Source organism: Devosia sp. 919 (assembly GCF_013185965.1).
Classification (GTDB): Bacteria; Pseudomonadota; Alphaproteobacteria; order Rhizobiales; family Devosiaceae; genus Devosia.
The window spans coordinates 1,689,719-2,133,978 of sequence record NZ_JABAOL010000001.1 but is presented as its reverse complement, the minus strand read 5'-3'; the positions used below and the strand labels follow the sequence as shown (position 1 = coordinate 2,133,978).

Annotated in this window: 454 protein-coding genes and 16 tRNA genes (2 of these 470 running past the window's edge); 197 read left to right on the top strand and 273 right to left on the bottom strand. The window is 62.3% G+C overall.

The annotated features are described in order from the left end of the window. The 5 genes from HRQ64_RS10475 to HRQ64_RS10455 form a co-directional block, all read right to left on the bottom strand. A protein-coding gene (locus tag HRQ64_RS10475; RefSeq protein ID WP_172123234.1) for a phage tail tape measure protein crosses the window boundary here: on the bottom strand, window positions 1-1,222 show its 5' portion. Its footprint begins 1,019 nt before the window's first position; the window shows 1,222 of its 2,241 coding nt (coding positions 1-1,222); it begins with the start codon at window positions 1,220-1,222; the stop codon falls past the left edge of the window. A gap of 158 nt (window positions 1,223-1,380) precedes the next feature. Further along, the gene (locus tag HRQ64_RS10470; RefSeq protein WP_172123233.1) at window positions 1,381-1,701 is read right to left on the bottom strand and encodes a phage tail assembly protein; all 321 of its coding nucleotides are present in this window, start codon (window positions 1,699-1,701) and stop codon (window positions 1,381-1,383) included. Between the two features lie 3 nt (window positions 1,702-1,704). Continuing rightward, window positions 1,705-2,229 (bottom strand): phage major tail tube protein, encoded by a 525-nt coding sequence (locus HRQ64_RS10465; protein ID WP_172123232.1) that lies wholly within the window; start codon window positions 2,227-2,229, stop codon window positions 1,705-1,707. A gap of 12 nt (window positions 2,230-2,241) precedes the next feature. Continuing rightward, on the bottom strand, window positions 2,242-3,465 hold the full coding sequence (locus tag HRQ64_RS10460) for a phage tail protein (RefSeq protein ID WP_172123231.1): 1,224 nt from the start codon (window positions 3,463-3,465) through the stop codon (window positions 2,242-2,244). A 185-nt stretch (window positions 3,466-3,650) separates the two neighbouring features. After that, complete coding sequence (locus tag HRQ64_RS10455; protein WP_172123230.1) at window positions 3,651-4,898, bottom strand: DUF4214 domain-containing protein; 1,248 nt, start codon at window positions 4,896-4,898, stop codon at window positions 3,651-3,653. Between the two features lie 176 nt (window positions 4,899-5,074). On the opposite strand from HRQ64_RS10455, the gene HRQ64_RS10450 reads away from it, so the two are divergent. Beyond that, window positions 5,075-5,536, top strand: coding sequence for a MucR family transcriptional regulator (locus HRQ64_RS10450; protein WP_172123229.1), 462 nt, complete (start codon window positions 5,075-5,077; stop codon window positions 5,534-5,536). A 149-nt stretch (window positions 5,537-5,685) separates the two neighbouring features. Here HRQ64_RS10450 and HRQ64_RS20480 read toward each other — a convergent pair whose 3' ends face one another. Further along, window positions 5,686-6,141: a helix-turn-helix transcriptional regulator gene (locus HRQ64_RS20480; RefSeq protein WP_172123228.1), complete on the bottom strand. Its 456-nt coding sequence runs from the start codon at window positions 6,139-6,141 to the stop codon at window positions 5,686-5,688. 304 nt (window positions 6,142-6,445) lie between these two features. Here HRQ64_RS20480 and HRQ64_RS10440 point away from each other — a divergent pair, with 304 nt between their 5' ends. Further along, window positions 6,446-8,257, top strand: coding sequence for a DUF4214 domain-containing protein (locus HRQ64_RS10440; RefSeq protein ID WP_172123227.1), 1,812 nt, complete (start codon window positions 6,446-6,448; stop codon window positions 8,255-8,257). Between the two features lie 295 nt (window positions 8,258-8,552). Here the strand turns inward: HRQ64_RS10440 and HRQ64_RS10435 are convergent, their stop codons facing one another. The 16 genes from HRQ64_RS10435 to HRQ64_RS10360 all read right to left on the bottom strand — a co-directional run bounded on the left by HRQ64_RS10435 (window position 8,553) and on the right by HRQ64_RS10360 (window position 19,673). Continuing rightward, on the bottom strand, window positions 8,553-9,050 hold the full coding sequence (locus HRQ64_RS10435) for a hypothetical protein (protein ID WP_172123226.1): 498 nt from the start codon (window positions 9,048-9,050) through the stop codon (window positions 8,553-8,555). 728 nt (window positions 9,051-9,778) lie between these two features. Continuing rightward, window positions 9,779-10,096 carry a hypothetical protein gene (locus HRQ64_RS10430; RefSeq protein ID WP_172123225.1) on the bottom strand — a complete coding sequence of 106 codons (318 nt, stop codon included), beginning with the start codon at window positions 10,094-10,096 and terminating at the stop codon, window positions 9,779-9,781. A gap of 9 nt (window positions 10,097-10,105) precedes the next feature. Beyond that, window positions 10,106-10,609 carry a hypothetical protein gene (locus HRQ64_RS10425; protein ID WP_172123224.1) on the bottom strand — a complete coding sequence of 168 codons (504 nt, stop codon included), beginning with the start codon at window positions 10,607-10,609 and terminating at the stop codon, window positions 10,106-10,108. Further along, complete coding sequence (locus HRQ64_RS10420; RefSeq protein ID WP_172123223.1) at window positions 10,581-10,751, bottom strand: hypothetical protein; 171 nt, start codon at window positions 10,749-10,751, stop codon at window positions 10,581-10,583. Before HRQ64_RS10420 ends, HRQ64_RS10425 begins: the two co-directional genes overlap by 29 nt. A gap of 11 nt (window positions 10,752-10,762) precedes the next feature. Next, window positions 10,763-13,048 carry a hypothetical protein gene (locus tag HRQ64_RS10415; protein WP_172123222.1) on the bottom strand — a complete coding sequence of 762 codons (2,286 nt, stop codon included), beginning with the start codon at window positions 13,046-13,048 and terminating at the stop codon, window positions 10,763-10,765. Beyond that, the gene (locus tag HRQ64_RS10410; protein ID WP_172123221.1) at window positions 13,048-13,686 is read right to left on the bottom strand and encodes a phage tail protein I; all 639 of its coding nucleotides are present in this window, start codon (window positions 13,684-13,686) and stop codon (window positions 13,048-13,050) included. Before HRQ64_RS10410 ends, HRQ64_RS10415 begins: the two co-directional genes overlap by 1 nt. Continuing rightward, window positions 13,686-14,594: a baseplate J/gp47 family protein gene (locus HRQ64_RS10405; RefSeq protein ID WP_172123220.1), complete on the bottom strand. Its 909-nt coding sequence runs from the start codon at window positions 14,592-14,594 to the stop codon at window positions 13,686-13,688. The genes HRQ64_RS10410 and HRQ64_RS10405 overlap by 1 nt, the downstream gene beginning before the upstream one ends. A gap of 8 nt (window positions 14,595-14,602) precedes the next feature. Continuing rightward, window positions 14,603-15,001: a GPW/gp25 family protein gene (locus HRQ64_RS10400; RefSeq protein WP_172123219.1), complete on the bottom strand. Its 399-nt coding sequence runs from the start codon at window positions 14,999-15,001 to the stop codon at window positions 14,603-14,605. Beyond that, a complete protein-coding gene (locus tag HRQ64_RS10395) occupies window positions 15,001-15,174 on the bottom strand; it encodes a hypothetical protein (RefSeq protein ID WP_172123218.1) in 174 nt (57 codons plus the stop codon). Before HRQ64_RS10395 ends, HRQ64_RS10400 begins: the two co-directional genes overlap by 1 nt. Window positions 15,175-15,183: 9 nt before the next feature. Next, window positions 15,184-15,696, bottom strand: coding sequence for a baseplate assembly protein (locus tag HRQ64_RS10390; protein WP_172123217.1), 513 nt, complete (start codon window positions 15,694-15,696; stop codon window positions 15,184-15,186). 26 nt (window positions 15,697-15,722) lie between these two features. Next, window positions 15,723-16,529, bottom strand: coding sequence for a hypothetical protein (locus tag HRQ64_RS10385; protein WP_172123216.1), 807 nt, complete (start codon window positions 16,527-16,529; stop codon window positions 15,723-15,725). Beyond that, on the bottom strand, window positions 16,526-16,909 hold the full coding sequence (locus HRQ64_RS10380) for a hypothetical protein (protein WP_172123215.1): 384 nt from the start codon (window positions 16,907-16,909) through the stop codon (window positions 16,526-16,528). The genes HRQ64_RS10385 and HRQ64_RS10380 overlap by 4 nt, the downstream gene beginning before the upstream one ends. Then, on the bottom strand, window positions 16,909-17,208 hold the full coding sequence (locus HRQ64_RS10375) for a hypothetical protein (protein WP_172123214.1): 300 nt from the start codon (window positions 17,206-17,208) through the stop codon (window positions 16,909-16,911). The genes HRQ64_RS10380 and HRQ64_RS10375 overlap by 1 nt, the downstream gene beginning before the upstream one ends. A 10-nt stretch (window positions 17,209-17,218) precedes the next feature. Next, window positions 17,219-18,259, bottom strand: a complete 1,041-nt coding sequence (locus tag HRQ64_RS10370) for a major capsid protein (RefSeq protein ID WP_172123213.1) — start codon at window positions 18,257-18,259, stop codon at window positions 17,219-17,221. A gap of 6 nt (window positions 18,260-18,265) precedes the next feature. Next, window positions 18,266-18,646, bottom strand: a complete 381-nt coding sequence (locus HRQ64_RS10365) for a head decoration protein (RefSeq protein ID WP_172123212.1) — start codon at window positions 18,644-18,646, stop codon at window positions 18,266-18,268. Window positions 18,647-18,656: 10 nt separating this feature from the next. Beyond that, window positions 18,657-19,673, bottom strand: coding sequence for a head maturation protease, ClpP-related (locus HRQ64_RS10360; protein WP_172123211.1), 1,017 nt, complete (start codon window positions 19,671-19,673; stop codon window positions 18,657-18,659). Window positions 19,674-19,836: 163 nt separating this feature from the next. Here HRQ64_RS10360 and HRQ64_RS10355 point away from each other — a divergent pair, with 163 nt between their 5' ends. After that, window positions 19,837-20,964, top strand: a complete 1,128-nt coding sequence (locus HRQ64_RS10355) for an acyltransferase (RefSeq protein WP_172123210.1) — start codon at window positions 19,837-19,839, stop codon at window positions 20,962-20,964. A 5-nt stretch (window positions 20,965-20,969) separates the two neighbouring features. On the opposite strand, the gene HRQ64_RS10350 is transcribed toward HRQ64_RS10355, so the two are convergent. From HRQ64_RS10350 to HRQ64_RS10330, 5 genes are all read right to left on the bottom strand, one after another. Further along, window positions 20,970-21,233: a hypothetical protein gene (locus tag HRQ64_RS10350; RefSeq protein ID WP_172123209.1), complete on the bottom strand. Its 264-nt coding sequence runs from the start codon at window positions 21,231-21,233 to the stop codon at window positions 20,970-20,972. Beyond that, on the bottom strand, window positions 21,230-22,879 hold the full coding sequence (locus HRQ64_RS10345; protein WP_172123208.1) for a phage portal protein: 1,650 nt from the start codon (window positions 22,877-22,879) through the stop codon (window positions 21,230-21,232). The genes HRQ64_RS10350 and HRQ64_RS10345 overlap by 4 nt, the downstream gene beginning before the upstream one ends. Before the next feature lie 9 nt (window positions 22,880-22,888). Continuing rightward, on the bottom strand, window positions 22,889-24,865 hold the full coding sequence (locus HRQ64_RS10340; RefSeq protein ID WP_172123207.1) for a terminase gpA endonuclease subunit: 1,977 nt from the start codon (window positions 24,863-24,865) through the stop codon (window positions 22,889-22,891). Next, on the bottom strand, window positions 24,795-25,388 hold the full coding sequence (locus HRQ64_RS10335) for a hypothetical protein (RefSeq protein WP_172123206.1): 594 nt from the start codon (window positions 25,386-25,388) through the stop codon (window positions 24,795-24,797). The genes HRQ64_RS10340 and HRQ64_RS10335 overlap by 71 nt, the downstream gene beginning before the upstream one ends. 422 nt (window positions 25,389-25,810) lie before the next feature. Next, complete coding sequence (locus tag HRQ64_RS10330; protein WP_172123205.1) at window positions 25,811-26,383, bottom strand: hypothetical protein; 573 nt, start codon at window positions 26,381-26,383, stop codon at window positions 25,811-25,813. 102 nt (window positions 26,384-26,485) lie between these two features. Here HRQ64_RS10330 and HRQ64_RS10325 point away from each other — a divergent pair, with 102 nt between their 5' ends. From HRQ64_RS10325 to HRQ64_RS10315, 3 genes are all read left to right on the top strand, one after another. Beyond that, on the top strand, window positions 26,486-26,683 hold the full coding sequence (locus tag HRQ64_RS10325; RefSeq protein WP_172123204.1) for a hypothetical protein: 198 nt from the start codon (window positions 26,486-26,488) through the stop codon (window positions 26,681-26,683). Between the two features lie 105 nt (window positions 26,684-26,788). Then, entirely contained in the window at window positions 26,789-27,220 is a 432-nt protein-coding gene (locus HRQ64_RS10320) for a hypothetical protein (RefSeq protein ID WP_172123203.1), read from the top strand. A 711-nt stretch (window positions 27,221-27,931) separates the two neighbouring features. Then, window positions 27,932-28,222 (top strand): hypothetical protein, encoded by a 291-nt coding sequence (locus tag HRQ64_RS10315; protein WP_172123202.1) that lies wholly within the window; start codon window positions 27,932-27,934, stop codon window positions 28,220-28,222. Between the two features lie 204 nt (window positions 28,223-28,426). Here the strand turns inward: HRQ64_RS10315 and HRQ64_RS10310 are convergent, their stop codons facing one another. Further along, complete coding sequence (locus tag HRQ64_RS10310; protein WP_172123201.1) at window positions 28,427-28,639, bottom strand: cold-shock protein; 213 nt, start codon at window positions 28,637-28,639, stop codon at window positions 28,427-28,429. Between the two features lie 302 nt (window positions 28,640-28,941). Between HRQ64_RS10310 and HRQ64_RS10305 the strand changes: the two genes are divergently transcribed. Both HRQ64_RS10305 and HRQ64_RS10300 read left to right on the top strand, forming a co-directional pair. Further along, window positions 28,942-29,190: a hypothetical protein gene (locus HRQ64_RS10305; RefSeq protein ID WP_172123200.1), complete on the top strand. Its 249-nt coding sequence runs from the start codon at window positions 28,942-28,944 to the stop codon at window positions 29,188-29,190. A 67-nt stretch (window positions 29,191-29,257) separates the two neighbouring features. Then, the gene (locus HRQ64_RS10300; protein WP_172123199.1) at window positions 29,258-29,395 is read left to right on the top strand and encodes a hypothetical protein; all 138 of its coding nucleotides are present in this window, start codon (window positions 29,258-29,260) and stop codon (window positions 29,393-29,395) included. A gap of 170 nt (window positions 29,396-29,565) precedes the next feature. On the opposite strand, the gene HRQ64_RS10295 is transcribed toward HRQ64_RS10300, so the two are convergent. The 3 genes from HRQ64_RS10295 to HRQ64_RS10285 are packed head-to-tail and all read right to left on the bottom strand — an operon-like array spanning window position 29,566 to window position 32,731. Then, on the bottom strand, window positions 29,566-30,051 hold the full coding sequence (locus tag HRQ64_RS10295; RefSeq protein WP_172123198.1) for a hypothetical protein: 486 nt from the start codon (window positions 30,049-30,051) through the stop codon (window positions 29,566-29,568). Next, a complete protein-coding gene (locus tag HRQ64_RS10290; protein WP_172123197.1) occupies window positions 30,048-30,434 on the bottom strand; it encodes a hypothetical protein in 387 nt (128 codons plus the stop codon). The genes HRQ64_RS10295 and HRQ64_RS10290 overlap by 4 nt, the downstream gene beginning before the upstream one ends. Continuing rightward, window positions 30,434-32,731, bottom strand: coding sequence for an AAA family ATPase (locus HRQ64_RS10285; RefSeq protein ID WP_172123196.1), 2,298 nt, complete (start codon window positions 32,729-32,731; stop codon window positions 30,434-30,436). Before HRQ64_RS10285 ends, HRQ64_RS10290 begins: the two co-directional genes overlap by 1 nt. Before the next feature lie 142 nt (window positions 32,732-32,873). Between HRQ64_RS10285 and HRQ64_RS10280 the strand changes: the two genes are divergently transcribed. The 9 genes from HRQ64_RS10280 (at window position 32,874) to HRQ64_RS10240 (ending at window position 37,212) form a co-directional block, all read left to right on the top strand. Further along, window positions 32,874-33,278, top strand: a complete 405-nt coding sequence (locus HRQ64_RS10280; protein ID WP_172123195.1) for a hypothetical protein — start codon at window positions 32,874-32,876, stop codon at window positions 33,276-33,278. Between the two features lie 112 nt (window positions 33,279-33,390). Beyond that, the gene (locus HRQ64_RS10275; RefSeq protein ID WP_172123194.1) at window positions 33,391-33,714 is read left to right on the top strand and encodes a hypothetical protein; all 324 of its coding nucleotides are present in this window, start codon (window positions 33,391-33,393) and stop codon (window positions 33,712-33,714) included. Continuing rightward, a complete protein-coding gene (locus tag HRQ64_RS10270) occupies window positions 33,711-33,929 on the top strand; it encodes a hypothetical protein (protein ID WP_172123193.1) in 219 nt (72 codons plus the stop codon). The genes HRQ64_RS10275 and HRQ64_RS10270 overlap by 4 nt, the downstream gene beginning before the upstream one ends. Before the next feature lie 14 nt (window positions 33,930-33,943). Then, the gene (locus HRQ64_RS10265; protein WP_172123192.1) at window positions 33,944-34,879 is read left to right on the top strand and encodes an ATP-binding protein; all 936 of its coding nucleotides are present in this window, start codon (window positions 33,944-33,946) and stop codon (window positions 34,877-34,879) included. Then, the gene (locus HRQ64_RS10260) at window positions 34,879-35,499 is read left to right on the top strand and encodes a hypothetical protein (protein ID WP_172123191.1); all 621 of its coding nucleotides are present in this window, start codon (window positions 34,879-34,881) and stop codon (window positions 35,497-35,499) included. The genes HRQ64_RS10265 and HRQ64_RS10260 overlap by 1 nt, the downstream gene beginning before the upstream one ends. Next, entirely contained in the window at window positions 35,499-35,951 is a 453-nt protein-coding gene (locus tag HRQ64_RS10255) for a recombination protein NinB (protein WP_172123190.1), read from the top strand. The genes HRQ64_RS10260 and HRQ64_RS10255 overlap by 1 nt, the downstream gene beginning before the upstream one ends. Then, window positions 35,951-36,427: a nuclease domain-containing protein gene (locus HRQ64_RS10250; protein WP_248308250.1), complete on the top strand. Its 477-nt coding sequence runs from the start codon at window positions 35,951-35,953 to the stop codon at window positions 36,425-36,427. Before HRQ64_RS10255 ends, HRQ64_RS10250 begins: the two co-directional genes overlap by 1 nt. Beyond that, window positions 36,424-36,828, top strand: a complete 405-nt coding sequence (locus HRQ64_RS10245) for a MucR family transcriptional regulator (RefSeq protein ID WP_172123188.1) — start codon at window positions 36,424-36,426, stop codon at window positions 36,826-36,828. Before HRQ64_RS10250 ends, HRQ64_RS10245 begins: the two co-directional genes overlap by 4 nt. Before the next feature lie 36 nt (window positions 36,829-36,864). Further along, window positions 36,865-37,212, top strand: coding sequence for a DUF4326 domain-containing protein (locus tag HRQ64_RS10240; RefSeq protein WP_248308201.1), 348 nt, complete (start codon window positions 36,865-36,867; stop codon window positions 37,210-37,212). Window positions 37,213-37,217: 5 nt separating this feature from the next. Here HRQ64_RS10240 and HRQ64_RS10235 read toward each other — a convergent pair whose 3' ends face one another. Continuing rightward, entirely contained in the window at window positions 37,218-37,451 is a 234-nt protein-coding gene (locus tag HRQ64_RS10235) for a hypothetical protein (RefSeq protein ID WP_172123187.1), read from the bottom strand. Here HRQ64_RS10235 and HRQ64_RS10230 point away from each other — a divergent pair. Together HRQ64_RS10230 and HRQ64_RS10225 are read left to right on the top strand one after the other, a co-directional pair. Beyond that, complete coding sequence (locus HRQ64_RS10230; protein WP_349236692.1) at window positions 37,450-37,779, top strand: hypothetical protein; 330 nt, start codon at window positions 37,450-37,452, stop codon at window positions 37,777-37,779. The genes HRQ64_RS10235 and HRQ64_RS10230 overlap by 2 nt on opposite strands. A 216-nt stretch (window positions 37,780-37,995) precedes the next feature. Then, complete coding sequence (locus HRQ64_RS10225) at window positions 37,996-38,826, top strand: tyrosine-type recombinase/integrase (protein ID WP_172123186.1); 831 nt, start codon at window positions 37,996-37,998, stop codon at window positions 38,824-38,826. A gap of 52 nt (window positions 38,827-38,878) precedes the next feature. On the opposite strand, the gene HRQ64_RS10220 is transcribed toward HRQ64_RS10225, so the two are convergent. The 10 genes from HRQ64_RS10220 to HRQ64_RS10175 form a co-directional block, all read right to left on the bottom strand. After that, window positions 38,879-38,954: transfer RNA gene (locus HRQ64_RS10220), tRNA-Val, on the bottom strand. 122 nt (window positions 38,955-39,076) lie between these two features. Continuing rightward, a complete protein-coding gene (locus HRQ64_RS10215) occupies window positions 39,077-39,355 on the bottom strand; it encodes an HU family DNA-binding protein (RefSeq protein WP_127752972.1) in 279 nt (92 codons plus the stop codon). Between the two features lie 197 nt (window positions 39,356-39,552). Continuing rightward, complete coding sequence (gene tet / locus HRQ64_RS10210; RefSeq protein ID WP_172123185.1) at window positions 39,553-40,740, bottom strand: Tet(A)/Tet(B)/Tet(C) family tetracycline efflux MFS transporter; 1,188 nt, start codon at window positions 40,738-40,740, stop codon at window positions 39,553-39,555. 131 nt (window positions 40,741-40,871) lie between these two features. Beyond that, on the bottom strand, window positions 40,872-43,304 hold the full coding sequence (lon, locus tag HRQ64_RS10205; protein ID WP_172123184.1) for an endopeptidase La: 2,433 nt from the start codon (window positions 43,302-43,304) through the stop codon (window positions 40,872-40,874). 363 nt (window positions 43,305-43,667) lie between these two features. Then, window positions 43,668-44,945, bottom strand: coding sequence for an ATP-dependent Clp protease ATP-binding subunit ClpX (gene clpX, locus HRQ64_RS10200; RefSeq protein WP_127752969.1), 1,278 nt, complete (start codon window positions 44,943-44,945; stop codon window positions 43,668-43,670). Between the two features lie 170 nt (window positions 44,946-45,115). Continuing rightward, window positions 45,116-45,742 carry an ATP-dependent Clp protease proteolytic subunit gene (locus HRQ64_RS10195; protein ID WP_127752968.1) on the bottom strand — a complete coding sequence of 209 codons (627 nt, stop codon included), beginning with the start codon at window positions 45,740-45,742 and terminating at the stop codon, window positions 45,116-45,118. A gap of 246 nt (window positions 45,743-45,988) precedes the next feature. Next, window positions 45,989-46,219, bottom strand: a complete 231-nt coding sequence (locus tag HRQ64_RS10190) for a hypothetical protein (RefSeq protein ID WP_172123183.1) — start codon at window positions 46,217-46,219, stop codon at window positions 45,989-45,991. 64 nt (window positions 46,220-46,283) lie between these two features. Further along, window positions 46,284-47,774, bottom strand: a complete 1,491-nt coding sequence (locus tag HRQ64_RS10185; protein ID WP_172123182.1) for an NAD(P)H-hydrate epimerase — start codon at window positions 47,772-47,774, stop codon at window positions 46,284-46,286. Between the two features lie 78 nt (window positions 47,775-47,852). Next, window positions 47,853-49,232, bottom strand: coding sequence for a trigger factor (gene tig, locus HRQ64_RS10180; RefSeq protein WP_172123181.1), 1,380 nt, complete (start codon window positions 49,230-49,232; stop codon window positions 47,853-47,855). A gap of 43 nt (window positions 49,233-49,275) precedes the next feature. After that, window positions 49,276-49,360: transfer RNA gene (locus tag HRQ64_RS10175), tRNA-Leu, on the bottom strand. A 292-nt stretch (window positions 49,361-49,652) separates the two neighbouring features. On the opposite strand from HRQ64_RS10175, the gene HRQ64_RS10170 reads away from it, so the two are divergent. Together HRQ64_RS10170 and glnA are read left to right on the top strand one after the other, a co-directional pair. Beyond that, on the top strand, window positions 49,653-49,991 hold the full coding sequence (locus HRQ64_RS10170) for a P-II family nitrogen regulator (RefSeq protein ID WP_035079039.1): 339 nt from the start codon (window positions 49,653-49,655) through the stop codon (window positions 49,989-49,991). A 51-nt stretch (window positions 49,992-50,042) separates the two neighbouring features. Then, entirely contained in the window at window positions 50,043-51,452 is a 1,410-nt protein-coding gene (gene glnA / locus HRQ64_RS10165) for a type I glutamate--ammonia ligase (protein WP_127752964.1), read from the top strand. A 47-nt stretch (window positions 51,453-51,499) separates the two neighbouring features. Here glnA and HRQ64_RS10160 read toward each other — a convergent pair whose 3' ends face one another. Both HRQ64_RS10160 and HRQ64_RS10155 read right to left on the bottom strand, forming a co-directional pair. Next, on the bottom strand, window positions 51,500-52,177 hold the full coding sequence (locus tag HRQ64_RS10160) for a PilZ domain-containing protein (RefSeq protein ID WP_172123180.1): 678 nt from the start codon (window positions 52,175-52,177) through the stop codon (window positions 51,500-51,502). A 466-nt stretch (window positions 52,178-52,643) separates the two neighbouring features. Further along, window positions 52,644-52,964 (bottom strand): hypothetical protein, encoded by a 321-nt coding sequence (locus HRQ64_RS10155; RefSeq protein ID WP_127752962.1) that lies wholly within the window; start codon window positions 52,962-52,964, stop codon window positions 52,644-52,646. 270 nt (window positions 52,965-53,234) lie between these two features. On the opposite strand from HRQ64_RS10155, the gene parE reads away from it, so the two are divergent. After that, window positions 53,235-55,256 carry a DNA topoisomerase IV subunit B gene (parE, locus tag HRQ64_RS10150; protein WP_172124953.1) on the top strand — a complete coding sequence of 674 codons (2,022 nt, stop codon included), beginning with the start codon at window positions 53,235-53,237 and terminating at the stop codon, window positions 55,254-55,256. Between the two features lie 353 nt (window positions 55,257-55,609). Next, complete coding sequence (locus HRQ64_RS10145) at window positions 55,610-57,127, top strand: DEAD/DEAH box helicase (protein WP_172123179.1); 1,518 nt, start codon at window positions 55,610-55,612, stop codon at window positions 57,125-57,127. Between the two features lie 119 nt (window positions 57,128-57,246). Here HRQ64_RS10145 and HRQ64_RS10140 read toward each other — a convergent pair whose 3' ends face one another. The 8 genes from HRQ64_RS10140 to HRQ64_RS10105 form a co-directional block, all read right to left on the bottom strand. Further along, complete coding sequence (locus tag HRQ64_RS10140; protein ID WP_172123178.1) at window positions 57,247-58,515, bottom strand: 3-phosphoshikimate 1-carboxyvinyltransferase; 1,269 nt, start codon at window positions 58,513-58,515, stop codon at window positions 57,247-57,249. Between the two features lie 75 nt (window positions 58,516-58,590). Next, window positions 58,591-58,971 carry an iron-sulfur cluster assembly accessory protein gene (locus HRQ64_RS10135; RefSeq protein ID WP_248306954.1) on the bottom strand — a complete coding sequence of 127 codons (381 nt, stop codon included), beginning with the start codon at window positions 58,969-58,971 and terminating at the stop codon, window positions 58,591-58,593. 53 nt (window positions 58,972-59,024) lie between these two features. After that, window positions 59,025-59,426, bottom strand: coding sequence for an SUF system Fe-S cluster assembly protein (locus HRQ64_RS10130; RefSeq protein ID WP_127752958.1), 402 nt, complete (start codon window positions 59,424-59,426; stop codon window positions 59,025-59,027). A 15-nt stretch (window positions 59,427-59,441) separates the two neighbouring features. Continuing rightward, complete coding sequence (locus HRQ64_RS10125) at window positions 59,442-60,662, bottom strand: cysteine desulfurase (RefSeq protein WP_172123177.1); 1,221 nt, start codon at window positions 60,660-60,662, stop codon at window positions 59,442-59,444. A gap of 96 nt (window positions 60,663-60,758) precedes the next feature. Continuing rightward, window positions 60,759-61,952, bottom strand: a complete 1,194-nt coding sequence (sufD, locus tag HRQ64_RS10120; RefSeq protein ID WP_172123176.1) for a Fe-S cluster assembly protein SufD — start codon at window positions 61,950-61,952, stop codon at window positions 60,759-60,761. A gap of 18 nt (window positions 61,953-61,970) precedes the next feature. Continuing rightward, window positions 61,971-62,720 carry a Fe-S cluster assembly ATPase SufC gene (gene sufC, locus HRQ64_RS10115; protein WP_127755211.1) on the bottom strand — a complete coding sequence of 250 codons (750 nt, stop codon included), beginning with the start codon at window positions 62,718-62,720 and terminating at the stop codon, window positions 61,971-61,973. Window positions 62,721-62,790: 70 nt separating this feature from the next. Next, window positions 62,791-64,290 carry a Fe-S cluster assembly protein SufB gene (sufB, locus tag HRQ64_RS10110; protein WP_127752955.1) on the bottom strand — a complete coding sequence of 500 codons (1,500 nt, stop codon included), beginning with the start codon at window positions 64,288-64,290 and terminating at the stop codon, window positions 62,791-62,793. Between the two features lie 63 nt (window positions 64,291-64,353). After that, window positions 64,354-65,502: an aminotransferase class V-fold PLP-dependent enzyme gene (locus tag HRQ64_RS10105; RefSeq protein WP_172123175.1), complete on the bottom strand. Its 1,149-nt coding sequence runs from the start codon at window positions 65,500-65,502 to the stop codon at window positions 64,354-64,356. 283 nt (window positions 65,503-65,785) lie between these two features. Here HRQ64_RS10105 and HRQ64_RS10100 point away from each other — a divergent pair, with 283 nt between their 5' ends. Together HRQ64_RS10100 and tyrS are read left to right on the top strand one after the other, a co-directional pair. Next, on the top strand, window positions 65,786-66,448 hold the full coding sequence (locus tag HRQ64_RS10100) for an alpha/beta hydrolase (RefSeq protein WP_127752953.1): 663 nt from the start codon (window positions 65,786-65,788) through the stop codon (window positions 66,446-66,448). Between the two features lie 39 nt (window positions 66,449-66,487). Further along, window positions 66,488-67,738: a tyrosine--tRNA ligase gene (gene tyrS, locus HRQ64_RS10095; protein WP_172123174.1), complete on the top strand. Its 1,251-nt coding sequence runs from the start codon at window positions 66,488-66,490 to the stop codon at window positions 67,736-67,738. A gap of 151 nt (window positions 67,739-67,889) precedes the next feature. On the opposite strand, the gene clpA is transcribed toward tyrS, so the two are convergent. After that, window positions 67,890-70,232, bottom strand: a complete 2,343-nt coding sequence (gene clpA / locus HRQ64_RS10090; protein WP_127752951.1) for an ATP-dependent Clp protease ATP-binding subunit ClpA — start codon at window positions 70,230-70,232, stop codon at window positions 67,890-67,892. A gap of 9 nt (window positions 70,233-70,241) precedes the next feature. Further along, window positions 70,242-70,649 carry an ATP-dependent Clp protease adapter ClpS gene (gene clpS / locus HRQ64_RS10085; protein ID WP_172123173.1) on the bottom strand — a complete coding sequence of 136 codons (408 nt, stop codon included), beginning with the start codon at window positions 70,647-70,649 and terminating at the stop codon, window positions 70,242-70,244. A gap of 315 nt (window positions 70,650-70,964) precedes the next feature. On the opposite strand from clpS, the gene HRQ64_RS10080 reads away from it, so the two are divergent. Both HRQ64_RS10080 and HRQ64_RS10075 read left to right on the top strand, forming a co-directional pair. Next, window positions 70,965-72,575, top strand: a complete 1,611-nt coding sequence (locus HRQ64_RS10080) for an SPOR domain-containing protein (RefSeq protein WP_127752949.1) — start codon at window positions 70,965-70,967, stop codon at window positions 72,573-72,575. Between the two features lie 92 nt (window positions 72,576-72,667). After that, window positions 72,668-72,946, top strand: coding sequence for a hypothetical protein (locus HRQ64_RS10075; protein ID WP_127752948.1), 279 nt, complete (start codon window positions 72,668-72,670; stop codon window positions 72,944-72,946). Between the two features lie 13 nt (window positions 72,947-72,959). Here HRQ64_RS10075 and HRQ64_RS10070 read toward each other — a convergent pair whose 3' ends face one another. The 4 genes from HRQ64_RS10070 to mgtE all read right to left on the bottom strand — a co-directional run bounded on the left by HRQ64_RS10070 (window position 72,960) and on the right by mgtE (window position 76,907). Further along, window positions 72,960-73,865, bottom strand: coding sequence for a division plane positioning ATPase MipZ (locus tag HRQ64_RS10070; RefSeq protein ID WP_172123172.1), 906 nt, complete (start codon window positions 73,863-73,865; stop codon window positions 72,960-72,962). A 143-nt stretch (window positions 73,866-74,008) separates the two neighbouring features. Continuing rightward, window positions 74,009-74,434 carry a DUF1489 domain-containing protein gene (locus tag HRQ64_RS10065; protein ID WP_210258538.1) on the bottom strand — a complete coding sequence of 142 codons (426 nt, stop codon included), beginning with the start codon at window positions 74,432-74,434 and terminating at the stop codon, window positions 74,009-74,011. Continuing rightward, on the bottom strand, window positions 74,431-75,108 hold the full coding sequence (locus HRQ64_RS10060) for a glutathione S-transferase family protein (protein WP_172123171.1): 678 nt from the start codon (window positions 75,106-75,108) through the stop codon (window positions 74,431-74,433). Before HRQ64_RS10060 ends, HRQ64_RS10065 begins: the two co-directional genes overlap by 4 nt. Before the next feature lie 383 nt (window positions 75,109-75,491). Next, window positions 75,492-76,907, bottom strand: coding sequence for a magnesium transporter (mgtE, locus tag HRQ64_RS10055; protein ID WP_172123170.1), 1,416 nt, complete (start codon window positions 76,905-76,907; stop codon window positions 75,492-75,494). Window positions 76,908-77,038: 131 nt separating this feature from the next. On the opposite strand from mgtE, the gene HRQ64_RS10050 reads away from it, so the two are divergent. Next, entirely contained in the window at window positions 77,039-77,410 is a 372-nt protein-coding gene (locus HRQ64_RS10050) for an MmcQ/YjbR family DNA-binding protein (protein ID WP_127752945.1), read from the top strand. 65 nt (window positions 77,411-77,475) lie between these two features. Here HRQ64_RS10050 and HRQ64_RS10045 read toward each other — a convergent pair. Continuing rightward, window positions 77,476-77,560: transfer RNA gene (locus HRQ64_RS10045), tRNA-Leu, on the bottom strand. Between the two features lie 126 nt (window positions 77,561-77,686). Next, entirely contained in the window at window positions 77,687-77,920 is a 234-nt protein-coding gene (locus tag HRQ64_RS10040) for a FliM/FliN family flagellar motor switch protein (protein WP_127752944.1), read from the bottom strand. A 47-nt stretch (window positions 77,921-77,967) separates the two neighbouring features. On the opposite strand from HRQ64_RS10040, the gene lipB reads away from it, so the two are divergent. Together lipB and HRQ64_RS10030 are read left to right on the top strand one after the other, a co-directional pair. After that, window positions 77,968-78,732, top strand: a complete 765-nt coding sequence (gene lipB, locus HRQ64_RS10035; RefSeq protein WP_172123169.1) for a lipoyl(octanoyl) transferase LipB — start codon at window positions 77,968-77,970, stop codon at window positions 78,730-78,732. A 30-nt stretch (window positions 78,733-78,762) separates the two neighbouring features. Further along, window positions 78,763-79,296, top strand: coding sequence for a DUF4282 domain-containing protein (locus tag HRQ64_RS10030; RefSeq protein WP_172123168.1), 534 nt, complete (start codon window positions 78,763-78,765; stop codon window positions 79,294-79,296). Window positions 79,297-79,370: 74 nt separating this feature from the next. Here the strand turns inward: HRQ64_RS10030 and HRQ64_RS10025 are convergent, their stop codons facing one another. Further along, window positions 79,371-79,772, bottom strand: coding sequence for a DoxX family protein (locus HRQ64_RS10025; RefSeq protein WP_248305279.1), 402 nt, complete (start codon window positions 79,770-79,772; stop codon window positions 79,371-79,373). A 229-nt stretch (window positions 79,773-80,001) separates the two neighbouring features. Here HRQ64_RS10025 and rimO point away from each other — a divergent pair, with 229 nt between their 5' ends. The 8 genes from rimO (at window position 80,002) to folK (ending at window position 87,881) form a co-directional block, all read left to right on the top strand. Continuing rightward, window positions 80,002-81,372, top strand: coding sequence for a 30S ribosomal protein S12 methylthiotransferase RimO (rimO, locus tag HRQ64_RS10020; RefSeq protein ID WP_172123167.1), 1,371 nt, complete (start codon window positions 80,002-80,004; stop codon window positions 81,370-81,372). A 171-nt stretch (window positions 81,373-81,543) separates the two neighbouring features. Continuing rightward, the gene (cysP, locus tag HRQ64_RS10015; RefSeq protein WP_172123166.1) at window positions 81,544-82,542 is read left to right on the top strand and encodes a thiosulfate ABC transporter substrate-binding protein CysP; all 999 of its coding nucleotides are present in this window, start codon (window positions 81,544-81,546) and stop codon (window positions 82,540-82,542) included. A gap of 51 nt (window positions 82,543-82,593) precedes the next feature. Beyond that, window positions 82,594-83,436 (top strand): sulfate ABC transporter permease subunit CysT, encoded by an 843-nt coding sequence (gene cysT / locus HRQ64_RS10010; protein ID WP_172123165.1) that lies wholly within the window; start codon window positions 82,594-82,596, stop codon window positions 83,434-83,436. After that, entirely contained in the window at window positions 83,433-84,254 is an 822-nt protein-coding gene (cysW, locus tag HRQ64_RS10005; RefSeq protein ID WP_172123164.1) for a sulfate ABC transporter permease subunit CysW, read from the top strand. The genes cysT and cysW overlap by 4 nt, the downstream gene beginning before the upstream one ends. 102 nt (window positions 84,255-84,356) lie before the next feature. Then, window positions 84,357-86,126 (top strand): SLC13 family permease, encoded by a 1,770-nt coding sequence (locus tag HRQ64_RS10000; RefSeq protein ID WP_172123163.1) that lies wholly within the window; start codon window positions 84,357-84,359, stop codon window positions 86,124-86,126. A 66-nt stretch (window positions 86,127-86,192) separates the two neighbouring features. Beyond that, window positions 86,193-87,059, top strand: a complete 867-nt coding sequence (folP, locus tag HRQ64_RS09995; protein WP_172123162.1) for a dihydropteroate synthase — start codon at window positions 86,193-86,195, stop codon at window positions 87,057-87,059. A 1-nt stretch (window position 87,060) separates the two neighbouring features. Next, on the top strand, window positions 87,061-87,447 hold the full coding sequence (gene folB / locus HRQ64_RS09990) for a dihydroneopterin aldolase (protein WP_172123161.1): 387 nt from the start codon (window positions 87,061-87,063) through the stop codon (window positions 87,445-87,447). After that, complete coding sequence (gene folK, locus HRQ64_RS09985; RefSeq protein ID WP_172123160.1) at window positions 87,447-87,881, top strand: 2-amino-4-hydroxy-6-hydroxymethyldihydropteridine diphosphokinase; 435 nt, start codon at window positions 87,447-87,449, stop codon at window positions 87,879-87,881. The genes folB and folK overlap by 1 nt, the downstream gene beginning before the upstream one ends. Here the strand turns inward: folK and HRQ64_RS09980 are convergent. Genes HRQ64_RS09980 through crcB form a run of 4 tightly spaced genes read right to left on the bottom strand, consistent with a single transcriptional unit; the run spans window position 87,878 to window position 90,690 of the window. Beyond that, a complete protein-coding gene (locus HRQ64_RS09980; protein WP_172123159.1) occupies window positions 87,878-88,657 on the bottom strand; it encodes an ATP12 family protein in 780 nt (259 codons plus the stop codon). The genes folK and HRQ64_RS09980 overlap by 4 nt on opposite strands. Further along, window positions 88,641-89,324: an HAD-IA family hydrolase gene (locus tag HRQ64_RS09975; RefSeq protein WP_172123158.1), complete on the bottom strand. Its 684-nt coding sequence runs from the start codon at window positions 89,322-89,324 to the stop codon at window positions 88,641-88,643. Before HRQ64_RS09975 ends, HRQ64_RS09980 begins: the two co-directional genes overlap by 17 nt. Then, the gene (locus HRQ64_RS09970; RefSeq protein WP_172123157.1) at window positions 89,321-90,310 is read right to left on the bottom strand and encodes an RluA family pseudouridine synthase; all 990 of its coding nucleotides are present in this window, start codon (window positions 90,308-90,310) and stop codon (window positions 89,321-89,323) included. The genes HRQ64_RS09975 and HRQ64_RS09970 overlap by 4 nt, the downstream gene beginning before the upstream one ends. Then, complete coding sequence (crcB, locus tag HRQ64_RS09965; RefSeq protein ID WP_127752929.1) at window positions 90,307-90,690, bottom strand: fluoride efflux transporter CrcB; 384 nt, start codon at window positions 90,688-90,690, stop codon at window positions 90,307-90,309. The genes HRQ64_RS09970 and crcB overlap by 4 nt, the downstream gene beginning before the upstream one ends. 123 nt (window positions 90,691-90,813) lie before the next feature. On the opposite strand from crcB, the gene HRQ64_RS09960 reads away from it, so the two are divergent. Further along, window positions 90,814-91,965 carry a patatin-like phospholipase family protein gene (locus HRQ64_RS09960; protein ID WP_127752928.1) on the top strand — a complete coding sequence of 384 codons (1,152 nt, stop codon included), beginning with the start codon at window positions 90,814-90,816 and terminating at the stop codon, window positions 91,963-91,965. On the opposite strand, the gene HRQ64_RS09955 is transcribed toward HRQ64_RS09960, so the two are convergent. After that, window positions 91,962-93,290 carry a replication-associated recombination protein A gene (locus HRQ64_RS09955; protein WP_127752927.1) on the bottom strand — a complete coding sequence of 443 codons (1,329 nt, stop codon included), beginning with the start codon at window positions 93,288-93,290 and terminating at the stop codon, window positions 91,962-91,964. The two genes, HRQ64_RS09960 and HRQ64_RS09955, sit on opposite strands and share 4 nt — an antisense overlap. Window positions 93,291-93,299: 9 nt before the next feature. Further along, the gene (locus HRQ64_RS09950; protein ID WP_172123156.1) at window positions 93,300-94,763 is read right to left on the bottom strand and encodes a DegQ family serine endoprotease; all 1,464 of its coding nucleotides are present in this window, start codon (window positions 94,761-94,763) and stop codon (window positions 93,300-93,302) included. A 193-nt stretch (window positions 94,764-94,956) separates the two neighbouring features. On the opposite strand from HRQ64_RS09950, the gene HRQ64_RS09945 reads away from it, so the two are divergent. Both HRQ64_RS09945 and HRQ64_RS09940 read left to right on the top strand, forming a co-directional pair. Continuing rightward, window positions 94,957-96,138: a type III PLP-dependent enzyme gene (locus tag HRQ64_RS09945; protein ID WP_164854793.1), complete on the top strand. Its 1,182-nt coding sequence runs from the start codon at window positions 94,957-94,959 to the stop codon at window positions 96,136-96,138. 69 nt (window positions 96,139-96,207) lie between these two features. After that, window positions 96,208-96,738, top strand: a complete 531-nt coding sequence (locus HRQ64_RS09940) for an AAA family ATPase (protein WP_248306953.1) — start codon at window positions 96,208-96,210, stop codon at window positions 96,736-96,738. On the opposite strand, the gene HRQ64_RS09935 is transcribed toward HRQ64_RS09940, so the two are convergent. The 32 genes from HRQ64_RS09935 to rpsL all read right to left on the bottom strand — a co-directional run bounded on the left by HRQ64_RS09935 (window position 96,717) and on the right by rpsL (window position 116,070). Further along, window positions 96,717-97,787, bottom strand: a complete 1,071-nt coding sequence (locus HRQ64_RS09935; RefSeq protein ID WP_172123155.1) for an NAD-dependent epimerase/dehydratase family protein — start codon at window positions 97,785-97,787, stop codon at window positions 96,717-96,719. The genes HRQ64_RS09940 and HRQ64_RS09935 overlap by 22 nt on opposite strands. Window positions 97,788-97,858: 71 nt before the next feature. Beyond that, entirely contained in the window at window positions 97,859-98,284 is a 426-nt protein-coding gene (gene rplQ, locus HRQ64_RS09930; RefSeq protein WP_127752924.1) for a 50S ribosomal protein L17, read from the bottom strand. Window positions 98,285-98,316: 32 nt separating this feature from the next. After that, the gene (locus tag HRQ64_RS09925; RefSeq protein WP_172123154.1) at window positions 98,317-99,336 is read right to left on the bottom strand and encodes a DNA-directed RNA polymerase subunit alpha; all 1,020 of its coding nucleotides are present in this window, start codon (window positions 99,334-99,336) and stop codon (window positions 98,317-98,319) included. A gap of 99 nt (window positions 99,337-99,435) precedes the next feature. Continuing rightward, window positions 99,436-99,828: a 30S ribosomal protein S11 gene (gene rpsK, locus HRQ64_RS09920; RefSeq protein ID WP_127752922.1), complete on the bottom strand. Its 393-nt coding sequence runs from the start codon at window positions 99,826-99,828 to the stop codon at window positions 99,436-99,438. 82 nt (window positions 99,829-99,910) lie between these two features. Continuing rightward, a complete protein-coding gene (rpsM, locus tag HRQ64_RS09915; protein WP_108398542.1) occupies window positions 99,911-100,279 on the bottom strand; it encodes a 30S ribosomal protein S13 in 369 nt (122 codons plus the stop codon). Window positions 100,280-100,456: 177 nt separating this feature from the next. After that, window positions 100,457-101,026: an adenylate kinase gene (locus HRQ64_RS09910; RefSeq protein ID WP_127752921.1), complete on the bottom strand. Its 570-nt coding sequence runs from the start codon at window positions 101,024-101,026 to the stop codon at window positions 100,457-100,459. Continuing rightward, window positions 101,023-102,360, bottom strand: a complete 1,338-nt coding sequence (secY, locus tag HRQ64_RS09905; RefSeq protein WP_127752920.1) for a preprotein translocase subunit SecY — start codon at window positions 102,358-102,360, stop codon at window positions 101,023-101,025. Before secY ends, HRQ64_RS09910 begins: the two co-directional genes overlap by 4 nt. Window positions 102,361-102,408: 48 nt before the next feature. Continuing rightward, on the bottom strand, window positions 102,409-102,906 hold the full coding sequence (rplO, locus tag HRQ64_RS09900) for a 50S ribosomal protein L15 (protein WP_172123153.1): 498 nt from the start codon (window positions 102,904-102,906) through the stop codon (window positions 102,409-102,411). Between the two features lie 15 nt (window positions 102,907-102,921). Continuing rightward, complete coding sequence (gene rpmD, locus HRQ64_RS09895) at window positions 102,922-103,110, bottom strand: 50S ribosomal protein L30 (RefSeq protein WP_127752918.1); 189 nt, start codon at window positions 103,108-103,110, stop codon at window positions 102,922-102,924. A 26-nt stretch (window positions 103,111-103,136) separates the two neighbouring features. Further along, the gene (gene rpsE, locus HRQ64_RS09890) at window positions 103,137-103,670 is read right to left on the bottom strand and encodes a 30S ribosomal protein S5 (RefSeq protein WP_127752917.1); all 534 of its coding nucleotides are present in this window, start codon (window positions 103,668-103,670) and stop codon (window positions 103,137-103,139) included. Between the two features lie 21 nt (window positions 103,671-103,691). Next, window positions 103,692-104,054, bottom strand: a complete 363-nt coding sequence (rplR, locus tag HRQ64_RS09885; protein ID WP_127752916.1) for a 50S ribosomal protein L18 — start codon at window positions 104,052-104,054, stop codon at window positions 103,692-103,694. Between the two features lie 12 nt (window positions 104,055-104,066). Then, window positions 104,067-104,600, bottom strand: coding sequence for a 50S ribosomal protein L6 (rplF, locus tag HRQ64_RS09880; RefSeq protein ID WP_127752915.1), 534 nt, complete (start codon window positions 104,598-104,600; stop codon window positions 104,067-104,069). A gap of 52 nt (window positions 104,601-104,652) precedes the next feature. Further along, on the bottom strand, window positions 104,653-105,051 hold the full coding sequence (rpsH, locus tag HRQ64_RS09875; RefSeq protein WP_127752914.1) for a 30S ribosomal protein S8: 399 nt from the start codon (window positions 105,049-105,051) through the stop codon (window positions 104,653-104,655). A 12-nt stretch (window positions 105,052-105,063) separates the two neighbouring features. Beyond that, window positions 105,064-105,369, bottom strand: coding sequence for a 30S ribosomal protein S14 (gene rpsN, locus HRQ64_RS09870; protein ID WP_127752913.1), 306 nt, complete (start codon window positions 105,367-105,369; stop codon window positions 105,064-105,066). A gap of 29 nt (window positions 105,370-105,398) precedes the next feature. Continuing rightward, window positions 105,399-105,956: a 50S ribosomal protein L5 gene (gene rplE / locus HRQ64_RS09865; protein WP_127752912.1), complete on the bottom strand. Its 558-nt coding sequence runs from the start codon at window positions 105,954-105,956 to the stop codon at window positions 105,399-105,401. Next, window positions 105,949-106,260 carry a 50S ribosomal protein L24 gene (gene rplX, locus HRQ64_RS09860; RefSeq protein ID WP_127752911.1) on the bottom strand — a complete coding sequence of 104 codons (312 nt, stop codon included), beginning with the start codon at window positions 106,258-106,260 and terminating at the stop codon, window positions 105,949-105,951. Before rplX ends, rplE begins: the two co-directional genes overlap by 8 nt. Further along, window positions 106,260-106,628, bottom strand: a complete 369-nt coding sequence (gene rplN, locus HRQ64_RS09855) for a 50S ribosomal protein L14 (protein ID WP_046138380.1) — start codon at window positions 106,626-106,628, stop codon at window positions 106,260-106,262. The genes rplX and rplN overlap by 1 nt, the downstream gene beginning before the upstream one ends. Beyond that, a complete protein-coding gene (gene rpsQ, locus HRQ64_RS09850; protein WP_127752910.1) occupies window positions 106,625-106,879 on the bottom strand; it encodes a 30S ribosomal protein S17 in 255 nt (84 codons plus the stop codon). The genes rplN and rpsQ overlap by 4 nt, the downstream gene beginning before the upstream one ends. 12 nt (window positions 106,880-106,891) lie before the next feature. Continuing rightward, window positions 106,892-107,086 carry a 50S ribosomal protein L29 gene (rpmC, locus tag HRQ64_RS09845; protein WP_046172875.1) on the bottom strand — a complete coding sequence of 65 codons (195 nt, stop codon included), beginning with the start codon at window positions 107,084-107,086 and terminating at the stop codon, window positions 106,892-106,894. Window positions 107,087-107,097: 11 nt separating this feature from the next. After that, window positions 107,098-107,511: a 50S ribosomal protein L16 gene (gene rplP / locus HRQ64_RS09840; protein ID WP_108459097.1), complete on the bottom strand. Its 414-nt coding sequence runs from the start codon at window positions 107,509-107,511 to the stop codon at window positions 107,098-107,100. Window positions 107,512-107,526: 15 nt separating this feature from the next. Further along, complete coding sequence (gene rpsC, locus HRQ64_RS09835) at window positions 107,527-108,276, bottom strand: 30S ribosomal protein S3 (RefSeq protein ID WP_127752909.1); 750 nt, start codon at window positions 108,274-108,276, stop codon at window positions 107,527-107,529. Next, on the bottom strand, window positions 108,276-108,656 hold the full coding sequence (rplV, locus tag HRQ64_RS09830) for a 50S ribosomal protein L22 (protein ID WP_127752908.1): 381 nt from the start codon (window positions 108,654-108,656) through the stop codon (window positions 108,276-108,278). Before rplV ends, rpsC begins: the two co-directional genes overlap by 1 nt. 1 nt (window position 108,657) lies before the next feature. Continuing rightward, complete coding sequence (gene rpsS, locus HRQ64_RS09825; RefSeq protein ID WP_126151783.1) at window positions 108,658-108,936, bottom strand: 30S ribosomal protein S19; 279 nt, start codon at window positions 108,934-108,936, stop codon at window positions 108,658-108,660. Between the two features lie 3 nt (window positions 108,937-108,939). Beyond that, window positions 108,940-109,779: a 50S ribosomal protein L2 gene (gene rplB / locus HRQ64_RS09820; RefSeq protein WP_172123152.1), complete on the bottom strand. Its 840-nt coding sequence runs from the start codon at window positions 109,777-109,779 to the stop codon at window positions 108,940-108,942. Between the two features lie 15 nt (window positions 109,780-109,794). Next, window positions 109,795-110,088 (bottom strand): 50S ribosomal protein L23, encoded by a 294-nt coding sequence (locus tag HRQ64_RS09815; protein WP_127752906.1) that lies wholly within the window; start codon window positions 110,086-110,088, stop codon window positions 109,795-109,797. Next, entirely contained in the window at window positions 110,085-110,705 is a 621-nt protein-coding gene (gene rplD / locus HRQ64_RS09810) for a 50S ribosomal protein L4 (RefSeq protein ID WP_172123151.1), read from the bottom strand. Before rplD ends, HRQ64_RS09815 begins: the two co-directional genes overlap by 4 nt. Further along, window positions 110,706-111,407 (bottom strand): 50S ribosomal protein L3, encoded by a 702-nt coding sequence (gene rplC / locus HRQ64_RS09805; protein ID WP_127755207.1) that lies wholly within the window; start codon window positions 111,405-111,407, stop codon window positions 110,706-110,708. A gap of 87 nt (window positions 111,408-111,494) precedes the next feature. Next, a complete protein-coding gene (rpsJ, locus tag HRQ64_RS09800; protein WP_072338649.1) occupies window positions 111,495-111,803 on the bottom strand; it encodes a 30S ribosomal protein S10 in 309 nt (102 codons plus the stop codon). 67 nt (window positions 111,804-111,870) lie between these two features. Further along, window positions 111,871-113,061, bottom strand: a complete 1,191-nt coding sequence (gene tuf, locus HRQ64_RS09795; protein WP_127752904.1) for an elongation factor Tu — start codon at window positions 113,059-113,061, stop codon at window positions 111,871-111,873. Window positions 113,062-113,114: 53 nt separating this feature from the next. After that, a complete protein-coding gene (gene fusA, locus HRQ64_RS09790) occupies window positions 113,115-115,205 on the bottom strand; it encodes an elongation factor G (RefSeq protein ID WP_127752903.1) in 2,091 nt (696 codons plus the stop codon). A 12-nt stretch (window positions 115,206-115,217) separates the two neighbouring features. Beyond that, a complete protein-coding gene (gene rpsG, locus HRQ64_RS09785) occupies window positions 115,218-115,688 on the bottom strand; it encodes a 30S ribosomal protein S7 (RefSeq protein ID WP_127752902.1) in 471 nt (156 codons plus the stop codon). A 10-nt stretch (window positions 115,689-115,698) separates the two neighbouring features. Continuing rightward, window positions 115,699-116,070 carry a 30S ribosomal protein S12 gene (gene rpsL / locus HRQ64_RS09780; RefSeq protein ID WP_046136734.1) on the bottom strand — a complete coding sequence of 124 codons (372 nt, stop codon included), beginning with the start codon at window positions 116,068-116,070 and terminating at the stop codon, window positions 115,699-115,701. Window positions 116,071-116,532: 462 nt separating this feature from the next. On the opposite strand from rpsL, the gene HRQ64_RS09775 reads away from it, so the two are divergent. Beyond that, window positions 116,533-117,009 (top strand): YbjN domain-containing protein, encoded by a 477-nt coding sequence (locus HRQ64_RS09775; protein ID WP_172123150.1) that lies wholly within the window; start codon window positions 116,533-116,535, stop codon window positions 117,007-117,009. 123 nt (window positions 117,010-117,132) lie between these two features. Here the strand turns inward: HRQ64_RS09775 and rpoC are convergent, their stop codons facing one another. The 8 genes from rpoC to secE form a co-directional block, all read right to left on the bottom strand. Beyond that, window positions 117,133-121,320 (bottom strand): DNA-directed RNA polymerase subunit beta', encoded by a 4,188-nt coding sequence (gene rpoC, locus HRQ64_RS09770; RefSeq protein WP_172123149.1) that lies wholly within the window; start codon window positions 121,318-121,320, stop codon window positions 117,133-117,135. An 80-nt stretch (window positions 121,321-121,400) separates the two neighbouring features. Continuing rightward, on the bottom strand, window positions 121,401-125,543 hold the full coding sequence (rpoB, locus tag HRQ64_RS09765) for a DNA-directed RNA polymerase subunit beta (RefSeq protein ID WP_127752899.1): 4,143 nt from the start codon (window positions 125,541-125,543) through the stop codon (window positions 121,401-121,403). 355 nt (window positions 125,544-125,898) lie between these two features. Next, window positions 125,899-126,273 (bottom strand): 50S ribosomal protein L7/L12, encoded by a 375-nt coding sequence (gene rplL / locus HRQ64_RS09760; protein WP_127752898.1) that lies wholly within the window; start codon window positions 126,271-126,273, stop codon window positions 125,899-125,901. Between the two features lie 61 nt (window positions 126,274-126,334). Continuing rightward, entirely contained in the window at window positions 126,335-126,856 is a 522-nt protein-coding gene (rplJ, locus tag HRQ64_RS09755; RefSeq protein ID WP_127752897.1) for a 50S ribosomal protein L10, read from the bottom strand. 324 nt (window positions 126,857-127,180) lie between these two features. Beyond that, the gene (gene rplA, locus HRQ64_RS09750) at window positions 127,181-127,873 is read right to left on the bottom strand and encodes a 50S ribosomal protein L1 (RefSeq protein ID WP_127752896.1); all 693 of its coding nucleotides are present in this window, start codon (window positions 127,871-127,873) and stop codon (window positions 127,181-127,183) included. A 3-nt stretch (window positions 127,874-127,876) separates the two neighbouring features. Next, a complete protein-coding gene (gene rplK, locus HRQ64_RS09745) occupies window positions 127,877-128,305 on the bottom strand; it encodes a 50S ribosomal protein L11 (RefSeq protein WP_127752895.1) in 429 nt (142 codons plus the stop codon). 172 nt (window positions 128,306-128,477) lie between these two features. Beyond that, window positions 128,478-129,008: a transcription termination/antitermination protein NusG gene (gene nusG, locus HRQ64_RS09740; protein WP_127752894.1), complete on the bottom strand. Its 531-nt coding sequence runs from the start codon at window positions 129,006-129,008 to the stop codon at window positions 128,478-128,480. A gap of 39 nt (window positions 129,009-129,047) precedes the next feature. Then, window positions 129,048-129,245 (bottom strand): preprotein translocase subunit SecE, encoded by a 198-nt coding sequence (secE, locus tag HRQ64_RS09735; protein WP_164854949.1) that lies wholly within the window; start codon window positions 129,243-129,245, stop codon window positions 129,048-129,050. Window positions 129,246-129,495: 250 nt separating this feature from the next. Here secE and HRQ64_RS09730 point away from each other — a divergent pair, with 250 nt between their 5' ends. The 3 genes from HRQ64_RS09730 to HRQ64_RS09720 all read left to right on the top strand — a co-directional run bounded on the left by HRQ64_RS09730 (window position 129,496) and on the right by HRQ64_RS09720 (window position 131,081). Continuing rightward, complete coding sequence (locus HRQ64_RS09730) at window positions 129,496-129,825, top strand: hypothetical protein (RefSeq protein WP_172123148.1); 330 nt, start codon at window positions 129,496-129,498, stop codon at window positions 129,823-129,825. Window positions 129,826-129,944: 119 nt separating this feature from the next. Then, window positions 129,945-130,610: a dihydrofolate reductase family protein gene (locus HRQ64_RS09725; RefSeq protein ID WP_172123147.1), complete on the top strand. Its 666-nt coding sequence runs from the start codon at window positions 129,945-129,947 to the stop codon at window positions 130,608-130,610. A gap of 207 nt (window positions 130,611-130,817) precedes the next feature. Further along, window positions 130,818-131,081 (top strand): hypothetical protein, encoded by a 264-nt coding sequence (locus HRQ64_RS09720; RefSeq protein WP_127752890.1) that lies wholly within the window; start codon window positions 130,818-130,820, stop codon window positions 131,079-131,081. A gap of 125 nt (window positions 131,082-131,206) precedes the next feature. On the opposite strand, the gene HRQ64_RS09715 is transcribed toward HRQ64_RS09720, so the two are convergent. Together HRQ64_RS09715 and HRQ64_RS09710 are read right to left on the bottom strand one after the other, a co-directional pair. After that, window positions 131,207-131,282: transfer RNA gene (locus HRQ64_RS09715), tRNA-Trp, on the bottom strand. A gap of 56 nt (window positions 131,283-131,338) precedes the next feature. Then, window positions 131,339-131,731, bottom strand: coding sequence for an MAPEG family protein (locus HRQ64_RS09710; RefSeq protein WP_172123146.1), 393 nt, complete (start codon window positions 131,729-131,731; stop codon window positions 131,339-131,341). Between the two features lie 210 nt (window positions 131,732-131,941). Between HRQ64_RS09710 and HRQ64_RS09705 the strand changes: the two genes are divergently transcribed. Next, entirely contained in the window at window positions 131,942-132,529 is a 588-nt protein-coding gene (locus HRQ64_RS09705; protein WP_172123145.1) for a HupE/UreJ family protein, read from the top strand. On the opposite strand, the gene HRQ64_RS09700 is transcribed toward HRQ64_RS09705, so the two are convergent. The 5 genes from HRQ64_RS09700 to HRQ64_RS09680 all read right to left on the bottom strand — a co-directional run bounded on the left by HRQ64_RS09700 (window position 132,526) and on the right by HRQ64_RS09680 (window position 136,754). Next, window positions 132,526-133,815, bottom strand: a complete 1,290-nt coding sequence (locus HRQ64_RS09700; RefSeq protein ID WP_172123144.1) for a DUF6395 domain-containing protein — start codon at window positions 133,813-133,815, stop codon at window positions 132,526-132,528. The two genes, HRQ64_RS09705 and HRQ64_RS09700, sit on opposite strands and share 4 nt — an antisense overlap. Window positions 133,816-133,961: 146 nt before the next feature. After that, window positions 133,962-134,035 (bottom strand) — tRNA-Gly (locus HRQ64_RS09695). A 118-nt stretch (window positions 134,036-134,153) separates the two neighbouring features. Beyond that, window positions 134,154-134,954 (bottom strand): Hint domain-containing protein, encoded by an 801-nt coding sequence (locus tag HRQ64_RS09690; RefSeq protein WP_172123143.1) that lies wholly within the window; start codon window positions 134,952-134,954, stop codon window positions 134,154-134,156. Between the two features lie 106 nt (window positions 134,955-135,060). Continuing rightward, entirely contained in the window at window positions 135,061-135,609 is a 549-nt protein-coding gene (gene phnN / locus HRQ64_RS09685) for a phosphonate metabolism protein/1,5-bisphosphokinase (PRPP-forming) PhnN (protein ID WP_172123142.1), read from the bottom strand. Beyond that, entirely contained in the window at window positions 135,606-136,754 is a 1,149-nt protein-coding gene (locus HRQ64_RS09680) for an alpha-D-ribose 1-methylphosphonate 5-triphosphate diphosphatase (RefSeq protein ID WP_172123141.1), read from the bottom strand. Before HRQ64_RS09680 ends, phnN begins: the two co-directional genes overlap by 4 nt. Before the next feature lie 324 nt (window positions 136,755-137,078). On the opposite strand from HRQ64_RS09680, the gene HRQ64_RS09675 reads away from it, so the two are divergent. Both HRQ64_RS09675 and HRQ64_RS09670 read left to right on the top strand, forming a co-directional pair. Then, window positions 137,079-137,294 carry a cold-shock protein gene (locus HRQ64_RS09675; protein WP_127752883.1) on the top strand — a complete coding sequence of 72 codons (216 nt, stop codon included), beginning with the start codon at window positions 137,079-137,081 and terminating at the stop codon, window positions 137,292-137,294. Window positions 137,295-137,468: 174 nt separating this feature from the next. Then, the gene (locus tag HRQ64_RS09670) at window positions 137,469-137,693 is read left to right on the top strand and encodes a hypothetical protein (RefSeq protein ID WP_127752882.1); all 225 of its coding nucleotides are present in this window, start codon (window positions 137,469-137,471) and stop codon (window positions 137,691-137,693) included. 111 nt (window positions 137,694-137,804) lie between these two features. On the opposite strand, the gene HRQ64_RS09665 is transcribed toward HRQ64_RS09670, so the two are convergent. Continuing rightward, on the bottom strand, window positions 137,805-138,026 hold the full coding sequence (locus HRQ64_RS09665) for a hypothetical protein (protein ID WP_127752881.1): 222 nt from the start codon (window positions 138,024-138,026) through the stop codon (window positions 137,805-137,807). Between the two features lie 343 nt (window positions 138,027-138,369). On the opposite strand from HRQ64_RS09665, the gene HRQ64_RS09660 reads away from it, so the two are divergent. Next, window positions 138,370-138,609, top strand: a complete 240-nt coding sequence (locus tag HRQ64_RS09660; RefSeq protein ID WP_127752880.1) for a hypothetical protein — start codon at window positions 138,370-138,372, stop codon at window positions 138,607-138,609. Here HRQ64_RS09660 and HRQ64_RS09655 read toward each other — a convergent pair. The 6 genes from HRQ64_RS09655 to HRQ64_RS09630 all read right to left on the bottom strand — a co-directional run bounded on the left by HRQ64_RS09655 (window position 138,606) and on the right by HRQ64_RS09630 (window position 146,060). Next, window positions 138,606-139,340, bottom strand: a complete 735-nt coding sequence (locus tag HRQ64_RS09655; RefSeq protein WP_172123140.1) for a Crp/Fnr family transcriptional regulator — start codon at window positions 139,338-139,340, stop codon at window positions 138,606-138,608. The two genes, HRQ64_RS09660 and HRQ64_RS09655, sit on opposite strands and share 4 nt — an antisense overlap. 125 nt (window positions 139,341-139,465) lie before the next feature. Further along, a complete protein-coding gene (locus HRQ64_RS09650; RefSeq protein WP_210258536.1) occupies window positions 139,466-141,118 on the bottom strand; it encodes an iron ABC transporter permease in 1,653 nt (550 codons plus the stop codon). Then, window positions 141,115-142,200: an ABC transporter ATP-binding protein gene (locus tag HRQ64_RS09645; protein ID WP_172123139.1), complete on the bottom strand. Its 1,086-nt coding sequence runs from the start codon at window positions 142,198-142,200 to the stop codon at window positions 141,115-141,117. The genes HRQ64_RS09650 and HRQ64_RS09645 overlap by 4 nt, the downstream gene beginning before the upstream one ends. A 31-nt stretch (window positions 142,201-142,231) precedes the next feature. Beyond that, complete coding sequence (locus HRQ64_RS09640) at window positions 142,232-143,266, bottom strand: extracellular solute-binding protein (RefSeq protein WP_210258535.1); 1,035 nt, start codon at window positions 143,264-143,266, stop codon at window positions 142,232-142,234. Window positions 143,267-143,355: 89 nt separating this feature from the next. Beyond that, window positions 143,356-145,005, bottom strand: a complete 1,650-nt coding sequence (locus HRQ64_RS09635; RefSeq protein ID WP_172123138.1) for an iron ABC transporter permease — start codon at window positions 145,003-145,005, stop codon at window positions 143,356-143,358. Then, window positions 145,002-146,060, bottom strand: coding sequence for an ABC transporter ATP-binding protein (locus HRQ64_RS09630; RefSeq protein WP_172123137.1), 1,059 nt, complete (start codon window positions 146,058-146,060; stop codon window positions 145,002-145,004). Before HRQ64_RS09630 ends, HRQ64_RS09635 begins: the two co-directional genes overlap by 4 nt. Window positions 146,061-146,184: 124 nt before the next feature. Here HRQ64_RS09630 and HRQ64_RS09625 point away from each other — a divergent pair, with 124 nt between their 5' ends. The 14 genes from HRQ64_RS09625 to HRQ64_RS09560 all read left to right on the top strand — a co-directional run bounded on the left by HRQ64_RS09625 (window position 146,185) and on the right by HRQ64_RS09560 (window position 159,571). Continuing rightward, entirely contained in the window at window positions 146,185-147,177 is a 993-nt protein-coding gene (locus HRQ64_RS09625) for an extracellular solute-binding protein (protein ID WP_172123136.1), read from the top strand. Between the two features lie 42 nt (window positions 147,178-147,219). Next, on the top strand, window positions 147,220-148,236 hold the full coding sequence (locus HRQ64_RS09620; protein WP_172123135.1) for a protein phosphatase 2C domain-containing protein: 1,017 nt from the start codon (window positions 147,220-147,222) through the stop codon (window positions 148,234-148,236). Beyond that, window positions 148,233-149,057: a DeoR/GlpR family DNA-binding transcription regulator gene (locus HRQ64_RS09615; protein ID WP_172123134.1), complete on the top strand. Its 825-nt coding sequence runs from the start codon at window positions 148,233-148,235 to the stop codon at window positions 149,055-149,057. Before HRQ64_RS09620 ends, HRQ64_RS09615 begins: the two co-directional genes overlap by 4 nt. Before the next feature lie 61 nt (window positions 149,058-149,118). Further along, window positions 149,119-149,865, top strand: a complete 747-nt coding sequence (locus HRQ64_RS09610; protein ID WP_172123133.1) for a glucosamine-6-phosphate deaminase — start codon at window positions 149,119-149,121, stop codon at window positions 149,863-149,865. Next, on the top strand, window positions 149,865-150,863 hold the full coding sequence (locus HRQ64_RS09605) for an amidohydrolase family protein (protein ID WP_172123132.1): 999 nt from the start codon (window positions 149,865-149,867) through the stop codon (window positions 150,861-150,863). Before HRQ64_RS09610 ends, HRQ64_RS09605 begins: the two co-directional genes overlap by 1 nt. 207 nt (window positions 150,864-151,070) lie before the next feature. Next, window positions 151,071-151,871 carry an ABC transporter permease gene (locus HRQ64_RS09600; protein WP_172123131.1) on the top strand — a complete coding sequence of 267 codons (801 nt, stop codon included), beginning with the start codon at window positions 151,071-151,073 and terminating at the stop codon, window positions 151,869-151,871. 14 nt (window positions 151,872-151,885) lie between these two features. Further along, complete coding sequence (locus HRQ64_RS09595) at window positions 151,886-152,659, top strand: ABC transporter ATP-binding protein (RefSeq protein ID WP_349236736.1); 774 nt, start codon at window positions 151,886-151,888, stop codon at window positions 152,657-152,659. Window positions 152,660-152,662: 3 nt separating this feature from the next. Then, window positions 152,663-153,628, top strand: a complete 966-nt coding sequence (locus HRQ64_RS09590) for an aliphatic sulfonate ABC transporter substrate-binding protein (protein ID WP_172123130.1) — start codon at window positions 152,663-152,665, stop codon at window positions 153,626-153,628. A gap of 74 nt (window positions 153,629-153,702) precedes the next feature. Further along, window positions 153,703-155,259: a sulfatase gene (locus HRQ64_RS09585; protein ID WP_172123129.1), complete on the top strand. Its 1,557-nt coding sequence runs from the start codon at window positions 153,703-153,705 to the stop codon at window positions 155,257-155,259. A 105-nt stretch (window positions 155,260-155,364) separates the two neighbouring features. Further along, entirely contained in the window at window positions 155,365-156,201 is an 837-nt protein-coding gene (locus HRQ64_RS09580) for a formylglycine-generating enzyme family protein (protein ID WP_349236690.1), read from the top strand. 14 nt (window positions 156,202-156,215) lie between these two features. Continuing rightward, entirely contained in the window at window positions 156,216-158,108 is a 1,893-nt protein-coding gene (locus tag HRQ64_RS09575) for a chloride channel protein (protein ID WP_248306952.1), read from the top strand. A gap of 62 nt (window positions 158,109-158,170) precedes the next feature. After that, a complete protein-coding gene (locus tag HRQ64_RS09570; RefSeq protein WP_172123127.1) occupies window positions 158,171-158,473 on the top strand; it encodes a metalloregulator ArsR/SmtB family transcription factor in 303 nt (100 codons plus the stop codon). Window position 158,474: 1 nt separating this feature from the next. After that, a complete protein-coding gene (locus tag HRQ64_RS09565; protein WP_172123126.1) occupies window positions 158,475-158,990 on the top strand; it encodes an SRPBCC family protein in 516 nt (171 codons plus the stop codon). 101 nt (window positions 158,991-159,091) lie between these two features. Continuing rightward, window positions 159,092-159,571 carry an SRPBCC domain-containing protein gene (locus HRQ64_RS09560; RefSeq protein WP_172123125.1) on the top strand — a complete coding sequence of 160 codons (480 nt, stop codon included), beginning with the start codon at window positions 159,092-159,094 and terminating at the stop codon, window positions 159,569-159,571. Between the two features lie 44 nt (window positions 159,572-159,615). On the opposite strand, the gene HRQ64_RS09555 is transcribed toward HRQ64_RS09560, so the two are convergent. After that, window positions 159,616-160,509: an NAD(P)H-hydrate dehydratase gene (locus HRQ64_RS09555; protein ID WP_172123124.1), complete on the bottom strand. Its 894-nt coding sequence runs from the start codon at window positions 160,507-160,509 to the stop codon at window positions 159,616-159,618. Continuing rightward, entirely contained in the window at window positions 160,506-161,264 is a 759-nt protein-coding gene (locus HRQ64_RS09550) for a histidine phosphatase family protein (protein WP_172123123.1), read from the bottom strand. The genes HRQ64_RS09555 and HRQ64_RS09550 overlap by 4 nt, the downstream gene beginning before the upstream one ends. 246 nt (window positions 161,265-161,510) lie before the next feature. Between HRQ64_RS09550 and HRQ64_RS09545 the strand changes: the two genes are divergently transcribed. Together HRQ64_RS09545 and HRQ64_RS09540 are read left to right on the top strand one after the other, a co-directional pair. Then, on the top strand, window positions 161,511-162,257 hold the full coding sequence (locus HRQ64_RS09545; protein ID WP_248306951.1) for a FadR/GntR family transcriptional regulator: 747 nt from the start codon (window positions 161,511-161,513) through the stop codon (window positions 162,255-162,257). 15 nt (window positions 162,258-162,272) lie between these two features. Continuing rightward, window positions 162,273-162,665 (top strand): VOC family protein, encoded by a 393-nt coding sequence (locus HRQ64_RS09540; protein WP_172123121.1) that lies wholly within the window; start codon window positions 162,273-162,275, stop codon window positions 162,663-162,665. A gap of 210 nt (window positions 162,666-162,875) precedes the next feature. Here HRQ64_RS09540 and HRQ64_RS09535 read toward each other — a convergent pair whose 3' ends face one another. Both HRQ64_RS09535 and HRQ64_RS09530 read right to left on the bottom strand, forming a co-directional pair. Continuing rightward, window positions 162,876-163,958 carry a Gfo/Idh/MocA family oxidoreductase gene (locus HRQ64_RS09535; protein WP_172123120.1) on the bottom strand — a complete coding sequence of 361 codons (1,083 nt, stop codon included), beginning with the start codon at window positions 163,956-163,958 and terminating at the stop codon, window positions 162,876-162,878. Next, complete coding sequence (locus HRQ64_RS09530) at window positions 163,955-164,974, bottom strand: Gfo/Idh/MocA family oxidoreductase (protein ID WP_172123119.1); 1,020 nt, start codon at window positions 164,972-164,974, stop codon at window positions 163,955-163,957. The genes HRQ64_RS09535 and HRQ64_RS09530 overlap by 4 nt, the downstream gene beginning before the upstream one ends. A gap of 263 nt (window positions 164,975-165,237) precedes the next feature. Between HRQ64_RS09530 and HRQ64_RS09525 the strand changes: the two genes are divergently transcribed. The 4 genes from HRQ64_RS09525 to ugpC all read left to right on the top strand — a co-directional run bounded on the left by HRQ64_RS09525 (window position 165,238) and on the right by ugpC (window position 169,715). After that, complete coding sequence (locus tag HRQ64_RS09525; protein WP_172123118.1) at window positions 165,238-166,512, top strand: ABC transporter substrate-binding protein; 1,275 nt, start codon at window positions 165,238-165,240, stop codon at window positions 166,510-166,512. A 96-nt stretch (window positions 166,513-166,608) separates the two neighbouring features. Beyond that, window positions 166,609-167,532 carry a sugar ABC transporter permease gene (locus HRQ64_RS09520; RefSeq protein WP_172124937.1) on the top strand — a complete coding sequence of 308 codons (924 nt, stop codon included), beginning with the start codon at window positions 166,609-166,611 and terminating at the stop codon, window positions 167,530-167,532. Beyond that, window positions 167,525-168,613 (top strand): carbohydrate ABC transporter permease, encoded by a 1,089-nt coding sequence (locus tag HRQ64_RS09515; RefSeq protein WP_172123117.1) that lies wholly within the window; start codon window positions 167,525-167,527, stop codon window positions 168,611-168,613. Before HRQ64_RS09520 ends, HRQ64_RS09515 begins: the two co-directional genes overlap by 8 nt. Window positions 168,614-168,620: 7 nt before the next feature. Then, window positions 168,621-169,715: a sn-glycerol-3-phosphate ABC transporter ATP-binding protein UgpC gene (gene ugpC, locus HRQ64_RS09510; protein WP_172123116.1), complete on the top strand. Its 1,095-nt coding sequence runs from the start codon at window positions 168,621-168,623 to the stop codon at window positions 169,713-169,715. Window positions 169,716-169,887: 172 nt separating this feature from the next. Here the strand turns inward: ugpC and HRQ64_RS09505 are convergent. After that, a tRNA-Tyr gene (locus HRQ64_RS09505) sits at window positions 169,888-169,972 on the bottom strand. Window positions 169,973-170,154: 182 nt separating this feature from the next. Here HRQ64_RS09505 and rlmB point away from each other — a divergent pair. Both rlmB and HRQ64_RS09495 read left to right on the top strand, forming a co-directional pair. Continuing rightward, window positions 170,155-170,910 (top strand): 23S rRNA (guanosine(2251)-2'-O)-methyltransferase RlmB, encoded by a 756-nt coding sequence (gene rlmB / locus HRQ64_RS09500; RefSeq protein ID WP_172123115.1) that lies wholly within the window; start codon window positions 170,155-170,157, stop codon window positions 170,908-170,910. Then, on the top strand, window positions 170,907-171,296 hold the full coding sequence (locus tag HRQ64_RS09495; protein ID WP_127752852.1) for a hypothetical protein: 390 nt from the start codon (window positions 170,907-170,909) through the stop codon (window positions 171,294-171,296). Before rlmB ends, HRQ64_RS09495 begins: the two co-directional genes overlap by 4 nt. A gap of 6 nt (window positions 171,297-171,302) precedes the next feature. Here the strand turns inward: HRQ64_RS09495 and HRQ64_RS09490 are convergent, their stop codons facing one another. The 3 genes from HRQ64_RS09490 to HRQ64_RS09480 form a co-directional block, all read right to left on the bottom strand. Further along, window positions 171,303-171,767, bottom strand: coding sequence for a YaiI/YqxD family protein (locus HRQ64_RS09490; protein WP_172123114.1), 465 nt, complete (start codon window positions 171,765-171,767; stop codon window positions 171,303-171,305). 65 nt (window positions 171,768-171,832) lie between these two features. Then, window positions 171,833-172,960, bottom strand: a complete 1,128-nt coding sequence (locus tag HRQ64_RS09485; RefSeq protein WP_172123113.1) for an S-(hydroxymethyl)glutathione dehydrogenase/class III alcohol dehydrogenase — start codon at window positions 172,958-172,960, stop codon at window positions 171,833-171,835. Between the two features lie 152 nt (window positions 172,961-173,112). Continuing rightward, window positions 173,113-173,466 carry a DUF1428 family protein gene (locus HRQ64_RS09480; protein WP_127752848.1) on the bottom strand — a complete coding sequence of 118 codons (354 nt, stop codon included), beginning with the start codon at window positions 173,464-173,466 and terminating at the stop codon, window positions 173,113-173,115. 193 nt (window positions 173,467-173,659) lie between these two features. On the opposite strand from HRQ64_RS09480, the gene HRQ64_RS09475 reads away from it, so the two are divergent. Further along, window positions 173,660-174,022: a response regulator gene (locus HRQ64_RS09475; protein ID WP_127752847.1), complete on the top strand. Its 363-nt coding sequence runs from the start codon at window positions 173,660-173,662 to the stop codon at window positions 174,020-174,022. 46 nt (window positions 174,023-174,068) lie between these two features. Here the strand turns inward: HRQ64_RS09475 and HRQ64_RS09470 are convergent, their stop codons facing one another. After that, complete coding sequence (locus HRQ64_RS09470) at window positions 174,069-174,281, bottom strand: hypothetical protein (RefSeq protein ID WP_127752846.1); 213 nt, start codon at window positions 174,279-174,281, stop codon at window positions 174,069-174,071. A 230-nt stretch (window positions 174,282-174,511) separates the two neighbouring features. Here HRQ64_RS09470 and HRQ64_RS09465 point away from each other — a divergent pair, with 230 nt between their 5' ends. The 3 genes from HRQ64_RS09465 (at window position 174,512) to HRQ64_RS09455 (ending at window position 177,101) form a co-directional block, all read left to right on the top strand. Beyond that, the gene (locus HRQ64_RS09465) at window positions 174,512-174,859 is read left to right on the top strand and encodes a hypothetical protein (RefSeq protein WP_127752845.1); all 348 of its coding nucleotides are present in this window, start codon (window positions 174,512-174,514) and stop codon (window positions 174,857-174,859) included. Window positions 174,860-175,241: 382 nt separating this feature from the next. Continuing rightward, window positions 175,242-176,399 carry an alpha/beta hydrolase gene (locus HRQ64_RS09460; protein WP_172123112.1) on the top strand — a complete coding sequence of 386 codons (1,158 nt, stop codon included), beginning with the start codon at window positions 175,242-175,244 and terminating at the stop codon, window positions 176,397-176,399. Between the two features lie 108 nt (window positions 176,400-176,507). Further along, window positions 176,508-177,101 carry a hypothetical protein gene (locus HRQ64_RS09455; protein WP_127752843.1) on the top strand — a complete coding sequence of 198 codons (594 nt, stop codon included), beginning with the start codon at window positions 176,508-176,510 and terminating at the stop codon, window positions 177,099-177,101. 44 nt (window positions 177,102-177,145) lie between these two features. Here the strand turns inward: HRQ64_RS09455 and HRQ64_RS09450 are convergent, their stop codons facing one another. The 6 genes from HRQ64_RS09450 to HRQ64_RS09425 all read right to left on the bottom strand — a co-directional run bounded on the left by HRQ64_RS09450 (window position 177,146) and on the right by HRQ64_RS09425 (window position 183,284). Beyond that, window positions 177,146-177,970 (bottom strand): transporter substrate-binding domain-containing protein, encoded by an 825-nt coding sequence (locus HRQ64_RS09450; protein ID WP_127752842.1) that lies wholly within the window; start codon window positions 177,968-177,970, stop codon window positions 177,146-177,148. Window positions 177,971-178,029: 59 nt separating this feature from the next. Next, a complete protein-coding gene (locus tag HRQ64_RS09445; protein WP_172123111.1) occupies window positions 178,030-179,787 on the bottom strand; it encodes a PQQ-binding-like beta-propeller repeat protein in 1,758 nt (585 codons plus the stop codon). 48 nt (window positions 179,788-179,835) lie between these two features. Next, on the bottom strand, window positions 179,836-180,450 hold the full coding sequence (locus HRQ64_RS09440) for a cytochrome c (protein WP_164854790.1): 615 nt from the start codon (window positions 180,448-180,450) through the stop codon (window positions 179,836-179,838). Window positions 180,451-180,611: 161 nt separating this feature from the next. Further along, window positions 180,612-181,436, bottom strand: a complete 825-nt coding sequence (locus HRQ64_RS09435; protein ID WP_172123110.1) for a transporter substrate-binding domain-containing protein — start codon at window positions 181,434-181,436, stop codon at window positions 180,612-180,614. Then, complete coding sequence (locus HRQ64_RS09430) at window positions 181,433-182,245, bottom strand: ABC transporter permease (RefSeq protein WP_210258533.1); 813 nt, start codon at window positions 182,243-182,245, stop codon at window positions 181,433-181,435. Before HRQ64_RS09430 ends, HRQ64_RS09435 begins: the two co-directional genes overlap by 4 nt. A 64-nt stretch (window positions 182,246-182,309) precedes the next feature. Continuing rightward, entirely contained in the window at window positions 182,310-183,284 is a 975-nt protein-coding gene (locus HRQ64_RS09425) for an ABC transporter ATP-binding protein (protein WP_172123109.1), read from the bottom strand. A 292-nt stretch (window positions 183,285-183,576) separates the two neighbouring features. Between HRQ64_RS09425 and HRQ64_RS09420 the strand changes: the two genes are divergently transcribed. Then, on the top strand, window positions 183,577-184,011 hold the full coding sequence (locus HRQ64_RS09420) for a pseudoazurin (RefSeq protein ID WP_248305326.1): 435 nt from the start codon (window positions 183,577-183,579) through the stop codon (window positions 184,009-184,011). Between the two features lie 106 nt (window positions 184,012-184,117). Here the strand turns inward: HRQ64_RS09420 and HRQ64_RS09415 are convergent, their stop codons facing one another. Next, complete coding sequence (locus tag HRQ64_RS09415) at window positions 184,118-184,672, bottom strand: DUF4142 domain-containing protein (RefSeq protein ID WP_172123108.1); 555 nt, start codon at window positions 184,670-184,672, stop codon at window positions 184,118-184,120. Between the two features lie 200 nt (window positions 184,673-184,872). Here HRQ64_RS09415 and HRQ64_RS09410 point away from each other — a divergent pair, with 200 nt between their 5' ends. Then, a complete protein-coding gene (locus tag HRQ64_RS09410; RefSeq protein ID WP_172123107.1) occupies window positions 184,873-186,174 on the top strand; it encodes a sorbosone dehydrogenase family protein in 1,302 nt (433 codons plus the stop codon). 61 nt (window positions 186,175-186,235) lie between these two features. Here the strand turns inward: HRQ64_RS09410 and HRQ64_RS09405 are convergent, their stop codons facing one another. Together HRQ64_RS09405 and HRQ64_RS09400 are read right to left on the bottom strand one after the other, a co-directional pair. Beyond that, window positions 186,236-186,577 carry a hypothetical protein gene (locus tag HRQ64_RS09405; RefSeq protein ID WP_172123106.1) on the bottom strand — a complete coding sequence of 114 codons (342 nt, stop codon included), beginning with the start codon at window positions 186,575-186,577 and terminating at the stop codon, window positions 186,236-186,238. Between the two features lie 96 nt (window positions 186,578-186,673). Further along, window positions 186,674-187,648: a DMT family transporter gene (locus HRQ64_RS09400; RefSeq protein ID WP_172123105.1), complete on the bottom strand. Its 975-nt coding sequence runs from the start codon at window positions 187,646-187,648 to the stop codon at window positions 186,674-186,676. 224 nt (window positions 187,649-187,872) lie between these two features. On the opposite strand from HRQ64_RS09400, the gene HRQ64_RS09395 reads away from it, so the two are divergent. Next, entirely contained in the window at window positions 187,873-188,253 is a 381-nt protein-coding gene (locus HRQ64_RS09395) for a DUF983 domain-containing protein (protein WP_172123104.1), read from the top strand. 138 nt (window positions 188,254-188,391) lie between these two features. Here HRQ64_RS09395 and HRQ64_RS09390 read toward each other — a convergent pair. Beyond that, window positions 188,392-188,467, bottom strand: a tRNA-Thr gene (locus tag HRQ64_RS09390). 138 nt (window positions 188,468-188,605) lie between these two features. Between HRQ64_RS09390 and HRQ64_RS09385 the strand changes: the two genes are divergently transcribed. Then, on the top strand, window positions 188,606-189,382 hold the full coding sequence (locus HRQ64_RS09385; RefSeq protein WP_172123103.1) for an NAD kinase: 777 nt from the start codon (window positions 188,606-188,608) through the stop codon (window positions 189,380-189,382). A 4-nt stretch (window positions 189,383-189,386) separates the two neighbouring features. On the opposite strand, the gene HRQ64_RS09380 is transcribed toward HRQ64_RS09385, so the two are convergent. The 5 genes from HRQ64_RS09380 to HRQ64_RS09360 all read right to left on the bottom strand — a co-directional run bounded on the left by HRQ64_RS09380 (window position 189,387) and on the right by HRQ64_RS09360 (window position 192,648). After that, window positions 189,387-190,589, bottom strand: a complete 1,203-nt coding sequence (locus HRQ64_RS09380; protein ID WP_172123102.1) for a DUF2336 domain-containing protein — start codon at window positions 190,587-190,589, stop codon at window positions 189,387-189,389. Between the two features lie 79 nt (window positions 190,590-190,668). Further along, on the bottom strand, window positions 190,669-190,821 hold the full coding sequence (locus tag HRQ64_RS09375; protein WP_172123101.1) for a hypothetical protein: 153 nt from the start codon (window positions 190,819-190,821) through the stop codon (window positions 190,669-190,671). A gap of 71 nt (window positions 190,822-190,892) precedes the next feature. Next, complete coding sequence (locus HRQ64_RS09370; RefSeq protein WP_172123100.1) at window positions 190,893-191,705, bottom strand: transglycosylase SLT domain-containing protein; 813 nt, start codon at window positions 191,703-191,705, stop codon at window positions 190,893-190,895. A 67-nt stretch (window positions 191,706-191,772) separates the two neighbouring features. Beyond that, window positions 191,773-192,021 (bottom strand): DUF2188 domain-containing protein, encoded by a 249-nt coding sequence (locus HRQ64_RS09365; protein ID WP_164854786.1) that lies wholly within the window; start codon window positions 192,019-192,021, stop codon window positions 191,773-191,775. A 39-nt stretch (window positions 192,022-192,060) separates the two neighbouring features. Beyond that, window positions 192,061-192,648 carry a nitroreductase gene (locus HRQ64_RS09360; protein WP_172123099.1) on the bottom strand — a complete coding sequence of 196 codons (588 nt, stop codon included), beginning with the start codon at window positions 192,646-192,648 and terminating at the stop codon, window positions 192,061-192,063. A gap of 309 nt (window positions 192,649-192,957) precedes the next feature. Here HRQ64_RS09360 and HRQ64_RS09355 point away from each other — a divergent pair, with 309 nt between their 5' ends. Continuing rightward, on the top strand, window positions 192,958-193,821 hold the full coding sequence (locus HRQ64_RS09355; RefSeq protein WP_127752827.1) for a hypothetical protein: 864 nt from the start codon (window positions 192,958-192,960) through the stop codon (window positions 193,819-193,821). Window positions 193,822-193,909: 88 nt separating this feature from the next. Continuing rightward, a complete protein-coding gene (locus tag HRQ64_RS09350) occupies window positions 193,910-195,733 on the top strand; it encodes a hypothetical protein (RefSeq protein ID WP_172123098.1) in 1,824 nt (607 codons plus the stop codon). Window positions 195,734-195,783: 50 nt separating this feature from the next. On the opposite strand, the gene arfB is transcribed toward HRQ64_RS09350, so the two are convergent. The 5 genes from arfB to HRQ64_RS09325 form a co-directional block, all read right to left on the bottom strand. Then, complete coding sequence (gene arfB / locus HRQ64_RS09345; RefSeq protein WP_172123097.1) at window positions 195,784-196,215, bottom strand: alternative ribosome rescue aminoacyl-tRNA hydrolase ArfB; 432 nt, start codon at window positions 196,213-196,215, stop codon at window positions 195,784-195,786. Between the two features lie 15 nt (window positions 196,216-196,230). Then, complete coding sequence (locus tag HRQ64_RS09340) at window positions 196,231-196,461, bottom strand: hypothetical protein (protein WP_127752824.1); 231 nt, start codon at window positions 196,459-196,461, stop codon at window positions 196,231-196,233. A 3-nt stretch (window positions 196,462-196,464) separates the two neighbouring features. Further along, the gene (gene thrS / locus HRQ64_RS09335; protein WP_172123096.1) at window positions 196,465-198,444 is read right to left on the bottom strand and encodes a threonine--tRNA ligase; all 1,980 of its coding nucleotides are present in this window, start codon (window positions 198,442-198,444) and stop codon (window positions 196,465-196,467) included. A 123-nt stretch (window positions 198,445-198,567) separates the two neighbouring features. Beyond that, window positions 198,568-198,879: a membrane protein insertion efficiency factor YidD gene (yidD, locus tag HRQ64_RS09330; RefSeq protein ID WP_172123095.1), complete on the bottom strand. Its 312-nt coding sequence runs from the start codon at window positions 198,877-198,879 to the stop codon at window positions 198,568-198,570. Further along, the gene (locus tag HRQ64_RS09325; protein WP_172123094.1) at window positions 198,876-199,319 is read right to left on the bottom strand and encodes an iron-sulfur cluster assembly scaffold protein; all 444 of its coding nucleotides are present in this window, start codon (window positions 199,317-199,319) and stop codon (window positions 198,876-198,878) included. The genes yidD and HRQ64_RS09325 overlap by 4 nt, the downstream gene beginning before the upstream one ends. Before the next feature lie 142 nt (window positions 199,320-199,461). Between HRQ64_RS09325 and folE the strand changes: the two genes are divergently transcribed. Both folE and hisI read left to right on the top strand, forming a co-directional pair. Then, the gene (gene folE, locus HRQ64_RS09320; RefSeq protein ID WP_172123093.1) at window positions 199,462-200,085 is read left to right on the top strand and encodes a GTP cyclohydrolase I FolE; all 624 of its coding nucleotides are present in this window, start codon (window positions 199,462-199,464) and stop codon (window positions 200,083-200,085) included. 40 nt (window positions 200,086-200,125) lie between these two features. Beyond that, the gene (hisI, locus tag HRQ64_RS09315; RefSeq protein WP_172123092.1) at window positions 200,126-200,575 is read left to right on the top strand and encodes a phosphoribosyl-AMP cyclohydrolase; all 450 of its coding nucleotides are present in this window, start codon (window positions 200,126-200,128) and stop codon (window positions 200,573-200,575) included. On the opposite strand, the gene HRQ64_RS09310 is transcribed toward hisI, so the two are convergent. Further along, window positions 200,572-201,306, bottom strand: a complete 735-nt coding sequence (locus HRQ64_RS09310) for a rhomboid family intramembrane serine protease (RefSeq protein ID WP_172123091.1) — start codon at window positions 201,304-201,306, stop codon at window positions 200,572-200,574. The genes hisI and HRQ64_RS09310 overlap by 4 nt on opposite strands. 179 nt (window positions 201,307-201,485) lie before the next feature. On the opposite strand from HRQ64_RS09310, the gene HRQ64_RS09305 reads away from it, so the two are divergent. From HRQ64_RS09305 to HRQ64_RS09290, 4 genes are all read left to right on the top strand, one after another. Then, the gene (locus tag HRQ64_RS09305) at window positions 201,486-202,133 is read left to right on the top strand and encodes a PAS domain-containing protein (RefSeq protein ID WP_164854785.1); all 648 of its coding nucleotides are present in this window, start codon (window positions 201,486-201,488) and stop codon (window positions 202,131-202,133) included. Between the two features lie 122 nt (window positions 202,134-202,255). Beyond that, window positions 202,256-202,888 carry a PilZ domain-containing protein gene (locus HRQ64_RS09300; RefSeq protein WP_127752816.1) on the top strand — a complete coding sequence of 211 codons (633 nt, stop codon included), beginning with the start codon at window positions 202,256-202,258 and terminating at the stop codon, window positions 202,886-202,888. Between the two features lie 55 nt (window positions 202,889-202,943). Beyond that, a complete protein-coding gene (locus tag HRQ64_RS09295) occupies window positions 202,944-203,597 on the top strand; it encodes a sulfite oxidase-like oxidoreductase (protein ID WP_127752815.1) in 654 nt (217 codons plus the stop codon). Between the two features lie 51 nt (window positions 203,598-203,648). After that, entirely contained in the window at window positions 203,649-204,449 is an 801-nt protein-coding gene (locus HRQ64_RS09290; protein WP_127752814.1) for an ion channel, read from the top strand. A gap of 1 nt (window position 204,450) precedes the next feature. On the opposite strand, the gene HRQ64_RS09285 is transcribed toward HRQ64_RS09290, so the two are convergent. The 5 genes from HRQ64_RS09285 to HRQ64_RS09265 all read right to left on the bottom strand — a co-directional run bounded on the left by HRQ64_RS09285 (window position 204,451) and on the right by HRQ64_RS09265 (window position 207,429). Then, the gene (locus HRQ64_RS09285) at window positions 204,451-205,212 is read right to left on the bottom strand and encodes a 5-oxoprolinase subunit PxpA (RefSeq protein ID WP_172123090.1); all 762 of its coding nucleotides are present in this window, start codon (window positions 205,210-205,212) and stop codon (window positions 204,451-204,453) included. Then, complete coding sequence (locus HRQ64_RS09280) at window positions 205,209-206,117, bottom strand: biotin-dependent carboxyltransferase family protein (protein ID WP_172123089.1); 909 nt, start codon at window positions 206,115-206,117, stop codon at window positions 205,209-205,211. Before HRQ64_RS09280 ends, HRQ64_RS09285 begins: the two co-directional genes overlap by 4 nt. After that, complete coding sequence (locus HRQ64_RS09275) at window positions 206,114-206,785, bottom strand: allophanate hydrolase subunit 1 (RefSeq protein ID WP_172123088.1); 672 nt, start codon at window positions 206,783-206,785, stop codon at window positions 206,114-206,116. Before HRQ64_RS09275 ends, HRQ64_RS09280 begins: the two co-directional genes overlap by 4 nt. Before the next feature lie 115 nt (window positions 206,786-206,900). Then, window positions 206,901-207,077: a hypothetical protein gene (locus HRQ64_RS09270; protein WP_164854783.1), complete on the bottom strand. Its 177-nt coding sequence runs from the start codon at window positions 207,075-207,077 to the stop codon at window positions 206,901-206,903. Window positions 207,078-207,192: 115 nt separating this feature from the next. Then, the gene (locus HRQ64_RS09265) at window positions 207,193-207,429 is read right to left on the bottom strand and encodes a hypothetical protein (protein ID WP_127752810.1); all 237 of its coding nucleotides are present in this window, start codon (window positions 207,427-207,429) and stop codon (window positions 207,193-207,195) included. A gap of 290 nt (window positions 207,430-207,719) precedes the next feature. On the opposite strand from HRQ64_RS09265, the gene HRQ64_RS09260 reads away from it, so the two are divergent. Continuing rightward, window positions 207,720-208,733, top strand: coding sequence for a glycosyltransferase family 2 protein (locus tag HRQ64_RS09260; protein ID WP_172123087.1), 1,014 nt, complete (start codon window positions 207,720-207,722; stop codon window positions 208,731-208,733). Window positions 208,734-208,809: 76 nt separating this feature from the next. Further along, entirely contained in the window at window positions 208,810-209,163 is a 354-nt protein-coding gene (locus HRQ64_RS09255) for a hypothetical protein (protein ID WP_127752808.1), read from the top strand. A 39-nt stretch (window positions 209,164-209,202) separates the two neighbouring features. On the opposite strand, the gene cfa is transcribed toward HRQ64_RS09255, so the two are convergent. Together cfa and HRQ64_RS09245 are read right to left on the bottom strand one after the other, a co-directional pair. Beyond that, window positions 209,203-210,312, bottom strand: a complete 1,110-nt coding sequence (gene cfa, locus HRQ64_RS09250) for a cyclopropane fatty acyl phospholipid synthase (protein WP_248308200.1) — start codon at window positions 210,310-210,312, stop codon at window positions 209,203-209,205. Between the two features lie 304 nt (window positions 210,313-210,616). Continuing rightward, window positions 210,617-210,693 (bottom strand) — tRNA-His (locus HRQ64_RS09245). Window positions 210,694-210,946: 253 nt separating this feature from the next. Between HRQ64_RS09245 and HRQ64_RS09240 the strand changes: the two genes are divergently transcribed. The 5 genes from HRQ64_RS09240 to HRQ64_RS09220 all read left to right on the top strand — a co-directional run bounded on the left by HRQ64_RS09240 (window position 210,947) and on the right by HRQ64_RS09220 (window position 218,892). Beyond that, window positions 210,947-213,874: a histidine kinase dimerization/phospho-acceptor domain-containing protein gene (locus HRQ64_RS09240; protein WP_172123085.1), complete on the top strand. Its 2,928-nt coding sequence runs from the start codon at window positions 210,947-210,949 to the stop codon at window positions 213,872-213,874. A gap of 152 nt (window positions 213,875-214,026) precedes the next feature. Next, window positions 214,027-215,508 carry an ABC transporter substrate-binding protein gene (locus HRQ64_RS09235; RefSeq protein ID WP_172123084.1) on the top strand — a complete coding sequence of 494 codons (1,482 nt, stop codon included), beginning with the start codon at window positions 214,027-214,029 and terminating at the stop codon, window positions 215,506-215,508. Between the two features lie 21 nt (window positions 215,509-215,529). Continuing rightward, complete coding sequence (locus tag HRQ64_RS09230) at window positions 215,530-216,486, top strand: ABC transporter permease (protein WP_172123083.1); 957 nt, start codon at window positions 215,530-215,532, stop codon at window positions 216,484-216,486. Next, entirely contained in the window at window positions 216,483-217,328 is an 846-nt protein-coding gene (locus HRQ64_RS09225) for an ABC transporter permease (protein ID WP_172123082.1), read from the top strand. Before HRQ64_RS09230 ends, HRQ64_RS09225 begins: the two co-directional genes overlap by 4 nt. Beyond that, the gene (locus tag HRQ64_RS09220) at window positions 217,315-218,892 is read left to right on the top strand and encodes an ABC transporter ATP-binding protein (protein ID WP_172123081.1); all 1,578 of its coding nucleotides are present in this window, start codon (window positions 217,315-217,317) and stop codon (window positions 218,890-218,892) included. The genes HRQ64_RS09225 and HRQ64_RS09220 overlap by 14 nt, the downstream gene beginning before the upstream one ends. Here the strand turns inward: HRQ64_RS09220 and HRQ64_RS09215 are convergent. The 6 genes from HRQ64_RS09215 to HRQ64_RS09190 form a co-directional block, all read right to left on the bottom strand. Beyond that, window positions 218,889-219,110, bottom strand: coding sequence for a DUF3072 domain-containing protein (locus tag HRQ64_RS09215; protein ID WP_172123080.1), 222 nt, complete (start codon window positions 219,108-219,110; stop codon window positions 218,889-218,891). The genes HRQ64_RS09220 and HRQ64_RS09215 overlap by 4 nt on opposite strands. Before the next feature lie 85 nt (window positions 219,111-219,195). Beyond that, entirely contained in the window at window positions 219,196-220,272 is a 1,077-nt protein-coding gene (locus HRQ64_RS09210; RefSeq protein WP_172123079.1) for an Mrp/NBP35 family ATP-binding protein, read from the bottom strand. Between the two features lie 124 nt (window positions 220,273-220,396). Further along, window positions 220,397-221,050 (bottom strand): fructose-6-phosphate aldolase, encoded by a 654-nt coding sequence (fsa, locus tag HRQ64_RS09205; RefSeq protein ID WP_127752799.1) that lies wholly within the window; start codon window positions 221,048-221,050, stop codon window positions 220,397-220,399. Between the two features lie 52 nt (window positions 221,051-221,102). Beyond that, window positions 221,103-222,287: an amino acid aminotransferase gene (locus HRQ64_RS09200; RefSeq protein WP_172123078.1), complete on the bottom strand. Its 1,185-nt coding sequence runs from the start codon at window positions 222,285-222,287 to the stop codon at window positions 221,103-221,105. A 63-nt stretch (window positions 222,288-222,350) separates the two neighbouring features. Further along, window positions 222,351-223,295 (bottom strand): electron transfer flavoprotein subunit alpha/FixB family protein, encoded by a 945-nt coding sequence (locus HRQ64_RS09195; protein WP_172123077.1) that lies wholly within the window; start codon window positions 223,293-223,295, stop codon window positions 222,351-222,353. Further along, window positions 223,295-224,053: an electron transfer flavoprotein subunit beta/FixA family protein gene (locus HRQ64_RS09190; protein WP_172123076.1), complete on the bottom strand. Its 759-nt coding sequence runs from the start codon at window positions 224,051-224,053 to the stop codon at window positions 223,295-223,297. Before HRQ64_RS09190 ends, HRQ64_RS09195 begins: the two co-directional genes overlap by 1 nt. Before the next feature lie 198 nt (window positions 224,054-224,251). On the opposite strand from HRQ64_RS09190, the gene HRQ64_RS09185 reads away from it, so the two are divergent. Further along, complete coding sequence (locus tag HRQ64_RS09185; protein WP_127752795.1) at window positions 224,252-225,421, top strand: M20 aminoacylase family protein; 1,170 nt, start codon at window positions 224,252-224,254, stop codon at window positions 225,419-225,421. Continuing rightward, window positions 225,382-226,512 carry an AbrB family transcriptional regulator gene (locus HRQ64_RS09180; RefSeq protein WP_172123075.1) on the top strand — a complete coding sequence of 377 codons (1,131 nt, stop codon included), beginning with the start codon at window positions 225,382-225,384 and terminating at the stop codon, window positions 226,510-226,512. Before HRQ64_RS09185 ends, HRQ64_RS09180 begins: the two co-directional genes overlap by 40 nt. Before the next feature lies 1 nt (window position 226,513). On the opposite strand, the gene HRQ64_RS09175 is transcribed toward HRQ64_RS09180, so the two are convergent. Further along, a complete protein-coding gene (locus HRQ64_RS09175; protein WP_172123074.1) occupies window positions 226,514-227,443 on the bottom strand; it encodes a 2-hydroxyacid dehydrogenase in 930 nt (309 codons plus the stop codon). A gap of 161 nt (window positions 227,444-227,604) precedes the next feature. On the opposite strand from HRQ64_RS09175, the gene HRQ64_RS09170 reads away from it, so the two are divergent. The 3 genes from HRQ64_RS09170 to HRQ64_RS09160 are packed head-to-tail and all read left to right on the top strand — an operon-like array spanning window position 227,605 to window position 230,908. Beyond that, window positions 227,605-229,026 (top strand): circularly permuted type 2 ATP-grasp protein, encoded by a 1,422-nt coding sequence (locus HRQ64_RS09170; RefSeq protein ID WP_172123073.1) that lies wholly within the window; start codon window positions 227,605-227,607, stop codon window positions 229,024-229,026. 4 nt (window positions 229,027-229,030) lie between these two features. Continuing rightward, window positions 229,031-229,981: an alpha-E domain-containing protein gene (locus tag HRQ64_RS09165; protein ID WP_248306950.1), complete on the top strand. Its 951-nt coding sequence runs from the start codon at window positions 229,031-229,033 to the stop codon at window positions 229,979-229,981. 33 nt (window positions 229,982-230,014) lie between these two features. Then, window positions 230,015-230,908 (top strand): transglutaminase family protein, encoded by an 894-nt coding sequence (locus tag HRQ64_RS09160; protein ID WP_172123072.1) that lies wholly within the window; start codon window positions 230,015-230,017, stop codon window positions 230,906-230,908. 7 nt (window positions 230,909-230,915) lie between these two features. Here HRQ64_RS09160 and HRQ64_RS09155 read toward each other — a convergent pair whose 3' ends face one another. Beyond that, window positions 230,916-231,851, bottom strand: coding sequence for an AEC family transporter (locus tag HRQ64_RS09155; protein WP_172123071.1), 936 nt, complete (start codon window positions 231,849-231,851; stop codon window positions 230,916-230,918). 157 nt (window positions 231,852-232,008) lie between these two features. Between HRQ64_RS09155 and glpD the strand changes: the two genes are divergently transcribed. Beyond that, a complete protein-coding gene (gene glpD, locus HRQ64_RS09150; protein ID WP_172123070.1) occupies window positions 232,009-233,505 on the top strand; it encodes a glycerol-3-phosphate dehydrogenase in 1,497 nt (498 codons plus the stop codon). Window positions 233,506-233,518: 13 nt separating this feature from the next. Beyond that, the gene (gene glpK / locus HRQ64_RS09145; RefSeq protein ID WP_172123069.1) at window positions 233,519-235,018 is read left to right on the top strand and encodes a glycerol kinase GlpK; all 1,500 of its coding nucleotides are present in this window, start codon (window positions 233,519-233,521) and stop codon (window positions 235,016-235,018) included. 10 nt (window positions 235,019-235,028) lie between these two features. On the opposite strand, the gene HRQ64_RS09140 is transcribed toward glpK, so the two are convergent. From HRQ64_RS09140 to HRQ64_RS09125, 4 genes are all read right to left on the bottom strand, one after another. After that, the gene (locus HRQ64_RS09140; protein WP_172123068.1) at window positions 235,029-235,532 is read right to left on the bottom strand and encodes a CAP domain-containing protein; all 504 of its coding nucleotides are present in this window, start codon (window positions 235,530-235,532) and stop codon (window positions 235,029-235,031) included. A 17-nt stretch (window positions 235,533-235,549) separates the two neighbouring features. Beyond that, window positions 235,550-236,401, bottom strand: coding sequence for an aminoglycoside phosphotransferase family protein (locus HRQ64_RS09135; RefSeq protein ID WP_172123067.1), 852 nt, complete (start codon window positions 236,399-236,401; stop codon window positions 235,550-235,552). 88 nt (window positions 236,402-236,489) lie between these two features. Further along, on the bottom strand, window positions 236,490-237,905 hold the full coding sequence (uxaC, locus tag HRQ64_RS09130; RefSeq protein ID WP_172123066.1) for a glucuronate isomerase: 1,416 nt from the start codon (window positions 237,903-237,905) through the stop codon (window positions 236,490-236,492). A gap of 375 nt (window positions 237,906-238,280) precedes the next feature. Then, entirely contained in the window at window positions 238,281-238,553 is a 273-nt protein-coding gene (locus HRQ64_RS09125) for a hypothetical protein (protein ID WP_172123065.1), read from the bottom strand. A gap of 319 nt (window positions 238,554-238,872) precedes the next feature. Between HRQ64_RS09125 and HRQ64_RS09120 the strand changes: the two genes are divergently transcribed. Further along, window positions 238,873-239,139 carry a hypothetical protein gene (locus HRQ64_RS09120; protein WP_248308199.1) on the top strand — a complete coding sequence of 89 codons (267 nt, stop codon included), beginning with the start codon at window positions 238,873-238,875 and terminating at the stop codon, window positions 239,137-239,139. A gap of 134 nt (window positions 239,140-239,273) precedes the next feature. On the opposite strand, the gene HRQ64_RS09115 is transcribed toward HRQ64_RS09120, so the two are convergent. After that, window positions 239,274-240,152 carry a DUF72 domain-containing protein gene (locus HRQ64_RS09115; RefSeq protein ID WP_210258532.1) on the bottom strand — a complete coding sequence of 293 codons (879 nt, stop codon included), beginning with the start codon at window positions 240,150-240,152 and terminating at the stop codon, window positions 239,274-239,276. An 87-nt stretch (window positions 240,153-240,239) separates the two neighbouring features. Between HRQ64_RS09115 and HRQ64_RS09110 the strand changes: the two genes are divergently transcribed. Then, complete coding sequence (locus HRQ64_RS09110; protein WP_172123064.1) at window positions 240,240-242,177, top strand: PAS domain-containing sensor histidine kinase; 1,938 nt, start codon at window positions 240,240-240,242, stop codon at window positions 242,175-242,177. Window positions 242,178-242,258: 81 nt separating this feature from the next. On the opposite strand, the gene HRQ64_RS09105 is transcribed toward HRQ64_RS09110, so the two are convergent. The 10 genes from HRQ64_RS09105 to HRQ64_RS09060 all read right to left on the bottom strand — a co-directional run bounded on the left by HRQ64_RS09105 (window position 242,259) and on the right by HRQ64_RS09060 (window position 253,649). After that, the gene (locus HRQ64_RS09105) at window positions 242,259-243,302 is read right to left on the bottom strand and encodes an HlyD family secretion protein (RefSeq protein ID WP_172123063.1); all 1,044 of its coding nucleotides are present in this window, start codon (window positions 243,300-243,302) and stop codon (window positions 242,259-242,261) included. 22 nt (window positions 243,303-243,324) lie between these two features. Continuing rightward, on the bottom strand, window positions 243,325-245,100 hold the full coding sequence (locus HRQ64_RS09100; RefSeq protein ID WP_248306949.1) for an MFS transporter: 1,776 nt from the start codon (window positions 245,098-245,100) through the stop codon (window positions 243,325-243,327). Then, window positions 245,097-245,576 (bottom strand): MarR family transcriptional regulator, encoded by a 480-nt coding sequence (locus HRQ64_RS09095; protein WP_172123062.1) that lies wholly within the window; start codon window positions 245,574-245,576, stop codon window positions 245,097-245,099. Before HRQ64_RS09095 ends, HRQ64_RS09100 begins: the two co-directional genes overlap by 4 nt. A gap of 160 nt (window positions 245,577-245,736) precedes the next feature. Beyond that, a complete protein-coding gene (locus tag HRQ64_RS09090) occupies window positions 245,737-246,708 on the bottom strand; it encodes an ABC transporter permease (RefSeq protein WP_172123061.1) in 972 nt (323 codons plus the stop codon). After that, entirely contained in the window at window positions 246,705-247,625 is a 921-nt protein-coding gene (locus HRQ64_RS09085) for an ABC transporter permease (protein WP_210258627.1), read from the bottom strand. Before HRQ64_RS09085 ends, HRQ64_RS09090 begins: the two co-directional genes overlap by 4 nt. Window positions 247,626-247,702: 77 nt before the next feature. After that, window positions 247,703-249,238: a sugar ABC transporter ATP-binding protein gene (locus HRQ64_RS09080; protein ID WP_172123059.1), complete on the bottom strand. Its 1,536-nt coding sequence runs from the start codon at window positions 249,236-249,238 to the stop codon at window positions 247,703-247,705. A gap of 59 nt (window positions 249,239-249,297) precedes the next feature. Continuing rightward, a complete protein-coding gene (locus HRQ64_RS09075) occupies window positions 249,298-250,278 on the bottom strand; it encodes an ABC transporter substrate-binding protein (RefSeq protein ID WP_172124925.1) in 981 nt (326 codons plus the stop codon). A 219-nt stretch (window positions 250,279-250,497) separates the two neighbouring features. Then, window positions 250,498-251,223, bottom strand: coding sequence for an SDR family oxidoreductase (locus HRQ64_RS09070; protein WP_172123058.1), 726 nt, complete (start codon window positions 251,221-251,223; stop codon window positions 250,498-250,500). Then, window positions 251,213-252,868 carry a GMC family oxidoreductase gene (locus HRQ64_RS09065; protein ID WP_172123057.1) on the bottom strand — a complete coding sequence of 552 codons (1,656 nt, stop codon included), beginning with the start codon at window positions 252,866-252,868 and terminating at the stop codon, window positions 251,213-251,215. Before HRQ64_RS09065 ends, HRQ64_RS09070 begins: the two co-directional genes overlap by 11 nt. A 46-nt stretch (window positions 252,869-252,914) precedes the next feature. Continuing rightward, the gene (locus HRQ64_RS09060; RefSeq protein ID WP_349236689.1) at window positions 252,915-253,649 is read right to left on the bottom strand and encodes an FCD domain-containing protein; all 735 of its coding nucleotides are present in this window, start codon (window positions 253,647-253,649) and stop codon (window positions 252,915-252,917) included. 171 nt (window positions 253,650-253,820) lie between these two features. On the opposite strand from HRQ64_RS09060, the gene HRQ64_RS09055 reads away from it, so the two are divergent. The 6 genes from HRQ64_RS09055 to HRQ64_RS09030 all read left to right on the top strand — a co-directional run bounded on the left by HRQ64_RS09055 (window position 253,821) and on the right by HRQ64_RS09030 (window position 260,359). Beyond that, on the top strand, window positions 253,821-255,299 hold the full coding sequence (locus HRQ64_RS09055; RefSeq protein WP_172123056.1) for an aldehyde dehydrogenase family protein: 1,479 nt from the start codon (window positions 253,821-253,823) through the stop codon (window positions 255,297-255,299). 5 nt (window positions 255,300-255,304) lie between these two features. Then, window positions 255,305-256,396 carry a mandelate racemase/muconate lactonizing enzyme family protein gene (locus HRQ64_RS09050; protein ID WP_172123055.1) on the top strand — a complete coding sequence of 364 codons (1,092 nt, stop codon included), beginning with the start codon at window positions 255,305-255,307 and terminating at the stop codon, window positions 256,394-256,396. A gap of 229 nt (window positions 256,397-256,625) precedes the next feature. Continuing rightward, window positions 256,626-257,648, top strand: coding sequence for a sugar ABC transporter substrate-binding protein (locus HRQ64_RS09045; RefSeq protein ID WP_172123054.1), 1,023 nt, complete (start codon window positions 256,626-256,628; stop codon window positions 257,646-257,648). Window positions 257,649-257,721: 73 nt separating this feature from the next. Further along, window positions 257,722-258,798, top strand: a complete 1,077-nt coding sequence (locus HRQ64_RS09040; protein ID WP_172123053.1) for an ABC transporter permease — start codon at window positions 257,722-257,724, stop codon at window positions 258,796-258,798. After that, on the top strand, window positions 258,795-259,571 hold the full coding sequence (locus tag HRQ64_RS09035; RefSeq protein WP_172123052.1) for an ATP-binding cassette domain-containing protein: 777 nt from the start codon (window positions 258,795-258,797) through the stop codon (window positions 259,569-259,571). The genes HRQ64_RS09040 and HRQ64_RS09035 overlap by 4 nt, the downstream gene beginning before the upstream one ends. A 2-nt stretch (window positions 259,572-259,573) precedes the next feature. After that, on the top strand, window positions 259,574-260,359 hold the full coding sequence (locus HRQ64_RS09030; protein ID WP_172123051.1) for an SDR family oxidoreductase: 786 nt from the start codon (window positions 259,574-259,576) through the stop codon (window positions 260,357-260,359). A gap of 55 nt (window positions 260,360-260,414) precedes the next feature. Here HRQ64_RS09030 and HRQ64_RS09025 read toward each other — a convergent pair whose 3' ends face one another. Beyond that, a complete protein-coding gene (locus HRQ64_RS09025) occupies window positions 260,415-262,073 on the bottom strand; it encodes a Na/Pi cotransporter family protein (RefSeq protein ID WP_172123050.1) in 1,659 nt (552 codons plus the stop codon). A gap of 277 nt (window positions 262,074-262,350) precedes the next feature. Here HRQ64_RS09025 and ugpB point away from each other — a divergent pair, with 277 nt between their 5' ends. From ugpB to HRQ64_RS08995, 6 genes are all read left to right on the top strand, one after another. Further along, window positions 262,351-263,676 carry a sn-glycerol-3-phosphate ABC transporter substrate-binding protein UgpB gene (ugpB, locus tag HRQ64_RS09020; RefSeq protein WP_172123049.1) on the top strand — a complete coding sequence of 442 codons (1,326 nt, stop codon included), beginning with the start codon at window positions 262,351-262,353 and terminating at the stop codon, window positions 263,674-263,676. 69 nt (window positions 263,677-263,745) lie between these two features. Beyond that, window positions 263,746-264,630: a sn-glycerol-3-phosphate ABC transporter permease UgpA gene (gene ugpA / locus HRQ64_RS09015; RefSeq protein WP_127752767.1), complete on the top strand. Its 885-nt coding sequence runs from the start codon at window positions 263,746-263,748 to the stop codon at window positions 264,628-264,630. A 10-nt stretch (window positions 264,631-264,640) separates the two neighbouring features. Then, on the top strand, window positions 264,641-265,489 hold the full coding sequence (ugpE, locus tag HRQ64_RS09010) for a sn-glycerol-3-phosphate ABC transporter permease UgpE (protein WP_127752766.1): 849 nt from the start codon (window positions 264,641-264,643) through the stop codon (window positions 265,487-265,489). 2 nt (window positions 265,490-265,491) lie between these two features. Further along, the gene (locus HRQ64_RS09005) at window positions 265,492-266,544 is read left to right on the top strand and encodes a sn-glycerol-3-phosphate import ATP-binding protein UgpC (RefSeq protein WP_172123048.1); all 1,053 of its coding nucleotides are present in this window, start codon (window positions 265,492-265,494) and stop codon (window positions 266,542-266,544) included. Window positions 266,545-266,590: 46 nt separating this feature from the next. Further along, on the top strand, window positions 266,591-267,337 hold the full coding sequence (locus HRQ64_RS09000; RefSeq protein WP_172123047.1) for a glycerophosphoryl diester phosphodiesterase: 747 nt from the start codon (window positions 266,591-266,593) through the stop codon (window positions 267,335-267,337). A gap of 6 nt (window positions 267,338-267,343) precedes the next feature. After that, complete coding sequence (locus HRQ64_RS08995) at window positions 267,344-268,126, top strand: DeoR/GlpR family DNA-binding transcription regulator (protein ID WP_172124921.1); 783 nt, start codon at window positions 267,344-267,346, stop codon at window positions 268,124-268,126. A 46-nt stretch (window positions 268,127-268,172) separates the two neighbouring features. Here HRQ64_RS08995 and HRQ64_RS08990 read toward each other — a convergent pair whose 3' ends face one another. The 5 genes from HRQ64_RS08990 to HRQ64_RS08970 form a co-directional block, all read right to left on the bottom strand. Then, window positions 268,173-268,433 carry an SWIB/MDM2 domain-containing protein gene (locus HRQ64_RS08990; protein ID WP_127752763.1) on the bottom strand — a complete coding sequence of 87 codons (261 nt, stop codon included), beginning with the start codon at window positions 268,431-268,433 and terminating at the stop codon, window positions 268,173-268,175. Window positions 268,434-268,551: 118 nt separating this feature from the next. After that, complete coding sequence (locus tag HRQ64_RS08985; RefSeq protein ID WP_172123046.1) at window positions 268,552-271,251, bottom strand: sensor histidine kinase; 2,700 nt, start codon at window positions 271,249-271,251, stop codon at window positions 268,552-268,554. Further along, on the bottom strand, window positions 271,251-271,484 hold the full coding sequence (locus HRQ64_RS08980; protein ID WP_172123045.1) for a hypothetical protein: 234 nt from the start codon (window positions 271,482-271,484) through the stop codon (window positions 271,251-271,253). The genes HRQ64_RS08985 and HRQ64_RS08980 overlap by 1 nt, the downstream gene beginning before the upstream one ends. Next, window positions 271,471-271,854, bottom strand: a complete 384-nt coding sequence (locus tag HRQ64_RS08975) for a response regulator (RefSeq protein WP_172123044.1) — start codon at window positions 271,852-271,854, stop codon at window positions 271,471-271,473. The genes HRQ64_RS08980 and HRQ64_RS08975 overlap by 14 nt, the downstream gene beginning before the upstream one ends. A gap of 53 nt (window positions 271,855-271,907) precedes the next feature. Next, window positions 271,908-273,530, bottom strand: a complete 1,623-nt coding sequence (locus tag HRQ64_RS08970) for an XRE family transcriptional regulator (RefSeq protein ID WP_172123043.1) — start codon at window positions 273,528-273,530, stop codon at window positions 271,908-271,910. Between the two features lie 179 nt (window positions 273,531-273,709). Between HRQ64_RS08970 and HRQ64_RS08965 the strand changes: the two genes are divergently transcribed. From HRQ64_RS08965 to HRQ64_RS08935, 7 genes are all read left to right on the top strand, one after another. Continuing rightward, window positions 273,710-275,068 (top strand): substrate-binding protein, encoded by a 1,359-nt coding sequence (locus HRQ64_RS08965; RefSeq protein WP_172123042.1) that lies wholly within the window; start codon window positions 273,710-273,712, stop codon window positions 275,066-275,068. Window positions 275,069-275,242: 174 nt separating this feature from the next. Then, on the top strand, window positions 275,243-276,271 hold the full coding sequence (locus tag HRQ64_RS08960) for a branched-chain amino acid ABC transporter permease (RefSeq protein WP_172124919.1): 1,029 nt from the start codon (window positions 275,243-275,245) through the stop codon (window positions 276,269-276,271). Between the two features lies 1 nt (window position 276,272). Continuing rightward, complete coding sequence (locus tag HRQ64_RS08955) at window positions 276,273-277,421, top strand: branched-chain amino acid ABC transporter permease (protein WP_172123041.1); 1,149 nt, start codon at window positions 276,273-276,275, stop codon at window positions 277,419-277,421. A gap of 11 nt (window positions 277,422-277,432) precedes the next feature. Beyond that, entirely contained in the window at window positions 277,433-278,200 is a 768-nt protein-coding gene (locus HRQ64_RS08950; protein WP_172123040.1) for an ABC transporter ATP-binding protein, read from the top strand. Beyond that, window positions 278,197-278,967 carry an ABC transporter ATP-binding protein gene (locus tag HRQ64_RS08945; RefSeq protein WP_172123039.1) on the top strand — a complete coding sequence of 257 codons (771 nt, stop codon included), beginning with the start codon at window positions 278,197-278,199 and terminating at the stop codon, window positions 278,965-278,967. Before HRQ64_RS08950 ends, HRQ64_RS08945 begins: the two co-directional genes overlap by 4 nt. Window positions 278,968-279,084: 117 nt before the next feature. Then, the gene (locus HRQ64_RS08940; RefSeq protein WP_172123038.1) at window positions 279,085-279,774 is read left to right on the top strand and encodes an alpha/beta hydrolase-fold protein; all 690 of its coding nucleotides are present in this window, start codon (window positions 279,085-279,087) and stop codon (window positions 279,772-279,774) included. A gap of 144 nt (window positions 279,775-279,918) precedes the next feature. After that, window positions 279,919-281,544 (top strand): MFS transporter, encoded by a 1,626-nt coding sequence (locus HRQ64_RS08935; protein WP_172123037.1) that lies wholly within the window; start codon window positions 279,919-279,921, stop codon window positions 281,542-281,544. A gap of 931 nt (window positions 281,545-282,475) precedes the next feature. On the opposite strand, the gene HRQ64_RS08925 is transcribed toward HRQ64_RS08935, so the two are convergent. Then, window positions 282,476-283,066 (bottom strand): SH3 domain-containing protein, encoded by a 591-nt coding sequence (locus tag HRQ64_RS08925; protein ID WP_172123035.1) that lies wholly within the window; start codon window positions 283,064-283,066, stop codon window positions 282,476-282,478. 151 nt (window positions 283,067-283,217) lie between these two features. Continuing rightward, window positions 283,218-283,865 (bottom strand): DUF2161 family putative PD-(D/E)XK-type phosphodiesterase, encoded by a 648-nt coding sequence (locus HRQ64_RS08920; RefSeq protein WP_172123034.1) that lies wholly within the window; start codon window positions 283,863-283,865, stop codon window positions 283,218-283,220. 267 nt (window positions 283,866-284,132) lie between these two features. Here HRQ64_RS08920 and HRQ64_RS08915 point away from each other — a divergent pair, with 267 nt between their 5' ends. The 8 genes from HRQ64_RS08915 to HRQ64_RS08880 all read left to right on the top strand — a co-directional run bounded on the left by HRQ64_RS08915 (window position 284,133) and on the right by HRQ64_RS08880 (window position 290,377). Then, complete coding sequence (locus HRQ64_RS08915) at window positions 284,133-285,248, top strand: sugar ABC transporter substrate-binding protein (protein ID WP_248307017.1); 1,116 nt, start codon at window positions 284,133-284,135, stop codon at window positions 285,246-285,248. A gap of 56 nt (window positions 285,249-285,304) precedes the next feature. Next, window positions 285,305-286,849, top strand: a complete 1,545-nt coding sequence (locus HRQ64_RS08910) for a sugar ABC transporter ATP-binding protein (protein WP_172123032.1) — start codon at window positions 285,305-285,307, stop codon at window positions 286,847-286,849. Beyond that, window positions 286,846-287,832 carry an ABC transporter permease gene (locus HRQ64_RS08905; protein ID WP_172123031.1) on the top strand — a complete coding sequence of 329 codons (987 nt, stop codon included), beginning with the start codon at window positions 286,846-286,848 and terminating at the stop codon, window positions 287,830-287,832. The genes HRQ64_RS08910 and HRQ64_RS08905 overlap by 4 nt, the downstream gene beginning before the upstream one ends. A gap of 7 nt (window positions 287,833-287,839) precedes the next feature. After that, window positions 287,840-288,829, top strand: coding sequence for an ABC transporter permease (locus tag HRQ64_RS08900; RefSeq protein WP_172123030.1), 990 nt, complete (start codon window positions 287,840-287,842; stop codon window positions 288,827-288,829). Between the two features lie 67 nt (window positions 288,830-288,896). Next, complete coding sequence (locus HRQ64_RS08895) at window positions 288,897-289,151, top strand: helix-turn-helix transcriptional regulator (protein ID WP_172123029.1); 255 nt, start codon at window positions 288,897-288,899, stop codon at window positions 289,149-289,151. A 99-nt stretch (window positions 289,152-289,250) separates the two neighbouring features. Next, window positions 289,251-289,451: a hypothetical protein gene (locus HRQ64_RS08890; protein ID WP_172123028.1), complete on the top strand. Its 201-nt coding sequence runs from the start codon at window positions 289,251-289,253 to the stop codon at window positions 289,449-289,451. 85 nt (window positions 289,452-289,536) lie between these two features. Then, window positions 289,537-289,971, top strand: coding sequence for a GFA family protein (locus tag HRQ64_RS08885; protein ID WP_210258530.1), 435 nt, complete (start codon window positions 289,537-289,539; stop codon window positions 289,969-289,971). Window positions 289,972-289,984: 13 nt separating this feature from the next. Further along, complete coding sequence (locus HRQ64_RS08880) at window positions 289,985-290,377, top strand: ester cyclase (protein WP_172123026.1); 393 nt, start codon at window positions 289,985-289,987, stop codon at window positions 290,375-290,377. 53 nt (window positions 290,378-290,430) lie between these two features. On the opposite strand, the gene HRQ64_RS08875 is transcribed toward HRQ64_RS08880, so the two are convergent. Then, complete coding sequence (locus tag HRQ64_RS08875; RefSeq protein ID WP_248308198.1) at window positions 290,431-292,344, bottom strand: glucose/sorbosone family PQQ-dependent dehydrogenase; 1,914 nt, start codon at window positions 292,342-292,344, stop codon at window positions 290,431-290,433. A gap of 320 nt (window positions 292,345-292,664) precedes the next feature. Between HRQ64_RS08875 and HRQ64_RS08870 the strand changes: the two genes are divergently transcribed. Beyond that, window positions 292,665-293,345, top strand: a complete 681-nt coding sequence (locus tag HRQ64_RS08870; RefSeq protein ID WP_172123025.1) for a hypothetical protein — start codon at window positions 292,665-292,667, stop codon at window positions 293,343-293,345. 26 nt (window positions 293,346-293,371) lie between these two features. Here HRQ64_RS08870 and HRQ64_RS08865 read toward each other — a convergent pair whose 3' ends face one another. Then, window positions 293,372-293,728: a hypothetical protein gene (locus HRQ64_RS08865; protein ID WP_127752740.1), complete on the bottom strand. Its 357-nt coding sequence runs from the start codon at window positions 293,726-293,728 to the stop codon at window positions 293,372-293,374. Window positions 293,729-294,009: 281 nt separating this feature from the next. Between HRQ64_RS08865 and ytfQ the strand changes: the two genes are divergently transcribed. The 13 genes from ytfQ (at window position 294,010) to dld (ending at window position 307,036) form a co-directional block, all read left to right on the top strand. Beyond that, window positions 294,010-294,981, top strand: coding sequence for a galactofuranose ABC transporter, galactofuranose-binding protein YtfQ (gene ytfQ, locus HRQ64_RS08860; protein WP_349236688.1), 972 nt, complete (start codon window positions 294,010-294,012; stop codon window positions 294,979-294,981). Window positions 294,982-295,099: 118 nt separating this feature from the next. Continuing rightward, window positions 295,100-296,617, top strand: coding sequence for a sugar ABC transporter ATP-binding protein (locus HRQ64_RS08855; RefSeq protein WP_172123024.1), 1,518 nt, complete (start codon window positions 295,100-295,102; stop codon window positions 296,615-296,617). Next, window positions 296,614-297,618, top strand: a complete 1,005-nt coding sequence (locus HRQ64_RS08850) for an ABC transporter permease (protein ID WP_127752737.1) — start codon at window positions 296,614-296,616, stop codon at window positions 297,616-297,618. The genes HRQ64_RS08855 and HRQ64_RS08850 overlap by 4 nt, the downstream gene beginning before the upstream one ends. Next, entirely contained in the window at window positions 297,615-298,592 is a 978-nt protein-coding gene (yjfF, locus tag HRQ64_RS08845; protein ID WP_172123023.1) for a galactofuranose ABC transporter, permease protein YjfF, read from the top strand. Before HRQ64_RS08850 ends, yjfF begins: the two co-directional genes overlap by 4 nt. Before the next feature lies 1 nt (window position 298,593). Continuing rightward, a complete protein-coding gene (locus HRQ64_RS08840; protein ID WP_172123022.1) occupies window positions 298,594-299,370 on the top strand; it encodes a FadR/GntR family transcriptional regulator in 777 nt (258 codons plus the stop codon). A gap of 230 nt (window positions 299,371-299,600) precedes the next feature. Next, window positions 299,601-300,581 carry a TRAP transporter substrate-binding protein gene (locus tag HRQ64_RS08835; RefSeq protein WP_172123021.1) on the top strand — a complete coding sequence of 327 codons (981 nt, stop codon included), beginning with the start codon at window positions 299,601-299,603 and terminating at the stop codon, window positions 300,579-300,581. A gap of 136 nt (window positions 300,582-300,717) precedes the next feature. Continuing rightward, the gene (locus tag HRQ64_RS08830; RefSeq protein ID WP_172123020.1) at window positions 300,718-301,245 is read left to right on the top strand and encodes a TRAP transporter small permease; all 528 of its coding nucleotides are present in this window, start codon (window positions 300,718-300,720) and stop codon (window positions 301,243-301,245) included. A 5-nt stretch (window positions 301,246-301,250) separates the two neighbouring features. Beyond that, a complete protein-coding gene (locus HRQ64_RS08825; RefSeq protein ID WP_172123019.1) occupies window positions 301,251-302,534 on the top strand; it encodes a TRAP transporter large permease in 1,284 nt (427 codons plus the stop codon). A gap of 3 nt (window positions 302,535-302,537) precedes the next feature. After that, on the top strand, window positions 302,538-303,266 hold the full coding sequence (locus HRQ64_RS08820; RefSeq protein ID WP_172123018.1) for a FadR/GntR family transcriptional regulator: 729 nt from the start codon (window positions 302,538-302,540) through the stop codon (window positions 303,264-303,266). A 21-nt stretch (window positions 303,267-303,287) separates the two neighbouring features. Continuing rightward, complete coding sequence (gene kduI / locus HRQ64_RS08815) at window positions 303,288-304,130, top strand: 5-dehydro-4-deoxy-D-glucuronate isomerase (RefSeq protein ID WP_172123017.1); 843 nt, start codon at window positions 303,288-303,290, stop codon at window positions 304,128-304,130. Beyond that, the gene (kduD, locus tag HRQ64_RS08810) at window positions 304,127-304,891 is read left to right on the top strand and encodes a 2-dehydro-3-deoxy-D-gluconate 5-dehydrogenase KduD (protein ID WP_172123016.1); all 765 of its coding nucleotides are present in this window, start codon (window positions 304,127-304,129) and stop codon (window positions 304,889-304,891) included. The genes kduI and kduD overlap by 4 nt, the downstream gene beginning before the upstream one ends. Window positions 304,892-304,895: 4 nt before the next feature. Beyond that, window positions 304,896-305,222, top strand: coding sequence for a cupin domain-containing protein (locus HRQ64_RS08805; RefSeq protein ID WP_248306945.1), 327 nt, complete (start codon window positions 304,896-304,898; stop codon window positions 305,220-305,222). A gap of 128 nt (window positions 305,223-305,350) precedes the next feature. Beyond that, complete coding sequence (dld, locus tag HRQ64_RS08800) at window positions 305,351-307,036, top strand: D-lactate dehydrogenase (protein WP_172123015.1); 1,686 nt, start codon at window positions 305,351-305,353, stop codon at window positions 307,034-307,036. Here the strand turns inward: dld and HRQ64_RS08795 are convergent, their stop codons facing one another. The 5 genes from HRQ64_RS08795 to HRQ64_RS08775 form a co-directional block, all read right to left on the bottom strand. Next, window positions 307,037-307,921 carry a DMT family transporter gene (locus tag HRQ64_RS08795; RefSeq protein ID WP_210258623.1) on the bottom strand — a complete coding sequence of 295 codons (885 nt, stop codon included), beginning with the start codon at window positions 307,919-307,921 and terminating at the stop codon, window positions 307,037-307,039. It lies immediately after the preceding gene. A gap of 17 nt (window positions 307,922-307,938) precedes the next feature. Beyond that, window positions 307,939-309,153 carry a mandelate racemase/muconate lactonizing enzyme family protein gene (locus HRQ64_RS08790; protein WP_127752727.1) on the bottom strand — a complete coding sequence of 405 codons (1,215 nt, stop codon included), beginning with the start codon at window positions 309,151-309,153 and terminating at the stop codon, window positions 307,939-307,941. 125 nt (window positions 309,154-309,278) lie between these two features. Then, window positions 309,279-310,289 (bottom strand): TRAP transporter substrate-binding protein, encoded by a 1,011-nt coding sequence (locus HRQ64_RS08785; RefSeq protein ID WP_172123014.1) that lies wholly within the window; start codon window positions 310,287-310,289, stop codon window positions 309,279-309,281. A 57-nt stretch (window positions 310,290-310,346) separates the two neighbouring features. Then, complete coding sequence (locus HRQ64_RS08780) at window positions 310,347-311,624, bottom strand: TRAP transporter large permease subunit (RefSeq protein WP_127752725.1); 1,278 nt, start codon at window positions 311,622-311,624, stop codon at window positions 310,347-310,349. Next, window positions 311,621-312,157 carry a TRAP transporter small permease gene (locus HRQ64_RS08775; protein WP_127752724.1) on the bottom strand — a complete coding sequence of 179 codons (537 nt, stop codon included), beginning with the start codon at window positions 312,155-312,157 and terminating at the stop codon, window positions 311,621-311,623. Before HRQ64_RS08775 ends, HRQ64_RS08780 begins: the two co-directional genes overlap by 4 nt. A gap of 199 nt (window positions 312,158-312,356) precedes the next feature. On the opposite strand from HRQ64_RS08775, the gene HRQ64_RS08770 reads away from it, so the two are divergent. After that, window positions 312,357-313,391 (top strand): LacI family DNA-binding transcriptional regulator, encoded by a 1,035-nt coding sequence (locus tag HRQ64_RS08770; RefSeq protein ID WP_172123013.1) that lies wholly within the window; start codon window positions 312,357-312,359, stop codon window positions 313,389-313,391. 74 nt (window positions 313,392-313,465) lie between these two features. Here the strand turns inward: HRQ64_RS08770 and HRQ64_RS08765 are convergent, their stop codons facing one another. Both HRQ64_RS08765 and HRQ64_RS08760 read right to left on the bottom strand, forming a co-directional pair. Then, the gene (locus HRQ64_RS08765; protein ID WP_127752722.1) at window positions 313,466-313,675 is read right to left on the bottom strand and encodes a YMGG-like glycine zipper-containing protein; all 210 of its coding nucleotides are present in this window, start codon (window positions 313,673-313,675) and stop codon (window positions 313,466-313,468) included. Window positions 313,676-313,823: 148 nt separating this feature from the next. Continuing rightward, a complete protein-coding gene (locus tag HRQ64_RS08760) occupies window positions 313,824-314,015 on the bottom strand; it encodes a hypothetical protein (protein ID WP_172123012.1) in 192 nt (63 codons plus the stop codon). Between the two features lie 192 nt (window positions 314,016-314,207). Between HRQ64_RS08760 and HRQ64_RS08755 the strand changes: the two genes are divergently transcribed. Continuing rightward, window positions 314,208-315,110, top strand: a complete 903-nt coding sequence (locus tag HRQ64_RS08755) for a S1C family serine protease (RefSeq protein WP_172123011.1) — start codon at window positions 314,208-314,210, stop codon at window positions 315,108-315,110. A 41-nt stretch (window positions 315,111-315,151) separates the two neighbouring features. Here HRQ64_RS08755 and HRQ64_RS08750 read toward each other — a convergent pair whose 3' ends face one another. The 7 genes from HRQ64_RS08750 to HRQ64_RS08720 all read right to left on the bottom strand — a co-directional run bounded on the left by HRQ64_RS08750 (window position 315,152) and on the right by HRQ64_RS08720 (window position 323,035). After that, on the bottom strand, window positions 315,152-316,072 hold the full coding sequence (locus tag HRQ64_RS08750; RefSeq protein ID WP_172123010.1) for an MYG1 family protein: 921 nt from the start codon (window positions 316,070-316,072) through the stop codon (window positions 315,152-315,154). A 613-nt stretch (window positions 316,073-316,685) separates the two neighbouring features. Beyond that, a complete protein-coding gene (locus HRQ64_RS08745; protein ID WP_248305264.1) occupies window positions 316,686-317,003 on the bottom strand; it encodes a septal ring lytic transglycosylase RlpA family protein in 318 nt (105 codons plus the stop codon). A 628-nt stretch (window positions 317,004-317,631) separates the two neighbouring features. After that, entirely contained in the window at window positions 317,632-318,546 is a 915-nt protein-coding gene (locus HRQ64_RS08740; protein ID WP_172123009.1) for an SMP-30/gluconolactonase/LRE family protein, read from the bottom strand. Between the two features lie 32 nt (window positions 318,547-318,578). Continuing rightward, window positions 318,579-319,544: an ABC transporter permease gene (locus HRQ64_RS08735; RefSeq protein ID WP_172123008.1), complete on the bottom strand. Its 966-nt coding sequence runs from the start codon at window positions 319,542-319,544 to the stop codon at window positions 318,579-318,581. Beyond that, window positions 319,541-320,536, bottom strand: a complete 996-nt coding sequence (locus HRQ64_RS08730; protein WP_172123007.1) for an ABC transporter permease — start codon at window positions 320,534-320,536, stop codon at window positions 319,541-319,543. The genes HRQ64_RS08735 and HRQ64_RS08730 overlap by 4 nt, the downstream gene beginning before the upstream one ends. Further along, the gene (locus HRQ64_RS08725) at window positions 320,533-322,002 is read right to left on the bottom strand and encodes a sugar ABC transporter ATP-binding protein (RefSeq protein ID WP_172123006.1); all 1,470 of its coding nucleotides are present in this window, start codon (window positions 322,000-322,002) and stop codon (window positions 320,533-320,535) included. The genes HRQ64_RS08730 and HRQ64_RS08725 overlap by 4 nt, the downstream gene beginning before the upstream one ends. A 19-nt stretch (window positions 322,003-322,021) precedes the next feature. Continuing rightward, a complete protein-coding gene (locus tag HRQ64_RS08720) occupies window positions 322,022-323,035 on the bottom strand; it encodes an ABC transporter substrate-binding protein (RefSeq protein WP_127752713.1) in 1,014 nt (337 codons plus the stop codon). Between the two features lie 268 nt (window positions 323,036-323,303). On the opposite strand from HRQ64_RS08720, the gene HRQ64_RS08715 reads away from it, so the two are divergent. From HRQ64_RS08715 to HRQ64_RS08705, 3 genes are all read left to right on the top strand, one after another. Beyond that, window positions 323,304-324,011, top strand: coding sequence for a GntR family transcriptional regulator (locus HRQ64_RS08715; RefSeq protein ID WP_172123005.1), 708 nt, complete (start codon window positions 323,304-323,306; stop codon window positions 324,009-324,011). A 9-nt stretch (window positions 324,012-324,020) separates the two neighbouring features. After that, a complete protein-coding gene (locus HRQ64_RS08710; protein WP_127752711.1) occupies window positions 324,021-324,230 on the top strand; it encodes a 4-oxalocrotonate tautomerase family protein in 210 nt (69 codons plus the stop codon). Window positions 324,231-324,343: 113 nt separating this feature from the next. Further along, window positions 324,344-325,387 carry an Ldh family oxidoreductase gene (locus HRQ64_RS08705; protein ID WP_172123004.1) on the top strand — a complete coding sequence of 348 codons (1,044 nt, stop codon included), beginning with the start codon at window positions 324,344-324,346 and terminating at the stop codon, window positions 325,385-325,387. A gap of 45 nt (window positions 325,388-325,432) precedes the next feature. On the opposite strand, the gene HRQ64_RS08700 is transcribed toward HRQ64_RS08705, so the two are convergent. The 5 genes from HRQ64_RS08700 to HRQ64_RS08680 are packed head-to-tail and all read right to left on the bottom strand — an operon-like array spanning window position 325,433 to window position 330,335. Next, on the bottom strand, window positions 325,433-326,044 hold the full coding sequence (locus HRQ64_RS08700) for a DJ-1/PfpI family protein (protein WP_172123003.1): 612 nt from the start codon (window positions 326,042-326,044) through the stop codon (window positions 325,433-325,435). 57 nt (window positions 326,045-326,101) lie between these two features. Continuing rightward, window positions 326,102-327,052 carry a substrate-binding domain-containing protein gene (locus HRQ64_RS08695; protein WP_172123002.1) on the bottom strand — a complete coding sequence of 317 codons (951 nt, stop codon included), beginning with the start codon at window positions 327,050-327,052 and terminating at the stop codon, window positions 326,102-326,104. 46 nt (window positions 327,053-327,098) lie between these two features. After that, window positions 327,099-328,103, bottom strand: a complete 1,005-nt coding sequence (locus HRQ64_RS08690; RefSeq protein ID WP_172123001.1) for an ABC transporter permease — start codon at window positions 328,101-328,103, stop codon at window positions 327,099-327,101. Further along, entirely contained in the window at window positions 328,090-329,601 is a 1,512-nt protein-coding gene (locus HRQ64_RS08685; protein ID WP_248308248.1) for a sugar ABC transporter ATP-binding protein, read from the bottom strand. The genes HRQ64_RS08690 and HRQ64_RS08685 overlap by 14 nt, the downstream gene beginning before the upstream one ends. A 56-nt stretch (window positions 329,602-329,657) precedes the next feature. Continuing rightward, window positions 329,658-330,335 carry a GntR family transcriptional regulator gene (locus tag HRQ64_RS08680; protein WP_349236687.1) on the bottom strand — a complete coding sequence of 226 codons (678 nt, stop codon included), beginning with the start codon at window positions 330,333-330,335 and terminating at the stop codon, window positions 329,658-329,660. Window positions 330,336-330,542: 207 nt separating this feature from the next. On the opposite strand from HRQ64_RS08680, the gene HRQ64_RS08675 reads away from it, so the two are divergent. From HRQ64_RS08675 to HRQ64_RS08665, 3 genes are all read left to right on the top strand, one after another. After that, on the top strand, window positions 330,543-331,370 hold the full coding sequence (locus tag HRQ64_RS08675; RefSeq protein ID WP_349236686.1) for an alpha/beta hydrolase: 828 nt from the start codon (window positions 330,543-330,545) through the stop codon (window positions 331,368-331,370). A 73-nt stretch (window positions 331,371-331,443) separates the two neighbouring features. Then, window positions 331,444-332,235, top strand: coding sequence for a YdcF family protein (locus tag HRQ64_RS08670; protein ID WP_172122998.1), 792 nt, complete (start codon window positions 331,444-331,446; stop codon window positions 332,233-332,235). A 130-nt stretch (window positions 332,236-332,365) separates the two neighbouring features. Continuing rightward, window positions 332,366-333,286: an acetamidase/formamidase family protein gene (locus HRQ64_RS08665; protein WP_172122997.1), complete on the top strand. Its 921-nt coding sequence runs from the start codon at window positions 332,366-332,368 to the stop codon at window positions 333,284-333,286. A gap of 45 nt (window positions 333,287-333,331) precedes the next feature. Here the strand turns inward: HRQ64_RS08665 and HRQ64_RS08660 are convergent. The 3 genes from HRQ64_RS08660 to HRQ64_RS08650 form a co-directional block, all read right to left on the bottom strand. Continuing rightward, window positions 333,332-333,421 (bottom strand) — tRNA-Ser (locus HRQ64_RS08660). A 44-nt stretch (window positions 333,422-333,465) separates the two neighbouring features. Next, complete coding sequence (locus HRQ64_RS08655; protein WP_172122996.1) at window positions 333,466-334,437, bottom strand: quinone oxidoreductase; 972 nt, start codon at window positions 334,435-334,437, stop codon at window positions 333,466-333,468. A gap of 2 nt (window positions 334,438-334,439) precedes the next feature. After that, a complete protein-coding gene (locus HRQ64_RS08650; protein WP_172122995.1) occupies window positions 334,440-335,309 on the bottom strand; it encodes a TerC family protein in 870 nt (289 codons plus the stop codon). 171 nt (window positions 335,310-335,480) lie between these two features. On the opposite strand from HRQ64_RS08650, the gene HRQ64_RS08645 reads away from it, so the two are divergent. Then, the gene (locus HRQ64_RS08645; RefSeq protein ID WP_172122994.1) at window positions 335,481-336,671 is read left to right on the top strand and encodes an FAD-dependent monooxygenase; all 1,191 of its coding nucleotides are present in this window, start codon (window positions 335,481-335,483) and stop codon (window positions 336,669-336,671) included. Window positions 336,672-336,733: 62 nt separating this feature from the next. Here the strand turns inward: HRQ64_RS08645 and HRQ64_RS08640 are convergent, their stop codons facing one another. The 3 genes from HRQ64_RS08640 to HRQ64_RS08630 form a co-directional block, all read right to left on the bottom strand. After that, complete coding sequence (locus tag HRQ64_RS08640) at window positions 336,734-337,477, bottom strand: invasion associated locus B family protein (RefSeq protein WP_172122993.1); 744 nt, start codon at window positions 337,475-337,477, stop codon at window positions 336,734-336,736. Between the two features lie 122 nt (window positions 337,478-337,599). After that, window positions 337,600-341,091, bottom strand: coding sequence for a transcription-repair coupling factor (gene mfd / locus HRQ64_RS08635; protein WP_172122992.1), 3,492 nt, complete (start codon window positions 341,089-341,091; stop codon window positions 337,600-337,602). Next, window positions 341,088-341,366 (bottom strand): succinate dehydrogenase assembly factor 2, encoded by a 279-nt coding sequence (locus HRQ64_RS08630; protein WP_172122991.1) that lies wholly within the window; start codon window positions 341,364-341,366, stop codon window positions 341,088-341,090. The genes mfd and HRQ64_RS08630 overlap by 4 nt, the downstream gene beginning before the upstream one ends. Window positions 341,367-341,471: 105 nt before the next feature. Here HRQ64_RS08630 and recG point away from each other — a divergent pair, with 105 nt between their 5' ends. Continuing rightward, window positions 341,472-343,580 (top strand): ATP-dependent DNA helicase RecG, encoded by a 2,109-nt coding sequence (gene recG / locus HRQ64_RS08625; protein WP_172122990.1) that lies wholly within the window; start codon window positions 341,472-341,474, stop codon window positions 343,578-343,580. A 2-nt stretch (window positions 343,581-343,582) separates the two neighbouring features. Here the strand turns inward: recG and glmS are convergent, their stop codons facing one another. After that, the gene (gene glmS, locus HRQ64_RS08620; RefSeq protein WP_172122989.1) at window positions 343,583-345,409 is read right to left on the bottom strand and encodes a glutamine--fructose-6-phosphate transaminase (isomerizing); all 1,827 of its coding nucleotides are present in this window, start codon (window positions 345,407-345,409) and stop codon (window positions 343,583-343,585) included. Window position 345,410: 1 nt separating this feature from the next. Then, window positions 345,411-346,763, bottom strand: a complete 1,353-nt coding sequence (gene glmU, locus HRQ64_RS08615; protein WP_172122988.1) for a bifunctional UDP-N-acetylglucosamine diphosphorylase/glucosamine-1-phosphate N-acetyltransferase GlmU — start codon at window positions 346,761-346,763, stop codon at window positions 345,411-345,413. A 139-nt stretch (window positions 346,764-346,902) separates the two neighbouring features. Between glmU and HRQ64_RS08610 the strand changes: the two genes are divergently transcribed. The 5 genes from HRQ64_RS08610 to HRQ64_RS08590 all read left to right on the top strand — a co-directional run bounded on the left by HRQ64_RS08610 (window position 346,903) and on the right by HRQ64_RS08590 (window position 349,063). After that, window positions 346,903-347,679, top strand: coding sequence for a hypothetical protein (locus HRQ64_RS08610; protein WP_172122987.1), 777 nt, complete (start codon window positions 346,903-346,905; stop codon window positions 347,677-347,679). Between the two features lie 68 nt (window positions 347,680-347,747). Continuing rightward, a tRNA-Lys gene (locus HRQ64_RS08605) sits at window positions 347,748-347,822 on the top strand. A gap of 120 nt (window positions 347,823-347,942) precedes the next feature. Further along, window positions 347,943-348,170 (top strand): hypothetical protein, encoded by a 228-nt coding sequence (locus tag HRQ64_RS08600; protein WP_172124907.1) that lies wholly within the window; start codon window positions 347,943-347,945, stop codon window positions 348,168-348,170. Window positions 348,171-348,254: 84 nt separating this feature from the next. Continuing rightward, window positions 348,255-348,425, top strand: coding sequence for a hypothetical protein (locus HRQ64_RS08595; protein ID WP_172122986.1), 171 nt, complete (start codon window positions 348,255-348,257; stop codon window positions 348,423-348,425). Window positions 348,426-348,535: 110 nt separating this feature from the next. Next, entirely contained in the window at window positions 348,536-349,063 is a 528-nt protein-coding gene (locus tag HRQ64_RS08590) for a hypothetical protein (RefSeq protein WP_172122985.1), read from the top strand. 2 nt (window positions 349,064-349,065) lie between these two features. Here HRQ64_RS08590 and map read toward each other — a convergent pair whose 3' ends face one another. From map to gyrA, 9 genes are all read right to left on the bottom strand, one after another. After that, a complete protein-coding gene (gene map / locus HRQ64_RS08585) occupies window positions 349,066-349,821 on the bottom strand; it encodes a type I methionyl aminopeptidase (RefSeq protein WP_172122984.1) in 756 nt (251 codons plus the stop codon). Next, entirely contained in the window at window positions 349,818-351,467 is a 1,650-nt protein-coding gene (gene pgi / locus HRQ64_RS08580) for a glucose-6-phosphate isomerase (RefSeq protein ID WP_172122983.1), read from the bottom strand. The genes map and pgi overlap by 4 nt, the downstream gene beginning before the upstream one ends. Window positions 351,468-351,489: 22 nt before the next feature. After that, window positions 351,490-352,617, bottom strand: a complete 1,128-nt coding sequence (gene tgt, locus HRQ64_RS08575; protein ID WP_172122982.1) for a tRNA guanosine(34) transglycosylase Tgt — start codon at window positions 352,615-352,617, stop codon at window positions 351,490-351,492. 209 nt (window positions 352,618-352,826) lie between these two features. Continuing rightward, window positions 352,827-353,888 (bottom strand): tRNA preQ1(34) S-adenosylmethionine ribosyltransferase-isomerase QueA, encoded by a 1,062-nt coding sequence (gene queA / locus HRQ64_RS08570; RefSeq protein WP_172122981.1) that lies wholly within the window; start codon window positions 353,886-353,888, stop codon window positions 352,827-352,829. Window positions 353,889-354,560: 672 nt separating this feature from the next. Continuing rightward, entirely contained in the window at window positions 354,561-355,040 is a 480-nt protein-coding gene (locus tag HRQ64_RS08565) for a peptidylprolyl isomerase (RefSeq protein ID WP_172122980.1), read from the bottom strand. A 174-nt stretch (window positions 355,041-355,214) separates the two neighbouring features. Beyond that, the gene (locus HRQ64_RS08560) at window positions 355,215-355,781 is read right to left on the bottom strand and encodes a peptidylprolyl isomerase (protein ID WP_172122979.1); all 567 of its coding nucleotides are present in this window, start codon (window positions 355,779-355,781) and stop codon (window positions 355,215-355,217) included. Continuing rightward, complete coding sequence (coaD, locus tag HRQ64_RS08555; protein WP_127752640.1) at window positions 355,778-356,272, bottom strand: pantetheine-phosphate adenylyltransferase; 495 nt, start codon at window positions 356,270-356,272, stop codon at window positions 355,778-355,780. Before coaD ends, HRQ64_RS08560 begins: the two co-directional genes overlap by 4 nt. Window positions 356,273-356,302: 30 nt before the next feature. Next, window positions 356,303-357,517, bottom strand: a complete 1,215-nt coding sequence (locus HRQ64_RS08550; RefSeq protein WP_172122978.1) for an MFS transporter — start codon at window positions 357,515-357,517, stop codon at window positions 356,303-356,305. A gap of 6 nt (window positions 357,518-357,523) precedes the next feature. Next, window positions 357,524-360,301: a DNA gyrase subunit A gene (gene gyrA, locus HRQ64_RS08545; RefSeq protein ID WP_349236685.1), complete on the bottom strand. Its 2,778-nt coding sequence runs from the start codon at window positions 360,299-360,301 to the stop codon at window positions 357,524-357,526. Window positions 360,302-360,515: 214 nt separating this feature from the next. Here gyrA and HRQ64_RS08540 point away from each other — a divergent pair, with 214 nt between their 5' ends. The 3 genes from HRQ64_RS08540 to HRQ64_RS08530 all read left to right on the top strand — a co-directional run bounded on the left by HRQ64_RS08540 (window position 360,516) and on the right by HRQ64_RS08530 (window position 364,557). Further along, window positions 360,516-361,394: an SDR family oxidoreductase gene (locus HRQ64_RS08540; protein WP_210258528.1), complete on the top strand. Its 879-nt coding sequence runs from the start codon at window positions 360,516-360,518 to the stop codon at window positions 361,392-361,394. A 126-nt stretch (window positions 361,395-361,520) separates the two neighbouring features. Continuing rightward, on the top strand, window positions 361,521-363,908 hold the full coding sequence (locus HRQ64_RS08535; protein ID WP_172122977.1) for an efflux RND transporter permease subunit: 2,388 nt from the start codon (window positions 361,521-361,523) through the stop codon (window positions 363,906-363,908). 121 nt (window positions 363,909-364,029) lie between these two features. Further along, a complete protein-coding gene (locus HRQ64_RS08530; protein ID WP_127752636.1) occupies window positions 364,030-364,557 on the top strand; it encodes a hypothetical protein in 528 nt (175 codons plus the stop codon). A 67-nt stretch (window positions 364,558-364,624) separates the two neighbouring features. Here HRQ64_RS08530 and HRQ64_RS08525 read toward each other — a convergent pair whose 3' ends face one another. Then, a complete protein-coding gene (locus HRQ64_RS08525) occupies window positions 364,625-365,365 on the bottom strand; it encodes an SDR family NAD(P)-dependent oxidoreductase (RefSeq protein ID WP_172122976.1) in 741 nt (246 codons plus the stop codon). Window positions 365,366-365,508: 143 nt separating this feature from the next. Here HRQ64_RS08525 and HRQ64_RS08520 point away from each other — a divergent pair, with 143 nt between their 5' ends. Continuing rightward, window positions 365,509-365,973, top strand: coding sequence for a DUF2267 domain-containing protein (locus tag HRQ64_RS08520; protein ID WP_172122975.1), 465 nt, complete (start codon window positions 365,509-365,511; stop codon window positions 365,971-365,973). On the opposite strand, the gene bsh is transcribed toward HRQ64_RS08520, so the two are convergent. From bsh to ssb, 3 genes are all read right to left on the bottom strand, one after another. After that, complete coding sequence (gene bsh / locus HRQ64_RS08515; RefSeq protein ID WP_172122974.1) at window positions 365,942-366,916, bottom strand: choloylglycine hydrolase; 975 nt, start codon at window positions 366,914-366,916, stop codon at window positions 365,942-365,944. The two genes, HRQ64_RS08520 and bsh, sit on opposite strands and share 32 nt — an antisense overlap. A gap of 62 nt (window positions 366,917-366,978) precedes the next feature. Further along, the gene (locus HRQ64_RS08510) at window positions 366,979-367,686 is read right to left on the bottom strand and encodes a hypothetical protein (protein ID WP_172122973.1); all 708 of its coding nucleotides are present in this window, start codon (window positions 367,684-367,686) and stop codon (window positions 366,979-366,981) included. Window positions 367,687-367,976: 290 nt separating this feature from the next. Further along, window positions 367,977-368,477 carry a single-stranded DNA-binding protein gene (ssb, locus tag HRQ64_RS08505; RefSeq protein ID WP_172122972.1) on the bottom strand — a complete coding sequence of 167 codons (501 nt, stop codon included), beginning with the start codon at window positions 368,475-368,477 and terminating at the stop codon, window positions 367,977-367,979. 460 nt (window positions 368,478-368,937) lie between these two features. Between ssb and uvrA the strand changes: the two genes are divergently transcribed. From uvrA to HRQ64_RS08480, 5 genes are all read left to right on the top strand, one after another. Then, window positions 368,938-371,829 (top strand): excinuclease ABC subunit UvrA, encoded by a 2,892-nt coding sequence (gene uvrA, locus HRQ64_RS08500; RefSeq protein WP_172122971.1) that lies wholly within the window; start codon window positions 368,938-368,940, stop codon window positions 371,827-371,829. A 107-nt stretch (window positions 371,830-371,936) separates the two neighbouring features. Continuing rightward, the gene (locus HRQ64_RS08495; RefSeq protein ID WP_164854773.1) at window positions 371,937-372,089 is read left to right on the top strand and encodes a hypothetical protein; all 153 of its coding nucleotides are present in this window, start codon (window positions 371,937-371,939) and stop codon (window positions 372,087-372,089) included. Between the two features lie 197 nt (window positions 372,090-372,286). Beyond that, a complete protein-coding gene (locus HRQ64_RS08490) occupies window positions 372,287-372,436 on the top strand; it encodes a DUF1127 domain-containing protein (protein ID WP_127752621.1) in 150 nt (49 codons plus the stop codon). A gap of 257 nt (window positions 372,437-372,693) precedes the next feature. Further along, a complete protein-coding gene (trmFO, locus tag HRQ64_RS08485) occupies window positions 372,694-374,079 on the top strand; it encodes a methylenetetrahydrofolate--tRNA-(uracil(54)-C(5))-methyltransferase (FADH(2)-oxidizing) TrmFO (RefSeq protein WP_172122970.1) in 1,386 nt (461 codons plus the stop codon). Further along, window positions 374,076-374,522 (top strand): YiiD C-terminal domain-containing protein, encoded by a 447-nt coding sequence (locus HRQ64_RS08480; RefSeq protein WP_172122969.1) that lies wholly within the window; start codon window positions 374,076-374,078, stop codon window positions 374,520-374,522. Before trmFO ends, HRQ64_RS08480 begins: the two co-directional genes overlap by 4 nt. 109 nt (window positions 374,523-374,631) lie before the next feature. Here the strand turns inward: HRQ64_RS08480 and HRQ64_RS08475 are convergent, their stop codons facing one another. From HRQ64_RS08475 to yajC, 4 genes are read right to left on the bottom strand one after another with little or no spacing between them, the layout of a single operon-like run. Beyond that, a complete protein-coding gene (locus HRQ64_RS08475) occupies window positions 374,632-375,495 on the bottom strand; it encodes a phytoene/squalene synthase family protein (RefSeq protein ID WP_172122968.1) in 864 nt (287 codons plus the stop codon). Continuing rightward, on the bottom strand, window positions 375,495-375,890 hold the full coding sequence (locus HRQ64_RS08470; protein ID WP_172122967.1) for an MTH938/NDUFAF3 family protein: 396 nt from the start codon (window positions 375,888-375,890) through the stop codon (window positions 375,495-375,497). The genes HRQ64_RS08475 and HRQ64_RS08470 overlap by 1 nt, the downstream gene beginning before the upstream one ends. A 4-nt stretch (window positions 375,891-375,894) precedes the next feature. After that, window positions 375,895-378,444 carry a protein translocase subunit SecD gene (gene secD / locus HRQ64_RS08465; RefSeq protein ID WP_172122966.1) on the bottom strand — a complete coding sequence of 850 codons (2,550 nt, stop codon included), beginning with the start codon at window positions 378,442-378,444 and terminating at the stop codon, window positions 375,895-375,897. Between the two features lie 51 nt (window positions 378,445-378,495). Continuing rightward, a complete protein-coding gene (gene yajC / locus HRQ64_RS08460) occupies window positions 378,496-378,852 on the bottom strand; it encodes a preprotein translocase subunit YajC (protein WP_127752615.1) in 357 nt (118 codons plus the stop codon). Window positions 378,853-379,058: 206 nt separating this feature from the next. Here yajC and HRQ64_RS08455 point away from each other — a divergent pair, with 206 nt between their 5' ends. Next, entirely contained in the window at window positions 379,059-379,934 is an 876-nt protein-coding gene (locus HRQ64_RS08455; protein ID WP_172122965.1) for an ATP-binding protein, read from the top strand. A gap of 44 nt (window positions 379,935-379,978) precedes the next feature. On the opposite strand, the gene HRQ64_RS08450 is transcribed toward HRQ64_RS08455, so the two are convergent. From HRQ64_RS08450 to HRQ64_RS08400, 11 genes are all read right to left on the bottom strand, one after another. Then, window positions 379,979-380,848, bottom strand: a complete 870-nt coding sequence (locus HRQ64_RS08450) for a M23 family metallopeptidase (protein ID WP_172122964.1) — start codon at window positions 380,846-380,848, stop codon at window positions 379,979-379,981. A gap of 531 nt (window positions 380,849-381,379) precedes the next feature. Next, window positions 381,380-382,156, bottom strand: coding sequence for a 5'/3'-nucleotidase SurE (gene surE, locus HRQ64_RS08445; RefSeq protein ID WP_172122963.1), 777 nt, complete (start codon window positions 382,154-382,156; stop codon window positions 381,380-381,382). After that, window positions 382,156-383,484 (bottom strand): serine--tRNA ligase, encoded by a 1,329-nt coding sequence (gene serS, locus HRQ64_RS08440; RefSeq protein ID WP_172122962.1) that lies wholly within the window; start codon window positions 383,482-383,484, stop codon window positions 382,156-382,158. The genes surE and serS overlap by 1 nt, the downstream gene beginning before the upstream one ends. A 107-nt stretch (window positions 383,485-383,591) precedes the next feature. Continuing rightward, window positions 383,592-384,410 (bottom strand): twin-arginine translocase subunit TatC, encoded by an 819-nt coding sequence (tatC, locus tag HRQ64_RS08435; protein WP_172122961.1) that lies wholly within the window; start codon window positions 384,408-384,410, stop codon window positions 383,592-383,594. After that, window positions 384,410-385,111 (bottom strand): Sec-independent protein translocase protein TatB, encoded by a 702-nt coding sequence (gene tatB, locus HRQ64_RS08430; protein ID WP_172122960.1) that lies wholly within the window; start codon window positions 385,109-385,111, stop codon window positions 384,410-384,412. Before tatB ends, tatC begins: the two co-directional genes overlap by 1 nt. 53 nt (window positions 385,112-385,164) lie before the next feature. Continuing rightward, window positions 385,165-385,380: a twin-arginine translocase TatA/TatE family subunit gene (gene tatA / locus HRQ64_RS08425; RefSeq protein WP_127752608.1), complete on the bottom strand. Its 216-nt coding sequence runs from the start codon at window positions 385,378-385,380 to the stop codon at window positions 385,165-385,167. A gap of 121 nt (window positions 385,381-385,501) precedes the next feature. After that, complete coding sequence (gene scpB, locus HRQ64_RS08420) at window positions 385,502-386,131, bottom strand: SMC-Scp complex subunit ScpB (protein WP_172122959.1); 630 nt, start codon at window positions 386,129-386,131, stop codon at window positions 385,502-385,504. After that, entirely contained in the window at window positions 386,128-386,913 is a 786-nt protein-coding gene (locus HRQ64_RS08415; RefSeq protein ID WP_172122958.1) for a ScpA family protein, read from the bottom strand. The genes scpB and HRQ64_RS08415 overlap by 4 nt, the downstream gene beginning before the upstream one ends. 91 nt (window positions 386,914-387,004) lie before the next feature. Next, entirely contained in the window at window positions 387,005-389,311 is a 2,307-nt protein-coding gene (locus tag HRQ64_RS08410) for an SPOR domain-containing protein (protein ID WP_172122957.1), read from the bottom strand. Window positions 389,312-389,413: 102 nt separating this feature from the next. After that, a complete protein-coding gene (gene argS / locus HRQ64_RS08405; RefSeq protein ID WP_172122956.1) occupies window positions 389,414-391,159 on the bottom strand; it encodes an arginine--tRNA ligase in 1,746 nt (581 codons plus the stop codon). A 31-nt stretch (window positions 391,160-391,190) separates the two neighbouring features. Continuing rightward, entirely contained in the window at window positions 391,191-392,384 is a 1,194-nt protein-coding gene (locus HRQ64_RS08400; RefSeq protein ID WP_172122955.1) for a deoxyguanosinetriphosphate triphosphohydrolase, read from the bottom strand. A gap of 88 nt (window positions 392,385-392,472) precedes the next feature. On the opposite strand from HRQ64_RS08400, the gene HRQ64_RS08395 reads away from it, so the two are divergent. The 3 genes from HRQ64_RS08395 to xth all read left to right on the top strand — a co-directional run bounded on the left by HRQ64_RS08395 (window position 392,473) and on the right by xth (window position 394,868). Continuing rightward, the gene (locus HRQ64_RS08395) at window positions 392,473-392,820 is read left to right on the top strand and encodes an iron-sulfur cluster assembly accessory protein (RefSeq protein WP_172122954.1); all 348 of its coding nucleotides are present in this window, start codon (window positions 392,473-392,475) and stop codon (window positions 392,818-392,820) included. Window positions 392,821-392,878: 58 nt separating this feature from the next. After that, window positions 392,879-394,024: a serine hydrolase domain-containing protein gene (locus tag HRQ64_RS08390; protein WP_210258527.1), complete on the top strand. Its 1,146-nt coding sequence runs from the start codon at window positions 392,879-392,881 to the stop codon at window positions 394,022-394,024. 64 nt (window positions 394,025-394,088) lie between these two features. Then, window positions 394,089-394,868: an exodeoxyribonuclease III gene (xth, locus tag HRQ64_RS08385; RefSeq protein ID WP_172122953.1), complete on the top strand. Its 780-nt coding sequence runs from the start codon at window positions 394,089-394,091 to the stop codon at window positions 394,866-394,868. Window positions 394,869-394,874: 6 nt separating this feature from the next. Here xth and HRQ64_RS08380 read toward each other — a convergent pair whose 3' ends face one another. The 6 genes from HRQ64_RS08380 to HRQ64_RS08355 form a co-directional block, all read right to left on the bottom strand. Beyond that, the gene (locus tag HRQ64_RS08380) at window positions 394,875-395,672 is read right to left on the bottom strand and encodes a tetratricopeptide repeat protein (RefSeq protein ID WP_164854771.1); all 798 of its coding nucleotides are present in this window, start codon (window positions 395,670-395,672) and stop codon (window positions 394,875-394,877) included. A gap of 360 nt (window positions 395,673-396,032) precedes the next feature. Continuing rightward, window positions 396,033-397,040 carry a CorA family divalent cation transporter gene (locus HRQ64_RS08375; RefSeq protein ID WP_172122952.1) on the bottom strand — a complete coding sequence of 336 codons (1,008 nt, stop codon included), beginning with the start codon at window positions 397,038-397,040 and terminating at the stop codon, window positions 396,033-396,035. Between the two features lie 5 nt (window positions 397,041-397,045). Next, window positions 397,046-399,802, bottom strand: a complete 2,757-nt coding sequence (locus HRQ64_RS08370) for a valine--tRNA ligase (protein WP_172122951.1) — start codon at window positions 399,800-399,802, stop codon at window positions 397,046-397,048. Window positions 399,803-399,925: 123 nt separating this feature from the next. Further along, window positions 399,926-400,687 (bottom strand): DUF2497 domain-containing protein, encoded by a 762-nt coding sequence (locus HRQ64_RS08365; RefSeq protein WP_248308197.1) that lies wholly within the window; start codon window positions 400,685-400,687, stop codon window positions 399,926-399,928. 184 nt (window positions 400,688-400,871) lie between these two features. After that, complete coding sequence (locus HRQ64_RS08360) at window positions 400,872-402,236, bottom strand: TolC family outer membrane protein (protein WP_172122950.1); 1,365 nt, start codon at window positions 402,234-402,236, stop codon at window positions 400,872-400,874. Between the two features lie 128 nt (window positions 402,237-402,364). After that, complete coding sequence (locus HRQ64_RS08355; protein WP_172122949.1) at window positions 402,365-403,018, bottom strand: protein-L-isoaspartate O-methyltransferase; 654 nt, start codon at window positions 403,016-403,018, stop codon at window positions 402,365-402,367. Between the two features lie 349 nt (window positions 403,019-403,367). On the opposite strand from HRQ64_RS08355, the gene HRQ64_RS20475 reads away from it, so the two are divergent. Continuing rightward, on the top strand, window positions 403,368-404,546 hold the full coding sequence (locus HRQ64_RS20475; RefSeq protein WP_172122948.1) for a GGDEF domain-containing protein: 1,179 nt from the start codon (window positions 403,368-403,370) through the stop codon (window positions 404,544-404,546). A gap of 6 nt (window positions 404,547-404,552) precedes the next feature. On the opposite strand, the gene HRQ64_RS08345 is transcribed toward HRQ64_RS20475, so the two are convergent. Then, window positions 404,553-404,849 (bottom strand): hypothetical protein, encoded by a 297-nt coding sequence (locus HRQ64_RS08345; protein ID WP_172122947.1) that lies wholly within the window; start codon window positions 404,847-404,849, stop codon window positions 404,553-404,555. A gap of 122 nt (window positions 404,850-404,971) precedes the next feature. Here HRQ64_RS08345 and HRQ64_RS08340 point away from each other — a divergent pair. The 8 genes from HRQ64_RS08340 (at window position 404,972) to HRQ64_RS08305 (ending at window position 411,138) form a co-directional block, all read left to right on the top strand. Continuing rightward, window positions 404,972-405,045, top strand: a tRNA-Cys gene (locus tag HRQ64_RS08340). Window positions 405,046-405,180: 135 nt separating this feature from the next. After that, the gene (locus HRQ64_RS08335) at window positions 405,181-406,335 is read left to right on the top strand and encodes a benzoate/H(+) symporter BenE family transporter (RefSeq protein ID WP_172122946.1); all 1,155 of its coding nucleotides are present in this window, start codon (window positions 405,181-405,183) and stop codon (window positions 406,333-406,335) included. Continuing rightward, window positions 406,332-406,961, top strand: coding sequence for an NTP transferase domain-containing protein (locus HRQ64_RS08330; protein ID WP_172122945.1), 630 nt, complete (start codon window positions 406,332-406,334; stop codon window positions 406,959-406,961). The genes HRQ64_RS08335 and HRQ64_RS08330 overlap by 4 nt, the downstream gene beginning before the upstream one ends. Window positions 406,962-407,041: 80 nt before the next feature. Continuing rightward, a tRNA-Asn gene (locus HRQ64_RS08325) sits at window positions 407,042-407,117 on the top strand. Window positions 407,118-407,231: 114 nt separating this feature from the next. Next, window positions 407,232-407,687 carry an SRPBCC domain-containing protein gene (locus HRQ64_RS08320; RefSeq protein WP_172122944.1) on the top strand — a complete coding sequence of 152 codons (456 nt, stop codon included), beginning with the start codon at window positions 407,232-407,234 and terminating at the stop codon, window positions 407,685-407,687. Window positions 407,688-407,844: 157 nt separating this feature from the next. After that, window positions 407,845-408,894, top strand: a complete 1,050-nt coding sequence (locus HRQ64_RS08315; RefSeq protein WP_127752587.1) for a cysteine synthase A — start codon at window positions 407,845-407,847, stop codon at window positions 408,892-408,894. Between the two features lie 67 nt (window positions 408,895-408,961). Continuing rightward, on the top strand, window positions 408,962-410,413 hold the full coding sequence (gene cls / locus HRQ64_RS08310; RefSeq protein ID WP_248305255.1) for a cardiolipin synthase: 1,452 nt from the start codon (window positions 408,962-408,964) through the stop codon (window positions 410,411-410,413). A gap of 8 nt (window positions 410,414-410,421) precedes the next feature. Then, on the top strand, window positions 410,422-411,138 hold the full coding sequence (locus tag HRQ64_RS08305) for an alanyl-tRNA editing protein (RefSeq protein ID WP_172122943.1): 717 nt from the start codon (window positions 410,422-410,424) through the stop codon (window positions 411,136-411,138). Window positions 411,139-411,144: 6 nt separating this feature from the next. Here the strand turns inward: HRQ64_RS08305 and HRQ64_RS08300 are convergent, their stop codons facing one another. The 5 genes from HRQ64_RS08300 to HRQ64_RS08280 all read right to left on the bottom strand — a co-directional run bounded on the left by HRQ64_RS08300 (window position 411,145) and on the right by HRQ64_RS08280 (window position 416,932). Further along, entirely contained in the window at window positions 411,145-412,203 is a 1,059-nt protein-coding gene (locus HRQ64_RS08300) for an amino acid ABC transporter substrate-binding protein (RefSeq protein WP_172122942.1), read from the bottom strand. 75 nt (window positions 412,204-412,278) lie between these two features. After that, window positions 412,279-413,079: an amino acid ABC transporter ATP-binding protein gene (locus HRQ64_RS08295; protein ID WP_127752584.1), complete on the bottom strand. Its 801-nt coding sequence runs from the start codon at window positions 413,077-413,079 to the stop codon at window positions 412,279-412,281. A gap of 3 nt (window positions 413,080-413,082) precedes the next feature. After that, on the bottom strand, window positions 413,083-414,210 hold the full coding sequence (locus HRQ64_RS08290) for an amino acid ABC transporter permease (RefSeq protein WP_172122941.1): 1,128 nt from the start codon (window positions 414,208-414,210) through the stop codon (window positions 413,083-413,085). Between the two features lie 4 nt (window positions 414,211-414,214). Then, window positions 414,215-415,750, bottom strand: coding sequence for an ABC transporter permease subunit (locus tag HRQ64_RS08285; RefSeq protein WP_172122940.1), 1,536 nt, complete (start codon window positions 415,748-415,750; stop codon window positions 414,215-414,217). 165 nt (window positions 415,751-415,915) lie between these two features. Beyond that, window positions 415,916-416,932, bottom strand: coding sequence for an amino acid ABC transporter substrate-binding protein (locus tag HRQ64_RS08280; RefSeq protein ID WP_127752581.1), 1,017 nt, complete (start codon window positions 416,930-416,932; stop codon window positions 415,916-415,918). A 211-nt stretch (window positions 416,933-417,143) separates the two neighbouring features. On the opposite strand from HRQ64_RS08280, the gene metC reads away from it, so the two are divergent. The 3 genes from metC to HRQ64_RS08265 all read left to right on the top strand — a co-directional run bounded on the left by metC (window position 417,144) and on the right by HRQ64_RS08265 (window position 418,837). Next, on the top strand, window positions 417,144-418,334 hold the full coding sequence (metC, locus tag HRQ64_RS08275; RefSeq protein WP_172122939.1) for a cystathionine beta-lyase: 1,191 nt from the start codon (window positions 417,144-417,146) through the stop codon (window positions 418,332-418,334). A 92-nt stretch (window positions 418,335-418,426) separates the two neighbouring features. Further along, window positions 418,427-418,503 (top strand) — tRNA-Pro (locus tag HRQ64_RS08270). Between the two features lie 28 nt (window positions 418,504-418,531). After that, complete coding sequence (locus HRQ64_RS08265) at window positions 418,532-418,837, top strand: ETC complex I subunit (protein ID WP_172122938.1); 306 nt, start codon at window positions 418,532-418,534, stop codon at window positions 418,835-418,837. Between the two features lie 261 nt (window positions 418,838-419,098). Here the strand turns inward: HRQ64_RS08265 and HRQ64_RS08260 are convergent, their stop codons facing one another. The 8 genes from HRQ64_RS08260 to HRQ64_RS08225 all read right to left on the bottom strand — a co-directional run bounded on the left by HRQ64_RS08260 (window position 419,099) and on the right by HRQ64_RS08225 (window position 427,829). Continuing rightward, entirely contained in the window at window positions 419,099-420,256 is a 1,158-nt protein-coding gene (locus HRQ64_RS08260; RefSeq protein WP_172122937.1) for a Gfo/Idh/MocA family oxidoreductase, read from the bottom strand. Window positions 420,257-420,371: 115 nt separating this feature from the next. Next, entirely contained in the window at window positions 420,372-421,427 is a 1,056-nt protein-coding gene (locus HRQ64_RS08255; RefSeq protein WP_172122936.1) for a sugar phosphate isomerase/epimerase, read from the bottom strand. Between the two features lie 131 nt (window positions 421,428-421,558). Further along, window positions 421,559-422,707 (bottom strand): Gfo/Idh/MocA family oxidoreductase, encoded by a 1,149-nt coding sequence (locus HRQ64_RS08250; RefSeq protein ID WP_172122935.1) that lies wholly within the window; start codon window positions 422,705-422,707, stop codon window positions 421,559-421,561. A 5-nt stretch (window positions 422,708-422,712) separates the two neighbouring features. Then, window positions 422,713-423,462, bottom strand: a complete 750-nt coding sequence (locus tag HRQ64_RS08245; RefSeq protein WP_172122934.1) for a sugar phosphate isomerase/epimerase — start codon at window positions 423,460-423,462, stop codon at window positions 422,713-422,715. Between the two features lie 69 nt (window positions 423,463-423,531). Next, window positions 423,532-424,623, bottom strand: a complete 1,092-nt coding sequence (locus tag HRQ64_RS08240; RefSeq protein WP_172122933.1) for an ABC transporter ATP-binding protein — start codon at window positions 424,621-424,623, stop codon at window positions 423,532-423,534. Between the two features lie 4 nt (window positions 424,624-424,627). Beyond that, window positions 424,628-425,527, bottom strand: a complete 900-nt coding sequence (locus HRQ64_RS08235) for a carbohydrate ABC transporter permease (RefSeq protein ID WP_172122932.1) — start codon at window positions 425,525-425,527, stop codon at window positions 424,628-424,630. Window positions 425,528-425,536: 9 nt separating this feature from the next. After that, window positions 425,537-426,481, bottom strand: a complete 945-nt coding sequence (locus HRQ64_RS08230; protein ID WP_172122931.1) for a sugar ABC transporter permease — start codon at window positions 426,479-426,481, stop codon at window positions 425,537-425,539. Window positions 426,482-426,584: 103 nt separating this feature from the next. Next, window positions 426,585-427,829 carry an ABC transporter substrate-binding protein gene (locus HRQ64_RS08225; protein WP_248305254.1) on the bottom strand — a complete coding sequence of 415 codons (1,245 nt, stop codon included), beginning with the start codon at window positions 427,827-427,829 and terminating at the stop codon, window positions 426,585-426,587. 370 nt (window positions 427,830-428,199) lie between these two features. Between HRQ64_RS08225 and HRQ64_RS08220 the strand changes: the two genes are divergently transcribed. Beyond that, window positions 428,200-428,276 (top strand) — tRNA-Arg (locus tag HRQ64_RS08220). Between the two features lie 133 nt (window positions 428,277-428,409). Continuing rightward, a complete protein-coding gene (locus HRQ64_RS08215; RefSeq protein ID WP_172122930.1) occupies window positions 428,410-428,649 on the top strand; it encodes a hypothetical protein in 240 nt (79 codons plus the stop codon). Between the two features lie 564 nt (window positions 428,650-429,213). Here HRQ64_RS08215 and HRQ64_RS08210 read toward each other — a convergent pair. Further along, window positions 429,214-429,633, bottom strand: a complete 420-nt coding sequence (locus HRQ64_RS08210) for a cytochrome c (RefSeq protein WP_127752570.1) — start codon at window positions 429,631-429,633, stop codon at window positions 429,214-429,216. A 442-nt stretch (window positions 429,634-430,075) separates the two neighbouring features. Between HRQ64_RS08210 and HRQ64_RS08205 the strand changes: the two genes are divergently transcribed. From HRQ64_RS08205 to HRQ64_RS08185, 5 genes are read left to right on the top strand one after another with little or no spacing between them, the layout of a single operon-like run. After that, window positions 430,076-431,878 carry a PQQ-binding-like beta-propeller repeat protein gene (locus HRQ64_RS08205; protein ID WP_172122929.1) on the top strand — a complete coding sequence of 601 codons (1,803 nt, stop codon included), beginning with the start codon at window positions 430,076-430,078 and terminating at the stop codon, window positions 431,876-431,878. 54 nt (window positions 431,879-431,932) lie between these two features. Continuing rightward, window positions 431,933-432,784 carry a transporter substrate-binding domain-containing protein gene (locus HRQ64_RS08200; protein WP_172122928.1) on the top strand — a complete coding sequence of 284 codons (852 nt, stop codon included), beginning with the start codon at window positions 431,933-431,935 and terminating at the stop codon, window positions 432,782-432,784. After that, on the top strand, window positions 432,781-433,731 hold the full coding sequence (locus tag HRQ64_RS08195) for an ABC transporter ATP-binding protein (protein WP_172122927.1): 951 nt from the start codon (window positions 432,781-432,783) through the stop codon (window positions 433,729-433,731). The genes HRQ64_RS08200 and HRQ64_RS08195 overlap by 4 nt, the downstream gene beginning before the upstream one ends. Continuing rightward, the gene (locus HRQ64_RS08190) at window positions 433,728-434,573 is read left to right on the top strand and encodes an ABC transporter permease (RefSeq protein WP_172122926.1); all 846 of its coding nucleotides are present in this window, start codon (window positions 433,728-433,730) and stop codon (window positions 434,571-434,573) included. Before HRQ64_RS08195 ends, HRQ64_RS08190 begins: the two co-directional genes overlap by 4 nt. Window positions 434,574-434,576: 3 nt before the next feature. Then, entirely contained in the window at window positions 434,577-435,362 is a 786-nt protein-coding gene (locus HRQ64_RS08185; RefSeq protein ID WP_172122925.1) for a transporter substrate-binding domain-containing protein, read from the top strand. A 7-nt stretch (window positions 435,363-435,369) separates the two neighbouring features. On the opposite strand, the gene HRQ64_RS20145 is transcribed toward HRQ64_RS08185, so the two are convergent. Further along, complete coding sequence (locus tag HRQ64_RS20145) at window positions 435,370-435,972, bottom strand: hypothetical protein (RefSeq protein WP_248306943.1); 603 nt, start codon at window positions 435,970-435,972, stop codon at window positions 435,370-435,372. 186 nt (window positions 435,973-436,158) lie between these two features. Here HRQ64_RS20145 and HRQ64_RS20140 point away from each other — a divergent pair, with 186 nt between their 5' ends. Next, window positions 436,159-436,851, top strand: coding sequence for a hemolysin III family protein (locus tag HRQ64_RS20140; protein WP_349236684.1), 693 nt, complete (start codon window positions 436,159-436,161; stop codon window positions 436,849-436,851). A gap of 2 nt (window positions 436,852-436,853) precedes the next feature. On the opposite strand, the gene HRQ64_RS08170 is transcribed toward HRQ64_RS20140, so the two are convergent. Beyond that, a complete protein-coding gene (locus tag HRQ64_RS08170) occupies window positions 436,854-437,348 on the bottom strand; it encodes a DUF192 domain-containing protein (RefSeq protein WP_210258526.1) in 495 nt (164 codons plus the stop codon). A gap of 11 nt (window positions 437,349-437,359) precedes the next feature. Next, complete coding sequence (locus HRQ64_RS08165) at window positions 437,360-437,878, bottom strand: cold-shock protein (RefSeq protein WP_248305320.1); 519 nt, start codon at window positions 437,876-437,878, stop codon at window positions 437,360-437,362. Between the two features lie 265 nt (window positions 437,879-438,143). On the opposite strand from HRQ64_RS08165, the gene HRQ64_RS08160 reads away from it, so the two are divergent. The 5 genes from HRQ64_RS08160 (at window position 438,144) to HRQ64_RS08140 (ending at window position 440,549) form a co-directional block, all read left to right on the top strand. After that, complete coding sequence (locus tag HRQ64_RS08160) at window positions 438,144-438,560, top strand: VOC family protein (protein ID WP_127752561.1); 417 nt, start codon at window positions 438,144-438,146, stop codon at window positions 438,558-438,560. Between the two features lie 163 nt (window positions 438,561-438,723). After that, window positions 438,724-439,188, top strand: a complete 465-nt coding sequence (locus HRQ64_RS08155; protein WP_172122922.1) for a D-Ala-D-Ala carboxypeptidase family metallohydrolase — start codon at window positions 438,724-438,726, stop codon at window positions 439,186-439,188. 72 nt (window positions 439,189-439,260) lie between these two features. After that, window positions 439,261-439,335: transfer RNA gene (locus tag HRQ64_RS08150), tRNA-Glu, on the top strand. Between the two features lie 48 nt (window positions 439,336-439,383). After that, window positions 439,384-439,458 (top strand) — tRNA-Glu (locus tag HRQ64_RS08145). A gap of 338 nt (window positions 439,459-439,796) precedes the next feature. After that, complete coding sequence (locus HRQ64_RS08140) at window positions 439,797-440,549, top strand: SDR family NAD(P)-dependent oxidoreductase (protein ID WP_172122921.1); 753 nt, start codon at window positions 439,797-439,799, stop codon at window positions 440,547-440,549. 3 nt (window positions 440,550-440,552) lie between these two features. Here the strand turns inward: HRQ64_RS08140 and HRQ64_RS08135 are convergent, their stop codons facing one another. The 3 genes from HRQ64_RS08135 to glpX all read right to left on the bottom strand — a co-directional run. Next, complete coding sequence (locus HRQ64_RS08135; RefSeq protein WP_172122920.1) at window positions 440,553-441,788, bottom strand: cyclopropane-fatty-acyl-phospholipid synthase family protein; 1,236 nt, start codon at window positions 441,786-441,788, stop codon at window positions 440,553-440,555. A 145-nt stretch (window positions 441,789-441,933) separates the two neighbouring features. Continuing rightward, window positions 441,934-443,724 carry a single-stranded-DNA-specific exonuclease RecJ gene (gene recJ, locus HRQ64_RS08130; protein ID WP_172122919.1) on the bottom strand — a complete coding sequence of 597 codons (1,791 nt, stop codon included), beginning with the start codon at window positions 443,722-443,724 and terminating at the stop codon, window positions 441,934-441,936. Window positions 443,725-443,850: 126 nt separating this feature from the next. Then, a protein-coding gene (glpX, locus tag HRQ64_RS08125) for a class II fructose-bisphosphatase (protein WP_172122918.1) crosses the window boundary here: on the bottom strand, window positions 443,851-444,260 show its end. The gene runs 574 nt beyond the window's last position; only the last 410 of its 984 coding nucleotides appear in the window; its start codon lies off the right edge, out of view; it ends in the stop codon at window positions 443,851-443,853.

Genomic DNA, 444,260 nt, shown 5'->3' with positions numbered 1-444,260 from the left:
ACTGGGCTGCGATGGCCGCCACCCGCAAACCGATCACTGCGGCTGTGATGCCAACCAGGGCAGCAGTAAGGATGGGGTTCGCCTCAGCGAAGGCGATCATTCGATCTACGATGGGAATAAGGGCGTCGGTGATCCGGGTCATAGCCGGAAGCAACGCCTCGCCAACCACGGTGGCCAGCAAATCCAATGAGGATTTCAGGCGCTCCACTGTACCCCAGAACCCCTTCATTCGGGCCGCGGCTTGTTCCTGGGCGCTCGTGTTCCTGATGATGGCCTGAAGGTCTTCGAACTCCTTGGAACCCACCTCTGCCAGGGCAATCGCCGTGCGGATAGCGTCCGTGCCAAAGATGTCTTGCAGGTACTCGTTCTTAGCCTCGTCGCTTAGGCCTTCAAGCCCGTCCTTAAGCTCCTGCGAGATCTCAGCCATCGACTTCATGTTGCCGTTGGCGTCGAAGAACTCGAGCCCCATCTTTCTCATGGCTCGCGCTGCAGGCTTCGACGCAGGAACAAGCCGCTGCAGGAATGTCTTGAAGCTGGTGCCAGCATCCGAACCGCTGGCAAAGTACGAGGAAGTTGCCGCTATGCTGGTGTTGAAATCATCCAGTGTGACGCCAAACCCACCAGCAACGCCGCCAGCCTGCGCCAGGGCGAGCCGATAGTCATCAATACCGAACTTGCTCTGGATCAAGACGCCGGCGATCCCATTAGCGGCTTCCGACAACTGGTCGGCGCGGAGCTTGAAGTTCGCCATAATGTCGGTGGTGATGTCGGCCGCAGTGGAGAGGTCCGCGCCGCTGGATGCCGCCACGTCCATGGAAACCTTGAGTGCGCCACCGAGGATGTCCGCAGCACCGAGGCCGTTCTTTGCCAGCATTTCGATGGCAAGCGCAGACTCATTGACTGAGTACTGGGTCGTCCGGCCCATGTCCTTGGCCAGTTTACCCAAAGCGGCGAACTCAGCGTTGGTGGGGCTGAGCGCCGCTTCCACGCGGTTCATGGATGCTTCGAAATCGGCTGCAGCCGTGATCGGAGCAGACATCCCCCGGTAGAGGGCATACCCCGCAGCCGCAGCACCGAATAGCTGCCCCTGCATCGCGGCCATGCGCTGATTGTTGGCAGCGATCTGTCCTTGCAGACCGTTCATGGCAGCCGAGATGCCACGAGCCGGTGCTGTCACCCGATCTATGAGAGACAAGATCAGGCTGGACTGTAGAGTGGCCATGCTGGCTCCTAATCGCGGCGGGGAGAGTTAGGGCTGCTGCTTTGGTCGTGACCGCTTGAGCGACTTTGCAGCGGTCCTGGAGTAGTCCACCAGCTTGTCGATGTCCCATTCCTCGACGGTATCGATGGAGGTGTTACTCCGCTCCGCCATAGCGAAGATCAGGTCGCGCCACTGGATTGGCTTGCTGCCCTCTTCCGCTCTTCCAGTGCGACCGCTGCGGACTTTCCCATCAGGGGTGTGATCTCCTCCCCGATCTTCTCCAGATCTTCGATGTCGAGCTCCATAATCAGCTCGACGTCGACCCCAGCGAGTGCCGCAAAAAGGAGATAGCCGGCCTTGGCTTGGTTATTCTCGCCTTCAGCGACGAGAGCATCCTTGGCCTTCATGCGGCGGAATGAGAGGGTTTTGACCTCTCTCCCCTCATGCTCGAGGGGATAGTCCAGATCGACGGTGACGGACGTTTTCTTGATTTCAGCCATAGCTTATGCCCCCAACGCCGTGCGGGTGCGGGCGAACAAGTCCTTGCCGCCAAACCGGACGATCCGCTCCCAGGCATCCCAGTAGAACAGCTCGGTTCCGTCCATCACGAGCTCGTAGTGGGTGATCTCGTTGAAGGAATGCGTACTTCCCGCGAACTCAGCAGGATCGCTTTCATCAGGCTCCCAGGTCGTGATCGCACCCTCAATAATAGCGCGAGCGGGAACATCGCGGCCGCCGCCAGGACCACGCTTCTTGTAGGCGCCAGCGAATACCCACCGGTCCACCTCGCCGAAGCCGGTGAAGATGTCGGTGTCGATGCCCTTGGCGCTGAAGGCCGGTTCAGGAGCCTCAATGCGGGGCATGGAGAAGTTGATGGCACCGACCCCGCCGCCCGGATTGTGCTCAGCCGTGGAAAGGGTGAGCGACGGCATGGTTAGCGTGGCGATCGTGATTGCACGCGAACTGTCGGTCTGCGACAGCCGACGCACATCAACGGCCGTGAGAAGGTAGAGAGCAGATTGTGCCATTAGTGCGGTTCCTTACGCGACAGCGTTAAGACGAGCGATGATGTCGGCGACCAAGCCCTCAACGGCGGGGCGATAACGGCGCACTTCGTGGTTCGCGACCTTGAAGGCCGGTGCCGGCTCAATGCCGAGATTGACCGTGAGATGACCAAGGCGGATGTTCTCGGGGCTGTTCTTGTTGGCCCGGAACTGCACGTCATAACCAAGAATGTCGTTGTTGGCCTTGTGGTCGCGAAGCTTGAACTTGATCGACTGGATCCACGCTTCGGCCAGATCGGCGCTCACCTTCTTGCCGAGGAACTGACGGGTGATCTGCATCAGCTCGACGGTGATGTAGTCGGCGCCGCGTACCTGGTGGATCTGCTTCCACAACTCGCCAGTGGTCGTGTTGTCCGTGCCTATGAATGAGAACCCGCCATCGGCAATCGATCCATCAACGCCGCTTTCGCCAGCAACGACGATGGACACCTCACTCTCCAACATCTGCTGTCCTTCGGTGGAGCCATCCAGCAGCGAGAACGGGATCTTCCTGGAGAGGCCGGCCAAGCCGTAGACGGTGCGATTGGCAATCGGGTCGAATGGATCACCGCCGGTTTCATTGTCCGCGCGCATGAAGAGGCCAAGAATGCGCGGCCCCATAGGGCGGGTGACGATCGTCTCGCCCTCATAGACACGAGCGGCCACACCCACCGGAATGATCCGTTCGGAACTCATGGTCTCGCGCGCATCAATGGCGTTCGCCGCGGAGGTGTCATCCACATCCACCACAGCAATGGCGAGGAGGCTGTTGAGAGCAGCAGGAAGTGCGGCAATCACCGGATTGAGGGCGTCCGCATCGGGCCGCCAGGCAGTGCGACCGGCCCACACCAGGCGAGGTGTCGCGTTCACTACGAAGGCAATGCTGGCGACATCAGCCAAGACGGCCACGATGTTCGCGGCGGTGGCTGCCACCGATCCGCCTTCCGCCACGCGGACAACGGTGACATCGGCACCGATGTTGAACGGGCCCAGCTGGGCGTTGATGCCCTTGACCGCATCCGCCAGAGCGCCCGTCCCCAGCTTGGACGTGAACGTCGCGTCGGTACTCGAGAAGCGAACTGGCTGCCCCAAGGGGAATACGATCGCGTCGGCGTCTGCAGAGGTTTCGATCAGAAGGGCTTTGGAGAAATCCGCGCCGAGGATCGGGACGGGATCGTCATCGGGGCGAGCGAAAGTCATCCCGAACACGGGTGTGCTCATTGCGGTATCCTTTGAGGGTGGTGGGGATAAAAAAAGCCCCGCCGGTAGGGCGAGGCAGTTGGCCGCCATACAGGAGGCGGAAATGGGCATGAAAAAGCCCGATGCGAACACCGGGCTTTCTGGCCACCATTCAGGGGGTGGATTAGTGGGCGCTAGGCGCCGTGTGGGTTGGGCGACTTTAAGACCTAATCAGCGATGCCGAACTCGGAGACGAAGGTATTGCCGACGGTTAGGACGGGCTCAACATCGAGCACGATGGTCTCCCCGGCCACTAACTTGCCATCCTTGTAAACTTCGAGGGAGATGGAATAGTCGCCCGCTGCGATTGCGCCGTCGCCATTGTCTGTGGCGCCGTACCAGATTGGAGTCTGGATGTTCTGTGTGACCTTGCCACCAGCGTTGAAGTCGCCGTCGCCTTCGTCGTCAACGATCGGGCCGAAATCATCGTTGTTGATTGCTACCCAGTCGTATCCAGAGTCTTGCAGTTTCGGCCGAGAGCCTTGAGCATCTAGCTCGCTCAGGGAAAACGTTAAAGAATCCTCGCCGAAACCGACGCCGCCGTCATAGTCAATCTTCAGCTGGAAAGAATATCCGTCTTCCATAAGCTCGCTGATGGTTCTGTCGCCGAGTGATGCGACCGAATAAACAAACCCGGCCCGCTGGCCTTCCGTGAAGCTGTAAACTCCGTCCACCTGCTCCACGTCACCCACATCTCGAATGTAGCCTTTGAGGCCCAATTCAATGTCAGAGAGCGAGGTTACGGTCGCATTAAAATTCACGGTGGTGTTGCCGTCGCCCGCGAACAGAGCGGCCCCGTCCGTAGCTACTGAGGAGATTACGCCGCTTTCAACAGGTTCGCCCTCGTCAACTGGCTCTGGCTCTGGCTGGGGTTCTGGCTCTGGCTGCGGCGTAGGCTCGCCCGTCTCAACCTGCTTTACCTTTTCGTCAACCTCGGCCTGGGTCGGGATAGTTGCCGGGTCAGCGGTCACGCCCTGAAGCAGCTCACGGGCAATGTCAGCGGCGTTGTCGCCGACATAGGCTTCGATTTCTTCTGGTGTGTCGAGGCTAGCCGTGAACAGGTCGGCCGTTTCGATCTTGTTTTCGGCAACGGCGAGGTCAGTACCCCGAGCACCATCGAGAATGTTGATGGCGATAGTCTCAAGCGACTGAGCGCCCGACTCAAGCTGTGCAATGTAGAACGCCAAACCAGCTGCGTCCGGTGCGCGCCCAAAGATCGATTGGTAAATCAACTTTACCACAGCTTCGCTATCGAGATTGTCGAACCGCGCCAGCGCCTCTGGCTCGGCAGTCAGGCGCCCGACCAGTTCAGTAAGGTCGCTGCCGTTATCGGTCAAGCCTGACCAGAACTGAAGACCTTCCGGGTCCGCTGGGCGCCCAAAGAGCGCTACATATATACCCTGAATTGTTGCCATTTATCCCGTCCGTGAGTGTTTTCGGGCACACGGGAACGCACAACTGCACGCCCCTCCTCCCCGAGGCAAACATTAGGACATGAATACTGTGGATTAATCAACGGGTAATTGGCTTAGCCCAAATGGCCTAGTTCCGCTGTGGAGCAACCGCGCCGAATATTGTACGGTAGTCACCAATGTCTGAGACCATCACCAAAGCCCAAGTCTTCCAAGCCGCAGCGACGGTCGCGAGCGGCTACCTGGCAGGCAACAAAACCCCCTTAGAAGACGTCCCCGCCGTCTTTGCGAAGATACTGGAGATCGTGGCCGCAGCTGGCGGCCCCGGAGGCAACATCACCGGTTTGGAGCCGGCAGCCAAATTCAATGAGTCTGTCGGGCGTGATTTCATCGTGTGCCTGGTGTGCGGGAAAAAGCTACGAAGCCTGAAGCACCACCTGCGCTCACTGCACAGCCTCACCCCCGAGCACTACCGCTCAATGTGGAACTTGCCCCACAACTACCCCATGGTGGCCGAGGAACTGGCGGAAGTCCGCTCCACCGTATCCCGGAAGACCCAGGCTGACTTCAAGGCTGCGCACGGCATGTCACTACCGCAAGCCAAGCCGCCGAAGCAGCCGAAGCCGCGCAAAGATACGTAGAGCAAAAACGCGGGCGCGCCCTCTAGTAAGCCACAACCCAGCTGGCGCATGAAAAAGCCCGGCACCAAAAGGCACCGGGCTCCATGGCCGCCCATTCAGGAGGCGGTTTCTTACAGGCTCACCTTTAGAGGTGGAGCTTTATGTTCGTGCTAAGCTTCAGGCTTGGCCTCGAGCTTTCCGTCAAGCTTCTCTTCAAGCTTGGCTTCAATCTTGGCTTCGAGCCTCGCCTCCAACTTCGCTAACCTTTTGGCAATCTGATGGATTTGAGGGTCCTTAACCTCAGTAGCGCGCGAAAACTTCTTAGGATCACCACCAAATAGCATGGCGTGAGTGATGGGATCGTAGAACCGAAGCATGGTCTTGGCGAAGTCATGCGGCTCGATCTTCAGGGCCTTCGACATGGCCTCGTACTGATCGGGTGGAACGCGCCCTCTGCCTGACTCAATCTGTGAGATAAAGGTGTAGTAATCCAAATCGAGGTGCCGCGAGAGATCGCGCTGGCTCAAACCAGCAGCCTCACGCAAGCTCTTCAGCCACAACCCGGCTTCCTGCCGTAGCTTAGCCACTTCCTCTACCTTCTGCCTCTTCTGAGGATTACCATACATCTCGTTCTCACTTCGCTGCACTGCATGCAGTGTTTACACTACGCGGGACCCGCAACTTAGCGGGCTTGTCATACAAAATTCACTGTCTGCACTATATGGGGCATCCAAGGCAGAGTCTACTGTTTTCAATGACGAGGATGTACAGTGATGCTGTAACTTTAACACTTGACGACTCTACAGTGAAAGACATAGCTTGCACCTCGACGGGGTTGGAGGACCGGGGGAGATAAATCCCCTAGTTGCGCCTATCCCACCGTCGCTACCTCTTTGGCCACGTCGGTCACAGAAAAGGAAATACAAAACTATGGCTACCATCCAGGAAGTCTACATCGCCCTCTTCGGCCGTCCTGCCGATCCTGCGGGTTATGAGTTCTACGTTGCTGCAACCAACGACGGCGAAGACCTGAGCGCTGTTGGCGCCCTGTCGGGCTCGCCAGAGTACATCGCCCGCTTTGAAGGCATGGGTGATGCCGACATGGTCAACCAGATCTTCATTGATCTCTTTGGTCGTGCCGCTGATCCCACCGGTCTTCTGTTCTATGTTGAGATGCTGCGCTCGGGCAATGCGTCGATCCAGGACATCGCTATCCGTATCATCGACGGCGCTACCGGCGTTGATCAGGAAGTGATCGAAAATAAGGTTGCGGCTGCTCAGTCGTTCACGGACTCGCTCGACACAGCTGAAGAACGCGCTGCCTACTCGGGTTCGGACGCAGCTGCCCAGGGCCGTCTCTTCCTGTCGGTTGTGACCGAAGACGACGCAACCATCCCGACGCAGGCGCAGGTCGACGGCTTCATCTCAGCTATCGGCTCGGGTGAGAACTTCGACGTCACTGTTGCTCTGAATACTCTTGCTGCTACTGAGCAGGCCGAGGCTGACGTTCTCGAAGCTATCGCTTTGGCCGATAATGCCAACGAGACCGACGGCGAGGCTGTTCTTGAAGGCGCGGCCCTGGAAGGCTTTGTCACCGGCTACGATTCTGGCGACGCAGCTATCGAACTGGATAATGCACAGGACGAACTGTTCGACGCACAGGCAGATGCGCTTGCTGCACGTCAGGACCTGACTGCTGCTCGTAATGCTGACTCTGATGCTGAGCTTTCGGCTGACTTGGATGCTGCTAACGCAGCTATCGTTGGCACGGCAGATGAAGATCTGCTTGTTGAACGCAACGAGACCCGTGCGGCATTCGAGGCCGACGTTGCTGCCGATGGCGCAAATGTTGAGCTCCTCACCGATCTGCGCGCTTCAATTGGTGCATACGTCTCCGCAGGTGGTGATCTTGGCGCGCTGGTGAACGATGCGGTTGATCCCGTGAACGACGTCACCGTTGGGGATCTGCTTGCCGAGTTGAACGACGTTCTATCGGTGACCCCGGTTGTTGAGGCGGACGTTGACGCGCTGGTGGATGCAATCGGTGAGTTCACTGGCTTCAATGCGGACGCTGACGTAGCCAGCGAAGTTGCTCTTGATGACGCGCTTGACGAAGTCATCCAGCGCGACACGCTCCGTGAAGACGCTGCCGCTGCTCAGACCGCTCTTGAAGCTGGTGGTGCAGCAGCTGATGCCGTTGTGGCTGCCGAAGCTGCAATCGACGCCCGTGAGGCTCTGATTGAAGCCGACACAACCGCTCAGGCGGAAGTTGCAGCCGCTCAGGACTACTTCAACCAGATCTCCGAACTGGTTGACCGGCTTGAAGCTGCTGAGGCCGACGTTGCTGACGCAGTGGCTGCTCTCGATGAACTCGGTTACGAACAGCCGGTCACCGTGGACGGTGTTGAAGCGGCAACCGCTGGTAACGACATCTTCCTTGCCGCTGAGACCAATGGTTCGATCACCGGTTTTGGCACTGACGGCGACGACCTGCTCTATGTTGGCCAGGGCTTCCGCCTTGTCGAACTTGAAGACGAAAACGTCGGCACCGAGGCCGTTGGCGCGATTGGCGTGCAGGAGATCTTCATTCAGCAGCAGGGTGCCAACACCTTCCTGTATATCGAAGACGCGACCTTTGACGGCAGTGCAACGGATGGTTCCTTCGACGGCACCATTATCCAACTGTCCGGCGTCAACGCTGAAGACGTTTCGTTCGCAAACGGCTACTTCTCCATCGCATAAGTCTAAATCGTGAGGGAGGCAGCTCCTTCACCTCCTACGGGCCCCGCCATCTTCGGACGGCGGGGTTTTTGTTTGCCTTCTCATACAACCACCGGCTGAGCCGGCCCAAAACCATGCACACGCCAACTCACATGGCGTCCCCATGCGAGGCAGGACGGCGTTTATGCATATCTGCAGGAAGTCATCGGGTACGGGCGTAACCACGCCAAGGGCGTAATCTCGATCATGAACCACGACAAAAAAAATCGATTCCAGCAAAGAAACTCGTCCATCCAGCTAGTGCTGGATCCATTGCTTACTCGGGCAGGTCTTTCGCCAGCAACCACATGGCGTCGATTGCCTCGGCTGTAAGGTCAAGCGCCTCGATAATCTGCGGGTTTGCGAAAAGCGGATGGTCACGCTTGTAAAAGGGCGCATCCTCCCAATCGATCAAAGCTAGGTCGCACTTCAACGAGTCGTCGATCTGCTCAATTGCGTTCGGGATAGCATCGCGGGGAATACCAGCCAGAGCAACAGCAGAGCGGAGTTGGCGGCGCGTCAGGGTGTAGGCGTGAGCGCCGGGAGGCGGTGGCAGAAGCTCCACGACCCACTTCTTGGTTTCCGCATTCCACGCCAGTTGCTGAGTTTCGGAGTCGCAGGCCGGCTGAGCTGGTGCCTTGACGTAGCCTGCGGCGCTGATCTCTGCAGCCGTAAATGTCTTAGGATCCGTTCGAGTCCTACCGTCGGGCATGGTGATGCGGAAGGGTAGCGGGCCGGGGGAATGGCCATCTAGGACATAAAGTTGCTCCCTCATTCGGCCAACACCTCCATCATCCACAGCCCCGCAAAACCGGAAGGACTGAGATAGCTATACCCTGGGAAATCTCCCCCCTCGGTCTCACCCATCCACATGGCGAACGGGCCGGATGCTGGGTGAGCAATGTTCATTGTCAGCCCCGGAACCACACCCATACCCAACCAATCGACGCTAGTGGGTGCCGCCTGACCAAGCCCTGGGGAACCGCCCCCCGTAGACAGGTTACCAGTGGCAGGAGCCAGCAATACCTTGGAGCCGGGTGCAAGACCCTGCATCGGGGGGATTACTACCTGGGCACCAGAGCCTGGGGCGGGAATATAGACAAGCCGGCCAATGGTGCCCGCCCCCCTCAGGATGAAAATATACCCCTTGGAGCTACTGGTACCCGTACCCGGCGCCCATGACCCCGCCTCAGGCCGGGTTTTGCCACACGCTACAATAGTCCTGTAACTGGCCGTGATTTGCTCGGCTAGCAGCACTTTGGCTTCCGGCAACCCAGCAACTGGATTGTTAGGCACGAGCGCTCCGCTGGAAGAATAACGGTCAGCGATATACACGGCTAGCTCGCCCGCTTCGTTAGAGGGCCATTGAACCGTGGTTTGGTTGGACGTCATGCCGCTGGTGACATATGGCAACGCGGCGCCTCCAGGGCCCTCGCCTCCCGGCGCCATCGCCTGAGACAGTCGCCCAAAGGCGCCGCCCGCCTTCTTGAACATGGTCATGGCCTAGCCCTCGAGCACGCAAATAGTGATTTCCGCATCGCTAGCGGCGGAAGCGAGAGCCTGTATCCGGTCCCCGCTTTCCAGAAGCAACCCGCCGGCAGGGACAGACAAAGCATCCTTGGCCGCCACGGTCGAATTGAAGCACAGACGGGTCACAGCGTGCGATGCACTGGCATCGGTCCACTGTACCGTCACGTCGACAGCGTTGGCGCCGTCCACGTTAGCCACCTGGATCATGGTGACCTTGGCGCCAGTCGCCGGGGCTGTGTAGACACTAGCGGTCGTGGTGGTCAGGGCAGCGCGCGCATTCTTGATGGCCATGATCGGCTCCTAAAGGGTTGATGCGAGCCAAAAGGCGTCGTCGCGAACGGCCACTAAAGCTCCATCAACTTCGGTCTTGCTGTAGGTACCAGCGGCCAGTGCGCTGATCTCGTTCTGGGCTTCATCCAGGACGGTCCGAAGCTGCCTAAACGCGTCCGCCGCATTGGTATCAGCAGGAAAGCCTTCGATTGGCCCAATAGGCACGTTCTCAGCAGCAACCCCGCTGTTCTGGAGGGCAGCAAGTCGGTCCTCGGCGTCGACTATAAGGGCGTTGATTTCGCCAACGCGGTCATTGAGCGTGTCCAGTGCCGGCTTTACCGCGAGATCCAGCTTGCCCGTTGCAAGCTCAATGGCGCTCTGTGCAACCGCGTCCTCAAACCCTGCTGCGATCTCTTGCAGCGCCTTGATGCGAAACCAAAGCCCCTGAAAGACCGCCGTGAGCGTGGGTGGGTCTAGCAGCGTGACACTGCTGACAAGAAAGTCGTTATCGGGAGACGGCAGTGTCGATGACATGCTCACCCTCCTGTTCGACAATCGCCGTGAGCAGCGAGCCCTTGGCGAAGTGCGTTTCGGTTCGGCTGAACCGAATGCCCTCGACCTTCACGCTCTCACGCAGCGTGAACATGTATTCCTGGTCGGCCTCAAACTTGGACATGGGTGCTGCTCTTAGGTTGCCATCACGAAAAGGCTCTCGCCGAACCACTCGTCAACACTGGACTTGGTGCCCTCGATCAGGACAGTGGCCGAGGTGGTGGCGGGCAGGCCGGTGAACACCGCGCTGAGACGCCGGCGCCGGGGTTTGTCCGGATCCTGCCAGATGCTCACGGCCGCTGCCGTGTATTCGGCCGCCCCGATAAGCAGCCGCACGGTCGCGGTGTGCTGCGCATCGACCCACTGGTCAATCATCAGGTCCACGACGATCCGGTTGGTGCTGACGCCGAACTGGATCAACTCGGTGCGAGCCCGGAGCAGTCCTTGAGTACGACCGACCTCGCTGCGCGCAGTGGCGCCCAAAAGGATCGCCGGCGAAAGGTCGGTCGTCCCGACCATCACCAATCTGAGCCGGATGCCCTCCGGCTGCGCGTAAAGCGTGTCCGCGTTTTCCGGCGTGATGTTGCGCCAAGGCTGATCATCGCTCGGAAGTTTGAATTGCCAGAGGGCCTGGGTGCCCTCCGGTGCCCACCCAGGAGCGACGAGCCGAACATAGGTCATGCCGCCAGGCAGGTTCAGGGGCTGGAACTCGATCTCGGTGCGGGTGCTCAAGAACTTGGCGCCCATCAGATCGAACTCAAAGTCTTCCGTGATGGAGCCCTGCGCCCAAGCGCCGTCCGACATCTGGAACATCGACCCTTCGGCGAACTTGTTTTTCTCCACATAGGCGATTTGGTGATTGCCGGTGGTGACCATGAACCAGGCATAGCGCCGGCCGGGTTCCAGCAGGCTGGGGCGCAGTGGGAAGCGCACCTTTCCCGCTGCCAGGTTGGCGTGCAGCACGGTAGACCGATAGATAACCTTGTCGAGTTCGGGCTCGCCGTCATCGGAGCATTCGCACACCACCAGATGCGCATCGCCTGAGCTGCCGACGCGGGTGAAACGGAGACGAATGGCCGTCAGGATCTGCATCTGGCTGTTCAGCCAAGTTTGCCCATAAACGGACCCGTTGAGCCCAAACTCCTCGCTCACATAGTCCCAATAAGTTTCGGTCCAGCTCGTCGTGGAGACCTTTTGCACGTCGTAGTTCTTGTGACCGTCCGAACGCGGGTCGGCGTTCCAGTTGGCTGAGCGAGTGTTGGTTGAAAGACCCACAACCTTGAACGTCTCGCCCTTCACCGCCAGCTTCTTGCCAGCCTTTGCCGCCGTCCCAACCCGCTCCCAATCCTTAGTGTTCTCGCACACGGTGACGATCGGGCCATAAGACGTGGAAGAGCGCGAAACTTCGCGCTGCACGGCCCGCACCTCGGTGTGAACCAGCTGGCTCATATTCTTGGATTGGGTGCCGCCCTCCACCGAGAGCTTCACCACCTCCTCGTAGCGAGGCAGCAGCATGCCATCCACGACCATGACGTCGGAGTTGGCCGCATCGTACAGTTCCAAACGGTCGTCCCGCAGCTGCACAAACTCGAAGCGTATGCCCTCGGCGACACGCGCTACCCACATTGGGTGGTCGGTGTCCCATTTGTCGTTCACGAGGCCTGGATCATAGAGATAGGCGCGGGGTTCGTTCTCGAGGATGCGGGTTTCCCGGCGCAAGGCACTGATATCGAGCAGAGCCTGGGCAAAAACGTCCCGCCTGACGGCATCGCGCTGAGCAGCCGCTACCGCCGAAAGATCGGTACGCAGTGTTGCTACGGTCTGGACCAGTTCAGCGAACCGGAACTCAAGGATGGTCAGCCGGCCTTCGACTTCATAGAGCGAACGCACCCGATGAGCCGGGTGCATCTCGATGGCGGCCACGCTGGTGTTCGACAGCAGGACCCAGGCAACGATGCATTCAGTCTCGGCTACGGTGGGCTTGAGCGGCGTGGGGCCGGGTATACCTGCCTGCACGATCCCCTCAATGGTGAAGTGCTCGGCAACCTCGATCTGCTGAACGTCGGTCTCTTCGGTGTCCGCATCGATCAAGACCTGGCGCTGCTGCCGGATCACATCGACCTTGCCGCGCAACAGCAGGGCGACCCAGACGGTGTCACCCGACACTTGCGTCAAACGCGGCTGCAGGTCCACGTCTACGGGCTGGTCCAGGTCGTACACCTTGCCAGCGACATAGAGCCGGCCAGGGTTGATGCGGACCACAGTCGATGCTGGTGCGGAGACGGTTACAGCCGCGTAATGGTGCGGGTAGCCTGCAACGTCGGCCGCTAGATTGCCCACAGCCTCGATCGTATTGAGCCCATGGGCAGAGTGGTCGTCCCCACTGTTGTAAACGTCATCGCGGATGATCTGGCGCTTCATCAGGTCCGGCCCAATCGATTTCGAGAAAGGTATTGACCGGCGCGTACGGCGCTGCCGGCGGGAATGGCGTCACCCGCGGTCAGCGGACGATAGTTGGCAAAGTCCACCAGGATTTCCGTTTCTGGAGCCTTGGCCTGGCGGAGAGCTTCCAAAGCGCGCTTTACCGGTCGGAAGTCCGCCGCTCGAGATGGTCGACGTCCAACCGGGTGCCGCCCCGCGCAATAGCCGGATCTGGGCCCAACGGTCGCCGTCTTCACCAGATAGATCGCGCGAAATGCTGGATGGCCCAGCAGCACACGACCAATGGGATACCGACCGGTGAGGGGCCGGTGTGGATGCGACAGAGCATCGATGAGCTCAGCGTCGACATAGGCGAGAAAACGGGGCGGCGCTGCCCGTGTCCCAACAAGGCTTGCCAGCTTGGGCCAGTCAGCGACGATCGCGCGTTTGCGGTCTTGCGACCAATCCTCAAACCAGAGATCAACCGAACGATGCGCTGCCAGGAACGGAAGGAACTCGCTGGGCGTGGTGGCCGGGTCCATGATCTGCCGGATGGGCACCGGCAGTTTGTCGGTCATCGCTTCGGCAATGGCGCGCTCGAACGCGCCGGCATTGCTGTGGAGAAGCGCCGCACCCATCAGCGCACCTCAACCGTGATGTCGAGCTCACCCAAGATCGGGACTGTATAGGGGTCTGGTTCAACTATCAGCGGGGCGAGATCCCGCACCTTGATCACAGATGGTCCGTAAGCGGCGCCGGAGAGCAGATCCGCCGGCACTTCGCCGCCAATCACCATTCGCTCGTCAGCCTCCCTGCGCACGCGAGCTTCGGCTTCGGCTCGGACCAATTCTGCATCCGGCCCTTTTGGCACTTCGATCACGAGCCTCACCGAATAGATCAGACGATGCGCGGCCAGGACATTGGCTGCTACGGCCTCGGGCTGCACGTCCGGTGCAGTGACAGCCTTGCGAATTGCCGCCCTTTCCTCGTCTGTAGGTAGACGTCCACCAGGACCAACAATGACCACGTCACTGTCGCCACGGCGACCGTGCACCTCATGACCATTCACACGGGCATCGAGCATGGCGGGCCAGGCGGTCCATGCTTCCAACAGGTAGCGGTCACGTGTGCCAGCAGCAGGACGGCCGAAACTCAACAGATAGCGCCGCAGCAGTGCAGTATCGCTCTCCAGAACGGCTGGAGCGCTTGTGCTTGCCGGCACCAACACAAGGCGCTGAATGCCCTGCCCTGCCGCGATGTTGTCGAGGTCGGCGCCATGGGCCAGCGGCGCGAGAACCGCGCTGATTGCCTCGTTGACGCGTTGGCGGTCGAGCAGCCGAAGATAGCTGAACACACGCTTGAGCACATTGGCCGGACCAGCTGAAATCCGCGTGGCATCGAACACCGGCAATGCGGGATTGGCCAACCGCTCTTCACCCCAGACCAACAGAAACCGATCGATGAACGCATTCTGCAAGGCATCAGCCGATAGGATCTCGATCGCTGCCGGTGGGGGCAGACGCGACAGATCAATACTGGTGGTCATTGCAGCCTCTAAGTGTTGGCCGTCACGGCACGTCCACCCGCGAAGGCCAAGCCGAAGGTGCGCACACCCTCGACGGTGTTGTCGCCCAGATGAGCGCGAGGCCGCCAATCAACCTCGATGCGGAAACCAGCCCGGCCGAGCCGAACTTCATCAACGCTGCCGTTGAGGTCGACCCGCCGAACGCGGAAGCGCGGCTCCCAGACATCGATGCCTGCGGCCAGGAGTGTGCGGAAGGCAGCGAACAGTGCGGGCACCATCAGTCTCCCGAGAAGCTCGACAAGCCCTGCCCCGAAGTGGCGCATCAGGATCATCTCGCCAATGCGGGTGGTGAAGATCACCTCGACAGACTGCAGAGCGGAGGCATAATTGTCGATGACCTCGCCTGTGTGTCGGTCGATATCGGCCATCAGTCACCTGCCTTGGCTTGTGCCTTGGGTGCAGTACCCAAGAGAGTAATGCGGCCTAAGCCGAGATCGTACTGTGCCTCCGCTGCGGTAAGCTCGACCTCGCGATCTTTGGGCGTGGGCGAGCCGTTGACCCAGGCCACGCCGGGGGCAACTTCGTAGGTTTTCTTGTCCATGATGTTCTCCTAATCGACGGCCGAGACGGTCGATGAACCTTCAACTATCGGCCAGAGACCGGCAGAGGAGCCGGACCCGACATTGACCTTGTCGCCAACCCGGGCGACCGCAGGTCCACCCTCCCCGCCAAGCGAAACCTTGGGCGCATTGACCACCACGTGCGAGCCAGCGGTGATGTGTAGGACGCCGCCTTTGACCTCAATGCGGACGTCGGCGTCCTCAAAGACGTTGGCTTCCATGTCGTTGTTTGGCGACGGATTGCCGTCAGAGTACCCCGCGCGGAACACCAAGCCCTGCCTGGGATCACCGGAGGGGTTCATCACGCCAACGATCTGGCCCTTTTTCAGCGGTATGCTGGTCTTCCCGGTTTCAGGATGGGGGTAAAACGGCGACAGGTACGGTTCCTCATCGGTGCCACCGAGGCGCAGGCGATATCCCTTCTGAGCGTCCACCACCTCGACCGGCCCAACCTTCAGCGCATTGCCGAAGGCGGACTTCAGCATCTCGAGATCCGCCTTCATGCCAACTAGCTCGGCGAACATCAGGTTTACTCCGCAGGTTGTGGTCGGCGCTGTAAGTCGATCGTTGCGCCCTCCATCATCGGAGAGGCGCGTTCTTCGTCACCAGCAAAAGGACCACGGCCAAGGGCGAGCAGTTCCGAGGCGGTCATGCCATGCCGGCGCTGTAGCGACTGCCACGGCTCGTTGGAGCCCGCCAGCAGCGATCTGATGGTTGCGGCTTGGGTCTGCCGCACCGGATCACTGGACGCCTCCAGCAGATCAAGGAACCCCGAGAACGGCGCATCAGCATCGAGGGCATCGCCCTTGACCGGATCATCGGCCAACTGAACTGAAATGCGCATCTGGTGACCAGCAAGACGCTGACCATCATCCGCATTGCGCGCGCCGGCATATTCGAGCTTTGTCACCCCGTAGTGTAGACCGCGATAAACCTCAGCCCACGGGTTGTCCGGATCATTCAGCGCATCGGCAAGCTGCCGCTGCACAATGTCTAGGAAGAACTCCTTGGTGCTGTCCGAAGCCGGCACCTGGATGCCCACAAGCGTAGCTTCGCCGGTATCTTGGTCGACCTCGGTCATGCCAAGCGACACGCCCATCTCGAAGACGATGTCACAGACGCCGTTCTCGATCAGGCTGCGACCGGTCACGCCCTCGGCTTTACCCTGGTCGGTGTAGACGCTGATGAACGGCTTTTCTTCATCCGTCCGCAGGGTCCCATCCGCTTGGATATCGAGTGCGCCATTGGGGCTGTCGAGCACATTGTCGCCAACCAGCGTCCGGCCCTTCAGTGCCTCAACGGCAGCGATACGCAGCGCGATCCTGGTCAGGCTCATGTCTCGGATAACTCCAGCACCAAGCGGGCTTCGCCCCGATCATCCACGCGCTCGACGTTGAACCAAGGCTCAGCTTTACGAGACAGAGCCTTCACGCGGTCGCCGGTCCTGATTGCTGGCCCGGCATAATTCGCTGCGTTGATGTGCAGCTCGGCTTTGCCTGCTGCGAGTTGGGTGCGCCAGCTGGCTGCCCAGCCTCCGGCTATGTTCGTCTCATTACCGCCCCCGACCCGAAGCACCGCTTCGATATCAACTGGCGGGCGGGCTGGATCGACTACGCCCTTCTTGAGGAACGACAGGCGGACGGGTTCGGCAAATGCCTTGTCGACACCCGCAAGAACCTGGTCGCGAGCATCGTGGAAGCGGGCGGCGATGGGCATCAGGTAACCGGCTGTGCAGCCGCTTTCAGCGCCGCCAGGATTTCGGCCTTGTTGTCGGAGGCCTTGATCTGGACGCCCCGCTTTACGGCTTCCGCAACGAGCTCGTCCTTGCTCATGTCCTCGACGGTCTTGGGCCCATCCGGTGCCGCAACCTTGACCTTATCCACGAGAGTTGCGCCCGCGGCATCAGCGTCAGCCGCTACCTTGTCGCTCACCTCACCAGCCCAATTGCGCGGGATGGCGACCTTCTGACCTTCATCGTTGAGGTATTCGAAGCGCTTTCTGAAACGACGGAACATGCTTGCCTCCTTACTGCCCAACAGTGAGCTTGATGATCACGCCGGGCTTGGTGCAGATCGGCAGCACGTTGGACTCGGTGTGGATTTCCTGACCCTTGCCGTGCGGAAGATCGTCGGTCGAGACGAAGATCTTGTCGCCGGGGTTAGGCGCCTGGTTAGCATTCGCAATTGTGTCAGGCGGCGCGCTGTACCGCTTGAAGTACGGAGTGCCGAGCGGCACCAGGATCGCTTCATCGTCGGCGACGGCTTCCTTGGTCAGGAAGGTGCCGTCGGGCTGGCGATACTGAAATTCTTCGTCGATCCGCTCGAGGCGCATGCCCGCAAAGGTGAAGCTCTCCTCGACTTCTTCGCGGCCCGGATTGGTCCCTGCGTCGCGATAAGCCTTCAGGTTGTCGAGCACGTTCTGGTGGCCAACGTACTTGTCGAAGAATTCAGCGCCGGCGAGCACCACAGCACCGCGAGTTGCAGCACCACGAAGCTCCTTTCGCAGCAGCGCCTTGGCTTCCCGGTTCTTCGCGGCAATCCCTGTTGTGGACGTATCCAGCGCGAAGTTGACGGTGTGCTGGATCAGTTCGAACTCGTCGTAGAGGTCAAGCAGGAGCTTGCCTTCGGCATCGAGGATCAGACCGTTCAGGGCGCCCCAGTCGAGGTGGTTCCAGGTGGCAGTGTGCTTGGACCGCATCGACCCGAGCTTCTCGTTGTAGACGCCCGCAAGGGTCTGGAAGACATAGTCCTCACCCCAGACCAGCAGGTTCTGCAAATCCGAAGGGGTGATCGCATCATCCAGCGGAAAATGCGGGATGCTGATCATTAGTCCCTGGCGGTCGCCACGCATGTTCAGATTGTTCTCACCGCCGCGCTCACGCGCCGGGATGATCGTGATCTCGTCATCGGTCAGGCCGAGACGCACGTAAGTGGTTGCAATGGGCGTGTCGGCGAAAAGCCCCATCTGAGCCGGACGACCGGTGTCATAGGGCGGGATGTTGATGCTTTCCGTGAGGCGGTTGGGCGCGAACTCAGGCGCCTGCAGGTAGTCGAGCGGAGTGGGCATTGCTGGTTAGACTCCAGTGCGGGCAACAATGCCGCGGGTTTCGAGAGCAGCTAGAGCTGCAGCTTGCTGGGTGGCATTGGTGCCTACGGGCCAGACCAGGGCCTGCAGCACGACCTGGGCCCGCCGCTTGAGGTTGACAACGGTCACGTCCTCACCCGTTGCGTCGGCGTTCTGTAGGATGATGGCCGCGGCAGTCTCGGTACCGTCTGAGGCGCCGAGTGCGAGCGGTTTGAACTTGCCAGTTGCGGTGACAAGGCCGAGGACGGTGCCGCAAACAACGACGCCCGACCCCGCGGCCAGCGTGTCATCATCTCGGGAGAACCGGTTCTTGCCCTCGTCCTTCACGACGTCGGAGTCGACCTTGTAGCTGTAGGTTTCCAGAGCCATTTGCCCCTCCTTACTTGATGCCGTTGCGGCGCTTCATGTCCGCGACGAGATCGACGCGCATGGTGGTTGGCTTGCCGCCACTGCCGTTCAGTCCCTCGCCGTTGAGGCGGCGGGCCTCGAGAGTTGCGGCGTCATCGTTTGCAGGTGCCGGCTTGTCCGATGCAGTCGGCTTGGGAGCCTTGGCGAGGATTGCAACTGCAGCGTCGGCGGTCATCTCCGTCTCGTAGGCCAAATGCTCGGCCTGATCTTCGCGGCCCTTGGCTTCGGGCGAGGTCATGATTGCCTTGATGCGGGCCTTGGTGTCGGCGGTGATCTGGGTGGTATCGACGGGCTTGTCCCCGCCGTCGTTCTTGTCCGACATGGTGTTCTCCGGTGTTGGACTTGGTGACGCGGCGGGTGCCGCCTTGCTGGTCGGAAGTGACCAATTCTTCTTGCTCGCAAGCGCGGTCAGGCGCTTCGGAGCATGGGCATAGGTGCGGTAGTCGAAGGCGGCCACGGCGTCGGCCTTGGTCTCGGTGGTGTCGTCAGCAAAGCCTTCGGCGATCGCCTGTTCGGGCGAATACCAGCGCTCGGCTTTCATGATCGCGCGGCACTCATCGGTGGTCTTGCCGGACTTCCCCGAGTAGACGCGGGCATAGGCCGTCGCCAGCGCCTCAAGCCCTTCGATGGTCTTGGCGTGGTCGTCCGAAGTGCCCCAGGTCATCCCCGATGGATCGTGGATCATCATCACGGCGCCGGCGGACATGGTGACCGTGTCGCCCGCCATTGCAATCAATGAGGCCGCGGAAGCTGCAATGCCTTCAACCACGATGTTCGTGGTGCCGGCTCGAGCCGACAGCAGCGCGTGGATCGCAGCACCCTCGGAGGCAACGCCCCCGCCGGAGTTGACATGAACATCCAGGTCGCTGTCGTCTTCCACCTGGGCCAGTGCCAGCACGATGTCAGACGAGGTGAACCCGTCCTCAAAGAAATAGTCACCGACATAGCCGGAGAGCCGAAGCTTTCCGTCATCCAGAATGGCAGCCATGTGCTGTTCCTTAATTGCAACCCTGATGAATAGACTGAAACATCAGCTTCTGATCGGACAGCAAAGCTGGACCTACGACCGTTTGCTGGACTAGGTATCGATCAGCCGAATTGATTAGATCGACTCATCAATCGTGCTTTCCTGGAACGATTGACGTAGCCCAATGGTAGAGCTGTCTTTTAACTCGGCGCCGCACAGCGCCGCCCGCAGTACGGGCCGAGTTGACTGGATTGAAGCATTCCGAGGTATAGCGGCGCTCGGCGTAGTGTTCTGGCACACCAGCAACTACATCGAGCCGTACGGAGAGGGCCTCACGGGCCGAGTGTTTTGGCCTGCTTCTATTTTCGGCGTGGACGTCTTCTTCATCCTCAGCGGATTCGTCATGGTGCTGGCAACCTCCACGAGGAGGGCTGCACCGGCGCCACTCGATTTTTACATCCGCCGCGTGATCCGCGTCCTACCGCTCTATGCGCTCGCGACCCTGGCCTTTGTCGCTCTCAATCCTGCGTCGGCCCCAACACTGCAGCACATCGTTCGAAGCCTGCTGTTCTTACCTGGGATGGAGGTGGCCGACGCACCGGTCTATCGATTCCCGATCATGACCGTGGGCTGGACGCTCAACTATGAGATGTACTTCTACCTGGCCTTTGCCATTTCCCTGTTCTTTGGCCGGTGGAGGTGGACCGCGCTCCTGACCTGGATTTTCCTGGCCGTCTTCGCCATTCCCCTGGCCTTTGGAACCAACCAATTTCAGTTCCTGACTTCCGAGAACCACTTCCCCTTCGAGAGCGCTTGGCTAAATCTCCCAACCAATCCCATCATCCTGCTGTTCGCCGCTGGCGTACTATGCGGGCTGCTGCATGCGACAGGCTGGAAGATCCGCAGTAACCGCGTCTCGTTCGTCCTACGGGCTGGAGCAATCGCGTTGGTGGCGCTTCAGTACGCCTGCTCCTTCCGAGTGACCCACAGTGTGTTCGGTACAGGACTGAGCCTCGTGCCTCTGGTGCTGGTTTTCGCGGTCACCCAACCCTGCCGGTTTGTGCTGCTGCGTCCCCTGCTCTACCTCGGTTCGATTTCCTACGCCCTCTATGTGGCGCACCCCGTCGTCATCGTCGCGTTGCGACTACCACTTCACCAAGGCTACAGCGGGCTTGGTGCGGTACTGCTGACGACGCTGGTGTCCCTTCTGGTGGCCGCTCTTGCACACCACTTCTTTGAGCAGCCGGTGGCCCGCTGGTTGCGCCAGGCGATGAACACCATTCCGCGTCGGCAAATCGAGGCCGCCGGCTAGCCAAGCTAGTACGGGCGGGTCATGAATCCGCGCATGGCAAAGCGCCGTCGCTTCGGCTTCTCGCCGCGGCTGAGCCGACACTGCTGAATGGCATTGTTCAGTGCGTTCTGAACATCTGACAGACTGGCGTTCGCGTAACGCATCATGTCAGCGCCGAAACGTGCCTCCAGAATCATTTCTCCAGTGAGGATTGCTTCCTCGACCTTGCGAAGCTTGGCCGCCCTGGCACACCAGTCCACCGCAAGCGGGTCGTCGCCTTCCACGCTCATGTGTCACCTCGTGCCGGTTCACGGTTGCCCTCTGCGGCCATGCCGTTCTGACCGGCGCCTCCCTGCGAACGACCAAACGGGTGCGGGATGCCTTCGCCGGTGAGCAGCTTGATCTCGCGGCCGATCTGCGTTGCGTTCTCTTCCCAGTCCCGGCCAAGCAATGCAGCTTCGTCCGCAAGGGACGAGATGCCCAGTTCCAGCCGAACCTTGGCCGCCATGGCGCTCTTGTAATCGTCCGCACTCGGCTGTGCGGGGCCTTGCCACTCAGCCCACACGATCCGCTGCTTGTTGGCCGTGAAGGCAGCTAGTCCGCCGCGCAGCGGGACGCGTCCTTCGGCAATGGCTTCCTCGAGCCATGCCTCGTAGATAGCCTGAGCAAATGGAGCAGCGATGCGTTCCCGCCGCCGTGTAACGATCGGCCAAATCGACGCGATGCCCATCCGCACGCTGGAGTAGGTAGCGTTGGTGAAGTCCATCGAGAAGGACTCGAAGGTTAGCCCCAGTCGACGCGCCATCTCGCGCTGCAGGTTCTGCGAGAATGGGATGTACTGACTGCCAGGCGTTGAAGCCGTGTGCATCTGGAATTCTTCCCCAGGGCCAAGGTGATTGATGCGCGCAGGGTCGGACATCGAGATGCCCTTCTCCTTGAGCGCACCGATCCGCATGCCCCAGACGTCGATCAGATCCTGCGCAATGCCACCGACATGCTCTGCCCAAGGCATTGCAGCTTCGTCCCAGCTAGCTGGCGCCTCGGTGTCTGCCAAGGTCTGGATGGCTTGGAAAGCCTCGTCGCTTGCCTCTGGGCTCTTGATGGTGGCAGCAAAGATGGTCTGCATCAAAGCCGTCGCCAGCGTGGCATCGGCTAGTTGGTCAGACTGGGCAATGACCTTGAGGATCGGCGCCAGCACCGAGATACCTCGCGGGCTGCCCGGGTTCTCGCCACGGTCCATGACGTGAATGACGTCCTGAGCTCTGATCGGCGCATCCACCTCGATCCCGGTTTCCCGGCGGCGGAACAGGTACTGCAGCGCCCTGCCCCGTGTGTCGTGGTAGATGCCCTGATCCAGCCCCTCGAACTCGCGCGTAACCCGCGGTAGTCGGTGCGGAGCGACAAGGGACACCTTCGTGCCGGTCTCAAGGCCATATTGCCGGCGCTGCCCGCGGGTGAAGAAGTCGAGAACTCCAAGGGCCTCACCATAGGCGAGATTGCTGCGCATCACGGCGTCAAGCATCTCTGGCACGGTCATCTTGCCAGCCAGATCGCACTCGTGCCGGTTCCAGGCCCAACGGCGCCATTCCATCTCGACCAACGTGCACCAGTCGCTGCGTTGCTTTTCGGTATAGCCGAGGCCGCGAAAATTCGGACGGGCATTGAGCTTGAGCTCTGTCCCGATTGTGTCAGCGATGACCTGGTCGGCAGCCCCGGCCAACCATCCGCTGTTGTGCAGGAAGTCGATCGCCAGAGCCGAAGCGCGTTCCGCCGCTTCCCACACGTCGTGGCGCGCATCGCGAGTGACAGCCCGGCGCATCGCCAGGATGCCAGAGCTATCACCCCGGAGATATCGAGCCGTTGCCTTGCGGACCGGCGCGGCGGGGAACACAACGGCCCCCGCTTTCACGCGGACCCGCGGCTTGGTCTCGACCATCAGTGTTTCCTATCGATACGCGTTCCAGCGGGTGCGCTGACGAGGTTTACGAGCAGGCACCGCAATGGCTTGGCCCGGCGTGGCGTCGTCGCCTGAGCTTTCCAGCTCTTCGGGCACAGGCTCTGCTCTAGCCTGGGCTTCGGGACGGGGCCTCACTGGTGTGGGATCCAGACGGTTCGGCAAAGACAATCTCGCCGCCAGCGCAAGTACCAGGCAGTCCCAAGCTTCATTACGAGCACCGATGCTCTTGGGTACCCACATGCGACGCGGGCGGTTTTTCACGTAGCTGACGACAGCATGTTCTGAAGTCAGCTGATCGAAATAGTCAGCGCTCAGCCCCACCATGGGAAAGTGGATAGCGCGAGCCGTAGGGCCGTTGGGATCCGGCACAATGGCGAGTCGGGACGAGATGTCGTCCTTCGCAGTGTCCACGCCCACAGTATAGGGCTTGTCGCCGCTGTTCTTGGTCCGACTAGGCGTCTTCGGCCAGATCATCCGCGGGTTCTTCGGATCGGTGTTGCCGCGTCCGACGGTTGCGTATATCCGCCGGCGCTTTCGATCCCGGCAGAACTTGTAGACCATCTCCGAACGGTGACCGGCGCTGTCGATGCAGCCAGCTTGTGGCACCAGCACCTTGCCTTCGTCAGTCTCGCAGGGCTCGACAATCAACTGGTCGAACTGCTTCCAGACTTCCGGCTTTGACGTGTCGCCTGCCACTACTTCATGCCGAGCAACCCAACTCTCACCGTTGGGGCCCCAGGCGACGAACGTCACCTCGATGCGATCATCTTGCGTGTCGGCCCCGAAGGTGACGAGCTTGGCTTCGCTAGGCAGCGTCTCGTGGCTGTATGGCTCGCACCGATTGCGCAGTGCCGTCGGATCGGCGACTTCCACCGTCTCGCTATGTGGTTCGCCGAGCACAAGGTTGACGAACGTCTTCAACTGCGACGGGTCCTTGTAGACCCGCAGATATTCCTCGACCAAGTACCGCCAGGCCGCGTTCGGGAACAGGCTGTAGGCCGCCCAGATATGAAAGCCGGCATGTCCGTAGAACGGCTTCTCCGCCACCCACTTGCCGGCATCGATCATGCCGGGCTTGTCGTGTTCTTCGATCCGGCAGCCCTTGGCGTCACAACGGAAGTGGGCAGTCTCGGGCAGATGGTCGCCGGCTTCTGTCTTCTCCCAGCGCAAGTTCTCCCAGCGCAGCACCTGCTCATAGCCGCAGTGCGGGCACGGCACACGGTACCGACGCTGGTCGCTGCTCTCCCACGACTTCTCAATACGGCTCACGCCTTTAACCGTGGGGGTGGAGCCCAAGATAGTTTTCCGATTCCAGAAGCTCTCGGAGCGTTTCCGACCCAGCGCGATCTGGTCGCCCTCGTTACCTGCGCCCTGTTCCGGATAGCCGTCGACTTCGTCGAAAGCCACGATGCGCGCCGTGATGCGGCGGAAGCCGCCAGGACTGTTTGCCCCGACAAACGACACCGACGATCCGTTGCGGAACATTCGCTTCTGAATGCGCTGCTCGCTATCCTTCGCCTTCAGGTCGCCCGCGATGCCCGCCAACACTGGGGTATCGCGCAGCATAGGCGCGATTTCGGTCCGGCTGTAATCCTCTGCGTCCTCAACTCGAGGCTGAACTACGAGCACCGGCGAAGGGTCCTGGTGGATGAAGAACCCGACCATATTGTCGAGGATCTTGGTGTAGCCCACCCGGGCCGACTTCATGACCGTGAGGTCCTTTACCGTCGGATCCGTCACCGCATCCATGATGCCGTTCTGGTACGCGAACGCGTGAAACTTGCCGGCCTCCGCGCTCGTCTCCGGCGAGAGATACGCGTACTCTTCCGCCCACTGGCTCAGTGTGAGGATCGGAGGAGGCTTAAGCGCCTCGGCACGCGCCTTGCGAACGCGCTTAAGAAGGTTGCTTGAGCCGACGCTTAACGGCCTCGTCGGCTTCGTCGAGGTCGCCGTCTGCATCTCCATCGAACGCTAGTTCCTCGAGTGCGCTATTGACCTCACGATCTATCAGCGCCTTCACTTCTTCAGCCGATTTCATGACGGCGGCTCTTGGAGCAATGCGCGCCCCCAAGGCCAACAGTTTGTTCCGCACCAGTTGGTATTCCGCCACGACGATGTTCACGACATCATCGATATCCACTACCGCGCCGGCTGCCCGGTCGAAGTCGATCTGGCGAAGCTTCGCCAGATAGTTTTCCTTCATCCGCTCGGCTTGCGCCTTCGAATGAAACGTTCGCCCGTCGATGCTGATGGGCTGATCATCCGCGATCTTGGCCGCAGCTCTGTTGGTCGGACCCCGGACAATTAGCTTGTCCGAACTGTCCGACTGCTTGCCAGATCCCCTTCGCCACCCGCTGCCCACCAGTTCGGGGTCGATAGTCCCGTCGGCAAACGCCAGCAGATGACCGCTCTTCACCTTTCGGCGCACTAGGCTCTCGTCACAGCCTTCCCGCCGGGCGAACTCACTTTTGGAAACGCCTTGGCCCACGCGGACACCTTTTGGTCACTCGCACCTAGACGGATTTTGCGGCGGCGCCACCGCAGCAGGTCAAAACCCCCGAAACGGTCCCTGAACCCGGGGGGCCGCAGGGGATGCCTGCCCGTCTGCTCCTCACGCCCATAGGTGGCATTGCACGGGTTAAAGTTAACAAGACCTTACCGTTGCTCATAGGCTTCGCTGCACTATGGTCGCTCCAAGATCCGATGGAGACGCAACCATGGACTGGCAGATCCTTATCGCTCTTGGCGTTAGCGCAGGTTCGTTCATCGCTTACTTCGCCCTGGGCGGCACTCCTACAACCGAGGCACAGCAGACCCGTAGACGGCAGATCCAAGGCTACAGCCCATTTGCAAACCGAGCTGCCACGCAACCAACAGCAGGCCGGTACAGGCAATCGGATACGGCAACGCTCACGTCATTGCGCCGCTAGTGAGCAGCTTGATCAGCCGCGCTGCCTCGGTTGGTAGCGTCTGCGTGGCAATCCGCTCGAACGCTGCCTTGCTCTGATCTTTCACCAGCTCCTTGGGGACAGCAGGACCCCACAAGCTCTCAACGGCGTTGTTGCGACCTGATTTCTCGCTGAACTTGCCGGTGTTCCTGAACACCTGTCCGCCGAGCTTAGTCACGATGAAAGTGCTGCCAAATAGGCGCCGCTTACCCCATGGGCTGGCTGATACGCCCTTACGGGTCTGCCGTGCACTAAAGTCCTTGAGCGGAATGTAGCCGCCGCTGGATTCGATTGAGGTCTGAAGGTCGCTGCCCAATGCCGGCATGCGCCTCAGGTGCCCGTACTTGACGACCCTTGCCTGGCTGGCACCCATCTGCTTGGCGACGGTGCGCTTGACCTCGGTGTAGACCTTCTTGCCGGTGGTGTTCAGCGCCATACGGTAGGCGCGAGTGGCTTTCGTGCTCCCCAAGGCTGCGACCGCGTCTTCGAACTTGGGCAGACCAGAGCCTTGAAAGGTGATGGTGATCGCGGTCATTGTGGTACTATCCCATATGGAACGGACGCCAGAAACGTGATCACCGCCTTAAGACCTCGTTAACGACCGAAGAGCACCGTCTCGGTATTCAGGAGAGTGTCCATGACAGCCCAGAAGCGAGATTATGAGCGGGAACACCGCATCGATCCGATGTGGGCACTTGATGAAGACGCGCGGCGGCTTGCCATAATCCGTCGGGCTGCGGCCGGTGCTCGCAAGACGTTGAAGGCCGACGGTCAGCGTATCGACCGAATACGGCTCAGGAACAATCTGGCCGGTGCAGGCGGCGAGGTCCATTGATGATCCTTTCGCTGGCTAGCCGCGCGGCTCCTAAATAAGTCATGCTTCGATCTGCGACCGCTTGCGTTGTCCTTCTGTGCGCACAATGCGCGCGAGGAGAACGAAATGCAGACGCGCCATGAACTTCCGTTCTACGCAAGTGAGAATGGCGATCGGTGGCTGCTGGACTGCGAAGACGATGTGCTATCGGTAAAGCACTACGCTAACGAGCCGTCTGGCGGCCGTGTGACTACCTATGACCTCGGTGCGTTCTTGGTGCAGGAGCGACACTCGGCTGAAAACCGGTCGCTTCGCCAGCTGATAGGAACGCTGCTCAATCCGTTAGCCGCCATTGATCCGGCCAGGACCGATAAGGACAAGGACACATCTACAGTGATCTCACCGAAGCCTGATGGCGACGATAAAGAGCACAGTGATCTGCCCGAGCTGAAGGACGTCGAGCCGGGCAGTGATGCCGATGCAACGCCGGTTCCAGAGGTCGGTGAGACCCCACCGAACCCAAATCAGAACGACAGCGACGCCGACGTAAGAGAGTGAAGTGAGCTGTAGATAAGTCCTGGTAATCAGACCAGGCCCGCTGCGGGCTTGTAGCCCGCAAGCGCATAAGCCTCATCCGCTGTCCTGCCCTCGCTACGGCTGACCACCCGGTGCGCAGGGTGCCCAGGACCGCCGCCCTGGAGGGATGATCGAGGTTATTACCAGATCGTTGGTGAACAGCCTCTCCCACAGCAGCGCAGGAGCGGATACCGACGGTGTGTTCAACTTCTCGCATGGCGGGGTCTTTTCGCTAACCATGTGCGTTTGTCACTTTGGTAACCAATCGCAGCTACGCCCGGTCCTCCGGAGGAAGTATGACTGATCCTATCGACCCCGAAATCGCGGACGCTATTCTGCACGCCCGTATACTGAGGCTGCAGACCGCCCGCGAAGCTTTCGAGCATTTTATAGGGCGACCGGCGACAGAGGAAGAATGGTTGAGGGTAGAAGGCACCTGGACATTCCATGCCGGAAGAACGGATGGAGACCTGCTCACACTTAGCCGAGCCTTCCGGATCGATAAGCGGAACCGTTGAAGGCGGCCTTTCAGCCCCTCAAAATGCGCGAAAACTAGTTCTCAGGCCGGAGGATGAATATCAGGCGCTCTCGCTGCTAGCGGGCGCCATACCCGCGCGCAGCAGTTGTAGGGCGCCGCTGGATTGCTTGCCTCGGGGTTCGAGGGTGGTAAGGTCGGCCGTGATGGAGGACCGAATGGCTGAGCATCCGAAGATTAGCGTCGCAGTGCCGCCCGCCTGGTCGAGAGCAGCAATAATGAAGGGGGAGCCTGCAAGTGCCTTGTCCAACCTTCTCGGCTCCCGCTTCCCCGCCTACGACATTTCCACTGGTGGAATTACGCAGGACTCGGAAACGGTTTCGATTTTCCAGATGTTTGAGGCTACGGGCGAACCCGACCCGAACGACCTACTCCCGAACACCGAGTTGGATGCAATAGAAGAGGTGGTGACTGAGTACTACCGGATGTTCTTCCGGACACCCCACTAGTCTCTGGCACCTACCAAGCTTCCGTGGATTGAGGCGGTGAGCGTACCGCGCAATCGTGAATTCGCCTCAGCATATTTCTGCTGACAACTCTGTCCGTATGCCAGCTTGCAAGTTCAAGAGTCGCCTCAATGCGCTTCACCTAGAAACAACGAAGCCCCAGCACTGGCCGGGGCTTTAGAGGAGCGTCTGTGCTTGGACCGTACGCTACGAGAGAAGCTTCAGGTTGACGGCAGACTCTTTGCCATCCCGCCCAGATTCCACATCGTAACTCACCTTGTCACCTTCGTAGAGGCCCTGGAGTCCCGACTGCTGAACGGCGGAGATGTGTACAAAGGAGTCCTTCCCGCCGCCGTCAGGCGAGATAAAGCCGAAACCTTTGGTAGTATTGAAGAACTTAACGGTGCCGGTAGTAGCCATTTGCTCATCTGCCAGTTGCGCCGGCGTGGAATATGGCCGGGCTAGTTCCTAAGGGCACATGCCGGTAGGTGCCTGACCTTCGCGCAGTACTGAATTGTTGTCAAACCGCGAAGCGCAAAAGGCCACCATGACGACGTCCCGCTCAAGCGAGCACATGGCATCGAGATCGACTATTGCCCTGAGCGCCAGGGTGCTTGGTACCAATGGTTAAAGGCTTACGGCGATCGTGTGATCTCCGATCAATTCAGCTGCGATAATGAAACCGCGACTATGGTATAGGCCAGGGCAGAAGGATTCTGCCGATGCTTGACGACATCCTATTTGCTGGCGACTGGCGAGACATTCCTGTGGATGCGACCGAGATGTCTGTCGTATCGGCATCACTACTGCAGGGCAGCGGGTTGGCGACCATCGGCAAAGTGGCTGACGCTTCGGATGAAGCGCTCCTGTCGATCTCGACACTTGACCGGACACGCCTTGCTGAGATTCGCGAAGTGATCCGTGAGTGTCAGAGTGGCGACTACGTCCCGCCTCAATGGATGGTTGAATAGATCAACGCCGTACGCCCGACGAGCTTTGCTTGTTGACCTCACACTTGCCCATCAGGAATGCCCAGATATGACCACTCGAAACCTTATCATTGCCTTGATCGCCGCTGTCCTGATTGTCGGTGGCTTCTTTGCCTACCAGGCCTATCAGCGGGACCAGAACACTGTAGACATCAGCGTCGGCCCCAACGGGATCAGAGTGGATTAAGATACCGAACTGCACCACGGGTCGGAGGCGTGGCGCGTTCCGGCTGCAATCCTGTGAGGCAGGTTTTTCAATCTACCGTTGTTGACCCCTTTATCGGGTGATTTTGCCTCACACGTCCAGAAGGTCAGGCGAGTCCGTGGGGAACTGGAGAGTCCGTCTGTTCCGGCCGATCACCACGCCCCCAGGCCGGCTCGATTCAGCTTCTCAGCAATCAAATATGCACCTCGGCTGACCCGCCGGTCAAAGGTCGCCTTGCTCCAGCCGTCACCCAGGAGCAGGCAAAGCACCTCGACGCTCTTCCGGGGTTTGCCATGAGCTTTCCCCACCTCGCGCCATATCCATAGCTCGAGCGCCATGCGTTCGGGGCTATAGCCCAACATCTGCAGCCATGCGGGTGCGTCTTTGCTGCCGAACAGCGCTGCATCACTTCGAGTAATCTGCGCCGAGGTGACCTGCGGGCGCCCGCCGCGGCCCTGTTCGTTCGTCCCTGCCCTGCGCTGCTCCCAGATATCCAGGTCGTCATAGATGGGCAGGAATGCCGCCTTGGGGGACTTCGGGCCCCAATGGCCAGCTGTGCGTTCGCAGACCAGATAGGCGTCCACCAAAGCTTCTTTGACGCTCTTGTGGGTCCAGAGCTCAACATCCGCATCAATCATAGGTCCAGCCCCTCCTTGACGACGCTGCGGAATGTGCCGCGCTCACGCGCACCCGCAACGAGGAACTGACGGCAGTATTCCTCCTGCCCAAGGCCCTCCTGGGCCGCTCGGGAGGCGATCGTGGCGCGGTCCCGCAGCTTCATGGGGATCACGATGAAGCCGTCGGCTTTCCTGCCCCACGCGGGTAAGCCCCAACGTTGAGCCATCTTCCGCACCGTGGCATCTGAGGTTCCATCGGCAAGAGCCTCGGCGATGGCTGGAGCCGAATACCCGCGGCCAAGCAAAAAGCCCACCAGGGCTGCCCAGGAGTTGGTTCGCTGCTCGACATACGCGCCGCCGCCGCGCATGCGCTCTGTTCTGGGGCGTCGAAAGTTGGTCAGCATCAGAATGGGGCCTCATCCATGTCTTGAAGTTCGCGCTTAACATCCGGCGGTATGCCGCTGCCGGGCGGTTCTATTGGTGGCGGCGGCTCCCGCTGTTGCCGCGGTGCCGGTCGGTCGCTCTTGCCTGTCCACCACACGATCCGCTTGTCGTTGTCCCGGCCCATAAAGCCGGCGTTGATCAGCGCCATGGTGGTGCGGCTCAGGAAGTCCGCTAGTTCTTTCTGGCGGGCCTCCTGCTCCTCTTCAGGCGCCTTGAACGACATGCGCTTGCGCACCTGCGCCACGAAAGCGCTCTGCGATACGCACTTACTCACCGAGCCCGCATCCACCCCTTGGGGCAAGTCCTGCCCGTGATCGGCCTGTGCTGCCGTTAGCGCGTCAAATACGAGCTTGTTGCCGCCCTGTAGGCGGGTGACATCTTCCGGCGCATCGTTCTGGCTGTGGCGGGATGGCCGGGCGCACACCATCGTCTGGAACGGCTCGCCGTCTTCGTCTCGCTCGTCGAGGCTGACTTCCTCGAGAACAAAGGACCAGCCCTTGTTCGCCACCCCGTTCTTGTTCTTGGCTAGCCGAGCTCGCCGGATCGGCCGCCCGCTGCCGTCGAGAACAGGCTTGGGATCTTCGCGCCGGTTCTGAGGAATGGTCATCAACTGCCGCAGCTCAATGACGTTTGGAACATTGGCGACGATGGCCGTCGAGCCGCGCACCTTGGTGCCGCCGGCGTTCATGTGATGGACCACGGCCAAGGTCGCGCCGGTGCGCTCACGAATCCGGTTCACCCGACCCAGCACCTTGCTGGCCTCGCCCGAGCTGTTCTCGTCCATGCCCTCGGTGGCCATGGCCAGGGTGTCGATGATGATAAACTCGAGGCTGCCGTAGTACTCTTTCCACTCCAGGCACTCGGCAATGAACTTGTCGACCTGGGCGTCGTCCATGAGCGAGAAGCTCATGCCGCCGTTGGCGAACGGGTCCATGATCACATAGGGCACGTCGGTATCCGGGCTGATGCCGTTGGCCTTGCGGTAGCCTTTGTGGCGCAGCTCTGTCCCTTTGCCGTCTTCCACCGCCATGTGGATCACGGCGCCCTGGCGGGTCTTGTGGCCGGCATAGTCGAGCCCGCGGGCGATCTTCATGCCCATATCCATGACGAGGAACGATTTGCCGGCCATGCTCTCGCCGGCGATGATCAGGATGCCGTTGCGCTCGATCAGGTGCTTAATGAGCCAGTCATAGACGACCGGTTTTTTGGCGATCGTTCCGCTGGTTTGCGCCCCGAATGTGGAAACCGGGGGTTTCGGGCGGTAATCCGGCAGTGTGCGCAAGATTTGCACGAACTGCTCGGCACTTCCGCCGAATTGCTCAACCCAATCGGTGATGTCACCCTTGTGGGTAAACCCGGGGATAACCTGTGCAAAATCCAGCACGCGGACGCGCCGAGCGATTCCCTTGAGGCTCTTGGCCAGCGTGTCGGCTCGGGCGCCTGCTTCGTCATTATCGAGGCAGATCACGACATCAGCATCGCGGAAGCAGGCCGCGTGAGCATCGGTCCAGTGCTTGGAGCCGCTGCTGTTGGTAGTCCCGCAGAAGCCAAGGTCGACGGCCGTGTCAGCGTCTTTCTCGCCCTCGACAATCAAGACCGGCTCACCGGCAGCAATAGCGATCTCGACCGCTGGGTGCCGGTAGATGGTGTGATCGCCTCCGGACTCAAAGAACCGTGTCTCCATGCCTTCGGAGAACTTCTTCGAGTCATAGATGCGCCAATCGCCACCGGTCCGGCGCATGAACTCGCCCGCGGCGAGGCTCCAGATCCACTTTCCGGCTCCATCCGGACGGCGCTGCAGGAACGTCTTCCATGTCCCCTTCCCGTCCTTGTTCTTGGCCCAGGTGCCGTCCGGCAGCTTCCGCTGCAACCGGCACACCTGATAGAGCAGCGCACCATCCCGATCGGTGTAGTCGTAGGTTTTGACGATCTCAGGCTTGATCTCGCCGGCTGAAGGTTGTGGCAGCGTGCGGGTGACGCGGGGCTGTTCCGGCGGCTGGCGCTCGTGCGGCCCGCTGGGCCCGTCCGGCAGCGATATGCCAGCCATGCGGGCAACCGTCTCCACAGCCTCAGGGAAGCCCATGCCGATAAGCTCGGACAGGAATGCGAAGTGGTCGCCGGACTTACCACAGCCGAAGCAATGGTACGTGCCCTTCTGGGCATCCGCATGGAAGCTCGGGCTGTTCTCGGCATGGAATGGGCAGCAAGCCCACATGTCGCCCCTACCCGGGTTGGACTTCCCGTTGTCCCAGGTCACATGCTGGCCGACGACATCGCTATGTCGGCAACGATGTCCGTGAGCGCCGGGACGAACGCGAGGCAATCCCCCACTTCACCAGCGAGCATTCCACCCACTACCGCGGGGTCGGTCTGTAATGGGCACCATGGCAACCGTTCGCGTGAACACCACGCAGCAGATGATCCTCTTCCGGGACTTCATCATCCAGCCATCGCTTGTTGGTTGGGAGTGGGTGCACCAGGATTTTCCTCGAATCCCCCTCGAGGGTTACGCCGCCACGCTGTTCGACTGCATCAACGACGTTGCAGCCTGGTACAGCCAACACTCTCACGCTGCGAGTGACCTGCCATACGATCTTCAGCAGGCCATCAGCCAATCACGCAAGCTCCACGAGACGCTGTGCTGCGCCAAAGGTGCGCGGATATCGGGCGGCGATGGAACACCGATCATAGCCGACGCCAATGCTCGATTGATCGAGCTGGCCAATGCCATGAACCACTTCGCAGACCCCATCGATGATGCCGCCCGGCTCGTCGTGGAAGGCGCACGGGTGGTCGCAGCATGATCCGCACCGCCCTGCTCTTCCCCGTCCAATTCCTCGGCCTCCTGGCCTTCCTGTACACCGTTGCCGGCGGCCACATGGTCGTGCCGCCGAGCGCCATCATGGGATTGTTCTGATGGTTCTGTCTTTCCTCGGTGCCTTGCGCCTCGCGCAATCCGGATTGCTGCAGTGCAGCCCCACAGAACCGCCATGCGGTGGCATTGGTGTGGGCGACTGGGACTATCCGCTGGCGGTGATCTTTGCCCGTCTACGGGCAGCTGCTGATGATGCCGAACGCCTCTCCATCCTCGATGCAACCAAGCAGGTTTTCGCCCGCCGCGCCGTGATGGTGGAGTGCATAGATCTGGCGATGCGCGACGAGTTGCTGACCGTCGCGGCCAAGCTCGGCGAGTGGACCGAAGCCATCCAGGCCGACATGCAGGTGGGGAGAGCAGCTTGAACGCGATGCTCCCCATCACCTCGGCGGTGGCCGAAAGCGACCGCTTCGCTCGTCTTGCCGCCACCCTTTGCCAGCTCAGCCGCAAATACCGGGCCTGGGCTCAGGAAGACCTCGAGCGCGGGCGAACTGATAGCGCCCTTAAGAACACCGCAGAAGCCGATCGCTGCCTCACCGACGCCCGCTGGTATCAGCGCCGCGCCTTGCAACACGCCTGAACCGGAGAAACCCCATGGCACTGAAGATCACAAAGTCCACCGACCCGATCCACGTCGAACGCTTGAACGTCGTAGTGTATGGCCCTCCTGGCCTTGGGAAATCCAGCCTCGCCTTCACTGCAGAAGCCCCGCTGCTTCTCGACTTCGACAACGGCTCCCACCGCGCAGCTAACCGCAAGGACGTGGTGCGCGTAGCAACCTGGTCTGACGTAACCGCCATCACGGCTGAAGACCTGGCGCCATACAAGACCGTCATCATCGACACGGCCGGCAGGGCGCTGGACGCAATCACTGCCGACATCATCAAGACCGATCCCAAGGGCCACAAGAACGGCGCCCTGACCCTGCCCGGCTATGGCACACTCAAGACCCGCTTTATCGGCTTCCTCAAGCTAATGAACAGCTTCGGCAAGGACGTGGTGCTCATTGCCCACATGGACGAACAGCGGAATGGCGACGATGTAATCGAGCGCCTGGACGTTCAGGGCGGCTCCAAAGGAGAGATCTACAAGGCTGCCGATGCCATGGGCCGGCTGGTCATGGAGAACGGCAAGCGCATGCTGAAGTTTTCGCCGGCGGACGCTGCGTTCGGCAAAAACCCTGGGCAGCTAGAGCCGCTGCTGGTCCCACACCATGACAGCGCCGAGTTCGCAGGCTTTCTAGCTTGGGTGATCCAGGCGACCAAGGACAAGCTCAACAGCCTCTCGGAAGAGCAAAAGGCCGCAGCTGCGGAACAGGACTGGTTCCGCGCTAACCTGCCGAACGTCAGCAATGCTGCCGGGATCAATGACCTAATCGATCGCGCTTCAGCCGCAGGTCGTGCTTGCAAGACCCTGCTGCACAACCGGGCCACTGAGCTTGCGCTGGCCTATGACAAGGCCTCCGGCCAGTACGCGGTCAAGGAAGCCGAACAGCAGCCCGCCGGCGAGGCGCAGGACGAGGCAGCCTGATGGAAACGCTCCGCGTCTCGGCCACCGACATCGACGCTCTGCGTTACTACCTCAACAACGAGGACGGCGAGCTCGAAACTTTCCTCGCGCAGATGCGCCGGCAGACACCGCCCACGCCAGCAATGCTTGCCGGCACCGCCTTTCACAAGGCACTAGAGGATTTCACCGAAGGTTCTGTGGCCCGCTTGCAGGCTCAGGACCACGTCTTCAACATCGAATTGGAAGACGAGCTGGATCTGCCCGCCCTGCGCGAGACGAAGGCAACCCGCGAGTACCCGGTCGGCAATGTGCTGGTGACCCTCGTTGGCAAGGTGGATGGCATCTACGGGCGCCGGATCGATGACCACAAGCTCACGAGCTCATACGACCCGGAGCGGTTCCTCAGCAGCTACCAGTGGCGGATCTACCTCGAGGTGTTCGAGGCGGACCAGTTCCGCTGGAACATCTTTGAGGGTGCTGAAATTGCGGGCCAGGAGCGGGTCTGGAAGGTCCGCTCCCTCCACAAGCTTCGGATGTACCGATACCCCGGCATGGCTGCGGATGTTGAGAAGGCCGTCGCTGCGTTTGTGGACTTCGCAGGCATCCATCTTCCCGAGCGCTTTGCGGAGGTGGCTCTCTGATGCCGCGCCAGATCATCACCCTCGCCAACGATCGCCTTTATCAGCGCGCCTGTGAATTGGTCATGGCCGCTAAAGCCAACAGCCGGATCGAGATCAAAGGGCCCAAACGCTCCAATGACCAAAACGGCGCGATGTGGGCCATGCTTGGCGACCTCGCCCGGGGGCTGGTCTGGAACGGCCTGCAGCTGGACGCGGAAGAATGGAAGCTGGTGATGCTCGATGCTCTGCGCCGCGAGCATCGTGACCAGATGAAGCTGGTGCCGAACACGGACCACACCGGCTTCGTCAATGTCAGCGGCACATCCTCATCCGAGCTAACCCATGAGGAGATGCGAGACCTACTGTCGATTATCCGCGCCTTCGGTGACCAGCAAGGCGTGGAATGGAGCGAGCCTAAGCCAAAGGACACCCGGCCTGCTCCGCCCATCGAGGCTTACGAGGAGCGCGCTTGATGGAGAATTTCCGTCTGGCGCCGATTCGCTCGCCCAAATACCTGGACGGCGCCAAGGGTGAAACCTGCAAGCTGCGCTTTGTTGGCGTGTGCCACGGTGGCACCGAAACGACGGTGGCCTGCCATGTGCACGATGTCGGCTTCGGCATGGCCCGCAAGGCAGACGACATCGCGATCATCGATGGGTGCTTCTGGTGCCATGCTTTCCTCGACCACGGCTGGGTTGGCAGGATCGGCCGGACCGTGCTGCTCGAGCACATCATACGCGGCCTGCAGGAAACGCTCAGGAACCGCGTAGAGCGCGGCTTGGTGCCGAAGCCCTCAGAGCTGTTCAAACCCCGCCAGAAGCGCGCTGCAAAGCCGCTTAACGCGCCGGAGAATCGGACGACAATTCACAACAAGCGCAGCTGGCCGACCGGCCGAAGCCTTCAATCCCGCCCCCTTACCCGCAAAATCGATGGGACCCGTTCATCATGACTGCCACTACCCAAGAACTCACAGCGCAGATCGTCTCCAGCTACCTCTCCAACAACCAGGTACAGGCGGACGTGCTGCCCGCCGTCCTACAGAGCGTTTACGACAAGCTGAACAGCCTCGGAACTTCCATGGTGCAGGAGCCGGCGGCGCCCGCCGCGCCAGCAGTGCCGATCGAGAAGTCGATCACGCACGACCACCTGATCTGCCTTGAGGACGGAAAGAAGTTCAAGTCGCTTAAGCGCCACCTGCAGACCAAGTTCAACATGACGCCGGAGGAATACCGCGCAAAGTGGGGCTTGCCCGGTGACTATCCCATGGTCGCACCGGGCTACTCTGCCAAGCGCTCCCAACTGGCTAAGAACAGCGGCCTCGGGGTACGTGCTCTCCAGAAGGCAGCATAGCCATGGGGAAGTTCAGCAAAGCTATGGAGGAGCGCCATGCCGCTTGGAGATGACGTGATGGGCAAGCCGGTTCGCGTGCAGCTTTCGCGCAAGAAGGGCTGGAAGATGCCCGCCAACACCGTAAGCGTGGCCAGACCGGGCAAGTGGGGCAACCCCTTCCCGGTCGGCGCTGCAGGACCTTGCGGCCGCAAGGCAGATGACCGCGAAGGCGCCGTCGGGTTCTTCCGGCAGATGATGGAAGATGCAGAGCTGCGCGCCGCCGCCGGTTACCCTACGGACCTCTCTCCGCTTCGGGGCAAGAACCTGGCGTGCTGGTGTACGCTCGACGGCGCGTGCCATGCAGATGTACTGCTAGAGTTAGCAAACAAGGCGCCGGCGCCATGAGCTTGCTAGTTCAACTGCATCTCCAGCTTGGAAAGAAGACCGCTCCATCCTCGGGAGAGCGAAGCCAGCTTGTCCTCCATGTCGGGGAAGTTAGCAGCGATCTCGTCCAGAACGCCGAGCTCCTCGCGGATCATTGCCTCGCCGCCCAGCGGCCGGCTCCCCGCTTCGATCATGCGCCGATACCGCGTAAGCGTGTGACGGGACAGGACGATACGCTCGTTAGCTTTAGTTCTTTCCATGTTCGTGATCGTGCTCAACGGACCTTGGACGGTCAAGAGGCTGGGAAGTACGAACACAAGGGAGTTTATTCCTATGAGCGCCGCTAAGTCGGTTGTAGCAACCCGCCTCACAATACGGCGCGGGCTCGGTGAAGCCGAAGCGGCGCTGTATGTCGGCCTCGGTGCAACCAAGTTCTCGTCTTTGGTGAGAGACGGACGGATGCCCAGGCCGAGAATAATAGATGGTCGCCGGATCTGGGATGTGGACGACATCGACGCCGCATTTCGGGAGTTGCCAGTCGAGGGCGAGATCGCGCACGGTAAGAACCCGTGGCACGAAGACGAGTAAGACCTGGCCGTGAGCACGATCAAGCTGCGCTACATTAAGAGCTACAGGGATCGCCTGGGCGTTCAGCGCCACTACTTCAACAAGCGAGGTAGTGCGAGAACCGCCCTTCCCGGCATGCCTGGCTCACGCGAATTCATGGCCGTCTACCAGGACTGCCTAAACAGCGTGCCTGCAGCGCCGCCCAAACCTAAGCTGGTGCGACCCGCAAAGGGCAGCATGTCCGAACTCATTGTGCGATATTACGCCTCGGCCGCATTCAAGAACCTCAGCGCCATCACGCAATCTACCTATCGGAACGAGATCAAGAAGATCGAGCAAGCACACGGCAACAAGCCGGTGGAGCTGCTGGATCGCAAGGGCATCAAGCTGCTAGTCGCCAAAAAGGCGGAGACGCCGGGCGCCGCCAACAAGCTGCTGCGCACAATGCGCATGCTGATGAAGTTCGCTGTGGATGAGGAGATGCGCCGCGACGACCCTACGGCCGGCGTCAAGTCGCTGAAGGTGGCTGGCGACGGCTTTGTGGCGTGGTCAGAAGCCGACATCGAAAAATTCGAGGCCAAGCACCCTATCGGATCGAAAGCCCGCCTGGCGTTCGCTTTGTGCCTCTACACGGCTCAACGACGCGGCGATGTGATTCGCATGGGTCGGCAGCACATCCGCGGCACCATGATCTCGGTTCGGCAGCAAAAGACTGGCACCTATCTCGAGGTGCCCATTCATCCCGAGCTCGCAGCGATCCTGGAGATGGTACCCAAGGACAACTTGACCCTGCTCCTGTCTGAAGCTGGTGGACCATTCAAGGCGGCAAGCTTTGGGAACTGGTTCGGCGATCGGTGCCGCGAGGCCGGGCTTGGGAAGGGCTATAACGCTCATGGCCTGCGCAAGGCGGGCGCTCGGCGCCTAGCTGAAGCTGGCTGCACGGCGCACGAGATTATGTCGATCACCGGACACCAGACCATTGCCGAAGTGGAGCGCTATACGCGCTCTGCAAATCAGAAGGTAATGGCTGTGGACGGCATGGCCAAATTGACCCGACGTTCTAACTAGAACAAAATGAAATGTTCTAACCCTTTGTTTTCACGACAGAAAAGAAGGGGAATGGTGGGCGATGACGGACTCGAACCGCCGACATCCTCGGTGTAAACGAGGCGCTCTACCAACTGAGCTAATCGCCCACAGGCCGTTTGGCCGGTGCAGGGCATTGATTAGGGTGCGCGACCGGGCGCGTCAACCGCAAATCCCCAAAGAAAAAGGCCCCGCCGCGAAACCCAGGCGGAGCCCCAAGAAGTTTTCAGGCTCAGGCGGGGTTCAGTGCGTCCTTGAGACCCTTGCCCGGCTTGAACTTGGCCTGGTTGGACTCTGGAATGCTGATCTCGGCGCCGGTCGCAGGGTTGCGGCCGGTGGATGCCTTGCGGCGCGAGACGGCAAAGGTACCAAAACCCACGAGACGAACTTCGTCTCCAGCCTTGAGGGACTCGGCAATGGCTTCGAACACTGCATCCACGGCCTCGGCAGCCTGTGCCTTGGTAATCGTGGCCTTGTCAGCAACGACGCCAACCAAATCGTTTTTGTTCATAGCGTTTCCTCACAGAGAATGGCCGCCGTTGCCGGCGAGCATGGAAATGGCGGCACCCTTGGGCGATTCCGCCCAGGACGCAAGGCAGCCGGGGCTTTTCCTGACTGACGCGCTCAAGCTGTTAATGAACGGGAAAATCAGGGTGGGCAAGACTTCCACCGCGCTTTTCCGAGGGAAAAATCCCCAGAATCGCCCGGTTACGCCCCCGCAGGAGCCAGCTTGCGCAGCCCGAACATGAGCGGCAGCGCCAAACAATAGATCACGGCTCCGATCAGCCAGATTCCCCCGGGCCACTCCCCCCGGACCCCGGCATAGGCGAGGCTGAAAAACAGTGGCCCGAACACCGAGGTCAAACTGACCAGACTGGCCAGAACGCCCTGCAACTGGCCCTGCCGCTCGGCATCCACCTGGCGCGTGATCAGCGACTGCAGGGCGGGCATGCCGACGCCGCCCACGGCAAACAGCGGCATCATGGCGAACATCACCCAGCCTTGGCTGGCAAAGGCGAGCACAACGAGGCAGAACACTTCGGCCGAAAAGCCGATCAGCAGCGATGCGCGTTCGCCAAACCGTGTCACCACTGGGCCGGTGAGAAACGCCTGGGCGCCGGCATGGAAGACGCCAAAGGCGGCCAGCGACAGCCCGATGGTGAGCGGGCTCCAGCTGAACTGATCTTCGCCGAACAACACCCAAACGACGCCGTACATCTGACCGACAAACATCATGATCATCAGAATGGCGATCAGCGGGATTAGCGCGCGAAAGCTCAGCGCCCAGCCTAGCGGCAGGAACGGGTTCAGCGTAGTCCAGCTGAACCGGGCCGTGCCACGCACATGGTGCGATTCGGGCAGCACGAAGAAGGCCAGCGCACAATTGAGTGCGTTAAGGACAGCCGCGGCGATGAATGGCGCCCGCAGCCAATATTCCCCCAATACGCCGCCCAGCACCGGCCCGACGATAAAGCCGATTCCCCACATGGCATGGAAATAGCCAAAGCGCCGCGCGCGCTGATCTTCGGGAGATATGTCGGTGATATAGGCCGAAGCCACCGCCATGTTGGCCGCGGTGATGCCGGCGATCGCCCGCCCGACCACCAGGAACAGCAGGTTGGGCGCCAAGGCCATCAGCACGTAATCGAGCGCCGCGCCGCACAGCGACAGGATCAACACCGGGCGGCGCCCGAAGCGGTCGCTGAGCACGCCGAGAATGGGCGAACAGATAAACTGCATGGTCGCATAAAGGGCGATCAGCAGCCCGTAGAGCAGCGTCACATCGCCCTGATGGGCCACCTCGCGCAGCAAGCTGGGCAGGATAGGCGCAATCAGCCCGATGCCGATGGCGTCCAGCGTCACTGCTGAAAGGATCACGACCAGGGGTTTGTTCATGCGGCAGGTTCCGGGGGCACGGCGGCGGGCAGCCTAGTACATCCCAAACGCATGACAATGCCTGTCAGCAGCCAAAAAAATGCGGCGGCCCCCGATGGAGACCGCCGCCTTGTTTACTCTTGCACCAGAGCTTAGTGCAGGCCGCCAGTGAGGCCCTCGTCAGCGGCTTCAACCGTGGTCGACACGGCCGGAACCGTATCCTCGAAGTTCCACTCAATAGCCTCGGGCTTGCGTACCAGGGCGCGGGCGATCACCTGATCCATCCGCGAGACTGGCACGATTTCCATGCCTTCCTTGACGATATCTGGGATCTCGGCGAGATCCCTGACATTCTCCTCGGGGATCAGCACCGTCTTGATGCCGCCACGCAGCGCCGCCAGGAGCTTTTCCTTGAGGCCACCGATGGGCAGCACCCTGCCCCGCAGCGTGATCTCGCCGGTCATGGCGACATCATTGCGCACCGGAATGCCGGTCATCACCGAAACGATGGCTGTCGCGAGGCCGATACCAGCGGACGGACCATCCTTGGGGGTTGCCCCTTCAGGCAGGTGGACGTGAATGTCTCTGGTATCGAACATCGGCGGCTTGATGCCGAATTCGATCGAGCGGGAGCGGACATAGGCGGTTGCCGCCGTCAGCGACTCCTTCATCACTTCCTTGATGTTGCCGGTAACGGTCATGCGGCCCTTGCCCGGCGTCATCACGCCTTCAATGGTCAGCAGTTCGCCACCCACCGACGTCCAGGCCAGACCCGTCACGAGGCCAACCTGTGGCTCGGCTTCAATCTCGCCATGCTTGAAGATATCGGCGCCCAGATACTGGGTGAGCTTTTCCTCGTCGATTACGATCTTCTTGACCTTGGTCTTGACGATCTCGGCCACGGCCTTGCGCATCAGCTTGCTGATTTCACGCTTGAGGTTGCGCACGCCCGCTTCGCGAGTGTAGCGCTGGATCAAGGCGGTCAGCATCTCGTCGGAGAGTTCGAACTCGCCATGGGCCAGCCCGTTTTCCTTGAGGGTCTCGGGGATCAGGTGCTGCTTGGCGATCGCGTGCTTCTCCTGTTCGGTGTAACCCGACAGGCGAATGATCTCCATGCGGTCCATCAATGGCCCGGGGATGTTCAAGGTGTTCGAGGTGGTCACGAACATCACGTCCGAAAGGTCGTAATCGACCTCGAGGTAGTGATCGGCAAAGGTGTGGTTCTGCTCGGGATCGAGCACTTCCAGCAGTGCCGAGGACGGATCGCCACGGAAGTCCTGGCCCATCTTGTCGATCTCGTCGAGCAGGAAGAGTGGGTTGGATTTGCCGACCTTCTTGAGCGACTGGATCACCTTGCCAGGCATGGAGCCGATATAGGTGCGGCGATGGCCGCGAATTTCGGCTTCGTCCCGAACACCACCCAAAGCCATGCGCACGAACTCACGTCCGGTCGCCTTCGCAATGGACTTGCCGAGCGAGGTCTTGCCCACACCCGGAGGACCAACAAGGCACAGGATCGGGCCCTTGAGCGAACCGGTACGGCCCTGAACTGCCAGGTACTCGAGGATACGTTCTTTGACCTTGTCAAGGCCATAGTGATCCTCGTCCAGTACCTTTTCGGCCAGAACCAGATCGCGCTTGACCTTGCTCTTCTTGCCCCAAGGCAGGCCGAGCAGGGTGTCGAGATAGTTCCGGACCACGGTGGCTTCGGCCGACATCGGGCTCATGGCCTTGAGCTTCTTGACCTCGGCGTCAGCCTTGGCGCGAGCTTCCTTGCTCAGCTTGGTCTTGCTGATCCGGTCCTCAAGTTCGGCAATTTCGTTCGAGCCTTCCTCGCCATCCCCCAGTTCCTTCTGGATCGCCTTCATCTGCTCGTTGAGATAGTACTCGCGCTGGGTCTTCTCCATCTGCCGCTTGACGCGGGACCGGATGCGCTTTTCCACCTGCAGAACACCGATCTCGCCTTCCATCAGGCCAAGAATCTTCTGGAAGCGCTCGGAAACGGAAACCGTCGACAGCAGGTCTTCCTTCTCGTTGATCTTGATCACGAGATGGCTGGCAATGGTGTCGGCGAGCTTGGAATGGCTCTCGATCTGGCCAACAGCGGCCACGACCTCGGCCGAGATCTTCTTGTTGAGCTTCACATAGTTCTCGAACTCGGTCTGGGCCGAACGAGCCAGTGCCTCAACTTCAGTCGCATCTTCCTCGGGCTCAGGCAGGATCGATGCCTCGGCCTCGAAATAGTCGACGGTCTGGAGATAGCGGTCGATCGTGGCGCGGCTCAGGCCTTCAACCAACACCTTGACGGTGCCATCGGGAAGCTTGAGCAACTGCAAAACGGTCGCGATGGTGCCAGTGGCATAGATCTGGTCAGGGGCCGGATCATCGTCCTGGGCATTCTTCTGGGTCACAACAAGAATGTGCTTGTCGTCGCGCATGACCTCTTCGAGAGCCTTGACCGACTTCTCGCGGCCCACGAACAGCGGCACGATCATGCCGGGGAATACGACGATGTCGCGCAAGGGGAGGACTGGGTAAACCCGGTCACGGCTGGTGTCGCCAGCGGCGGGATTGACGTCCGTCATCTTAATTCCTTTCGAGGGCGCGCCGAGGTGGGGTGATGGGTAGCGCACCCATTGCAGACAGCCCAAGAGGATGCTGGGCTGAATCTCATTAATAAATAGGTTTGTGCTGGCACGCCACAAGCTATTCTTTTCGGCGCGAGAGCCTTGAAAAAGAGCTGGGGTGTCCCTCGCCATCGGCGTTACCGGTGCCAGCGCGCCCCCTATCCATGACACCTATATTGGCTCGGGTTATCTGCAGTTCAATGCCATGGGGGTTACGTTTTTGTTAACCACGGACGGCTGCTTGCCTAGGGCACGGCAAGGAGCCGCAAACGAAAACGCCGGGCACAAAGCCCGGCGTTTCGATCTTGTATCGCGCCGGTGTTAGGCCCCGGCGGGCATGTCTTCCTTCTTGCGATCGGAATAGATGTAGAGCGGACGAACATCCTTGCCCCGCACCACTTCCTCGCTGATCACCACTTCCTCAACGCCTTCAAGCGAAGGCAGATCGTACATGGTGTCCAGGAGGATCGCTTCCATGATCGAGCGGAGGCCGCGAGCACCGGTCTTGCGCTCGATGGCTTTCTCGGCAATCGCCTTGAGCGCATCCTCATGGAAGGTCAGTTCCACGTCTTCCATCTGGAACAGGCGCTGATACTGACGCACGAGGGCGTTCTTGGGCGCGGTCAGGATTTCGATCAGCGCGGCGATGTCGAGGTCTTCCAGCGTCGCCAGAACCGGCAGACGGCCGATGAATTCCGGGATCAAGCCAAAGCGCACCAGATCCTCTGGGGCAACATCGGCAAGCACCTGCCCAACGCGACGGTCATTGGGATCCTTGACCGTGGCCGAAAAGCCGATGCCCGAGCCTTCGCCACGTGCCGAGATGATCTTTTCCAGACCCGCAAAGGCGCCGCCGCAGATGAACAGGATATTGGTCGTGTCTACCTGCAGGAATTCCTGCTGCGGGTGCTTGCGACCACCCTGGGGCGGTACAGAGGCGACGGTGCCTTCCATGATCTTGAGCAGGGCCTGCTGCACGCCCTCGCCCGAAACGTCACGGGTGATCGAGGGGTTGTCGGACTTGCGCGAGATCTTGTCGACTTCATCGATATAAACGATGCCGCGCTGGGCCTTCTCGACGTTGTAGTCGGCGGACTGCAGCAGCTTGAGGATGATGTTCTCCACGTCCTCGCCCACATAACCCGCTTCGGTCAGTGTGGTAGCGTCGGCCATGGTGAAGGGCACATCAAGGATGCGGGCCAAGGTCTGCGCGAGCAGGGTCTTGCCCGAACCAGTCGGGCCGATCAGCAGGATGTTGCTCTTGGAAAGCTCGACATCCTGATTTTTGCTCGCGTGATGCAGACGCTTATAGTGGTTGTGGACAGCCACGGAGAGCACGCGCTTGGCGCGGAACTGGCCGATGACATAGTCGTCGAGCACCTTGCAGATATCGGCAGGGGTCGGCACGCCATCGGAGGACTTGACCATGGAGGTCTTGTTCTCTTCGCGGATGATGTCCATGCACAGCTCGACGCATTCATCGCAGATGAACACGGTCGGACCGGCAATCAGCTTGCGAACCTCGTGCTGGGATTTCCCGCAGAACGAGCAATAAAGCGTGTTCTTTGAGGTTTCGCCGTTCGTTGTCTCTTTGGACATCCAGTCACTCCCGGGGGCGGAACACCCCCAAAATAAGCGTTATCGGTGACGGTAACGCTCGAGCCTAAAGAAAGTCTAAGCCGAACCGACCTTAAAGGCCGATCCGGCTGGGTGCAATTGAACGCAAGTCACAGTTGCGGGCGCATGCTCATTGGTGTGGACAGCGGGGATCAAACCGCGTCCGGAACAGCGCGCTTTTCCAGAACGCTGTCGATCAGGCCAAAGGTCTTGGCTTCTTCGGGTGACAGGAACCGGTCGCGCTCAAGGGCGTGCTCGATTTCCTCATAGGTACGGCCAGTGTGCTTTTCGTAGATCTGGTTGAGGCGGCGCTTGAGGCCTTCAACTTCCTTGGCATGGATCAGGATGTCCGTCACCTGGCCCTGGAAGCCGCCGGAAGGCTGGTGGACCATGACGCGTGAATTGGGCAGCGAAGTGCGCATACCCGCTTCGCCGGCAGCAAGCAGAAGCGAACCCATGGATGCCGCCTGCCCCATCACCATGGTGGCAACGGCCGGGCGGATGAACTGCATGGTGTCATAGATGCTCAAACCAGCCGTCACCACGCCACCGGGCGAGTTGATGTAAAGCGCGATTTCCTTTTTCGGGTTTTCCGATTCCAGAAACAGCAACTGTGCGACGATCAGGCTCGCCATGTTGTCTTCGACCACGCCGGTCACGAAGATGATACGCTCGCGCAGCAGGCGCGAGTAGATATCGAAGGCGCGTTCGCCGCGGTTGGATTGCTCCACCACCATGGGAACAAGCGTGTTCATATAAAGATCGTGTGGATCTTGCATTAAGATGCCCCTTTGCTGTTCCGGATCGCGTGGAAAACCGGTCAGCCCTCTTGGTTGAAACACGGTCCGCGTCCGAAAACCGGACATCCAGGGTCCGGAGACCGTGCCATTGAAACTCGAATCAGCGCGACAGCCGATTGCAGACCATGCCGCATGTACGCGCGGTAAGGCCAGAGATAGGCGGCATTGGGGCGCGGTTCAATAGTGGAGCAACGCACAACGCATCCAAGGTAAATTGCGGGCTCGTCAGGAGGCGAATTCCACCGCCACACCGCGCTTGCGGAAATAGGCCTGCATGGTCTTGCGGCCCTGGCGATTGTTCTGCGCCAACTTGGCGGGCTCGAAGGTCGCGGCCTTTAATCCCTCGCGCTCCAGCGCGCCCTTGAGCGCGGCAATGTGAAGATCAATATCCTCGTTGTTGGCGCGCAGCGAGGCGTAAACATTGTCCATGGCTTGGCTGAGGGTCAAATCGCTCATCTTGGCCTTCCTTTAGTGTTGGCGCATGCGTTAGCGAATTTTCCCGCCCGCGCAAGGGCCAAGCTCAGCCAGCCGGTGCGCTCAGTGCGCGCAGCACCCCCGGAAGCAGCCCCGGCAGGTCTTCGCTCAGCATGCCGGGGCCACCAAAGTGGTTGGCAGCTTCAGCGTGCAACCACACGCCGGCCGCCGCCGCTTCCCAACCGGGCATGCCCTGCCCCATCAGACCAGCAATCATCCCCGCCAGCACATCGCCTGAGCCCGCGGTTCCGAGCCAGCTTGGTGCATTGGCATTGATCACAGCCCGCCCATCCGGCGCCGCCACCACCGTATCGCTGCCCTTGAGCACGACGACAGCGCCTGATTGTGCCGCAGCAACTCGCGCCCGCTCGAGCTTCCCACCAGCCAATTGCCCAAACAGGCGCTCGAACTCACCTTCGTGCGGTGTTACCACCACTGCCCGCTCCGGATTGGCCCGCACTGCCGCAAACAGTCGCTCGGGTTCATCGGCAAAACTGGTCAACGCATCGGCATCCAGCACTGCCGCAGCGCCCGAGGCGAGCACGGCCAGCACATTGTCCGCAGTTGTTGGGCCCACCCCTGCTGCTGGCCCCGCCACCACGGCATTGATCCGCTTGTCCTCCAATAATTGCGCCAATGCCTGCGGGTCCGCGGCCGGCTTGAGCATGATGGCGGTGACATGCGCCGCATGCACCGCCAGCGCCTCGGGCGTACCGGTCAGCGACACCAGCCCCGCCCCGGCACGGAAGGCCCCCAGCGCTGCTAGGCGCGAAGCCCCGGTTTGCAGCGGCTCGCCCGACACCACCACGCAATGGCCGCGGTGATATTTGTTGCCCGCCGGCTCATCCACCGGCAGCGACCAAAGCGTTGGACCATTCTTCCAGGTCTGCGCAGCGATGGGCCCCAGCACAGCCTCGGGGATGCCGATATCGCCCAGCACCGCCTCGCCGCAAAGCGCTCGTCCGGGCAGCAGCAGGTGACCCGGCTTGAGCCGGAAAAAGGTCACCGTCGTTTGCGCCTTGATGGCGATGCCGCGCACGGCGCCCGTCGCACCGTCAACTCCACTCGGAATGTCGATGCTCACCACCGGCAACCCGCTGCCGTTGACGATTTCAAAGAGGCTATGCAGTTCGCCGGCCACATCGCGATCAAGCCCGGCGCCGAGCACCGCATCCACGATGAGGTCGGCTTCCGAAATGTCGCTTGGCGAGGGCCGCTCGATGCGGCCGGTCCATTGCGCCGCCATTTGCGCCGCATCGCCCCGCAAGGCTTCGCGCTCGCCCAGAAGGCGCAACTGCACCGGCCAGCCGCGCTGCTTGAGCAGCCGCGCGACCACAAAACCATCGCCACCATTATTACCGGGGCCGCACAACACCAGCACCGAGCGCTGGTAGTAGCGCTCGACGATTGCGTCAGCCACCGCCTGCCCTGCAGCTTCCATCAGCCGCAGCGTCTTGATCCCCGCTTCGGCGGCGGTTCGGTCGGCCTCGCCCATTTGCCGCGGTGTAAGCAAAACATCGGGGTGGGCGCTGGTCATGGTGCGGCTCATGCGGGCTGGTGGACAGGCTGACAAAAAAGCCGCCCCGAAGGGCGGCTCTGGTGAAGGGCTGCGCCCTTAGTGATGGTGCTCTTCGGGGACATCGTCCTCGTCGGCCTGGATCAGCTTGGCCAGTTCGGCGCGGGTCATGGTCTGCTCGGTCTGCTCGGCCAGGCCCATGACATAGTCAACGACCTTGTTCTCGAACACGGGAGCACGAAGACCGGCCAGTGCCTGCGGGTTCTTGCGGTAGTAGTCGTAGACCTGCTGTTCCTGGCCGGGGAAGCGACGCACTTCGGCAATCAGCGCCTGCTGGTGCTCTTCGTCGGTGACATTGACTTCGTTCTTGTTGCCGATTTCGGCGACAACCAGCCCAAGGCGCACGCGACGCTCGGCGATCGTGCGATACTGCTCGCGCGCGGCTTCTTCCGTGGTGCCTTCGTCTTCGAAGGACCGACCGTGGTGCTCGATTTCGTGCACGACGCGGTTCCAGATCGTGTTGAATTCGGCATCAACCAGCTGGGCAGGAACGTCGAACTTGTGGCCTTCGTCCAGGGCATCCAGGATCTGGCGCTTGACGTGCTGACGGCTCATCGATTCCAGCGCGGACTGCATCTGCGACTTCACAGCGTCACGCAGTGCGGCAACATTCTCGAGGCCGAGGCGCTTGGCGAACTCGTCATCCAGCTCGCCGGTGTTGGGGCCATCGATATGCAGCACGGTGACCTCGAAGGTCGCCTTCTTGCCGGCCAGTTCGGCGCTCTGGTAATCCTCAGGGAAGGTGACCTCGATCTCGCGGGTCTCGTTCTTCTTGAAGCCGATGAGCTGCTCTTCAAAGCCGGGGATGAATTCGCCAGCGCCAACGGTAAGATGGGCGTGGTCGGACGTACCCCCTTCAAAGGGTTCGCCGTCAATCTTGCCGACAAAGCTCAGTCCCAGCCGGTCGCCATTTTCCACAACGGCGTCGTCGCCCTTGTCGGTGTAGCCGCGGTTCTGGGCAAAGACGCGGTTGACCTCGGCGTCGAGCTCTTCTTCGGTGATCTCGACCACTGGCTTGACCAGCTTGATGCCATTGTGGTCAGACAGCTCAACCGGGGGCAGGATCTCGTATTCAACTTCAAACGCCAGGTCGGCCTTGCCGTCGAGCACGTCGTTGATCACGGCCTGATCGTCGGGCAGGTCAACCTTGGGCTGGGCAGCCGCACGCTCGGAGCGCTCTTCGAGCGCATCGGACACGGTGGTGTTGATGGCGTCGGTCATCACTTCAGACATGGCCGAGCGGCCATACATCTTGCGCAGGTGAGACATTGGCACCTTGCCGGGACGGAAGCCCTTGATGTTGGCCTGGCCCTTGAGCTCTTCGAGCTTGGCATCAAGGCGCGTCACCAGGTCCTGGGCTGGAATGGTCACGCTCAACTTGCGCTTCAGGCCCTCATTGAGGGTTTCGGTAACCTGCATTCGGTCTTCATCCCGTTTTGATTGGTTTGGGCCAGAGAGTATATGGTGCGGGTGAGAGGGGTCGAACCTCCACGCCTTGCGGCGCTGGAACCTAAATCCAGTGCGTCTGCCAGTTCCGCCACACCCGCTAAAGTCCCGCTGGCCGGGTTGCGCGAGGGTCTAGCCTAAGATGAAACGGCAGTCAAAGCTTGATTGCGGCCGTTGCGGGCTCGGCTCGCCCTCTTGCGAACCTGTCGCCTGCCCACTTTTTGTGCATGGAGCATGAAAACTGCTCATATCCCGACCCTTCTCGTCCGCTTTCCCCATAGGTTTCGCCGCAAAGGACGGCAAAAGCTTACGTTTTGGGCTTTCCCTTTGGGTTGGCACGGGTCATGCATACTGTGAGGCGGTACCAGCCTATCGTAGCAAGTGGAGGCACACGTGAAAAAGATCGAGGCCATCGTAAAGCCGTTCAAGCTGGACGAGGTCAAAGAGGCCCTGCAGGAAGTCGGCCTGCAAGGCATCACGGTGACCGAAGCCAAAGGCTTTGGGCGCCAGAAGGGTCACACCGAACTCTATCGCGGCGCCGAATATGTGGTGGACTTTCTGCCCAAGGTCAAAGTCGAGGTCGTGTGCCCCGACGAGCTGGCCGAGAAGGCAATCGAAGCGATCCGCAATGCAGCACAAACCGGGCGCATCGGCGATGGCAAGATCTTTGTCTATTCCATCGAGCAGGCCATCCGCATCCGCACCGGCGAATTTGGCGACGACGCGCTTTAAGCAGCGCGCGAGACCATCAACCAACATCCGATCCAAACAGGGGAAGACTTAATGACTACCGCAAGCGATATCCTCAAGCGCATCAAGGACGAGAACATCAAGTATGTCGACCTGCGCTTTACCGACCCGCGCGGCAAGCTGCAGCACGTCACCATGGACGTGAGCGTCGTCGATGAGGACATCTTCGAAGAAGGCACCATGTTCGACGGCTCCTCGATCGGTGGCTGGAAGGCCATCAACGAGAGCGACATGGTGCTGATGCCCGATCCGAACTCGGCCTATATGGACCCGTTCTTTGGTGCATCGACCCTCGCCATCAACTGCGACATTCTCGATCCCCTGACCTACCAGCCCTATACCCGCGATCCCCGCACCACCGCCAAGAAGGCCGAGGCCTATCTTAAGGCGTCCGGTATTGGCGACAGTGTCATGTTCGGCGCCGAGCCCGAATTCTTCATGTTCGACGATGTGAAGTATTCCAATACCCCCTTCAAGGTTGGCTTCGAGGTCGATCATCCCGAGCTACCGTCCAACAACGACACCGCCTATGAAGGCGGCAACAATGGCCACCATATCGGCCTCAAGAAGGGCTACTTCCCCGTGCCGCCGCTCGACAGCGCGCAGGACATCCGCAGCGAAATGCTCGCTGCAATGGCCGACATGGGCGTTGTGGTTGAAAAGCACCACCACGAAGTGGCTTCTGCCCAGCACGAACTCGGAATCAAGTTTGCCCCGATGATCAAGGCTGCCGATGACGTACAGATCTACAAGTATGTCATCCACCAGGTTGCCAACGCCTACGGCAAGACCGTGACCTTCATGCCTAAGCCAATCTTTGGCGACAACGGGTCGGGCATGCACTGCCATCAGTCGATCTGGCGCGACGGCAAGCCGCTGTTTGCTGGTGACCAGTATGCCGGCCTCTCGATGGAAGCCCTGTACTACATCGGCGGCATCATCAAGCACGCCAAGGCCATCAACGCCTTCACCAACCCCACCACCAACAGCTACAAGCGCCTGGTGCCTGGTTTTGAAGCTCCGGTTCTGCTGGCCTACTCGGCCCGTAACCGTTCGGCCTCTTGCCGTATCCCCTTCGGTCAGTCGCCGAAGTCCAAGCGTATTGAGATCCGCTTCCCCGATCCGCTGGCGAACCCATACCTGGCCTTCTCGGCCATGCTGATGGCTGGCCTCGACGGCATCAAGAACAAGATCCATCCCGGCGATCCGATGGACAAGGACCTGTACGAGCTGCCCCGGCAGGAGCTGATGCAGATCCCGCATGTTTGCGGCTCGCTGCGCGAAGCCCTCGACAGCCTCAACAAGGATCGCGAGTTCCTGCTGGCTGGCGGCGTCTTCGACAACGATCAGATCGACAGCTATATAGAGCTGAAGATGACCGAAGTGATCAAGTTCGAGCAGACCCCCCATCCCGTCGAGTACGAGATGTACTACTCGGCCTAAGCCGAACCCGGAGAAACAGGAAAGGGGCCGAAAGGCCCCTTTTTCTGTTATCCTCGAGCACCTGGCCCCTGCCCCTTGCTGCCCTTGGGTGGCCGCAACATCTCCTCGAGCCGATCCGCAGGCTGGATCTTGAGAAACTGTAGCGCGAAGCCCTTCTCGGTGTGACGCACGACGCGGCCGATCAGCCGACCCAATGCCACCGGTGTGCCGATGCCGGGCCTGAACGAAGCCAAGACGGCGGCACCCGAGCACGAAATGTCGGCCACGGTGCATCGCTCCTGCTCGCCGCTTGGCAGCGTCACCGTGCTTGTGGCATTTTCCGGAACAACGCGTTCAAACCGGCGGGCATCGGTGAGACCACCCTCATTCAGGCGCTTGTGCCAGATGATCTTGGCCGCAAGCCGTTCCTGGTCCTCCTGGCTGAGGTCGAACACCATCTCAAAGCCGTCCGGCGTAGAGCGGGAAACCTGAGCCGGCAGGATGCCAAAGGCGTTGAAGTAGACCGATACCCGCTCGCCTTCAAAACCCAGCACGGGGGCCTTCACGGCCGCCCCATGAGGAGAGATCGAACATAGGTGGCAGGTGAAAACCGGCAATCGCTCGATGACTTTACTGCGCCGCTCGGTGATGGCGTAGCGGCCCGGCAGGTTCGCGGTCAGGCGGAGTTCCTGACGGTCGAACACGGACTTGAGCTGTGGCACAAGCTTGTCCAGATTCGGCAGCACGGTGAAATCCTCCGCGCAGCGTCATTACTTGTGTTAACTGCGCAGAGTTCAAGTCGCACCGGCCGGCACCCGTTCCCCGCAAGTCTGGGGCAGGCTTCAGCGCGGGTTAATGCCCGCCCAAGAATAAAGCTGAAAGGCGGGGCAAGGGATCCCGCAAGGCGGGATTGCTGCACACTAGACCAGATAGAACAGCGCTGAAACTAACGCCAGGACACCCCAACGGGGGGCAGACAGATTGACCAGCCGGTACGCAATACCTGATCCGGCATAAGGCCAAACGTCGATAGCAACCGAGCTTATCGGGACCGCTTGATACGCAGTACGACAATCCCTTTGAGCTCGCATACGGCAACTCCAAACACAAAACCGTATGACCCTTGTTCTAGCAGCGCGCCTTTAAAAAAGTGCTGCCAAGAAGCAAAGGCTTGGTAAATGCGTCGCCCGATACTGGGACAACTCCCGCCCGCTATTGCGCGGGGCGCAGCCGCTCGACCGATTCGATCTCGGCAGTGCAGTAGTTGTAGTCGAGCAGATAAACCCACCCGTCGCGGGTCGCCCGCACTTGGATATGCTCGTCATAGGGTACGTTGAGGAACACATCGCTATAGCCCTGCGCCTCGACCGACTGGCGAACCTGGCGCTCATCAAGGCACAGCATCGGGCCAAGAAGAAAATCGCGTTCCTCGTCACCGAAAAAGATCCCGAACTGCGCCTGTGCCGGCAGCGGGGCCACGACCACACCAAGCGTCAAGACCAGTGCCATCAGAGTTGGCAGCGCTTTGTTCATGGCTTTACCTTCGGTCCTGTCGCAGCTTGCAGGTCAATATGTTTCACCAACGTCAACCGCCAATGGGCAGTTGCCGGGTGTTCGCTCACCGATCATTGAGGGATCTGTGGTTAAGCTCGCCTGCGGCAAGCGGCGGCTTGCGCGAGCCGTTCAGATTTCGTTCATGTACTGTTCATCTGGGGAAAGCGCCTTACATGAATGGGGCGGGCGCGCTTGCGTAACCGCAATATGGTACCAACAGTGAACACGCCGATTCGGCAGACGGGGAACATGTCGGAAGTCGAAGACCTTTTTGCAGCTGCAGCTGAGTTAGCAAGTGCACCCGCGCCTGTTGAGCGTAGCCGGCCAGCTGCGCGCCAAGCGCCCGCGCAGCACGACTATTCCGCCGCAGATATTGAGGTACTGGAAGGACTTGAGCCGGTCCGGCGCCGTCCGGGCATGTATATCGGCGGCACCGACATCAACGCCCTGCACCACCTCTTTGCCGAGGTGATCGACAACTCCATGGACGAGGCGATCGCCGGCCACGCCAGCCGTATTGAGGTCCATCTGGGCGCCGACGGCTATATCACCGTTTCCGACAACGGCCGCGGCATCCCCGTCGAAACCCACCCGAAGTTCCCCAATCGCTCGACCCTCGAAATCGTCCACACTGTCCTGCATGCCGGCGGCAAGTTCGATTCCAAGGCTTACGAAACCTCTGGCGGCCTGCACGGCGTCGGCGTTTCGGTCGTGAACGCCCTCTCGGACGACATGGTGGTGGAAGTCGCTCGCGAACAGCAGCTGCACCGCCTGCAGTTCTCCCGCGGCAAGCCCGTGGGCGAGATCCAGCACCTAGGCCGCATCAACAACAGGCGCGGCACCACAACTCGTTTCCATCCCGATCCGCAGATCTTTGGGGAAGGCGCCCGCTTCTCGGCCGCACGCCTGTTCAAGATGACCCGCGCCAAGGCTTATCTCTTTGGTGGGGTGGAACTGCGCTGGAGCTGCGACGAGGAGCTAGCCAGCGACGATGCCCCCGCTCGCGCAGTCTTTCACTATCCCGGCGGCCTGCGCGACTTCATGGCGGACCGGATCGACGGGGAAACCCGGATCGTTGACGACATTTTCTCAGGCAACCATGGCAAGCCCGGCACGCACGGCGCCACCGAATGGGCCATTGCCTGGACGCTAGGCGACGGCGGCGTTGCGTCTTATTGCAACACCGTGCCCACGCCCGATGGCGGCACGCATGAGACGGGCCTTCGGAGCGCCCTGCTGCGCGGCCTCAAGAATTATGCCGAACTGACCAAGAACAAGGCGGCCGCCAATGTGACGGCCGACGATCTGTTCGCGCACTGCAACGCCATGCTCTCCGTGTTTGTCCGGGAACCCGAATTTGTCGGGCAGACCAAGGACAAACTCGCCTCTGGTGAGGCCACCCGCATCGTTGACACGGCTATTCGTGACGCTTTCGATCATTGGCTCGCCGCCTCGCCCAATCAGGCCGGCAAGCTGCTGGACTGGGCCGTAGAACGCGCCGAAGAGCGCATGCGCCGGCGCAAGGAAAAAGAGATCGACCGCGCCAGTGCAACGCGCAAGCTGCGCCTGCCCGGTAAACTTGCAGATTGCACGCAAACTGCCGCGCAAGGGGCTGAACTCTTTATCGTTGAAGGTGATAGCGCCGGCGGCAGTGCCAAGCAGGCACGTAACCGGCAGAGCCAGGCCGTGCTGCCGCTCCGCGGTAAAATTCTCAACGTGGCAGGCGCCAGCCGGGACAAGCTCGCCTCCAGCCAGATCATTCAGGACATCATCCAAGCCCTCGGCTGCGGCACTCGTGACCGCTACCGCGACGATGATCTGCGCTATGACAAGATCATCCTGATGACCGACGCCGATGTCGACGGCGCCCATATTGCTTCGCTGTTGATGACGTTCTTCTTCCAGGAGATGCCGAAACTCATCGAAGGCGGGCACCTGTTCCTGGCCCTGCCCCCGCTTTACCGCATCAGCCAAGGGGCCAAGACGCTTTACGCCCGCGACGACGCGCACAAGGCCGAACTTATGGCCACCGAGTTTACCGGCAAGGGCAAGATCGACGTCACTCGCTTCAAAGGCTTGGGTGAGATGCCATTCGCGCATTTACGTGAAACCACGATGTCACCGAAGTCGCGCACGTTGTTGCAGGTGAAAGTGATCGACACACAAGATGCAACGAAGTTGAGCGTTGACAGGTTGATGGGCAATCGTCCCGAAGCGCGCTTCGACTTCATCCAAGAAAATGCGGCATTCGTCACGGACCTGGACGTGTAAAGCACCCAGTTAAGCTTATCGACCGCAAAGCCGTTGACTTGAAAGGGCTTTGCGCTATGGTCCGGCCCGCTGGAGCATATTCCGGCTTGCCGGCATTTAAGGCGGTCTTCAGGGACCCTTCGCTGGCGTGGCTGAAATTGTTTCAGGGCCATTCCGTCGCTTTGCAGTTCCTGCACTCCCGCCCGATTGGCCTGATGTGTGTACGCGGACGCGTTCGAGCTTAGCCCTTTTGGTCCGCAAGTGACGCAACTGTTCCGGTTCTGGGAACCGGTGCGACACCATTCCCGATGCACCGTTTCGAGCAGTTCGAACGGATCTGGCAGCGGGCAAACTTTTGAGTGGAACGACCGAATTTGAGCGACGATTTTTCCGGGCTTGGCCTGTCAACCAAGGTCACCGACGCGGTGACTGCCGCAGGTTATACCAAGCCGACCGAAATTCAGGCCCAGGCAATTCCCCATCTGCTGGAAAAGAAAGACCTGATCGGCATTGCCCAGACAGGTACCGGCAAGACGGCATCCTTTGTGCTTCCGATGTTGACGCTGCTGGAGAATGGCCGCGCTCGCGCCCGCATGCCCCGCACGCTGATCCTTGAGCCCACGCGCGAACTGGCGGCTCAGGTCGCCGAGAACTTCGAGAAGTACGGCAAGAACCACCGCATCACGATGGCCCTGATCATCGGCGGCGTTTCGTTTGAAGACCAAAACAAGAAGCTCGACCGCGGCGTGGACGTCCTGATCGCCACGCCAGGACGCCTGCTTGATCAGATCGATCGCGGCCGCATTCTGCTGACGGGCGTTGAAATCCTCGTCATCGATGAAGCCGATCGCATGCTCGACATGGGCTTTATCGACGACATCGAGAAAATCTGCTCGCGGCTGCCCGCTCGGCGCCAGACCATGTTGTTCTCGGCGACCATGTCCAAAGAGATCGAGCGTCTGACCAAGAAGTTCCTCAAGGACCCGGTTCACGTTCAGGTTTCGCGCCAGAGTTCAACGGCAGACACGATCGACCAAAAGCTGGTGAAGGTGTCGTCCAAGCCCGAAGAAAAGCGCGCCTCGCTGCGTGCTCGCATCTCCGAGGCGGAAAACCTTACCAACGCGATCATTTTCTGCAATCGCAAGCGCGATGTCGCCACCCTTGCCCGTTCGCTCGAGCGGCACGGCTTCAGCGTTGGCGCACTGCACGGTGACATGGACCAGAAGAGCCGCACCGAAACGCTCGACGCCTTCAAGAATGATCGCCTGACGCTGCTGGTGGCCAGCGATGTTGCTGCCCGTGGCCTCGATATCCCGGCCGTCAGCCATGTGTTCAATTTCGATGTTCCCGTGCATGCCGAAGACTATGTCCACCGCATCGGCCGCACCGGTCGGGCCGGGCGCTCGGGCGTGGCCTATACCTTTGTAACGCCGGCAGACAGCAAGCACCTCGATGCCATTCTGAAACTCATCCAGAAGCCCATCGAATGGCTGGATGTGCCCGAGAACGGGAAGTCCGCGCCTGAGGCTTCTGAGGAGGAGACAGAGGGGACAACCCGCACCCGTCCGCAACGCACGCGCCGCGGCGGCCGCCGACCTGCAAGGCCCGAGGCGGAAGCAGCTGCACCTGAAGAGGTGACCGGACAGCCGGCCGAAGCACCCGCAACAACTAACCCTGCTGAAGCGGAACAGCCTGCTACTGAGCCCTCGGAGGGTCGCGGCGGTCGTCGGCCGCGGCGCCGTGAGAAGGTCGAGACACAAGGTGAATCCGAGTCGAGGCAGCGCCCCAATGCGCGTCGGCCTGCGCCCGAAGACCTCGGCGTTGACCCGCAGTCCCCCTTTGGCACCGACGGCCCCATCCCGGCGTTCCTGCTCCGGTCCACGGCTCGCTAGGCTCGAGCCGCGAACAACAGCTTCGGGGTGGAAGCCCCAGAACTGTTTCATGCTTCGATTGAATCCATTAGCCCGCAAGTTTTCACTTGCGGGCTAATGGCGTTTTTGGCGCGACGGGTTTAGGTGGTGGGAAGGAGTTCCACTCCGAGCCCCTCGAGCATTTCCCAGAAAGCGGGATAGGTCTTGCTCGTGCAGGCGGGATCCATGATGGTGACGTTACGGATCATCAGACCCGCCAGGGCAAAGCTCATGGCGATACGATGATCATGATAGGTCTCGATGCGTGCAGGCAGCGCCTGACCGGCTAAGCCCGGGTCTGCATTGACCACAAGATCATCCCCCTCCTCTACCGCTAACCCGGGGCGAATACGGTTAAGCTCGTTCGCGATCGCGCGGATACGGTCGGTTTCCTTCACGCGCAGATTGGCGATCCCGACAAAGCGGACAGGCGTCCGGTTGAAAGCCGCCACGACGGCAAGCGTCGGAACAGCATCCTGCATCTGCGAACCGTCAATCACTGCGGGCATATCGGGGTACTGCGCGAGCACGGCGCGGGCGGAAGCGTCGGGCTGCGTGAAGGCTTCAGCGGCGACGCCAAGGTCGATGCTCCCCTTGGTCAGGGCTTCGATGCCCCACAGGTAAGTGGCAGCCGAAGCGTCAGGCTCAACCTTGAAGTCGATTGCCTTGTAGCCGGTGGGTTGAACCACCCAGGCCCCCTCCCCCTGCTCGGCCACGTCAGCGCCGAAGGTCCGCATGGCAGCGAGGGTGAGATCGACATAGCCGCGCGCACCAATGTCCGCACCGGCAAGCGCAACCTCGATTGGGCCAGAGCCGAAGGGCGCAGCCATCAACAAAGCCGAGACATATTGGCTAGAAAGGGATGCGTCGATCTCCACTCGGCCTTTGCCGAACTGGCCCGTGCCGTTGATGGTGACCGGCGGGCATCCGGTAGGTGCCGATGCATCGATACCGATGGACTGCAGCGCTTCAACCAGTGGCCGAATGGGCCGGAGGCGCATGTCCTCGTCACCATCGACAACGACAGTACCGTTGATCGTCGCTGCGGCAGCAGTGAGGAAGCGCGTCGCCGTCCCGGCGTTGCCAAGGAACAGGGGTTCCGCTGGGGCCTGAAGCCGCCCGGAACTGGTCACAAGAAAGGTGGTTGGATCGGGTTCGTCCACAAGGACGCCCATCTGGCGAAGAGCTACCGCCATTAAGACAGTGTCCTTGCTTTTCAGCGCGCCGGTGATCCTGCTGGTGCCCTTCGCCAGCGCAGCCAGCAACAAGGTTCGATTGGTGATGGACTTGGAGCCGGGGGGCGAGACCCGACCGTTCAGCGGGCGATCTGGGGGGACGATGGTGAGGGCGGGTGGGAGTGGATGGCGCATGACGCCGCTGTTAGGCCATCAGCGATCACGATGCAATCGCACACAACCTTTAGCTCAACGGCGGCAAAGCCCGCGTCAGGCTCCGGCCCGCGCTTCGGCGATTGCCTTGAGGTCCGCGGGCTTGAGGGTAACGCTCTCACCGCAGCCGCAAGCGCCAGTCTGGTTGGGGTTCTTGAAGGTGAAGCTCGAGCCCATCTTGGTCTGCTCGAAGTCCATGACAGTGCCGAGGAGGTACATGGTGGCTTTGGGGTCGACCCACACGTCCACGCCATGGTCGCTCACATGGTCGTCGCCTGGTACCGGCTCGGAAACATAGTCCATCGTGTAGGACACGCCAGCACAGCCCGCGTTCTTGATACCCACGCGCAAGCCGACAACGGGCTTCTCAGAGTCTTCGATGATCTCCGCGATGCGCTCGGCAGCGGCATCGCTCAAGGACATGATCTTGAAGGGCATGGGGCAGCGACCTTTATCGGTGTTTCACGATATATAGACCCTCACGGTCCGGATTACCACCAGTTCAACGCCACTTGCGCTTCTTCGCTCATGCGGGAGGCATCCCACGGGGGATCAAACACCATGTTGACGGTGACATCCTGAACCCCTTCCACAGCGCGGGCGGCGTTCTCGACCCAGCCCGGCATTTCGCCGGCCACCGGGCACCCAGGCGCGGTCAGCGTCATGTCGATGGTGAGGTTGCGGTTGTCATCCAGATCGACCTTGTAGATGAGGCCCAGCTCATAGATGTCCACCGGGATCTCCGGATCGTACACGGTCTTGAGCGCCGCGATCAGGTCAGCCGTAATGCGCTCGACCTCACCCTCGGGAATAGCGGAAGAAACCGTGGGATTGATCCGCACGGAGGTTTCGGCAGTATCGTCGACGGCGGTAGCTTCGGCTTGGTCGGTCATAGGTGTCCTCGCGGCTTACGCGAAAAATTTCTGGGCGCGCTCGATGCCATCCACCAGCGCGTCGACATCATCGGTCCCATTATATAGGGCGAAGGAGGCCCGGCAGGTAGAGGTGACGCCGAAACGCTGCAGCAGTGGCATGGCGCAGTGGGTACCAGCACGTACCGCAATGCCGTAACGATCAAGGATCGTAGCGACGTCGTGGGCATGCGCGCCGGCAATCTCGAAGGAGAAGATGCCGCCCTTGCCTGGCGCAGTGCCTATCAGGCGCAGGGAATTGATCCGGCTGAGCCGTTCCTGGGCATAGGCGGCAACCTCTGCCTCATGGGACGCAATGGCACCGCGACCAAGGGCTTCCATGTAGTTCAGCGCGGCCCCGAGACCAATTGCCTGCACGATGGGTGGGGTGCCAGCCTCAAAGCGGTGAGGCGGCTCGTCGTAGGTCACGCCCTCAGTCGTGACCGTTTCGATCATCTCGCCGCCACCCTGATAGGGCTGCATTTCCGCGAGTAGATCATATTTGCCGTAGAGCACTCCGATACCAGTCGGACCATAGAGCTTGTGGCCGGTCATTACGTAAAAGTCAGCATCCAGATCCTGCACGTCGACAGCAGTGTGCACCGCACCTTGGCTACCATCAACCAACACGGGGATGCCGCAGGCATGGGCGATCTCGATGATCTGCTTGATCGGTGTCACCGTGCCGGTGACATTGCTCATATGCGTTATGGCAACCATGCGGGTGCGAGGCGTCAGCGAGGCCGCGAAAGCATCGAGATCAAACGAGCCGTCGTCGCGAACATCTACCCAGCGCAACACCGCACCCTTGCGCTCGCGATGGAAATGCCAGGGCACAATGTTGGAATGGTGCTCAAGCATAGACAGCACGATCTCGTCGCCTTCTCCGATGCGCGGGCCGGCAAAGGAGGCGGCGACAAGGTTGATCGCCTCGGTAGCCGAACGGGTGAAGATGATCTCCTCGGCGCGACTCGCATTGAGGAACTTTTGCACAGCGGAGCGACCGCCCTCGAAGGCCTCGGTCGCACGGTTCGCCAGTGTGTGCAGGCCGCGATGGACATTAGCGTATTCGTGGCGGAAGGCGTGATCCATGCGGTCCAGCACCTGCACCGGCTTTTGCGCGGAAGCCCCGCTGTCGAGAAACACCAGGCGCTTGCCGTGGATCTGCTCGGACAGGATCGGAAAATCGGCGCGGACTTTTTGCAGGTTGAAGGTCATGGTTCAGCTTTCGTGCGGGCATTGCACCCGCCTCGCCCATTTCGACGAATAACGAACGAGGTGTGGCACGTCCTGCGTCACACCTCGGATCAGGGCCTAGTGGCCGTTCAGCAGCCAGCCATCCACAATGCCGTTAAGCACAGTGTTGAGTGCCTCATCCTCGATAGGATCGAGCACCTCGGCAAGGAAGCCGCGGACCAGCATGGTCTCGGCCTGAGCGCGGGGAATACCGCGGCTCATCAGGTAGAAGAGCCAGTCAGCGTTCAGCTCGCCACAGGTGGAGCCGTGGCCGCAGACGACGTCGTCGGCATAGATCTCGAGCTCGGGCTTGGAGAGGATCTCGGCCTGATCAGAGAGCATCAGGCCCTGCATCATCATCTTCGCGTCAGTCTTCTGCGCGTCGCGGGCCACGACGATCCGGCCCTGGAACACGGCCTTGGACCGTCCCCGGGCGATCTGTTTGAACATCTCCTGAGAGGTCGTGTTCGGCACCGCATGGTGCACGTCGAGGGTGATGTCGCAGTGCTTGTCGTCATCCACCAGGTTGAGGCCGGTGAAATCGGCATGGGCGTTCTCACCAGAGAAACGGGCGAAGAGCTGCGTGCGCGACAAGGCGGCTCCCGAATGGATCGCTAGGGTGCGCAGGTTCGCGGCCGGCCCAATCTCATATTGATTGGTGGCGAAATGGGTCGCCGCGCGGGCCGACAGGTCAACGGTGATGTGGGTCACGTTGGCGCCGGTGCCGACAGCGAGGAAGGTCGCGTGATTGCCGATGTGAGCTTCGTTGGACCCAAGATAGGTCTCGATGACCGTAACCTTGGCGCTCTCGGCCACAAAGATCTTCACCGCACTGGCGGAATGGGCAGCCGGTCCATCGGAACGCCGATCGATATGGATGACCTGCTCGACTTCGCCGTCGATATGCAGGTTGAGGCTTTCAGGAGCAAGGGCGGTGTTGAGGTGAACCAGCACATCGTCGCGCGCGGAGAGCACATCCCCTTCCGACTTGCCGACAACGACACCCGCGGGTGCCGCCGGAGCGGCCTGCACGCGACCGTTGACGATGGTAACCTGATAAGCCCCAGCAATCCGCAGCGCCGGCGCCTCGGCAGCGTTAGCAGCCTCAGCTAGTGGCGGCACGGACCGCAACAGGCTCTTAAGATCGGTGTAGTGGTAGCTTTCGACCCGGCGGGTCGGCAGGCCAGCCGCAGTGATCCGCTCGGCCGCCGCTTCCGCACCGGCGCCCTTGAGCTGGGCGATTAGAGTTTCTTCGGCGGCACTCAGCCGCATTTGCAGGTTCTGTCGCATCTAGGCCGCCGCGGTATCGAAGTCGGCATAGCCCTTGGCTTCAAGCTGAAGCGCCAGGTCCTTGTCGCCGCTTTCAACGATCCGTCCGTCCGAGAACACATGCACGACATCAGGCACGATGTGGTTCAGCAAACGCTGATAGTGGGTGATGACGAGCATGGAGCGGTTCGGAGCCCGCAGCGCATTGACACCCTTCGAGACGACCTGCAGCGCATCGATATCCAGGCCGGAGTCGGTCTCGTCGAGGATGCACATCTTGGGCTGGAGCAGCGCCATCTGCAGCACTTCAGCGCGCTTCTTTTCGCCGCCGGAGAAGCCGACATTGAGGGGGCGCTTGAGCATCTCGCTATCAATGTTGAGATCGGCGCCGGCCTGACGCACGGCACGCATGAAATCGGGGGTGGACAGTTCCCCTTCCCCGCGCGCCTTGCGCTGTGCATTGAGCGCCGCCTTGAGGAAGGTCATGGTCGCAACACCGGGAATTTCGATCGGGTACTGGAAGGCGAGGAACAGGCCAGCAGCAGCCCGCTCAGCGGGCTCCATGGCAAGGAGATCCTCGCCGTCAATCAGAACTTCGCCTTCCGTGATTTCGTAGTCTTCCTTGCCGGCCAGCACATAGCTCAGCGTCGACTTGCCCGAGCCGTTGCGGCCCATGACGGCATGCACTTCACCTGGAGGGATCACCAGGTTCACGCCTTTGAGGATTTCGCGATCTTCGATGCGAGCGTGCAGGTTGCGGATTTCAAGAATGGGGGTAGTCACTGCAATTCTCCGGAATGGCCGGGGTCGCCCACTGGGCGCCGCCCGGATGAAATGATGGTTAGCCGACGCTGCCTTCGAGGCTAATCGAGATCAGCTTCTGCGTCTCGACCATGAACTCCATGGGCAGGTGCTGCAGCACGTCGCGCACAAAGCCATTGACGATCAGCGCCACTGCTTCTTCCTCGGACAGCCCACGCTGCTGGCAATAGAACATCTGGTCGTCGGAGATCTTGCTGGTCGTGGCTTCATGCTCGAACACCGCCGTGCCATTGCGGCTCTCGATGTAAGGCACCGTATGGGCCCCGCACTTATCGCCGATCAGCAGGGAGTCGCATTGCGTGAAGTTCCGGGCGTTCTTGGCCTTCGCATGCGCCGAAACCTGGCCGCGATAGGTGTTGTCCGAGAACCCGGCAGCGATACCCTTGGAGATGATGCGGCTGGACGTGTTCTTGCCCAAGTGGATCATCTTGGTGCCGCTATCGACCTGCTGGTAGCCGTTCGAGATGGCGATGGAATAGAACTCGCCACGCGAATTGTCGCCGCGCAGGATGCAGCTGGGGTACTTCCAGGTGATCGCCGAACCGGTTTCCACCTGCGTCCAGGAGATCTTGGAATTGTCGCCACGGCAATCGCCGCGCTTGGTGACGAAGTTGTAGATGCCGCCCTTGCCGTCCTTGTCGCCGGGATACCAGTTCTGGACGGTGGAGTACTTGATCTCGGCATTTTCCAAAGCCACGAGCTCGACCACTGCGGCGTGCAACTGGTTCTCGTCGCGCATCGGCGCCGTGCAGCCTTCCAGATAGCTGACATAGCTATCCGCCTCGGCAATGATCAACGTCCGCTCGAACTGGCCGGTATTGCGCTCATTGATGCGGAAATAGGTCGACAGCTCCATGGGGCAGCGTACGCCCTTTGGGATGAAGACGAAGGAGCCATCGGTGAAAACGGCCGAGTTGAGCGTGGCGTAGTAGTTGTCCGTGACGGGGACCACAGAGCCGATATATTTCTGCACCAGCTCGGGGTACTCGCGAATCGCCTCGGAGATCGAGCAGAAGATGATGCCAACCTTGCTCAGCTCCTCGCGGAACGTGGTGACCACGGAAACCGAGTCGATAACCGCATCAACCGCCATGCCGGGCCGCTCGACGCCAGCGAGGATTTCACGCTCGCGCAGGGGCACGCCCAGCTTGTCGTACATGGCGATCAGTGCCGGGTCGACTTCGTCGAGGCTTTTGGGGGCCGGCGAGGATTTTGGCGCCGCGTAGTAGTACATGTCCTGAAGATCGATCTCAGGATAGTGCACCTTGGCCCAGGTCGGCTCGGTCATGGTGAGCCAGCGCTGATAGGCGTCCAGACGCCATTGCAGCATCCATTCGGGCTCGTTCTTCTTGGCCGAAATGAAACGGACCGTGTCCTCGCTCAAGCCTTTCGGCGACTTGACGGACTCGATCTCGGTCTCAAAACCGTATTTGTATTTGTCGACGTCGAGCGCGAGCACCTGATCGACGGTTTCGCGATCGATGTTCTCCTTGAGCGTCGGGATGTCGTAGTCGGCCATATCGCTTCTCCTTTGCCCCACCGCGATTCAAGGTCGCCGGGAGCCGTCCAATTCCTTGCGGCCTCAGGCCGCATGTTCCTGCTTTGCCCGATGGCGCTGCAGGATTGTTTCTATCGCCGCGAGCAGAGCGTCCACCTCGGCCGCGCTCGAGTTCCAACCGAGGCTGACGCGCAGGGCGCAGCTCGCGAGTTCCGGCGCGACTCCCATCGCGGTCAATACGTGGCTGCTCGAAACCTTGCCTGACGAGCAAGCCGAGCCCGAGGAAACCGACAGACCCATCAGGTCCAGCGCCATCATGGTCGTCGCGCTCGCCATGCCGGGGATGGCAAAATTGGTGATGCTACCAACCCGGTCGGCACCGAACACCACCACCCCTGCCCCCAACCGGTTAAGGCCGTTCTCGAGGCGACTTACCAGAGCGGACGTGTCCGCTGCGGCATAAAGCTCGGGGAAAGCCGAAGCTGCAGCGCCGAAAGCTGCAATCAGCGCCGCAGCTTCGGTGCCCCCGCGACGTCCCTGCTCCTGCCCGCCACCGGGAATAAGCCGCACTTCGTCAGCATGGCTTTTGACCAGCAGGGCGCCAACACCGGCGGGCGCGCCGATCTTGTGACCGCCTACAGCCATCATATCGGGTGCCGAGGCGGCAAAATCGAGGGGCAGTTTGCCAAAGGCCTGGGCCGCATCGATAAAAAGCGTGTGACGTGTCGGCCCCACCAGAGCATTGATGCGGCTAACGGGCTGCACCACGCCGGTTTCGTTGTTGACCCAATGCAGCGCGACGAGCAGGGTTTCGTTCGCTGCGTCGGCTTGGGCCAGTTGGGCCGCGAGCTGGTCAAGGTCGATTTGGCCGTCGGGGCGCAGGCCGATAGCGCGCACCGGCAGCCCCGTAGATGCGGCCGCTTTCAGGACGGCAGTATGCTCGCCGGCACTCACCAACACTGCGCTTGCGGCAAAAGCACGCGCGCCGCCGACGATCGCTTGAGTAATGGCTTCGGTGGCGGAGCCCGTAAAAACCACCTGCCGACGCTCCGCACCGGCCAGTCGCGCGACCTGGTCACGAGCAGCCTCTATGAGATTGCGCAGCTTGCGGCCATGTCCGTGCACCGAGGAGGGATTGCCCGCAAGCTCAAGAGCGGCGACCAGCGCGTCGCGCGCCGCGGGGAGCAATGGCGCGGCGGCAGCGTGATCGAGATAGATCGCCGATTGTTTCATCAACTCGCCCTCGAGCCATGCCTCCGAGCATGGTTCACTTGCCGAGCCTGCAGGCCGCGATGACGGTCTGGGCCAAACACTTCTTGAAATTGCGCACCCACATTCTTTACAAGGGGCGCTCTCGGGCCGGAAACCCGGCGAAAACGAGTTTCGAATAATTCTAAACTGGTTTTACGAGCCATGTTTTATGGAGCGTGCGGGGCTTAGTCAAGCGCGCGCCCTGCAGAACCGATGCTCCGTCAGACCATATCAACAGAGCCGAAACGGCCGGAAAAGCAGTGTCATGCCAGAAGTGATTTTCAATGGCCCCGAAGGCCGCCTGGAAGGCCGGTACCAGCCAGGCAAGGAGCCCAATGCTCCCATCGCCATCGTGCTGCATCCGCACCCGCAGTTTGGCGGGACGATGAACAACCAGATCGTCTACAACCTCTTCTATATGTTCGCTGAGCGCGGCTTTGCGGTGCTGCGGTTCAATTCGCGCGGTGTTGGCCGTTCGCAGGGCATGTTCGACCATGGCATTGGCGAGCTGTCCGATGCGGCGGCGGCGCTAGACTGGTTGCAGACCATCAACCGGGAATCGCGGGGCTGCTGGATTGCGGGCTTCTCGTTCGGCGCTTGGATCGGCATGCAGTTGCTGATGCGCCGGCCGGAGGTCGAGGGCTTCATCTCGGTCGCGCCACCGGAAAATCTCTATGATTTCTCGTTCCTTGCCCCCTGCCCTTCATCGGGGCTGATCATTCATGGCGACAAGGACCGCGTGGCGCCGCCCAATTCGGTGCAGAAGCTCGTTGACAAGCTCAAGACGCAGAAGGGCATCACCATCGAGCAGCAGATCGTGGAAGGGGCTAACCACTTCTTCGAAGGCAAGATCGATGATCTGACCACGCGCTGCGCCGATTACCTCGATCGTCGCCGGCAGGAGATTGCCGCGGGTGGCGGGCGCTAGGCGGCTGAGTTAAGCCCCTGATATAGAAGCGGTTTGTTGATGTCGAAGTTCAAGTCTGATTTCCTGCGCGTGCTCGATGAGCGCGGTTTCATCCACCAGATCTCCGATCCGGAGGGGCTCGATGCCCTGGCCCTCAAAGGGCCGATCACTGGTTATGTCGGGTATGATGCCACCGCCACGTCGATCCATATCGGTAACCTGATCACCGTTACGATGTTGTACTGGCTGCAGGAAACCGGCCATCGGGCGATCAGCCTGATGGGCGGCGGCACCTCGATGGTGGGGGATCCCTCTTTCCGCGACGAGCAGCGCAAGCTGCTGACGGTCGAGCAGATCGAAGCCAATATCGCGAGCATCAAGCGGGTCTACAGCAACATCCTGCGCTATGATGGCCACAATCCAGCCATCATGATTAACAATGCTGAATGGCTTCTGAACCTCAACTATATCGAGTTCCTGCGCGACGTGGGCCGGCACTTTTCGGTCAACCGCATGCTCAGCTTTGACTCCGTGAAGCTCCGGCTGGATCGCGAGCAGTCGCTGAGCTTTCTCGAGTTCAACTACATGATCATGCAGGGCTACGACTTCGTCGAGCTCAACCGACGCTATGGCACCGTGCTGCAGATGGGCGGCTCGGATCAGTGGGGCAATATCATCAATGGCGTTGACCTCAGCCACCGCATGGGTGGACCGCAGCTTTATGCACTGACCACCCCGCTGCTGACCAAGTCGAGCGGCGAGAAGATGGGCAAGTCGGCCTCGGGGGCCGTGTGGCTCAATGGCGACCTCTTCAGCCCCTATGACTTCTGGCAGTACTTCCGCAACACCGAGGACGCCGATGTCGGCAAGTTCCTCAAGATCTTCACGCGGCTGCCGCTCGATGAGATTGCCAAGCTTGCAGCGCTTGGCGGGACCGAGATCAATGAGGCCAAGAAGGTGCTGGCCACCGAGGTGACCGCCATCGTACATGGCCGCCAGGCGGCTGACGAGGCGGCGGCGACGGCCAAGGCGACCTTTGAAGCCGGCGCCATCGACCTGTCACTGCCGACGGCAACGGTGTCGCGAGCCGAATTGAACGGCGGCGTTGGGATCTTGTCGGCGCTGGTGACCGCAGGACTAGCGGCCTCGAACGGCGAAGCGCGGCGGCATGTGGCTTCGGGTGCGGTACGCGTCAATGACACCGTGGTCGAGGACGACAAGCTGAGCCTGGGTGAAAACGCGCTGCTGGCCGAAGGGGTGATTAAGCTGTCCGTTGGCAAGAAGCGGCATGCGTTGATCAAGCCGGTTTAGGGCTTGCTACCAAGCCCTGCGAGCTTGAGATGGACCCCGGCTTGAGGCCGGGGTGACACCGGCGGGTGTGACCAGCTCAAGGGCTGACCTGAACAAAAAAAACAAAAAGGCCGGGATCGCTCCCGGCCTTTGTTTTTGAGCTTTTGGAGGATTACTCCTTGTCGGCCGTGGCCTTGGGCTTTTTGGGCTTGGGCAGGGCCTTAGGCTTGGCCGGGCGCGGTGGCACCGCAACCAGTTCCAGCTTGGCGTCGGCGCCTTCGCCAACGACCGCCACGGTCACCGAACCGCCATTGACGAGTTCCCCGAAGAGAACCTGATCGGCAAGCGGCTTCTTGACGTGTTCCTGGATGACGCGACCCAGAGGACGGGCACCCATGCGTTCGTCGTAACCATGCTCGGCGAGCCAATCGGCGGCTTCCGAGGTCAGGTTGATGGTGACGCCACGCTCGGCCAGCTGACCTTCCAGCTGCAGAACGAACTTCTCGACCACCCGACGGACCACTTCACGCGGCAACGGGGCAAAGGAGATGATCGCATCGAGCCGGTTGCGGAATTCGGGAGTGAAGATGCGGTTGATTGCTTCTTCGTCGTCCCCAACTTCGCGCTTGCGGCCAAAGCCGATCGGGCTCTTTTGCAAGTCCATAGCGCCGGCATTAGAGGTCATGATCAGGATCACATTGCGGAAGTCGACCGACTTGCCGTTGTGGTCCGTGAGCTTGCCGTGATCCATCACCTGCAACAGGATGTTGTAGAGGTCCGGATGGGCCTTTTCGATTTCATCCAGCAGCACGACGCAATGCGGATGCTGATCCACCCCGTCGGTCAAAAGACCACCCTGATCAAAGCCGACATAACCCGGAGGGGCACCGATCAGGCGCGACACGGTGTGACGCTCCATATATTCGGACATGTCGAAGCGCAGCAGCTCCACCCCGAGCGTGTCGGCGAGTTGCTTGGCCACTTCGGTCTTGCCGACGCCGGTAGGACCGGTGAACAGGTAAGAGCCGATCGGCTTTTCGGGCTCGCGCAGGCCCGCACGGGCCAGCTTGATCGCCGAAGACAGCGCCGTAATGGCGGCATCCTGCCCGTAGACCACGGTCTTGAGGCTCTGCTCGAGGCTGCTCAGCAGTTCCGCATCGGACTTGCTGACCGATTTGGGCGGGATGCGCGCGATGGTGGCGATGGTATTCTCGATATCCTCGACATCGATCACCTGCTTGCGCTGATCCTCGGTGAGCAGCATCTGGCTAGCGCCGGTTTCATCGATGACGTCGATCGCCTTGTCGGGCAATTTGCGGTCGTTGATGTAGCGGGCCGACAGTTCCACCGCCGCCTTGAGAGCATCGTCGGTGTACTTGATCTTGTGGAACTCTTCGAAATAAGGGCGCAGGCCCTTCACGATTTCGATGGCATCGGGGATCGAAGGCTCGTTGACGTCGATCTTCTGGAAGCGCCGCACCAGAGCGCGGTCCTTTTCGAAGAACTGGCGGTATTCCTTGTAGGTGGTCGAACCGATGCACCGGATCGCGCCGGAAGCCAGAGCCGGCTTGAGCAGATTGGAAGCATCGAGCGCGCCGCCCGAGGTTGCACCCGCACCGATCATGGTGTGGATTTCGTCGATGAAGAGCACGGCATGAGGCAGCTTTTCCAGCTCCTTCATCACGGCCTTGAGGCGTTCCTCGAAGTCGCCCCGATAGCGGGTGCCGGCCAGCAGCGAGCCCATGTCGAGCGAGTAGATCACTGCTTCCTTGAGCACTTCGGGCACGTCGCCCTCAACGATCTTGCGGGCCAGGCCTTCGGCGATGGCAGTCTTGCCGACGCCGGCATCGCCCACATAGATCGGATTGTTCTTGGAGCGGCGGCACAGCACCTGGATGGTGCGGCGCAACTCGGCATCACGACCGATCAATGGATCGATCTTGCCTGCTCGTGCCTTGGCGTTCAGATCCACGCAGAAATCTGCGAGAGCCGAACTCTTGGCGTTGTCGCCCCGCCCGCCTTCGCTATTGCCTTCACCGTCCTCGGCACCACGCACTTTGCGCTCCTCGCTGGGACCAGACTTGGTGATCCCGTGGCTGATGAAATTGACCGCATCGAGCCGGCTCATATCCTGCTGTTCGAGGAAATAAGCAGCATGGCTTTCACGCTCGGCAAAAATGGCAACCAGCACATTGGCACCGGTGACCTCTTCGCGGCCAGAAGACTGGACGTGGATTACGGCGCGCTGAATGACCCGTTGGAACGCGGCAGTGGGCCGAGCGTCCTGACCATTGGCGACGATGAGGCTGTCGAGTTCCTCATTGATGAAGTCCTCGAGATCGCTCTTGAGCGCGTCGACATCGACATCGCAGCCCGCAAGGACGGCAATGGTGTCTCGATCGTCGGTCAAGGCGAGCAGAAGGTGTTCGAGGGTAGCGAATTCGTGGTTACGCTCGCGCGCCAGGTTCATCGCCTGATGCAGAGCTTTTTCCAGTCCGCGAGAAAATGATGGCATGTGATGTTCCTATTGCTTTTCCATCACGCATTGCAGCGGATGCTGGTTCTTGCGCGCCGTATCCATGACGCGAGTGACCTTGGTTTCGGCGACTTCGTAGGGGTAGATGCCACACTCACCAACGCCCTTCTGGTGAACATGGAGCATGATGCGCATCGCGTCTTCGCGCGATTTGTTGAAGACGTCCTGGAGCACCAGGATGACGAACTCCATGGGAGTGTAATCGTCGTTCAGCAGCAACACACGATAAAGATTAGGCCGCTTGGTCTTGGGCCGAGTTTTGGTTGCGGTACCGGATTCCGCGCCGCCGGCATCCTTGTTGTCATCGCCGTCATTCGGACCGGCAGAGGTGAGCGGGCGCAGCCAAGTGGTGGCAGACGCCTCGCCGATGGGAGCAAGGAGATCGGGTAGTGTCATGGCAAGGCATCTGTCGTGAGAGAAACGAAGCAGCATGGTGGACCCATTATGTAGGAAAATTATGGGCGCTGTTAAGGGTCATCGCTTCTCATATTCGTGACCGGCAAAAAGACCTGATAAGAGGAGTTTTGCCCGCTGCCCACGCTGACGCCACATCATCTCCACATCACGGACAAAAAGCTGGGCATTTTACGGAATGGTAATACGCGAAGCCTAGGTTCGGGATTGTGGTGGAGACGGCGGGGGCACGTCGCCATCATTGTGTGAGTTGTGTACGGACGCTTTGACCGTCCGAGAGTGAAATTGGAGTTGCGGGTGGCTTTTCAGGCGAAATCCCCTTGGCGCGTCGTCCTCGTCCGCGCCTTTGCCGCTATAGTGGTTGCGCTTTCCCTTGCTCTACCTAGCGCCGCTCCCGCCCAGGCTATCGAGAACCTGCGCAAATATGCCGGCATCGTTGTCGACGCCAAGTCGGGCCAGGTTCTTTACGAAGAAGCTGGCGACGCAAGGCGCTACCCGGCCTCGGTCACCAAGGTAATGACCCTTTACGTGCTGTTCCAGGAACTCTCGGCGGGCAATATCAAGCTGTCCACCAAGATGACGGTGTCCAAGCACGCCGCTTCCGCAGTGCCCACCAAGCTGGGCCTGCGCGCCGGTGCGACCATCACGGTGGAAGACGCGATCAAGTCGCTCGTGACCCTGTCCGCCAATGACATGGCCCGGGTGATCGCCGAGCACATCTCGGGTTCGGAAAGCAAGTTCGCCGAGCGCATGACCGCCACGGCGCGGGCGCTGGGCATGCGGTCTACGACCTATCGCAATGCCTCGGGGTTGCCCGACGGCGCGCAGATCACCACCGTGCGCGACCAGGCGATCCTCGCCATCGCAGTTTACCAGCACTTCCCCAGCTATTACGAATTCTTCCAGACCCGCTCGTTCTCCTATGGCAAGCGCACCTATGGCAACCACAACCGAGTGCTTGGCTATATGGGCGCTGTGGACGGCATCAAAACCGGCTATATCAATGCTGCCGGTTCGAACCTGATGACCGCCGCGCGCAAAGACAATCGGCATATCGTCGTTATCGCATTCGGGTTCAACTCGTCCGCCTCGCGCGACCAGAAGGTGCGCCAGCTCGTCGCCAACTACCTGCCTAAGGGTCGCAAGGGCAATTACCTGCAGACCGCCCAGATCCCGCAGCCGGGCCGCCAGGGCAATATCCAGGTGGCCGTGGCCCAGCCCAGCAAGCCAGTGTTCGTGATGCCCATGCCCCTGCCCGGCTTCCGCCTGGCACAGTTGGTAGCGGCGAACGGTGCCCAGGCCCAGCCACGCGCTCAGCTGCCGCAACCATCTCAGGCGCCCGTCGTGGTCGCCAGCGCCGCACCGGCACCGGTGCCGCCCGCCCCCATGCCGGCCGACCTGTCGCTGCAGCCTGCGGTGCAGGCCGCCAATGTGCTCGCTGCCCCTTCGCAGACGCCCCAGCCGGCCTATCCTTCGCAGGACGTAATCGGCGCCTGGCTCAGCGACTCCTATAATTTGGGTGCACCGCCTTCGGCCCTGGGCCACACCGTCCCGTCAGCGCCGCTGGCGCCTGAAGAACGCATCGGCTCGGATGGCGTGCCGATCGATCCGGCGATCAGCGGCTCGGTGAAAGTGGCTGCTGCCAATGACAATGCGGTGCCGCCCGGCGGCTGGGTGGTCCAGATCGGCGCCGGCCCGAGCGAAGAAAGTGCCCGCGGCCTCCTGAGCGATGCTGCAAGCAAAGTCGGCCAACTCGGTGATTTCCGCTCCTATGTCGAGCGGTTCGAAAAGAACGGCAAGACCTTCTTCCGCGCCCGCTTTGTGGGTTTCGGGGACCGGGACGATGCGACTGCCATGTGCAATCAGCTCAAGCAGCAGAACCTGGCGTGTCTCGCCATGCAGAGCTGACGCCGACCTAAACCTTCCGTTCGAGGCAGGACTGTTGTGCCGGCCCCGGATTCCCCATCAAGCAAATTGGCGCCTGTGTTTGGAGTAGCCCAATGAGCGAACGAACTGCCCTGCTGGACCTGGCCAGTTTCATTGGCCGCTCGAGCCTGGTGAGTGACGACATGACGGCCCGCAACCGGGTGCTGGCCGGCGTTGGCAAGCGCATGCAGTCGCGCCACGGCCGACGCAGCGTGGGCGAGCTGCTGGGGGTGGTGCTGGCACTGTCGGCCCGGACCCGCCGGATGGTGCAGGAGCCGGTCCGCATCGATCTGGATGTGTTTGCGCCCGGCGGCAAGCGCGCCGTGCTGATCAGCTTTGGCGGGGACCGCTAGCGGTCCCCTGCCCTCAGGCGTGGCAAGGCACGGGCGTATAGCGCGCGTGCACTGAAGGGGGCGCGGCGACGATCTCGGCGGCAGCCCGATGGGTTTCAGCCCGGGCCTTTGCCGGCAGGTTCAGCGCGGCAACGAGACTGCGATACTCCTGGCGCGCCGTCATATGCGAGTTGGACGGCTGGCCGCCAAGCAATTCCTCATCGAGTGGATCAAAGACGGTCATGCCGCTGGCAAACAGCGAGCGGAAGATCACCCGCTCGCCGATGCCGTCCGACACCCGGCAGCCGAAGCGCGCCGCAATGCGATCGAGCATGCTCTGCACCTGGCGCGTATTGCGCGAGGACAGCATGGAGATGCGGTTGCGCACCAGAATCCAGTCGATGCTTTGGCCATCAATGCTGAGCCGCTCGGAGCGGGCGCGCTGCACGAGGCGTGAGTAATGGCTGGTTTCCACGGGCTCACCGGTAACGGCATCGGCACGGGCCAGCACGTTGAGGTCGATTAGGCTGTCATTGACCGGGGTGATCAGGGTGTCGGCTAGCGAATGGGCCAGCCGCGTCATGTTGGTGTCAAAGCCGGGCGTGTCGATGACGATGAAGTCCACGCGGTCCTCGACCTCGGCTATGGCCCGACGGAAGACGTCGAATTCGGCGCGGTGGTTGTCCTTGACGGAGTCACCCCAGGCGGCCGGTAGGTGGAAATGCTTGGGGCTGGGTAGCGCCAGCTGGTGCTCGCTGTTCCAGGCACGCCGGTTGCGGACATAGTGGGTGAAGGTTTGCTGGCGGCTATCCACATCGATGGTGGCAACCCGGTGCCCCTGGTAGAGCAGGAAGATCGCCAAGTGGAAGGCGGTGGTCGATTTGCCCGAGCCACCCTTCTCGTTTCCAACCACAATGACATGTGCGCCTTGCCGTGCCATTCGCCGCTCCATCTTGGCCCCGAAAGACTCGGGCTCGCTCAATGGGCAGAGAAGCGCGCCTATGGTTAACAAAGCTTAAACAAGCGGCGCTGGACTGTACCAGCCCTGCTCACAAGCTTGGCAAGTGGCCCGATATCCCCAGGCTAAAGCAAACCGAGCCTGGCGAGATCGGCCGCGATCTGCAGGGCGCCGGCATTCTCGTTGGCACCGATATCGGGCGGAGCATCCTTGGGATCGAGATAGCGCCAGCCCTGGAACGGGCGCTTTGGATATGGCACCGTACGAACCATGTCGCGGCTCATGATGATGTCGCAGTAGTTCTTGCCCTCCTCATCGGTGTAGGGAGCGAGCCTTAATATGGGCTGCCGCAAGACGATGGAGCCAGCGATCACCCAGTAAATGGAAGACTGCCCCTCCATCTCGGCCGCGCGGCGCGGCATCATCCGGGTGCGGTGGACATGCACGTCCTCGCCATAGTCAGCGCCCCACCAATGGGCCCGCTCATTGCGAAAGCTTTCCAGCTCCTCGACGCTGGCGACGCCAACGGACAATTTGACCATGTGGATCATGCCAGGCTTCCCCGGGGTGCCACGCCCTGGATGACATCGATCTCGTCGTCGTCAACGATCCACGGCTCCTGCAGAGCCAGGGCCAGCCATCGCTGAAAGGCGGGCAAGGCATAGATGGCGGCGACATAGTCGTTGAAGGTATCGGATACGGGCAGAGCATAGGTGCGGATGCGGGTAGCGACGGGAGCGTACATGGCGTCGGCAGCGGTGAAGGCCCCGAAAAGAAAGGGTCCACCAGAGCGAGACAACAAGCCGCCGAGGGAATGCTCGAGCCGCTGCAGGTCCTTGGCGATCATGTCGGCACTGACCCGGCCCGGATGGCTGGCGCGCAGGTTCATCGGCGCGTAGCTACGCAAGGCGGTGAAGCCTGCGTGCATTTCTGCGGAAACCGCTCGTGCCCGGGCACGGTCGGCGCGATCCTGCGGCCAGATCGGTTTGTCAGGAAAACAGTCGGCGAGATATTCGATGATGGCGATGGTTTCGGGAACCTGGAGATCGCCATCGATCAGCAGCGGCACCCGGCCCGTGGGCGAGCGCTGGGCCAGCACATCGCGGAAGCCTTCCCCCGCGAGTTGGAGCACTTCATCCTCAAATGGAATGTCGAAGTGAGCCAAGACCAGCCAGGGCCGCAAGGACCAACTGGAATAATTACGATTGCCGATCAGCAGCTTCATCGAACTCTCCAAAAAAGAAGGGCGCCCTTTGGCATGGGCGCCCTCCGAAATGCCTTGGGGTGAAAAACTTTGGCGCTTAAACGCCCGCAACGACAGAGAAGACTAGTCCCATCGACGCCAGGCAGACCATGGTCCAGGTTGCCGCGCGCCACATAGCAGCTCTCGGATGAGTGCGCATTATCGCTCCTTAAAAGCCATTCACTCGGGGGTCGCACCCCAGCAGCAAAACGTTAACCCTGACGAATTGTTCTGGCAAGCGGCCAAACTGCAACACTCCGGTTCACAGCCTGCCCCACGCCAGAGATCGTACAGGCTTAAACTTGGCAGGGAATGTCCCCGTTCCAAGCAAAGCTGTTGATAATTGGTTAAACTTTTACCGAATTTCAAAAGAGCCCGAACCACAAGCCGGCGATGCCCAGAAAAGCAAAGAAGCCGACCACATCGGTGATGGTGGTCACGAATACCGCGGAGGCGATAGCAGGATCGGCCTTGAGGCGATCCAGGATCACAGGGATCAGAATGCCGGCCGTGCCCGCCACCACGAGATTGATCACCATGGCCGAGCCGATCACCACGCCTAGCTGGACATCGCCGAATCGGGCCGCGGTGACCAGGCCCACCAAGATGGCGAAGATGACCCCATTGGCCAGGCCCACCACCATTTCGCGGGTGATCAGCCGGCGCAAGCGGCTCCCATCCAGCTCGCGCATAGACAGGGCCCGGACAGTCACCGTCATGGTCTGGGTGCCGGCATTGCCGCCCATGGAGGCAACAATCGGCATCAGGACGGCCAAGGCAACCATCTGCTCGATGGTGCCATCGAAAAGGCCGATAACGACCGAAACCAGCACGGCGGTAATGAGATTGATCACCAGCCACGGCACACGGCTACGAATGGTATCGACGGTGGAGTCGGAGATGTCTTCATCACCAACGCCCGCGAGCAGCTTAATGTCCTCGTCCGCTTCTTCGTGAATAACGTCGACGATGTCGTCGATGGTGAGCACGCCGACCATGCGCCCGCTTTCGTCGACCACGCCCACCTCGACCAGGTCGTAGCGCTCGAAGCCGCGGGCGGCTTCCTCCTGATCCTCATCGGCCCGAACCAGAATCACCTGCGTATTCATGATCGCGTCGATCTTGGTCGATCGTGGGGAGCGCAGGAACTTGTCGAGAGGAATGGTCCCGAGCACCTTGTAGGCCGCGTCGACCACATAGATCTGGTAGAACTCGTCGGGCAGTTCAGCTTCGGTGCGCAGGTAGTCGATGGTTTGGCCGACCGTCCAGAAGGGCGGGATGGCGATGAAGTCGGTCTGCATCCGCCGGCCGGCGGAATCCTCGGGAAAATCGAGGCTACGCTTCAAGCTCAGCCGTTCAAAGGTTGGCAGTGCCGAAAGAACCTCGTCCCGGTCCTCCTGCTCGAGATCCTCCAGAATGGTTACGGCGTCGTCATTGTTGAGGCCGGTGACGCCACGGGCGATTTCGGCATTGGGAATCGCCTCCATCAGCTCGACGCGGATGCTCTCATCGACTTCTGTCAGTGCCGAAAAGTCGAATCGGTCCCCCAGAGTACGGACCAGCAGAATGCGTTCATCGGGGTTGAGGGTTTCGAGCACATCGCCGATATCGGCGACGTGCAGAGGCTCCATGACACTGGCGACGTCATCCGCCCTGCCCGCCTCCAGATAGGCGCGCAAACGCTCCAGCCAAAGCGGGCTGATGCGGTCTTCGCTGTTGCGAAGCGCGTCGGGATCAACCACGGCCTCAGGGCCCGGTGCGGTATCGAATTCTGTGCTCACTGGAAGCCCTTTGTGTCGCGAGTTTCGGGGGCGCGCCAAGCTGTAGCTAATCAAGGAGCGATGCGCCAGACTAGCCGTTGTTGTTTTCAAGCACTGCGCAAGTGCAGTGCGGCATGACAAGGAAAACCGCGATGGCTGCTTCCGAAGCGCTCGACCAAGTCTTTGTTCGCATTGAGAGGATTGCCACCCAACGCGCACTGCCCGGCGTTGAACGATCAACCAGCTATGGCACGCCGGCGCTCAAGGTAAACGGCGCCACCTTCACCAGGCTCAAAGACGAGGAGACATTGGTGCTGCTGTGCCCCGAGGAGCAGAAGGCGCTGCTCATGGAGATATCGCCCGAGATCTATTTCGAGACCGACCATTATGTCGGCTGGCCGGCGGTGCTAGTCCGGCTGGAACGGATCAGCGATGAAGAACTGAGCCTGCGGCTGGAGGACGCCTGGCGCAGCAAGGCCCCTGCCAATCTTACGGCGGAGCGCCCGTTGACGCCCCCGGCCTAACGGGGAACCAGAAACAAGAAAGCCGCCCCGGAGGGCGGCTGTTCTGGTGTCACCCTGAAGGTGACTGGTGCGGTCGAGAAGACTCGAACTTCCACATCTTGCGATACAGCGACCTCAACGCTGCGCGTCTACCAATTCCGCCACGACCGCACGTCCTGGTAGAAGCACCGCCCTGGGGCGAAGCGAGACGGGGTTTAGCAAAGGTCCTTGAGAACCTCAAGCGCTTAAATTGCTTATCAAAGAGATCGGTGGAAAACCCTACCCGCTCCCGGGCGGCTAAAAGCGCTTGCTGGCCTTGTTGCGGACCAGGACCTGGAGCTGGCCATTGTCGACGCTGACCTCGCCATGGGCTACGAGCGTGTTGTTGGCATAGATGTGCAACGGGTCGCTTTCCAGCGCATCCAGCTCGATCACGGCGCCGCGGCCCATCCGCAGCAGATGGTGGATGGGCATGGTGGTCGCGCCCAGCTCCACCGTGATTTCCACTTCAATATTGTCGAGAGTGTTCATAGATATCGGTTCAACCCCAGCCGCAGAAAGGCGATCCTCAGCTCATCATGGTTAGTGAAGCGTTAACGGCACCCCAAGCCTGCGGTGGCGCAAGCAAATTGCGACGCGCTGATTCCCGGCCTGTCGAGTGGATGATCTCGTCCAGCCCCGTCCCTTATCCCATGGCACTTGGGGCCATGCGCGACCGGGCTGCGGCAATCGCGGCCGGCACTGCCGACGAGGCGGTGTGGTTGCTGGAACACCCACCGCTTTACACTGCCGGCACCTCAGCACGGGCCGCAGACCTGTTGACCGATCGATTCCCGGTGTTCGAGGCCGGGCGCGGCGGACAATATACCTATCACGGCCCCGGGCAGCGCGTGGCTTACCTAATGCTCGATCTGCGCGAGCGCGGTCGCGACATTCGCTGCCTGGTGCAGAGCCTGGAGGGCTGGGTTATCGACACGCTCGCTGCCCACAATATCGTCGGCGATCGCAGCGAGGGCCGCATCGGCGTTTGGGTCAAGCGGCCCGACAAGGGCGCGGACCGCGAGGACAAGATTGCGGCACTGGGGGTGCGGGTCTCGAAATGGGTAACGTTCCACGGTATCTCGCTCAATATTGCGCCCGATCTCAGCCACTACGGCGGAATCGTGCCTTGCGGGATCACCGACCAAGGTGTGACGAGCTTTGAAGATCTGGGGCAGCTGGTCTCAATGCCTGAGGTCGACATGGTTCTGCGGGCGCAATTTGAGCGCCGCTTTGGTCCAACGCGCGACGGCTCGGCAGAAGAGCTTGTGCCCGAAGGCATCACTGACCAAGTTGTGACTTAATCGAATCGCGCCAAGCTCGAGGAAACTGCAATGACGCTCGACGACCTCAAACGCCTGTTCAGCCGACAGACATTGTTCAGGCTGGACGCGATCCTGGCGCCCAAGCTGGTGCCCATCCTTTATGCGTTGGGCTTGGCGGGTATCCTGCTTTGGGCCATTAGCCACCTGTTCTGGACCTTTGGCTTTGGCTTCGGCAATGGGCTTTGGGGCTTGCTCGAGATTGCCGTGTTCGGCCTGCTGTTGTTTGTTGGCCTCAGGATTGGCTGCGAGGCGCTGCTGGTGTGGTTCAAGACGCATGAGGGGCAAACCGAGCCGGTGACCCGTTCGCGCTATTCGAGCTCGCTGCTGGACGAAGTTCGAGACGCAATTCGCGATCTTGCCGAAGCGGGCGAGGAACGGGAGTTCGTTGAGACCGACGAATATGTGCTCAATGCCGTGGATGCGGTGACGGAACCCGATCTTGAGCCGGAAGATACGCTGCGCTCGCCGGCGACCAGGGCTGGCGAAGTGTTCAAGCCGCGCCGCACCGCCAAGCGGACGCCCCGGATCGACGGCGAGGAATAGGCCAGACGGCTTGTCGCAGGTCAAAAAGAGGCCGCCCCGAAATGATCGGGGCGGCCCTTGCTTTTCGCGGCGCGTCAGACGCGGCTGAGCGTGCGGTTGCGAGCGCGGGTATCGATGGCCCAATCGCCCGGGCCGGCAAAGACCAGGTAAAGGAAGATGAAGCAGTAAAGGGCTGCGGCATCGCCGCCATTACCCACTGGCCAGAAGTTCTGGGGGAAGTGGACCATGAAATAGGCCACTGCCATCATGCCCGACAGCACAAAGGCGACCGGACGGGTGAGGAACCCAACCAGGATCAGCAGACCACCAAAGGTCTCGAGAATGCCGGCAATCAGGAACAACCCTTCGGGGGTGCCCATGCCGGGGACCGGGAAACCAAACAGCTTCTGGGTACCGTGTTCAATGAACAGCAGGGCCGTAACGATGCGAAGCACGGCGAGGGCCTGCGGCGCGTAGGCGGAGAGACGATCGAACAAGTGTGCCTCCTTTAGGCAAAGTGCTGCGCCGGTTTGACGCATTCAACCCTGCTAGCCTAGGTGGATCATTGTTAAAATCTGACCATATACGCACACACTGTTCACCAAGCGCACCCAACCCCGCACGTGGTGCAGGCCTGCTTCACGGCAGCGTCAAGGCCGGTTGATTGCGCTTTGGGCACAATTTCTGTATGAGGACGCCAATCCTTAACATCGGAAACCGTGCTCAATGAGCCAAGCGCCAAAAATTGGCCTCGTCAGCCTCGGCTGCCCCAAAGCCCTTGTCGACAGCGAACGCATCATGACGACGTTGCGCGCCCAGGGCTATTCGTTTTCCCGCGACTACGAGGGCGCCGACATCGTTCTCGTCAATACCTGCGGCTTTCTCGACAGCGCCAAGCAGGAAAGCCTCGAGGCGATCGGGGAAGCGCTCAACGAGAATGGCCGCGTGATCGTCACCGGCTGCCTAGGCGTCGAGGAAGAGCTGATCCGCCAGACCCATCCCAGCGTGCTCGCCGTTTCGGGCCCGCACCAGTATGAGTCGGTGGTCAACGCCGTCCACCAGCACCTGCCGCCGGTGCCGAACCGGTTCGTGGATTTGGTGCCTGAGCAGGGGCTGAAGCTGACCCCCCGGCACTATGCCTATCTCAAGATTTCCGAGGGCTGCAATAATCGCTGCTCGTTCTGCATCATCCCGCAGATCCGCGGTGACCTGGCCTCGCGCCCGGCTGCCGGCGTGCTGGGGGAAGCCGAGCGGCTGGTGAAGGGCGGCGCCAAGGAACTGCTGGTGATCTCGCAGGACACCAGCGCTTATGGTGTGGATCTGAAATACGCGACCTCAAACTATCGGGGCCGTCCGGTTGCCGCCAAGTTCTATGACCTGGCCAAGGAGCTGGGGGAACTGGGCGCGTGGATTCGCCTCCACTATGTGTACCCCTACCCCCATGTGGACCAGATCATTCCGCTGATGGCGGAAGGCAAGGTGCTGCCTTACCTCGATATTCCATTCCAGCATGCGTCCCCGAGCGTGCTCAAGAACATGCGGCGCCCGGCGAACCAGGAAAAGACGCTCGATCGCATCAAGCGCTGGCGCGATATCTGCCCGGACCTGACCATCCGTTCGAACTTCATCGTCGGTTTCCCCGGCGAGACGGACGAGGACTTCGAGTTCCTGCTCGACTGGCTGGAAGAAGCCGAGATCGACCGTGCGGGCTGCTTCAAATACGAGCCGGTGACCGGCGCACCCGCCAATGAACTGGTCGGCATCGTGCCTGACGAAGTGGCGCAGGATCGCTTCGAGCAGCTGATGGAAGTGGCACAGAACGTTTCGACCGGCCAGCTGGCCAAGAAGGTCGGGCGCACGATCGAAGTGCTGGTCGATGACATCGACAAGAACGCCAACCGCGCCATTGCCCGCTCCAAGTGGGATGCGCCCGATATCGATGGTCAGGTCGTGGTCAGCGATGCCACCGGCATCAAGCCGGGCGATCTGGTGCAGGTCGTCGTGACCGATAGCGACGAATACGACCTGTTTGCCGACCCGGTGCGCCCGAGCACGGTGGCGACCCCCGTGCGCTTCGAAGCGGCGCCGCAGGCCTAAGGTCGAACAACTTTATCGCGCCGGCCAAAGCGCCGGCGCAATGTCTTTCCGGCAAACTGCCCTTCGGGTAAATCGCTCATCCGCGTCAACGCCTTAGGCTTTGACGCGGCTCGGCACAGCGTGCATCTGGGCTGCATCATTCCAGCGCAGCACACCGGAGCCAGCGTTCCCATGAAGAAGATTCTTGCCGCAGCCATCGCCTCGCTGGCCCTGGCTGCAGGTCCTGCCGCGGCGCAGCCCACCGAAATCCTCAACGTCTCCTATGACATTGGCCGCGAGCTCTACGAGGCCGTGAACCTCGCCTTTGTCCCCAGTTACGCGGAAAGCACCGGCAGCACCCTCACTGTCAGCCAGTCCCATGCCGGCTCGTCGGCGCAGGCGCGTGCCGTCCTTGAGGGTCTGCAGGCCGATCTCGTTACCTTCAACCAGGTGACCGATATCAACATGCTGGCGCGGCAGGGCTTTGTGTCCGAGGACTGGCAGAGCGAGTTTCCCAACAATGCTTCGCCCTATTACTCGTTGCCCGCGTTTCTCGTGCGGGCTGGCAATCCCAAGAACATCACCGATTGGGGCGATCTGGCGCGCGACGACGTCAAGGTGATCTTCCCCAATCCCAAGACCTCGGGCAATGGGCGCTACACCTATCTGGCCGCCCGCGCCTGGGCGCAGGAAGAGTTTGGCGGCGACGAAGCGCAGGTCGAGCAGTTCCTGACCAAGCTCTTCAGCAATGTTCCCGTGTTCGAGACTGGCGGGCGCGCCGCCACCACCGCCTTTGTCGAGCGCAACCTCGGGGATGTGCTGATCACCTTCGAAGCCGAAGTGCAGGGCATCCGGCACCAGCTTGGAGTCGACAAGTATGACGCGGTGGTCCCCAGCATCAGCCTCCTTTCGGAATTCCCCGTGGCGGTGGTCGACAAGGTCGCTGACCAGCGCGGCACCCAGGAGATCGCCAAGGCTTATCTCGACTTCCTTTACACACCCGAAGGCCAGGAAATTCTCGCGGCTAACTACAACCGCGTCCATGACGAGACGGTCGCTGCCGCCCACAAGGCCGACTTTCCTGAAGTGCGGCTGGTGACGGTGGAAGAGGCTTTTGGCGGCTGGGATCAGGTGACGGCGGACCATTTCGCCGATGGCGGACTGCTGGATCGCGTGTTCCTCAACCAGTAATGCAGAGCCGGGCAGCGCCGCCTTGGCGGGCTGCCCGATGCCGAGGACCGTATGGCCGCCGCTTCCCGACGAAATAACCTGCTTCCCGGCTTTGGCGTGACGCTGGGGACCACCCTGCTCTATCTCGGCATCATCATCCTACTACCCATCGCGGCCATGTTGTTGAAGGTGGCGGGGATGGGGCCGGCCGAGTTCTGGCGCATTGTTTCGTCGCCACGGTCGCTGGCGGCCTATCGGATCACCTTTTCTTCGGCGCTGATGGCCACCGCCTTCAACGGCGCCTTCGGCCTGCTGCTGGCCTGGGTGCTGACCCGCTACGAATTTGCCGGCAAGCGGGTGCTCGATACGCTGGTGGACCTCCCCTTTGCCCTGCCCACCGCCGTGGCAGGGCTCGTCCTCGTGACCCTCTTTGCCGATAATGGCTGGTATGGGCAGTTGCTGGCGCCGATCGGACTGCAGGTCAACTACACCCAGTTGGGCATCATCGTGGCGATGACCTTCACCTCCATTCCCTTTGTGGTGCGCACGGTGCAACCGGTGCTCGAGGAAGCCAATCTTGAGCTCGAGGAAGCAGCCAGGACCCTGGGCGCGACGCCGTGGCAGGTATTTGCCCGGGTGATCTGGCCCACCATCTTGCCAGCCTTCATGGCCGGCTGCGTGCTGTCCTTTGCCCGCTCGCTCGGCGAGTTCGGCGCCGTGGTGTTCATCGCGGGCAATCTGCCGGGGCTGACCGAGATCGTGTCGTTGCTGATTTTTATCCGGCTCGACGAATACAACTACGAGGGTGCAGCGGCGCTCGCCTTTGTGCTCCTCCTGACCGCCTTTGGCACGCTGTTCCTGACTAATGCGCTCGCCGCCTGGCAGCTGCGCTACACGGATCGGAGCAAGATATGAGCCGGGTCGCCTCCACCCCACGCAGCCTCAGCGAACGGCTGTTGATTGCCCTGGCGCTTGTGCTTTCGGGCCTGGTCCTCGTTGTGCCCTTGCTGCTGATCTTCGCGACGGCACTGCGCGAAGGGATCGGCGTTTACTTCAGCAATATCCTTGAGCCTAACACGCTCCACGCCATCTGGCTGACGGTGTTGACCGCGATCGTGGTAGTGCCGATCAACATGGTGTTCGGGGTCTGCGCGGCCTGGTTGGTGACCCGGTTCCGCTTTCCGGGACGGCAACTGCTGGTGACGCTGATCGAACTGCCGTTCTCGATCAGCCCCATTGTTGCTGGCGTCTCTTATCTCTTCCTCTATGGCGGCCAGGGGCTGCTTGGGCCGGCGCTGCAAAGCGTGGGCATCCAGCTGATGTTCACGGTGTTTGCCATTTTCCTCGTGAGCCTGTTCGTTACCGCGCCGTTCGTCGCCCGCGAGCTCATTCCTCTGATGCAGCAGCAGGGAAGCGAGGACGAGGAGGCATCCCTGTCGCTCGGCGCCAATGGCTGGCAGATGTTTTGGTATGTCACCCTGCCCAATATTCGGTGGGCCCTGCTCTACGGGGCTGTGCTGTGCAATGCGCGCGTGATGGGGGAGTTTGGTGCGGTATCGGTGGTTGCCGGCTCCATTCGCGGGCAGACCAACACGCTGCCACTGCAGATCTCTCAGCTGTTCAACGACTTCAACGTCACGGGTGCCTTTGCCGCCGCATCGACCCTGGCGCTGATGGCGGTCGTAACGTTGATCCTCAAATCGGTGCTCGGCCGTAACGCGGGCCGTGGATAGCGACCCCGTAAAGGTTCCACTCCGCAGGTGCGGCTTTTATTTTCCGGCTCTGGCATACAACGCCGGCCAGGGGCGTTGCTCATGGCGAAATCCGGAGCCGATATGACCACACCGCAGATGTTAGCCTTCCTCGTTATTGGCGCCATGATGGTCGCCTTTATCTGGGGGAGGTGGCGATACGACGTTGTCGCCGTTGGTGCACTCCTTGCCGCCATGGCCGTGGGTATCGTGGCGCCTGAGGATGCCTTTAGCGGCTTTTCGGACGACATCGTCATCATCGTGGCCAGTGCCCTGATCGTCAGCGCCGCCATCGCCCGCTCCGGCGTCATGGAAGTGGCGGTGCGGCGCCTGGCACCGGGCTTGACCGCGCCACGCGCGCAATTGCTGTTGCTGGTGGTGGTGGTCACGGTGCTTTCCGCATTCGTCAAGAATATCGGCGCGCTGGCGATCATGATGCCCATCGCCTTCCAGATGGCGCGCCGCTCGGGCGTGTCGCCATCGCTGTTTCTGATGCCGATGTCGTTTGGCTCGCTCCTCGGCGGTCTGATGACCCAGATCGGCACCTCGCCTAATATCATTGTGTCGCGGGTGCGCGAGGAGTTGGTCGGCACGCCCTTCACCATGTTCGACTTCACCCCTGTGGGCGCGGCGCTCTCCGTGGTGGGTGTTGCCTTTCTCGTGCTGTGCTACCGCTTGCTCCCCGAGCGCCGACCGGCGGATGGCGGCATGGAAACCGCAGTCGACATCAAGAACTATACGACCGAAGCCCATGTGCTCGAGGATACTGGCGCGGTAGGGCTGCAGATCGGCGAATTGCAGGGGCTCGCGGACGGGCGGGCGATGGTGACGCGCATTCTCAGTGCTTCCGGACAGCGCCGTACACCCTTCCCGGACACCAAGCTCAAGGCGGGCGACACGCTACTGATTGAGGGTGAACCCGACGCGCTCGACAAGATGGTGGCGCAGGCAGGGCTTTCCTTTTCCGAGCGGCGCGACGCTATTGCCAATGCCTCCCAGGAAACCGGCACGATCGAAGCAATCGTGGGCGAGCGCTCGGACCTGATCGGCGCCACCGCGCAGGAACTGACGCTGTTCGATCGCACCGGGCTCAATCTTCTCGCGGTGAGCCGGCGCAATGAGCGCCTGACCGAGCGGCTGGGACAGATCCGGTTCCGCAATGGCGACGTGCTGCTGCTGCAGGGCGATCTCAACAAGCTGCCTGAATTGCTGCGCGAATGGGACTGCCTGCCCCTGGTGGAGCGTGGCTTACGCATTGGCAGCGTGCGCAACGGACTCGTGCCGCTCGGGATTTTGCTGGTGGCGATGGCATTGACTGCCTTTGGAGTGGTGCCAGTAGCACCGGCGTTCTTTGCTGCGGCGGCCGCTATGGTGCTGACGCGCGCACTGCCGCTGCGGGAGGTTTATAATCGGATCGATGCGCCGATCCTGATCATGCTCGCTTGCCTCATCCCCGTCAGCGATTCGCTGCGCTCAACCGGCGGCACCGAGATCATCGCTGGCTGGCTTTCCGCCACCGCCAGCACCTTGCCGGGCTGGGGCGCTCTCGCCCTGATCATGGTTGCGGCCATGGCCGTGACCCCCTTCCTCAACAATGCGGCGACCGTTCTTGTGATGGCGCCGATTGCGGCGACCTTTGCGACCGATCTCGGCTATGCGCCCGAGGCTTTTCTGCTGGCGGTGGCCATCGGGGCCGGCTGCGATTTCCTCACGCCGATCGGACACCAGTGCAACACGCTGGTGATGGTGCCGGGCGGGTACAAGTTCAGCGACTATGCGAGATTGGGGCTACCGCTATCGCTGCTGGTGATTCTGGTCGGGGTGCCGATGCTGATGCTGGTGTGGCCGTTCTAACGAGCTAGCGTGCTTGAGCGGGCCGATGCTCACCGGTAAGTTGCGGTACCGGAGACCGCGCCCTTCATGCACACATCCCACTCGATAGACCTGCCCGGCCAACCACCGCTCCTCCTGGGGCCCACCGCCAAGATCATGGGCATCCTCAATGTGACGCCCGATTCGTTTTCCGATGGCGGGCAACACAATCGGGTGGAAGCGGCTGTTGACCATGCCCGCATGATGGTGGCTGAGGGTGCAGATATCATCGATGTGGGCGGTGAAAGCACCCGCCCGGGCGCGGCATTGGTTGGCGTCCAGGAGGAACTGGACCGCGTTATGCCGGTGCTCGATGCGCTCCGTGCCGCCCAAATCGGGGTCCCGATTTCTATTGACACCTATAAGCCGCTGGTCGCCGATCAGGCGATCCAGGCGGGTGCCGCGATGATCAATGACGTTCATGGCCTGCAAGGCGATCCAGACATGGCTGCCGTGGCGGCGCTGCACGGGGTGCCGGTGATTGCCATGCACTGGGACAAGTCGCGCGACCCCGGCGACGATTTGTTGGCTGCCATGCAGAGCTATTGGGCGGGAACACTCGCGGTCGCCGAGGCGGCAGGGATCCGGCGTGAGCAGCTGATCGCCGACCCGGGCTTCGGCTTTGGCAAGAGCCTGGCCGAAAACTACGCCATGCTGACGCGGCTAGAGAAGGCGTGTTCCGCCGGGGACGGTGTGCAGTTGCCCATGCTGGTGGGGACATCGCGCAAGTCGATGATTGGCAAGGTGTTGGGCAACGAGCCCGAGGAGCGGCTCGCGGGTACGATCGCGAGCAATGTCTTGGCCTATAGCCATGGTGGCCATATCTTCCGGGTGCACGATGTGCGCGCGCATCGCGACGCGCTGCGCGTGGCGGAAGCGGCGCTATATGGCCCGCCGGCAGAAGGAAACAATTGAGATGAGCCAGCCATTCAGCGGCGACCGCATCATCCTGCGCGATCTCGGTTTTTACGGCTTCCACGGCTTGCTCAGCGAAGAACAAACGCTGGGCCAGCGCTTCTTTGTGGACCTTGAATGCGGGGTGGACCTGTCGGAGCCCGGCTATACCGACCAGATCGGCTCCACGGTCTCCTATGCCGAGATCTATGACGTGGTCAAAGCGGCCTTTGAAGGCAAGCGGGTCGATCTGATCGAGGCGCTGGGGCAGAACATCGTTGATGGCGTGTTCGCAGCCTTTGCCGATGTGCAGTGGATCGTGGTTCGGATCCGCAAGCCCGAAGCGCCGATCGCTATGGTGCGGGGGGAAGCGGCCATCGAGCTGCACCGTCAGCGGCCGGTCGCCTGATGGCACGGGCATGGCTCAGCCTGGGCGCCAATCTGGGCGATGCACCCGCCAATCTGGCGGAAGCCGTGCGGCGGATTGGTGAAGCGGACGGGGTCGCCGTCGTGGCGCAATCGGGCATGATCACGACCAAGCCCTGGGGCAAGACGGACCAGCCGGATTTTCTTAATCTGGCGCTAGAGATCAACACCGCGCTGGAACCCGTACCCTTGCTCGACGCGCTGCAGGCGATCGAAGCGGTGATGGGTCGGGAACGGCTCGAGCATTGGGGGCCGCGGCTGATCGATATCGATGTGGTGGCCTATGAGCGGCTGGAGATGGATACGGCAAGGCTGACCTTGCCGCATCGCTATGCCCATGAACGCGACTTCGTGCTCGATCCGCTGCGGGAGATTGCGCCCGAAGTGGCGCAGTGGCTGACCAGCCGGCGCAGTTAGGGGCGCAGGTGCTCCAAGACGCCGACGGCGGCATCGAATTCGATGCGGCGGCGGGCGCGGCGATAGGCGGCTTCCTCGTCCTCGCCCCACTGGCCGATCTGGAAATCCTCGTCGAGATGGGCGGCCGTCCAGACATGGTCGGGGGTAAAGAGCTTGTGCCAAAGACCCAGCGCCAGCAGCCCCGAGCCGGTGAGCCCGGTGATCGAAACCAGTGCCGTCAGCACCAGCAGGTTCTCGCTTTCGAGCTCTTCGGCGAGCCGGCTCAGCGTTGCTGCAGGTTGCTCCTGGTGCACAATGCCGACCGTGGGCTGGAAACGAACGCCAAAATGGCGGGCCAGTAACACGAGCGCGTTGTCCCAAACGGCTTCCTGTTCGGCCACCAGCTCGCGCGGCGCTTCGGCGCGGTAGAGCATCAGGTCGCCGCCGGCGAATTTGATGATCTCGGCGCGCAATGCGGGCACCAACTCCTCGCCGCTTTCGATGGCTGAATTGATCAGCCGGACGGTGGGCATGGTGGTGGCGTCGATGCGTTCGCCCTGCGCCGCCCATTCCTCGGCCATGGTGGTGGCAATCCCGGCAGCGGGCACGACGATGGGCAATTTGCGCCCGGGCGTGCGCGTGGGGCGACCATCGAGGGTGACGACGAAGCCACCGTCAACCGGAGCGACGCCCACGTCCTTGTAGAAGCGGACGGGCAGCTCGACCTTGTCGAGTTCCTGGGCACGGCCATAGCCGTCATCGAGGTGCTTCTGGATGTCTTCAAGCTGGTCGCGCATGCTCTTGCTCCATCAGCTGTTCAACCGCGGCGTCGAGCTGATCAAACGTGTCGATCAGGATATCGGCTCCGGCCGCGAGCAATTCATCGGCTTCGTGATAACCCCAGCTAACCCCGATCGCCCATGCGCCGGCAGCCTTGCCCATCTCGATGTCAAAGGTAGTGTCGCCCACCATGATCGTATCGGTGGCCAGGGCGCCGCGTCCGTCCATGGCGCGGTGAATCATGCCGGGGTGAGGCTTGGAGGGATTGTGGTCGGGCGTCTGGAAGCTGACGAAATGACCGGCAATGCCATGCAGCGCCAGGATGCGCTCGACGCCAGCCAAACCTTTGCCGGTAGCGATACCGAGTTCGGTATCACTGCGGCCGCGCAGGCGGTTGAGGGCATCGAGGGCGCCGGGGAACAGCGCTTCGCGGCTGCTATCGGCTACGAGCGAGGCGCGATAGTGCGCCTTGTAGGCATCGACCATGGGATCGATGATGGCGGGATCATCATTGCCGGCGAGACGCCCCAGCGCCAGTGGCAGCGACAAGCCGATGACCCGGCGCGCTTCTGCTGGCGTGGGTGGGCGCAGACCGGCATCCTCGAAGGTGCGGGCCATGTGCTCGGCAATCAGGGCCTGCGTGTCGATCAGCGTGCCGTCCATGTCGAACATGATAAGGGTCATGCCGCTTCCTCCGGATCATCGCCCTGAACATCGTAGCGGTCGGGATCAAAGCCGAGCGCTTCAAAGCTCTGGCGCATATGGGGCGGCAGCGGGGCGGAGATATCGAGGCGCTTGCCACCACGCAGGGGCAGAGCGATGCGGCGGGCGTGAAGATGAAGCCCCTCCCCCAGCCCTTCGGCAGGCTGCCAGTTCTCGATATTGAAATAGCGGGGATCGCCGATGATGGGCGTGCCGAGCTGGGCCATATGGACGCGCAACTGGTGGGTGCGGCCGGTGACGGGCTTGAGGGTCACCCAGGCAAAGCGACGGCTCGCAGTATCAGTGGTGGAATAATAGCTGGTGGAATGCTGCGCGCCGGGCGTGCCGTTGCGCACCACGACCATCTGCTCGCCATCGGTGGTCGACTGCTTGGTCAAAAAGCAGGAGATCTCGCCTTGGCGCGGCGTGGGATTGCCCGCGACGATGGCCCAGTAGATCTTGCGAGCCGAGCGGGAGCGGAAGACCGAGCCGAAATGGCTGGCGGCAGCATGGGTCTTGGCGACCACAAGGCACCCCGAGGTGTCGCGGTCCAGACGGTGCACCAGCCGGGGAGCTTCGCCCTTCTTGTTGGGCAGGCTCTTGAGCATGCCATCGATGTGTCGCTTGGTGCCGCTGCCGCCCTGCACGGCAAGGCCGGCAGGCTTGTTGAAGACATAAATGTCGTCGTCCTCATACAGGATGAGGTCGCGCAGGAACTGCGCGTCGGCATTGCTGACCTTGGGCGGCCGGGGCGCTTCGGCATCGTCGATGGGCGGGATGCGCACGGTCTGGCCGGCCGAGAGCCGCGTGCTGGTTTGCACCCGGCCCTTATCGACACGCACCTCACCATTGCGGATCAGCTTTTGCAGCCGTCCGAAACCAAGCTGGGGGAAATTCTGCGCAAACCAGCGATCCAGACGCATACCGTCTTCATCGCCGCTCACTTGGCGCTGCTGCACCGCACTCATGTCAGGCTGCCTCGCGTGACCAAAAGCCCCAGATACAGCCCCGCCACCGAAACAGCAACCGATGCCAGCACATAGAGAGCGGCCTGGAGGAGTGCGCCGCGCTCGATCAGCGTCAAAGTGTCCAGCGAAAAGCTCGAAAACGTCGTGAAACCGCCCAGAACGCCCACTGCGGCAAAGAGCCTCGCTTCCTCAGCCCAACTCGGGCTCCAGCGCACAAGCGAGCCCACCAGCAGCCCCATGGCCACAGAGCCCGCAATGTTGACCAGCAAAATAGCGAAGGGGAAGCCTGAGGGTAGCATACGCCCCAGAATCGTCGAGGCGCCGAAGCGCCCCATCGCACCCAAAGCGCCGCCGCAGGCAATCAACAGATAACCACTCATGCACTTGCTCCTTGCTCCCCATGGCGGTTTAGCCACAGTTCAAACAAATGCAAGAAGGCCGGTGTTGGCACGGGAACAGTTCCAAGTCTCAGCTATTGGGCAACAAAGTGACTGGGGCAGATAATGACCGTTTTTGATCAGGGGCTTGCGCTCGGCGTTCGTTCCATGGGGATGGCCCTGGCCATGCTGGCTCTCGCGGGATGCGTGAGCATCAGCAGCCGGTTGCCGGCCGTACCGGCAGCGCTGACCGAACAGGCCGGCATCCCGGGCTCGGCCATTGACGCCGATATTCGCTATTGGGGCGACGAAACCGCCGAGATGAAGGCCGCGGACCTGCGCGACGCGGGCGATGGCAGCATCGATTACCTGACGCTTTCGGGCGGCGGCATCAATGGCGCCTATGGCGCGGGCTATCTGGTGGGCTGGACGGCGCGCGGGGACCGGCCGCAATTCGAGGTCGTCACCGGCATCAGCGTCGGCGCCATGATCGCGCCCATGGCATTCCTTGGCCCGCGCTATGACAGCCGGCTGCAGGCGATCTTCGCCGATCTGGCGTTGCAGCGCTCACCCGCCCTCGACTTCGTTTCAGCCGTGCTGGGCGCGCCCTCGATCGCCAGCAACCGCCCGCTCATCAATGCCATTGCCCGCCTTGTCGATGCACAGGCCCTTGATGAGATTGCCATTGAGCACAAAAAAGGACGGCGCCTGCTGATCGGGACCACCAATCTGGATGCCGAGCGGCCGGTGGTGTGGGATATCGGCGCCATCGCCGTCAGTGCCATTCCCAACAAGCTGCGGCTGGTGCGCCAGATCATTCTGGCCTCGGCGGCGGTCCCGGGCATTTATCCGCCTGTGCTGATCAATGTTGCTGCAGGCGGCAGAGGCTATGACGAGCTGCATGTGGATGGCGGGGTGACGCAGAACCTGGTTCTGCTGCCCGGCGGTTTTGATGGGCTGCCCGGCGCCGCGTCCCGCAACCGGCACCTCTATGTCATCTACAACGGCACCATCGCTCCCACCCGCGAGCCGGTGCAGATGACTAGCGCCTCGATCCTGGGGCGCTCGATCCCGACCCTGCTGAAGTATCGCGGACGCAGCGACATCGCCGTGCTTTCGTCAATGGTGGCGGAAAGCGGCATCGACTACAGCCTTACGGCTATTCCGCCGGAGTTCCCGAGCACGGATAATCTGTTCGGCAGCCCGCAATGGCTGGTGGCGCTCTATAACTATGGCTTTGAAAGCGGCAAGGCCGGCGTGTGGCAGCAGGAGGACTAGTCGTTCTCCTCGCGCGCCCCCTTTTCAGCACGCAGACGCGCGAAATAGTCCAGCCGCTTGCCGAGATCGCGTTCAAAGCCCCGGCCAACCGGATGATAAAAACTCTGCCGTCCAAGCTTTTCGGGGAAATACTCCTGCCCCGAAAAGCCTTCGGGCGTGTCGTGGTCATAGATATAGCCGTCGCCATAGCCCGAGCCCTTCATCAGCTTGGTCGGCGCGTTCAGAATGGTCATCGGCGGCATGGGCGAGCCGGTTGACTTGGCAAGGCTGGTGGCGGCCTTGAAGGCCGTGTAGACGGCGTTCGATTTGGGCGCGAGAGCCAAATAAACCACGACCTGAGCAAGGGCGAGTTCGCCTTCCGGTGAACCCAGCATCTGGTAAGCGTCACGAGCTGCGACGGCCTGCGGCAGCGCCTGCGGATCGGCCAAGCCGATGTCTTCCACGGCCATGCGGATGAGGCGGCGGGCCAGAAACAGTGGATCTTCGCCGGCGTCGAGCATGCGCGCGAAATAGTAAAGCGCCGCATCCGGATCCGAGCCGCGCACGGTCTTATGCAACGCCGAGATGAGATTGTAGTGCCCGTCCTGAGCCTTGTCGTAGATGGGCGCGCGGCGCTGCACGACGGTCAGGAGGGCAGCGGCATCAAGAATCTCGCCCGGCTTGGCCGAGGCCAGCACTTCTTCCACCAAGCCCAGCAAGGCGCGGCCGTCTCCATCAGCAAGGGTTAAAAGCGTTGCCCGGGCATCGGGCTCCAGCGGCAGTGCAGCGCTACCCAACGCTTCGGCACGCCCGACGAGTTTGTCCAGATCTTCGAGGCTGAGCGATTCGAAGCGCAGGACCTGGCTGCGCGAGAGCAAGGCGGCGTTGAGCTCAAAGCTGGGATTTTCGGTCGTGGCGCCGACCAGCACCACAGTGCCGTCTTCCATCACCGGCAGAAAGCCATCCTGCTGGGCGCGATTGAAGCGGTGGATTTCGTCCACGAACAGCAGGGTCTTCTTGCCGGAAAGGCGAACGAAGCGGGCCCGCTCAAACACCTTCTTGAGATCGGCCACGCCGGAAAACACCGCCGAAATCTGCTCGAACTCATAGCCGATCTGATCGGCGAGCAGGCGCGCGACGGTGGTCTTGCCCGTGCCCGGAGGACCCCACAGGATCAGCGACCCCAGCCGGCCAGAGGCGATCATGCGGCGCAGCGTGCCATCGGGCCCGAGCAAGTGGGTCTGCCCGATCACCTCATCGAGGCTGCGCGGGCGCAACTGATCGGCCAGAGGGCGGGCGCGATCCTCGGCGGACTGGTCGGTCGGGGTGGCGAAAAGATCGGCCATGGGGCTCCTTTAGCCGCTGACAATGCTGCGCAACACCCGCCCGTCGCGCTGGAGGATAATCTGCCAAGTGCGGACGCGCTGCGCGACGGCACTGGTGAAGGCCTGCACAGTATCCATGCTGATATCGTTGAGCGACAGCACGATGTCGTCCACTCGCAAACCCATCTGATCGGCAGGCGAGCCGGGCTCAACCGCCGTAATCAGCACACCCTTGGCGTCGTAAGGCAGGTCCTTGGCTTCGGCAAGGGCCGGATCAAGCTGACGCACGCTGGTGCCGGCAAAGCGGGTGTTGCCACTGATGTCGGCGATCTTGTCCGGTCCGGCAGCGGGCGCAGTCTCGACAGTGAAGGCAATGGCCTGGGTGTTGCCGCCGCGCAGGCGCTCAAGCTGCGTCTGGGTGCCGATTGGCTTGGTGGCGAGGCGGAAGTTAAAGGCGCTGGGATCATCGACAGTGATGCCGTCCACCGACACGATCACATCGCCCGAGGCAAAGCCGGCGCGTTCGGCCGGCCCACCAGGCGCCACTTCGGTGATCAGCGCCCCATGCGGCGCGGGCATGCCAAGGCTCTTGGCGATATCGGGGGTCACTGTCTGCATCTTGGCGCCAAACCAGGGGCGCACGATTTCGCCGCCAGCGACGCCGGCATCGGCCACCAGCCGCGCCATGTTGGCGGGAATGGCAAAGCCGATGCCCACCGAGCCGCCGGTCTGCGAATAAATGGCGGTGTTGATGCCCACGAGCTTGCCGTCGAGATCGACAAGAGCGCCGCCGGAATTGCCCGGATTGATCGCCGCATCGGTCTGGATGAAGAACTCGTAGTCGCTGCTTTCCACGCCAGTGCGGGCCAGGGCGGAAACAATGCCGCTCGTCACCGTCTGCCCGACGCCGAAGGGATTGCCGATGGCGAGCACCAGATCGCCAACGAGGAGCCCGTCCGAATCGGCAAAGGTGATGGCGGGGAAGGTGACGGAAGCGGGGTCGCGCACGCGCAGGACGGCCAGATCAGTCTGGGCATCTTCGACGACGATGTCGACTGCAAACTCACGGCCATCGGAAAGGGCGATACGCACATCGGTGGCGCCCTCGATCACATGGCGGTTGGTGAGCACGACGCCGCTGGCATCCACAATTACGCCCGAGCCCAGCGAGCGACTCTCGCGCGGGCGGCTCTGGAACTGGCGGCCACCAAAAAAGCGCTGGAAGAATGGATCGCTGGCAAAGGGGGAAGTCGCCTGCTGCTCGATGCGGGTCGCATAGACATTGACCACCGAAGGGGCGACCGTCGCCACGACCGGCGCAAAGCTGAGCTTGAGCTGCCCCTCGCTCTGGGGCACCTGCCGGGTGGCGGGGGCCGAGGTCAGATCCTGGCTTTGCGCTACGGAGGCTTGCTGTAGTGGAGCCAAAGCCAATGTCCCGCCCAGAGCCAGAGCCCCAAGCACCAAACCAGCCCCGATCCAAGCCTGCACACGCATCAAGCAAAACTCCAGCAAAGGGTGCGGCCCAGGGGCCGCGGAGGGGCAGCGAAACGCCCAGACTTTGTCGTCAAAATGGCACAGCGGCCAGCAGATAAATCCAATGCAAATAAAGGTTTGAATTGGGGGGCCCGGCACCCTATATGCAGCGCTCACCTCCCCCTCTCCCCTGTGCCGGAAAGGCAAGTCGTCAATGACCACTGAGCCGAAACACGTGTTTCCCAATACCTCCGCGCTGATCGCTGCGGAAGCTCCGGATTTTCCGGCATTTCTGTTCTCGGAGCGGGAGCTGCACAAGGCCACAAAAGTGTTTCGCAAGGGCTTTGACGGGCTGCTGACTTATGCCGTCAAGTGCAACCCTTCGCCCCACATCATTGCGCAGCTGCACCGCGAAGGGCTGAAGGCATTCGACGTTGCTTCCAATCGAGAGATGGAGCTGGTGCGCGACTATGCGCCGGGTGCAGCAATGCACTACAACAATCCGATCAAGAACAAGCGGGAAATTGTGCGGGCGTATGAGGAGTTCGGCGTTCGCTCCTTCACCATCGACCATCCCCAGCAGCTCGATCAGCTTGCCTCCGTGGTATCGCCCTCGCGCGACGTTGAGGTCACGACGCGCTTCAAGGCCGGCAAGGCGCTGAAGTCGTACGATTTCGGCATCAAGTTTGGCGTGATGGAGCAAGGCGCCGCCGAGATCGTCACCATGGTCGAGCAGATGGGCTATACGCCGAGCCTGTGCTTCCATGTCGGCTCGCAGTGCGAAGACGCCTATGCCTATGAGCGTCACATCGCGGCTGCATCGCGCATCGTGAACGAAGCGGGGATCGAGCTGAAACGCCTTAATATCGGTGGCGGCTATCCCGCCCCCTACCCGACCAGCGAAGCGCCGCCGATGGACTATTATTTCGAAACGATCTCGACCGCGGTCGAGGATCATTTCGGCAACAAGAATCGCCCTGAGCTGATCATCGAGCCCGGTCGGGCCCTCGTGACCTCGTCGACCTCGCTGCTGCTGCGGGTGAAGCATCAGCGTGGCGGCCAATCGGTTTATGTCAATGACGGCGCCTATGGCTCGCTGATGGAAGTGAAGTTCATGCACTTTACTCCCCCAGTGCGGGTGTGGCGCGGTGCGCGGGTGCACGACAACAATGCCGAGTTCTCCGAGTTCACCATCTGGGGGCCGACCTGCGACAGCTATGACGTGCTGCCCCAGGTGTTCACCCTGCCCGCCGATATCGATGAAGACGACTGGATCGAGTTCGGCCTGATGGGTGCCTATACCCAGGCCTCGCTGACCCCGTTCAACGGCTTTGACCGCCGTGACCAGTACTGGGTCGAGGAAGTCTACACCGGCAAGGACGTCCAGCCGGAATAAGCGCGAAACAGCTGAACAAGGGCCACCCCAGACCATCGGGGTGGCCTTTTCGTTTTGGGGAGGAGGAAGATGCCGCAATTGCCGCCGCTGGCCGCCATGGGCGAGCGCATCGTGATCATGGGGCCCAGCAATGCCGGCAAGTCAACGCTGTGCGTAGCCCTCGCCCAGAAGCTTGGAGCGACACCGGTGCACCTCGACCAGCTTCGGCACCTGCCGGGCACGGACTGGCAGTTGCGCCCGGATGCACAGTTTCACCAGCTACACGACGAGGCCATCCGTTGTGAGCGTTGGGTGATGGACGGCAACTATTCGCTACTGCTGCCGCAGCGCCTTCAGCGTGCTACCGGCGTCATCATTCTCGATGACCATTTCATCCGGCGCCATCTGCGCTATCTCAGGCGAACCCTGTTGCAGAAGCGCCGTGCCGGCAGCCTCGAAGGCAACAAGGACAGCGTCAAATGGGCGATGATCCGCTGGATCTGGAAGACGCGGCGCAGCACTGATCGCCTGAACCTGCTGGCGGCGGAGGCCGGCCTGCCCGTGGTGTTCTGCCGGAGCCTCGATGAGGTGAAGGCGCTTTATTGTGCCTGGGCGCTCTGAGCCGGCGTGTTGGCATCGGTCGGCTTTACCAAGCCGAGCCGGATCACGCTTTCGGCGGTGGCGAGAATGGCATCCCGCCCGCTGATGAAGGGGCGGCCAAGCAAGCCCTCCCCTTTGGTGCGATCGTAATGTTTCTGGTTGCCGATATCATTGATGATCTGGCGCGTGGGCCCGCCAAACCGCGCCAGCAGCTTAATCAACCAATCGGGCACCTGTTTGCGGGTGATGGCCCGGTCGGGATAGGCGCTGCGCAAGATTTCGGCCACATCGGGAAACGGCACATAGTCCGAGGTCGCCAGATAACGGTGCCCGGCAGAGGATGACTGCTGGAGCGCGGCAACGTGCATCGCGGCCACGTCGCGGACATCCACCACCGAAAAGCCATTGCTGGGCATGGCGGGCGTAGAGCCCTCCAGAAGCCCCGAGACCATGCGCAGGGACACACTGGCATCATCGTCGAGCGCCGGTCCCAGGATGGCGCCAGGGTGGATCGTGGTCAGCGCCAAGCCCTCGGAGCGCGCATAAGCCCAGGCGGCGCGTTCAGCCTTGGTCTTGCCCACGCAATAGGCCCAGGTGAACTTCATCGCGGCGAGATCGGTGAAGTGCTCCTCGGTGTAAACCCGCTGGCCCGTGACATGCCCATGGCCATAGCCGACGGTGGCGATTGAAGACGTCATCACCACGCGTTTGACCCCCGTGACCACGGCAAAGCGCAAGACCCGCTCGGTGCCCTCTACGGCCGGGGCGATAACCTCCTGCGGATCTTTGGGTTCGATACCGAGGATCTGGGCTGCGACATGGACAATCGCATCCACCCCGATCATCGCGTCCCGCCAACCCCGATCGTGCATCAGGTCGAGCTTGACGAGTTGCAGGCGTGACAAGACCCCCTGCCCCAACTCGGCGGCGACAGTCTTGCGGACGGCCTCTGCCTTGCCTTCGGAGCGCACCGTGCCGCGTACGTCAAAACCGGCGTGCAGCAACTCGAGGACGGTCCACTTTCCGACAAACCCACTCGCACCGGTGACCAGGATCCGACCAGACTGCATTGCGGCACCCAAAACAAAAGCGGCCACGGAGTGAACCGCAGCCGCTTCTAAAAGTCTATGGGTCTGAGCGCTTACGCGGCTTCGGACTCGTCTTCGTCGCGATACTGTACCGGGCCGCTGTCCTGGCCCTTGGCATTGACGTCACGATCGACAAACTCGATCACGGCCATGGGCGCATTGTCGCCATAGCGGAAGCCGGCCTTCATGATGCGGATATAGCCGCCCTGACGCTCGGCATAACGCGGGCCGAGCACTGCGAACAGCTTGGCAACCTGGCCTTCGTCACGGATCTGAGCGATAGCCTGACGGCGGGCATGCAGGTCGCCGCGCTTAGCGAGGGTGACGAGCTTCTCGACGATCGGACGCAGGTCCTTGGCCTTGGGAAGCGTGGTGACGATCTGCTCGTGCTTGATCAGCGCGGCGGACATGTTGGCAAACATCGCCTTGCGATGGCTGGCCGTACGGTTGAGTTTGCGGCCTGAATTACCGTGGCGCATGGTGGTCTCCTAAAGTGCTTGGCAGCGCGCGATCAATAATGATCTTCGTAGCGCTTGGCGAGGTCATCGATATTCTCGGGTGGCCAGTTGTTGACGTCCATTCCGAGATGAAGCCCCATCTGTGCCAGGACTTCCTTGATTTCGTTGAGCGACTTGCGGCCGAAGTTCGGGGTCCGCAGCATCTCGGCTTCCGTCTTCTGGATCAGGTCGCCGATGTAAACGATGTTGTCGTTCTTGAGGCAGTTGGCCGAACGCACCGAAAGCTCGAGTTCGTCGACCTTCTTGAGCAGCGCCGGATTGAAGGCCAGCTCGGGCACGGAATCCTGCGCCTTTTCCTTGCTGGGCTCTTCGAAGTTCACGAACACCGAGAGCTGATCCTGCAGAATGCGAGCGGCATAAGCCACGGCATCATCCGGCGAGATCGCACCATTGGTTTCCACCTGCAGCGTCAGCTTGTCCTTGTCGAGCGATTCACCAGCACGGGTGGCATCGACCTTGTAGGACACGCGACGAACCGGCGAGAACAGCGAGTCGACCGGGATGTAGCCGATCGGCGCGTCTTCAGGACGGTTCTTGTCGGCAGGCACATAGCCCTTACCGGTGTTCACAGTGAACTCGATATTGATCTCGGCGCCATCATCAAGATGGCAGATCACGAAATCGGGGTTCAGCACTTCGATATCGCCGGTGACCTTGATGTCGCCCGCGGTTACAGCGCCCGGCCCCTGCCGCGTGAGCTGCAGACGCTTTGGGCCTTCGCCGCCCATCTTCAACGCGATCTCTTTCACGTTGAGGACAAGGTCGGTCATGTCCTCGCGCACGCCCGGCAGCGAGGAGAATTCGTGCAGAATGCCATCAATCTGGATTGCCGTCACCGCCGCGCCCTGGAGCGACGACAGCAGCACGCGACGCAGGGCGTTACCAAGGGTAAGCCCGTAACCGCGCTCAAGCGGCTCGGCAACAACCGAGGCCACGCGCGCGTTATCGCTGCCCGAAACAATCTCCAGCTTGGTCGGCTTAATCAGTTCTTGCCAGTTCCTCTGGATCGTCACGGTTCTTGTCCTTTCAAAATCGCGGCCCTCGCCCGGCCGCACCGCCGCAAACGCAATAAGACTCCCGGCCGCCCCGGCCGGGAGCTCTTGACTGCTCTATTAAACGCGGCGCCGCTTGCGCGGACGGCAGCCGTTGTGCGGGATCGAAGTGACGTCACGGATCGAGGTGACGTTGAAACCGGCAGCCTGGAGAGCGCGCAGCGCAGACTCGCGACCCGAACCAGGACCGCGCACTTCAACCTCAAGGGTCTTCATGCCGTGTTCCTGAGCCTTCTTGGCGGCATCTTCAGCAGCGACCTGAGCCGCGTACGGGGTCGACTTGCGAGAACCCTTGAAGCCCATCACACCCGAGGAGCTCCACGAAATCGTGTTGCCCTGCATGTCAGCGATGGTGACCATGGTGTTGTTGAAGGATGCATTCACGTGAGCAACACCCGACGTGATATTCTTGCGCTCCTTGCGGCGGACGCGCGTGGTTTCAGTCTTAGCCATTTAATTCCTCTGATCGATATCTACGCTGCCGTCAGCCTTGGAGCGGCCCCGGCAGCTACATCGAAGAACCCCAAATGGGTTCTTACTTCTTCTTGCCGGCGATCGGCTTGGCCGGACCCTTGCGGGTGCGGGCATTGGTGTGGGTACGCTGACCGCGAACCGGCAAACCGCGACGGTGGCGCAGGCCGCGATAATTACCCAGGTCCATCAGACGCTTGATGTTCATTGCCACATTGCGGCGCAGATCACCTTCCACGACATAGTCGCGGTCGATGGTTTCACGGATCTGGATAACTTCAGCGTCGGTCAATTCATTGACGCGGCGCTCGGCTGGAATGCCAACCTTGGTGCAGATATCCTCGGCGAACTTGTCACCGATCCCGTGGATATACTGCAACGCGATGATCACGCGCTTATTCGTCGGGATATTGACGCCAGCAATACGAGCCACGTCTGCTCTCCTTCATTCAACACGGATACCGTCACGGCCCGTGCCTTTAAACAACAAGGGACCGGATTTCGACCCCCAACCAATTGAGGAACCGAATCCAGCCCAATAATCTATGGAACTGACGCGGTTCTTTAAGGACTTGACAAGCCAGAGTCAACTGCCCTGCCAAATCTGCCTTCAGTGCTCGATGGCCGCCTTGATGGCATCGGTCACTGCGGTGACCGGCGCCATGCCGTCCACAGTTCGCAGTAGACCCTTGCCACTGTAATAGGCAACCAACGGCGCGGTTTGCTCGCCGTAAACGGCAAGGCGCTTGCGCAGCACGTCCTCGTTGTCGTCGGCGCGAGCGCCGCCACTTTCCTTGGCGCGATTAATCACGCGCTGGACCAGAACATCGGGATCGGCCTTGATCTCGACCACGGCGTCGAGCTCGACACCCTTGGCCGCCAGCATCTCACCCAAGGCTTCCGCCTGGGCAATGGTGCGGGGAAAGCCGTCGAGGATAAAGCCCGGCTGGCAGTCCTGTGCATCGAGGCGTTCAGCAACGATGCCATTGACGATCTCGTCGGAAACTAGATCCCCACGATCCACAATGGCCTTGGCCTCAAGCCCCAACGGGGTCTTGGCCGCAATAGCCGACCTCAGGATGTCCCCGGTGGAGAGCTGCGGAATTCCGTAGGTCTCCAGCAGGATTTTTGCTTGTGTCCCCTTGCCCGCTCCTGGCGGCCCCAACAGGATCAACCTCATCGACGTTTGCCCCCACCCAGACGAGACTTCTTGACCAGCCCTTCATATTGCTGCGCGATCAGATGGCTCTGGATCTGGCTAACCGTATCGAGCGTCACCGTCACCATGATCAGCAGCGAGGTGCCGCCGATGAACTGGCTCACCGCCAGCTGGTTGTGGATCAACTCGGGAATCAGCGCCACAACAGTCAGATAAAGCGCGCCGATCAGAGTGATACGAGTCAGCACATAGTCGATGTACTGAGCGGTCCGTTCGCCGGGACGAATGCCCGGGATGAAGCCGCCAGAGCGCTTGAGATTGTCGGCAGTTTCCTGCGGGTTGAAGACGATTGCCGTGTAGAAGAAGGCGAAGAAAATGATGAAGAAGGCAAAGAGCGCAAGGTAAAGTGGTTGCCCACGACCAAGCAGCGCCGTGGTCACCTGAAGCCATTGCGGCGCGTTGCCTTGAGCGGCAAAGGACGCGATGGTTGCAGGCAGCAGCAGGAGCGATGAACCGAAGATCACCGGGATCACGCCTGCCGTGTTGAGCTTGAGCGGCAGATGCGAGGTATCGCCTTGGAACATCTTGTTGCCGACCTGGCGCTTTGGATACTGGATCAGCAGCCGGCGCTGGGCGCGTTCAAAGAACACGATGAAGGCAATCACCGCAATCGAAAGCAGCACGATGCCAAAGCCAGCCAGGGGCGGCAAGGCACCGGTCCGGCTCAGCTCGAAAGTCTGAACAATCGTGGTCGGCAGGTTGGCGACAATACCGGCAAAGATGATCAAGGAAATGCCGTTACCTACGCCGCGTGCAGTGATCTGTTCGCCCAACCACATCAGGAACATGGTGCCGCCAACCAGCGTGATCACCGTCGAGATACGGAAGAACCAACCTGGATTGAGCACAACGCCTTGGCTGCCCTCCAGTCCGACGGCGATGCCATAGGCCTGAACGGCACAAAACACCACGGCAAGATAGCGCGTGTACTGGTTCATCTTGCGACGGCCAGCTTCGCCTTCTTTCTTGAGCGCCTCAAGACGAGGCGATGCGGTGGCGATCACCTGCACGACGATCGAAGCCGTGATATAGGGGATCAGGTTGAGGGCAAAGATCGCCATGCGTTCGACGGCACCGCCGGCGAACATGTTGAACATGCCGATAATGCCCTGCTGGGATTGTTCGAAGGTCGCGCGGAACGCGTCCGGATCAATGCCAGGAACGGGAATAAAAGTGCCAAGACGATAAACGAGCAGCGCGCCCAGTGTGAACCAGATGCGCTGCTGAAGGGCCTTGGCCTTCGAGAAGGTCGAGAAGTTTAGATTACGAGCTAGTTGCTCGGCTGCGGACGCCATGCATCGCTCCCTATGGCTTTAAGGCCAGGCGCGTAAGACCGAGTGAAATCACTCGGCCTGTGCGTCCTCTGCCGTCGACTTTGCCTTGAGCAAATCGACCTTGCCGCCTGCAGATTCAATAGCTGCAAGCGCACCCTTGGTTGCATAATCAACCTTGAAGGTGACCTTGGAGGCGGTGAAACCCTCAGCACCGATCAGGCGCACGCCGTCCTTGACGCGACGGATCACGCCGGCAGCAACAAGAGCCTGAGCATCGACAATACCGGACACGTCCAGCTTGCCGCTATCGATGTAGTTCTGGATGCGATCGATACGGATCTGGTTCCAGTCCTTGGGGTTCGGCGGATTGAAGCCGCGCTTTGGCATACGCATGTGAAGGGGCATCTGGCCGCCTTCAAAACCGTTGATCGCCACGCCTGAGCGTGCGGTCTGGCCCTTGCCACCGCGACCACCGGTCTTTCCCTTGCCCGAACCGATACCGCGGCCTACGCGGATACGGGTCTTGCTGGAGCCTGGATTATCACGAAGTTCGTTCAAACGGGTCATGGGGGACCTTCTTTCCTACTCGCCGATTACGCGGACGAGGTGCGGGAGCTTGTTGATCATGCCGCGCACTTCGGGCGTATCAATCAGCTCGCGCTTCTTGTTCATCTTGTTCAGCCCCAGACCGATCAGGGTTGCACGCTGCACCTTGTCACGGCGGATCGGTGATCCGATCTGCTGGACGGTAATGGTTTTGCCATCAGCCATTTTTAATCTCCGACTAGGTGGTGCGATCAGACTTCGACGGCAGCTTCGCCGCGGCGAGCCTGCAGTTCGGAAACCTTTAGGCCACGACGGGAGGCCACCGAGCGAGGGCTATCAACGCGCTTGAGCGCATCAAAGGTAGCCCGCACCATGTTGTATGGGTTTGCAGTGCCCTGCGACTTAGCAACGATGTCGTTGATGCCAAGAGTTTCGAACACAGCGCGCATCGGACCACCAGCAATGATGCCGGTACCGGGAACGGCTGCGCGCAGGATCACCTTGCCGGCGCCGTGACGACCCTGCACATCGTGGTGCAGCGTACGAGCGTCGCGCAGGGGTACGCGGATCATCTGCCGCTTCGCCTGCTCTGTGGCCTTGCGGATTGCTTCTGGAACTTCGCGCGCCTTGCCGTGACCAAAGCCAACGCGGCCCTTCTGGTCGCCAACAACAACAAGCGCTGCAAAGCCGAAGCGACGGCCACCCTTGACCACCTTAGCCACACGGTTGATGTGGACCAGGCGATCGACGAATTCGCTTTCGCGTTCTTGAACGTCTCTGCTCATAATGTTTTTCCTTGCCGTGTCTTAGAACTGCAGACCGCCCTCGCGGGCTGCCTCTGCAAGGGCCTTTACACGGCCGTGATAGATGTACGACCCACGGTCGAAGACGACTTCGGCAACGCCAGCCTGGGTGCCGCGCTCGGCAATCAACTTGCCGATCGCTGCTGCAGCCTCGGCGGTGCTGCCATTGGCAACACTGGACTTGATGTCCTTGTCGAGCGTCGAAGCGGCCGCAAGGGTGCGACCCGTCGTGTCATCGATGATCTGAGCGTAGATATTCTTGTCCGAACGGAAAACCGACAGACGCGGACGACCGAAGGCACGAGCCTTGAGCGCCTTGCGGACACGGGCCTTGCGGCGCTCCGCACCTTTTGCACTAATAGCCATAGCTGGCGCTCCTTACTTCTTCTTGCCTTCTTTGCGGAAGACCTGTTCGCCCAGGTACCGCACGCCCTTGCCCTTGTAGGGCTCTGGAGCACGCCACTCGCGGATATTGGCCGCAACCTGGCCAACCTGCTGCTTGTCCGTACCGGTTACGATGATCTCGGTCGGTGCAGGGACAGCAAGCGTGATGCCCGCAGGGGCTTGGTAGATCACTTCGTGGCTGAACCCAAGCGAAAGCTTGATGTCCTTGCCCTGCATTGCAGCGCGATAACCAACACCCTGGATCGCCAGCCGCTTTTCAAAGCCCGTGCTGACACCGGTGACCATGTTCTGGATCAGTGCACGGGTGGTGCCCCAGGCAGCGCGCGCCTCACGGGTGTCGTTGGCCGGAACAACGGTGATGCCGTCGTCGCCCTGCTCAACATTGACAACTTCCATGAGGGGCAGGCTCAGCTCGCCCTTGGGCCCCTTGGCGGTTACGGTGCGACCATTGACGGTCACCGTAACGCCACTCACCGGTGCAACCGGTTTCTTGCCAGTACGTGACATTTTCAGTTCAATCCTTGAGTAATCGTCTTACCGTGGATCCAGGGCACAAGCCCTAGAACACGCGGCAGAGTACCTCGCCACCGACATTGGCGGCCTTGGCTTCGTGGTCGGCCATCACACCCTTGGGGGTGGAGAGGATCGACACACCCAGGCCATTCGCAACCTGGGGGATATTCTTGACCGACGCATAAACGCGACGGCCGGGACGCGAAACGCGCTCGATGGTGCGAATCACGGGGTCGTTTTCGGCATACTTCAGTTCAATTTCGTATTCGGCAGCGCCGTTCTCGAACTTGGTTTCCGAATAGCCGCGGATGAAGCCTTCGGACTGAAGCACGTCCAGGACGCGGCCACGCAGCGTGGAAGCCGGCGTGGACACGGAAGTCTTGCGGCGCAACTGGGCATTGCGGATGCGGGTCAGCATATCGCCGATGGGATCGGAAAAGCTCATCTCAGATTCTCCTTACCAGCTCGACTTCACGAGGCCGGGAATCATGCCCATGTTGCCCAGCTCACGCAGGGCAATACGGCTCATCTTGAGCTTACGATAGTAAGCGCGTGGACGACCCGACACTTCGCAACGATTGCGCACCCGCACCTTGGCGGAATTGCGCGGCAGTTCGGCCAGCTTCAACTGGGCCGCGAAACGCTGATCAATGGGGATCGACTGATCCTTGGTCTGCGCCTTGAGAGCTGCGCGCTTGCCGGCATACTGCTTGGCGAGCGCAACGCGCTTCTTGTTCTTTTCAATGGAGCTGGTCTTGGCCATGTCCTGTTCCTTATCCTTCCCCTGCCCGCTTACTGGCGGAACGGGAAGTTGAATGCCTTAAGAAGCGCGCGCGCCTCATCATCGCTCTTGGCCGTCGTCGCAATGACGATGTCCATGCCCCAGACCTGGTCAACCTGATCGTAGTTGATTTCCGGGAAGATGATATGTTCCTTGATGCCCATAGCGTAGTTGCCACGGCCGTCAAATGAATTCGGATTGAGGCCGCGGAAATCTCGCACGCGGGGCAGCGCAATGTTGACCAGACGGTCAAGGAATTCATACATGCGCGTCTTGCGCAGCGTGACCTTGACGCCCAGCGGCATGTCTTCGCGCACCTTGAAGCCGGCGATCGACTTGCGAGCATGGGTGATCACGGGCTTCTGGCCGGCAATCTTTTCCAGATCGCCCGCAGCGCTCTTGACCTTCTTGGTGTCGTTGACGGCTTCGCCAACGCCCATGTTCAGCACGATCTTGTCGAGCTTGGGCATTTCCATGACGTTCTTGTAGGAGAACTGCTCCTGAAGAACCTTGCGGATATTTTCTTCATACTCGGTACGAAGCCGCGGAATGTAAGCGGTCTCAGCCATCGATCACATCTCCGGTCGACTTGGCAACGCGCGTCTTGACGCCGTCGTTGATCTGGAAACCGACGCGGGTGGGCTTGCCATCCTTGTCGGCGAGCGCGATGTTCGACAAATGGATCGGGGCTTCCTTGGTGAAGATCCCTGCATCGGTCGACGCGGTCTGCTTGGTGTGGCGACGAACCAGGTTGATACCCTGGACCAGCGCCTTGGTTTCGGTCGGGATGACCTGCAGGACCTGCCCGGTCTTGCCCTTGTCCTTGCCGGCCAGGACGACGACCTTGTCGCCCTTTTTAATCTTGGCAGCCATTACAGCACCTCTGGCGCGAGCGAAATGATCTTCATGTGGTTCTTGGCGCGAAGCTCGCGCGGAACTGGTCCGAAGATACGAGTGCCGATTGGCTCTTTCTGATTGTTGATCAGAACCGCGGCATTCTTGTCGAAGCGTATTACGGTGCCATCGGGACGACGGATGTCGAACGCGGTGCGAACGACCACGGCCTTCATGACCTGGCCCTTCTTGACACGGCCACGTGGAATGGCATCCTTGACGGAGACGACGATGATGTCGCCGACCGAAGCGTACTTGCGGTGCGAACCGCCCAGTACCTTGATGCACATGACCCGTTTGGCGCCGGAGTTGTCGGCAACATCGAGATTGGACTGCATCTGGATCATGGCGTAGCACCTTCCTGAGCCGCGTCCTGAACCAGCGTCCAGCGCTTGTTCTTGGAAATCGGCGCACACTCTTCGATCCAAACGATCTGCCCGACCTTGGCCAGATTGGCCTCGTCATGGGCGTGATACTTCTTGGACCGGCGAACCGTCTTCTTCATCACGGGATGCGTGAAGCGGCGCTCAACGCGCACCACGACCGTCTTCTCATTGGCGTCGGAGACCACAGTCCCCTGCAAAACGCGCTTTGGCATGGTCGCGGCTCCTTACTTCGCTGCGTTCTTTTCGCCGAGGATCGTCTTGATCCGCGCGATGTCGCGGCGGACGGACTTTACCTGGGCCGGCTTTTCCAGCTGCTGGGTAGCGCGCTGGAAACGCAGGTTGAACTGTTCTTTCTTGAGGTCGACGAGCTGATCCTTCAGTTCGTCTGCGGTCTTGCTCCGCACATCACTGGCTTTCATGCTCGCAGTCCTTAGTCGGCAATGCGGGTAACAACCCGCGTCATGATCGGAAGCTTCATTGCGCCAAGGCGCAGCGCTTCCTTGGCAACGTCCTCGGGGACGCCGTCGATCTCGAATACAATGCGGCCCGGTTTAACACGAGCAGCCCAGAATTCAACCGAACCCTTGCCCTTACCCATACGCACTTCAGTCGGCTTCTTGGAAACCGGCACATCTGGGAAGATACGGATCCAGACACGACCCTGGCGCTTCATCTCGCGGGTAATGGCGCGACGAGCAGCTTCGATCTGGCGAGCGGTGACCCGCTCTGGCTCAGTTGCCTTGAGGGCATACTGGCCGAAGGCAAGCTCGGTGCCGCCCTTGGCGACGCCGTGGATACGGCCCTTGTGCGCCTTGCGGAACTTAGTCTTTTTTGGTTGCAGCATAATGAACTAACCTTCTTATGCGCGTTCACGATCGCGGTCACCGCGATCAGGCCGCGGACCACGCTCGCTGCGTTCGCTACGCTGACCACCGGCATCGTTGCCTTCAGTCGCGCGACGCTCATGGGCAGTGGGATCGTGCTCAAGAACTTCACCCTTGAAGATCCAGACCTTGATACCGATGATGCCATACGTGGTTTCGGCTTCGGCAGTGCCGTAGTCGATATCAGCACGCAGGGTGTGCAGCGGAACGCGACCTTCGCGGTACCATTCGGTACGAGCGATGTCAGCGCCACCAAGGCGACCACCAACATTCACGCGGATGCCACCGGCGCCCATGCGAATTGCGGTCTGCACAGCACGCTTCATGGCGCGGCGGAAGGCAACACGACGTTCCAGCTGCTGGGCAATGCCTTGGGCAACGAGGGTCGCATCGGTTTCCGGCTTGCGCACTTCAACGATGTTGATGTGCACTTCGCTGTCAGTGTACTTCTTGACCTTGGCGCGGATCTTGTCGATGTCCGCGCCCTTCTTGCCGATCACGATGCCCGGACGGGCGGTGTGGATCGACACGCGGCACTTACGGTGCGGACGCTCGATGACGATCTTGGACACGGCAGCGGCCTTGAGGTCCTCGAGCAGAGTCTCGCGGATCTTGAGGTCTTCCTGCAGCAGCGAACCGTATTCGCCCTTGTTGGCGAACCAGCGGCTGTCCCAGGTGCGGTTGATGCCCAGGCGGAAGCCAATTGGATTGATCTTCTGGCCCATTATGCGGCCTCCTCAACTTGCCGGACGATGATCGTCAGATGCGCGAAAGGCTTCTCGATCCGCGACGACCGGCCACGGCCACGAGCCGTGAAACGCTTCATGACAAGCGAGTTGCCGACATAGGCTTCGGCGACGACGAGCGCGTCGGTATCGAGGCCATGGTTGTTCTCGGCGTTCGCGATGGCGCTCTCGAGCACCTTCTTGACCTGGCCGGAAATGCGCTTGTGCGAGAACTCGAGTTCGGCGAGAGCCTTCTCGACCTTCTTGCCACGGATCAGCTGGGCCAGAAGGTTGAGCTTCTGCGGGCTGATGCGCAGCATGCGCAACACAGCCTTGGCCTCGTTGTCCTTGAGCGAACGCTGGGTTTTTGGCTTGCCCATCTTACTTCCTCTTGGCCTTCTTGTCGGCCGCATGCCCGTAATAGGTACGGGTAGGAGCGAATTCGCCGAACTTGTGGCCGATCATGTCTTCAGTGACGTTCACCGGAACATGCTTCTGGCCGTTGTGGACGCCGAAGGTGATGCCGACAAACTGCGGCAGAATGGTCGAGCGGCGGCTCCAGATCTTGACCACATCGCTGCGGCCTGACGACTGGGCCTTCTCGGCCTTCTTGAGCAGATAGCCGTCAACAAACGGCCCCTTCCAAATCGAACGGGTCATGTTTTACCTGCCCTTCTTCACGTGGCGGCTACGAACGATGAACTTGTCCGTTGCCTTGTTGCTGCGAGTCTTCTTGCCCTTGGTCGGCTTGCCCCAAGGCGTAACCGGGTGACGGCCACCAGAGGTACGGCCTTCACCACCACCATGCGGGTGATCGATCGGGTTCATGGCCACGCCGCGGGTGACGGGCTTGCGACCCAGCCAACGCGACCGGCCGGCCTTGCCGAGCGAGGTGTTGGAGTGGTCCTGGTTGGAAACCGCGCCAACGGTTGCAAGGCAAGTGCCATGCACGCGGCGCTGTTCACCCGAGTTCAGGCGCAGGATCGCCCAACCCTGGTCACGACCAACATACTGGGCATAAGCACCAGCCGAGCGAGCGACCTGACCGCCCTTGCGGGGCTTAAGCTCAATGTTGTGCACGATCGTGCCAACGGGCATACGCTCGAGCGGCATTGCATTGCCGGGCTTCACGTCGGCGCCGTTCATCGAAGAGATGACCTTGTCACCACCCGACAAACGCTGCGGCGCAATGATATAAGCCTTCTCGCCGTCTTCGTAGATCACCAGGGCGATCCAGGCGGTGCGGTTGGGATCGTATTCCAGCCGCTCGACAGTGCCGACCGAGTCGAACTTGACGCGCTTAAAGTCAACCAGACGATAGGTCCGCTTGTGACCGCCGCCACGGTGGAACGCAGTGATGCGTCCACGGTTGTTACGGCCGCCCTTTTTGGACAAACCCTCGGTCAAGGTCTTGACCGGAGCGCCCTTCCAGAGTTCCGAACGATCGGTCGTGATCAGCTGACGACGGCCTTCGGAGGTGGGATTGTAAGTTTTTAGAGCCATTTTTGTCTCTGTCCCTTAGAGGCCGGTCGAAATATCGATCGACTGGCCGTCGACGAGGGTCACGATGGCCTTCTTGACGTCGTTACGAACGCCGATCTTGCCGCGGAAACGCTTCACCTTGCCCTTGCGGACGAGGGTGTTAACTGCCTTCACCTTGACCTGGAAGAGCTGCTCGACGGCAGCCTTGATCTCGGTCTTGCTGGCATCGATTGCCACATCGAAAACAACCTGGTTGTTTTCCGAAGCCATGGTCGACTTTTCAGTCACCACTGGATTGCGGACGATGTCGTAAGCGCTAAGCTTGTTCATGCGAACCTCGCTTCCAGCGCTTCGAGCGCTGCCTTGGTCAGGACGAGCTTTTCACGCTTGAGGATCGAAACAACGTTGATCCCCTGCACCGGCAGCACGTCGATGTGCGGAATGTTGCGGGCGGCCAGAGCGAAGTTCTGGTCCACAGCCGCACCATCGATGATCAGCGCATTGGACCAGGCCAAGTTGCCGAACACGGTGCGAAGCGCCGCAGTCTTGGGAACAGCAGTCGCAACGCTATCCAGGACGATCAGATCGCCTGCCTTAGCCTTTGCCGACAAAGCATGCTTGAGTGCCAGGGCGCGGACCTTCTTGGGAAGATCGATCGCATGGCTGCGCGGGGTCGGACCGAATGCACGGCCACCACCACGGAACTGGGGAGCCTTGCGATCGCCGTGACGGGCGCCGCCCGAACCCTTCTGCTTCACGAACTTCTTGCCCGTGCGCACGCCTTCCGAACGATGCTTGACATCGTGCGTGCCGGACATGGCCTTGAGCTGCTGGTAGCGAACCATGCGGTGCAGGATGTCCTGCCGCACTTCGAGGCCGAACACGTCGTCAGCAAGCGTAACGCTGCCGTTCGACTGGCCATCAAGAGTGGTTACCTGGAGTTCCATTTATACTGCCTCCCCCGCAACATCAGCGGCGGGCTTGAACGAACCGGGGAAAGCCGCATCTTTGGGAGCGGGCTTCTTGACGGCGTCCTTGATCATGATCCAAGCGCCCTTGGCACCTGGGACCGAACCCTGGATCATGATCAAACCGCGCTCGACATCGGTCTTGACGACCTTGAGGTTCTGCGTGGTGATGCGACGATCGCCCATATGGCCCGGCATCTTCTTGTTTTTGAAGGTCTTGCCCGGGTCCTGACGGCCACCGGTCGAACCGATCGAACGGTGCGACACAGACACACCGTGGGTCGCGCGCAGACCACCAAAGTTCCAGCGCTTCATACCGCCGGCAAAACCCTTACCAATCGAGGTGCCGGTGACATCCACCAGCTGGCCTTCGACAAAGTGGTCAGCCTGCAGCTGCGCGCCGACCTCGATGAGGTTGGCCTCATCAACGCGGAACTCAGCGACGTGGCGCTTTGGCTCGACCTTGGCGACGGCGAACTGGCCGCGTTCTGCCTTGGTCGTATTCTTGGCTTTCGCCTGCCCAGCACCGAGCTGCAACGCCACATAGCCGTCTTTTTCCGCAGTCCGCTGACCTACCACCTGGCAGTTCTGCAGCTCAAGCACCGTGACCGGCACATGCGCGCCGTCATCGGTGAAAATGCGGGTCATGCCCAGCTTCTGTGCGATCAATCCAGAACGCATCGGTTTAAACCTTTTCAAACTGGCGCTGTGCCGGGTCATTGTTTCCCAAGAGGACCCTGTTGGCGGCAAGCGCGAAAATTATGTCACTTAGAGCTTGATTTCGACGTCCACACCGGCGGCGAGGTCGAGCTTCATCAGTGCATCAACCGTCTGGGGAGTCGGATCCACGATGTCGAGAAGACGCTTGTGGGTCCGGATCTCGAACTGCTCGCGCGACTTCTTGTCGATGTGCGGCGAGCGGTTGACGGTGAACTTCTCGATCCGCGTCGGCAACGGAATTGGGCCGCGTACCTGCGCGCCCGTACGCTTGGCCGTATTGACGATCTCGCGGGTCGAGCTATCGAGCACACGATGGTCAAAGGCCTTGAGCCTGATGCGAATATTTTGACCGTTCATCTTGTGAATCCTGACAGAAATGGACGCGGCGCGCGTCAATCCGCGCGCCGCGAATAAACAGTCGCTCTTACTTAAGGATCTTGGCGACCACGCCGGCGCCGACGGTGCGGCCACCTTCACGGATAGCGAAGCGGAGCTTCTCTTCCATTGCGATCGGAACGATCAGCTGAACGTTCATGTTGATGTTGTCACCAGGCATAACCATTTCCGTGCCTTCCGGCAGGGTCACGATACCGGTCACGTCGGTGGTCCGGAAGTAGAACTGCGGACGGTAGTTACCGAAGAACGGGGTGTGACGGCCGCCTTCTTCCTTGGTGAGGATATAGGCCTCAGCAACGAAGTCGGTGTGTGGGGTCACGGAACCGGGCTTGCACAGAACCTGACCACGCTCCACCTGGGTGCGGTCGATACCACGGATCAGCGCGCCGATGTTGTCGCCAGCCTGGCCCGAGTCGAGCAGCTTGCGGAACATTTCGACACCCGTAACGGTGGTCTTCTGGGTTGCCTTGATGCCGACGATTTCGACTTCTTCGCCAACCTTGACGATGCCGCGTTCAACGCGACCGGTCACCACAGTACCACGACCCGAGATCGAGAACACGTCTTCGATCGGCATCAGGAACGGCTGGTCAACAGGACGCTCTGGCTGCGGGATGTACTCGTCAACGGTCTTCATCAGCGCCAGAACGGCGTCGTGACCAAGAGCCTTGTCCGAGTCCTCGAGAGCGGCCAAGGCCGAGCCCTTGGTGATCGGGATATCATCGCCGGGGAATTCGTACGAGCTCAGGAGCTCGCGGACTTCCAGCTCAACCAGCTCAAGCAGTTCCGGATCGTCGACCATGTCGCACTTGTTCAGGAACACCACGAGAGCAGGCACGCCAACCTGACGGGCCAGCAAGATGTGCTCGCGCGTCTGGGGCATTGGGCCGTCAGCAGCCGACACGACCAGGATCGCGCCGTCCATCTGGGCTGCGCCGGTGATCATGTTCTTCACATAGTCGGCGTGGCCGGGGCAGTCCACGTGAGCGTAGTGCCGATTGGCAGTCTCATACTCAACGTGAGCGGTGTTGATGGTGATGCCACGGGCCTTTTCTTCGGGCGCCGCGTCGATCTGGTCGTACGCCTTGAAGGTCGCGCCACCGGTTTCGGCCAGAACCTTGGTGATGGCTGCGGTCAGCGAGGTCTTGCCATGGTCAACGTGACCGATGGTGCCGATGTTGCAGTGAGGCTTATTGCGGGAAAACTTTTCCTTGCCCATTGCTTCTCTCCGTATCGGTTAGCCCTGCGGCCAACCTAGTTTCAGTTTCTTGTTTAGGCGTACTTGGCCTGGACTTCGTCAGCGACTGCCTGTGGCACTTGCTCGTAGTGGTCGAACGTCATCGTATATTGTGCACGACCCTGGCTCATGGAGCGCAGCGAGTTCACATAGCCGAACATGTTCGCGAGCGGCACATAGGCATTCACCACCTGAAGGACACCACGACTCTCGGTTCCATGAATTTGGCCCCGACGGGAGTTCAGGTCGCCGATGACGTCGCCCATGTAATCTTCCGGCGTGACAACTTCAACCTTCATGATGGGCTCCAGGATTTTTGGAGCCGCTTTACGAAGACCTTCGTTGAAACCAGCACGACCGGCGATTTCGAATGCCAGCACCGAGGAGTCAACATCGTGGTAGGCGCCTTCGGTCAGCGTCACCTTGACGTCCACGATCGGGAACCCGATCAACGGACCGGCAGCCATCACCGACTTCACGCCCTTTTCGACGCCCGGGATGTATTCCTTGGGCACGGAGCCACCAACAACAGCGTTGACGAACTCAAGACCCTTGCCGACTTCACCTGGCTCAACCGTCAGCTTGACGCGAGCGAACTGGCCCGAACCACCCGACTGCTTCTTGTGGGTATAGTCCACATCGGCCTTGCGGGTGATGGTTTCACGATAAGCCACCTGCGGCTGACCGATATTGGCTTCCACCTTGAACTCGCGACGCATGCGGTCAACGAGAATGTCGAGGTGCAACTCGCCCATGCCCGAGATGATGGTCTGACCCGATTCTTCGTCGGTCTTGACGCGGAACGACGGATCCTCGGCAGCCAGGCGATTGAGTGCAAGACCCATCTTCTCTTGGTCGGCCTTCGACTTCGGCTCAACCGAGATATCGATAACCGGCTCGGGGAAGATCATGCGTTCAAGGATAACCGGAGCATTCTGCGCGCAAAGCGTATCGCCCGTGGTCGTGTCCTTAAGGCCAACGATAGCGACGATGTCGCCAGCAAAGGCTTCGGTGATCTGCTCGCGGCTGTTGGCGTGCATCTGGAACATACGGCCGACGCGTTCGCGCTTTTCCTTGACCGTGTTTTCCAGCATTGCGCCCTGCTCGATGTGACCCGAGTAGATGCGGCAGAAGGTCAACGAACCCATGTGCGGATCGTTGGCAATCTTGAAAGCCAGCATCGAGAGCGGCTCGTTGTCGTCAGCGTGACGCTCGATCGGCGCTTCGGTACGGGCATCGATACCCTGGATGGCCGGAACGTCAGCGGGCGACGGCAGATAGTCGATCACGCCGTCCAGCAGAGGCTGCACGCCCTTGTTCTTGAAGGCGGAGCCCGCAAAGATCAGGAAGAACTTGGCGTCGATAACACCGCGACGGAGCAGCCGGCGGATCGTATCGTTGTTTGGCACTTCGCCGTTCAGATACGCTTCCATGGCGTCGTCGTCGAGTTCAACCGCGGCTTCGATCAGCGCTTCGCGATACTTCTCGGCTTTGTCCTTGAGGTCCTCGGGGATCTCAACAACGTCCCACTGGGCCCCGAGCTCTTCGTTGCGCCAGACCAGAGCGTTCATCTCGATCAGGTCGACAACGCCCTTGAACTCATTCTCAGCGCCGATCGGCAGCTGAACCGGAACGCCCTTGGCACCAAGACGCGAACCGACCATTTCGACGCAGCGATAAAAATCGGCGCCGATCTTGTCCATCTTGTTCACGAAGATCAGACGGGGAACCCGGTACTTGTCGGCCTGACGCCAAACGGTCTCAGTCTGTGGCTCAACACCAGCATTGGCGTCCAGCAGGGCAACGGCGCCGTCGAGCACACGCAGCGAACGCTCAACTTCAATGGTGAAGTCAACGTGGCCGGGAGTGTCGATGATGTTGAAGCGGTGCTGGGTACCGTTGCGGTCTTTCCAGAACGTGGTGGTAGCAGCAGACGTGATCGTGATGCCGCGCTCCTGCTCCTGCTCCATCCAGTCCATGGTCGCGGCGCCGTCGTGGACTTCGCCGATCTTATGGGACTTGCCGGTGTAGTACAGAATGCGCTCAGTCGTAGTCGTCTTGCCAGCATCGATGTGCGCCATGATGCCGAAGTTACGATAGAGCGGAATTGGATATTCGCGTGCCATAGGGCGCTCCTACTACCAGCGGTAGTGCGAGAAGGCACGGTTGGCGTCAGCCATACGGTGCGTATCTTCGCGTTTCTTGACGGCCTGACCACGCCCGTTCACAGCATCCATGAGCTCGCCAGAAAGGCGCTCACGCATGGTGTTCTCACCGCGCTTGCGGGCCGAGTCGATCAGCCAGCGAATGGCAAGAGCCTGCTGACGGTCGGCACGGACCTCGACGGGAACCTGGTAGGTTGCACCGCCAACACGGCGTGAACGAACTTCTACAGCCGGACGGATGTTGTCGAGCGCGGTATGGAACACCGTGATCGGGTCCTGCTTGATCTTGGCTTCAACGATGTCGAACGCACCATAAACGATGGACTCGGCAGCGGACTTCTTGCCGTCCTTCATCAGGGAGTTCATGAACTTGGTTACGACGAGATCACCGAACTTGGGATCAGGGATAACGTCACGCTTTTCTGCGCGGTGGCGACGGGACATGACTCTCTCCTTACTTCGGACGCTTCGCGCCGTACTTAGAACGACGCTGCTTGCGGTCCTTCACGCTCTGGGTGTCAAGGACACCACGGAGCACGTGATAACGAACACCCGGAAGATCGCGAACACGACCGCCACGGATCAGCACAACCGAGTGCTCCTGGAGGTTGTGGCCTTCGCCCGGAATGTACGAGATCACCTCGCGGGAGTTGGTCAGGCGCACCTTGGCGACCTTGCGAAGGGCCGAGTTCGGCTTCTTCGGAGTGGTCGTATAGACACGGGAGCACACGCCGCGCTTCTGCGGATTGGCTTCCATTGCGGGAACCTTGTTCCGCTTGGGCTTGCTGGCGCGTGGTTTGCGGATCAGCTGATTAATGGTCGGCATTGAGCTCTTTCCATCGTCCAAATTCATTTCGATCGTGACAAGCAAACCAAAATAGCGCTCACCTGACCCCCTAAGGGGTATGGCGGCGCCTCAATTGCAGCGGACCACGCGCCAACAAAGGCGGCAGTCATGCGCACAAGGATTTACTTCGTCTATCTACCCACAGTGTGTTTGAGTGTCCTGGATGCCCGCGCTAGGTGGCAGGTACCCGAAGCGACAATCACGACCGACCGCTAAGGTATGGGCTGTTTAGAGGCGGAGAGTCGTTCCGTCAAGGATTCTTTCGTGATTTTGCGCATTGGAGGCATGCGTCAAATATTCAGCATGTTGAGATTTGCGACCTTCATGACGGTTCAACCATGCTTCTCCTTTCGGGCGCCACGCCCTTCCTCCAAAGCAGTGAAAGTGTAGTGTTCGATCGAGCAACAGCCCCTTGGCTGTCAGCCCACCATGGAGGTTTTGATGAGAGTTATAGCAAAGACTGCCGGCGCATTCATGGTGCTCGCTTTTACCGGCATTGCCACAGGGCAAGAGGCGATTACCGGGGCCGATGTGGATGCGGTTCTAGCGGCAGCAACCGAGTACGGTACAGCAGTCCTTTCGGCTCAGCCCAACGGGGATCCACTGATCAATGGCAAGATCGGAGAAGTCGGCTATCAGATCTTGTTCCGCAACTGCACGGACAATGCCGACTGTGAGGACATCAACTTCTTTCTTGGCTTTGTTGATGTGAAGCCAACGCTGGAGGTGATCAACGAGTGGAATGCATCCAAGCGTTTTAGCCGCGCCTACCTCGACCAGGACAAGGACGCGTGTGTCGAGATGGACATCGATCTGGTCGAAGGGGTGAGCCCGGCCTACCTCAATTCGCAAATAGCAATTTGGACCATGGTGGTCGAGCAATTCGCAGATCACGTCGGTTACACGGCGCCGTCCTAGGCGCTTGGACCGCTGCCTCGCCTCGTTCGCCATCGTTGAACCGCCACTGCGGGAGCGACATGTGCAGCTGGCATAAAGAAAGGGGGCCTTGCGGCCCCCTCCCCTAAATCGCAGTAGCTGGTCTTACTCGGCTGCTGTTGGCGCCGGGATCTGAACGGTCGACGCCTGGCGACGGCGCTCCTCGAGGATAAGGTCGTCGCGCTTGGCGGCGATCATCCGTGCCGAGGAGATACCCGCGCCGGTGCCGGCTGGGATCAGACGGCCCACGATCACGTTCTCCTTGAGACCCTCGAGCAAATCGGCCTTGCCCGAAACCGCTGCTTCCGTGAGAACGCGGGTGGTTTCCTGGAACGAGGCTGCCGACACGAACGAGCGGGTCTGGAGCGACGCCTTGGTGATGCCGAGCAGGACCGGGTTGGCGGTTGCCGGCTTCTTGCCTTCGCTGACCAGCTGGTCGTTGAGTTCGTCGAAATCCAGCTTGTCGAGCTGCTCGTCCTTGAGCAGGCCGGACTCACCGGGATCCACGATCTCAACCTTCTGCAGCATCTGGCGAACAATCACCTCGATGTGCTTGTCGTTGATCAGCACGCCCTGCAGTCGATAGACCTCCTGGATTTCATTGACGAGGTAACGAGCAAGCTCTTCCACGCCCTTGATGGCCAGGATGTCATGCGGCGCCGGGTTGCCGTCGAGGATGTACTCACCCTTTTCAATGGCGTCGCCTTCCTGAAGGTGGAAGGGCTTGCCCTTGGGGATCAGGTACTCGACGGGCTCTGCACCTTCTTCATGCGGCTCGATGATGACGCGACGCTTGTTCTTGTAGTCGCGACCGAACCGGACGGTACCATCGATCTCGGCGATGATGGCGTGGTCCTTCGGACGACGAGCTTCGAACAGTTCGGCCACACGCGGCAGACCGCCAGTGATGTCCTTGGTCTTGGCCGATTCCAGCGGGATACGGGCCAGCACGTCACCGGGCGCAACCTTCTCGCCGGGTTCAACCGCAATGACGGCATCAACCGAGAGCAGGTAACGAGCGTCGCCGCCACGTTCCACCTTCTGGACCAAACCACCTCGGGCAATGGCAATCGCGGGCTTGAGGCCCTCGCCACGCTGGTTGGTGCGCCAGTCGATGACAACGCGCTTGGTGAAGCCGGTGGCTTCGTCGGTGTTTTCCGCAACCGAGGCACCATCGACGAGATCTTCGAACACGACCTCGCCTTCAACTTCGGCAAGCACTGGACGGGTGTAGGGATCCCATTCAGCCAAACGCTGACCACGCCGCACCGTGTCGCCTTCAGCGACGAGGAGCTTGGAGCCGTAAGTCACCTTATGGGTAGCCCGCTCCTTACCGTCGGCATCGAGGATGGCCAGCGACACGTTACGCGACATCACCACATGGCGACCGCCCTCGATCTTGGCGAGGTTCGGATTACGAACGGCAATCGTGCCTTCCGCACCGGCCTCAAGGAACGAGGAGTCGACCACCTGCGCCGTGCCACCAATGTGGAACGTACGCATGGTGAGCTGGGTGCCGGGTTCACCGATGGACTGAGCAGCGATAACGCCTACAGCCTCACCCATGTTTACCGGAGTACCCCGGGCCAAGTCACGACCATAGCAGGCCGCGCAGGTACCCTGACGCATGTCGCAGGTCAGCGGGGAGCGAATCCGGATCGACTGGATGCGCGCTTCCTCGATGATGTCGATATGCTTTTCTTCCAGCAGCGTACCCTTGGTGGCGATCAGATCACCGGACAGCGGATGGAAGATGTCGTCGGCAGCAGTACGACCAAGTACCCGCTGGCCGATGGAAGCCACGATCTGGCCGGCATCGACAATCGGCTCCATGGTCAGGCCACGCTCGGTGCCGCAATCGTTTGACACGATGATCGCGTCCTGCGCCACGTCCACCAGGCGACGGGTGAGATAGCCCGAGTTCGCGGTCTTCAACGCCGTATCCGCCAGACCCTTACGGGCACCGTGGGTGGAGTTGAAGTATTCGAGAACGTTGAGGCCTTCCTTGAAGTTAGCCGTGATCGGGGTCTCGATGATCGAGCCATCGGGACGGGCCATAAGACCACGCATACCAGCCAGCTGCTTCATCTGCGCCGGTGAACCACGCGCGCCTGAGTGGCTCATCATGTAAACGGAGTTGATGGGCTTTTGGCGGCCGGTTTCTTCGTCGATTTGGACGGTGCGGATGGCTTCCATCATCTTTTCGGCCACGGCGTCGCCGCATTTGGCCCAGGCGTCAACGACCTTGTTGTACTTCTCGCCCTGAGTAATCAGGCCGTCATTGTACTGCTGCTCGAACTCTTCCACTTGCTTACGGGCAGCTTCCACGATCGTGTACTTGGACGCCGGGATCACCATGTCGTCCTTGCCGAACGAAATGCCAGCGTCGCAGGCGTTCTTGAAGCCGAGCTGCATGACGCGATCACAGAAGATCACGGTCTCCTTCTGACCGCAGCCACGGTAAACCGTGTCGATCATCTTGGAGATCATCTTCTTGGTCATCAGCTGGTTGGCCGTCGAGAACGGCACCGCCGGGTTCTTGGGCAGGATCTGCCCAATCAGCATGCGGCCAGGCGTGGTTTCCACGATCTCGGTGGTCTTGTTGCCCGCTTCATCGAAGCTGGTGACACGGCCTTTGATCTTGGTGTGGAGGGTCACGACCTTGTTGTCGAGGGCATGCTCGAGCTCGGCATAAGAGCCGAACACCATGCCTTCGCCCGGCTCCTTCTCGTTCATCAACGAGAGGTAGTAGAGGCCCAGCACGATATCCTGCGAGGGCACAATGATCGGCTGACCATTGGCGGGGTGCAGGATGTTGTTGGTCGACATCATCAGCACGCGCGCTTCCAGCTGCGCTTCGAGCGACAGCGGAACGTGCACGGCCATCTGGTCACCGTCGAAGTCGGCGTTGAAAGCCGAGCAAACGAGCGGATGCAGACGAATGGCCTTGCCTTCGATCAGGATGGGCTCAAAGGCCTGGATGCCAAGACGGTGGAGCGTGGGCGCGCGGTTCAGCAGAACCGGGTGCTCACGGATCACTTCGTCAAGGATATCCCAGACTTCGGGCTTTTCTTTCTCAACCAGCTTCTTGGCCTGCTTGACGGTCGAGGAGAAACCCTTGGCCTCAAGGCGCGAGTAGATGAAGGGCTTGAAGAGCTCAAGCGCCATCTTCTTGGGCAGGCCGCACTGGTGCAGCTTGAGGTTGGGACCAACGGTGATGACCGAGCGGCCGGAATAGTCGACGCGCTTGCCGAGCAGGTTCTGGCGGAACCGGCCCTGCTTGCCCTTGAGCATATCGGACAGCGACTTGAGCGGACGCTTGTTGGCACCGGTGATGGTGCGGCCACGGCGGCCGTTGTCGAACAGCGCGTCCACAGCTTCCTGCAGCATGCGCTTTTCGTTGCGGATGATGATGTCGGGCGCACGCAGCTCGATCAGGCGCTTCAACCGGTTGTTGCGGTTGATGACGCGACGATAAAGGTCGTTCAGATCGGACGTGGCAAAGCGGCCACCATCCAGCGGCACCAGCGGGCGCAGCTCGGGCGGAATGACCGGGATAACGGTCATGATCATCCATTCGGGCTTGTTGCCCGAAACAATGAACTGCTCGACGATCTTGAGGCGCTTGGCCAGCTTCTTGGGCTTAAGCTCGGTGGTGGACTCGGCAATCTCGACACGCAGGTCAGCGGCGATCTTTTCGAGATCGAGCGCCAGCAGGATGTCGCGAATGGCTTCAGCGCCGATCTTGGCGGTGAAGCTGTCGGCACCGTATTCGTCCTGAGCGTCCAGGAACTGCTCTTCGGTCAGCAGCTCGTGCTGGGTGAAGGGGCTGAGGCCCGGATCGAGAATAACGTAGTTCTCGAAGTAAAGAATGCGCTCGATGTCCTTGAGCGTCATATCGAGCAAGAGCGCGATACGGGACGGCAAAGACTTCAGGAACCAGATGTGAGCAACGGGCGCGGCCAATTCAATATGGCCCATGCGCTCGCGACGCACGCGGCTGAGGGTCACCTCAACGCCGCACTTTTCGCAGATGACGCCCTTGAACTTCATGCGCTTGTACTTGCCGCACAAGCATTCGTAGTCCTTCACCGGGCCAAAGATGCGCGCGCAGAAAAGACCGTCGCGTTCAGGCTTGAACGTACGATAGTTGATGGTCTCGGGCTTCTTGATCTCGCCGTAGGACCAGCTCAGGATCTTCTCGGGCGAAGCGATGGAGATCTTCATCTGATCGAAGGTCTGCACCGGGACAGCCGGATTAAACGGGTCCATGACGTGGGAATGATGGTTCATTCAAACTCTCCTCTACCCGCCCGGGCCGTGGTTTCGCCACAGACCTGAACGGATGATGAACGGGATGGGGAAGTGCCGGATTATTCCGCCGCTTCCTGAGGAGGTGCGAGCTCCGCTTCGGCCTGACCGAGGTCGCCGCCGAGGTCGCGCATGTCGAGTTCGACATTGAGACCGAGCGAACGGATTTCCTTAACCAGAACGTTGAAGCTCTCGGGGATGCCCGGCTCGAACGTATCGTCGCCGCGCACAATGGATTCATAGACCTTGGTACGACCGGTAACGTCGTCCGACTTGATGGTGAGCATTTCCTGGAGCGTGTAAGCCGCGCCATAGGCTTCGAGAGCCCACACTTCCATCTCGCCGAAACGCTGTCCGCCGAACTGTGCCTTGCCGCCCAGCGGTTGCTGGGTAACCAAGGAGTACGGGCCGATCGAGCGGGCGTGGATCTTGTTGTCCACCAGGTGGTCGAGCTTGAGCATATAGATATACCCAACCGTCACCTGCCGATCGAACTGCTCGCCCGAGCGACCGTCGAACACGGTGGACTGGCCTGAGCCCTTGAGCCCTGCCCGCTCCAGCATCTCGACGATATCGGCTTCCTTGGCGCCGTCAAACACCGGGGTCGCGATCGACACGCCCTTCGAGAGGTGTTCGCCGAGGCGGATCAGACCGTCGTCATCGAGATCGGTGATGGATTCATCACCGGCAAACAGCGCACCCACTTCCGCACGCAGCGGCTTGAGGTCACCCTTTTGCTGATAGATGCGCACCATCTCGTCGATCTTCTTGCCCATGCCGGCGCAAGCCCAGCCCAGGTGAGTCTCGAGGATCTGACCCACATTCATGCGCGAAGGCACGCCGAGCGGGTTGAGCACGATATCCACCGAAGTGCCGTCTTCGAGATAAGGCATGTCTTCGATGGGCACGATGCGCGACACCACACCCTTGTTGCCGTGACGGCCGGCCATCTTGTCGCCTGGCTGGATCTTGCGCTTGGTCGCGATGAAGACCTTGACCATCTTCATCACGCCCGGAGGCAGTTCGTCACCGCGCTGCAGCTTGTCCACCTTGTCGATGAAGCGCTGCTCGAGCAGACGACGGCTTTCCTCGTACTGGGCGTGCAAGGCTTCCATCTCGGTCATGACCTTGTCGTCATCAACCGCGAACTGCCACCACTTGGAGCGGGGCTGGGCCTCGAACATCTGGTCATTGAGGCGGGTGCCGACGACATAGCCCTTCGGGCCAGCAGTGGCAGCCTTGCCAAACAGCATTTCCTTGAGACGCGCATAAACGTTGCGGTCCAGGATCGACTGTTCGTCATCACGGTCCTTGGCGAGACGCTCGATTTCCTCGCGCTCGATGGCCATGGCGCGCTCGTCCTTGTCGATGCCGTGGCGATTGAACACGCGCACTTCAACAACAGTACCAGCATCGCCCGGCGGAACGCGGAGCGAGGTGTCGCGAACGTCGGAAGCCTTTTCACCAAAGATGGCGCGGAGGAGCTTTTCTTCCGGCGTCATCGGCGACTCGCCCTTGGGCGTGATCTTGCCCACGAGAATGTCGCCTGGCATCACTTCGGCACCGATATGGACGATACCGGCTTCGTCGAGGTTCTTGAGCGCTTCTTCCGACACGTTCGGAATGTCGCGCGTGATTTCCTCAGGACCAAGCTTGGTGTCGCGGGCCATAACTTCATATTCCTCGATGTGGATCGAGGTGAAGACGTCCTGCATCGCGATCTTCTCGCTCAGCAGAATGGAGTCTTCGAAGTTGTAGCCGTTCCAGGGCATGAACGCGACGAGCACGTTGCGGCCCAGAGCCAGATCGCCCAGTTCAGTCGAGGGACCATCGGCGATGATGTCGCCCTGGTTCACATGGTCGCCCACGACCACCAGCGGACGCTGGTTGATGCAGGTGGACTGGTTGGAGCGCTGGAACTTCATCAGGTTGTAGATGTCGACGCCAGTCTTGCTCGCATCGGTTTCTTCGGTCGCCCGAATAACGATACGGGTCGCGTCCACCTGATCAACGATGCCCTTGCGCTTGGCCACGATGGCGGCGCCGGAGTCACGGGCAACCACAGCTTCCATGCCGGTGCCGACAAACGGCGCTTCAGCGCGCAGCAGCGGCACAGCCTGACGCTGCATGTTGGAGCCCATCAGAGCACGGTTAGCGTCGTCGTTCTCGAGGAACGGGATCAGCGAGGCGGCAACCGACACCATCTGCTTGGGAGAAACGTCCATCAGATCGACGTTTTCCTTGGGCGTCAGGCCGTTGTCGCCAGCATGGCGGGCAACCACCAGGTCATGCTCAAGCTCGCCGCTTTCAGTGAAAGTGACGTTGGCCTGGGCGACATAGTGCTTGGCCTCTTCCATGGCGGACAGATAGACCACGTCGTCGGTCAGCTTGCCGTCAACGATCTTGCGATACGGAGTTTCGATGAAGCCGTATTTGTTGACGCGCGCAAACGTCGAGAGCGAGTTGATCAAACCGATATTGGGACCTTCAGGGGTCTCAATCGGGCAGATACGACCATAGTGGGTCGGGTGCACGTCGCGCACTTCAAAGCCAGCACGCTCACGGGTGAGACCACCAGGCCCAAGAGCCGACAAGCGGCGCTTATGGGTGATTTCCGAAAGCGGATTGGTCTGATCCATGAACTGGCTGAGCTGGGAAGAACCGAAGAACTCGCGCACGGCGGCAGCCGCCGGCTTGGCGTTGATCAGATCCTGAGGCATGACCGTGTCGATTTCGACCGAACTCATGCGCTCCTTGATGGCGCGCTCCATGCGGAGCAGACCAAGACGATAGGAGTTTTCCATCAGCTCGCCGACCGAGCGCACGCGGCGATTGCCGAGATTGTCGATGTCGTCGATTTCGCCACGGCCGTCGCGCAGATCCACGAGGGTGCGCACGACTTCGACAATGTCTTCCTTGCGCAGGGTGCGCATGGTGTCGGGAGCGTCGAGCTCCAGACGCATGTTCATCTTGACGCGGCCCACGGCGGACAGGTCATAGCGCTCGCTGTCAAAAAACAGCGACTTGAACATGGCTTCGGCGGTATCAACGGTCGGCGGTTCGCCGGGACGCATCACGCGATAGATGTCGAACAGCGCGTCTTCACGCGACTCGTTCTTGTCGATGGCAAGCGTGTTGCGCAGGTAAGCGCCCACATTAATGTGGTCGATATCGAGCAGCGGCAGCTCATCAAAACCGAGGTCAACCAGGGTGGCGAGCACCTTCTCGTCCAGCTCGTCGCCAGCTTCGGCATAGATCTCGCCGGTCTGGAGATTAACCAGATCCTCGGCCAGATACATGCCGTAGAGGTCGGCATCGGTGGCCAGCAAATGGGTCAAACCATTCTCGGCAAGCTTCTTGGCCTGACGTGCGGACAGCTTCTTGCCGCCTTCATGGACGACGTCGCCGGTCTTGGCGTCGATCAGGTCATGGCTGGGCTTGGCACCCTTCCACTTCTCGGCGTCATACGGAACCTGCCAACCGCTCGCGGTCTTTTCGTACTGGAGCGTGGTGTAATAGGTCGCAAGGATTTCCTCGGCATCCATGCCGAGTGCCTTGAGCAGCGAGGTCACCGGGATCTTGCGACGCCGATCGATACGCGCATAGACGATGTCCTTGGCATCGAATTCCAGATCGAGCCAGGAGCCGCGGTAGGGAATGATGCGGCCTGCGAACAGGAGCTTGCCCGAGGAGTGGGTCTTGCCCTTGTCGTGATCAAAGAACACGCCAGGCGAACGGTGCATCTGGGAAACGATGACGCGCTCGGTACCATTGACGATAAAGGTGCCGTTGGAGGTCATGAAGGGCATGTCGCCCATATAGACGTCCTGCTCCTTGATATCCTTTACCGAGCGGGCGCCGGTTTCCTCGTCCACTTCAAACACGATCAGCCGCAGCGTCACCTTGAGCGGGGCAGCGAAAGTGATATCGCGCGCACGGCACTCGTCGATGTCGTATTTGGGCTGCTCGAATTCGTATTTCACGAATTCGAGAGAAGCGGTGTTGGAAAAGTCGGTGATGGGGAACACCGAACGAAATACGGATTGAAGCCCTTCGTCGGGACGGCCGCCTTCGGGCTCGTCCACAAGAAGAAACTGATCATAGGAGGCCTTCTGGACCTCGATCAGGTTGGGCATCTCCGTGACTTCGCGAATGGAACCGAAGGACTTGCGTACCTTGCGGCGGCCGTTGAACGTGGTAGCCATGAAAGCTCCTGTTTCTCTGCGATTGTCTCGGAGGCACCTAGCCAAAGCCCCGACTATCAGCCGTCGGGGATCGGGATATGTGCCCTTGTGGGGTCTAGTCGTTTAGGCTCAGCGATGACTCAAGGCCCTGCCCCAGCCATGGGAAGGGAAGACATGAAACGTCAAACAACCCCATGGCCAATAACCAGGAGGTTTCGGGACGTCAGCGTGCCTCAGACATCGAAATCGTCATATGTTCCGCAAATTGGCGCCAGGACCCATCCAACCGGTCCGGCGATTCGTTTCCAAGCTGAAACGATAAAGCGAAATGGCACATAGCGCGCCATTTCGCAAATTGCAAGGGGTAAACGCGAACTTACTTGAGTTCGACCTTGGCGCCGGCAGCTTCCAGCTTCTTCTGGATGTCTTCGGCTTCAGCCTTGGTAGCGCCTTCCTTGATGGCCTTGGGAGCCGATTCAACGAGTGCCTTGGCTTCGCCCAGGCCCAGGCCAGTAATGGCGCGGACTTCCTTGATGACGTTGATCTTGTTCTCGCCGAAGGAGGCGAGGATCACGTCAAATTCGGTCTTTTCTTCAGCAGCAGGAGCGGCAGCGCCGCCGCCAGCAGCGGCAACAGCAACAGGAGCTGCAGCCGAAACGCCCCACTTTTCTTCAAGCATCTTGGACAGCTCGGAAGCTTCCAGAACGGTCAGGGCAGACAGGTCGTCTACGATCTTGGCGAGATCAGCCATTTGATAAATCTCTTCTTTTCAGGTGTTCAGTTCAAACCGGTTCCAGAGGGAACCATGGGGGTTACGCTGCTTCGTTGCTCTTTTCCGCGTGAGCGGCCAACACGCGCGCGATACCACCAGCCGGAGCGACGATGACCGAAGCGATACGGGTCGCGGGCTGCTTGAGCATCCCGGCGAGCGTGGCGCGCAGTTCATCGAGCGACGGCATGGTCGACAAGGCCTTGACGCTGTTTGCGTCGAGAGCGGTCTTGCCCATGACGCCACCAAGAACGACGTATTTCGCGTTCTTGTCGGCAAATTTCTGCGCCAGCTTGGGCGCAGTCATGGGGTCTTCCGCATAGGCGATGACGATCGGACCGGTAAACAGGTCCGAGATGTCGGCGTGGTCGGTGTCTTTAAGAGCAAGCTTGGCAAGACGGTTTTTTGCGATCTTCACATAGCCACCGGCACCCTTCACCTCACGGCGAAGCGATTCCAGATTGGCCACGGTCAGACCGGCATTCTGCGCGAGGACGATCGACCCAGCGCCCGAGAGGGCTGACTGAAGCGATGCGACAAGCTCACGCTTTTCCGCTCTTTCCACTGCTAGTCTCCACATTGAGCCCGACAAGAAACAATGCCGGGCCATTGCCAATTGCTGCCCTCCGATCTCCCGAAGGAGGAGAGGAGCAACGGTTACATGCCTGTCAACCGTGCTGCCCGGATGGGCAACTGGCCTGGTTCGAACCTTGAACACCCCGGCCCTTGCGGGCCGGAAAATCCTTGGTCTTCACCCCATCTATGCTGGCGTCGGTGGACATTAAGCTGATCCAGATCGATCAGCACCGGCAGTCTCGGACAGGACTTACGCACCCGACAGGCGAACCAATCGGGTGCGGTCCGGGCGGCGAACCGCCCGAATTTCGTTTTAGAGCGCGGAAGCCGGCTCTACGTGCACGCCGGGGCCCATGGTCGAGGACACGGCAACGCGCTTGACATAGGTGCCCTTGGCACCGGCGGGCTTGCTCTTCTGCACGGCGTCGGTGAACGCCTTGATGTTCTGCAGGAGGGCTTCGTCCGAGAACGAAACCTTGCCAACGCCAGCATGCAGGATACCGGCCTTTTCGACGCGGTATTCAACAGCGCCACCCTTGGCGGCCTTGACGGCGCCAGCGACGTCCATGGTCACGGTGCCGACCTTGGGGTTCGGCATCAGGTTGCGTGGCCCGAGGATCTTACCGAGACGACCAACGATGGGCATCATGTCAGGGGTGGCAATGCAGCGATCGAAATCGATCTTGCCGCCCTGGATCTGCTCCATCAGGTCTTCGGCGCCAACAATGTCGGCACCAGCAGCGGTGGCTTCATCAGCCTTGGCGCCACGGGCGAACACGGCGACGCGCACGGTCTTGCCGGTACCATTGGGCAGGCTCACAACGCCGCGGACCATCTGGTCGGCGTGGCGGGGATCAACACCCAGATTGATGGCAACTTCGATGGTTTCGTCGAACTTGGCGGTGGCGCGTTCCTTGACCATCTTGATTGCCTCATCAAGCTTGTAGAGCTTGTTGCGGTCGATGCCTTCGCGTGCCTTGACGGTCTTCTTACCGATATGTGCCATCTATCAACCCTCGACCTGGATGCCCATGGAACGGGCGGAGCCGGCGATCATCGACACAGCAGCGTCGACATTGTCGGCATTGAGATCCTTCATCTTCTTTTCGGCGATTTCGCGCAGCTGAGCCTGCGTGATGGTGCCAGCCGATTCCTTGCCCGGAAGCTTGGAGCCGGACTTGAGGTTGACGGCCTTCTTGATGAAGTAGGTCACCGGGGGAGACTTCATCTCGAAAGTGAAGCTCTTGTCGGCATAGGCAGTGATCACGACTGGAATGGGCGAACCCTTTTCCATTTCCTGCGTGGCGGCATTGAACGCCTTGCAGAATTCCATGATGTTCAGACCGCGCTGACCCAGTGCTGGGCCAATCGGCGGGGAAGGTGTTGCGGAACCCGCAGGCACCTGCAGCTTGACGTAGCCAGTGATTTTCTTTGCCATGATCGTCCTTTGATGTTGTCTCCGCGGTCAAGCGGAGCGTTTGACGCTGTGGTGCGAAGCTTGATCGGCCGCCTGGCAGCAACCGCCCTCTTCCACAGATTTTGCCGGATCGCTCCGGCAGTATCCGGCTTGCGCCGGAATGGGGATGCCGCGGATCAGCGCGGCAAATCGATCAGACCTTTTCGACCTGACCGTATTCGAGTTCCACCGGAGTGGGGCGCCCGAAGATGGACACCTCGACCTTAAGGCGCGAACGCTCCTCGTCGACTTCCTCCACGACGCCATTGAAGCTGGCGAAGGGGCCATCCGACACGCGGACATTCTCGCCCACTTCGAAGGACACGGACGGCTTGGGATGATCCACGCCTTCCTGCACCTGCTGCAGGATCGCCATGGCTTCCTTTTCCGAGATCGGCATCGGCTTGTTGTCCGAACCGAGGAAACCGGTGACCTTGGGGGTATTCTTGATGAGGTGGAAGGCCTCGTCGGTCATATCCATCTTCACCAGCACATAGCCGGGGAAGAACTTGCGCTCGGCATCGACCTTGCGGCCACGACGGATCTCCGTGACCTTTTCGGTCGGCACGATCACGTCCTCGAACAAATGCTCGAGCTTCTTTTGCGCAACCTTCTGGCGAATATCTTCCGCCACCTTGCGCTCAAAGTTCGAATACGCCTGAACGATATACCAGCGCTTGGCCATGCCGCCTCGTCGCTCCCTAGTGGTTATTCGCCGACCGCTTTAGCGGATCGACAGCATCAGCGATACCAGCCACGAAATCAGCTGGTCGGCCAACAAGAAAAACAGACTGGCCAACATAACCAGCACAAGTACCATGATCGTAGAGATCATCACCTCGTTGCGGCCGGGCCAAGTCACCTTGCTGACTTCGGTTCGAACCTGCTGGAGGAAGGTGATCGGGTTCGTACGCGCCATCAGCGAATCATCTCTTTGGTGTTTTGGTGCAAAACCAAAGGCCGCGCAGGACACCCGCACGGCTGGAAGCTGCTATCTAGAGAAATCAGACGCGGATTGCAACAGGCCCTGCCCGATTTGTTGGACCGCACCGAGCCCGAACAGCTTACCTGCCGCAGTCTACATCCACCGAGCTAGGCCGGGAAGTTGGGTTGCAGTGTCACACTGATCTGCTTTGATGCGATCGGGCGGTTGGCCGGTGGAGGACGGGTCGATGAGCTTTGAGATCAAGGCCTGTGACATCCTGTATTTCGAGCCGCACCGCATCATCAAGGGCCGCACGGTCGGGGTGATCCGGGTAAAGGTGCGCGAAACCTTCATGGGCGCGGTTTCCGAGTTCTCGCTGGACCTGAAATGCCGAGCCGATATCGGGCGCGCCCAGGCTGCGGAAATCCGCACTGCACTGCTTGCCCACGCCGCCCATCAGCTCAACCGGATCAAGGCCCGGCACGAGCAGATGGAGGCGGACGAACTCGCGGCGAGCGAAGCAATGGCGGCCGCTACCGCGGAGCCTAGTGGCCGGGCTCAGGGCCGACTGCGCTGAAGCCTCATAACGCCGATCCGAACTCCCCTGCAGCGCCGATGCAAATTTCCGTGTGGCTGGATGTCGGCTCTGCGCCTTTGTGGGCGTCCTGATTGCGACGGATATGAGGAGTTACAGGCATGAGAAAGCTCATCGTAGGTGCATTTGCCAGCCTTGACGGCGTGATGCAGGCGCCCGGGGGCCCAAGCGAAGATCCCACGGGTGGCTTTCAATATGGTGGTTGGGGTGTCCCTTATTTCGACGAAGCGGTGGGGCAATTCATGGATGCCGGGTTTGCCGAACCCTATGATCTGCTGCTCGGGCGCAAGACCTACGAAATATTTGCTGCGCACTGGCCGCATATGCCGGCGGATGATCCGATCGCCACGGCCTTCAACAAGGTGACGAAATATGTCGCGACCCGATCCGACCAGGAGTTTGGGTGGATCAATACCACTCCGCTGCGCGGTGAGGTGGTGGAGCCCCTAAGGCGCCTCAAGGCGGAGGATGGCCCCCATCTGCTGACGCAAGGCAGCACGGTGTTGGTGCAAACGCTGCTGGCCCATGACCTTGTGGATCAACTTCGGCTCCTGAGCTTTCCCGTGCTGCTGGGCCCGGGCAAGCGGCTGTTCGGGCACGGCACCAAGCCGCGGGCCCTTAAACTCGTCAGCAACAGCGTCTCGGCGAGCGGGGTCAGCATGAGCGTTTATGAGCGCGCGGGAGAGGTTTCAACCGGATCCTTTGCCTTGGCCGAGCCCACGGCGGCAGAACAAGCGCGGCAGGAGCGGATGGCCCGGGAAGGATAGTGTCTGCGTGCACTGGTGCCGGGGGACGGTGCCCCCGCCCCTACCCTCCTTTTCAGGAAATGGGCGAAGGCTGGTGGCACTGCGGCAGGAGTTGCTGGTGCAGTGATCGGCCTGAGGAGCCTCGCGGGGTTTCATTCCCGCTGATATGGCCTAAATTAAGGGGTGAGTTTTCTGCCGCGCTTGCGCGGATACGAATGGAGCCAAACCATGCTGTTGCGATCCGCCCTCATTGCCGCCGTGTTGCTCGTACCCGTCAGCGGAGCAATGGCCGCCTGCCCGCCCGGCACCCGCAGCGTGCAGGAAACCAATAACCGCATCGTGTGCATCCAGCAGGAACTGGCCGAGGAAACCGCGGCGCGTGCCAATGAACGGCAACTGAAGGATTTGCAGACCGACTGGCGGCAGAACCAGCTGGAACAGCGCTTCAAGGAGCTGCCCCGTTTCAGCCCCGTTCCCAAGTGGAACGAATAGCTCCCAAGGGGCAGAGCCGGGCCATAGGTCGCTTTCGGTTTCTTGCCAAGCGCATCACCAAACCGGCCAGGCAACAAAAAGCCCGCTCACCGAGCGGGCTGGCAGCGATCAATGGTGGAAGTGCCTGGCAGGGGCTGGGGGACTCGAACCCACGACCCTCGGTTTTGGAGACCGATGCTCTACCAACTGAGCTAAACCCCTTCAGGCGAGCTATCCACTAATGGCAAAGCGCGCGGTGTGCAAGAGGTTCGCGACGCTCATCCCCAAAGATGGGGCACAAGCGGGATCGCCACAAGGATGGTGCCGAGCAGCCCCAGCGCATAACTGATCGAGCGCCAGGGGCTGAGCGCGCGCATATAGCACAAGAGATGTGCGACTCGCGCAGCGAGGAACAATGTCGCGCCCAGCAGGGACAGCCAGCCCTGCTCCCCCAGCACAATCGAGAGCACGGCCAGAGTGAGAAAAGCCGGCAGGTTTTCTTGCAGATTGGCGAGGGCGCGGCGTGAGCGGGCTAGTTCGGGCGTGGGTTCGGGCAGATTGTCGCGCGCGCCCATTTGCGCCTCGGGCCCGACCTGCTTGGCCAGGAGAACGCCGGGAAGCTGGGACTGCATAAAAAGCAGCAGCAGCACAAGAAAGATGATCAACAGCATGGCAAGGGGCGACTCCGGTTAAGGCGTGCAGTGTGGCCCAGCGCCAGGGGCTTGAGAACCGCTAAACGCCGGGGCGGCAAACAAGGTGCGCGAGGCACGAGGGGGCATTTACAAGCGTGGCGCCTCCGGGGATAACTAACGCGCGAGTGAATGGAAGCCGTGGGAAGCAACCTGAACCGGAGGGACGGACGTGTCCCCGAAAGGATATCGATGCGCCTAGTGCTTGCCCTTGTTATGCTCGCCGTTTTTCCCAACCTTGCCTTTGCCCATAGCGGGCCCGAACACGCCCTCGGCTTTGTGCACGGGTTCGAGCATCCCGTTGGTGGGCTCGATCATCTGCTGGCGATGGTGGCGGTTGGGGTGTTCGCCTTTGTGTTGGGCGGCCGCGCGCTTTGGGCGGTGCCGCTGAGCTTTGTGGCAATGATGATTGTTGGCTTTGGCGCTGGGGTCGCCGGGGTGCCGGTGCCGTTTGTGGAACTGGGGATTGCCGTTTCGAGCGTGCTGATCGGGGGCGCCGCGGCGCTGGGGCGGCCGATGCCGGTGGCGGCGGCGATGGGCCTCGTGGGGGTTTTCGCGCTGTTCCATGGCCACGCGCATGGGGCGGAAATGCCCGGCGGCGCCAATGGGCTGGACTATGTCGCGGGATTCACGCTGGCGACCGCGAGCCTGCATCTTGCCGGGATGGCGGCGAGCTTGACGGTGGCGCGACTCGCCGGGCGGTTTGGCGCCGGTGCGGCGCGCCTGGCAGGCGGCGGCTTTGCCCTGGCGGGCCTGGGTGCGATCACGGGCTGGATCTAGGCGGCAGCAAAGCAGTTCCACGCCCGCACCGCGGCGATCTCCTCCGCGCTCATGGGCTGGTAGCGCCGCGACAAGCGTTCGGTCATGGCTGACGCGATGGTGTCGGGCAAAATATCGAGCCCCGGTGGGAAGTATCGGCCGAGATCGAAGCGGACGGGGGGCACCTGCGCAACCGCCTCCGCCATGCTGGGCAGGTAGAGGCTCTCCGGCACCCGGTCCTGCAGCCATTTGAACGAGGATGCGAGGTAAACCGGCCTGACCTGGCAGAGCTTGGCGATATAGGGATTGTCGAAGCGGGCGATGTCCATCGCTTCGAACTGGGGAATGGAGATAGCGGTTTCGCGCTTCAGGGCCTCGTAAAGCAGGCGCTTGCGGTAGCATTTGAGACAGCGCCCGCAGGGCCCGCCATTTGGCCCCATGATACAGAACGAGACCTGGTCGCCCAATCCATGCAGGGCAACTTCCTTGATGTTGAGATATTCGGGCAGCATGGTGGCGGCAGGCGCGATGCGCAGGCCAAGGGCGGCGAAGGCCCGGCCGATCGTATCATGGCGATTGCCGGGCCTGAACTCGACATAGCGGCGGCCGTTTTCGTTGAACGAGCCTTCGAACACCGTGCCCGACAGGATGCAGTTGAGGCCGCGATCGGCTCCGGCCAGCAGCATGGGAATGGCATAGGTGGCCCAGGTGGTGACGCCGCGCGGGGACGCGATGTTTTCGGCATTGGTCCAGATATACTGGTCGCAGACGGGGGCGTCGTTGAGCCGGATGGCGTCCCGATCGGCGTAGAAGCGGTAGATGGGCAGGTGGAAGACGTTGTTGACGATGATGGCGCTGACGAGGTGGTAGCTGAACACTTCGGGCAGCAGCGTCTTGACCGCGACGGCATCAAAGCCCCCGCCCAAGGCGAGCCCGCAGGTGGCGAGGGTGATGGGCGAAGCATTCTCGGGGCGCGGCCCCGTTACGGTGGTGGTGACTTCGACCGGCTCGGGCCCGGGAGCGCCGCGTTTGTTGGCGTGAAGGAACTCGGGGATCACATCGGACACTGGGAAGGAAAAAGAGACCTTGTTGCCGATGAAAGGCAGGAAGAGCAGGCAGCAGGCCAGCGCCAGCCGATCGTAATCAAGGTTCTGGATATCGAGGCCGAAGGACACGCGGGTTTCGGTCAGCGTGAGCGGCGTTTTATCGCTCTGTACGCGGTTGCCGGTGCGCATATCGCCATGGGCGTCGACCAGCCCGGCGGTGATGGTGAACACCCCTGGCTCCTGGCGGAAGGTGAAATGCATCGGGGGTCCTCCACGGCCGGCAAACGTCCGGGCCCAATATGGAGGATTGCCGGCGCCAATGCAGCCGTACCCGCGATGGGAGTTGCAACGGAGTTACGACGCGCTTGCAGCGCGTGCCGGTAATTTACTGACAATGTGAGGAATTTTGGAGCGGGTAGCGGGAATCGAACCCGCATATTCAGCTTGGAAGGCTGCTGCTCTACCACTGAGCTATACCCGCCCGCTTGGGGGCGAACCCGACGCACAGAACTAGCGGGAGGCGCAGGCCAATGCAAGAGCGCGGGTGGGCCATCGCGCACTTTGCCGGGGGATTGATGCGCAGCGAGGCCCCTGCCCGCTCAACCGGCCATTTGGGCGCGGGCGGCGAAGCGGTCATGGGCGCGCATGGAGGCGTCGCGCAGATCAAGACCCCAGCCGGTGAGCCAGCGCCTGACAGAGGCGAGGGCACGGTCGCGGCGGCGACCATAGCGGATGACGCGGGCGTATTTGGCGGTGATTGCAGTGTGCGGGCCGTAGAGAAGCGCATACTCGGCGGCATTGTCGAACTGGTCACGGCCATTATTGGCGAGGAGGGTTTCGACCGCAACGCCATTGGCAAAGATCACCTGATGCTCGGCCAATTCGATGTTGAACAGCTCGAGTGTGGGGGAATGATCCCAGGGCTCTTCCGTAATGGTGGTGCCGTTGATGAGTTGATAGGCGGGGATCAGCACGCCGTCGAGAAAGAGGCTGTGTTCGCGCGAGACCAGCAGGTCGCGACTGGGGACATTTCGGGCCATGGCCGAGCGGCGGATGCGAACCGGCCGCATCGTGAGCGACCAGCCGGCGGCGGGACGATGGCGCAGGCTGCGCCCGATCCATTTGACGGGCTGAGTGCCGGAAGCGGTTTGCACGAGATCGCCGATCCGCAGGGTTTCGACGGCAACAGTGCCCTTGGCGGTCCCGATGCGCGTGCCGGGCAGGAAGCAGGAGACGGCGTCAGTGTCGGCGGCCCCACCGCCAATCACGGAGCGGGACCGGGCGCTGCGCCGGTGCCCGCCCGACCCGCAAGCTGCGAGCGAGCCGGCCAGGAGCGTAGCGGTGAAAGTGCGGGTTGCCTTGGCGAGAAACTCACGTCTGCCGATGCCAGGAAGATCCATGCTGCTGCCTACTCTCGTAACTACAGAACACTGTATAGAGGTGCAGAATCACGCACAGTTAAACATTGGAGTAAGCTGGACTTTCCCGTACTTACTATAGCTTAGTTCACCGCCCGCCGAGCTCTTGCAGCAGCGTCACGAATTGAGCGCCGGCAACGGAAAGCTCACCCGAATTGTCAATGACGACGGCGTTGGCGGGCACGGTGTTGCACTCGATGCGGCGCGCGAGGCGTCGCTCCACCGAGGCCGGTGATTCCCGGCCGCGGCGCAGGAGCCGCTCGGCGATCACCGGGCGATCAGCCACCACGGAGACGACCACCGCGGTGGGATAGCGCTGCAGCAGCGCTGGCAACACGCCGCGGGAGAGATTGGCGACGACGACCCGGCCACTGGCGAGTTCATGTTCCAGCGCGACCGGAAGACCGTAGCGCAGGCCGTGGGCAGCCCAGCTAAGCGCGAAATCGCCGCGGGCTTCGGCGGCCATGAAACCTTCGGGATCAAGCGTGTCGTGATCCTCGGCATTGCCATCGGCGCTGCGGGTAACGACCCGGCGCACGAAACAGATCTTATCGCCCAGCCGATCGCGGGCGAAGCGGATCAGACTGTCCTTGCCGACGCCACTGGGGCCAACAACGGCGACGAAGGTGCCGGTCATACCACCCGGCGACCTTGGCGCCACACGGTCAGGACGATCGGGATGCCGTCTTCGATGCGCAGATGCACCAGGTCGGCGCGCTTGCCGACGGCGATCTCGCCACGGTCATCAAAGCCGATGGCGGCGGCCGGACGCTTGGTGACCAGTTGCACAGCCTTGGGCAAGCTCACCCCTTCGGGGCCGTCGGCGAGGGCAAAGGCGGCCTGCAACATGCTGAAAGGGATGTAGTCCGAGGAGATGATGTCGAGCAGGTCGGCGGCGGCCAGCGCGCGGGCCGAGACATTGCCTGAGTGGGAGCTACCGCGCACCACATTGGGCCCGCCCATCAGGATCGCCATGCCCGCCTCACGGGAGGCGCGCGCCGCATCCAGCGTGGTGGGAAATTCGGCAATATGGGTGCCGAGCGTCACTGCTTCTTCCACATGGTCTGAGGTCGCGTCGTCGTGGCTGGCCAGCACGATGGCGCGGCTTTGGCACAGATCGGCAATGGCGCGGCGGTGGCGGCCGGCAAAGGTTTGCGATTCGATGTTGCGCCGCGTGGTGAACTCCTCGAGCGCGGCGTCGCTGAGCTTGAGCTTGCCCTGGTAATAGGACTTATAAACCTCTTCCTTGACGAACTGGCGCTGGCCCGGCGCGTGGTCCATCAACGATGCCAAGCGCACCTGGGGATCGTCCATCACCTGCAAAAAGCTCTCAAGGCAATCGGGTGCGGAAACCTCGCAGCGCAGATGGACGTGATGTTCGGCGCGCAGGCGCCCTGCCCGCGTCCCCGCCGCAATCGCCCCGGCCAGAATGCGCGACTCATCCAGGCCGACATCGGCGTGCTCGTCGGTGCCAACGCGAATGGCATCAAGCACGGTGGTGATACCCGAAGCGGCGATCTGGGCATCATGGGCCTGCACTGCCGCGACAGGGTTCCAACGCACGCGGGGACGCGGGGCGTAATGGGTTTCGAGATGGTCGGTATGGAGTTCCACGAGACCGGGGATCAGGTAGTCCCCCTCCAGATCCGTGCCGGATGCACTTATGGTGCCGATCTCGGCGATATGCCCGTCCACAACACGAAGGGAACCCTGGATCACCTCATCGGCCAGCACCATACGTGCATTGTTGAGAACAAGGTCTGCCGGGAAGGCTGTGGTCATGGAAAGGTCCGCAGTGAAAAGCCGGAAGAAGGCCGGAATAATATGATGGTAGTTGGGCCGCCGGCATGTCGCCAGCCTTTAAAGCGCCAGCCGCTTCCCGGGGCCTAACTGGCCCGGTTTGGCGCGGCGGACATGCGGCCTTGCTTTGAACACCATTGACTGTCATACAAGGGTTACACGTTTACAGCCAATCGTCGGCTGCCTGATCTTCCGGTTCTCCGGGCCCTGGCTCCCTTCTCTTTCTTGCGAACGTTATCACCCTTGCGCATGTCGCCCAAGGGAGCGCTCGCTTGCATGTGCTTCGGGCTTTCAAAGGACTTCATCATGGCAACCATCAATGGTACCGTAAAATTCTTCAACACCACCAAGGGCTTCGGCTTTATTTCGCCTGAAGATGGCAGCAAGGACGCTTTCGTCCACATCTCGGCAGTAGAGCGTTCGGGCCTGCAGGGCCTGTATGAAAACGACAAGGTTTCCTACGAACTGGAAACCGGTCGTGACGGCAAGGTTTCGGCAGCCAATCTGTCGCTGCTGAGCTAAGCCCAAGACTTTAGCACCGGGGTGCGCCGCCTGGCACATCCCGGTGTTTGTTTTGTTCCAGGCGGGAGTGCTCTTGTGTCGGCTAACTTGAAAAGTATCGCAGTGCCAATGAAGCGCAGCCGGGGTTCCGCAGCTGCTGCCCCTGTGCCTGCGGTGACTGATAATGTTGCGCCGATGGCCCGTAGCATCCCTGCCCCCGTTGCCCGCCAGGTCAACCATCTCTACAGCACCGGCGATCGGCTGATGCTGCTGAGCAATGTGCGCGCAGGCAAGGCGGCGACGCCATGCGTCGTGCTGCGCCTGCTGCCGTTTGAAGGCCGCGAATTTCAGTACCGCGTCCACGATGATTCCGACGGTCGCGAGCGCGTCGTCGCCGAGGCTGATCTGCAGGGGCTTTAAGCCCGGGCCTGCAGAGGGCTCCGCCCCGATAACATCCAGTGCCGTGCTGTTCAGCGCCTTGCAGGCTTCTGCGGGGCGCTTTTGCCGTTGGAGCGCCGGTCCGGGCCAGCGCTAAACCGCGCCGGCCGTGCCTGGTGCCTGCAAGAGGCTGCGGGTGTGGGGATCGGAAAGGGCGGCATTGAGTGCCTCGGCCAGCAGCCGGGCATTGAGCGACATCGCTGCCGTCATCCCAAAGCGCTGCTCGAGCCGCGACACTGCTTGCGCCGTCACCGAATCGGCTGATGCGGGTTGCTCGTCGAGAATGGTCTGCATGGTGTGGGGTAGCAGGTGCATCGTATCGGCCCCGGTGCGTTGCCTCGGCACAGTGCGCTTTTGGCGGTTCGGCGTCACCCGCAAGAGTTGCGAAACCATAAGTTGCCCACAGGAAAGCCCAAGCTGGGCAAAGCACCCGCGGCGGCGAGCACCGCTTCGGAGCCCCTTTATTGGTATCACTTTGCGGCTCACGATTGCTTGACCTAAATCATGGGCAGTGGCCGGATTTCACGATAGGAGAATAATCAGGACCTTAGCCGCACAAGCTTGCTTGGCGTGGTGCAAAGACCCGAGCCCGGCACAGGTTAATTCAGCAACTGGCCTGCTCCATCTTCGTTGACGGGCTACACAGGGTGCCTTTGTGATGCAGCGCTTCTTTTTCGACGTCGATGACGGGAGCTTCCACGAAGACTCGGAAGGCACGAACCTGCGCGACGAACAGGCCGCGGAGGATGAGGCTGTGAAGGCGCTGGCCGAGATGGTGCGCGATTTGATTCCCACCTCGCCGCCGGGCAGCATCACCATGTGGGTGCGAGACGAGCACCAGGAGCGACTGCTGGAGCTCTCCATCAGCTTGACGATCAAGCGGCCGGGCCAGGCTTAGCGCCTGCGGGTCTCGTGGAGGTAATAGAGGTAGGCGGGTTCGAACTGCGCGAGGTCGCGCAGGGCGGGCCAATCGAGCACGGTCGCCTTGCCCCCCTCCAGGCTGACCAATCCGCGCTGCTGCAGGGCCTGCAAGCTATGGCTGGCAAGGACAATGCTGGCGCCGATCACATCGGCCACTTCGTCCTGGCTTAGCGGGAAGGGAAAAGGCCCGCCTTCGAGGTCGCCGATCATCTCCCAGCGGACATAAAGCTCGCACAGGATATGGGCGACACGGGCAAGCGTCTGGGTTTGGCCGATCATGGTCATCCAGGCGCGGAAGGTGGCGGCATCGATAAGGGTTTCGCGCCAGAGAAGGTCGCTCAGCGCCGGGCTGGCGTGGATAGCCTGCCCGATGTCCTCGTGGGCGATCAAGGCTACCTGGCAGTCGACCGTTGCCACCAGGTCATGGTCCATCTTCTTGAGATGGTAGCTGTGCAGATCGGGCACATCCCCCGGGATGTGGATGGAAAGGATCTGCCGATTGCCCTGGGGCGTCAGCTTGCTGCGGTGCAGCATGCCTTCGAGCAGCAGGCAACTATGCCGGGAGATTTCGCCATCGCTGACGACGTGCTCACCCTTGGCCAGCGACTTGACCTGGAGGGGCATGGCGTCGATCGCCGCCTTCATCTCCTCGGTCAGTTCACCAATGGCTTCCAGCTTACGGAACAGGTTGCCGGTTTCTGCTTTCATGGGATCCCCCGGGCAGCGCGGACAAACAGCGCCGACCAGAGGGTTAGCCTAGTTGCAGCACGCAACCAAGGCAATCATGCTGGTGGGCGTGAACTGGCGGACAGCTTGCCGCCAGCTCCACCGGGTTAAACGCGCAGTTCCTTGTGACCGCCGGGCAGGCGCATCAGCAGGAAGAGGGACAGCATGGTCAGCGCCAGCAGGATCGTCGACAACGCAGCGGCGGTGCCGAGCTGGCCGCGGATCACCTGGGCGTAGATGCCCAGCGAGAGCGTTTGCGTCGAAGTGTTGTAGAGGAACAGTGTCGTGCTGAGCTCAGTGATGATGGTCACCCAGCTCAGCACCGCGCCCGACATGATGCCGGGCGCGAGCGCGGGCACGATCACCCGGACCAGCGTGCGGAACTTGGAGGCGCCGAGGCTGATCGCCGCTTCCTCGATGCTGGGGCTGATCTGGTGCATGAGCGCGGTGGTGGAGCGCACGGCATAAGGCAGGCGCCGGATGGTCAGCGCGATCACCATGATGGCGAAAGTGCCGGTCAGCACCAGCGGGCCCTGACTGAAGGCGGTGACGAGAGCAATGCCGATGATGAGACCGGGCACCACATAGGGCACCATGGTCATGGTATCGAGCGTATTGCTGAGGGCACCCTTGCGCCGCACGGTCAGGTAGGCAACCAGCACGGCGATGACGACGAGGATGACCAGCGCGGTCAGGCCAATGCCGAAGGTATTGCCGATATAGCGGAAGATGTCGCGGCGGGCGTCGGTATAGCTGTCGAGCGTCCAGCCGGCCACGAACTGACCGTAGAGCGTCTTGCGAAACGAGCTGACCACGACAACTGCAAGCGGCGCCAAGGCGAGAACCAGGAAGCCATAGACATAGGCATGCACGGCAACGCCGCGCCAGCCTGGAAGCTTGCGGGCCTCGACGGAGCGCAGGGCGGTCATCGAGAACTGCCGGCGATCCACCAGCACTTTTTGCACGAGAAAGACCGTAAGCGTCACCAGGATGACGATGACGGCCACCGCGGCGGCAAAGCTCTTGTCGATGCTGACCTCGCCCACAAAGGAGCTGTAGATGAGCACGGGGATGGTGCGGAATCCCTGCCCGATCAACATCGGGGTGCCGAAATCGGCAAAGGCGCGCACGAACACCAGGAGGCTCCCGGCCAGCACGGTGGGCAGCAGCAGCGGCGAGATCACCTGCATGGCGCGACGCCAGCCGGTGATGCCCATGCTTTCGGAAGCCTCGAGCAGCGACACATCGATGGTGCGCCAGGCGCCCATCAAATAGATGAAGATCAGCGGCACGAGCTGGAGCGTGAGCACCAGGACAATGCCGGGAAAGCCATAGATGCTGGGCGATTCGATGCCGAAGGTGCTTTCGAGCCAGCGGGTGATCATGCCGTTGTTGCCCAGCAGCAGGATCCAGGAATAAGCCCCGATGAATGGCGGGGACATCATGGAGGCCAGGATCAGCATCTGCACGGTGCGATTGCCGCGGATGCGGAACATGGTCATGAAGTAAGCGAGCGGGAACGCCACTGCCAGCGCCAGGATGGTGACACAGACGGTCACGAGCAGGCTGTTGACCAGGGTACCGTAATACAGGCGCGAGGAGAAAAAGGTCGCGAAGCCGGCGAGCGAGAACTCGCCGCCAGCGCTGACGCTGTTGATCAGCACGATCACGAGCGGCCAGATCACCATGAGCAGGTAGCCGCCGGTGAGGGTCAGTGCGATGGCCGTCCAGCCGTCGAGACGATCGCCGGCGAGCTTCACTGCTGGGCTCCATTGCTGATGGAGGTGCCGCTTTGCGCATCAAAGAAAGTCAGCATGTCGCGGTCGAACTGCAGGAAGACCTGCTCGCCACGGGTCCACTGGGAGGAGCGGCGGGAGAATTCGAGGAACTCCACGGTTTCCCCGGTCTGCAGGCGCGCCTGGACCTGGGAATGAGAGCCAAGGAAGGTTTCCTCAGCGATCTCGGCCGGCAGGCCGGTTGCGGCGGCACGCACGGCTTCGGGGCGCACCGAGACTTCGACGGTGCCGGTGGCGGTGTCGTTGACGGCAGCAGTGATGTCGAGGGGTTCGCCATCGCCGAGATCGATCAGGGCGCGGCCGTCGAGGCGGCGCAGATCGCGGGTGAGGAGATTGGTCTTGCCGATGAATTCGGCAACGAAGCGGTTGGCCGGATGGCGGTAGATCTGGGCGGGCGTGCCGACCTGCTGCACGACGCCCTGGTGCATCACGGCAATGCGGTCGGACACCGCCATCGCTTCTTCCTGGTCGTGGGTCACGTAGACGGTGGTGATCCCCGCCTCGCGCTGCGCTAGGCGGATGGTGTCGCGCATCTCAACGCGCAGCTTGGCGTCAAGATTGGACAGGGGCTCGTCCATCAGCAGCACGGCCGGCTGAATCACGAGGGCACGGGCCAGTGCAACGCGCTGCTGCTGGCCGCCGGACATGGCGCCGGGCAGCCGGTCCTTGAGATGGGCCATGTGTACGGAAGCGAGCGCGGCCTCGACGCGGCGGGCCATCTCGGCCTTTTCCACGTTGCGGGTCTGCAGACCAAAGGCGACGTTCTTGGCCGCCGTCATCTGCGGGAACAAGGCGTAGTTCTGGAACACCATGCCGATATTGCGCGCGGCCGGCGGGCGATCATTGATCACCGCGCCGTCGAACGAGATGGTGCCGGATTCAATGGAGTTGAAGCCGGCAATCATGCGCAACAGCGTGGTCTTGCCGCAGCCGGAGGGACCCAGCAGCGTGAAGAACTCGCCATCGGCAATGTCCAGGTCGAGATCGGGGATCGCGACCTGGTTGTTGTACTCCTTGCGGAGCGAGCGCAGCGCAATACTGGTCACCGCGCTGCCCCCTGGTTGATGCCATCAAGCATTAAAACTGTTCCTCGAGGATGGACTTGTACTTGGCGACGATCTCGTCGCGATGGGCCGCGACATAGGCACCATCTTCCTGCACGGTCGGGATATCAGCGAGCGCCGGCAGGCCTGGCTTGTCGACGCCTTCACGCAGGGGACGGCCGGCGGTCTGCTCGGCAATGATGGTCTGGCCTTCTTCGGTGATCACGAAGTCGATGAAGGCCTGGGCAGCCGCCTCATTGGGGCCGCCCTTGATGACCTGGACGGTCGCGGGCAGGAAGGCCGCGCCTTCTTCGGGGTAGACGATCTCGACGGGAGCGCCGCTCTGGACGAAGTTGAACGAGAGCGGCTCATAGGTCAGGCCGACGATGTATTCGCCATTGGCGACGTCCTGGGCCACCTGGCTCGAGGAGCCGATGGTGATGCCATCGAGCTGGGTCACGAGGGAGCGAACGAACTCCCAGCCCTTGTCGGATTCATAATCGCCGCCGACGGCCTTGAGCATATTGGTAAGCTGGGCGAAGGCGGAAGACGAAGCCGTGGGATCGCCAAAGGCGATCTTGCCCTTGAGCTCGGGGGCGAGCAGATCGGCATAGCTGTCGATCTCGACGCCGGCCTTGGCGGCCGCTTCGGTGTTGACCAGCAGGTTCGAGCCATCGGCCTGGTAGGGGGTGAAGAAGCCGGTGGTGTTCTTGCCCGCTTCGACCATCTCGGCATCGCCGGGCGAGACATACTCGGCCCAGAGTTCCTGATTGGCATTGGCCTGGGCGGCGCCGCCACCGAACATCACATCGCCCTGCGGATTGCCCGCTTCGCTGCCGATGCGCTGGTAGAGCTCACCGGTGCCGGCAGTGATCAACTGCACTTCAACGCCGGTCTGGTCTTCAAAGACGGGGATGAGGCTGTCGAGCATGCCTTCTTCATTGGGCGTGTAAACAACCAGGGTCGAGCCCGAAATGTCGTCCTGGGCGAGCACAGGCAGCGCGGCAAGGCTGGACATGCCGAGGGCCAGGGCAAGAGCTGACACGCTGATCATGGAGGTGCGGTTCATTGAGCGATCCTTTGCTTGGATGCGGGGCAAGTAGATGAAGCTGGGGCGTAAAGGCCCCTGCCCGGTGAGATGGTCAAGCTGCACAGATGTCACAGCAGTGCTTGTTCATTGCGGCCCATGAAGCGGAACGCGATGTAGACGGCACAGCCGCTCAACAGCAGCAACACGGTCGAAAGGGCCGCGGCGGTGCCGAAATCACCGTCGAGGATCAGGAGGTAAATGCGCACCGGCATGGTCATGGTGCTGCCGACATAAAGGACGAGCGAGGACGACAGCTCGTTGATCGCCGTGACGAAGCTGAGCATGCCGCCGGCGATGATGCCGGGGACGATCAGCGGCACGGTGATGCGCAGAAATGCCTGGAAGGGGCTGTAGCCGAGCGATACCGCGGCTTCCTCCATGCTGGGGGAAATTTGTCGCAGGGAAGAAGCGGTGGTGCGGACCGTGTAGGGCAGCCGCCGGATGAAGATGGACAGGATGATGATCGCAGCCGTCCCGGTCAGCACGATGGGGCCGGTGTTGAAGGCGGCGATGAAGGCAATGCCGATGACAATGCCGGGCATCACATAGGGGACCATGAAGGCCCCATCGAGCAGCGCGGTGTTGAGATTGGTGCGCCGCGCCACCAGTACGCCGACCACGGTGCCGACCATGACGATCAGAACAACCGCTGCCACCGAGAAGGTGAGCGAGTTGCGCACGACATCGCCGAGGTTGAACAGGATGCGTTCATAGCTCTGGAGGGCAAAGCCCTGCTGGAACACCGGGCCGTTGGTTTTGCGGAAGGAATAGATCACCGAGATGATGACTGGCATCGCACCGCACAGGCCAATTAAGTAGACGGCAAAGTGCGCCAGGACATTGCGCCAGCCCTTGAGCTGGATGCGGGTCGGCTTGTTGATCATGTTGCCATGATAAACATTGCGGCGCGACATGTAGCGCTGGAGCATGACGAAGACCATCGACACCAGGATCAGCACGACGCTGATCGTGGTGGCCATGGACATGTTGGAGCCCACTTCGGCCGAATAGAGCGTGAAGGCTTCGGTGGCGAGCACGTTGTAGCCACGGCCGAGGAGACGCGGCGTGCCGAAGTCGGCGATGGCGTGGATAAGGGCGAGCAGCCCACCAGCCGTCAAGGCCGGGAACACCATCGGAAACGAGATCTGCATGGTGCGCTGCCAAGGGGTTAGCCCCAGGCCTTCGGCTGCTTCCTCAAGCGAGCGGTTGACGTTGCTCAGTGCGCCCGAGACCATCAGGTACACGTATGGATAGAACTTGAGCGAGAAGACGATGAGGATGCCACCCAGCCCGTAAATGGGCGGCATGGTGATCCCCACTTCGCGCAGCCAGCCGCGCACCACGCCCCCTGCCCCGAACAGCACGATCCAGGAATAGGCGCCGATAAAGGGCGGCGAGACGAGCGCGAGAATGGCCAGGAGCGAGACGAACTTGCCGCCGCGAATAACAAAGCGCGACACGCAAAAGGCCATGATGGAGCCGAGCAGCAGCGCGCCGAAAAGGCCGCCAAAGCCCACCACCAGCGTGTTGACGAAGGCCTGCCGAAAGCGCGGTTCCCCAAGGAACTTGAGGTAATTGGCGATGGTCAGATTGCCGGACTGATCATAAAGGCTCGACACCAGGACCGAGCCCACAGGAATGAACAGCAGCACAAACAGCAGGACCCAGGTGAGAATCATCACCACGGACCAGAAATTGAGGCGCTGCAGCAGGGTCATTGCTGGATCCTCGTGCCATCGGCGCGGAACGCCATGAGGGCATCACGCGGCACCAGAACCGAGACCGTTTCGCCCGCCTGCCTGGTCGCCGCCATGCCGGGATCGGCCAGCTGAACGATGACAACGCCAGCCGGGGTTTCCACCTGCACATGAGCCTCGCGCCCGAGATAGGTGTATTTGGTCACGGTGCCGGGCAGCGTAGCGGTTTGGGCAGAGGCCGGCTCGGTGCCGTTCCCAAGGGCTAGACGTTCCGGGCGGATGGTCCAGTTGGCGACGCCTTCGTTGAACAGGCCTAGCTGGGCGACGAGCACATTGATCGCATCGCCCGGGGTGAAGATGTTGAGGGTGCCCACAAACTGGGCGACAAAACTGGTCTGCGGATCGCCATAGATCTGCTGGGGCGTGCCGATCTGCTCGATCTTGCCCGCGCTCATAACGCAGATGCGGTCCGAGATCGCGAGCGCCTCTTCCTGATCATGGGTCACATAGATGGTCGCGATATCGACCTGCTTCTGGATGTCGCGAATTTCCTCGCGCAGCTCGATGCGCAGCTTGGCGTCGAGATTGGACAGGGGCTCATCCATGAGCAGCAGGCGCGGATTAATGACCATGGCGCGCGCCAAGCCGATGCGCTGCTGCTGACCGCCCGACATGGCGGCGGGAAGGCGGTCGGCCATGGCGCCGAGGCGTACGGCTTCAAGCGCGGTGGTCACACGGGTCTTGATCTCGGCGGCCGGCACCTTGCGGGGCTTGAGGCCGAAAGCGACGTTGTCGAAGACGCTGAGATGGGGGAACACCGCATAGTCCTGGAAGACCATGCCGATATCGCGCTGATGCGGAGGCACGACGCGCAGATTGGCGCCGTCCAGGGTGATCTCGCCCGATGAGAGGTCATTGAAGCCGGCGATGGCGCGCAGCAAGGTGGTCTTGCCGCAGCCGCTCGGGCCCAGAAGAGTGAAGAACTCGCCGCGTTCAACCGCAATGGAAACGCCGGCCAATGCCGTGAAAGTGGATCCGAACTGCTTGGTAGCGTTGCGGACCTCAAGATAACTCATGCCTGCTCCTCCCGGACTGCGTTGTCACATATGACACCGGCCTAGTTTCGTATTGCAACATCTTTCGGCGTAGTTCAGGATCATCTCACCCGAAAAATGTCTAAAAACGAACCGGAGGATTCGAATGAGCATTCGCAAACGTACATTCCTGGCACTGTCGGCCGCGGCCCTGATCGCCTCGACCAGCATGACCTCGCTGGCGCTGGCCCAGGACGGCTCGGTGGTGATCTACACCGCCCACAAGTCATCGATCGTCGATACGCTGCTGCCGATCTTCGAGCAGGAAACCGGCCTCAAGGCCGAAGTGGTCAAGCTCGGTTCGGGCGATATCGCCAAGCGCGTGCAGGCCGAAGCGGGCGCACCGGCCGCAGACGTAATCTGGTCCATCTCGGGTAGCCAGCTGACCGAACTCAGCGATCTGCTGGAGCCCTATACGCCCCCCGAGGCTGACCAGATCGATCCGCAGTTCGTCAAGGATCCCGCCTGGACCCCCTACACTGCCGTTGTTTACGTGCTGGCGGTCAACACCGACCTGCAGCCGCTCGAATCGGCGCCAAAGACCTGGGCTGAGCTTGCCGATCCCAAATGGTCCGGCCAGATCGCCACGGCCCGTGCCGATGGTTCGGGTTCGGCCATGCAGCAGTTGCAGACTGTCCTCACCGTCTTTGGTGACGAAGGCTGGGACAAGTATGCCGAGATCGCCAAGAACTTCGTGTTCGCCGACTCTTCGGGCGCCGTGCCGCGCTTTGTTGCCGATGGCGAAACCGCAATGGGCCTGACCCTCGAAGACAATGCGCTGGAATATGTGCAGGGCGGCGCACCGATCTCGATCGTGCACCTGACCGATGGCACGGCAGCGACCCCCGATGGCGTGGCGCTGGTCAAGAACAGCCCCAATCCAGAAGGCGGCAAGGCGTTTATCGACTGGGCCATGTCCAAGTCGACCCAGGAAAAGCTCGCCATGGATATCGGCCGCCGCTCGGTGCGCCTCGACGTTGAAGGCCCGGCCGGCACGCCGAACCTGGCCGATCTGACCCTCGTCAATGTCAAGCCGCTCAGCGAGTTCGGCGGCGCCGAGGACGTACTGGCCAAGTGGCGGACGGCCATCGGCGAATAAGCCGGCCCACCACACCGAAAAACACGACTAGAGCAGGATTACATGCGGCAGCTTGAAGCTTTTACGTTGGGCAAGAAATTTGGCCAGCCGGAGACCAATGAAGACAGCCTCGTAGTCATGCCGAACCTAGGTTACGCCGTCATCGACGGCGTAACCGATCGCAATGGCACCCGTTTTGGCGGCATGCTGTCGGGGCAGTTTGCCTCGCGCACCGTCAAGCGGGCCATTGAAATCTTTCTGCTGGCGCAAGGCCAGCCCGACCAGCCCGCCCTGCAATTCCAGGGCGGCGAGCATTTCGTCGATTATCTCGGCAAGGCAATCCATGCCGGCTATGCCCAGCATGGGGCGCTCGAGGCCGTGGAAGCGGACTGGAAGCTGCGCGGCGGCTGCACGGTGATGGCCGCGCTGCTCCTGGGCGACCGGCTCGAAGTGGTGGCGGTTGGCGATAGCGGTATTCGCATCAACGGCCACGACACGCTGCAGGTGCTCAAGCCCCTCGATGACGTCACCGCCATCCTGCGGCGCGAGACCTGGCGCTATTTCGAACAGCGGGGCGCTTCGCTCGAGGAGTGCGACAAGCATGCCGCGGCCATGACCTGGCAGGGCACGCGCAACCAGCAGGCGGGCACGGTCACCGCCGCGCCCGAAATCGTGGAGGCGATCGAGCAGAGCGCCCTCAGCGCCTGCCGGCAGCACCTGCCCAGCGTGCCCGAGGCTGAAATCCTAGTGCTGATCCAGCACGGGATTTCCCACGGTCAGGGCCAATTCTCCAATGTCACCGAGCCGGTGCTGGGTTATGGCGGACTGGATGGCTTTGCCGTGCCCAAGCGCTTCATCGAGACGCGCAGCTATCCGCTGGCCGAGGTCGAGACCATCGAGCTGTTCTCGGACGGCTATTTCAAGATGGGCGCCGAGTTCGGCGTGGCATCCTGGGAAGCCGCCTTCGAGGAAGTGGAGGCAGAGGATCTGCACAAGATCGGCCCCTATATAAGCACCAAGGGCACTACGGCCCTGCAGCTGACCGATGACCGCAGCTATCTGGGTGTGCGGCTGAAATGAGCGGCGAGAACGCGCCCCGGCTGCATCCGCAAGCCGACGCCGAGGCTGGCGCGGGGGGCAATATCCGGGCGAGCGAGCGGCGGCAGGCAATCCTGGAAGCGGTGCGGGCCAATGGCGCGGCTTCCGTCGCTGAACTGGCGGCGCGGTTCGACGTGACCTACCAGACCATTCGCCGCGATTTGCGCACGCTCGAAACCGAGGGGCTGCTGCAAAAGGGTTTTGGCGGTGCGTTCGCCTCACCGGGGGTGGCGCATCATACACATGACGAGCGTCATGCGGTGGGCGTGGCGGTCAAGCGCCGGCTGGTGCTGGCGCTCGAGGAGTTCCTGACGCCCGGGGCGACCATTTTCGTGGGGCTGGGGACGACGTTCGATTCCCTCCATGAAGTGCTGGCGCGCCATCCTGGCGTGCTGATCGCGACGCCGAACCTTGAAGTGGCGCATTCCTGCGCGCTCAAGACCGATGCCACCGTCTATGTTTATGGCGGCTATGTCCGCAACAAGGACTCCTCGGTGCTCACGATGGCCGATGAAAGCCGGCACCGGTTCAAGTTCGACCTCGCGGTGATCGGCGCCAGCGCCATCGATCGCGATGGGGTCGTGCAGGAGTTCGACCCGATGGAGGTCGAGCTGATCCGCGCCATCCTGCCCCATTCGCGGCAAGTGATCCTGATGGCCCATGACGAAAAGTTCGGCCGCCGCGCGCCGCATGTGGTGACCCAACTGGCCGATGTGGACGTGCTGATCACGAATGGCGATCCCAAGGAGCGCTTTGATGATCCGGCAGTGCTTGCCGGCTTGCGGGTTATCGCGCTTGATTGAACATTGTCATGGCCCGCGGGCGTAACCGCTCCCATCCCTGCCCTTTTCGCCGGAGTTTGCAGTGAAGATTTCCATTTGCCCCGATAAGCCTGCGCTGGGTGCGGCTGCCGCCGAACATGGTGCCCGCGTGATCCGCGAGGCGATAGCGCAGCATGGGGAAGCCCATGTGGTGCTGGCGACAGGCGCCAGCCAGTTCGAGATGCTGGAACAGCTGCTGCAGGCCGAAATCGACTGGTCGGCAGTCAGCTTTTATCATCTGGATGAATATGTCGGCCTGCCAGTGGCGCATGGGGCGAGCTTCCGGCGTTATCTGCGCGAGCGATTCCTGGATCGCCTGCCGGGCTACAAGTCGTTCCTCGCCATCAACGCCGACGCCACTGATCTTGATGCTGAACTGGCGCGCCTCAACGGAGCCCTGGCCGGCCAGCGAATCGATGTATGCTTTGCCGGGATCGGGGAGAATTGCCACCTCGCGTTCAATGACCCACCGGCGAACTTCGATTACGACCAGCCCTATCTCGTGGTGGAGCTCGATCGGGAGTGCCGGCAACAGCAGTTCGGCGAAGGCTGGTTCGGGACCTTGGAGGCCGTGCCCACGCGGGCCATCTCCATGAGCATCAAGCGCATCATGGCGTGCGAAGCGCTGATCCTTGCAGTGCCTGATGAGCGCAAGGCCAAGGCGGTGCAGGCCGCGGTGGAGGGGCCGGTCTCGAACCTGTTCCCCGCCTCGATTGTTCAGCAGCATCCCGATGCCAGCCTTTATCTGGACCCGGCAGCGGCGTCCCTGCTGCGCCCCGTGCAGGGCTGATGGCGATCACCACGCTCGGGCTGTTTGACCTGCAGGTGAACGGCTATGCCGGGGTCGACTTCAACGATCCCGCGATTACACCGGACGCCCTCGATCATGCCCTGGCGGCGATGCGCAAGGCCGGGGTCACCGGGTGTTTGCCGACCATCATCACGGCGCATCGCGATCAACTGGCCGAGCGGCTCGCGGCGATTGACGCGGCGGCCCGCAGCAGCCGGCTCGGCCCCAGCATGGTTCCTGGCTATCACCTCGAAGGGCCGTTCCTGCGTGCAGAAGCGGGCTACCAGGGGTGTCATCCCGCCGACGCGATGCGCGACCCCGATGCTGCGATGGTTCAGGGCTTGTCCGCTGGGCTGGGGCGGCCGATCCTGATGGTGACGCTGGCGCCCGAGCGCCAAGGGAGCGCGGAAGCAATCCGTGCACTCAAGAACGCCGGGATGGCGGTCAGTATCGGGCACAGTGCGGCCGATTACGCACAGATCGAGATGGCGGTAGCGGCAGGCGCCAGCTGCTCAACCCATCTGGGCAATGGCTTGCCCCAGCACTTGCCCAAGCTCAACAATACGCTGCTGGCACAGCTGGGAGCCGAGGGGCTCTGGGCGTGCTTCATCGCGGATGGGCATCATATTGCACCGGACGCGCTGCGCGCTTTGGTTCGCCTGAAGGGCGTCGACAAATCCATCCTGGTGAGCGACGCCGTGCTGGCCGCGGCGGCGGAGCCTGCTCAATACGAATTTGCGGGCATGAGCATAGAGCGCGATGTTGATGGGGTGGTGCGGGTCCCCGGGCACGACAATCTCGCCGGTTCGGCTTTGGAGATGGATCAGGCGGTCCGCAATGTTGTTCGCTGGAACATCGCTTCCTTCGATACCGCGATCATCATGGCCGCCGATAATCCAAGACGCGCCATCGCTGCAGCCGCCAGTCATCATGGTATTGCCCTGCCGGCGGACGAGATCGACTGGGACGGGGAAATGCGGGTGCTTGGAAGGTCTTAGAACCATTGTCCGCGTCACCGGATCAAGGCCGGCTCACGCGATAAGCTGCGACTGCGCCGCGCTGGCGTCCTCCAAGCATTCCTGCCACAACAGCTGATGCTGCGGTTCCGATGGCGAGAGTCGGACGGGCACTTCGGCAATCCAAAACGGCGCCTCTAGGAGATGCCCGCGGCGGATTGAAGGAGTTCGCTATCAGGGATGACTTGGATGACCACGAACCATGAAGCCGCCGCGGAGACGGGGCAACCCGGCGGCCTGCTGCGCTCCAATCTTGCGCTGGGCACCATTTCCTTTGTGGTCGGGATCGGGATCTGGTGGCTGTATTCAGCGAGCGGCTCAACACCCTTGCCGGGCCCAGTTCAGGTGGTGCAGCGCTTTGGCACTGCTATCAGCAGCGGACAGTTATTCAATGACGTCAGAGCTTCCATTGTCCGGGTGCTGACAGGCTTCCTCCTGGGCATCACCATCGCGATCCCGGTCGGCTTCCTGATGGGATGGTATCGGGTGGCGCGTGGGCTGATCGACCCGTGGATCCAGTTCTTCCGGGTGATCCCGCCACTGGCGATTATTCCCCTGGCGATCGTCACGCTTGGGATCGACGAGCCGCCCAAGATCTTCGTGATCTTTCTCGCCTCGTTCCTGGCTTCCGTGGTCGCGACCTATCAGGGCGTGGTCAATGTCGACAAAACCTTCATCAATGCCGCCCGCGTGCTTGGGGCCAATGATTGGGTGATCTTCACCAAGGTCGTAGTGCCCGCCTCTACCCCGTTCATCCTTGTGGGCTTTCGCATCGGGCTGGGTGCGGCCTGGGCGACGCTGGTCGCTGCCGAGCTGATCGCGGCGCAATCGGGGCTGGGGTTCCGCATGCAACAGGGGCAGCTCTACTATGACCTGCCCGTTATTTTCGTGTCCCTGATCTCCATCGGGATCCTGGGTCTGATCATGGATCGGATCGTGCTGTTTCTCGAGCGTCGGCTGACCTCCTGGCAGGAAAGGGTTGAGCATTGAGCGCCGAGGTCAAGATCGATTTCAGCGATGTCGGACGGGTGTTCGGCGTGCCTGATGGGCGCTTCGTGGCGCTGGAGAACTTCAACCTCCAGGTGTTCGATGGCGAATTCGTCACTGTGGTGGGCCCGTCGGGCTGCGGCAAGTCGACAGCGATGAATATTGCGGCCGGCTTGCTCAAGCCGAGCAGCGGCCAGTGCCTTGTGGATGGCAAGGCGGTGGAAGGGCCCGGACCCGAGCGCGGCGTCATCTTCCAGCAATATGCGCTGTTTCCCTGGCTAACGGTGCGGCAGAACGTGGAATTCGGGCTCAAGCTCAAGGGCGTGGAGCGGGCCGAGCGCCGGCGGATTTCGGACCATTATATTGGACTGGTGGGCCTTTCGGATTTTGCCGATGCGCTGCCCAAGCAGCTTTCTGGCGGAATGAAGCAGCGCTGCGCCATTGCGCGGGCCTATGCGGTGGATCCGCAGGTGCTGCTGATGGACGAGCCTTTCGGTGCGCTCGACGCCCTGACGCGCGTGCGGATGCAGAACCAGCTGCTCGACACCTGGATGCGCGAGCGGCGCACCGTGATGTTCATCACCCATGATGTGGACGAGGCGGTTTATCTCGCCAATCGGGTGGTGGTCATGGCTTCACGCCCCGGGCGGCTGCAGGAGATCATCGAGGTCGACCTGCCCTATCCGCGCAACGACGAGATCCGGCTGTCACCGCAATTTGCAGCAATCCGCAACCAAGTTTGGCACGCCGTCTACACACGATCAGGCCAAAGCAACAACCAGGAGGAATAAGCCTTGAACAAACGCAGCTTCATCAAGATCATCGCGGGCATGGCGTTGGCGGGCGCCGCATTGAGCCCTGCTTTGGCCCAGGACCTGACCAAGGTGCGCGTGGGCTATATCGCCGATTATTTCGGCTCGAGCATGGTCGCCATCGCCAATGACCAGGGCCTGTGGGCCAAGCACGGGCTCGACCCGCAGCTGAGCGTCTTCACCAATGGCCCGATTCAGGTGCAGGCGCTGGGCGCCGGGTCGCTGGATTTCGCCTATATCGGGCCGGGTGCCCTGTGGCTGCCCGCTTCGGGCAAGGCCAAGGTGATCGCCATCAATGCCCTTGGCTATACCGACCGCGTGATCGCCCAGCCGGGCATCGAGAGCATCGAGGACCTGCGCGGCAAGCGCGTGGCGGTGCCGGAAGGCACGTCGGGCGACATGCTGCTGCGCCTTGCGCTCGACAAGGCCGGCATGAGCATCGGGGACGTCCAGGTGGTCAGCATGGATCCCAGCACCATCGTGACCGCCTTTGCCTCGGGCCAGGTGGATGCCGCGGGCATCTGGTATCCCTTCGTCGACGTGATCCGGCAGCGGGTGAAGGACCTGAAGGAGCTCTCCTCCAACGAGGATTTCTTCCCCGAGGTGGCGTTCCCGAGCTCGTTTATCGTGAGCAATGAAAAGGCGAGCGACGAAGACACCGTGCGCAAGATGAATGCGGTGATCAAGGAAGCGCTGGATTATCGCCGCGACAATCTCGACCAGTCGGTGCAGATCACCGCAGCGTTCCTGGGCGTACCGGTGGAGCCGCTGGCCGCCGAAGCGCCGCAGGCCCGCCTGCCCTCGAGCGCCGAACTCGAAGAACTCAGCGCTGATGGCACGGTCAATGGCTGGCTCGATACGCTGGCCAATCTCTATGTGGATTTCGGCAAGATCACCGATCCGCTGCCCGCCAGTGAGTTCTACCTCTCGAACCTGTATTCGAACTGATCTATGGCCCTATGCTGCGGCTGCCCCCCGGGGTGGCCGCAGCTGCCGGCACGCTCAAGACTGCGGAACATGCAATGACCAGCAAGCGCCCCAATATCGTGTTCATCATGTCCGATGACCATGCGGCCAATGCCATTTCCTGCTACGGCTCGGGGCTTAACTCGACGCCCAATCTGGATCGCATTGCCGAAGAGGGTATGCGGCTCGATCATTGCTATGTCACCAATTCGATCTGCACACCCAGCCGCGCCTCGATCCTGACCGGCACCTATAATCATGTGAATGGGGTGACGACGCTCGCCACCCACCTCGATAACCGCCTGCCCAATGTGGCCAAGCATCTGCGCCATTCCGGCTACCAGACCGCCATGTTCGGCAAATGGCATTTGGGCGAAGGCCCGGAGCACCAGCCCACGGGCTTTGACGAATGGTCGGTGCTGCCGGGCCAGGGCGACTATTTCGATCCGGTGATGATCGGGCCCGATGGCCCGAGGGTTGAAGCGGGTTACGCCACCGACATCGTCACCGACAAATGCATCGACTTCCTCGAGCGGCGCGATCGCGAGCGGCCATTCTTCATGATGTGCCACCACAAGGCGCCACACCGGCCCTTTGCGCCCCATCCGCGCCATCGCGGGCTTTACACCGAGGATCTGCCGGTTCCGCCAACCTATGACGATGACTACAGCAATCGCGCCGAGGCCGCCAAGCTGGCCAAGATGCGGATCCGCGAGGACATGACCTATGACGATCTGGGCCTGGTGCAGCCCGAGGGCGGCGATGAGACCGGCGAAGCGCAGCGCGCCGAGAACGGCTTTGTCGGTCGCAAGATTCCCAACCCCGAGGATGTCAGTGGCCTGCGCCTGATCGACAAGGACACCGGCGAGACCTTCACCTTCACCAGCCGGCGCGAGCTGCACCTCTTCAAATACCAGCGCTATATCAAGCGCTACCTGCGCACGGTTGCGGCGGTGGACGACAATGTGGGGCGGCTGCTCGATTATCTTGATGCCAATGGGCTGACCGAGAACACGATCGTCATCTACACCTCCGACCAGGGCTTCTTCCTGGGCGAGCATGGCTGGTTCGACAAGCGCTTCATGTATGAGGAATCGCTGCAGATGCCGTTCGTGATCCGCTATCCGGCGGCGATCAAGCCGGGCTCGGTCTCCAAGCAGATCGCCACCAATGTGGATTTCGCGCCGACCTTCCTAGACTATGCCGGCGCGCCGCTGCCGAGCTATATGCAGGGGGTGAGCATGCGACCGCTGCTCGAGGACAGTGCGGCGGGCGACTGGCAGGATGTCGCCTATCACCGCTACTGGATGCACAAGGACTATTACCACAACGCCTTTGCCCATTACGGGGTGCGCGATCATCGCTACAAGCTCATCTATTGGTACAATGACGATCTGGGCCAGCTCGGCGCTTTCCCCGGCGATGAACCGCCCGAATGGGAGCTGTTCGACTGCGAGAGCGATCCGCACGAGCTGCAGAACCGTGCCGGCGATCCGGCTTATGCCGAAGTGTTCGCGCGGATGCTGAGCAAGCTCGACGCCAAGATGGCCGAGATCGGCGACATTCCCGAGCACAACAGCGCCGAGGTGCTTGCCGGCTTGAGCGTGAGCTGAGCCATGTCCTGTTGCGCCCCTTCTTCGGGCAGGTTAGCGGCGGCGGTAACGGCCACCCCGGGTGCGGCCCCTGCCCCGGTGGCGCCGACGCGGTCGGCGGATGCCGTGTTGATCAAGGGTGGGCGCAGCTTTGTGGGGACAAACGATCCGGTGATTGCCGCTGACGGGGAAGGACCGGAGCGACCGCTCAAGCTCAACGACTTCCTGCTGGAAACAACCACAGTGACGGTGGAGCGCTTTGCCGAGTTTGTGGCGGACACGGGCTATGTGACGGAGGCCGAGCAGTTCGGCTGGTCATCGGTGTTCGTGGGCGGCGGCAAGGGTTTAGGGGAAGTTGTTGGCACGGGCCTGAATTGGTGGCACCGGGTAGATGGTGCGTATTGGCGCGAACCGGAAGGCCCCGGCAGCTTGGTCGATAAGCGGCTGGATCATCCGGTGACGCAGGTATCGGCGCAGGATGCGGAAGCCTTTGCACAATGGGCGGGCGGCCGGCTGCCGAGCGAGGCCGAATGGGAGCATGCGGCTCGGGGTGGCGCGCGGCGGCAGCGCTTTCCCTGGGGGGACGAGGAGCCGAGCGATGAGGCGATTTTCTGTAATATCTGGCAGGGCAACTTTCCCCGGCTGAATACGGCTCGCGATGGGTTTGAAGCCACGGCGCCGGCGCGCAGCTTCGCTCCATCCGAGCTCGGGCTTTACAACATGGTCGGCAATGTCTGGGAGTGGACGGCAGAACCATTCCGCATTCGTTCGGTGTCGCTCAAGGCGCGCGAGCGTAATGAGGCGGCGCGGCTGCATGGGGAGCGGCTGCTCAAGGGCGGCTCGTTTTTGTGCCACAAGAGCTACTGCTATCGCTACCGGATCGCCGCGCGCATGGCCCTGTCACCTGACAGTGCCGCCAGCAATGTCGGCTTTCGCCTTGCCTTTGATGCCCGGCGGGCGTGAGGAGCGGCGAGCCCATGTCAGAGCCAGAGGCCCAGCAGGCCGAGATCGACAAAGCTCCTGACAGCGCCCCGGATCAAGCTGTCCCCGAAAACGCCGGCGCTCAGGGGCAACCGGGCTGGAGCGCCTCGCAGCTCGGCAAGGGCCTGCGCTGGTTGCAGCATCGGCTAACCGCAGAGGGGATGTCGGCGTGGATGGGCAGCCTGATCCGGCGGCGCGAAACGGGGCTGGTGGTGCTGGCCGTCGTGATCGGCGCGCTGGCCGGGCTCGTCGTGCTGGTGCTGCGCGAGCTGGCCTATGGCATGCAGAGCATTCTCTTTCAGCTATCACCCGGCGAACGCTTGAGCGCCCTGCCTGCGCTGGCCTTTGACCTGGCCTTTGTACCGGCAATCGGCGGCTTGCTGTTGGGGCTGCTCGGCCTGTTGCTGCGCCGGCGCAAGTCGCGTTATGTCGACTTGGTAGAGGCCAATGCGCTTCATGGCGGCAAGCTCTCCATGACGGATAGTCTTATCATCACCGCACAAACGCTGATCTCGAACGGGTTTGGCGCCTCGGTGGGGCTGGAGGCGGCCTATACGCAGATGGGCGGGGCAACCGCATCCAAGCTGGGCGACTTCTTTCACCTGCGGCGCGGTGACTTGCGCAAGCTGGTGGGGTGCGGCGCCGGCGCGGCCATCGCCGCAGCTTTCGGGGCGCCGCTGACCGGCGCCTTTTACGCCTTTGAGCTGATCATCGGCACCTATTCCATCTCGACCCTGGCGCCGGTAATCGCCGCCTGCATTTCGGCGGTGCTGGTAACCTCCGTTTTCGGGCAAGGCCACACGGTGGTGTCGATCAGCCAGGCGCTGTCGTTTGGGGTTCCCCAGGTGCTGCTGATCGTCGTGAGCGGGGTTGCGGCGGGCGGCTTGGGCATTCTGCTCATGCGGCTTGTGGGCGTGGTGGAACGCAGCTTCAGCAAGTCGCATGTGCCCAGCTGGTGCCGACCGGCGGTCGGCGGGTTGATCGTGGGTGGGCTGGCGATGATCTCGCCCGCGGTGCTGTCGGCCGGCCATGGCGCGCTCGAGCGGGCATTTGCCTCGCCGCCCCTGCCCATCGGGGTGGCGGTGAGCCTGCTCGTGCTCAAGGTCCTCGCTTCGGCGGTGTCCCTGGGGTCGGGGTTCCGCGGCGGGCTGTTCTTTGCCTCGCTGTTCCTCGGCGCCTTGTTGGGCCAGGTGTATTTCTGGCTGGCGCAGGCGATCAGCCCGGGGCTGTTTCCCGATCCGAGCATTCCCATGCTGGTGGGCATGGCGGGACTCGCAGCGGCCGTAGTCGGGGGGCCTCTCACCATGGCATTCCTCGCGCTCGAGATTTCGGGCAGCTTGCCGCTGACCATTGCGGTGCTGGTGGCGGCGGTCACCTCCTCCATGCTGGTGCGCGAAACCTTTGGCTATTCCTTCACCACCTGGCGCTTTCACCTGCGCGGCGAAACCATCCGCAGCGCCCATGACGTGGGGTGGATGCGCAATCTTACCGTGGGCAAGATGATGCGGCGCGACGTCAAAATGGTTCCGCAAACCATGACACTCAAAGAGTTTCGCCGCGCTTATCCACTTGGCTCGGCCAACCGGGTGATCGCCACACGCGATGATGGCCGCTATGTCGGCCTTATCGATGTGGCGGACGCCTATGCCCCGGACGGGCTCGATGAAGCGGGCACTGTCAGCCAAATCCTGCGCCAGACCGATGTGATGCTGCATCCTGCCTTGCAGGCGCTGGATGCGGGGGCGCTGTTCGAGAAGCACAATGCCGAAGCCATCGTGGTCGTCAGCGACCTCGGCGATCCCAAGGTGATCGGCATTCTGACCGAAGCGCACCTGCTGCGCCGCTACAGCAATGAACTCGAAAAAGCCCGGGCAGACCTCGCCCAATAGCGGCTCCGATATCCCACGCAATATTCCTTGACAGGCATATGCCTATGGTGGAATATGTGTGCATGTCGATTTTCACAGCTATAGCCGATCCCGTTCGGCGCGAAATTCTGGGCCTGCTGCTGGCGGGCGAGCAGCCCGCCGGTGTGCTGGTGGATCGGCTGGACCTGCCGCAGCCCAATGTGTCCAAGCATTTGCGGGCCCTGCATGAGGCGGGGCTGGTGCGCTTTCGCGTGGACGGGCCACGGCGGCTCTACAGCCTGGAACCACAGCCCTTGGCGGAACTCGATCACTGGCTGCAGCCCTATCGCGCGTTCTGGGCGAACAAGCTCGATGCGCTCGATGATCACCTCAAAAGGAGTGATTGAAATGGCGTTCAACGATGAACTGGGCGTCTTTACCCGCCAAACGGATCATATAGATGTGCGCTTCGAGCGGCATTACGACCGACCGGTTGAAACGGTGTGGAGCGCCATCACGGAGCCAGAACGGCTGGCAGACTGGATGGGCGCGGCCTATGTGGAACCCCATGTCGGTGGGCGGTTCGAGCTGATGGTTGGTGGCCCCCACCCGATGACCGGCATTGTATGCGCCTGGGAGCCGCCCCACCTGCTCGAATTCAGTTGGTCCAACACGCACGCCCCTGACTCCGTTGTGCGGTATGAACTCAGCCGCGAGGGGAACGGCACGAGGCTGATCTTCACCCATCGCGGCATGCCTTATGTCAACAGCGCCCTGATGCTGCCCGGCTGGCACGATTTTCTTGATCATCTCGAATCCCTGCTGAGCGGCGCCACAGAGGGCGTCGATCCGAACGGCTGGCAACGGCGGCAGGAGCTCTACATCCAGCACTATGATTTGCAGGGCGTGAGGCTGCAGCCCTAAGCCAGCCCGCGCGAGGATACTACACGGCCGCTCCTTTTCCATCGACGCGCTGCGGCGCGGCCGACGCAGCACGTCCATGCCTTCAATCAAGGAGACCAGCGATGACTGACCAAAACTTCGAGACCAGCTTTATCGTGCCGCAACCACCTGCTGCCGTCTTTGACGCCATCACCAATGTTCGGGGTTGGTGGTCCGAGGATGTGAAGGGCGCGACTGATATCCTGGGCTCCACCTTCGACTATGCGTATCGCGACGTGCACCGGGCGCAGATCCGCGTCACCGAGTTGATCCCGGATCGCCGCGTTGCCTGGCATGTGGTCCAGAACCACTTCAGTTTCACCGAGGACAAGTCCGAGTGGACCGGCACCGACATCGTCTTTGATATCCAGCCTGTGGAGGGTGGGACGCAGTTGCGCTTCACCCATATCGGGCTTGTGCCGGAATATGAGTGCTTCGATGTCTGCTCGGACGGCTGGGGCACCTATATCGGCGGGAGCCTTAAGGCCTTGATCACCACCGGGACGGGCAGGCCCAATAAGGGCGAGCCGATGAATGCCAGCGAAACGGTGCTTTCGGCGTGAGATGGTTGGGGCCGGTCAACACCGGTCGGCCCCTTCCCCAGCACTCAATTGGCTGCGGGCTGCAGATCTCGCATGATCGCAGGGATTTGCGCCGGGATTTCGCGCGCGAGATAGCCAAGCAGGCCATGGACCTGCTTGAGGCGCTCGCCGGCTTCCCCATGCATGAAAACGCCCCATTGCGCTGCGAGGAGCGGGGAGGCGCCGCGCGCCAGCAGGCCGGCGATGATGCCCGCGAGCGTATCGCCCGAGCCGGACGTGGCAAGACCGACATTGCCCTGCCGGGCTTCCCAGATCTCGCCCTGTGGGCTCGCGATCCGGGTGTGGCTGCCCTTCATCACCACAACCGCACCCGTTGCCGCAGCGGCACGGCGGGCAGCGGCTGCGGGATCGGCGGCAACTTCCCGAATGTGAATGTCAAGGAAGGTGGCCATTTCGCCAGCATGGGGCGTGATAACAATGCGTCCGGCGTGTTCCTTCATGTGTTCGAGTCGGGTCCGCAATCCGGTCAAAGCCGCGGCATCCAGAACAAAACTTCGGCCATGGAGCGAGGACAGCAGGCTCGCAGCGAGTTCGCCGGCCACTTCATCGTCCAGCATGCCAGGGCCGAGCAGAACTGCATCGTCGTCGTGGATGGCGGCAGCTATGGCTGCGGCATTTGCCGCCTCGATCTCGCCGGTGGTGGTCTCCGACAAGCCAAGCACCCGCGCTTCGGGAATGGCGAGCCCCAGCGCCAACGCGCTGCTGCGCACAGTCGCAATCGCGAGCTTGCCGGCGCCGGCACGCAAGGCAGCCTCGCCGGAAAGCAGCACGGCGCCCGGAACTTCGCGGTGCCCGCCGACAGCCATGACCCGGCCGCGGGCGTCCTTGTCGACCTCGCCTTGCGGCAGGGGCAGCGGGTTCTCGAGCAGGAACTCACGCGTAATGGAGTGCTCGCTCATGGATTGGCACTGGCGACGGGCGGCTCGGCGGTGACGGTGGTGCCATCCTCTTGCAGAGGAGCCAGGAAATTGTACCGCTTGAGCACGAGTTCCCCGCCTTTGCGCGTCCCTTCGGCAAAGTGGTATTCAGTGATCGAGCAATTGGCGACATCGCCTTCCCGATCGATGGCGAGGATTTCTTCCTCGCTCAGCCGCTCCAGCAAGTAGCGCAAGCAGAGCACAACGACCTGGTGGCTGACGATGAGCACGTCCTGGCCGCCGTGATGCAGGCCGATCGTGTCCATCAGACTGCGCAGGCGCAAAACCACGTCGCACCAGCTCTCGCCCGCCGGCGGACGGTGGTAGAACTTGCCCAAGAGGGTGCGGAAGCGCGCCTGATCGGGGAACCGCTCCTGGATGCCCGCCGTCGTCAGGCGATCGAGGATACCGAATTCCTTTTCGCGCAGCCGCTCGTCGGCGATGAATTCGGCATCGGTGAAGCCGCCATGCTCACAGATGAGCTCGGCCGTACGATTGGCGCGCGCATAGGGGGAGGCCAGCACCACTTCGGGCAGGCCCTCGTGGCGGTTGCGGGCAAACCAGCGGCCGAGCGCAATGGCCTGCTCTTCCCCCAGCGGGCTGAGTGGAACGTCGATATCGCGGTGATCGATGTTGATCTCGGACAGGCCGGCATCCATTGCCGCCTGGCGGGCGACATTGCCAGTGCTTTCGCCGTGGCGCACGATCCACAGGCGCCGGGGCCATCTCTGCTGCATGTTGTTGTCCTCAAGCTCTGCTGCACAACTGCTCAGAGGAAACAAAGTTCGACGGGGAAAACGAGTTTGATGGGGGCAAGCGAGCTTGCGAGTACTGCCGCCGGCTCGATCTTGCCATCAAGAGAACGGCTGAGGAACGAGAACTGTGCTAGGAGTGGCATAGGGGATGCAACTGATCGCGCGACTTGCCGCTCGATCATGGATAAAGCTGTTCGCCTAGGGGCGTGCTTGAATAAGGACAGGCGGTTGGACCGAATAGACGGTGCGAATTATCAGCTCAGCAACAAGCGCCTCTACCAGGTGGTGGCTCAGCGTATCGCCCAGATGATCGAAGCGCATTCAGGCGATCCATCCTGGCGCCTGCCCTCCGAGCGCGAGTTGGCGGAAGAGCTTCAGGTGAGCCGGCCATCGATCCGGGAGGCGGTCATTGCCCTCGAGATGCGCGGCGTGGTCGAGGTCCGGGGCCGCGCCGGCATCGTGATCTTGCCGCGAAAAACCAATGATGTGAACTTCGACATCATCAATACCGATATCGGTCCGGGACCGTTCGAGTTGCTGCAAGCAAGACTTGCGGTCGAGTCAGGCGCCGCCGCCATCGCGGCACAGCGTGCTAATAGCTATGACATCATGCGGCTCGAAGACAGTATTGCTCGCATGCAGGACGAGGGCAGTTCGGCGGTCCACAACGAGAAGAACGACCGCGAATTCCACATGATCATCGCCCATATGACCGGAAACGCAATCGTCGTCTCCATCACCGAGGCCTTGTGGGCACAACGTGATGCCTCGCGCATGTGGAAGAAGATCCACGAGCACATGCATGGCGACGCCGTCCGCCCGACCTGGATCGGCGACCACCATGCGATTGTTGCAGCCTTGAAGCTGCGCAATGCCGATGCGGCCTACAAAGCCATGGCGCGGCACATCAACAACGTGTCGGAGGAATTGCTGCAGGCCGACGAACGCCGGCGGCTTACCGGACCTGAGGATTAAGAGGGAGACGCGGCCATGCTGAAGGGTTTTGAGCATGTGGGCATCACCGTGAAGAACATCGACAGAAGCCTGGCCTTTTACGTGGACCTGCTCGGGCTGGAGCTGCGCGTGCGTCGTCGGGTGTTCAATGGCGATGAACTGGCCTTTCTGGATGCCAAGGGGCCGATGCTGGAGATGGTCTGTCCTGCCACAGGCGCGCTGACAGCTGAAGACGTAGCCATCGGGCGGGCCGGCGTGCGGCATCTCACCTTCAATTTCGACAGCGTGGATGATATCTACAATATCCTGCTGGATGCCGGCGTGGATATCGTCGAGCCGCCCCGCGATGCGCATAACCGCGACATTGCGCGGCGGGTGGCATTTTGCCGAGATCCGGATGGCATCATGATCGAGCTCATCGAACGCTGAAGCGGGCCGCCGGGACAAGCCGCCCTGCCCGGCTCGAGGGGGCGCGCTTCCAGCAGCTTGAAAGGACCAGGGCCATAATCAGCGCCGCTCGCGTGGAAGCTGATCCCCCTGGTGCCGGGATCAGCCGCACCGGCTGGGTGCGATCCATCTCGTCCTTTCCGAGCGTGGGAGGAAATGCCCCACGCTCTAGGCTCCACCACTTCACTTGCGTCAGGCGGCGGCCTCCGTTTCCGGCAGCCAGGAGCGATAAAGGGGATTGCCTGGACCGATCGGCATTGGCGTCGGCAGGCCCGTGCGCTGGGACTGATAGGCCGCGGTGACCAGTTCAAGCGAGTTCCTGGCGTCCTGCAAGGTCACGGGTGGCTCGCCACCACTAATGATCGCCTGATGGAACAGCTCGAACTGTCGGGTGTAGCCATCCTCCTTCACCTCATAGCCGGCCAGGGCGTCGTCCACCCGTTGCTGGTGCTCGGGCGTTCCGGCGGTGAATTGCCAGGGATCGCGGCCCATCGTGTAGGGCTCGAGTATGCTTTCGGCGACAAGATCGTGGAAGCAGAAGCGCAACCGGGAGATCTCCTTGCGCGAGCCCAAGGTCATCGAAAGCGTGGCGAGCGAGCCATTCTGCATTTTAACGGCCAGCGCCATGGTGTCCTCGACCTCGATCTTGTTCACCAGAGTCGCGCCATAGGCGAAGAGTTCGGCGCAGGGCCCGTGCACATAGTTCAGCATGTCGTGGGCGTGAATGGCGTGCCCGAGCAGGCCCCCACCCAACTCCGTCGCCCATTTGCCGCGCCATGGCACTTCGTAATAGGCCGGACCGCGCCACCAGTGCGTTTCGATTGTGGTCATGAACGGCCTGCCCGTGAGCCCGGCCGCCATCAGCAGCTTGAGCTTTTGCAGGCCGGTCCCATAGCGATACTGAAAGATCGGCATCAGCTTGCGTCCGGAGTGCGCGACGATTTCCGCCATGGCATCCACTTCGGCGATGGAGCCGAACAGCGGCTTTTCGCAGATGACGTGTTTGCCCGCTTCGATGGCGCGGCGCGACAGCTCGAAATGGTTGTGCGGCGGTGTGCACACATCCACCACATCGATGTCACCTCGGGCGAACAGGGTGTCGACGTCCTGGGTGTATTCAGGGATGTTGAAGGTTTCGCACAGGCGCCGGCCGCGATCTTCATCGAGCGAGCAAAGCACCGCTACATCAAACAGATCCTTGTTCCACTGATAGGCCATGAGATGGCGCTCGGCGATTCCTGCCCCGATAACTGCCACTCGCAACTTTTGGCTCATGCCGACTTCCTCCCGCCTATATGGGTTGCCTGCTGCTGCGCTTCGAGCGAGAGCCGACAGACTTCGAATACGTGATGCTGGGTCATTGCCGTTTGCGTGCGCTCGCGCACGTCGGCTACAAAGCTCGTGAAATAGTCGAGCGGCTCGCTGCTGCAATCGACGTGACGCACGCCAGATCCGTCGACCAAGAAGAGGTGGTCCTTGCCGTCGCGTCCGCCGATATCGATGTATTTGCGCAGTTCGATGTAGCCGTCGGTGCCCAGAATGGTGAGGCGACCGTCGCCCCAGGTCGGCAGGCCCTCGGGGGTGAACCAATCAACGCGAATATAGCCGGAACCCTGCTCACTGCGCAGCAAGACCTCTCCGAAATCCTGGAAATCCGGGCTTTGCGGCGTGCCGAAATTGCCGACCGAACTGGCGACGACCTCACCCGAATTGGAGCCGGTATAAAAGAGAAATTGGTCGATCTGGTGGGATGCGATGTCGACGATAATGCCGCCAAAGGCGTCCAGATCGAAGAACCAGGAGGGGCGGCTGGCGGCAGAAAGGCGATGGGGCCCCATGCCGATTGTCTGCACCACCCTGCCAATCGCGCCCTCTGCAACCAGCTTGCCAGCCTTGACCGCCGAGGGAACGCAGAGGCGCTCAGAAAAGCAGACCGAGAACATCCGGCCGGTCTCCATCACCGTGCGCTTGACCTGGTCCAGTTGAGCGAAGGTGGTCACGCCCGGCTTGTCGACGATCACGTCCTTGCCGGCTTTCATGGCGGTGATGGCAAGACCGGCCCGGTCGCGGGGAACCGCAGCGATGCAGACGACATCGATGCCCTTATCGGCAAGAAGCTGGTCCCGACTGACTTCAGGCACGCCAGGATGTTGTTTGCGCACGGTGTCCACCAGAGCGGGAACCGAACTTTCTGGACAATAGCCGACGAACTCTGCGCCGGCATCGAGCAGGCCATCGATGTGGTTGAAGATGTGACCATGATCGATGCCTATCGCGGCAAATCTCAGCATTGACTAACTTTCTCCCGGCGCAATGGCTTCTTGGACCTCCGGGCCGTCTGGTAAGACCAAAACCGCTCCAAGACACATCAAGCAAGGGCTTGCTGTCAAGGCGGCCCAGTGGCTGGACGGTCTGTTCCGTCAGGCGCAGGAACTATTGACAAGCCAATCCGATCGCACCAACCTGCTGGTAAGGCCAGAGCCTGCTGGCTAGACCAAACTCGTTCGAGGGTCGGAGGAGCCGTTGCCTCGAAGCGGATGTGGAGGAGGAACGCATGCAGCTTTCTAGGCTTCGCCTGACTTGTGCCTTGGGCGCCCTGATGCTCGCCAGCGCACCAGCGCTCGCTCAAGAAATCACGGTGGTCTGCGACGACCTCGGCTTTGGCTGCAACACGATGCAGCCCATCGCCGAGAGGTTCATGCAGGAGAACCCGGGAAAGACCGTCAACCTGGAAGTCGTCCCGTATCAATCGATGCTCGAAAGCCTGCCGGTGCAGTTGGCGTCGGGGCAAGGCCCCGACGCAGCCATCGTCACCGACCTTGGTGGCCTCAGCCGCTATTACCTGGATCTCACGCCCTATGTTGATCCAGCCCTGTTCAACGAGAACTTCGAGCGGACCCTGCAGTGGTTGCGCGGTGGCGAGGCAAACAGCACAGCGATCAATGGCATGCCGACTTCGCTGACGGTCAACGGGGGCTATGTCAACCTGACCTTGTTTGAACAGGCCGGGGTCCCGGTGCCTGAAGAAGGCGCCACCTGGGAGGAATGGGCCGAAGCGACACGCCAGGTTGCCGAAGCGACCGGCACCGACTTTGCAATGGAAATGGACCGATCGGGACACCGCTTTTCCAGCCTAGCGATAAGCTATGGGGCCGAACTCGTCGATGAGGCGGGCAATCCGGTGGTCGACGATGGCTTACGCGCAGCCATCGAGCAGTTCGTAGCCTGGCACCAGGACGGCACCATGCCGATGGATTTGTGGGGCGCCGTGGGTGGCGCCACCCACCGCGAGCTGTTCTCGGACTTCCTCAACGCCAATACCGTGCTTTATTTTGGCGGCTCATGGACGCTAAGCCAGATGGACCAGGAAGTGGGAGACCTGTTCGACTGGAAGGTCATTGCCGCTCCATGCGGCCCCTCCTCCTGCACGGTCATGCCCGGTGGCGGCGCCTTGGTGGCATTCCAGCACACCGACCAGCCTGAACTGGTGGGGGAGTTCATCAACTATCTGGCTCGGCCAGAAAATTTGAGCGAAGTGCTGGCAGCAGCCGTGGAAATCCCGGCTGCCTCCACCCTGATCGAAAGCGGCATCGAATATCCCGGCGCCTCGGAGCGGACCCAGGAAGCGCTTTCAACCTTTATCGCGCAGATTCCCAAGATGGCGCCGGCAGCGTACCGCTTCCAAGGCTGGCGCTACCAACGCGCAATGATGAATGCCCTCACCACCCGCATCAGCCAGGTCCTTAATGGCGAACTCGAGGTGGATGGCGCAATGGACCGGATCAAGCAGGACGTGAACCTGGCGATCGAAGCCGCCAAGGCGCAGTAAAGCTTAATCCGGGAGGGCGGCATGGGTGCTTCATCTCGTATTGCGCACGCTACGGGATCGGTATTTTCCCTGCCCGCGCGGGCAATCGAGCCGCTCATGGCGGGGCTGCAGAGGCTGATCGGCATCAAACGAATGCCGTGGTTCTTCCTGCTGCCCAACCTGGCTGCGGTGATCCTGTTCTCCCTGCTGCCCGTGTTTGTGAACATCTTTTATTCCTTCACGGGCAGCGACCGCCTTTACCCATCCGAACGCCCGTTCATCGGCACCTATAACTACGAGACGCTGCTGGATTGCGGCAATTATTTCGATCCTTCCACCTGTTCGCGTGACCTGTTCTGGCGCGCCCTTGGCAACAGCCTGGTGTTTGTGCCCACCCAGGTTGCAGCGATGATTGGCATCGCGCTGCTGACGGCTATCTGCCTTAACGGGGACATCAGGGGCCGCGGCTTTTTTCGCGGCGTGTTCTTTTTCCCAGTGATGCTGTCGCCAGTGGTGGTCGCCCTGACCTGGCAGTGGATTCTCCAGCGCACCGGCGTGCTGAACGGCATTCTGACCAATCTTGGCATGGAGCCGGTGAACTGGCTGGTCCACGCCAGCTCGGCATTCTTCTGGTCGGTGTTCGTCACCGTCTGGGCGCATATGGGCTTTTACACCATCATCCTGCTGGCGGGCCTGCAGGCGATCCCGCGCGACGTGTACGAGGCTGCCAAGATGGACTCCGCCAATCACTGGCGCGTTTTCACCCGCATCACCCTGCCGCTGCTGCGGCCAGTGCTGCTGGTGGTCTTCATCCTGGCGGTGATCCGTTCGGTGCAGACCTTTGATGAGCTTTACGTTCTAACGGGCGGCGGCCCAGGCTCGGCGACCCTGCTGATGGTGCAATATATCTACGAGATTGGCTTTGCCATCCAGCCGCGCAACTTCGGACTGGCCGCTGCCGCGTCCCTGCTGCTGGGGGTGGTGCTGCTCGTCTTCACCCTTGTCCAACTGCGCGTTTCGCGAGGATCGAGCAATGGCTGACCTGAGCTTGACGCGATCCGAAGGCGGAGTGAGGGCCATGCTGCTGGGCCGACGTGGCAGGGGGAAACTGGCGCTTTCCGACTTCCTGACCTACGGCTATCTGCTCCTTGGCGTGCTGATCATGTTCGCGCCCGTGGTTTGGGTCGTGCTGTCCTCGTTCAAAACCCCAGCGGCGCTGCAGGAATTTCCACCGACACTTTTGCCCTATTCAACCGAACAGGTGATGGTCGAAGGCTATGATCAGAGCTTGCCCCTGTTCGACGTCACGACTGAAAGCGGTGAGGTGGTTCAACTCGCGCAGATCCGGCGAGTGGGCCTTAATGCCCAGATGGTCGATCCGGCCAATCCTGAGGCCGGCCGCATCGTTGTACCGGTTGCTAACGCCATGCCCGTGCGCAAGGTGCATTTTGCCGTCGAGAACTATGTCCAGCTGCTCGCCAGTTCGGGCAGCGATATCTGGCGGTTCGTGTTCAACAGCCTGTTCATCACCGTTGCAGCCACAGTGATTACCTTGATCATGAACTCGATGGCGGCGTTTGCCCTGTCCAAGTACCGGTTCCGCGGTGACGGGTTGGCGCTCGTGGCGATCCTTTCAACGCTGATGATTCCGGCTACCGTGGTGCTGGTCCCCACCTATCTGATTGTTGCCCAGCTGGGGCTCGTCAACAATCTGTGGGGCGTCATCCTGCCCACCGTGGCCACGCCTACAGGCGTGTTCCTGCTGCGGCAATATATGCTGACCATTCCTGACGAGCTGATTGAGGCGGCGCGGATGGACCATGCCAGCGAGTGGCGCATCTTTTGGCGCATCATCCTGCCCCTGTCTTCGCCCGCTTTGGCGGTGGTGGCGATCTTTTCCATTCTTTCTCGCTGGAACGACTTCCTGCTGCCACTGGTAGTGCTCAATCGGCGCGAAGTGTTCACCCTCCAGCTCGCCCTCGCCTCTTATCAGGACGAGAATGTCGTTCGCTACGAACAGCTGTTGGCGATGACCACGCTGACGGCGTTGCCGCTCGCCTTCGCATTCATTTTCCTGCAGCGCTACATCACCAGTGGCATTGCCTCAACCGGGATCAAGTGAGGTCCGCATGGCAAATCTCGTGCTTGAAAGCCTCAACAAATCCTTTGGCCTCGTGGAAGTGATCCCCAGCGTCGATCTGGAAATCGCGGACGGGGAGTTTGTGGTGTTTGTCGGCCCCTCGGGCTGCGGCAAGTCGACCCTGCTGCGCCTGATTGCCGGTCTCGAAGAGGCCACTTCCGGCGACATTCGCATCGACGGACAGAGCGTGATCAACGTTCCGGCCGCCGATCGCGGCGTGGCCATGGTGTTCCAGTCCTACGCGCTATACCCGCATATGACGGTTCGCGAGAATCTCAGCTTCGGGCTCGAGAATATCCGCATGCCCAAGCAGGAGATCGAACAACGGGTGCTCAGCGCCGCCACGCTCCTGCAGATCGAGCAATTGCTGGAGCGTCGACCCAAGCAGCTTTCCGGCGGACAACGGCAGCGTGTCGCGATCGGGCGAGCCATCACGCGGGACCCGAAGATATTTCTGTTTGATGAACCACTGTCCAATCTCGACGCCGAGTTGCGGGTGCTGATGCGGGTCGAGATCACGAGCCTGCACCAGCGGCTGGGCAATACGATGATCTATGTCACCCATGACCAGATCGAGGCCATGACCATGGCCGACAAGATCGTGGTTCTGCGCCAAGGCAAGATCGAGCAGGTTGGAGCTCCCCTCGAGCTCTACAACCGGCCGCGCAACAGCTTCGTGGCCGGCTTCATCGGTTCGCCACGGATGAATTTCGTGGAAACGGTGGTGGCGGCCAACAATGATGCAGGACTGACTCTCTCAGGCGAAGGCCTGCCCGACCTGACCTTGCCGGTGCGTCGCGTGCCCTTGCAAACCGGGGCAAGCGCAACGCTCGGAATCCGCCCCGAACATCTGGTCTCCTCCAACACAGGCTGGCCTGTTCAGGTCAAGGTGGCAGAGCAGCATGGCGCCAGCAGCTACCTGCACTGCACCATGCCCAACGGCACGGCGTTACTGGTGCATGAGGCCGGCCAAAGCGGGTTGCGGAGCGGGGACGCACTTCATGTCACCCCAGCTACCGGGCAATGGCACTTGTTCGATGAGCAGGGGTTGCGGGTCGAGGGTGAACTCATCGGCCCGGGTTGAAGACGAGAACTTCGCCGGCTTTGGCCAAGCACTCACGAGCTGGGCACCAGCGGACTGGATGCAAGCCAATGCTCGGCAGCCAAACCCTTGCACACGAACCAAGGTCGCGGCCTGTTCGAAACGATCAAGGAAGATATGGGGGCCGGGAACCGGGCGCTTTGCCCGGCGGCGTTGGTGGAGGGGACTGGATTCGAACCAGTGTACGCTAAGCGGTCAGATTTACAGTCTGATGGATTTAACCACTCTCCCACCCCTCCACTGCAACTTCGCCGTTGGGCAGGAAACGATGCACCGAAGCGCGTCGTCGGGGCGGTTTATGGGTGCCCTGCCCGCTCCTGTCAACACCCCTGACCCGGTTGCCCGCAAGAAAACGAAAACGGGGCACTTCCACCATGCCCCTCTGCTTGCCGGAGCGACGCAAAGAGGCTAACGCTCGGCCATGAGCATCAACAAATTTCCCCCCAAGCAGCGCTACAATCCCGATGACGGCCCGGTCTATCTTTATGGCTTTCATACCGTCCGCGCTGCGCTGGATAATCCCGGTCGCGTCAAGAAGGCGCTGCTGGCCACGCCCAATGCCTTGTTGCGGCTGCGCGAAAGCGGCGAGCTGGGCAAGGTCAAGGTGACCGAAACCACGCCCAAGGAGCTTGATCGGCTCTTGGGGGCCGATGCCGTGCACCAGGGCGTAGCGCTGGAAGTGGATCCGGTCAGCCGGTTCGGGCTCGACGATATCGACCCGCTCAAGCTCGTGGTGGTGCTCGACCAGATCACCGACCCGCATAATGTCGGCGCTATTCTGCGCACCGCCTGCGCCTTTGGCGCCGATGCGGTGATTACCACTGCGCGCCATTCCCCGCGGGAGACCGGGGTGATGGCCAAGTCGGCCTCGGGTGCGCTTGATCTCGTGCCCATGATCGAGGTGCGCAATCTCGGCGATGCGTTGGAAAAGCTGAAAAAGCGCGGCATGCTGGTCCTCGGCTTTGATTCCGAAAGCGAGCAACCCCTGCGGCCCCGCACTGACGATCAGCCGCTCGCCATCGTGATGGGAGCGGAAGGCAAGGGCTTGCGGCAGCGCACGCGCGAGCTTTGCGACGAGATGGTCAAGCTCGACATGCCGGGCCCCATCAAGTCCCTCAACGTTTCCAATGCGGCAGCGATCGCGCTGTTTGCTGCAACTGCAGGACGGTCTGCATGAGCCAGTTCGAGCCATTTGCCATTGCCTTGCGGCTTTCGGGCGTCAGCATCACCCAGCGGGATCTGGATACGGCGCTTAAGCAGCTGACCAGCCGTTACGAGCCAGAAGACGCCGACAACAACTGGTATGCGCAAGTGGACCTCGATACGGCCAATCCGGTTCGGGCTGTACTCGAGTTGGCGGAACGATCGGGCCCGGCCATCGAGGCCATGCTGGAAGATCGGCGGCTGGGCCGGGCGGTGTTGGACCTGGCCTTTGATTTCCCCGAAGCGGGAGAATCGATGTCGGCCCGCCTGCCCGCGCATCTCGCCGCCGCGGTGGCGGTGCATGGGATCGACATCGAAGTGTCGGTTTACCTCACCGATGTCGAGGACGACGAAGAGTAGCTCTGCTTACTCGCTTGCTGCGGCCAAGGCCCGCCGCACCAGCGGATCAAGCGCGCTGAGAAAGGCCGAGCGATCGCCGCGAACAAAACTCGCGTTGTAGCCCTTGCTTTCGCCGGTTTCGCGAAGGTGCTGCTTGAGCTCGCGCATAGCGAGCGCCATGCCGATGGAGTTCTGGGTAAAAGGCTTGCCGGTAAAACCGAGCACATGGCAGCCCTTTTCGAGGGCGCGACTGGCCAGCGGAATATCGGCGGTCAGGACGATGTCGTTGGCTTGCGCCTGTTCGACGATCCAGTCATCGGCCGCATCGGCGCCGGCGGGTACCACGACCACCCGCACCATCGGATCCCGCGAGGGCCGCACCCCGCCATTGCTAACAAAGACCAGCGCCACCCCCAGCCGTTCGGCAACGCGAAGCGCCTCGTCCTTGACCGGGCAGGCATCGGCATCAACGTAAATGGTGGGTGCCGGCATAAAATCCATGCATGTTTGGAGCAAGGGAGCCTGACCCGGCCGCAGCCAGGGTCAGGCGCACTACATCAGTAAACTACAACGCTGCGGATGCTTTCGCCGGAATGCATCATCTCAAAGCCCTTGTTGATGTCTTCGAGGCGCAACGTATGGGTGATCATGGGATCGATCTCGATCTTGCCATCGAGATACCAGTCAACGATTTTCGGCACATCGGTGCGGCCGCGCGCGCCACCAAAGGCGGTGCCCATCCAGGTGCGGCCGGTGACGAGCTGGAACGGACGGGTGGAGATTTCCTGGCCGGCAGCGGCGACGCCGATCACCACCGACTTGCCCCAGCCGCGATGGCTGGCTTCGAGGGCCTGACGCATGACCTTGGTGTTGCCGGTGCAGTCGAAGGTGTAGTCGGCACCGCCGATCAGGTCGCCGCGCCGCTTGGTCAGGTTGACGAGATAGGGGACGACGTCGCCTTCGATCTCGGTGGGGTTGACGAAGTGGGTCATGCCGAAGCGTTCGCCCCAGGCCTTCTTGTCGTTGTTGATGTCAACGCCGATGATCATGTCGGCGCCGGCCAGACGCAGGCCCTGGATGACGTTGAGGCCGATGCCGCCGAGGCCAAAGACAACGGCGGTGGCGCCGATCTCGACCTTGGCCGTGTTGATCACTGCGCCAACGCCCGTGGTGACGCCGCAGCCGACATAGCAGACCTTGTCGAAGGCCGCGGCCGGGTCGATCTTGGCCACGGCGATCTCGGGCAAGACAGTGTAGTTCGAGAAGGTCGAGCAGCCCATATAATGGTGGATGGGCTTGCCTTCGAACGAGAAGCGCGAAGTGCCGTCGGGCATCAGCCCCTGCCCTTGCGTGGTGCGGATGGCGGTGCACAGATTGGTCTTGCGCGACAGGCAGGACGGGCATTCGCGGCATTCGGGCGTATACAGAGGGATGACGTGGTCGCCCTTTTTCACCGAAGTGACGCCGGCGCCGACATCCACAACCACGCCTGCGCCTTCATGGCCAAGAATGGCGGGAAACAGCCCTTCCGGATCGGCGCCAGAACGGGTGAAATCGTCGGTGTGACAGATACCTGTCGCCTTGATCTCCACGAGAACTTCGCCCGCGCGAGGACCTTCAAGATCGACCTCGACAATCTCGAGCGGCTTGCCGGCCTGAAAGGCAACGGCGGCACGGGTTTTCATGGCTGGGACTCCTTTGGTGGTGCGGGCAAGGTTTGGCACAGCCAAGGGCAGGCGGCAAGTTTGCGGGGCGCGGCCCGGAGGCGCACCCGAGCACCGCTCAGATCAGATCGGCAGGGGCAGCCGGAAGGGGCGCCCCTGCCCGGCCGCCGGCGCTAGAGATCGACGAAGGTGGTGAAGCCGCCGAAAATCATGCGCTTCATGTCGATCGGTGCGTTTTCCATCAGCCCGGTGAGTTCGGGGTCGTTCATGACCTTGGCGTTGACGGCATCGCGCTGTTCGCGCGATTGATAAAGCACCCAGGAAAAGATCACGACTTCGTCCTCGGTGGCCATCACGGCGCGCGGGAAGGATGTCAGCTCCCCGTAAGGCACGTCATCGGCAACGGCTTCCTTGTAGGCCAAGGCGCCGTAGGCCATCCAGGCCTCGCCCGCCCGGCGGGCAATTTCCTTGTATTGCTCCAGAAAGCTCTTCGGCACGGCAAGAACATATCCATCAACATAGGGCATGGTGCACCTCCTTGTTGCTGCTGACGCTTGAAGACGCCACGATCCTACATTTGCCAAGGCACGACTGGGCAATCTTGGGGTTCGATCGGGGCCAAACGAGTCCGGGCAAATGTCGAGCTTCGCGCCGAATGTGAAGGATCGATTCAAAGGTGGTGACGTTCAGGCCGGAGTATCTCCCAGCCCCTGGTGTCCGATGACCGAGCAGATCTCCGTCCTGATCGTTGAAGACGAACCGCTTATCCGCATGAACATTGTCGCGGTGTTCGAGAATGAGGGTTTCAAGGTGCATGAAGCAGCCGGCGCCGCGGCCGCGCTAGCGCTGCTGTATTCGCACGTGGCGGTGCACGCCATGTTCACCGATGTGGATCTGGACGGGGGGATGGACGGCCTGACGCTGGCCGCGGCAGTGCGGGACGAATGGCCCGACATCAAGATTGTGGTGGCCTCGGGCGTCCGGCGGGTGAGCCCGCGCGAAGTGCCGGACGGGAAATTTTTCGTAAAGCCTTATAACCCTGAGACAATCGTCGCCACTGTGCGCGAACTAGTCGAGGCGTGACGCTGTTAAGACTCAGGCCACCCTGTTCAGGGTGGCTCTATTAACGCTAGGTCCGGCTGCGACTGGCTTCGACCGGCTTGCTGTGTTCCAAACGCTCTGCCGCATCAAGCGCATTCATGAGTGCGAGGCCAGATTGCGCCATATGAGCGGGAATACGGGTGAGTTCACGCCCGACATGTCGGGCGTTCCAGCCCGTGAACATGTCGACGATCGAGAACGAACCATCGGCGTCGGAATTGAGGATATATCGGTTTGCCATGGAGAAAACTGTAACAGAGTCGCACAACCTTGGAAGGGCGGCGCCGGGGTTATTCACCAAAAATACACCGGAGTTAACAGGTCCGTATCGCGGACTTAAGCCAGCAAGCGTTTGGTTAAGATTAACCACTGGTTAAGTCACTGCTGGATCGCCACTTTTCGCCGTGCAACAAGCAATTCACGGTTATTCACAACCACACCAACATGGCCACTCAAGCCGGAGGATACACAATGGCAACTGAACTCGACAACAAGGCGGCAGCGGCTGCACTCAACGCAAATGCATCTCCAGAATTCCTGCGCCAGAACCGGGCTCCTACCAAGGACCTTGGCGCAACGCGTTATGTAGACATGCATGGGCGCGATGAATTCGACCACAACATCATGAGCCACCGCACCCAGCTCGAAATGCTGCACACCCAGATCACCAATCTCGACCAGACCATCGAACTCGAGCAGCAGAAGCTGCGCGAAAGCAAGGCCGCGCTCGAGGCGAGCTATCACGCCCGCGCTCGTTTGCTGCACCTGCGTGAAGCCATGCTCCACTTCGTGCTCGAGCTGGAACGCGGCGACCAATAGGCGACGGTGCTGGTTGGTGTGATTGCGGCGGTCGTTGTCCTCGGACAGCGGCCGCCGTTTGCATTTCGGGGTGGGCTGCAATGGGCCAGCGCCCCAGGCGGCCGGTTTGTCCACGCTAACAATACCGGTTAGGGTTACGACGCGATGGGGTTGGACCCCGACAGCTGTGGGTTCTAAGCCCGGGGCAAGCCGGAACCCTCCTCATGCGTCGCACGCTTCTCCTGACCAGCCTTTTTGTTCTCTCGCTGGCCTTCATGGCCACTGCATATAGCCTCACCCCGGCCTGAGAGTGGCGGGCAAGCCGCACTAGCATAGAACAGGCCGGAACATTCGGGCATCGAGGCGATTACCCCTTGCACAAGGCTTTACCGCAAGGGTTCCCATGCCGCTTCAATTTCTGTTCCGCTTTCTCGCCAACCTCATCTCCCTCGCCATCCTGATTGCGGCTGGCTATCTGCTGTGGTCGTGGTGGGACGGCGATCTCGTCCGCCAAACCGACGGCACGATTGTGCGGGTGCGCGAGGACTGGCTGCTGTGGGTGGGGCTGGCTGGCCTCGCCTTTTCCTTTCTGGGTCGACCGCTGATGGTTCTGCTGCTGGCGGGCGCCGACAAGGATCGTACTGCTCCGGTCCGTGGCAATGGCACCACCATCGAGGCGCCAAACGGCGCCCAGCTTTATGTGGAGCAGGCAGGCGCACCCGACGGCGAAACAATCATCCTGACCCATGGCTGGAGCATGGACAGCACGATCTGGAATTACGCCAAACGCGATCTGGGCCAGCAGTTCCGGGTCGTCAGCTGGGATCTGCCCGGGCTGGGGAAATCGCGTGGCGAGATCAGCCTGGAAGCATTCGCGGCTGACCTAGCCGCAGTGATCACCTGGACCGGTGCAACTCGCGTCGTGTTGGTTGGGCACAGCATTGGTGGCATGACCATCCAGACCCTGGCGCGTGACCATGCAGGGGTGTTCGACACCAAAGTGGCCGGGGTAGTTCTGGTCAACACCACCTATACGAACCCGCTCAAGACCATGATCTTGCCGCGCCTCATGCAGGCGCTGCGCTTTCCGGTGCTGGAGCCTCTGATGAAGCTGACCAAATGGCTGTTGCCCGTCAGCCAGCTGAGTGCCTGGCAGAGCTATCTCAGCGGCACCGCGCATATGGCCAACCGTCTGGGTTTTGGCAAATACGTGACGCGCAGCCAGCTTGATCACACCACGCTGCTTAGCACGCGCAATTCCCAGGCCGCTATCGCTGATGGCAATCTGGCGATGTTCCGCTGGGATGCAACTGGCGCAACCGCAAAGCTGCAGGTGCCAGTTCTGGTGCTGGCGGGCGAGGTCGACATCGTGACCAAACCGGTTGCGAGCGAAACCATCGCTGGATACACGCCAACCGCCACGCTGCGGAAGATCGAAGGCGTGAACCATATGGGCTTTCTCGAGCGCTCGGACGTTTACAATCCGGCCATCGCCGAATTTGCTGCCGCCGCGCTGGCAACGGGGCGCACTGGCTCGCAGACGACACCAAGCTTCGGCTAAGTTTTTCGGCTTGGGCAAACAATCCCGGCGCTCACTTCCCACTTGAAGTGAGCGCCGGCATCGTGTTTCAGCAGCACGAACCTGGACGCGACGAGAGGACAAAGTCAGTTGGGCCTGCTGAACGAACTGACCGTGGGTTTGCTCGCCTCCCGCATTGGGGCTTTCCTGATTTATACGGCGGTGCTGGGTGGTCTGCTGGCGCTGTTTGCGCGGCTGCTCGGTTTCCTGCGCCCCAAGCATGAAGGTCGGCTGACCGCCAATCCCTTTGCCCATCTGTCGGTCTGGGGGCTGGCGATGGGGACGCTGTTTCAGATGGGGTGGATTCGCTCTATGTGGCTGGACGTAGACGGCAGCGGCAACAGCCGCCTTCGCGCTGCGGCAGTCGCGATCCTTGGGCTCGCAGCGGTGTTGCTGTTGATCCCGCTGCTCTGGTGGCTACGGCCGCTGCTGCAGGTCGCCCTCCCCCGCACCGGCGGCTACGCCGTGCTTGGGGTGGTGCTGGAGTTGCAGCGCATTACCTTGGCTACAACCATCCTGAACATCCTGCCGCTCCCAGGGCTCGTTGGGGGCTTGTTCCTGCAGGCGGCCTTTCCAGAGGCGGAAAAGAAGATCCGCCGGTGGGAGCCGTTCGTGCTGGCAGGTCTTGTTGTGCTGCTCGTGACGGGCTGGCTGCCCGCTGCGATGGCGCAACTGCTGGGCTAAGCCAACAACTGGCGCGTGAGCCATTGGCTCACGCGCAAAATCAATTATTGATCGCCGGCTTGGCCGGTATAGCCATATTTGTCCAGCAAGGTCTGGATAGTGCCGTCGGCAACAAGGGCGTCGATGGCCTGGTCAACCTGGGTGCGCAAGAAGGCGTCCCGGCTCGAGACCACGGCGCCGACCTTGATCGCGGTCGCAGGCACCGGGGCAAGTTCAATCACCCGCAAAGCCGCGGCCTCAGGCACCTCGCTCTGGAGCTTGCGCAGCGCGGGCTGCCAGAGCAGCATGCCACCAAGCGTGCCATCGAGCACGCGCTTGGCCATTAGTGAATTGTCCGCATAGGGCAAACGCTTCCAGCGCTCGGCTTCGGGCTGCTGCAGCGACCACGTGATATACACCAGCTCGCCCACGCTTTGCAGCGCGGTGCCGATCTTGCGGTCATGCGGAATGTCGGCCCAGCTATTCCAATTGGCATCCTCCACCGCAAGCACGAACGGAATGGTGGCATAGGGACGGGTCACGGCAGCCCATTCGGGAAAGGGCGAGTTGGTTTGCACCGAAACACCCATGAACATGTCGCAGGTGTTGTTCATGGCCAGCATCAGCTCGTCCATGAAGCCGTCGCCGTTTACCGGAAAGCCGCCAAAGCCTTCCTTGACGTTGACCTGCAGGAACAGCGCATCCCCAATGGCCTGGGCGACGTCGTGGTCGAAAGCGCTGATGACGCTGCTGGTGTCAAAGCAGACATTGATCTGGTCGCCGTTCTGGCGGCGCGAATTGTCGAGCAGTTCACCCGGCACGCTGCTGGTTTGGGCCAAGGCCTGGCCAGACAGCAGCAGCGCCATTGAAAGCGCGAGAGTGCGAAGCATGAGGTTCTCCAAAATAAAGAAAGGGGCCGAAGCCCCTTTCAATTGATCGCGCCGGAAGCTTATTCCTTCGGCAGCTTGTAGACGAAAACCGAGTTGCCCGAACCGGTCGGCAGCGGGATCTCGGGGAAGGCCGAGGAGATCGAGCTCGCCGAGTTGCTGTAGCCGGTGGGGATGGCGACATACTGCTCGCCGTCGATCTCGTAGGTCATTGGGTAACCACCGATCGGGGCGTTCAGGCGCTGTTCCCAAAGGACCTCGCCGGTATCCTGATCCCAGGCCTTGACGAAGCGGGCCGCGTCGCCGCCGAACACCAGACCACCGCCGGTTGCCAGAACCGAGCTGGTCATGGACGGACGCTCACGCGCCTGCCACTTGGATTCGGCCTGAGTCGGGTTGATGTCGAGAGCCTGCAGCAGGCCTGCATCGGTGATGCCTTCTGGCAGAACGCGTGGGCCGAATTTGACCGCACCAACGGCATTGCCGGCGGTGAATTCAGTCTGGGTCGGCGCAACGGTGTTGCAAGCCTCGGTCAGGGGCACGAAGAAGGTCTGGGTCAGCGGGCTGTAGGAGCCGGCCTGCCAGAGCTTGCCGCCCGACACCGAAGTACACACCAGGTGTTCCTGGCCAACGGCTTCGGAGATCAGGTCCTCGTTGATGTGCACGGTGCCGTCAGGATCAACGCCGGTGACAACGTTCTGAACAACTGTTTCCTTGTGCCACAGATACTTGCCAGTGTCGCGGTCAAGGCCGAAGGCGATGCCGTTCTTGCCGGGAACGCTGATCAGCAGGTGATGCATCTCGCCGTCGATTTCCTGGTCAACCAGGATACGCTCGAACGGGCTGTCCAGATCCCAGTTATCGCGCGGCAGGTGCTGGTAGTACCACTTCAGCTCGCCCGTATCGGCATCGAGAGCCAGGGTCGAGTTGGTGTAGAGCACGTTGCCGTCACCCGAACCGCGGATCAGCTCGGCATAGGGGCCAGGCATACCAATGCCCCAGAAGGTGGTGTTGGTGCGAGCGTCATAGGCACCGGTCGCCCAGGGCGTACCGCCCCAACGGTTTTCCGGCGGCACTTCGCCCCAGCTTGCCTGCTGCTCAGGATTGTTGGGGTCATCGATGGTGTTGAAGCGCCACAGCTCTTCGCCAGTGTTGGCGTCGTGAGCCAGGATAAAGCAACCACCGGCGGTGCCGGCAATCGAGCAGCCTGAAATGGCCGAGATGATCTTGTCCTTAACGATCAGCGGCCCAATCGTGTAGGAATAACCCAGGTTGTAATCGAGAACCTGCTTTTCCCACACGACCTTGCCGTCTGCTGCGTTGAGCATGACAATCTTGGCGTCGGGTGTGGTCAGAACGATCTTGTCCTCATAAAGAGCGATCGAGTTCTTCTGGCGGCGGGCCTGGTTGGCCTGGTAGCTCCACGAGGTCGGGATCTCGGGCATGGCATGGCGGTACTGCCAGATCAGGTCGCCGGTCTTGGCGTCGAGCGCCTCGACGATAGCGTTGCTGGTCTGCAGGAACATTACGCCGTCATGCACCAGGGGAGCGGTTTCCTGGATGCCGGCTTCAGCCATAGGCCAGGCCCAAGCGAGTTCGAGATCCTTGACCGTGTCCTTGTTGACCAGATCGAGCGGGCTGTAGCCCTGGTTGTCGCGGGTGCCACGCCACATCAGCCATTCTTCAGCTGGAGGGTTTTCCAGCATTTCTTCGGTGACGGGCTTGTAGTCTTCGCGCACGCCCTGGGCGAAAGCTGCGCCGGACAATGCCATCATGGCTGTCGTCGCCACCAAGACTGATTTCAAAACACCGATTTTCATCGATTCTCTCCAATGGTGCGCGTCGCGGACGCGCTTAGATGCAGTGAGTTAGTTGGTTGCCCCGGGCAATGGCTTGCCATAGGTGAAAGCCTGCGGAACGGCCGGTTCAGCCGCCGCAGTAGGCGCAGCTGCTGCCGCTGGTGGCGCGCCACCAGGCAATTGCTTGCCCCAGGTGAAGGCCTGCGGCACGGTCGTCTCCGGCGTCGCAGTCGCAGCTTCAGCCGGAGCAGACGGCGTGGCAGCGGCCCCAGCTGCGGTTTCTTCCGGCAGCGAGATGGATGCCAATAGTTCCGGATCGGCAGTCATGGGCGTGTCACCGGGCTGAGCGCCGTTGAACGACATGATATAGGCGACAATGTTGACATAGACGTCTTCGCCGAGCAGGCCGGGGGCCGAAGGCGGCATGGCGACGCTGATGAAGTCATAAAGACCGGCAGCGGTATACCAGTTCTGCATTACGTCGCGTCCGGCCAGGCCGGGGGCGTCGGGGCCCTCAAGCTGGAAGCCGTGGCATTGTGCGCAGTTGGAATCGTACGAGGACTTCCCCGCTTCCGCTTGTTCCGCCGTAAAGCCGGCGGCAGTGGCAGCGCCACTCCCAAGCAGCCCGAGGGTCAGCGACAGCAATGTGGCGCTGACAAATAGCCCTTTGGATCTTTCGATCACGATAACCTCCCAAAGGTGGTGAGTTGGATGGCACGCCCGTGAGCGCGCCCGAAGCGATAGTGGTCATATCGTTGCACCTGCACGCCTAAACCTCAAACCCGCCGGCTTCAATAGGTAACTGAGGCGTAACGATGCGAAGTTCAGATTGCTTTCGCGTATAGCTACAATGAGCCTTGTTCAGGAAGAACCCCGCCTAGCCCGTAGCGTTCTCGCAGATTATCAACGGTTCCGCTTTCCTGCAGGTGCTCCATTGCCGCCCGAACGGCGCGCATCAGCGTCTGGTCGCCTTTCCACAAGCCGAGAGCCATCTGGTAGCGCGGCAGATCCTGCGCCGGGAGCCATGACAGCGTGAAGTCAGGCGGCAGGCTCCCAATGGCGCTCGCCGCGAATCGCTCGGCAAATCCCACCTGCGCCCTCCCCTCGCTTAGCGCACGGGTCAGCTCATCGGGGCCGCTGACCAATACGGGCCGCAGTCCGTGCGCGCGCAGCCAGCTCGACAGGGCCAGGCGGTCAAGACCGCTGGAGCCCGGCAGCACGGCCGCGGCAGCACTTCCAGATGGCAGTTCTCCGCGAGGCGCGATAGCCACCCAGCCGGTTTCGGCCGTGGTGGGGATGGTCTGAAGAAACCCGCGCGTTTGCAGCGTATCGGTCAGGCCACCCGCGATCATGTCACACTGCGCGCGGGAAAGTTGCCAGTTGCGTGGATTGAAGTCGCGGCCCATCGATGGGAGGGCATTGACGATGAGCCGAACACCGATGGAATCGGCGATGTGCTGAGCCAGCTCGATGTCGAACCCAGGCTGCGCGGGATCACCGGTAACCAGGGGCGGATAGCTCGGGGGGACGCAGAGTTTAAGGACCCCCGCCTGCCGCCGCTCCTTGAGCGAAGTGTCGGGCGGCAGGAAGCTCACGGCAAACAGCAGCGCCGCGATCAGCGCGAGGTTGGCCGCTGCCCGCAGCCAGCGATGCGGGCGCCCCGTGCTCATGACCGGCCGAAATCCACGAGGGCCAGCACAAAGAACACGATGGCCATGCCGACCACGATCACGGGGCCATAGCTGGGCGTGAACTGATTGAAGCCGATCAGCACGCCGCGAAGGGTATCGACCGCATAGGTGATCGGGTTGATCTGCACCAGGAACACCAGCCATTCGGGATAGCTGGCAGTGGTCTGGGTGCGGCTCAGGGCGGGGTCGAGCGGAAACACCGAGGAAGAGGTGAAATAAAGCGGCAAGATCAAGGTGTTGGAGAACACTCCGAAGCCTTCAAAACTGCGCACGCGCGCCGCAAGGATCACGCCAAAGCAGGTCAGCCCGAACGACAGCAGGAACATGAAGGCCAAGGCCGTCACCACCTGTTCTGGCGTCATGGTGACATCGGCAAACCTGGCCAGGATCAGCACCACCGCGCCATGCAGCGTCGCGACAGTGCTGCCGCCCAGCACCTTGCCGAGCAGGACCAGCGGCTTGGGCATGGGCGAAACCAGCACTTCGCGGAGGAAGCCGAATTCACGATCCCAGATCACCGACACCGCGAACTGGATCGAGGTGTACATGATGTTGAGCACGATAACGGCCGGGAACAGGAACTGCAGATAGGTATAAGGGATGACATAGCGCACCTCCCCATAAACCTCGCCGCGGAAATAGGGATTGAGCCCGACGCCCAGGATCAGCAGCCAGATCAGCGGGCGGCTGACGCCGCCGATCATCTGCCCGCGATCACGGGTGGCGCGGGTGACTTCGCGCAGCCACACGCCGTAAACGCCGCGCAGCAGGGGCATGATCGCGGTCATGGTGTGCCTCGAAGATTGGGTGTGCCGGCGCTGGAATACGTATAGCGGCCATGGATTATGGTGATCATCGCCGCCCTGCCCTTCTGCCAGCTGCCTGTTCGGCGTCGCGCCGGCCGGCGGCGCGGTCGCGCAGCTCGGTTCCCGTCAGGGCGAGGAACACGCTTTCGAGGCTGGGCTGTTCGAGGCGCATTTCGCTGAGCTGGCTGCCAAAGCTGGCAAGGAAATGATCGACAAAGCCTTCGTCCGTCACCGGCACGGCAAGGCGATTGCTGCCCAGGTCGCGCGTTTCGGGGAAGCGCTGGAGGATCGCTTGGCGCACGCCCTCGTCCCGGGGCACAACATGGAGCCAGCTGCGGCCATGAGCGAGCTTGAGTTCAGCGGGACTGCCCTGGTTCACGATGACGCCGTTGTTGATGATGCACACCTGATCTGCGGTCTCCACCTCCTCGATATAGTGGGTCGTGGTGAGTACCGTCAGTTCGCGCTCGCGGCGCAGTTGATCGAGATATTGCCAGATGCGCTCGCGCGTTTGGGCATCAAGGCCAACCGTGGGCTCATCGAGAAACAGGATGGCGGGATTGTGTAGCAGCGCCCGGGCGATCTCGAGGCGCCGGCGCATGCCGCCCGAAAAGCTGCGCACGATGGCATCGCGCCAATCCTCCAGCTCAACCAGGGCCAGCATCTCGCCGATGCGCTGCCGCCGGTCCCGCGCGGCCATGCCGTAAACCAGACCGTGGAAGTTCAGGTTCTCGTAGGCACTCAGGCGATCATCGAGGCTGGAGTCCTGAAACACGACCCCGATGCGCTTGCGCGCGGCCGTCGGGCTGCGCCTGACATCAATGCCATCCACCTCGGCGGTGCCGCTGTCGGCCTTCTGCAGCGTACACAAGATGCTGATCAGCGTGGTCTTGCCGGCCCCGTTTGGACCCAACAGGGCAAAGCTGGAACCGCGCGCGATGGTGAGGGAGACCTTGTCGAGGGCCAGTTTCCCGGCATAGCTATGCGACAAATTGTCAACGAAAACAGAGGGTACAGTCACTTCCGGCCCCCTCCCGAGGTGGGCAAATCTACGCGAACCGCCCCGCCCAAGCCCGTGGTAGCGCTAGGATTTCTGTGAAATCGGATCATGCGTGCTTTTGCGTCATAGAGGGGGCGAGAGCAAGCGCTGAAGAACCTGTTCACAGGTGCGGTCCGGTTGGCAAACCACATTTCATTTCCTATCTGAACCTCAGACGCCGGTGGCATTCACTTTCGATAAGTGACTGACATGCGGGAACACCACGGCGTACTTCCGGTTGTAGTAGTAGTTCCTTCAGGAGGCTAAAATTCGTATTCTCAAAACTCTCGGTCTTGCGGCCGTAGCGGTATCCGCTTTCGCACTCCCCGCTTTCGCTGCTGACCATCAGGTCCAGATGCTCAACAAGGGCGAGGACGGCACGATGGTGTTCGAGCCAGCGCTGACCGAAATTGCCGTTGGCGACACTGTCACCTTCGTGCCCACCGACAAGGGCCACAACGCCGAAACCATTGCCGGCATGCTGCCCGAAGGCGCTACCCCGTTTAAGGGCAAGCTCAACGAAGAAATCACCGTGACCTTCGACACTGAAGGTGTTTACGGCGTCAAGTGCGCTCCGCACTTCGGCATGGGCATGGTGGCCCTGGTTGTTGTCGGCGAGCCGACCAATCTGGAAGAAGCCAAGAGCGTCAAGGTTCCGCCCAAGGCACAGTCGCGTTTCGACGCCATGTATGCTGAGCTGGCCGAATAATCTGTTTGGCTACGCGGCCCTTCCGGGTCAGGTTGCCACTATCTGATAATAAAAGCCTGCCGCTCTTTCGGGAGCGGCAGGCTTTTTTGCAGGGGGCGGAAAGGACCTATTCGGGCTTTGCGTCCTCGGGCAGCATGTCCAGATGCATGTTCAAGGCGGGTAGGCTTGCTGCAGCATATTCCTTGATCGGGCCGGCTTCGCCAGCCTCTGCATAGGACGAGAACAGCGAGATCGCGTCCTGATGGGCCTGATACTGCATCTTGAGATAGTCCATGTCGAAATCGGTCGAGGCTTCAAGCGTGTCCATCATCTGCTGATGCACCGGATCAAGCACGGTTGGCACCGCAATCTCGATGCCGGTCGCGGCTACCGCATCCGTCAGGGCTTCGGAATTGGCGGTGTGCTCATCGATCATGTGCTGGGCGAATTCCTTGACGTCGTCGCGCTCGGCTTTTTCCAGCGCCAGCTTGCTGGACTCGATTTCAAAGGTGCCGGAAAAGCCAGCCTGTTCGATGAACTGGGGCGTTTCCACCGGCGTGCGCGCCGTTGTGCTGGCGGATGGGTTTGCGGCTGGGGCCGCGCCACCGGCGGCAGGAGCGGCGTCCTGGGCAAAAGCCGTGCCGGACATCAGAACAAGGGCAGCTAGGGCTAGAATTCGCATCGTCGTCTCCTCTGTGAGTGTCCTTCAGGAACGACTGGAGATTCCGTTTGTTCCGATGTGCGCGGTTAGGGAGAGCCAGAGGAAGCAACTCGGCGACCAGCCAACACTAAAAGCGTGCAAGATCACTCCCTGCAGGGGTGTTCGACCCGTCGCAATGGCGTTAGCTTGAGCTAACCTGTTCCGCCAGTTGAGATCCTTCAATGAACACCAGTGCCGTTTTCGCCCGTGTTGTTGCCGCCGTAGGCGCGGTTGCCGTTGCCGTCCGCCACTCGGGCGACGGCCCCCGCCCGCCGGTTTACGGCACTGCCCCCACCATTCCGGCGCCAAAGCCACAGGGCAGCATCCCAACCCTCAAGATGCCGACGGCGAAAGGCTGGGAACCGGGGCACACCCCGACAGCCGCAGCCGGGCTCAAGGTCAATGCCTTTGCGGCCAAGCTCGACCACCCGCGCAACATGCATGTGCTGCCCAATGGCGATGTGCTGGTGGCTGAGTCCATGGGCGAATCGGGGGAGCCGAAGTCGCTGTTCGACCATGCGATGTCGAGCACGATGAAGCGCGCCAAGGCTTCGGGCACGAGCCCGAACCGCATTACCCTCTTGCGCGATGCCGACGGGGACGGCGTGGCCGAGATCCGGCATGTGTTCATCGACAATGTGCGCCAGCCCTATGGCATGGTGCTGATCGGCGACACGCTTTATGTCGGTGCGAGCGACGCGGTGCTGGCCTATCCCTACGAGGCTGGTGCCACCCAGATCACGGCGGCACCCCGCAAGCTCATGAGCACCAAGCCGGGCGGGCACTGGACGCGCAATCTCATCGCGAGCGCCGATGGCTCCAAGCTTTATGTGGCCGTGGGCTCGCTCAGCAATATCGGTGACTCCGGCATGGAGGCCGAGATCGATCGCGCCTGCATCCACGAACTGGATTTGGCAACCGGCCAGTCGCGCATCTTTGCGGGTGGCTTGCGCAATCCAGTGGGTATGGCCTGGGAGCCGAGCAATGGCTCGCTCTGGACGGTAGTCAATGAGCGCGACGGCTTGGGCGATGAGACCCCGCCCGATTACCTGACCTCAGTGCGCGATGGCGGCTTTTATGGCTGGCCCTACAGCTATTGGGGTCAAACCGTAGATGACCGGGTGCCCCAGGACGCGACCAAGGTCGCGACGGCCCTCGCACCCGATTATGCGCTGGGCGGGCACACGGCGTCGCTCGGCCTTTGTTGGTTGCCGGAAGGTACCCTGCCCGGCTTCCCCGCGGGCATGGCCATCGGCCAGCATGGCTCGTGGAACCGCAGCACGCTCAGCGGCTACAAGCTCTGTTTCGTTGCGTTCGAGAATGGCAAGCCAGTTGGCCTGCCGCGCGACATTCTCACCGGCTTCCTGTCGGCCGACGAGAAGTTCTCCTTTGGTCGGCCGGTGGGCGTGGCCATTGCTGCCGACCAGTCGGTGCTGATGGCGGACGACGTGGGTGACGTGATCTGGCGCATCACCGGCGCCTGAACGTAAAACTGGAGTTCCGCAGGCGCGGAACTCCAGTTCTTTTGTGGTTTCGATGCCGGGCTTAGTTGGGCGCGAGGCCGAAATTGCCTTCGCTGCACTGCTCGATCGAGAGCTTTTCCAGATCGATCGTGCCGTCTGCAGTCCAAAGCTCGCTTGAGAGTTCCACGGCCGCGTCAGCGGCCGCTTCGCGGCCAGCTTCCTTGTTGGGCTCATCGGCTGCGGCTTCGGCCACGGGGGAAGTGGTTTCGCCCTTGCGCATCTCGTCGCACTTTGCCTGGACCCCGGCCACCTGATCGGCGGGAACGGCCTTGCCGGCGATCCGGTGCTCTTCCTGGGCAAAGGCCGCGCCTGGCAGTACCATTACGGCGGCGAGAGCGAGGGACAAAGCTGTTCTGGTGATCATCGCGTTTTCTCCATTGCGCGTGCAGTTTGCGTAAAGCGGCAGCAGGCAGCTTTGGTTGCGGTCACTCAGCACCCGCGGCGATCAAGACTGCGGTAGTTACGACTTCGCCTGCTGCGGACCCGACCCGGCTATTGCGCACTGGGATATCGCGATATCGTCAAGCACCTTGGCCTCGCTCGGCTGCTGAGCAGCGCCGCCATGTCTCTTCAGGCTGAGGTGTCGGCCACAGGCCTCGGGGGAAAGCAGGTTCAAGGCCCCCGCGCCGATCATGATGACGAGCCCAACTATGCCAATGCCATCCAGGTACTCGCCGTAGAACAGCGCCCCCAGCCCCAGGGCCCACAGCATCTGGGTATATTGCGCGGGCGCCACCTGGTTGGCTGGCGCCAGCCTGGTGGCCCCAATAAAGGTCAGGTGTCCGAGGCCGCCCATGGTGCCGATCAGGGCCAGCACCGCAAGCTGGGGCAAGGTTGGCAGGCTGCTGCCCCAGATGATCATGCCGATCCCGTTCAGGACCAGTGCGTAGAGCGTCACCGTGGCGAAGATGCTCAGCCGATGCTCGCGCGGCGCGAGGGAGCGGAGCACGACCGTATTGGTCGCCGTGAAAAAGGCACAGGCCAGCGCCGCCAGGTGGCCAAGCTGCAATTCGCGGAACCCAGGACGCACAACGATCAGCACGCCGACAAAGCTAAGCACCAGCAAGAGCCAGCGATAGCGCGGAATGGCTTCCGCGAGGAGCATAGCTGACAGCAGCACCACGAAAATAGGCGCGAGGAAAGCCAGCGAATATACTTCGGCGAGCGGCACATGAGTGAAGGCATAGATCACGCAGCCAGAGCCAAGCACGCCGGAAAGGCCGCGAATATTGAGCAACAAGGGATTGTTGAACTGCAAGACGTCGCGCCAGCGCTCCTTGCGGGCTTTGCTCAGAAGCGCCGGTCCTACGGCAAACAACGAGGTGAAAAAGCCGATCTCGAACACGCTGAGCTCCCCGCCCAGGCTCTTGATCGAGGCATCGGAACAGGAGAACAGGCCGTAGGCCAGAAGAGCGAGAATGACACCGGGGGACATGGGGAACCAAGCGTTGAGCGACAGACCAACGGCATGCCGTCTCTGCGGTTTCCCAATGCTAATCAGGATTAGCAAGCATAGCGAGACACTATCGACAGCAAACGGCAAAAACAGCGCCCGGCCCCCAGGCATGACATTTGACGTGATTACTCGGGGCGGCCGGATGTAAGCTCGTGCCGGCAAACCCGGCAGCAAGCTCGCTCGGTCCGAAACGGAGGCCTCCCATGCCTTCCTCAAGCGGCGAAACCAGGAAGACCTGGCCGGCAATATGGAACGGCATCAAGTGCCGCTGCCCTCGATGCGGCGAGGGCTGGCTCTTCCACCATTATCTTGAGCAGGTTGATCAATGCGCCGTATGCGGCGAGCCGCTCGCCAATTACCGGGTAGGCCTGATCCTGCCCCTTCTCGTCATCACGGTGGTGGGCCATATCATCGGCTTTGTGATGCTGGAGATGGAGCTCAGCGGCGCGGGCAGCCCACTTGTCTACATCTATGTTCTCGTACCGCTCGCCATCATCATCCCCCTCGCCATCATGCCCTCAAGCAAGGGAGCAATCATCGGCCTACTCTGGGCCAATGGCTGGAGCGACGAACAGGATCGGTGATCGTGCCTGTGGAGAAGTGGGGCTGCCGGCGTCTGGCGCGCAGGGGAACGGCTAAGCTGTGACCGGCGCTTTTGCCCGCTCAACTGCTCGTTTTGGATTGTCTGGTAAGTGCCGTAACTCTCCCCTGGGGAGTTATGCTGGTGCCGGCAGCAGGGTTCGAACCCGCGACCCCCTGATTACAAATCAGGTGCTCTACCAACTGAGCTATACCGGCGCCGAGGGCCCTCTAGCATTGCGGGCGCCTGCGGGCAATGGGGGATTGCAGCGACCCACAGGAGCGGCGGTCCCGCGAGACTGCTGGCACGGGCCTGCTTCACATGTTAGGCAGACGCGTTTCCTTTGGAGTGCAGCTTTGGCCGCGTCAGCCCCGCCTCGAATTTGCTTTGTCACCAATGGCACTCCCGACGCGGAGGCCGCTGCGCAGCGGCTGCGGCAGCGCTACGGCGATTACCCGATAGACCAGACCGACTATGTCGTGGCGCTGGGTGGCGATGGCTTGATGCTGCAAACCCTGCATCAGGTGATGCGGCGCGACATCCCGGTTTACGGCATGAATTTCGGCTCGGTCGGGTTCATGATGAACGTCTTTTCCGAAGACGGGCTCGACGAGCGCCTGGCGGCCGTGCAGCAGACCCGGATCTATCCGCTGTCCATGCAGGTGCTCGATGTGGCGGGCAACACGCAAACAGCTCTGGCGCTCAACGAGGTGTCGCTGTTCCGCTCGTCCTATCAGGCCGCCAAGATCCAGATCATCGTGGACGGGGAGACCCGGCTCGAGGAGTTGATCTGCGATGGGGCGCTGCTGTCAACGCCCGCCGGTTCAACAGCTTACAATCTCTCCGCCCACGGCCCCATCCTGCCGATCGAGGCCCCACTGCTGGCTTTGACGCCGATCTCGCCGTTCCGGCCGCGCCGCTGGCGTGGTGCTATCCTGTCCAACAGGGCGGTGGTGAAATTCGTCACTCGGGAAGCGGCCAAGCGCCCCGTCAGCGCGGTTGCTGACAATGTCGAGTTTCAGAACGTGCTCGAAGTCACCGTGCACGAAGATCGCTCGCATGGGGTGACGCTGTTGTTCGACCCCGGCACCAGCCTTGAAGAGCGGGTGCTGAGCGAGCAGTTCCGCTTCTAGCGGTTCAGGCTGCAGGCAAAGCCATTGGCTCGACCACCGGGGCAGGCAGCGCGCGATCAAGGCTGGCTTCCTCGGCAAAGGCGGCCATGACCCCGCGGGCGGCCTGGCGTGCCAAGGCGATGTTCTGCTCGCTGAGGTATGCAAAAGCTTCTTCGAGCTCGGCTGGGATGACACCGGCATGCTCGGCGATCAACTCTTCGGTGAGCGCCGTAACCACATAATGGCGAGCGGCAGCATCATCGACAAGATCGGTAGCGCGGGCATGCAGCACAAGGCGGGCGAGGAGGTTGCCCACCCCCTGCCCCAGCCCACATCGCGACAACAGCGCATGCAGCGCAGGCCGGCTGCCGCGCTCAAGAATGGCGAGCACCTTGGCATGCGGTACGTCACTGAGTTCGGCGAGGCACGCGGCGAAAAACATCACGTGACCGGTGACCATGGCATGCAGCAAGACGCGGGCATTAATCCGCGAGGTCTCCACCAGAGCCGAAACATAGTTGGATGGCCCGGCAACGGCTTCACGTTCCCCGATCGAGGATACCGCAGTGTCCTCGCTGTTGCGGAGCAGGCGGTTGAGCCGCTCGGTGGCAAGCGATCCCTTGACCACGCGGCAATTGCGCAAGGCTGCGCTGATTTTTTGCACCAGCAGCAGGCGCGCATCGGCCGGCAGGTCGTCGCGGGCCAGCAGCGCCCCGCGGAACTGCGCTTCATCCCCATGCGTCGCGGCCAGGTTCGAGAGTAGCGGCGCCGGCAAATCAATCTCCGTTCGCCGCAGCAGTCGCAGCGTAATGGGCCGGTCGCCACAGGACACCAGCGCCGCCGCAAGGCGCGGGCTGATGCGGTCGCGCTCGCTGATCGCCAGCAGCAGGCCGGGCTCGGCGGATTGTACCAGGCCGAACAGGTCGGCATCGATCAGCACGGGAGAATATTGGAGCACGGCGCGTGCGATCACTGCGCTGTCGTGCAGCAGTGCCAGGATGATCGGACGGGGCGCGTCGGACGAGTGAAGCAGTCCATAGGCTAACGCTGCGCGTACCTTGACCGAGGGATCATCCAGAAAACCGATCAAGGCGGCATAAAGCGCGGCCTGTTCATCGGCGGGACCATGGTGGTTGAGATAAGCGATCGCCGACAAATGCGCGGCGCGACCTCGATCCTCGCTATCGGGGGACTGACACAGCGACACGAACTCCTGATAGCCAACCATGACTCACTCCGCACACACACGCGCAGAAAGTTCTAAGTCACGGAGACTTAAGGAAACGTTCACCATGATAGCGGTGCAATCAAGTGCCTGTCAGGAGGGCGAAAAGGTGGAGCGCCAGATGCGCCAAGCCGATCACGGCGAGCCAACTCGCCACCAGCAAGCCGACAAACACCCATCCTGGCGGGATGCTCAACTCGTGGCTGGGCGCGAACGGAACAGAGTGATGGCGCATGGCAGGCCTCCCGGCTGCTGTGTCAGCGTTTTGACAGGAACGTCATGACGCCAACCGGGTTCCGATTCTTGTCAGGGGGCGTAGAGCTGGGTGAAAAAGGCCGAGCCTGGCTCCGGGGCAATCTCGGGCGCAGGCGAGGTGCCTTGGTTGGTGAACAGGCCCGTGAACGACATATTGGCCGGGGAAAAGCGTGAGGGCACCACCTCCGGTGCCGGCACCGTGGATGGTGGCGCTACACCCGTCAACTGCTGGGCCGCGAAACTCGCATTGGCGCCGCCGGCTTCATGCTTGGACACCAGCACGCGATAAACGTCACGGATCGTGCGCGGTTGGCCATCGGCATAAAAGATCGCGCGATTGGCCGCGGCCTGGCGGGGAAACAGGTTCGCGGCGATCTGATCGGGGTTCTGCAAACCCGCGGTGAACATGCGCTCGGCGCCCTGGGCCCCGAGGAAATGGGCAATATAGAGCTCGCCCGCGCTGGGCATGCGGCCGAAACGGGATTGCAGGTAGTCGCCGTTGGTCTTGGTGAAGGCCGCGGCGAGATCGGCGGCGATCTGCGGGTCTTCCCGCAATTTCAGGATCTGTTGGCGAATCTGGGGGTCGGCGATGAAGTAGTCGCCCTCGCTGTTACGCTGGATGTTATTGGCATAATCGCCATAGCCAAGCCGGGGGCCCTGCTCCTTCATGACCTGCATCCAGGTGCTTTCGAGAAACTGGAACAGCCCGGTGGCCGAGGAGGTCTGCGCCTTCGCCTGCGGATTGAGGCTACTTTCACGAATGGCGGTTTGCAGCAGATAATCAAAATCGACGCCGTTGCGGTCGCCGGCGGCATTGAGCACATAAGCCAGGCTTTGTGGCACTGCGATTGGTTGAACGCCCATGCGCGGCACGGTTCCAGAAACTTGCCGCTGAACTAAGCGACGGATATGGTTAATGCCGCGTTAAGGCTCAAGCCTTGGTCGCCAGGGGAGCACCCTCGTCTCCGGTATTTCTTGAGGTCCACGCCGTGTGGAAGTTCGATTCAATGTCCTGCACCAGCACTTCCACGTCCTCGCCGTCGTTGTACTCGGCCTGGGCCGCAGCGATGGCGATCTCGATGGCTTCTTCCTTGCTGGTGAACGGCCCCTGGTCGGTGCCGCGATAGCTGACCTTCCATTGGCTTTCGCTGCGCGCAACGATGTAGTGATGCTCGGCCATGGCCATTCCTCCCTTTCCGCAACAACGCGGTGGGAGGTTCTATGTTGCAGAAGGCGTCCAGCGCGTCACCACATCGGCAAGCGCCGGGCGGGGGCGATCCTCGATCGTTGCGGTAGGGGTGCCGATATGAACGAAGCCGACAAAGCGTTCGCCTGGCCGTGCACCAAGTGCGGCAGCGGCGGTTTCATCATAGCTATACCAGCGGGTAACCCATTGGGCGGCAAAGCCCATGGCATAGGCCGCATGAACAAGGTTGAAGGCGACATTGGCCGCCGACAGCAACTGCTCGAATTCAGGAATCTTGGGGTGTGGCTTGGCGGTGGAGAGCACGCCCACGGTCAAGGGCGCCGGCAAGAACTGGCGGCGCTCCAAATCCATAGCCACGGGCTCGATCGCGGGGTTCTTGGCTGCAGCAATTTCGGCCAGTTTCTCGCCGGCGGCCAGGCGATCTTCGCCTTGGATCAGAATCAGCCGCCAGGGGGCCAGCTTGCCATGATCAGGCACGCGGGTGGCGATTGTCAGCATCTGCTCGAGTTGCTCGGCGGTGGGCCCGGGCTCCTTAAGGAAAGCCATGCCCACCGACCGGCGGGTCAGAAGATAATCAAGCATGGCCTGGTTAGCGGGCATGGAAATTCTCCGTTGTTGGGGCTGCCATAGCAAGTGCGCCGGGACCGGGCCAGTCCAGAACCACACAAAATGGTAGCTATGCCCATGCCACTGTTTTCAACCGGGATGGTCTGTGACACAGCTTCTCCCCAATCGCCGCCTAGCATCCGCGCCTGATATCAGCGCCGGGGGGGGGCGACTGTCTGGCCTGGAGTTAACATGCGTTTGCGACCGATCCTTGCTGTTGGACTGACTCTGGTTTTCGGAGCCCAACTGCCATGGGGGTCACCGGGGCCATTGGCCCAGGAGGAAAGTGCGGAGTCGCCGCCCATGCCCCGCCCGCGGCCACAGCGTGAGGGCGGCAGTGGGCCAGCCGCGCCGGGCAGCACGCCCGCCACGGCCGCCATCAATGCGCTGACATCCGCACCCCAGCCCGTTTCGCTCACTGCCAAGATCACTCAGGACGGGGCAGTCGTTCCCAACGGCCTGGTTTGGCGCATCTTCGAACCCACGCCGGACGCCAGCGGGGAGCTTCCCCTTGTCGCCAAATCCGATGAGGGCACGGCCAAGCTGGAACTGGCGCCCGGAGATTACGTGGTCCACATCGCTTATGGCCGGGCTCAGATCAGCGACACGGTGACGGTTGTTGCCGGTCCCAACGAAAAAAGCTTTGTGCTCGATGCCGGTGCCTTGCGGCTCAATGCTGCAGTGACGGGGGACATCCCGATCCCACCCGACTTGCTGCGGTTCGACATCTTCCTCGAAGAAGCCACCGGCAGCGTGCCCATCGCGGAGGGCCTGACGCCCAACGACATTGTAACGCTCAATTCCGGCACCTACCACGTGGTGTCCCATTTCGGCACGATCAATGCCGAAGTGCGGGCCGATCTTCGGGTGGAGCCCGGCCAACTCACCGACGCAACGCTTTATCATCATGCCAGTCAGGTTGCCTTCAAGCTGGTGTCCGAGCCGGGCGGCGAAGCCATTGCTGACGTGGAATGGACGGTGAAAAACTCGGATGGCGCCACCCTCTTTACTGATCTGGGCGCCTTTCCCTCGACCGTCCTGTCCGCTGGCGACTACGTCGTGCTCGCAAAGATCGGCGACAAGGTGTTTGACCGCGCCTTCCAGGTGCAACCGGGATCAGCCCAAGACATCGAAGTGCTGACAGCGGTCACCAGCCGCCCAAGCTAGGGTGTTCGGGCGCGACTTGCCGGCACGGGGTTTGTCTGCCGGCCAGCCTATAGTATGCAGTGGGGGCCGAGTGGCGAGGAGATCCCCAATGTTGTTTTGTGACCGACCCCATCGCGGCCTCGCCGCTCTTGTCACCGCCTGCATGCTCACCGTCGCTCTGCCGGTTGGAGCCGCCTGGGCGCAAAAGATCAAGAATCCGGCGCCGGAGGTGTCCCAGCCAGCCCCAGCTCCGGCGGAGGTAACCACGACCCAGCAGGTCGAGATCGATACGATCGAGGCGGTGGACTCCAATCTTGATGAAGCCACGTTGCGCGAGATTTTCAGCGGCAATATCGCCGACAATGCCGAAGCGCTGGCGTCGCTGTCCGCCACCAGCATTACCATCCCGGCCATCAATGTCCGGATCGAAACCACAAGCGGCGACAACGACACCACGCAAAGCACAGTCGTATTTAATGATCTGGTGCTCACTGATGTCGTGAATGGCGTTGCCGCAACCGTGTCGCTGGGCGGCACAACTGTAGAGAGCGAAGACGAGGGCAGTGCACAGATGGGCGCCATGACGGCGGCCACGCTCGACATCAGCGCGGTGCTCGGTCTTTACGGACTGGTCCAGACCAATCCTTCAAATGAGCTGACGCCGCTTTACACCAATTTCAACTTTGAGGGCGGCTCGTTTAAAGCCCCCGAAGTCAGCTGCACCATGGGCCCGATCACCATGGCCGAAGTGAAGGGCCGGCCGCTCCGCCATTCCATGGCCGAAGTCATGGCCCTCTCCAGTGCGCTCGACGATCAGGATGAGGACGACGAGACCCCCTCGCCAGAACTGATGGGCGCGGCCTTGCGTATGTATGCCGACATCTTCACCGCCTTTGAAACCTCCCCGGCCCAGTTCGGCGGTTTTGATTGCAACGGCGTCGATGACGAAGACCGCCCGCTTACGGTCGGGGTCAAGAGCATGAGCATGGCCGGGCTGTCCCCCGGCATCTATCCCGAGATCACCATCGAGGGCATGACCATCGCGGTTGAAGGCGATGGCCACTTCGAAATGGGCCGCGCGGTCTTCAAGCAGATCGACCTCGCTGGCCCGATTGCCGCCATCGAAGCGGCGCCCGAGGCGATCGACCAAGCCTGGCTTGATGCCAATGCGCGGGAGCTCGTGCCCGCCTTTACCGGCTTCTCACTTGAACAGATCAGCGTCGATGTGCCTGATCCGGAAGACAGCTCCGTGCGCATCAAGGGCAGCCTGGGCGCGTTCGACCTGACGCTGGCCGAATACCGCAACGGCATTCCCACCGATTTCCTGATGTCGGCGACCAATCTAGCCTTCGCCTTGCCGGAAGACACGAGCGACCCGCAGTTGGCGCAACTGCGCGCGCTGGGTGTCACCGACATCGATGCCGGCTTCAAGATCGCCGCGGCCTGGAACGAAGCCACGAGCAGCATCGACATCAACGAGATCTCGGTGACCGGGGCGGATTTGGCGACTATCGTCATGACCGGCACGCTGACCAATGCTACGGCCGAACTGTTTGACCTTGATGCCGATACGGCGCTCGCTGCCGGCATGGAACTGGCCGTCGGCAAGCTCAATGTCGATGTGAGCGATCAGGGGCTCACCGACATCATCTTTGCCGCCGTTGCCGCTGAGCAGGGCACCCAACCAGAAGCGCTCCGGCCAATCTTTGCCGGGCTGGCCGAGGGCACGATCGTGGGGCTGCTCGCCGGCGCCGCTGATGCACAAAATGTCGGGCGCGCCATCAACACCTTTGTCAGCGGCCAAGCCAAGAACCTCAATATCGATGTGGTGGCCAAGGAGCCGGGCGGCGTCAGCGTCGTGGACTTCATGGCGGCCGAAGAGGATCCCAAGGTTCTGATCGACAAGGTGACAATCAAGGCCACCGCCCAATAAGGTCAGGCTCAATCCAGCGCCGCCGGCAAACCACAGCCGGCGGCGTTGCCTTACTCAGCGTCCGGCCGGCTCGTGCGCAATTGCTTGGTGGCGGAGCGGATCGACTTGCCTTCGAGCCGGCGCCGCTTGGAGGCCAGTGTCGGGCGAGTCGGCACCCGGGCCTTGGGCACATGCGCGCCCGCCACCAACAAGCCAATCAGCCGCTCGAGCGCATCGGCGCGGTTCATCGGCTGGTCACGGTGGCTGTTGGCGGTGATGACGATCACGCCGTTCTTGGTCAGGCGCTTGCCTGCCAGCGCCGCTACCCGCCGCTTCATGCCTTCGGGGATGGAGGGGGAGTTGGCCAGGTCAAAGCGCAGCTGCACCGCGCTTGAGACCTTGTTGACGTTCTGTCCGCCCGGCCCGGCGGCGCGCACGAAGGTTTCCTCGATCTCGCCGGGATCGATCGAGATGGAGCGGGTGATGGGGATCGGATCGGCCATGCCCGCTTCCTCGGCTTAGCGCTTCAGCCGACCGGCAAAGATGATTTCACCTTCATGCACCGTCAGGCCCTTGATCGTGGCCTTGAAGCGGTTGGGGTGCCCCTCGGCAGGAACAACCCAACCCTTCTTTTCCATGCCAGCAAACACCTTCTCGCCGATGTCCTTGAAGTCATCGGGGCCAAGAATGTTGTCTTCGCCCAGATGGGTCAGGGCCTTGAGCTCGCGGTTGGACGGACGTTGCGGCACGGTTCAGGCAGCCTTTTGCTGGAGATCGGGCGGGGTCGCTTCTGCCATCAGTGCCACGATGGCATCCATGGCCGGCATGACCTTTTGCCCTTCGGTGCCGAGTCGGCGCACGGAGACCGTACCCTCCTCGGCCTCGCGCTTGCCCACCACGAACATGAGCGGCACCTTGCCCACGGAGTGCTCGCGCACCTTGTAGTTGATCTTTTCGTTGCGGGTATCAAGTTCGGCCCGGACGCCCGCTTCGCGTAGCTGGCGCACCAGCTTTTCGGCGTAATCGTCCGCTTCCGAAACAATGGTGGCGACCACGACCTGGGTCGGAGCCAGCCACATCGGCATCTTGCCGGCATAGTTCTCGATCAGCATGCCGATGAAGCGCTCGAGCGAACCAAGGATCGCCCGGTGCAGCATCACCGCATATTGGCGCGAGCCGTCCTCGGCGATGTAGGTGGCACCCAGCCGCTCGGGCAGCACATAATCGAGCTGCAGCGTGCCGACCTGCCAGGAGCGGCCAATGGCGTCCTTGAGGTGGAACTCGAGCTTGGGTGCATAAAATGCCCCCTCGCCTTCCGCGATCTCGAAATCATAGCCGGTGGCGCGCAGCGCATCGCCCAGCGCCTTTTCCGCTGCATCCCAGCGCTCGATCGTGCCGCCGAACTTTTCGGGGCGCGTGGCGAGTTTGATCACCACATTGTCGAAGCCCATATGGGCGTACACGGAATACAGCAGATGCACGAAGTGCTCGGTTTCGCTCTGAATCTGGTCTTCGCGGCAGAAGATATGCGCGTCGTCCTGCGTCATCTGCCGAACGCGCATCAAGCCATGCAGCGCACCATGGGCCTCGTTGCGGTGACAGCAGCCGAATTCGGCCATGCGTAGCGGCAGATCGCGATAGCTCTTGATGCCCTGGTTGAAGATCTGCACGTGGGCCGGGCAGTTCATGGGCTTGAGTGCCATGAGGTCGCCCTTGCCCGACAGCACCGGACCTTCTTCCTCAGTGCCAGGCACTTCATCGGGCACCACGAACATGTTCTCGCGGTACTTGCCCCAGTGGCCCGACATTTCCCAAAACTTCGAGCTCATCAGCTGCGGGGTCTTCACCTCCACATAGCCCGAGGAATTAAGGCGCCGGCGGATATAGGCTTCCATCTGGTTGTAGAGCACATAGCCGCGCGGATGCCAGAACACCGAACCCTGCGCTTCGGGCTGGAAATGGTAGAGGTCCATTTCCTGACCGATCTTGCGGTGGTCGCGCTTTTCGGCCTCCTCCATCATGTGGAGATAGGCTTCCAGCTCATCCTTGGTGGCAAAGGCCGTGCCGTAAATGCGGCTGAGCACCGGGTTATTGCTGTCGCCTCGCCAATAAGCGCCGGCCACCTTGGTCAGCTTGAAGGCGTTGCCGACATCCTTGGTCGAGCGCATATGCGGGCCACGGCAAAGGTCGATCCATTGGCCCTGCTTGTACATCTTGAGCGTCTGGTCAGCGGGAATGGCATCCACCAGCTCGACCTTGAAGTTCTCGCCGCGCGCATTGAAGAACGCCTTGGCCTGGTCGCGCGTCCAGATTTCCTTCGTAAAGGCAGCACCGCGCTCGATGATTTCGGCCATCTTCTTTTCAATGGCGGGAAAGTCTTCCTCGCTGAACGGCTCGTCGCGCTTGAAGTCGTAGTAAAAGCCGTTCTCGATCACCGGACCGATCGTCACCTGCGTGTCGGGCCACAATTCCTGCACGGCTTCGGCCAGGACGTGGGCGGCGTCGTGCCGGATCAGCTCCAGCACATCCTTGGAGCCGCTGTCCCGCGTCACGAACTCGATGCGGCCATCCGCTTCAAGCGGATCGCTGAGATCGCTCAACACGCCGTTCCAGCGCATCGCCACCGTCTTTTTCGCGAGGCTCTTGGAGATACCCTCGACGATCTCGGTGCCGGTGGTGCCGCGCGCATAATCGCGAGCTGCACCATCGGGGAACGTCACCTTGATCGTCATTGTTTCTCTCCAGAAATGGGTTCATGCCGCGCTGTTCGCGGCAAGGCGGGCCTATCTAGCACGCTTTACGTTTATTGCCACCTGAGCACACCAAAAACTCGGTGCTGCCGCAGCTTCCAGGTCCTAGCGCCATCGGCCATAGCGCCAGGGTTGCCACCAGCGACCGCTGCTCGGCAGGGTTTCGGGCACCGGATCATAGCCGTGGGTGCCCCCGGGCCGGCACCGGCTCCAGCGCGCCAGCCCCATCCAGCCGCCGGGCCAGAAACCGAAACGCCAGATCGCCTCGCCGGTATATTCCGAGCAGCTCGGCAAATGCCGGCAGGTTCGCCCCACAAAGGCTGAGAGCGTGTAGCGATAGATCGTGATCAGCAACACCGCCACGAGCTTGAACGGGAGATCGATGGCGCGCCAGAACGCTTGGGCGGACGGCTTCATCGGGGCTCGGTCTTGCCTTCGATGGTGTCGAGCGCTTCCGCCACGGCGTCGAACACCAGAAGGGTCGAAGCGTGCCGCGCCTTGTAGTCACGCACGGGCAGCAGATAGCCCAGATCGCTCCACTTGCCGGCGGGACCCGTCCCTTCAGCCTGCAGCATCGCGTACATCTGCGCCCGCAACTCACGAAACGCACTGACATCTGTGCCCACGATTTCGCGCGCCACCACCGCCGCAGAGGTCTGCCCGAGGGCGCAGGCGGAGAGATGATGGCCATAGCCGGTGATCACCCCGTCCGTCACCTCGATATCCACTTCGATCAGCGAACCGCAGACGCGGCTGACCTTGCGCGCCGAAGCATGGGGCTGCGCGAGGCGCCCCGGCTGGACAGCATTGGCCGCCAGATCGAGAATACGCTCGGAATAGAGATCGCTAAGTTCCATCAACCACGAAATTCTGTTTCTTGTGAGAGCCCGCCACTCCCTCTATATAGGAGCGCGCATGCCTTGTAACAGGCGCGGTTTCATCTGAACCGGTCACTTTCCCGCTCAGCCCGCCTGCTTGCCGGCCGCTACCGGAGCCGCCATGGACGCTCTATCGAAAACCGCTGTTCCCGTTGCCCCCTTTCCGGCGCCAGTGCGCCGTCCCACCCAGGAGGAAGCGGAAGCGGCCGTGCGCACGCTGATCGCCTGGGCTGGAGATGACCCCAACCGCGAAGGCCTGCTGGAAACGCCTAGCCGCGTGGCCAAGGCCTATCGCGAGTTCTACTCCGGCTACGAACAGGACGCGGCAGAGATCCTCTCGACCACTTTCCGCGACATCAGCGGCTATGACGACATAGTCCTTCTGCGCGATATCCCGTTCCACTCCCATTGCGAGCACCACATGGTGCCCTTTGTCGGCAAGGCCCATATCGCCTATCTGCCCGTTGACGGGGTGGTTGGACTTTCCAAGCTGGCTCGCCTGGTTAATGTGTTCGCGCGCCGGCTGCAGACCCAGGAAGCGATGACGGCGCAGATCATCGACGCCGTCACAGCCAGCCTTACGCCCCGCGGAGCCGCCGTGATGCTCGAGGCCGAGCATATGTGCATGTCCATGCGCGGCGTGCGGGCCCATGATGTCACCACGGTCACTCATCGCTTCACCGGCGTGTTTGCCGAGGACCGGGTGGAGCGTGACCGGTTTTTTGCGATGGTAACGCGAAGCTGACCGGTTGGCAAAGCCGCCAGGTGCAGGATAAACCAGCCCCATGAACATTACCTTTGCCGATCCCGCGAGCCTGTCCCCTGCCGAACTGGAGGAAGGCACCGCCTTTGCTCCCCGGTTCGATGCCAATGGCCTCATCACCGTTGTCACCGTGGAAGCGGGCAGCAATGCCGTGCTGATGCTGGCCCATATGAACAAGGAAGCCCTGCGGCTAACGTTGGAAACCGGCATCGCCCATTACTGGTCGCGCTCGCGCAACGCGCTTTGGAAAAAGGGCGAAACCTCGGGCGAGCTGCAGCAGGTCACCGAGCTGCGACTCGATTGCGACCAGGACGCCATCGCCCTTACCGTTGAGCAGACCGGCCGCGGCGCTGCCTGCCATACCGGCCGCCAGAGCTGCTTTTACCGGCGCGTCGTGCTCAACGAAGGCGAGCTGATGCTTGAAGACGACGGCTCGCCGCGCCTCTTTAATCCCGACGAAGTCTACGGCTAAGGCCGCCGCTCAAACAAACCGACCATCAACAGACCCGCAAAAAAGCCACCCAGATGGGCCTGCCAGGCAATGCCCACATTGGTGCCGGTCAGCATGGGCAGGAGCGGCACCGCCGCATTGAGCACCACCCAGATCAGCACGAACATCCGGGCCCGCTTGTCGCGGAACAGCTCGGGCAGGCTCGCCAGCCGGCGCCCGAGAATCACCTGCTCGCCGGTTTCGGGGTCCACCCCCACCAGCACTGGCTGGAAAAAGAATCGCACTGCCGCGCCGGTGAGCCCCGCCACGCCACCCGAAGCCCCGATGAGGTAAGCCCCGTTCCACAGCGTGGTGGCGGCAAAGGCCGCCGCACCGGCGATCGAGGACACGCAAAAGATCAGCAGCATCGGCACGGCGCCATAGCGGCGCGCGACCGGGGTGCCGAAGATCGCGAGCCAGGCCACGTTGACCAGCAAATGGTCCCAGCTGCCATGCAGGAATGCATGGGTCAGCGGGGTCCAGAGCAGCGGCACACCGAGGCTGGGGTCATCAAAGGCGGCAACGATTCGCAGCGGCAGAAACCCACCCCAGAAGATCAGCTGATTCCACCCGTCGGGGTTAAGGATCAAGGTTGACGCCAGGTGAATGGCGACCAGCACGCCACAGAGCGCCGTCACCGAACCTGGCAGCAAGAAAACCGGTTCGCGCCCGGCAGCACCGGCCTCACCGGCTGGGGGGCCTTGTTCGGCCATGTGATCTCTCCGACTCTCAGGCGCACTGCCCGTTTGCGCTTCTTTATCCACAATCGGGTGGGCGCGTTAACCTTAAGCTTTGATTAATGGCGCAATTGTCGGGCCATTTTGCCATGGTTGAGATGCGGCGAAAGCGTTCCATGGGGGGAATGCGCGCCCATTCCGCAACTGGGTCGACCATGCAAAAAACGAGCACCAAAACGCTCTATGATTATTGGAACAAGCTGCGGGGTTCCCGCAGCGCTCCAGACCGCAAGGATATTGACCCGGCCCGCATTCGCGATGCCCTGGGCAACACCTTCATCCTTGAACTGGACGAGAACGACAAATTCTCGTTCCGCCTTGCTGGTTCCCATCTGTGCAACAGCTATTGCCGCGAACTCAAGGGCCGCTCCTTTTCCGCCCTCTGGCATGAACGCGATCAGGATGCGCTCGATACCCTCCTGCGTGCGGTGACCGAAGACCATGCGGTGGCGCTGGTAACCTTCAGCGGCACCACGGCAATCCACACCAAGGCCAGCTTTGAAACTATCCTGATGCCGTTGCGGCACAATGGCTCCACCCATACCCGCCTCTTGGGCGCGATGACGGCCGTCAATGAGCCCTATTGGCTGGGCGTGCAGCCGATCATCGAGCAGCGCATTTCCGGCCTGCGGTTGATCTGGCCCGATGATGTGGCGCTGGAGGAAACCGTCAGGGACGTATCAGTGCAGGTGGTGGGCGAGCGCAGCTATTCCGCCTCGGCGCCAATGCCCGCCACCGTTTATGGCCGCTCCGCCCGCCGCTACGCCCATCTGGCGGTGATCGACGGCGGTCGTGGTAAGTAAGGCCTTGCCGCAGAACCTGCAGAAACACGCCGATCTGCGCATCTTTGGCGCCCAAATTCTTACAACTGTTTAACCAAAGCTCGATAGGTTTGCGTGGATAACGCTCACCATCGGTCTGGCGCATGCTCAGCGACGCAATACCTTCTCCGCGCTTCATCGCCCCGGCCCGCACGCGTGCCGAGCCCATTCAATTCCAGCGCGTCAAGGTTTCCGTCCTTGGCCGCTATATGCTGGCGGACCGCCGCGAGTTCCCCTGCCAGATCCTTGAGATGTCGCCCGGCGACGCGGTGGTCGTCGCGCCCATCAGTGGCGTTGTGGGGGAAAAGGTCATTGCGTATGTGGACCTTGTTGGTCGCATCGAAGGCACCATTCTCGCCCAGATCGATGGTGGGTTCTGCATGAACATCGCCGCCTCGCCGCGCAAGCGCGACAAGATGGCGGCCCAGCTGACCTGGCTCGCCAACAAGGAACTGCTGAACCTGCCTGAAGATCGCCGCCACGAACGTGTGGTGCCCGATATCCGCCATTCCAGCGTCGTGCTGGATGATGGCCGACGCTACAACTGCAAGATCATCGACATCTCACTCTCGGGCGCCGCGGTGGAGCTGGATGTGCGCCCCGCCTTGGGCACGCCGATTACGCTGGGCCGCATGCGCGCTCGCGTCGTGCGCCATTTCCAGAACGGGGTTGCGGTGGAGTTCGCCTCTGCCCAGGAAATGCTGACGGTGGTACAACAAAACCTGCGGATGAACTGACGCCGAAACTTCGGTGCACCCCGGCGCGTTCGCTTACCCAGAAGCGGAGCGCGCGATGGCAGACGATCTGACACAAGACAGCAAACTGACCCGCACCAAGGCGAAATGGGCCGCCGAGGGTCGCTTCATCACGGGCCGCACCAGCCGCCCCGAGGATAGCCGCTTGCCTCCAGGCCAGCACCTGGTCAAGAACTGGCCGGTGCTTGATCTGGGGATCGAGCCTCCCATCAATCTGACCAACTGGAAGCTCGACGTCACCGGGCTCGTGGATCGGCTGACCACACTGGATTGGAACGGCTTCATGGCCCTGCCCCAGGTGAACCCAGTTTCAGACATCCATTGCGTCACCACCTGGTCGCGCTACGACAACCACTGGCAAGGCGTTTCCACTCAGGAGTTGGCGGCGCAGGTCGGGTTGCAGCCCGAAGCGCAGTTCGTTCACCTGTTCAGTAATGACGGCTACACCACCAACTTGCCCGTCGCCGATTTCCTGGTGGAAGATGCGGTTCTGGCCCATAGCTGGGAAGGCACCCCGCTGACCGCCGAGCATGGTGGCCCGATGCGCCTCGTCGTGCCCCATCTTTATTTCTGGAAAAGCGCCAAATGGTTGCGCCGGATCGAATTTGCGGCCACAGACCAGCCTGGCTTTTGGGAAACGCGCGGCTATCACAACCACGGCGACCCGTGGCGTGAACAACGCTATTCCTGACCAGCTCACTATGGCAACCGCCACCCGTTTCCCTTGATAGGTCACGATGACATGGATCAGCCCGACCGAGCCTCCAAGCGGAGCGGCTTTACACGCCTGCGCTCGACGCTGCGCGTCTTGTATCACGGTCAGTCGCCAGCGGCGGTTCGCTTTCAGTATCTTGTGCTGGTGGTGGACCTCGCGATCATCGGGTTTTTCATCGCCTCTCCCCTGATCCGGGATCAGGATGCCTTTCTGTGGCTGGATTATTCCATCGCCGCCTTGCTGGGGCTGGACATCATCGCCCGCGCGCTGGCCACCAACAACTTTACCCGCTGGCTGCGCCAATTGCCGGTGATTATCGACATCTTCATCCTGCTGACGCTCCTGGCGCCCACCTGGTTCTTCAATCTTGGCTTTTTGCGCATCATGCGCCTGTGGACCTTGACCCGCAGCACCGTCTTCTGGCGGCCGCTCCGCAAGCGGGGATTGGCCCAATATCAGGAAACCATCCAGGCGGTGATCAACCTGCTGGTGTTCCTGTTTGTGGTCACCGGCTTTGTTTACACCGTGTTTGCCGGCCGGGGCGGCGGGATCGCCGGCTATGTGGACGCGCTTTATTTCACCGTCACCACGATCACGACCACGGGCTTTGGCGATATCACCCTGCCCGGCACGACGGGAAAGCTCGTTTCCATCGTCATCATGTTCGTCGGTATCTCATTGTTCGTGCGCCTGGCGCAGGCGATCTTTCGCCCCAACAAGGTGCATTTCCCCTGTCCGCAATGCGGGCTGCAGCGGCACGATCCCGATGCGGTTCACTGCAAGGCTTGCGGGCATATTCTTAACATCCCCGACAGTGGCCACTTCTGACCTAGGCTGGCTGTTGTTCGGGTAGCTGGGCGGCAATGGTGACCCCTGCGGCTTCCAGCGCCAGCCGCACCGCCCGCCCCAGCTCCACCGCCCCGGGCGTGTCGCCATGCAGGCAGATCGAGCGCGCCGACGAGGTCAGCACTGTTCCATCAATGGCGACAATCTCGCCGGCCAGGGCCAGCCGCAGGCAACGCGTGATTACGGCGTCCGGCTCATGGATCACCGCTCCGGTCTCCGAGCGCGACACCAGCATCCCTGCAGGCGTATAGGCACGGTCCGCATAGGCTTCCCGAATCAGGGGCAAACCAAGCCCCTCGGCGGCCCGCACCTGTTGGCTGTTGTCGAGCGACAGCACTGCCAGTTGAGGATCCGTTGCTTTGATCGCCCCGAACACCTGCGTTGCAAGCTCAAGGTCTTCCGCGGTCTGGTTGGCCAGTGCGCCATGCAGTTTCACATAGGCCAGTTCAGCGCCCACATCCTCGGCAACGGAGCGGATCAGCTGCATCTGCGTGCTGATCTGTGCGAGCAGTTCCTCGGCAGAAATATCCATCCGGAAGCGGCCAAACCGCGCCGGATCAGCATAGCCGGGATGAGCCCCAGCCCTGATTCCCCGCGCCTTGCACAGCTCCAGGACATGGCGGATGGTGGCCGCATCCCCCGCATGGCCGCCACAGGCGATCGAAGCACTCGAGACGATCGCGAGCAGCGCATCATCACCGCCCATGCCTTCGCCAAGATCGGCATTGAGATCAATCGAGATCATGGCGTTTCTCCGCGCAGCAAACGGTGGGCATGTTCGACAGTGACTGGTTGGAATGCAATTGTGGTTCCGGGGCGCTGTTGCGCGAACCGATCCAGATCTGCCGAGATCACCGTCGCAATGCGGGGATAGCCGCCCGTGGGCTGATGATCGCGCATCAGCACGATCGGCGTGCCATCGCCCAGGATCTGGATATCGCCCGGAACAATCGCGTCAGACACCAGCGATAGCGCGCCCGCACCGGCAAAAACCCTCTCGGCATCGCGCAAGCGCACGCCCATTCGGTCCATTTGTGGGCTCACCTCGAAGCGTCCCGCAACAAAGGCCTGCCGTGTTTGGGGCGAGAACAGGTCGGCATGGATGCCCCAGACCACACGAAAGGCGCTGTCGGCGGGCACCGTCGTTGACCGCTGCAGTCTCGGTGCACCGCTGGCGCCCACTCCAAGCTCCAAGCGATCACCGGCCTGCAGCGGCCGCCCGGCCAATCCCCCCAATTGCGCGCGGCTGTTGGTAGCCAGGCTACCCAGCACGGCCGGCAGTTGCAGGTCCCCATCGAAGCGAAGATAGCCATAGTTCCCCGCACCACCGGGCGTGATCGCCACTCGATCGCCGACCCGCAGCAACACCGTTCCCGGCCAATTCACCGGTTCGCCGTTGTGGCGCACCGTAAAAGCACCGCCGGCAAAGCCGATGCGGCAGGAGCCGGCAGTTACGGCCAGTTCGAGCCCCGCCATGGTGAACTCGATGCCCCCAAGCGCTTGGACGCCCAACATGTCCGCTGCCAACGCAAACCCGGCCGTGTCCATTGGTCCCGACGCACTGATCCCGCTGGCCAGCAAGCCAGAGCGGCCCTCGTCCTGAATGGTCGTGAGCGGCCCCGCCCGGAGAATCGTAATGGTCGCACTCACGCTTGCACCTCGAACTGAACGGCGTCGCCAGCCGCAAGCCGCGTTGGCGCTGCGGCGGCGGGGTCGAAATTGCGAAACTCGGTGCGGCCAATCACGTGCCAGCCCGTCGGGATTTCCGTGGCGGCAATGGCGGTCTGCCCGGCCGCAAACAGCACACTACCGGCGGGCACGGCGCGCCGCACTGCCGTGCGCCGCGGCAGCACCAGTTCGGAGCCGTGAAAACCACAATACACAAAGCCCGGCGCGAAACCGGTCGCCAGCACCCGCAGTGGTGCCCGGTTATGGGCTTGCACAAAGGCGTCCGCCTCCATGCCGAGCAGCGCCGCCACCTCTGGCAGGTCGGGGCCAGCCGCGCCGCCGAAGCGCGCCTTGATCTTGTGCTGCTCCCCTGACTCCGCTGCATTGTCCAACCCGGCCAGCCGCAACCGCAGTTCACCGGCCAGCTGCCCCGGGTCGGTGAGCGCGGGATCATACCGCACCAGCACAGACACCAGATTGGGCGTGATTTCGACTACCCCTGGCACAGGCTGCGACCCAAGCAGGTGCGCCAGCGCTACCGCAGCATTGTTGGCGCTTTCGCTTAAGCTCGTGGCAAAGCGCACCAGCACTGCCGCGTCACCGAGCGGCAAGATGGTGGGCTTGACCCGTGGCAGGCCTGCGTCAGACATGGCGCACAAAGTCCCTGATTGGCGATGGTCCCGCCTTAGCAGAACCATTTGCCGATCGCTACCTGAGCGCCCGATCGCGCGGCGTGGTCAGTGGTGAGGGCTGGAAGTGGGAGAGCTAGTTGGGATCTCGGCCCTCCTGTTCGACAACTGCATCAAAGAGCTGGCGGGCTTGCCCTGCCCCGATGGCCTCGATGGCCACGGCTGCAATAGCGGCAAACAGCTCGGCAATTTCCTGGGGGTCGGTGATTTCCGCGTCGTCGTCCTCTGCGTCGGCGTTTATTAGAGTGAACATACGCGCCTCCAAAGTAGCCAATGGAGGGAGTGTGCTTCGATTCATGTTACAGAATAAATAATGCAAATTCGCTGATGAGGGCGCATAGGCCGGTTGCCAGCAAGGTCAGCCAGACTTACTCTTCGCCGGCATCGAGCTTGTCGAGATAGGCCTCGATATCGGCCAGGGTCGCGGTGAACGGCAGCGGGTCGTGCCCGTAGACCACGTTGAAGCTCTCGTCGTCGCGCAGCGCATGGCCGCCCTTGCCCATTTTGGCGGTGAGCTTTTCGGCCGTCAGAATGGTCAGCCCGTGCCGTCCGGCAACCCGCCGCAGCCGGCGCATGATCGATGCATCAAAGTCGCGTCTGCTCACGTGATCCTCGGCGTGTTGGTTCGCGCCGTCCTACTACTGCAGGCCCCGCCGGGGCAAGACGAGACTTGCCGGCAGGAGCGAGTCGGCTTGTCCCTGCCCTCAGGAGCGACCATCGCTCGCGCCGCAAGTTATCCGCTGCGCAGCCTCCGTATGAGCACGGATATCCACCGGCCTAGCGAGGTTTCCGTACGTATTGAGCGATTCTTGTTGCCCGTTAATCTTCCATTTACCCCATCCGGAGGCGCAGCGACGGCTGATCGAGGCGCATCATTTTGGGCAGTGGATCCACATTGTTGCGAGAAAGCATCCTCGTTGTTGTTCCTACGCTGAACGAAGCCCTGCACATCGCCGATGTGCTTGCCTCCCTCCTTGCTGACCCTCTCGCCGCGGCAATGACCATTGTGGTGGCCGATGGTGGCAGCACGGACGACACCGAGGCCATTGTTCGACAGATCGCTCAAGCCGCGCCGCAAGTACACCTGGTCCGCAATGCCCGGCGGCTGCAAAGTGCCGGCGTCAACCTCGCCGCTCGCCTCTTCGGGCACGACTGCCGCTTTCTAGTGCGCATCGATGCCCACGCCGCCTATCCGCGTGATTATGTGAGCCAGCTCGTTGCCATTCAACGGCAGACCCAGGCCAATTCGGTGGTGGTGAGCATGAAGGCGGTAGGGCAAGCGCCCCTGCAGATCGCCATCGCCGAAGCGCAGAACTCGATCTATGGCACTGGCGGCGCCGCGCATCGCAGCATCTCGGGCGGCAAATGGGTGGAGCATGGGCATCATGCCTTGTTCCTGCTGGACGATTTCCTCGCCGTTGGCGGCTACAACGAAATCTTGAGCCACAACGAAGACGCCGAACTCGATCTGCGCCTCACCACCACAGGGCGGCGCCTTTATCTCGCGCCACTCACCATCGAGTATTTCCCCCGCGATTCCCTTGATCGTCTTTGGCGGCAATACTTCAATTTCGGTCGTGGCCGGGCGCGTACGGCGCTGATGCACCGCCAGCCGCCCAATGCGCGGCGCTGGCTGGTCATTCTGCTGCTGCCCGCCCTTGGCCTGGCGCTATTCACATCGGCCACCCCGCTCGCGGCGCTGCCGCTGTTGGCCTGGGCTGGGGTGATTGTGGTTTTTGCCAGCCGCTGGTCCAGCCACCATGGCGTTTTCCATGGCATCACGGCGGCGCTCGCCGGCGCCATCATGCAACTGGCCTGGTCGGCGGGCTTCCATGCCCAATTGTTGCTGAGCCTGCCCGGCACCATGCTGCCCCGGCAGGGTGCTGCGCCACCAGCCGAGCCGCGCTGACCTTTGCGCCTTGCTATATGGGCCTGCGCGCAGCTAGACTCACCTCGGCTCCAGATGTCTTTGGCGATCCGCTCCCATGAAAGTTCCTTTCAGCATGTTCCAGACCCGCTCGCCCGAGCGCGACAAGGAGCAGGACCGTGCGCGCATCGAGCGGATGCGGCGCGCCGTTGCAGGCGAACTGCAAGCGGCGATCAATGAACGCGATGGCCTGACGCGGCGCCGCGAGCGCGACTACGCCGTCGCGGCGACTTCCTTGTCACAGCTGGGCGAGTTCGGTGAACGCTCCGCCGCCGACGAGCAGTCCATCTCCGAGCTCGAACGCAATGCCGAGCGCGCCAATACCCGCATCAAGAACCTCACCATCCAGATCGAATCGATCCGCAAACTGCTGGCCGGGATCAACGAGCTGGACAATTTGCCCAGCCAGTAAAATTCAAGTCGTTTCACTCGCGAGGCCAGCCTGCCCCGCCTACCTGACGCTGGAATAGCCGCCAACCACGCCCTTGGGTGAGTAAACCACCTGCCAGAGTTGAGTGTAGCGCGCCCTGAATGTGGCGGCGAAGCTCAACAGGTAATAGCGCCACATCCGATAGAAGCGGTCGCCATACTTGTCCTTGAGACTGGGCCAGGCTGCCTCGAAGTTTTCGTACCAGGCCAGCAGGGTCCGGTCGTAATCCGCCCCGAAATTGTGCCAGTCTTCCATGATGAAGAGGCCCTCGCTGGCTTCACTGATCTGTTTTTGCGACGGCAGCATGCCATTGGGAAAGATGTACTTTTCGCTCCATGGATCGCCATGCGACTGGGTGAGATTGCCGCCGATAGTGTGCAGCACGAACAGGCCATCATCGGTGAGCAACTGCCGCACCTTTTCCATATAGGGGCGATAGTTCTTGTAGCCCACATGCTCGAACATGCCGATCGAGATGATGCGGTCAAACTTTCCCTCGAGCGCCATATAGTCCATCAGCCGGGTTTCGACCGGCAAGCCCTCGGTGTGGCTATTGGCCCAACTCGCCTGCTCCTTGGAGATGGTTACCCCAACACCCTCAACACCGTAGCGCTCGGCGGCGAACTTCAAGAACCCGCCCCAGCCCGAGCCGATATCGAGAATGCGCATACCCGGCTCCAGCCCTGCCTTGCGGCAGATGAGGTCGAGCTTAGCTTCCTGCGCCTCAGCAAGAGTGGTGGCGTTCTTCCAGTAGCCGCAGGAATAGATCATGCGTGGATCGAGCATGGCAGAGTAAAGATCGTTGCCGATGTCATAATGCCGCTCCCCCACTTCTTGCACCTTCAGGCGCTGCAGGTTGAGGATGCGGCCCTTTACCATGCTCCACATCAGGGCAAAGTCGATCGGCAGCTTGGCTTTGACGTTGTTCACCAGCAGTCGGTAGATGAACTGATCGAGCGCCGCAGCGTCCCACCACCCCTCCATATAAGCCTCGCCCAGGCCGAGCGTGCCTTGCAGCATTACCCGGTCAAACAGCTTTTCGTCGTAAACGGTGACGTCGAAGGGTCGCTGCCCTCCCACCTGGATGTCGTGTTGCTGCAGAAGATCGGAGATGAAGGTTTTGTTCCGCATACCCATTTGGCCACATCGCGCACATGTTGGACAAAGCAAAAGGGCGCGCCATGCCGGGGGCAGAAGGCCCGAGGCCGTGCGTGCATCATGGGGATGCTATGCCGCTCTACGAGGCGGCGCAATGATATATCGCAAGATACCGATGGTTAAGATTCGGGCACACAAATCGGGCCATTGCTGCGGGATTTCCGCCTCTTCGGTGGCAATGGGAAGGTGTTTGGGATCCCGGCGGCGCCGCAGCGGGCAAGTTCGACGCCGACTTGATCTGTCGGGCGCAACATGCGGCAGCAGGGATGTGAAGGAGTGGTACCACCTCTCGGGATCGAACCGAGGACCTCTAGATCCACAATCTAGCGCTCTAACCAACTGAGCTAAGGCGGCAATGGGCCTGTCCGGGTACATCGCCAAGCGAGTCCCGAAAGCGCGCGATACATAGGTCGACTTGTCGCTGATGACAAGCGCTCTTTTGCAGCTTTCCCCTCTGCACCGCTCCTCTTAACCATGCCCAAGTTTGTTGGGGGGTCTCGGCCCCACGGCTATGGACCGGGTGCGAGGGGCGCTATATTGAAGAACACTTAACGAACAAGAATGAACTGTACCGAAATGGCACAGATGCAACGGGTAGCGGTTATCGATGGATGACGACTGGATCACATCGCCAGCTGGTGCCCGCGTGTTGCAACACGCCGAGGATCCCCGCCCGGCCTGGCTATGGTCCGCCGACGGGTTGCACTTGATCTGGCACAATCGGGCAGCAACGCTGTTTGGGGCCAAGCTCAAGAAAAGCGGCCTCAAGCGCGGCCCCACCCCAGTACCGATCAAGGGCCAGATAGCTCGTAATATCCGACTCGGCTCCACCGGTCGAAGCAGTCTTGCGCGGATCCAGTTCTTGGCTGGGGAAAAGCCGATCTCGGCGACCTGCGCCACAACGCCGCTGCTCGACGGCGCGGGCGCAGCGATGCTGCTGATCGTGGCAGTTGACGCCATCGACGCCGAGATCTTGTTGGCGACCGGTCCGGCACCCGCCCTGGCCCCTGCCGATTCGCTGGCCGCACCCTCGGCTATGGCCGTGACGAGTGAGCCGGCTGCTCCGCCGACGACGATAGAATCCGGGACCTCGCCAGATCCGGTCACCGAGTCGCTCGAGCTTTCAGTTGTGGCGCCCGAGCTGGAAGCTGCGCTGGTAGAGGCTCAAGAGCCCCAACTGCCCGCAGCTGAGTCGCAAGGGCCTGTCTTGCCACCGCGGCCATGGTTGCCGCTGCCGCCCCCCGGCGTGGTCCTGGAAACGGCGCCCTTCCGGCCTGTCGCATTGGTTGATGAAGACGAGGAAACGGTCGAACCAGATCCCCAGGTGGGTGAGCTTGCCCCGATTGCCGCGGCGATCGAGGCCAATGATGCGGCCTATCAGCGCGAGCTCGACAACTGGCGGGCGACCGAAAGCGATGCTGCCGCTCCGAGCGGCTATGAGGCCGAGGACGAGGACAGCGCCGCCGAGACCTCGGAAGCGGTTTCCGAGTTCGAGCACGAACCAGAGGTAACGCCATCAGACGCCGCCGAGCCGCCTGTCGAAGAAGCGCCAGGCGTGGGCACCCGGCTATCGGCGCTGGTCGACCGGTTGAGTGCGGACGCCGATTTGTTCTCGCCGCTCACCGATTCGGATGATCCGCTGCAAAGCGACCCGGTTGTCACCGGCGCTGCACCACAACTCTGGCTGGTGACAGGCACAGGCTTTGTCGCTGCCGCTTCTGCCCCTGCGGCCGAAGATCAGCAGGACACCCCCGCGACGATTGAGGTCGAAGCATCGGCGGCGCCGATGGAGCAACCAACAGCCGCCTTTATCGATGAGCCCGAGCCGAAAGTGGATGAGGACGAGGACAACGCGCAGGAGCAGTTGCTAGCGTCCACAGCCGAGGACGAGCTTGCCGAATTCGACGGCGATGACACTCCCGAGCCCCAATCCGATGCCGCGACTGAGGATGGCCCGGAAATCCTGCCGCCGGGCGCCCCCGATCCTGAGGCGGTGGAACGCGTTTCGCGCTACAACTTCGATGAGCTCTCGCGCATTCTGAACGACCGCATGGGTGAGACCTCGGGTCAGGCGCAGCGCGCTGTTGCCCAACCACCGAGCAGTTCGGGTGCACTGATCAATCTGGGTGGCGAAACGCTGGTGCTGAACCGGCTGCCGCTCGGCATCCTCGTGTTCCGTGATCAGCAAGTGCTGTTCGCCAACCGTGCCATCACCGAGATGGTCGGCTATGATTCGGTGGAGAACCTGCGCGCCGCCGGCCTGGCCTCGGTGTTCCCGGCGGCCGGACCGGAAGGTCACGAAGCGGGGCCGGTCAACCATCTGGTGCAGCGTGATGGCACGCTGGTGCCGGTGACCGCACGCTTGCAGTCCATTTCCTGGCAGGGTCGCCCGGCCCTCATGCTGTCGGCGAGCGCCACCGAAGTTCGCACCGGCCATGAAGCGGCGGTGCGCGCCTTCGCGGAAACCTTTGCCAGCTTGCGTGGGGACGGGTTCTTCGAAACCAATCGCGCGGGCGTGCTGAGCGTCGTGTCCCCACGCGCCGCCGCGCTGCTGGGCCAGGAAGGCGCGTCGCTGCAAGGGCGGCCGCTGACGAGCTTTGTCGCCCGCGCCGACACCCCGGATCTGCAGTCGTTCCTCGAGCGGCCAGCGCGCTTTGCCGAATCGGCCCGTCCCTGCCTGTCGCTGCGCGCCGCCTCCGCGGGTGCCGAATTGATGCTGTTTGCGCAGGGCCAGGCGGGCGTCGTCACCGGTTATTTCGGCTTTGTGCACCAGCGCGAAACCAGCCAGCCGCGCCTCGGAGCGCCAAGCGATATCGATCCAGCGTTGCTGGCTCGGATCAGCCGGGGGATTCGCCGCCCCCTCAACACGATCATCGGTTTTTCCGATCTGCTGCGTTCGGAGGCCTTTGGTCGGCTCGGCACCGAGCGCCACGAGACTTATGCGCAGGATATCGTCACTGCCGGCAACGAGATCGCCGCGCTGGTGGATGAACTCGATGATTTCACCCGCCTGCGCGATGGGCGCTACCTGCCCCAACGCGCCAGCATTGATCTGACCGGACTGCTCGAAAGCTGCGTGCTGCGCATCCGCCACCAGGCCGGCATCTCGCGGGTGATCGTGCGCAACGCGATTTCCGAATTCCTGCCCAAGGTCACGGCCGATCGGGCATCGCTGGCGCAAGCGGTGCTGAACCTGCTCGCCAGCGCTATTGATCAAACCCCGGCGGGTGGCGCCGTCATCATCTCCTCCAATAGGGAGGACGATGGCAGCATCGCCATCCATGTGCGCGATAGCTCCAACACAGCAGTCGACATGGCTGAACGTTTCGTGGTGTTCCGCGATGGCGTGGGCCGGGACGGCAAGGCCGTGGCGCCGGTGCGCTCGAGCGTCGGGCTCGCCCTCACCCGCTCGCTGCTGTCGGTCAACGCCTTCTCACTGGCCGTGGACCCAGCTGGCGAGCACGGGCTGCTGTTCACACTGCGCATTCCCCCCGACCTCGTCGATGCGCCCCTGGCCGAAGCCGGCGAGAAGTAAGCGGGCCGCGGCACCGCTCCGGCAGTGGATGATCAATGCCATGCACTGGGGTCACACCAGCAAATCTTCATCCTTTGCCTAGGTGCCATGCCGGGCGCAGTGCCTTATAGAAAAGAATGCAAGGCGGCCGAGCCGCAACGGGGAGCGAAAGCATGGGCAAGGGACTACAAATTCTGGGCATGGCGGCAATGCTTGGCATGAGCTGGTCGAGCCTTGCGCTTGCTGCCTCGACGCAAGTCCGGATCGGCGTCGCCCTAGAGCCACCAACCCTTGATCCTACGGCAGGGGCTGCCGAAGCCATCGACAACATCGGCTATCAGAACGTCTTTGAGGGCCTGACGCAGATCGACCAGACCGGCGCGGTGCAGCCCTCCCTCGCCAGCAGCTGGACGATCAGCGATGACGGGCTGACCTATACCTTCACCCTCCAGCCTGACGTCACCTTCCATGACGGCACCAGCTTTGATGCCGATGACGTCAAATACACCTTTGACCGGCTGCTGGCGCCAGAGAGCACCAATGCCCAGAAGGCACTGTTCTCCCCCATCGCCAGCGTTGTGGTCCAGGATCCCCAAACCATCACCTTTACCCTCAGCCGCCCCGACGGGATGTTCCTGTTCAATCTCGGGCGCGGGGATGCCATCATCGTTGCGCCCGAAAGCGCCGAGAATAATGCCACTGCCCCCATCGGCACCGGCCCCTTTAGCTTTGTGCAGTGGGACAAGGGCAGCCGCGTCGTGCTCGAGCAATATGGCCCCTATTGGGGTGAGCTGCCGGCGATAACCCGCGCAACTTTCGTGTTTATCAGCGACACCGCAACCATGACCAATGCGCTCCTTGCGGGCGACGTCGACGGAACCAACAATTTCGCCGCCGAAGCGCTGCCGATCTTTGAGGGCAATCCGCAGTTCAAGGTGCTGGTGGGCACGACCGAGGGCGAGGCCATCCTCTCCACCAACAATGCCAAGGCTCCCTTCAACGAGCTCAAAGTGCGCCAGGCCATGGCGCATGCCATTGACCGTGCCGCCATCATCGAAGGGGCGACCTATGGCTATGGCGTGGCGATCGGCAGCCATTTCGCCCCGCACAATCCCTATTATGTCGATCTGACCAATACCTATCCCTATGACCCCGAAAAGGCGCGCGCCCTCCTCGCCGAGGCGGGTTATCCCGATGGGTTCAGCGCCACGCTCAAGCTGCCCCCGGTGAACTATGCCAAGGTCAGCGGGCAGATCCTCGCCAGCCAGTTTGCCGAGGTCGGCATCAAGCTCGAACTCATCAACCTCGAATGGGCGCAGTGGCTCGAAGATGTGCTGACCAACAAGGACTTTGATCTCTCCATCATCGCCCATGTGGAGCCGTTCGACATTGGCATCTATGCCGATCCCAACTACTATTTCGGCTACGACAATCCCCAGTTCCAGGCGCTGATCGAGAAGCTCAATGCCACGACCGACGAGGCGGAACGCAAGGTCCTGGCCATCGAGGCACAAACCATTCTCGCCAATGATGCGGTCAATGGCTACTTGTTCGAGCTGGCCAAGACCGGGGTGTGGAACGCCAAGCTCGAAGGCATGTGGCCGAATTCGCCGATCGAGGGCGTGGTGCTCCGGGATATCCACTGGGTGGACTAAGTCGTCCGGGGCGGCCGCGGCATGATCGCTTTTCTGGTGCGCCGCCTTGCCGGCTTTGCGCTAACGCTGCTGCTGGCAGCGGCAGCGATCTTTTTCCTGCTCGACCTGCTGCCCGGTGATCCCGCGCGCTTCCTCCTTGGCATTACCGCCAGCCCCGAAGCGGTCGCCAATCTGCGCCTGCAGCTGGGCCTCGAAGCGCCACCGCTGGAGCGCTTCGGGCAGTGGCTCTGGGGGATGCTGCACGGCAATCTGGGGGTCTCCTATACGCAGCAGGCCCCCGTTGCGTCGCTGATCGCGGGGCGCCTTGCCGTCACCCTGCCGCTGACCATTGCAGCGATGATCATCTCGGTCGCCATCGGGCTGCCGCTCGGCATTCTTGCTGCCCGGCACCGGGGCAAGGCACTCGATTCGGCGCTGATGGTGCTGGCGCAGCTGGGCGTCGCCATTCCCAATTTCTGGTTCGGCATGTTGCTGACCCTCCTTTTCGCGGTGACCTTGCGCTGGCTCCCGCCTGGAGGCTTCACGCCCTGGAGCGAAAACCCGCTGGGCGCACTGCGCTCGCTGGTGCTGCCGAGCCTGGCGCTGGCTCTGCCGCAGGCCGCCATTCTGGCCCGGGTGATGCGCACCGCCCTGGTCGATATCCAGGAGCAGGATTTCATCCGCACCGCCCGCGCCAAGGGCATGACCATGGGGGAAGCGGTGTGGCGCCATGGCGTACGCAACGCCCTTTTGCCAGTGCTGACCATTCTCGGGCTGCAATTTGCCTTCCTCATCGCCGGGGCGATCATTGTCGAGAACGTCTTCTACCTGCCGGGCCTCGGCCGCCTGATCTTCACCGCCATTTCCGAGCGTGACCTCATCCTCGTGCGTGGCGCCGTCATGGTGCTGGTGGTGACGGTCAGCCTCAGCATGTTCCTCGTCGATCTGGCCTATGGTCTCGTCGATCCGCGCCTGCGCGAACGGGGTGTCGCCACATGATCGCGCGCGTCCTTGCCAATCGCAGCTTTCGCATCGGGGCTGCTGGCACGCTCCTCTTTGCCCTTGCCGCGCTCATCTCCATCTGGTGGACCCCCTACCCCATTGCCGAAATCGACATCGGCCGCCGATTTCTTGGGCCCTCGCCCGAGCATTGGCTGGGCACCGATCAGCTCGGCCGCGACATGGTTTCGCTGGTGATGGCGGGGACGCTGACCAGCTTTGTGGTTGCCGCCATGGCCGTATTGATCGGCGCCGGCATCGGCGTGCCCTTGGGCCTTGCCGCCGCCGCATGGGGTGGCGCGGTGGAGTGGCTGGTGCTGCGCCTCAGCGATGTGGTGTTTGCCTTCCCCGCCGTGATCACCGCCATTCTGATCACGGCCCTGTTCGGCCCTGGCGCCATCAACGCGACCATTGCCATTGGGGTGTTCAACATTCCGGTCTTTGCCCGCGTCGCGCGCGGCGGGGCGCTCAGCATTGCCACCCTCGACTTCATTGCTGCAGGGCGCCTCGCCGGGCTGGGGAATGCCACGCTGGCCTGGCGGCATCTGCTGCCCAACATTTTGAGCCTCCTCATCGTGCAGGCAACCATCCAGCTCTCGCTGGGGATCCTCGCGGAAGCCGGTCTTTCCTATGTCGGGCTCGGCACCCAGCCACCGGCCACCAGTCTCGGCCTGATGTTGCGCGAGGCTCAAAGCCTTTTCCTGATTCATCCCTGGCTGACCCTCGTGCCAGGCCTTTCGATCGTGGCGATCGTCATTTCCATCAATATCGCGGGCGACGGCCTGCGCGATGCGCTGGACCCGCGCCTGCGCCGACAGGGAGCCGCGCATGGCCTTGCTTGAGGTGCAGGGCCTGTCGATAGCGTTCGGCTCCACACAGGTGGTCGACGCCGTCAGCTTCGCGCTCGAGCGGGGGGAGCGTTTCGGCATTATTGGGGAAAGCGGCTCGGGCAAGACCCTGACGGCGCTCGCGCTTGCCGGTCTCCTGCCCCTGGGCGCTGCCGCCACCGGCTCCATCCGCCTTGAGGGCGCCCCGCTCCCCAGCGCCGAGCGGCCGATGGCGCGGTTGCGTGGCAAGCGCTTCGGCATGGTGTTTCAGGAGCCGATGACCGCCCTCAACCCACTGATGCGGATCGGGCGCCAGATCGGGGAAGCGGTCGACCTCAACGAGGCCAGCCGTGACGTAGCGACGGTCGTGCCGCAGTTGCTGGCTGAAGTTGGCCTCCTGCCCGAGCATGCTAGCCGCTACCCGCACCAGCTCTCGGGCGGGCAACGGCAACGCGCCATGATCGCCATGGCCCTGGCGAGCGAACCCGACCTGCTGATTGCCGATGAGCCCACTTCCGCGCTCGACCTGGTCACCCAACGGCGCGTGCTCGAACTCATCGCACAGATCTGCGAGCGAAGGCACATGGCGCTCCTCTTTATCAGCCATGACCTCAAGTCCGTGGCGGCGCTGTGTTCGCGGGTGATGGTGATGCATCGCGGCGTGGTGGTGGAACAGGGCACCAGCGCCGCGGTCTTCGGGCACCCGCAACAGGACTATACCCGCCGCCTCGTCGCAGCCTCCCGGCTTGATGTGGCGGCCCCGATGCGGCCGCCCTTGGGCGAAACACTGCTCGAGGTCGAGCGTGTCAGCCGCGAATACCGCCACAATGCCGTCTGGCCATGGGCGGCAAAGCCTGTCCGCGCTGTGCGTGAGGTTTCGTTCGCGCTGCGCCAGGGGGAATGCCTGGCGCTGGTCGGTCCATCCGGCTGCGGCAAGACCACCCTCGCCCGCATCATTGCCGGCCTTGATAGCGCCAGTTCCGGTGTCGTTCGGCTGGATGGGCGCCCGTATCGTGGGCGTGACCTGCCGCGGTCCCTTCGCCCCGATATCTCGCTGGTATTTCAGGATCCGTTCGGAAGTTTCGATCCCCACCTCACCATTGGGCAATCGGTCGGCGAACCATTGCGGCTGAGGCCCGAACTGAGGCTAGTGGGGCGCAGCGAGCGGCTGCAGGAAGCCGTCAGTGCCGTGGGCCTGTCGCCGGATATGCTCGAGCGCTACCCGCATGAGTTCTCGGGCGGGCAGCGGCAGCGCCTCGCCATTGCCCGCGCCCTCGTCACCCGCCCCAAGCTGCTGGTTCTCGATGAACCCGTGTCGGCGCTTGATGTGTCGGTGCGGGGGGAAGTGCTAAATCTCCTCGCCCGGCTGCAGGCCGAGTTCGGGCTGACCTATCTCCTGATCAGCCATGACCTCGATATGGTCCGCGCCATGGCGGACCGGGTGATGGTGATGGAGGCCGGCAAGATCGTCGAAGAAGGCGGGCCGCAGGCGATCTTCGAGCACCCTCGGCACCGCCTGACCCAGGAGTTGGTTGGCGCTCGCCTACCCGAACTGGGCCAAGACCCGCTGCTGGCCTAGAGCCCCAGCTTTTCGCGCAGCGAGTCGATACGCTTGGAGGCTTCGGCCTTGCTCAGATCCTCGGCGAAGGCATCGGGATCGCTGGCCTGCTCGCTCAGCGTTTTCAGATACGACGCCTGCGCGCCGGTCATCGGGTCGTCACCCGTGGTCCAATCGTCAGGGTCCTTCTGCAGATTGGAATTGGGTGCGTCGGCAACTTTGGGATTGGTGGTGGACATGTCGAACTCCGTTCCGGTGTTCGCTTAATGTTCCAGCTGGCAACTTGTTCCCGGCGCCGCAACCTAGGTCAAGGATGCGCTCGGTTTAGTGGCGCAGCGACGGCGTAGCGGCAAGAATCCTGCGCGCAATGGCGCGGAAGGCTTCGGCCTCCGGACCATTGGGATCAGCCACGACCGGCGGTGCCCCACGGTCGGAGGCTTCGCGGATCGACATCACCAGCGGCACTGCCCCTAGGAACGGCATCTCAAGCTCCGCCGCTGCCTGTTCCGCCCCGCCCGAGCCGAAGATGTCGTACCGATTGCCGGTATCGGGGGCGATGAAATAGCTCATATTCTCGACCAGCCCCAGCAACGGCACACTAAGCCGCCGCAGCATGTCGATGGCCTTGCGCGCGTCGATCAGCGCCAAATCCTGGGGCGTCGAAACGATCACCACGCCATCCACTTCCGCCTGCTGGAACAGCGAGATGTGGATGTCGCCCGTCCCGGGCGGCAAGTCGACCACGAGGATATCGAGCTCGCCCCAGTCCGTTTCGCGGAGCAATTGCCGCAAGGCCGAGGTCGCCATCGGCCCGCGCCAGACCACCGCCTGGCCCGGATTGAGCATGGAGCCGATCGACATGGCCTTGAGCCCGAAGGCATCATGGGGCGAGAAAATCCCGTCCTCGCGCACCGCCGGCTTGCCCTCGAGATGGAGCAGCTTGGGAATGGAGGGGCCATAAAGATCGGCGTCGAGGATGCCGACCCGCAGCCCGTCCGCCTGCAAGGCCAGCGCCAGGTTGACCGCTGTCGTGGATTTGCCGACCCCGCCCTTGCCCGAACCGACGGCGATGATGCGTTTGACGCCAGGCACAGCCTGTTTTGGTGCAGGACCGGGTCGTCCCTGTGCCGCGGCTTGCCCTGTGGCTGGCGCCTTGTCCGATGTCAGCGAAACCATGATCTTGCGCGTCGGCGCCACCGACTGCGCGGCGCGCTGGGCCGCCTCGCGCACTGGCCCGAAGGCCGCTTCCATGCCCGGTTGCACCGCAATGGCAAAAGCTACGGCGCTGGGCGTCACGATGATTTCCGAAAGGCCGGCATAACCCGCCAGCGTGTCCCCGCCGGGGATTTCTACGGCAGCGAGGGCGGATTTCACCGCGGCAGCAAGTTCGGTATCGGCCATGTCAGGCTTTCACGGATGAGGCAGGCGCCGCACCTGCCCTATGGCTGCGGCCGGCCCATGAGCCGACCGCGGCAATTGTCTCGAACAAGAAGCGGGCCCCGGATGATCCGGAGCCCAAGCGCAACTAGAGGATCGACTGGCCGGTGCCGGCCCAATCCTTAAGGAAGCTGTCGATGCCCGACTTGGTCAGCGGGTGATCGGCCAGCTTGCGGATCACGGCAGGCGGGATCGTCGCGACGTCAGCACCGATTAGCGCGACCTGGGTCACGTGATTGGGCGTACGGATCGAAGCGGCCAGGATCTGGGTGTCGAACTGGTAGTTGTCGTAGATCGTGCGGATATTCTCGATCAGCTCGACGCCATCGAGATTGAGGTCATCGAGGCGCCCGAGGAAGGGCGAGATATAGGTCGCGCCGGCCTTGGCTGCGAGCAGGGCCTGGTTGGCCGAAAAGCACAGGGTCACATTGGTCTTGATGCCCTTTTCCGCGAAGTGCTTGGTGGCCTTGAGGCCATTGAGCGTCAGCGGCAGCTTGACCACGATGTTCTGCGCGATCTTGGCAAGGTGCTCGCCTTCGGCAACCATGCCCTCATATTCGAGCGAAGCCACTTCAGCCGAAACCGGGCCGGGGGTGATCGCAGCGATTTCCTTGATCACTTCCTTGAAGTCGCGGCCGGACTTGGCAATCAGCGAGGGATTGGTGGTCACGCCGTCAACCAGGCCGGCTTCATGCAGTTCACGGATGTCATTGATGTCCGCGGTGTCGACGAAAAACTTCATCGTTTCCTCCTAGAGTCTGGGTTGCCGGCGCGTCAGGGTGACGGGCGCCGCTTTATTTCGTTCCCGCAAGCAGGGCGTCGGCCAGATCGCCAACGCGGTCCTCGGGGATGCCGGCGACATTGATGCGGCTGTCCCCTATCATATAGACACCGCGGGCCGCTTTTACATGCTCGACGGTCGCATTATCGAGCCCGAGCAGCGAAAACATGCCGCGGTGGCGGGCGATGAAATCGAAGTCTTCCGAATTGCTCTTCTGGCGGATGGCGTCGGCCAGCTTCTCGCGCAGCCGGATCATGCGAGCGCGCATTTCATTGAGCTCGGTTTCCCATTCCGCGCGCAGTTGCGCATCCTCGAGAATGGTGCGGATGATCTCGGCGCCATGATCGGGTGGCTGGGAATAAGCGCCACGGATGATGTTGAGCAGCTGGGAATTGGCGATATCGGCGTGTGCGGCATCACGGGCCACAAGGATCGCCGCGCCGATGCGCTCGCGGTAAAGGCCAAAGTTCTTGGAGCCCGAAAATGCGACGAGGGCCTCGGGCACTGCTGCCAGCACCTTGCGGGTGCCATAGGCGTCTTCAGCAAGGCCATCGCCAAAGCCGAGATAGGCGAGATCGATAAAGGGCAATGCGCCAGTGCGGGCAAGGCTCGCGGCCACGGCGTCCCACTGCTCGTTGGAAAGGTTGGCGCCGGTCGGATTGTGGCAGCAGCCATGCAGCAGCACGATATCCTGCGGCCCCAGCCCATCAAGCGTGGCCAGCATGGCATCGAACTTCACGCCGCGCGTCTGCGTATCGAAATAAGGGTACTTCTTGACCGTCAGCCCGGCATTTTCGGCAATGGGGTTGTGGTTGGGCCAGGTCGGGTCCGAGACCCACACCGTGGCACCAGGACGGGCCCGGTTGATCAGCTGCATCAAGACCCAAAGCGAGCCGGTGCCGCCGGGAGCCTGCGCGATTCGCACGCGCGAGCGTTCCACCGCATCACCCAACGCCAGGTCCAGCACCGCGGCGCCAAAGCCCTTGTTGCCGGCAATGCCGAGATAGGTCTTGGTGGTGCCTGCCTCCAGAATGCGCTCTTCGGCTTTGCGCACCGCCGACATGATCGGGGTGGTACCGGTTTTATCCTTGTAGACGCCGACGCCGAGGTCGATCTTGTCAGTGCGCGGATCGGCGGCATACTCGCCCATCAGCGCCAAAATCTTGTCGCCAGGGGCCTTGGAAAGGGTCTCGAACATTGCGGGGCTGGGTTCCGTTGGGAGGCGCGGCCTTTATAGAAGCCGGGATGGGATTTGCAACCGTCAGCGCTGGACGCCGAGACGGTCGAGTTCGGCGATGAGCGCGGGCACGATGGTGAAGAGATCGCCCACCAGCACCGCATCGGCCATTTTGCTCAAGGGCGCTTCGGGATCGCTGTTGATGGCGATGATGCGCTTGGCGCCCTGAATCCCAGCCAGGTGCTGCAAGGCCCCCGAAATGCCGACAGCAATATAAAGGTCCGGCGCGATGATCTTGCCAGTTTGACCCACCTGCCAGTCATTGGGTGCGTAGCCGGCATCGACGGCCGCGCGGGTCGCGCCCACGGCAGCGCCCAGCGTTTTGGCGAGCTGCTCGATCAGCTTGAAGCCTTCGGCCGAACCCACCGACACGCCGCCGCCCACCACGATCTGTGCCGTGGACAGATCCGGTGAGTCGCTTTCGGTCCGGTGCGCCGCAATGATCCGCGCCACCGAAGCCACCGGCGCGTGTGGCAGCGGCTCGATCGGGGCGGCGTCCCCGAGCCCGGTTGGACGGAATGCGGAAGCGCGCAGCGTCAAAAGGTTCTGCTTCTGGTCGGACACCACCGTTTGAAGCGCGTTGCCGGCATAGATGGGCCGCACAAAGCGGTTGGGCGCCTGGATGGAAACTACATCGGTGATCGGCATCAGGTCGAGCTTGGCCGCAAGGCGCGGCATCAGGTCCCGGCCAGCGGCCGCGGCGGCCGCAACGATATAGGTGTATTGCGGTGCCAGCCCGGTCAGCAGCGGGACGATGCTGTCGGGCAGGCCCGCAGCAAGATCGGTGCCCTGCCCCACCAGCACGCGATTGACGCCAAGGAGGCGCGCGCCATCCAGCGCCACCTGGTCAACCCCTTCGCCCAGGACCAGCAGGTCCACCGCACCCAGCTCGCTCACTGCCCCAACGAGACGCGCCGTAGCGGGTGAGAGCAGTCCAAGATCATGCTCGGCCAGAACCAGAACGGACATCACAGCGCCTCCAGATCGGCAACGTCATCGGCAATGAGCCGGGCGAGGTCGGCAACATTGCCCACGGTCTTGCCGGCCGCACGATCGGGCGGGGGCGACACGCTGTCAACGCGCAGGCGCGGCGTCAGGTCGACGCCAAATTCTTCCACAGGGCGCACCGCCAGCGGCTTGCTGCGCGCCTTCATCACCATGGGCAGCGCCGCATTGCGCGGCGTATTGAGGCGCAGATCGGCCGTCACCACTGCCGGCAGCGGCAGCGCCACGGTTTCGCGGCCCCAGTCTACTTCACGCGTCACTTCAAGTCCGTCGCCAGTCGGGTTGATGGCCGAAGCGAAAGTGGCCTGCGGCCAGTCCAGCAGGGCCGCCAGCATCTGCCCGACATGATTGCTGTCGTCATCCACCGCCTGCTTGCCCAGCAGCACGAGGTCGGGTTGCTCTTCGGCCACGACCTTGGCCAGCAATTTGGCGATGGCGAGGGTTTCGAGTTCGGCATCGGTCTGAATCAGCACGCCGCGATGCGCGCCCATGGCGAGGGCGGTCAGGATCACGTCGGTCGCGGGCTTGGAACCGATCGAGACCACAGCGATTTCGCTATCTCCCACCTTCTCCGCCAGTTGCACCGCCGCTTCCACCGCGTGCTTGCAAAAGGGGTTCATCGACATGCGCACGCCAGCGGTTTCCACGCCCGATCCATCGGGGCGGACTCGGATACGGACATTGTGATCAACAACACGCTTTACGGCGACAAGGATCTTCATGGCGGCAGGAGGCTCCGGAACACGGGGCATGGTTTGGCAAATCTAGGCGAACGGAACAAGGCGGCGGGCGTAAATAACGGCCCAAGCTGGCGCACGATGTTGAAAAACGCTGCCGTTTGCCGGCACGGACCGACGCCGCGAGGTTGACGCGGAGAGTTATGGCAGCGACACTGACCCAGAACAATTTTCTGGTTTTTCATGCCCGTAATCAATCGCATTGCCGAGTTTCACGACGAGATCGCTGGCTGGCGCCAGGACCTGCATCGCAATCCCGAGATCCTGTTCGAGGTGCATCGCACGGCGGGCAAGGTCGAGGAACTCCTGCGCGCTTTTGGATGCGACGAGGTCGTGACCGGGCTGGGGCGGACCGGCGTTGTCGGCATCATCAATGGCAAGAGCAATACCAGCGGGCGCACCCTGGGCCTGCGCGCGGATATGGATGCCCTGCCGATCGCCGAACGCACGGGCAAGCCTTACGCCAGTGCGGTGCCGGGCAGCATGCATGCCTGCGGCCATGATGGTCACACAGCCATGCTGCTGGGCGCAGCCAAGTATCTCGCCGAAACCCGCAACTTCGATGGGCGAGTCGCCCTCATCTTCCAGCCGGCCGAAGAAGGCGGCGCCGGCGGGCGCGAAATGGTCGAGGACGGCGTTCTCGAGCGCTTCGGCATCAACGAAGTTTACGGCATGCACAACTGGCCGGGCATCCCGGCTGGCCATTTCGGCATTCGCGTAGGCGGCATCATGGCGGCGACGGATCGGTTCGTGATCGATATCGAGGGCCGGGGCGGCCATGCCGCGCGCCCGCAATCCACGGTCGATCCCGTGATCATCGCCGCCCAACTCATCACCGCGTTGCAGACCGTAGTGTCGCGCAATGTGGACCCGCTCGGTAGTGCTGTGTTGTCGGTCACGGTGCTGGAAGCCGGTGACGCCGACAATGTCATCCCGCGTACCGCACGCCTTAAGGGCACCGTGCGCACGCTCGATGCCGGGGTGCAGGACTTCATCGAAGCCCGTCTGCAGCAGTTCGTGCCCCAATTTGCCGCAAGCTTTGGCGGGTCGGCCGAGGTCAACTATATGCGCGGCTATCCGGTAACGGTGAACAGCCCCGCCGAAACCGCCTTCGCCGCCGGCATTGCCGAGGAGGTTTCCGGCGCCGAGCGCGTCGACAAGGACGTGCCCCCCTCCATGGGCGGGGAAGACTTCTCATTCATGCTCGAGCAGCGGCCCGGCGCCTATATCTTTCTTGGCAATGGCGACAGTTCCGAGTTGCACACGGACACGTACGATTTCAACGATGCCATCATTCCGGTGGGGACAAGTTATTGGGTAAAGCTGGCGGAACGAGCCCTGCCGATCCGCTAGAGCTCTGGTGGCGGCCCCGCATCCTGGGGCTGACCCTCCTGACCCTTACCCTGTCCGCCTTAGGCGGCTTGGGGGCGACCGCGCTGGGCCTGCCCGGCGGCTGGATCATGGGCGGCTCATTGGCGGTGACTGTCGCGGCGATGATCGGCCTGCCCGTGCGCATGCCCGTCCGCTTGCGCGACATCGCCTTTGTGCTGATCGGCATGTCGATGGGCACAACCGTGGCCAGCGACAGCCTGTCGCTGCTCGCCAGCTGGCCGATCAGCCTTATGGGCCTCGTGCTCGAAATGGTGCTGATCATCGCGCTCACCGGCTGGATGCTGGTGCGCGTGTTCAAACTCGATCCGGGCACGGCTTATCTCGGTTCCATTCCCGGGCATCTGTCCTTCATCATGGGGATCGCTTCGGCCGGCGTCGGCGACGCCCGCCAGATCGTCATCATCCAGGTCATCCGGCTGCTGATGCTGACGATCTGTGTGCCGATCGGCGCCATGTTCCTGCCGGTGGAGCATTTTGGCAGCGCTGCCCCGACAACAACCCTGAGCTGGGGCGAGCTGCTGGCCCTCGCCGCCGCTTGCGTGGCGTTGGGGCTCGTCTTCATGCGCCTCGGCGTTCCCGCAGCCATGGTCATGGGGCCGATGGCCCTGGCGACTGCGGCCAAGCTTGGCGGGCTTTATAGCGGCGCCATGCCTGAGCCGCTGGTGATCATCGCTTTTGTGCTGACAGGGGCGCTGATCGGTTCGCGCTTTGCGGGCATCACCCGGCAAGAGTTCATGCAGGCCGCCCTTGGCGGGCTGATCGCCACGGCGATGACCGTCGGCATCGTCACCGTCGTCTCTTTCGGAGTGAGCCGGCTGGTGGACATGCCCTTCGGGCAGATCTGGATCGGCCTGTCGCCGGGCGCGCTCGAAGGTATGGGGGCTCTGGGTGTGGCGCTCAGCTTCGACGCCGCCTTTATCGCGGCCCACCACATGATCCGCCTGCTGCTGCTGAGCTTTGTCATCCCGCTGCTCGTCGTGCTGATCCGACGGCGCCAGGGGCTCAGCGAGGGAGCGGCGACAGCAGCAACGCTGCCGCCGGCTCAGGGCTAGATCAAACGACGGCGCTCAGCAGCGGCTCGCCGGCAAAATAGGCATCGAGGTTGGCCACCAGCAGCGCGCCCATCGCATCGCGCGTCTGATGAGTGGCACTGCCCTGATGGGGCGAGAGCACGACATTTTCGAGCTTCAGCAGCGCCTCGGGCACCTCAGGTTCGTTCTCGAACACATCCAGCGCTGCACCGCCCAGCTTGCCGTTCGACAGCAGCTCGATCATGGCGGGCTCATCGATGAGGGTGCCGCGCGCGACATTGACCAGCATGCCCTTGGGGCCCAGCGCTTCGAGCACTTCGCGCGACACGATCCGGTTGGTGCCCTTGCCGCCCGGCGCAATGATCACCAGCCAGTCAATATCGCGGGCCATCTCCAGCAGGTCGGGATAGAACACATAGGGCTCTTTCTCCTGCCGCTTGCGGCCGTGATAGACCACCCGCATCTTCATCGCCTGCGCCCGGGTGGCAATCTCCTTGCCGATTCGCCCCAGCCCCAGGATGCCTACCGTCTTGCCGGTCAGTTCGGTGAACAGACCCATATTGCCCGCCGGCCATTTTCCGGCGCGCACGAACTGGTCCGCCTGCGGAATACGTCGCGCGAGGGCGATCATCATTCCGATTGTCAACTCGGCCACCGCGTCATTGAGCACATCGGGCGTATTGGTCACGCGCACTCCGGCCGCCTTGGCTGCCGCCAGATCGATATTGTCGGTGCCAACACCGAAGCCGGCGATGATTTCCAGATTGGGCAATTTGGCGATGAGGTCGGCATTTACATCGCTGCCGGCATGGGCGCGAATGCGGGGTCCAACCTCGTTCAGAAAGCGTTCAGGTTCCTGAACTTCGTGCAGTTTATGCACGGTAAACCGTTCAGCAAGCGCCGCTTCGCAGCTCGCCAGCAGCTTCTTGGTTTGCAGAATTTCGATGGTCATGGTCTCGCCCCCCGCTCTTAACCCAGGTGAGAAATAGACAAAGGTTCCCGCCGAGTCGACCAGATTTGGCGAAAATGGCCCCTTGCTCCCGCTGGACGGCGCGTCACAAATATGTAGCAATGTGAATAGGATGGGACCAAGCCCTTTACCCTCGGAGCGAGATGGCCGACACAGCGCCGTTTGACGAAATGAACAATGCGGACGGATCGATCCGCGAACCCTATCGCGTCCTCGCCGAGTGGCTGGCCGAGCAACCCGAACGAGCCCTGCCCCTGATGCAGTCGGACGCCGAAGCGATCTTCCGCAAGCTCGGCATCACCTTCGCCGTCTATGGTTCGAGTGAGGGCACGGAAAAGCTCATCCCCTTCGACGTTATTCCTCGCATCATCTCGGCGGCAGAATGGCGTCGACTGAGCAAGGGAATAGAGCAACGGGTACGAGCACTTAACGCCTTTCTTTACGACATCTATCATCGTCAGGAGATCATCAAGGCGGGCCGGGTACCGGAGCACCTGATCCTCCAGAACGCCGCTTTTTGCCCCGAAATGATGGGGCTTGAACCGGCGCAGGGCGTTTACGCCCACATTATCGGCGTCGATATCGTGCGGGTCGGCCCTAATGATTTCTATGTGCTTGAGGACAATCTACGGACGCCTTCCGGGGTGAGCTATATGCTCGAGGACCGCGAGGCCATGATGCAACTGGCCCCGGACCTCTTCCATCGCTACAAGGTCGCGCCGGTGGAAACCTATCCCGAAAACCTGCGCCGCACTCTCGAAAGCGTGGCGCCCGCAGGCGCTGGCAGTTCGCCCAATATCGTAGTGCTGACGCCGGGCATCTATAACTCGGCCTATTTCGAGCACTCGTTCCTGGCGGACCAGATGGGCGCCCAGCTGTGCGAGGGGCCAGACCTGTTTGTCGATGGCGGCAAGGTCTATATGCGCACCACAACGGGCCCGACGCGGGTAGACGTGATTTATCGGCGCATTGACGATGATTACGTGGATCCGCTGACCTTTCGCCCCGACTCCATGCTGGGTGTTCCGGGGCTGTTCAACGCCTATCGCGCTGGCAATGTAACGCTGGTCAACGCGCCCGGCACGGGCATCGCCGACGACAAAGCCGTCTACACCTATGTCCCTGATATCATTGAGTTCTATCTGGGCGAAAAGTCCCTGCTAAACAATGTGCCGACCTATAACTGCACCGATCGCGAGCAGCGGGAATGGGTGCTGGCCAATATAGGCGAACTCGTGGTCAAGGAAGTGCATGGCTCGGGCGGCTACGGCATGCTGGTTGGCCCTACGTCCACCAAGGCACAACAGGAAGAGTTCAAGGCCAAGATCCTGGCTAGACCGGACAATTACATCGTCCAACCCACGCTCGCCCTCTCCACCTGCCCTACCTACGTCAACAATGGCGTGGCGCCGCGCCATGTGGATTTGCGGCCCTATGTTCTGGTGGGTGACAAGGTGCGGATCACACCGGGCGGCTTGACCCGCGTGGCGCTCAAGGAGGGATCGCTCGTCGTCAATTCGAGCCAGGGTGGCGGCACCAAGGACACCTGGGTGCTGGAGGACTGATGCCATGACCATGCTGGGGCGCACAGCGCAAAACCTCTTCTGGATGAGTCGCTATGTGGAGCGGGCCGAGAACATCGCCCGCCTGCTGGAAGTTGGCTATCGCATGAGCCTTACCTCGCGGCGCGAAGGTGGCGCCAGCGAGCATCTGGTCTCGATGATGCAGGCCGCCGAAGTCGACGAAGCCTTCGCCGCCAAGCACGATCAGGCCGATGTCGACAGCGTCGCGCACTTCATGATGTTCGATCCGGACAACCCGTCATCCGTTCATTCATGTTTGCAAGCCGCCCGCACCAACGCCCGCTCCGTCCGCACCGCCATCACCAGCGACATGTGGCAGAGCCTCAACGCGGCCTGGCTCGAGTTCTCCCAGATCAAGCCCACCGATGTGCGCGGCGCCAAGCTGCTCGGCCTCTTGCAGTGGGTCAAGCAACGCAGCCACGAGTTCCGCGGCGCCATGCTCGGCACCATCTTGCGCGATGACGGTTTTGCGTTTTCGCAGGCGGGCAGTTTTGTCGAGCGGGCCGATAATACAGCGCGCATCCTCGACATGAAGTATTACGTGCTGCTGCCACGCGCAACGATGGTGGGGGGCGAGCTCGACATCCAGCAATGGACACTGATCCTGCGGGCAGCCTCGGCGCATCGCTCGTATCAGCACTTCTATCGGGACCGCTTCAAGGCCCACAACATCGCCGATTATCTGATCCTGCGCCCTGAAATGCCGCGGTCACTGGTCTATTGCGCACGATCAATGTCGGACACGCTGGACACGCTGGCGGATGTCTACGGGCAACGCATGATCTGCCACGAAGCGGCTGAACAGCTCTGTGCCATGGTGGAGGACACAACCATGGACACGATCTTCGCTCACGGCTTGCACGAGTTCCTCAACGAATTCATCGGCCGCAACAATCATGTCACCGAGTGCATGTCGGTCAGCTACAATTTCTACTGACACCCGGGATCGCTCGGCACAAAAGGCTTCCAGATGCGCATCGCCATCCATCATCGCTTGAGCATTACACCCCCGCCCGGCACCGTGCATGCGCTGATGCAATTGCTGCTCACGCCGCAATCAGGCGTCGGGCAGAAGGTCGAGAGCTGGACTGTGGACATGCCGGGCCTCGACAGTGCGGCACGGTTTACCGACGCCTATGGGAACATCATGCATCTGGTTAACCAAAGCCGCCCGGAAGGCGAGATCGTGGTCACGGTGGACGGCGTGGTTGAAACCGTTGACAAGCATGGTGTTCTGGGGCGCGTGGGGGGAGAACCGGTCCCAGGTCTTTTCAAGCGCAAAACGTCCTCAACGCAGGGCAGCGAAGAGATCTTCGGTCGCTTCAAAGGCAGCAGCAATAATCGACTGGAGGTGCTGCATGGCCTGATGGCGGCGGTCGGCGAAGCTCTTATTCCTCAAGAGGTGGAGGATGCGGCGGCTCCCCTGAACGGGGGCAACGAGGCGGCCCAGTCCATGTCCGCGGCAGGCGTGACGCAATCCATCGGTGGAGTGACGCAGTCGATAGGCGAGAGCCTGACCGAGGTGACTGAAAGTGAGGGAGCGTCAATCAAGTCATTGCCGCTGGCGAGCGAGTTTGCCCACCAATTTATCGGCGCGGCCCGAGCGCTCAACATTCCGGCGCGCTATGTCACCGGTTATCTTGCGGATGACGAGGGCGGAAGCACTGCGCTGCACGCCTGGGCGGAAGCTTTTGACGATCGGCTTGGCTGGATCGGCTTCGACCCCATGCTGCAACTGTGTCCCACAGAACAGCATGTGCGACTGGCTGCGGGGTTGGATGCCCACACGACCCAGCCCTTACGGGCAGTGCCACTGGGCGATGGCGTGCGGGTACTGGGCTTCTCGGTAGCGCCCGCTACCTAGGCCAGCGCTAAGGACCGAGGATCAACAACCAGGCCGAAATGGAAGCCGCCGAGGCAAGTGTTGCGATCAAAATCGTGTTCGCCGCGACGCTGGTGCCGCGATTGTAGTAGGTCGCGAACACGTAAACATTGACGCCGGGCGGCATAGCGGCCAGCAGAATGCCATATCGGGCAATCTCCATATCAACCCGCATCACCCAGACCATAAGCACATAGGCGATGGCGGGGTGCAGGACGAGCTTGATCAGCGAAGCCACAACGGCCTGCTTCCAATTGTCGGACAAGCGGTACTCGTTCAGGGCGCCGCCGATGCCGAACAAGGCGGCGGGCACCACCGCCTGGCTCATCATCAAGAAGAATGCATCGGCCGGCTCGATCAGTTGCAGCCCGGCAAAAGATCCGATCATCCCGCCGGCGATCCCCCAAATCAGTGGGTTGGAGAGGACCCGCTTGGCCGCTAGCAGCAGCGTTCTACCCAAGGAGCGACCATCCCGCTTGACCAGTTCCATGGTCACCATGCCGATGCTCAGCAAAATGGCCCCGTGCAGACCGATAATGGAGAGCGTGACCGGCAGCGAGTCCAGACCATAAGCGCGCTGCATGATGGGGAGCCCCACCAGGACCGTATTGGTGAAGGTGCCGGAAAAGCCAATCGAGACGCTTTCGCCGGGTGTGTTCGCAAAAAACTTTCGGGCGATGAATATGCCGACCACAAAGCAGATCAGCGCGCCCAGGTAAAACGGTCCGATAATCGCAAGGTTGAAGGCGGACCGAAAATCGCTGGTGAGAATGGAGTGGAACAGCAGGCAAGGGGTCGCAAAGTTGTTCACAAATGCGATCAGGCTTTTGATGCCTTCGGCGGGAAAAAGCCGGAAGCGCACGGCACAGTAGCCTAGCGCCATCAGCGCGAATATTGGCGCGATGACATTGAATATGGCGAGCATGGCCGGGCAACCTGGAAACTGGTCCCCTGCCCTAGACTGCCGTCGCGGTTGGGTCAATCCGAGGGAGTGAGACGGGCGGCTCCAAGACGCACATGAAGTTCATTTTCATGAGCGAACATAAGGCGTAGAAGCGGCGGGAATCTCCCGGGAGCCCAGCATGACCCAAACAGAGCAAGTCGATATTTTTGTGATCGGTGGAGGCGTCAACGGCACTTCCATTGCTCGTGATGCCGTCGGCCGCGGCTTTTCGGTGATGCTGGCCGAGATGAATGATCTAGCGTCCGGTACATCATCGGCCGCGACCAAGCTGGTCCATGGCGGGCTGCGTTATCTGGAGCACTATGAGTTTCGCCTCGTTGCCGAAGCCTTGGCCGAACGCGAAGTCCTTTGGGCGGCCGCACCGCACATCATCTGGCCGCTCCGGTTCGTCTTGCCCCACCACAAGGGGCTGAGGCCTAAGGTGGTGCTGCGCGCGGGTCTGGCGATGTATGACTATATGGGCGGACGCCGCCTGCTTCCCCCGACCAAGACGCTGGACCTAACCAAGGACGAAGCGGGCAAGCCGCTAAAACCGGGCTTCAAGACGGGCTTTGAGTATTCGGACTGCTGGGTGGACGACGCCCGTTTTGTCGTTCTCAACGCTCGGGACGCTGCGAACAAGGGTGCGACGGTCTACACCCGTACCAAGGTCACCAGCGCGCGCCGGGATAACGGGGGCTGGACGCTGACGCTGTCAGGGCCGGATGGCGAGCAGACGGTGCACGCCAAGTTTGTGGTCAATGCCGCTGGTCCCTGGGTGGACGAAGTGGTCGGCAATACGATGGGCAATAACGGCGCCCACAATGTGCGCCTTGTGAAGGGCAGCCACATCGTGGTGCGAAAGCTGTTCGACCATGATCGCTGCTACATCTTCCAGAACGCCGACGGACGCATCATTTTTGCCATTCCCTACGAGCAGGATTTCACTCTGATCGGCACCACCGACCAGGACTACACGGGCGATCCCAAGGACGTCGCTATTTCTGATAGCGAGATCGACTATCTCTGCCGGGCGGCCAGCGAGTACTTCGCGCTGCCTGTCCTTAAAGCCGATATCGTCTGGACCTATTCCGGGGTACGCCCATTGTTCGACGACGGCGCCAGCGCCGCCCAGGAAGCCACCCGGGATTACGTCCTCAAGCTCGATGGCGATCTGGCCAGCGGAGCGGCGTTGCACGTCTTTGGCGGCAAACTCACGACGTCCCGGCGCTTGGCCGAGTCGGCCATGGAAAAGATCGAAAGCGTGCTGGGCCAACGCGGCCCACGTTGGACCAAGGAATCTAAACTGCCCGGCGGTGAGTTCGAGCCGCTGCAGTTTGAATCGGAAGTGCGGCGCCTGGCTATGGACTATAGCCGCCTGCCCGCCACCATGATCCGGCGGTTGATGCGCCTTTACGGAACCAAGGCGCGGGTAATCCTTGGGGACAACAAGGAACTGCACGAACTGGGGACTCACTTCGGCGCTGACCTTTTCCAAAGCGAGGTGGATTATCTGATTGCCAATGAATGGGCTGTGAGTTCCGCCGATATCTTGTGGCGCCGCACCAAGCTGGGGCTGCATACCGGGGCTGAAGACAAGGCGCGCCTGGACGCTTATCTGGCACAACGGCGCTAAGGGGGAGAGCGGAATGACTGAGGGTTTTGTGCTGGCGATCGACCAGGGCACCACATCGAGCCGAGCCATCGTTTTTGATGCCAGCTGCCAGGTGCGGGGCGTCGGCCAGCAGGAATTTGCGCAAATCTTCCCCCAGGATGGCTGGGTCGAACATGATCCGGAGGCCATTTGGGAGAGCGTCCTTGCCACAGCACAGACGGCCATTGGGGCGGCCGGGATCGAGCCGGCGGCATTAGCTGGCATCGGCATCACCAACCAGCGTGAAACCGTGGTTTGCTGGGATCGCGATACCGGCAAACCCATCGCCAATGCCATTGTTTGGCAAGACAGGCGCACAGCACCGGTTTGTGCTCAACTGCGGCGAGACGGCGTCGAGGCGCTCGTAACCGAGCGAACCGGATTGCTGCTCGACCCGTATTTCTCTGGAACCAAGATTGGGTGGCTGCTTGACCATGTGCCTGGCGCCCGTGACCGCGCCGAATGTGGCGAAGTGCTGTTCGGTACTGTCGATAGCTTTCTGATCTGGCGGCTGACGGGCGGCCGAGTGCATGCCACCGACGCTACCAACGCGGCCCGTACGCTACTGTTTGACATTGTCGCCAATCGCTGGGACCCCGAACTGCTGGAGGTGTTCGGGGTTCCCGCAGCAATGCTGCCCGAGGTCAAGGACTGCGCCGACGACTTCGGGAGCACCGATGCGGCGCTGTTTGGCGCGGCTGTGCCGATCCTTGGCGTTGCCGGCGACCAGCATGCCGCGACGATCGGCCAGGCCTGCTTCAAGCCTGGGATGCTGAAATCGACTTATGGCACTGGCTGCTTTGCGCTGCTCAATACTGGCACCGAACTGGTACGGTCGCATAACCGGTTGCTGTCCACCCTTGCCTATCGGCTGGACGGCAAGACCACCTATGCGCTGGAGGGGTCGATCTTTGTGGCCGGTGCAGCCGTGCAGTGGATCCGGGACGGGCTGAAGCTTGTGAACAAGGCGAGCGAAACTGGCCCCCTGGCGCAGTCGGCAGATCCCAACCAGCATGTTTACATGGTGCCCGCATTCGTGGGCTTGGGCGCACCTTGGTGGGATGCCGAGGCGCGCGGCGCGATTTATGGCCTGACCCGCAATACCGGGCCAGCCGAGATCGCGCGGGCAGCACTGGAAGCGGTATGCTACCAGACGCGCGATTTGCTTGATGCGATGCGCAAGGATTGGAAAAGCACTGGCGGGGAGACCGTGCTGCGCGTGGATGGCGGCATGGTCGCGTCTGATTGGACCATGCAGTTCCTGGCGGATGTGCTCGACGCGCCGGTTGATCGGCCAACGATCCTTGAAACCACTGCATTGGGCGCCGCTTGGCTCGCTGGCTCGCGCGCCGGGGCTTGGCCCGACATGGAAGCCTTTGCTGCTGGCTGGTTATGTGACCAGAGGTTCGAGCCCGCAATGGACCCCTCAACGAGGGAGAGCAAGCTCAGCGGTTGGGGCGCAGCAGTGCGGCGCACGCTTAGCACAGCGGCTTAGGCCTGCGCGACTAGATGAGCCAAGCCTCGAATGAGCCGCCGGCGATCATGGCCCAATACAGCCGGCCCTTGTCGGTGCGCGCCACAGCCAAGCCGAACTCAGTGAATTTCGGGCTGAGCAAGGTGGACCGGTGCCCAGGCGAATTCATCCATCCCTGGATGGCGCTTTCGAGATTGGGATGGCCGCCGGCAACGTTCTCGCCCACTGCGCCGAGATAGCCAGCCTGGGTTACACGTTCGCGCAAGGTAACGCCCAGATCGTGGCTGAGCTTGTTCTTGGCTGCCATTAGCTGGGCTTGCGAACGGGCTGCCGTTTCAAGCCGCTGATTATAGCTCCAGGGCGGCGCGCCATTGGCTTTGCGCACCGCGTTGATGGCGGCAAGGATTTGATCGTCAGACAAGGTTTCGGGAGCGGTACCACCGCTGGCGGGAACAATTGGCGCGGTGGTGGCGCAGGCCGAAAGCAGCGCCGCGCCCGCAAGCACCAGCGCGCCGCGGCGGGTCAGGTTAGCCATGAAGAGAACCCTTGAGGTCACGCCTGATCATAGGCGCTGAGCAGATTGGGAAGGCAGGCGAGTTGGATCGTGATGGGCTTGCCATCCGCCAGGTTCAGGGAAGCCGACAAAGCTGCATGGGCCGCGGCCCAGCCCAAAACCCGTTTGCGGGGAAGATCGAGTCGCGCCTCGAAGGTGTCCAGCAATGCCAAAATGCGGCGCGGGTCGGCAACCAGCGCTTCGGCGCCGGAGGGGCTAACAAATGCGGGTGCTACTTCGTAAGCCGGATCACCGAAGAGGCCCACCGGATCGATGGCGAGCCATCCGCGCCCCGACGAGATGATGTTGTCGTAGTGCAGATCGCCGTGAAGCGGGAGTTGTGCACTGGGTTTGTCGAACAGCTTGAGCGCGATGCCGCTGGCACGGGCGTAGAGATCCCGGGCGGTGTGCGGCCAGACCCGCACATCGGTATCGAATAGCATCTGAAAGCGTTCGCGTAGCGAAAGTAAGTCCGGGGGAGACTGCGGACGCGGCCGATGAAGACTGGCGATCACGGTTGCAAGTGCGACAGTCGCCTCTTCGTCGTGGCCGCGCCGAACAGCGTCCCCCAGCGGAATGCCGTCCAGCCATTCCATGAACAGTGTGTCGCCATGCGAGTCAAACACGGTCGCGGCGCCCTCCCCGCCATACCAGGCCATCAGCGCCGCTCCGCGGCGCTCCGCATCTGGGGGGGCCGCCTTCAGGATCTTGAGCACCGCAAAGTTGCGTCCATTCTGATCAACGCGAAAAATCCAGCTGGTTGCTGTGTCGGCAAGCGGCTGCGAGCGGGTCAGGGACCAGCGGATCATGGCGCGGCTGAGCGCTGTTTCGACGGGCGACTGATTCATCATGGACGCATTAGAGCAGAACAATGGTCGTGATTCGACCTCCCAGCGCTCTTTACGCCAAAACTTGATAAGCGCCCACCCGAAGCGGCCATCAGTTCAGGCGATAAGCATCCTTAGCTGCGGTGTAGCTCAAATGCTTGGCCAAGTCCTGCGCAGTCGCGGCCGAGAGCCGGTGCTCGCCCACCCAACGCCCAAGGAAGCCGCTGACTTCACGGCGCCAGACATCATGCCGGGCGGGGATCGAGAGCAGCGCACGCGTATCGTCATTGAAGCCGGCGAGATTGTAGAAGCCGGCCGTCTCCACCACCTGGTCAAGATAACGCCGGATACCCTGCGGGCTGTCGTGGAACCACCACGGCGGGCCGATCATCAGGCTGGGCCAATAGCCAGCCATGGGCGCCAGCTCCCGAGCATAGGTGGTTTCATCGAGCACGAACATGATGATGCGCAAGTTCGGCTCATTGCCGCAGCGGCCCAGGAGCGCCCGCATACCGGTGACATAATCGGTCGTGCCAGGAATGTCGGCGCCAAGATCGGTGCCACGCTCGGCCATCAGCAACGGATCGGTGTTGCGGCGCGAGCCGGCATGGATCTGCATGACCATGCCGTCGTCCACCGACAACAGCGCCATTTCCGTGAGCATCTGGGCACGGAACAGTTCGGCATCCACAGCATCGTGCCGCCCGGCCAAGACCTTGTCGAGCAAGGCCTGCTTTTCGACCATCGGAAGGTCAGCAGTGTTGGCGGTGGGAACCCCATGATCGGTCGCAACGGCGCCGAAGCGCCGGAAGAACTCTCGCCGGCTCCGGTGGGCATTGATGAGACCGCCCCAGGTCGTAATGTTTTCTCCGGTGACCTCCCCCAGACGCTGAAGATTGTCGGCGATGGCGGGGCGGCTGGCGTCGGTAACATCATCAGGGCGATAGGTGGTACGCACCCGCCCGATCAATCCCCGGTCAGCCAAACGGGCATGGTGCTGGAGCGGATCGAGGGCGAATTCGGTGGTCGCAATGGTCTCTACGTTGGCACGATCGAGAATCGCCAGCGGCAGCAAATCGGGATCACCCAAGCGCTTGTCGACGACGTCATAGATCGCATCAGCAGTGTCTGGCCCCAACTCCTCGTTGATGCCAAAGGTGAGCTGGAGCGAGTGATCGACCCAGGTCTTGGATGGAGTACCTGCGAACAAATAGTAGTTCGCGGCGAAGAGACGCCAGGCATCGCGCCCGGCCGTAACTGGCTTTCCGTCCTTGCGGGGCACGCCGAGATCGTCATAGCTCAGCCCACGGCTGCGCAGCATGCGCAACACGTAATGGTCTGGGGTGAGAAACAGCGCCGCCGGGTCCGAAAACCGATCATTGGCCGCAAACCATTCCGGGTCCGTGTGCCCATGGGGGCAGATCAGCGGCAAATCTTTGACAGCAGCATAAAGGTCCCGCGCGACGGACCGTGCTGGTTCGGCCACGGGGAAAAAGCGATCGGGATGAAGGTGCGGAGCATTGGTCATGATCAGGTTTTGCCATGATCCGGACCCAAGATCAACGACTACCATACAAGATCGGCCAGTGAGCGGATTAGATTAAAATTAACGGCGTTCCGGAAAGGCTTTTCCCCCTGCCGCCATGCTGGACTACGCTTGCGACGTGGGCGAAACGACTAAACAAAGGCCGCCCCGAGTTACTGGCGACTGCCACGCATTGTCTCAAGGGGTAAGCGATGACACAGGTTGAATTGCAGGGAACTGGCCACGACGTCCACGCATCCACCTCAGCTATTCGCCGGCTGCCCCGGGCTCATGCGATGGTCCTCGCTGCCGGGATGGCGGCCTTCGGTATAGTAGCCGTTGCGGCCGCGATGACCATGACCCTGTGACAGCCCAAGCTCACGCGACCTCGCCAAGACTTTCGCGTTCTTGCGGCGTGGTTTTGCGGAAGTGCTCTTCAATTGCTTCGATGCCGATCTCATCCAAGCAGTGCCGGATCGGTGCCCATAGGGCCCATTTCGGCTTGACTGCCCTCATCGTCAGCCGATCATCCACCAGGTCGAAAGTGACGTTGGCAGCCTTGGCCAGCGCAAGAAACTGCGCCACTGCCAAGGCGGTATCGCGCCGGTCATCACCGATCTGAGCTACAGTATTGTGCAACGCTTGATCCATTGCCGTACTCCACACATCCGTGCAGAAGCAACGGAACTCTGCGCAATTCGATGCAATTGCAAGCGGAACGTGGTTTACGATTCGTTACCGCGACAATTCTGTAGTTAATCCAAGAAGCCGGAGTTGTGCGGCCGGTGATCCTTGACCGGCATCAAAGCATCACTGTTCCGGCATCGGGCGCGAAAGCAAGCATACAAGATACCACTTAGATGGCGCTTCCCATATGTCGCAGGTGCGAGGCGCATGGTCGGGGCGACGCTTTGGCGGTGGCCATAGCCGCCTTCTCGCGCTATGGGAGCGCACCGCATAATGGAGAGCAATGATGAGCGACGAAGATCAGGATATTGAGCTTTCCGAGCAGAGCTGCGAATTCACCCAGGACGGGATCACCGTCCAGGTCGGCATCTACCGCCTCAAGGACAGCAATGATGGCTGGACCCTGGAAGTGGTGGACAATGACGACAATTCGCTGATCTGGGAAGACACCTTCCCCACCGAGCTGGACGCCTGGAACGAGTTCCAGCGTGCGCTTGAGGAAGAAGGCATCGCCCAGCTGATCGGCCCGCCCGACGAGGCCGTTCACTAAGCGAATGACCGCTGCGGCCATGACCTGCCAGTACGACCCAGACCCATACGCCGAGCTCGACTACCGAGCCGACGCCGATGAACTCTCGGAAGAGAGAAAGCCAACGCGCGTGCGTATGCATCCGAGGCGGGCCCTTAACGGTCCGCCCCGGCGGCACCATCGCACATTGTAGCGGCGACGGTGCTTGCGGGGCTTTCCTCCGCGATAGGATCGCGCAGTTTGAAGGCGTCGCGCAGCGCCGCGCCTGATGCGGTGTTGTCAAAGATGCACCAGCCCGGACCACTCCCCGCCCTCAGCAGTGCGGCGAAAAGCTCAATGGCTGCAGGGTCGTACTCTGAATAGTAGATTTTCGGCGAACCGTGCAGCCGCAGGTAGGTTGCGCCGTCGGCAAGCGCCGCCGCGCGCAAGCCTTCTTGCTGTGGATCGGCATAGACGCGGGCGATCTTGAATGCCTGCAGCAGTTCGGAAGCTTCCGCGTTGGCCCAGGTGGCGTGGCGGGGCTCCAGATAAACAGGCACCGGGCTGCGCGCCTGGAGGGCGGAGAAGAATGCCGATGCGGACTCGGGCTGAAATGCCAGCTTGGGCGGGAGTTGTACGAGGATTGCCGCGAGCTTGCTGCCGAGCGGAGCGATGTCGGCGAAGAACTCATCGAGGTCAGTTTCGGGGTTGATGAGCTGACTTTGGTGAGTGATGGTCTTGGGCAGCTTGACGGAGAATTTGAAGTTTTGCGGGACTGAATCGTGCCAGCGCTGCCAGGTGGATGGGCGGTGACGGCGGTGAAAGCTGGAATTTACCTCGGTCGCGGAGAATACGGCGGCGTAGCGCTCCAGGGCGGTTCCTTCCCCCTGGAACTCGGAAAAGTCCCGATTTAAACTCCATCCTGCCGTACCGATGAACGCATTATGAACCACTGCAAAGCCTTTATGAATGGGCCAAAATCCAACTCCCATGGCGTCGAGCTGTTCCCGCCGGAAGTGGCCAGTTGCATCACCTGCTGTGTCGAGGGAACGCATTTGATCGTGCGACGCTCTCAAGACGTTTGGACATCGGCGGCAAATGGGTAGATGAGAGAGACGATTGATGCGAAGGTGCGGGCAGACATGATCGAAACCGAAAGCCAGGTCACGACACCCGGCAGTGACCACTATCAGCTGCTGGTGAGCAGCATCGTGGACTATGCCATTTACATGCTGGATCGTAACGGCACGGTGGTGAGCTGGAATGCCGGCGCGCAGCGCTTCAAGGGCTACGAAGCTTCCGAGATCATCGGGCACCATTTCTCGAGATTCTATACCGAAGAAGACAAGGCAACGGATCTGCCCGCGCGAGCCCTGCGCACTGCAGCCGAAGAGGGCAAGTTCGAGCAGGAAGGGTGGCGCGTTCGCAAGGACGGCACCCGCATGTGGGCGCATGTGGTGATCGACCCGATCCGCAGCCCGACGGGCGAGCTGATCGGGTTTGCCAAAGTCACCCGGGATCTATCGGAACGAAAAGCGGCGGAAACGGCCCTGCGCGAAAGCGAAGAACAGTTTCGCCTGCTGGTGCAGAGCGTCACGGACTATGCGCTGTACCAGCTCTCGCCCGAGGGCACGGTCAGCAGCTGGAATGCCGGGGCCCAGCGCATCAAGGGCTACAGCGCCGAGGAGATCATCGGCCAGCACTTCAGCCGCTTCTACACGCCCGAAGACCAGGAAATCGAGCTGCCCAGGATCGCGCTCGAAACCGCCACGCGCGAGGGGCGGTTCGAGAAGGAAGGCTGGCGCGTCCGCAAGGATGGCAGCCGCTTCTGGGCGCATGTGGTGATCGACCCCATCCGCAATCAGGCCGGCAACATTGTCGGCTTTGCCAAGGTCACCCGCGACAATACCGAACGACGCGAAGCGCAACGGGCACTCGATGAGGCGCGCGAGGCGTTCTTTCAGTCGCAAAAGTCCGAAGCGCTGGGCCAGCTTACCGGCGGCGTGGCGCATGACTTCAACAATCTGCTGATGGTGATCCAGAGCAGCCTCGAGCTCGCGCAAAAGCGGCTGCCCGACGATCCCAAGCTGCGCCGGCTGATTGGCAATGCGCTGCAGGGCGCGCAGCGCGGCGCGTCACTGACGCAGCGCATGCTGGCTTTTGCCCGCAAGCAGGAACTCAATCCCGAGTCCGTCGACGTTCCCCAACTGGTGCGCGGTATTCTGGACCTGCTGGAGCGTTCGCTTGGCCCTTCCCTGGACCTCGTGACCGAATTTGCCGCGACCTTGCGACCGGCCCGTGCAGATGCCAACCAGCTCGAGCTGGCCATCCTCAACCTCGTGGTCAATGCGCGGGACGCGATGCCCGGCGGCGGCATTATCCGGATCTCGGCCAAATCGATCGATGTCGTCGGAGCCGGCAAGCCGATGCCGCCCGGCCGCTATGTGCGGATCACCGTGGAAGACAGTGGCGAGGGCATGGATGCGGCGACATTGGCCCGCGCAACCGAGCCGTTCTTTACCACCAAGGGCGTGGGGAAAGGCACCGGGCTCGGCCTGTCCATGGTCAAGGGCATGGTCGAACAATCCGGCGGAAGGTTAGTGATCACCAGCGAAAAAGGCACGGGTACCACGGCGCAGATCTGGCTGCCCGAAGCTGCAGCAGAAACGACGCTCGACACCGCCACTGCCGATGAACAGCAAACACACCAGAACGAGCCGGCCAAAAAACCAGTCGTACTGGTGGTGGACGATGATGCACTGGTGCTGGGCAATGTCGCAGATATGCTTGAGGACCTCGGCTATAGCCCGATATTGGCGGGCTCGGGCGCCGAGGCGCTCAAGGTGCTGGCGACCGGTGAGCCGATCGACATGATGCTGACCGATTATGCCATGCCCAATATGACGGGCTTGCAACTGGTGAGGGAAGCCCGTTCGCGACGGCCGGACTTGCCGGTGGTTCTTGCCAGCGGCTTTGTGGACCTAGCCGGCGAGGAAAGCATCGAGCTGCCCCGGCTCGCCAAGCCGTTCCGCCAAACCGAACTGGCCAAGGCTGTGTCAGCGGTTATCGAGGCGAGCTGACGAAAGGCTGCCGGCGGGCGCGAAGCCTGCCAGCTGGTGAGCAAAGCGGCACTGAAGTGCTCCTGCCGCCCTCACCCGCGCCTAGAGCTGCGTGTCGACCCAGACTTCCACCGACATACCCGGCCGGAGCTGAGTGACCAGTTCGGGCTCGGCATCGAGTTCGATGCGCACCGGAATACGCTGGGCGATCTTGGTGAAGTTCCCCGTGGCGTTATCGGGCTTGATGACGCTGAACTCCGAGCCGGTCGCCGGCGAGATTTCCGAGATATGGCCCTTGACCTGTTGGTGATTGAGCGCGTCGACGGAAAAGGTGACCTCCTGCCCGATATGGACGCTGGCGAGCTGCGTTTCCTTGAAATTGGCCACGACCCAACGATCGGGCGGGGTGACGGAGGTTAGCTGGCTGCCGGTGGATACATACTGGCCCACGCGCGCCGTCACTTCCCCGAGCACACCATCGACAGGCGCGATGATGCTCGTATTGGCCAGATTGATCTTGGCCAGTTCCACCGCAGCTTCAGCGGAGTGAACCGCCCCCTGCAATGCGGGTACGCTCCCCTCGACCAGCGACAGGTTCTGTTCGGCCACGCTGATATTGGCCTGGGCCTGGGCAACGCTGGATTGCGCTTGCAGCAATGCGGCGCGGACCTGGTCGTTGCTCGATTGCGGCGACAGGCCCGAAGCCAACAACGACTCGCTGCGCGCGGCATCGGCCTGGGCGCGCTCAAGCGAAGCCTCTGCCGCTTCGAGCTGGGCGTTGGCATAGTCGAGGCTCGCCTGCTTGGATGCCCGGTTCTGCTCATAGTTGTCGAGGGCGTTGCGCTGCTGGGCCAAGGCCCCTTCGGCCTGCGCCAATTGCTGCTGATAGATGCGGTCATCGAGCTTGATCAGCAGATCGCCCTTCGTAACCTGCTGGTAGTCGCTGACCGGCACTTGCGTGACATAGCCGGCAAGCTGAGGCGCGATCATGGTCACTCGGCCACGCACAAAGGCATTGTTGGTGGACTGGATCGTGGAGGTGAAAGGCGGCAGCTGCCAGGCATAGAGCACGACGCCAACGCCGATGAGGCCGATCAGCAAGGCAGCCCAGGTGCCCTTGGATTTAAGCAGTTTGAGGAAAGGCATAGTCAATTCTCCAGAGAGGCAATCAGGCCGGGCTGGCGGCGCTGGCAGTTTTGGCGGCGTTGAGGGCGGCGAGCTTGGTGAGGCTCATGTGAATGACCAGCGCGGCAGTGGATGCCAGCGCCCCGTAGAAGACCACGAGGAAGAGGTCGTTATAGGCGAGCACCCAGGATTGCTGGGTAAGCGACTGGGTCAACAGGTTCAGCCCTTGCGTGCTGAGCTGGGTGGGATCGGTCAGGACGCGCGCATAAGCGCCGCCATAGGCCTGGATGCGCTGGGCCACGAGTGGATCAAGCAGGGTGATCCCTTGCGACAGCATGTTGGAATGAAACTGCTCGCGCAGGGCGACGAAGGTGGTGAAGATGGCGCTGCCCAACAAGCCACCCAGGCTTTGCGTGGTGAGAAACACGGCAAGGAACGACAGAATATATTGCGGGCCTCGCGCCAGCGCCTTCATGAAGCCATTGAGCATGGCTGGCGGCAGGAACAAGCCACCAGCGGCGCCAATCAGCGCCTGGCTGAGATAGAATTGCTCGGGCCGGCTGAGCGTGGTGCTGTGCGCATCCATCCAGCTGCCAGCCGCAATCAGGACCAGCGCCACGAGGTGGATGATCTCGGTGCGCTGCGGCTTGATCACTGCGCTAAGGACAGCGGTGGCAATGAAGGTCACGACCCCGATGACGCCGAAGAGTGGGATCAGTTGATCGTTCTGCAGATTAAGCACGGTGAAGAGGCCAAACACCCCCACCGACTGCTCTGACAGCAGCAGGCGGAACACGACGAGGGCCCCGGCAAAGATCAGCATGTCGCGACCCGTGAGCCAGCGCAGGTCGATAATCGGGTTGCTGCGATGCAGCTCGACCATGCAGAACAGCGCCATGGAGGCAATGCCGAGGGCCAGGAGTTCGCCGATCCAGGGGGTTTCGAACCACCAGAAGGCCCGACCCATGCCGAGCACGATGGCAAGGCAAGCAAAGCCGACCGTCATCAGCGGAAAGCTAAGGATATCGGCACGATCAAAGACCTTCATGCGCGGCGGGGCGGTCAAGGGCACGAGGAACACAATCGCGAGCGAGACCAGCGCCATGCCCACTTCAACGGCGTAAAGGCCCACCCAATCGCCCATCTGCAGCAGATCGGGCGAGATGACCCGGGCCAAGGGCAAGGCGAGGGTTGAGCCGAGCATGCCAAAGCAGATGCCAATGCTCATCTTCTTTTGCGGGGGAAGCCATTCCAGCATGTAGTAAAAACCGAGCGTGCTGAGCGGGGCCGCGGCCACGCCCATGATGGCGCGCACGACAATGGCCGAGTGCAGATCATGGGCAAACAGGTGGGCGATGACCACCACCACATAGGCAGCGATCCCCAACTCGGCGAAGCGCCGCAGCCCGAACTGGGTGCGCGCCTTGAAGAGGAGAATAGTGCCCGCAAGATTGGTGGCGAAATAAGCGGCGGCGAGCCAGCCCATCTCGGTTTGGGTGGCCCCAAACGAGGCCTGCAAGCCCGGTAGATTGGCGGTGATGAGATTGAGCCCCAAGCCCTGAGTCAGCCCGAGGATCAGCGAGCTCAGGATATAAACCAGGTTCATGATCGGCGATTTGGGCACGAAGGGCGGCATGGCGGGCATGCCCGAGGCTGGCGCCGCCGCTGGCGGCGCGCTTGGCTGCGCCACCGGTTCAGCCTGGGTGTCCGTTGTTGCTGCGGACGCGAGGGCGGCCTGCTGTTCGGGCGGAGTCGAGTTCTCGGCGGCGCGATCCTCAACGGGATCAGCGACCGGTATTACCGTGCTGCGCGTGCTCATGACGGGGCGTGCTCCCGATCCTTGGTGAGAGAACCGGCAATGTCCGACTTCATCCTTTGCAGCCCGTCGAGGAGCTGAAGCAGGACGCGATTGGCGATCTCGGCTTCGGCGGGATCAAGCTGGGACATCAGGTGATCATTGAGACAGGAAACGATAGCCGAGACCTTTTTGGCCACAGCACGGCCTTGCGGCGTCAAAACGATCATGCGGGCGCGGCGATCGTCCGGGCTGGGCACGCGATGGGTATAGCCAAGGCTCTCCAGCCCATCGAGGATGCGCACGGCGGTGGGATGCTCAACGCGCAAATGTTCGGTTACGGCGGCCTGGCTGACGCCTTCCGTGCTGGGCAGCAACAGCAGCAGAACGCGCGCGCGCGCCGTGGTCAGGTTGAGATCCTTAAGATGGACATCAAAGCCCACGCTCAGTTCCCGCCCAGCTTTGGCGACATTGCGAAGCAGTTCGGATGTCTCGGCCATGTTCGTGCTCACCTACAGTGTAGGGACCTACATATGTGCTGCGGCGGTGGAGCGCCACAAGAGCGGACGCATAACAGACCTGCATTTTTTCACAGGAACAATGCGCCAGGGACTCAAGTGTTGAGTCCGGCTGGGGCGCTAAGTGGTTCCCACAGCGAGACTAAGCGGGGGCGTTCGGGCGCGTCACCATGCGGGCCTGGATGATCACGACGACCAGAAGGAAAGCGCCGCGGATCACCGATTGCCAATAGGCTGAGAGGGAAATCCAGCCCATGCCGTTCTCGAAATTGAGCACGTTGAAGAGGATGCCGAGGAGAAGCACGCCGGCCAAAGTGGTGCCAACGGAGCCGACGCCGCCGGTCAGCAGCGTACCGCCGACCACGACCGAGGCGATGGCAAAGAGCTCCCAGCCGACGCCTTCAATGGGCTGGCCAGCGCCGAACTGGGCGGCAAGAATGACGCCGGCGAGGCCGGCCAGGCCCCCGCTCGCCAGATAGGTCAGGAACTTGATGGCATCGGTACGCAAGCCCATGAGGCGTGAGGCTTCCTCGTTGCCACCGATGGCGAGGACGGTGCGGCCGGTGCTGGTGAAGTTGAGGACGACCGAGCCGAGGAGATAGGCGACCGCGGCGATCACGGCGGGGATGGGCAGGATCCACAGATTGCCCTGCCCTAGCGCGGTGAAGCCGCTTTCATAGGAAACGGAGACGGACTGGTTGTTGGCCAGCAGCAGCGCCGAGCCGCTGGCCGCGAGCATGGTCGCGAGAGTGGCGATGAAGGGCATGATGTTGGCGCGGGTGACGAGAAGGCCGTTGATGGCGCCGACGAGGAGGCCGACGCCGATGCCGGCCGCGGCGCCGGGGAGGATGCCATAGGGACTCGCAAGGGCCGCCGCGACGCTGCCGAGGGCGGCGGTGGAGCCGACGGAGAGATCAATGCCGCCGGTCATGATGACGAAGCACATGCCGAGCGAGACCAGCGCGAACATGGAATTGTAGCGCAAAACGCTGGTGATGTTGAAAAAGCCGACGAAGTTGTCGTAGCGCCACCAGCCAAAGGCGATGAGGGCGAGGAGGGCAATGACGACGCCATAGGTGCCGAGGAGAATGCGCAGATCGGGCTTGCGGGTCATCGCGCCCTGCCCTGTTGCTGGAGCCAGACGGCGAGGACGATGATGGCGGCCTTGACCACGAGCGCGGCGGCGTCGGGGACGCCATTGGCGAGAAGCGTGTAGCGCACGAGCTGGATGGTGAGCGCGCCGATGAGGGTGCCGATGATGGTGGCCTTGCCGCCGCTCAGCAGCGTGCCGCCGACGGCAACGGCGGCGATGGCGTCGAGCTCCATGCCGAGGCCGACGAGATTGGCGTCGCTGGCGGAGTTGATGGCGATGACGATGAGCCCGGCCACGCCCGCGCAAAAGCCGGAAATGGCGTAGACGGCGAGTTTGACGCGGCTGACGGGGACGCCCGAGAGTTCGGCGGCGCGCTCATTGCCGCCGGTGGCGAGGATGGCGCGGCCAAAGACGGTGCGGCGGAGGACCCAGGCGGCAAGGAGCACGATGGCGGCCATGATCAGCACCTGGACGGGGATGCCGAAGGGGCGCCCCAGGCCGATCCACTGGAATTCGGGGGTGCGGAAGACCTGGAGGTTGCCGTTGGTGAGGACCTGGGCAATGCCGCGGCCGGCGATGAAGAGGACCAGGGTGGCGACAATGGGCTGGATGCGGAAATAAGCGACGAGCCAGCCGTTGAAGAGGCCCAGGAGCGTCGCGGCCAGGAGCGCGACAAAGATGGCGAGGGCGACGGCGGGGCCGATAGGGCCAACGGGAAAGATGGTGCCGAGGAAGATCATCGGCGCCAGCGCGCCGGAGATGGCCATGATGGAGCCGACGGACAGGTCGATGCCGCCGGTGCCGATGACCATGGTCATGCCGACGGCGACGATGACGATGGTGCAGACCTGGGTGAGGTTGACGTTGAGGGTTTGGACGGTGGCGAAGTTGCGAGTGAAGATGAGGTTGAAGACGAGCAACAGCGCGAGCGCGATCAGCGTGCCATAGCGCGAAAGGAAATCGAAGACGTCAAAGGGGCGGCGCTCGGCGGCGCGCGGGGCGGGAAGAGTTGCGGTCACGCCTGCACCTGCTCGGTTCGGGTGGAATGGCCATGGGCCATGGCGTCGAGCACGCGCTCTTCGGTGATCTCGCTGCCGGTGAGTTCGGCGACTGTCCGCCCTTCGCGCAGCACAAAAACGCGGTCGGCGCCTTCGACGACTTCCTCGAGTTCGGAGGAGATCATGAGCACGGCCAGACCCTGATCGGCGAGGGAGCGGATGAGGCGCTGGATCTCGCCCTTGGCGCCCACATCGATGCCGCGGGTGGGTTCATCGAGGATCAGGAGTTTGGGATTGGTGGCGAGCCAGCGGGCCAGCAGCACTTTTTGCTGGTTGCCGCCGGACAGTTCGCGGATCTTCTGGTTGGGGCCGGAGCATTTGATGCCGAGTTGCGCGATGAAGCGCTCCACCAGTTCGCGCTGCTCGGTTTCGGAAACGACGCCGTTCCTGCTGATGCGCGGCAGAAGGGCGAGGGTCATGTTTTCCGCGACGCTGAGTTCGGGCACGATCCCTTCGGCCTTGCGGTCCTCGGTAACAAAACCCATGCCAGCGGCAATGGCGTCCTTAGCGCGGCCGGGGGCATAGGGCTGGTGGCCCATCTGCATGGCGCCGGCGCGCGTGCGATCGATGCCGAAGACGAGGCGGGCGGTTTCGGTGCGCCCTGCCCCCAACAAGCCGGCAAAACCGACGATCTCGCCCCGCGCGACATCGAAGCTGACATCCTGCACCGCCTGCCGGGCGGCCAGGTTGCGGGCGGCAAATACGGTTTCCCCCGCCTCCCGGTGCCGTTCAGTGAAGGCGGTGGCGTGGCCTTCGGCCTTGCTGATGTCGCGCCCGAGCATGGCGGAGACGAGGTCGAGCTTGTCGATCTCGTGCATGTCGGCGGTGCGCACGGTGCGGCCATCGCGCATGATGGTGACGCGGTCGCAGACCTCGTAGAGTTCATCGAGCTTGTGGCTGACAAAGATGACGGAAACGCCGTCGGCCTTGAGTTGGCGGATGACCTTGAACAGCATGGCGACCTCCCCTTCGTCGAGCGAGGAGGTGGGCTCGTCCATGATGACGAGACGGGCGGAAAAGCCGATGGCGCGGGCAATGGCCACCATCTGCTGGGTGGCGGTGTTGAAATCCATCAAGGGGCGGCGGACATCGACGTTGATGCCGAAGCTCGCGAGCAGGCGCTGCGCTTCGGCATGCATGGCGTTCCAATCGAGCATGCCAAAGCGGCGCGCTTCGCGGCCCAGGCAGATATTCTCGGTGAGCGAGCGGAAGGGGACGAGGTTGATTTCCTGGTAGATGGTGCTGATGCCGCGCGACTGGGCTTCGTGGGGAGAGCCCACTTCAAAGGGTTGGCCGGCAAAGAGGACCTCGCCGCCATCGCGCTTATGGTAGCCGGTCAGCACCTTGATCATGGTTGATTTGCCGGCGCCGTTCTGGCCGATCAGGGCGTGCACTTCGCCGGGGCGAACCTCAAGCGATGCGCCGGAGAGGGCCGGGATGCCGGCGAAGCGCTTGTCGATGCCGGTCATCGAGAGCAGCAGAACTTCGGCCATGCTGGAACTCCGAAAAACGGGGGCACCCGCCCCGAGGGCGGATGCCCGTCACCTTGCGATCAGTAGGCGGTGTCGAGCAGGTCGTCCGCGTTTTCGGGCGTATACATCTCGTCGGGATTGATGATCACCGGCGGGATGGTTTCGCCAGCGGCATAAGCCACGGCGGTATCGAAGGCCTTGGGGCCAAAGCGCGGGTTGCACTCGACCACGGCTTCGATCTTGCCATCGACCACGAGCTGCACGGCTTCCTTGCCGCCATCGATGGAGAAGACGAGGCAATCGTCGCGCCCGGCGGTGCGGCCAGCCGCTTCAAGGGCGGCAATGGCGCCGATGGCCATCTCGTCATTGTGGGCATAGATGACATTGGCGTCGGGATGAGCCTGCAGCAGGGTTTCGGCCACCTGGCGGCCCTTGTCGCGGGCGAAGTCGCCGGACTGGGAGGCCACGATCTGGAAGTCCGGATGCTGGGCAATGACGTCATCAAAGCCCTTCTTGCGGTCATTGGCCGGTGAGGAACCGGTAGTGCCTTCGAGTTCGATGATGACCTTTTTGTCGAGGCCGAGACCAACCAGATATTCGGCCACGCGCTGGCCTTCTTCGACGAAATTGGAGCCGATGAAGGTCACGTAGTCTTCGCCGGGCTTGGCGAGGCTCTGGTCCACATTGCGATCGAGCAGGATAATCGGAATGCCAGCGCCCTTGGCGGCCATGATGGCGGGGATCAGCGGCTTTTCTTCGCGCGGGGCGAGGAAGATCAGATCCACGCCCTGGGCAATCATGGAATTGACGTCGGCCACCTGCTTGGCGGCGGAGCCCGCCGCATCGGTATAAACCAGCTGCCAGCCGCGGGCGGCGGCTTCGTCCTGCATGGACTTGGTTTGCGCGAGGCGCCAGGGATTGTTGGACTCGGTCTGAGCAAAGCCGACCTTGTAGGTGTCCTTCTGTTCCAGCGGGGGCGCGGCGGCAAAGGCACGCGAGGCTAGAATGGACGCTGCGGCGCTGGCGGCCGAAGCAATCAGCAGACTACGACGGGTAATCATCATGTAGTTTTCCTCCCAGTTTGGCCGCCATTGCGCGACCAGTGGCTTGAGCCACGAACCATGATAGTTGACCAAATAATCTTGCGACGTCAATGCAGCTAATTAGCCTTAACTAGCTGATATTCTTGATGTATTATGCGACACGCACCTGCGCCCGGAGCACGGCCGGAACCTGCGTCTACCTCCCTCACATTTCCTGCCGGGCTCCCTCTGCTTGCTTCAGTTCACGGCGAAACCCGCATCTATCGGCAGGGCGACGCCATTGATCATGGCGGCCGCGTCGCTGAGTAAAAACAGGATCACGGATGCGACCTCTTCGGGCTGCACGAACCGCCCGAGGGGCATGCGGCGCAGCATGGGATCGGCCTTGGCCGGATCGCTCCAGGCCTTGACCGCCATCGGCGTCAGCGTAATCGCTGGATTGACGGTGTTGACGCGGATGCCATGTCGGCCAAGCTCATTGGCCATGACGCGGCTCATGGCATCAAGGGCACCCTTGCTGGCGCAGTAAGCGGCGTGATCAGCCCAGCCCATCCATGCCGCATTGCTCGAGACATTGACGATGGCGCCGCCCAGACCGCGGCTGATGCGATCGCGCGCATATTCCTGGGCGAGCAGCATCGGGGCGCGCAGGTTAACGGCCATCAACTGATCGAGGCTGTCGACGCTGGTTTCGAGGAAGCTTTCGAGAATGGTGGTGCCGGCATTGTTGACGAGATAGTCGACCGGTCCACCTGCATGGGCTGCGGCGAGGGTAGCCTCAGGGTCGGACAAGTCTACGACGACGGGGGTGCAGCCAATTTCCTCGACGAGGCTATCCAGGTCAGACTCGGTGCGGCTGAGCGCCACGACATGGGCGCCCGCCTTGGCGAGCATAAGAGCGGTGGACCGGCCGATACCCTTGCCCGCACCACTGACCAGAACTGATTTGCCTTCAAGCGACATGGCTAACGCGTACTCCGTCCATCTGATTGACTGTGCTGCCCAAGATGAAGCTGGCGCAGCGATCGCCCAGCATCATGGCCGGGGCGGCAGTGTTGCCGGCATTGATGGTGGGGCACGCTGACATATCAGCGACGCGCAGATTGTCGATGCCGCGCACCTGCATCTGGGCATCCAGGACCGCCAATGGGTCGCCATCAGGCCCCATGCGACAGGTGCCGGCGGGGTGGTAATTGGTCTTGACCATGCGCTTGCAATGGGTCGCCAGCGCCTCGTCGCTCCAATCGGCTGGATCAGGGCGCAGGATCTTATCCACGCGCGAGCCAAGGGGGCCGTTCTGGAAGGCGCGCAGGAAAAAGCGCTGGCCGGCGATCATGGTGGCCATATCTTCGGGATGCTTGAGGAGATGGGGCGACACCACAGGCATATCGGCGGGATTGGCGGACCGCAGCTTCACGAAGCCGCGGGATTTGGGCTTGGTGACGACCGTGGTGACGGTGACCCCATGCGTGGGGGCGATGAGCTTGAGCAGGTCGCGGTCGAGATAAACAAAGGGGACGCAGAAGGCCTGGATGCTGGGTTCGGCGTCCGGATCGATGGGATTGACGAAGGCGCCGGCTTCCACGCCCGCCGAGGTCACCATGCCCGAGCCAAAGACCTTAAACTGCAGGCCATGCATCAACATGCGCCAGCCATCGGTGTGGCCGAAATAGCCATAGGGACCATTGAAGTGCGCGAGGATCGGCACTTCGGGATGATCGATCAGGTTCTGGCCGACGCCCGGCGCGTCAAGGGTGACGGAAAGTCCGTGCCCGCGCAGTTCATCGGCGGGGCCGATGCCCGAAAGCATCAGCAGCTTGGGGGAAACCAGCGCCCCCGAGCAGACGATGATATCGGCGGCGGAATGGGCGGTGTGCTCGCCCGAGTTGTCGGCGTAAACGACGGAGGTCGCCCGCTCCTTGTCGATGACGAGGCGCTGCACGGCGGCGTTGAGCTTGACGGTCAGGCGGGGATGCTTGAGCAGTGGCTCGACGAAAGCGTAAGCGGCGCTGGAGCGTTTGCCGCGCCGGTTCATGAACTGGTAGAAGCCGACGCCGGTTTGGCGCGGGCCGTTGAAATCGGGATTGAAGGGGACGCCCAGCCCCTGCATGGTTTGCACGAACCAGCGCGACACATCATCGATATGGCCGGGATCGGATACGAGCAGCGGGCCGCTGTCGTTGTGGCGCTCATCGAAAAAGCGGTTATTGCCTTCCATGCCGCGGAAATGGGGGAGCACATGCTCCCAGTCCCAGCGCACACCGGCATTGTTGCCGCGCAAGAGCTCGTCCCAGGCATCGTAGTCGGACGGGCGGCCGCGCATATAGACCTGGGCGTTCACCGAAGTGCCGCCGCCCAGCACATTGCCCTGGCTGATCTCATGGACGCGCCCGTCCAGATGCTCTTGGGGCGTCGTGGCGTGATAGCGCATGAACTTGGAGCCGTTGATCATCTTGAAGATGCCCGGCGGCATATCGAGCAGCGGATGATGGTGGGAGTGCCCGGCTTCCAGGAGCAGCACCCGGCGCCCGGCCTCGACCAGCCGCGCGGCCGCCACGCAGCCCGACGCGCCCCCGCCCACAACGATATGATCGTATTCCTGCGTCACGCTTTGTGGTCCTCCTCGGGTGGCGGGCGTCCTCTCTTGGCGGAGTTCAGCCCTGGTCGAATGTTCCTCGCACATATTCCCAGGCGGCGGTCAGGTGGCCATTGAGGGCGCGCTCGGCACCCTCGGGGTCACGTTCGGCAATGGCCTGGTAGATTTCACGGTGGCTGAGCCAATTGGTGCGGTTGCGCTCCGAGGAGCGGTCCATGCGCTCCCAATGGGGGCGCAGCCAGCCGGTGAAGGCGCGATGGATGGAGGGCATCACCGGATTGCGCGGCAGCTCATAAAAGACGGCATGAAAGGCCATGTCGGTGCGGTAGAATTCGGCGGCGTCGCCGATGGCGGCTTCATTGGCCTCGAGCGCGGTGCGCAGGGCGGCGAGATCGTCCTTGCGGGCGTGAAGCGCGGCGTGGCGCACCAGCGCGGCTTCGAGGAAGACGCGGGTGTCGTAGAGGTTCTTGACGCCCGCGGTCTGGCCCAGCAACTGGCCGACGACGCCGCCGAGGGCTGAAAGGGCCGCATCATAGCCGGCGCGGCGCACGACTGGGCGGAAGCGCGGACGGGTTTCGACGAGCCCCCTGCCCGCCAGTTGCGCCACCGCTTCGCGCGCGACGGTGCGGCTGATGTTGAACTGAGCCATGAGTTCGCGCTCGGCGGGCAGATAGCTGCCATCGGGCAGTTCGCCGCTGCCGATCATGGCTTCGAGCCGGGCCACGACCATGTCGGCGGCTCGATCACTCGCTCCGCTCCGGGGTTCCGCTGCCAGCTCCATTGCACCCGTCACGCCACCGCTCTCCTTTGCCCGATACCTCAACCAAGTTCGCATCAGAATGCAAGCGCAAAACGCTATTTGGTCCGTCCAAAGTTTAGATGAACTGCGGCCAGGGCTTGACTTTGTGGCGCCGCACGGCCTCACTTGTGCTGGTTTGGTCGGAGCAAAGCGGAGGAGCCGTTGATGCTGCAGGAGATGTTGGCGGAGCTGGCCGGCAGCGGGGTGTATCGCGGGCAGATGCTGATCGACGGGCGCTGGACCGATGGGGGCGCGCGCGATGTGTTCGAGGTGGAGAACCCGGCCAACCAGCGCATCATCGGCACCATCCCCCAGGGCGGACCGGAGGATGCGGCGGCGGCAATCGAGGCGGCGCGGCGGGCACAGCCGGCCTGGGCGGCGCGGCCGCCGATCGAGCGGGCCAAGCTGCTGTTCAAGCTGGCCGATGCGGTGCGCGAGAATGATGGCGTGCTGGCGCGGATCGTGGTGGCCGAACAGGGCAAGCCGCTCAACCAGGCGATGGGGGAGATCGGGGCGACGGAGACTTTCCTGCGCTATGCGGCGGAGTCGGCGCGGCGCATCGAGGGGGATATTCTTCCCTCGGACGTGGCCAATGAGGAAGTGTGGATCCGGCGGGTGCCGCATGGGGTCGTGGTGGGGCTGACGGCTTGGAATTTCCCGGCGGCGCTCGCCACGCGCAAGCTGGGGCCGGCGCTGGTGGCGGGCAATACATTCGTGCTCAAGGCGCATGAGTTCACGCCGTTTTCGGGGCTGGCCCTGGCGGCACTGGCGCAAGAAGTGGGGTTCCCGCCGGGCGTGTTCAATGTGGTGACGGGCGCGGGGCGTAGCGTCGGGGAAGCGCTGGTGACCCATCCCCATTCCGACCTCATCACCATGACCGGCAGCACGCGGGCGGGCAAGGAAATCTACCGGGCGGGCGCCGACCAGATCAAGGTGCTGCGGCTCGAGCTCGGGGGCAAGGCGCCGTTTATCGTCATGGACGATGCCGATGTGGATGGGGCCGTTCAAAGCGCGGTGGCGGCGCGGTTCAGCAATTGCGGGCAGATCTGCACCTGCAATGAGCGGATGTATCTGCATCGCGCCATTGCCGATGAGTTTCTGGAGAAATTCGTGGCGCGCACGCAGCGGTTGCGGATCGGCGATCCGCTGAGTGACCCCGATCTTGGGCCCAAGATCAGCGGGCCGGAGGTCGACAAGGTCGCCGCTATCGTGGCGCAATCGGTGGGTGCAGGGGCCGAGGTGCTGCTGGAGGGCGGGCCGCTGCGGGAGGGGGAATTTGCGCGGGGGCATTGGTATGCGCCAACCGTGATGAAAGTGCCCAACAACTCGGTGCCGGCGATGCAGCAGGAGATCTTTGGGCCGGTGGTGCCGGCCATGGTGGTGGGCGACTTCGAGGAGGCGCTGAGCCTCGCCAATGACAGCGAATATGGACTCTCCGCCTATGTTTATACGCAGAACTTCAAGCGGCTGATGCGCTCGGCCGAGGCGCTGCAGTTCGGGGAAATCTACTGCAATCGCTCGAGCGGCGAGCTGGTGCAAGGTTTCCATACCGGCTGGGGGCAATCGGGGCTGGGCGGGGAGGACGGCAAATATGGGCTGGACGGCTATTTCCGCAAGAAAACCATGTATGTGAACTGGTCCTGAACCCCATGAACACGCCACTGATCGAGGCCGTGGAGGCCCAGCTGTTCCGGGTGCCGCTCCCCAAGGTGATGGTGGATGCCAAGCATGGCGCGCACACCCATTTCGAGCTCGTGACCGTCACCATCCGCACCAGCGATGGCGCGGAGGGCACCGGCTATAGCTATACCGGCGGCAAGGGCGGGCGGGCGATTCTCGCGGTCGTCGAGGATGATCTGACACCCATGCTCCTGGGAAGCGATGCCGGGGAGATCGACGCCATCTATGACGCGATGTGGTGGCATATCCATTATGTGGGGCGCGGCGGGATCACGGCGTTTGCGATGTCGGCGGTGGATATTGCGCTCTGGGATTTGAAGGGCAGGCGCGAGGGGCGGCCGCTCTGGCAGATGGCCGGCGGCGCCGGGGCAACGGCCAAGGTTTATCGCGGCGGGATCGACCTCAACTACACGCTACCCGAGCTGCTGGAGAGCATCGAGGGGTATCTGGCGGCAGGGTTCAGGGCGATCAAGATCAAGGTGGGCAAGGACGACCTCGCAGAGGATGTCGAGCGGGTGCGGGCGGTGCGGGCGCTGATCGGGCCGGATACCCCGTTCATGGTGGATGCCAATTATGCACTGGATGTGCCGCGCGCGATTGCGGCGGCGAGAGCGTTCAAGCCCTTTGATCTGCTCTGGTTTGAGGAGCCGATCATCCCTGATGATTACCTCGGCTATGCGGCGATCGTTGAGGCAATGGGGATGCCGCTGGCGATGGGGGAGAACCTCCACACCATCCACGAGTTTGAATACGCCTTGGCGCAGTCGCAACTCTCGTTCATCCAGCCCGATGCCTCCAACTGTGGGGGGATAACCGGGTTCCTGCGGGTGGCGGAGCTATCGCGCGCCCATGGCATTCCGGTGTGCAGTCATGGGATGCAGGAATTGCATGTGAGCCTTGTGGCCGGACAGCCCAATGCCGGCTGGGTCGAGGCCCACAGCTTTGACATCGACCACTACACCATCCGCCCCCTGCAGTTGCGCGACGGGCTGGCGGTGGCGCCGGATGTGCCCGGCACGGGCGTGGAGTTCGATTGGGGTAAATTGCGCAGCGTTACGTAAAGCAAATGCACAAGGAAACGGCAGCATTTACTTGCCGCCAGGCTCTCGCACCAAGATAGGACGGAAGCAACAGCAACAAACGAGCAAAGCCCCATTCCGGTTGATTGACAGGCCCCAAGGTGGCGTGCTGACATCATCTTTATCGAAGCGGCGCACGAGGAGTGCGCGCGAACTTCGCAGCGGTCGTGACCGGAAAAATCCGGGACGTCCATGTTCTGGAGGAGAACACATGAACAGGTTCTGGAAAGCCACGGCAGCTGGCGCCGTGCTGCTCGGCCTTGCGTCCGGCTCGGCCTATGCGCAGGAAATTGTCGGACTGATCACGAAGACCGAGGGCAATCCCTTCTTCGTCAAGATGCGCGAAGGCGCGCAGGCCAAGGCGCAGGAACTCGGGCTCGAGTTGCGCACCTTTGCCGGCGAGTTCGATGGCGACAATGAAAGCCAGATCGCCGCTATCGAAAGCCTGATCGCCGCGGGCGCCAAGGGCTTTGCCATTGTTCCTTCGGATTCGTCAGCTATCGTGCCCACTATTCAGCAGGCCCGCGATGCCGGGCTGCTGGTCATTGTGCTGGATACCCCGCTCGACCCGATGGATGCGGCCGACGCGACCTTTGCCACCGACAACCGGCAGGCGGGACGGCTGATCGGGCAATGGGCCGCTGGCACGCTGGGCGATGAAGCGGCCAATGCCAAGATCGCGTTCCTCGATCTGGCGACCAACCAGCCTACCGTCGACTATCTGCGCGACCAGGGCTTCATGGAAGGCTTCGGCATCGATGTGAAGGATCCCAATCGCTATGGCGACGAGGACGATCCGCGCATCTGCGGACATGAAGTCACCGGCGGCGCGGAAGAAGGCGGGGTGACCGCCATGGAGACGCTGCTGCAGCGCTGCCCGGACGTCAATGTGGTCTATGCCATCAACGAACCGGCGGCGGCGGGGGGCTACCAGGCCCTGCAGTCGGTGGGCAAGGATGATGGTTCGGTGCTGATCGTGGCCATCGATGGCGGCTGCCCGGGCGTGCAGAACGTCAAGGAAGGCATTATCGGCGCGACCTCGCAGCAATACCCGCTCGACATGGCATCGCTCGCCATGGAGGCAATCGCCAAGTTTGCCGAAGATGGCACCAAGCCGGAAGTCGATCCGGAACTGGGCTTTTACGATACGGGGGCACGCCTTGTGACCGACAAGCCGGTGGACGGCGTGGAATCGATCGACACCACCGAAGCTGCCGAACTCTGCTGGGGCTAAGCGCCTCCTCGGCCTCTCCGGCCACTTGCCGGAGGGGCCCACTGCATTCCGCTCACCCCAGGAGGAGCAGGCGATGAGTGACGACGCCAGCGGCGTGACGACGGCAGAGCGCGGCCTTGGCAGCGGACCTGCCGGAGTGGCGAGCTTTGAGGACGAGGCACCCGGTGCGGGGCGCCGGATCCAGCACTTCTTTCACCAGAACCCAACAGCGATTCCCGCCATCATCCTGCTGGTGGCGGTGGCGGTGTTCGGGTTCGTGACCGGCGGTCGGTTTTTTGGCTCACTTAACCTGTCGCTGATTTTGGCGCAGGTGACGCTGATTGCCTTGTTGGGCACGGCGCAGACCCTCGTGATCATCACTGCGGGGATCGACCTGTCCGTCGGCGCGATCATGGTGCTGTCCTCCATCATCATGGGCAAGCTGGCGGTGGACTACCAGGTGCCGGTCGCCATCGCCTTTCCGGCGGGATTGTTGACGGGGCTGTTGTGCGGGCTGCTCAATGGCCTTCTCGTTACCGCGCTAAAGCTGCCACCGTTCATCGTGACGCTGGGCACCTGGAGCATTTATGGGGCGCTGATTACGCTGGTGTCCAACGCCGCGACGATCCGGGCGCAGGCGCTGGATCAATATGCGCCGTTTCTGCGCTGGATGGGTGCGCGCATTCCGCTCGGAGGTGGCGCCTTCTTGATGTATGGCTCGATCCTGATGCTACTGGTCGCGGTGGTGATCTGGTATCTCCTGAGCCGCACGGCCTTTGGGCGGCATGTTTATGCCATTGGCGATGATGCCAATGCCGCACGGCTTGCGGGCATTCAGGTCAACCGCACCCTTTTGGGCGTTTATACCCTGGCAGGGCTGCTGTGCGGGATTGCCGGTTGGGTACTGATCGGCCGGGTGGGCGCCGTGTCGCCGCTGGGCAATCAAACCGCCAATCTCGACGCCATCACCGCCGTCGTGATCGGGGGCACGTCGCTGTTTGGGGGACGCGGCTCGATTCTGGGGACGCTGTTTGGCGCACTGATCGTGGGCGTGTTCGATTCGGGATTGTCGCTGACCGGGGTGGATCCCTTGTGGCGGCAGCTGACGGTTGGCGCGCTGATCATCATCGCCGTGGCGATCGACCAATGGATCCGGAGGGTTTCGGCATGACCCAGCCCATTCTCGAAGCGCGGCAACTGACCAAGCGCTATGGCCGGGTGGTGGCGCTCGACCATGCCGATTTCGAGTTGATGCCCAACGAGATCCTCGCCGTGATCGGGGATAATGGTGCGGGCAAATCCACCCTGATCAAGGCGCTGTGTGGCGCGGTGCTGCCCGATGGCGGGGAGATCCTGCTTGAAGGCAAGCCGGTCAATTTTCGCTCCCCGCTCGAGGCGCGGATGGCGGGGATCGAGACGGTGTACCAAGATTTGGCGCTATCCCCTGCCCTCTCGATTGCCGACAACATGTTCTTGGGCCGGGAGTTGCGCAAGCCCGGCATCGTTGGGTCGGTGTTTCGCGGCCTCGACCGGGCGCGGATGCAAAAGATCGCGCGCCAAAAGCTGTCTGAGTTGGGACTGATGACGATCCAGAACATCAACCAGGCGGTGGAAACCCTGTCGGGCGGGCAACGGCAGGGCGTCGCGGTGGCGCGGGCCGCGGCCTTTGGCAGCCGGGTCGTGATCATGGATGAGCCGACAGCGGCGCTCGGGGTCAAGGAAAGCCGGCGCGTGCTGGAACTGATCCTCGATGTGCGGCGGCGCGGCTTGCCGATCGTGCTCATCTCGCACAACATGCCCCATGTATTCGAGGTGGCTGATCGCATTCACATCCACCGCCTCGGCAAGCGAATCGCAGTGATCAACCCCAAGGACTTTTCCATGTCCGATGCGGTGGCGATCATGACCGGGGCGATGCCGCCGCCGGTAGAACAAAAGGTTTGAGCATGGATTTGGGTTTGCGGGACAAGGTCGCGGTGATCACCGGCGGCACGGTGGGGATTGGGCTGGCGGTGGCCGAGGGGCTGGCGACAGAAGGGGCCAATCTGGTGCTGGTCGGGCGGGATGGGGAGCGCGCCGAGCGGGAAGCCATCCGCATTGCCGAAACCTATGGGGTCATTGTTTCCGCCATTGGCGCCGATGTGGCAACGGCCGCCGGCTGCGAGGCGGTGATCGCCGGGGCCAAGCGCGGCTTTGGCGGGGTCGATATCCTCATCAACAATGCCGGCACCGGCTCCAATGAAACCATCCAGGAGGCCGATGACGCCAAATGGCAGTATTACTGGGACCTGCATGTGATGGCGGCGGTGCGGCTGGCGCGCGGGCTGGTGCCCAGCATGAAGGCGCGGGGCGGCGGGGTCGTGCTGCACAATGCCTCGATCTGCGCGGTGCAGCCGCTTTGGTATGAGCCGATCTACAACACCACCAAAGCCGCACTGATGATGTTCAGCAAGACGCTCTCGACCGAAGTGGTGGGCGACAATATCCGCGTCAACACCATCAATCCCGGGCTGATCCTGACGCCCGACTGGATCAAGACGGCCAAGCAGATCGCCGGCGAAGATGGCTGGGAGGCGCATCTGCAGGGCGTTGCCAACGAGGCCGGGGGCATGAAGCGCTTCGCCAGCCCCGAGGAGCTGGCGAATTTCTTTGTGTTCATGTGCTCGGACAAGGCCAGCTATTCGACGGGCTCGACCTATTTCGTCGATGGCGGCTGGCTGAAGACGGTTTAGGCGCGGGGGCTGCGCGACGTGGGCTAAGCCCACGCGCGGGGGCGTTTGCGCCGGATCAGCCCGTCTGGACCAGCCGGGTGCGGAGCAGTTCGCCACTGTCGCTGAGGATGGAATAGGCGATGCCGGTCAGCAGGGAGTTGATCCGGCGCAGGGCGTGCACGGTTTCAAGGTGCAGGTCGCTCGACTGGATGCTGGTGGGGTTGCCGTCGCGCATGCGGCTGAAATGCTGCTCCATGCTGCGCCGCTCGAGCACGCCGATCTCGTCCTTCTCCGCCACGAGCTGGCGGGCCGAATCGGTGTCCTCGGACACAAGCACATTGAAGGCCAGTTGCATGTTGCCCAGCACGCGCGCATGCAGGTCCGTCAGCTCGTTCCAGCCCTGGGACGAAAAGGCGAGGCGCCGCTCCTGCTTTTGCTCGGCGAGCTTGAGCAGCTGCTTGACGATGATGTCGCCGGCCTGTTCGAGGCTGATGGCGAAATTGGTCAGGTCCTTGGCGCGGCGGGTCTGGGCGGCGTCCATTTCCTCCCATTCAAGGCGCGTGAGGAACAGCTTGATCTCACGATTGGCCTGATCGACCTCGGACTCGAGCGCCTTGATGCGGCGGATGGCTGTTTTGTCGCAGCTTTGGAAGATTTCCATCACCGGCTGGAGCATGACCTCGACCGTTTCGCTCATGCGCAGCAATTCGCGCGTGGCGCTGGCGAGCGCGGCATCGATGTTGCCGGTAGGGGTCGAGAGCAGAGCGTTGCTGCGCAGCCGCGCGACATTGAGCTCGCCTTCGACCGGCGCTTCGCTGATGAAGCGTTCGGTCAGGCGGGCAACAAGGCCGGTTAGCGGCAAACCCAGCACCAGAACGGCGAAGTTGAAGCCGATATGGAGGATGCTGGCCTGGAGGCCGACACTGCCTGGAATAGCGTCAAGCAGATGGGGCAGCAGCTGGACCAGCAACAGAACGAGGATCGCAGCGCCGCCGCGGAATGCCAGCGCGCCAACAGCGATGCGGCGGGCCCGCACATCGGCGGCCCGGGTCATGCTCCAGGAGATCAGCGTGCCGCCCAGATTGGCGCCGAGCACAAAGGCGGTGGCCACTTCGAGCGGGATAAGGCCGGTGGCGCCAAAGGAGATGATGACGAGAACGCTGGCGACGGAGGAATAGGACGCCCAGGTGATAAGCGCGGCGACAAGGAAACCGGTCCAGAGATCGCCCTGCAGATAGGTGATGACCGAGCCCAGCGCGCGGCTGTCGCGCCAGGGGGCGGTGGCTTCCCCCACCATTTGCAGCGACAGGAGCACAAAGGCGATGCCCAGCACCATGCGGCCGAGCTGCTTGGTGCCGCGGCTTTGGCCGCGCAGGAACAGCATGCCGCCGATGATGATCAGCGGGGGCATGAGGAGGGTGAGATCAAAGGACAGGATGCTGGCCACGAGCGCCGAGCCGAAATAGGCCCCCAGCATCAGTGCGAGGCCCGTGCCGCCTTCGAGGAGCCCGCCGGCAGCAAAGCTCGAGGCGAGCGCGGCAACGGCAGTGGAGCTTTGCAGGGCAACGGCCATGGCAGTGCCGGCAGCGGCGGCGCCGATGCGGCTTTTGTTGGCGTAAGCCAGCAAACGCTTAAGCTGGGGCGAATAGGCGCGCTCAACCGCGGTCCGCACCATGCGCACTGCCCAGAGCAGCAGCACGATGGCGGCTACCAGATGCACTGCGATGAAATACAAACGACGCCTCCTTGAGCGGCCAAATGGCCAGCCCCTATGATGTTCACATGAACCCCAGTGATGCAACTGCTTGGGGCAAAACCGCGAATGACGCTGTGCGCTGTCATAAAACGGTTAGGTGCTCCAACTAGAAGCCTAAGCAGGCTGCAGCAAGGCCATCAACCCCCCTTCTTGAATGTTCAAATGAGCATTTCAGTTTGCAAAGGAAGAATCGATGCTATCAAGTGGTGCCAAGCTTGGGACGAAAAGCTCCCAGCGCAATAACATGGGAGTGAGCATGTTCAAAAACGCTTTGCTGTTGTCTGCAGGACTGGTCGCCGTGATGTCGGCAACACCGGCCTATGCTCAGACCGAAATCACCTGGTGGCACGCCATGAGCGCCGAACTCGGCGAAAAGCTCGAGGAAGTGGCGCAGGGCTTCAATGAAAGCCAGACCGAGTACAAGGTCACGCCCGTCTTCAAGGGCACCTATCCCGAAACGCTCAATGCCGCAATCTCGGCATTCCGCGCCAACGAGCAGCCCGCCATCGTGCAGGTTTATGAAGTTGGCACCGGCACGATGATGGCTGCCCAGGGCGCCGTTTATCCCGTGCACCAGCTGATGACCGACAAGGGCGAGCCGTGGGATCCGAGCGCCTTCCTGCAGCCAGTTGTCGGCTATTATTCGGACACCGAAGGCAACATCCTGTCGATGCCCTTCAACTCGTCCACGCCGATCTTCTACTACAACAAGGACGTGTTCGAAAAAGCCGGCCTTGATCCGGAAGTCGCGCCCAAGACCTGGGCGGAAGTGGAAGAATTCTCGCGCAAGATCGTCGATTCCGGCGCAGCCAAGTGCGGCCTGACCACGGCCTGGATCACCTGGATCCACACCGAAAACATGTCGGCTCTGCACGATCAGCCGTTCGGCACGCTCGAAAACGGCTTTGGTGGCGCCGCTTCCGAGCTGACGTTCAACAATGAAGCGGTCGTCAAGCATTGGGGCAATCTCAAGAAGTGGGCTGACGAAGGCCTGTTCCAGTATGGCGGCCCGGTGGGCGGCAACGATTCGCAGCCCAAGTTCGTGGCGCAGGAATGCGCGATGTTCATGAACTCCTCGGCTGGCCGCGCTGGCGTGATCCGCAATGCCGTGGACTTCGAAGTCGGCTTTGCGCCCCTGCCCTATTATGACGACCTGATCGACGAGCCCAAGAACTCGATCATCGGTGGCGCCACCTTGTGGGTGCTGAACGGCAAGTCCGACGAAGTGTATTCGGGCGTCGCCAAGTTCTTCACCTATCTGAGCCAGCCCGAAGTGCAGGCCGATTGGCACCAGTTCACCGGCTATCTGCCGATCACCACGGCAGCCTATGAGCTGGGCCAGGAGCAGGGCTACTACGCCAAGAACCCGGGTTCAGACATCGCCATCGAGCAGATCATGCGCGGCACTCCCACAGCCAACTCCAAGGGCGTGCGCTTCGGCAACCTGACCCAGGTCCGCGATGCCGTGGACGCCGAGTTCGAGGCCATGCTGGCCGGCCAGAAGACCGCCCAGGAAGCACTGGACAGCGCCGTGGAGCGCGGCAACGCCATCCTGCGCGATTTCGAAGCCAACAACAGCTAATCCGCTACCGTCAGGAAGACCCGCGCCAATGGTGCGGGTCTTCATCCGAGGCCCAGCCAGCGAGCCCCAATGCAGTCCAAACGCACGATTTTCCCCAACAAACTGCTGCCTTACGCGCTGCTGGCGCCGCAGCTGATCATCACCATCATCTTCTTCCTGTGGCCCGCGGCCCAGGCAGTCCGGTCGAGCTTTGAACGCGAAGATCCGTTCGGCTTCCGAACCACCTTTATCTGGTTCCAGAACTATACCCGGCTGTTTGCCGACCCCGGCTATCTGCGCGCGGCCTCCAACACGGCGGTGTTCGCAGTCGGCGTCACCATCCTCTCGATGGGCGTGGCGCTGTTGCTGGCTGTGGCGGTTAACCGGCTGTTGCGCTCGGGCAAGTTCTACACCACGCTCCTGGTCTGGCCCTATGCGGTGGCGCCGATCGTTGCGGGTATCCTGTGGTGGTTCATGTTCAACCCCACGATCGGCATCGTGCCCTATCTGCTGGATGCGTTCGGTTATCGCTGGAACCACCGGGTGAACGGCAACGACGCCATGATCCTCGTGATCATCGCGGCCAGCTGGAAGCAGATTTCCTATAACTTCCTGTTCTTCGTGGCGGGTCTGCAATCGGTGCCGAAATCACTGATCGAGGCGGCCGCTATCGATGGCGCCGGCCCGTTCAAGCGGTTCTGGACCATTGTGTTCCCGCTGCTGTCGCCGACGACCTTCTTCTTGATGATCGTCAACATCAATTACGCCATGTTCGACACTTTCGGCATTATCGACGGCACCACCGCCGGCGGCCCTGCGGGCGCCACCAACACGCTGGTGTACAAGGTTTATGCCGACGGCTTTGTTGGCCTCAATATCGGCTCGTCGGCGGCCCAGTCCGTGCTGCTGATGCTGATCGTTATCGCTTTGACCGTCGTCCAGTTCCGCTGGGTCGAACGGCGCGTGCAATACTAGGAGGCCGGTCATGGTCGAAAACAGGCCTTTCCTCAATATCCTCACGCATCTGCTGCTGATCGTCGGCGTTGCCGTGGTGGCGTTCCCGGTCTACCTGGCTTTCATCGCCTCCACCCATGGCGCGGACGCGTTCTCGCGTGGGCTGGCGCCCATGCTGCCCGGGCCGCATATGATCGACAATTATGCGCGGATGCTCACCAACGGCCTGTCTTCGGCCGGGGCGCCGCCGGTCTGGATGATGCTGATCAATTCCACGATCATGGCGCTGACCATCGCCATCGGCAAGATCGCCATCTCGATCATCTCGGCCTATGCGATCGTCTACTTCAAGTTCCCGTTCCGCCTGCTCGCCTTCTGGATGATCTTCATCACCCTGATGCTGCCGGTGGAAGTGCGCATCATGCCCACCTTCAAGGTGGTGGCGGATCTCGGGATGCTCAACAGCTATGCCGGTCTCACCATTCCGCTGATCGCTTCGGCGACCGCGACGTTCCTCTTCCGCCAGTTCTTCCTGACTATTCCCGATGAACTGATGGAAGCGGCGCGGGTGGATGGCGCGGGTCCGATGAAGTTCTTCCGCGACATCCTGCTGCCCCTCAGCCGGACCAATATCGCCGCGCTATTCGTGATCCTCTTCATCTATGGCTGGGTGCAGTATTTGTGGCCGCTGCTGGTGACCACCGACACCGGCTATTACACCATCGTCATGGGCATCAAACGGCTCGCGGCCAGTGCCGACACCGATCCGTACTGGAACCTCGTCATGGCAGCGGTGATGCTGGCCATGCTCCCTCCAGTGCTCGTTATCCTTCTCATGCAGCGCCTGTTCGTCAAAGGCCTGGTCGAAACGGAAAAATAGATATGGCAACCATCAACCTAGTCGACCTGCAAAAGAGCTATGGCGGCGATGTCATGGCGGTCAAAGGCATCAATCTCAGTGTCGCCGATGGCGAGATGATCGTGCTGGTCGGCCCCTCCGGTTGCGGCAAATCCACCCTGCTCCGCATGGTGGCCGGGCTGGAAACCGTCACTTCCGGGCGGATCGAGATCAATGGCCGCGATGTGGTCAAGGCCGAGCCTGCCGAGCGCGACATCGCCATGGTGTTCCAGAACTACGCGCTTTATCCGCATATGACGGTGCGTGGAAACCTGGAATACGGGCTCAAGAACCGCGGCACCCCGCGCGCCGAGATCGACCGGCGCGTCAAGGAAGCCGCTGATATCCTCGAGATCGGGCCAATGCTCGACCGCAAGCCACGGGCATTGTCGGGCGGGCAGCGCCAGCGCGTCGCGATGGGCCGCGCCATTGTGCGCGAGCCATCCGCGTTCCTGTTCGACGAGCCGCTCTCGAACCTCGACGCCAAGCTGCGCGTGCAGATGCGGGTGGAAATCCGCCGCCTGCAGCGCCGGCTCAAGACCACCAGCCTTTATGTGACCCACGACCAGCTCGAAGCCATGACCCTGGCCGACCGGCTGGTGGTGATGAATGGCGGGCTGGTCGAGCAGATCGGCACGCCGACTGAGGTTTATGACCGCCCGGCAACGCTGTTTGTCGCGAGCTTTATTGGCTCGCCGCCGATGAACCTGATCCCCATCGCGGCCCTGGCCGGCGCCGAAGGCTTCCACGCGGGCAATCTGCCGGCGAATACCGACATTGTCGGCCTGCGCGCCGACCAGCTGGTGATCGACAAGCCTGAGGGCGAAACCATTGTGCTCGACGCGGTGGTGGAACTGCTCGAGCCCGTGGGCGGCGAAAGCCATCTGCATGTGCGCCTCGCCGACCAGACGTTGATCCTGCGGGTGCCTGGGCGACCGCAACTGGCCGAAGGGGCGGCGATCAAGCTTTATGCCCCCGCCTCGCTGATCCACCCGTTCAACAGCAGCACGGGTCGGCGCACGGACGCCCTCGCCTGAGATCCAGGCGAGGCAGCGGATCAGGACGACCGCAGAAGGAACGCGCATGACCAACAGCACCCCCAACGGCCCGCAGCGGGACGAAGTGCAGGCCCATCGTGGCGCCTCACTTGCGGCGCCGGAAAACACCATTGCCGCCTTTCGGGCCGCAGCCGACCAGGGCGCTAAATGGGTGGAGCTGGACGTTGCCCTGCTCCAGGACGGCACCCTGGTGGTGATCCACGACGACAGCGTCGACCGGACCACGACGGGCACGGGTTCGCTGGGCGCGTTGAAGCGCAGTGCGTTGGCCGAACTCGACGCAGGCGCCCGGTTCGGGGACGCGTTCAAAGGCGAGCGCATCCCGACGCTCGACGAAGTGCTGGCGGTGCTGGGCGAGCTTGGCGTTGGCGCCAATATCGAGATCAAGCAGCACAAGCACCACCGTTCGCTCGAGCAACTGACCGGAGCTGTGCAAAGCGCCATCGAGGGGTGCCCTGCCCTGCCCCCGATCATGATTTCGAGCTTTGACCCCGCGGCATTGGCAGCAATGCATCGGCTGTTCCCGGAGATGGAGCTAGCAATGCTGTGGAGCAAGCTGCCGGCCGACTGGGCCGAGCAGCTCGCGGCCATTCCGGCGAGCAGCGTGCACCTCGACTACAAGGCGCTCAGCATCGGCTTTCTGGAACAGGCGCGCGAGCGCGGCGTCAAGGTGCGGGCCTGGACGGTCAACGAGCCCGCGGTCCTGGCGTCCTTCTGGCCCGCGGGGCTAACCGGCGTGATCACCGACGACCCGAAGGTGTTTCTAGGCTAGTGCGTGATGGGGTTGAACATGCTGTCGGGCCGACAACGCGACATTCTTGCTCGCATTGAAACCGAAGGGGCTCAGTATATCGAGACCCTGGCTGCCCGCTACCGCGTGACGACGCAAACAATCCGCCGCGACATCAACACACTTTGCGATCTGGGCTTTGCCCGGCGCTTCCATGGCGGCGCCGATGTGCCGGTGGAAGCCCATAATATCTCGGTGCATGCCCGGGTGGCGCAGAACAGCGGCGCCAAGCAACGCATTGGCAAGCGTATCGCGGCGGCGATCGAGCCGGGCTCAACCGTGTTCATGGGCATTGGGAGTACGGTGCAATATGTGGCCGAGGCGATGCGCGAGCACCAGGGGGTCACCGTCGTGACCAACAATATCGATGTGGCGCTGACGCTGTGTAATGCGTCCCAGATCGAGGTGCATCTCACCGGCGGGCTGTTGCGGCACAATGACCGCGACGTGGTGGGCGCCGATGTGCTGCGGTTTTTCGAGAAGTTCTATGCGTCCTATGCCGTGATCGGCGCGGGCGCCCTGCATCCCAGCAATGGGGTGCTGGACTTCAGCTATAGCGAGGCGCAGATCACCTCAACGCTGGTGGAAAATTCGCGTCTGAGTTTTCTGGCGGCAGATGCCAGCAAGTGGACGCGCGAGGCGGCGGTCAAGGTGGTGCCGTTCAGCAAGATTACCTGCCTGTTCACGGACCGGTTGCCCGACGGCGGGGTGGCGCAGAGCCTCGGCGCCTTCGGCACCCAGGTGGTGCTGTGCGACGAGGTTCTGGCCTGATCGGAATGGCTGGGCCCCGCCGAAAACGGTCGGCCCGCCGGAAGAACTAGCCGAGGTGCTTGGACACCAGGGCTGTCATCTCGAACATGGTGACGGTATCCTTGCCGCCGAACACGGTCTTGAGCTTGTCATCGGCCTTGATGTTGCGCTTGTTCTGGGGGTCCTGAAGGTCGTTCTTCTTGATGTATTCCCAGACCTTCTTGGTTACGTCAGGGCGGGACATCGGGCCTTTGCCGACAATCGGCACCAGGTCGGGACCGACCTCCACAGGCTTGGATAGTCCGGAGTTCGCCTTCTTTTCGGCCATTCATCAGCTCCAATATGTGTCAGCGTTCGGCATAAACGATGGATAAGCGATATTGTTCAAAATAGGCAGAATAGGTCAGAAGGGCGCAGTATAGGGCGGTCTGCCCCTCAGCACCGGATCAGCAAGCTAGTTGCAGCTGCACGCGGAAGCAAGCGCCCGGCAAGGGGCCATCGACGAGTTCGAGCGTGCCGTGCATGCGCTCAACGATTTGCCGGGAAATGGCAAGGCCAAGGCCGGCGCCGCCTTTTTCGGTGAGGCCCCGCTTGCCGCGGCTGAATTTCTCGAAAATGAGCGTGCGCTCCTCGGTGGGAATGCCGGGGCCGTTGTCCACCACCTCGACGGCGTAACTGCCTGAGCGAACAGCGGTTTGTACCCGCACAACGGGCGCGGGCGCGTTGTTGTAGCGGATGGCGTTGATGATGAGATTGATGAAGACCTGGCAGAGGCGATCGGCGTCGCCTTCGACCAGCGCGGCGGGAGCGCGCTCGCCCAATTCGAGCCGGACGCCATGCTGGCGCAGGGCGGCTTCGCACACCACCAGCGCGCGATCGAGCGCCGCCTGGGGATCGGTGGGCGTGTTTTCCCAGGCGCGTTCGCCGCGCTCAAGGGCGCTGAGATCGAGGATTTCGTCGAGCAGCTTGGTCAGGCGCAGCGATTCCTGGTGGATGGTCCCGACGAAGTGCTGGCGCTGGCGCTCGCTGATGTCGGGCTCTTCGAGCAGGATTTCGGAAAAGGAGCGGATGGAGGTCATGGGGGTGCGCACTTCGTGGCTGACCTGGCTGAGGAAATCGTCCTTGCGGATATCGAGTTCGCGCAGGCGCCCATTGGCGTCTTCGAGCTGGCGGGCGGTGGAGCGCAGCTCGGCTGAGGTGAGCTCGAGCTGCTGGGAATATTCAATGACCTGCTGGGTTTCGTCCGCCATCTGCATCATTTCCTCCAGCGAAATGTCGCTGCCCGAGACGACCTTGGAGAGCATCACATGGGCGGAAGCGGCGCCGATGGAGCCTGCGAGCTCCCGCTCGAGCCGGCCGATGAATTCGGGGGTGGGATCGAGCTGGTCCGCCTCGACGCCGGCTTCGCGAGCGGCGGTTTCAAACAGCGCTGCGGCGCGGCGCTCGCCCAGGACGCGTTCGGCGACAAAGTAAAGATCGTTGGCCGTGGCCGAGCCCAGAACAAAATTGCCGCGGGCGTGCTGGCCTCGCTTGAACACGTCGAGGAAGACGCTGGCCTGGAGGCGCTCAAGGGCTGACTGACGGGTGAGGAGCGAGACGATGGTCAGGGTGAGGACGTTGACAGTGAGGCTCCAGAAGGCGGCATGGGCCAGCGGGTCCCAGCCATCCAGCCCGAACATGGCCTCGGGGCGCAGCCAGGATATGCCCCAGGGCCCCTCGGCCAAAAGCATGGCGACGGCGGGAGAAACGGACTCAAAGGACGGCAGGAAGCTGCACCAGACCCAGAAGACAAAGCCCAGCGCGATGGCAGAGGTCGCGGCCTTGAGCGAGGCTTCGCGCCAGAACAGGGCCGCGAGCACGGCGGGGAAGAACTGGGCGATGCCGGTGAAGGAAATGAGGCCAATGGGCGCCAGGGCGTCGGAGTCGCGGGTGAAAAAGAAGTAGAAAAAGCCCAGCGACAGGATCAAGACGATCGAGACGCGCCGGGCATTGAGCAGGAGCCGCGTGACCCCCTGCCCGTCCCCGCTGCTGCCGGCACTGAAGCGCAGGATCAGCGGCATGAGGATGTGGTTGGACACCATGATCGAAAGCGCAATGGACTCAAGGATGATCATGGAGGTGGCGGAGGAAAAGCCGCCGATAAAGGCGAGGAGCGCCAAGCCATCCTGGCCAAAGGCCATGGGCAGGGTCAGGGCGAACATGTCGGGGTTGGAGCCTGCGGGCATGGTGGTGAGCCCGAACACCGCAATGGGCAGGATGAAGAGGCTCATCAACAGCATATAGGCGGGGAAGGCCCAGCTCGCGACGCGCAGATGGTTCTCGTCGGAGTTCTCGACCACGGTGACCTGGAACTGCCGGGGCAGGCAAACAATCGCGGCAACCGAAAGGGCAAGCGTGGTCAACCAGCGGCTATCAAAGGTCTTGGCGGCATCGACGGCGACGCCCAACTCGGCCGCCCGGCTGAAGATGGCCTCAAAGCCACCGCCGACATAAACCACGAAAATGCCAACGGTCAGGAGCGCGGCGAGCTTGACCACGGCTTCAAAGGCAATGGCGGCGACGACGCCGTGGTGCTGCTCCTTGGCGTCCACATGGCGGGTGCCAAAAAGGATGGTGAAGAGCGCCATGCCCGCCGCGATGCCGAGCGCGAGGCCGACATCATCGATGCCGGCGAGGCTCCCCTGCCCGAACTCGGAGGCCCCGGCGACGGCCTGGATGGACGAGGTCACCGCCTTGAGCTGGAGCGCGATATAGGGGGCGATGCCGACCACGGCGATGCAGGTGACGAGCACGGCAAGGCGGTTGGATTTGCCGAAGCGCGAGGACAGCAGATCGGCCACGGAGGTGATGCGCTGATGGTGGCTGATGCGCACGAGGCGGCGGAGCAGGAACCACCAGCCCACGAAAACGAGCGTGGGGCCAAGATAAATGGTGAGGAATTCGAGGCCGCTGCGGGCGGCATTACCGACGGCGCCGTAGAAGGTCCAGCTGGTGCAATAGACCGAGATGGAGAGGGTATAAACAGCGGGGGAATGGAGGAACGAGCGCTGGTTGGCGCGGGCGCGGCGATCACCCAGATAGGCCAGCACGAAGAGCAGTCCGACATAGCCGATAGCCGTGGCAATCACGAAATCGGCCGACAGCATCAGCGTTCACCCTCGCCGGCATCGGGGTCGGCCGGCTCGGGCGGAAGCGCGCCGGCGAGCAAGGCGGTGCCGATAATCAGGGCCAGCCAAAGGGCGAACAGGTAAAAGACGATCTGGGGGATGCCGAAATGGGCGATGTCCTGGTTGAACACATAGACCAGCGGGGGCAGCATCAGCATGGCGCCCAGTATGGTGAGCACCAGCATGGCCGGGATGAGCCTAGAGCGGTCCACCGGGCTCGCCCAGCAATTGCCTGACCGCGCCCACCACCTCGGCATTGGCATAGGGTTTGGTGACGAAATCACTGGCGCCCAGTTCGGCGGCAATGCGACGGTCCTGCTGCTGGCCCTTGGCGGTCAGGATCAGCACCGGCAGGTGCTCGGTATCGGCATTGGCGCGGATATGCTTGAGCACCTCAAAGCCCGAGCGCTTGGGCAGCATGACGTCGAGCACCAGGATGCGCGGGCGCAGGCGGCGCACCGCCTCTAGCGCCGCATCACCGTCGGTCACGGCGCTTATTGTCCAGCCGGCGCGCCGCAGAATGAAATCGAGCGATTCCAGAATGCTCGGTTCATCCTCGGCAATGACAATATCGATTGCCAAAGTCCCCCCTTACCTGCGGTCTCCCCTCCGCAAGTTCATGCACTAAAGCGCAATCACGCCGGATCGCCAAGGCCAAACTGGTGTGGCAGCAAGGGCGCGCGATCCGGAGCCGTGCTGCCGCCGGGGGCAAGAGGTTCTTCCTGCCGGCTGGCGCAGTCACGACGGGTGCACAGGCGACAGGCGGGCCCGACGGGAATATCGGCGGCCGGGTTAGAGAGATCGAGCCCGGCGCCATAGACCGTGCGATCGGCATGAAGCACGTCGCAGGCGAGCATCACCGAGGAGATGGCGGGTTGTTCGCGATAGGACCCGGCGCGGCGCTGCACCGTGCGGGCAAGAAACAGGTAACGGGAGCCATCGGAAAAGCGGACGACTTGGCGCAGCAGCGCCTCAGGGGTGCGGAAGGCGCCATAGATGGCCCATAGCGGGCAGGCATGGCCGCTATTGGGCAGCAGGAGGCCAGGCAGGGGAAAATGCTTGGTGAGCCGCCCGGCCGGATCGGAGCGCAGGAAGCCGAAGGGGATGCCCTCCTGCCCCGGCCGGCGCAGGGTCACGAGGCGATGGGCGACTTGCTCATAGCTGGCGTTGAAGCTCTGGCGGAGGTGATCGAGGTCATAGGCGCAGCTTTCGGCGCGCTGCAGCATCTGCCCATAGGGGAAAACGATGGCCCCGGCCAGATAGGAGCCGACGGCGCGGGCGGCGAGGCGCCGGGCTGTGGGCGTGGATAGCAGCGCATTTTGCAGGGTGAGCGCGATGGCATCGGGAGCGGCCAGTTCCCCATACAGGCGGGCCAGCTGGAACTGGCGCGTTGCGAGGGTGGAGGCACCGGCAAACCACATCCGGCGCGTTGCCGCATCAAAGCTGTATTGACCGGGAAAGCCTGGCTCGGGCGGCGGGCCGCCAGCCGTAACCTCAATGCCGAAGCGGGTGGCGAGCAGGGTCGTCAAGGTGGCGGGGCCAAAGGAGCCGGCGCGCTCGAGCTGGGCCCGCAAGTGCTCGGCCGCCTCTTCGAGCAGCGGGAAATGGTTGTGCTGCTCGATGATGAGATCGTCGATTTCACGCGCCGGCGAGCCGCTGCGCCGGCTTTCGCTCGCGGTTTCGAACTGGCCGATAAGGTTGCGCGCGACTTCCGAAAGGGTGCGCGCTTCCCGCCCAATGGCAGCAAGGAACTGGCGCCGCTCGGCCTCATCTAGATCCCCAACATCTTCAAGAATTTCGGCGCTGGAGCGCACGGCGGTGATGCCTGAAAGGATCTGGTGGAGCAATTCCCCCAGCAGGGGGTCCGAGCGCAGCCGATCGGCATAGGCATCGGCATTGGACTGGGCGGTGGCATAGGCGCGATGCAGCCGCGCGAGAGCGGTGGCGCTGGCGGGATATTGGGCGACGAGTTCGCGCCGCTCATCGGGCCGGAAGGGCAGCGACTCAAGCAAGGGATCGGCATGGGCTTCCTCGAGCTCCTGGAGCAGCTTTTGCTCGGTACGCCCGGCGAGTTCATCGATATCGATCTGCAACTGGGCCGCGACCCGGTTCAGCAGCGCCCCGCCGATGTCGCGCTTGTTGTTTTCGATGAGGTTCAAATAGCTCGGCGAAATACCAAGGCTGCGGGCCAGGGCTGCCTGCGAAATCTTGAGCGATTTCCGCCGGTTGCTGATGCGAAACCCGATCGGCGCCCGCATGCCCTCCCCTCCCCTTGTAAATTGATTGACTGGTTATCGGCCCAGCCTGATCAACAATTTACAGAATAGCGCTGCAATAACAATGCACTATTGCTGTCGTTTTACTGAGGTGGAAATATTCACCGGCGGTGAGCGGCTGGCTATGCATCAGTTGCCCCGCGCCAAAAGGAGGAACACCAATGACACTTCTCAAGCGTGGCCTGTCCCGCCGCAGGGTTTTGCAGACCGGCCTGGCCGGCATAATCGCCACGGGCGTCGCCCCCGCCATTTTCACCCGCGGCGCCTGGGCGCAGGAATTCTGCAACAATCCAACGGGCGACACCGTCACCTTCGGGCTCAACCTGCCGCTGACCGGCGCTTATGCCGAAGAAGGCGCGGACGAGCAGAAGGCCTATGAACTGGCCGTCAAGCACCTCAATGGCGAAGGCGACGGTGGGCTTGTGGCCATGCTCAAGCCCACCGCACTCAAGGGCAATGGCATTTTGGGCAAGAAGGTCGCGTTCGTGACCTCGGACAGCCAGACCAAGGCCGATGTGGCCCGCGCCGGCGCCACCCGCATGATCGAGCGCGACGGCGCCATCATGGTCACGGGCGGCTCGTCCTCGGCCGAAGCCATTGCCGTGCAGGGCCTGTGCCAGGAAATGGGCGTCATCTTCATGGCGGGCCTCACCCATTCCAACGACACCACCGGCAAGGACAAGCGCCGCTACGGCTTCCGCCATTTCTTCAATGCCTACCAGTCTGGCGTGGGTCTCGCCCCGGTGCTTGGCCAGGAATATGGCGCCGACCGGCGCGCTTATCACCTGACGGCCGATTATACTTGGGGCTGGACGCAGGAAGAATCGATCAAGAACGCCACCGAGGCGCTGGGTTGGCAAACGGTGCAGGCCGTGCGCACCCCGCTGGGGGCTGCCGATTTCAGCCAGTATCTGACGCCGATCCTCAATTCGGGCGCCGATGTGCTGATCCTCAACCACTATGGCACGGACATGGTCAATTCGCTGACCCAGGCGGTGCAGTTCGGCATGCGTGACCGGCAGGCCAATGGCAAGGACTTCCAGATCGTCACCCCGCTGATTTCCGAGCTGATGGCCAAGGGCGCGGGCGAAAGCGTCAAGGGCATTTTCGGCACCTCGAACTGGCACTGGAACCTGCAGGATCCGGGCACGCAGGCCTTCACCAAGTCTTTTGGTGCCGCCTATGGCTCCCCGCCATCGCAGGCCGCGCACACCGCCTATGTGCAGGCGCTGCTTTATGCCGATGCGGTGGAGCGTGCGGGGACATTCTATCCGCCAGCGGTGATCGCGGCGCTGGAAGGCTTCGAGTTCGACGGCATGGGCAATGGTCCGACCCTGTATCGCGCCGAAGATCACCAGTGCATCAAGAACGTGCTCGTGGTGCAGGGCAATCAAAGCCCGACCAGCCAATTCGACGTGCTCAACATCGTCCAGGAAATTCCGCGCGCCGATGTGGCTTACGATCCAGCGATGTTCGGCGGCGATCTTGGGCCGGCCGAGCCGGCGCCGATCTGCGCTTAGCCAAGTTTCCCCGCGCCACTCCCCCCGTGGCGCGGGTTTTTTGTTCAGAAGAGCTCATCCAAAGCCTGTTGACGGGTGAGGCGCGCCACTAGGCCGCGAGCCACGTCCTCGTGGTTCGACAGGCTCACCATGAGGACTACTGCGGATGCCGCCGAGTTCGAGAACCAGACCATGATCGACGTGATATTCCTGCAGTTCCTCAATGGGCTCGACAAAGGCGCCGCTTACGCGCTGATCGCGCTGGGGCTCACCCTGGTGTTCGGCACGCTGGGGGTGGTCAACTTCGCCCACGGCGCGCTGTTCATGCTGGGGGCCTTTTGTGCCGTGCTGTTCCGGCAGTTCCTGACGCTGGAAACAGTAACGGTCGACCCCACCAAGCTTTCGCCCTGGGGCACGCCGCTCGAAGTGCGCGAGCCGCTGGTGCAGGCCTGGTTCGGCGATTGGGGTGCGGTGCTGGTGAACTATTCGGTGCCGGTGTCGATCATTGTCACCATCCCCATCATGCTGGTGATCGGGGTGGCGCTTGAGCGCGGCATCATCAAGCACTTCTACAAGCGTCCCCATGCCGAGCAGATCCTTGTGACTTTTGGTCTGGCGATTGTGGCGCAAGAGCTAATCAAAGCGTTTTTCGGCCCCAATCCCATTCCCCAGCCAATGCCCACCGATCTGCGCGGCGCCGCCGATATCGGGGCGTTCCTCGGCATGCAGGCCGGGGTGATCACCTACCCGATCTGGCGGCTGATCTATTTCCTGTTCTCGGCGGCGATCATCGGGGCGGTGTTTGCTTTCCTGCAGTTCACCACTTTCGGCATGGTGGTGCGCGCCGGCATGGCCGATCGCGAAACCGTGGGCCTGCTCGGGATCGATATCGACCGGCGCTTCACCATCATGTTCGGGCTGGCGGCGGTGGTCGCGGGGCTGGCGGGGGTGATGTACACGCCGCTGCTGCCGCCGAACTACCATATCGGCATGGACTTCCTCGTGCTCAGCTTCGTGGTCGTGGTCGTGGGTGGCATGGGCTCCCTGCCGGGCGCGGTGGCCGCGGGGTTCCTGCTCGGAATCCTGCAATCCTTTGCCTCGATGACGCAGGTGAAGGCCCTTATTCCCGGCATCGACCAGATCATCATCTACCTGGTTGCCGTCGTAATCCTGTTGGTATTGCCGCGTGGGCTGTTTGGCCGCCGTGGCGTGATGGAGGGTTGAGATGCGCGCCATGTCCCGCAACGACCTGCTGCTGTTTCTGGGCTTTTCGGCGGCCGTGCTGCTGATGCCGATCTGGATGCAGCCCTTTGGCGCCGCTTATCCCGACCTGCTGCAACGCTTCATGATCTTTGCCATCTTCGCGGTGGGGTTCAACATCCTCTTCGGGCTGACGGGCTATCTCAGCTTCGGGCATGCCGCGTTTTTCGGCGTCGGCTCCTATGCGGCGGTGTGGTCGTTCAAGCTGCTGAGCCTCGATGCTATCCCAGCGCTGGTGTTTGCCATCGTGGTCTCGGGCGTGTTTGCGCTGCTGATCGGCTATATGAGCCTGCGGCGCTCGGGCATCTACTTTTCCATCCTGACGCTCGCTTTTGCGCAGATGAGCTATAACCTCGCTTATTCCGTGCTAACCCCGATTACCAATGGTGAAACCGGGCTGCAGCTGACGCTGGGCGATCCCCGCCATCTTGATGCTGCGATCGGGCAGAGCAGTGTTGGCCAGCCGGTGCCGACGCTGCTGGGCCAGTCGCTGGGTGGGTTTGCCGGTTTCTACTTCTGCGCGGGCTTCTTGATCCTGGCGTTCTTCCTTGCCCAGCGCATCACCGGCTCGCCCTTTGGCATGATGCTCAAGGGGATCAAGTCCAACCAGACGCGGATGAACTATACCGGCTTCAACACCAAGCCCTATACGCTGGCGGCTTTCGTGATCTCGGGCATGTATGCCGGGCTCGCAGGGGCTTTGCTGGCCGTGACCGATCCGCTGGCCGGCGCCGAGCGCATGCAGTGGACGGCCTCGGGCGAAGTGGTGCTGATGACCATCCTGGGTGGCGCGGGCACGCTTGTCGGTCCAGTGATCGGGGCCTGGCTGATCAAATATTTCGAGAACATCTTTTCGGCGATCAATGATTCGGTGCTGCGCCGCTTCTTTGGTTTCCTGCCTGACGGGGTTGCAGAGGGATTCGTGACGGTCACCAGCAAGTTCGTCGGGGAAGGCTGGTTCCTGACCCTAGGGCTCGTTTTCGTGCTGATCGTCGTGTTCCTGCCCGGCGGGATCATGGAAGGGGTGCGCCGGATCGCTGGGTTATTCAACCGCTCGCGTCCCTCGCCCACCGTGCCTGGCAAGCCCCTCCGGCAAGCGCAACCGGCTGAATGAGGACGCCAGCGATGACCACACCCAATGTCGTTCTTCACGTTGCCGATGTGCACAAGCGCTTCGGGGGCCTGCATGCCCTGGCCGATATCGATTTGCAGGTCGAGGAAGGCCAGACCCACGCCATTATCGGGCCCAATGGCGCGGGCAAATCGACCCTGCTCAATGTGATCATCGGCAAGCTCGCACCTTCGAGCGGCCAAGTGGTGTTCGATGGCGCGGTGCTGACGGGGCGCAAGCCTTATCAGATCAACCAGCTCGGCATCGCCCGGGTGTTCCAGACCCCCGAGATCTTCGCAGATCTGAGCGTGCTGCATAATGTGATGATCCCGGCGCTGGCCAAGCGCGATGGCGCGTTCAAGCTCAACCTCATGCGCTCGCTCGACAGCGAAACGGCCATCCGCGATGAAGCCGAGCACATGCTGGAGGATGTCGGCATGCATAGCCGGCGAGAGATGGCGGCGGGAAGCCTGAGCCGTGGCGACAAGCGGCGCATGGAACTGGCGATGTGCCTGATCCAGCATCCCCGCCTGTTGCTGCTCGATGAACCCACTGCCGGCATGAGCCGGCACGACACCAATACCACGATCGAGCTGCTGCAAAAGATCAAGGCGCGGGGCATGACCAAGGTGATTATCGAGCACGACATGCATGTGGTGTTTTCGTTGGCCGACAAGATTTCGGTGCTGGCGCAAGGTCGCATCATCGCCGATGGCACGCCCGACCAGGTGCGCGGCAATCCTAAAGTTCAGGAAGCCTATCTGGGGGGAGCGCACGCATGAGCACGATCACTCTCGAGGGACAAAAGACGCGCGTTGCCCAGGCCGCGGCGGTGGAAACCACCCGCCCATTCTTTTCCGTGCGCGACCTGCACGCCTATTACGGCGAAAGCTATATCGTCCAGGGCGTGTCGCTGGATGTGCGCAAGGGCGAAATCCTGGCGCTGCTGGGGCGCAATGGGGCGGGCAAGACTTCGACCCTGCGCACGATTGCCCGGACCGACAATCCCCAATTGCGGCAAGGCGAAATCTGGCTGGATGGTCAGCCCATCCACCAGATGAAGTCGTTCCAGGCCGCGCGCGCCGGTATTCAGCTCGTACCCGAAGACCGGCGCATCATTGCCGGGCTGACTGTCGAGGAAAACATTACATTGGCCAAGGTGGCGCCCGGCAATGGCTGGGGCCTCGAGCAAATCTACCAGAGCTTTCCGCGCCTGGCGGAGCGACGCAAGCAGGAGGGCGTGACGCTATCGGGCGGCGAGCAGCAGATGCTGGCGATCGCCCGGGCGCTGGCGCGTGACCTAAAACTGCTGCTGCTCGATGAGCCTTATGAAGGCTTGGCTCCGGTGATCGTGCAGGAGATCGAACGGATTCTGCATTCAATCAAGCCGCTGGGGATCACGACGATTATTGTGGAGCAGAATGCGATTGCGGCGCTGAACCTGGCGGACCGGGCGGTGATCCTTGATACGGGGGAAACGGTGTTTAGTGGTACGGCGGCCGAAGTGCTCGACAATGCCGAGCTGCGCCAGGAATATCTCGCGATTTAGGCGCTATAGGGCGCGCCGGCAGGACTCTGTCGCTCGCGAGTGCTGTTTGAGCCTGCCGAGGATTACACCGGGGAACCGCGGCGGCGCATCGAAGTTGGAGGGGCAAGGAGTTTTGCCATGCCCACAGCTCAGGAACTCTGGCGCGCGGCGGTTCTGAGCGCCCAGCCCTCTTCCCAGCGCCAATCTCATCCGCCCCATGCGGGCCGCATCTGGCCTTTGGGTGAAGGCGAGCGGCAGCCTGCGCTGTTTGTGCCCAGGAACTTGCCGCAGACACCGGTTCCGCTCGTCGTGTTGCTGCATGGTGCCGGCGGGACCGCTTCGGATATCTTGCCGGTGCTGCAGGAGCATGCCGATGCGCTCAAATTCCTGATCCTGGCGCCGCAATCGCGCGCCCCGACTTGGGATGTGATCGCGCATCAGTATGGGCCAGATGTCCGGCAGATCGACGAGGCGCTGGCAACGGTGTTCAGCACTTTCGCGGTGGATCCCGAGCGTGTTGCCGTGGCGGGTTTTTCCGACGGTGCCTCTTATGCCTTGAGCCTTGGGCTCAGCAATGGGCAGTTGTTCGGGTCAGTCCTCGCATTCTCGCCGGGTTTTCTCGCCCCCAGCCGTGAGGAGGGCAAGCCGCGCATCTTTATCTCCCATGGGCGCCAGGACAATGTGCTGCCGGTCGAGCGCTGCAGCCGCCGCATTGTGCCCGCCCTCGAAGCGGGCGGCTATGAGGTTCGGTATGACGAGTTTACGGGCGGGCATATCGTGCCCAGCAGTGCGGTAAAGGCGGCATTGGACTTGTTCCTGACCCCTTGATGAGGTTGGGTGCGGCAGCAGCGGATCGAGCAGCGACTCGAGGCGCTGAGGCTGCCGATTTGAAGCAATGTTGCAGGCAAGTTGGGCCCGCAACCTGTTGGCCGCGATGGTGTTCCATCACCAGGCGCATGAAAAGGAACTGGTATGTCTGAACGAGCGTCCGTGCTTGCTCCCTTCCGGCACGAGACCTTCCGTTTGCTTTGGCTGGCAACGCTCGCCTCCAATCTTGGCGGGCTGGTGCAGTCGGTTGGCGCCGGCTGGATGATGACCACGCTCACAGACTCCCACAATATGGTAGCGCTGGTGCAGGCCTCGACCACCTTGCCCATCATGATCTTTTCGCTGGCGGCGGGTGCCTTGGCGGACAATTTCGACCGGCGCACGGTGATGATCATTGCCCAATGCGGCATGGCGCTGGTGTCGGTTGCGCTGGCGGTGATGGGCTATCTTGGCTTGCTCAATCCCTGGCTGCTGCTGACATTCACCTTCCTGATCGGCTGCGGCACGGCCCTGTTCAATCCGTCCTGGCAGGCCTCAATGGGCGATATCGTGCCGCGCTCGGACCTGCCAGGCGCGGTGACGCTCAACAGCGTCGGCTTCAACATGATGCGCAGCGTTGGACCGGCGATTGGGGGGCTGATTGTGGCCATTGCCGGGGCAGCGGCGGCGTTTGCGCTCAATGCCGTTTCATATCTGCCGCTGATCGTGGCACTGGGGCGCTGGAAATCGCCGCCGCTCAACACCAAGCTGCCGCGCGAGCGCTTTGGCAGCGCGATGTGGGCGGGCATTCGTTATGTGTCGCTATCTCCCAACCTGACCATTGTCCTCTTTCGTGGGTTGCTGTTCGGGCTGGCGGCTATTTCGGTGCTGGCGCTGCTGCCTTCGGTGGCCAATGAATATGTGGGGGGTGGCGCCTTTGTTTATGGCAGCCTGCTCGGCTTTTTCGGGCTGGGGGCGATTGGCGGCGCGTTTCTGAACGGCGCAATCCGCGAGCGCTACAGCAATGAAACCATTGTGCGGATCGCCTGCGTGGTATTTGCGCTGAGCTGCGCGGGCTTGGGATTCAGCCGGCAACCGGTGCTCAGCCACCTGGCGCTGCTGCCGGCGGGAGCGAGTTGGGTGCTGGCACTGTCGCTGTTCAATGTCTCGATCCAGCTCTCGACACCCCGCTGGGTGGTGGGGCGGGCGCTGTCGCTCTACCAGACCGCAACCTTTGGCGGCATGGCGGCGGGAAGCTGGCTGTGGGGGAGCGTGGCCGATCTTTGGGGGCCGGACTGGTCGCTGGCCAGCGCGGCCCTCGCCTTGCTCGGCTGCGCGCTGATCGGGTTCGTCTTGCCCCTGCCCCAATTCAGCTCGCGCGATCTGACGCCGCTCAACAAGTTCAACGAGCCGGTGCTCCGACTGGAATTACGCCCCCGCAGCGGGCCAGTGATGGTCATGGTCGACTACCAAATCGCCCAGGAAGACGTGGAAGAGTTCCTTGCGCTGATGAATGAGCGCCGCCGCATTCGCCGGCGCGATGGGGCCCGGCAATGGGCGCTGTTGCGGGATCTCGAAAAGCCCGAGATCTGGACCGAAACCTACCATGTGCCGACCTGGATCGATTATGTGCGCCACAATATGCGCCGCACCAAGGCCGATGCCGACAATCTCGAGAAACTGCGCGCCCTGCATCGTGGGGAGAACCCACCACTGGTGCATCGGCTGATCGAACGGCAAACCGTGCCGCTGACCGATGACATGCCGATGCGGCCGGGCCCCCAGATCTGAGTTTTCCGAGGCTTATGCAAGAAAGCCGCGCCCGTTCAGGACGCGGCTCTGTGCGATTTTGAGGAAGAGCTTCTAGTCGATGCGCGGCGGTGGCAGGGGCGGTCCCCCATTGCCACCAGAGCCTGAACCGGAGTTCGGCGGCGGGGGTGGTGGTGGTGGGCCACCGTCCGAGCCAGGTCCTGGTCCGGGCCCCGGTCCGGGTCCGGGTCCGGGCCCCGGTCCGGGTCCGGGTCCAGGTCCAGGTCCGGGTCCAGGTCCGGGTCCTGGTCCGGGTTCAGGTCCGGGTCCGGGTTCAGGTCCGGGTCCAGGTCCAGGTCCCGGTCCAGGTCCAGGTCCAGGAGGCGGTCCCGGAGGAGGGCCAGGAGGACGTGGCGGCGGCCGGGGAGGATTCCAATCCGGCGGGCCGAAATTGAAGCTGAACACCGTCGCGGGCACCCTGGGGCGCCGCAGTTCGGCCAGATAACGGCCGGAAACCCAGCCTTCGGTGCGCCGGGTTTCGACGTAGCACCAGCCGCGGCGGCAGCCATCGACCTCGACGCGATCCCCTTGCCGCAGGACGGCGACTGGCGCGTAGTTGGTCCCAGGTCCGGTTCGAACATTGACGTTTGTTGTCGCCACGGCGGGCGCGGCAAGTGCAGCTCCGGCCATGCCGAAGAGCATCAAGCCGCCTAAGGCGGCGGGTAGCGATTTCGATTTCATTGCCGGAGTGTCCTCTTTGGTTACGAGCGCTTTGCGCCCTTGGCGCAAGCGGCGCCTCGTGAGGTCGACACCAGCATTAATGGCGGCGGCGTGAAGCCTGTTCCGTCACCGATGGTTGATAAGAATGAAGGGAAAATATGCTGTAAATCAGCGGGTTAGCAGCGGATCACCTGCTATGTGCAAGAGGCACGAAAAAGCCGCGCCACCGAGTGGGGCGCGGCTGTTTTGCTTCTTAGCTACGGTCGCAATTGGGCCAGTTGGGCATGCCCAAAGTGCACTTGGCGCCGTCATCGCGCGGACGATCAGGACCGGCATTGCCGCGGTCCGGACCATCGCCACGGCCTGGGCCATCACCGCGGCCGTCGCCACGCCCCGGACCGTCGCCACGGCCATCACCGCGACCCGGGCCATCGCCGCGGCCGTCACCGCGGCCAGGCCCACGGCCGTCCCAGTCACGATCAGGGCGGCGCGGACCGTCCCAGTCACGCCCTGGACGATGGCGCGGGGCTTCCCAACGTGGGGGCGCACCGAAATCGAACTGGAACACGGTGGCAGGACGCGAAGGACGGTTGCGTTCGGCCAGGTAGCGCCAGGAAACCCAACCCTCGGTGCGGCGGGTCTCGATATAGCACCAGCCGGCGCGACAGCCTTCGACATCAACGCGATCACCACGGCGCAGCGTATCGACAGCGTAGTAATCGGTCCCGGGACCGGAACGAACATTAACGTTGGCGGTGGCAATAGCGGGCGCGGCAAGTGCGGCTCCGGCCATGCCAACCAGCATGATGCTGCTCAAGGCAGCCCTTAGCAATTTTGATTTCATTGCCGCGATGTCCTTTTAAGTTTGGGGGGCGATTCCGCCCTGAGCGCACAAAGCGCCTAATGAGGTGAACGGCGGATGAACGGCGCACGGCCCGGCTTGTTCCCTCGCTGCGCGGCAGGCAAACTTGACGAATGTGGTTCGGGCTTCGCCCCTAGTCGGCCGGTGAAACAGATGAGCGACCAAGCTCGGTCAGGCCATAGACGCCCCGGCTTTCACGCACGAACCAGCCATAGACATTGCGGCGCAGGATGATGGGAGCGCGATCGACAACCGTCCTGAGTTGTTTGGGTGACTGGGGCCCGGCCAGCATGGCCTGGGCGCAGGCGATGCAATCCTGCCGGTAGGCGGTCATGATGGGCTGGCGGTTGCCGCCGCCCTTGTTGGGATCGCCGATGCGGCGGCGATGCTCGTCAAGGAGGCGCGAGCGGCGCTTGGGGTTGCGGCGCGGGGTGGCGGCAAAGGGAGCCACCAGCACCTCGACCGCTCCCGAGGTCGAGACGCCGAGCAGGCCAAAACCCAAGCGACGGCAGAGATTGCGATAGCGCGCATCGGCTTCGCGCCCCCTGCCCGCCTTGGAGAGGCGCGCGGCGAGCCAGACTTCGTCGCAGGCGGGGGCGCGATCCACGCCCTGCAGCACGAGTTCGAGATTGAAGCTCAGCTTGAGCTCGCAGACCACCAGAACGGGCGGCTCGCCTTCGCGCACACCCAAGAGGTCGCAGCCATTGACCTCGCCTTTGACGGTGAAGCCCTGTTTTTCCATGAAGCGTTTGAGGGGAGGATAAAGGTCGCTTTCGGCCATGGCACCGCTGTTGATTTGCCGGGGACATGGACAGCGCGGCAGCCCGTCGCGCCGGGCCGATGAGGGCGAAAGACGCGGGGGCGGCTCGTGTTGCAAATGTCGCTCACGGGGGCTCGCAGGCCCCAAAACGGCATGTTAGCATGATTCTGCGCAAGCCTCCGGGGCGAGCGGAAACGGGTGGATGCTGGCAAACCAGTGCACAACAACCCGGCCGCCGAGACCCCGACCTTTGCGCAAGCCAAAGTTCTCTGGGAGGAGACAATGAACATGCTACGCACCACTTCGGTGGCTATCGGCGTCTTGCTGCTTTCGACCGGGCTGACTGCCGCGCAGCCCGAGATCGTCGAAGGCCCGTCCGACGACGCGCAATGCTACGTGCCCACCACGGAAGACACCCAGTTCTTCCAGTTTCCCGCCAAAACCGGCCCCTATCGCATCGCGCTGGCCAATGGCTATGTCGCCAATACCTGGCGCATCCAGATGATCCAGACGGCCAAGGCTTATGCGGCGCAGCCCGAAGTCGCCGAGCGGCTGGAGGAATTCAAGGTCGTTTCCACCGGCGAGGACGTGGCGGCGCAGATTTCGGCCATCAACAACTTCATCGATTCCGGCTACGACGCCGTGGTTGTCAACGCGCAGAACCCGCAGGCTTTTGCACCGGTGATCAAGCGCGCCAGGGATGCCGGGGTGATCCTCGTGGCGTTCGACAATACGCTCGACACCAAGGATGCCATCAACGTCAATGTTGACCAGAAGGGCCTCGGCGAGCTCTGGGGCAATTGGCTGGTGCAGCACCTGCCCGAGGGCGGCAAGATCCTGGAAGTACGCGGGGTCGCCGGCACTTCGGTCGATACCGATCGCCATAACGGCATCCACGAAGTGTTCGCCAATTCGGGCAAGACCTTTGAAGTGGTCGAGGTCGTGGGCAAGTGGGACGATGGCGTGGCCCAGAAAGCCGCGGCCGACGCCTTTGCCGTGCATGGCCAGTTCGACGGCATTACCGCGCAGGGCGGTGACACCGGCGTGGTGCAGGCCATGCTCGATGCCAAGCACCCGATGGTCCCCTTTGGCGGGGAAACCGAGAACGGGTTCCGCAAGTTCTGCGCGCAATATTCGACCGATGGGCTCAAATGCTCTTCGGCGGGCTCGGGGCCAGCGCAGGTCGCCGTGGCGATCAAGACCGCCATCGATGCGCTCGACGGCAAGGTGATCCCGCAGGCGATCAACCTGCCGCTCGACATCACTGAAGATCCCAACTTCGTTGACGGCACCAATTTCTACACCGCCGAATCCGACAACTTTTTTGTCGGCAACTCCTTCCCCACCTGCGGCATCAATTTCAGCGCGCAGGAAATCATGAGCCAGACCGAAGGCAATCAGTAAGGGCCTATTGCGGGGGCCTTCGGGCTCCCGCACCCGGTGGATGGCTTGGGGGTGACATGGACAATACCGCTCCGCTCTTTCGCATGGAAGGGATATCCAAACGCTATGGTGGCGTGCGGGCGATGGAGAAGGCCGACCTCGTGGTCGAGGCCGGGCGCGTGCACGCTATCCTCGGCGAAAACGGTGCGGGGAAGTCGACGCTGATCAAAATCATGTCGGGGGTGGTGGCGCCCGACGAAGGGCAGATGTTCCTCGATGGCCGGCCGGTGAGCTTTCCCGATCCGGGGGCGGCGAATGCGGCGGGGATCGTCTGCATCTTCCAGGAACTGTCGCTGATCCCCGAGCTTTCGGTGGCCGACAACATCATTGCCGCCAACCCGCCGACACGGTTCGGGCTCATCAACCGGCGCGAGCAGCGGCGGCTGGCCGAAGCGGCCCTGGCCCGGGCGGGGGCCGAGGACATCCATCCCCTGGCGCTGATCAAGGATTTGCCGCTGTCGCGCCGGCAATTGGTGGAGATCGCCAAGGCGCTGGCGCGCAAGCCGCGGCTGCTGATCCTGGATGAAGCCACTTCTGCGCTGACCGCGGCAGACGTCGCCAAGGTGTTTGGCGTGCTCAAGCGGTTGCGCAGCGAGGGGCTGGGACTGCTCTATATTTCGCACCGCATGCATGAGATCGCCGAATTGGCTGATACCTGCACGGTGTTTCGCAATGGCAGCAAGGTCGCCAGTTTTGCGGCGGGCACGCGCAGCGACAGCGAAGTCATCGAGATGATGATCGGGCGGGAATATTCCAATGTGTTTCCGCCCAAGCCGGCGCCCCTGCCCGCTTCGATCAGGCCCGTGCTGGCTGTGCGGAACCTGACCTGGACCGACCGGCTCAACAACATTTCCTTTGGCGTGCGGCCCGGCGAAGTCCTTGGGCTTGGGGGGCTCGACGGCCAGGGGCAGCGCGAATTGCTGCTCGCCCTCTTCGGGGTGTTGCGCGGCACCGGCGGGGAGATCCTCGTCGATGGGCAAGCGAGAAAGCTCACCGGTCCGCGCGCCGCCAAGGCGCCGCCGGTCGGCATGGCGCTGATCCCCGAGGATCGCAAAACCGAGGGGCTGATGCTGCCCATGTCGGTGCTGGAGAATCTGAGCCTGGCGAGCATGAGCCGTATTTCCCATGCCGGCATCATCGACAAGGGGGCCGAACGGCAAGCGGCCGACGAGATGATCAAGCTCTTGGCGATCAAAACGGCCAGCACCGAAGTGCCGGTGGGAGCGCTTTCGGGCGGCAACCAGCAAAAGGTGGTGATTGCCAAATGGCTGATGGGGCAGCCGCGCATCATCCTCCTCAATGATCCCACCCGCGGCATCGATGTGGGCACCAAGCAGGAAATCTACCAGCTGTTGCGCCAGCTGGCGGATGGGGGCGCGGCGATCATTCTCTACTCCACCGATTATGACGAGCTGATCGGCTGCTGCGACCGGGTGCTGGTGATGTATGACGGCGCGATCAAGCGCGAACTGGTGGGCGAGGAGATCACCGAGCGCGCGCTGATCGGCAGTGCCCTCAACGTGGAAATGACGAGGGAGGCCGGCGCACCGGCACAAGTATGAGAGACTGGCGCTTTCATTTCGCGGCCCAGCGCGGCACGCTCCTGGCGTTGCTGATCTTTGTGGCGATGTTCACGCTCTATGTCGCCAACCACCCCGCGGGGTTCACCGCCAATGTGGTGCAGACCGCGGCCAACAAGGGCGTTTTGCTGGCCTTCGTCGCGATGGCGCAGACCTTTGTGGTGCTGACTGCCGGGATCGACCTGTCGGTCGGGATGATCTTCATTCTCGCCAATTGTGTGGCCTCGTACCTCCTGGGTGGCACGAGTTGGGAAACGGGGCTCGGGCTTTGCGCCACGCTGCTGGTGGGCGTGGCATGCGGGGCGATCAATGGCTTGATCGTGATCTTCGGGCGCTTGCAGCCCATCGTCGCGACTATCGCCACGGGGGCGGTCTATTTCGGCATTGCCTTGATCCTGCGACCCTTTCCCGGCTCCGGCCCCAACTTCAACTCCGGCTTGGCCGACGCGCTCACCGGGCGCTTGTTCGGCGTTGTCCCGACGAGCCTCGTCGTGCTGCTCGGGGTCGTGCTGGTGATCTGGGTGCCATTCCAGCGCTCGGTGCTGGGGCGCGCCGCCTATGCGGTCGGGTCGGCTGAGATGGCCGCCTATATGTCGGGCATGCCGATCCGGCGGGCCAAGTTCCTTGCCTATGTGCTCTCGGGCCTCCTAGCAGCGATTGGCGGGATCTTTTTGACCTTCTTCACCTATTCGGGCGAAGCCTCGCTCTCCAACGGCAACACCTACACGCTCTATGCCATCGCCGCGGTGGTGCTGGGCGGGGTGTCGCTGTTTGGCGGGCGTGGCTCGGCGATCGGCGCGATCTTTGGCGCCCTCGCCTTCCGCGCCATCGGCGATCTGTTGTTCGTGTTCGATCTTGATCCGCTTTACCAACCGCTGTTCCAGGGCATTGTGCTGCTGCTGGCGGTGTCGCTCGGTTCGGCCCGGCTGTTCCAGGTTCGCAACCGGCTCGACCTGTTTTCGTGAGGCCGCGATGAGCATCCAGGCGCATTCCGCTCCCGCCGACCGGTGGAGCACGCTGCGGCAAAGCCTCGATCTGCCGGTGCTGACTGCCTTTGGCTGCATCATCGTGCTGCTGGTGGTGGGGAGCCTTTATTCCCCCAACTTCCTGTCGCCAGAATATCTGCTGCAGCAACTCAAGGTGGGGGCGTTCCTGGGCATCATTGCCACCGGCATGATGCTGGTGATCCTCTTGGGCCAGATCGACCTGTCGGTGCCCTGGACGGTAACGGTGGGGGCGATGATGGCTTCGGCGGCCGCCGCCTATGGGCCGATGGGCGAGTTCTTCGCCATTCCATTTGGGGTGCTGTGCGGAGTGTTGCTGGGGCTCGTCAATGGTGTGGGCGTTGCCTATCTGCGCATCCCGTCCATGATCATCACCCTTGCGGTCAACGCGGTCGCGCAAGGGCTGATGGTGGCCTATTCCGGGGGCTCGTCGCCGCGCGACTCGGCTTCAGCCGCGATGCGCTTCATTGCAACGGGCGATCCGATCCTGGGCATTCCCAATGCGGTGATCGGCTGGGCCATCACTGGAGCGCTGGCGGTGTTCCTGCTGCAGCGCACGACTTTTGGACGCTCGGTTTATGCCATCGGCAACAAGGAAAGCGCGGCTTACCTTTCGGGTATCCCCACCCAGCGGGTGGTGATGGTGGCGTTTGCGCTTTCGGGCGGGCTCGCGGCGCTCGGGGGCGTGATGCTGGCGGGATATGGCGGCAAGGCGGCGCAATCGATGGGGGATGCCTATTTGCTGCCGGCGATCGCCGCCGTGGTGCTGGGCGGCACTTCGATTTTGGGCGGGCGCGGCAATTATCTGGGCACGGTGGCAGGGGTGATCCTGATCACGCTGCTGCAATCAATTTTGTCGGTGATGCAGATGGCCGAATATGGCCGGCAGATCATCTATGGCGTGGTGATCGTGGCCATGCTGCTGCTGTATGGCCGCTCGCCCAAGCTCAAGGCGTGAGGGAATAAGGGGAAACGCTTGCGGGCCTACCACGTTGAGGTCCAGCTTTTCATCTCTGGAGACGATCATGGCCGCGATGCGCATTCCCCTCACCGACCACTCGCCCGTTGCCGACCGGGACCGGCGCGAACGCCTCGGCATCACCCTTGATGACCTCGCCGCCCGCGCGGGGATCTCGCCGCAGGAATTGACCAGCTATGAGCAGGCCAAGTCGGAAAGCGATGCGAGCCCGACCGTGGCAATGAAAGTGGCCGATGCGCTCGACGCCTTTGAAAGCGAGATCGAGGACGGCAGCGAAGAACCCGAAGCGCACCCGACCTGAGGCGGAGTGGCGTGAGCGGCGCCTGAGCGCCTGCGGGGCTGGTCGTTGTGCTCGGCGGCGGAGCGTGCGAAAACAGGCCACCCGAGAGGAGACAGCCGCATGTTCACGCAGATCCTGATCTATACCTTCTTTTTCGCGGCGGGCGTGCTGGCGCTGTTGGCGCTGCTGCGCGCCTTTTCGGCGCGGGATGTGCCTGATGTGACGCGCTTTCACACCCTGCTCACCGACTTAGCGCTGGCACTGATGCTGGTGGGGTTCGGGCAGGTGCTGCGGCTGTTGTTTGCCATTCTCCAGGGCTAAAGAGCGCTCGCCCGTTAGCGGGCGCCGTAGATTGACAGGACGACCAGTATAGATGCCGAAAACCGGAAGCTGCGAATGCGGGGCCGTGACCTACAGGATCGCGGCGGACGAGCCGGTGCATGTTTATGCGTGCCACTGCCTCGATTGCCAGTTGCGCAGCGGCAGTGCCTTTGCGGAACACGCCATGGTCCGCGCCGCCAGCTTTGAATGCGAGGGGGAACTGGACGCCTATCGGCGCAAGATCGAGGGCATGGTTTCCGAAGAACTGTTCTGCCGGGAATGCCATACGCGCCTCTTCAACCGCAATGATGTGCTCCCGGGCATGGTGTTCCTGCGCGCTGGCACCTTGAACGAGCGGCAGGCGATTGCGCCGGTCGCGCATCTGTGGACCAGCCGCAAGCAAGCCTGGGTGATGCTGCCCGAGGGCGTTCCGGCTTTTCCCGAGTCGCCGACGCCGGCTGAATTCGGCGCGGCGATTGGGCAGGCCCAGAGCCGGGTTGAGGCTGCGGGCGCCGTCTAGCTGGGAGGGGGCGATGGCGGGTGACGATCTGGGGGCGATCTATCGGCGCTATATCGACTGCCTCAATGCCCAGGACTGGGAGCGGCTGGGCACGTTCGTGCATGCGGAAGTCAGCCATAACGGGCGGGCGTTCGGGCTGGCGGGTTATCGCGCGATGCTGGAGGAGGATTTTCGGCAGATCCCGGATCTGCGGTTCCAAATCGACCTGCTGGTCTGCGAGGGGGCCAATGTGGCGGCGCGCTTGTGGTTCGACTGCACGCCACGCGGGAGCTTTCTCGGGCGGCCGGTAAATGGGCGGCGGGTGCAATTCGCGGAGCACGTGTTTTACCGATTCGAGGATGGGCAGATCAAAACGGTCTCGTCGGTGCTGGACAAGTCGGCGGTCGAGGCGGCGTTGCCGAGTTGAGCAAAAGAAAAGGCGGGATTGCTCCCGCCTTTTGCGTCACGGTTGCAGCTCGACTAGCGCTTGGCGGCCACCTCATCGATGGTCAGCGGCCCGAAGTCGTTGCTCCAGGAATTGCGGATATAGCTGCCGATCTGGGCGATGTCCTCGTCGCTGAGCTCATCACCAAAGGGTGGCATATAGCCCAAGCCATGGATCACGGTTGAGGCGACATGGCCGGCATCGGCCAGGTTCTGGTTGCCGGCAAGCACTGCGCCGGCGCCGCCCTGACCGTTGACGCCATGGCAGGCCGAGCAGGTGGAGACGAATTTAGGCTGGCCGGCACTGACGAGAGAAGCAAGATCGGCCTCCCCTGCCCCGGCGGCCGGTGCGGCGGCAGCATTATCGGGAGCCGCGCCTCCCGCGGGTGCCGTTTCGGTCCCCTGATTGGCCGGGTTCTCCCATTCCTCGGGGCCACCGGCAGGCGGCACGGCTTCGGACGCAGGCGCGTCGGTTGGCACGTCGCCGGCGGTGCCAATCACGCTGCCTTCCTCGCCACCATAGGTGAACTTAAGGATCGCGCCGGGATTGTGCAGCACGCTCGTGGTCAGCTCGTCGCCATACAGCTGGACGACGGAGCCAAAGGCGTCGGTGGCGATGAAGACATCTCGGCCATTGGGGGCGATGATTACGTCACGATAGCGGTTCTGGCTGCCGAGCCAGGCTTCGGGCAGGCCATCGACCGATTTGCCGTCTTCGCTCATATGCTGGACGTAGAGCACGCCATGCTTGAGGGTCGGCATCAGGATGGAATTGTCCCACTCGGCAATGCCGTTCTCGCCGGCTTCGTAGAACAGCACCGATGCGGGGGCGATGGTGGGGTTGCAGATGAAGCCGCACTGCTCGCCAAAGGGGAAGTCACTGTCGACGGTGAAATAGGTGGCGAGCGGATCCACCATCTCGCCCTCGAACTCGGTTTCAGCCGTTTGCGGGACCGTGTCGGGCACTGGAGTAACGATGCGCTCGATATCGGACGGGGCCTCGCTCCAGTTGATATAGGAATAGGCCATGTCATCCTTGAAGCCGGCGACATTGGGCCAGCCATAATTGCCGCCGGGCTGGATGATGTTGAGCTCGTCGTCGCTCGAGGGGCCATGCTCGGCTTCGTAGAGCGTGCCATCAGGACCAAAGGCAATGCCCTGCGGATTGCGGTGGCCATAGCTGTAGATGTGGCTGCGCACGCCGTCGATCTCCGGGTTGTCCTCGGGGATGGAGCCGTCGAGTTCCATGCGCAGGATCTTGCCCGAATAGGTGTGCCAGTCCTCGGCGCTGACTTCCTCGGCGGTCGGCAAAGCCTGAGCGAGGTTGGGGCGGCGGAAGTTGCGCCCGAAATTGGCGCCCTGCTCGCCGATGGAATAGTGGAGCTTCATGTCCGGACCGATGACGACGCGCCCGGCATTGTGGTCGTTCCAGGCCGGCAGCCCCTCGATGAGGACCGTGGGGTCGCTCAGTTGCATCGTGGCTTCGTCATAGGTGTAGCGCACGATCCGGGCGGATGGATCGGGCTCCTCGGCCGTGCCGTTGTTGACGGTGTAGCTCAGATACACATAGTCGTTGCCGGTGCCCTGAAGCAGTTCAGGATGAAGCGCCAGGCCCAGAAGGCCCTCGTGCTGCACGCCGGTGTAGACGTCATCAAGGGTCAGCAGCACCTGCTGGTTGCCGGTCTCGGGATCAACGCGAGTAACTTCTCCACTGGTGCGCTCGGTGACCCAAATCTGGTCGTCGGGACCCCAGCGCATGGCCCATGGATTGCTGAGGGCCGTGGACACAACGCGAGAGGAAAACAGCTCGTTCTGACCCTTGGGGATCTCGACGGGCGTTTCTTGCGCCGAGGCAAGCATGGGCATGGCGAGCAGGCCGGCCAGTGCTACTCCAGCGAGCAGGCTTTGGGTGGATAGGCGACCCATGCTGGTCTTGGCGCTTGAATTCATTGATATTCCTCCTGAACGAACTGACGCTGCGGCATTTTGGCCGCTAAGGCGCCGCATGGCAACCGGCTGGTTGCAAGAAGAGCGGACAATGGCCGGCAACGTTCATAGTAAGTTCTGCAAGAGAATCCGGTCTAGCAGTCAAGCCACTGATGGCATTGGACTTCGCGAAGCTTGGCGAGTGAGTCTTAAAACGGCCCTGCTTGATCTTGCGGGGTACGGCTCCTATGACACCGCCTTGGTTGTCGCCGTGCCCGGACAGGTCTGTCCGGGCTACCTGCCGCGGCAGCGTTGCCGTTTGCACCAGCCAGGACGGGCCGCCGATGAAGCCTTGGATCGAGCTTGATACCGCCAGCGTACCGGGTGGTGACACGCGGCTGCGGCTGATGCAGCGCGGGGACGAATATTCCATCATGCTGGGCACCAATGAGCTGATGAATAGCCGGCTCAGCGGCTCCGAAGAAGAACTCGCGCGGCTTGCCTGCGAGCCGATCAAGGCGCGCCCCAAGGCCCATATCCTGATCGGCGGGCTCGGGATGGGGTTCACGCTGCGGGCAGCGCTCACGCTGCTCGATGCGGATGCGCGGATTACCGTCGCCGAGATCGTGCCGCAGGTGATTGCCTGGGCGCATGGGCCCCTGGGGCCGGTTTTCGGTGATTGCCTCCTCGACCCTAGGGTGAGCGTGGTCGAGGCCGATGTGCGGCGGCTGATCGGAGCGGGGAAGAACGCCTATGACGCGGTGCTGCTCGATGTCGATAATGGCCCTGACGGGGTCAGCCGGGAAGGCAATGATGCGCTTTATAGCCGGCCGGGACTGGCGGCGGCGCGGGCGGCATTGCGTCCGGGCGGGGTCCTGGCTGTGTGGTCAGCCCATCCCAGCGCGGAGTTCACGCGCCGCCTCGAGGGCTCGGGCTTTGCCAGTGTCGAGGAGAACCGGGTGCGGGCTCGCTCTGGTGGGCGTGGGGCGCGTCACATGGTTTGGACGGCGCGAAAAGTCGGCTAGCCCGGAAGCAGGCGACCGGCCCGACGTTACAGGCCTGGGCCGGACCAGCCATTGTCCGTCGGTTCAACCGGGCAACGGAAGGGCAGGAAGGTGCTTGCCGCCCCGGCATTCATCATTGCCAGCGTGAGCGCATTGGCGATGTCCAGTTCCACCCGCGAGCGCGGGCAGGCCTCCACCGGTTCGGTGCAGCCACCGGCGATGAAGTTCTCGTTGGCGGCAATGAAGGCATAGTTGACCTGGGTCTCGTCGGCAGCGGCGACGGCATCCGTCCAGGCTGCCTGGTAAGCCCCGCATTTCTGCTCAACCCAGGAAGCCGATTGCTCCTGCCCCTGGGCGGGCATGATCATGGTCAGCACAATGGCCGCGAAGGGGAGCAGCTTCATGGGTTTTCCTCAGGCCGGGCGGTTTGGCGAGTCTCTCGTCCATGCTCCTTTGCCGGTGCTTTGGGGAAAGATCATGTCCGGGACAAAAAACTGGTGTGGTTGCACCCAGGTGAAGTGAGGGCTCACCCTCTGCTCTCTGCCCGGGAAGTATAGGCCTAGCCAGTTACTTGGGTCTGCTGCAGAGCGGCCCCTCAACCCACTTTACATATAATAGTACTTTTAGTAGGAGTGCATCACCGTCGCAGGTGAATACGCCGCGACTGGCACATGGGAGGTTACCAGTGAACATCATTACCAAGCTTGCCCTCGCGGCAGGCCTCGCTACCGCCTTGTCTTCCGCTACCCTGGCGCAGGATGTTTCCGGCAAGGTCATCGGCTTTTCCCAGATCGGTTCGGAATCGGGCTGGCGCGCGGCTGAAACGGCTGTGACCCGGCAGGAAGCCGAAGCGCGCGGCGTCGATCTCAAATTCGCCGATGCCCAGCAAAAGCAGGAAAATCAGATCAAGGCCATTCGCGGCTTTATCGCCCAGGGCGTTGACGCGATCCTCGTCGCGCCAGTGGTGGCGACCGGCTGGGACGACGTGCTGTCCGAAGCCAAGGAAGCCGAGATCCCGGTTGTGCTGCTCGATCGGGGCGTCGATGCCCCTGAGGATCTGTACCTCACTTCCGTGGCCTCTGACCAGGTGGAAGAAGGCCGTGTGGCCGGCCAGTGGCTAGTCGACAATGTTGGCGACGAGGACTGCAATGTCGTTGAGCTGCAGGGCACCGTTGGCTCCACGCCCGCGATCAACCGCAAGAAGGGCTTTGAAGAAGCCATTGCCGGCCACGACAACATCACCATCGGCCAGAGCCAGACCGGCGACTTTACCCGCGCCAAGGGCAAGGAAGTGATGGAAGCCTTCCTCAAGTCGTCCAATAATGGCGCCGATATCTGCGCCGTTTACGCTCATAACGACGACATGGCGGTTGGCGCCATCCAGGCGATCAAGGATGCCGGCCTCAAGCCCGGCACCGACATCAAGGTCGTGTCGATCGATGCCGTGCCCGACATCTTCCAGGCTATCGCGGCCGGCGAAGCCAATGCCACCGTCGAGTTGACGCCAAACATGGCCGGTCCGGCCTTTGATGCGCTGGCCGCTTACTGGGCTGATGGTACCGAGCCCGAGAAGTTCATCATCACCGAGTCCAAGCTCTATACCGCCGAGAACGATCCCGAGGGCGAATACGAGCGCCGCAAGGATCTCGGTTACTGACCTGATCGCATCGCAATTGCATCCCGGCTCCGCGTCGGGGTGCAAGTCAGACCCATGACCGGGCCGGCGAGCTGCCGACCGGCTCATCCAAGCGGGTCGGCCGAACCAGGAGGCGGTTTTGTCAGACGGCCCTTATGTGCTTGAAGCGCGCGGTATCACCAAGATTTTCGGCAATCACCTGGCGCTCGACCAAGTCGATTTCAGCCTGCGCGCGGGCGAGGTGCATGCGCTTCTGGGTGAGAATGGCGCCGGCAAATCCACGCTGATCAAGATCCTCACCGGCGCCTACCAGCCCGATGGCGGGCGGATCCTCGCAGAAGGGCGGCCAATTGTGCTGGCTAATCCGCAGCACGCTCAGACCCATGGCATCGGCACGGTGTATCAGGAGGTCAATCTCCTGCCCAATCGCTCGGTCGCCGAGAACCTATTCCTGGGGCACCAGCCGACGCGATGGGGCCTGGTGGACCGGCGCCGCATGGAGCGCGAAGCACGCGTGGTGCTGGCGCGCTATGGGCTGGCGCTCGACCCGGGCAGCGAGCTGGGTACCCATTCGGTGGCGGTGCAGCAGATCGTTGCCATTGCCCGGGCGGTCGAGCTTTCGGGCAAGGTGCTGATCCTCGACGAACCCACTGCGAGCCTTGACCGCAATGAAGTGGAGCGGCTGTTCGAGGTCATCAACGGGCTCAAGGCCCAAGGCATGGCGGTGGTGTTCATCACCCATTTCCTCGAGCAGGTGTTTGCCATCGCCGATCGCGTGACCGTGCTGCGCAACGGCAAGCTCGTGGGCACGCGCGACATCGATACGCTCAATCGCAGCGAAGTGGTGCGCCTGATGCTGGGCAAGGATATCGCCTTTTCCGGTGCCACCAGCCTTGAGGCCGATGGGGCGCGCGGCGAGGTGCTGCTGGAGTTCAAGGGCTATGGCCGCAAGCGCAGCGTTCATCCCTTCGACCTGACCATCCGCAAGGGCGAGGTGATCGGGGTCGCGGGCCTGCTGGGGTCGGGCCGCACGGAAATGGCGCGCATCATGTTCGGGGCCGATGCTGCGGACGAAGGCAGCGTGTCGATGGAAGGCGTGCAGCTCGTCATCAATCGCCCAACGGATGCGATCAATCACGGATTTGGCTTCCTGCCCGAAGATCGCAAGATCGAGGGCATTTTCGGCGATCTGTCGGTGCGCGAAAACATTGTCATTGCGCTTCAGGGCAAGCTCGGGTGGTTCACCGCGCTCAGCCGCGATGAGCAGCTCGAGATTGCCGGCAAGTTCGGGGAATCGCTCGATATCCGCGCCGCTTCCCTCGACATGCCGATCAAGCTCCTGTCAGGCGGCAACCAGCAAAAGGCGATCCTCGCGCGCTGGCTCGCGACCGATCCGGCCTTCCTGATCCTGGATGAGCCCACGCGCGGCATCGATGTGGGCGCCCATGCCGAGATTGTGCGCACCATCAACCGCCTGCGCGACGATGGCATGGCACTGGTGGTGATCTCGTCCGAGCTCGACGAAGTGGTCGCTTATTCCTCGCGTATCGTCGTCATGCGCGACCGTGAACTCGTAGCCGAACTGCATGGCGAGCAAATGAGCCCGGCCGTGATCGTGCAGGCCATCGCCAACCACAAGGAAGGAGAGGAGGCATGATCCGCCAGTCACTCAACCGCCTCGCCAATCCGCAGCTCCTCGCCCTTGTCGGGGTGCTGCTGATCAACTGGCTGCTATTTCCCAACTTCTTTCGCATCACCTGGCAGGACGGGCGGTTTTTTGGCAGCCTGATCGACGTGCTCAATCGCGGGGCGCCAGTTGCCATTCTCGCCATCGGCATGGCGGGTGTGATCGCCACCAAGGGGGTGGACCTGTCGGTGGGCGCCATCATGGCCGTCGCGGGCGCGGCGGCGGCGAGCCTTGTCGTGGCAGGCTATCCGGCGCCCATTGCCGTGGCGGCGGCGCTGGGGCTCGGGCTCGCCTGCGGGTTGTGGAACGGGCTGCTGGTGGCGGTGTTCAACATCCAGCCGATCATTGCCACGCTGGTGCTGATGGTGGCGGGGCGCGGCATTGCCCAGCTGATCACCGAAGGCTCGATCGTCACCTTCAACAATCCCCTGCTGGTCTTTATCGGCACCGGCTCGTTTCTCGGCTTCCCCATGGCGGCAGTGATTGCGCTGGTGCTGATGGTGGGGGTGACGCTGCTGGTGCGACGCACCGCGCTCGGGCTCTTCATCGAGGCTGTCGGGGTCAATCGCGCCGCAGCGAGCCTCTCGGGTATTCGCAGCCGCATGCTGCTGTTCTTTGTTTATGCCCTCTCGGGACTATGCGCCGCGATCGCCGGGCTGATCGTCACTGGAGATATTCGCGGTGCCGACGCCAATAATGCCGGGCTGTGGCTCGAACTCGACGCGATCCTGGCCGTCGTGATCGGGGGCACGTCGCTGCTGGGCGGGCGCTTTTCGGTGCCGATGGCGGTGGTGGGGGCGCTCATCATCCAGGCCATGAACACCGGCATTCTCGTCTCCGGGTTCCGGCCCGAGTTCAACCTCATCGTCAAGGCTGGCATGATCTTCCTGATCCTGCTGGTGCAATCGCCGCTCGCCGGCCGGGTCATGCCGCGCAAGCTGGTGGCCGTGCCCAAGGTCAAGACCTCATGAATCGCAGTCTCCGGCCGCTTCTCGCCACCCTCGTCATTTTCCTCGTTGCCTATGGGCTGGCCGTGCTCCAGTTCCCCGGGATGTTCTCCACGCGCGTCCTGGGCAATTTCCTCACCGACAATGCGTTTCTGGGCATTGCGGCGGTGGGCATGACCTTTGTGATCATCTCGGGTGGCATCGATCTCTCGGTGGGCGCGGTGATCGGGTTTACCGGCGTGCTTGTTGCCGTGCTGATTACCTGGATGGGGCTGCATCCAGTGCTGGCTTTTGCCATTGCGCTGGGCGTAGCGGCGGCGTTCGGCGCCACAATGGGGCTGGCGATCCATTTCCTCCAGGTGCCCTCGTTCATCGTCACGCTCGCGGGCATGTTCCTCGCCCGTGGTGGCGCTTCGGTGATCACCCAGGATTCAGTGGGGATCGACCACCCGTTTGTGGATTGGCTCACAAGCCTCATCATCCGCTTGCCCGGTGGCGGGCGGCTGAGCTTTATCGGCCTCCTAATGCTCGGGATCTTCGCCTTGGGCGCGGTGCTCGCGCATCGCACCAAGTTCGGCTCCTATGTCTATGCCATTGGCGGCAATGCGACTTCGGCGGCGCTGATGGGGGTGCCGATGGCGCGCACGACGGTGCTGATCTACATCCTCTCGAGCACGATGGCCGGGCTGGCGGGGATCGTGTTTTCCATCTACACCTCGGCCGGTTATCCGCTGGCGGCGGTTGGCGTCGAACTCGACGCGATCAGCGCGGTGGTGATCGGGGGCACGCTGTTGACGGGTGGCTATGGCTTTGTGGTCGGAACCCTTGTGGGCGTGATGCTGCTGGGGCTCGTGCAAACCTACATCATCTTTGATGGCACGCTTTCGAGCTGGTGGACCAAGATCGTCATCGGGGTGCTGTTGTTCCTGTTCATCGTGCTGCAGCGGCTGATCTTCGCGGCCTCCGGTCCGGGGGAAAAGGTACCCGAGAAGGCCTGAGATGATCGAACCTGGCAGCCTTATCCGCTCGCTTTCCGGGCGGCCCGCTGCACGGAACTTCCATAGCTTCGTGATCAATGAAATCGGGCAAGCCATTGTGGGCGGAAGCTTTCCCGTCGGCTCCACGCTGGCCAGCGACGCGGAGATGATGGAGAGCTATGGCGTGTCGCGCACCGTGTTGCGCGAAGCGCTCAAGACGCTTGAGGCCAAGGGGCTGGTGGAAGCGCGGCCCAAGATCGGCACAAGAGTGTCGCCGCAAAGCCGTTGGAATTATTTCGACCCGCAGGTGTTGTCTTGGCACTTTTATGCCGCTCTGCCCCGTCCGTTCATCGAGGGTCTCTTTGAGGTGCGCGCGCCGCTGGAGGCGCAGGCAGCGGAACGGATGGCGCAGCGACGGACCGCCGAGCAGGTGCGCCTGATGAAATACTGGCTGCACCAGATGAGCACGGCCGACAGCAGCGCCGAACAGTTTGGCCTCGCCTGTCTCGAAATCCACCGCGTGCTGGCGGATGGATCGGGTAATCCCCTCCTTCGCTCGGTGCTGGGCGTGGTGGAACTCACCCTGGCGCTCGCGGTCTCAAAGGGCGGAGCCAATGTGCTGCCGCAATACGCCACCTGCGCGATCGGTCTCCATGATGAGCTGATCCACGCCATCGAAGCGGGCGACCGGGCTAAGGCGCGAGCGGCAATGGAAGCCAGCATTGCGCTTGATCTGGCCGAGGTGCTGCGCAGCGCCAAAAATGGCGCCGGCGGAGTCACTCGGCCGAGTATGCTTTAGCTTGGACGCGCCTATACTTACCCTTCTGCCCCCTCAACAATAGCTCCGCAGACGCTTACGGAATTCATCATACAATTTTTGGTATTTGTATGTTGACTGGATTTGAGCCGTTTTCTACCAATCATGCAGTTCCCAAAGCGCAATAGCGCTGCCGGTGCTGGCCAGAATGCAGCCAGCAGGGGTGCCGATGCCTAGAGCAAAGCGCACGGACATGCATATGGGAGGATACCATGTTTCATCTGCCTAAATTGGCAGCGACGGCGCTCGTCGCTACGACCCTGATGCTTTCGACCGCCAGCGCGCAAACCGTGCTGCGCTCGTCCGACACGCATCCCGACGGCTACCCAACGGTGGAAGCAGTCAAGCATTTCGGCGAATTGCTGAGCCAGAAAACCGATGGCCGCTACAGCGTCGAAGTTTTCCATTCCGCCCAGCTGGGCGAGGAAAAGGACACGATCGAGCAGACGCAGTTCGGCGTCATCGATATGAATCGCATATCGATTGGTGCCTTTGGCACGCAGGTGCCGGAAGCCACGGTCACGCAGCTGCCCTATATCTTCCGCTCGGCCGATCACTTCCATGCGGTGCTGGATGGCCCGATCGGGGAAGAAATCCTGGCCGCCTTTGACAAGGTGGATGTGGTGGCGCTTGCGTTCTACGATGGTGGCGCGCGCTCGTTCTACAACAGCCAGAAGCCCATCACCTCCCCGGCTGACATCTCGGGCATGAAGATGCGCGTCATGCAGTCCGATATCTTCGTCGATATGGTCGCCGCCTTTGGTGGCAATGCCACGCCCATGCCCTATGGCGAAGTTTATTCGGGTATCCAGACCGGGGTGATCGATGGCGCGGAAAACAACTATCCCAGCTACGACACGGCCGGCCATGCGGAAGTGGCGAAATACTATTCGCTGGACGAGCACCTGATGGTGCCCGAAGTGCTGGTGATCTCCAAGGTGGTCTGGGATGGCCTGACGCCAGAAGACCAGGCGCTGTTCCGCGAAGCCGCCAAGGAGTCCGTTGCCAAGCAGCGCGAGCTCTGGGCCGCCAAGGAAGTGGAATCCAAGGCTGCCGTGGAAGCACTCGGTGCCGAGATCAACGAAGTCGACAAGGCTCCCTTTATCGAAGCGATGAAGCCGGTCTACGACAAATATGTCACCGACCCGGCGCTGCAGGATCTGGTTGCCCGCATCCAGGCCACCGAAGGCTAACCGGAAAAAACGGAGGCCGGCGCTCGGGCGCCGGCCAATTCCACCGCGCTCCGCCGCATGGCGCTGACGGGGGCGCGTGACGACTTGCGGGCCACCACGGGTGGCTCGGCAGGCTCACCCATGAGGTCCAACTGCAATGCGAACCTGGCTCTTGCCCACCAGCCGCCGGCTGGGACAGCTCTCGACCGTCATTTTATGGCTGGCCGGCATTGGCCTTGTGGCGATGACGGCGATCGTTGCCTACCAGGTGTTCATGCGCTTCGTGATCAACGCCTCCCCCGCCTGGACGGAGAGCGGCTCGATCATGCTGATGACCTGGTTCATCTTCCTGGGCGCAGCCGTGGGGGTGCGCGAGAACTTCCATATGGGCTTTGACGTGCTGCTTTACGTGCTGCCGCCCAGTGCCAAGCCATGGTTGCGCGCGATCAGTGATCTGTGCGTGTTTGCCTTTGCCCTTGGCATGGTTTTTTACGGCGGCGAGCTCGCAATCCGCTACTGGGCGACACGGATTCCGGTGCTCGGCCTCCCTACCTCATTCACCTACTTCCCCATCGTGATCTCCGGCGCCTTGATGTGCCTGTTTGCGGCCGAGCGCCTGCTGCTGCGCATGGCCGGCGAGCCCATCGATGATGTTGCCGCCGATCCCACGATCACCGAGGCCTGAACGCAATGGAATACTGGATTCTTTTTGGCGTCTTCACCGTCCTGATGGTGATCGGCACGCCTATCGCGTTTTGCCTGGGCATCGCGAGCTTTGCCACCATTGTGTATCTAGGCCGTCCGCCGATCGTGGTGTTCCAGCAGCTCAATTCAGGCGTGTCCGCGTTCAGCCTGCTCGCCATTCCGTTCTTCATCTTTGCCGGCGATCTGATGATGCGGGGTGGGATTGCTTCGCGCATCATCTCTTTTGCCGGCTCGCTGATCGGGCATGTGCGGGGCGGCCTCGGGCAAGTCAATATCGCCGCCTCAACACTGTTTGGCGGCATTTCGGGCTCAGCCGTAGCGGAAGCTGCGGCGGTTGGTGGCATCATGATCCCGCAGATGAAGGCGCGCGGCTATGGCGCTGATTATGCGGTCAATGTGACCTCCATGGCGGCGCTGATCGCGCTGCTGCTGCCGCCCAGCCACAACATGATCATCTATTCGCTCTCGGGCGGTGGCAATATCTCGATTGCCGATCTATTCACCGCCGGCATAATTCCGGGCTTGCTGTTGGCGGTCGTGCTGGCGATCACCGCTTATTTCGTTGCCGTCAAGCGCGGTTACCCCACCGAGCCTTTTCCGGGCTTTCGGCGCGCCGGCTACTTCTTCCTTGTTTCCATCCCTGGCTTGATGCTCATCGTCATCATCTTTGGCGGGGTGCGCTCCGGGATATTCACCGCGACAGAAAGCTCCTGCATCGCGGTGATCTATGCGCTGCTCGTGACCCTCATCATTTACCGCTCGCTCAACTGGAGCGAGTTCGTCCACGCCGTGTTGGGGGCGGTGCGGACCACGGCAATGGTGTTGTTTATCATCGGAGCGGCGGCGAGCTTTGCCTGGCTAATGGCCTATCTGAAGGTCGCGCTCATTCTGACCGAAGGCATGGCGACGATCTCCTCGGACCCCCTGCTGGTCCTGCTGATGATCAATGTGGCCCTGCTGCTGCTGGGCACCTTCATGGATATGGGACCACTGATCATCATCACGACGCCGATCTTCTTGCCGATGGTGAAGGCATTTGGCGTGGACCCCGTGCATTTCGGGGTGATCATGATCCTCAATCTCGGGATCGGGCTCAATACGCCACCGCTCGGGCCGGTGCAGTTCGTGGCGGCTGCGGTGGGCAAGATCAGCGTGATGGAGGCGATGAAGAGTATCTGGCCGTTCTACCTTGCCGGGATCGTGGTATTGGGCCTGGTCACCTATATCCCTGCCCTGTCGCTGTGGCTGCCGGCGTTGTTCAGGGGATAGGCGATGAGCGCGACCGAAAGCTCCCCTGCCCTGCGAAGACCAAAGCTTGCTGACCTCGTGACCGGAACGCTGCGCCGGCGGATCGCGGCGGGCGAATATGATGCGAGCGGCAAACTGCCTACTGAGGGGCAGATGACGACGATCTTCGGCGTCAGCCGCACGGTGGTGCGCGAGGCAATCGCAGCTCTTGCAGCCGACGGGCTGGTGCAGGCGCGCCAGGGCGCCGGGGTGTTCGTTGTGCCCAGTCCGGCCAGCCCCTTCAACGCCCTGGGGGCGGAAAGCGCCAACAAGATTTCCGTCGCCATCAACGTGCTTGAAGTGCGCATGGGCATCGAGATCGAAGCCGCGGGTCTGGCAGCGGTGCGGCGCAGCGCCAGCCAGGAAGCTGCCATTCAGGAGGCCTGGAACGAGTTTGGCCGTTTGCTCAAGCTGGGAATTCCCACGGGCAAGACCGACTTCGCTTTCCATCGCGCGATTGCCGCGGCAACCAACAACCCATTCTACACCGAGGTGCTCGAAGCGCTGGGTAGCCGAACCATTCCATGCGATGTGGCCTCGCCCTGGAGCACCGAAACTGTTCTAAGCCGTGAGTATCAGGCGGGGCTACAGCGAGAACACCGCGCTATCATGGAGGCGATCTCGGCACAGGACGCGGCCGCCGCACGTGAGGCCATGCGCCAGCATCTTTCCCGCAGCCAGGAGCGCTATCGCGCCCGCCTGCGCACCGTCTAACCCGCTTACCGAGGACCAGTTATGACCACTGAACATGAAATTCGCTTCGCCATCGACCCGGTCAGCGCGGCCACCATGAACACCGAGGAATTGCGGGAGCATTTCCTGATCGAGAGCCTGTTTACGCCGGGCGGAGTAAACTGGACCTATACCCATTATGATCGCATGGCCGTGGGTGGCGCCATGCCGGCAGGCTCGCCGCTCACGCTTGAATCCATTGCGCCTACTGGCACGGCGGCTTTTCTGGATCGGCGCGAACTGATTGCCGTTAATGTTGGCGGGCCCGGCAGCATCGAGGTGGATGGCACCAGGCACGAACTCGCGCCGCGCGACATGCTTTATATCGGCATGGGCAGCCAAGCGGTCAGCTTCGCTTCGGCCGGCGAGAGCGAGCCGGCCAAGTTCTACCTGCTGAGCGCACCGGCACATGCCGGGTACCCGACCAAGCTCATCCGGCAGAGCGACGCCAAGCGGCTCGACCTCGGCAGCCAGGAAACGGCCAACGAGCGCTCGATCTTCCAGTTCGTCAACGCCGATAGCGTGCAGACCTGCCAGTTGGTGGTCGGGCTGACGAGCTTTGCCCCGGGTTCGGTGTGGAACACCATGCCGGCCCATGTGCATGACCGGCGCATGGAAGCTTATCTCTACTTCGATCTCAAGCCCGATGCGCTGGTGGTGCATCTAATGGGCGAGCCCGAAGAAACCCGGCACCTGATCGTGCGCAACGAGCAGGCGGTGATTTCCCCGCCCTGGTCGATCCATGCAGGCGCAGGCACGGGGTCCTACACCTTTATTTGGGCGATGGCCGGCGACAATGTCGATTATACCGATGTCGAGAAGGTCGGCATGGATCAACTGCTGTGACGGACCTTTCGGCATTCAGCCTTCAAGGCAAAACGGTGGTGGTGACCGGCGCCAATACGGGGATCGGCCAAGGCATCGCAGTATCGGTTGGACGGGCCGGCGCGCGCGTGATCGGGGTTGGCCGATCCAGCATGAATGAAACTGCGGGGTTGCTGGCGGAACTGGCGGCCCCGTTCGTGCCAGTGCAGGCAGACCTGAGTTCAACCAGCGCCGCCCAAGCCATGTTCGATGCCGTCTGGGACCAACATGGCCCGGTGGATGGGCTGGTCAACAATGCCGGCATCATCAGGCGGGCCGATGCGGTTGACCTCACGGAAGCCGATTGGGACGATGTGATGGACACCAATCTCAAGAGCATGTTCTTTCTCTGCCAGGCTTTAGGGCGAAAGGCGCTGGCGGCGAACCGCCCGGCGCGCATCGTCAACATCGCGTCCATGCTCAGCTTCCAAGGTGGCGTGCGGGTGGCGAGCTATACGGCGTCCAAGAGCGGCGTGCTCGGCATCACCCGGCTGCTGGCCAATGAATGGGCTGCGCGGGGCATCAACGTCAATGCCATTGCCCCCGGCTATATCCAGACCAACAATACCGCCGCCCTGCGGGCCGATCCGGAACGTTCGGCTGCGATCCTCGGGCGGATTCCAGCGGGGCGCTGGGGTGCCCCTGCCGATATTGGCGATGCGGCAGTGTTCTTGCTGTCAAACGCTGCAAACTACATGCATGGCGCTGTCATCCCCGTGGATGGCGGCTGGCTCGCGAGGTAATGAAATGAAGCTCTTTGCACAGGCCGAAGAAACCCCTTGGACCGAGCTGGGCCCCGGCAATAAACGACGGGTGCTGATCCACTCCGACGAACTGATGCAGGTCGAGTTCGCCTTCGAAGCCGGTGCGATCGGCGCCTTGCACAGCCATCCCCATATCCAGGTGAGCTATGTGGCGGAGGGCTCGTTCGAAGTCACCATCGACGGGGTAACCCAAACCGTCGGCCAAGGGGGCAGCTTCATCGTGCCGTCAGGGCTGGTCCATGGCGTCAAGGCGCTTGAGCGGGGCCGCCTCGTGGATGTGTTCACGCCACATCGTGCCGATTTCCTCTAAGCAGTTCTGCGCCCCTGCGGTCTGCCGATGAAAAGCGCTGATTATTGAACGTCTCGGTCACCTCGGAGGCGTGAAAACTAGTTTGCGCTGTGCTAAGCGGCAACGGTCTGAAATTTCGGAGCTGCAGCATGGAACGGCTGATCGACACTTTCGAAGCGATTGTGGGACCGGGACATGTGCATGTAGGCGAGCGAGCCACCCGCCGCTTCCGCAAGGGCTATCGTTACGGCGATGGAGAAATCCTGGCTGCGGTGCGGCCGGCGACGCTGCTCGAGCAATGGCGGGTGCTCGAGGCCTGCGTTGCGGCCGATGTGATCGTCATCTTCCAGGCGGCCAATACGGGCCTGACCGGCGGGTCAACGCCGGCAGGGAACGATTATGACCGACCCATCGTCATCATCAACACGATGCGGATCGACCGGATCGACCTGATCGAGGACGGGCGCCAGGTGATCGCCCTGCCCGGCGCCACCCTAGACAAGCTGGAAAAAGCGCTCCGCCCCATAGGCCGCGAGCCGCATTCCGTTATTGGCTCGAGCTGCATCGGGGCGTCGGTCACGGGCGGGGTGTGCAACAATTCGGGTGGCTCGCTGATCCGGCGTGGGCCGGCCTATACGCAGTTTGCCCTTTATGCGCAGGTCGATGCCGAAGGACGATTGCAGCTGGTCAACCATCTGGGCGTGGCGCTGGGCGATGATCCGGAGACGGTGCTGTCGCGGCTGGACCGCAAGGATTATCGGGACAGCGACATCACTCATGCGAGTAATCAGTGGGCCTCGGACAAGCAATATTGTGAGCATGTGCGCGATATCGATGCCCCAACTCCGGCGCGGTTCAACGCCGATCCGCGGCGGCATTATGAGGCTTCGGGCTCGGCCGGCCGCATCGGCGTGTTTGCGGTACGGCTCGACACCTTCGAGGCGGACAAGGATGTGACCGTGTTCTATATCGGCGCTAATGACCCCAATACGTTGGGGGAGATCCGGCGCGATATCCTCGCCAGATTCGAGAACCTGCCGATTGCCGGGGAATATATCCACCGGGAGGCCTATGAGACCGCGCAGGTCTACGGCAAGGATTTGTTCCTGTTCATCCGCGCCTTTGGCACCGACAATGTGCCCAAGGCCTATGCGGCCAAGAGCTGGTTCGATGGCCTGACCGAGCAGTTGCGGCTCGGCTCCACCATTGGCGATCATGTGCTGAATGCCCTGGCGCGGCTATGGCCGGAGCACCTACCCAAGCGCATGAACGAGTATCGCGACCGCTATACCCATCACCTGCTGCTCAAGATGGGCGGGGATGGCGTGGCCGAAGCACGCGAGTATCTGGCGGCGCGCCTCCCAAGTGGGGATGCGGACTTTTTCGAATGCACCAAGGAGGAAGGGGAAGCTGCGTTCCTGCATCGCTTCGTGGTGGGTGGTTCAGTGGTACGCTATCGCGCCACGCACAAAAAGACGGTCGAGAATATCGTGGCGCTCGATGTCGCCCTGCCCCGCAATGCGGTTGATTGGTTCGAAACCCTGCCGGCCAGCATCACCGAGCGGATCGAGCGCACGATCTATTGCGGGCATTTCTTCTGCCACGTGCTGCACCAAGAATATTTGGCCAAGAAGGATGTGGATTGCCACGCGCTCGAAGAAGAGATGCTGGCGATCCTCGACACGCGCGGCGCGCAGTATCCGGCCGAGCACAATGTGGGGCACCTCTACAAGGCGCAGCCGGCGCTTGAAGAGTTTTACCGGAGCCTAGATCCGACCAACAGCTTCAACCCCGGCATCGGCAAGACCTCGCGCAAGAAGATGTGGGCGACCTGATCAACCCGGTTCCGGCTGGGCCGCGCCGAGTTCGGTCTTGGCGCGGTGTTCGCGCAGATAGATGATGAAGCTGGAAGCCAGGATGATGGCCGCTCCGAGCAGCGTCAGCGGGCGTGGCAGGTCGCCAAAGAACAGATAGCCCAGGATAATGGCCCAGGGCAGCAGCGTGTACTGCAGGGGCGCGATGGTTGCCGCATCGGCCAGCTTGACCGCACGATTGACCCCGATATGGGCTACCATGGCCACAACGCCGAGCGCGCCGAGCAGCAGGAGGTCGGGCGCGGTTGGCGTGGTCCAGCTGAAGGGGGTCAGCACCAGGCCGGCCACCAGTGCGCCCGCGAGTTGGAACAGCACCAGCGTAGTATCGGGCGTGCCGCGCAGGGTGCGGCCGGTGATCATCATCAGGGCAAAGGCCAGCGTGCCGACCAAGGCAGCGCCCAGCGCGATGAAATTGATCTCACCGGAGGGGGTGAGCGCAACGAGCACGCCGACAAAGCCCAGGGCGATGGCGGCCCAGCGCACTGGCCCGACCTTTTCCTTGAGCAGGATTGGCGAAAGGGCTGCGACATAGATGGGCGCGGCCAGCCAATAGGTCATCACGTCGGCGAGCGGCAGGTAATACACCGCCCAGTAAAAGCAGAACACTTCTGCGGTAGAGAACACGACGCGCATGAACTGCAGCCAGGGGCGCTCAGCCGAAAGGATCGGGCGCAGTCCCGCTTTCCACAGGAAGGGTAAGAGGATCAGCAGCGCCACGGCGGAGCGCAGCAGCAGGACCTGACCGACCGAATAGGTCGAGACCAGCCACTTGCCCATCGCATCATTGAGCGAGAACAGGAACATCGCCAGCAGCATGACGAGCACCCCCATTCGAGCGGGGGACATGGCTGGCTTAGATGTGGTCACGTCACTTCTCCGTCGGCGCCTGAGCGGCGGTGGATGGCATCGGGGCGGGTAAACAACTCAGGCAGAAGCTCAAGCCCCAAGCCGGGCGCGTCGGTGACCGAAATCTCGCCTTTGCTGACGAGGGGCAACGCGGTCACAAGTTCGGTGTACCAGCCGGTGTAAAAGGCTCGCACGGACTCCTGGATCAGGGTGTTTCGCGCATGGAGCGAAAAATGGCAGGAGGCCATGAACACGACGGGACCCGTGCAATCATGGGGCGCCACGGGGATGTGGTGGGCTTCGGCGAGGGCAGCGATTTTTCGGGCTTCGGAGAGGCCACCGCACCAGGACAAATCGAGCATGGCAACGCCCGCGACACCGGTCGCGAGATAGTCGCGGAAGGCATGGGGATAGGCCAGCGTTTCAGAGGCACAGATCATCGCATCGGAATGGGGCGCATAGGCCTTGAGCGTCTCGAGGCTATCCATGCGAACAGGATCTTCGTGCCAGAAGGTGTCGTAGGGCTTGAGCGCGCGGGCGATGCGCTGGGCGGCCGGCAGTTTCCACAGTGAGTGGAACTCCACCATGATATCCATCTTGTCGCCTACCGCCCGGCGTATGCGCTCAAAGGGCGCCAGAGCGATCGTGAGCTCCTCGGCAGAGATATCCAGGCCATTGGTACGCTCGGCCGCCAAGTCGAAGGGCCAGATCTTCATGCCGGTGATGCCCTGCTCGAGCAGGGAGTGGGCTAGATCGTCGGCGCGGTTGAGGAATGCGTCCAAGTCTTCGTATGGACCGGGGGCGGCTTCGCCCATGCCCCAATTGGCAACACTTTGCGCGCGCGCATCGCGGATGTAACGGTAGCCGGCGCAGGTGTTGTAGGTGCGGATCTTGTCGCGCGACTTGCCACCCAGGGCCACCGAGATCGGCACCCCAAGCACTTTGCCGAAGATGTCCCAAAGCGCGATATCCACCGCGGAATTTCCGCGTGTTTCCACACCGGCCCCGCGCCAGCCAAGATAACCGATCAGGTCCCGATTAATGGCTTCGATCTGCAGCGGGTCACGGCCGATCAGTTTTGGCGCAACTGTCTCGTGGATATAGGCTTCAACGGCTGCGGCGCCCATGAAGGTTTCGCCCAGACCGCTCACGCCCTCGTCGGTGCGCAGAATAATCCAGACAATGTTGGCAAATTCGGCAAGCCGAAGCGTTTCGACGCCGGTGATCTTCATCTAGGCAATCCGGGAGCGGTTGTCCGCGCCGTGCTGAGTAACGAGCAGCGGATTGGGTAGGCCATAAAGGTCAAACAAGAGGCGGGACCGTAGCACTGGTCCCGCTCCGTTCTGCGCTCGCGGGTTTAGCCGCGGATTTCAGTCAGAGCAGCGTTGACCCGCTCAACCACCTCGGCACCGATGGTGGCGGCGCTGCGCTCGTAGACGCCCTGCACGGCTTCGCGGATCTTGGCCATGTTCTCTGGCGAGATGTCGTTGACCTCAAGGCCCGCATCCTTGATGCGCTGGAGCGACTGCTCGGAAAGCGTGCGGCTGGCCTTGCGCTGCACGTCGCGGCCAACCACGGAGCATTCCTGCAGGATCTGCTGCTCTTCGGCCGAGTAGGTGTCAAAGATCGGCTTCGAGAACAGGACCATGAACGGCGTATAGGCGTGGCGGGTGTTGGAGACGTAATCCTGCACTTCAAAGAAGCGCGAGGTGTCGATCGTCACATAGGGGTTTTCCTGCGCATCGATGGCGCCGGTTTCGAGGGCCGTGAACACTTCGCCGAATGCCATTGGCGTGGCGTTGGTGCCCAGCGTCTGGAAGGTATCGAGGAAGATGTTGTTCTGCATCACGCGAACGCGCATGCCCTTGAAGTCCTCAAGGCTTTCCACCGGACGCAGCGAGTTGGAAAGATTGCGGAAGCCGTTCTCCCAATAGGACAAGTTGACCAAGTTGTGCTTGGGCATCATGTCGGCGATGTACTGGCCGAACTCGCCATCCAGTAGCGCATCAGCTTCCTGTTCGCTCGAGATCAGGAAGGGCAGATCAAACACGCCCAGTGCCGGCTCGATGGCGACAAGTGGCGAGCTTGAGGAGATCACCATTTCCAGCGTGCCTGAACGAAGGGACTGGGCGGACTGCAGATCGTCGCCCAGCGCCGAGCTCCAGAAGGCGTTGACGGTCCAGGCGCCGTCGGTGCGTTCGGCGATGCACTGGGTCATCGCGTCGACGCCGTCGCCCACCGGATGATCGGCGGCAATGCCGTTGGCGATGCGGATAGTGCGCTGGGATACTTCGGCGCTGGCCGGGACGGTCAGGGCCGCGATCAGGGTTGCCGATACGCTTGCGGCAAGAAGTGCCTTGAGTGTCATGTGGTTGTCCTCCTCTTTTGGACGTCGTTCTTTAGTCGTCAGGTCCTCGCGGCGGGGCTAGCGCAGCCAGCGCAACGGCGTGAGGACAAGTTCTGGAAACAGTACCAGCAGCAGCAGCACAAAACAGTGCGCCAGCAGGAACGGCATCACGCCGGTGATAACCTTGCCAAGGGGCACGCGCGCTACGCCGCTCACCACATTGAGCACGACACCAACGGGCGGCGTCAGCAGGCCGATGCAGTTGTTCATGATGAACAGGACGCCGAAGTAGACCGGGTCGATACCGGCCTGACGCACGATGGGCATCAGGACCGGGGTAAGAATGAGAATGGTGGGGGTGAGATCGAGCGCCGTACCGACGACGAAGACCAGCACCATGATGAGCAGCATCAGGAGCAGTTGGTTGCCCATCACCGGCTCAAGAATACGGGTGATCTCGCCCGGGATATTGGCGCTGGTGATGAGCCAGGCGGACACCAACGCACCAGCGACGAGGAACAGGACAACCGATGTGGTCTTGGCGGCGCGCAGGAACACCCAATAAAGATCGACAAGCTTGAGTTCGCGATAGATGAACAGGCCGACGAACATGGCGTATACGGCGGCGATCACACCAGCCTCGGTTGGCGTGAAGATGCCGAAGCGAATGCCGCCCAGAATGATCACGGGCATCATCAGCGCCCAGCCAGCACGCAAGGTGGCACGGCCGCGGGCACCCCAATCCTGCTTGGGCAGGACCTCGACGCCATCCCGACGCGACACGATGGACCAAGCAACTAGCAGCGCCACCGCCATCAGCAGGCCCGGCACGATGCCGGCCAGGAACAGCTGAGTGATCGACACATTGGCGGCCACGCCAAAAACGATGAAGGCGATGGAAGGTGGGATCACTGGGGCGATAATGCCCCCGGCTGCGATCAAGCCAGCAGAACGAGGCACGTTGTAGCCGGCCTTGCTCATCATGGGGATCAGGATGGCGGCCAGCGCTGCCGTGTCGGCGGCCGCAGAACCCGACAGCGAGGCCATGATCAGGGCTGCGAAGATGGCGACAAAGCCGAGGCCGCCACGGAGATGCCCAACAAAGGAGATGGCGAAATCGATGATGCGCTTGGACAGGCCACCCGCATTCATCAACTCACCGGCGAGGATGAAGAACGGAATGGCCAGCAGAATGAAGCTGTTGGTGCCATCGACCATGTTCTGAGCGACGATCTGCGGATTGAAGATGCCCATATAGGTCATGAGCACGATGCCGCAGAACATCAGCGCAAAGGCGATCGGTGCGCCGATGGCCATGGCGCCCAGCAGTGACGAGAGGAATACGAACAGCGTCATTCGCCGCGCTCCAGCAAGCTGTCGATACTCTCGTAGTCACCCACGAACTGGGCGATCTCGCCTTCGGTCACCCGGCCGGTGAAAATTCGGAACAGCCGCCAGATCGCGATCACACCAATGCCGGCCGCGGTAAAGAAGGTGACACCGAACACATAGGCTAGGGGCATGCCAGCGACTGGCGAACGCATGGAGGCGTTGATCGGCGCCTGCATCCAGGTGCCCCAGAACAGAACCACCACGCAAAACAGGATGAGGATGTTGGTCAGCGCCATGCAGATGATGCGGCCACGGCGACCGAACCGCCGGACCAGCGTTTCGACACCCAGATGACCATTCTCACTGAAGGCCAACACGGCCCCAATAAAGGTGAGCCAGACAAAGAAGAACCGGCTCATTTCCTCGGAAATGACCAGGCCGGAATTAAAGCCGTAGCGAAGCACGACATTGAGAAAGATCATGGCCGCCATGCCTGCAAGCAGCAGCACAAGGGATACCTCGATGATCCTGCCGATGCCCGAAGTGAGCCGCCTCATGGCAAGCATGCCCCGAGCGTGGCGAACGGAGTCGCATTGGTCACGATGATCTTCTCCCCACGGCCTGCCGCACATTGCGGCCTGCCGCTCTCCCCTCACGACTGCCCTGGACAGCCGTCAATATAGACAACGGCTTAAATGACAGCGTATGTCATTGTCAACGGCTCACCTGCTGCGGGCGGGTGCATTTGGAGGGGCGATGGGGGAAAATGGCAGAAGTTACAGAGCGGTAACGCTTAAGGATGTTGCGGCCGCTGCTGGTGTAAGCGTTATCACCGCATCTCGCGCTTTGCGCACGCCTGACATAGTGTCCGGGCTTGCTTTGGCGAGGGTAAAAGAGGCCGTTGCGAGTCTCGGCTATACACCTAACCAGGCAGCCCGCGCGCTCGCATCCGCGACCACCTCGACCATCGGGGTGATCATCCCATCCCTGACCAACCAGGTCTTTGCGGAGGTGCTTCGGGGTATTTTCGACGCGGCGGAAGGCACAGCTTACCAAGTGCAGCTGGGCAATTCGCGTTATACGAACCGCAAGGAAGAAGAGCTTCTGCGCTTGTTTGGTGCACAACGTCCCGCGGGGCTCGTGGTCGCGGGAATCGATCAAAGCGAGTTGGCGCGTGCCATGCTCGACAGCTTCGGCTGTCCGGTGGTGCAGATCATGGACATCGGCGCCAGCCCGATCGACATGATGATCGGGTTTGACCACCGGGAAGGCGGGCGCGCCGCGGCGCGGCACCTGCTGGAGAAAGGTTATCGGCGTATCGGTTTCATTGGAGCCCGTATGGACCCGCGCGCGCAACGGCGGCTAGAGGGATATCGGGACGTTTTGCAAGCTGTCGATCTGTTTGACGAAAGGCTGATCTATACCAGCCCGCACCCATCTTCGGTCACCCGAGGCGCGGAGATGCTCGCCGATTTTCTGGAACTGGTGCCGGATGCAGATGCCGTATTCTGCAACAATGATGACATGGCCCTGGGCGCCCTTTTCGAGTGCCAGCGGCGACATATCCGGGTACCGAGCCAGTTCGGCATTATGGGCTATAACGACCTGGAATATGCTGCAGCTAGCGCGCCGAGCGTGTCATCGATCCGCACGCCGCGCTACGAAATGGGGCGCCAGGCGATCGGAATGATCATTGCCGCCGCCAATGGCGAGCGCCCTGTGCCCGCGGTGGTGAACCTTGGTTTCGAGCTCAAGGCGAGAGACAGTACGGATCGTCAGATCCGCGACTGACGCCAACCCATCGCCCATGAAAAAGGGGCCCGAGCGAACTCAAGCCCCAGACATTCTCGAGACGTATTGGTCGCCTATCGGGAGTTCCGGCCAATGACGGCGCCCGTCGCGCCACCGGCGACGCCACCGACAACGGCGCCGGGCGTGCCAGCGACCGCGCCGCCGACAACTGCGCCAGCGCCAGCGCCAATCGCAGCGCCAGCGACAGTACGCTCAGTGGTGGTGCACGCAGTAAGGGACATGGCCCCAACAAGGACCAAGGCAATAGGTGCAATCTTCTTCATGTTTTCCTCCGGAGGTAAGATGGAGAGTGAACCACTAAAATCCTATGTGGTTCCAACCGAGATTGCCGCAACTTAGATCAAAGCCGCAAGGATTGTCGTTGAGCGAGTGGGACTTATCTCCCTGGATTGCCGAAATGGGCTCCTGGCGTCAGCCGGTTGTAGTGTAGGTGGCTAGCAACCAGGCCTTCAGCTCGGACTTATCCAAAATGGAAGCGGGCAACTGGTTGGGCAAGGCAAAGCCGTGCCGGCGCAGCGTCGCGCTCAGCGCGAGAGCGCGGTTTTGCGGGTTGACGACCTGCATTGTTCGTTCTGCGATCTCTGCCGCGAGGGTCTTGGACATGCGTTTTGTCAATGTTTCACTCCGAAGCTGACAGGCGCCAGTGAACGTAAAGCACGAGGCCAGCTTCTGTATGGCACTTCACTCTCGCGGGTTGAACCGGCAGAGCATGTTAACGGGCTGGAGACGAGCCTTGCGGCTGTGCGATATCATCCTATCTGGAACAAGTGCATGGCTCGCCGTGGGGAGATAGAAATGACCAACAAGTTCCGAACCTCCATTGTGTCCCTCAGGGCGATGGTGCCCGAAACGGCATTCACCGCCTCGACCCTGGGTACGATCCGCGAAGGCAGCGGCGTCGTCATCAACACCACGGGCCTGGTCCTGACCATCGGATATCTCATCACCGAGGCTGAGGAAGTATGGCTGACCACGCATGACGGGCGGGTTGTCTACGCCCATGTGCTCGGCATCGACCAGCAAACCGGATTTGGCCTCGTCCAGGCTTTGGGAGAACTGGATCTCCCGGCCCTTAACCTTGGCAGTTCCGGTGCCACCAAGTTGGGCGATATCGGCACTATAATCGATGGGGAAGGCAGTGAGGTGCTGACCGAGATTGTCGCCAAGCAGGAATTCGCCGGCTACTGGGAATATCTGCTTGATGAGGCGATCTTTACCGCCCCATTCCACCCTTCCTGGGGCGGGGCTGCGCTGGTGGATCCGCAGGGTCAGCTGATCGGACTGGGTTCGCTGCGCCTGCAGATGCTGCAACTCGGGCGCACCACGGACATCAATATGTTCGTGCCGATCGATTTGTTGAAGGACATCCTTGATGACCTCGTCAACCTCGGGCGGTCGCGGAACGAGCCTCGCCCGTGGCTAGGCGTGTTCACGGCCGAGCAGAACAACGAGGTGATCGTGATGAGCGTCGCCGAGCACGGCCCCGCTGCAGACGCGGGGCTCAAGAGCGGGGACATCATCAGTGAGCTCGACGGCCATGCTATCAATGGCCTGAGTGATTTTTACCGCAAGCTTTGGACCACGTCCCCGGTGGGCTCCGAGTTCGCCTTACGCCTGGTCCGAGACGGGAGAGACAATTGGGTCCGGGTAAAAACCGCGGACCGCAACAGCTTCCTGCAAAAGCCGCAACTGCAGTAACGAACAACGCCCCTGCCCGGAGGTATCGGAGCGGAGTGGGATCAGGAGGTAATTTCTCGAACAGCCAAGTCGGCCATGGCCAGGATGGCGTCGCGAGACTTTGCCGCCGCGATGAACCGCCCATTGTGGCAGAAGCTCGCGCCCTCGACGCCGCAGACGGCCTCGAGATCGCCATTGGTCAGGCCAGCCCATGCGGCGGGAAGATCCGCTCGGAGCTTGAATTCGCCTTGCACGACGGGAATGCCGCCCAGGCACCAATCCTTGTCGCGGGGATGGACCACAAAGAGCAGGTGGTCGGCACCTGATTTCGCGATCGCTGATCGGTATGGCATGCCTTGGGGAAGCTCTAGGATCCGTCCTGAGCCGGCTGTTTCGATGGCCTGCAAAACCACTTGCTCCGCGCGCAATTTGGCAGCCCTGCGAGCGACATTGCCCTCAACAAACCGGCTGACAATGGCGAGAGCTTCGGCAAAGGCTCTGTCTTCGCTGGCTGGATCGGCCTGATCAAAGGGGGGCTTGAGACTATCCAGCAAAGCCGGCAGGGTCAGTTCGGCCAGGGCCCCCGCGACGCTGGCGCTGAGCGCGCCATTGTCCATCAGGTCGACCGGGAGAACGAATTCCCTGTCAAAGGAGGCGTGCACCTCATCCAAATTGGCGTCGACGATCCCTGAGGCACGGAGATAATCGCGTCCGTAGTGCTTCCAGACCAAGCCAAAGGAGCTGAACGGCTCGCCGCTGTCCCGAACCGGCGCACCGCGCTGATGGTGATCGAAGATCTGTGCTGCGGCATCATAGGCGCCGCCAACATCGTAGATGATGCGGTCTTGGGCGGGAGTAATCCACTGTGCAGTGCGGGAGCGGACCAGTTGCGCATCGGGGAAGAGCCGGGTCAGAACCACGCTGGACAGGAGTTCGTCGGCGTGAAAGCCACCGGAGTGAGTAACGAGAAAGTTCGGCTGCAAAACGGGAACGCGCCTTTCTTGGGCAAAGCGATACCGCGCCTAGCATCTGGCTCGCCGATAAACCAGTGGCGCATGGCAACAAAGTGTCGGAGGCGCCAAGCTCTACCCCGAATGGCGGATGATCAGAAGCGCAGGATTCAGCGAACAGCAGCCGATCGCTGGACCGGCCGCTCGGGGCGAATTGTGCAGTCTTCTGGGTCAACGCTGGCTTGGCTATCGGCTGGCGAAGTAGGGGTTTTCCGGGAAATCGCCTACCAAGCAGCGCGAGAAGCCGCGGGTGCCGGGCCGATAATCGAGCCGCACGCATGCCGCACGGCGGTCAGCTTCCGGAAACGCGGCGACATAGCCGCGGCCGGGCCGCAGCGCCGCGACGGAATCCACATTTCCCCTGGCGGGTGGCGGTTCGACGAGCCGAACCACTGGCTGCGGCTGAACAATAACCGCAGTTGGTGGTGATAAGACCACGACGCGCTCTCGAGACGCAGAACAGCCTGCCAGTGCCACAGCGGCTGCGAAGACTACAAGGACTTTACGCATGATGATCACCTCTGCTTGAAGAACACCCGTCTTATTGGTTTGTTCCCGAGCGCATTGAGGTGCAATTTCTGCTTATTTATGCGAGTATTTCTACAGTGACCGACGCGGTCCCGGAGCCGATCATGCCGATGGCCTGGGCAGCGCCTTTGGAGAGGTCGATGATCCGGCTGCCGACGTAAGGTCCACGATCATTGATCCGCACGATGACGGACTTGCCGTTCTTCTTGTTGGTCACACGAACCTTGGTGCCGAACTTGAGGGATTTGTGAGCCGCAGTGAGCTGGTGCATATTGTACTTCTCACCATTAGCCGTGGTGCGCCCGTGAAAGCCGGGGCCATACCAGGAAGCCACACCTGACAAAGTGCTGTCCTTGGCGAAGGCTTGTGGAGCCATTGGAACTGCGGCGAGGGTGAGGGAAAGCGCAACGGCGGCGGCTTTGAAAATCTTCTGCATTAAGGGAACGATATCTCGCTGTTGACGTTGAGGTCAGCATTAAAGGGATCGTTGCGGCCTCAATTGGCGGACAGAGCGGCTGGATTAGGGTGATTCTGGGACCCTGCCGCATTGCGTCCTTATTGTAGGGCGTTGCTGCCCAACATGCGTCCAAACCGGGATCGTCAACCCTGCGACAGGTGTGCCTGGTCGACGCAGGTCGCGGTATAGCTTGACATTGAGGACGCTCGCCAGGCGCCCCTGTAACCTGTGCTCGCACGTACCAGCGGAGATGTTGGACCTGGTGGGAACAGGGATTTAGCACTTCAATGCCGCGGGAAAGCCCGCACTACAGGGCTCGGGAGATCGGGAGCGGAGCACGCAGCAAAGAACACGAAACTACCCTTGATGCACCCTCTCTATCTCGTGACCGGGGAGCGTCTTGCGGGTCGGCCAGCCGCAACTATCTAAGGGTCAAGCCGGTGCGCGATCCCCTCCTCGCGGCCGCCGGCGAAAAGAAGGCCCTGGCGCTGTTATAGCTGCCGGGGCCTTTGTTTTTGTGCAGTCACCTGACCCTGAGTGGTCGGGCTCAGAAGGTCTTAGCGCCGTTAACAAACAGGCGCACGGAATACAGTGTCGTTGTGGCGCAGATAAAGAGCCGGTCCCGCTTGGGTCCGCCAAAGCAGACATTGGCGACCACTTCGGGAATGCGCACCTTGCCGATCAGCGTGCCGTCGGGATCATAAACGTGCACGCCATCCGCAGCCGAGGTCCAGATGCGGCCATCGGTATCGAGGCGGAAACCGTCGAACAGCCCGGCCGTGCAATCCGCAAAGACCCGACCGCCTGAGAGCGTGCCATTCTCGCCGACTTCGAACACGCGCATATGGGCCGGGTTCTGCGGGCCATGGGTGCGGCCGGTGTCGACGACGTAAAGCAGCTTTTCATCGGGCGAGAACGCCAGGCCGTTTGGCTTGACGAAGTCATCACAGACAATGGTGAGTGCGCCGGAAGCGGGATCGATCCGGTAGACATTGGACGCGCCGATCTCGCTTTCGGCCTTGTTGCCCTCGTAGTCAGAATCGATGCCATAGGTCGGGTCGGTGAACCAGATCGAGCCGTCTGACTTGACCACCACGTCATTGGGGCTGTTCAGCCGCTTGCCGTTGTAGTTGTCGGCAAGGACCGTGATGGAGCCGTCATGCTCGGTGCGGGTGACGCGGCGGGTGCCATGTTCGCAGGTAACAAGGCGACCCTGGCGGTCAACGGTGTTGCCGTTGCTGTTGTTGGCGGGCTGGCGGAAGACGCTGACGGCGTCACTGGCCTCATCATAACGCAGCATGCGGTTGTTGGGCGCGTCGGACCAGACGAGGTAGCGCCCGGCCGGGAAGTAGGCGGGACCCTCGGCCCAATGGCAGCCTTGGTAAAGCTTATGGACATTGGCCGTGGTGCACGGCAGGCGCGCAAAGCGTTCGTCCAGAATCTCATAATCCGATGCAGCCAAAATACCCTCCTCCGAGATTGCTTCTTGGGCTCTTACCTAAGCGCCTGACGCGTGCCAGTGATGGCGATCGCGGCAACGATGATCAGACCGGTAAAGACGTCCCGCAAGCCCGAGCCGAAGCCTGCGGTGTTGAGCAGAGTGGACACCATGAACAGGAACAAGGCGCCGCCCCAAAGGCCGGGGACATTGGCCCGCCCGCCCGCAACCGAGGTGCCGCCGAGCACGACCACGGCGATGGAGGTCAGCAGGTATTCGCGGCCCATGGAGAGCGAGGAACCACCCGAAAATCCGGCCAATAGCGCGCCGCACAGCGCGGCAAGAGCGCCGGAAAGCACATAGGTCAACAGCCTGGTGCGCTCGACCGAGAGGCCAGCAAAGCGGGCGGCGCGCATGTTCTGGCCAGTGGCGAGCACGGTGCGGCCATAGATGGTGCGGTGCAGCACGATCCCCGCCACGACGGACAGGGCGATGGCGACGATGGCGAGTACGGGAACACCTAGAAAGCGCGAGAAGGTAAAATCGGAGAGCGCCGCGGGCGGCTTGATCTGCAGGCCGCGGCCATAGCTGATGCCGACGGACTGGATGATGAAGCTCGAGGACAGGGTCGCCACGATGGGCGGGATACGGAGCAGTCGGATCAGCAGATAATTGAAGCCCCCGATCAGGATGCCGCAGGCGAGCGCGGCAAGGAGACCCCAGAGGATAAGGCTGTTCTGTCCATCCATGACCTTCATGGCGACGGCGCTGGCCAGGCCGATGGTGGCCGGGATCGAAAGGTCAACATTGCCGGGTCCGAGTGTGATGACGAACATCTGGCCCAAGCCCACCATGACGGTGAACACCGAGAAGGACAGGGCGGCGACGAGCATGCCCTGGGCGCCTTGCCCTGCAATGGAAAAGGACAGCACCCAGACCAGAAAGGCGCCGAGGAATGACCAGAGCCAGACCGGAAGACTGTTTAGGGTGAACCGCGAAAGGGAAAGGGTCTGATCGGTCATTTTTCAGCTTTGCTGATGAGCACGCGGGCGGCGAGGATGATGATCAGGAACATGCCTTGGGCACCAACCTGCCATTCTTGAGGAATGCGGCCGCCCGGCAGGAACGGCACCTGGAAGAAGTTCAGCGCCGAGGATGCCAGTTGCAGCACCAGGGCTCCGATCACCGCGCCGATGGGCGAGATGCGACCGCCAACGAACTCAGCGCCCCCGATCACCGCCCCGGCGATGGAGAGCAAGGTGTAGCCGGTCGCCATATTGGCGTCGGCGCTGGAGGACACGCCCACGAGCGTCATGCCAGCCAGAATGCCGAACACACCGGCCAGGGCGAACATGGCGACCTTGGCCTTGAGGATGGACCAGCCGGCACGATGGACCGCGCGGGCATTGCCGCCAACGCCGCGCAGCACCGCGCCATAGGAGGAGCGCATCAGGACGAAATGCACGACGAGGCCAATCACGATCGCCAGCAAGACCGGCATGGGGATGAAGGGCGGCTGGAAGGCCATGAAGTCGCGCAGAAAGCCGGGGGCGGAGCCGCCAGGCGTCGGGCGGATCAGGAGGGCGAGTCCCGCCCAGAAAAAGCTCAGGCCCAGGGTGACGACGATGGAAGGGACGTTGCGCAGGTGAATGATGACGGCCGCCAGCATGTAAACCAGCACGCCGCCGGCCAGCATCAGCGCGGCAAGGAGCGGCGCTTCAGGCATATAGGTGGCGGTGACGCAGGCGACAAAGCCGACAAAGGCACCGATCGACAGATCAAGCTCGTTGGTGGCCATGACGCACATCTGGGCGATGGTGGCCAGAGCGACGGGAATGGCCAGGTTCAGCATCAGGTTGAGGCCGAAATAGCTGATCGCCCGGGGATTGAAGTACCAGATGGCCGCAAGCACGATGACGAGCGAGACTGCCGGCAGGGCGCCGCGCAGCAGACGCTGACGAGAGGACGCAGCCAGGTTCTGACCGCGTGCCGTGGTCGAAATGTCGGTGGTCATGCCGCGTCCTTGTCCTTGAACGAGGAGCCAATCACACTGGCCTCGGTAATGTCAGCGCCCTGCAGTTCGCCCACGATGCGCCCGTTCTGGAACACGTAGACGCGGTCGCAATATTCGAGCTCTTCGAACTCGGTGGTGTACCAAAGGAAGGTTCGGCCGCCCGCTGCCTGCTCGGCAATGATGTCATAGACTTCGAGCTTGGTGCCGATATCGACGCCGCGCATGGGATCGTCCATCAGCACCACGGCGGATGTGGTCGAGAGCGCCCGGGCAAAGAGCGCTTTTTGCTGATTACCGCCGGAGAGGGAGAGAATTTCGTCGTCAAGCGAGGGCGCCTTGATCGCCATGGTTCGGCCCCAGCGGCTCGAAAGCTCGCGCTCCTTGGCGCCGGACAGAAGCAGGCCGTTGCGGAGCACCGGCAGCGAGCCGACCGCGATGTTGTCGGCGATGGACCAGAGCGGGAAGATGCCATCAGCTTGCCGGTCGCCGGCAACGAAGGACACCGCGCCCGCGACGGTGATCTCGGGCTTGCGGGCGCGCGCCGCTTCAAAGACCTGCACCAGGAATTCGGTCTGACCATGCCCGGACAAGCCAGCAAGGCCGATGACCTCGCCGCGCCGGGCAACGAAGGGTAGCCCCCTGCCCGCTGGTTCGGCCTTGACGGCAATGGGAGCGTCGGCGAGGGAGCGGATCGAGCGCTCGCGCGCTGCGCGGTCAGGATGCTCACCGCCGCTCATCAGATCGACGAGGCTTTCGCGCGAGAAGTTGGCGACCGGGCCGGAAGCCACAAGTTGGCCATTCTTCATCACCGCGATCTGATCGGAGTAATCGAGGATTTCGCCCAACATATGCGAGATGAGGATGCACGAGACCCCGCTCTGGACCTCCTTGCGCACAAATTCCAGTAATTGGCGCGAAGTGGTCGCATCAAGTGAGGATGTCGGTTCATCGAGGATCACGAGGCGCAGCACGCCTTCGCTGACGGTGAAGGCTCGGGCGATCTCGACCATCTGGCGGCGGCCGATGGATAGGTCGGAAACTACGGTGTCGGGCGAAATGTCGTGGCCGGGAAAAATGCGCTCCAGCATGGCGCTGATCAGCGCACCGGCCTTTTTGCGCCAGCCCCAGCCCTTGATGGAGGGGTGGAGGATGCGCGTGTTCTCGGCCACTGTGAGGTTGGGGCACAAGGACAGTTCCTGAAACACGCAGCGCAGCCCCAGGGTTTGCGCCAGGTGCACCGAAATCTGGTCGTACTGCTGCCCGCCGACCTGGATGCGGCCCTGATCGGGTCGCAGCGTGCCGGCAAGGACATGCATCAAGGTCGACTTGCCGGCCCCGTTATGGCCGACAAGTCCGAGGCACTGGCCCCCGGCAATCAACAAGTTGACGTCGGACAGGGCGCGCACCGCGCCAAAGGAGCGGGAAACACCCGCCAGCTCAATTGCCGATCCGTTTGGCGCGGTCATGGCTTACTTCTGCTCTCGCCTAGAGGTTGTCTGCGATGGCCTGGATGGCTTCCTCTTGCGAGTATTCCTTATTGGCAACGCCGCCGACCGGCGTGTTGGCAACAGCTTCATCCAGCGTTTCCTGGGTGACGGTCAGGTAGGGAACGGTCACGTCCTTGGGGATTTCCTTGCCGTCAAGGATCTGCTGGGCAACCCAGAAGGCGAGCGTCGAGATGCCGGGCGCGATGGTGCCGGACCAGGTCTCGTAACCATTGGCATCGCGCTGCTCCTGCCACCAGGCCAGCTCGTCCTGACGGTTGCCCATGATGATGATCGGCACATCACGGCCGGCAGCACGGAAGGCCTGAGCCGCGCCATAGCCGTCGCCGCCCTGGGTGACGATGGCATCGATCTCGGGCAGCGAGGGCAGCACGGTCGACACAGCGCGCTGGGCCGTGGCCTGATCCCAGTTGCCGGTAGCTTCGCCGACAATGGTGAAGTTTGGATGAGCCTTGACGCCGTCGGCGATACCTTCATGAATGAGGTTATCAATGGAAGTGCCGGCAAGACCACGGATTTCCAGGAGATTACCGCCTTCGGGAAGACGGCCGGCGAGATAGTCGAGCTGCTGCTGGCCGAGCTGCTTGTAGTCGACCGCCACGCGCCAGGCGCAAGGCTCGGACACAGTGCCATCAAACGAGACAACAACGATACCGGCGTCGCAGGCGGCCTTGACGGCGCCGTTCAGGGCGTCGGGGGAGGCGGCATTGATGACGATGGCGTCGTAGCCCTGCAGGATCAGGTTTTGGACCTGGGCGGCCTGGGTGGGCACTTCCTGATCGGCGGTGGTGAAGGTGTCGACGGCCGCGACGATCCCGTCAGCAACGGCCTGGCTCGTCACCTTCTCCCAGCTTTCGAGCATGGCCTGACGCCAGGAATTACCGGCATAGTTGTTGGACAGGGCAATGCGCTTGCCCGATGTTTCGGCATGCGCGATGCCGGTCAGGCTGGTCGATGCCAGAACTGCAGTCAGCAGAATCAGTGAACGCTTCATTGATATTCCTCCTCGCCGCCAGGCGGCCCTATGAACCCCTCGTCAGCTCGCGCAACACCTGAGCAGCTTACCTGCTTCTTTGGACGGGTCGCTTCGCACCAGGTTGTCGGATGCGAGCTGGCTCTGTTCTGTCCGATTTCGTAGTATATAGGATATTGATTAGCAAGCTGGCTTGTGGTGGTTTGCAGAGCAGGTTGCTGATGGGGAGCCGTGAAGACGTGGCGTGCCTGGCGTCGTGCTGCAGGACGCGCCATCGGAAAGGACGATTATGCCGGCGGCGGACAAGACCCTCGACAAGACCAGCCTGGCCGAGCAGGCCTATAATCACATTCGCAACCTGGTGCTCGACCAAGCCGTCGAGCCCGGTGAGGTGATCGGCATCGATGTGATCGCGAGCAAGCTGGGCGTGTCCCAGACCCCAATCCGCGAAGCCCTGGCGCGCCTCGAAGGGGACCGGCTCGTCGTACGGCTGCGCAATGGGCGCTACAAGGCGGCGCCGGCCATGTCCCTGCTCGACTACGCGCATCTGTTTCAAACGCGCTTGCTGCTGGAGCCTGCGGCCGCGGCTCTCGCGGCGCAGCATCGTACCGAGCAGACCATTACGACGCTCGAGCAGTCGATCAAGGGAATCAACTCGGCCGGACGGGGCCCACGCAGCCAGCTGTTCGTGAACTTCGTGGACGCAGATGCCCTGTTCCACCAAACCATCGCCGCCGATTGCGGCAATATGTTCATCACAGGGGCCCTGGCCCAGTTGCAAGCCAATCATCGAATTGGCCCGCTTTATCGCAATCGTGGCGTGGTCGATGCCGATGCGGTGATTGCCGAACATACAAAGATCTGTGCCGCTATTCGTGCTGGCGATGCCAAGGGCGCCGAAGACGCCATGCGGCATCACATAGAGCGGGCACGCGACGTCATCCTGGCCTGGGTGGAGGATGCCCCGGCCACGCAGGATAGCACCAAAAAAGGGTAGGAGATCCCCATGCCGTTCATCAACATCCGGCTCGTCCGGGAAGTCATCGCTGATGATCCCGAAGGCAAGAAGGCCCAGATCGCGCGCAAGGTGAGCGACGCGGTGACCGAAGCGACGGGGCTGGCGCCCGAGGATGTCTGGGTGGTGTTCGAAGAGGTTGCGGCACGCGACTGGTATGTCGGCCCCACCAATGTCCATACCCGGCGAAATCTCGGCTAGGCCCCGCCGGATCAATTACCACGGAATGGCAGCGGCTGCCGCCACCGCGCTCTCGCGCGGGCGACCGCGATTGCCTCGCGCCCCCTCACCCAACAAGAACTGAAAGCGCAGATATGACGGATGTTTCTGCCGGCACCATTACCATTGCCCCCGAGGAGCTGGAGGGACGAGTCCAGGGGGCGCTGCGGGCAGCGGGCGCGAGCGAAGCGTCGTTGCTGGCTGCGACCAAGGCCATGATGCATGCTTCGATGCTTGGGGTGGACAGCCATGGCGTGCGCCTCGTACGGCATTATTGCCAGATGCTGGGTGGCGGCCGGATCAACAAGAACCCGGAGCTGCGCGTCGAGCACAAGGGATCCGGCAGCACCATGCTGGATGGGGATGACGGGCTGGGTCATTACGCCTCTTACCGGGCGATGGATATTGCCTGCGAGCGGGCCAAGGAAAGCGGCATTGCCGCGGTGGGGGTCCGCCGCTCGTCTCATTTCGGCGCCGCGGGTGCCTATGCCCTGGAGGCCGCTTATGCGGGCATGATCGGCTTTGCCACCACCAACACCGATTCCATGGTGCCGCTGTTTGGTGGCGCCAAGCGCTTTCACGGCACCAATCCGCTGGCCTTTGCGGCACCCCTGCCCGGCCACAAGCCCTGGCTGCTCGACATGGCGACTTCCTCGATCCCGATGAACCGCGTGCTGCTGCATCGCTCGCTCGACAAGGAACTGCCGCCCGGTGTTGCGGCCGATGAGAGCGGCGGCACCGTCACCGACCCGCATAGCGCCGAGATGGTTCTGCCGTTGGGCGGGGACGAGTATGGCTACAAGGGTGCGGGGCTAGCGGGCCTCGCCACGCTGCTTTCGGCCGTGCTCACCGGCACAACCCTTGATGCCGATTTCATCCCGATGGTCGGCGCGGACGATATCAGCACGCCCCGCAATATGGGCCACTTCGTGCTGGCGATCGATCCCGATCATTTCGCCGGTCGAGCCATCTTCGAGATGGGCATGTCGCGCTATATCGCCTCCTTGCGCGAAGCGCCCACGCGGGAGGGACACGAGGTCATGGCGCCCGGCGACCGGGAATGGAGGCGGGCCGAACATCGGCGCCAGCATGGGGTGCCGATCGATCTCGATACGGGTCGGTTCCTCGACCTTGCCTGATGCAAAGATTGAGCCGGCCACGTGGCGCGGCCGGCTCAATGGTGGTTAGGCAGCTTTTTCGGTGACGTCGCCGCTGTGGCGAATTTCGGTGCCGAGGACTTTGAGGCATTCGCGGATGAAGGCTGCAAGAGCGGTCCAGCCCTTGGCCGAAACCATGGTGCCATCCACAAAGGCGTCGGTGGGCGACAGATCGATATAGGTGCCGCCGGCCAGGATCACTTCGGGCTCGCAGGCGCCCAGCGCCGCGACCTTCTTGCCGCGCACCACGCCGTCCACCGCCACCAGGATCTGCACGCCGTGGCAGATGGTGAAGATCGGCTTGTTGGTTTCGTGGAAGTGCCGGACCATGGCCTGGACGCGCTTGTCGGTGCGGATATATTCGGGACCGCGGCCGCCCGCAGCATAGACGGCGTCGTATTGGTCCAGCTTGACCTCATCGAAGCTCTTGTTGAGCTGGAAGTAGTGGCCCATCTTTTCGGTATAGGTCTGGTGACCTTCGAAATCATGCAAGGACGTGGCAATGATGTCGCCGGCCTTCTTGTCGGGGCAGACAACGTGGACCGTGTGGCCAACGGCTTCCATGGCCTGCTGATAAACAAAGATCTCGTATTCCTCGGTGAATTCACCGACCAGCATCAGGATTTTCTTGCCTGGCATTTTGCGTCTCCAGTAATTGTGTTGGGCGGGACCAGCACAAGGCTGGCCCCAAAGCTATCAGAACGGGGAGTCAGGGAAGTAATATTCAGCCGCATTGTCCTTGGTGATCAAGGGCGCGTCGAGCTTTACAGAACCGCGCACCGGAGCCTGCCCGTTGAACTGGGCAGCGGTCATGTAGATCGCGGTCTTGATCATGGACGGCGGATAAGGCGTCTCGATCGGGGTCATGGGGTCACCCGCCATCACCTTTTCGATGATTTCCTTCATGCCATTGCCGCCGAGCGCATATTTGATTTCGGTCCGGCCGGACTGCTGGATGGCTTCCAGCACGCCGAGCAGCATGTCGTCGTCATTGGCCCACACAGCGTCGATATGGGGGTACTTGGCGAGATAGTCCTGCATCAGGCTGAAGGCTTCGTCGCTGTTCCAGTTGGCATACTGGATGTCGAGCACATTGATGTCAGTGCCTTCGATCGTGTCCTGGAAGCCCTGGATACGCTCGTCATCGATCACGGTGGGAATGCCGCGCAGCACCACCACATCGCCCTTGCCGCCGAGATTGTCGATCAGGAACTGGGCCGTAGTGGAGCCAACGGCGATGTTGTCGCCGGCCACGTAAAGGTCCTGGATTTCGGGATCCGTCAGACCACGATCAACCACGGTGATGAAGGTGCCGGCATCCTTGATGCTCTGGACCGGCCCTGTCAGTTCCTCGGAGGAATGGGGCAGGATCACTAGGGCATCCGGCTGGCGGGTGGCGGTCAGATCCTCGAGCGCGCTGACCTGGGCGGATGCCGAAGGTGAAGTCTTGACGACAACTTCGATATTGGGGAATGCGGCCTGGATTTCTTCGGCTGCGGCCTGGGCGTGGTAGACAACACCGGCGGTCCAGCCATGGTCGGCGGCCGGGATCGAGACGGCGATCAGCTTTTTTTCCTGCGCGAGAGCAGGCACGGCCACGAGCGCGGCGGCGACACTGATCGCGGCAAGCATATTCAATCGAGACATAGTTTCCTCCCTTGGACCTTTCGCAGGTGCAAGCCGTTCGGTCGCTTTACGGCTGCGCTTTCGAGAACCTCTGTACGAGCATCGCAATGATGATGATGACGCCTTGCACCGCGGCGACGAGGTATTCGGAAATGAAGTCGGACAGCACCATCAGGTTGGCGATCATTTCAAGGATCACCGCGCCCGCGATGGTGCCCCAAATACGACCCTTGCCACCGCGCAGGGCGGTGCCGCCGATCACCACGGCTGTGATCACCTGCAGTTCCCAGAGGAGGCCGGTGGTGGGGGTGGCGGCCCCGAGCCGCGGGACGTAGCAGATCGCGGCGATCGCAACGCATACGCCTTGAATGACGAAGGCGGTGGTGCGGATCTTGGGGATGGAGATACCGGAAAAGCGTGCCACTTCCTCATTGGCACCGACAGCGGCGCAGCGGCGGCCGAACTTGGTCTTGTAGAGCAGGAAGGCGCCGATCAGGGCCACCACGATCGAAACGACTATCGGAATGGGTATCCCTGCCAGGGTGCCGAAATAGATTGGCCGGAAGGGCTCGCGCAAGCTGCGGTCGATCGGGATCGTGCCGCCATTGGACATGAAGGTGATGAGGGCGCGGAAAATGCCCATCGTGCCAAGGGTGACGATAAAGGGCTCAATCTTGCCGATAGTGACGATAAGACCGTTGAAGAGCCCGCACAGCGCACCGACGCAAAGCACCAGAGCCATGCCGGCAATGATGGCATTGGCGCCAAGACTGGGAACGAGGGCGTTCATGAACATGATCATGACGCCGGTTACAAAGGCCGCCATGGAGCCCACAGACAAGTCGAGCCCGCCCGAGGAGATGACGAAGGTGGCACCCACCGCGATGATGGCGATGAAGGACGAACGCGTAATGACATTGGTCAGGTTGGTGGGCGAGAGGAAATCGGGGTTGACGAGGAAACCGACGATTACGAGGACGGCCAGGGCGATGAAGGGGCCCAGATCCACCCAGTTGATGCGCCCGAGCAGGGTTTCGCGCGGTGATGCGGCACTGATCTCAGCCACGGGCATTTCCTCCAGTTGAACTGGCGGTTGTCCCGCCACTTGTTGCGGCAAGCACCACCGCATGTTCGGTGATGGCGTCGCCCTCCAGTTCGGCCACGAGCCGGCCCGAGCGCATCACGAGGATGCGGTCACACAGGCCCACCAGCTCCTGCAGTTCCGAGGAGATGACGATGCAGGACTTGCCCTCACGCACCAGCTTGTCGATGAAAGTGTAGATCTGGCTCTTGTTGCCGATATCAATGCCGCGCGTCGGCTCATCGATGATGACGACCGAAGGGTTGAGCAGCATGATCTTGGCCAGCAGCAGCTTTTGCTGGTTGCCGCCCGAGAGTTGGCCCGCCTGCAACTGGCGACTGCGAACGCGGATATCATATTCCTGCACCGCGCGATCGAGCTGCTGATCTTCGAGCTTTTGCTCGAGATATGGTTTGCGATATATCCAGGACAGAGCCGTCAGCACCAGGTTGGGTGCCAGTCGCTCCCGCAGCAGCAGACCCTTGCCCTTGCGATCTTCTGTCAGATAGCCGATCCCGGCCTCGATGCCATCGGCAACCGAACGGATATGGGTCTTCTTGCCGCCGACGCGCACGGCACCGGTCTTGGCGGGCCGCAGTCCCAGCAGGCCCTCAAAGAGCTCGGTTCGCCCAGCCCCGATCATGCCGCCAAAGCCGAGCACTTCGCCCGGGCGGGCGACGAAGGAAATGTCGTGCGCGAAACCTGGCACATCGGCATGCTCGACTTCGAGCAGCGGCGCTGCGGTGGAGAGGCCGCGCTTGTGTGGGTAGAGCATAGCCAGGTCGCGTCCGACCATGAGGTTGGCCATGTCCTGCTGGGTTAAATCAGCGGCGGGATAGGTGCCGATCTTCTTGCCATCGCGGAGCACTGTGATGCGATCGGCGAGAGCTTCGACCTCATCCAGGCGGTGGGAGATGTAGAGCACGGCTGCGCCCTGATCGCGTAGGCCACGCACGATCGCCAGCAGAGTTTCGACTTCGGTAGCGGCGAGCACCGCGGTGGGTTCATCGAAGATCACCATGCTGTGCTCTTCAAGCAAGGCACGGGCGATTTGCACCAGCTGGCGCTGGGCGATAGGAAGATTGCGAACCAAGTCCCGGGGGGAAGCGGTGCAGCCGATCGCCGCGAGCCGCTCGGCGGCGATGCGCTCCATGGTCGCGTCATCGACGAGCCCGTTGCGACCGAGTTCGCGGCCTAGAAAAAGGTTTTCCAGCACGGTGAGACCGTCGGCGAGCAGGATCTCCTGATGCACCAATACAATGCCGGCATTTTCGGCCTGCACCGGCTTGCTGAAGTGTGCGGGCTGACCGTGATAGGTGATGGTACCGGTGGTGGGTTCCACATGCCCGGAAACCAGGCGCATCAGCGTAGATTTGCCAGCGCCGTTCTCGCCGATAATGGCGTGGATTTCCCCGGCGCGGATATCCAGGTCAACGCCGCTCAGCACCGTGATCGGGCCATAGGCTTTGCCGAGATCCTGCAATTGCATCAGCGGCTGCGCTGTGGTTTGCGCCCGATCCTGGAGCACAGCGTGCGCGACCCCGGTCATTCGAAAACCGGCAGCAAGCGATCGCGCGAGCGCTCGATATGGGCCCGCATCGCCTGCTCTGCGGCCTGCCCGTCACGCGCTTCAAACGCAGCAATAATCGCCTCGTGCTCCTCCAGCGCTTCCGCGGTGACGCGCGAGTGGAACATCAAGCGAAAGATGTGGAAGTGGACATGCTGGTGTGCCAGCGTATCGCGGATCAGATCGTTGCCAGCGGTCTGCACGATCATGTCGTGGAACACCGCGTCCTGCCGGGCAAACTGCGAATAACGCGCGCGTTCATCGCCTGATTTGGCGCGCCGCCCCATAACCCCCGCAGCTTCGGTGAGTGCAGCAAGGTTCTTGTCGGTGAGGCGCGCAACGGCCTCCCGGGCAGCATGAGGCTCGAGCAGAAGGCGAAGTTCATAAAGGTTCGCGAATTGTCGAACCGAGATCTGTGGGGCGGCGCTAAAGCCGATGAGATGAGTCTTGTTGACCAGCCCCTCACCCTCGAGGCGGCCCAAGGCCTCACGGATGGGAGTCTGCGAGACGCCAAGCTCGCGGGAAAGATTGTCGACGGTGATGCGGGCACCAGGCGCGATCTTGAGCGCCATCAGCTGGGAAAAGATTGCCTCATAGACTTCGTTGGCGAGACTGAGCGGGCGCGGTATTGGCGCGGCGCTTTTATCCGCCTCCACTTTCGCATCTCTCGTGAGCACGTGCCGAGCCATTGCTTCCCCCTCGCAATGACAAACAGCTAGCACGACATACCTCGACATGCAATCGTATATGATATTGGATTGTGGACGCGCAGTTGCTCCGAGTTGCCTCGGCGCGCACAAGAGGCTCACTCCGGGAAGTGGCCAGTGCGAAGAACGGATGACGTGCAAGCTGGGGAAATGATCGTGGAAGATGCCAAGGACCTGTTTCGGACACGCGATCACGTGCCGGACTTTGATGGCTACCTGAAAGAATATGCCGGCCGCAGCGCCCTAGCGCGGCATAATCACCGGGCTGTACTGGACCTTGAGTACGGGCCCGAGCCAGACGAAAAGCTCGACCTGTTTTTGCCACCGCCCGCGGCCGCCCCGGTACCAGTGCATCTCTTTATTCATGGCGGCTATTGGCGGATGTTCAGCAAGGACGACTTCTCCTTTATTGCCGATACGGTGGTCGCTGCCGGCGCCATCGCCGCTGTTATGGACTATTCCCTGATGCCAGCGGTTCGCATGGAGAAAATTGTAGCTCAGGTCCGCCGCGCTGCCGATTGGCTTGCAGCGAATATACCTCGCTTTGGCGGCGACCCGAACCAACTGAGCGTATCGGGCCACTCCGCCGGCGCCCATCTGTGCTGCACGCTGCTGGAAGCGGATATCCCAGTAGCGCCTAAGAGCGCGCTCCTTCTCAGCGGTATCTATGACCTAAAGCCGCTGCGGTCGTCCTTTCTGCAGCCAATGATCGGCCTGACGGAAGACGAGGTCACTAAATTCTCGCCTCTCTCGAGAAACTATCGTGCAGGCGGCGATGTGCTGCTGCTGGTGGGGGAGCAAGAAACCCTGCCGTTCCATTCCCAGGCAGACGCGATGCAATCACGGCTTGCTGCCCAGCAGGTGCCAACCAGAAGGATCGATATCCCGGACAGCAACCATATGAGCATAGCTCTCGACCTCGGGGTCGGCTCAACCGCAGTGAGCCAACTCCTGACCGCCGCCATCAAGAGCACCGGAGGCTAGACTTCTCCCCACGTATTCAACGTGGCGCGGGAAGCGCTTTACTCCGTTGCCGCTCCGGGGCATCTAGCCTCGCATGTTTTTCATCCTGTCCAAGATCTTCTGGCTGTTCGTGCAGCCCGTCAGCCTTACCTTCGTGCTGTTTTTGGCGGGATGGATGTTGAGCCTGTTGCGCCGCCGACTAGCGGGGCTGGTATTTGTTGGCCTCGGGCTAATGATCTTTGGGCTAAGCGCCTTTACCACGCTTGGATTCAACCTGATTGCGCCGCTGGAAGAGCGCTTTCCACGCGGAGAGCCCCTCCCCTCGGATGTGCAAACCATCATAATGCTGGGCGGCGCCACGGCCGGCCGGGTCAGCACGGCGCGGCGCATTGCCGAACTCAACGAGGCAGGGGATAGACTCACCGAAACCCTGCAGCTGGCCAAGCAGTATCCCCAGGCCAAGATTCTGCTGAGCGGAGGTGTCGGTCTGCTGATCGCTGATGGCGAACCAGAAGCAGAAACGGCCCGGCGGTTCTTTAGCGCCCAGGGCATCGCTCCCGAGCGGCTGGTGCTTGAAGGAGAGTCGCGCAACACCGACGAGAATGCGGCCAACAGCGCCGCCCTGCTTGGGGCGGAAGCCAGGACCATCGTGCTGGTCACGTCGGCGTTTCACATGCCCAGATCTGTGGGCTTGTTCCGCAGCGCTGGTCTTGAGGTGCTGCCGCGGCCGGTCGACTATCGCAGCTCAGGGACCGAGGGTATGGGCTTTGATCTGGCCAACCCAATCCTGAACCTGAACACCACCACACTGGCGCTCCGCGAATGGATTGGCTTGATCGCCTACAAACTGACCGGCCGCATTGGCGACTGGTTTCCCGCGCCCTAGGTTCAGAACGGCTTGGCTTGCTCAACAGCACTGGTGGCTGGATGCTGGGGGCAGCTTGGGGTTAGGTTGGCCAGGGAGTGCATCAGCCCGGCGCCGTGCCGCCGGTTCAACCCCTCGAAGGAACAACAGCTTGGCCATCCATCGCTTCACGCCGACCACTTATTACAATGTTATCGGCACTTTTCCGCCGGCTCTGCGCATTGCCAATGGGGACACGGTGATCACCCGAACGCTGGACGCAGCCGGCGATGACGAGCACGGTGTCAACCGCTCGGGTGGACCCAATCCCATGAATGGGCCGATATTTGTGGAAGGCGCCGAGCCCGGCGACGCGTTGCGGGTGCAGATCATGGCGATGGAGCCCACGCGTGACACGGGCTGGACCCGGCAAGTGCTGGCCGCCAATGTGGTTGACCCCGAATTTGTTCGCGTCCTACCCCCCCGCAACCGAACGGAATGGCGCATCGATCGCGCACAAGGGACCGTGCAGTTGCAAGACCCGGTGCCCGGTCTTGAGCACCTGGTGCTGCCGCTTGCGCCGATGATCGGGTGCTTTGGCGTCGCCCCCACACTTGGGCAGGCAATTTCCACCGCAACCAGCGCCGAGCACGGCGGCAATATGGATTACCGGCGCTTTGGCCCGGGCACCACGGTGTGGTTTCCCGTAGCGGCGCCGGGCGCGCTGTTCTTTCTCGGCGATGGCCACGCCATTCAGGGGGATGGCGAGATCGTCGGCACGGGGGTGGAGACCAGCTTTGAGGTCACCATTACCCTAAGTGTGGAAAAGCGACGGCCGCAGGTCTGGCCAAGGGCGGAAACGGCCGAGGAGATCATCACCATCGGCAATGCGCGCCCGCTCGACCAAGCCCTTCAGCACGCCACCACCGAAATGGCGCAGTGGCTCGGTCAGGATTTTGGTCTCGATCTCGTGACGTCGAGCCATTTGCTGGGTCAAGTCGTTCGATACGACGTCGCCAATGTGTTCGATCCGGCCTACACCGTTGCCTGCCGCCTACCCAAGCGGTTCCTGCCGAGGCGACATGGCGTCTGACGGTTCCGGATAAAGGTAGCCAGGGCCGCTGCAGAAGAGCGGCACTGGCGGGTAGGGAGGGATTCGAACCCCCGGAACGCTTTCACGTTCGCCGGTTTTCAAGACCGGAGCAATCAACCGCTCTGCCACCTACCCGACGCGCCAGCGTTTAGCCGCTGGCGGTTTGGCTGTCCATCCCCCTATGGCAGCAGGATCACCGAGCCGGTGGTTTGCCGATCCTCGAGCGCGCGATGTGCCTCGGCTGCTTGCGCGAGGGGGAAAGTGCGTCCGATATTGACCTTGATCGCCCCCGACCTGATTGCCCCGAACAGGGCCTCGGCGCCCTCGAGCAGATCGGGGCGCTGGGGGAAATAATGCGCGCTGATCGGCCGGGTTACGAACAGCGAGCCCTTGCGTGACAGCACGGTTAGGTCCGGAATGGACACCACGCCCGAGGCATTGCCGAAGCTGACCATCAACCCCCTCGGGCGAAGGCAATCAAGCGACTTGTCGAACGTGGCCTTGCCGACGCCGTCATAAACCACATCGACGCCGCGTCCCTCGGTTAGCTCCCGCACGCGGGCGGCAAAATCCTCGGTCTTGTAATTAATGACCGCTTCGCAGCCGTGCTGCAGGGCGAGGGCGACTTTTTCCTCACTCCCCGCCGTGCCGATGACGCGCACCCCCAGGGACTTGGCCCACTGCGTGGCGATCTGACCCGTGCCGCCTGCGGCAGCGTGCCATAGAATGGTTTCTCCCGATTGGACCGGCCAAGTCTTGAACAGGAGATAAAAGGCAGTAAGCCCCTTGAGCATCACCGCGGCCGCGGTTTGGTCGTCCACGCCATCTGGAATGCGCACGATACGGTCCGCAGCCAACAAGCGCTGCTCGGCATAGGCGCCGACCTGCCCCTGGTAAGCCACCCGGTCACCAACGGCGAGGCCCTGCACGCCTGGGCCAACTTCGGTAACAACGCCGGCGCCTTCATTGCCCGCAACAAACGGGGTCTGCAGCGGATAAAGGCCGGAGCGCTGGTAGGTGTCAATGAAGTTGAGGCCGATCGCGGTTTGGCGGACGGCGACCTGCCCCTCACCTGGGCTGCTCACCGGCCAGTACCTCCACTCCATGACCTCTGGGCCACCGGTACTTCGAACGACGATCGCCTTGCTCATGCTCAGCTCCGAGGCTTGCGGGGCGCAGATTTGGGGCGCGACTGCGCGCGGCTCACGGGCGTTGACTTGCCCGGGGAGCGAGTCGTCGCCGCAGCGGCGCCAGAGTTGCCGCTGATAGCGCCGCTAGGTCCGGTGAATGGAGCCACGGGAGCGGGACTCTTGGCCTTGCGGCTCTTGGCGATGATATTGATCGCCTCAACCAGTACCGAGAAGCCCATGGCCGAATAGATATAGCCCTTGGGAATATGGAAGCCGAACCCGTCGGCGACCAAGGACATGCCGATCAACAGCAGGAAGGCCAGCGCCAGCATCTTGGTGGTGGGGTGATCGGCAACAAACTTGGCAACCGGGCCGGATGCAACAAACATCACGCCCACAGCCACGATCACGGCCGCAATCATCACCTCGACATGGTCCGCCATGCCAACCGCCGTGACGATGGAATCGATGGAAAAAACCACGTCGATTACGATGATCTGCCCAATAATCGCAGCGAAGGCTGCGGTAGCCTTCTGCGCGAGATCGGCCTCATGAGGCTCCTCGATGGCAGCATGCATTTCGTGGGTGGCCTTGTAGACGAGGAACAGGCCACCGGCGATGAGGATCAGGTCCTTCCAGGAAAGCTCAAGTCCGAAAGCGCTGAACGCAGGCTGAGTGAGGCTGATGATCCAGCTGATCACCAGCAGCAGCAAGATGCGGAAGATGAGAGCCAGTGCAAGACCGATCTTGCGCGCCCGGTCCGCCTGCTCCTTGGGCAGGCGTGAAACCAGCACGGAGATGAAGACGATGTTGTCGATCCCCAAGACGATTTCCATCGCCGTCAGGGTACCAAATGCGATCCATACATTGGGATCGGCGAGCAGCTCCAGCATTCAAGACTCCATCTCGGCTGTCAGGCCACCATATCTAGGCTGCTCCGCTCTGCTAGAGAAGTGCAAGTCTGTGTTTTCCCGCTCCTGCTGGTTAGGCAGCAGTTTGCCGGAGCGCTGGCTTCACCGGGCCGGAAAGTGCTAGTTCAGCCTAACGTCGAACCGAGGTTTCTTATGTCCGACCTGCCAAATCCGAGCGCGTCAACGAGTGCCGATGCCGATGCCATCGTCGTTGGTGGCGGGCTTGTTGGCTTAGCGGCGGCTATCGCCGTTGCAAAAACGGGTCTGCAGGTTATTCACCTTGCGCCTCCTGGCCCTGTCGATAATCGCACCTCCGCCTTGATGATGCCGAGCGTCGAATTTCTGCGCTCAGCGGGTTTGATCGACCAACCCGAAGTCTTGGGGCATCGGCTGAGCGAGATTCGGATCATCGATGCAACAGGCCGATTGATCCGGGCACCCGAGACCTTGTTCGAAGCGCGCGAGTCTGGATTGGAGGCCTTTGGCTGGAACTTCGCCAATCAACGCTTGCTGGCCCAGTTCCGGGAGCGGGCCGCGCAATTGCCCAATCTCGAAACGCGCCCGATCGGGGTCGCCGAATTCGCCTATGGGCCTGAGGCACCGGAATTAACCCTGACCGACGGATCGCGCCTGCGGGCGCCGCTGATCGTTGGAGCGGACGGCAAGAAATCGCTGATCCGGTCCGCGGCCGGCTTCCGGGCCCGCGAGAACGGCTTTACGCAGGCGGCGCTGGTCTGCGACCTGGAACTGGCGCGGCCGATTGGCGGCATGTCGATCGAGTTTCATTACCCGCAAGGTCCGTTCACTCTGGTGCCAGCAGGCGACAACCGGGCGAACCTGGTGTGGATCGATGATCGTGAAGTGCTGCGCGAGGCGCAGGCCGGCGGTGCTGAGCGTCTGCTGCCGATCTTCCAGGCGAAGTCGCAGCGTCTGTTTGGGGCCATTAGCCTCGCCACCCCCGCGCATGTGTTTCCGCTGAGCACGCTCAGTGTCGAGCGTGCAGGGGAGCGCGGCGTCGTGCTAGTGGGTGAAGCGGCCCATGCGTTCCCCCCGATCGGAGCGCAGGGGCTCAATCTCGGCTTGCGCGATGTGGCCGATCTGGCGGCGGTGCTGCAAGGCGTTAGCACCAGCAAACAGGGTTGGGCCGAGGCGGTCAGCGAGGCTTATTCGGGGCGGCGGGCCGCAGATCTGGCGCGCACCGGCGGCATGGTCGATGCGCTGTTCCGTTCGTTGCTCGCGGACATGCTGCCAGTCCAGGCCGTGCGCTCTGCCGGGCTATGGGCCCTCAAGCTGCTCCCCGGCTTGCGCCGGCAGGCCTTTTCGCTGGGCATGGGCATCCGCTAAGGCCCAGAGACACAAAAGGCGCGGTTTCCCGCGCCTTTTGCTGCATGTGAATGATGGGCGCTTTACTGCGCCGGAGCGGGCGCCGCTTCAGCTGCGGGGGCAGCACCATCGGCAGGGGCGGCAGCGCCACTGTCGAGCTGCTGGCGCAACTGCTCGGCGCGATCCTGCAGAACCTGCTCCAGGGCGTTTTCGCCGCTGGTTTCCTGGCGGAACTGGTCAAAGGTCAGCGAAGCGTCGCCATCATAGGCGGCGGTGAAGCCGGCGAGGTTGATCTCGATCACCAGATCTTCGTTCTGGCGGTTCTTGGCGGTCAGCTTGAGCGTGCTGCCCTTCTTCAGGGAATTGACATAGGCCTCGTTGATCACGAGCTGGGTCGCGCAAGAGGTGGGGTCACACAGCATGAACGGCACGCGTACCGGCTTGGAGCCGTCGATCTGCCAGGTCAGGCCGAAAGGGAGCAGCACGCCGAGCGGCACGGCTGCGACGGCCAGCAGGCGGCTTTCCTGACCGGGATCATCACGCAGCAGGAAGGAACCCAGGAATTGCCCGTTTGCCAAGACGACCTGACGCATAATGCAGGCCTTCTGGTTGTTGGGCAGCGGATCGCAAACCTTGAGCCAGTTCTGCGTGGGACCGCCCGCTGCTGGAGCGGTTGCAGCTTCGGCGGGAGCTGCCGCATCCGGCGTAGCTGGAGCTTCGGCTGCCGGAGCAGCTGGAGCGGGAGTCTCCTGCGCAAAGGTGGAGAGAGGCGAGAGCAGAAGCGCTGCCGCGGTAATTCCGGCTACGAGAGGTTTCCTGAAGATCATAAACGTTCCTTGGCTTTCTGGCGGAGCCGGTGACGAGGGTGCCACCCAATTCTTGGTAGCCCTTCAAGTGCTGAAATCGGGCAATAACATGACGTTCTTGCCAAAGGATTATGCGGCGCCCCCTACCCTTCGACGGCAGCGAGCTTGGCGAGGCGAGACAGGATGGCCGCAGCACCCTTGAGGCGAGCCTCGGGAGTGGGCCAGTTGCGGGCGAAAACGAGCTTTTGGTCGGGCTTGACGCGAACCTGACTGGCAGGATCGGCAACCATTCGCACCAAAGCGGTTGGATTGGGGAATTCGTTGTTGCGCAAGGTCAACACCGCGCCCTTGGGACCGGCATCAACCTTTTCCACATTGGCCTGTCGGCACAGAGCCTTTACCAGAATGACCTTGAGCAGCGCTTCGACTTCCTCGGGCAAAGGACCAAACCGGTCAATGAGTTCGGCGCCGGCGGCGTCAATCTCACGGATGTCGGTCAGGTCACCCAGGCGCCGATAGAGCTGCATGCGCAGCTGCAGGTCAGGGACATAGTTTTCCGGGATCATCACCGGCATGCCCAGCGAGATCTGTGGGCTCCACTCGTTGGTGTCCTCGTAATCGGCGTCGCCGTTCTTGAGATTGGCGACAGCTTCCTCAAGCATAGCCTGGTAAAGCTCGAAGCCGACTTCGCGTATATGGCCGGATTGCTCGTCGCCGAGGAGATTGCCGGCGCCACGGATGTCGAGATCGTGACTGGCGAGCTGGAAGCCGGCGCCCAAGCTTTCGAGCGACTGGAGCACGCCCAGACGCCGCTCGGCAGTGTCAGTCAGCTTTCGATCGGACGGCACAGTGAAGAGTGCATAAGCGCGCGCCTTGGCCCGGCCGATACGGCCGCGGATCTGGTAGAGTTGGGCGAGGCCGAAATTGTCGGCGCGGTGCACGACCAGCGTATTGGCATTAGGGATATCGAGTCCCGATTCGACGATCGTCGTGGCGACCAGCACGTCGAACTTGCCATCGTAGAAGGTGTTCATGATGTCGTCGAGTTCACCCGGCGCCATCTGGCCATTGGCCACGACGAAGCTGACTTCGGGCACCTGTTGGCGAAGGAAATCAGCAATTTCCGCCTGATCCTTGATGCGCGGCACGACATAGAAGCTCTGGCCGCCGCGGTATTTCTCGCGGAGCAGTGCTTCGCGGATCGACAGGGGATCGAAGGGCGAAATGAAGGTGCGGATCGCGAGGCGATCCACCGGTGGGGTTGCGAGAAGTGACAGGTCGCGCACGCCCGTCAGCGCAAGCTGCAGCGTGCGCGGGATGGGCGTTGCGGTGAGCGTCAGGACGTGGACATTGGCTTTGAGCTCCTTGAGGCGCTCCTTGTGGCCGACGCCAAAGTGCTGCTCTTCATCGATGATGAGGAGGCCCAAATCCTTGAACTTGATGGTCTTGGACAAGAGGGCATGGGTGCCGATGACGATATCGACCTGCCCATCGGCGAGCCCTTCCTTGGTCGCCTTGAGCTCGGCGGCCGATACCATGCGCGAGGCGTGGCGCACCTTCACCGGCAGGCCGGCAAAGCGCTGCGAGAACGTCTTGAAGTGCTGGCGAGCGAGCAAGGTCGTGGGCACAACCACGGCGACCTGCTTGCCCGAGAGGGACACCGCGAAAGCGGCGCGCAGCGCCACTTCTGTCTTGCCAAAGCCCACATCGCCGCAGACCAGGCGGTCCATGACCCGACCGGAGGTAAGATCATCGAAGACTGCCTCAATGGCGGCCATCTGGTCTTCGGTTTCCTCATAGGGGAAGCGCGCCGCGAACTCGTCATAAGCGCCCGGGTTGATCTCGACCACATCGGCATGGGTGAGCTGGCGCTCGGCCGCAATCTTGATGAGCTGTTCCGCCATTTCGCGGATGCGCTTCTTGAGGCGACCCTTCTTGGCCTGCCAGGCCACGCCGCCCAGCTTGTCGAGCGCGGTGTTCGCATCGTCGGCGCCATAGCGCGACAGCAGCTCAATATTCTCGACCGGCAGGTAGAGCTTGGTGTCGCCGGCATATTCCAGCTCCACGCATTCGTGCGGCGCGCCGCCGGCTTCAATGACCTTGAGGCCGAGGAACCGCCCGATGCCGTGATCCACATGCACGACAAGGTCGCCGGCCGCGAGGCTCGCCGCCTCGGTTAGCGCGTCGCTTGCCTTCTTTTTGCGCTGAGGCCGCAGGATGCGCTCGCCCAGAATGTCCTGCTCGGACAGAACGAGCAGGTCCTTGGTTTCGAACCCGGTTTCGAGCGGCAGCACCACAAGCGAGGTCGTGGCGGCGCTAGTGGTTTCGGCGTCGCGCCAGTTCTCGGCGAGGCGAGGGTTCGTCAGTCCATGGTCCTTGAGCACCTGGGACATGCGGTCGCGCGTGCCCGCGCTCCAGCAGGCAATGACCGTGCGACGACCCTGCCGGCGTTCGGCTTGGAGGCGATCCACCACGGCCTGGAAGAGGTTGGTGTCGGTGGCCTGCCGCTCGGCGGCAAAGCTGGGTGCGATATGGCCGCCTGCATCGTCGGCGCCCTTGGTGTTAGGCGACAGAAAGGGCGAGAGCTGGATAACCGAGGCGCCGGCGAGCTCATAGGGATGCTGGTCAACGGCATAAAGCAGCTCGGGCTTGACCGGCTTGTAGGGCGCCCCTGCCCCGGCTACCGGCTTTTGCGTGCGAGCGGATTCACGCGCCTCGTAGTAATCGCGGATCTGGGTGACGCGCTCGCCATAGGCTTCGGCCGCCTGGTCATCAAACACAAAGGGCGCGTCCCCCGTAAAGGCGGAGAGCATTTCCAGGTGCTCGTAGAAAAACGGCAGCCAGTGTTCGGTGCCCGAATAACGCGCGCCGCCGCTGACGCTGGCATAAAGCGTGTCGTCGACCGTGTTGCCGCCAAAGGCGGCGGTGTAATTCTGGCGGAAGCGACGGATTGTGTCTTCGTTCAGCACCAGTTCGCTCATCGGCGTCAGATCAACGCGCTTGAGCGTGCCGGTCGTGCGCTGGGTGTCGGCATCGAAGGTACGGATAGATTCGAGCTGGCTGCCGAAGAAGTCGAAACGCAAGGGTGCTTCGGCACTGGCGGGAAACAAGTCCACGAGGCCGCCGCGGACGGCGTACTCGCCCGACTCCCGCACCGTGGGGACGCGCAGATAGCCGTTGTTGGCGGCCCACGCGATCAGCTTTTCGCTATCGACGATGCGGCCAGTCACGGCCGAAAACGACATGCCGGCAACCACGTCCCGGGGCGGCAGGCGCTGGATCAGGGCGTTCACGGCGGTAAGCACCACCACGCCACGCTCATTGCGGGCCGTGAGTGCAGCCAGCGTGTTCATGCGGGCGGCGATGGTCACATTGTTGGGCGAGACGCGGTCGTAAGGCAGGCAGTCCCAGGCGGGGAGTGTCAGCACGGTGTGACCGGGCAACATGGGCCCCAGAATGTCGGCGATGCGCTGCATGCGGCGGCCATCGCGGGCCACGAAAACCAGGCTCGTGCCGTCCTCAGGCGCAGCCTTGAGGCGCTGCTCGACCAGCTTGGCCAGCACCATGGGCTGCATGCCATCGGGCACATTGGAGATGATACGGCTGGGACGAACCACGGGTTTTTGTTCGTTCATTTGGCCATGCGGCTCCTGTGATCGGCGATAACCCGGCCTAAAAAGTCGAGGTCCACACCTGCCGGCGGGGCTTCCTGGTCGAGCACCCATTTGAGCAAAGGGGGATCTTCCTCATCGAGGAGCGCTTCGAAGCGGTCGAGATCCTCGGCGCTCAGCGTATCGACATGCCGATCGGCAAAGGGGCCGAGCACAAGATCCATCTCGCGGGTGCCGCGATGCCAGGCGCGGTAGCGGATCTTCTTGCGGCGCATGGAAATGTCCTCACCGGCAGTCATTTGAGCGCCATGATCCTGGTTGCGGTTGATTGAGCGGGCTTCTTATCGTCAATAGGGTGGCTTGTCAGCAGGACTCGTTTCTCGCGCTGTTTCAGGAATTCGCCGTTGTCCCGTCCAAGTTCGCTTGATCCACTGTTTCGCTCGCTCCACGCGATCAAGGGCGTCGGCGACAAGCTGGCGGCTTTGTTGTCGCGCTTTTTCGGGGCGCCGGAAGGGCAGGAAGCGATCGCGCTCGATATCCTGATGCATATGCCTTCGGGCGTCGTGGACCGCTCCCGACAGGTAGGTATTGCCGAGGCTTATCTCAACCAGATCGTCACCCTGCGCCTTCACATCGACCGGCACCAGCCCCCGCCGCGAGGCAAGCCGCATGTGCCGCATCGGGTATTTGCCCATGACCAGACCGGGGATGTGCAACTGGTGTTCTTTCGCGCCCAAGGCGGCTGGGTGGAAAAGGCGCTGCCCGTGGGTGAGGAGCGCTTCGTTTCCGGGCAGATCGGGTTTTTCAACGGCGAAAAGCAGATCACCCATCCCGACTATATCGTGGAAGCCGACAAGTTCGACACGCTGCCGCTGGTCGAACCGGTGTACCCCCTCACCAATGGGCTGAGCTCCAAGGCGCTGGCCAAGCTGGTGCGGCAAGTGGTGGAAACGGTGCCGGCGCTGCCCGAGTGGATCGATGATGCCACGATAGCCGAGCGGCGCTGGCCCAGCTTTGGCGAGGCAATGCGCGCGGTGCATCTGCCCGCCAACCCGGCTGAAGCGGAGTTGTGGTCCCCTGCCCGCATGCGGCTGGCTTATGACGAGTATCTCGCGGGCCAGCTGACGCTGCAACTGATCCGCTCGAGCATGGTCGCCGCGCATGGGGTGGCACGCCAGTTCACCGGCGAGATCACCGAGAAGGTCACCGCCGCCCTGCCCTTTTCGCTGACCGAAGGCCAGCAACAGGCAGTAGAGGATATTCGCGCGGACCTAGCCAAGCCTGAGCGCATGTCCCGGCTGCTCCAGGGTGATGTGGGCGCGGGCAAGACGGTGGTGGCGCTGATGGCCATGGCGGCGGCGGCCGAAAGCGGCGCCCAGTCGGCGATGATGGCACCGACCGAGCTTCTGGCGAACCAGCATTTCCGCACCCTCAAGCCGCTCTGCGAGGCGGCGGGGCTGGGATGTGAGCTGCTGACGGGCAAGATGCCGGCTGGAGAGCGGCGGGCCATCCTCGCCCGGATCGCGAGCGGCGAGACGACTATTGTCGTCGGCACGCATGCCCTGTTCCAGTCGGGGGTGGTGTTCCACGATCTGGGACTGACCGTCGTGGACGAGCAGCATCGCTTTGGCGTGCACCAGCGGCTCGCCCTGTCCGACAAGGGTCGGCATACCGATCTGCTGGTGATGACGGCGACGCCGATTCCGCGCACGCTGGTGCTGACCCATTTCGGCGACATGGCGGTGAGCGTGCTGCGGCAAAAGCCCAAGGGGCGACAGCCCATCGATACGGCCGTGCTCTCGATCAAGGATTACGGGCGGGTGGTGGCACGGCTCCAGGCGCGACTGGCCGAAGGGGCACAGGCCTTCTGGGTTTGCCCGCTGGTGGAGGAAAGCGAACATCTCGAGGTCGTGGCGGCCGAAGACCGGTTTGCCGAATTGCGCAAGGTGTTCGGCGATCAGGTGGCGCTGGTGCATGGCCGCATGAGCGCGGCAGCAAAAGACGAGGTGATGAGCCGCTTTGCCGCCAATGAGCTCAAGCTCCTAATCGCGACGACAGTGATCGAGGTGGGCGTGGATGTGCCCAATGCCAGCATCATGATCATCGAGCATGCCGAGCGGTTTGGGTTGGCGCAATTGCACCAGCTGCGCGGGCGCGTGGGGCGGGGCTCGCAACGCTCGGCTTGCCTCTTGCTCTACAAGGAGCCACTGAGCGACACGGCACGCGCGCGGCTCGATACGATCAAGAGCACGGAAGACGGCTTCGAGATCGCCGAGCGGGACCTGGAATTGCGGGGGCAAGGCGATGTGCTGGGCACGCGGCAATCAGGCATGCCGGGTTATCGCCTGGCGGTGCCCGATGTGCACCGCCACCTGCTGGATTTTGCCCATGAGGATGCCAAGGCGGCGCTGGCAGCCAATCCTGGACTTGTCGGGGAGCGCGGCGAGGCATTGCGCACCCTGCTCTACCTGTTCCGCAAGGATCAGGCGATCCAGCTGATCCGGGCGGGCTAGTCTTACTCCACCGTTACCGACTTGGCGAGGTTGCGGGGCTGGTCCACATCGGTGCCCATGAAGACGGCGGTGTGATAGGCCAGCAGTTGCACGGGAATGCAGGCGAGGATCGGCGCGACAAAGCCGTCGACATGCGGAATCTCGATGATATCGGCCACGCCGTGACCGACAGTCTTGGCGCCCTCCGCATCGGTGATCAGAATGATCTTGCCGCCGCGGGCCGCTACTTCCTGCATGTTGCTCAAGGTCTTGTCGACCAGCTCGTCCGATGGGGCGACGACGATCACCGGCATGTCCTCATCAACCAGGGCAATGGGGCCGTGCTTGAGCTCGCCTGCCGCATAACCTTCGGCATGGATGTAGCTGATTTCCTTGAGCTTGAGCGCGCCTTCCATAGCGATAGGGAACATGGGACCGCGCCCGAGATAAAGCACGTCCTTGGCCTTGGAGAGACGCTTGGCAATGTCGCTGATCTGCCCTTCGGCAGCCAGGGCCTGCGAGACGGCGGCAGGCAAGCTGATCAGGGCGCGCACGAGCTCGGCTTCACGCTCGGCGCTGAGCACGCCACGGGCACGGCCGGCGGCGATGGCAAGGCTCGCTAGCGCGGTCAGTTGCGCGGTCAGCGCCTTGGTGGAAGCCACGCCGATTTCGGGGCCGCAGAGGATGGGGAACACCACGCCCGATTCCCGCGCGATGGTGGATTCGAGCGTGTTGACCAGCGAGGCGACATGCTGGCCCTCACGTGCGCAATAGCGCAAGGCCGCTAGGGTGTCCGCGGTCTCCCCCGACTGCGAGATGAAGAGGGAGAGCCCGCCCTGCTCGAGCGGTGGTTCGCGATAGCGGAACTCGGACGCCACATCGATGTCGACCGGCAGGCGGGCAAAGCGCTCGAACCAGTATTTGGCGACGGCTCCCGCGAGATAAGCCGTGCCGCAGGCGCTGATGGTGAGGCGGGTCAGGTCAGCGAAGCTGAACGGCAGGGTTTCGCGCAAGGCGACCGCTTCGGCGCCCATATCCACATAGTGGCTGAGCGTATGGGAGATGGTTTCAGGCTGCTCGTAGATCTCCTTGGCCATGAAGTGGCGGTGATTGCCCTTGTCGACCAGCAGCGCCGAAGTTTGGGAAATCTGCTGCTCGCGCTGCACGATGGCGTCGCGTCCGTCCCGAATGGTGACACCCTCGGGGGTGATCACCGCCCAATCGCCGTCTTCGAGATAGGTCAGGCGCGAGGTGAAGGGCGCCAGCGCCATGGCATCGGAGCCCAGATACATTTCGGTCGTGCCAAAGCCGATGGCAAGCGGCGCCCCATGCCGCGCGGCGATCAGCAGGCCATCGCGATCCTTGAACAGGAAGGCCAGGGCGAAGGCACCGCGCAGTTGCTTGAGCGTGCGGGCTACGGCCAGTTCGGGATCGGCCCCGTTGTCCAGCTCGCGGCTGGTCCACAGCGCCACCGATTCGGTATCGGTCTGGGTCTTGGGCAGGTAGCCGTCCTTGGCGAGATCGGCCAGCAATTCGCGAAAGTTCTCGATAATGCCGTTATGGACTACCGCGACGCGGTCGGTGGCATGGGGATGGGCATTTTGCTCGGTGGGTGCGCCATGGGTGGCCCAGCGAGTGTGGCCGATGCCAATGCGCCCGCCAAGGGGCTCAAAGGCGAGCTTTTGCGCGAGATTGCCGAGCTTGCCTTCCGCCCGCCGCCTGGTGATCGCACCGGCTTCCAGGGTGGCGACGCCGGCGCTGTCATAGCCGCGGTATTCGAGGCGTTTCAGCGCATCCACGAGCCGGGTGGCGACGGGTTCGCTGCCGACAATGCCGACAATGCCGCACATGCTATTTTCCCTTTGCCGCTTTTTTGGCGAGCGCCTGCTCGCGCAGCCGCGGCGCATAGCCGGGCTTGTTTTCCTGACGGGCGCGACCAAAGGCCAGCGCATCGGCCGGGACGTCCTCGGTGATGACGCTGCCCGAGGCAGTGTAGGCGCCATTGCCGATGGTGACGGGAGCCACCAGGGACGCGTTGGAGCCGATAAAGGCATTGTCGCCGATCACCGTCTTGTCCTTGTTCACCCCGTCATAATTGCAGGTGATGGTGCCGGCGCCGATATTGGTGTTCGTACCGATCTCGGCATCCCCGAGATAGCTGAGGTGTCCGGCCTTGGTGCCCGGGCCAATCCGGGATTTCTTGACCTCGACGAAGTTGCCGAGATGAACCTTTTCCCCGATCTCGGCGCCGCCGCGAATGCGAGCAAACGGGCCAATGCTGGCGCCCTCGGCAATCACGGCATCCTCGATGTCACAGAACGCGCGGATTTCCACATTGCTGGCGATCCTGACCCCAGGGCCGAAGACCACGTTGGGGAAGATCGTCACGTCCTGGGCGATCTCGGTATCGTAGGAAAACCAGACGCTGTCGGGATCGCGCAGCGTCACGCCGGCGCGCATGAAATCGTCGCGGCGTACCTGCTGGAACAAGGCTTCGGCATGCGCCAGTTGCCGACGATCATTGACGCCCATCACATCGTTCTCGGGCGCAACGCCGAAGCCGACGCGTTTGCCGGCCTTGTTGGCCAGTTCAACAAGATCGGTCAGGTAGAACTCACCCTGGGCATTGTTGGTCTCGACCTTGTCGATGAGGTCGCGGAACACTTCAGCCCGGAAAGCCAGGATGCAGGCATTGCAGAGGCCGATGCGGCGCTCTTCTTCCGTCGCATCCTTGTGCTCGCGGATCGCGACCAGCTGATCGCCCTCAGTGATGAAACGGCCGTAGCCAGTGGGGTCGGCGGGCTCAAAGCCCAAAACGGCCACGTCGAGCCCGGCATCAAGGCGATCTAGCACGAGGCGGAAGTTTTCTCCGCGCAACAGCGGGTGGTCGCCATACACCACGGCAACATAGCCTTCGGCGCTGTTGAACAATTCGCGCGCCATTGAGGCGGCGTGTGCGGTACCCCGGGGCACGTCTTGCTGGAAATGAGTGACTTCAGGATCGATTTGCGACACCGCATCGCGGATCGACTGGTGTCGCGGCCCGGTGACAAGCGCCATCCGCTGGGATCCGGCCGCACGGGCGGCGCGCACCACATGGCCGACTACGGGCAATCCCCCCACGGGGTGTAGAACCTTCGGGATTGCCGAGCGCATTCGGGTCCCCTCGCCCGCCGCAAGAATGATCGAAAGCAGTTCAGTCATGATCGTCTTCTCCGGACCGCGTTGTTGGGAACACGCGTTGGCAGGAAATTATGGCAGGCAAGCGTTGGCGAAGCGATAACAGCGCCGCAGTGCTAAGCTCCATTAACCGCGCGATTCGGCGGGCGGCAAGAGGGCTAAAGTGGCTAACCCTTCCGGGCATTTTCGGCAATCGGACGTAACACGCTGGGCGATCATAGCCCTGGTGTGCAGCGCCCTGGCCGTATTGGCCGCGAATGTGTCGGCCCTGTTGCCCACCAGCGTGCTCAACGGCCTGCATAAATCGCGGCTTGGTGGCGCCAGTCTCGAGCAGTTGCAGGACCAGGTTGCTGAGCTCAATTCCGAGACCGTGCGGCTGCGCCGCGACAATGGAACGCTGTTGAACCGCTTTGCCCTGCAAGAGCAAGCGGGCCGCCAAACAGTTCAGCGCGTTGGGGCACTTGAGGTCAGCGTGCCCAATCTCCTCGAAGCTCTGCCGGCAGAATTGGGCATCGATCGCGAGGCGGTCACTGCCTCGGTAGGGGAGGATGGAAGCGTTGTTGAGGAAGCCCAAGGCGGCTCCGTGCGCATCCGGCGAACCCCGCTCCCGGCGCTGCCGAGTTCATCGCCCAACCAACCCTTGCCGGAGCCGCTCGGCGTCCAGCAAGCCGCCACGGGCGAGGGGTCGGCGTTCGGCGTGGCTGTAGGGGATGCCATCGCGCCTGCCGAAGCAAACGCCGCCTGGCGCGAACTGCAAGACCAGGTGGGACCGCTGTTGCTCGGCCTTGTTCCGCTGCTGGGCCAGCAAGCGGCGAGCGAACAGGCGCGCATCATTGCGGGTCCGATGGGCGAAGAAGGCGAGGCAGCGGCGCTGTGCGCTCGTCTGCAACAGGTATCCATTGCCTGTTCGCCGGCACCATATCGCGGTACAGGTTTGTGATTGCGGTTGACAGCGGGCAGCCACTGACTATGTTCCGCCGCAACGCCGCAAGGCGTCCCCTTTGGTTTGTGCCGGTAGCTCAGTGGTAGAGCATTCGACTTTTAATCGAATGGTCGAGGGTTCGACCCCCTCCCGGCATACCATCTTTCTTATCCACGTCACTTATAGGCTGAGTTAAGCTCGGTGTGCATAGCCGAAGGGCTAGGCGCAATGTGTTTGGCGCGCGTGGACGTGCTCATTGAACGGAGGCGTGCGTGGCGACGATGTATCTGGTGCAGGCGTTCAAGCAGGTCGGCAAAAAGCTCGTGGCCGAGCCGGTGCAGCAGGTCAAGAGCGAGGACAAGGCCTTGTTGACAGCCGAACGGCTGGCCCCTTCACGCGCTGGGGTCATTGCGTTTTCCCAGGAAGTCGACATCGAAACCGACACCTATGACGAGCCCCGCGTGCTGGTTCGGCTCGGCACCCTGCCCCCGGGGTTGCTTGAAGGCTAAGTGTTTTGGCAGCCTTGATTTGCGGCGCAGGAAACTTGAACGCTCGTTTCCCGTTGTGTCGACAACAAGCAGAAAGGCATGTGCATGAACAGGCGTGTGATCGGGGCGATCATTGTTGTTGTGGTTATCATTGCGGTGGCAACATTGGTGTTTACCGGTGTGAACCGGGCTCCCAGCGGCGGCGCGGGAAATACTGAACTCGAAAATGTCGAAGCCGGCGAATCCGAAGGCCCCTCCAATCCGGGCGGCCAGTAGCGGCAGCCTACCAGAGCCGCGCTTTACCTCGCGGTGAGATTCGGCTGCTAGAGCTGGGCGGGTATTGATCGGCACTTCGATCAGCATCCCTCCATCAGCCGGACTTCTCCGTGTCGCAGGAAAATATCGAACTGATCAAAGTCTGGGTGGCGACGGCGCTTGTTTTCGCCGTCGGCACCTTGGTCATGCTGTATGTCATCCTGCTGCTGAGGCGCTACGGCGGCGACCTGCCACTCATCGGCAACCTGCCCCTCGCGTCTCCTCCTGGAATGGTGCCGCTGCTGGCGGATCCGCGGTTGTTCGTGATCCTGGTCGCGGCCCATGTCAGTGCCAGCGGCGTGGCCCTGTTGCTGGCGAGCCAGACGATCGATCTGGCCCTTTTGATCGCGGCGAAGGCCATGACGGTGCTGATCGTGGCCCTGCTTGGTTGCTGGGCCGGGCAGACGGCCTATGAGCAACTCACGGACGGCGCGGCGATATCCACAGCTGGGCTACTGCCAATGGCGATTGCGCTAGCTGCATTCGCCGCGCTGTCGACAATTCTCAGCATGGCGTCGCTGCGAGCGCTGGGCAATCTGCGGTTTCTGGTGGCAATTGCTGCTATCCTCGCTGCCCCGATGATCCTGAACGCCGTATAGGCTCAGGCGGCCAGCGTCACCACCAGCGCACCGCGGGGCGTGGCTACCACTGTATGCTCATATTGCACGCAGGGGGCCGACGGTTTGCTGACCAGCGTCCATTCGTCGTCTTCGAATTTCTGCTCCGCCCAGCGGCCACCGAGCGACAGGAAAGGCTCGATGGTGAACACCAACCCATTGGTGATGCGGCGGCGTTCGGAGCGGTCTGGCCAGGTGGCGATCTCACCGGGTTCGTCGTGCAGGCTGTCGCCCACGCCGTGGCTGGCGAGATTGCGGATCAGGGTGTAGCCGCCTTTCTTCGCGAACTTGCCGATGGCATTACCGATCTCGTTGAACCCTGCGCCCGGCTTGACAGTGCGGATGCCGGCCCACATGGCCTTCTTGCCGTCGCGGCAGAGGGCATCGAGCCGGGCGTCCCCCTTGCCCAGCACGAAGGACGCGCCGGTATCGGCAAAGACGCCGTTCTTTTCGGCCGAGACGTCGATATTGACGAGGTCGCCCTCGCGCAGCACGCGGTTGCCCGGGATGCCGTGGGCGATTTCCTCGTTGACGGAAATGCAGGTGGCGCCGGGGAACTCATAGGTGATCTCGGGTGCCGAGCGCGCGCCGTGCTCGGTGAGAACGGCGCGGCCGATATCGTCGAGCTCAGCCGTGGTCATGCCCGGCCGCATCGCCGAACTCATAGCGTCGCGGGTGATGGCGCAGATCCGCCCGATCTCCTTGAGGGCTTGCAGCTGCTCTTCGGTGCTGACGGTCATGCCGGTCCGCCCTTGTTGGCGTGGAAATAGGCGAGCAGGCCTCGGGTTGAGCTGTCATGGTCCTCGGCGCCGCTGGTGCCCTCTACCTTGGACAGCAGGGCCTTGGCGAGTTGCTTGCCAAGCTCGACGCCCCACTGGTCATAGGAGTTGACGTTCCAGATCACACCTTGGGTGAAGACCTTGTGCTCGTAAAGAGCGACGAGCGAGCCCAACATTTCGGGGGTGAGCTGGGGATAAAACAAGGTGTTGGACGGCCGGTTGCCCGGGAAAATCTTGTGCGGAGCCAAAGATTTGATCGCTTTTTTGTCGAGGCCCTGTGCCTTGAGTTCAGCCACAACCTCTTCTTCGGTCTTGCCCAGCATCAGCGCTTCGGACTGCGCCAGCACATTGGCCACGAGCTTGGCGTGGTGGGGCGGCATGGACTCGTGTGGTCGGGCAGCAACGAGGAAGTCGGCGGGCACGACATCGGTGCCTTGGTGGATCAGCTGGTAAAAGGCGTGCTGGCCATTGGTGCCCGGCTCACCCCAAACGATGGGGCCGGTGGACCACGCCACGGGCTTGCCGCTCAGGGTCACCGATTTGCCGTTGGATTCCATGTCCTGCTGCTGCAGATAGGCGGCAAAGCGTGACAGGCGCTGGTCGTAAGGCAAGACGGCGTGAGTGGAGAAGCCCCAGACATTGCGGTACCAGACGCCCAGCAAGCCCATGATAACAGGCAGGTTTTTCTCGAGTGGGGCGGAGAGGAAGTGCTGGTCCATGGCGTCGGCACCGCTCAGGAACGCGGAGAAATGGCCGTAACCGACGGCAAGGGCGATCGGTAGGCCGATGGCCGACCAGACGGAATAACGACCGCCGACCCAGTCCCAGAAACCAAAGATGCGATCCTCTTGGATGCCGAAGGCGGCGCAGGCGGGGATGTTGGTGGAAACGGCGGCGAAGTGGCTGGGGACGGCTTCCTCGCCCAGCGATTCGGCCAGCCATTTGCGGGCGGAGCCTGCATTGGTCATGGTCTCGTCGGTGGTAAAGGTCTTGGAGGCAACGATAAAAAGCGTTGTCCCCGGGTTGAGGCGCTTGAGCGTGTCGTGAATATGGGCGCCATCGACATTGGAGACGTAGTGCGCGCGCAAGTCGGGACGGGTATAGGGCTCGAGCGCGAGGGTCACCATGGCGGGGCCGAGGTCGGAGCCGCCGATACCGATATTGACGACATCGGTGAATTGCTCGCCGGTATGGCTGCGGATCTCGCCGGAGCGGATGGCGTCGGTGTAGGTCTTGATGGCCGCAAGCACTGCGCGCACGTCCGGCATGACGTCCTTGCCATCGACAGGAACAGGCCTATCCCCTTGATATCGCAGGGCCATGTGCATGACCGCGCGGTTCTCAGTGAGGTTGATATGCTCGCCCTCGCACATCTGGGTGCGGCGCTCTTCGAGGCCGGCGGCGCGGGCGAGGTCGAAGAGCGCGGCCATGGCTTCTTCGTCGATGCGGTTCTTGCTGTAGTCGAGCAGCAGGTCGCCCGCACGGGCGGAAAAGCGCTCAAAGCGGTTGGGATCCTCGGCGAATTGCAGCCGCATGGGCTGGGTTTCAAGCCGCTTGCGATGCTTGCCGAGATCGGTGAAGCTGGCCTTGCGCCCTGATTTCGCCATGAAGATGAACCCTTTCTGAACGTCAAATAACCGGCAGATCGCCCGCAGCCCAAGCAGCGCGAGTTTCGGCGGCAAAATCGGCGAACCGACCCGCCTCGATTGCCACGCGAGCACCACTGACCAGTTCTTGATAGTAGGCCAGATTGATCTGCGAAAGGATCATGGCCCCCAAAATTTCCTCCGTCCGCACCAGATGGTGAAGATAGGCTCTGCTCCAGCGGCGGCAATTGCGGTTGGGAGACTGCTCGTCGATGGGACGAGGGTCATCCTTGTGGCGCGCGTTCTTGAGGTTGATGACGCCAAAGCGCGTGTAGACATGGCCGTGGCGGCCGGCGCGGGTGGGGTGGACGCAATCGAACATGTCGATGCCCCGGCCGATGGCACCCAGAATGTCGTCGGGCTTGCCGACGCCCATGAGGTAGCGCGGGCGGTCCGTGGGCAGTTCGGGGGTGATTTCGTCGAGGACGCGGAACATCACTTCCTGCGGCTCGCCCACGGCAAGGCCGCCCACGGCGTAGCCATCAAAGCCGATGCTGCGCAGCCCCGCGGCGGAGCGGGCGCGCAGTTCGGTGGAGTCGCCGCCCTGAACGATGCCGAAGAGGGCGCGATTGGCCTGGTTGTTGAAGGCGGTCTTGGAGCGGTCGGCCCAGCGCAGGGACAGCTCCATGGCGCGTTCCATCTCCTTGTACTCGGCGGGCAGCGCAATGCACTCGTCGAGCTGCATGATGATGTCGCTATCGAGCAGCGTCTGGATCTCGATCGAGCGCTCGGGGGTGAGCTGGTGGGCGGAGCCATCGATATGGGATTTGAAGGTGACGCCCTGTTCAGTCAGCTTGCGCAGCTGGGCCAGCGACATGACCTGGAAGCCACCGCTATCGGTAAGGATGGGGCGCTGCCAATCCATGAAGTCGTGCAAACCACCCAGCGCGGCCACGCGCTCGGCGCCGGGGCGCAGCATCAGGTGATAGGTGTTGCCCAGCAAAATATCGGCGCCGGTTTCCCGAACCTGATCGGGATACATGGCTTTGACGGTGCCGACGGTGCCCACGGGCATGAAGGCGGGTGTCTGGATGTCGCCGCGCGGGGTATCGATGCGGCCCCGGCGGGCGGCGCCGTCGGTGGCAGCAAGGGTGAAGGTGACCTGTTTCATGGCGCTGGGTTGTAGTGGGTTGAACTGCGAGTGGGAAGAGCCCGTCGTCGTGCCACGCCCTCGTGGTTCGAGGGTCGCTGCGCTCCCGCCTCACCATGAGGGCTACGGAAGCTGAAGACCACGGGGTTCGAAATTCCCGATTGACCTTAGGGTGAGGCGCTAACTCTAGTCGAGCCTGCAGCAGGAGGGGCGTGGAACTCGGGCGAGCACTATTGCGCACGAAACAGCAGCGATGAGTCGCCGTAGGAATAAAAGCGATAGCCGGTGTCGATGGCGTGGCGATAGGCGGCCTGCATGGTGTCGAGCCCGCTAAAGGCGCTGACCAGCATGAAGAGGGTCGATTTGGGCAAGTGGAAGTTGGTCATCAACAGATCGACGCAGCGGAACTGAAAGCCCGGGGTGATGAAGATGTCGGTATCGCCCACAAAGGGGGCGAGCGTGCCGGTGGGGCGGGCGGCAGATTCGAGGAGGCGCAGGCTCGTTGTGCCCACGGCAACCACGCGGCCGCCGGCGCGCTTGGCGGCAAGGATGCGCTCGACGGTTCGGGCATCGATCTCGCCCCATTCGGCATGCATCACATGGTCTTCGGTGTCTTCCGCCTTCATGGGCAGGAAGGTGCCGGCGCCGACATGAAGGGTCACGCGCTCGATGGTGACGCCCTTGGCCTCTAGCCGGTCGAGCAGGTCCTGGGTGAAATGGAGCCCTGCGGTGGGGGCGGCCACAGCGCCATCCTCGGCGGCATAAACGGTCTGGTAGTCGGTCTTGTCGCGCTCCTCGAGCGCGCGCTTGGCCCCGATATAGGGGGGCAGCGGCATGGCGCCATGGGACTTGATCGCTTCATCGAGCTGAGCGCCACTGAGGGCGAAGCGGAGGATGATTTCGCCGCCATCGCCCTTGCCCGCAACGGTGGCGCGGAGCGGCTCGGTTTGGCCATTGCCCAGCTCGAGCTGGTCACCGAGGGCAAGGCGCTTGGCGGGGCGGGCAAAGGCGCGCCAGGTGCTGGCATCGTCGCGCTTGTGGAGGTTGAAGGAGACGCTGGCGCGGTTCTCGCCCCGGATGCGGGTGCCGCGCAGTTCGGCCGGCAGGACGCGAGTGTCGTTGACGACGAGGACATCGCCGGGGTGGAGGAGGTTAAGCAGATCGGGGATGTGGCGGTCGGAAAGGCCGTGCTGCGGGTCCACGACCAGCAGGCGCGCGGAGTCGCGGGGTTCGGCTGGGTGGAGGGCGATGGAGCTTTCGGGGAGCTCGAATTCAAAATCGGAAACGCGCATGCGGGGGGATTAGCATGGGGGTGGGCGTTTGTGGAGGGCGCGGTTTGTCCGGGCCCGACACGAACTCGGTTCGGGGAACGGCCGCCCCCCACCCTCCCCTCAGGGGGGAGGGAGGGCGGAGCACTTAGGTCGTGGCGGTTGTGCAGCTATCGGCATCGGAAGGATCAGTGAAAGTGCACATCGACCCCCTCCCCGGCCCTCCCCTCAAGGGGGAGGGAGGGCTGAGCTCGGCGGGTGGTGGTTGGGGTGATCGACTGGACAGTAACCGATCATGGGGCGGAGCGTCCCCTCCCCCTTGAGGGGAGGGCTAGGGTGGGGGTCGTGGGTGGGCGGGTGTGGAGTGGAGTGGAGTGGAGTGGAGTGGAGTGGAGAAACGTCCTGTTTATCGGTGGGGCAAACCAGGACACCGAGCTTGCGGCACGGCCTGAACCCCCACCCTTGATCCCTCCCCTCAAGGGGGAGGGAGACGATGGCACTTGGGTCGGTGGTTGTGCAGGCGTTAGGCGGAGCGGTTCAATAAGTGCAACAGCACGGCGACCCCCTCCCCGGCCCCCCCTCAAGGGGGAGGGAGGGCACGAGCACCGAGGGTGGTACTTGGGGCTGGAAGCGAGGCTGCAGACACAAAACGGGCGCCCTGGTGGGGCGCCCGTGGAAGTTGGTCAAGAAAAATGCTTAGGCGGCGATGTCGGCGGCGACTTTGACGGAGTTCATCTTGTCGGGGTTCTGGACGGGTTCGCCGCGCTTGATCTGGTCGACGTTTTCCATGCCGGAAATGACCTGGCCCCAAACGGTGTATTGCTTGTTGAGGAAGGACGCGTCGTCAAAGCAGATGAAGAACTGCGAATTGGCGCTGTCGGGGCTCTGGGCGCGGGCCATGGAAACCGTGCCGCGGACGTGGGGCTCGTTGTTGAATTCCTGCTTGAGGTCCGGGTACTTGGAGCCGCCGGTGCCAGTGCCGCGCGGGCAGCCGGTCTGGGCCATGAAGCCGTCGATCACGCGATGGAAGACGATGCCGTCGTAAAAGCCTTCACGCACGAGCTTCTTGATGTGGGCGACGTGGTTGGGGGCGAGGTCCGGGCGCATCTGGATAACGACTTCGCCCTTGGTGGTGTCAATGACGAGGGTGTTTTCGGGATCGGCGTAATCGGCCATGGTTTTCGCTTTCGTTGATTGATGGGGCGGGATGTAAGGGCATTGGGCGGCGGGTGCAACCGCCTGACGGTTCACGCGGCGCTGCCGTGGTGATGGGTCTCAGGATGGATCCCGGCTCGAGGCCGGGATGACATCGCGTGCGTGGAGGCCCCGAAGGGTCAAGCCCGGTTCGAGTTACTTATATTCGATCTTGGCTTCGACGATCTTGTCGGGGTTCTCGACCTGGCCATTGGCCGACTTCGGGCCTTTTTCGAGGGCGTCCACGGCTTCCATGCCGGAAACGACCTTGCCGAAGACGGTGTATTGCCCGTCAAGGAACGAGGCGTCGCCGGTGGTGATGAAGAACTGGGAATTGAAGGAATTGGGATTCTGCGAGCGGGCAGCACCCACGACGCCGCGGCCAAAGCTTTCGTTGTTGAACTCGGCTTCGACGTCGGGCAGGTCCGAGCCGCCCATGCCGGTGCCGGTTGGATCGCCGGTCTGGGCCATGAAGCCCTCGATCACGCGGTGAAAGACGAGGCCGTTGTAAAAGCCTTCATTGGTCAGGGTGACCACGCGCTCGACATGCTTGGGCGCAATCTCGGGCAGCAGTTCGATATCGACCACGCCATCTTCGAGCGTCAGCAGCAGGTGCGGCGTGCCGGTGGGTGCCTGCGCGAAGGCCGGAGCGGAGCCGAAGGCGAGAGTGGCAAGCGCCAGGGCGCTGAACAGGCGGCGAGTCGGGCGAAAAGCATTGGTCATCTGGATTGCAGAGCCTTGAGCACAATGGGAGGAACAAAGGCGGCGATATCGCCACCCATTTCGGCAATTTGCCGCACCAATGTGGCCGAGATGTGCCGCACGGGCGGGCTGGAGGGCAGGAAGACGGTCTGCAGATCGGGCGCCATCTGGGCGTTCATGCCCACCATCTGCATCTCGTAATTGTAATCGGTGGTGTCGCGCAGGCCGCGGATGATGAGCTTGGCGCCGTGTTCGCGGGCGGCATTGACCATGAGGCCGGAGAAATCAACGACACGAAACTCGGTATCGGTGCGCTTGCCGATGGGCGCGAGCACCTGGTTGAGCAAGGCCAGTCGGTCGGCATGGGCAAAGAGCGGCGACTTCTTGCCCGGATTGATGCCAACGGCGACAACCAGGGTATCGACGAGCTTGCAGGCGCGCTCGATCACATCGAGATGGCCATTGGTCACCGGGTCAAACGATCCGGGATAAAACCCTACCAGCCTGCTCATGTGCCCCTCCGCGCAGTTTTGGGGTTTGTGTCACGGGCGGGGGCGGAGTGCAAGAATGACGAGGCCGGCAAAGGCGAGCAGAAGCAGCACGCAGGCGCCGGCAATAAACGCAGCGGCGTTGCCCCAAAGGGTGGCGATGAAGCTGCCGACAAATGGCCCGGACAGCATGATGGCGGTGGTAACGGCCTCACCCGCGGCCGACACGCGGGCGATGCGGTCGGGCGGAGTTTCAGTCTGGATGATCGTGCGATAGGGCACGAGCATGAAAGCCGTGGAGCCGCCCATAACCGCCATCAGCGCGAGGTAAGCCAGGAGCGGCAGGCCCAGTTCGAGCGCGGCGCCAAGGCCGAGCGCACCGACCGCCAGCCCAGCTATGAGCGCACCGCTGATCATGCTGGCGAGCGGATTCTCTGGAGGCATCCGACCGGACAGCACGGCCCCCAACAACCCGCCGAGGCCGGAACAAGCCAGCGAGAAACCCAGGGCGGATGGTCCATAGCCGAGATCATCGAGCAGCAGGGCAATAAAGGTGTCGTAGAGAAAGAAGGCGAAGAACGCGATGGCGGAGAACACCAAGGCGGTCAGCAAGAGGCGGCTGCGGCCGAACTCGCTGACTCCGGCGAGGAGCGCCACCGAGAAGCGTTCCGGGGTGGCGGTGGGCTGGCGCGAGGCGAGTTGCAGCGGGAGCACGAGAAGCGCGGCTAGAAGGGAGAAGCCGGCATTGACGGCAAAGACGCCCTGGGGCGAGAGCGCAGTCAGCAAGAGCCCGCCCAAGGCCGGGCCGAGGATCTTGGAGCCCTGGTTGATGGCGTGATGGAGGGCATTGGCATGCGACAGGAGGTCGGCCGGGGTGGAGGCCTGAACAGCGGATTGGCGGGCGGGATTGAAGGCGGAGTCAATGCAGCCGCGGGCGAAGACCAAAAGGAGCACAACTGCCGTGTTCGGGGCGATCAGGAGGGCCGAGGTGGCGAGGGCGCGAGCGAGATTGCTCCAGAACAAGACGCGCCGGAGCGGCAGGCGATCCACATAGATGGCCAGCACCGGGCCGGCGGTGAGATAGGGGAGCGCCAGGCAAAGCGCAAAAAGGGCGAGTGCGAGTGGGCCTTGCTGCCAGGTAAAAACGAGGAGCGCCACCACTGCGGCGTAATCGAGCCAGTCGGCGAAGTCGGCAGGCAGGCTCGCGAGCGCCAGCCAGCGGGGGGCAGGCAGCGCCAGGAGTGTTCGATACCCCGGCGCTGCCCGCATGTTTGGTTATTCGCCCGAGGGGGCGATGGCGTCGCTGCCGTCGACTTCGCCGGGGTCGTCGCCTTCGGGCTCGCTGATGCGTTCGACCGAGACGACCTTTTCACCCGCGCCGGTCGAGAAGATGCGCACGCCCTTGGAGGCGCGGCTCGAGAAGCGGATGCCGTCGACCGGGACGCGGATCAGTTGACCGCGATCGGACACGAGCATGAGCTGATCGCTTTCCTCCACTGGGAAGGACGCAACGAGATGGCCGATCTCGTCGAGCTTGCTTTGGTCGGTAGCGCGGATGCCCTTGCCGCCGCGGTTGGACAGGCGGAAATCGTAGGAAGACGAGATCTTGCCGAAGCCCTTTTCGTTGACGGTGAGGACGAACTGCTGGGCGGCGTCCATTTCGGCGTAGCGCTCGACGGACAGTGCGGTGACGCCCACATCCTCTTCGCTGTCCTCGGTGCCGGTGAGCTCGACCTCGGCCTCTTCACCGGTCGCGGCACGGCGATTGGCGCCGTATTGCTTGATGAAGGTGTTGCGCTCGGCCGGATTGGCGTCGAAGTGCCGCAGGATCGACATGGAGATGACGGTATCCCCCTCGCCCAGCTGCACGCCGCGCACGCCGGTGGAATCGCGGCCCTTGAACACGCGCACATCATTGATGCCGAAGCGGATGGCCCGGCCCAGTGCGGTAGTGAGCATGATGTCGTCGGTGGCGCTGGCCGTTTCGACGGAAACGATGCGATCGCCCTCGTCGAGCTTCATGGCGATCTTGCCGTTGCGGTTGACCGAGGTGAAATCGGCCAGCGAGTTGCGGCGCACCGTGCCGCGCGAGGTCGCGAACATGATGTCGAGATCGGACCAGGTGGCCTCGTCCTCGGGCAGCGGCAGGATGGAGGTGACGCGTTCGCCCTGCTCGAGCGGCAGGATGTTGATCAGTGCCTTGCCGCGGGCATTGGCGGCTGCGAGCGGCAGGCGCCAGACCTTGAGCTTATAGGCGATGCCGCGCGAGGTGAAGAACAGCACCGGAGTGTGGGTGCTGGCGACAAAGAGGCGCGAGACGAAATCCTCGTCGCGGGTCTGCATACCCGAGCGGCCCTTGCCACCGCGGCGCTGGGCCCGGTAGGTCGAAAGCGGCACGCGCTTGATGTAGCCGCCATGGGAAACGGTGACGACCATGTCTTCGCGCGCGATCAGGTCCTCGTCGTCGAAATCGGCGAGGCTGTCGGCGATTTCGGTGCGGCGGGGGGTGCCAAACTGGTCGCGGATGGCAACCAGTTCGTCGCGGATGATGTCGATCACGCGCTCGCGCGAGCGCAGGATATCGAGGTAATCGCTGATCTCGGCGCCAAGGCCGTTGAGTTCTTCGCCGATTTCGTCGCGGCCAAGGGCGGTGAGGCGGGCGAGGCGCAGCTCGAGGATGGCGCGGGCCTGTTCCTCGGAGAGGTTGAAGGTGCCGTCCTCGTTGATGCGGTGGCGCGGATCATCGATCAGCGCGATGAGCGGCGCCACATCGGCGGCCGGCCAGCGGCGGGTCATCAGCTGTTCGCGCGCGGTCGCGGGATCGGGCGCCGTGCGGATCAGGGCGATGACTTCGTCGATATTGGCGACGGCGACGGCCAGACCAACCAGGATATGGGCGCGGTCACGGGCCTTGTTGAGGAGGAACCGGGCGCGGCGTGTCACGACTTCATGGCGGAAGGCGATAAAGGCCTCAAGGATTTCCTTGAGGGTCATCAGCTGCGGCTTGCCACCATTGAGGGCGACGAAGTTGCAGCCGAACGAGGATTGCAGCTGGGTGTAGCGGTAGAGCTGGTTGAGCACGACGTCGGGCAGCGCGTCGCGCTTGATCTCGACCACGACGCGCATGCCTTCGCGGCTGGATTCGTCGCGCATGTCGGAGATGCCTTCGATGCGCTTGTCGCGCACGAGTTCGGCGATCTTTTCCACCAGCGTCGCCTTGTTCACCTGATAGGGCAACTCGGTGATGATGATGGCTTCGCGTTCCTTGCGCACTTCCTCGATGGCAACGCGCCCGCGCACCAGAACCGAGCCGCGGCCCGTTTCATAGGCGGCGCGAATGCCGGCACGGCCAAGGATGATGCCGCCGGTCGGGAAATCGGGGCCGGGCAGCACTTCGAGCAGGTCGTCGACCGTGGCTTCGCCATTGTCGAGCAGGATCAGCGCGGCATTGATGGTTTCGGCCAGGTTGTGCGTCGGGATATTGGTGGCCATGCCCACCGCAATACCGCCGCCGCCATTGACCAGCATATTGGGGAAGCGGGCGGGCAGCACGGAAGGCTCGCGCTCGGAGCCGTCATAGTTGTCGCGGAAATCGACGGTGTCCTTGTCGAGATCGTCGAGCATGCTGTTGGTGATGCGCTGCATGCGCACTTCGGTGTATCGCATGGCGGCGGGCATATCGCCGTCGACCGAGCCGAAATTTCCCTGCCCTTCCACCAGCAGCTGGCCCATGGAGAAATCCTGGGCCATGCGCACCAGCGCCATGTAAACCGACTGATCGCCGTGCGGGTGGTATTTACCGATAACGTCGCCGACCACGCGGGCCGACTTGCGATAGGGCTTGTTCCACTCGTAGCCATTCTCGCTCATCGAGAACAGGATGCGCCGGTGCACGGGCTTGAGGCCGTCGCGCACGTCGGGCAAGGCCCGACTCACGATCACGCTCATGGCGTAATCGAGATAGGATTTGCGCATCTCGTCGGTAATGGAGATGAGGGCGATATCGTCGGAGGGCGGGGGCGCGCCGGTTCCGGTGTCGGGCGTATCGGTCACGGTATCGATTCGGGTTGATTCAGCTGAGTAGTAAATAGGTGATTTCGCGCGAAATTACCAATCGCTGCGGTGGGACCCCTTGTCGCCGGGCCTTGATAAGGTGGGGGGCGGTATAAGGCAGGTGCCTTCTTACAAGTCTGCTGCGCGCTCATTAAGTCTGGGAGAAGGGCCAAGTGCCGGGCGGCACCTGCCTCACGCCCGAACAAGGAGCACGATGATGAGCCGTTTTGCCGACAAAACAGTGCTGGTAACCGGGGCCGGTGGCCAGCTGGGCCGGCTGGTGGTGGAGGAATTGCTGGCCAAGGGGGCGCGGCGGATCATTGCGGGCTCGCGCGAGCCGGGCAAGCTGGCAGAATTCGAGGGACGCGAGGTCGAATTGCGGCAAATCGACTTCGATGACCCCGATCTGGCCGCCAAGCTGGACGGCGTCGAGCGCATGCTGATGATCAGTACGGTCGCGGCCAACCGGGCCGAGCAGCAGCGCGCAGCCGTGCAAGCGGCCCGCAGCGCTGGCGTGCAGCACATCATCTATACCTCAGCCCCCAATCCCCGGCCGAACGCCAGCGCCGGGGGCATTGCCGATCATTACTGGACCGAGCAGGCGGTGGCGGCATCGGGGCTCGAGTTCACTGTGCTGCGCAATCACATTTATGCCGAGGCGGTGCTGATGGGCGCCGGGGGTGCGCTGCAATCGGGGCAGATGTTCGATGCCACGGCGGGCAAGGGCCGCGCTTATGTGAGCCGGGCCGACTGCGCCCGCACCGCGGCGGGCGCGTTGCTCGAGGCGCAAGGGCAGAACATTTTCGATGTGACCGGCCCTGCCCCGGTGACCCAGGAAGAAGTTGCGCGTCTGCTCAGCGAGCTGTCCGGCAAGAGCATTGCCCGGATCGGGGTGACGCCCGAGCAGTTGCTCGAAGGCATGCTGGCAGCGGGCCTGCCGCCCTTCATGGCCAATCTGCTGGTGGCGTTTGACCGCGATGCTGCCGAGGGTCACCACGCCATTGTTGCCGACACGGTGGAGCGGTTTACCGGCCGCGCGCCGCAAAACCTGCACGCGGTGCTGGCCCTGCATCGCGAGAGCCTGGCAAGTTAAGCCAGCGCTTTTCCAAGCACACACCAACAACATTGCGCCCAGCACTACAGTGGCTGCTGGACGCAACTGCCGCAAAGCCGTAGAAATCGCGCCAATTCGTCGCCTTATACGTGGAGACCGGGTGTCTTGGCCTTTTCTGCTTTGCTCCAGCGCACCCTGGCCCGGGTGACGCATGACCGCTCCATCGGCTTTGGGCTTGAACATATCGGTTTGAGCACACTGCGCTATCCGCTGGCGGTGGCGCTTGCCGTGCTGGCGATTACGGCCCTGGCGTTCAGCCAAATTCCGCGCGCCAATGTGGATGGGGACCTGCTGCGGGTGTTTGCCGATTCGGGCGAGCATTACGACGCCTATCAGCGGCTGTCGGAGAATTTCGGCACCTTTGAAAACGACATCTATGTGCTGGTGACCTCGCCTCGCCTGACCGATCCGGAAGTGCTCGAGCGGGTGCGCGAGTTGGCCTTCGACATGGAGCTGAGCGAATACGCAGTGGGCACGATGTCGCCCTTTACGCTGCGCAAGCCTGATGGCGGCGGTGGCTCGGTGCCGGCGGTGCCTGAAGGGATGACTGAACCGGCGGAGGTTGCGGCGGCGCTGAGCGAGCTGCAGCAGAACGACCCGATGATGCGCAACCTGATCACACCCGATTTGTCGGGCGTGGTGCTGATCATGTTCCCCAACCGCGATGCGGTGCAGGAAAACGGGGAAAAGGCGATGATCGCCTCCCTGCGCGAAACCATCGCCCTTTACCAGGACGCAGACATCCAGGTGGAGCTGACCGGCCCCCCGGTCTGGACCACCGAAATGCTGAACGCGGCGGTTAGCGACCAGCTCAAGTTCACCGTCTGGGGCTTTGGGCTGGGATCGCTGATCGCGCTCCTCGCGTTGCGCTCGCTGCCGGGAGCCATTCTCGTCGCCGCCACGCCGTTTGTGGCAGTGATGTGGACGATGGGAATCATCCTGCTGTTTTTCGGCTCGTTCTCGTTCCTCACCATCCTGGTGACGACGCTGGTGCTGGTGATCTCGTTCGCCGAATCCATGTTCTTCGTTTTCAACTGGCTAGCCTTTTGGCGCGACGACGGGATGGAGCCCAACAAGGCGGTGGATGCCACGGTCAAGCTGGTGGGGCCGGCCGCGGCGTTGACCATGCTGACGACACTGGTGAGCTTTGCGTCGTTGTCGCTGACCCCAGGCCAGGGCGTGCGCGAGTTTTCCATCGCGGGGGCGATCGGCTCGTTCCTGCTGTTTGTGTGCCTGATGACCTTCATGCCGCTGATGCTCAAGCTCTCGCTGCGGCTCGGTTTCAAGGCACCCAAGCGATCGAGCCTCGTGCTGACGGCTCCCCTGCCCCTGAGCTGGTTTCTGGCGCGGCGCTATGGGCGACTCGTTTCAATCGTCGCCATCGCGGTCACGCTCGTCCTGTTCGTCCCCTACTTCCTGATCAAGCCGCATTTTGCCTTCGAGGATTTCACCGCGCGCGAATCCAGCGCGATCACGGCGGCGCAGCAGATCGACCAGGGCGTGGGCGGGGTGGCGCCGCTTTATGTGCGGGTGCCGCTGCAGCAGAACGATCCCAATGTTGCGCCCGAGGATTTCGAGACCATCCGGCGCGTGCACGAGATCATGGAAGCCCACCTAGGGGAGAACAAGGTCATCTCCGCCGCCAGCCTGACCAATTACACCGAAGCGGGCTTTACACGCGAAGAGGTGTTTGAGGCGGTGGGTCCGTTCATGAAGCGGCGCTTCATCAATGACGACGGCTCCCAGGCGCTGGTGACCGGGTTTATGCCGACGATCCTTGATTCGGATTCCCTCAAGGACCTCGTCACCGATGTGACGGCGGAACTGAGGGCGGCGGGGATCGAGGGCGCTGAAATCGGCGGGTTCCGGGTGATGACGACCTTTGCCACCGACCAGATCGTGAGCGGGCTGCAGCTCGACCTGACGCTGTCGGTGCTGGTCAATCTGGGGCTGATCGGCTTTGCCTTCCAGAGCTTCCGGGTGGCGCTGGCTTCGGCCATTCCCAACCTCTTTCCCGTACTGGGAACGGAGGCCTGGCTGTATTTCTCGGGCGCCGGGCTGCAACTGACCACGGTGATTGCGCTGACCATCGCCTTTGGCATCGCGGTGGACGACACCGTGCATTTCCTGTCGCATTATCTGCATGCGCGACGAGAGGAAGGCATGGAGCACCTGGCGGCGGTCAAGCACACGCTGGACCGGATCGGCGGCGCGATCGTCGCGACGACGATCATCCTCTGCGCCGGGGTGGTGATCGTGACCTTTTCGGAGCTGCCGCAGGTAGCGCTGTTCGGCAAGCTGTTCGTATCGACGCTGGCCTTTGCCGTGATCGGGGATCTGTTCATCCTGCCGGCCTTGCTGGCCGCGGGCGGCAAGTTCTTTCACCCGCTGGGCAAGATCAAGGTGCGCATGGCCGATCATGAATCGACGCCCGATGATCCGAGCGGAGAAGCGGCTTCGCGCGGCGCGGCGCCGTCCTCGATCGTTTCGTAGCTGGCTCGCTGGCGTGGGATCTGGGTTGTTCACATTGTCGCGAATTTTGCCGCGCGGCAGCAGGGTTTTGCTAAGCTCGGGCGCTGTGGCCGGGGGGCAGTTTTCCATTCGGAGGGTTAGGATGAACTATTTCGGGCCTGTGGCGCGTGCCCTGGCATTCGCGGGTCTTGCCTTGTCTGGCGTTGTTGGTGCGGCGCCGGCCTTTGCTGCGCCGGCCGATGTGGCCCTGCTCCAATCCTATATCGGGGATTGGCGCGGCCGCGGCACGCTGACCGGGGATCGCTCGGAAACCGTGGTGTGCCGGCTCAAGGTCAGCACGGGCAATAGCGACAAGGTCAATTATAGCGGGCGCTGCACGCTGGCCGGCAAGGTGCTCTCGATCAATGGCACGCTCGCCTATGTGGACGCGCAGCGGCGGTTCGAGGCGGCGATGACCTCCAACGCCGCTTTTTCGGGCATTGCCGTGGGGCAAAAGCGCGGCAAGGGACTGCTGTTCAACCTGCGCGAACGCGACCAGGACGAAGAAGGCAAGGAATACGATATCTCGGCCGATATTGCGCTCGACCAGGACGAGATCACGGTGGGCTTCAACGTGGTTTATGTTGAAACTGGCGAAAGCATCCGCGCCAATGTGCCGTTCAGCAAATAGTCTTTGAGCCCAAAGGATGACTGCAAGGGGCGGCCGGGTGGTCGCCCTTTTCGTATGTGCTCCGGCGTCATTGGGCGGTGTAGCCACCATCCAGCGCGTAAACCCCGCCAGTGGCAAAGGCGCTGCGCGGGGACAGCAGGAAGAGGATGAACTCGGCGACTTCCTCGGGCTCGGCCAGCCGCCCCATCGGGTGGCTTTGGCGGAACAGGGTCAGCGCATCTTCGCCGGCGGCGAGCACTTTGGGCGTGGCCACATAGCCGGGTGCGAGGGCGTTGACGCGAATGCCGGTGTTGGCGAGCTCCAGAGCAGCGCTGCGAGTAAGACCCACGACGCCGTGCTTGGCTGCAGTATAGGCAGCCATGCCGGGAATGCCGACCACGCCATTAGCCGAGGACATGTTGACAATGGCCCCAGTGCCAGCCGCCGCAAGCGCCGGGACCTGGTATTTGAGGCAATGGAACATGCCGGTGAGATCGGTGGCGATGACTTCGGCCCAAACCGCCGGATCGTAATCGGCAATGGGGGTTGGCGCGGGTCCGGTGATGCCGACACAGTTGACGCAAAGCTCGAGGCGGCCGAACGCCGCTACGGCCTGCGCCACCATGCGCTCGACGGCAGCGGGGTCCCGCACGTCGCAGGGCGCGGCAACGATGCCCGGCAGTTCGCGCTGCAGGCGCTGCGCCTGTTCGAGCGTGTGCACGCCACCAAACACCCGCGCTCCCGCCCGGTGCAGGGCGCGAGCCGTCGCTTCCCCGATGCCCGAGCCGGCCCCGGTGACCAGGGCGGTTTTATCCGCAAATTCACTCATCTCCGTGCCTCCTGGTTGATTGCTGCTGGCGGTTTAAGGGCCGCGCGGGACAAGTCTTGTCAGGAGGGCGCGAATTGGCGCCGCCAGCGTGCGCGCGCGGCCAAGTGGTGGCAGATTGGTGACCGGCTGAGAGGAGGATGCGGATGACGGTGCCAAACGAATACCGGCGGGCTTCGGCTGAGTTCGATGCGTTGCTGGCGGCAATTGCCGAGCAAGCGGGTCTGACGACGCGGCATCAGGCCTATACTATGCTGCAGGGGGTGTTGCTGGCGTTCCGGCGACGGTTGACGCTCGAGGAAGGGATCGTGTTCGTGCAGATCCTGCCGCCAATGCTGCGGGCCTTGTTTGTGATGGACTGGGACCCGCAAGCGGAACCGGTGGCGGTGCTGGACCGCGCGGCATGGCGCCGGGAGGTACGGGAGTTGCGGCCCAACCACAATATCTCGCCCCCGAGCGCCATCGAGGATGTGGCGACGGTGCTGTGGCGCAGCATGGATCAATCGAGCTTTGCCGAGTGCCTCGACAAGTTGCCCCCATTCGCCCGGGAGTTCTGGGCGCCGGCCGGCAGCCGAGACCTCAGTTCTGCATCTGGATCTGCTGGCCCTTGATCAGCGGATAGGCGGCAAGCGCGGAGCCGTCGAGGTCCTCCTTGCGCATGTCGACCCCGGTGACCTGGCTGTTCTCGTAGGTCGTGTAGTAATAGATGCCCTTGTCGGTGTTGCAGCACGACGAGTAGATGGTGATCTCGTATTTGCCGTTGCCGACGTCCACGCAGCCGCGCTGCTGGGCCACCGACTCCAAGATCTTGAAGAACTGGCTGATCGATTCCGACTCGGAGTCCCCGGAAATCGCGTTCAGCTTGGTGAAGGCGGCCTTGACGAAGCGGGAGGACGAGGACAGATCGCCGGGCAATCCGATCGCGCCCATGCCGCGGCTGTAGACGTCGAAGCTGAGCTGGTCCGAGAAATGCGGCTCGGGCGGATTGCGCGACAGGTGCATGAAGTTGTTGAGGTTGAAGGACTGGATGTCAAAGGTCGGGTTATTGGTGAGCACGCCGATAGGGTTGTCGTAGACCTTCAAGCCGTCGCGCACCGACTCCACAGTGATGGACTTGTTGCGGTCCGAGATGATCCAGTGCAGCGGCGAGAGCGGGAAGGCCTCGCTGAACGAAATGTCCACGAGGTTGAACGCGCGCAGCTCGGCCTTGACCTGGTCCACCGTTTCGAACTTGCCCAGGATCCAGGGGATGAACTCGAAGGGCGTGATATTGGTCTGGCCGGGGGCTTCGGGCTTGTAATCGGCATTACCGGGGAAATTGAGCCCCGCCATGCTGAGCCCCTTCTCGTTGGTCGCGTCGTAGTACAGCGGATAGCCATCCGAGATGGTCGCCATGCCGATGATGGCGTGGTGCGTGTCGAGCCTGGGCATTCTGCGGAACTCGAAGGGGAAGTTGCGCGGCGTAACTGTGACGGTCTCGTTATAGGAGAACTCCAGATCGAGATTGCGGCCGAAATAATGGTCTTTGGTGGTGTAGTTGGCGCCGGTGCACATCTGCCGATCTCCCGTTCTGCCGACCGCGACGGGCCTGCAGGGCCTGTAAATAGATCAATGGCTTACTGGTGTTTCTCAAACTCGGCCTGGAATGCCGTGCGGGCATTGTGCAGGCCATCGACGAATTGCTGCCAGGAAGCGTCGGTCGCGGCGCCCAGCCGGTCGAGTTGTTCGCGACTTTCCTGCAGCCGGGCTTCCAGCGCTGCCTTGCGCGCGTCGAGCCCGGTCTTGGCGCCTGCAGCCGCATTGGCGACCGAGTGGTCGAGGTCCTCGATTTCCTGCCTGAAGGCGGCTTCCTGCGCCTCGGCCCGCGCGATGAATACGGCGCGGCGAAGTTCGTGATCAGCCTTGGCGGCGTCATAATAGGCGGCCAGATCGGTCTCGAAGTCGTCCCAATGGGTGGCGAGCGCGCTGCCCAGCCGCTCGGTTTCCTCGCGGGTCCTGGCGTCCGTGGTGGCCAGCGCCTCCTCGAGGGAGCGCTGATACTCCTCCCGCACGGCGCGCAGCTTGTCGAGTTCCGCTTCGGCCTTGGTGCGCGCGTCGCCCGCGAGTTGTTCGGTGTTTTGCTCCAGAACGGTGATGGCGGCATCCATCTCCTGCAAATGGGCTTGCGCCCAGCGGATGGCGCGGCGCGCTCCACCAGGCTCCTCAGGCGCGGCTTGCGTGGTGGCGGGGGTGGCATTGTCCTGCCCCACCACCAGCGGGGACAGGGTTAGCGAGCCCGCAAGGACGGTCACGAGCAGAGCTGCAGATGCCTTGGACGTCAACATGGTGGTTCCTTCCGGTCAGGGCTCTTGCGTGCAAACGGAGATCGGCAGCTCGGTGCCACCGCGCCAAAGTCTGGGCGACTCTTGGATGGTGCGGGCATGCACGCCTCATTTCACCGTGAAACTAGCCCGTCGCGGGTGCCGCAAATTGAGCAAAGTCAATAAAGGGGCTTTTTCCCGGGGCCGGGGCCGCCGCTGTCGCTTCATGCCTTTGAAGCCGGAAAGGCTTTACGGCAAAAAAAAAGGGCCGCCGAAGCGACCCACTTTCCTGGTTTTTATGGAGGCGTCGGGCCTCAGAACGGGATGTCGTCGTCCATGCCGCCGGACTCAAAGGCCGGGGCGCTCGGGGATGGACGGCGGCCGCCGCCACCGCCCCCATTGTCGGACTGGCGGGCGCCGCGGAAGCCGCCGGGCTCGCCGCCCCCTGCCCCTTCACCCTCGCCGCGGCCGTCGAGCAGCGTAAGGTTAGAGTTGAAGCCCTGCAGCACAATCTCGGTGGAGTATTTGTCCTGGCCGCTTTGGTCCTGCCATTTGCGGGTTTGAAGCTGGCCTTCGATGTAAACCTTGGAGCCCTTTTTGAGGTAACTTTCGGCTACACGCGCCAGACCTTCCGAAAAGATCACCACCCGGTGCCATTCGGTCTTTTCGCGCCGCTCGCCGGTGTTCTTGTCTTTCCAGTTTTCCGAGGTGGCGATGGACAGATTGACCACCTTGCCGCCGCTGGGAAGATTGCGCACTTCGGGGTCGTTGCCCAGATTGCCTACCAGAATGACCTTGTTGACGCTGCCTGCCATGACATGCTCCGTTTCGCTTTGCTTGGCCTGCGGCCCGCTTGGGTTCTACTTAACGCCCAAAACCGCGGCCGCTCAGCCTTTTTTGGCGTTTTGAACCGGTTTGTGCCGGCTGCGCCTGACCGCTGGACCCCAGTAGATGGGGATTGCCCTTTAACTTCGTTCATCTTATGTTCTCAGTGCGGGGCGAGTCAAGGATGGCGGAAGGGGCCGCCCGAGAGGTACGCGATGGGGATGCTACTGACACGCTGTGTCAGCAGGCCTGCGGGATGGAGTGGCTCCAAAGTGGTGAGCGCTTGACCCCGGGGCTTTGTTGGGCGCGTTGACAGCGGGTGCAAGGCCGCCATGCCGGCCCTTTGCCTTGCCTGCCCGGTGGCGCGCCCCTATTTGTGAGTTCCCGCCGACCGTCCGGCCGTTATATGCCGACACCTGTCTGGCGCAGCCTTTATGAACATGGATCGTGATGCCCAATCCCAGCCTTAATCGTGAAATCGTGGTGCGCGGCGCGCGCGAACACAATCTCAAGGGCATCGATGTCCGGCTGCCGCGCGACAGCCTGATCGTGATGACGGGCCTGTCCGGCTCTGGCAAATCGTCGCTGGCCTTTGACACCATCTATGCCGAAGGGCAGCGGCGCTATGTAGAGTCGCTGTCCGCTTATGCGCGGCAGTTTCTCGAAATGATGCAAAAGCCCGATGTGGAGCATATCGAGGGGCTGTCCCCCGCAATTTCCATCGAACAGAAAACCACCTCGCGCAATCCGCGCTCGACGGTGGGCACGGTCACGGAAATCTACGATTACCTGCGCCTGCTGTTTGCTCGCGTAGGCATTCCTTATTCGCCCGCCACGGGGCTGCCGATCGAGTCCCAGACCGTGTCGCAAATGGTGGACCGGGTGCTGGAGCTGCCCGAGGGCACGCGGCTTTATCTGCTGGCGCCGATTGCGCGTGGGCGCAAGGGCGAGTTCAAGAAGGAACTGGCGGAGCTGGGGCGCAAGGGCTTCCAGCGCGTCAAGATCGACGGCGAATATTTCGAGCTCGAGGATGCCCCTACCCTCGACAAGAAGTTCAAGCACGATATCGAGGCGGTGATCGACCGGGTGGTCGTGGGCCCCGACCTCAGCGGGCGCTTGGCGGAAAGCTTTGAAACGGCGCTCAAGCTCGCCGACGGCATCGCGTTGGTGGAACTGGCCGACGAAACCGACGAGAACGGCAAGCCGCGCCAGATCACCTTTTCGGAAAAGTTTGCCTGCCCGGTTTCCGGTTTCACCATTGCCGAGATCGAGCCGCGGCTGTTTTCGTTCAACAACCCGTTCGGCGCCTGCCCGGTTTGCGACGGGCTGGGGACCGAGCAGAAGATCGATCCGGGCCAGGTCGTGCCCGATTCAAGCCTCAGCCTGCGCGACGGGGCGGTGCTGCCCTGGGCCAAGACCTCGGCGCCCTATTACCTGCAAACGCTGAGCGCGGTGGTCAAGCATTTCGGCGCCTCGACCGGGACCGCCTGGGCCGACCTGCCCGACGAGGTGCGGCAGGCGGTGCTCTATGGCACCGGACGTACGGCAATCGAGTTCGTTTATGACGACGGCTTGCGGCAATACAAGACCACCAAGCCCTTTGAAGGGGTGATCGGCAACCTCGAGCGACGCTACAAGGAAACCGAAAGCGCGGGGATGCGCGAGGAGATCGAAAAATACATGTCGCAGGCGCCATGCGTGGCCTGCAACGGGTATCGGCTCAAGCCCGAAACGCTGGCGGTCAAGATTGCGGGGCTCCATATCGGGCAGGTCACCGAAATGTCGATCCGCGCCTCGGACGAGTGGTTTGCCGGGCTGATGGCGCAGCTGACGCCGAGCCAGAAGCAGATCGGCGAGCGCATTCTCAAGGAAATCCGGGACCGGCTGACCTTCCTGATCGATGTGGGGCTCGATTACCTCAGCATGTCGCGCAATTCGGGGACGCTGTCGGGCGGGGAATCGCAGCGCATTCGCCTCGCGAGCCAGATCGGCTCGGGGCTGACGGGCGTGCTGTATGTGCTCGACGAGCCCTCGATCGGGCTGCACCAGCGCGACAATGCGCGCCTGCTCGATACGCTGCGGCGGCTGCGCGACCTCGGCAATACCGTGATCGTGGTGGAGCATGACGAGGATGCAATCCTGACGGCCGACTATGTGGTCGATATCGGGCCGGGTGCCGGGGTGCATGGCGGCCATATCGTGGCCGAAGGCACGCCCGACCAGATCCTGGCGCATGAGGACAGCCTCACCGGCAAATATCTGTCGGGCCGCATGGGCATTGCCATTCCGGCCGAGCGCCGCGAGGGCAAGACCGGCAAGTATCTGTCGGTGCGCGGCGCCACGGGCAACAACCTCAAGGATGTGGATGTGGATGTGCCGCTCGGCATGTTCGTGGCCATTACCGGGGTGTCGGGCGGCGGCAAGTCGACCCTGATGATCGACACCATGTATACCGCTATCGCGCGGCGCCTCAACGGGGCACGGGTGATGCCGGCGCCGCACAAATCCCTAACCGGGCTCGAGCATCTCGACAAGGTCATCGACATCGACCAGTCCCCCATCGGGCGCACGCCGCGCTCCAATCCGGCGACCTATACCGGCGCGTTCACGCCGTTACGCGAATGGTTTGCCGGCCTGCCGGAAGCCAAGACGCGCGGCTATGGGCCGGGGCGGTTCTCGTTCAACGTCAAGGGCGGGCGCTGCGAGAAGTGCGAGGGCGACGGGGTGCTCAAGATCGAGATGCACTTCCTGCCCGATGTTTATGTCACTTGCGATGTGTGCAAGGGCAAGCGCTACAACCGCGAAACGCTTGAGGTGCAGTTCAAGGGCAAGTCCATTTCGGATGTGCTCGACATGACCATCGACGAGGCGGTGGAGTTCTTTTCCGCGGTGCCGACAATCCGCGACAAGTTCACGACGCTGCAGCGGGTGGGGCTGGGCTATGTGAAGGTCGGGCAACCGGCAACGACGCTGTCAGGGGGCGAGGCGCAGCGCGTCAAGCTCTCCAAGGAGCTGTCCAAGCGGGCAACCGGGCGAACGCTGTATATGCTGGACGAGCCGACGACGGGGCTGCATTTCCATGATGTCGCCAAGCTGCTCGATGTGCTGCATGAGCTGGTGGATACCGGCAATACGGTGGTGGTCATCGAGCACAATCTCGAAGTTATCAAGACGGCCGACTGGGTGATCGACTTAGGCCCCGAAGGGGGCGATGGCGGCGGCGAGATCGTGGCGCAAGGCACGCCCGAAGAGGTGGCGGCGAGCCCGCGTTCGCATACCGGTACATTCCTCAAGCAGGTGATGGAGCGGCGGCCGGCCACGGCGCGGCGGGCGGCGGAGTAGCCAGCTATGCGGGGGGCGCATGTCGCGCCTGCCCGATGAGCAGTGGAAGGTGGCAGCGAAGCTCGGCATGCTTGGGTTTGTCGCGATTTGGAACAGGAGCACGGGCCATGTTCGTGCGTGCCGTCTGGTGCATCAAGCGCCCCGTCGAGATCAAGCAGGACCGCCGGGAAATCAACCTCCCCTGCCGGCGAGAGCCTGATCCGCTGGGGCTTTGCGGGCCGGAGTTCAACAAAATGACGCGCGGGCTGTTCGACCGCTGAACACGCCAAGCGCAGAAATAAGCACCGGCCGTGGGATCTCCATCCCGCGGCCTTATTTCTGACCGGAGCTTTAACCGGAAATGAACGGCGGTGGTTAAAGCCGCGCTTGGCGTGCATGGCTCGTTTGACCAATGACCCACTGCAAGTGTCGTGCGCAATGGCCTAGATATATCGGCGTAGACGCAAGGAGAAATCGAATGGACATCCGCAAGACTTTCAAGAAGTGGGCCGCTTACCAGCAGACCGTCCGTGAGCTTACCGCTCTCGACAATCGTCAGCTGAACGATCTGGGTATTTCGCGTACCGATATCACCCGTGTTGCCCGCGATCATGCCAGCACGCTTTAAGCATTACTGCCCAAGCCTCAGGTTTGACATAGACCGAACACCCGCTTCTCTGTGAGATGCGGGTGTATTGCTGTTCAGGCGAGCCTGCTCGCTTGACAATCAGCTGCAAAGATTCGCCCAGCAATAGGGCAAAGCAGGATTGCCGTTCACCGCGATGAACGCCTTCTGAACAAGTGCTCAAGCGCATTTGAGCAGACGGCAGCCCGGCTGCGAGACGCGGCAGTTGCGCTGACGCAGCGGCCTTGTTATGGGCGCTCATGTCCTCATCAGAACCTATCCATATCATTGGCGGCGGTCTGGCCGGCTCCGAAGCTGCCTGGCAGGCGGCACAGGCCGGCGCGCGCGTCATCGTCCACGAAATGCGCCCGGTGCGCCCCACCGATGCCCACCAGACCGAGAGCCTGGCGGAGCTCGTGTGTTCCAACAGCTTCCGCTCGGACGACCATGAGCAGAATGCCGTGGGGCTGTTGCATGAAGAGATGCGGCGCTGCGGCTCGCTGATCATGCAGGCGGCCGACCAGCACAAGCTGCCGGCCGGCGGTGCGCTGGCGGTGGACCGGCACGGCTTTTCGGCCGAGGTGACCAAGGCGATCGAGAGCCACCCCAATATTTCCATCGAGCGCGAGGAAGTCGCCGGCTTGCCGCCAGCGGACTGGCGCAATGTGATCGTGGCGACCGGCCCCCTCACCTCCCCGGCGCTGGCGGAAGCGGTGCTGGAGTTGACGGGTGAGGATGCGCTGGCGTTTTTCGACGCCATTGCGCCCATCGTGCACTACGACAGCATCAACCAGGACATTGTCTGGGCGCAGTCGCGCTATGACAAGGCGGGCCCGGGCGGCACCGGGGCGGACTACCTTAACTGCCCGATGGACCAGGAGCAGTATAACCGGTTCGTCGATGCGCTGATCGAAGCGCCGCTGCATGAGTTCAAGGACTGGGAGAAGGTGCCCTATTTCGATGGCTGCCTGCCCATCGAAGTGATGGCCGAGCGGGGGCGCGAAACGCTGCGGCATGGGCCGATGAAGCCGGTCGGTTTGACCAATCCGCGCAACCCCACGGTCAAGCCCTATGCGATCGTGCAGCTGCGGCAGGACAATGCGCTGGGCACGCTGTGGAACATGGTCGGGTTCCAGACCAAGATGCGCTATGGCATCCAGGCCGAGATCTTCCGCATGATCCCGGGGCTCGAGAACGCGCAGTTCGCGCGTCTCGGCGGCCTGCACCGCAACACTTTCCTTAATTCCCCCAAGGTGCTGGGCGCCGATCTCAAGCTCAAGGCTGATCCGCGGCTGCGCTTTGCCGGCCAGGTGACGGGCGTTGAAGGCTATGTGGAAAGCGCCGCGATCGGGCTGGTGGCCGGCCGCATGGCGGCGGCCGAAGCGCGTGGCGACACCCTGCCCCCGCCCCCGATCACCACGGCACTGGGCGCGCTGCTCGGCCATATCACGGGCGGGCACCTTGAAGCCGAGGGCTATAGCGGGGCGCGCAGCTTCCAGCCGATGAACGTCAATTTCGGGCTGTTCCCGGAAGTGACGGTGACCAAGCCCGAGGGCGCGGGGCGCTGGCGCGGCAATGACAAGGTGATCGCCAAGCGGCGCATGATCACGGCGCGGGCGCTGGACGATCTCAAGAGCTGGGCATGACGGGCGGCGCGCTCGAAGCTTATCTGCATGAGCATATCCCGCTGTCGCGGGGAATGGGCGTGCAGGTGGTCTCGAGCAGCGCCGAAGCCGTGACTTTGGGCGCGCCACTCGCGCCCAATATCAATCACCGCGATACGGTGTTTGGCGGCAGCGCTTCGGCGCTGGCGACGCTTGCGGCCTGGTCGCTGCTGCATGTGAGGGTGACTGCGCAGGGGTTGCCGAGCCGGCTGGTGATCCAGCGTAACAGCATGGAATATTTGCGCCCCATTGCCGGAGAGTTCACGGCAACGGCAACGCTGGATGGCGACTGGGCGGCGTTTACCCGCATGCTGGCGCGCAAGGGAGTGGCGCGGATCGCGGTGCGCTCACAGCTGGATTATGCCGGTGAGATGGTCGGGGCGTTCCGCGGCGAGTTTGTGGCGTTTGGCGGGGAGCGGGAGTAGCCGCGCGTCGTGCTTAGGCACCGCCATCTCGGGATGGGCCGCGGCTCAAGGCCGGGGTGACAGCTAGTGGGTGGGGCGGCCTCGGAAGTCCGCCCGGCCGCAGGGGCGCTTAGCGGTTGCGGAATGTCCACCAGGAGAGGCGGGCGATTTTCTGCCAGTCGGGCAAGTCAGGGAGAATGGCGAAGAGGCCCTCCCCCGAGCTGTTGATGCGCTCGAGCTGGGCGCGCAGCGTGGTGAGCGGGGCGAAGGCGGGGCGCAGATTGCCGGGCAACGCGGCGATGGCGGCCTCGGCCTTGGCGAGGTGGTCGGCGGCGAGTTCGGCGATCTGGCCAAGGGCGGCGGCGAGGCCTTCGCTTTCGGTGCCGGTGAAGATCTCGCTTTCGCGCACACCGTTGGCGGCAAATATGGTCCAGGGCAGCATGATGCGCCCTTGCCGGGCGAGGACGCCAAAGGCGCGGCGGTGGCCGATCAGGGCGTGGGCGACGCCGAGATGGCCGGCGGCATCGCCAGGCTCGACCAGTTGGCCGTTGTTGAGGATCATCGCCGCGAGCTGATAGAGCGTGGAAGCGGTTTCGCCGGCATAACCCTCGAAGCTTTCGAGGTCCGGCATCGGATCGTCGTAGAGATCGAAGCGCCGCGCGCCGAGGAGGCGCTGCAGGGTGCCGGCGGGGATGGCGTAGCGCTCCACGGTTTGGAGCAGCGCATCGGCAACGGGGTTTTGCCGGAGCTCGCCATGACCCTCGCCGCCCAGGGCGTCGTTCCACCATTGCAGACGAATTTCGCCGGGCGCGGGATTGGAGACGCGCTCACGAATGGCGGCGACTTCGGCGCTGAAGGCATAAAGCGCGGTGACGGGGTCGCGGTGCTCGCCCAGCACCAGGGTCGAGAGATAGCGGTCGCGATCGAGTTCGCGCAGGCTCGTGGCGGCATGCCTGAAGCTTTGATTGCTGCCAGTCGCCTGGGCCTGTGCCATCACCGGACCCGGTCGACGGCCAGCAGCGCGGCGCCGACGGCGCGTTGCTCGGCGAGGAGCACATTATAGGTGCGCACCGCGCCCCCGGTGGCGATGGCCTCCACGATGATGCCACGCTCGCGCAGGGCTTCGCGGATGCCGCGGGGCAGCCCGAAAATGTCAAAGCCCAACCCGATCAGCAGAACATCGATGGCGTCGGCCGCGGCAAAAACCGGAGCGAGGCTTTCGAGCGTGATGTCACCGGGCTCGGTGACGTCCCAGGCGTGCATGCCCGTGGGCAGGCAGAGGAGCGAGCCGCGATGGGACAGGTCGGCAAAGCGGAAGCCGCCCTTGCCATAGGCATCAATGCCGACCTGCTGCGGGTAAAAGCCGCTGCCGCGCCCTTCCTCCGACATGGCCTCAGACAGCCGGCTCGTCGACGGGCTTCTTTTCGGCCAGATCGGTGCGCTCAGCCCGGGACTTGAGGCCGAAATTGATCAGGATTGGGCCGGCAACGATGATCGAAGAATACATGCCCACCAGCGAACCGAAGGTCATGGCGATGGTGAAGGAGCGGATCACTTCGCCGCCAAACAGCACCAGTGGAATGAGCGCCAGGAACACGGTGAACTGGGTGAGCGAGGTGCGCACGATGGTCTGGTTGATCGACAGATCAATCAGTTCAGGCATGGGCATGCTCTTGTACTTGCGCATGTTCTCGCGGACCCGGTCCGAGATCACCACGGTTTCGTTGAGCGACAGACCCACCAGGGTCAACACCGCCGCGATGGAGGTCAGATTGAACTCCAATCCGGTAATGGAGAACAGACCGATGGTCATGATGATGTCGTGCGTGGTGGTCGTGACCGCGGCCATGGCGAACTGCCATTCGAAGCGGAACCAGAGATAGAACAGGATGGCCACGAGCGCGATGATCACGGCGATCGTGCCCTTCCAGGCCAATTCGCTCGAGACGGTGCCGCTCACCGCTTCGGTGCGGCGCACTTCGTAGTTCTCGGTGGCGAGGGCGTCGACGACCTTCTGAACGGCGACCTGATCGGCATCCTGGCCGCCTTCCTGGGCCTGGACGCGCACCAGCACGTCCTCGGGCGTGCCAAAGCCCTGCACCTGCACTTCGCCGAGGCCCAGGCCCTCAAGCAGCTCGCGCACCTGCCCAACATCGGCGGGGCCGCCGACATGCTGGATTTCGATCGCGGTGCCGCCCACGAAGTCGATGCCGAGATTGAAGCCCTTGAAATAGGCCGAGCCCAGCGACAGCACCGAAGCGACCAGCGAGAAGGCGATCACATAGCGCGAGATCTTCATGAACGGGATCTTGGTGCCGTCCGGAATGAAGCGGAAGTGCTGGATCTTGAGGGTCTTGGGGCGACGCCAGTTGTACCACAGCCGCACGAAGTACAGCGTGACCGTGTAGGAGGTAAAGAGCGAGGTCACGATGCCGAGCGCGAGGGTAACCGCAAAGCCCTGCACGGGACCCGAGCCGAGGAAATAGAGCACCACGGCGGCAACGAGCTGGGTCAGGTGCGAGTCAACGATGGTGCCCCAGGCGCGCTCGAAGCCGGCATTGATGGCCTGCAGCGGGGTTTTACCCGCTTTCATTTCTTCGCGCATGCGCTCGTAGATAAGCACGTTGGCGTCCACGGCCATGCCGATGGTCAGCACGATGCCGGCGATGCCGGGCAGCGTCAGCGTGGCGCCGAGCATGGACAGGGCACCAAAGATCAGGACGATGTTGAGGATCAGCGAGATGTTGGCGAATACCCCGAACAGCCCATAGGCGATCACCATGAAAGTGATGACGAGGACGGCGGCGACAATACCGGCGGTCAGGCCCGAGCGGATGGAGTCGGCGCCAAGGCTGGCGTCAACGGTGCGCTCTTCGACCACATCGAGCGAGGCGGGCAAGGCGCCGGCGCGCAGCAGCACGGCAAGATCGCTGGCGCTCTGGGTGGTGAAGCTGCCCGAAATCTGGCCGGTGCCGCCGGTGATCGGCTGCTGGATCACGGGCGCGGTGATGACCTGCTCATCGAGCACGATGGCAAAGCGCTGGCCGACATTGGCCGAAGTGATCTGGCCAAAGGTCAGGGCGCCATTGGTATCGAAGCGGAAGGAAACGACCGGAATGCCGCGCTGCTGGTCGTAGCTGGGCTGGGCATCAACGAGCGACTCGCCGCCAAGGGCCACGTCTTCAAAGATCAGCTCGGCGCCGCCATCCTGGCTGGGCAGGATCATGGTGCCGGCGGGCAGGCCCTGGGCTTCCGCCTGGGCAGCAGTCAGGCCGGGATAGACCATGTGGAAGGTCAGGCGCGCGGTCTGGGATATGAGGTTCTTGAGGCGCTCGCTATCGCCGAAGCCGGGAACCTGGACAAGAACGCGATTGGTGCCCTGGCGCTGGATGGAGGGCTCGGTGGTGCCAAGCTCGTCGATGCGGTTGCGAATGACTTCGATGGACTGGGACACGAGCGAAGAGGTGCGCTCGGCGATGCCTTCGCGGGTTAGCGAAACGGTGAGCTTGCCGTCGGGGCTTTCGCCAAAGGCGAGTTCGTTGACGCCGCCGGCCGCGAACATGGAATTGCTGACGGTGTTCTGCAGGCCCTGGAGGGCGTTGCGCGCCGCTTCGAGCTGGCTGGGGTCGGTCAGCTCGATGACGAGGCTGTTGTTGGCGGCATCGGTGGTGATGAGATTGCCGATGCCGTTCTGATTGGCCAGGACGTTGCGCACATCACGGCGCAGGCTTTGCAGCCGTTCGGACACGATGCCTTGTTCGTTGACCTGGAGCAGCAGGTGCGAGCCGCCCTGCAGATCGAGCCCCAGCACCACGGTCTGCTTCGGCAGCCAGCCGGGCCAGTTCTCCCTCACATTGTCCGGCAAGAAGCTCGGCACGGCAAAGAGAATGCCCATCAGGGCAACAATGACGATGATAGCGGTACGAACGGGCGAGAACTGCATCAGGTGTCCTAGAGACGAAAAAACCGGGGCAGAGCCCCGGCATGATCCTGCTTAGACGACAGGCTTGTTGTCGTTGACGGGCTCGGCTTTGGTGCGAACATCGGCAACCATGCCGCGCACCAGCTTGACCTTGACGCCCTGGGCGATCTCGACTTCGAGGTCTTCGCCGTCAACGGCCTTGGTGACCTTGCCGATGATGCCGCCAGTGGTCACAACGGTATCGCCACGACGGATCGCCGAGAGCATTTCGCGCTGCGCCTTGAGGCGCTTCTGCTGGGGGCGGAAGATCAGCAGCCAGAAAATCACCACGAGCAGCAGAATGGGCATCATCTGGATGATGATGTCCTGAATTCCACCACCGGCGACGGGGGCGCCTGCCGCCTGGGCAAAAGCGGGCGTAACAAACATCGGCGAGCTCCTTTAGGTTTTCTTTTTTGGCTTTGCTGGAGAACGGGCGCCTAGCCGATTGGCATGTAGGGCGCGACTGGACGCAAATCTAGGCTGCAGCACTTGCGCCCGGATCAAAATCGCGCGGAGTATACCCGCGGCCCCCTTCCATTGCAAAGGCAATCCGGGAGTCACACATTGCCGCGGCAACAACAAAGGAAGCCCCGTTGACCAGCCAAGACTATCTCGCCGAGATCGCCCAGTCCCTCGCCCGGATCGCCCAAGCCTTACAGCCAAAGGATGCAGGCGTCGACCAGGCGGCGGTGTTGGCGAGCGCTTCGGCATTCCACTGGGACGGTGCTGCCGGGCAGTTGATGCCGGTGCCGCGGGTAAGCCGGGTGCCGCTGGCCATGCTCAAGGGAATCGATGCGGTGCAGGATATCCTGTTGCGCAATACCGAGCAGTTTGCGCGCGGGCATGGGGCCAATAATGCGCTGCTCTGGGGCGCGCGGGGCATGGGCAAGAGCTCGCTGGTCAAGGCCATTCACGCCGACATTGTCGAGCGAACCGATGGGGGCTTCCTGCGGGTGGTGCTGATCGAGATTGCGCGCGAGGATTTGGAATCGTTGCCGGTGCTGATGCGGCGGATCGCTAATGCCGAGGGGCGGTTCATCGTCTTTTGCGATGACCTCAGCTTTGACAGCGGGGAAACCTCCTACAAGTCGCTCAAGACCATTCTGGATGGCGGGCTTGAGGGGCGGCCGGACAATGTGCTGTTCTATGCCACCTCGAACCGGCGGCACCTGATGCCACGCGACATGATCGAGAACGAGCGCGCCACCGCGATCACGCCGGGAGAAGCGGTGGAAGAGAAGGTGTCGCTGTCGGATCGATTCGGACTGTGGCTGGGGTTCCACAATTGCGACCAGCCCACGTTCCTCCTCATGGTCAAAACCTATGCCGAGCATTACGGGCTCGACATCGACGAGGAAACGTTGCGGGCGCGGGCGATCGAATGGTCGGCGACGCGCGGGGCGCGGTCAGGCCGCGTGGCGATCCAGCTGGTGCGGACGCTGGCTGGAGAAATGGGCAAGGCGGTATAAACCGCCCTGCCCTTCAAGCAGTCTCCGAAGATGTCAGGCGATGCCTAGCTGGCGAGCAGCGGCATCGGATCGACCGGGGTTGCGCCCTTGCGCAGCTCGAAGTGGAGCTGGGGCTTGGACACCGAGCCCGACATGCCGGCGGCACCGATGGTGTCGCCGCGATTGACCACGGCACCCTTGGCAACGCTCATCGACTTGAGGTGCGCATAGGCCGAGACATAGCCATTGGGGTGGCGGATCAGGATCAGATTGCCATAACCCTCGACGCCCGAGCCGACATAAATGACGGTGCCATTTTCGGCGGCGGCGACAGCGCTGCCTTCGGAGGCCTCGATATTGATGCCCGTGCCCTTGGACGAGGCAAAATCGGTGAGGACGCGACCGGTGACGGGCCAGCGGAACTTGTCATTGCCCGACATGGCCGGCTCGGCGGCGGGCGCCGGAGCCGTGGCCGTCTTGGTGGGCGCTGCCGGTGCCGCCGCGGGCTGGCTCGGAGCGGCGGGTGCCGCAGCCGTTGGAGTCGGCGTCGTGGGCAGAGTGGCGATGGTGGTGGCGGCAGGCGCGGCAGTCGGTGCAGCGCTGGCCAGCTGGGTCACCGGAGCGGCTGGCTTGGCCAGATCCGAGCGGCCCGGAATGATCACGGCCTGGCCCACAACGATCTTGTCGGGCGAGGACAGTCCATTGGCCTGCACCAGGGCCTGGGTGGTCACGTCATAGCGACGGGCGATGGTGTAGAGCGACTCGCCGCTGGCAATGGTGTGGGTGTAGGCGCCATTGGCACTGGCGGCGGGAGCCGTTGGGGCCGGAGTGGCAGCCATCTGAGGCCGCTGGGCTGCAAGGTTGGACGGCGGAGCGCCCATGGCAACGGCGGGAGGAAGGGGAGCGACGGGGGCAAGGCTGGTCTGGGCTTGCATGGCGGGTTGTGTTCCCATTGAAGACTGTGAACTCAGTACTGGAAGGTCTTGGGACTGCACGGACGGCATCGAGCCCGTCGGCGCAACCGGCGCCATTGCGGTCATCGGTTGTGGGTAGCCTGAGGGAGGCGAATTCCAGCCGCCGCCACCGCCGCTAACATTAGCGGGGGGCACGAACGAGCCTTCGGCAACCCGGGTGGACGCGCCCAAGCTCGATGGCATGGGCTGGTTGAGCGAAGCCGGCGAGGACTGGCCCACAGAACTGGTGACCGTCGAGTCACCAAAGCTGCGACTACCCAGGCTCGAACAGCCAGAAAGCGCAACCGCACCGACCACAAGGCCTCCGATCGCGACGGCATTCTTTAAGGCCCGGCGGGATACGCGTGTACTCATTATTCTCATCCGTACGCGGCTACTCAACACGAGTTTGAATCTAGGCCGGTAAGGTAAAGACGAGTTTAAAGCCGTCGCGATTTGCATAAAATCCGCACGGGTTTTGTGTTCGGTAAGGTTAAGGCGCGGAAAGGCCGCTCAGCCTTGGGCCAGCGTCAGCGTTCCGGCGATGCGCAACAATTCGGCGGTGTCGGTTTGCTGCAGGCCCAGTGGGGTTACGGTGACCGCATGGCCTTGGCGCAGCTGCTCGAAATCGGCGGCTGGATCCAAGGGCATGGGGGTTTCGGGAATGGCGACGAAGAACTTGCCGGGATTGTCGCTGGCGTAATAGCGGAAGGGCGAGCGCGAAAAGCGCTGATGGCGCACCACGGCGAGGCCGCTGACCGCATCGGGGGCGCAGGTGGGAAAGTTGACGTTGTAATAGATATCGCGCGGCGGGGACGCAGCGAGAATTGCCCGGGCGGCAGCGGCGCCATAGCGGCGGGCATTGGACCAATCGATGGCGTGGCCCTGCTCGTAATTGATGGCCTGGCTCATGGCGATGCCGACTGCCCCCTGCAGCGCGCCTTCGCGCGCCCCGCCGGCGGTGCCCGAACAATTGATGATGTCCCCCAGGTTCTGGCCGGCATTGACGCCGGAAAGAACGAGGTCGGCGGGGTGATCGCCCAGGAGGTGGGTCATGCCGGCCACGACACAATCGGCAGGCGAGCCACCGACCACGGCAAAGCGGCGGGGCCCGCGCTCGTCGATGCTGAGTTCGCGCCCGAGCGTGAAGCGGTGCCCTGCCCCGCTCTGGTTGCCGTCGGGCGCGACGATCCAGACATCGTCGCTCAGTTCGCGGGCGATGGCGGTCATCACTTCGATGCCCGGCGCATCCACACCGTCGTCATTGGTGATGAGGATGCGCAAGGCCATTATGAGCGTCCGATCGTGGTGAGGCCGCCCATATAGGGCTGGAGCACAGCGGGAATGGCAATGGTGCCATCTTCCTGCTGATAGTTTTCCATGACGGCAATAAGACTGCGGCCCACGGCCGTGCCCGACCCATTGAGGGTATGAACGAAGCGCGGCGCCTGCTTTTCGCCGGCGGGACGATAACGGGCATCCATGCGGCGGGCCTGGAAATCACCGCAGACCGAAACCGAGGAGATTTCGCGATAGGTGTTCTGGCCGGGCAACCAGACTTCAAGGTCATAGGTGCGCTTGGCGCCAAAGCCGATATCGCCGGTGCACAGGTTCATGACGCGGTAATGCAGGCCGAGGCGCTGCAACACGGTTTCGGCACAGCCCAGCATGCGCTCGTGCTCGTCGACCGAGGTTTCGGGCGTGGTGATCGAAACGAGTTCGACCTTGTTGAACTGGTGCTGGCGCAGCATGCCACGGGTGTCGCGACCCGCCGAGCCCGCTTCGGAGCGGAAGCACGGGGTGAGCGCGGTGAAGCGCAGGGGCAGTTCTTCCTCGCTGAGGATCGCTTCGCGCACGAGATTGGTGAGCGGCACTTCGGCGGTGGGGATGAGGGCCAGGCGGCTGTCGCCATGCGGGGTGAAGAACAGGTCTTCCTCGAATTTGGGCAGCTGGTTGGTGCCAAACAGCGCCTCGTCCTTGACCAGCAAGGGCGGCTGCACTTCGAGGTAGCCATGCTCGGTGGTGTGCAGATCGAGCATGAACTGACCGAGGGCGCGTTCCAGGCGGGCGAGCTGGCCCTTGAGGACAACAAAGCGGCTGCCCGAGAGCTTGGCGGCGGTTTCAAAGTCCATGGCGCCCATGGCTTCGCCGAGCTCAAAATGCTCCTTGGGGGCAAAGCTCAGGCTCGGCTTTGGCGCACGCACCTGCGCAGCGGTTTCGGCGGTGCCGTTGCGGCCGAAATATTCGACATTGCCGGTTTCGTCGGTCCCATCGGGCACATCCTCGAAGACGAGGTTGGGCAGCACCGACAGTGCGTTGCGAAGCTCAAGCTCAACGGCGCGCTCTTCGGCTTCGCCCTGAGGGATGAACTCCTTGAGGCCGGCGACCTCGGCCATCAGCGCGGCGGCCTTGGCTTCGTCCTTTTGTGCCTTGGCCTGGCCGATCTGCTTGGACAGGGTGTTGCGCTTTTCCTGCGCGTCATTGAGGCGGGTGATGATGTCGCGGCGGCGATCATCAATGGCCAAGAGATCGGCCGCGCGCACAGGCACGCCCTTGCGGCGCGACATGCCGGCATCAAAGGCTTCGGGATTGGCGCGGATCCATTTGATATCGAACATGGCTAGAGGGGTTGCACCCCACCTCTTCAAGGGTTTTCGGGACGCGGAGGCCAGCCGCCAGCAGATGCGGCAGGCAGGCCCCAAGCGGGTCGGTCAGTTGCCGGCGATCAGGACGACAGTCCGCTTGCCCGAGCCGCTTCGGCCGCAGCGCGGCGCCGCTCGATCATGCGCACTGACATGATCGAAAGCTCGTAGAGCAGGTACATGGGCACGGCAAGACCGATCTGGGAAATCGGATCTGGCGGGGTGATGAAGGCAGCAAAGATCAGGATGCCGACAATGGCGTAGCGGCGGCCCTTCTTGAGCATGTCGACATGGACCAGATCGATCTGAGCCAGGAGCGTCAACACCACGGGCAACTGGAAGCAAACGCCGAAAGCCAGGATCAGCGTCATGGCTAGCCCAAGATATTCCGACACGCTGGTGAGCATGCGGATCTCATCGGTCTGCATGCCGGCAAAGAAGTGCAGCGCCATGGGCAGCACAACGAAATACACCATGCAGGCGCCCAGAATGAAGAAGATGGGCGTGGCAATGAGATAAGGGATAAAGGCGCGGCGCTCATGCTTGTAGAGGCCGGGCGCCACGAACATGTAGATCTGGCTGGCGATAAACGGGAAGCCCAGGAAAATGGCACCGAACAGCGCGAGGTTCAGCTGGGTGAAGAAGAATTCCTGGGGCGCGGTATAGATCAGCTCCAGATCGCCGGGATCGGAATAGATCGAGCGATAGGGCCCAAGCAGAACGTCGAAGATGTTGCCGGCAAACACGAAGCACAGCATCATCAGGGCGACCACGGCGATCGCCGAATAGATCAGGCGCTTGCGCAGCTCGACCAGATGCTCGAGCAGCGGGGCTTCGCTGCCCGCCAGCTCGTCTTCAGGCTCGGGTGTCGTGCCTTCGATCTTGAGCTTCTCGTCGGCCATCAGCTGTTCTCAAGCGGCGTTGGAGCTGCCGGGCTATCGGCAGGCTCGCCGGGAAGCGCGGGCACTTGTTCGGTTTCGCTCGGTTTCTTGGAGCGCTTGCGCGGCTGGCGGGGCGTAGGGGCCGCCGGCGAATCGGCAGGCTCGGTGGGCAGAGCATCGGGCACTTCGCCCTCAGATGCCGACTTCTTGGTGCGCGGCTTGCGCGTCTTGGGCGTGGCCGGAGCATTGAGGGGCGCGAGTTCGGTGGTGGTGACCGGCGCGGTAGGGGCTGGGGTGGCTTGCACGGGCGCCTCAACAATCTGAGCGGGAGGGAGCGGAGCGGGCGCCGAAGCAGTCGCCTCGGCGGCGGGCGTTTGGATGCCAGCGGCAGCGCGTATCTCGTCGACCACGCTTTCGGCCGCCGGATCGGCAGGCTTGATGATCCCGCTGGGCTTTGGCCCGGTCGGGGTCATGGCGTTGAACTCACGCCGGATTTCTTCGCTGGTCTTTTTAAGCGGCGCGGTGATGGAGTTGCGCAAATTCCGCACCTCGTCGAGCCCCGTCGTCTTGTTGATCTCGCGCTGGAACTCGTTGCCCATGCGACGGATCTGGCCGACGATCTTGCCGACGCGCTGCATCACTACGGGCAGGTCCTTGGGGCCAATGACGATCAACGCCACGACCCCGATGACCAGCATCTCTGTCCAGCCCAAGCCGAGCATATAAGTATCCTTGCCTACGAACGCGTCGTCTAAACGGACCCGATACCGGAACCTTAGAGCTCGCGGGTCTTTTCGGCTTCGCGGGCTTCGATATCAGCGGTGGTGGTGACCCGGTTGACCGGCTTGTCATCGTCGTCGCGCATGCCTTTCTGGAAGGCTTTGATGCCGCTGGCGACTTCACCCATCATGCCGGAAATCTTGCCACGGCCAAACAACAGGATGACCACAACGGCCACAACGAGGATGCCCCAAATTCCTGGCGCGTGCATATCAATCTCCCTTGAACTACGTCCATCGCGATAGCCTGACAGATATAGCGAGAAATAGGTTTAATCGCGGGCAAACACAAGAACGTGTTGCTGATTGCACACCCCGCAACGCCGCAGGCGACTATTGCTCAGCAGAATCGAGGTCTTGCAGCGGATCTTCATCCTCGTGCAACGGGCCATCAAAGGGCAGGCGCAGCGAAGTTGGCGGGCGCGAAACCAGCAGCCCTGCCCCCTTGAGGTCTTCGATGCCAGGTAGATCGGCGAGGCTTTCCAGCCCGAAATGGTCGAGAAAGGCTGGTGTGGTGCCATAGGTCACGGGGCGACCGGGAACCCGGCGGCGGCCGCGCAGGCGAATCCAGCCGGTTTCGAGCAGGATGTCCATGGTGCCCTTGCCAACGGCGACGCCGCGGATTTTCTCGATCTCGGCGCGGGTGGCGGGCTGGTGATAGGCAATGATCGCAAGGGTTTCGAGCGCGGCGCGCGACAGGGTGCGGCTCTCCTCCTGCTCGGCGCGGAGCAGGAAGGACAGATCGGGCGCGGTGCGAAAGGCGTAGGCGTCACCGCGGCGGACGAGATTGACGCCGCGGCCGGCATAATGGCGGGCAAGCTGATCGATTGCGGCCTCGACATTGGCGCCTTGGGGCAGATGCGCGCCCAGCTGGGCCGCCGTCAGCGGCTCGGCCGAGGCGAAGAGCAGCGCTTCCAGGATGCGCAGCGCCTGATCGGGAGCGAGGGGATCGTGGTTGGTCAAGCGCCCTCCCCGCTCCGGCGGCGGAGCATCAGCGGGCCAAAGGTTTCCTTTTGGCGCAGCTCGATCTCGCCCTGGCGCACCAGTTCCAAGCTCGAGGCAAAGCTCGAGGCGCGGGCGGTGACCCGCTCGGCGGGATCATCGATATAGGCGGAAAGGCAGGCGTCGAGGCTGACCCAATCGCCGGTTTCTCCCACAAGGATGCGCAGCCGGTCGCGCGCATCCTGGAGCGACCAGACGACGCGGATGCGGGGCGAATAAGCCGGCGGATGGACGCGCTCGCGCTGGGTGGCATAGGCCTTGAGCAGATCAAGCAAGCTCGTGTCCCAGCGGGTGTGGCGGGCGATCTCGACGGGCTCTGGATCGCCGCGGGGATGCACCGCAATGCCGAGGCGCGGCCGATTGCGCAGGCGAGTGGCGGCCTGGCGCATGGCTTCGAGGCGACGCAGCCGCCATTGCAGCCGGGCAGCCATTTCGGCGCCACTGGGCGCCTCGTCGGCGGGCGCGGCGGGCAACATCAAGCGGCTCTTGAGATAGGCGAGCCAAGCGGCCATCACGAGGTAATCGGCGGCGAGTTCGATGCGCTGTTCGCGCTGCTCTTCCACAAAGGCGAGATATTGGTCGGCCAGTTGCAGCACGGAAATGGCCGCAAGGTCGACCTTCTGGCGGCGGGCCAGATCCAGCAGCAGATCGAGGGGACCCTCGTAGCCGTCCAGATCGACATGCAGCACCGGCCCGTGGTCGGGCTTGGGGTCGAGCCAATCGGTGGCGATGCTGCTGGTCATAAAAGGTTCTGCGGGTGGCTGGGCCCGCAAGCTGGCGCCTCAGCCGATCAAGGTCAAGCGGAGCCGGCCCGCAGCAAGGCGATACGCACGACTAAAGCGTGAAGCAATCGCCGCCGGCCGATTTCAGGCTGGAGCAGAGCTGGTTGGCGTCGGCGGTGGAGTTGGCCGGGACGCGAACGCGATAGAAGATGCCCCGTTCGCCCAGATCGACGCGCTGCACTTCCAGATTGGCCCCCTTGAACAGCGGGCCGTACTGGTTGGCGATCTGCAAGGCGCTTTGGCGGGCGGCTTCCTCGGTGCGCTGCGACGAGAGCTGCACATAAGCCGGCGCGTTGCTGAGGGGCGTTGCAGCGCTGGCCTCGATCACGGTTTGCGCAGCCGGGGGCTGAGCGGCAGCCTGCGGCGCCGGTGCGGGGTCAACCAGCGCATTGACCGGCGAAGTTGCGGCCGGTGGCGGCGCGAGGTTGGTGCCGCCCGCCGCAGCAGCTGGCGCTGCAGCGGTTGGCCGGGCGGTGAAAGCGGGACGATTGAGCGGCACTGGCGCAGTCTTGCCCGGGATGGGCGCACCGCTGACGTCAACAGCGGGAACCGTGGAGCCAGGCACAACGGGGGTGACCGGTGGCCCCGCGGGGACTTGCGCCTCGGGAGGGGCGGCAGGCGTTGCCGGAGCAGCGCCGCCCGGAGGAGGAGCGAGGCCGGGCGCGGGATCGGCGCCAAGGCTGCCCAGCAGGCTCGGCTCGGCGGGATTGGCGCCCGGAACTTCCGGGACATTGGGGCGGTCCACCGGCAGCATGGCGCTGCCTGCGACACTGTTGTCACCGCTGACAATGGTGCCGTCCGGACGAACCGTAACGGTACGGACCTTGCGATTGACCACGCCTTCAGGCTCGGGCGCAGCTGCCGGGGGCGGCACCTGGGTGACTTCGTTGACATCGGCCTGGTCGCGCGACACCAGCTGTTCTTCGGCGCCGGGCACGACGCCATCGATCTCGTTGAAGATCACCGACTGCTGGGGGGCTGCGGATTCATCGACCGGAGGGGGCTCTTCCTTGACGGGGGTGGCGTCAGCGGTGAGCAGCGGCGCAGGACCGCTGTCGCCGTTATTGCCGAGCACCCAGTAAAGGCCGCCACCGGCCAGCAGGAGCAGAACCAGCGCGACGCCGGGACCAACAAGGGCGCGGCTCCAGCCAAAGGAGCGCGGGGCCCTGTCCGCGCGGTCGGGCTTGACGCGGCGCACGCGCGGCGGCTTGGGCGCACGTTCGGGCTTGGGTGCCCGCTCGGCCTTGACGCGGCGGCCACGGGGCGCGGGTTCAACCGGTTCGGGATCATCCACCCAACCCACTTCCGCACCCGTGGCGGCGGCAGCGGCGAGGATGGCCTCGTCGGCGCCAGAGACGACGCGCTTGCCCGTGGGCTGAGGCGGCAAAGTGGGGGTCGCAAGGCTGCGCTGCGGTGTCGCGGGCGCGGGCCGAGGGGGCGGAGTTTCCATATCCACGCGGGCAGCGCGCCCGATCAGATCTTCGATGTCCCTGATAGGATCACCCGAGGAGCCGGACTGGGGCGTACCCCGCACCGGCGCTGCGGCAGCGGATGGCAGTTCGCGCTCAGGTGGTGGCGGGCTCACGGGTGCCGGCGCGGGCTCCGGAGTGCGCGACATATTCACCGGCGGCGCGGCCCATTGCGAAGCGGATGGCGGCGGGGCCGAAGGCGTTGGCCGCGTCGCACCCATGGAGGGCTCGATGCGGGCGCCCGATTGTGGCTGGCCCGGCTCGCGGCCGGTCTCGGGCTCGACGCGGGACTGGGTGCCCGGCATCACCACGTCGGGCGCTTGCCCGGGCGAAGGTTCGTCGCGGGTTTCCCCAAACAGTTCGGCGGCGATCAGATCGCCAATGGAATCGTGCTCGGGCGTCGGCACGGGATCAGCAGCGGGAGAAGTGGAGGCAGCGACCGGCGCCGACGCTGCTGGCTGAGCCGGTGCCGTGGGGGTGCCAAAGCCGAAGTCAAAATCAAAGGGGTCGTGGCGCGGGGCCGGCTCGGCTGCGGCGGGCTGCGCGGGAGCAGTCGGCTCCACCGGCTCAGGGGGCGTGGGTGCTGCGGCCTGCGGCCGAGGCTCAAGGCGGAACTGATCGGGCGCGGGCTCGGTGCGCGGTTCTGGGGCCGGGGTGAAGCGGCCGAAATCATAGCGCGACGGCGATGCCGGAGCGGCTGGCGCCGCCGGCACAGGCTGGCTCGGCTCAGGCGCATGGGCGCCCGGTACGCGCACGCCAGCAGCGGACGCAGCCGGTGCGGGCGCAGGCGGAGCGGGTGGAGGGCTGGGCTGGGTCGGCGTGGCATCTTCGGCCATGAGACGCGCGAGTTCAGCGATCAGATCATCAGGGGATGTGGACTGTGCACCCATTGGCTGCGGTTTCGCTGTCGTTATTGGAGCAGCGCCCTCTAGGTTCCTGCAATAGCCGAAGCCCGGCTATTGGCGGCGAGACAACATAGTATTACGCCCGAATTATGAAAGCTCCTCGGGCGCAGACACGCCCAGGATCGCCAAGCCGTTGCCAAGCACCTGACGAACGGCATCAACAAGCGCGAGCCGCGCCAATGACAGCATTGGATCGTCAGCGTTAACAAAGCGTAAGCGCTGGTCTTCATTGCCCTTGGCCCAAAAGCCGTGGAAGGCCGCTGCCAGCTCATGCAGATAGAAAGCAACGCGGTGCGGCTCGTGAGCGACTGCGGCTGCGGCAACAGAGCGCGGCCAGGCCGCAAGGGCGCGGATCAGTTCGAGATCGGCCGCAGAATCGAGGCGATCAAGCTGGGCAGTCGCGAGCGCTGCCGGTGACACATCCATTTCTGGCAGGTCGCGCGCAGCGGTGCGGAACACCGAGAAGGTGCGCGCATGGGCGTATTGGACATAGAACACCGGATTGTCGCGGGTCTGTTCCTTGACCAGAGCGAAGTCGAAATCCATGGCCGCATCGTTGCGGCGGAACAGGAGCATGAAGCGCACGGCATCGGCGCCCACTTCCTCGACCACATCGGCAAGGGTCACGAGATCGCCCGAGCGCTTGCTCATCTTGAACGGCTCGCCGTTCTTCATCAGCCGCACGAGCTGGCAGATCTTGACGTCCATATCGGCGGCGCCACCGGACACGGCCTTCACGGCTGCCTGGAGGCGCTTGACATAGCCGGAGTGATCGGCGCCCAGCACATTGACCATGTGCTTAAAGCCGCGGAGATATTTGTTGCGGTGATAAGCGATGTCGGCGGCGAAATAGGTGTAGCTGCCGTCCGATTTGACCAGCGCACGATCGACGTCGTCGCCCCAGTCGGTGGCGCGGAACAGGGTTTGCTCGCGGTCTTCCCAATCCTCGGGGGTCTTGCCCTTGGGCGCTTCGAGCCGGCCCTGATAGACCATGCCCTGCTCGCGCAGCCATTCGAGGGTGTTGTCGATGTCCCCGCCCTGCCCGTGCAGCGTTTTTTCGGAAAAGAATACGTCGTGGTGGATGTTGAGCTTGGCCAGATCGCCCTGGATCAGTTCGAGCATGGCGACAAGAACGCGATCCTTGACCAGTGCGAGGGCTTCGGCTTCAGGCATGTGGAGCAGCTTGGGGCCGAACTCGGCGGCCAAGGCCTGCCCTACGGGGACCAGATAATCGCCGGGGTAAAAGCCCGAGGGGATCTCGATGGTTTCGCCCAGGGCCTCTCGGTAGCGCAGGAGGGTGGAGCTGGCGAGCGTGTTGATCTGGCTGCCGGCGTCATTGATGTAATATTCGCGCGTCACCTCGAAGCCCGAATAGGCCATGAGCGAGGCCAAGGTGTCGCCAAAGACCGCGCCCCGGGTGTGGCCCACATGCATGGGGCCGGTGGGGTTGGCCGAGACATATTCGATGTTGACCTTTTCGCCCTTGCCCAGGGTCGAGCGGCCGAAATCGGGGCCGAGCTCGGCGACCGAGCGCAGCACCTGGAACCAGATGGCGGGGGCGAGGCGGAAATTGATGAAGCCGGGGCCGGCCACTTCAACCGAGTTGACGTCAGGATGGGCGCGGAAATGCTCGACGATGGCATTGGCCACTTCGCGCGGATTCTTGCCCAGGGGCTTGGCCACGATCATGGCGGCATTGGTGGAGAGATCGCCATGGGCGGGATCGCGCGGCGGCTCCACGACGATGCGCGCCAGCAGCTCGGGGGCAAGATCGGGATAGAGCGATGCCAAAGCATCGGCCACTCGTGCGGCAAAGAGCGCGAAAACGTCCATGATTCAACCTGACAGGGAATATAGGGCCGGGTTAACGGAATTCCGGGCGAGCGTCAAACAGCCGGGCATATTCATCGAGGGCATAGGGGTCGGTCATCCCGGCGATGAAGTCGGCCGTGACGCGGGCGAGATCGTCCTGAGTCGGCGCGGCGGCGGCGAGAGTGCCCCAGCGCTCGGGAAGATCCCGGGTCGCAAGATAATGATCAAAGAGGGCCGCGACCACGTCCTGGCTTTGGCGCACTGGCGCCATGACGCTAGGGTGACGATAAACCTGCTCGAAGAGGAACTGCTTGAGGCCCTGCACCTGCGTCGCCATGGCTCGGGAGAAGTGGACAAGGGTCGTGCCGGCATGGCGCACATCCTCGGCGGTCTCGATCCCCGCGGTGGCGATATTGGCGGAGGATGCGGCGATAACATCCTCGATGCTGGAGGTGATGAGGCGGCGCTGCACTTCATGGGCCTGGCGCTTGGGGCTTACCTCGGGATAGCGGGCGCGCACTTCGGCGACCATGGGGCCGACCAGGGGAACGGGCGCGAGGGCATCGAGGGTTAAGAGGCCGGCGCGCAGGGCATCGTCGATGTCGTGGGCGTTGTAGGCGATGTCGTCAGCGACGGCTGCCGCCTGGGCTTCGAGCGAGGCGAAGGTGGACAGGCGCAGATCGGCGCTGGCGGGCAGATCATCGAGGCCAGCGGGCAGGCCTTCAAGCGCATATTTGCCAAAGGGGGTGCCATCGGCATTGATGAGGGGGCCGTTGTGCTTGAGGATGCCCTCAAGGGTTTCCCAGGTGAGGTTGAGCCCGTCATGCTCCGCGTAGCGGTTTTCGAGCCGGGTGACGACGCGCAGGGCCTGGATGTTGTGGTCGAACCCGCCCCAAGGGGCCATTTTGCCCTGCAGCACCCGCTCGCCGGCATGGCCGAAGGGCGTATGGCCCAGATCATGGGACAGGGCGACAGCTTCGGCGAGGTCTTCGTCGAGCCTCAGGGCCCGGGCGATAGAGCGGGCCATCTGGCTGACCTCGAGCGTGTGGGTCAGCCGGTTGCGGAAGTGACGGCCTTCGTGGTGCAGGAAGACCTGCGTCTTGTGCTGCAGGCGGCGAAAGGCGGTGGAATGGATGATGCGGTCACGGTCGCGCTGAAATTCCGAACGGGTTGGACTGGGCCCGGTGCCGCAAAGACGGCCCAGGGATTGTTCGGGTTTGGAGGCATAGGGCGCGGTGTCGCTCATCGGTGATCGCAGGGCTCTTTCCAATTGGCCCAAAGGTTCCTATTTTAGCCTGACCGTTATGTCCCCCTAAAACGGCATGGAATCGCAAATGTCAGCTATCGCCCTCGCTCCGGAAGTTGTGCTCACCGATCGGGCCGCCAAGCGCGTGTCGCGCATCCTTAGCAAGGAGCCGGACGGCACGGTGCTGCGTATCTCGGTCGCCGGCGGGGGCTGCTCGGGCTTCCAGTACGAGTATAACCTCGTGCAAGAACAGCCCGCGGCCGACGACGTCGTGCTGCAAAAAGGCGATGCGGTGGTACTGATCGATGCCATGAGCCTTGAATTCATGGGCGGCGCCGAGATCGACTTTGTGGACGATTTGATCGGGCAAGCGTTCCAGATCCGCAATCCCAATGCCGTGGCGTCCTGCGGCTGTGGCACGAGCTTTGCCGTTTAAGCACTTGCGATTGAGCTGATTTCGCGGTGATCGTTTCTTCCTCAGGGGGAGAATCGATGTGCCAATAGCCGAACGCCTCGACGCCACGATCAAGCGCGCCATCAGCGACAATCGCATTGTCGGGGCTGTGGTGATCGCCAAGGAGCGTGGACAAACCATCTACGAGAACGCGCTGGGGCTGGCCGACCGGGAGGCCGAGCGCCCCATGGCGCTCGACACCGTGTTCCGGTTGTCCTCGCTGACCAAGCCTATCGTTGCCACAACGGCGCTGGCGCTGGTGGATGCCGGGCTGCTCGAGCTTGAGGCGCCGGTGAGCCGGTATCTCCCCTATTTCCGACCAAAGCTCGCGAGCGGCGAAGGCGCCGAGATCACGATCCGGCAGCTGTTGACCCACACATCGGGGCTCGGGCGCGAATATGTGCTGTCGGAGACTGATCTGGCGGAGTCGGCGGTGCAGGCGGTGGGAGGCAATCGCTGGCACTTGTCCCTGGACGAGAACATGGAATTGCTTGCCGGCGTGCCGCTGCCCTTTGCGCCGGGAACGGGCTGGGCTTATGGGCAATCCACCGATCTGTTAGGTGCGGCGGTGGCGCGGGTCACGGGCACGACGCTGGGCGAAGCGGTGGCGCGCTATGTGACCGGGCCGCTGGGCATGGCGGATACGGTGTTTCTGCTGCCGCAAGGAGAGCCGCGGCTGGCGGCGGCTTATGCCGATAATCCCGAGCATGGCGAGCCGCCGGTGTTGATGGGCGATCCCCATAGCGTCCCCAATCCCGCCGGTACACTCACGACCTATTCGCCCGGGCGCATCTTTGATGCCAACGCCTATCATTCCGGAGGCAGCGGGATGGCCGGCACGGCGCCCGACTTCATGGTGCTGCTGGAAGCCTTGCGCACCGGTGGCGGTGGCGTGATCAAAGGGGAAACCACGGCGGCGGGCCTGGGCAACCAGACGCCGCAACTGGAACAGGCGAGCGGGCCGGGCTGGCAGTTCGGCTATTTCGGGGCGTATCTGGTTGATCCGATCGCCGCGGATAGCCCTTGTGCGGTGGGCACGATGCGCTGGGGCGGAATTTATGGGCATAGCTGGTTCATCGACCCGGTGGCGGGGCTATCGGTCGTGGCCATGACCAATACGGGCCTGGAAGGCAGCGACGGGATTTTTCCACTCGATATCCGCGACGCCATCTATTGGCCGACCTGAGGGCGGTTGCGGCGCGCGGCGTTGCGGACTAGCTTTCGCGCGCCCGCAAGGAGTTGACCATCGCATGCGCATAGCCACCTGGAACATCAATGGCATCAAGGCTCGTTTGGGGCTGCTGCTGCAATGGCTGGAGCAGGAAAAGCCCGATATTGTCTGCCTGCAGGAGATCAAGAGCGTTGACGAGGCCTTCCCGCGCGCCGAAATCGAGGCGCTGGGCTACCATGTGGAAACGAACGGGCAGAAAAGCTGGAATGGCGTGGCGATCCTGTCGCTGATGCGCTTTGATGAGGTGACTCGCGGCCTGCCGGGCGATGACGAAGACGAGCAGGCGCGGCTGATCGAGGGCGTTTTCTCGGTGGCGTCAGGGGCCATTCGCGTGTGCAATATCTACCTGCCCAACGGCAACCCGGTGGACAGCGAGAAATTCCCCTACAAGCTGCGATGGATGGAGCGGCTGACGGCCTTTGCCGAGGAGCGGCTCAAGCTCGAAGAACCGTTTATTATCCTGGGGGACTACAACCTGATCCCCGCCCCCATCGATGCACATCACGCGGAAAATTGGTGGGGCGATGCGCTGTACCGGCCTGAAAGCCTCGAGCGGTTCCGCACGCTGGTCAACCTGGGGTTCACCGATGCCCTGCGCGCGATCACGGCCGAGCCGTCCTATACGTTCTGGGATTTCCAGGCCGGCGCCTGGCGGCGCAACCATGGCATCCGCATCGATCACCTGCTGCTGTCGCCGCAGGCCGCCGACCGGCTTGATGATGTGGTGGTGCACAAGGATGTGCGCGGCTGGGACAAGCCGAGCGACCATGTGCCCGTGGAAGGCTGGTTTACCTTCTAGCGCCGCTCAGAACGAGGCGAATTGCGGCGCAACGCTGGCGGCCAGTGAACCGGCTTCGGCGCGCTGTTCGGGCGTTGCCACCGACATGGCATTGCTGACCAGTTTGTTGACCCAGACCTCGTCGGCCGTGCCGGCGACCCGGGCCTGAGCCAGGGACAGCCACATCAAGCCTTCGACCTGCTGGGGCACGAGCCCGGCAACGCCGTGGAACAACAGATCACCTAGATGGGCCTGAGCCGCGCCATGGCCCTTGCGGGCGGCCAGCGAAAACCAGCGGGCGCTTTGCAAAGGGTTCAGGCCCAGTTCATTTTCATCGAGATACAACAGGCCAACGCGATATTGCGCATCCGCATCGCCAAAATAGGTGGCGGCATGGAGGAGCAAAGCATGGGAGCGATCGGCGTCAGCCTTGATACCGGCATCGGGCAAGCCGTCCCGGAAATAATCGCCGATCTTGACGAAGGACTGCGCGACGATGTCGGATTCAACGCCCTTGGGCGCGGCATCGGCATGCTGGTTGGCAATCTGGGCGAAATAGCCAAAGGCCTTGACCGGGTCCCGGGCGACGCCTTCGCCATTTTCATACATGGTGCCAAGCTGCCACATGGCCATGGGCTGGCCAGCGGCAGCCGCATCCTCGAGCGCGGCGACGAGGTCGTCGCCCGACACACCGCCCCCTGCCCCGTCGAGCATCTTGGCCATATCCAGCGCTGCATCTGCCGCAGTCTGCGCCTGCGCGGGTACCAGCATCGCCAAAGCGAATACCGCGCCCATCGCGACGGAGATCAGGGAATGTTCCCCCATGATCCGCATCTCACTCCTTTCGCCCACTCCAAGGTGGACGTCGTCGAACCATGGCCCGAAACCGCGGACCAATCCCCGCATGCTGATCAACTGGGAACCGCGATCCCCTAGGTCAACGCCCATGCCTGTCATGACTTGCTTCATACCCAAACATTGTGGCGGGAAATGTCGCTAAATCGTTGCATGACGATGTTAATGCAGTGAATCAACTGCGCTGTTGCGCAATAAGCACAAAGCAGGAATGCGCCTAATGCTTGCTGAGCAAAATCGCATGCGTTTGGAAGCAGTAAGGTCGGGTGGCGCAGAGTTTGATTCAAGCCCTTGTGCCGCGGACAAGCAGGCTCTCGGAGCGAAATTGGGCTAGAGCCAGCGCCGTCTGCGCATCCACCCAACAATCACCAGCGCCAGCACCAGGAGCATGACACAAACGCCCCAGAAGGCGTGGGCACTTTCGGAGAACGGAATGCCCGCCACATTCATGCCGAGCACACCGGTGAGCAGCGTCAGCGGCATGAAGACCGCCGTGACGGCGGCCAGAATCAGCATGGTGTGATTCATCTGTTCGGCCCGCGCGTCGGCCAGTTGCTCATGGACCAGAACAGCACGCTCCGAAAGGGCGGCGAGTTCCTCGCCAATTCGCCCGGTTCGTCCCGAGGCTTCGCGCAGGCGCAGCCGGTCCTTGGCGGTGAAGAACGAGAGGTCCTCGATTTCGAGCGTGTTGAGCACGTCGCGTTGCGGCCAGATCAAACGGCGAAAGCTGATCAGGGTACGTCGCAGATGCGCCAGCCGGCTACGCGACTTTGCCCCGTTTTCGGAAAGCAGCTTTTCTTCAATCTCGTCCAGTCGCTCCGCAAGGCGCTCAACCAGCGGCTCCAGCCGATCCGCGGCCCGCAGACCCAGCCGCGCAATCAGGTCCGCCGGGCTGAGGGGAGCGTGGTGAGAGGCTTCCCATTTGGACACACCAAGAAAGTCGATGATGTTAAGTTCGGAGGCGATGATAACGCGGCCGCGCTCGATCCATAAGGTCAGCAACTGCCGGCCGATATCTTCCGGCTCGGCACCCGGCCGGGCGACACGCAGGACCACCAGCGCCTTGTCTTCCAGCACCGTGCAGCGGGTGCGGGTGCTGGGCGTCGTCAGCAGGCCGGCATTGAAGTCGCCAAGGTCGGATTTTAGCCAGGCGGCGAACTCGGGCGACTTGTGATTGCCCGAGATCAGCTTGAAACCCCGGCTTGGCACCATTGGCTGGTCGCCGCCGGGGCCTTGGCGGCCAACCCCTCCCTTGCCGTCAAAGACGAGCACCGTGCCCACGCCAACCAGACCGTTCTGGATGGCGCGGGCCGTCGGCTCGGGAGGCTGACCATCCATCGCGGTCAGCTGAGCCGCTGCAGGGCGTCGCCGATGCGGCTGCGGCGGTCGGCGGCCGCCTGGCGACGGGCCTTTTGTTCTTCGATTACCTCTTCGGGCGCCTTGGCGACGAACTGCTCATTACCCAGCTTCTTGTCGATCTGGGCGACTTCGGCGTCGAGCTTGCCGATTTCCTTTTGCAGGCGGGCCTTTTCGGCGGTGATGTCGATGAACTCGGCCAGGGGCAGCGCCCAGGTGGCTTCGCCCACGACGAACTGCGCCGATTCGCCGGGCACGTTGCCTTGCGGGCTGATGGCCTCGAGCCGCGCGAGGCGGGTGATGAGGCTGGTGCCGGCCACGAGGCGTCGCAGCGTGGTGTCGTCCGCGCCAATCACAGCCAGCTGCAGCTTGGCACTGGCGGGCACGTTCATCTCGCTGCGCACCGAGCGGATATTGGTGATCACCTCGATCAGCCAGCTGAGCTCGGCATCGGCCGCAGGATCTTCGAGACCATCGAGCTCAGGCCAGGTCGATAGGATCAGCAGGTTGTCGCGCGCGGGGCCGAAAGCGCCCGTCTCCGCCCAGAGCTCTTCGGTGACGAAGGGCATGAAGGGGTGCAGCATTTTGAGGATCTGGTCGAGCGCCCAGGCGGCAGTGGCGCGAGTTTCGGCCTTGGCGCCCTCATCGGTGCCCATAAAGACGGGCTTGGCAAATTCCACATACCAATCGCAGAAGGTGCCCCAGACAAAGTCATAGGCCGAGTTGGCGGCTTCGTTGAACTTGTAGTCCTCGATGCCGCGGCGCACCGCTGCCACGGCGCGGGCGGTCGCGCCCACGATCCAGCGATTGAGCGGGAGCGTAGTGGCCTTGGGATCATAACCCTCGATGCGGCGGCATTCGTTCATCTCGAGGAAGCGCGCGGCGTTCCAGAGCTTGGTGACGAAGTTGCGATAGCCCTCGACGCGGTTGATCGAGAGACGGATGTCGCGGCCCTGCGCGGCCATGGCCGCCAGGGTGAAGCGGGTGGCGTCGGCACCATATTGGTCGATGAGCTGCAGGGGGTCGATGACGTTGCCCTTGGTCTTGCTCATCTTCTGGCCCTTCTCGTCGCGGACCAGGGCGTGCATGTAGACGGTGTGGAAGGGTTCTTCCTCGAGGAATTCGAGGCCCATCATCATCATGCGGGCGACCCAGAAGAAGATGATGTCAAAGCCCGTCACCAGCACATCGGTGGGGTAGTAGCGCTTGAGCTCGGGGGTTTCGTCCGGCCATCCGAGGGTCGAGAACGGCCAAAGGGCCGAAGAGAACCAGGTATCGAGCACGTCTTCGTCGCGCTTGATCGGGCTGGGCGCGCCATAATGGGCGTCGGCCTGGGCTTGGGCTTCCGCCTCGCTCGAAGCGACAAAGGCGTGGTTGTCCGGGCCATACCAGGCGGGGATCTGGTGACCCCACCAGAGCTGGCGCGAAATGCACCAAGGCTTGATGTTCTCGAGCCAGGCGAAATAGGTGTTTTCGTATTGCTGGGGCACGAATTTGGTGCGGCCCTCGCGCACTGCGGCGAGCGCGGGCTGGGCGAGGATATCGGCCTTGACCCACCACTGGTCGGTCAGGAAGGGCTCGATGACGACGAGCTTGGATTTCTCGTCATGGGGCACCATGATCTTTTTGTCCTCGATGTGATCGAGGCCACGAGTGGGATTTTCCTCGGCGAGCGCGGCGAGATCAGCGACGATGCGCTTGCGGGCGTCGAAACGATCCAGGCCACGATAAGCGGCGGGGATGAAGGGCTCATCGACGATGGCGCCGCGCGTCGTAAAGACGTTGATCTGTTCGAGGTTGTTGCGAACGCCGACCTCGAAGTCGTTGAAATCGTGGGCGGGCGTGATCTTGACCGCGCCGGTGCCGAGAGCGGGGTCGGCATATTCATCAGCAACGATGGGGATGCGTCGCCCGACCAGCGGCAGATCGACGAACTTGCCGACGAGATCGGCATAGCGCGGATCTTCGGGATGCACGGCAACGCCGGCATCGCCGAGCATGGTTTCGGGGCGGGTGGTGGCGACGATGATGTAGTCGCGCGTTTCCCATTCGGTGGGCTTGCCCTCTTCGTCATGGGCAATGGGGAACTGATAGGTGACGCCATCGGCGAGCGGATAGCGCAGGTGCCACATATGGCCCTTGATCTCGATACTCTCGACTTCGAGGTCCGAGATCGCGGTTTCGAGGCCCGGATGCCAATTGACGAGGCGCTTGGCGCGATAGATGAGGCCGCGCTTGTGCAGCTCGACAAACACCTTGGTGACGGCGCGCACCATCTGGTCGTCAGCCGAGCCAATATCGCCCATGGTGAAGCGTTCGCGGCTGAAATCGGCTGACGCGCCCAGCCGCTTGAGCTGGTTCATGATGGTGCCGCCCGACTCGGCCTTCCATTCCCAGACGCGCTCGATGAACTTTTCGCGCCCCATATCGCGACGGTTCATCTGCTTGGCAGCCAGCTGGCGCTCGACGATCATCTGGGTGGCAATGCCGGCATGGTCGGTGCCGGGCTGCCAGAGAACATCCTTCTTGAGCATCCGGTTGAACCGGATCAGGATGTCCTGGATGGTGTTGTTGAGCGCGTGCCCGATATGGAGCGAGCCGGTGACATTGGGCGGGGGAATGACGATGGTGAAGGTTTCCGCGCCGGGCGCGGCCCCTGCCCCGGCGGCAAAAGCGCCAGCCTCGAGCCATTGCTCGTAGATGCGTCCTTCAACGGCGCCGGGCTCATAGCTCTTTTCAATCATAGCGTCACTCGCAACAACAATGACCCGCCAGTTCGCACTGTGCGGGCCGTCTCTAAATCTGTCGGTGTATCAACCAAATGCACGCCGGATGGTCAACAGCGGCGCGCGCAAGGGTGCATTAACTTATTCGCCGCGCGAAACGCGGGCAATCTCGCGCTCGACCATGCGCTCGACCACTGCGGGCAGGTTTTCGTCCAGCCACTCCTTCAACATGGGGCGGAGCATGTCACGCATCAAGGACTCGATGGTGAGCCCGGCATTGCCAAGGCCAATGGCGTTGAGCTTGGTGATGGAGCCGCGCACAGCGGCCTTGGTGGCGGGGCCGAGCAGTTCTTCGGCGAAATCGCTGCTGAGCGTGGGATCGGGCAAGGCTGCAGCCTGGGCACTTGGCGCCTCGGGGCGCGGCGGCTCGGGCACACGTACGGTTTCGGCACGAGCGGGCTCAGGCGTGGGACGTGCATCGGAGCCAGGCACACGTAGCGGCACAGCGGTCGCGACCGGGCGTTCCTCGGGCTCAAAGCTTACGGGTTCGGGTGCGGCCAAGGGAGCCTCCTCTTCGTCTTCAGCATCGTCCTGGCGGGCGGACGGCGTTTCAGCGAGCATGTTCTCGAAGCTGAACGGGGATGGGGCCTCTTCGGTTCGCTGCTCGATGATCTGGGCGGGGGACAGGGCCAGGGGCTCGGCGTCCTCGAACTGGTCATCAAGGTCGATGGGCGCGGGGGCACTATAGGCTCGCGCGAAAGCGGAGGCGGGCTGCATTGGCGCCGGCGCGGCCTGAGCCGAGGAGCGTCGCGGAAGCCCCGCCGCATCATCATCGGCGATGATCTGGCGGATGGACGACAAGATCTCGTCCATGGAGGGTTCTTTGGGTGCAGGCTTGTTCATGATGGGCCTCTCGCTTGCGCTGGACGAGGGCTGCTCGCCGGCGCAGCCGCATGATTCGTCAACAACACATTAACCCCGGGCGCGGCGATGGGGAATCACCCGCGAGGCCGCCCGGAGAGATGTCCCCTAAAAGTTGTGGCCGGGCACTGCCCAGCCACCAGACCTTGTTGCGATGCGACTGGACCTACTCGTCCTTGACGACCCGCAGTTCCTGCCAGACGTCTTCCACTTCCTGGGTGTAGTTGACGGCAGTCTTGGTTTGCACCGGCAGGCCAAGATCGCCCGCGGTCAGGCGACCGATGGAAGCCAGGAGCGAGAAGGTGGCGATGACCTTGCTGCTCGAGGCATTGATCAGGCCTTCGCGGGCGCTGATCAGTTCCGCCTGAGCATTAAGGACGTCGAGCGTGGTGCGGGTGCCAAGATCGCGTTCCTGGATCACGCCATTGACCACTTCCTGGCCGGCCGAAACGGCGGACTGCGCCGCCTGGATCTGCGCATCGGCATTCTGGATGCCGGCCCAGGCCGAAATCACGGCTTCACGGATCTGGTCATAGATGGACATGGCGTCAACTTCAGAGCGGATCTGATCGAGATTGGCCTGGCGGACGCCCGAACCCAGGGCACCACCGGCATAGATCGGTACGCTGATGTTGAGGCGCATCTGACCGCTGACGGCTTGGGGAGTGCCTTGTCTGGAAGTGCCATCGCTGGCGCCAATGCTGCCGGTGACATCGATGGTGGGACCGAAGGCACCCTGGGCAGCGTCACTGCCGGCCTGGGCGGCGCGGATCGCAGCCTTGGCGGTCAAGATCGCGGGGTGACCGCTTTCGGCTTCGGCAATGGCCGACTGCAGCGAATTGGGGATCAGCCGGGCAAAGCTGTGCGAGCTTTGCAGGTCCCGGGGCGCCTGGCCGACATAGCGCTGGAAGGTGGCTTCGCTGACTTCAAGGCTGTTGACCGCGGCCTGATAGGCGGCCTGACCCTGCGCCAGACGCGCATTGGCCTGGGCAACGTCGATCCGGGTGCCCTCGCCCACTTCGAGCCGATCGCGAGCCGAAGACAGCTGGGTGGTGTAGAAGTTGACGTTTTCCTGGCGCAGGCCGACCAGCTGGCGGTCGCTCAGCACCGACATATAGGCCTGCACTACATTGAGCAGCACGTTCTGCTCGGTGTTGCGGATCTGGTATTCGGCCGCCTCCGCACCGGCACGCGCCGCTTCGATCTGCGCTTCGGTCTGGAAGTTGTCGAAAAGGGTCTGGCTGTAGGACAGCCCGGCATTAAGCGAGGTGCTGTCCTGGAACTGGCCGCCTGCAATGCTCCAGTTATAGGTGCCGTTGACCGATGCACCGATGGTGGGGAGCTTGCGGGACTTGGCCTGGACGATATTCTCGGCCCGGGACTTGGCGTCAAGCACCGCCGCCTGCAAATCGGGCGCATAGGAATATGCAGCGGTCAGCGCCTGGGTGATGGACTGCGCCTGCGCGGCGGTCCCACCCATTGCCAATGCAATAGCCAAGGCGCTCGCGGTTAATTTAACGCGTATGCTCATCGCGCGCCTCCAATACTCAAAAAACTGTACGCTGCACAGCCGCGGCAAACAACCGGCGGGCAAGAGCTAGCACGACAAGGTGCACGAATCGTTGAAACTCGTGCTTTGAACGCAACACTCCAGACACCTCAAAACACGAAGTTTTCTTCGGGTTTGGCGAGCCAGAGCGGCGGCAAATGGGCGTTGAACTCGGCCCGCGCGGCGACGTTGCTGCCGGTGCGAACAAAGAGGTGGGCTACCGCCACGCCTCGATCGCGAATCAAGGCGACCATGCGCCCGTGATCACGCAGCAGCGGATATAGGTTCTGGGGCGCGGCATCGAGCGTGCCCTCAACGATGATGACGTCGAAATCGCGCCCTGATAGCTGTTCGGGTCCGCCGGCCAGTATCTCAGCATTGGTAATGCCGAGCTCACCGAGGGTCGCGGCAGCCGATTGTGCCAGGCTCTCATCCTCCTCCAGACCTACCACCGAAGCGGCAAGGCCAGCCAGAACTGCAGCCGAGTAGCCGGTGGCACAGCCGATATCGAGCACAGCGTCCCCTGGCTGGACGTCGGCAAGCTGGGCCATGCGGGCAAAAGTGAGTGGCATGGAAAGGAAGCGCTGGCTGTTTTCGCCGAGCGGCTGGATGTCATCGATATAGGCGACCGGCTGGCGCTCGGGCGGAACAAACAGTTCGCGCGGCACGTGGCCCATCTGAGCCAAAAGGCGCCGGTCCACCACGCTGTTTGTGCGCAGCTGATTCTCCACCATCTGCTTGCGCGCGCGTTCGTAATCGGTCATCGGCTGGACGTCCTGGCAGGTGATATGCCGGACGTGAATATCCCTGCCCCGGACCGCTGGCAAGCCGCTGGTTTTAACCACGACCGAAAGAATGGTTAATTTTTAGTTAATGTGTCCGGATCGAGCCGTTGCGCCACAAGGGAACCGGCAGGGGAAGCGTTCCGGAGCTTTGGCGAGACGCTACTGTCCGCACCTAGGTGAACTCAGGGGCCAGGGAGAGTATACAGCCAGACACAGTGCAGATGAATTTGTTAAGGGTAGGAACAATCCAACCAATCAACTTAACCCTTTCTTGGTGACGGGGCAGCGACATGGTCCAAGCCCGCGTTCAGGAAGTGAGTTCGCAGTTGTGACCGGTGAGTTCATTTTCGCGCTGTTGAACCCAGCATTATCGGCTGTTTTGGGGCTAACCTTCCTGTTGCTGTGGCGCCTGAGACCCAACCACGATTACCTTTGCGTTCTGGCGCTGGCCTTTGTGTGCTGCGGAGCGGCCTTTGTCGCCAATGACTTCCTGCAACACTGGGAGGGACCGGGGCTTCGGGTCGTGGTCAATCTGTTGTTCACGGTGGCCGTGGGCGCGCTTTGTGTGAGCGCCATGGTGCGTGTTGGCGCCCCGGTTCCGGTTGCGGCCTTTGCCGCCACTAATATGCTCGGGGCGGTGTTGTTCCTGTGGTTCTTGCTGGTTGCCCCCTCAACGGAAGGGCGCATCTATACGGCAAACACCACCCTGGCGATCATGGGTGCCGTGACAGTATGGCAATTGTTGCGGGCGACACCCAAATCAGCGGTGGACTGGCTGTTTGTCGGGCTGGGTGGGCTCCTGGTTACCCTGGCATTGGCACGCCCGCTTGCCACCGTGGCGCATGCGCTCGACACCAATGCGGGCGGCTCGCTGCAGGCCTCCGATTATTGGGCGACGGTGCAGGCCATGACCCCGGTGCTCGCCACCACGACGGCCCTGGCATTCTTTGCCGCCTGGACGGTGCGGGCGCTGAGCGAGTTGCGGATGGAGGCCGACCGCGACCACCTGACCGGATTGCTGAACCGGCGGGGATTTGATGCCGGCGTGCACGCCGCAATGGCGGCCCCCGGCGCGGGACGAGCCCAGCCGGCAATCATGCTGGTCGACATCGACAACTTCAAACAGGTCAATGACAGCTTTGGCCACATTGCCGGCGACAAGGTGATAGCGGCGGCGAGCAGGGTGCTGGCCAGCTTCGGGCAGACCCCATTGGTGGGCCGGACGGGGGGCGAAGAATTCGCTTTGTTCTTTCCCCAATGCCAGCGCAGCGAGTTGCTGGCGATTGCCGAATCCATCCGCGCCGCATTTCCGCGGGTTCAGATCGCGGGCATGCCCGACGACTATCCCCTCAGCATCAGCATCGGGATCCACACAAGGCACCAGTCCGAGCCACTCTCGGCCATGGTGGCAAGCGCGGACGAAGCGCTTTATCACGCCAAGACCAGCGGCAAGAACCGGGCCGTGATGGCTCCGATCGCGCTGAAAACCGTCGCCGCCGCTGGGTAGCGGAACTCACCTGTCATCAAACTGAAGCACAAGGCCGCGGCGAATGCCGTGGTCGCAGACCAGGCGAGACACCATCGCCCGCTCCTTGTCCGCCGCCTTCATCCGCTCCATGGCCAGGCTCACGGCCCGCGACACCGGCAGTACCGGGTGCCTGGAGTTGCGCTCCCGCACCGCCGCCGTGATTGAAGTCTCGACAATGTTGGAGATTTCTCTGCCGTTCATCGCTGCGCTCCGCTGTTGCAGGATACCGGACGAGGGAAACGCCGCTGCGCGCGGTTCCGAAGCGGCCACGAAGTTCAACATCTCTTGACCCCGCGGATGCGGCGGCGGCACCGGCCAGTTGACTGCTAATCGCGAATGGCGAGCGAAATTGCATCAGCGCTCTTGCGCAAGCCAAGGGCCTAACTTAGAAACCTCGCCGGTGAGGCCACGTGGCGGAGTGGTGACGCAGCGGATTGCAAATCCGTGAACCCCGGTTCAATTCCGGGCGTGGCCTCCAAATCATCATCCCAGGAGCCCGAGCAACCGGCGCCTTGTTGCGGCGCAGCTTGGGCGGTCGCCACTGGGAAGAGCAAGCGTGTCCACCAACACATCAACACAAGACACTGGCTGGCGAATCTATCTGCAGCCAATCATGGCTGGCGCGCTCGCGGCGGTGGTTGGCTATGCCAGCACCTTTACCGTGGTGCTGGCGGCGCTGACCGCAGCCGGCGCTTCGCCCCAGCAGGCCGGATCGGGGCTGTTCGCTGCGTGCCTGGTGATCGGGGTCCTCAACATTGTGGGCAGCGCAAGGCTGCGCGTGCCGGTGAGCTTTGCCTGGTCAACACCGGGCATGGCGTTCTTGCTGACGGCGGGCGCGACCGAGGGTGGGTTCCCGGCGGTGCTGGGCGGGTTCATGGTGGCAGCCGGGCTGATCGTGCTGACGGGACTGTTCAAGCCTCTGGCGCGGCTGATGGGCGCGATTCCGGCTCCGATCGCCAACGCCATGCTCGCGGGCATGTTGCTGCCGCTCTGCCTGGTGCCGCTGACCGCCGTGGCGGAACTGCCGGCGCTGGCACTGCCGATTCTGCTGGCCTGGGTGGTGGCGCTGCGTTTTGCCCGGCGCTATGCGGTGCCGATCGCCGTGGCGGTAACGGCGGCCATGCTGGCGGTATCGACGCATCTGGCGCCCGGCTCGCTGGACGGGACCTGGCCTGCCTTGCTGCCGTTGATGCCGCACTTTACGCTCGATGGCGCGCTACGGCTGGGCCTGCCACTCTTTATCGTCACCATGGCGTCGCAGAATCTGCCCGGGCTCGCAGTGCTGCAGGCCAATGGCTATCACCCGGCGCCCGCGCCATTGTTTACAGTGACGGGGCTGGCCAGCGCCGTTTCGGCGGTGTTCGGCGGGCATACTGTTAATCTGGCCGCGCTGACTGCGGCGATTTGTGCCGGCCCCGAATCCCACCCGGAACCTCAGCATCGCTGGCCCGCGCCAATCGCTGCGGGTGTCGTCTACCTGTTTCTGGGTTTGGCCGCGAGCCTGGCGGCCGCGTTCATTGCCGCTTCGCCGCCCTTGCTGATTCAGACGGTGGCAGGCCTCGCACTGCTGTCGAGCCTCGTGGCGGCGCTGACTGGGGCGCTGGCGGAGGAAGAGGTGCGGCTGCCGGCAATGATGTGCTTCATCACCACGGCTTCCGGCATCACCATCGCCGGACTAGGCGCCCCCTTCTGGGGTCTCGTCGGTGGCATCGGCATGCTGGTGCTGCTGGGCTGGAAGCTGAACCGCAACACAGCGACGCGCTCATGAGCCTCCCCTTCGGCGTCATCATCGCCGGGGGTGCGGGGCAGCGGCTGGGTGGGGTGCGCAAGGCGGAACTGCGCGTCGGCGGGGTGCGCCTGCTCGAGCGGGTGGCAGCCGCGTTCGGACCTGTCGCTGCGCCCTTGTTGATTGCGACAGGGCCTCATCGAGCACCGGCTCCGCTGCCGGACGGGGCGCTCGCCGTCCCAGACCTCCCTGCCGCGGTTGGCGGCCCGCTGGCTGGGCTGGCGGCTGCGGTGGCAGCACTGAAGCAAAGCGGCATCGAATCGGGTGTGCTGGTATCGGCACCGGTGGATACGCCGTTTTTGCCGGCCGGTTTTGCCCAGGTGATGGCCGATGCGCTGGGGCAGGCAGAGGCGATCTATGCAAGGCATGACCAAGACTTCTACCCGCCGGTTGCCGCGTGGCGGCTGGAGGCGCTGCAATCGCTGGCCGGTGATGTTGGCAGGAGCTCCGCGCCAGCCAGCCTCAAGGCGCTGCACCGGCAGCTGGGCTCGGCGGAACTGGACTGGCCGGCGGAGGAGAGTAATCCATTCATCAACATCAACACGCTAGCCGAGGTGCTGGCGGCCGAAAAACGTGAGCGCCAACATAATCCACCGCAAATTTCGTGAACTGGTGGCTTAGGGGGTTGGCAAACCAAATCACATTGGTTACACGGACCACGCCTTCGCAAGAAGGCCACCGAATGTCTTCCGCGATAGCTCAGTTGGTAGAGCAAGCGGCTGTTAACCGCTGGGTCGTAGGTTCGAGTCCTACTCGCGGAGCCATTCGTTTATCAAGGGTCGAGCCCAGCTCCCCATCTTACCCAGCACCGCATTGAACCAGTTCAGCGACCACGACATTGTGGCCGATGACGCTGGCTTGCACAGAAAGGCTCCCCTATGAGCGACGGCATGGACCTCGATGGCGAAAGCCAAATCACTTTGACCCGCACCATCGATGCCGAACTGGCCGATGTGTTTGCCGCTTGGACCGATCCGGCACTGATCGAGCAGTGGCAGGCCGACTATGCCGAGTTCGACGCCTTTGAAGGCGGGGACTACCGCTTTGTCACCTATGGGGATGATGAAGACCCCGATGAGCATGTGGTCAGCGGGGAAGTGCTGCAGTTCGTCGAAAACCAGCGGCTGGTGCTGTCCTGGGTGCACAAGGACGAGGAAGACGAAGAGAACGAGCTGCTGTTCGTACTCGATATCGTGTTCGAGGCTGCGGGCGAAGGGCGCACGCGGATTACCCTCACCGAACGGGGCCTGCCCCATGCCGATCCGCAGACGCGCATCTTTTCCATGGAAGCCTGGAGCGCGGCCATGGAGCAGTTGGCCGAAGTGATCGGCTGACGCGGGAACAGGGTTCTAGCGGGGAGCGGCTTGCCAGCATGAGGGCCCACCCGAGCCGGTGCGTGGAGAACAGCTTCCCCCAGTGCACCCTTCTGCCTTGTGACACGTTGGGTGCACACCTACACTAAGCTCTCCCCAACCCGAACGCACACGATCCATGGCCAAGCACAAAGACCTGATTTCCGCTATCGGCAACACGCCGCTGATCCGCCTCAACCGTGTTTCCGAGCTGACGGGCTGCGAAATCTGGGGCAAGGCCGAGTTTTTGAACCCCGGCCAGTCGGTCAAGGACCGGGCAGCGCTGTTTATCATCCATGACGCGGTGAAAAGCGGGGCCCTCAAGCCCGGCGGCACGATCGTCGAAGGCACGGCGGGCAATACCGGCATCGGGCTGACGCTGGTCGCCAATTCGCTCGGCTTCAAATCGGTGATCGTGATCCCCGAAACCCAGAGCCAGGAAAAAAAGGACGCCTTGCGCCTGTTTGGCGCCGAGCTGATCGAGGTTCCGGCCAAGCCCTATCGCCACCCCAATAATTACATCAAGGTTTCTGGGCGGCTGGCCGAAAAGCTGGCGCGGGAGTTGCCGGGCGGCGCGATCTGGGCCAACCAGTTCGACAATGTCTCGAACCGGCGCGCGCATGTGGAAACCACCGGTCCCGAAATCTGGCAGCAGACCAATGGCCGGATCGATGGCTTTATTTGCGCGGTGGGCTCGGGCGGCACGCTCGCCGGTGTCGCCGAAGCCCTGCGGGCGCGCAGCTCGGATGTGCGCATCGGGCTGGCTGATCCCGAAGGGGCGGCGCTTTATAGCTATTACACGACGGGCCAGCTGGCGTCCTCGGGCGATTCGATCACCGAGGGCATCGGCCAGGGCCGGATCACGGCCAATCTCGAAGGCCTGACGATCGACAACCCCTACCAGATCCCGGACGCAGAGGCCCTGCCCTATGTGTTCGACCTGCTCGAGCACGAGGGCATTTGCCTTGGCGGTTCGAGCGCGATCAATATCGCGGGCGCCGTGCGCATGGCGCGCGACCTCGGCCCCGGAAAGACGATCGTCACCATACTTTGCGATTACGGCAACCGGTACCAGAGCAAGCTCTATAATCCCGAGTTCCTGCGAGCAAAGGGACTGCCGGTCCCCCGCTGGCTCGAGGAGCGCCCCAGCATCGACATTTCCTCGGTGATGGAAGCAGACCCGGCCTGAGCCACTCAACCATTGTGCCCGGGCCGGCGCCTGCTAGATTGACGCCGCAACAGGTTCGGGCACAGCATTGTTTAGTTTAATAGATATTCTCGACATGGTGGCGGCCGATCTGCACCTGATCGCCATCGCGTCCGCACTGATCTACCTTTTGGCGCTGGTCTGCGCCGTGCGCGAAATCATGAATTCGCGCACCTCGCAGGGCTCCATCGCCTGGCTGCTGTCGCTGCTGCTGCTGCCCTTCCCCACCGCGTTTCTCTACCTGATCTTTGGCTGGAAGTTTTTTGACGACTACGCCACCGACCGCATTCGCAACGGGCGTTCGGCGCGGCCGTTGCGGGCCAAGGATTTGTCGCTGATCGACCGGGAGACCAGTGAGCGCTGGCCGGTGCAGAGCAAGGTTTCCGAGGTGCCTTTTCTCAACGGCAATGAGGTGGAACTGCTGATCGATGGGCAGGCCACCTTCGACTCGATCTTTGCCGGGATAGCGCGGGCCAAGTCTTATCTCCTCGTGCAGTTCTATATCGTGCGCGACGATGCACTGGGCCAGGAACTGGCAGAGCGGCTGATCGAGCGCGCCAAGGCGGGCGTCAAGATTCGACTGCTCTATGACGATGTGGGCAGCACCGGGATGCCCCGGAAGTATCGCAAGCGCCTGCGCGAAGCGGGTATCAGCGTTGCCGGCTTCAACCAGCGGCACAAATTCCTGCGCATGTATGGGCCCAGCCGCATCAACTATCGCAACCACCGCAAGATCGTGGTGGTGGATGGCGAGGAAGCCTGGGTGGGCGGGCACAATGTGGGGGTGGAGTATATCGGCCTCGACAAGCGGTTCGGCCATTGGCGCGATACCCATGTGAAGGTATCGGGCCCGGCCGCGCTTGGCTGCGCGTTGCTGTTCCGCGAAGATTGGGAATGGGCGACGGGGGAAGTGCTGCCCTCGACGCCCCCCGAAGTGGTCAAGACGCCGGGCGACGAATCGGTGCTGGTGATGGGGAGCGGGCCGGCCGACAAGCTCGAGGAATGCGCCATCGCCTTTACCGACATCATCGGGCGGGCGCGTGAGCGGCTCTGGATCGTCAGCCCCTATTTCGTGCCGGACACCGATATCCGCACGGCGCTGTTTGCCGCACGGCTACGGGGCGTTGATGTGCGGATCATGCTGCCCAATGTGCCCGACCACAAGATGGTGTGGCTCGCCAGCATTGCCCATGCCGATGCAATGGTGGAGCATGGCGTGTCGATCTACCGCTATGTGAACGGCTTCCTGCACCAGAAGGTGGTGCTGATGGATGACCAGATCGCCTCGGTGGGCAGTGTCAATTTCGACAACCGGTCCTTTGCGATCAATTTCGAGATCACCTTGTGGTTCGCCGATCCCAAATCGATCCAGGCGGTGGAATCCATGCTGATCCAGGATTTCGAGGGCTGCCGGCAGGTGGACATGGAAGAAGTCACCACCCGCAGCCTGCCCATGCGCTTCCTGACGCAGGCAGCGCGCCTGCTTTCCCCCCTGCTTTGAGTGCCGAGATGACCCAGTTCCTGTTTCGCGACGACAGCTATCTTCGCTCCACCCCTGCCACCGTGACGGCGATCACGCCCGAAGGCGGGATCGTGCTCGACCGGACGGTGTTTTATGCCACCTCGGGCGGGCAGCCGGGCGATAGCGGCACGCTGCAGCGGGCGGAAGGCTCGGCAATCAGTATTGCGACGGCAGTTCACCCTGATGGCGACAAGACGCAGATCGTGCATGTGCCCGAGGCTGGGGCGGCGCTGCCGGAGGTGGGGGAAGAAGTTATGCTCGAGGTCGACTGGGAGCGGCGCTACCGGCTGATGCGCATGCATAGCGCGCTGCATCTGTTGTCGGTCGCCCTGCCCTTCCCCGTGACTGGCGGCTCGATCGGGGCGGACAAGGGGCGGCTCGATTTCCAGATGCCAGAAGTGCCCGGGGACATGGCGGCAGTGGAAGCGGCGCTCAACGCCATGGTGGAAGCGGCGCACCCCATCAGCCAGGAATGGATCAGCGACGCGGAAATGGAAGCCAATCCCGAGCTGATCAAGACCATGAATGTCAAGCCGCCGATGGGCCAGGGGCGGGTGCGGCTGATCCGGATCGGCTCGATCGACCTGCAGCCCTGCGGGGGCACGCATGTGGCCAATACGAGCGAGATCGGGCCGCTGCGGATCGGCAAGATCGAGAATAAAGGCAAGCAGAACAGGCGCGTAAACCTGCTTTTTGCCGATTAGATTCCGCTACATAATGGGGGGCGCATAAAGCAGCCCACCATTGCTCCAGAGCGCATTTTGACCGCGCAGCAGCGCCGCCCCGGTTTGCGGGCCAAAATGGCGGTCATAGAGTTCGGCATAGTTGCCGACCGCGCGGACAACATCGCTCATGAAGGTGCGCCGGAGGCCCAGTGGCGTGCCGAAATCACCATCCACCCCCAGCAGGCGCCGCACGGCGGGAGTGCGGGCATTGGCCAGGGAGTTGGTGTTAAGGGCGGTGATGCCCACTTCCTCGGCGTTGATCAGGGCGAAGATGGTCCATTTAACGATGTTGAACCATTGATCGTCACCGGCGCGGACGGCCGGGCCCAACAGCTCCTTGGAAATGCGCTCGGGCAGGATGCGATGATTGGCCGGCTCGGGCAGATCGCGGCGCATTGCCTGCAGCTGGCGGCCTGATGCCGAGACGGCCTGGCAAAGCCCGGCGCGATAAGCGACCGCCAGATCGGCCACGTCCTCATAGGGCACTTCGGTATAGCTGGCCTGGTTGAGGAAAAAGAATTCCTGCACGCGCTCGAGCTCTTCGCCGCCATCGATCACGCAGATGCTGATTTCGTCGAGCTCAAAGGCGGAAACCACGCCAAGCGACTGCGGGACCATGAAGGCTTGCCCGTCGAAAAAGGCGGTGGCAACAAAGCTCGCCCCAAAGAGCGTATCGCGCCGCTGCGTCCAAGAGCCGTTGCGGGTGAGCACATCGACCTGCCCGGTCTGGAGGGGGGCAAAGCGGCTTTCGCCGCGCAGGGCACGAAACTCGATGAGGTTGGGGTCGCCGAACACCGCGGCAGCAATGCCGCGGCACAAATCGACGTCAAAACCAGACCAGCGCCCTTCGGCATCCTGCTGGGCAAAGCCGGGCAAGGGACTGGTGGCGCCGCAGATCAGAAAGCCGCGGTCGCGCACGGTTTGCAGCGTTTGCGCCTGCGCCGCGCCAGTGCTGGCGAGCGCCAACGCGCAAAGACCTGCCAGCGCTATGGCAATCCGCAGCAACAGCTTGGAAAAACGGCTCAATACGATGTCTTGCTCCATTGCGCGCCCATATTGGACCGGGCCGCCAGTGGGTCAATCCATCAGTGGCTGATCTTCACCAAAGAGCGTGCGGCATTAATGCAGGATCTGGCTCAAAAAGAGACGGGTCCGCTCATGCTGTGGCGCCGAGAAGAAGGCTTCGGGCTCGTTTTGCTCGATGATCTGGCCCTGGTCCATGAAGATGACCCGGTTAGCGACCTGCCGGGCGAACCCCATTTCGTGGGTGACGCAGATCATGGTCATGCCTTCTTCGGCGAGCGAGATCATCACATCCAGTACTTCCTTGACCATTTCAGGGTCTAGCGCGGAGGTCGGCTCGTCAAAGAGCATGATCCGCGGCTGCATGCAGAGCGAGCGGGCAATGGCGACACGCTGTTGCTGGCCGCCGGACAGCTGGCCGGGGAATTTGTTGGCCTGTTCGGGGATCTTGACGCGCTCGAGATAATGCATGGCCGTGGCTTCCGCCTCAGCCTTGGGGATGCCGCGCACCCAGATGGGTGCGAGGGTCAGGTTCTGCAGAATGGTCAGGTGCGGAAAGAGGTTGAAGTGCTGGAACACCATGCCGACTTCCCGGCGCACCTCATCGATGCGCTTGAGATCGGCCGTCAGTTCGGTGCCGTTGACGATGATCCGCCCTTCCTGGTGCTCTTCGAGGCGGTTGATGCAGCGGATCAGGGTGGATTTGCCCGAGCCCGAGGGCCCCGCAATAACGATGCGCTCGCCCTGCATGACACGGAGGTTGATGTCGCGCAGAACATGGAAATCGGCATACCATTTGTGCATGCCGATCACGTCAATGGCCACGTCCGTCTTGGACACCTGCATGCCCTCGGTGCGGATATCACGTTCCACCGTGGTTTCGGAAACTTGGCTCATAACTTACCTCTTGTGCCCGGTATCCAGCCGACGCTCCATCCAGAGCGAATAGCGGGACATGGCGAAACAGAAAATCCAGAACATGAAGGCGGCAAAGATGTAGCCGGTCACGGCCTGGGTTGGAGATGCCCAATCGATGTCGGCGCTGGCGGCCTGAACGGTGCCGAGCAGATCGAAGATGCCGACGATGGAGACCAGCGACGTATCCTTGAACAGGGCAATGAAGTTGTTCACCAGGCCCGGAATGACGTGCTTGAGCGCCTGGGGCAGGATGATGAAGTACATCCGCTTCCAGTAGCCCAGCCCCAAGGCCGCCGCCGCCTCGTACTGCCCGCGCGGTAGCGCCTGAAGGCCGCCACGCACCGTTTCGGCCACATAGGCCGAGGTGAAGAGCGTGACGCCCACCAAGGCGCGCAGCAGCTTGTCCACCGTCGTGCCGGCCGGCATGAACAGCGGCAGCATGATCGATGCCATGAAGAGCACCGAGATCAGCGGCACGGCGCGCCAGAGCTCGATGAACATGACGCAGAGCGTCTTGATGATGGGCAGCTTGGATTGCCGCCCGAGGGCAAGCAGGATGCCGATCGGGAAGGAGCAGATGATGCCCACCAGCGAAATGATGAGCGTGACCATGAGGCCACCCCAATCACCGGTCGGCACGGTGCGCAGGCCGAAAACGCCGCCATGCAGCAGGTAGAAGCTCACCACCGGGAACACCAGGAAGAACAGCAGGGCCGTGGTGCGCTTGAAGGGTGCCGCGGGCGTCAGCAGCGAAACGATGAGCACCGCCAGCAGGGCAAAGACGAGGTTGGGCCGCCAGTACTGGTCGATGGGGTAGAAGCCGTAGATGAAGAAGTTGAAGCGGGCATAAATATAGGCCCAGCAAGCGCCTGCCCCTTCGGCGCGGCATTCAAGAACGGTGCCCGTTGGCCCCACGGCGTGGCCGATGATGAAGTTGTAGATCGGCGGGACGGCCCAGAGGAGGAACAGCATCCCGACGATGGTGTAGAGCGCGTCGGTCGGGGTGGCGAAGAGGTTCCGCTGCAGCCAAAGGATCGGGCCGCCGGTGCGGCCGGGAGCCGGTTTGGAGGCGATGAAGTCCTTGCGGACAAAGCCGAGATCTGTGGTCATGGTTCTAGCGCTCCACCAGGGCCACGCGGCCATTGTACCAGTTCATGAATGCCGAGGTGAGCAGCGAGATGGTGAGATAGACCGCCATGGTCAGGGCAACCACCTCGATGGCCTTGCCGGTCTGGTTGAGCGTGGTGCCCATGAAGACGTTCACCAGTTCGGGATAGCCGATAGCCGCGCCAAGCGAGGAGTTCTTGGTGAGGTTGAGATATTGGCTGGTCAGCGGCGGCACGATCACGCGCATGGCCTGGGGAATGATAACCAGGCGCAGCCGATCACCTTCCTTGAGGCCGAGCGACTGGGCCGCCTCGGTCTGGCCTTTGCTGACGGCGCGAATGCCGCCACGAACGTTCTCGGCGATAAAGGCGGCCGTATAGATGGCCAGCCCGAAAACCAGGGCGACAAGTTCGGGCGGGAGCTGGACGCCGCCGCGGAAGTTGAAGCGCTGCAGCTCGGGCACTTCAAAGGCCAACTCGGCACCGATGAGATAGTAGAGCAGCAGGGGAATGCCGGCGACCACCAGAATGGGCAGCGCCGTGGGGAACTTGCTATCGTCGGCGGGCGTGTCGCTGATGCGGACCAGGGTGAGCCAGCCGACGGTCAGCCCGAGAAGCGCCGCACCGACATAGATGACCACAGCAGGCAGCCACGCGAACATGCCCTGCAGCAGGAAGACCAGGACGATCCAGCTAAGGGCGAAAGCGACGAATCCCCCGGCATAGGGGCGGAGCGCCGTGAAGGTCAGGCCCGCCAACACCGCGCCGCCGAGCGCGGCAACGGCCGGCTGGCCGAGGGCGGGCAGCAGCGTGCCGATCAGAGAAAAGGCAAGATAGCCGAGGGCAAACATGACGAGCGCATTGGCAATGCGGGCAGCCAGCACAATGGCGGCAGGATAGTGCCCTGTAAGCGTGCGCTGGCGCGTGGCCCAGACACCGATACCAATGGCGGCGAGGAGGCATAGGGCGAAGGCCACTGCAACCCAGATGAACTCGTGGTCCGGCAAGGGTTTGGGCACCATGATGCCGCGCTGGTTGACATAGACTCCCAGGGGCAGGAGGAAGCTGTCGCGCACGGCCGGCATGGCCTTGAGCACCGCGAAGTACCAGAAGAAGAGCTGCAGCAGCAGGGGGATGTTGCGGATGGTCTCGATATAGACCGTAGCCACACGGGCGATCAGCCAGTTGGAAGATAAGCGCGCGATGCCGAGGGCAAAGCCGATGATTGTAGCAAAGAAGATGCCGATCACGGCGACAAGCAGCGTATTGAGCAGGCCGGCGAGAAAGGCCTCCCAATAGAGCGACGTGCGGCTCCAGGGGATCAGCGTGAAGCTGATATCGAAACCAGCGGTGCGGAACAGGAAATCGAAGCCGGTGGTCTTGTTCTGGGCGGCGAGGTTCTGGGCGGTGTTGAGAATGATCCAGCCGAAAAAGGCGATCACCGCCGCCGCAACGAGAACTTGGTAGATAATGCCCCGGATTACCGGGTCATTCACCAAGGAGCTGCGCGGCGCTCTGGTGCCGAGGGTTTCTTGCATGGCCATGTGGCATGCGGTCCTTTCATGATGAACCCGAGTTGCAAAAGGATATGGCAGCACAAGGCAGTCGGCCCTGCATGGCAGAAAAACCAAATCTTCCGGCAACCCAATAGTCGGTTCGAATCAAAACCGGCGCTTTCGTGGGAAAGCGCCGGCTGGTTACTTCAAGGCTTAGCGGATCGGCGGGGCGTACTGCAGACCGCCATCGGTCCACAGCGCATTGAGGCCACGCTCCAGCCCGATAGCGGTGTCGGGACCGACATTGCGGTTGAAGGCTTCGCCGTAGTTACCCACGAGCTTGATGATCTGGTAGGCCCAGTCCTTGGTGAGGCCGATCGGGGTGCCGAAATCGCCTTCAACGCCGAGCAGGCGCTTGATGGCCGGATTGTCCGAGCCCAGCATTTCATCGACATTGGCGGAGGTTACGCCCAGTTCTTCAGCTTCCAGCAGGGCGAAATAGGCCCAGCGGTTGATGTTGAACCACAGATCGTCGCCCTGGCGCACCACAGGGCCAAGCGGCTCCTTGGAGATGATTTCGGGCAGGATGATATGCTCGTCGGGATTGGCGAACTTGGAGCGCTCGGCAGCAAGCGCCGAAGCATCGGTGGTGTAGACGTCGCAACGGCCATCTTCATAGGCCTTCACCACTTCGTCCTGATCAACAAAGACGACGGTGTTGAATTCGAGATTGTTGGCCGCGAAGTAGTCGGCGGCATTTAGCTCGGTCGTGGTGCCCGATTCGATGCAGATGGCTGCGCCCGAAAGGTCCGTGGCCGCAGCGATGCCATCGGCCTCGCGCACCATGAAGCCCTGGCCGTCATAATAAATCGTGCCGATGAACTTGATGCCCAGATCGGTATCGCGGCTCATGGTCCAGGTGGTGGTACGCGACAGAATATCGATTTCGCCGGCAGACAGAGCTGCAAAGCGCTCCTGGGAGGTCAGGGGCGTGTAGCGGACGGCTTCGGCGTCGTTGAAGATGGCGGCAGCCACGGCGCGGCAGAAGTCGACCTCGAGGCCGGCCCACTTGTTGTTGGCGTCCGGTGCCGAGAAGCCGGCAACACCGCCGGTAACGCCGCATTGAACATAGCCCTTGGCTTTAACGTCGCCGAGCGTATCGGCGTAGGCGGCAGTTGCTGTGAGGCCAAAAGCGGCAGTCACAGCGAACTTGACGAGCGTCTTGTGCATTCGGTTGCCTTTTGTTTCCTGACTAGTGTCCCACAGCTCGTTCGGCGCAGGCGCCCGGCTCTGGTTGCACCGCCGCTTGGTTGGGCGGCTTTGATGCTGATATGCATCGAACCGACTAAAGCCATTTGCGTCAAGAGCCCAAGCTAGCTCTCCCGCGATGATTTGGCGTATATTTAGTCAGAACAGCGATTTGACGTGGAAGTGAGCATAGATGCATCGCCAAAATTCATCCGACGAGACCCTCAAACTGTCCGTCGAAACCTTGCTCACCCATGCTGGCCGCTCGCCCGAGGATCAGTTCGGGTTTGTGAATACCCCGGTTTATCGCGGTTCAACCGTACTGTTCAACAGCCTGGCAGATCTGGAAGCCCAGGAGCAGCGCTACTTGTATGGTCGAGCGGGAAATCCCACCACTGCCAGCGTTGAAGCGGTTGTCACGGCGCTGGAAGGCGCGCATCGCACCCTCCTGCTCCCCTCTGGCCTTGCTGCCATTACTGTGGCCCTGTTGGCCTGCGTCAAGGCGGGTGATGATGTGCTAATCTCGGACAGTGCCTATGATCCGGTGCGCAAGTTTGCCGATGGCTTTCTCGCGCGAATGGGGGTGACAGCGCGCTATTATGATCCGCGGATCGGCGCGGGATTGGCCGCCATGATGCAGCCTAACACCAAGGCGGTGCTGGCGGAAAGCCCGGGCTCGCTGACCTTTGAAGTGCAAGACCTGCCCGCACTGGCGAAGGTTGCCCATGATGGGGGAGCGCGGCTGCTGGTGGACAATAGTTGGGCGAGCCCGCTCTATCACCAGCCGCTAGCGCTGGGCGCTGATATCGTCATGCATGCCGGCACCAAGATGTTTGTGGGCCATTCCGATGCGTTTGCCGGCACGATTTCCACCACAGAAGCCGTTTGGGCCGATGTGTTGAAGACACGCACACTGCTGGGCTTTTTCACCTCCGGGGACGAAGCCTTCCTTGTGGCACGGGGTTTGCGCACGCTGGCGATTCGAATGGCGGAGCACCAGAAGCGGGCCCTAGAGATGGCGCGCTGGCTTGAGGAGCAGCCTGAGGTGGCGGCGGTATTGCATCCGGGCCTGCCCAGCCACCCCGACCATGCGCTGTTCCAGCGTGATTTCACCGGCTCGGGGAGCCTGTTCAGCATTGTGCTCGCCCCTGCCCCGCGCGCGGCCCTCGCCGCGTTCGTTGATGGGTGGTCGCTGTTTTCGATGGGCTATTCCTGGGGCGGCTATGAAAGCCTTTGCCTGCCGATCAAGCCAGCTGGGAGCCGCACGGCGGTGCCGTGGACGCAGGAGGGCAATATGTTGCGGCTCCATATCGGGTTCGAGGCGATCGATGATCTGAAGGCCGATCTCGCGCGGGCACTGGAGCGCTATAGCGCCGCGCGGTGAACCAAATCGCGTGATACACGATTAGTGTGAAATGAGGGGCACGGGTGCCTTGCCCTTTGCGCCGGAACAGGCTAACCACTGCCCGGCGATCTCGGAGTGTAGCTCAGCCTGGTAGAGCACCGGTTTTGGGAACCGGGGGTCCAAAGTTCGAATCTTTGTACTCCGACCATCGCACCGCATAGTCTTGAGGTTGTTCCATGACCGCTCGCATTTACCGTCCTGCCCGTAGCGCGACGCAATCGGGCAAGGGCAAGTCCAAGCAGTGGGTCCTGGTGCATGAGCAGGCAACTCCCCGCTCGATCGAAGGGCTGATGGGCTATACCAGCTCGGCCGATACGCGCCAGCAGATCCGCCTCTCGTTCGAGACGCTGGAAGCAGCCGAAGCTTATTCGCAAAAGAATGGCATCGCTTATTCGGTGCAGCCGGCCCATGAGCCCACCGTCAAGCGCGTGAGCTATCCCGACAATTTCCGCCACGACCGCAAGGCACCCTGGACGCACTAGGCGTTCCATTGCCGACGGGGTGTTGGCTGCCCCTGCTGGTGATGGCGGGGGTTTTTGCACGCCCGTCTGGTTTGGTTTTTTGATGCGCGGCCTAGGCGGGTAGTTGTTGGGAAGCTTTCCCGAGGCATCTCGGGATGGGCCCCGGCTCAAGGCCGGGGTGACAGGTGTGGGTGGGGTTAGCGCGGTGCGCCACCCCCGGCTGGTAGGCCTAGCGGGGCGTACGGCCCTGGCTCAGGCGTCGCGTGCCAGCTCCAGGCCTTCTCATACTTCGCTGAGCCTGGTCCATTTGCCGTCATTGCGGCTTGATTGCACCGAAGCGGTGATGAACTGCATGCCTTCGACGCCATCGGCTAGGCTCGGGAGCAGACCTTCGTAGGCTTCCCCGTTGCCGCGGATCACTTCGGCGAACTGGCTATAGAGCGTCGCAAAGGCTTCCAGATAGCCCTCGGGATGCCCCGAAGGGATGCGCACATTCATGGTGGAGGCAGCGACCTGGGAGATGGCGCCGCCGCGGGTCAGCAGCTGGCGCGGCTTACCGAACTCGGAAAACCACATGTAGTTGGGGTTGTCCTGCCGCCATTCGAGGCCGCCCTTGTCGCCATAGACGCGCAGCTGCAGGCCGTTTTCATTGCCGACGGCGACCTGGCTAGCCCAGAGCATGCCGCGGGCGCCGCCGGCGAAACGCAGCATGATATGGACGTTATCGTCGAGCTTGCGGCCGGGAACGAAGCTGGTCAGGTCGGCCGACACGGCTTCGGTCTCCAGCCCGGTGACGAAGCGCAGGAGATTATAGGCGTGGGTGCCGATATCCCCGATGGCGCCGCCAGCGCCTGAGCGCTCGGGGTCGGTGCGCCATTCGGCGCCCGGTGCGGTGCCGGATTGCTCGACAGGCTCGGTTAGCCAATCCTGCGGATACTCGGCCTGGATGACGCGGATCGTGCCCAGAGCGCCTGATTCCACCAGTTCGCGAGCCTGCCGGATCAGGGGATAGCCGGTGTAGTTGTGGGTGAGCAGAAACTTGGCTGATTTGGCCGGCTTGATTTCGGCAAGCTTGCGCGCATCCTCGAGGGTCGAGGTGATCGGCTTGTCGCAGATGACGTGGATGCCGGCCTCGAGAAAGGCCTTGGCCGGGGCGAAATGGAGATGGTTGGGGGTGACGATCGAGACCGCTTCGATGCCGTCGGGACGAGCCGCTTCGGCGCGGGCCATGTCCTCAAAGCTGGTGTAAATGCGGTCGGGTGCGAGCCCCAAATTGCGCCCGGATTCCTGGGCGACATCGGGGCGCGACGAGAGCGCGCCGGCCACCAGCTCGTAGTCACCGTCGATGCGCGAGGCGACGCGGTGCACATAACCGATAAAGGCTCCCTTGCCGCCGCCAACCATGCCCAGGCGAATGCGCCTTGCGCCGTTTTCAGCCATGAAATGCCTCCCCTTGTTCTTTGATTGCTGTGTTCGGGGGCGATACCCCCCACCCGGACTCCCCCACAAGGGGGGAGGTGAAGGGCCTCAATGAGCCCATGTAAGGTCTTGGACTTTACTCGAGCCCGAGCATGCGCCGATTGGCGGCCTGGTCGGTGCCAGCGGCGGCGAAATCGTCAAAGGCGCGCTCGGTGACGTGGATGATGTGGTGCTTGATGAACTCGGCGCCTTCGCGCGCCCCGTCCTCGGGGTGCTTGAGGGCGCATTCCCATTCGAGCACTGCCCAGCCGGCAAAGTCATATTGCGCCATCTTGGAGAAGATGGAGGCGAAATCGACCTGCCCGTCGCCAAGCGAGCGGAAGCGCCCTGCCCGGTTGATCCAGCTCTGGTACCCGCCGTAAACGCCCTGGCGGCCGGTCGGGTTGAACTCGGCATCCTTGACGTGGAACATGCGGATGCGCTCGTGGTAGATATCGAGGTATTCGAGATAATCGAGCTGCTGCAGCACGAAGTGGCTGGGATCGTAGAGCAGATTGGCACGCGGGTGGTTGTTCACCCGCTCAAGGAACATCTCGTAGGTCACCCCGTCATGCAGATCCTCGCCCGGGTGGATCTCGTAGCAGACATCGACGCCCGCCTCGTCGAACGCGTTGAGGATGGGCGTCCAGCGGCGCGCGAGCTCGTCAAAAGCTTCCTCGACAAGGCCCGCCGGGCGCTGCGGGAAGGGGTAAAGGAACGGCCAGGCGAGCGCGCCCGAGAAGGTCGCGTGTTCGGTCAGGCCCAGGTTCTGCGAGGCCTTGGCGGCCCACAGCATCTGCTGCACGGCCCATTCCTGGCGCGCCTTGGGATTGTTGTGCACCGAAGCGGGGGCAAAGCCATCCAGCATGGTGTCGTAGACGGGATGGGCGGCGACGAGGTGACCCTGAAGATGGGTCGAGAGTTCGGTGATCTCGACGCCGTTTTCGCTCGCCACGCCGGCGATTTCATCGGCATAGGTCTTGGAGGTCGCGGCCTTTTCGAGGTCGATCATGGCGCCAACGCCGGTCGGGACCTGTACGCCCTTGTAGCCCAACCCCGCCGCCCAGGCGCAGATGCTGCCGAACTCATTAAAGGGGGCGGTGTCGCCGGCGAACTGAGCCAGGAAAATGGCTGGGCCCTTAATGGTGCGCATGAAGTTTCTCCTCGATTATTCCCTTCCCAAGCCGGGCGAGTCATGCCGCCGGCTCGGGCTCCCCAGATGCAATCGGCGGCACGCGGCCGCCGATCCTCGTTGGTGTTACGCTATCGCCCGCGGCGACAGTGTCAAGCCGACGCCTTGAGCAGCGCCTGGGCCTGTTCGGGCTTGAGCGCTTCTGGGCGCTCGCAAGTGGTAGCGAGGGTCAGCACCTGCCCGCTTTCGCCGGCCTTGAGCAGCGAAGTCATGACGTCGACGGCATGGAGGGCGACATCCAGGCCACAACGCGCGCGGTAGCCGCCCTCGATGGAGGCGATCATGTCAGCAAGGCCGGCTGTCCGGTAATTGGCGCGCGGATTGGGCTTATCCTGATCCTGGTTGACCTTGCCGAAGGGATGATCCCAGGGCGTGACCGTGGTCTTGGTGCCTTCGATGTCGGTGGTGACGAGTTCGCCGCCAAAGAAGTTTGGATCGGGCACATAGATGGTGCCTTCAGTGCCGTAGAGCTCAATATTGTGGTGGCCGTGGCTGGCCACGTCCCAGCTGGCGCCCATGGTGACGATGGCGCCGTTGTGGAACTCGAGCACGCCATGAACCGTGGTCGGGGTGCCGACCTTGATCTTGGTGCCCTGGTAGGGACCGGGTGCCGTCACTTCACGCTCGGTGCGCGCCATGTTGGTGAAGGCGGAGACGCGCTTGACCGGGCCGATCAGGTGGATGAGGTCGGTCACGTAATAGGGGCCGACATCAAGCACCGGGCCGGCGCCAACCTGGAAGAAGAAATCTGGATTGGGATGCCAGTGCTCCATGCCGCGGCTCATCACATGGGTGGTGCCGCTCATGATGCGCCCGAGGGCACCGGAATCAATGATGTCGCGCGCCTGCTGATGGGCCCCGCCCAGGAAGGTGTCGGGCGCGCTGCCAACCAGGAGATTACGCTCGTCCGCGGCCTTTTTGAGCGCGAGGCCTTCTTCGAGCGAGAGCACGAAAGGCTTTTCGGAATAGGCGTGCTTGCCGGCCGAAACGATGTCCATGGACACCGAATAATGGGTCGAAGGGATGGTCAGATTGACGATCACGTCGAGTTCGCTGTTCTTGAGCAGCTCGTCGGGCGTCTGGGCGGCGACACCGAACTCCTCGGCGCGCTTGCGGGCGGCTTCGGGGATGATGTCGGCGACCGCGCGCACTTCGAGCCCCTTGAACAGGGGCGCGAGACGCAGATAGGCGCTCGAAATATTGCCGGCACCCATGATGCCGACGCCAAAGGTCTTGGCCATAGCAGTTACTTCCAGTTCTTGGCGGTGGCGATGGAGCGGCGCGCAAAGCGCTCGGCATCGGAGGGCTTGTCGTGCTCGGCGACGAAATACTGCGCCTTGGTGCGGCTGGTGACCTCGTTGATCAGCTGGTCCCAGTTGAGGACCCCAAAGCCGACATCGGCCCAGCCGTCTTCGTCAGTGGCTTCGCCGGCCGGGGCAATGTCCTTGACGTGGACGGCGGTGATGCGGTCGCCATAGCGGTCGAACCACTGCACGGGATCGGCCTTGCCGCGGGCAATCCAGGCCACGTCGGCTTCCCACTCGAGCGCAGGGGCGGTTTCGAGAATGATTTCCATCGGGGTGCGGCCGCTGGTGGTGGGCACGAATTCGAAATCGTGGTTGTGCCAGCCAAAGCCATAGCCTGCACGGGTGAAGGTTTCCCCCAGGCCCGCAAGGGTTTCCGCCAGCTCTACCCACTTGCTTTCGTCTGCGCTGCGCCCTTCGGGGCCGATATGGGGGCAGTAGAGGCGCTTCACGCCGAGGGTTTCGGCGGTCTTGAGCGCGGTATCGGTGTCCTGCAGCTGGGCGAGACCGAAGTGGCCGGTGGGCATGGACAGGCCATTGCGCTTGAACTTTTCCGCCAGTGCGGGCGCATCGGCGTAAAGACCGCCATAGCCTTCCACCTGGGTGTAGCCGAGAGCCGCCAGCTTGGCGAGGAAGTCATCGAGATCGGGGTAGTTGCGGGCGCTATAAAGCTGGAATGACAACTCGGTCATTGGGGCCTCTTGTTCGGAAAATCTGGCGTGAATAGGCGGCCCCGCCGGACGGCGGAGCCGAAGCGGTTGTCAGAGCCGGTTGGTGCTCTGGGTGTCGAAGATGGAGCCGCGGGCGGGATCAAAGCCAATCAGCAGCTTCTGGCCGACATGAAGCTGCACATCGCTATCGGCGCGGAAGGTGACGGGGTGGCTGGCAATCCGCGTCCAGGCGAGCGTGTCCGAGCCCATAGGCTCGACAATCTCGATCTCGACTTCGGTGGAGAAGGGCATGCCGGCCGCGGCATCGCCCAAGACGATATGCTCGGGCCGCACGCCGAGCACAGCTTTGGTGGCGCCCTGGGGAGCGGTGGCGAAATCATAGGTGCCCATGGAAACATGGGTGCCATCTTCGGCCACGAAGTGAGGCTGAGCGCCGCCGTTGAGGGTGCCGTTGATGAAGTTCATCGAGGGCGAACCGATGAAGCCGGCGACGTAAAGGTTCACAGGCTTGTTGTAGATGGTGTGCGGATCGGCCAGCTGCTGGATTTCACCGCTCCGCATGATGGCGATGCGGTCGGCCAGGGTGAGCGCCTCGATCTGGTCGTGGGTGACATAGATCATGGTGTTCTTGAGCCGCTGGTGCAGCCGCTTGATCTCGACGCGCAAATCGCTGCGCAGCTTGGCATCGAGATTGGACAGCGGCTCGTCGAAGAGGAAAACGTCGACGTCGCGAACCAGCGCCCGGCCAATGGCGACGCGCTGGCGCTGGCCGCCCGACAGATTGGCGGGCTTGCGCTGCAGGAGCGGCTCGATCTGGAGGATCTCGGCGGCCCGGGCGACGCGGCGCTGGATCTCGTCCTTGGGCATGCCGGTGACGCGCAAGCCAAAGGAGAGGTTCTTTTCCACGCTCATCTGCGGATAAAGCGCATAGGATTGGAACACCATGCCGATGCCGCGGTCCTTGGGTTCGGACCAGGTGACGTTCTTGCCGCCGATGAAGATCTGGCCACCCGAAACATCGAGCAAACCGGCAATGCAGTTGAGCAAGGTGGACTTGCCGCAGCCGGAGGGGCCGAGCAGGACGATGAATTCGCCCTGCCCGACTTCGAGATCGAGGCTTTTGAGCACCTGCACGGCGCCGAAGTTAAGCGACAGGTCCTTGATGGAAACGCTGCTTTGCATTGCTTTATCCCTTCACCGCGCCAGCGGCGATGCCGCGCACGAACCATTTGCCTGAGACGAAATAAACAGTCAGCGGTACCGCTGCTGTCAGGATCGTTGCGGCCATGTTGACATTGTATTCCCGCACACCCTGAGCCGAGTTGACGATGTTGTTGAGCTGCACGGTCATTGGATTGTTCTGCGTGCCGGCAAAGACCACGCCGAACAGGAAGTCGTTCCAGATACCGGTAACCTGGAGGATAATCGCCACGGCAAAGATGGGCAGCGACATGGGTGCCATGATCTGGAAGAAAATGCGCCAGAAGCCCGCACCATCCACGCGCGCCGCCTTGAACAATTCCTGGGGCAGCGAGGCGAAGTAGTTACGGAACAGGAGCGTTAGGATGGGCATGCCGAAGACGGTGTGGACCAGGATGACGGCCCAGAGGGTGCCGAAGATCTTGAGCTCGCGGGTGATCATCACCATCGGGTAGAGCATCACCTGATAGGGGATGAACGAGCCCAGCAGCAGGCAGGTGAAGAAGAACTCGGAGCCCTTGAAGCGCCAGTTGACGAGCGCATAGCCACTGACAGCGGCCACGAAGACCGAAACGACGGTGGAGGGTAGCGTGATCTTGACCGAATTCCAGAAGCCGGGCGCCAGACCGTTACAGGTGAGGCCGGTGCAGGCGCTAGTCCAGGCCTTGACCCAGGGCTCGAAGGTAACTTCGAGCGGCGGGGCGAAGATGTTGCCGAGACGGATCTCGGGCAGGCCCTTCACCGAGGTCATGATCATTACGTAAAGCGGCAGCAGGTAATAGAGGGCCGCGACGATGATGATGCCGTAGATGATGATGCGGGTTGGTGTGAAAAACGGACGGGGGCGAGGACCAAAGGGCTCGGCGGTAGCGGCAATAGTGGCCATGGTGTTCTCCTAGCGCGCCTTCTTTGGTCCGAATTCGATGACGATCCAGGGGATCAGGATCACGAACACGGCCGCAAGCATCACTGTCGAGGCCGCCAGGGCCTGGCCCAGATTGCCAGCGTTGAACATGTAGTTGATGACGTATTTGGCGGGCACTTCGGAGGACAGGCCCGGGCCGCCATTAGTGAGCGCCACCACAAGGTCATAGGTGCGCACAAGGCCCGAGCCGACGATCACCAGCGTGGTAACGATGACGCCGCGCATCATGGGCAGCACGATCTGCAGGTAAGTGCGCCAGGTGGGAATGCCGTCGACGCGCGCGGCCTTCCAGATTTCCTCGTCGACGCCGCGCAGGCCGGCCAGCATCAGCACCATGACAAAGCCCGTGCCGTGCCAGGTCCCGGCGATCATGAGTGCATACAGCACCATGTCGGTATTGGTGATCCAGTCGAAGGTGAAATTGGTCCAGCCGAGGCCCCGCATCGTGGATTGCAACCCCAGCGTGGGGTTCATGATCCACTGCCAGACGAGGCCGGTGACGATGCCCGAGAGGGCGAAGGGATACAAAAAGATGGTGCGGAAGCCGCTTTCGAAGCGGATCTTCTGGTCCATCAACACGGCGAGCAGGAAGCCCACCACCATGGTGAAGACCAGCGAGAAGATGCCATAGGTCAACAGGTTGGTGGCCGAGATGCGCCAGCGCCGGGCGGCAAAGAGGCGCTCATATTGTTCCCAGCCGATAAAGGCGCCATTGGGCAGCGCACGTGAATCGGTGAACGAAAACCAGACGCTCCAGAGCGTGCAGCCGATAAACACCACCAGCACGATCACCACCATGGGTGTCGCCGCGATCTTGGCGCTCAAATTGCGCACAAACAGATTGTGCAGGAGTCCTGGTGGCTTGTCGGCCGCAACCGGCCGACCCAGAGCACCAGCGTGCCGGATGTCGGTCATAGCGCTTCCCCTTTAGCGAAAACTCGGGCGAAGCGGCCAAGGGGCCGCCCGCCGCGCCGGTGGGGACCGCCACACAAGCGGCCCCCCGTTCGGCAGGACCAGCTTAGTTGGCGGACTCGATGATCGAAGCGTATTCTTCGATGTAGTCGTCAACCGAGAAGCTCTTGTCGGCGAAGAATTCCTGGTTGAGGTCGTCCAGCTGCTGCTGGGTGTCGCTCGAGTTCAGGGTTTCGCCGGAAGGCAGCAGGCCTTCGGGGCTCTGGAGGATCGCGATGGCCTTCTGCATGCAGGGATTGGCCGTCGACAGGTCGATATCGGTGCGGATGGGCATGGAGCCCTTCTTGAGGTTGAACGCCACCTGGGCTTCCTTGCTGACGAGCAGCTTGGCGAGCTCCACCTGAGCATCCAAGACGTCCTGCGAGGTGCCCTCTGGCAGCTGCGGGAAGTAGAAGGCGTCGCCGCCACCCTCGATGCGCTGGGTCAGGCCCAGGCCCGGCAGGCATTCATAGTCCTCGCCGGGAACGGCGCCGGCGACCTGCAGGTCACCCTGGATCCAGTCACCATGGATGTTGGCGGCAGCTTCGCCGGCAATCAGCTGATTGGCGACGTCGCCGAACTGCGGCACGACTTCAGCCGGGTCAACAGCATCGCGGATGGTGGCCCAAGCTTCGGCAACCTTGCGGAACTCGGGACTACGAACAGCTTCTGCGTCATGCTCGCCCCAAACCTTTTCGTAAAGTTCGGGACCGCCAACGTCAGCCAGCAGCACACCGGGAATGCCGTTCAGCGGCCAGCCAGCGGCAAGGCCGAAGGGGATGACGCCAGCTTCACGCAGCTGGGGAATGGCAGTGGCATATTCATTCCAGTCCTTGGGAACCGGAATGCCGGCGGTCTCGAAAGCCTTGGTGCTGAGCCACAGCCAGTGCCAGGAGTGGATATTGACGGGCACGCAGTAGATCTTGCCCTCGTAGGTGCAGGCGTCAAAGAGACCTGGATCGGCGTAGAATTCCTTCCAGCCCTCTTCTTCGGCAATTGGGGTGAGGTCGCGGATCAGGCCGGCCTGGATGAGGCCCTCGGCGTCGCGGCCGGTATTCATCTGGGTGGCGCCCATCGGATTGCCGCCGAGGATGCGGCTGATGATGACGGGGTTGGCACCGGTGCCCGAACCAGCCAGGGCGCTATCGACCCATTTATTGCCGGTCGCATCGAACAAGCGGGCAAACTCTGCCACGGCGGCGGATTCACCGCCCGAAGTCCACCAATGGGTGACTTCCAGCTCTGCAGCCATCGCGGCAGTCGAGCTCATCAAGGCAGCCGCCATCGCGGCAGCCACGGTAAACTTTGTCATAGATGCATCCTCCCAAGGATCCTGGAGCGAACCGCTCCGCAAATCTGCCAGCCGCAAGGTTATCTTCTTGTGAGATATCCCGAGCTGGCCGCGTTTAAATCGATTTCATTGGCGTCCAAGAGACCTCTGCAATCGATTGCATTAGTTTCATACACGTACCTCATTGCTGTCAAGGTGCATTTGAACTTGCATGGCAAACCCTCGGAAAACCGGGTTCTTGCGAGCAGGAGCTTAGGAGCATCGCCTGCCGGGATCGACAAAATCGCGCGTGGTGGCTGCTGTTGCGACGCCCCGTACAAAGATGGATGCGCCAGAGACCAAGAGGCGGGTTTTTTTCTGGCCGAAATCGGGTAAAGGAGGGCTTGGCCGAGGTCCCGTAGCTCAGCTGGATAGAGCAGCAGCCTTCTAAGCTGTTGGTCGCAGGTTCGAGTCCTGCCGGGATCGCCAATTTCACCAGATTTTGCGAGCACACTACCCTGCAGGATTTATTGCACCGCATGTTGACCCTTTTCAACAGCAAGTGAGCACGGGGAACTACGCTAGGTCATTGGCATTGGTCTCAAACAGAGGAGATCCTGGAATGGCCATTTCGACAATCGACCGCATCCCTGACCCGCTCACCGACCGGTTTGATTTGGATGAACTGCCCCGCGTGGCGCCTTGGGTTTATGACGAGATTACGTCGATTGGCGTGAACGAGGTCAGGGACACGATTGCAGATATGGGGGAGGATCCAACCGAGTCTCTGCTCATGCGCACTTGGGTGGAAGCACTGACGCAGCACCGATCAAAGATTTGGCGAGCACTGGCTCAGGCTTGACCGCTGCTGGCCTTGCCAAATCGGACCGAACCAGCGTTCAATTTTGGATCGCAATTCGGCTGCTCCAGCGGAAAAATCCCACCATCCTGGAACGTTAGGGGCGCGTTTAGGTTAACAGGCCATGCTGAGTTACGGCTGCAAGGCCTGCGTGAGGAGTATCCCCGGAATGTCCGAATTGTATGTGTGCGCCACTCTGGCGATTGCCGCTTACTCGACCTGGCTGTTTTTCGAGCTTACCGGCGACCGACCCGACCAGCAGTAACACGGAACTGCCGGTACCGCCGACAGGCGGGGCGTGCGGACGAATTCATCAAGCCGTTCACGCGGTGCATGTCTCGGCCGGTGCTGATCTCATCTTCGGGCATGGGGTCGGCTTCAGCGGGCTTGACCAGTTCAACTGCTGCTCAGTCCAGTGCAGGGTTCGGTTGAATCCCCTCGGATCAGCATTCTCGCTTTAGCGCACGGCCCTGCCGGGATCGCCACGCGCCGCAACTTCGGTGCTCATGGTAAGGGCTAGGAGGGGGTGGTGTCCCCTCCCCGCACAATCGCAAAACATCGCCGCCGCTACTTCTCGATAACAAGGCCCGCAAGGGCATCGAGGTTGTCGGGCAGCGGGGTGGTGCCGGGCTGGACGCCATTCTTAGACAGAATATAGGCCGTCAGTTCGGCATAGGTCTTGTCGCTCAGGCGACCCGGGCGGTCGGGCGGCATGGCCGTCTTGATGAAGCCAAACAGACCATCGGCGGTGAAACCGAAATAGGTGCCTTCAAAATTGCTGCCGCGCAGGGGCGGACCACCAAACTCGCCATCGTCGAGATTGGCACCATGACAATCCAGACAGCTCTTTTGATATTCCGCGCGTCCAGCATCGGCCTGGGCGGCAGTGAAGCTTGCCTTGGGCAGGTCTTCCTGGGCATTGGCCAGTGTTCCAGACAAGGCGAGTCCGGCCATTGCCGCCGAGATGGCGAAAGTACGAAGCAGCATCGAAATTCTCCTCAGAGCGTCACAGGCTAGTTGCCGGGCTTGGTTACCCGGTCTGGGCAAACTCAAGCGTGAAGCAATCGGCTGCGCAGGACAACAAGTTTATTTGTGATGCGGCGCGGGTTTACTGCCGGGCCTAGGAGTCGCAGGTGAGCTTCATACTTTAGTTGAATGCGACGCCGGGTGGACTTGCTGCGGCAGGCCGCCGCAGCCGCCGACGAGCACGGCCTATGGCCCGGCACAGAGGGGTTTGCGCCCGAATCACCCCCGTCGATATTGCCGTCCGCGCCTACACGGAATGGCGATCACGCTTAGCCTGACCAAGGTTGACGGCTCCAAGTAACGGGGCGCATGATCGGTGTAACGCTGCCAAACCATTGCGTCGCGAGGGCACAAAGCCCGTGACGAAAATCGGGCTTTCAGCGTCTACGGAGGAAATACTCAAATGCAAAAGCGGTTACTGCTCGCCTCATCAGCGCTCGCGAGCTCATTGCTTGTTCTTGCCTCGGGCATTGTTCATGCCCAGGAAACGCCGTCCCGGCTCGATAGCTACACCCCGGTGACCGACGAAACGTTGTTGAACCCCGCCGATGGCGACTGGCTGCACTGGCGCCGCACCTATGACGGTTGGGGCTATAGTCCACTCGAGCAGATCAACAAGGACAATGTCAGCAACCTGACCGTGGCCTGGACCTGGTCGCTGACCCCGGGCGCGACCGAAACCACGCCGATCGTTCACGACGGCATTCTTTACGTGCACAACAACCTCGACAAGGTCCAGGCGCTCGACGGCGCTACCGGTGACCTGCTCTGGGAATATGTGCGCGATCTGCCTGAGGACGTTGTCGCGGCTGGCACCGGCAACACGGCCACCAAGCGCAACATGTCGATCTACGAGGACAAGATCATCCTCGCGACATCGGACACTCATATCATCGCGCTCGACGCCAAGACCGGCCAGGTCGTGTGGGACGTGCAGCCTGCGGACTGGAACAAGGGCTGGCGCTATTCAGCTGGTCCGCTGATTGCCGACGGCGTGGTGATCCAGGGCATGACCGGTTGCGGCAATGCCCAGCCTGGCGGCTGCTTCATCACCGGACACGACCCCTCAACGGGCGAAGAAAAGTGGCGCTTCTACACCATCGCTCGCGATGGCGAGGCCGACAAAACCTGGAACGGCATACCGCTCGAAAGCCGCTTTGGCGCATCGGTGTGGCTGGCCGGGACCTATGATCCGGAAACCAAGACCGTATTCAGCGGTGTGGGCCAGCCCTATCCGTGGATTGCCGAGATGAGCGGCCTGCTGCCGGCATCCGAGGAAGAAGGCGTTACCAATGACGCACTTTACAGCGACTCGACGCTGGCGCTCGATCCGCAGACGGGCGCGCTCAAGTGGCACCACCAGTATCTCAAGAACGACACCTGGGATCTGGACTATATCTATGAGCGCATCCTGATCGATCTTCCCCATGATGGTACCGATCGCAAGCAGGTCGTGACAGCCGGCAAGCTCGGCATCATCGAATCGCTGGACCGCGAGTCGGGTGAATGGCTCTGGGCCAAGGAAACCGTGCCGCAGAACGTGGTCGCTTCCATCGACCAGGAAACCGGCGAAAAGACCATCAACCCTGATTCCATCCCGAAGATCGGCGAAACCACGCTCAACTGCCCGGCTGACCCCGGTGGCCGCGCTTGGCCAGCAACGGCTTACAGCCCGCGCACGCAGATGCTTTATCTGCCGCTCAACGAGTACTGCTCGAACACCACGCCCCAGCCGCTTGACGCCGGCCAGATCTATACCGGTGGTGGTCGTGCGACCTTCTCGCGTATTCCGGTCGACGGCAGCGACGGCAATATCGGCCGCGTGGATGCCGTAAGCATGGTTGACCAGGAAACCGCTTGGTCGCATCGCCAGCGCGCACCGATCGTCTCGGCCGTGCTGCCCACAGCAGGCGGCGTCGTGTTCGCCGGTGACTGGAACCGCTGGTTCTATGCGTTCGACGACGAGTCGGGCGACGTGCTCTGGAAGATGCGCACCAACAACGCGATCAACTCCTTCCCCGTCAGCTACGAAGCCGATGGCAAGCAGTATGTCGCCGTTGCCGTGGGTAACGGCTCGAGCATGGCGCGCTCGGTAGCGACGCTGACGCCCGAACTGGTCGTGCCGACCGCTGGCTCGGTGCTCTGGGTGTTCGCCCTGCCTGACGACGCAGCAGGTGCTGCCGACACGCAAGCTGCCGCAAACTAGGCAGTTGGACGCGGGCGCTTCGGCGCCCGCGGTTTTTCTTGAGGAACCAACCTGATGGTTTTGCTATCCCGCCTTCGCCGCCACGGGCGGGTTCTTGCTTCGTGCCTGCTCTGTGCGGCTGCCCTTTGTGCGCCGGGACTGGCGCAGGATCGCCCCAGCCTGCCCGACCAAGAGAAGTTCGGCCGGGCCAGCGACGAGTATTCCTTCCGCTTTTGTGTTGATCCGCGTGATCCCGGATGGGAGTTCGACAAGGCGGTTGGCCTTGCCATTGCCGATAGCCTCTTGCTCGAGCCGCGCATGCATGTGGTGACCGACACCAATGAGCGCGCCGAATTCGAGGATGTGTACCGCCACCTGCTGGCCGATTGCGCGGTGTATTTCGGGTTCAAACTGTTTGCCGGCGGTTATCCCGAATGGGTGACAGTCACCCGGGCTTATTACGAAACCGGCTATGTGTTTGTGGCCAAGTCCCCTGCCCCCGCGACCCTCGGCGCCATCGCCCCGGGCCAGGCGCTTGGGGCCACGATCGGCTCTGCGGCAGATTTCCGCCTCGTGCAGTTCAACAATTCCCGCCCGGCCGGGGAGCGCTGGCGGCGTTTTCCGATGGCGACCGACACCCAGGCGCTCGACGCCGTGCTGAGCGACACTGTCGCCGCCGCCCTGGTTTGGGCACCCTCGTTTTATGCCTTGGGCAAGAGCCGCCCTGATATCGCCGCGCTCGACATCATCGCCTCTCCCAGCCCGCTCAACCTGCCGCCGGTGCCCATTGGTGGCGTCATGCTTAGCCGGGACACCTTCTTGCGCAACAATATCGACCAGGCGATTGCGGCGCTGGTGGCGGATGGCGTCGTCGATGAGTTGCTGACGCAAATCGACATGCCCGGTGCGGCACCCTCCAATCCATGACTCCTGCCGTCGAACTGCACGACCTCAGCAAGCGCTATGGCCGTCATCTGGCGCTCGATGGGGTAGGCCTGACGATCAACCGCGGCGAGGTCTTTGCCCTGCTCGGCCCCAACGGCGCCGGCAAGACCACCTTGTTGCATATCCTCTGCACCCTGCTGGCGCCCGACAGTGGCACGGCCAAGGTCGGCGGGGCCGATGTGATGCGCGACCCATTACGGGTGCGGCGCAATCTCGGCGTAGTGTTCCAGACCTCCAGCCTGGATGGACGCCTGACCGTTCGTGAAAACCTCGAGTTCCACGGCATGGTCTATGGCGTGCCCAAGGCTTTGAGGCGGGACAGAATTCAGGAAATGCTGGCGGCGGTCGAGCTTGCGGATCGCGCCAACGCATTGGTGCAGACGCTTTCGGCCGGCATGAAGCGGCGGCTCGAAATTGCCCGCGCCCTTGTGCATGACGCGCGGATCCTCGTGATGGATGAACCGACGGTGGGGCTCGACGCCCGTTCGCGCGACGCCATGTGGGACTATGTCGCCAAGCTGCGCGCTGAACGTGACCTGACCCTCATCATCACCACCCATTATGTCGAAGAGGTTGAGAACTGCGACCGGGTTTGCATTATCGACCAGGGCAAGGTGGTGGCGCTGGACACCCCACATGCGCTGAAATCGCGCTACGGGCAGGAATATATGCGGCTGCGCCCGGTGGATGCGGCGGCGGCACAGGCTATTCAGTCGCGCTATCCTGAACTGGTGACGCCTATGCGAGAAGGGCTGTTGGTCCGCATCCCACAATCGCAGTTCACGCGTGAATTCCTGGGCGAATTCGGCGATCGGCTCACCGACCTCTCCTTTGATCGCTCGAGCCTTGCTTCCGTGTTTCTCGCCATTACCGGTCGGCAACTGGAGCGCCCGGAACCCGTCACGCCCAAGCGGGAGGGACGCCGATGAGCCTGGTAGACGACTTTCCCCAAACCACACCGCTGGGGCCACGGGCTTTGGCTAGCGGGGTGTTTGCCATTTGGCTGCGCGAGATCAAGCGGGCCGCGCGGGACAAGGGGCAGTTGATCGGTGGCGTCAGCCGGCCGCTGCTCTGGGTTCTGGTACTAGGGATCGGGCTTAACCCTTATTTCCGCGGCGAGGTTTATGGCGCGGTCCGCTTTGTGATCCCATTCACCTATCTGCAGTTTATCTTCCCGGCCGTTATCGCCCTCAACATCATGTACACTTCGGTGCAATCGGCGGTGTCGCTGATCTGGGACCGCGAGTTCGGCTTCTTGCGCGAAGTGCTGGTATCGCCCATGCCACGCTCGCTGGTGCTGCTCGGCAAGGTGCTGGGCGGCGCGACGGTGGCGATGTTTCATGGCTGCCTCGTGCTGATCCTGGCGTTTTTCGTCGATGTGCCCATCGCGCCAGCCGATATCGCCATGGGCCTGCTGTTGATGTTCCTCCTGTCCTTTGGCCTGACGTCGCTGGGGATCGTAATTGCGCATCGGGTGCGCAGTTTTGAGGGCTTCGGGGTGTTTTCGAACGCCGTGATCCTGCCGCTGTATTTTCTCTCGAGCTCGGTGTTTCCGCTCGATCCAGCGCTGTCGCGGGCGCAGGCGGCGATCATCTATCCGGAATGGCTGGTGTTCCTTATCCACGCGAATCCGATGACCTATGCCGTTGATGCGCTAAGAAAAAACTTCATCGGCTTCGCCCAGTTCGATCCATCCTTGGGGCCGCTAGTGCTGGTGGGCATGTGCGTGGTCTTTTTCGGCTGGGCGCTGTTCGACTTCCGCAAGAACTGAGCCATGTTGCGCCGCCTCCTCGATACTGTGTCGCAATATGCCTGGTTAATCGGGGGTATGGCTCTGTTGTTGGCGGTGTATTTGCTCCCGCCCGATACCTCGCTTTCGGAGGTGCGGCGCCAGGGCCTGTTGAGCGCCTGTCTGCCCGTGACGCGGCCGCCGCTCGTGACCGCTGACGAGGCCGAACCGGGGCTCGAAGTTGAACTGCTGCAGATGATTGCCGAGGAAATCGGCGTCCGGTTCCGGCCGGTCACAGTGCCCGCCATGGGTGAGGATTTTGATCTGAGCCTGTGGCGGATCAGCCGGGCGCAATGCTCGGTGGTGGGTGGTGGCACGCTCGACACAGCAGCCACCCGCGCCTTTCTGGACGTAACGCCACCATTTGGCGAGACGGGTTGGGTGGTTCTGTCCCGGGCAGCGGGGGCACTGCAGTCGGGGGCGACAGTGGCGGTTCTGGCCAATGTGCCGGGTGCCGACCGATTGGGGCTGTCGCGGTTCTTGCGAGGGCAAGGCGTTACCCCCCAGCTGGTGCGCTCGCCCGATGATCTCGCGACCGCAATTGCAGACGGTTCGGCCGATGCCGGCATTGCCGACGCGCTTTATGCCCACGCGCTGGCTCGCGAGGCTGGCTTGGTCATGACCGATCTGCCGCCGCCGCTCGGGCATGACGCTTTGGTGTTTGGCCTCTGGAAAGGGGACCTAACCCTCAAGCGCGCCATCGTTGCTGCCTTGGCGCGCATCCGTGACGACGGGCGGCTCAATGACTTGACCGTCAAGTACCTCGATTAGCCCGAACTCAGTCGATCAGCGCCAAAACCGCGGCGACGACTGGGGCCAGCCAGAGCTGGATTTTGCCGGTCGCGAACACCACAAGAAGGGCAAGGCTGACCAGCAGTCGCCGCCGCTCCAGCCAGCCGGCAATTTCCGATGTCCGCCCGAGCAATGCGCCAGCCGCCAGCGGCGGCACGGGCACGAGGTTGATCAGCGCAAACAGCACGGCGCTGCCCGAAAGCGCTTGCAGACCACTGGTGACGATGGCGCCCCAGGCCAGCGAATCCATGTTGATCGCGAGGGGGATCAGCCGCTGGGCGAGCCAAGCCAAGGCCAGCATGGCTAAGCTTGGGGTGAGCATGGCCGCAACTGCGCCGAGAACGGGCGGTCGCAGACGTGCCGGCGTCAGGTGCAGCGGCGTCATCCACCCCAGGCCCGACACCAAGAAGGCCACAGCGCCGATTAGATCCAGATGAGCAGCAGGGTTGAGGGTGAGGCGGCCGTCTTGGGCGGGGCCTTGGTCACCCAGCAAACGGGCGGCACCCGTAAGGGCAAATCCGTAGATGGCGAGTATTGGGACCAGCACCGCAATGCGGGTCAACAATGTCGGCAGCGTCAGGTCGAACATGCTATTCCTCCCCGGCTGGTCGAACATGGAACGGTCGGTCGGGTCAAGCGATTGCGGGCCGGTGGGACGGAGCGCCAAGGCCGCTCGTGGCCTTCTGGCCTGCGGCACAGGCGCACGCGCTGCAACTCTGTGGCTTATCAGTGCGTTGGCAACCTGGCAGCAACAGGCTCGCCGCAGGAGCCCGTAGTGCAGCACCCCGTTCAGCCGTCCCCGTCCTATTCCTGGTGGAGCCGCGAGCAGCGTCCCTATACCCCGGCCGAACTGGTGGCCGATGGTCTGGTGCATGTGTTCGGGCTGGTGGGGGCGCTTGTTGCCGGATCGTTCCTTCTGGTATTTGCCCTGACGCACACTGCGCCGGAGGCGTTTCCGGCGCTTGTGCTGTATGTGGCAACGCTGATCTGCGTGCTTGGCGTGTCGCTGGCCTATAATCTATGGCCGGTTTCGCCGATCAAGATGCACCTGGCGCGGCTCGACCAGGCCGCCATTTTCCTGTTCATCGCCGGCACCTATACGCCTTTCCTCGCGGTGCTGGGCGGCACGACCACGGGCATGGTGATGACCACCTTCGTATGGGCCGCCTCGCTGATTGGCGTGGCCCTCAAGCTGCTGGTGCCGCACCGCTTCGGGCGCCTTGCCATTCTGCTGTACCTGGCAATCGGCTGGAGCGGCATCCTGGTGTTCCAGGCGCTGGCCACCGCCCTGCCCGCCTCAACACTGTGGCTGATCCTGGCGGGCGGCGTCGTATATTCGCTCGGGATTATCTTCCACTTGTGGGAAACGCTGAGATTTCAGAACGCCTTGTGGCACGTCTTCGTGGTCGCGGGCGCCAGCCTGCACCTGTGGGCCGTGCTTGATTGCATGGTGTTCAAGCGGCTCTAGGATCAGGGCTGTGGCGCCGCCTCGATGAGGTCATGCTCGACGGTGTCACCCGGCTTGAGGCCAATCTCCTGGGAGCGCCCGCCGGGGATCTCCAGCACATAGCGCACCGGAACCTGCGAGGGGATCGAAGTAGGGTCGTGCGGGCGGGCATTCACATGCACGGTTTTGACGACACCCTTGCCATCGATGAAGATCATGTCGAGCGGAATAAAGGTGTTCCGCATCCAGAATGACACCTCCCGCTCATCCACGAAGTCAAAGAGCATGCCTTCGTCATCAGCCAGTTCCTGGCGGTACATCAGGCCCTTGGCGCGGCTTTCGGGCGTATCGACGACCTCGACCTTGAAGGCGTGATCGCCGGTCGAGGTGTGGAGAACCAGTTGGCCCTCATCGCTGCAGGCCGCCAGCGGCGCGACCGCGAAGAGAGCAGCCACGAGCAGACCGGAACGGCGCACCACTTGGGCGGCAGCGGGAGGCGCGGTGAAGGCGGTAAGCATGGATGGTGATCCTAGTGCGAAGACGGTGCGTCGCCCCATCCATCGGGCCGAATCTCGGCAACCATAAGGCCCTTGGGGCCATCGCCATAGCGAACCAGCACGAACTGGCCTGGCCGCAGCTCGGTGATGCCGAAGCGGCGCAAGGTTTCCATATGGACGAACACGTCAGGCGTGCCCTCGCCCGCGGACAGAAAGCCAAAGCCGCGAATGCGGTTGAACCATTTCACCTCGAGCCGGACCATGCCCGAAGTTGGCTCCACCACCACATGGGTGCGCGGCGCCGCCATCTGCGAAGGATGCCGCGCGGTGGATTCGTCCATGGAAATAATGCGAAAAGCCTGTAGCCCGCCGGGGCGGTTAAGGGCCTCTACCACGATGCGGGCGCCTTCATAGGCGGTTTGGTAGCCGTCGCGCCGCAGACAGGTAACATGCAGCAGCACGTCGGCCATGCCATTATCGGGCACGATAAAGCCAAAACCCTTGCCAGCGTCAAACCACTTGATGGCACCGGAAACCTCGATGGTATCCATGCTGCCGTCAGTCGCTTGCGGGCGATCGGTCACCGCCCCGGTAGACAGGGTCGTAGGCTCGTCGCCCTCGCCGCTCAGTTTGGCCCCCATAGATGCCGCCTTTTCGTACTCGCCTCGCGCCGCGAGGTACTCCACTAGCCTTAGCACTGTGTCCGATTCAGTGGCAAAAGTTAAGAAGGTGTTTCGAAATAGTTTAGGTGTGGCAGTTGCGGCTCACGTCTTCACTTGTTAGGCGAGTTGCCCGAACTGCAGAGGAATTACCCCGATGAAATATCTGCACACCATGGTCCGCGTGACCGATGTGGAAGCGAGCCTGCGATTTTATTGCGAGGGGCTAGGCCTAGAAGAGGTCAAGCGCAGCGAAAACGAGAAGGGCCGCTATACCCTGATCTTCCTGCGCGCTCCGGGCGACCAAGGTGGGGAAGTTGAACTCACCTATAACTGGGATCCCGAAGAATATACCGGGGGGCGCAATTTCGGGCACCTCGCCTATCTCGTCGATGACATCTATGGCCTATGCCAGCACCTGTCGGACATGGGTGTCGTGATCAATCGGCCGCCGCGCGACGGGCATATGGCCTTTGTGCGTTCGCCCGATGGGATCTCGGTTGAGCTGATCCAGAACGGCACCCTGCCCCCGCAGGAGCCTTGGGCTTCCATGCCAAATACCGGCAAGTGGTAAGCTAGCGAAACCCGATTTTTGTCTGCCGGCCGCAGGCCGGTAGACAGCTTCGTTAACCCTGACGCTTAGGCGCCGGTTAGCAATCTCGATCGTATTTTAGTGGCTTCGTAAACCATCAGTCGCCTTGTTGCCGTTGCGCAACAGGCACAACTGAGCGGATGCCATGAAAACGATCGTCACCTTCCTCATTTGTGTTCTGGTTCTAGCTGGCTGCGCGCCGATGGCGATGTTCGCCAGTGGCAGCGGGCAAGCCTATTCCGGCAAGCGCTCGGACTGGGGCACTTATGTTGCCAGCCGGGAGGTGAATGCCTTTTGCATCAGCCCGCAACTGCGCTTCCTGATCTGGGAGTTCGAGGGGCATTTCGGGCGCAAGGTGATCATGAGCTCGGGCTATCGCGATGGCCGGCACAACAAGGCGGCGGGCGGCGCGGACAATTCATTTCATACCAAATGCATGGCTGCGGACTTCTATATCCCCGGGGTAGACAAGCGCGAGCTGATCGCCTTTGCCATGCGCACGCCGGCGGTTGGCGGGCTCGGGTGCTATCCCGGTAAACCCTTTATTCATGTGGATGTGCGTGAGCGGCCCAAGGGCTATCGGCGGCCGGTGACTTTCTCAGGCTGTTGAAAAAGTTGATGGAAAACGCGCAAAGGTGTTGCACATCCAAAAGGGTCCGACTATACGACCACCAGCGCTTAGGCGCCCTTCGTCTATCGGTCAGGACGCCACCCTTTCACGGTGGAGAGAGGGGTTCGATTCCCCTAGGGCGTACCATTTTCCTTGCTGCTGTTGCGGGGATAAGCTAGCACTAAGACCTCCTCCGCGCCCATCGTCTAGCGGTCAGGACACCGCCCTCTCACGGCGGGAACAGGGGTTCGATTCCCCTTGGGCGTACCAGGGTCTTGCTTCCAATTTATTGCCGCTTGTGCTGATCGCGTCAGGGAACTGACGGATCGGATTTTTGCGTGTTTGCACCCCCTTTGCCATTTTTGCGCCGGGTTGATGAACGGCGGCTGTCAGTTTGTTCATCGGGGTTTTTGGTGCCGAAGTTATGCCCGGGTGGTTCGGGTTGGGTGATGATGGGGGCGGTGATTCTGATTGGGGCGTCCGGAGAGATTCGGGGTGACTGAACGACCCCCTCCCCCGGCCCCTCCCCTCAAGGGGGCGGGGAGGATTTGCGGCGGCAGTGGGGATAGTCTCGGCCTTGGAGCTGAGGCGCGGTTGGGAGCGACGGCATGAGCGAAAAAGTTGCCTGGATCATTGGGGGCGGTTCGGGGATCGGGGCGGCGGTGGCGCGGATGCTGGCGGACCGGGGCTGGACGGTTGCGGTTTCGGGGCGGCGGGTCGAAAAGCTGGCCGAGGTCGCGGATGGCAAGCGCATTCATGCCTTTCCCCTGGATGTGACCGACACCGAGGCGGTGGATGCGGCAGTGGCGGAGGTAATCGCGCGGCTGGGGCGAATCGATCTGTTTGTGTTCGGGGCGGCGGCCTGGCAGGAGCGCAAGGTCAGCGATTATGCCATTGAACCCTTCAGCGCGGTGGTGGACGCCAATTTCCTGGGATTCGTGCGGTTCCTCGATCCGATTATCGCGCAGATGCGCCGGCAAGGCGGCGGGCAGATTGCCGGGATCGCTTCGGTAGCGGGTTATTTCGGCTTGCCGCGTTCGGCGGCTTATTCCTCGACCAAGGCGGCGATGATCGCGTTGCTGCAGACGATGCGCACGGAACTGGCTGGCAGCGGGATCAAGGTGCGGATGATCGCTCCGGGATTCGTGAAATCCGAGCTGACGGCGCGCAATGATTTCCCGATGCCGTTCCTGATGGAAACCGAGGATGGGGCGCGGCGGATCGTTGATGGCCTGTTGGGCTCGGATCGGTTCGAGATCGCGTTTCCCCGGCGCCTGGTGTGGCCGATGAAACTGCTGCGGATGATGCCCTACCCGGTGTTCTTCTGGGTGATGGGCCGGCTGCCCAAGCCCAAGGATTAGAGCTCAGGCCGGACGGCGGTACTGGTAGATTCCAACATCGATGCAGCCCTCGGTGAAGCCCGCCTCGCAGTAGCTGAGGTAATAGATCCATTTGCGGCGGAAATGCTCGTCATAGCCGAGCGGGGCGATCATGGGCCAACGCTCAAGGAACCGCTCGCGCCAAAGCCGCAGGGTGCGAGCATAAGAAAGGCGGAAGGTTTCCACCTGTTCGAGCACAAGGCCGTGCTGCTCGCCGCATTCGCGCATCGCCGTCTTGGTCAGCAGCATGCCGCCGGGGAAGATATAGCGCTGGATGAAATCGGGCCCGCTGCTATAGCCGGCAAAATCGGCCTCATCGATGGTGATGGCCTGAATGGCGGCGGTGCCGCCGGGCTTGAGCCGGTCATGGACCGTCTGGAAGTAGCTCGGCCAGTGTTCCTGCCCGACCGCTTCGATCATTTCGATCGAGCCGATATGGTCGAACTGGCCGGTGGTGTTGCGATAATCCTCGAAATGAAGCTTGGCGCGGTTGTCGAGCCCCTGGCGGCGCAGGCGCTCCTGGCCGAAGCGCAGCTGTTCGGCGGAAAGAGTGATGCCGCGCAGATTGGCGCTATAGTCTCGCGCGACGGTTTCGGCAAAGCCGCCCCAGCCACAGCCGATTTCCAGAACGCTCGAGCCGGGGGTGATGCCGGCCATGTCGGCGACGCGGTGATATTTGGCGAGCTGGGCTTCCTCGAGACTTTGGTCCCCGGAGGTAAAGACCGCCGAGGAATAGGTCATGGAGGGATCGAGCCACTGGCCGTAGAAGTCATTGCCGAGGTCATAGTGCTCGGCGATGTTCTGCTTGGAGCCATCGAGCGTGTTGCGGCGCGAGAGATGATAATGCAGATCGCCGGCCGCCTTGCGGAAGATGCCGGGATTGGCGCGCTGAATGATATCGCGGTTCTGCAGAAAGAAGCGGAACAAGGCGGTAAGGTCATCGACCTCGATGTCGCCATTCATATAGGCGGCGGCAAAACCAACCGTGCCGCGCTGCATCGATTCGCTCAGAACCCGGAAATTGTTGAGGCGCAGCACGGCATGAAGCCCGGTGGCCGGATTGCCCAGGGTTCGTGTGCGGCCATTGGGGAAGATGATCGTGACGCCGCCATGCCGGGGCGCGTTGAGGACGCGGGAGCCGATTTGCTCGACGGCCCAGGACAGTATCGCCGTCAGAGGTTTGCTGCCGGCGGCGGTATTCGTGACTGCAGTTTTACGCATAAACGCTTGCCCAGCTACCTGGCAGCGCTGCAGAGCGACTGCCCCGAGATAGAACCCCCTCCCTGGCGCGCTGTCGGCAGTGCGACAAAGAGGCCCATGCGCTTAATTTACGCAGCCCACAAGCAGATGCAAGCCTCAGTTCACCTCACGGGGCAGGCACGGCTAGATCGGTGAGGCGAAACTGCACCTGTTCGCGGCCCTGATAATGGTCGATCGAAAGCCCGCCGGCAAAATGCAGCGGGCGATCGGTATTGCCAAGCAGGGCATCGCCGATCGGGGTGCCCGCAGCACGAAAGGCAATGGCCTTGAGCCGGGCGCCATCGCCCGAGGTCAGTGAAAAGCTGACATGGCCGCCCTTGCCGACAACCTGGGCGAACTTGGCGCGATGGGCTGGAAAGGCAAAGAGGGGCGAAGGATTGCCGGCGCCAAATGGCCCTGCCCGCTCGACTTCATGCACAAGTTCAAGCGTGGCGCCGCGGCTGGTGAGCGCGGCATCCACCGGCAGGCTCGTGGCGCGGCGGGCGGTGCCCACAGCGGACCCCAGCGCTTCAAAAAGGAAGGAGCGGAAGGGGCCGAGCTGGCCGGGGCGGATGGTGACGCCGGCTGCCATGGCATGGCCGCCACCCTTGGGGATGAGGCCGGTTTCCACCGCTTCGATCACGGCACGCCCCAGATCGACGCCGGGCATGGAGCGACCCGAGCCGGTGCCAGAGCCATCGGGCTGGAGCGCAATGGCAAAGGCGGGGCGCTCGAAACGCTCGCGCAGGCGGGCGGCAACGAGGCCGACAATACCGGGGTGCCAGGCGGCGGAAGCCAGCACTAGCACCGGCGGGCCCTCGCCAGTGCCGATCTCAAGCTCGGCGACGCGCGTGGCTTCTTCCACTGCTTCGATCTCGATGCGCTGGCGTTCATTGTTGAGCTCATCGAGCCGGGCAGCGATGGCAAGGGCGTGATGCTCGTCGGTGAGGGTCAAGAGCTCGGTGCCGAGCGCGGCATTGCCGATGCGCCCGCCCGCATTGATGCGGGGGCCGATCAGAAAGCCGAGGTGGTAGGGATTGAGCGGACCGTTCACTCGGGCGGCGAGCGCGAGGGCGGCAATGCCCAGATTGTCGCCGCGACGCGCGATCTGGAGCCCGCGCACCACAAAGGCGCGGTTGAGGCCCACCAAGGGGACCACGTCGCAAACAGTGGCGAGAGCGACGAGATCAAGGAGGCGCATCAGGTCAGGCAGACCGGTATGGCCGCGCGAGCGCAAGAGGCGATTGACGCCAACCAGCACCATGAAGGTGACGCCGGCGGCGCAGAGATAGCCAAGGCCCGAAATGTCGTCGGGACGGTTGGGGTTCACGAGGGCGGTAGCGGGCGGCAAATCGTGGTCGGAGAGATGGTGGTCGATCACCAGGACATCGACGCCGCGATTGCGGGCATGGGCGATGGGGGCGTCGCTGGTGGTGCCGCAATCGAGGGTGATGATGAGGCACGCGCCGCCATCGATCAGCTTGTCCATGGCCGCGATATTGGGACCATAGCCTTCAAAGATGCGATCGGGAATGTGCACCTCGGGAGCGGCGCCGAAATGGTGGAGGAACCGGGCCATGAGGGCGCAGGAGCAGGCGCCATCCACGTCGTAATCGCCGAACAGGGCGACGGGCTCGCCCGCCTCGATTGCCGCGACGATGCGCTCGGCCAAGGCGTCCATATCGGTGAGGGTCGACGGGTCAGGCAGCAGCTCGCGCACGGTGGGCTCGAGATGCTTTTCGGCGCCATCGAGACCCACGCCGCGCGCGGCGATGATGCGCGCGAGGATTTCGGAAATGCCGGTGCGCTGGCCGATGGCAGTGGCAATGCGCGTGGTGTTGGGATCGAGGCGATCAACCCAGGCGCGGCCGGACAGGGAACGGGAAACGTCGAGAAAGTGGCGGGGAAGCTCCAGCATGGCGCAGAGTTAAGCTATATTAGCGGCAATTTCGAGGGGCGAGCGGCCGGCGCGGCAAAGCGGCCCGTACGCCCGCCCGAGGCGGGAGCAAAGAGCAGACTTTCCGGGTAGCCCGGAAAGTTTGGTTCAACGGGCGTGGCGGGCGCGGATCCAGCGGACGGTCTGGGACCAGGAGCGCATGACGATGGTGGAGGTTTCCACCGCATTGCGGCTGAGGCGGATGCCATCGAGCAAGGTGCCGTCGGTGACGCCGGTGGCGGCAAACAGCACATCGCCCGAGGCAAGTTCGCCCGCATCGTAGATCCGGGCCGGATTGGTGATGCCCATGCGGTGGGCGCGCTCGCGCTTGGCGGGGGTATCGAGAATGAGCTTGCCCTGCATCTGCCCGCCAATGCACCGCAGGGCCGCAGCGGCCAGCACGCCTTCGGGCGCGCCACCGGAGCCGAGATAAATATCGACGCCGGTCTGGTCGGCATTGACGGCGTGGATGACCCCGGCGATATCGCCATCGCTGATGAGCTTGACGGCAACCCCGG

Bases quoted from the DNA above. Each gene is read 5' to 3' on its own strand.
- HRQ64_RS10190 (WP_172123183.1), bottom strand. From the start codon at position 46,219: ATGAGCGATTTGACCCTCAGCCAAGCCATGGACAATGTTTACGCCTCG.
- HRQ64_RS09325 (WP_172123094.1), bottom strand. From the start codon at position 199,319: ATGGAACTTAGCGATCTCTATTCCGAGCGTATTCTCGATCTGGCGGCC.
- HRQ64_RS09295 (WP_127752815.1), top strand. From the start codon at position 202,944: ATGGCAGACGATCTGACACAAGACAGCAAACTGACCCGCACCAAGGCG.
- HRQ64_RS08240 (WP_172122933.1), bottom strand. From the start codon at position 424,623: ATGCAAAGCAGCGTTTCCATCAAGGACCTGTCGCTTAACTTCGGCGCC.
- HRQ64_RS08360 (WP_172122950.1), bottom strand. From the start codon at position 402,236: ATGAGCATACGCGTTAAATTAACCGCGAGCGCCTTGGCTATTGCATTG.
- HRQ64_RS09300 (WP_127752816.1), top strand. From the start codon at position 202,256: ATGCTCAGCGACGCAATACCTTCTCCGCGCTTCATCGCCCCGGCCCGC.
- HRQ64_RS10060 (WP_172123171.1), bottom strand. From the start codon at position 75,108: ATGAAGCTGCTGATCGGCAATCGTAATTATTCCAGTTGGTCCTTGCGG.
- HRQ64_RS09560 (WP_172123125.1), top strand. From the start codon at position 159,092: ATGACTGACCAAAACTTCGAGACCAGCTTTATCGTGCCGCAACCACCT.
- HRQ64_RS09125 (WP_172123065.1), bottom strand. From the start codon at position 238,553: ATGGATCAAGCGTTGCACAATACTGTAGCTCAGATCGGTGATGACCGG.
- HRQ64_RS08265 (WP_172122938.1), top strand. From the start codon at position 418,532: ATGACCGCTCGCATTTACCGTCCTGCCCGTAGCGCGACGCAATCGGGC.
- HRQ64_RS08630 (WP_172122991.1), bottom strand. From the start codon at position 341,366: ATGACTGCCGGTGAGGACATTTCCATGCGCCGCAAGAAGATCCGCTAC.
- HRQ64_RS08840 (WP_172123022.1), top strand. From the start codon at position 298,594: ATGATCGAACCTGGCAGCCTTATCCGCTCGCTTTCCGGGCGGCCCGCT.
- HRQ64_RS09705 (WP_172123145.1), top strand. From the start codon at position 131,942: ATGCGCCTAGTGCTTGCCCTTGTTATGCTCGCCGTTTTTCCCAACCTT.
- HRQ64_RS09110 (WP_172123064.1), top strand. From the start codon at position 240,240: ATGATCGAAACCGAAAGCCAGGTCACGACACCCGGCAGTGACCACTAT.
- HRQ64_RS08710 (WP_127752711.1), top strand. From the start codon at position 324,021: ATGCCGTTCATCAACATCCGGCTCGTCCGGGAAGTCATCGCTGATGAT.
- HRQ64_RS08195 (WP_172122927.1), top strand. From the start codon at position 432,781: ATGACTCCTGCCGTCGAACTGCACGACCTCAGCAAGCGCTATGGCCGT.
- HRQ64_RS08480 (WP_172122969.1), top strand. From the start codon at position 374,076: ATGACGGGCGGCGCGCTCGAAGCTTATCTGCATGAGCATATCCCGCTG.
- sufD (WP_172123176.1), bottom strand. From the start codon at position 61,952: ATGCGGCTGAGTGCCGCCGAAGAAACTCTAATCGCCCAGCTCAAGGGC.
- HRQ64_RS10290 (WP_172123197.1), bottom strand. From the start codon at position 30,434: ATGCTGACCAACTTTCGACGCCCCAGAACAGAGCGCATGCGCGGCGGC.
- HRQ64_RS08365 (WP_248308197.1), bottom strand. From the start codon at position 400,687: ATGAACAAGCCTGCACCCAAAGAACCCTCCATGGACGAGATCTTGTCG.
- rplL (WP_127752898.1), bottom strand. From the start codon at position 126,273: ATGGCTGATCTCGCCAAGATCGTAGACGACCTGTCTGCCCTGACCGTT.
- clpS (WP_172123173.1), bottom strand. From the start codon at position 70,649: ATGACACTACCCGATCTCCTTGCTCCCATCGGCGAGGCGTCTGCCACC.
- HRQ64_RS10140 (WP_172123178.1), bottom strand. From the start codon at position 58,515: ATGCGCCATCCACTCCCACCCGCCCTCACCATCGTCCCCCCAGATCGC.
- HRQ64_RS10345 (WP_172123208.1), bottom strand. From the start codon at position 22,879: ATGGTCGAGACCAAGCCGCGGGTCCGCGTGAAAGCGGGGGCCGTTGTG.
- HRQ64_RS08320 (WP_172122944.1), top strand. From the start codon at position 407,232: ATGAGCGACGGCATGGACCTCGATGGCGAAAGCCAAATCACTTTGACC.
- HRQ64_RS09380 (WP_172123102.1), bottom strand. From the start codon at position 190,589: ATGGTTGGCTATCAGGAGTTCGTGTCGCTGTGTCAGTCCCCCGATAGC.
- hisI (WP_172123092.1), top strand. From the start codon at position 200,126: ATGAACATTACCTTTGCCGATCCCGCGAGCCTGTCCCCTGCCGAACTG.
- HRQ64_RS08695 (WP_172123002.1), bottom strand. From the start codon at position 327,052: ATGTCTCGATTGAATATGCTTGCCGCGATCAGTGTCGCCGCCGCGCTC.
- HRQ64_RS08715 (WP_172123005.1), top strand. From the start codon at position 323,304: ATGCCGGCGGCGGACAAGACCCTCGACAAGACCAGCCTGGCCGAGCAG.
- HRQ64_RS09725 (WP_172123147.1), top strand. From the start codon at position 129,945: ATGAGAAAGCTCATCGTAGGTGCATTTGCCAGCCTTGACGGCGTGATG.
- HRQ64_RS09185 (WP_127752795.1), top strand. From the start codon at position 224,252: ATGCCCGTAATCAATCGCATTGCCGAGTTTCACGACGAGATCGCTGGC.
- HRQ64_RS10265 (WP_172123192.1), top strand. From the start codon at position 33,944: ATGGCACTGAAGATCACAAAGTCCACCGACCCGATCCACGTCGAACGC.
- HRQ64_RS09415 (WP_172123108.1), bottom strand. From the start codon at position 184,672: ATGCGAATTCTAGCCCTAGCTGCCCTTGTTCTGATGTCCGGCACGGCT.
- HRQ64_RS10255 (WP_172123190.1), top strand. From the start codon at position 35,499: ATGCCGCGCCAGATCATCACCCTCGCCAACGATCGCCTTTATCAGCGC.
- HRQ64_RS08335 (WP_172122946.1), top strand. From the start codon at position 405,181: ATGGCTGGCGCGCTCGCGGCGGTGGTTGGCTATGCCAGCACCTTTACC.
- HRQ64_RS08645 (WP_172122994.1), top strand. From the start codon at position 335,481: ATGTCCGACCTGCCAAATCCGAGCGCGTCAACGAGTGCCGATGCCGAT.
- tatB (WP_172122960.1), bottom strand. From the start codon at position 385,111: ATGCTCGGCTTGGGCTGGACAGAGATGCTGGTCATCGGGGTCGTGGCG.
- glpD (WP_172123070.1), top strand. From the start codon at position 232,009: ATGACCCAAACAGAGCAAGTCGATATTTTTGTGATCGGTGGAGGCGTC.
- HRQ64_RS09050 (WP_172123055.1), top strand. From the start codon at position 255,305: ATGAACACGCCACTGATCGAGGCCGTGGAGGCCCAGCTGTTCCGGGTG.
- rplB (WP_172123152.1), bottom strand. From the start codon at position 109,779: ATGGCTCTAAAAACTTACAATCCCACCTCCGAAGGCCGTCGTCAGCTG.
- map (WP_172122984.1), bottom strand. From the start codon at position 349,821: ATGACCGTCAGCACCGAAGAGCAGCTGCAAGCCCTCAAGGAGATCGGG.
- HRQ64_RS09370 (WP_172123100.1), bottom strand. From the start codon at position 191,705: ATGGGCGTTCAACCAATCGCAGTGCCACAAAGCCTGGCTTATGTGCTC.
- HRQ64_RS10195 (WP_127752968.1), bottom strand. From the start codon at position 45,742: ATGCAAGATCCACACGATCTTTATATGAACACGCTTGTTCCCATGGTG.
- HRQ64_RS10360 (WP_172123211.1), bottom strand. From the start codon at position 19,673: ATGGCTGCCATTCTGGATGACGGAAAGCTTCGGCTCTCCGGCTATGTC.
- HRQ64_RS08895 (WP_172123029.1), top strand. From the start codon at position 288,897: ATGGCCGCGATGCGCATTCCCCTCACCGACCACTCGCCCGTTGCCGAC.
- HRQ64_RS08970 (WP_172123043.1), bottom strand. From the start codon at position 273,530: ATGCGGGCGCCGATCGGGTTTCGCATCAGCAACCGGCGGAAATCGCTC.
- HRQ64_RS09080 (WP_172123059.1), bottom strand. From the start codon at position 249,238: ATGGCCGAAGTTCTGCTGCTCTCGATGACCGGCATCGACAAGCGCTTC.
- HRQ64_RS09220 (WP_172123081.1), top strand. From the start codon at position 217,315: ATGGCCTTGCTTGAGGTGCAGGGCCTGTCGATAGCGTTCGGCTCCACA.
- HRQ64_RS10460 (WP_172123231.1), bottom strand. From the start codon at position 3,465: ATGAGCACACCCGTGTTCGGGATGACTTTCGCTCGCCCCGATGACGAT.
- HRQ64_RS10415 (WP_172123222.1), bottom strand. From the start codon at position 13,048: ATGAAGCGCCAGATCATCCGCGATGACGTTTACAACAGTGGGGACGAC.
- coaD (WP_127752640.1), bottom strand. From the start codon at position 356,272: ATGAGCAGGCTGGTAGGGTTTTATCCCGGATCGTTTGACCCGGTGACC.
- thrS (WP_172123096.1), bottom strand. From the start codon at position 198,444: ATGACGATCAAGGTGACGTTCCCCGATGGTGCAGCTCGCGATTATGCG.
- rplX (WP_127752911.1), bottom strand. From the start codon at position 106,260: ATGGCTGCCAAGATTAAAAAGGGCGACAAGGTCGTCGTCCTGGCCGGC.
- HRQ64_RS09140 (WP_172123068.1), bottom strand. From the start codon at position 235,532: ATGGCTAACCTGACCCGCCGCGGCGCGCTGGTGCTTGCGGGCGCGGCG.
- HRQ64_RS09115 (WP_210258532.1), bottom strand. From the start codon at position 240,152: ATGCGTTCCCTCGACACAGCAGGTGATGCAACTGGCCACTTCCGGCGG.
- HRQ64_RS09170 (WP_172123073.1), top strand. From the start codon at position 227,605: ATGGCCGACACAGCGCCGTTTGACGAAATGAACAATGCGGACGGATCG.
- HRQ64_RS10400 (WP_172123219.1), bottom strand. From the start codon at position 15,001: ATGGCCGATATCGACCGACACACAGGCGAGGTCATCGACAATTATGCC.
- HRQ64_RS08985 (WP_172123046.1), bottom strand. From the start codon at position 271,251: ATGCTGTCGGCCGATTTCGTGATTGCCACGGCTATCGGCTATGTCGGA.
- HRQ64_RS10430 (WP_172123225.1), bottom strand. From the start codon at position 10,096: ATGGCCATCAAGAATGCGCGCGCTGCCCTGACCACCACGACCGCTAGT.
- HRQ64_RS08920 (WP_172123034.1), bottom strand. From the start codon at position 283,865: ATGGCCGAAAGCGACCTTTATCCTCCCCTCAAACGCTTCATGGAAAAA.
- HRQ64_RS10100 (WP_127752953.1), top strand. From the start codon at position 65,786: ATGCCAGAAGTGATTTTCAATGGCCCCGAAGGCCGCCTGGAAGGCCGG.
- rplD (WP_172123151.1), bottom strand. From the start codon at position 110,705: ATGGAACTCCAGGTAACCACTCTTGATGGCCAGTCGAACGGCAGCGTT.
- HRQ64_RS20145 (WP_248306943.1), bottom strand. From the start codon at position 435,972: ATGTTCGACCTGACGCTGCCGACATTGTTGACCCGCATTGCGGTGCTG.
- HRQ64_RS09670 (WP_127752882.1), top strand. From the start codon at position 137,469: ATGGCCCGTAGCATCCCTGCCCCCGTTGCCCGCCAGGTCAACCATCTC.
- HRQ64_RS09530 (WP_172123119.1), bottom strand. From the start codon at position 164,974: ATGCTGAGATTTGCCGCGATAGGCATCGATCATGGTCACATCTTCAAC.
- HRQ64_RS09555 (WP_172123124.1), bottom strand. From the start codon at position 160,509: ATGAGCGAGCACTCCATTACGCGTGAGTTCCTGCTCGAGAACCCGCTG.
- folK (WP_172123160.1), top strand. From the start codon at position 87,447: ATGGCACGGGCATGGCTCAGCCTGGGCGCCAATCTGGGCGATGCACCC.
- kduI (WP_172123017.1), top strand. From the start codon at position 303,288: ATGACCACTGAACATGAAATTCGCTTCGCCATCGACCCGGTCAGCGCG.
- glpK (WP_172123069.1), top strand. From the start codon at position 233,519: ATGACTGAGGGTTTTGTGCTGGCGATCGACCAGGGCACCACATCGAGC.
- HRQ64_RS10030 (WP_172123168.1), top strand. From the start codon at position 78,763: ATGACGCTCGACGACCTCAAACGCCTGTTCAGCCGACAGACATTGTTC.
- HRQ64_RS08880 (WP_172123026.1), top strand. From the start codon at position 289,985: ATGGCGGGTGACGATCTGGGGGCGATCTATCGGCGCTATATCGACTGC.
- HRQ64_RS09640 (WP_210258535.1), bottom strand. From the start codon at position 143,266: ATGAACCGCACCTCCATGATCAGCGTGTCAGCTCTTGCCCTGGCCCTC.
- HRQ64_RS08295 (WP_127752584.1), bottom strand. From the start codon at position 413,079: ATGAGCCAAGTTTCCGAAACCACGGTGGAACGTGATATCCGCACCGAG.
- HRQ64_RS10380 (WP_172123215.1), bottom strand. From the start codon at position 16,909: ATGCCCATCGCCGCCCGCTTCCACGATGCTCGCGACCAGGTTCTTGCG.
- HRQ64_RS08495 (WP_164854773.1), top strand. From the start codon at position 371,937: ATGTTCGTGCGTGCCGTCTGGTGCATCAAGCGCCCCGTCGAGATCAAG.
- HRQ64_RS09055 (WP_172123056.1), top strand. From the start codon at position 253,821: ATGCTGCAGGAGATGTTGGCGGAGCTGGCCGGCAGCGGGGTGTATCGC.
- HRQ64_RS08450 (WP_172122964.1), bottom strand. From the start codon at position 380,848: ATGCAAGCCCAGACCAGCCTTGCCCCCGTCGCTCCCCTTCCTCCCGCC.
- HRQ64_RS10215 (WP_127752972.1), bottom strand. From the start codon at position 39,355: ATGAACAAAAACGATTTGGTTGGCGTCGTTGCTGACAAGGCCACGATT.
- HRQ64_RS10305 (WP_172123200.1), top strand. From the start codon at position 28,942: ATGCTTGACGACATCCTATTTGCTGGCGACTGGCGAGACATTCCTGTG.
- HRQ64_RS09275 (WP_172123088.1), bottom strand. From the start codon at position 206,785: ATGTCTGACGCAGGCCTGCCACGGGTCAAGCCCACCATCTTGCCGCTC.
- HRQ64_RS10000 (WP_172123163.1), top strand. From the start codon at position 84,357: ATGACCACACCGCAGATGTTAGCCTTCCTCGTTATTGGCGCCATGATG.
- HRQ64_RS08915 (WP_248307017.1), top strand. From the start codon at position 284,133: ATGCTACGCACCACTTCGGTGGCTATCGGCGTCTTGCTGCTTTCGACC.
- secD (WP_172122966.1), bottom strand. From the start codon at position 378,444: ATGCAGTTCTCGCCCGTTCGTACCGCTATCATCGTCATTGTTGCCCTG.
- HRQ64_RS10330 (WP_172123205.1), bottom strand. From the start codon at position 26,383: ATGACCGCGATCACCATCACCTTTCAAGGCTCTGGTCTGCCCAAGTTC.
- HRQ64_RS08355 (WP_172122949.1), bottom strand. From the start codon at position 403,018: ATGACCGATTACGAACGCGCGCGCAAGCAGATGGTGGAGAATCAGCTG.
- HRQ64_RS08725 (WP_172123006.1), bottom strand. From the start codon at position 322,002: ATGACCGCGCCAAACGGATCGGCAATTGAGCTGGCGGGTGTTTCCCGC.
- HRQ64_RS09095 (WP_172123062.1), bottom strand. From the start codon at position 245,576: ATGGCCGAGACATCCGAACTGCTTCGCAATGTCGCCAAAGCTGGGCGG.
- rpsH (WP_127752914.1), bottom strand. From the start codon at position 105,051: ATGAGCTTTTCCGATCCCATCGGCGATATGCTGACCCGCATCCGCAAT.
- HRQ64_RS10130 (WP_127752958.1), bottom strand. From the start codon at position 59,426: ATGACCGACCAAGCCGAAGCTACCGCCGTCGACGATACTGCCGAAACC.
- HRQ64_RS09540 (WP_172123121.1), top strand. From the start codon at position 162,273: ATGCTGAAGGGTTTTGAGCATGTGGGCATCACCGTGAAGAACATCGAC.
- HRQ64_RS09030 (WP_172123051.1), top strand. From the start codon at position 259,574: ATGGATTTGGGTTTGCGGGACAAGGTCGCGGTGATCACCGGCGGCACG.
- tuf (WP_127752904.1), bottom strand. From the start codon at position 113,061: ATGGGCAAGGAAAAGTTTTCCCGCAATAAGCCTCACTGCAACATCGGC.
- HRQ64_RS09355 (WP_127752827.1), top strand. From the start codon at position 192,958: ATGCCCCGCCCGCGGCCACAGCGTGAGGGCGGCAGTGGGCCAGCCGCG.
- HRQ64_RS08400 (WP_172122955.1), bottom strand. From the start codon at position 392,384: ATGAGCGACACCGCGCCCTATGCCTCCAAACCCGAACAATCCCTGGGC.
- rplN (WP_046138380.1), bottom strand. From the start codon at position 106,628: ATGATCCAGATGCAGTCCAATCTCGATGTTGCCGACAACTCCGGCGCC.
- HRQ64_RS08225 (WP_248305254.1), bottom strand. From the start codon at position 427,829: ATGACAAAGTTTACCGTGGCTGCCGCGATGGCGGCTGCCTTGATGAGC.
- rplP (WP_108459097.1), bottom strand. From the start codon at position 107,511: ATGCTGCAACCAAAAAAGACTAAGTTCCGCAAGGCGCACAAGGGCCGT.
- HRQ64_RS08550 (WP_172122978.1), bottom strand. From the start codon at position 357,517: ATGCGGGCAGCGCCGGGGTATCGAACACTCCTGGCGCTGCCTGCCCCC.
- HRQ64_RS08490 (WP_127752621.1), top strand. From the start codon at position 372,287: ATGGACATCCGCAAGACTTTCAAGAAGTGGGCCGCTTACCAGCAGACC.
- HRQ64_RS09605 (WP_172123132.1), top strand. From the start codon at position 149,865: ATGGCGATCACCACGCTCGGGCTGTTTGACCTGCAGGTGAACGGCTAT.
- rplQ (WP_127752924.1), bottom strand. From the start codon at position 98,284: ATGCGCCACGGTAATTCAGGCCGCAAACTCAACCGTACGGCCAGCCAT.
- HRQ64_RS08410 (WP_172122957.1), bottom strand. From the start codon at position 389,311: ATGGGTGCACAGTCCACATCCCCTGATGATCTGATCGCTGAACTCGCG.
- HRQ64_RS08345 (WP_172122947.1), bottom strand. From the start codon at position 404,849: ATGTTGAACTTCGTGGCCGCTTCGGAACCGCGCGCAGCGGCGTTTCCC.
- HRQ64_RS09480 (WP_127752848.1), bottom strand. From the start codon at position 173,466: ATGCCCTATGTTGATGGATATGTTCTTGCCGTGCCGAAGAGCTTTCTG.
- HRQ64_RS08910 (WP_172123032.1), top strand. From the start codon at position 285,305: ATGGACAATACCGCTCCGCTCTTTCGCATGGAAGGGATATCCAAACGC.
- HRQ64_RS09155 (WP_172123071.1), bottom strand. From the start codon at position 231,851: ATGCTCGCCATATTCAATGTCATCGCGCCAATATTCGCGCTGATGGCG.
- HRQ64_RS09365 (WP_164854786.1), bottom strand. From the start codon at position 192,021: ATGGCCGAGCATCACTACATCGTTGCGCGCAGCGAAAGCCAATGGAAG.
- HRQ64_RS09035 (WP_172123052.1), top strand. From the start codon at position 258,795: ATGACCCAGCCCATTCTCGAAGCGCGGCAACTGACCAAGCGCTATGGC.
- HRQ64_RS08700 (WP_172123003.1), bottom strand. From the start codon at position 326,044: ATGCCAGGCAAGAAAATCCTGATGCTGGTCGGTGAATTCACCGAGGAA.
- HRQ64_RS08290 (WP_172122941.1), bottom strand. From the start codon at position 414,210: ATGACCACAGATCTCGGCTTTGTCCGCAAGGACTTCATCGCCTCCAAA.
- HRQ64_RS08835 (WP_172123021.1), top strand. From the start codon at position 299,601: ATGTTTCATCTGCCTAAATTGGCAGCGACGGCGCTCGTCGCTACGACC.
- HRQ64_RS08830 (WP_172123020.1), top strand. From the start codon at position 300,718: ATGCGAACCTGGCTCTTGCCCACCAGCCGCCGGCTGGGACAGCTCTCG.
- HRQ64_RS08520 (WP_172122975.1), top strand. From the start codon at position 365,509: ATGACGGTGCCAAACGAATACCGGCGGGCTTCGGCTGAGTTCGATGCG.
- HRQ64_RS10065 (WP_210258538.1), bottom strand. From the start codon at position 74,434: ATGATCCACATGGTCAAATTGTCCGTTGGCGTCGCCAGCGTCGAGGAG.
- HRQ64_RS10340 (WP_172123207.1), bottom strand. From the start codon at position 24,865: ATGGAGATGCAGACGGCGACCTCGACGAAGCCGACGAGGCCGTTAAGC.
- HRQ64_RS10070 (WP_172123172.1), bottom strand. From the start codon at position 73,865: ATGGCACGGCAAGGCGCACATGTCATTGTGGTTGGAAACGAGAAGGGT.
- HRQ64_RS08565 (WP_172122980.1), bottom strand. From the start codon at position 355,040: ATGGCCGATTACGCCGATCCCGAAAACACCCTCGTCATTGACACCACC.
- fusA (WP_127752903.1), bottom strand. From the start codon at position 115,205: ATGGCACGCGAATATCCAATTCCGCTCTATCGTAACTTCGGCATCATG.
- HRQ64_RS10300 (WP_172123199.1), top strand. From the start codon at position 29,258: ATGACCACTCGAAACCTTATCATTGCCTTGATCGCCGCTGTCCTGATT.
- HRQ64_RS09375 (WP_172123101.1), bottom strand. From the start codon at position 190,821: ATGCGCCATCACTCTGTTCCGTTCGCGCCCAGCCACGAGTTGAGCATC.
- HRQ64_RS09655 (WP_172123140.1), bottom strand. From the start codon at position 139,340: ATGAAAGCAGAAACCGGCAACCTGTTCCGTAAGCTGGAAGCCATTGGT.
- HRQ64_RS08795 (WP_210258623.1), bottom strand. From the start codon at position 307,921: ATGTCCCCCGCTCGAATGGGGGTGCTCGTCATGCTGCTGGCGATGTTC.
- HRQ64_RS08315 (WP_127752587.1), top strand. From the start codon at position 407,845: ATGGCCAAGCACAAAGACCTGATTTCCGCTATCGGCAACACGCCGCTG.
- ugpE (WP_127752766.1), top strand. From the start codon at position 264,641: ATGGTCGAAAACAGGCCTTTCCTCAATATCCTCACGCATCTGCTGCTG.
- HRQ64_RS09575 (WP_248306952.1), top strand. From the start codon at position 156,216: ATGTCAGAGCCAGAGGCCCAGCAGGCCGAGATCGACAAAGCTCCTGAC.
- HRQ64_RS10235 (WP_172123187.1), bottom strand. From the start codon at position 37,451: ATGGAAAGAACTAAAGCTAACGAGCGTATCGTCCTGTCCCGTCACACG.
- xth (WP_172122953.1), top strand. From the start codon at position 394,089: ATGCGCATAGCCACCTGGAACATCAATGGCATCAAGGCTCGTTTGGGG.
- HRQ64_RS09980 (WP_172123159.1), bottom strand. From the start codon at position 88,657: ATGCGCGACCAGCTTGAAGACATCCAGAAGCACCTCGATGACGGCTAT.
- HRQ64_RS10440 (WP_172123227.1), top strand. From the start codon at position 6,446: ATGGCTACCATCCAGGAAGTCTACATCGCCCTCTTCGGCCGTCCTGCC.
- HRQ64_RS09165 (WP_248306950.1), top strand. From the start codon at position 229,031: ATGACCATGCTGGGGCGCACAGCGCAAAACCTCTTCTGGATGAGTCGC.
- argS (WP_172122956.1), bottom strand. From the start codon at position 391,159: ATGGACGTTTTCGCGCTCTTTGCCGCACGAGTGGCCGATGCTTTGGCA.
- cysP (WP_172123166.1), top strand. From the start codon at position 81,544: ATGAAGAAGATTCTTGCCGCAGCCATCGCCTCGCTGGCCCTGGCTGCA.
- HRQ64_RS08205 (WP_172122929.1), top strand. From the start codon at position 430,076: ATGCAAAAGCGGTTACTGCTCGCCTCATCAGCGCTCGCGAGCTCATTG.
- HRQ64_RS08690 (WP_172123001.1), bottom strand. From the start codon at position 328,103: ATGCCCGTGGCTGAGATCAGTGCCGCATCACCGCGCGAAACCCTGCTC.
- HRQ64_RS08640 (WP_172122993.1), bottom strand. From the start codon at position 337,477: ATGATCTTCAGGAAACCTCTCGTAGCCGGAATTACCGCGGCAGCGCTT.
- HRQ64_RS10410 (WP_172123221.1), bottom strand. From the start codon at position 13,686: ATGGGTGCGGCGCTTCTCCACAGCAATGCCGGCGCGTTCGAGCGCGCC.
- HRQ64_RS09630 (WP_172123137.1), bottom strand. From the start codon at position 146,060: ATGAGTTATCTTGAGGTCCGCAACGCTACCAAGCAGTTCGGATCCACT.
- HRQ64_RS09710 (WP_172123146.1), bottom strand. From the start codon at position 131,731: ATGCTGTTGATCATCTTTCTTGTGCTGCTGCTGCTTTTTATGCAGTCC.
- HRQ64_RS08950 (WP_172123040.1), top strand. From the start codon at position 277,433: ATGACCACACCCAATGTCGTTCTTCACGTTGCCGATGTGCACAAGCGC.
- HRQ64_RS09600 (WP_172123131.1), top strand. From the start codon at position 151,071: ATGACCACGAACCATGAAGCCGCCGCGGAGACGGGGCAACCCGGCGGC.
- HRQ64_RS09210 (WP_172123079.1), bottom strand. From the start codon at position 220,272: ATGGCCGATACCGAACTTGCTGCCGCGGTGAAATCCGCCCTCGCTGCC.
- cysW (WP_172123164.1), top strand. From the start codon at position 83,433: ATGAGCCGGGTCGCCTCCACCCCACGCAGCCTCAGCGAACGGCTGTTG.
- trmFO (WP_172122970.1), top strand. From the start codon at position 372,694: ATGTCCTCATCAGAACCTATCCATATCATTGGCGGCGGTCTGGCCGGC.
- HRQ64_RS09190 (WP_172123076.1), bottom strand. From the start codon at position 224,053: ATGAAGATCCTTGTCGCCGTAAAGCGTGTTGTTGATCACAATGTCCGT.
- HRQ64_RS08540 (WP_210258528.1), top strand. From the start codon at position 360,516: ATGATGAGCCGTTTTGCCGACAAAACAGTGCTGGTAACCGGGGCCGGT.
- HRQ64_RS09070 (WP_172123058.1), bottom strand. From the start codon at position 251,223: ATGTCGCTTGAAGGCAAATCAGTTCTGGTCAGTGGTGCGGGCAAGGGT.
- nusG (WP_127752894.1), bottom strand. From the start codon at position 129,008: ATGGCCAAGCGCTGGTATATCGTTCAGGCGTATTCGAACTTTGAGCGC.
- HRQ64_RS08600 (WP_172124907.1), top strand. From the start codon at position 347,943: ATGTATCTGGTGCAGGCGTTCAAGCAGGTCGGCAAAAAGCTCGTGGCC.
- HRQ64_RS08135 (WP_172122920.1), bottom strand. From the start codon at position 441,788: ATGCGTAAAACTGCAGTCACGAATACCGCCGCCGGCAGCAAACCTCTG.
- HRQ64_RS08510 (WP_172122973.1), bottom strand. From the start codon at position 367,686: ATGTTGACGTCCAAGGCATCTGCAGCTCTGCTCGTGACCGTCCTTGCG.
- HRQ64_RS10470 (WP_172123233.1), bottom strand. From the start codon at position 1,701: ATGGCTGAAATCAAGAAAACGTCCGTCACCGTCGATCTGGACTATCCC.
- HRQ64_RS08285 (WP_172122940.1), bottom strand. From the start codon at position 415,750: ATGGCCATGCAAGAAACCCTCGGCACCAGAGCGCCGCGCAGCTCCTTG.
- HRQ64_RS08775 (WP_127752724.1), bottom strand. From the start codon at position 312,157: ATGAGGCGGCTCACTTCGGGCATCGGCAGGATCATCGAGGTATCCCTT.
- HRQ64_RS09465 (WP_127752845.1), top strand. From the start codon at position 174,512: ATGGCAACTGAACTCGACAACAAGGCGGCAGCGGCTGCACTCAACGCA.
- rpsE (WP_127752917.1), bottom strand. From the start codon at position 103,670: ATGAGCAGAGACGTTCAAGAACGCGAAAGCGAATTCGTCGATCGCCTG.
- HRQ64_RS09360 (WP_172123099.1), bottom strand. From the start codon at position 192,648: ATGCCCGCTAACCAGGCCATGCTTGATTATCTTCTGACCCGCCGGTCG.
- HRQ64_RS08475 (WP_172122968.1), bottom strand. From the start codon at position 375,495: ATGGCACAGGCCCAGGCGACTGGCAGCAATCAAAGCTTCAGGCATGCC.
- surE (WP_172122963.1), bottom strand. From the start codon at position 382,156: ATGGCCTTGCGCATCCTCATCACCAATGACGACGGTGTGGATGCGCCG.
- HRQ64_RS09160 (WP_172123072.1), top strand. From the start codon at position 230,015: ATGCGCATCGCCATCCATCATCGCTTGAGCATTACACCCCCGCCCGGC.
- rplE (WP_127752912.1), bottom strand. From the start codon at position 105,956: ATGGCTGAGACCGCTTACATTCCGCGGCTTCGTACCGAGTATGAAGAA.
- HRQ64_RS08595 (WP_172122986.1), top strand. From the start codon at position 348,255: ATGAACAGGCGTGTGATCGGGGCGATCATTGTTGTTGTGGTTATCATT.
- HRQ64_RS10435 (WP_172123226.1), bottom strand. From the start codon at position 9,050: ATGAGGGAGCAACTTTATGTCCTAGATGGCCATTCCCCCGGCCCGCTA.
- HRQ64_RS08865 (WP_127752740.1), bottom strand. From the start codon at position 293,728: ATGAAGCTGCTCCCCTTCGCGGCCATTGTGCTGACCATGATCATGCCC.
- rpsL (WP_046136734.1), bottom strand. From the start codon at position 116,070: ATGCCGACCATTAATCAGCTGATCCGCAAACCACGCGCCAGCAAGCCC.
- HRQ64_RS09450 (WP_127752842.1), bottom strand. From the start codon at position 177,970: ATGCTTCGCACTCTCGCGCTTTCAATGGCGCTGCTGCTGTCTGGCCAG.
- HRQ64_RS08280 (WP_127752581.1), bottom strand. From the start codon at position 416,932: ATGCACAAGACGCTCGTCAAGTTCGCTGTGACTGCCGCTTTTGGCCTC.
- crcB (WP_127752929.1), bottom strand. From the start codon at position 90,690: ATGAGTGGTTATCTGTTGATTGCCTGCGGCGGCGCTTTGGGTGCGATG.
- yjfF (WP_172123023.1), top strand. From the start codon at position 297,615: ATGAATCGCAGTCTCCGGCCGCTTCTCGCCACCCTCGTCATTTTCCTC.
- HRQ64_RS08155 (WP_172122922.1), top strand. From the start codon at position 438,724: ATGAAAACGATCGTCACCTTCCTCATTTGTGTTCTGGTTCTAGCTGGC.
- HRQ64_RS09525 (WP_172123118.1), top strand. From the start codon at position 165,238: ATGCAGCTTTCTAGGCTTCGCCTGACTTGTGCCTTGGGCGCCCTGATG.
- HRQ64_RS10450 (WP_172123229.1), top strand. From the start codon at position 5,075: ATGTCTGAGACCATCACCAAAGCCCAAGTCTTCCAAGCCGCAGCGACG.
- rplR (WP_127752916.1), bottom strand. From the start codon at position 104,054: ATGGCTATTAGTGCAAAAGGTGCGGAGCGCCGCAAGGCCCGTGTCCGC.
- HRQ64_RS09460 (WP_172123112.1), top strand. From the start codon at position 175,242: ATGCCGCTTCAATTTCTGTTCCGCTTTCTCGCCAACCTCATCTCCCTC.
- HRQ64_RS09135 (WP_172123067.1), bottom strand. From the start codon at position 236,401: ATGATGAATCAGTCGCCCGTCGAAACAGCGCTCAGCCGCGCCATGATC.
- tyrS (WP_172123174.1), top strand. From the start codon at position 66,488: ATGTCGAAGTTCAAGTCTGATTTCCTGCGCGTGCTCGATGAGCGCGGT.
- HRQ64_RS09570 (WP_172123127.1), top strand. From the start codon at position 158,171: ATGTCGATTTTCACAGCTATAGCCGATCCCGTTCGGCGCGAAATTCTG.
- HRQ64_RS10355 (WP_172123210.1), top strand. From the start codon at position 19,837: ATGGTAGAGCTGTCTTTTAACTCGGCGCCGCACAGCGCCGCCCGCAGT.
- rimO (WP_172123167.1), top strand. From the start codon at position 80,002: ATGAGCCAAGCGCCAAAAATTGGCCTCGTCAGCCTCGGCTGCCCCAAA.
- HRQ64_RS08875 (WP_248308198.1), bottom strand. From the start codon at position 292,344: ATGAATTCAAGCGCCAAGACCAGCATGGGTCGCCTATCCACCCAAAGC.
- phnN (WP_172123142.1), bottom strand. From the start codon at position 135,609: ATGACCGGCACCTTCGTCGCCGTTGTTGGCCCCAGTGGCGTCGGCAAG.
- HRQ64_RS10275 (WP_172123194.1), top strand. From the start codon at position 33,391: ATGGTTCTGTCTTTCCTCGGTGCCTTGCGCCTCGCGCAATCCGGATTG.
- rpsG (WP_127752902.1), bottom strand. From the start codon at position 115,688: ATGTCCCGTCGCCACCGCGCAGAAAAGCGTGACGTTATCCCTGATCCC.
- glnA (WP_127752964.1), top strand. From the start codon at position 50,043: ATGACTACCGCAAGCGATATCCTCAAGCGCATCAAGGACGAGAACATC.
- cysT (WP_172123165.1), top strand. From the start codon at position 82,594: ATGGCCGCCGCTTCCCGACGAAATAACCTGCTTCCCGGCTTTGGCGTG.
- HRQ64_RS08170 (WP_210258526.1), bottom strand. From the start codon at position 437,348: ATGCTTACCGCCTTCACCGCGCCTCCCGCTGCCGCCCAAGTGGTGCGC.
- HRQ64_RS08955 (WP_172123041.1), top strand. From the start codon at position 276,273: ATGCGCGCCATGTCCCGCAACGACCTGCTGCTGTTTCTGGGCTTTTCG.
- HRQ64_RS08890 (WP_172123028.1), top strand. From the start codon at position 289,251: ATGTTCACGCAGATCCTGATCTATACCTTCTTTTTCGCGGCGGGCGTG.
- metC (WP_172122939.1), top strand. From the start codon at position 417,144: ATGCATCGCCAAAATTCATCCGACGAGACCCTCAAACTGTCCGTCGAA.
- HRQ64_RS09495 (WP_127752852.1), top strand. From the start codon at position 170,907: ATGAGCCAGTTCGAGCCATTTGCCATTGCCTTGCGGCTTTCGGGCGTC.
- HRQ64_RS08705 (WP_172123004.1), top strand. From the start codon at position 324,344: ATGACGGATGTTTCTGCCGGCACCATTACCATTGCCCCCGAGGAGCTG.
- serS (WP_172122962.1), bottom strand. From the start codon at position 383,484: ATGTTCGATATCAAATGGATCCGCGCCAATCCCGAAGCCTTTGATGCC.
- HRQ64_RS10050 (WP_127752945.1), top strand. From the start codon at position 77,039: ATGGCTGCTTCCGAAGCGCTCGACCAAGTCTTTGTTCGCATTGAGAGG.
- HRQ64_RS08140 (WP_172122921.1), top strand. From the start codon at position 439,797: ATGAGCGAAAAAGTTGCCTGGATCATTGGGGGCGGTTCGGGGATCGGG.
- lon (WP_172123184.1), bottom strand. From the start codon at position 43,304: ATGACGGACGTCAATCCCGCCGCTGGCGACACCAGCCGTGACCGGGTT.
- HRQ64_RS09720 (WP_127752890.1), top strand. From the start codon at position 130,818: ATGCTGTTGCGATCCGCCCTCATTGCCGCCGTGTTGCTCGTACCCGTC.
- HRQ64_RS10240 (WP_248308201.1), top strand. From the start codon at position 36,865: ATGCCGCTTGGAGATGACGTGATGGGCAAGCCGGTTCGCGTGCAGCTT.
- HRQ64_RS08735 (WP_172123008.1), bottom strand. From the start codon at position 319,544: ATGACCGATCAGACCCTTTCCCTTTCGCGGTTCACCCTAAACAGTCTT.
- HRQ64_RS08370 (WP_172122951.1), bottom strand. From the start codon at position 399,802: ATGATTGAAAAGAGCTATGAGCCCGGCGCCGTTGAAGGACGCATCTAC.
- HRQ64_RS09435 (WP_172123110.1), bottom strand. From the start codon at position 181,436: ATGAGCACGGGGCGCCCGCATCGCTGGCTGCGGGCAGCGGCCAACCTC.
- rpsJ (WP_072338649.1), bottom strand. From the start codon at position 111,803: ATGAACGGTCAAAATATTCGCATCAGGCTCAAGGCCTTTGACCATCGT.
- folE (WP_172123093.1), top strand. From the start codon at position 199,462: ATGGACGCTCTATCGAAAACCGCTGTTCCCGTTGCCCCCTTTCCGGCG.
- glmU (WP_172122988.1), bottom strand. From the start codon at position 346,763: ATGACTGAACTGCTTTCGATCATTCTTGCGGCGGGCGAGGGGACCCGA.
- HRQ64_RS08230 (WP_172122931.1), bottom strand. From the start codon at position 426,481: ATGACCGACATCCGGCACGCTGGTGCTCTGGGTCGGCCGGTTGCGGCC.
- HRQ64_RS08790 (WP_127752727.1), bottom strand. From the start codon at position 309,153: ATGAAGATCACCGGCGTCGAAACGCTTCGGCTTGCCGAATTTGCCAAC.
- rpoB (WP_127752899.1), bottom strand. From the start codon at position 125,543: ATGGCTACCACGTTCAACGGCCGCCGCAAGGTACGCAAGTCCTTCGGT.
- HRQ64_RS09940 (WP_248306953.1), top strand. From the start codon at position 96,208: ATGCCGCAATTGCCGCCGCTGGCCGCCATGGGCGAGCGCATCGTGATC.
- HRQ64_RS08925 (WP_172123035.1), bottom strand. From the start codon at position 283,066: ATGAAATCAAAATTGCTAAGGGCTGCCTTGAGCAGCATCATGCTGGTT.
- HRQ64_RS08805 (WP_248306945.1), top strand. From the start codon at position 304,896: ATGAAGCTCTTTGCACAGGCCGAAGAAACCCCTTGGACCGAGCTGGGC.
- HRQ64_RS10385 (WP_172123216.1), bottom strand. From the start codon at position 16,529: ATGAGCCTGACCAGGATCGCGCTGCGTATCGCTGCCGTTGAGGCACTG.
- HRQ64_RS09200 (WP_172123078.1), bottom strand. From the start codon at position 222,287: ATGTTCGAGACCCTTTCCAAGGCCCCTGGCGACAAGATTTTGGCGCTG.
- HRQ64_RS10245 (WP_172123188.1), top strand. From the start codon at position 36,424: ATGACTGCCACTACCCAAGAACTCACAGCGCAGATCGTCTCCAGCTAC.
- HRQ64_RS09040 (WP_172123053.1), top strand. From the start codon at position 257,722: ATGAGTGACGACGCCAGCGGCGTGACGACGGCAGAGCGCGGCCTTGGC.
- HRQ64_RS09215 (WP_172123080.1), bottom strand. From the start codon at position 219,110: ATGTCCACCACCAATCCCAAAGTTGCCGACGCACCCAATTCCAATCTG.
- HRQ64_RS09270 (WP_164854783.1), bottom strand. From the start codon at position 207,077: ATGTTCACTCTAATAAACGCCGACGCAGAGGACGACGACGCGGAAATC.
- HRQ64_RS10425 (WP_172123224.1), bottom strand. From the start codon at position 10,609: ATGTCATCGACACTGCCGTCTCCCGATAACGACTTTCTTGTCAGCAGT.
- HRQ64_RS10465 (WP_172123232.1), bottom strand. From the start codon at position 2,229: ATGGCACAATCTGCTCTCTACCTTCTCACGGCCGTTGATGTGCGTCGG.
- HRQ64_RS08185 (WP_172122925.1), top strand. From the start codon at position 434,577: ATGTTGCGCCGCCTCCTCGATACTGTGTCGCAATATGCCTGGTTAATC.
- HRQ64_RS09550 (WP_172123123.1), bottom strand. From the start codon at position 161,264: ATGCAGCAGAGATGGCCCCGGCGCCTGTGGATCGTGCGCCACGGCGAA.
- HRQ64_RS08995 (WP_172124921.1), top strand. From the start codon at position 267,344: ATGGGGTTGAACATGCTGTCGGGCCGACAACGCGACATTCTTGCTCGC.
- HRQ64_RS09120 (WP_248308199.1), top strand. From the start codon at position 238,873: ATGATGAGCGACGAAGATCAGGATATTGAGCTTTCCGAGCAGAGCTGC.
- HRQ64_RS09945 (WP_164854793.1), top strand. From the start codon at position 94,957: ATGACCACTGAGCCGAAACACGTGTTTCCCAATACCTCCGCGCTGATC.
- HRQ64_RS09680 (WP_172123141.1), bottom strand. From the start codon at position 136,754: ATGACCACAGCCTTCCCGGCAGACCTTGTTCTCAACAATGCACGTATG.
- yajC (WP_127752615.1), bottom strand. From the start codon at position 378,852: ATGTTTGTTACGCCCGCTTTTGCCCAGGCGGCAGGCGCCCCCGTCGCC.
- HRQ64_RS09430 (WP_210258533.1), bottom strand. From the start codon at position 182,245: ATGACCGCGATCATGCCCCTGCTGCGCGGCGTTTACGGCGTGTGGCTG.
- HRQ64_RS09935 (WP_172123155.1), bottom strand. From the start codon at position 97,787: ATGCAGTCTGGTCGGATCCTGGTCACCGGTGCGAGTGGGTTTGTCGGA.
- HRQ64_RS08250 (WP_172122935.1), bottom strand. From the start codon at position 422,707: ATGGCCAAGACCTTTGGCGTCGGCATCATGGGTGCCGGCAATATTTCG.
- HRQ64_RS08190 (WP_172122926.1), top strand. From the start codon at position 433,728: ATGAGCCTGGTAGACGACTTTCCCCAAACCACACCGCTGGGGCCACGG.
- HRQ64_RS09675 (WP_127752883.1), top strand. From the start codon at position 137,079: ATGGCAACCATCAATGGTACCGTAAAATTCTTCAACACCACCAAGGGC.
- HRQ64_RS09410 (WP_172123107.1), top strand. From the start codon at position 184,873: ATGAACACCAGTGCCGTTTTCGCCCGTGTTGTTGCCGCCGTAGGCGCG.
- HRQ64_RS08730 (WP_172123007.1), bottom strand. From the start codon at position 320,536: ATGACCACCGACATTTCGACCACGGCACGCGGTCAGAACCTGGCTGCG.
- HRQ64_RS09910 (WP_127752921.1), bottom strand. From the start codon at position 101,026: ATGAGGTTGATCCTGTTGGGGCCGCCAGGAGCGGGCAAGGGGACACAA.
- HRQ64_RS08905 (WP_172123031.1), top strand. From the start codon at position 286,846: ATGAGAGACTGGCGCTTTCATTTCGCGGCCCAGCGCGGCACGCTCCTG.
- HRQ64_RS09700 (WP_172123144.1), bottom strand. From the start codon at position 133,815: ATGCATTTCACCTTCCGCCAGGAGCCAGGGGTGTTCACCATCACCGCC.
- HRQ64_RS10295 (WP_172123198.1), bottom strand. From the start codon at position 30,051: ATGATTGATGCGGATGTTGAGCTCTGGACCCACAAGAGCGTCAAAGAA.
- recJ (WP_172122919.1), bottom strand. From the start codon at position 443,724: ATGCTGGAGCTTCCCCGCCACTTTCTCGACGTTTCCCGTTCCCTGTCC.
- tatA (WP_127752608.1), bottom strand. From the start codon at position 385,380: ATGCACGCGCCAGGAATTTGGGGCATCCTCGTTGTGGCCGTTGTGGTC.
- queA (WP_172122981.1), bottom strand. From the start codon at position 353,888: ATGCGCGTTTCCGATTTTGAATTCGAGCTCCCCGAAAGCTCCATCGCC.
- rplA (WP_127752896.1), bottom strand. From the start codon at position 127,873: ATGGCACATATCGGTAAGAAGACCGTCAAGGCACGCGAAGGCATCGAC.
- HRQ64_RS10260 (WP_172123191.1), top strand. From the start codon at position 34,879: ATGGAAACGCTCCGCGTCTCGGCCACCGACATCGACGCTCTGCGTTAC.
- HRQ64_RS09005 (WP_172123048.1), top strand. From the start codon at position 265,492: ATGGCAACCATCAACCTAGTCGACCTGCAAAAGAGCTATGGCGGCGAT.
- HRQ64_RS08785 (WP_172123014.1), bottom strand. From the start codon at position 310,289: ATGACACTCAAGGCACTTCTTGCCGCAAGCGTATCGGCAACCCTGATC.
- arfB (WP_172123097.1), bottom strand. From the start codon at position 196,215: ATGGCCGATCCGATCCCCATCACCCGCTCCATCTCGATCGATCCCGGC.
- rlmB (WP_172123115.1), top strand. From the start codon at position 170,155: ATGAGCATCAACAAATTTCCCCCCAAGCAGCGCTACAATCCCGATGAC.
- HRQ64_RS10040 (WP_127752944.1), bottom strand. From the start codon at position 77,920: ATGAACACTCTCGACAATATTGAAGTGGAAATCACGGTGGAGCTGGGC.
- bsh (WP_172122974.1), bottom strand. From the start codon at position 366,916: ATGTGCACCGGCGCCAACTACACCACCAAAGACCATTATTTCGGCCGC.
- HRQ64_RS08755 (WP_172123011.1), top strand. From the start codon at position 314,208: ATGACCAACAAGTTCCGAACCTCCATTGTGTCCCTCAGGGCGATGGTG.
- HRQ64_RS09475 (WP_127752847.1), top strand. From the start codon at position 173,660: ATGACCGAGCAGATCTCCGTCCTGATCGTTGAAGACGAACCGCTTATC.
- HRQ64_RS20480 (WP_172123228.1), bottom strand. From the start codon at position 6,141: ATGTATGGTAATCCTCAGAAGAGGCAGAAGGTAGAGGAAGTGGCTAAG.
- tatC (WP_172122961.1), bottom strand. From the start codon at position 384,410: ATGGCCGACGAGAAGCTCAAGATCGAAGGCACGACACCCGAGCCTGAA.
- HRQ64_RS08655 (WP_172122996.1), bottom strand. From the start codon at position 334,437: ATGAGCAAGGCGATCGTCGTTCGAAGTACCGGTGGCCCAGAGGTCATG.
- HRQ64_RS09195 (WP_172123077.1), bottom strand. From the start codon at position 223,295: ATGTCCGTTCTGGTTCTGGCCGAGCATGATCTTGGACTGCTCTCACCC.
- rpsN (WP_127752913.1), bottom strand. From the start codon at position 105,369: ATGGCCAAGACCAGCTCCATTGAAAAGAACAAGAAGCGCGTTGCGCTC.
- ugpC (WP_172123116.1), top strand. From the start codon at position 168,621: ATGGCAAATCTCGTGCTTGAAAGCCTCAACAAATCCTTTGGCCTCGTG.
- HRQ64_RS09350 (WP_172123098.1), top strand. From the start codon at position 193,910: ATGTTGTTTTGTGACCGACCCCATCGCGGCCTCGCCGCTCTTGTCACC.
- HRQ64_RS09960 (WP_127752928.1), top strand. From the start codon at position 90,814: ATGACCGTTTTTGATCAGGGGCTTGCGCTCGGCGTTCGTTCCATGGGG.
- HRQ64_RS09620 (WP_172123135.1), top strand. From the start codon at position 147,220: ATGCGGCAGCTTGAAGCTTTTACGTTGGGCAAGAAATTTGGCCAGCCG.
- HRQ64_RS09400 (WP_172123105.1), bottom strand. From the start codon at position 187,648: ATGTCCCCCGGTGTCATTCTCGCTCTTCTGGCCTACGGCCTGTTCTCC.
- HRQ64_RS10365 (WP_172123212.1), bottom strand. From the start codon at position 18,646: ATGGCTCTGGAAACCTACAGCTACAAGGTCGACTCCGACGTCGTGAAG.
- HRQ64_RS08990 (WP_127752763.1), bottom strand. From the start codon at position 268,433: ATGGCCGAAAAGAAGGCGAACTCCGGACTATCCAAGCCTGTGGAGGTC.
- HRQ64_RS09395 (WP_172123104.1), top strand. From the start codon at position 187,873: ATGCCTTCCTCAAGCGGCGAAACCAGGAAGACCTGGCCGGCAATATGG.
- mfd (WP_172122992.1), bottom strand. From the start codon at position 341,091: ATGAACGAACAAAAACCCGTGGTTCGTCCCAGCCGTATCATCTCCAAT.
- rplF (WP_127752915.1), bottom strand. From the start codon at position 104,600: ATGTCACGTACTGGCAAGAAACCGGTTGCACCGGTGAGTGGCGTTACG.
- dld (WP_172123015.1), top strand. From the start codon at position 305,351: ATGGAACGGCTGATCGACACTTTCGAAGCGATTGTGGGACCGGGACAT.
- HRQ64_RS09485 (WP_172123113.1), bottom strand. From the start codon at position 172,960: ATGAAAACCCGTGCCGCCGTTGCCTTTCAGGCCGGCAAGCCGCTCGAG.
- HRQ64_RS08260 (WP_172122937.1), bottom strand. From the start codon at position 420,256: ATGGCTGAAAACGGCGCAAGGCGCATTCGCCTGGGCATGGTTGGCGGC.
- HRQ64_RS08900 (WP_172123030.1), top strand. From the start codon at position 287,840: ATGAGCATCCAGGCGCATTCCGCTCCCGCCGACCGGTGGAGCACGCTG.
- HRQ64_RS09585 (WP_172123129.1), top strand. From the start codon at position 153,703: ATGACCAGCAAGCGCCCCAATATCGTGTTCATCATGTCCGATGACCAT.
- HRQ64_RS08305 (WP_172122943.1), top strand. From the start codon at position 410,422: ATGACCCAGTTCCTGTTTCGCGACGACAGCTATCTTCGCTCCACCCCT.
- HRQ64_RS10135 (WP_248306954.1), bottom strand. From the start codon at position 58,971: ATGCCCTTCAAGATCATGTCCTTGAGCGATGCCGCTGCCGAGCGCATC.
- HRQ64_RS10375 (WP_172123214.1), bottom strand. From the start codon at position 17,208: ATGTTCCGTCGTTTCAGAAAGCGCTTCGAATACCTCAACGATGAAGGT.
- HRQ64_RS09775 (WP_172123150.1), top strand. From the start codon at position 116,533: ATGAGAGTTATAGCAAAGACTGCCGGCGCATTCATGGTGCTCGCTTTT.
- HRQ64_RS09955 (WP_127752927.1), bottom strand. From the start codon at position 93,290: ATGGCCGATCTTTTCGCCACCCCGACCGACCAGTCCGCCGAGGATCGC.
- rpmD (WP_127752918.1), bottom strand. From the start codon at position 103,110: ATGGCTGATGGCAAAACCATTACCGTCCAGCAGATCGGATCACCGATC.
- HRQ64_RS09405 (WP_172123106.1), bottom strand. From the start codon at position 186,577: ATGATCACCAGAACAGCTTTGTCCCTCGCTCTCGCCGCCGTAATGGTA.
- HRQ64_RS09175 (WP_172123074.1), bottom strand. From the start codon at position 227,443: ATGACCATCGAAATTCTGCAAACCAAGAAGCTGCTGGCGAGCTGCGAA.
- HRQ64_RS09730 (WP_172123148.1), top strand. From the start codon at position 129,496: ATGAGCTTTGAGATCAAGGCCTGTGACATCCTGTATTTCGAGCCGCAC.
- HRQ64_RS08650 (WP_172122995.1), bottom strand. From the start codon at position 335,309: ATGCTGGAGCTGCTCGCCGATCCCAATGTATGGATCGCATTTGGTACC.
- HRQ64_RS10225 (WP_172123186.1), top strand. From the start codon at position 37,996: ATGTCCGAACTCATTGTGCGATATTACGCCTCGGCCGCATTCAAGAAC.
- tet (WP_172123185.1), bottom strand. From the start codon at position 40,740: ATGAACAAACCCCTGGTCGTGATCCTTTCAGCAGTGACGCTGGACGCC.
- HRQ64_RS08965 (WP_172123042.1), top strand. From the start codon at position 273,710: ATGACACTTCTCAAGCGTGGCCTGTCCCGCCGCAGGGTTTTGCAGACC.
- uxaC (WP_172123066.1), bottom strand. From the start codon at position 237,905: ATGACCAATGCTCCGCACCTTCATCCCGATCGCTTTTTCCCCGTGGCC.
- HRQ64_RS09490 (WP_172123114.1), bottom strand. From the start codon at position 171,767: ATGCCGGCACCCACCATTTACGTTGATGCCGATGCCTGCCCGGTCAAG.
- HRQ64_RS09090 (WP_172123061.1), bottom strand. From the start codon at position 246,708: ATGACCCGCAAGCCCGATCTGCGCATTCTCCTCGGCACCTATGGCGTC.
- HRQ64_RS08745 (WP_248305264.1), bottom strand. From the start codon at position 317,003: ATGGCTCCACAAGCCTTCGCCAAGGACAGCACTTTGTCAGGTGTGGCT.
- HRQ64_RS10350 (WP_172123209.1), bottom strand. From the start codon at position 21,233: ATGAGCGTGGAAGGCGACGACCCGCTTGCGGTGGACTGGTGTGCCAGG.
- rpsK (WP_127752922.1), bottom strand. From the start codon at position 99,828: ATGGCTAAGACTGAAACCACGCGCGTCCGCCGCAAGGAGCGCAAGAAT.
- lipB (WP_172123169.1), top strand. From the start codon at position 77,968: ATGGTTAGTGAAGCGTTAACGGCACCCCAAGCCTGCGGTGGCGCAAGC.
- HRQ64_RS10320 (WP_172123203.1), top strand. From the start codon at position 26,789: ATGCAGACGCGCCATGAACTTCCGTTCTACGCAAGTGAGAATGGCGAT.
- HRQ64_RS08765 (WP_127752722.1), bottom strand. From the start codon at position 313,675: ATGAAGAAGATTGCACCTATTGCCTTGGTCCTTGTTGGGGCCATGTCC.
- yidD (WP_172123095.1), bottom strand. From the start codon at position 198,879: ATGAAGCCGTCCGCCCAAGCGTTCTGGCGCGCCATCGATCTCCCGTTC.
- HRQ64_RS09690 (WP_172123143.1), bottom strand. From the start codon at position 134,954: ATGGATCTTCCTGGCATCGGCAGACGTGAGTTTCTCGCCAAGGCAACC.
- HRQ64_RS09470 (WP_127752846.1), bottom strand. From the start codon at position 174,281: ATGGCAAACCGATATATCCTCAATTCCGACGCCGATGGTTCGTTCTCG.
- HRQ64_RS09290 (WP_127752814.1), top strand. From the start codon at position 203,649: ATGGATCAGCCCGACCGAGCCTCCAAGCGGAGCGGCTTTACACGCCTG.
- ugpA (WP_127752767.1), top strand. From the start codon at position 263,746: ATGCAGTCCAAACGCACGATTTTCCCCAACAAACTGCTGCCTTACGCG.
- HRQ64_RS09225 (WP_172123082.1), top strand. From the start codon at position 216,483: ATGATCGCGCGCGTCCTTGCCAATCGCAGCTTTCGCATCGGGGCTGCT.
- HRQ64_RS09045 (WP_172123054.1), top strand. From the start codon at position 256,626: ATGAACAGGTTCTGGAAAGCCACGGCAGCTGGCGCCGTGCTGCTCGGC.
- HRQ64_RS10390 (WP_172123217.1), bottom strand. From the start codon at position 15,696: ATGAAGGCGGATCTCGAGATGCTGAAGTCCGCCTTCGGCAATGCGCTG.
- rplV (WP_127752908.1), bottom strand. From the start codon at position 108,656: ATGGGCAAGCCAAAAACCCAGCGTTCGCTCAAGGACAACGAGGCCAAG.
- HRQ64_RS08470 (WP_172122967.1), bottom strand. From the start codon at position 375,890: ATGTCGGAGGAAGGGCGCGGCAGCGGCTTTTACCCGCAGCAGGTCGGC.
- secY (WP_127752920.1), bottom strand. From the start codon at position 102,360: ATGGCGTCCGCAGCCGAGCAACTAGCTCGTAATCTAAACTTCTCGACC.
- HRQ64_RS09660 (WP_127752880.1), top strand. From the start codon at position 138,370: ATGCAGCGCTTCTTTTTCGACGTCGATGACGGGAGCTTCCACGAAGAC.
- HRQ64_RS09975 (WP_172123158.1), bottom strand. From the start codon at position 89,324: ATGACCCTTATCATGTTCGACATGGACGGCACGCTGATCGACACGCAG.
- tgt (WP_172122982.1), bottom strand. From the start codon at position 352,617: ATGAAACAGGTCACCTTCACCCTTGCTGCCACCGACGGCGCCGCCCGC.
- HRQ64_RS09970 (WP_172123157.1), bottom strand. From the start codon at position 90,310: ATGAGTGCGGTGCAGCAGCGCCAAGTGAGCGGCGATGAAGACGGTATG.
- HRQ64_RS09235 (WP_172123084.1), top strand. From the start codon at position 214,027: ATGGGCAAGGGACTACAAATTCTGGGCATGGCGGCAATGCTTGGCATG.
- HRQ64_RS08820 (WP_172123018.1), top strand. From the start codon at position 302,538: ATGAGCGCGACCGAAAGCTCCCCTGCCCTGCGAAGACCAAAGCTTGCT.
- HRQ64_RS08215 (WP_172122930.1), top strand. From the start codon at position 428,410: ATGGCCATTTCGACAATCGACCGCATCCCTGACCCGCTCACCGACCGG.
- HRQ64_RS09105 (WP_172123063.1), bottom strand. From the start codon at position 243,302: ATGCCTTTCCTCAAACTGCTTAAATCCAAGGGCACCTGGGCTGCCTTG.
- rpmC (WP_046172875.1), bottom strand. From the start codon at position 107,086: ATGAAAGCCAGTGATGTGCGGAGCAAGACCGCAGACGAACTGAAGGAT.
- HRQ64_RS10395 (WP_172123218.1), bottom strand. From the start codon at position 15,174: ATGGACAAGAAAACCTACGAAGTTGCCCCCGGCGTGGCCTGGGTCAAC.
- HRQ64_RS08525 (WP_172122976.1), bottom strand. From the start codon at position 365,365: ATGAGTGAATTTGCGGATAAAACCGCCCTGGTCACCGGGGCCGGCTCG.
- HRQ64_RS09240 (WP_172123085.1), top strand. From the start codon at position 210,947: ATGGATGACGACTGGATCACATCGCCAGCTGGTGCCCGCGTGTTGCAA.
- HRQ64_RS08380 (WP_164854771.1), bottom strand. From the start codon at position 395,672: ATGGGGGAACATTCCCTGATCTCCGTCGCGATGGGCGCGGTATTCGCT.
- HRQ64_RS10325 (WP_172123204.1), top strand. From the start codon at position 26,486: ATGACAGCCCAGAAGCGAGATTATGAGCGGGAACACCGCATCGATCCG.
- uvrA (WP_172122971.1), top strand. From the start codon at position 368,938: ATGCCCAATCCCAGCCTTAATCGTGAAATCGTGGTGCGCGGCGCGCGC.
- HRQ64_RS09230 (WP_172123083.1), top strand. From the start codon at position 215,530: ATGATCGCTTTTCTGGTGCGCCGCCTTGCCGGCTTTGCGCTAACGCTG.
- HRQ64_RS10105 (WP_172123175.1), bottom strand. From the start codon at position 65,502: ATGAAACAATCGGCGATCTATCTCGATCACGCTGCCGCCGCGCCATTG.
- HRQ64_RS09625 (WP_172123136.1), top strand. From the start codon at position 146,185: ATGAGCATTCGCAAACGTACATTCCTGGCACTGTCGGCCGCGGCCCTG.
- HRQ64_RS09445 (WP_172123111.1), bottom strand. From the start codon at position 179,787: ATGAAAATCGGTGTTTTGAAATCAGTCTTGGTGGCGACGACAGCCATG.
- tig (WP_172123181.1), bottom strand. From the start codon at position 49,232: ATGCAGGTTACCGAAACCCTCAATGAGGGCCTGAAGCGCAAGTTGAGC.
- HRQ64_RS10455 (WP_172123230.1), bottom strand. From the start codon at position 4,898: ATGGCAACAATTCAGGGTATATATGTAGCGCTCTTTGGGCGCCCAGCG.
- HRQ64_RS09000 (WP_172123047.1), top strand. From the start codon at position 266,591: ATGACCAACAGCACCCCCAACGGCCCGCAGCGGGACGAAGTGCAGGCC.
- HRQ64_RS10370 (WP_172123213.1), bottom strand. From the start codon at position 18,259: ATGCCCACTCCGCTCGACTACCTGCAGGCGCCTGAGTTCGCGCCCAAC.
- HRQ64_RS08850 (WP_127752737.1), top strand. From the start codon at position 296,614: ATGATCCGCCAGTCACTCAACCGCCTCGCCAATCCGCAGCTCCTCGCC.
- folB (WP_172123161.1), top strand. From the start codon at position 87,061: ATGAGCCAGCCATTCAGCGGCGACCGCATCATCCTGCGCGATCTCGGT.
- pgi (WP_172122983.1), bottom strand. From the start codon at position 351,467: ATGGCGAAATCAGGGCGCAAGGCCAGCTTCACCGATCTCGGCAAGCAT.
- HRQ64_RS09305 (WP_164854785.1), top strand. From the start codon at position 201,486: ATGCAAAAAACGAGCACCAAAACGCTCTATGATTATTGGAACAAGCTG.
- HRQ64_RS10125 (WP_172123177.1), bottom strand. From the start codon at position 60,662: ATGACCTTCAACCTGCAAAAAGTCCGCGCCGATTTTCCGATCCTGTCC.
- folP (WP_172123162.1), top strand. From the start codon at position 86,193: ATGCACACATCCCACTCGATAGACCTGCCCGGCCAACCACCGCTCCTC.
- HRQ64_RS08780 (WP_127752725.1), bottom strand. From the start codon at position 311,624: ATGACGCTGTTCGTATTCCTCTCGTCACTGCTGGGCGCCATGGCCATC.
- rpsQ (WP_127752910.1), bottom strand. From the start codon at position 106,879: ATGCCAAAGCGCGTTTTGCAGGGGACTGTGGTCTCCGACGCCAATGAG.
- HRQ64_RS08200 (WP_172122928.1), top strand. From the start codon at position 431,933: ATGGTTTTGCTATCCCGCCTTCGCCGCCACGGGCGGGTTCTTGCTTCG.
- HRQ64_RS09635 (WP_172123138.1), bottom strand. From the start codon at position 145,005: ATGACCCTGCTGCAGCGCCTCAATTTCTGGTCCGTGGTGATGATTCTC.
- HRQ64_RS08685 (WP_248308248.1), bottom strand. From the start codon at position 329,601: ATGCAATTGCAGGATCTCGGCAAAGCCTATGGCCCGATCACGGTGCTG.
- HRQ64_RS10315 (WP_172123202.1), top strand. From the start codon at position 27,932: ATGGCTGAGCATCCGAAGATTAGCGTCGCAGTGCCGCCCGCCTGGTCG.
- ssb (WP_172122972.1), bottom strand. From the start codon at position 368,477: ATGGCAGGCAGCGTCAACAAGGTCATTCTGGTAGGCAATCTGGGCAAC.
- parE (WP_172124953.1), top strand. From the start codon at position 53,235: ATGTCGGAAGTCGAAGACCTTTTTGCAGCTGCAGCTGAGTTAGCAAGT.
- HRQ64_RS08945 (WP_172123039.1), top strand. From the start codon at position 278,197: ATGAGCACGATCACTCTCGAGGGACAAAAGACGCGCGTTGCCCAGGCC.
- HRQ64_RS09515 (WP_172123117.1), top strand. From the start codon at position 167,525: ATGGCTGACCTGAGCTTGACGCGATCCGAAGGCGGAGTGAGGGCCATG.
- HRQ64_RS08825 (WP_172123019.1), top strand. From the start codon at position 301,251: ATGGAATACTGGATTCTTTTTGGCGTCTTCACCGTCCTGATGGTGATC.
- HRQ64_RS10250 (WP_248308250.1), top strand. From the start codon at position 35,951: ATGGAGAATTTCCGTCTGGCGCCGATTCGCTCGCCCAAATACCTGGAC.
- HRQ64_RS09520 (WP_172124937.1), top strand. From the start codon at position 166,609: ATGGCGGGGCTGCAGAGGCTGATCGGCATCAAACGAATGCCGTGGTTC.
- rpsC (WP_127752909.1), bottom strand. From the start codon at position 108,276: ATGGGCCAGAAGATCAATCCAATTGGCTTCCGCCTGGGCATCAACCGC.
- HRQ64_RS08935 (WP_172123037.1), top strand. From the start codon at position 279,919: ATGTCTGAACGAGCGTCCGTGCTTGCTCCCTTCCGGCACGAGACCTTC.
- sufB (WP_127752955.1), bottom strand. From the start codon at position 64,290: ATGGCCGACTACGACATCCCGACGCTCAAGGAGAACATCGATCGCGAA.
- ugpB (WP_172123049.1), top strand. From the start codon at position 262,351: ATGTTCAAAAACGCTTTGCTGTTGTCTGCAGGACTGGTCGCCGTGATG.
- rpoC (WP_172123149.1), bottom strand. From the start codon at position 121,320: ATGAACCATCATTCCCACGTCATGGACCCGTTTAATCCGGCTGTCCCG.
- HRQ64_RS08160 (WP_127752561.1), top strand. From the start codon at position 438,144: ATGAAATATCTGCACACCATGGTCCGCGTGACCGATGTGGAAGCGAGC.
- HRQ64_RS09815 (WP_127752906.1), bottom strand. From the start codon at position 110,088: ATGAACAAGCTTAGCGCTTACGACATCGTCCGCAATCCAGTGGTGACT.
- rplO (WP_172123153.1), bottom strand. From the start codon at position 102,906: ATGACCCGTTTGAACGAACTTCGTGATAATCCAGGCTCCAGCAAGACC.
- HRQ64_RS08560 (WP_172122979.1), bottom strand. From the start codon at position 355,781: ATGACCAATGCTTTTCGCCCGACTCGCCGCCTGTTCAGCGCCCTGGCG.
- HRQ64_RS09255 (WP_127752808.1), top strand. From the start codon at position 208,810: ATGAAAGTTCCTTTCAGCATGTTCCAGACCCGCTCGCCCGAGCGCGAC.
- HRQ64_RS10310 (WP_172123201.1), bottom strand. From the start codon at position 28,639: ATGGCTACTACCGGCACCGTTAAGTTCTTCAATACTACCAAAGGTTTC.
- HRQ64_RS08530 (WP_127752636.1), top strand. From the start codon at position 364,030: ATGAACTATTTCGGGCCTGTGGCGCGTGCCCTGGCATTCGCGGGTCTT.
- HRQ64_RS08720 (WP_127752713.1), bottom strand. From the start codon at position 323,035: ATGAAGCGTTCACTGATTCTGCTGACTGCAGTTCTGGCATCGACCAGC.
- HRQ64_RS10420 (WP_172123223.1), bottom strand. From the start codon at position 10,751: ATGTCCAAGTTTGAGGCCGACCAGGAATACATGTTCACGCTGCGTGAG.
- HRQ64_RS09615 (WP_172123134.1), top strand. From the start codon at position 148,233: ATGAGCGGCGAGAACGCGCCCCGGCTGCATCCGCAAGCCGACGCCGAG.
- glmS (WP_172122989.1), bottom strand. From the start codon at position 345,409: ATGTGCGGCATTGTCGGCATTGTCGGCAGCGAACCCGTCGCCACCCGG.
- clpA (WP_127752951.1), bottom strand. From the start codon at position 70,232: ATGCCATCATTTTCTCGCGGACTGGAAAAAGCTCTGCATCAGGCGATG.
- HRQ64_RS08255 (WP_172122936.1), bottom strand. From the start codon at position 421,427: ATGCGCACCATTAAGGGCCCAGCCATTTTCCTGGCTCAGTTCGCCGGC.
- clpX (WP_127752969.1), bottom strand. From the start codon at position 44,945: ATGTCCAAAGAGACAACGAACGGCGAAACCTCAAAGAACACGCTTTAT.
- HRQ64_RS08210 (WP_127752570.1), bottom strand. From the start codon at position 429,633: ATGCTGCTTCGTACTTTCGCCATCTCGGCGGCAATGGCCGGACTCGCC.
- HRQ64_RS08415 (WP_172122958.1), bottom strand. From the start codon at position 386,913: ATGACCAGCAGCATCGCCACCGATTGGCTCGACCCCAAGCCCGACCAC.
- HRQ64_RS08375 (WP_172122952.1), bottom strand. From the start codon at position 397,040: ATGGATGGTCAGCCTCCCGAGCCGACGGCCCGCGCCATCCAGAACGGT.
- rpsS (WP_126151783.1), bottom strand. From the start codon at position 108,936: ATGACCCGTTCGATTTGGAAGGGGCCGTTTGTTGACGGCTATCTGCTC.
- HRQ64_RS10230 (WP_349236692.1), top strand. From the start codon at position 37,450: ATGTTCGTGATCGTGCTCAACGGACCTTGGACGGTCAAGAGGCTGGGA.
- HRQ64_RS09075 (WP_172124925.1), bottom strand. From the start codon at position 250,278: ATGATTACCCGTCGTAGTCTGCTGATTGCTTCGGCCGCCAGCGCCGCA.
- rplC (WP_127755207.1), bottom strand. From the start codon at position 111,407: ATGCGTTCTGGATTGATCGCACAGAAGCTGGGCATGACCCGCATTTTC.
- HRQ64_RS08940 (WP_172123038.1), top strand. From the start codon at position 279,085: ATGCCCACAGCTCAGGAACTCTGGCGCGCGGCGGTTCTGAGCGCCCAG.
- HRQ64_RS09535 (WP_172123120.1), bottom strand. From the start codon at position 163,958: ATGAGCCAAAAGTTGCGAGTGGCAGTTATCGGGGCAGGAATCGCCGAG.
- HRQ64_RS09310 (WP_172123091.1), bottom strand. From the start codon at position 201,306: ATGGCCGAACAAGGCCCCCCAGCCGGTGAGGCCGGTGCTGCCGGGCGC.
- HRQ64_RS09100 (WP_248306949.1), bottom strand. From the start codon at position 245,100: ATGAGCACGCGCAGCACGGTAATACCGGTCGCTGATCCCGTTGAGGAT.
- HRQ64_RS08395 (WP_172122954.1), top strand. From the start codon at position 392,473: ATGTCAGCTATCGCCCTCGCTCCGGAAGTTGTGCTCACCGATCGGGCC.
- HRQ64_RS09950 (WP_172123156.1), bottom strand. From the start codon at position 94,763: ATGCGTGTGCAGGCTTGGATCGGGGCTGGTTTGGTGCTTGGGGCTCTG.
- HRQ64_RS10075 (WP_127752948.1), top strand. From the start codon at position 72,668: ATGAGCGAACGAACTGCCCTGCTGGACCTGGCCAGTTTCATTGGCCGC.
- HRQ64_RS08235 (WP_172122932.1), bottom strand. From the start codon at position 425,527: ATGGCCACTATTGCCGCTACCGCCGAGCCCTTTGGTCCTCGCCCCCGT.
- HRQ64_RS10185 (WP_172123182.1), bottom strand. From the start codon at position 47,774: ATGACCAGCGCCCACCCCGATGTTTTGCTTACACCGCGGCAAATGGGC.
- HRQ64_RS08330 (WP_172122945.1), top strand. From the start codon at position 406,332: ATGAGCCTCCCCTTCGGCGTCATCATCGCCGGGGGTGCGGGGCAGCGG.
- HRQ64_RS10405 (WP_172123220.1), bottom strand. From the start codon at position 14,594: ATGACCACCAGTATTGATCTGTCGCGTCTGCCCCCACCGGCAGCGATC.
- HRQ64_RS08770 (WP_172123013.1), top strand. From the start codon at position 312,357: ATGGGGGAAAATGGCAGAAGTTACAGAGCGGTAACGCTTAAGGATGTT.
- HRQ64_RS08245 (WP_172122934.1), bottom strand. From the start codon at position 423,462: ATGACCGAGTTGTCATTCCAGCTTTATAGCGCCCGCAACTACCCCGAT.
- HRQ64_RS10155 (WP_127752962.1), bottom strand. From the start codon at position 52,964: ATGAACAAAGCGCTGCCAACTCTGATGGCACTGGTCTTGACGCTTGGT.
- HRQ64_RS08300 (WP_172122942.1), bottom strand. From the start codon at position 412,203: ATGGAGCAAGACATCGTATTGAGCCGTTTTTCCAAGCTGTTGCTGCGG.
- fsa (WP_127752799.1), bottom strand. From the start codon at position 221,050: ATGAAGTTTTTCGTCGACACCGCGGACATCAATGACATCCGTGAACTG.
- HRQ64_RS09565 (WP_172123126.1), top strand. From the start codon at position 158,475: ATGGCGTTCAACGATGAACTGGGCGTCTTTACCCGCCAAACGGATCAT.
- HRQ64_RS08165 (WP_248305320.1), bottom strand. From the start codon at position 437,878: ATGGATACCATCGAGGTTTCCGGTGCCATCAAGTGGTTTGACGCTGGC.
- HRQ64_RS08870 (WP_172123025.1), top strand. From the start codon at position 292,665: ATGAAGCCTTGGATCGAGCTTGATACCGCCAGCGTACCGGGTGGTGAC.
- HRQ64_RS09285 (WP_172123090.1), bottom strand. From the start codon at position 205,212: ATGATCTCGATTGATCTCAATGCCGATCTTGGCGAAGGCATGGGCGGT.
- cfa (WP_248308200.1), bottom strand. From the start codon at position 210,312: ATGCGGAACAAAACCTTCATCTCCGATCTTCTGCAGCAACACGACATC.
- HRQ64_RS09665 (WP_127752881.1), bottom strand. From the start codon at position 138,026: ATGCACCTGCTACCCCACACCATGCAGACCATTCTCGACGAGCAACCC.
- HRQ64_RS08760 (WP_172123012.1), bottom strand. From the start codon at position 314,015: ATGTCCAAGACCCTCGCGGCAGAGATCGCAGAACGAACAATGCAGGTC.
- rplK (WP_127752895.1), bottom strand. From the start codon at position 128,305: ATGGCAAAGAAAATCACTGGCTACGTCAAGCTGCAGGTGCCTGCGGGT.
- HRQ64_RS08670 (WP_172122998.1), top strand. From the start codon at position 331,444: ATGTTTTTCATCCTGTCCAAGATCTTCTGGCTGTTCGTGCAGCCCGTC.